General features: G+C 68.8%; 429 protein-coding genes, 2 tRNA genes, 3 rRNA genes, 2 pseudogenes and 1 riboswitch (2 of these 437 cut by a window edge). Of the genes and pseudogenes, 256 read left to right on the forward strand and 180 right to left on the reverse strand.

What is annotated here, in order from left to right:
- The 13 genes from KV397_RS00535 to KV397_RS00595 all read left to right on the forward strand — a co-directional run.
- Positions 1-51 carry the end of a metal ABC transporter ATP-binding protein gene (locus KV397_RS00535; protein WP_261811903.1) on the forward strand. Its footprint begins 786 nt before the window's first position, so the window shows 51 of its 837 coding nt (coding positions 787-837); its start codon lies beyond the left edge, outside the window; the stop codon is at positions 49-51.
- Between the two features lie 14 nt (positions 52-65).
- Positions 66-926, forward strand: a complete 861-nt coding sequence (locus KV397_RS00540; protein ID WP_047524250.1) for a metal ABC transporter permease — start codon at positions 66-68, stop codon at positions 924-926.
- Between the two features lie 121 nt (positions 927-1047).
- Positions 1048-1464 carry a Fur family transcriptional regulator gene (locus tag KV397_RS00545; RefSeq protein WP_047524209.1) on the forward strand — a complete coding sequence of 139 codons (417 nt, stop codon included), beginning with the start codon at positions 1048-1050 and terminating at the stop codon, positions 1462-1464.
- Positions 1461-2501: a permease gene (locus tag KV397_RS00550; RefSeq protein WP_131493527.1), complete on the forward strand. Its 1041-nt coding sequence runs from the start codon at positions 1461-1463 to the stop codon at positions 2499-2501. The genes KV397_RS00545 and KV397_RS00550 overlap by 4 nt, the downstream gene beginning before the upstream one ends.
- Entirely contained in the window at positions 2494-3297 is an 804-nt protein-coding gene (locus tag KV397_RS00555) for a TIGR03943 family putative permease subunit (RefSeq protein WP_248570029.1), read from the forward strand. Before KV397_RS00550 ends, KV397_RS00555 begins: the two co-directional genes overlap by 8 nt.
- Positions 3287-5116 carry a hypothetical protein gene (locus KV397_RS00560; protein ID WP_261811904.1) on the forward strand — a complete coding sequence of 610 codons (1830 nt, stop codon included), beginning with the start codon at positions 3287-3289 and terminating at the stop codon, positions 5114-5116. The genes KV397_RS00555 and KV397_RS00560 overlap by 11 nt, the downstream gene beginning before the upstream one ends.
- Position 5117: 1 nt before the next feature.
- Complete coding sequence (locus KV397_RS00565; RefSeq protein ID WP_261811905.1) at positions 5118-5855, forward strand: DNA-3-methyladenine glycosylase; 738 nt, start codon at positions 5118-5120, stop codon at positions 5853-5855.
- 154 nt (positions 5856-6009) lie between these two features.
- Complete coding sequence (rpmB, locus tag KV397_RS00570) at positions 6010-6246, forward strand: 50S ribosomal protein L28 (RefSeq protein WP_017203559.1); 237 nt, start codon at positions 6010-6012, stop codon at positions 6244-6246.
- Entirely contained in the window at positions 6246-6416 is a 171-nt protein-coding gene (gene rpmG / locus KV397_RS00575; RefSeq protein ID WP_017203558.1) for a 50S ribosomal protein L33, read from the forward strand. The genes rpmB and rpmG overlap by 1 nt, the downstream gene beginning before the upstream one ends.
- A gap of 3 nt (positions 6417-6419) precedes the next feature.
- Positions 6420-6725, forward strand: coding sequence for a 30S ribosomal protein S14 (gene rpsN / locus KV397_RS00580; protein ID WP_017829734.1), 306 nt, complete (start codon positions 6420-6422; stop codon positions 6723-6725).
- 370 nt (positions 6726-7095) lie between these two features.
- Complete coding sequence (locus KV397_RS00585; protein ID WP_261811906.1) at positions 7096-7920, forward strand: endonuclease domain-containing protein; 825 nt, start codon at positions 7096-7098, stop codon at positions 7918-7920.
- 456 nt (positions 7921-8376) lie between these two features.
- On the forward strand, positions 8377-8664 hold the full coding sequence (locus KV397_RS00590; RefSeq protein ID WP_017203554.1) for an HU family DNA-binding protein: 288 nt from the start codon (positions 8377-8379) through the stop codon (positions 8662-8664).
- A 142-nt stretch (positions 8665-8806) separates the two neighbouring features.
- Entirely contained in the window at positions 8807-10765 is a 1959-nt protein-coding gene (locus KV397_RS00595; RefSeq protein ID WP_261811907.1) for a bifunctional copper resistance protein CopD/cytochrome c oxidase assembly protein, read from the forward strand.
- 18 nt (positions 10766-10783) lie between these two features.
- Here KV397_RS00595 and KV397_RS00600 read toward each other — a convergent pair whose 3' ends face one another.
- Positions 10784-11854 (reverse strand): hypothetical protein, encoded by a 1071-nt coding sequence (locus tag KV397_RS00600; RefSeq protein WP_261811908.1) that lies wholly within the window; start codon positions 11852-11854, stop codon positions 10784-10786.
- Between the two features lie 115 nt (positions 11855-11969).
- Here KV397_RS00600 and KV397_RS00605 point away from each other — a divergent pair, with 115 nt between their 5' ends.
- A complete protein-coding gene (locus KV397_RS00605; RefSeq protein WP_047524258.1) occupies positions 11970-13355 on the forward strand; it encodes an ATP-dependent DNA helicase in 1386 nt (461 codons plus the stop codon).
- A gap of 11 nt (positions 13356-13366) precedes the next feature.
- On the opposite strand, the gene KV397_RS00610 is transcribed toward KV397_RS00605, so the two are convergent.
- Entirely contained in the window at positions 13367-14014 is a 648-nt protein-coding gene (locus tag KV397_RS00610; RefSeq protein WP_134352481.1) for a biliverdin-producing heme oxygenase, read from the reverse strand.
- A gap of 81 nt (positions 14015-14095) precedes the next feature.
- On the reverse strand, positions 14096-14407 hold the full coding sequence (locus tag KV397_RS00615) for a DUF2470 domain-containing protein (RefSeq protein WP_261811909.1): 312 nt from the start codon (positions 14405-14407) through the stop codon (positions 14096-14098).
- A gap of 97 nt (positions 14408-14504) precedes the next feature.
- Here KV397_RS00615 and KV397_RS00620 point away from each other — a divergent pair, with 97 nt between their 5' ends.
- The 4 genes from KV397_RS00620 to KV397_RS00635 all read left to right on the forward strand — a co-directional run bounded on the left by KV397_RS00620 (position 14505) and on the right by KV397_RS00635 (position 18092).
- The gene (locus KV397_RS00620; protein ID WP_261811910.1) at positions 14505-15794 is read left to right on the forward strand and encodes a serine hydrolase domain-containing protein; all 1290 of its coding nucleotides are present in this window, start codon (positions 14505-14507) and stop codon (positions 15792-15794) included.
- Positions 15795-15889: 95 nt separating this feature from the next.
- Entirely contained in the window at positions 15890-16465 is a 576-nt protein-coding gene (locus KV397_RS00625; RefSeq protein ID WP_047524219.1) for an isochorismatase family protein, read from the forward strand.
- A 160-nt stretch (positions 16466-16625) separates the two neighbouring features.
- Entirely contained in the window at positions 16626-17447 is an 822-nt protein-coding gene (locus KV397_RS00630) for a Rossmann-fold NAD(P)-binding domain-containing protein (RefSeq protein ID WP_131494375.1), read from the forward strand.
- Positions 17448-17456: 9 nt separating this feature from the next.
- On the forward strand, positions 17457-18092 hold the full coding sequence (locus KV397_RS00635; protein ID WP_261811911.1) for a DUF1684 domain-containing protein: 636 nt from the start codon (positions 17457-17459) through the stop codon (positions 18090-18092).
- A 20-nt stretch (positions 18093-18112) separates the two neighbouring features.
- On the opposite strand, the gene KV397_RS00640 is transcribed toward KV397_RS00635, so the two are convergent.
- On the reverse strand, positions 18113-19117 hold the full coding sequence (locus KV397_RS00640; protein WP_047524222.1) for a LacI family DNA-binding transcriptional regulator: 1005 nt from the start codon (positions 19115-19117) through the stop codon (positions 18113-18115).
- A 160-nt stretch (positions 19118-19277) separates the two neighbouring features.
- On the opposite strand from KV397_RS00640, the gene KV397_RS00645 reads away from it, so the two are divergent.
- From KV397_RS00645 to KV397_RS00680, 8 genes are read left to right on the forward strand one after another with little or no spacing between them, the layout of a single operon-like run.
- Complete coding sequence (locus KV397_RS00645) at positions 19278-20804, forward strand: sugar ABC transporter ATP-binding protein (RefSeq protein WP_261811912.1); 1527 nt, start codon at positions 19278-19280, stop codon at positions 20802-20804.
- A gap of 23 nt (positions 20805-20827) precedes the next feature.
- Complete coding sequence (locus KV397_RS00650) at positions 20828-21820, forward strand: ABC transporter permease (protein WP_047524259.1); 993 nt, start codon at positions 20828-20830, stop codon at positions 21818-21820.
- Positions 21817-22872, forward strand: coding sequence for an ABC transporter permease (locus KV397_RS00655; protein ID WP_261811913.1), 1056 nt, complete (start codon positions 21817-21819; stop codon positions 22870-22872). The genes KV397_RS00650 and KV397_RS00655 overlap by 4 nt, the downstream gene beginning before the upstream one ends.
- Positions 22873-22915: 43 nt before the next feature.
- Positions 22916-23947, forward strand: coding sequence for a rhamnose ABC transporter substrate-binding protein (gene rhaS, locus KV397_RS00660; RefSeq protein ID WP_153243124.1), 1032 nt, complete (start codon positions 22916-22918; stop codon positions 23945-23947).
- 57 nt (positions 23948-24004) lie between these two features.
- Positions 24005-24367, forward strand: coding sequence for an L-rhamnose mutarotase (locus KV397_RS00665; protein ID WP_256535295.1), 363 nt, complete (start codon positions 24005-24007; stop codon positions 24365-24367).
- Positions 24364-25530, forward strand: a complete 1167-nt coding sequence (rhaI, locus tag KV397_RS00670) for an L-rhamnose isomerase (RefSeq protein WP_153243123.1) — start codon at positions 24364-24366, stop codon at positions 25528-25530. The genes KV397_RS00665 and rhaI overlap by 4 nt, the downstream gene beginning before the upstream one ends.
- Positions 25531-25583: 53 nt before the next feature.
- Positions 25584-27620, forward strand: a complete 2037-nt coding sequence (locus tag KV397_RS00675) for a bifunctional aldolase/short-chain dehydrogenase (protein ID WP_261811914.1) — start codon at positions 25584-25586, stop codon at positions 27618-27620.
- A complete protein-coding gene (locus KV397_RS00680) occupies positions 27617-29053 on the forward strand; it encodes a rhamnulokinase (RefSeq protein WP_261811915.1) in 1437 nt (478 codons plus the stop codon). The genes KV397_RS00675 and KV397_RS00680 overlap by 4 nt, the downstream gene beginning before the upstream one ends.
- A gap of 34 nt (positions 29054-29087) precedes the next feature.
- Here KV397_RS00680 and KV397_RS00685 read toward each other — a convergent pair whose 3' ends face one another.
- Together KV397_RS00685 and KV397_RS00690 are read right to left on the reverse strand one after the other, a co-directional pair.
- A complete protein-coding gene (locus KV397_RS00685; protein WP_261811916.1) occupies positions 29088-29771 on the reverse strand; it encodes a type 1 glutamine amidotransferase domain-containing protein in 684 nt (227 codons plus the stop codon).
- Positions 29768-30400: a TetR/AcrR family transcriptional regulator gene (locus tag KV397_RS00690; protein ID WP_261811917.1), complete on the reverse strand. Its 633-nt coding sequence runs from the start codon at positions 30398-30400 to the stop codon at positions 29768-29770. The genes KV397_RS00685 and KV397_RS00690 overlap by 4 nt, the downstream gene beginning before the upstream one ends.
- An 81-nt stretch (positions 30401-30481) precedes the next feature.
- Between KV397_RS00690 and KV397_RS00695 the strand changes: the two genes are divergently transcribed.
- From KV397_RS00695 to KV397_RS00705, 3 genes are all read left to right on the forward strand, one after another.
- On the forward strand, positions 30482-31435 hold the full coding sequence (locus tag KV397_RS00695; RefSeq protein ID WP_261811918.1) for an NAD-dependent epimerase/dehydratase family protein: 954 nt from the start codon (positions 30482-30484) through the stop codon (positions 31433-31435).
- Between the two features lie 135 nt (positions 31436-31570).
- On the forward strand, positions 31571-31846 hold the full coding sequence (locus KV397_RS00700; RefSeq protein ID WP_227991843.1) for a hypothetical protein: 276 nt from the start codon (positions 31571-31573) through the stop codon (positions 31844-31846).
- A 114-nt stretch (positions 31847-31960) separates the two neighbouring features.
- Positions 31961-32122 carry a hypothetical protein gene (locus KV397_RS00705; protein ID WP_153243117.1) on the forward strand — a complete coding sequence of 54 codons (162 nt, stop codon included), beginning with the start codon at positions 31961-31963 and terminating at the stop codon, positions 32120-32122.
- Positions 32123-32165: 43 nt separating this feature from the next.
- Here KV397_RS00705 and KV397_RS00710 read toward each other — a convergent pair.
- Positions 32166-32239, reverse strand: a tRNA-Gly gene (locus KV397_RS00710).
- A gap of 101 nt (positions 32240-32340) precedes the next feature.
- On the opposite strand from KV397_RS00710, the gene dcd reads away from it, so the two are divergent.
- Both dcd and KV397_RS00720 read left to right on the forward strand, forming a co-directional pair.
- Positions 32341-32946 (forward strand): dCTP deaminase, encoded by a 606-nt coding sequence (gene dcd, locus KV397_RS00715; protein ID WP_047524231.1) that lies wholly within the window; start codon positions 32341-32343, stop codon positions 32944-32946.
- Position 32947: 1 nt separating this feature from the next.
- A complete protein-coding gene (locus tag KV397_RS00720) occupies positions 32948-33424 on the forward strand; it encodes a hypothetical protein (protein WP_261811919.1) in 477 nt (158 codons plus the stop codon).
- A 51-nt stretch (positions 33425-33475) separates the two neighbouring features.
- On the opposite strand, the gene KV397_RS00725 is transcribed toward KV397_RS00720, so the two are convergent.
- From KV397_RS00725 to KV397_RS00745, 5 genes are all read right to left on the reverse strand, one after another.
- A complete protein-coding gene (locus KV397_RS00725) occupies positions 33476-35218 on the reverse strand; it encodes a glycoside hydrolase family 9 protein (protein ID WP_153243115.1) in 1743 nt (580 codons plus the stop codon).
- 1 nt (position 35219) lies between these two features.
- Positions 35220-36167 carry a carbohydrate ABC transporter permease gene (locus KV397_RS00730; RefSeq protein ID WP_227991840.1) on the reverse strand — a complete coding sequence of 316 codons (948 nt, stop codon included), beginning with the start codon at positions 36165-36167 and terminating at the stop codon, positions 35220-35222.
- A complete protein-coding gene (locus tag KV397_RS00735) occupies positions 36167-37081 on the reverse strand; it encodes a carbohydrate ABC transporter permease (protein ID WP_261811920.1) in 915 nt (304 codons plus the stop codon). Before KV397_RS00735 ends, KV397_RS00730 begins: the two co-directional genes overlap by 1 nt.
- Positions 37082-37141: 60 nt before the next feature.
- Positions 37142-38422, reverse strand: coding sequence for an ABC transporter substrate-binding protein (locus tag KV397_RS00740; RefSeq protein ID WP_261811921.1), 1281 nt, complete (start codon positions 38420-38422; stop codon positions 37142-37144).
- Between the two features lie 121 nt (positions 38423-38543).
- Positions 38544-39497, reverse strand: coding sequence for a zinc-binding dehydrogenase (locus tag KV397_RS00745; protein WP_261811922.1), 954 nt, complete (start codon positions 39495-39497; stop codon positions 38544-38546).
- Between the two features lie 180 nt (positions 39498-39677).
- Between KV397_RS00745 and KV397_RS00750 the strand changes: the two genes are divergently transcribed.
- The 12 genes from KV397_RS00750 to KV397_RS00805 all read left to right on the forward strand — a co-directional run bounded on the left by KV397_RS00750 (position 39678) and on the right by KV397_RS00805 (position 51975).
- Positions 39678-40748 (forward strand): Gfo/Idh/MocA family protein, encoded by a 1071-nt coding sequence (locus KV397_RS00750; RefSeq protein WP_153243111.1) that lies wholly within the window; start codon positions 39678-39680, stop codon positions 40746-40748.
- A gap of 35 nt (positions 40749-40783) precedes the next feature.
- Positions 40784-41767: an ABC transporter permease gene (locus KV397_RS00755; protein ID WP_153243110.1), complete on the forward strand. Its 984-nt coding sequence runs from the start codon at positions 40784-40786 to the stop codon at positions 41765-41767.
- Positions 41764-43647, forward strand: coding sequence for a dipeptide/oligopeptide/nickel ABC transporter permease/ATP-binding protein (locus KV397_RS00760; RefSeq protein WP_153243109.1), 1884 nt, complete (start codon positions 41764-41766; stop codon positions 43645-43647). The genes KV397_RS00755 and KV397_RS00760 overlap by 4 nt, the downstream gene beginning before the upstream one ends.
- Positions 43644-44603 carry an ABC transporter ATP-binding protein gene (locus tag KV397_RS00765; protein ID WP_153243108.1) on the forward strand — a complete coding sequence of 320 codons (960 nt, stop codon included), beginning with the start codon at positions 43644-43646 and terminating at the stop codon, positions 44601-44603. The genes KV397_RS00760 and KV397_RS00765 overlap by 4 nt, the downstream gene beginning before the upstream one ends.
- Positions 44604-44682: 79 nt before the next feature.
- Positions 44683-46326, forward strand: coding sequence for an ABC transporter substrate-binding protein (locus KV397_RS00770; protein ID WP_194239301.1), 1644 nt, complete (start codon positions 44683-44685; stop codon positions 46324-46326).
- A 115-nt stretch (positions 46327-46441) separates the two neighbouring features.
- Entirely contained in the window at positions 46442-47089 is a 648-nt protein-coding gene (locus KV397_RS00775) for a ThuA domain-containing protein (RefSeq protein WP_261811923.1), read from the forward strand.
- On the forward strand, positions 47086-47850 hold the full coding sequence (locus KV397_RS00780; RefSeq protein WP_153243105.1) for a sugar phosphate isomerase/epimerase family protein: 765 nt from the start codon (positions 47086-47088) through the stop codon (positions 47848-47850). The genes KV397_RS00775 and KV397_RS00780 overlap by 4 nt, the downstream gene beginning before the upstream one ends.
- On the forward strand, positions 47847-48830 hold the full coding sequence (locus tag KV397_RS00785; RefSeq protein WP_261811924.1) for an NAD-dependent epimerase/dehydratase family protein: 984 nt from the start codon (positions 47847-47849) through the stop codon (positions 48828-48830). Before KV397_RS00780 ends, KV397_RS00785 begins: the two co-directional genes overlap by 4 nt.
- Position 48831: 1 nt before the next feature.
- Positions 48832-49590 carry a sugar phosphate isomerase/epimerase family protein gene (locus tag KV397_RS00790; protein ID WP_153243104.1) on the forward strand — a complete coding sequence of 253 codons (759 nt, stop codon included), beginning with the start codon at positions 48832-48834 and terminating at the stop codon, positions 49588-49590.
- On the forward strand, positions 49587-50684 hold the full coding sequence (locus KV397_RS00795) for a Gfo/Idh/MocA family protein (RefSeq protein WP_153243103.1): 1098 nt from the start codon (positions 49587-49589) through the stop codon (positions 50682-50684). Before KV397_RS00790 ends, KV397_RS00795 begins: the two co-directional genes overlap by 4 nt.
- 100 nt (positions 50685-50784) lie before the next feature.
- A complete protein-coding gene (locus tag KV397_RS00800; protein WP_153243102.1) occupies positions 50785-51549 on the forward strand; it encodes a GntR family transcriptional regulator in 765 nt (254 codons plus the stop codon).
- A gap of 57 nt (positions 51550-51606) precedes the next feature.
- Complete coding sequence (locus KV397_RS00805; RefSeq protein WP_153243101.1) at positions 51607-51975, forward strand: hypothetical protein; 369 nt, start codon at positions 51607-51609, stop codon at positions 51973-51975.
- A 206-nt stretch (positions 51976-52181) separates the two neighbouring features.
- On the opposite strand, the gene KV397_RS00810 is transcribed toward KV397_RS00805, so the two are convergent.
- From KV397_RS00810 to KV397_RS00825, 4 genes are read right to left on the reverse strand one after another with little or no spacing between them, the layout of a single operon-like run.
- Positions 52182-53090, reverse strand: coding sequence for an N-acetylglucosamine kinase (locus KV397_RS00810; RefSeq protein ID WP_227991836.1), 909 nt, complete (start codon positions 53088-53090; stop codon positions 52182-52184).
- Complete coding sequence (locus KV397_RS00815) at positions 53087-54103, reverse strand: SIS domain-containing protein (protein ID WP_153243100.1); 1017 nt, start codon at positions 54101-54103, stop codon at positions 53087-53089. The genes KV397_RS00810 and KV397_RS00815 overlap by 4 nt, the downstream gene beginning before the upstream one ends.
- A gap of 28 nt (positions 54104-54131) precedes the next feature.
- Positions 54132-56078: a primary-amine oxidase gene (locus tag KV397_RS00820; protein WP_261811925.1), complete on the reverse strand. Its 1947-nt coding sequence runs from the start codon at positions 56076-56078 to the stop codon at positions 54132-54134.
- 38 nt (positions 56079-56116) lie between these two features.
- Positions 56117-57154, reverse strand: coding sequence for a Gfo/Idh/MocA family protein (locus tag KV397_RS00825; protein WP_153243098.1), 1038 nt, complete (start codon positions 57152-57154; stop codon positions 56117-56119).
- 206 nt (positions 57155-57360) lie between these two features.
- Between KV397_RS00825 and KV397_RS00830 the strand changes: the two genes are divergently transcribed.
- From KV397_RS00830 to KV397_RS00850, 5 genes are all read left to right on the forward strand, one after another.
- Positions 57361-58638, forward strand: coding sequence for an ABC transporter substrate-binding protein (locus KV397_RS00830; RefSeq protein ID WP_261811926.1), 1278 nt, complete (start codon positions 57361-57363; stop codon positions 58636-58638).
- Between the two features lie 66 nt (positions 58639-58704).
- Positions 58705-59589: a carbohydrate ABC transporter permease gene (locus KV397_RS00835; protein WP_261811927.1), complete on the forward strand. Its 885-nt coding sequence runs from the start codon at positions 58705-58707 to the stop codon at positions 59587-59589.
- Positions 59590-59598: 9 nt separating this feature from the next.
- Complete coding sequence (locus tag KV397_RS00840; protein WP_153243095.1) at positions 59599-60513, forward strand: carbohydrate ABC transporter permease; 915 nt, start codon at positions 59599-59601, stop codon at positions 60511-60513.
- Positions 60514-60565: 52 nt separating this feature from the next.
- Complete coding sequence (locus tag KV397_RS00845) at positions 60566-61942, forward strand: aldehyde dehydrogenase family protein (protein ID WP_261811928.1); 1377 nt, start codon at positions 60566-60568, stop codon at positions 61940-61942.
- An 80-nt stretch (positions 61943-62022) separates the two neighbouring features.
- On the forward strand, positions 62023-62406 hold the full coding sequence (locus KV397_RS00850) for a hypothetical protein (protein ID WP_261811929.1): 384 nt from the start codon (positions 62023-62025) through the stop codon (positions 62404-62406).
- A gap of 2 nt (positions 62407-62408) precedes the next feature.
- On the opposite strand, the gene KV397_RS00855 is transcribed toward KV397_RS00850, so the two are convergent.
- The 3 genes from KV397_RS00855 to KV397_RS00865 all read right to left on the reverse strand — a co-directional run bounded on the left by KV397_RS00855 (position 62409) and on the right by KV397_RS00865 (position 65393).
- On the reverse strand, positions 62409-63371 hold the full coding sequence (locus tag KV397_RS00855) for an FUSC family protein (protein ID WP_261811930.1): 963 nt from the start codon (positions 63369-63371) through the stop codon (positions 62409-62411).
- Between the two features lie 142 nt (positions 63372-63513).
- On the reverse strand, positions 63514-63924 hold the full coding sequence (locus tag KV397_RS00860) for a hypothetical protein (protein WP_131493648.1): 411 nt from the start codon (positions 63922-63924) through the stop codon (positions 63514-63516).
- Positions 63921-65393 (reverse strand): MFS transporter, encoded by a 1473-nt coding sequence (locus tag KV397_RS00865; RefSeq protein ID WP_261811931.1) that lies wholly within the window; start codon positions 65391-65393, stop codon positions 63921-63923. The genes KV397_RS00860 and KV397_RS00865 overlap by 4 nt, the downstream gene beginning before the upstream one ends.
- A gap of 115 nt (positions 65394-65508) precedes the next feature.
- Here KV397_RS00865 and soxR point away from each other — a divergent pair, with 115 nt between their 5' ends.
- Positions 65509-65949, forward strand: coding sequence for a redox-sensitive transcriptional activator SoxR (gene soxR, locus KV397_RS00870; protein ID WP_047524236.1), 441 nt, complete (start codon positions 65509-65511; stop codon positions 65947-65949).
- 48 nt (positions 65950-65997) lie between these two features.
- On the opposite strand, the gene KV397_RS00875 is transcribed toward soxR, so the two are convergent.
- On the reverse strand, positions 65998-66312 hold the full coding sequence (locus tag KV397_RS00875) for an NIPSNAP family protein (RefSeq protein WP_261811932.1): 315 nt from the start codon (positions 66310-66312) through the stop codon (positions 65998-66000).
- On the reverse strand, positions 66309-66671 hold the full coding sequence (locus tag KV397_RS00880; protein ID WP_052193813.1) for a winged helix-turn-helix transcriptional regulator: 363 nt from the start codon (positions 66669-66671) through the stop codon (positions 66309-66311). The genes KV397_RS00875 and KV397_RS00880 overlap by 4 nt, the downstream gene beginning before the upstream one ends.
- A gap of 147 nt (positions 66672-66818) precedes the next feature.
- Here KV397_RS00880 and KV397_RS00885 point away from each other — a divergent pair.
- A pseudogene (locus tag KV397_RS00885) lies at positions 66819-67919 on the forward strand (MFS transporter); the annotation flags it as partial.
- Between the two features lie 23 nt (positions 67920-67942).
- Here KV397_RS00885 and KV397_RS00890 read toward each other — a convergent pair.
- Positions 67943-69004, reverse strand: coding sequence for an alpha/beta fold hydrolase (locus KV397_RS00890; RefSeq protein ID WP_261811933.1), 1062 nt, complete (start codon positions 69002-69004; stop codon positions 67943-67945).
- 72 nt (positions 69005-69076) lie between these two features.
- Between KV397_RS00890 and KV397_RS00895 the strand changes: the two genes are divergently transcribed.
- Positions 69077-69721, forward strand: coding sequence for a TetR/AcrR family transcriptional regulator (locus tag KV397_RS00895; RefSeq protein ID WP_261811934.1), 645 nt, complete (start codon positions 69077-69079; stop codon positions 69719-69721).
- 97 nt (positions 69722-69818) lie between these two features.
- Here the strand turns inward: KV397_RS00895 and KV397_RS00900 are convergent, their stop codons facing one another.
- Complete coding sequence (locus KV397_RS00900) at positions 69819-70532, reverse strand: hypothetical protein (protein WP_261811935.1); 714 nt, start codon at positions 70530-70532, stop codon at positions 69819-69821.
- Between the two features lie 103 nt (positions 70533-70635).
- On the opposite strand from KV397_RS00900, the gene KV397_RS00905 reads away from it, so the two are divergent.
- The gene (locus KV397_RS00905) at positions 70636-71208 is read left to right on the forward strand and encodes a MarR family winged helix-turn-helix transcriptional regulator (RefSeq protein ID WP_261811936.1); all 573 of its coding nucleotides are present in this window, start codon (positions 70636-70638) and stop codon (positions 71206-71208) included.
- Between the two features lie 159 nt (positions 71209-71367).
- Here the strand turns inward: KV397_RS00905 and KV397_RS00910 are convergent, their stop codons facing one another.
- Positions 71368-72774, reverse strand: a complete 1407-nt coding sequence (locus KV397_RS00910; RefSeq protein ID WP_131493636.1) for an MFS transporter — start codon at positions 72772-72774, stop codon at positions 71368-71370.
- A 145-nt stretch (positions 72775-72919) separates the two neighbouring features.
- Complete coding sequence (locus KV397_RS00915) at positions 72920-73816, reverse strand: Lrp/AsnC family transcriptional regulator (protein ID WP_261811937.1); 897 nt, start codon at positions 73814-73816, stop codon at positions 72920-72922.
- Between the two features lie 221 nt (positions 73817-74037).
- On the opposite strand from KV397_RS00915, the gene KV397_RS00920 reads away from it, so the two are divergent.
- The 4 genes from KV397_RS00920 to speB are packed head-to-tail and all read left to right on the forward strand — an operon-like array spanning position 74038 to position 79671.
- Complete coding sequence (locus KV397_RS00920) at positions 74038-75375, forward strand: MFS transporter (RefSeq protein WP_232763932.1); 1338 nt, start codon at positions 74038-74040, stop codon at positions 75373-75375.
- A complete protein-coding gene (locus tag KV397_RS00925) occupies positions 75372-77039 on the forward strand; it encodes an amidohydrolase (RefSeq protein WP_261811938.1) in 1668 nt (555 codons plus the stop codon). Before KV397_RS00920 ends, KV397_RS00925 begins: the two co-directional genes overlap by 4 nt.
- A gap of 10 nt (positions 77040-77049) precedes the next feature.
- Positions 77050-78666 (forward strand): thiamine pyrophosphate-binding protein, encoded by a 1617-nt coding sequence (locus tag KV397_RS00930; RefSeq protein WP_261811939.1) that lies wholly within the window; start codon positions 77050-77052, stop codon positions 78664-78666.
- 48 nt (positions 78667-78714) lie between these two features.
- On the forward strand, positions 78715-79671 hold the full coding sequence (gene speB / locus KV397_RS00935) for an agmatinase (protein WP_047519816.1): 957 nt from the start codon (positions 78715-78717) through the stop codon (positions 79669-79671).
- Here speB and KV397_RS00940 read toward each other — a convergent pair.
- Both KV397_RS00940 and KV397_RS00945 read right to left on the reverse strand, forming a co-directional pair.
- Positions 79665-80537 (reverse strand): serine protein kinase RIO, encoded by an 873-nt coding sequence (locus tag KV397_RS00940; RefSeq protein ID WP_261811940.1) that lies wholly within the window; start codon positions 80535-80537, stop codon positions 79665-79667. The genes speB and KV397_RS00940 overlap by 7 nt on opposite strands.
- A 187-nt stretch (positions 80538-80724) precedes the next feature.
- Positions 80725-81834, reverse strand: coding sequence for a hypothetical protein (locus KV397_RS00945; protein WP_261811941.1), 1110 nt, complete (start codon positions 81832-81834; stop codon positions 80725-80727).
- Between the two features lie 115 nt (positions 81835-81949).
- On the opposite strand from KV397_RS00945, the gene KV397_RS00950 reads away from it, so the two are divergent.
- Entirely contained in the window at positions 81950-83146 is a 1197-nt protein-coding gene (locus tag KV397_RS00950) for an MFS transporter (RefSeq protein WP_261811942.1), read from the forward strand.
- Positions 83147-83162: 16 nt separating this feature from the next.
- On the opposite strand, the gene KV397_RS00955 is transcribed toward KV397_RS00950, so the two are convergent.
- On the reverse strand, positions 83163-84083 hold the full coding sequence (locus KV397_RS00955) for a helix-turn-helix domain-containing protein (RefSeq protein WP_261811943.1): 921 nt from the start codon (positions 84081-84083) through the stop codon (positions 83163-83165).
- Positions 84084-84228: 145 nt separating this feature from the next.
- Between KV397_RS00955 and KV397_RS00960 the strand changes: the two genes are divergently transcribed.
- Positions 84229-84690 (forward strand): DUF3817 domain-containing protein, encoded by a 462-nt coding sequence (locus KV397_RS00960; RefSeq protein WP_131493621.1) that lies wholly within the window; start codon positions 84229-84231, stop codon positions 84688-84690.
- 29 nt (positions 84691-84719) lie between these two features.
- Here KV397_RS00960 and KV397_RS00965 read toward each other — a convergent pair whose 3' ends face one another.
- Positions 84720-85520 (reverse strand): MerR family transcriptional regulator, encoded by an 801-nt coding sequence (locus KV397_RS00965; protein ID WP_261811944.1) that lies wholly within the window; start codon positions 85518-85520, stop codon positions 84720-84722.
- Positions 85521-85691: 171 nt separating this feature from the next.
- On the opposite strand from KV397_RS00965, the gene KV397_RS00970 reads away from it, so the two are divergent.
- The 13 genes from KV397_RS00970 to KV397_RS01030 all read left to right on the forward strand — a co-directional run bounded on the left by KV397_RS00970 (position 85692) and on the right by KV397_RS01030 (position 100549).
- Entirely contained in the window at positions 85692-87023 is a 1332-nt protein-coding gene (locus KV397_RS00970; RefSeq protein ID WP_261811945.1) for an HNH endonuclease signature motif containing protein, read from the forward strand.
- Between the two features lie 136 nt (positions 87024-87159).
- Positions 87160-89025 carry a molecular chaperone DnaK gene (gene dnaK, locus KV397_RS00975; protein WP_047519808.1) on the forward strand — a complete coding sequence of 622 codons (1866 nt, stop codon included), beginning with the start codon at positions 87160-87162 and terminating at the stop codon, positions 89023-89025.
- A gap of 2 nt (positions 89026-89027) precedes the next feature.
- The gene (locus KV397_RS00980; RefSeq protein WP_047519806.1) at positions 89028-89681 is read left to right on the forward strand and encodes a nucleotide exchange factor GrpE; all 654 of its coding nucleotides are present in this window, start codon (positions 89028-89030) and stop codon (positions 89679-89681) included.
- 7 nt (positions 89682-89688) lie between these two features.
- Positions 89689-90672 carry a DnaJ C-terminal domain-containing protein gene (locus KV397_RS00985; protein WP_131493616.1) on the forward strand — a complete coding sequence of 328 codons (984 nt, stop codon included), beginning with the start codon at positions 89689-89691 and terminating at the stop codon, positions 90670-90672.
- 40 nt (positions 90673-90712) lie between these two features.
- Positions 90713-91126 carry a heat shock protein transcriptional repressor HspR gene (locus KV397_RS00990; protein ID WP_194239355.1) on the forward strand — a complete coding sequence of 138 codons (414 nt, stop codon included), beginning with the start codon at positions 90713-90715 and terminating at the stop codon, positions 91124-91126.
- Between the two features lie 49 nt (positions 91127-91175).
- Positions 91176-91838, forward strand: a complete 663-nt coding sequence (locus KV397_RS00995; RefSeq protein WP_261811946.1) for a GntR family transcriptional regulator — start codon at positions 91176-91178, stop codon at positions 91836-91838.
- Positions 91839-91959: 121 nt separating this feature from the next.
- Complete coding sequence (locus KV397_RS01000; protein WP_261811947.1) at positions 91960-92928, forward strand: tripartite tricarboxylate transporter substrate binding protein; 969 nt, start codon at positions 91960-91962, stop codon at positions 92926-92928.
- Positions 92929-93015: 87 nt separating this feature from the next.
- The gene (locus tag KV397_RS01005) at positions 93016-93594 is read left to right on the forward strand and encodes a tripartite tricarboxylate transporter TctB family protein (protein ID WP_261811948.1); all 579 of its coding nucleotides are present in this window, start codon (positions 93016-93018) and stop codon (positions 93592-93594) included.
- The gene (locus KV397_RS01010; RefSeq protein WP_261811949.1) at positions 93591-95246 is read left to right on the forward strand and encodes a tripartite tricarboxylate transporter permease; all 1656 of its coding nucleotides are present in this window, start codon (positions 93591-93593) and stop codon (positions 95244-95246) included. Before KV397_RS01005 ends, KV397_RS01010 begins: the two co-directional genes overlap by 4 nt.
- Positions 95243-96112: a dihydrodipicolinate synthase family protein gene (locus KV397_RS01015; RefSeq protein ID WP_232763946.1), complete on the forward strand. Its 870-nt coding sequence runs from the start codon at positions 95243-95245 to the stop codon at positions 96110-96112. Before KV397_RS01010 ends, KV397_RS01015 begins: the two co-directional genes overlap by 4 nt.
- A gap of 176 nt (positions 96113-96288) precedes the next feature.
- Complete coding sequence (locus KV397_RS01020; protein WP_261811950.1) at positions 96289-97275, forward strand: LacI family DNA-binding transcriptional regulator; 987 nt, start codon at positions 96289-96291, stop codon at positions 97273-97275.
- A 119-nt stretch (positions 97276-97394) separates the two neighbouring features.
- A complete protein-coding gene (locus KV397_RS01025) occupies positions 97395-98918 on the forward strand; it encodes an FGGY-family carbohydrate kinase (protein WP_261811951.1) in 1524 nt (507 codons plus the stop codon).
- Positions 98915-100549: a fucose isomerase gene (locus KV397_RS01030; RefSeq protein ID WP_261811952.1), complete on the forward strand. Its 1635-nt coding sequence runs from the start codon at positions 98915-98917 to the stop codon at positions 100547-100549. Before KV397_RS01025 ends, KV397_RS01030 begins: the two co-directional genes overlap by 4 nt.
- Before the next feature lie 24 nt (positions 100550-100573).
- Here the strand turns inward: KV397_RS01030 and KV397_RS01035 are convergent, their stop codons facing one another.
- Positions 100574-100819, reverse strand: a complete 246-nt coding sequence (locus KV397_RS01035) for a hypothetical protein (RefSeq protein ID WP_047524493.1) — start codon at positions 100817-100819, stop codon at positions 100574-100576.
- A gap of 301 nt (positions 100820-101120) precedes the next feature.
- Between KV397_RS01035 and KV397_RS01040 the strand changes: the two genes are divergently transcribed.
- A complete protein-coding gene (locus tag KV397_RS01040; RefSeq protein ID WP_261811953.1) occupies positions 101121-102254 on the forward strand; it encodes an endo-beta-N-acetylglucosaminidase H in 1134 nt (377 codons plus the stop codon).
- Here the strand turns inward: KV397_RS01040 and KV397_RS01045 are convergent, their stop codons facing one another.
- Genes KV397_RS01045 through KV397_RS01060 form a run of 4 tightly spaced genes read right to left on the reverse strand, consistent with a single transcriptional unit; the run spans position 102255 to position 108615 of the window.
- The gene (locus KV397_RS01045; RefSeq protein WP_261811954.1) at positions 102255-105455 is read right to left on the reverse strand and encodes a GH92 family glycosyl hydrolase; all 3201 of its coding nucleotides are present in this window, start codon (positions 105453-105455) and stop codon (positions 102255-102257) included.
- Entirely contained in the window at positions 105452-106387 is a 936-nt protein-coding gene (locus KV397_RS01050; RefSeq protein ID WP_131493599.1) for a carbohydrate ABC transporter permease, read from the reverse strand. Before KV397_RS01050 ends, KV397_RS01045 begins: the two co-directional genes overlap by 4 nt.
- Positions 106384-107310: a carbohydrate ABC transporter permease gene (locus KV397_RS01055; protein ID WP_131493597.1), complete on the reverse strand. Its 927-nt coding sequence runs from the start codon at positions 107308-107310 to the stop codon at positions 106384-106386. Before KV397_RS01055 ends, KV397_RS01050 begins: the two co-directional genes overlap by 4 nt.
- 3 nt (positions 107311-107313) lie before the next feature.
- Positions 107314-108615 carry an ABC transporter substrate-binding protein gene (locus KV397_RS01060; RefSeq protein ID WP_261811955.1) on the reverse strand — a complete coding sequence of 434 codons (1302 nt, stop codon included), beginning with the start codon at positions 108613-108615 and terminating at the stop codon, positions 107314-107316.
- 176 nt (positions 108616-108791) lie between these two features.
- On the opposite strand from KV397_RS01060, the gene KV397_RS01065 reads away from it, so the two are divergent.
- Positions 108792-110102, forward strand: coding sequence for a glycoside hydrolase 5 family protein (locus tag KV397_RS01065; RefSeq protein ID WP_261811956.1), 1311 nt, complete (start codon positions 108792-108794; stop codon positions 110100-110102).
- Between the two features lie 35 nt (positions 110103-110137).
- Here KV397_RS01065 and KV397_RS01070 read toward each other — a convergent pair whose 3' ends face one another.
- The gene (locus KV397_RS01070; RefSeq protein WP_131493592.1) at positions 110138-111169 is read right to left on the reverse strand and encodes a LacI family DNA-binding transcriptional regulator; all 1032 of its coding nucleotides are present in this window, start codon (positions 111167-111169) and stop codon (positions 110138-110140) included.
- A gap of 160 nt (positions 111170-111329) precedes the next feature.
- On the opposite strand from KV397_RS01070, the gene KV397_RS01075 reads away from it, so the two are divergent.
- The 4 genes from KV397_RS01075 (at position 111330) to rrf (ending at position 120193) form a co-directional block, all read left to right on the forward strand.
- Positions 111330-114350, forward strand: a complete 3021-nt coding sequence (locus KV397_RS01075) for an alpha-mannosidase (RefSeq protein ID WP_261811957.1) — start codon at positions 111330-111332, stop codon at positions 114348-114350.
- Positions 114351-114924: 574 nt separating this feature from the next.
- A 16S ribosomal RNA gene (locus KV397_RS01080) occupies positions 114925-116448 on the forward strand.
- A gap of 415 nt (positions 116449-116863) precedes the next feature.
- A 23S ribosomal RNA gene (locus KV397_RS01085) occupies positions 116864-119968 on the forward strand.
- Between the two features lie 108 nt (positions 119969-120076).
- Positions 120077-120193 (forward strand): 5S ribosomal RNA (gene rrf, locus KV397_RS01090).
- The 16S, 23S and 5S rRNA genes sit together here, the layout of an rRNA operon.
- Before the next feature lie 53 nt (positions 120194-120246).
- Here rrf and KV397_RS01095 read toward each other — a convergent pair.
- On the reverse strand, positions 120247-121020 hold the full coding sequence (locus tag KV397_RS01095) for an IclR family transcriptional regulator (RefSeq protein ID WP_407665293.1): 774 nt from the start codon (positions 121018-121020) through the stop codon (positions 120247-120249).
- A 52-nt stretch (positions 121021-121072) separates the two neighbouring features.
- Between KV397_RS01095 and hutH the strand changes: the two genes are divergently transcribed.
- Genes hutH through hutI form a run of 3 tightly spaced genes read left to right on the forward strand, consistent with a single transcriptional unit; the run spans position 121073 to position 125489 of the window.
- Positions 121073-122614 (forward strand): histidine ammonia-lyase, encoded by a 1542-nt coding sequence (gene hutH / locus KV397_RS01100; RefSeq protein ID WP_261811958.1) that lies wholly within the window; start codon positions 121073-121075, stop codon positions 122612-122614.
- The gene (hutU, locus tag KV397_RS01105; RefSeq protein ID WP_261811959.1) at positions 122607-124301 is read left to right on the forward strand and encodes a urocanate hydratase; all 1695 of its coding nucleotides are present in this window, start codon (positions 122607-122609) and stop codon (positions 124299-124301) included. Before hutH ends, hutU begins: the two co-directional genes overlap by 8 nt.
- A gap of 12 nt (positions 124302-124313) precedes the next feature.
- Positions 124314-125489 (forward strand): imidazolonepropionase, encoded by a 1176-nt coding sequence (hutI, locus tag KV397_RS01110; RefSeq protein WP_261811960.1) that lies wholly within the window; start codon positions 124314-124316, stop codon positions 125487-125489.
- Between the two features lie 5 nt (positions 125490-125494).
- Here the strand turns inward: hutI and KV397_RS01115 are convergent, their stop codons facing one another.
- The 3 genes from KV397_RS01115 to KV397_RS01125 are packed head-to-tail and all read right to left on the reverse strand — an operon-like array spanning position 125495 to position 128240.
- Positions 125495-126031, reverse strand: a complete 537-nt coding sequence (locus KV397_RS01115; protein WP_261811961.1) for an ATP-binding protein — start codon at positions 126029-126031, stop codon at positions 125495-125497.
- Positions 126028-126960, reverse strand: a complete 933-nt coding sequence (locus KV397_RS01120) for an arginase family protein (protein WP_261811962.1) — start codon at positions 126958-126960, stop codon at positions 126028-126030. The genes KV397_RS01115 and KV397_RS01120 overlap by 4 nt, the downstream gene beginning before the upstream one ends.
- Before the next feature lie 2 nt (positions 126961-126962).
- On the reverse strand, positions 126963-128240 hold the full coding sequence (locus tag KV397_RS01125) for a DUF445 domain-containing protein (RefSeq protein ID WP_261811963.1): 1278 nt from the start codon (positions 128238-128240) through the stop codon (positions 126963-126965).
- Between the two features lie 69 nt (positions 128241-128309).
- On the opposite strand from KV397_RS01125, the gene KV397_RS01130 reads away from it, so the two are divergent.
- The 6 genes from KV397_RS01130 to KV397_RS01155 all read left to right on the forward strand — a co-directional run bounded on the left by KV397_RS01130 (position 128310) and on the right by KV397_RS01155 (position 134506).
- On the forward strand, positions 128310-128582 hold the full coding sequence (locus tag KV397_RS01130) for a metal-sensitive transcriptional regulator (protein WP_017202671.1): 273 nt from the start codon (positions 128310-128312) through the stop codon (positions 128580-128582).
- Between the two features lie 148 nt (positions 128583-128730).
- Positions 128731-129891 (forward strand): ABC transporter ATP-binding protein, encoded by a 1161-nt coding sequence (locus KV397_RS01135; protein ID WP_153243055.1) that lies wholly within the window; start codon positions 128731-128733, stop codon positions 129889-129891.
- Positions 129888-131066, forward strand: coding sequence for a polyamine ABC transporter substrate-binding protein (locus tag KV397_RS01140; RefSeq protein ID WP_153243054.1), 1179 nt, complete (start codon positions 129888-129890; stop codon positions 131064-131066). The genes KV397_RS01135 and KV397_RS01140 overlap by 4 nt, the downstream gene beginning before the upstream one ends.
- A complete protein-coding gene (locus tag KV397_RS01145; RefSeq protein ID WP_248570429.1) occupies positions 131059-131943 on the forward strand; it encodes an ABC transporter permease in 885 nt (294 codons plus the stop codon). The genes KV397_RS01140 and KV397_RS01145 overlap by 8 nt, the downstream gene beginning before the upstream one ends.
- Positions 131940-132785 carry an ABC transporter permease gene (locus KV397_RS01150; RefSeq protein ID WP_047523802.1) on the forward strand — a complete coding sequence of 282 codons (846 nt, stop codon included), beginning with the start codon at positions 131940-131942 and terminating at the stop codon, positions 132783-132785. The genes KV397_RS01145 and KV397_RS01150 overlap by 4 nt, the downstream gene beginning before the upstream one ends.
- A 2-nt stretch (positions 132786-132787) precedes the next feature.
- Positions 132788-134506, forward strand: coding sequence for an amidohydrolase (locus KV397_RS01155; RefSeq protein ID WP_261811964.1), 1719 nt, complete (start codon positions 132788-132790; stop codon positions 134504-134506).
- Here KV397_RS01155 and KV397_RS01160 read toward each other — a convergent pair.
- A complete protein-coding gene (locus tag KV397_RS01160) occupies positions 134474-135061 on the reverse strand; it encodes a hypothetical protein (protein ID WP_131494463.1) in 588 nt (195 codons plus the stop codon). The two genes, KV397_RS01155 and KV397_RS01160, sit on opposite strands and share 33 nt — an antisense overlap.
- 125 nt (positions 135062-135186) lie before the next feature.
- On the opposite strand from KV397_RS01160, the gene KV397_RS01165 reads away from it, so the two are divergent.
- Positions 135187-136419 (forward strand): glycosyltransferase, encoded by a 1233-nt coding sequence (locus tag KV397_RS01165; RefSeq protein ID WP_131494462.1) that lies wholly within the window; start codon positions 135187-135189, stop codon positions 136417-136419.
- 5 nt (positions 136420-136424) lie between these two features.
- Positions 136425-137654, forward strand: a complete 1230-nt coding sequence (locus KV397_RS01170; protein WP_261811965.1) for a glycosyltransferase family 4 protein — start codon at positions 136425-136427, stop codon at positions 137652-137654.
- Between the two features lie 74 nt (positions 137655-137728).
- Here KV397_RS01170 and KV397_RS01175 read toward each other — a convergent pair whose 3' ends face one another.
- Together KV397_RS01175 and KV397_RS01180 are read right to left on the reverse strand one after the other, a co-directional pair.
- The gene (locus KV397_RS01175) at positions 137729-138295 is read right to left on the reverse strand and encodes a hypothetical protein (protein WP_153243049.1); all 567 of its coding nucleotides are present in this window, start codon (positions 138293-138295) and stop codon (positions 137729-137731) included.
- Positions 138296-138353: 58 nt separating this feature from the next.
- The gene (locus tag KV397_RS01180) at positions 138354-138515 is read right to left on the reverse strand and encodes a hypothetical protein (protein ID WP_165875520.1); all 162 of its coding nucleotides are present in this window, start codon (positions 138513-138515) and stop codon (positions 138354-138356) included.
- An 87-nt stretch (positions 138516-138602) separates the two neighbouring features.
- On the opposite strand from KV397_RS01180, the gene KV397_RS01185 reads away from it, so the two are divergent.
- Entirely contained in the window at positions 138603-139577 is a 975-nt protein-coding gene (locus tag KV397_RS01185) for a GlxA family transcriptional regulator (protein WP_153243048.1), read from the forward strand.
- Positions 139578-139750: 173 nt separating this feature from the next.
- Here the strand turns inward: KV397_RS01185 and KV397_RS01190 are convergent, their stop codons facing one another.
- Positions 139751-140452 (reverse strand): NRDE family protein, encoded by a 702-nt coding sequence (locus KV397_RS01190; protein ID WP_261811966.1) that lies wholly within the window; start codon positions 140450-140452, stop codon positions 139751-139753.
- Positions 140453-140519: 67 nt separating this feature from the next.
- Here KV397_RS01190 and coaBC point away from each other — a divergent pair, with 67 nt between their 5' ends.
- Positions 140520-141719, forward strand: a complete 1200-nt coding sequence (gene coaBC / locus KV397_RS01195; RefSeq protein WP_261811967.1) for a bifunctional phosphopantothenoylcysteine decarboxylase/phosphopantothenate--cysteine ligase CoaBC — start codon at positions 140520-140522, stop codon at positions 141717-141719.
- 98 nt (positions 141720-141817) lie between these two features.
- Positions 141818-144034: an ATP-dependent Clp protease ATP-binding subunit gene (locus KV397_RS01200; RefSeq protein WP_153243046.1), complete on the forward strand. Its 2217-nt coding sequence runs from the start codon at positions 141818-141820 to the stop codon at positions 144032-144034.
- 211 nt (positions 144035-144245) lie between these two features.
- Here KV397_RS01200 and KV397_RS01205 read toward each other — a convergent pair whose 3' ends face one another.
- From KV397_RS01205 to KV397_RS01215, 3 genes are all read right to left on the reverse strand, one after another.
- Positions 144246-145733 carry a glycosyltransferase gene (locus tag KV397_RS01205; RefSeq protein ID WP_261811968.1) on the reverse strand — a complete coding sequence of 496 codons (1488 nt, stop codon included), beginning with the start codon at positions 145731-145733 and terminating at the stop codon, positions 144246-144248.
- Between the two features lie 83 nt (positions 145734-145816).
- Positions 145817-146404: a nitroreductase family protein gene (locus KV397_RS01210; protein ID WP_131494332.1), complete on the reverse strand. Its 588-nt coding sequence runs from the start codon at positions 146402-146404 to the stop codon at positions 145817-145819.
- 109 nt (positions 146405-146513) lie between these two features.
- The gene (locus KV397_RS01215) at positions 146514-147422 is read right to left on the reverse strand and encodes a LysR family transcriptional regulator (RefSeq protein ID WP_131494333.1); all 909 of its coding nucleotides are present in this window, start codon (positions 147420-147422) and stop codon (positions 146514-146516) included.
- Between the two features lie 134 nt (positions 147423-147556).
- Between KV397_RS01215 and KV397_RS01220 the strand changes: the two genes are divergently transcribed.
- The gene (locus KV397_RS01220; protein ID WP_261811969.1) at positions 147557-151027 is read left to right on the forward strand and encodes a bifunctional proline dehydrogenase/L-glutamate gamma-semialdehyde dehydrogenase; all 3471 of its coding nucleotides are present in this window, start codon (positions 147557-147559) and stop codon (positions 151025-151027) included.
- 97 nt (positions 151028-151124) lie between these two features.
- Here the strand turns inward: KV397_RS01220 and KV397_RS01225 are convergent, their stop codons facing one another.
- From KV397_RS01225 to KV397_RS01245, 5 genes are all read right to left on the reverse strand, one after another.
- The gene (locus KV397_RS01225) at positions 151125-152213 is read right to left on the reverse strand and encodes an ABC transporter permease (RefSeq protein WP_153243043.1); all 1089 of its coding nucleotides are present in this window, start codon (positions 152211-152213) and stop codon (positions 151125-151127) included.
- Positions 152210-153094 carry an ABC transporter ATP-binding protein gene (locus tag KV397_RS01230; protein ID WP_047521115.1) on the reverse strand — a complete coding sequence of 295 codons (885 nt, stop codon included), beginning with the start codon at positions 153092-153094 and terminating at the stop codon, positions 152210-152212. The genes KV397_RS01225 and KV397_RS01230 overlap by 4 nt, the downstream gene beginning before the upstream one ends.
- A 97-nt stretch (positions 153095-153191) precedes the next feature.
- Positions 153192-154364 carry a benzoate/H(+) symporter BenE family transporter gene (locus tag KV397_RS01235; RefSeq protein ID WP_153243042.1) on the reverse strand — a complete coding sequence of 391 codons (1173 nt, stop codon included), beginning with the start codon at positions 154362-154364 and terminating at the stop codon, positions 153192-153194.
- 36 nt (positions 154365-154400) lie between these two features.
- Positions 154401-155087: a response regulator gene (locus tag KV397_RS01240; RefSeq protein ID WP_261811970.1), complete on the reverse strand. Its 687-nt coding sequence runs from the start codon at positions 155085-155087 to the stop codon at positions 154401-154403.
- A complete protein-coding gene (locus tag KV397_RS01245; protein ID WP_261811971.1) occupies positions 155084-156349 on the reverse strand; it encodes a sensor histidine kinase in 1266 nt (421 codons plus the stop codon). The genes KV397_RS01240 and KV397_RS01245 overlap by 4 nt, the downstream gene beginning before the upstream one ends.
- A gap of 182 nt (positions 156350-156531) precedes the next feature.
- On the opposite strand from KV397_RS01245, the gene KV397_RS01250 reads away from it, so the two are divergent.
- Genes KV397_RS01250 through KV397_RS01260 form a run of 3 tightly spaced genes read left to right on the forward strand, consistent with a single transcriptional unit; the run spans position 156532 to position 158312 of the window.
- Complete coding sequence (locus tag KV397_RS01250; RefSeq protein ID WP_047521098.1) at positions 156532-156969, forward strand: VOC family protein; 438 nt, start codon at positions 156532-156534, stop codon at positions 156967-156969.
- A gap of 1 nt (position 156970) precedes the next feature.
- A complete protein-coding gene (locus KV397_RS01255) occupies positions 156971-157648 on the forward strand; it encodes a winged helix-turn-helix transcriptional regulator (protein ID WP_232763206.1) in 678 nt (225 codons plus the stop codon).
- 10 nt (positions 157649-157658) lie between these two features.
- Entirely contained in the window at positions 157659-158312 is a 654-nt protein-coding gene (locus KV397_RS01260; RefSeq protein WP_261811972.1) for a dihydrofolate reductase family protein, read from the forward strand.
- 3 nt (positions 158313-158315) lie between these two features.
- On the opposite strand, the gene KV397_RS01265 is transcribed toward KV397_RS01260, so the two are convergent.
- Positions 158316-159125, reverse strand: coding sequence for an HAD family hydrolase (locus KV397_RS01265; RefSeq protein ID WP_047521095.1), 810 nt, complete (start codon positions 159123-159125; stop codon positions 158316-158318).
- A gap of 11 nt (positions 159126-159136) precedes the next feature.
- Positions 159137-159997, reverse strand: a complete 861-nt coding sequence (locus tag KV397_RS01270) for an exodeoxyribonuclease III (RefSeq protein WP_047521093.1) — start codon at positions 159995-159997, stop codon at positions 159137-159139.
- 37 nt (positions 159998-160034) lie between these two features.
- Here KV397_RS01270 and pyrE point away from each other — a divergent pair, with 37 nt between their 5' ends.
- Positions 160035-160595, forward strand: a complete 561-nt coding sequence (gene pyrE / locus KV397_RS01275; RefSeq protein WP_131494342.1) for an orotate phosphoribosyltransferase — start codon at positions 160035-160037, stop codon at positions 160593-160595.
- On the forward strand, positions 160592-161494 hold the full coding sequence (locus KV397_RS01280; protein ID WP_131494343.1) for an ROK family protein: 903 nt from the start codon (positions 160592-160594) through the stop codon (positions 161492-161494). Before pyrE ends, KV397_RS01280 begins: the two co-directional genes overlap by 4 nt.
- A gap of 16 nt (positions 161495-161510) precedes the next feature.
- Here the strand turns inward: KV397_RS01280 and KV397_RS01285 are convergent, their stop codons facing one another.
- The 3 genes from KV397_RS01285 to KV397_RS01295 form a co-directional block, all read right to left on the reverse strand.
- Positions 161511-161912 carry an apolipoprotein A1/A4/E family protein gene (locus KV397_RS01285; RefSeq protein ID WP_261811973.1) on the reverse strand — a complete coding sequence of 134 codons (402 nt, stop codon included), beginning with the start codon at positions 161910-161912 and terminating at the stop codon, positions 161511-161513.
- Between the two features lie 121 nt (positions 161913-162033).
- On the reverse strand, positions 162034-163179 hold the full coding sequence (locus KV397_RS01290; protein WP_261811974.1) for an MFS transporter: 1146 nt from the start codon (positions 163177-163179) through the stop codon (positions 162034-162036).
- Positions 163176-164078, reverse strand: a complete 903-nt coding sequence (locus KV397_RS01295) for a MurR/RpiR family transcriptional regulator (RefSeq protein WP_232763213.1) — start codon at positions 164076-164078, stop codon at positions 163176-163178. The genes KV397_RS01290 and KV397_RS01295 overlap by 4 nt, the downstream gene beginning before the upstream one ends.
- Before the next feature lie 164 nt (positions 164079-164242).
- Between KV397_RS01295 and KV397_RS01300 the strand changes: the two genes are divergently transcribed.
- From KV397_RS01300 to KV397_RS01340, 9 genes are all read left to right on the forward strand, one after another.
- Entirely contained in the window at positions 164243-165787 is a 1545-nt protein-coding gene (locus KV397_RS01300) for an ABC transporter substrate-binding protein (protein WP_261811975.1), read from the forward strand.
- A 67-nt stretch (positions 165788-165854) separates the two neighbouring features.
- On the forward strand, positions 165855-166826 hold the full coding sequence (locus KV397_RS01305) for an ABC transporter permease (protein WP_047521078.1): 972 nt from the start codon (positions 165855-165857) through the stop codon (positions 166824-166826).
- A complete protein-coding gene (locus KV397_RS01310) occupies positions 166823-167710 on the forward strand; it encodes an ABC transporter permease (RefSeq protein WP_052193357.1) in 888 nt (295 codons plus the stop codon). Before KV397_RS01305 ends, KV397_RS01310 begins: the two co-directional genes overlap by 4 nt.
- On the forward strand, positions 167707-168612 hold the full coding sequence (gene murQ, locus KV397_RS01315; protein WP_153243033.1) for an N-acetylmuramic acid 6-phosphate etherase: 906 nt from the start codon (positions 167707-167709) through the stop codon (positions 168610-168612). The genes KV397_RS01310 and murQ overlap by 4 nt, the downstream gene beginning before the upstream one ends.
- Positions 168612-169802, forward strand: a complete 1191-nt coding sequence (locus KV397_RS01320) for an anhydro-N-acetylmuramic acid kinase (RefSeq protein WP_261811976.1) — start codon at positions 168612-168614, stop codon at positions 169800-169802. The genes murQ and KV397_RS01320 overlap by 1 nt, the downstream gene beginning before the upstream one ends.
- Positions 169799-170302, forward strand: coding sequence for a GNAT family N-acetyltransferase (locus KV397_RS01325; RefSeq protein WP_261811977.1), 504 nt, complete (start codon positions 169799-169801; stop codon positions 170300-170302). The genes KV397_RS01320 and KV397_RS01325 overlap by 4 nt, the downstream gene beginning before the upstream one ends.
- The gene (locus KV397_RS01330) at positions 170299-171474 is read left to right on the forward strand and encodes an enolase C-terminal domain-like protein (RefSeq protein WP_261811978.1); all 1176 of its coding nucleotides are present in this window, start codon (positions 170299-170301) and stop codon (positions 171472-171474) included. The genes KV397_RS01325 and KV397_RS01330 overlap by 4 nt, the downstream gene beginning before the upstream one ends.
- Positions 171471-172556 (forward strand): serine hydrolase domain-containing protein, encoded by a 1086-nt coding sequence (locus KV397_RS01335; RefSeq protein ID WP_261811979.1) that lies wholly within the window; start codon positions 171471-171473, stop codon positions 172554-172556. The genes KV397_RS01330 and KV397_RS01335 overlap by 4 nt, the downstream gene beginning before the upstream one ends.
- Positions 172553-174181 carry an ABC transporter ATP-binding protein gene (locus tag KV397_RS01340; RefSeq protein ID WP_261811980.1) on the forward strand — a complete coding sequence of 543 codons (1629 nt, stop codon included), beginning with the start codon at positions 172553-172555 and terminating at the stop codon, positions 174179-174181. Before KV397_RS01335 ends, KV397_RS01340 begins: the two co-directional genes overlap by 4 nt.
- A gap of 163 nt (positions 174182-174344) precedes the next feature.
- Here the strand turns inward: KV397_RS01340 and KV397_RS01345 are convergent, their stop codons facing one another.
- From KV397_RS01345 to KV397_RS01370, 6 genes are all read right to left on the reverse strand, one after another.
- The gene (locus KV397_RS01345) at positions 174345-174512 is read right to left on the reverse strand and encodes a hypothetical protein (RefSeq protein WP_165875499.1); all 168 of its coding nucleotides are present in this window, start codon (positions 174510-174512) and stop codon (positions 174345-174347) included.
- Positions 174509-175087: a YdeI/OmpD-associated family protein gene (locus tag KV397_RS01350; protein WP_261811981.1), complete on the reverse strand. Its 579-nt coding sequence runs from the start codon at positions 175085-175087 to the stop codon at positions 174509-174511. The genes KV397_RS01345 and KV397_RS01350 overlap by 4 nt, the downstream gene beginning before the upstream one ends.
- Positions 175088-175090: 3 nt before the next feature.
- Positions 175091-175903, reverse strand: a complete 813-nt coding sequence (locus tag KV397_RS01355; RefSeq protein WP_047521068.1) for an HAD-IIA family hydrolase — start codon at positions 175901-175903, stop codon at positions 175091-175093.
- Positions 175904-175973: 70 nt separating this feature from the next.
- On the reverse strand, positions 175974-176603 hold the full coding sequence (locus tag KV397_RS01360) for a metal-dependent transcriptional regulator (protein WP_131494192.1): 630 nt from the start codon (positions 176601-176603) through the stop codon (positions 175974-175976).
- 47 nt (positions 176604-176650) lie between these two features.
- Positions 176651-176947, reverse strand: coding sequence for a hypothetical protein (locus KV397_RS01365; protein WP_047521057.1), 297 nt, complete (start codon positions 176945-176947; stop codon positions 176651-176653).
- A 20-nt stretch (positions 176948-176967) separates the two neighbouring features.
- Positions 176968-178260, reverse strand: a complete 1293-nt coding sequence (locus tag KV397_RS01370; RefSeq protein ID WP_052193353.1) for an Nramp family divalent metal transporter — start codon at positions 178258-178260, stop codon at positions 176968-176970.
- Between the two features lie 79 nt (positions 178261-178339).
- Here KV397_RS01370 and KV397_RS01375 point away from each other — a divergent pair, with 79 nt between their 5' ends.
- Positions 178340-179017, forward strand: coding sequence for a TrmH family RNA methyltransferase (locus tag KV397_RS01375; RefSeq protein ID WP_261811982.1), 678 nt, complete (start codon positions 178340-178342; stop codon positions 179015-179017).
- Positions 179018-179047: 30 nt separating this feature from the next.
- Here KV397_RS01375 and KV397_RS01380 read toward each other — a convergent pair whose 3' ends face one another.
- The 4 genes from KV397_RS01380 to KV397_RS01395 all read right to left on the reverse strand — a co-directional run bounded on the left by KV397_RS01380 (position 179048) and on the right by KV397_RS01395 (position 182766).
- Positions 179048-179392 (reverse strand): hypothetical protein, encoded by a 345-nt coding sequence (locus tag KV397_RS01380; protein WP_261811983.1) that lies wholly within the window; start codon positions 179390-179392, stop codon positions 179048-179050.
- A 145-nt stretch (positions 179393-179537) separates the two neighbouring features.
- The gene (locus KV397_RS01385; RefSeq protein ID WP_134352385.1) at positions 179538-180860 is read right to left on the reverse strand and encodes an MATE family efflux transporter; all 1323 of its coding nucleotides are present in this window, start codon (positions 180858-180860) and stop codon (positions 179538-179540) included.
- A 41-nt stretch (positions 180861-180901) separates the two neighbouring features.
- Positions 180902-182038: a sensor histidine kinase gene (locus KV397_RS01390; protein ID WP_131494184.1), complete on the reverse strand. Its 1137-nt coding sequence runs from the start codon at positions 182036-182038 to the stop codon at positions 180902-180904.
- A complete protein-coding gene (locus KV397_RS01395; RefSeq protein ID WP_047521046.1) occupies positions 182038-182766 on the reverse strand; it encodes a response regulator transcription factor in 729 nt (242 codons plus the stop codon). Before KV397_RS01395 ends, KV397_RS01390 begins: the two co-directional genes overlap by 1 nt.
- Before the next feature lie 113 nt (positions 182767-182879).
- Here KV397_RS01395 and KV397_RS01400 point away from each other — a divergent pair, with 113 nt between their 5' ends.
- The 5 genes from KV397_RS01400 (at position 182880) to KV397_RS01420 (ending at position 185760) form a co-directional block, all read left to right on the forward strand.
- Positions 182880-183542, forward strand: a complete 663-nt coding sequence (locus KV397_RS01400) for a glycosyltransferase family 2 protein (protein WP_134352384.1) — start codon at positions 182880-182882, stop codon at positions 183540-183542.
- Complete coding sequence (locus KV397_RS01405) at positions 183539-184240, forward strand: TIGR04282 family arsenosugar biosynthesis glycosyltransferase (protein ID WP_261811984.1); 702 nt, start codon at positions 183539-183541, stop codon at positions 184238-184240. The genes KV397_RS01400 and KV397_RS01405 overlap by 4 nt, the downstream gene beginning before the upstream one ends.
- Positions 184237-184920 (forward strand): class I SAM-dependent methyltransferase, encoded by a 684-nt coding sequence (locus tag KV397_RS01410; protein WP_153243025.1) that lies wholly within the window; start codon positions 184237-184239, stop codon positions 184918-184920. Before KV397_RS01405 ends, KV397_RS01410 begins: the two co-directional genes overlap by 4 nt.
- A 94-nt stretch (positions 184921-185014) precedes the next feature.
- Positions 185015-185401: a hypothetical protein gene (locus KV397_RS01415; protein WP_131494181.1), complete on the forward strand. Its 387-nt coding sequence runs from the start codon at positions 185015-185017 to the stop codon at positions 185399-185401.
- Positions 185401-185760 (forward strand): RES domain-containing protein, encoded by a 360-nt coding sequence (locus tag KV397_RS01420; protein WP_261811985.1) that lies wholly within the window; start codon positions 185401-185403, stop codon positions 185758-185760. Before KV397_RS01415 ends, KV397_RS01420 begins: the two co-directional genes overlap by 1 nt.
- 317 nt (positions 185761-186077) lie before the next feature.
- Here the strand turns inward: KV397_RS01420 and KV397_RS01425 are convergent, their stop codons facing one another.
- From KV397_RS01425 to KV397_RS01435, 3 genes are read right to left on the reverse strand one after another with little or no spacing between them, the layout of a single operon-like run.
- Complete coding sequence (locus tag KV397_RS01425; protein WP_153243023.1) at positions 186078-186329, reverse strand: hypothetical protein; 252 nt, start codon at positions 186327-186329, stop codon at positions 186078-186080.
- Positions 186329-186931 carry a molybdopterin-dependent oxidoreductase gene (locus tag KV397_RS01430; protein ID WP_153243022.1) on the reverse strand — a complete coding sequence of 201 codons (603 nt, stop codon included), beginning with the start codon at positions 186929-186931 and terminating at the stop codon, positions 186329-186331. Before KV397_RS01430 ends, KV397_RS01425 begins: the two co-directional genes overlap by 1 nt.
- Positions 186928-187584 (reverse strand): hypothetical protein, encoded by a 657-nt coding sequence (locus tag KV397_RS01435; protein WP_261811986.1) that lies wholly within the window; start codon positions 187582-187584, stop codon positions 186928-186930. Before KV397_RS01435 ends, KV397_RS01430 begins: the two co-directional genes overlap by 4 nt.
- 111 nt (positions 187585-187695) lie before the next feature.
- Here KV397_RS01435 and KV397_RS01440 point away from each other — a divergent pair, with 111 nt between their 5' ends.
- From KV397_RS01440 to KV397_RS01470, 7 genes are all read left to right on the forward strand, one after another.
- Positions 187696-188541, forward strand: a complete 846-nt coding sequence (locus KV397_RS01440) for an MTAP family purine nucleoside phosphorylase (RefSeq protein WP_248570420.1) — start codon at positions 187696-187698, stop codon at positions 188539-188541.
- Entirely contained in the window at positions 188538-189608 is a 1071-nt protein-coding gene (locus KV397_RS01445) for an NAD-dependent epimerase/dehydratase family protein (RefSeq protein ID WP_261811987.1), read from the forward strand. Before KV397_RS01440 ends, KV397_RS01445 begins: the two co-directional genes overlap by 4 nt.
- The gene (locus KV397_RS01450) at positions 189608-190987 is read left to right on the forward strand and encodes a hypothetical protein (protein ID WP_261811988.1); all 1380 of its coding nucleotides are present in this window, start codon (positions 189608-189610) and stop codon (positions 190985-190987) included. The genes KV397_RS01445 and KV397_RS01450 overlap by 1 nt, the downstream gene beginning before the upstream one ends.
- A 55-nt stretch (positions 190988-191042) precedes the next feature.
- Positions 191043-193007, forward strand: a complete 1965-nt coding sequence (locus tag KV397_RS01455; RefSeq protein WP_261811989.1) for a M13 family metallopeptidase — start codon at positions 191043-191045, stop codon at positions 193005-193007.
- Between the two features lie 111 nt (positions 193008-193118).
- A complete protein-coding gene (locus tag KV397_RS01460; protein WP_047521031.1) occupies positions 193119-194081 on the forward strand; it encodes a serine hydrolase in 963 nt (320 codons plus the stop codon).
- A 29-nt stretch (positions 194082-194110) separates the two neighbouring features.
- Positions 194111-194512 (forward strand): hypothetical protein, encoded by a 402-nt coding sequence (locus KV397_RS01465; RefSeq protein WP_261811990.1) that lies wholly within the window; start codon positions 194111-194113, stop codon positions 194510-194512.
- 57 nt (positions 194513-194569) lie between these two features.
- Entirely contained in the window at positions 194570-195163 is a 594-nt protein-coding gene (locus KV397_RS01470; protein WP_153243015.1) for a dihydrofolate reductase family protein, read from the forward strand.
- A 38-nt stretch (positions 195164-195201) separates the two neighbouring features.
- Here KV397_RS01470 and KV397_RS01475 read toward each other — a convergent pair whose 3' ends face one another.
- Complete coding sequence (locus KV397_RS01475) at positions 195202-196644, reverse strand: MFS transporter (protein WP_261811991.1); 1443 nt, start codon at positions 196642-196644, stop codon at positions 195202-195204.
- A gap of 61 nt (positions 196645-196705) precedes the next feature.
- Between KV397_RS01475 and KV397_RS01480 the strand changes: the two genes are divergently transcribed.
- From KV397_RS01480 to KV397_RS01490, 3 genes are read left to right on the forward strand one after another with little or no spacing between them, the layout of a single operon-like run.
- Complete coding sequence (locus tag KV397_RS01480; protein ID WP_261811992.1) at positions 196706-198031, forward strand: alpha-hydroxy-acid oxidizing protein; 1326 nt, start codon at positions 196706-196708, stop codon at positions 198029-198031.
- A gap of 32 nt (positions 198032-198063) precedes the next feature.
- Entirely contained in the window at positions 198064-198684 is a 621-nt protein-coding gene (locus KV397_RS01485; RefSeq protein ID WP_261811993.1) for a hypothetical protein, read from the forward strand.
- 50 nt (positions 198685-198734) lie between these two features.
- The gene (locus tag KV397_RS01490; RefSeq protein WP_134352372.1) at positions 198735-199424 is read left to right on the forward strand and encodes a GNAT family N-acetyltransferase; all 690 of its coding nucleotides are present in this window, start codon (positions 198735-198737) and stop codon (positions 199422-199424) included.
- A gap of 21 nt (positions 199425-199445) precedes the next feature.
- On the opposite strand, the gene KV397_RS01495 is transcribed toward KV397_RS01490, so the two are convergent.
- Positions 199446-200915, reverse strand: a complete 1470-nt coding sequence (locus KV397_RS01495; protein ID WP_261811994.1) for a peptide MFS transporter — start codon at positions 200913-200915, stop codon at positions 199446-199448.
- Between the two features lie 113 nt (positions 200916-201028).
- Between KV397_RS01495 and KV397_RS01500 the strand changes: the two genes are divergently transcribed.
- Complete coding sequence (locus KV397_RS01500) at positions 201029-202414, forward strand: glycine--tRNA ligase (RefSeq protein WP_131494150.1); 1386 nt, start codon at positions 201029-201031, stop codon at positions 202412-202414.
- 138 nt (positions 202415-202552) lie between these two features.
- Here the strand turns inward: KV397_RS01500 and KV397_RS17430 are convergent, their stop codons facing one another.
- Positions 202553-202762, reverse strand: a complete 210-nt coding sequence (locus tag KV397_RS17430; RefSeq protein ID WP_456085682.1) for a hypothetical protein — start codon at positions 202760-202762, stop codon at positions 202553-202555.
- Positions 202713-203510, reverse strand: a complete 798-nt coding sequence (locus KV397_RS01505) for a helix-turn-helix transcriptional regulator (protein WP_407665273.1) — start codon at positions 203508-203510, stop codon at positions 202713-202715. The genes KV397_RS17430 and KV397_RS01505 overlap by 50 nt, the downstream gene beginning before the upstream one ends.
- A gap of 68 nt (positions 203511-203578) precedes the next feature.
- Between KV397_RS01505 and KV397_RS01510 the strand changes: the two genes are divergently transcribed.
- A complete protein-coding gene (locus KV397_RS01510) occupies positions 203579-204727 on the forward strand; it encodes an epoxide hydrolase family protein (protein WP_261811995.1) in 1149 nt (382 codons plus the stop codon).
- A 142-nt stretch (positions 204728-204869) separates the two neighbouring features.
- Here KV397_RS01510 and KV397_RS01515 read toward each other — a convergent pair whose 3' ends face one another.
- From KV397_RS01515 to KV397_RS01525, 3 genes are read right to left on the reverse strand one after another with little or no spacing between them, the layout of a single operon-like run.
- Positions 204870-205295, reverse strand: coding sequence for a DUF1801 domain-containing protein (locus tag KV397_RS01515; protein WP_232763247.1), 426 nt, complete (start codon positions 205293-205295; stop codon positions 204870-204872).
- Positions 205292-205864: an HhH-GPD-type base excision DNA repair protein gene (locus tag KV397_RS01520; RefSeq protein ID WP_261811996.1), complete on the reverse strand. Its 573-nt coding sequence runs from the start codon at positions 205862-205864 to the stop codon at positions 205292-205294. Before KV397_RS01520 ends, KV397_RS01515 begins: the two co-directional genes overlap by 4 nt.
- Before the next feature lie 32 nt (positions 205865-205896).
- Positions 205897-207198 (reverse strand): glutamyl-tRNA reductase, encoded by a 1302-nt coding sequence (locus tag KV397_RS01525; RefSeq protein ID WP_134352366.1) that lies wholly within the window; start codon positions 207196-207198, stop codon positions 205897-205899.
- Between the two features lie 86 nt (positions 207199-207284).
- On the opposite strand from KV397_RS01525, the gene hemE reads away from it, so the two are divergent.
- Complete coding sequence (hemE, locus tag KV397_RS01530) at positions 207285-208307, forward strand: uroporphyrinogen decarboxylase (protein WP_261811997.1); 1023 nt, start codon at positions 207285-207287, stop codon at positions 208305-208307.
- 59 nt (positions 208308-208366) lie between these two features.
- On the opposite strand, the gene KV397_RS01535 is transcribed toward hemE, so the two are convergent.
- Complete coding sequence (locus tag KV397_RS01535; protein WP_261811998.1) at positions 208367-209278, reverse strand: NAD(P)H-binding protein; 912 nt, start codon at positions 209276-209278, stop codon at positions 208367-208369.
- A 67-nt stretch (positions 209279-209345) separates the two neighbouring features.
- On the opposite strand from KV397_RS01535, the gene KV397_RS01540 reads away from it, so the two are divergent.
- The 11 genes from KV397_RS01540 (at position 209346) to KV397_RS01590 (ending at position 218003) form a co-directional block, all read left to right on the forward strand.
- Entirely contained in the window at positions 209346-209678 is a 333-nt protein-coding gene (locus KV397_RS01540) for a metalloregulator ArsR/SmtB family transcription factor (RefSeq protein ID WP_131493328.1), read from the forward strand.
- 26 nt (positions 209679-209704) lie between these two features.
- The gene (locus KV397_RS01545) at positions 209705-211282 is read left to right on the forward strand and encodes a protoporphyrinogen/coproporphyrinogen oxidase (RefSeq protein ID WP_261811999.1); all 1578 of its coding nucleotides are present in this window, start codon (positions 209705-209707) and stop codon (positions 211280-211282) included.
- Positions 211283-211430: 148 nt separating this feature from the next.
- On the forward strand, positions 211431-211862 hold the full coding sequence (locus KV397_RS01550; protein WP_047521004.1) for a hypothetical protein: 432 nt from the start codon (positions 211431-211433) through the stop codon (positions 211860-211862).
- Between the two features lies 1 nt (position 211863).
- Positions 211864-212271, forward strand: a complete 408-nt coding sequence (locus KV397_RS01555) for a phage holin family protein (RefSeq protein WP_021198266.1) — start codon at positions 211864-211866, stop codon at positions 212269-212271.
- Entirely contained in the window at positions 212258-212530 is a 273-nt protein-coding gene (locus KV397_RS01560; protein ID WP_047521001.1) for a hypothetical protein, read from the forward strand. Before KV397_RS01555 ends, KV397_RS01560 begins: the two co-directional genes overlap by 14 nt.
- 77 nt (positions 212531-212607) lie before the next feature.
- A complete protein-coding gene (hemQ, locus tag KV397_RS01565) occupies positions 212608-213288 on the forward strand; it encodes a hydrogen peroxide-dependent heme synthase (RefSeq protein WP_047520999.1) in 681 nt (226 codons plus the stop codon).
- Between the two features lie 5 nt (positions 213289-213293).
- Positions 213294-214289 carry a hydroxymethylbilane synthase gene (gene hemC / locus KV397_RS01570; RefSeq protein ID WP_153243004.1) on the forward strand — a complete coding sequence of 332 codons (996 nt, stop codon included), beginning with the start codon at positions 213294-213296 and terminating at the stop codon, positions 214287-214289.
- Positions 214286-215086 (forward strand): uroporphyrinogen-III synthase, encoded by an 801-nt coding sequence (locus tag KV397_RS01575; RefSeq protein ID WP_047520995.1) that lies wholly within the window; start codon positions 214286-214288, stop codon positions 215084-215086. Before hemC ends, KV397_RS01575 begins: the two co-directional genes overlap by 4 nt.
- Positions 215083-216060, forward strand: a complete 978-nt coding sequence (gene hemB / locus KV397_RS01580; RefSeq protein WP_131493334.1) for a porphobilinogen synthase — start codon at positions 215083-215085, stop codon at positions 216058-216060. Before KV397_RS01575 ends, hemB begins: the two co-directional genes overlap by 4 nt.
- Before the next feature lie 75 nt (positions 216061-216135).
- Positions 216136-217458 (forward strand): glutamate-1-semialdehyde 2,1-aminomutase, encoded by a 1323-nt coding sequence (gene hemL / locus KV397_RS01585; protein ID WP_131493336.1) that lies wholly within the window; start codon positions 216136-216138, stop codon positions 217456-217458.
- A 95-nt stretch (positions 217459-217553) separates the two neighbouring features.
- Entirely contained in the window at positions 217554-218003 is a 450-nt protein-coding gene (locus KV397_RS01590; RefSeq protein ID WP_131493338.1) for a hypothetical protein, read from the forward strand.
- 97 nt (positions 218004-218100) lie between these two features.
- Here KV397_RS01590 and KV397_RS01595 read toward each other — a convergent pair whose 3' ends face one another.
- Complete coding sequence (locus tag KV397_RS01595) at positions 218101-220122, reverse strand: ATP-binding cassette domain-containing protein (RefSeq protein WP_261812000.1); 2022 nt, start codon at positions 220120-220122, stop codon at positions 218101-218103.
- Positions 220123-220234: 112 nt separating this feature from the next.
- Between KV397_RS01595 and KV397_RS01600 the strand changes: the two genes are divergently transcribed.
- Positions 220235-221296, forward strand: a complete 1062-nt coding sequence (locus KV397_RS01600) for an enoyl-CoA hydratase/isomerase family protein (protein WP_047520988.1) — start codon at positions 220235-220237, stop codon at positions 221294-221296.
- A 203-nt stretch (positions 221297-221499) separates the two neighbouring features.
- On the opposite strand, the gene KV397_RS01605 is transcribed toward KV397_RS01600, so the two are convergent.
- A complete protein-coding gene (locus KV397_RS01605; protein ID WP_047520986.1) occupies positions 221500-221889 on the reverse strand; it encodes a GntR family transcriptional regulator in 390 nt (129 codons plus the stop codon).
- Positions 221889-222950 (reverse strand): hypothetical protein, encoded by a 1062-nt coding sequence (locus tag KV397_RS01610; RefSeq protein WP_261812001.1) that lies wholly within the window; start codon positions 222948-222950, stop codon positions 221889-221891. The genes KV397_RS01605 and KV397_RS01610 overlap by 1 nt, the downstream gene beginning before the upstream one ends.
- A 232-nt stretch (positions 222951-223182) precedes the next feature.
- Between KV397_RS01610 and KV397_RS01615 the strand changes: the two genes are divergently transcribed.
- Together KV397_RS01615 and KV397_RS01620 are read left to right on the forward strand one after the other, a co-directional pair.
- Positions 223183-224910, forward strand: coding sequence for an ABC transporter ATP-binding protein (locus KV397_RS01615; RefSeq protein WP_261812002.1), 1728 nt, complete (start codon positions 223183-223185; stop codon positions 224908-224910).
- Positions 224907-227159, forward strand: coding sequence for an ABC transporter ATP-binding protein (locus KV397_RS01620; RefSeq protein ID WP_131493345.1), 2253 nt, complete (start codon positions 224907-224909; stop codon positions 227157-227159). Before KV397_RS01615 ends, KV397_RS01620 begins: the two co-directional genes overlap by 4 nt.
- Before the next feature lie 72 nt (positions 227160-227231).
- Here KV397_RS01620 and KV397_RS01625 read toward each other — a convergent pair whose 3' ends face one another.
- Positions 227232-229070, reverse strand: coding sequence for a D-alanyl-D-alanine carboxypeptidase (locus KV397_RS01625; protein WP_261812003.1), 1839 nt, complete (start codon positions 229068-229070; stop codon positions 227232-227234).
- Positions 229071-229152: 82 nt separating this feature from the next.
- A riboswitch (TPP riboswitch) is annotated at positions 229153-229264 on the forward strand.
- On the opposite strand from KV397_RS01625, the gene KV397_RS01630 reads away from it, so the two are divergent.
- From KV397_RS01630 to KV397_RS01645, 4 genes are all read left to right on the forward strand, one after another.
- On the forward strand, positions 229255-229908 hold the full coding sequence (locus tag KV397_RS01630) for an ECF transporter S component (protein ID WP_227991824.1): 654 nt from the start codon (positions 229255-229257) through the stop codon (positions 229906-229908). It overlaps the preceding riboswitch by 10 nt.
- Entirely contained in the window at positions 229905-231362 is a 1458-nt protein-coding gene (locus KV397_RS01635; protein ID WP_407665294.1) for an ABC transporter ATP-binding protein, read from the forward strand. Before KV397_RS01630 ends, KV397_RS01635 begins: the two co-directional genes overlap by 4 nt.
- Complete coding sequence (locus KV397_RS01640; protein WP_131493351.1) at positions 231359-232138, forward strand: energy-coupling factor transporter transmembrane component T family protein; 780 nt, start codon at positions 231359-231361, stop codon at positions 232136-232138. The genes KV397_RS01635 and KV397_RS01640 overlap by 4 nt, the downstream gene beginning before the upstream one ends.
- A gap of 89 nt (positions 232139-232227) precedes the next feature.
- Positions 232228-233601 carry a glutamate decarboxylase gene (locus tag KV397_RS01645; protein WP_131493352.1) on the forward strand — a complete coding sequence of 458 codons (1374 nt, stop codon included), beginning with the start codon at positions 232228-232230 and terminating at the stop codon, positions 233599-233601.
- A 6-nt stretch (positions 233602-233607) separates the two neighbouring features.
- Here the strand turns inward: KV397_RS01645 and KV397_RS01650 are convergent, their stop codons facing one another.
- The gene (locus KV397_RS01650; protein ID WP_261812005.1) at positions 233608-234342 is read right to left on the reverse strand and encodes an aminoglycoside 3'-phosphotransferase; all 735 of its coding nucleotides are present in this window, start codon (positions 234340-234342) and stop codon (positions 233608-233610) included.
- 151 nt (positions 234343-234493) lie between these two features.
- Between KV397_RS01650 and KV397_RS01655 the strand changes: the two genes are divergently transcribed.
- Both KV397_RS01655 and KV397_RS01660 read left to right on the forward strand, forming a co-directional pair.
- Positions 234494-235252, forward strand: coding sequence for an SDR family NAD(P)-dependent oxidoreductase (locus tag KV397_RS01655; protein ID WP_047520971.1), 759 nt, complete (start codon positions 234494-234496; stop codon positions 235250-235252).
- A 40-nt stretch (positions 235253-235292) separates the two neighbouring features.
- The gene (locus tag KV397_RS01660) at positions 235293-236123 is read left to right on the forward strand and encodes an SDR family oxidoreductase (protein ID WP_261812006.1); all 831 of its coding nucleotides are present in this window, start codon (positions 235293-235295) and stop codon (positions 236121-236123) included.
- 61 nt (positions 236124-236184) lie between these two features.
- On the opposite strand, the gene KV397_RS01665 is transcribed toward KV397_RS01660, so the two are convergent.
- The 3 genes from KV397_RS01665 to KV397_RS01675 form a co-directional block, all read right to left on the reverse strand.
- Entirely contained in the window at positions 236185-236937 is a 753-nt protein-coding gene (locus tag KV397_RS01665; protein ID WP_047521131.1) for a sulfite exporter TauE/SafE family protein, read from the reverse strand.
- A gap of 99 nt (positions 236938-237036) precedes the next feature.
- Positions 237037-237675: a bifunctional 4-hydroxy-2-oxoglutarate aldolase/2-dehydro-3-deoxy-phosphogluconate aldolase gene (locus KV397_RS01670; RefSeq protein ID WP_134352349.1), complete on the reverse strand. Its 639-nt coding sequence runs from the start codon at positions 237673-237675 to the stop codon at positions 237037-237039.
- Positions 237676-237763: 88 nt separating this feature from the next.
- Complete coding sequence (locus KV397_RS01675) at positions 237764-238525, reverse strand: GntR family transcriptional regulator (RefSeq protein ID WP_131493363.1); 762 nt, start codon at positions 238523-238525, stop codon at positions 237764-237766.
- A gap of 169 nt (positions 238526-238694) precedes the next feature.
- Here KV397_RS01675 and KV397_RS01680 point away from each other — a divergent pair, with 169 nt between their 5' ends.
- The 15 genes from KV397_RS01680 to rlmN all read left to right on the forward strand — a co-directional run bounded on the left by KV397_RS01680 (position 238695) and on the right by rlmN (position 257534).
- Positions 238695-239396 carry an MgtC/SapB family protein gene (locus KV397_RS01680; RefSeq protein ID WP_131493365.1) on the forward strand — a complete coding sequence of 234 codons (702 nt, stop codon included), beginning with the start codon at positions 238695-238697 and terminating at the stop codon, positions 239394-239396.
- Between the two features lie 71 nt (positions 239397-239467).
- The gene (locus KV397_RS01685) at positions 239468-240376 is read left to right on the forward strand and encodes a sugar phosphate isomerase/epimerase family protein (RefSeq protein WP_227991822.1); all 909 of its coding nucleotides are present in this window, start codon (positions 239468-239470) and stop codon (positions 240374-240376) included.
- Positions 240373-241536, forward strand: coding sequence for a Gfo/Idh/MocA family protein (locus KV397_RS01690; RefSeq protein WP_261812007.1), 1164 nt, complete (start codon positions 240373-240375; stop codon positions 241534-241536). Before KV397_RS01685 ends, KV397_RS01690 begins: the two co-directional genes overlap by 4 nt.
- A 61-nt stretch (positions 241537-241597) precedes the next feature.
- A complete protein-coding gene (locus KV397_RS01695; protein ID WP_261812008.1) occupies positions 241598-243007 on the forward strand; it encodes a sugar ABC transporter substrate-binding protein in 1410 nt (469 codons plus the stop codon).
- A 2-nt stretch (positions 243008-243009) separates the two neighbouring features.
- Positions 243010-243954, forward strand: coding sequence for a carbohydrate ABC transporter permease (locus KV397_RS01700; protein ID WP_131493373.1), 945 nt, complete (start codon positions 243010-243012; stop codon positions 243952-243954).
- On the forward strand, positions 243951-244805 hold the full coding sequence (locus KV397_RS01705; RefSeq protein WP_205802363.1) for a carbohydrate ABC transporter permease: 855 nt from the start codon (positions 243951-243953) through the stop codon (positions 244803-244805). Before KV397_RS01700 ends, KV397_RS01705 begins: the two co-directional genes overlap by 4 nt.
- Positions 244805-245878, forward strand: coding sequence for an ABC transporter ATP-binding protein (locus KV397_RS01710; RefSeq protein ID WP_131493375.1), 1074 nt, complete (start codon positions 244805-244807; stop codon positions 245876-245878). The genes KV397_RS01705 and KV397_RS01710 overlap by 1 nt, the downstream gene beginning before the upstream one ends.
- Positions 245878-247134 carry a CehA/McbA family metallohydrolase gene (locus KV397_RS01715; protein WP_261812009.1) on the forward strand — a complete coding sequence of 419 codons (1257 nt, stop codon included), beginning with the start codon at positions 245878-245880 and terminating at the stop codon, positions 247132-247134. Before KV397_RS01710 ends, KV397_RS01715 begins: the two co-directional genes overlap by 1 nt.
- Before the next feature lie 43 nt (positions 247135-247177).
- On the forward strand, positions 247178-249862 hold the full coding sequence (locus KV397_RS01720; RefSeq protein ID WP_261812010.1) for a glycoside hydrolase family 38 N-terminal domain-containing protein: 2685 nt from the start codon (positions 247178-247180) through the stop codon (positions 249860-249862).
- 57 nt (positions 249863-249919) lie between these two features.
- Entirely contained in the window at positions 249920-250876 is a 957-nt protein-coding gene (gene iolC / locus KV397_RS01725) for a 5-dehydro-2-deoxygluconokinase (RefSeq protein WP_153242985.1), read from the forward strand.
- Between the two features lies 1 nt (position 250877).
- Positions 250878-251777, forward strand: a complete 900-nt coding sequence (locus tag KV397_RS01730) for a Cgl0159 family (beta/alpha)8-fold protein (RefSeq protein ID WP_261812011.1) — start codon at positions 250878-250880, stop codon at positions 251775-251777.
- Between the two features lie 42 nt (positions 251778-251819).
- A complete protein-coding gene (locus KV397_RS01735) occupies positions 251820-253343 on the forward strand; it encodes a CoA-acylating methylmalonate-semialdehyde dehydrogenase (RefSeq protein ID WP_261812012.1) in 1524 nt (507 codons plus the stop codon).
- Between the two features lie 24 nt (positions 253344-253367).
- A complete protein-coding gene (iolB, locus tag KV397_RS01740) occupies positions 253368-254276 on the forward strand; it encodes a 5-deoxy-glucuronate isomerase (RefSeq protein ID WP_261812013.1) in 909 nt (302 codons plus the stop codon).
- A complete protein-coding gene (iolD, locus tag KV397_RS01745) occupies positions 254276-256186 on the forward strand; it encodes a 3D-(3,5/4)-trihydroxycyclohexane-1,2-dione acylhydrolase (decyclizing) (RefSeq protein WP_227991815.1) in 1911 nt (636 codons plus the stop codon). The genes iolB and iolD overlap by 1 nt, the downstream gene beginning before the upstream one ends.
- A 58-nt stretch (positions 256187-256244) precedes the next feature.
- Complete coding sequence (gene rlmN, locus KV397_RS01750; RefSeq protein WP_047520961.1) at positions 256245-257534, forward strand: 23S rRNA (adenine(2503)-C(2))-methyltransferase RlmN; 1290 nt, start codon at positions 256245-256247, stop codon at positions 257532-257534.
- Here rlmN and KV397_RS01755 read toward each other — a convergent pair.
- Positions 257483-258109 (reverse strand): NAD(P)H-dependent oxidoreductase, encoded by a 627-nt coding sequence (locus tag KV397_RS01755; protein WP_261812014.1) that lies wholly within the window; start codon positions 258107-258109, stop codon positions 257483-257485. The genes rlmN and KV397_RS01755 overlap by 52 nt on opposite strands.
- A gap of 65 nt (positions 258110-258174) precedes the next feature.
- Here KV397_RS01755 and KV397_RS01760 point away from each other — a divergent pair, with 65 nt between their 5' ends.
- Positions 258175-258747 carry a TetR/AcrR family transcriptional regulator gene (locus KV397_RS01760; protein WP_261812015.1) on the forward strand — a complete coding sequence of 191 codons (573 nt, stop codon included), beginning with the start codon at positions 258175-258177 and terminating at the stop codon, positions 258745-258747.
- Positions 258748-258925: 178 nt separating this feature from the next.
- The gene (locus tag KV397_RS01765; RefSeq protein ID WP_261812016.1) at positions 258926-260551 is read left to right on the forward strand and encodes a DUF4407 domain-containing protein; all 1626 of its coding nucleotides are present in this window, start codon (positions 258926-258928) and stop codon (positions 260549-260551) included.
- A gap of 40 nt (positions 260552-260591) precedes the next feature.
- Here KV397_RS01765 and KV397_RS01770 read toward each other — a convergent pair whose 3' ends face one another.
- Positions 260592-260921, reverse strand: coding sequence for a hypothetical protein (locus KV397_RS01770; protein ID WP_261812017.1), 330 nt, complete (start codon positions 260919-260921; stop codon positions 260592-260594).
- Between the two features lie 91 nt (positions 260922-261012).
- Between KV397_RS01770 and KV397_RS01775 the strand changes: the two genes are divergently transcribed.
- From KV397_RS01775 to KV397_RS01785, 3 genes are read left to right on the forward strand one after another with little or no spacing between them, the layout of a single operon-like run.
- Entirely contained in the window at positions 261013-262425 is a 1413-nt protein-coding gene (locus tag KV397_RS01775; protein WP_227991814.1) for an aminotransferase-like domain-containing protein, read from the forward strand.
- 10 nt (positions 262426-262435) lie between these two features.
- Positions 262436-262927: a hypothetical protein gene (locus KV397_RS01780; protein WP_131493394.1), complete on the forward strand. Its 492-nt coding sequence runs from the start codon at positions 262436-262438 to the stop codon at positions 262925-262927.
- 23 nt (positions 262928-262950) lie between these two features.
- On the forward strand, positions 262951-263964 hold the full coding sequence (locus tag KV397_RS01785) for an aldo/keto reductase family protein (protein ID WP_047524861.1): 1014 nt from the start codon (positions 262951-262953) through the stop codon (positions 263962-263964).
- A 263-nt stretch (positions 263965-264227) separates the two neighbouring features.
- On the opposite strand, the gene KV397_RS01790 is transcribed toward KV397_RS01785, so the two are convergent.
- From KV397_RS01790 to KV397_RS01805, 4 genes are read right to left on the reverse strand one after another with little or no spacing between them, the layout of a single operon-like run.
- Positions 264228-265148, reverse strand: coding sequence for a carbohydrate ABC transporter permease (locus KV397_RS01790; RefSeq protein WP_205802365.1), 921 nt, complete (start codon positions 265146-265148; stop codon positions 264228-264230).
- Positions 265145-266110, reverse strand: a complete 966-nt coding sequence (locus tag KV397_RS01795; protein WP_047522105.1) for a carbohydrate ABC transporter permease — start codon at positions 266108-266110, stop codon at positions 265145-265147. The genes KV397_RS01790 and KV397_RS01795 overlap by 4 nt, the downstream gene beginning before the upstream one ends.
- A gap of 3 nt (positions 266111-266113) precedes the next feature.
- Positions 266114-267424, reverse strand: coding sequence for an ABC transporter substrate-binding protein (locus tag KV397_RS01800; RefSeq protein ID WP_047522103.1), 1311 nt, complete (start codon positions 267422-267424; stop codon positions 266114-266116).
- A 56-nt stretch (positions 267425-267480) separates the two neighbouring features.
- The gene (locus tag KV397_RS01805) at positions 267481-268716 is read right to left on the reverse strand and encodes an aminotransferase class V-fold PLP-dependent enzyme (RefSeq protein WP_047522101.1); all 1236 of its coding nucleotides are present in this window, start codon (positions 268714-268716) and stop codon (positions 267481-267483) included.
- Between the two features lie 165 nt (positions 268717-268881).
- On the opposite strand from KV397_RS01805, the gene KV397_RS01810 reads away from it, so the two are divergent.
- Entirely contained in the window at positions 268882-269565 is a 684-nt protein-coding gene (locus tag KV397_RS01810) for a FadR/GntR family transcriptional regulator (RefSeq protein ID WP_134352329.1), read from the forward strand.
- A gap of 127 nt (positions 269566-269692) precedes the next feature.
- Here KV397_RS01810 and KV397_RS01815 read toward each other — a convergent pair whose 3' ends face one another.
- Entirely contained in the window at positions 269693-270208 is a 516-nt protein-coding gene (locus KV397_RS01815; RefSeq protein ID WP_261812018.1) for a glycine cleavage system protein R, read from the reverse strand.
- Between the two features lie 109 nt (positions 270209-270317).
- Here KV397_RS01815 and KV397_RS01820 point away from each other — a divergent pair, with 109 nt between their 5' ends.
- Positions 270318-270842, forward strand: coding sequence for a DnaJ family domain-containing protein (locus KV397_RS01820; RefSeq protein ID WP_261812019.1), 525 nt, complete (start codon positions 270318-270320; stop codon positions 270840-270842).
- Positions 270843-270846: 4 nt separating this feature from the next.
- Here KV397_RS01820 and KV397_RS01825 read toward each other — a convergent pair whose 3' ends face one another.
- Genes KV397_RS01825 through KV397_RS01840 form a run of 4 tightly spaced genes read right to left on the reverse strand, consistent with a single transcriptional unit; the run spans position 270847 to position 274144 of the window.
- Positions 270847-271905: a PLP-dependent cysteine synthase family protein gene (locus KV397_RS01825; RefSeq protein ID WP_131493403.1), complete on the reverse strand. Its 1059-nt coding sequence runs from the start codon at positions 271903-271905 to the stop codon at positions 270847-270849.
- A 22-nt stretch (positions 271906-271927) separates the two neighbouring features.
- Complete coding sequence (locus KV397_RS01830; protein WP_047522094.1) at positions 271928-272740, reverse strand: GntR family transcriptional regulator; 813 nt, start codon at positions 272738-272740, stop codon at positions 271928-271930.
- Positions 272740-273144, reverse strand: coding sequence for a D-ribose pyranase (rbsD, locus tag KV397_RS01835; protein WP_047522092.1), 405 nt, complete (start codon positions 273142-273144; stop codon positions 272740-272742). The genes KV397_RS01830 and rbsD overlap by 1 nt, the downstream gene beginning before the upstream one ends.
- Before the next feature lie 37 nt (positions 273145-273181).
- Positions 273182-274144: a ribokinase gene (locus KV397_RS01840; RefSeq protein WP_261812020.1), complete on the reverse strand. Its 963-nt coding sequence runs from the start codon at positions 274142-274144 to the stop codon at positions 273182-273184.
- Positions 274145-274262: 118 nt separating this feature from the next.
- Here KV397_RS01840 and KV397_RS01845 point away from each other — a divergent pair, with 118 nt between their 5' ends.
- Positions 274263-274925, forward strand: a complete 663-nt coding sequence (locus KV397_RS01845; RefSeq protein ID WP_261812021.1) for a transaldolase family protein — start codon at positions 274263-274265, stop codon at positions 274923-274925.
- 19 nt (positions 274926-274944) lie between these two features.
- Here the strand turns inward: KV397_RS01845 and KV397_RS01850 are convergent, their stop codons facing one another.
- Positions 274945-275622, reverse strand: coding sequence for a FadR/GntR family transcriptional regulator (locus KV397_RS01850; RefSeq protein WP_131493407.1), 678 nt, complete (start codon positions 275620-275622; stop codon positions 274945-274947).
- Positions 275623-275669: 47 nt separating this feature from the next.
- Here KV397_RS01850 and KV397_RS01855 point away from each other — a divergent pair, with 47 nt between their 5' ends.
- A complete protein-coding gene (locus KV397_RS01855; protein ID WP_261812022.1) occupies positions 275670-276530 on the forward strand; it encodes an amidohydrolase family protein in 861 nt (286 codons plus the stop codon).
- Positions 276531-276667: 137 nt separating this feature from the next.
- Here the strand turns inward: KV397_RS01855 and KV397_RS01860 are convergent, their stop codons facing one another.
- Together KV397_RS01860 and KV397_RS01865 are read right to left on the reverse strand one after the other, a co-directional pair.
- On the reverse strand, positions 276668-277417 hold the full coding sequence (locus tag KV397_RS01860; RefSeq protein WP_248570402.1) for an SDR family NAD(P)-dependent oxidoreductase: 750 nt from the start codon (positions 277415-277417) through the stop codon (positions 276668-276670).
- Positions 277414-278274, reverse strand: a complete 861-nt coding sequence (locus KV397_RS01865; RefSeq protein WP_261812023.1) for a fumarylacetoacetate hydrolase family protein — start codon at positions 278272-278274, stop codon at positions 277414-277416. The genes KV397_RS01860 and KV397_RS01865 overlap by 4 nt, the downstream gene beginning before the upstream one ends.
- A gap of 124 nt (positions 278275-278398) precedes the next feature.
- Here KV397_RS01865 and KV397_RS01870 point away from each other — a divergent pair, with 124 nt between their 5' ends.
- Entirely contained in the window at positions 278399-279694 is a 1296-nt protein-coding gene (locus KV397_RS01870; RefSeq protein WP_232763298.1) for an L-fuconate dehydratase, read from the forward strand.
- Positions 279681-280667: an aldo/keto reductase gene (locus KV397_RS01875; RefSeq protein ID WP_261812024.1), complete on the forward strand. Its 987-nt coding sequence runs from the start codon at positions 279681-279683 to the stop codon at positions 280665-280667. Before KV397_RS01870 ends, KV397_RS01875 begins: the two co-directional genes overlap by 14 nt.
- A gap of 115 nt (positions 280668-280782) precedes the next feature.
- Here KV397_RS01875 and KV397_RS01880 read toward each other — a convergent pair whose 3' ends face one another.
- Positions 280783-281784, reverse strand: coding sequence for a LacI family DNA-binding transcriptional regulator (locus KV397_RS01880; protein WP_261812025.1), 1002 nt, complete (start codon positions 281782-281784; stop codon positions 280783-280785).
- A 195-nt stretch (positions 281785-281979) separates the two neighbouring features.
- Here KV397_RS01880 and KV397_RS01885 point away from each other — a divergent pair, with 195 nt between their 5' ends.
- From KV397_RS01885 to KV397_RS01900, 4 genes are all read left to right on the forward strand, one after another.
- On the forward strand, positions 281980-282849 hold the full coding sequence (locus KV397_RS01885) for a sugar phosphate isomerase/epimerase family protein (protein WP_261812026.1): 870 nt from the start codon (positions 281980-281982) through the stop codon (positions 282847-282849).
- A gap of 189 nt (positions 282850-283038) precedes the next feature.
- The gene (locus KV397_RS01890; protein ID WP_261812027.1) at positions 283039-284541 is read left to right on the forward strand and encodes a sugar ABC transporter ATP-binding protein; all 1503 of its coding nucleotides are present in this window, start codon (positions 283039-283041) and stop codon (positions 284539-284541) included.
- Entirely contained in the window at positions 284541-285575 is a 1035-nt protein-coding gene (locus tag KV397_RS01895; protein ID WP_197055623.1) for an ABC transporter permease, read from the forward strand. Before KV397_RS01890 ends, KV397_RS01895 begins: the two co-directional genes overlap by 1 nt.
- 46 nt (positions 285576-285621) lie before the next feature.
- Positions 285622-286623, forward strand: a complete 1002-nt coding sequence (locus KV397_RS01900) for an ABC transporter substrate-binding protein (protein ID WP_047521608.1) — start codon at positions 285622-285624, stop codon at positions 286621-286623.
- Between the two features lie 172 nt (positions 286624-286795).
- Here KV397_RS01900 and KV397_RS01905 read toward each other — a convergent pair whose 3' ends face one another.
- The 5 genes from KV397_RS01905 to KV397_RS01925 are packed head-to-tail and all read right to left on the reverse strand — an operon-like array spanning position 286796 to position 291775.
- Positions 286796-287767 carry a phosphotriesterase family protein gene (locus KV397_RS01905; protein WP_261812028.1) on the reverse strand — a complete coding sequence of 324 codons (972 nt, stop codon included), beginning with the start codon at positions 287765-287767 and terminating at the stop codon, positions 286796-286798.
- Positions 287767-288732: a shikimate dehydrogenase gene (locus KV397_RS01910; protein ID WP_261812029.1), complete on the reverse strand. Its 966-nt coding sequence runs from the start codon at positions 288730-288732 to the stop codon at positions 287767-287769. The genes KV397_RS01905 and KV397_RS01910 overlap by 1 nt, the downstream gene beginning before the upstream one ends.
- The gene (locus KV397_RS01915) at positions 288729-289724 is read right to left on the reverse strand and encodes a phosphoglycerate dehydrogenase (RefSeq protein ID WP_261812030.1); all 996 of its coding nucleotides are present in this window, start codon (positions 289722-289724) and stop codon (positions 288729-288731) included. The genes KV397_RS01910 and KV397_RS01915 overlap by 4 nt, the downstream gene beginning before the upstream one ends.
- Positions 289700-291190: a xylulokinase gene (gene xylB / locus KV397_RS01920; RefSeq protein WP_153242962.1), complete on the reverse strand. Its 1491-nt coding sequence runs from the start codon at positions 291188-291190 to the stop codon at positions 289700-289702. Before xylB (KV397_RS01920) ends, KV397_RS01915 begins: the two co-directional genes overlap by 25 nt.
- A gap of 9 nt (positions 291191-291199) precedes the next feature.
- A complete protein-coding gene (locus KV397_RS01925; RefSeq protein WP_261812031.1) occupies positions 291200-291775 on the reverse strand; it encodes a glucose-6-phosphate isomerase family protein in 576 nt (191 codons plus the stop codon).
- Positions 291776-291961: 186 nt separating this feature from the next.
- Here KV397_RS01925 and KV397_RS01930 point away from each other — a divergent pair, with 186 nt between their 5' ends.
- The 5 genes from KV397_RS01930 (at position 291962) to KV397_RS01950 (ending at position 297256) form a co-directional block, all read left to right on the forward strand.
- A complete protein-coding gene (locus KV397_RS01930) occupies positions 291962-292927 on the forward strand; it encodes an EamA family transporter (protein WP_261812032.1) in 966 nt (321 codons plus the stop codon).
- An 81-nt stretch (positions 292928-293008) separates the two neighbouring features.
- Positions 293009-293695, forward strand: a complete 687-nt coding sequence (locus KV397_RS01935) for a GntR family transcriptional regulator (protein WP_047521621.1) — start codon at positions 293009-293011, stop codon at positions 293693-293695.
- On the forward strand, positions 293692-295218 hold the full coding sequence (locus KV397_RS01940) for an MmgE/PrpD family protein (protein WP_047521623.1): 1527 nt from the start codon (positions 293692-293694) through the stop codon (positions 295216-295218). Before KV397_RS01935 ends, KV397_RS01940 begins: the two co-directional genes overlap by 4 nt.
- Entirely contained in the window at positions 295218-296120 is a 903-nt protein-coding gene (gene prpB / locus KV397_RS01945; RefSeq protein WP_134352309.1) for a methylisocitrate lyase, read from the forward strand. The genes KV397_RS01940 and prpB overlap by 1 nt, the downstream gene beginning before the upstream one ends.
- 2 nt (positions 296121-296122) lie before the next feature.
- The gene (locus tag KV397_RS01950; protein ID WP_047521627.1) at positions 296123-297256 is read left to right on the forward strand and encodes a bifunctional 2-methylcitrate synthase/citrate synthase; all 1134 of its coding nucleotides are present in this window, start codon (positions 296123-296125) and stop codon (positions 297254-297256) included.
- Between the two features lie 14 nt (positions 297257-297270).
- Here KV397_RS01950 and KV397_RS01955 read toward each other — a convergent pair whose 3' ends face one another.
- From KV397_RS01955 to KV397_RS01970, 4 genes are all read right to left on the reverse strand, one after another.
- Positions 297271-298311: a LacI family DNA-binding transcriptional regulator gene (locus KV397_RS01955; protein WP_261812033.1), complete on the reverse strand. Its 1041-nt coding sequence runs from the start codon at positions 298309-298311 to the stop codon at positions 297271-297273.
- A gap of 126 nt (positions 298312-298437) precedes the next feature.
- Entirely contained in the window at positions 298438-299778 is a 1341-nt protein-coding gene (locus tag KV397_RS01960) for an ABC transporter substrate-binding protein (RefSeq protein ID WP_261812034.1), read from the reverse strand.
- 44 nt (positions 299779-299822) lie between these two features.
- Positions 299823-300704 carry a carbohydrate ABC transporter permease gene (locus KV397_RS01965; RefSeq protein WP_131493961.1) on the reverse strand — a complete coding sequence of 294 codons (882 nt, stop codon included), beginning with the start codon at positions 300702-300704 and terminating at the stop codon, positions 299823-299825.
- Entirely contained in the window at positions 300701-301600 is a 900-nt protein-coding gene (locus tag KV397_RS01970; protein WP_261812035.1) for a carbohydrate ABC transporter permease, read from the reverse strand. Before KV397_RS01970 ends, KV397_RS01965 begins: the two co-directional genes overlap by 4 nt.
- 328 nt (positions 301601-301928) lie before the next feature.
- On the opposite strand from KV397_RS01970, the gene arfA (KV397_RS01975) reads away from it, so the two are divergent.
- Positions 301929-303440, forward strand: coding sequence for an arabinosylfuranosidase ArfA (gene arfA / locus KV397_RS01975; RefSeq protein ID WP_153242955.1), 1512 nt, complete (start codon positions 301929-301931; stop codon positions 303438-303440).
- A 58-nt stretch (positions 303441-303498) separates the two neighbouring features.
- Here arfA (KV397_RS01975) and KV397_RS01980 read toward each other — a convergent pair whose 3' ends face one another.
- Positions 303499-304083 (reverse strand): antibiotic biosynthesis monooxygenase, encoded by a 585-nt coding sequence (locus tag KV397_RS01980; protein WP_134352303.1) that lies wholly within the window; start codon positions 304081-304083, stop codon positions 303499-303501.
- Between the two features lie 406 nt (positions 304084-304489).
- On the opposite strand from KV397_RS01980, the gene KV397_RS01985 reads away from it, so the two are divergent.
- The 4 genes from KV397_RS01985 to KV397_RS02000 all read left to right on the forward strand — a co-directional run bounded on the left by KV397_RS01985 (position 304490) and on the right by KV397_RS02000 (position 309004).
- Positions 304490-305992, forward strand: coding sequence for a CoA-acylating methylmalonate-semialdehyde dehydrogenase (locus KV397_RS01985; protein ID WP_131493969.1), 1503 nt, complete (start codon positions 304490-304492; stop codon positions 305990-305992).
- Positions 305993-306031: 39 nt separating this feature from the next.
- Entirely contained in the window at positions 306032-307234 is a 1203-nt protein-coding gene (locus tag KV397_RS01990) for an acyl-CoA dehydrogenase family protein (RefSeq protein WP_261812036.1), read from the forward strand.
- On the forward strand, positions 307231-308118 hold the full coding sequence (gene mmsB, locus KV397_RS01995) for a 3-hydroxyisobutyrate dehydrogenase (RefSeq protein WP_261812037.1): 888 nt from the start codon (positions 307231-307233) through the stop codon (positions 308116-308118). The genes KV397_RS01990 and mmsB overlap by 4 nt, the downstream gene beginning before the upstream one ends.
- Positions 308119-308227: 109 nt before the next feature.
- A complete protein-coding gene (locus KV397_RS02000; RefSeq protein WP_131493975.1) occupies positions 308228-309004 on the forward strand; it encodes an enoyl-CoA hydratase-related protein in 777 nt (258 codons plus the stop codon).
- Positions 309005-309100: 96 nt separating this feature from the next.
- On the opposite strand, the gene KV397_RS02005 is transcribed toward KV397_RS02000, so the two are convergent.
- The 3 genes from KV397_RS02005 to KV397_RS02015 are packed head-to-tail and all read right to left on the reverse strand — an operon-like array spanning position 309101 to position 310549.
- Positions 309101-309544 (reverse strand): YdeI/OmpD-associated family protein, encoded by a 444-nt coding sequence (locus KV397_RS02005; RefSeq protein WP_261812038.1) that lies wholly within the window; start codon positions 309542-309544, stop codon positions 309101-309103.
- Positions 309541-310011, reverse strand: coding sequence for an SRPBCC family protein (locus KV397_RS02010; protein WP_261812039.1), 471 nt, complete (start codon positions 310009-310011; stop codon positions 309541-309543). Before KV397_RS02010 ends, KV397_RS02005 begins: the two co-directional genes overlap by 4 nt.
- Position 310012: 1 nt before the next feature.
- Positions 310013-310549, reverse strand: a complete 537-nt coding sequence (locus KV397_RS02015; protein ID WP_261812040.1) for a MarR family winged helix-turn-helix transcriptional regulator — start codon at positions 310547-310549, stop codon at positions 310013-310015.
- Positions 310550-310725: 176 nt separating this feature from the next.
- Between KV397_RS02015 and KV397_RS02020 the strand changes: the two genes are divergently transcribed.
- Genes KV397_RS02020 through KV397_RS02035 form a run of 4 tightly spaced genes read left to right on the forward strand, consistent with a single transcriptional unit; the run spans position 310726 to position 315321 of the window.
- A complete protein-coding gene (locus tag KV397_RS02020; protein ID WP_047522253.1) occupies positions 310726-311502 on the forward strand; it encodes an electron transfer flavoprotein subunit beta/FixA family protein in 777 nt (258 codons plus the stop codon).
- Position 311503: 1 nt separating this feature from the next.
- The gene (locus KV397_RS02025) at positions 311504-312475 is read left to right on the forward strand and encodes an electron transfer flavoprotein subunit alpha/FixB family protein (protein ID WP_131493985.1); all 972 of its coding nucleotides are present in this window, start codon (positions 311504-311506) and stop codon (positions 312473-312475) included.
- A gap of 2 nt (positions 312476-312477) precedes the next feature.
- On the forward strand, positions 312478-314121 hold the full coding sequence (locus KV397_RS02030; protein ID WP_261812041.1) for a cytochrome b/b6 domain-containing protein: 1644 nt from the start codon (positions 312478-312480) through the stop codon (positions 314119-314121).
- A 48-nt stretch (positions 314122-314169) separates the two neighbouring features.
- Positions 314170-315321 (forward strand): acetyl-CoA C-acetyltransferase, encoded by a 1152-nt coding sequence (locus tag KV397_RS02035; protein WP_131493986.1) that lies wholly within the window; start codon positions 314170-314172, stop codon positions 315319-315321.
- A 78-nt stretch (positions 315322-315399) separates the two neighbouring features.
- On the opposite strand, the gene KV397_RS02040 is transcribed toward KV397_RS02035, so the two are convergent.
- The gene (locus KV397_RS02040; RefSeq protein ID WP_165875492.1) at positions 315400-315909 is read right to left on the reverse strand and encodes a GNAT family N-acetyltransferase; all 510 of its coding nucleotides are present in this window, start codon (positions 315907-315909) and stop codon (positions 315400-315402) included.
- A gap of 131 nt (positions 315910-316040) precedes the next feature.
- Here KV397_RS02040 and KV397_RS02045 point away from each other — a divergent pair, with 131 nt between their 5' ends.
- The 9 genes from KV397_RS02045 (at position 316041) to rocD (ending at position 327585) form a co-directional block, all read left to right on the forward strand.
- Entirely contained in the window at positions 316041-316601 is a 561-nt protein-coding gene (locus KV397_RS02045; RefSeq protein ID WP_047523568.1) for an acyl-CoA thioesterase, read from the forward strand.
- A gap of 172 nt (positions 316602-316773) precedes the next feature.
- Positions 316774-318327, forward strand: coding sequence for a Re/Si-specific NAD(P)(+) transhydrogenase subunit alpha (locus KV397_RS02050; protein WP_261812042.1), 1554 nt, complete (start codon positions 316774-316776; stop codon positions 318325-318327).
- Positions 318324-319721: a Re/Si-specific NAD(P)(+) transhydrogenase subunit beta gene (gene pntB, locus KV397_RS02055; RefSeq protein ID WP_261812043.1), complete on the forward strand. Its 1398-nt coding sequence runs from the start codon at positions 318324-318326 to the stop codon at positions 319719-319721. The genes KV397_RS02050 and pntB overlap by 4 nt, the downstream gene beginning before the upstream one ends.
- 105 nt (positions 319722-319826) lie before the next feature.
- Positions 319827-323477: a bifunctional proline dehydrogenase/L-glutamate gamma-semialdehyde dehydrogenase gene (locus KV397_RS02060; protein WP_261812044.1), complete on the forward strand. Its 3651-nt coding sequence runs from the start codon at positions 319827-319829 to the stop codon at positions 323475-323477.
- A gap of 199 nt (positions 323478-323676) precedes the next feature.
- Positions 323677-324111 carry a hypothetical protein gene (locus KV397_RS02065; protein ID WP_047520337.1) on the forward strand — a complete coding sequence of 145 codons (435 nt, stop codon included), beginning with the start codon at positions 323677-323679 and terminating at the stop codon, positions 324109-324111.
- Positions 324111-324341, forward strand: a complete 231-nt coding sequence (locus KV397_RS02070; protein WP_047520335.1) for a helix-turn-helix transcriptional regulator — start codon at positions 324111-324113, stop codon at positions 324339-324341. The genes KV397_RS02065 and KV397_RS02070 overlap by 1 nt, the downstream gene beginning before the upstream one ends.
- A complete protein-coding gene (locus tag KV397_RS02075) occupies positions 324338-325339 on the forward strand; it encodes an NAD(P)-dependent alcohol dehydrogenase (RefSeq protein WP_261812045.1) in 1002 nt (333 codons plus the stop codon). The genes KV397_RS02070 and KV397_RS02075 overlap by 4 nt, the downstream gene beginning before the upstream one ends.
- 168 nt (positions 325340-325507) lie before the next feature.
- The gene (gene ddaH / locus KV397_RS02080; RefSeq protein WP_261812046.1) at positions 325508-326386 is read left to right on the forward strand and encodes a dimethylargininase; all 879 of its coding nucleotides are present in this window, start codon (positions 325508-325510) and stop codon (positions 326384-326386) included.
- The gene (gene rocD / locus KV397_RS02085; protein ID WP_153242943.1) at positions 326383-327585 is read left to right on the forward strand and encodes an ornithine--oxo-acid transaminase; all 1203 of its coding nucleotides are present in this window, start codon (positions 326383-326385) and stop codon (positions 327583-327585) included. Before ddaH ends, rocD begins: the two co-directional genes overlap by 4 nt.
- A 13-nt stretch (positions 327586-327598) precedes the next feature.
- Here the strand turns inward: rocD and KV397_RS02090 are convergent, their stop codons facing one another.
- The 3 genes from KV397_RS02090 to KV397_RS02100 all read right to left on the reverse strand — a co-directional run bounded on the left by KV397_RS02090 (position 327599) and on the right by KV397_RS02100 (position 329729).
- Positions 327599-327886, reverse strand: coding sequence for a hypothetical protein (locus tag KV397_RS02090; RefSeq protein ID WP_047520327.1), 288 nt, complete (start codon positions 327884-327886; stop codon positions 327599-327601).
- Positions 327887-327948: 62 nt separating this feature from the next.
- Complete coding sequence (locus KV397_RS02095; protein ID WP_052193302.1) at positions 327949-329283, reverse strand: MFS transporter; 1335 nt, start codon at positions 329281-329283, stop codon at positions 327949-327951.
- Between the two features lie 5 nt (positions 329284-329288).
- Complete coding sequence (locus KV397_RS02100) at positions 329289-329729, reverse strand: MarR family winged helix-turn-helix transcriptional regulator (protein ID WP_047520323.1); 441 nt, start codon at positions 329727-329729, stop codon at positions 329289-329291.
- 64 nt (positions 329730-329793) lie between these two features.
- Between KV397_RS02100 and KV397_RS02105 the strand changes: the two genes are divergently transcribed.
- The 4 genes from KV397_RS02105 to KV397_RS02120 all read left to right on the forward strand — a co-directional run bounded on the left by KV397_RS02105 (position 329794) and on the right by KV397_RS02120 (position 333580).
- Positions 329794-330531: a copper homeostasis protein CutC gene (locus KV397_RS02105; protein WP_261812047.1), complete on the forward strand. Its 738-nt coding sequence runs from the start codon at positions 329794-329796 to the stop codon at positions 330529-330531.
- 35 nt (positions 330532-330566) lie between these two features.
- Positions 330567-331418 carry an alpha/beta fold hydrolase gene (locus KV397_RS02110; protein WP_131494368.1) on the forward strand — a complete coding sequence of 284 codons (852 nt, stop codon included), beginning with the start codon at positions 330567-330569 and terminating at the stop codon, positions 331416-331418.
- Positions 331419-331532: 114 nt separating this feature from the next.
- Complete coding sequence (locus tag KV397_RS02115) at positions 331533-332582, forward strand: lipoate--protein ligase family protein (RefSeq protein WP_153242940.1); 1050 nt, start codon at positions 331533-331535, stop codon at positions 332580-332582.
- Complete coding sequence (locus tag KV397_RS02120; RefSeq protein ID WP_261812048.1) at positions 332561-333580, forward strand: DNA-methyltransferase; 1020 nt, start codon at positions 332561-332563, stop codon at positions 333578-333580. Before KV397_RS02115 ends, KV397_RS02120 begins: the two co-directional genes overlap by 22 nt.
- Here KV397_RS02120 and KV397_RS02125 read toward each other — a convergent pair.
- Entirely contained in the window at positions 333566-334135 is a 570-nt protein-coding gene (locus tag KV397_RS02125; protein WP_261812049.1) for a TetR/AcrR family transcriptional regulator, read from the reverse strand. The two genes, KV397_RS02120 and KV397_RS02125, sit on opposite strands and share 15 nt — an antisense overlap.
- A gap of 148 nt (positions 334136-334283) precedes the next feature.
- Between KV397_RS02125 and KV397_RS02130 the strand changes: the two genes are divergently transcribed.
- Together KV397_RS02130 and KV397_RS02135 are read left to right on the forward strand one after the other, a co-directional pair.
- Positions 334284-335591, forward strand: a complete 1308-nt coding sequence (locus tag KV397_RS02130) for an MFS transporter (protein ID WP_261812050.1) — start codon at positions 334284-334286, stop codon at positions 335589-335591.
- Positions 335592-335620: 29 nt separating this feature from the next.
- Positions 335621-337123 (forward strand): carboxylesterase/lipase family protein, encoded by a 1503-nt coding sequence (locus KV397_RS02135; protein ID WP_261812051.1) that lies wholly within the window; start codon positions 335621-335623, stop codon positions 337121-337123.
- A gap of 22 nt (positions 337124-337145) precedes the next feature.
- Here KV397_RS02135 and KV397_RS02140 read toward each other — a convergent pair whose 3' ends face one another.
- The 3 genes from KV397_RS02140 to KV397_RS02150 are packed head-to-tail and all read right to left on the reverse strand — an operon-like array spanning position 337146 to position 339389.
- On the reverse strand, positions 337146-337493 hold the full coding sequence (locus KV397_RS02140) for a cupin domain-containing protein (RefSeq protein ID WP_261812052.1): 348 nt from the start codon (positions 337491-337493) through the stop codon (positions 337146-337148).
- The gene (locus KV397_RS02145; protein WP_261812053.1) at positions 337490-338893 is read right to left on the reverse strand and encodes an NAD(P)/FAD-dependent oxidoreductase; all 1404 of its coding nucleotides are present in this window, start codon (positions 338891-338893) and stop codon (positions 337490-337492) included. The genes KV397_RS02140 and KV397_RS02145 overlap by 4 nt, the downstream gene beginning before the upstream one ends.
- 28 nt (positions 338894-338921) lie before the next feature.
- Complete coding sequence (locus KV397_RS02150) at positions 338922-339389, reverse strand: Lrp/AsnC family transcriptional regulator (protein WP_047520308.1); 468 nt, start codon at positions 339387-339389, stop codon at positions 338922-338924.
- A gap of 99 nt (positions 339390-339488) precedes the next feature.
- On the opposite strand from KV397_RS02150, the gene KV397_RS02155 reads away from it, so the two are divergent.
- A complete protein-coding gene (locus KV397_RS02155) occupies positions 339489-340940 on the forward strand; it encodes a gamma-aminobutyraldehyde dehydrogenase (protein ID WP_261812054.1) in 1452 nt (483 codons plus the stop codon).
- A gap of 27 nt (positions 340941-340967) precedes the next feature.
- Here the strand turns inward: KV397_RS02155 and KV397_RS02160 are convergent, their stop codons facing one another.
- Both KV397_RS02160 and KV397_RS02165 read right to left on the reverse strand, forming a co-directional pair.
- A complete protein-coding gene (locus KV397_RS02160; RefSeq protein ID WP_261812055.1) occupies positions 340968-341492 on the reverse strand; it encodes a GNAT family N-acetyltransferase in 525 nt (174 codons plus the stop codon).
- A 49-nt stretch (positions 341493-341541) separates the two neighbouring features.
- Entirely contained in the window at positions 341542-342234 is a 693-nt protein-coding gene (locus KV397_RS02165) for a M23 family metallopeptidase (protein ID WP_227991809.1), read from the reverse strand.
- 598 nt (positions 342235-342832) lie between these two features.
- Here KV397_RS02165 and KV397_RS02170 point away from each other — a divergent pair.
- From KV397_RS02170 to KV397_RS02180, 3 genes are read left to right on the forward strand one after another with little or no spacing between them, the layout of a single operon-like run.
- Positions 342833-343981, forward strand: coding sequence for an ROK family transcriptional regulator (locus tag KV397_RS02170; RefSeq protein WP_261812056.1), 1149 nt, complete (start codon positions 342833-342835; stop codon positions 343979-343981).
- A gap of 44 nt (positions 343982-344025) precedes the next feature.
- Positions 344026-344955, forward strand: a complete 930-nt coding sequence (locus tag KV397_RS02175) for a polysaccharide deacetylase family protein (RefSeq protein ID WP_248570372.1) — start codon at positions 344026-344028, stop codon at positions 344953-344955.
- On the forward strand, positions 344952-346277 hold the full coding sequence (locus KV397_RS02180; protein ID WP_232763377.1) for an MFS transporter: 1326 nt from the start codon (positions 344952-344954) through the stop codon (positions 346275-346277). The genes KV397_RS02175 and KV397_RS02180 overlap by 4 nt, the downstream gene beginning before the upstream one ends.
- Positions 346278-346280: 3 nt before the next feature.
- Here the strand turns inward: KV397_RS02180 and galE are convergent, their stop codons facing one another.
- From galE to galT, 3 genes are read right to left on the reverse strand one after another with little or no spacing between them, the layout of a single operon-like run.
- Positions 346281-347261, reverse strand: a complete 981-nt coding sequence (gene galE / locus KV397_RS02185) for a UDP-glucose 4-epimerase GalE (RefSeq protein ID WP_153242932.1) — start codon at positions 347259-347261, stop codon at positions 346281-346283.
- A gap of 48 nt (positions 347262-347309) precedes the next feature.
- A complete protein-coding gene (gene galK, locus KV397_RS02190; RefSeq protein ID WP_261812057.1) occupies positions 347310-348503 on the reverse strand; it encodes a galactokinase in 1194 nt (397 codons plus the stop codon).
- Positions 348500-349702 carry a galactose-1-phosphate uridylyltransferase gene (gene galT / locus KV397_RS02195; protein WP_261812058.1) on the reverse strand — a complete coding sequence of 401 codons (1203 nt, stop codon included), beginning with the start codon at positions 349700-349702 and terminating at the stop codon, positions 348500-348502. Before galT ends, galK begins: the two co-directional genes overlap by 4 nt.
- 142 nt (positions 349703-349844) lie before the next feature.
- Here galT and KV397_RS02200 point away from each other — a divergent pair, with 142 nt between their 5' ends.
- The 6 genes from KV397_RS02200 (at position 349845) to KV397_RS02225 (ending at position 356699) form a co-directional block, all read left to right on the forward strand.
- Positions 349845-350801, forward strand: a complete 957-nt coding sequence (locus KV397_RS02200; RefSeq protein WP_261812059.1) for a LacI family DNA-binding transcriptional regulator — start codon at positions 349845-349847, stop codon at positions 350799-350801.
- A 333-nt stretch (positions 350802-351134) separates the two neighbouring features.
- Positions 351135-352298 carry a Gfo/Idh/MocA family protein gene (locus KV397_RS02205; protein ID WP_261812060.1) on the forward strand — a complete coding sequence of 388 codons (1164 nt, stop codon included), beginning with the start codon at positions 351135-351137 and terminating at the stop codon, positions 352296-352298.
- 8 nt (positions 352299-352306) lie between these two features.
- The gene (locus tag KV397_RS02210) at positions 352307-353488 is read left to right on the forward strand and encodes a dihydrodipicolinate synthase family protein (protein ID WP_131492226.1); all 1182 of its coding nucleotides are present in this window, start codon (positions 352307-352309) and stop codon (positions 353486-353488) included.
- Positions 353485-354363, forward strand: coding sequence for a sugar phosphate isomerase/epimerase family protein (locus KV397_RS02215; protein WP_153242929.1), 879 nt, complete (start codon positions 353485-353487; stop codon positions 354361-354363). The genes KV397_RS02210 and KV397_RS02215 overlap by 4 nt, the downstream gene beginning before the upstream one ends.
- 159 nt (positions 354364-354522) lie before the next feature.
- Positions 354523-355593, forward strand: a complete 1071-nt coding sequence (locus tag KV397_RS02220) for a LacI family DNA-binding transcriptional regulator (RefSeq protein WP_232763383.1) — start codon at positions 354523-354525, stop codon at positions 355591-355593.
- Positions 355590-356699: a glycerate kinase gene (locus KV397_RS02225; protein WP_261812061.1), complete on the forward strand. Its 1110-nt coding sequence runs from the start codon at positions 355590-355592 to the stop codon at positions 356697-356699. The genes KV397_RS02220 and KV397_RS02225 overlap by 4 nt, the downstream gene beginning before the upstream one ends.
- An 18-nt stretch (positions 356700-356717) precedes the next feature.
- On the opposite strand, the gene pgm is transcribed toward KV397_RS02225, so the two are convergent.
- A complete protein-coding gene (gene pgm, locus KV397_RS02230) occupies positions 356718-358361 on the reverse strand; it encodes a phosphoglucomutase (alpha-D-glucose-1,6-bisphosphate-dependent) (protein ID WP_047520284.1) in 1644 nt (547 codons plus the stop codon).
- A gap of 45 nt (positions 358362-358406) precedes the next feature.
- Between pgm and pheA the strand changes: the two genes are divergently transcribed.
- Positions 358407-359390 carry a prephenate dehydratase gene (gene pheA, locus KV397_RS02235; protein ID WP_052193296.1) on the forward strand — a complete coding sequence of 328 codons (984 nt, stop codon included), beginning with the start codon at positions 358407-358409 and terminating at the stop codon, positions 359388-359390.
- 134 nt (positions 359391-359524) lie between these two features.
- Here the strand turns inward: pheA and KV397_RS02240 are convergent, their stop codons facing one another.
- From KV397_RS02240 to KV397_RS02250, 3 genes are all read right to left on the reverse strand, one after another.
- Complete coding sequence (locus KV397_RS02240) at positions 359525-359734, reverse strand: hypothetical protein (RefSeq protein WP_047520283.1); 210 nt, start codon at positions 359732-359734, stop codon at positions 359525-359527.
- 151 nt (positions 359735-359885) lie between these two features.
- The gene (locus KV397_RS02245; RefSeq protein ID WP_261812062.1) at positions 359886-360806 is read right to left on the reverse strand and encodes an endonuclease domain-containing protein; all 921 of its coding nucleotides are present in this window, start codon (positions 360804-360806) and stop codon (positions 359886-359888) included.
- A gap of 221 nt (positions 360807-361027) precedes the next feature.
- Positions 361028-362068 (reverse strand): LLM class flavin-dependent oxidoreductase, encoded by a 1041-nt coding sequence (locus tag KV397_RS02250; RefSeq protein ID WP_261812063.1) that lies wholly within the window; start codon positions 362066-362068, stop codon positions 361028-361030.
- A 54-nt stretch (positions 362069-362122) separates the two neighbouring features.
- Between KV397_RS02250 and KV397_RS02255 the strand changes: the two genes are divergently transcribed.
- The gene (locus KV397_RS02255) at positions 362123-363853 is read left to right on the forward strand and encodes a cation:proton antiporter (RefSeq protein ID WP_261812064.1); all 1731 of its coding nucleotides are present in this window, start codon (positions 362123-362125) and stop codon (positions 363851-363853) included.
- A gap of 59 nt (positions 363854-363912) precedes the next feature.
- Here the strand turns inward: KV397_RS02255 and KV397_RS02260 are convergent, their stop codons facing one another.
- The 6 genes from KV397_RS02260 to KV397_RS02285 form a co-directional block, all read right to left on the reverse strand.
- The gene (locus KV397_RS02260) at positions 363913-365364 is read right to left on the reverse strand and encodes a dicarboxylate/amino acid:cation symporter (RefSeq protein ID WP_261812065.1); all 1452 of its coding nucleotides are present in this window, start codon (positions 365362-365364) and stop codon (positions 363913-363915) included.
- 125 nt (positions 365365-365489) lie between these two features.
- Positions 365490-365942 (reverse strand): TA system VapC family ribonuclease toxin, encoded by a 453-nt coding sequence (locus KV397_RS02265; RefSeq protein WP_261812066.1) that lies wholly within the window; start codon positions 365940-365942, stop codon positions 365490-365492.
- Positions 365939-366184, reverse strand: a complete 246-nt coding sequence (locus KV397_RS02270) for a CopG family transcriptional regulator (protein ID WP_153242924.1) — start codon at positions 366182-366184, stop codon at positions 365939-365941. The genes KV397_RS02265 and KV397_RS02270 overlap by 4 nt, the downstream gene beginning before the upstream one ends.
- Before the next feature lie 39 nt (positions 366185-366223).
- Positions 366224-366460 (reverse strand): helix-turn-helix domain-containing protein, encoded by a 237-nt coding sequence (locus KV397_RS02275; protein ID WP_131492233.1) that lies wholly within the window; start codon positions 366458-366460, stop codon positions 366224-366226.
- Positions 366457-367095 carry a hypothetical protein gene (locus tag KV397_RS02280; RefSeq protein ID WP_261812067.1) on the reverse strand — a complete coding sequence of 213 codons (639 nt, stop codon included), beginning with the start codon at positions 367093-367095 and terminating at the stop codon, positions 366457-366459. The genes KV397_RS02275 and KV397_RS02280 overlap by 4 nt, the downstream gene beginning before the upstream one ends.
- Positions 367095-367718 (reverse strand): hypothetical protein, encoded by a 624-nt coding sequence (locus KV397_RS02285; RefSeq protein WP_134352261.1) that lies wholly within the window; start codon positions 367716-367718, stop codon positions 367095-367097. The genes KV397_RS02280 and KV397_RS02285 overlap by 1 nt, the downstream gene beginning before the upstream one ends.
- A gap of 176 nt (positions 367719-367894) precedes the next feature.
- On the opposite strand from KV397_RS02285, the gene KV397_RS02290 reads away from it, so the two are divergent.
- The 4 genes from KV397_RS02290 (at position 367895) to KV397_RS02305 (ending at position 372565) form a co-directional block, all read left to right on the forward strand.
- On the forward strand, positions 367895-370426 hold the full coding sequence (locus tag KV397_RS02290; RefSeq protein WP_047520266.1) for an ATP-dependent Clp protease ATP-binding subunit: 2532 nt from the start codon (positions 367895-367897) through the stop codon (positions 370424-370426).
- Between the two features lie 174 nt (positions 370427-370600).
- Positions 370601-371101: an amino-acid N-acetyltransferase gene (locus KV397_RS02295; RefSeq protein ID WP_261812068.1), complete on the forward strand. Its 501-nt coding sequence runs from the start codon at positions 370601-370603 to the stop codon at positions 371099-371101.
- Positions 371102-371171: 70 nt separating this feature from the next.
- Positions 371172-371816 carry a hypothetical protein gene (locus KV397_RS02300; protein WP_047520262.1) on the forward strand — a complete coding sequence of 215 codons (645 nt, stop codon included), beginning with the start codon at positions 371172-371174 and terminating at the stop codon, positions 371814-371816.
- A gap of 338 nt (positions 371817-372154) precedes the next feature.
- Positions 372155-372565 (forward strand): hypothetical protein, encoded by a 411-nt coding sequence (locus KV397_RS02305; protein WP_047520260.1) that lies wholly within the window; start codon positions 372155-372157, stop codon positions 372563-372565.
- A gap of 57 nt (positions 372566-372622) precedes the next feature.
- On the opposite strand, the gene radA is transcribed toward KV397_RS02305, so the two are convergent.
- Complete coding sequence (radA, locus tag KV397_RS02310; protein WP_131492237.1) at positions 372623-373990, reverse strand: DNA repair protein RadA; 1368 nt, start codon at positions 373988-373990, stop codon at positions 372623-372625.
- 101 nt (positions 373991-374091) lie between these two features.
- Between radA and KV397_RS02315 the strand changes: the two genes are divergently transcribed.
- The 5 genes from KV397_RS02315 to cydC are packed head-to-tail and all read left to right on the forward strand — an operon-like array spanning position 374092 to position 380530.
- Entirely contained in the window at positions 374092-374766 is a 675-nt protein-coding gene (locus tag KV397_RS02315; RefSeq protein ID WP_047520253.1) for a helix-turn-helix domain-containing protein, read from the forward strand.
- Entirely contained in the window at positions 374753-376168 is a 1416-nt protein-coding gene (locus tag KV397_RS02320) for a cytochrome ubiquinol oxidase subunit I (RefSeq protein WP_134352258.1), read from the forward strand. The genes KV397_RS02315 and KV397_RS02320 overlap by 14 nt, the downstream gene beginning before the upstream one ends.
- A gap of 14 nt (positions 376169-376182) precedes the next feature.
- Positions 376183-377211 carry a cytochrome d ubiquinol oxidase subunit II gene (gene cydB, locus KV397_RS02325; RefSeq protein ID WP_261812069.1) on the forward strand — a complete coding sequence of 343 codons (1029 nt, stop codon included), beginning with the start codon at positions 376183-376185 and terminating at the stop codon, positions 377209-377211.
- Positions 377208-378866, forward strand: a complete 1659-nt coding sequence (gene cydD / locus KV397_RS02330) for a thiol reductant ABC exporter subunit CydD (protein ID WP_261812070.1) — start codon at positions 377208-377210, stop codon at positions 378864-378866. Before cydB ends, cydD begins: the two co-directional genes overlap by 4 nt.
- The gene (gene cydC / locus KV397_RS02335; protein WP_261812071.1) at positions 378863-380530 is read left to right on the forward strand and encodes a thiol reductant ABC exporter subunit CydC; all 1668 of its coding nucleotides are present in this window, start codon (positions 378863-378865) and stop codon (positions 380528-380530) included. The genes cydD and cydC overlap by 4 nt, the downstream gene beginning before the upstream one ends.
- A gap of 18 nt (positions 380531-380548) precedes the next feature.
- Here cydC and KV397_RS02340 read toward each other — a convergent pair whose 3' ends face one another.
- The gene (locus tag KV397_RS02340) at positions 380549-381325 is read right to left on the reverse strand and encodes a hypothetical protein (RefSeq protein ID WP_131492242.1); all 777 of its coding nucleotides are present in this window, start codon (positions 381323-381325) and stop codon (positions 380549-380551) included.
- Between the two features lie 132 nt (positions 381326-381457).
- Between KV397_RS02340 and KV397_RS02345 the strand changes: the two genes are divergently transcribed.
- A complete protein-coding gene (locus KV397_RS02345) occupies positions 381458-382504 on the forward strand; it encodes a hypothetical protein (RefSeq protein WP_261812072.1) in 1047 nt (348 codons plus the stop codon).
- A gap of 54 nt (positions 382505-382558) precedes the next feature.
- Positions 382559-382649, forward strand: a tRNA-Ser gene (locus tag KV397_RS02350).
- Here the strand turns inward: KV397_RS02350 and KV397_RS17435 are convergent.
- The gene (locus KV397_RS17435; RefSeq protein WP_372492656.1) at positions 382628-382903 is read right to left on the reverse strand and encodes an NAD(P)H-binding protein; all 276 of its coding nucleotides are present in this window, start codon (positions 382901-382903) and stop codon (positions 382628-382630) included. The two genes, KV397_RS02350 and KV397_RS17435, sit on opposite strands and share 22 nt — an antisense overlap.
- The gene (locus KV397_RS02355) at positions 382900-383658 is read right to left on the reverse strand and encodes an SDR family NAD(P)-dependent oxidoreductase (RefSeq protein WP_248570299.1); all 759 of its coding nucleotides are present in this window, start codon (positions 383656-383658) and stop codon (positions 382900-382902) included. Before KV397_RS02355 ends, KV397_RS17435 begins: the two co-directional genes overlap by 4 nt.
- Positions 383659-383738: 80 nt before the next feature.
- On the opposite strand from KV397_RS02355, the gene KV397_RS02360 reads away from it, so the two are divergent.
- On the forward strand, positions 383739-384293 hold the full coding sequence (locus KV397_RS02360) for a TetR family transcriptional regulator (protein ID WP_248570298.1): 555 nt from the start codon (positions 383739-383741) through the stop codon (positions 384291-384293).
- Positions 384294-384337: 44 nt separating this feature from the next.
- On the opposite strand, the gene KV397_RS02365 is transcribed toward KV397_RS02360, so the two are convergent.
- Positions 384338-385294, reverse strand: a complete 957-nt coding sequence (locus KV397_RS02365) for a CPBP family intramembrane glutamic endopeptidase (RefSeq protein ID WP_261812073.1) — start codon at positions 385292-385294, stop codon at positions 384338-384340.
- Entirely contained in the window at positions 385291-386682 is a 1392-nt protein-coding gene (locus KV397_RS02370) for an FAD-binding oxidoreductase (protein WP_261812074.1), read from the reverse strand. The genes KV397_RS02365 and KV397_RS02370 overlap by 4 nt, the downstream gene beginning before the upstream one ends.
- Before the next feature lie 919 nt (positions 386683-387601).
- Here KV397_RS02370 and KV397_RS02375 point away from each other — a divergent pair.
- Entirely contained in the window at positions 387602-387739 is a 138-nt protein-coding gene (locus KV397_RS02375) for a hypothetical protein (RefSeq protein WP_261812075.1), read from the forward strand.
- A gap of 14 nt (positions 387740-387753) precedes the next feature.
- On the opposite strand, the gene KV397_RS17440 is transcribed toward KV397_RS02375, so the two are convergent.
- Both KV397_RS17440 and KV397_RS17445 read right to left on the reverse strand, forming a co-directional pair.
- Positions 387754-387945, reverse strand: a complete 192-nt coding sequence (locus KV397_RS17440; protein WP_407665295.1) for an SDR family oxidoreductase — start codon at positions 387943-387945, stop codon at positions 387754-387756.
- Positions 387935-388189 (reverse strand): annotated as a pseudogene (locus KV397_RS17445) (SDR family NAD(P)-dependent oxidoreductase); the annotation flags it as partial. The gene KV397_RS17440 and the pseudogene KV397_RS17445, both read right to left, overlap by 11 nt.
- Here KV397_RS17445 and KV397_RS02385 point away from each other — a divergent pair.
- On the forward strand, positions 388158-388406 hold the full coding sequence (locus KV397_RS02385; protein WP_261812077.1) for an ArsR/SmtB family transcription factor: 249 nt from the start codon (positions 388158-388160) through the stop codon (positions 388404-388406). The pseudogene KV397_RS17445 and the gene KV397_RS02385 sit on opposite strands and share 32 nt — an antisense overlap.
- 30 nt (positions 388407-388436) lie before the next feature.
- Here KV397_RS02385 and KV397_RS02390 read toward each other — a convergent pair whose 3' ends face one another.
- Positions 388437-389159 carry a CPBP family intramembrane glutamic endopeptidase gene (locus tag KV397_RS02390; protein WP_261812078.1) on the reverse strand — a complete coding sequence of 241 codons (723 nt, stop codon included), beginning with the start codon at positions 389157-389159 and terminating at the stop codon, positions 388437-388439.
- Between the two features lie 236 nt (positions 389160-389395).
- Entirely contained in the window at positions 389396-390010 is a 615-nt protein-coding gene (locus tag KV397_RS02395) for a TetR/AcrR family transcriptional regulator (RefSeq protein WP_261812079.1), read from the reverse strand.
- A 101-nt stretch (positions 390011-390111) separates the two neighbouring features.
- On the opposite strand from KV397_RS02395, the gene KV397_RS02400 reads away from it, so the two are divergent.
- Entirely contained in the window at positions 390112-390744 is a 633-nt protein-coding gene (locus KV397_RS02400) for a hypothetical protein (protein WP_261812080.1), read from the forward strand.
- 20 nt (positions 390745-390764) lie between these two features.
- Positions 390765-391691 (forward strand): CPBP family intramembrane glutamic endopeptidase, encoded by a 927-nt coding sequence (locus tag KV397_RS02405; protein WP_261812081.1) that lies wholly within the window; start codon positions 390765-390767, stop codon positions 391689-391691.
- 50 nt (positions 391692-391741) lie between these two features.
- Here KV397_RS02405 and KV397_RS02410 read toward each other — a convergent pair whose 3' ends face one another.
- On the reverse strand, positions 391742-392341 hold the full coding sequence (locus KV397_RS02410) for a TetR/AcrR family transcriptional regulator (RefSeq protein ID WP_248570289.1): 600 nt from the start codon (positions 392339-392341) through the stop codon (positions 391742-391744).
- A gap of 118 nt (positions 392342-392459) precedes the next feature.
- Here KV397_RS02410 and KV397_RS02415 point away from each other — a divergent pair, with 118 nt between their 5' ends.
- Positions 392460-393404 carry an alpha/beta hydrolase family protein gene (locus tag KV397_RS02415; RefSeq protein ID WP_261812082.1) on the forward strand — a complete coding sequence of 315 codons (945 nt, stop codon included), beginning with the start codon at positions 392460-392462 and terminating at the stop codon, positions 393402-393404.
- 124 nt (positions 393405-393528) lie between these two features.
- Here the strand turns inward: KV397_RS02415 and KV397_RS02420 are convergent, their stop codons facing one another.
- Together KV397_RS02420 and KV397_RS02425 are read right to left on the reverse strand one after the other, a co-directional pair.
- Positions 393529-393711, reverse strand: coding sequence for a hypothetical protein (locus KV397_RS02420; protein ID WP_248570287.1), 183 nt, complete (start codon positions 393709-393711; stop codon positions 393529-393531).
- On the reverse strand, positions 393704-394705 hold the full coding sequence (locus KV397_RS02425; RefSeq protein WP_261812083.1) for a GTP-binding protein: 1002 nt from the start codon (positions 394703-394705) through the stop codon (positions 393704-393706). Before KV397_RS02425 ends, KV397_RS02420 begins: the two co-directional genes overlap by 8 nt.
- Positions 394706-394779: 74 nt before the next feature.
- On the opposite strand from KV397_RS02425, the gene ykgO reads away from it, so the two are divergent.
- Complete coding sequence (gene ykgO / locus KV397_RS02430) at positions 394780-394902, forward strand: type B 50S ribosomal protein L36 (RefSeq protein ID WP_023951906.1); 123 nt, start codon at positions 394780-394782, stop codon at positions 394900-394902.
- Between the two features lie 480 nt (positions 394903-395382).
- On the opposite strand, the gene KV397_RS02435 is transcribed toward ykgO, so the two are convergent.
- Together KV397_RS02435 and KV397_RS02440 are read right to left on the reverse strand one after the other, a co-directional pair.
- Positions 395383-395652 carry a hypothetical protein gene (locus tag KV397_RS02435; protein WP_248570285.1) on the reverse strand — a complete coding sequence of 90 codons (270 nt, stop codon included), beginning with the start codon at positions 395650-395652 and terminating at the stop codon, positions 395383-395385.
- Positions 395653-395807: 155 nt separating this feature from the next.
- Positions 395808-396458, reverse strand: a complete 651-nt coding sequence (locus KV397_RS02440; protein ID WP_261812084.1) for a response regulator transcription factor — start codon at positions 396456-396458, stop codon at positions 395808-395810.
- 378 nt (positions 396459-396836) lie between these two features.
- On the opposite strand from KV397_RS02440, the gene KV397_RS02445 reads away from it, so the two are divergent.
- Complete coding sequence (locus tag KV397_RS02445; protein WP_261812085.1) at positions 396837-397949, forward strand: sensor histidine kinase; 1113 nt, start codon at positions 396837-396839, stop codon at positions 397947-397949.
- An 84-nt stretch (positions 397950-398033) separates the two neighbouring features.
- Here KV397_RS02445 and KV397_RS02450 read toward each other — a convergent pair whose 3' ends face one another.
- Together KV397_RS02450 and KV397_RS02455 are read right to left on the reverse strand one after the other, a co-directional pair.
- Positions 398034-399242, reverse strand: a complete 1209-nt coding sequence (locus KV397_RS02450) for a 4-hydroxybenzoate 3-monooxygenase (protein ID WP_261812086.1) — start codon at positions 399240-399242, stop codon at positions 398034-398036.
- Positions 399243-399329: 87 nt separating this feature from the next.
- Positions 399330-400082 carry an IclR family transcriptional regulator gene (locus KV397_RS02455; RefSeq protein WP_047520228.1) on the reverse strand — a complete coding sequence of 251 codons (753 nt, stop codon included), beginning with the start codon at positions 400080-400082 and terminating at the stop codon, positions 399330-399332.
- A 117-nt stretch (positions 400083-400199) separates the two neighbouring features.
- Between KV397_RS02455 and pcaH the strand changes: the two genes are divergently transcribed.
- From pcaH to KV397_RS02495, 8 genes are read left to right on the forward strand one after another with little or no spacing between them, the layout of a single operon-like run.
- A complete protein-coding gene (gene pcaH, locus KV397_RS02460; RefSeq protein WP_194239289.1) occupies positions 400200-401021 on the forward strand; it encodes a protocatechuate 3,4-dioxygenase subunit beta in 822 nt (273 codons plus the stop codon).
- On the forward strand, positions 401018-401578 hold the full coding sequence (gene pcaG, locus KV397_RS02465; protein ID WP_261812087.1) for a protocatechuate 3,4-dioxygenase subunit alpha: 561 nt from the start codon (positions 401018-401020) through the stop codon (positions 401576-401578). The genes pcaH and pcaG overlap by 4 nt, the downstream gene beginning before the upstream one ends.
- A gap of 36 nt (positions 401579-401614) precedes the next feature.
- On the forward strand, positions 401615-402898 hold the full coding sequence (locus tag KV397_RS02470) for a lyase family protein (RefSeq protein ID WP_248570279.1): 1284 nt from the start codon (positions 401615-401617) through the stop codon (positions 402896-402898).
- Positions 402895-403683, forward strand: coding sequence for an alpha/beta fold hydrolase (locus KV397_RS02475; RefSeq protein ID WP_153242913.1), 789 nt, complete (start codon positions 402895-402897; stop codon positions 403681-403683). The genes KV397_RS02470 and KV397_RS02475 overlap by 4 nt, the downstream gene beginning before the upstream one ends.
- Complete coding sequence (gene pcaC, locus KV397_RS02480) at positions 403680-404093, forward strand: 4-carboxymuconolactone decarboxylase (RefSeq protein ID WP_153242912.1); 414 nt, start codon at positions 403680-403682, stop codon at positions 404091-404093. Before KV397_RS02475 ends, pcaC begins: the two co-directional genes overlap by 4 nt.
- Positions 404090-404839, forward strand: a complete 750-nt coding sequence (locus KV397_RS02485; RefSeq protein ID WP_153242911.1) for a 3-oxoacid CoA-transferase subunit A — start codon at positions 404090-404092, stop codon at positions 404837-404839. Before pcaC ends, KV397_RS02485 begins: the two co-directional genes overlap by 4 nt.
- Positions 404836-405471 (forward strand): 3-oxoacid CoA-transferase subunit B, encoded by a 636-nt coding sequence (locus tag KV397_RS02490; protein ID WP_047520218.1) that lies wholly within the window; start codon positions 404836-404838, stop codon positions 405469-405471. The genes KV397_RS02485 and KV397_RS02490 overlap by 4 nt, the downstream gene beginning before the upstream one ends.
- Complete coding sequence (locus KV397_RS02495; RefSeq protein WP_261812088.1) at positions 405468-406637, forward strand: thiolase family protein; 1170 nt, start codon at positions 405468-405470, stop codon at positions 406635-406637. The genes KV397_RS02490 and KV397_RS02495 overlap by 4 nt, the downstream gene beginning before the upstream one ends.
- Before the next feature lie 46 nt (positions 406638-406683).
- On the opposite strand, the gene KV397_RS02500 is transcribed toward KV397_RS02495, so the two are convergent.
- The gene (locus KV397_RS02500) at positions 406684-407328 is read right to left on the reverse strand and encodes a TetR family transcriptional regulator (RefSeq protein ID WP_261812089.1); all 645 of its coding nucleotides are present in this window, start codon (positions 407326-407328) and stop codon (positions 406684-406686) included.
- Positions 407329-407430: 102 nt separating this feature from the next.
- Between KV397_RS02500 and KV397_RS02505 the strand changes: the two genes are divergently transcribed.
- A complete protein-coding gene (locus KV397_RS02505) occupies positions 407431-408249 on the forward strand; it encodes an SDR family oxidoreductase (RefSeq protein ID WP_248570273.1) in 819 nt (272 codons plus the stop codon).
- Positions 408250-408267: 18 nt separating this feature from the next.
- Here the strand turns inward: KV397_RS02505 and KV397_RS02510 are convergent, their stop codons facing one another.
- The 8 genes from KV397_RS02510 to aztB all read right to left on the reverse strand — a co-directional run bounded on the left by KV397_RS02510 (position 408268) and on the right by aztB (position 415783).
- Positions 408268-408720, reverse strand: coding sequence for a DUF805 domain-containing protein (locus KV397_RS02510; RefSeq protein ID WP_248570272.1), 453 nt, complete (start codon positions 408718-408720; stop codon positions 408268-408270).
- A 10-nt stretch (positions 408721-408730) separates the two neighbouring features.
- Positions 408731-409558 carry a CPBP family intramembrane glutamic endopeptidase gene (locus KV397_RS02515; RefSeq protein WP_261812090.1) on the reverse strand — a complete coding sequence of 276 codons (828 nt, stop codon included), beginning with the start codon at positions 409556-409558 and terminating at the stop codon, positions 408731-408733.
- 4 nt (positions 409559-409562) lie between these two features.
- Positions 409563-410339 (reverse strand): CPBP family intramembrane glutamic endopeptidase, encoded by a 777-nt coding sequence (locus tag KV397_RS02520; protein WP_248570270.1) that lies wholly within the window; start codon positions 410337-410339, stop codon positions 409563-409565.
- A gap of 123 nt (positions 410340-410462) precedes the next feature.
- Entirely contained in the window at positions 410463-411368 is a 906-nt protein-coding gene (locus KV397_RS02525) for an N-acetyltransferase (RefSeq protein ID WP_153242905.1), read from the reverse strand.
- 140 nt (positions 411369-411508) lie between these two features.
- A complete protein-coding gene (gene aztD / locus KV397_RS02530; protein WP_261812091.1) occupies positions 411509-412705 on the reverse strand; it encodes a zinc metallochaperone AztD in 1197 nt (398 codons plus the stop codon).
- 50 nt (positions 412706-412755) lie between these two features.
- Positions 412756-413676 carry a zinc ABC transporter substrate-binding protein AztC gene (gene aztC, locus KV397_RS02535; protein ID WP_261812092.1) on the reverse strand — a complete coding sequence of 307 codons (921 nt, stop codon included), beginning with the start codon at positions 413674-413676 and terminating at the stop codon, positions 412756-412758.
- Positions 413673-414872, reverse strand: a complete 1200-nt coding sequence (locus KV397_RS02540) for an ABC transporter (RefSeq protein ID WP_261812093.1) — start codon at positions 414870-414872, stop codon at positions 413673-413675. The genes aztC and KV397_RS02540 overlap by 4 nt, the downstream gene beginning before the upstream one ends.
- A complete protein-coding gene (aztB, locus tag KV397_RS02545; RefSeq protein WP_261812094.1) occupies positions 414869-415783 on the reverse strand; it encodes a zinc ABC transporter permease AztB in 915 nt (304 codons plus the stop codon). The genes KV397_RS02540 and aztB overlap by 4 nt, the downstream gene beginning before the upstream one ends.
- 54 nt (positions 415784-415837) lie before the next feature.
- Here aztB and KV397_RS02550 point away from each other — a divergent pair, with 54 nt between their 5' ends.
- The gene (locus tag KV397_RS02550; protein ID WP_261812095.1) at positions 415838-416461 is read left to right on the forward strand and encodes a metal ABC transporter ATP-binding protein; all 624 of its coding nucleotides are present in this window, start codon (positions 415838-415840) and stop codon (positions 416459-416461) included.
- A gap of 5 nt (positions 416462-416466) precedes the next feature.
- Here the strand turns inward: KV397_RS02550 and KV397_RS02555 are convergent, their stop codons facing one another.
- Entirely contained in the window at positions 416467-417174 is a 708-nt protein-coding gene (locus tag KV397_RS02555) for an HAD-IA family hydrolase (protein WP_261812096.1), read from the reverse strand.
- On the opposite strand from KV397_RS02555, the gene KV397_RS02560 reads away from it, so the two are divergent.
- Complete coding sequence (locus KV397_RS02560; RefSeq protein ID WP_261812097.1) at positions 417173-417466, forward strand: PIN domain-containing protein; 294 nt, start codon at positions 417173-417175, stop codon at positions 417464-417466. The genes KV397_RS02555 and KV397_RS02560 overlap by 2 nt on opposite strands.
- Positions 417467-417549: 83 nt before the next feature.
- Here the strand turns inward: KV397_RS02560 and KV397_RS02565 are convergent, their stop codons facing one another.
- The 3 genes from KV397_RS02565 to KV397_RS02575 all read right to left on the reverse strand — a co-directional run bounded on the left by KV397_RS02565 (position 417550) and on the right by KV397_RS02575 (position 422249).
- Positions 417550-419655 carry a heavy metal translocating P-type ATPase gene (locus KV397_RS02565; RefSeq protein WP_261812098.1) on the reverse strand — a complete coding sequence of 702 codons (2106 nt, stop codon included), beginning with the start codon at positions 419653-419655 and terminating at the stop codon, positions 417550-417552.
- Positions 419652-421970 carry a heavy metal translocating P-type ATPase gene (locus KV397_RS02570; RefSeq protein WP_261812099.1) on the reverse strand — a complete coding sequence of 773 codons (2319 nt, stop codon included), beginning with the start codon at positions 421968-421970 and terminating at the stop codon, positions 419652-419654. Before KV397_RS02570 ends, KV397_RS02565 begins: the two co-directional genes overlap by 4 nt.
- A gap of 66 nt (positions 421971-422036) precedes the next feature.
- Positions 422037-422249, reverse strand: coding sequence for a heavy-metal-associated domain-containing protein (locus tag KV397_RS02575; protein WP_047522544.1), 213 nt, complete (start codon positions 422247-422249; stop codon positions 422037-422039).
- Positions 422250-422470: 221 nt separating this feature from the next.
- Here KV397_RS02575 and KV397_RS02580 point away from each other — a divergent pair, with 221 nt between their 5' ends.
- Genes KV397_RS02580 through KV397_RS02590 form a run of 3 tightly spaced genes read left to right on the forward strand, consistent with a single transcriptional unit; the run spans position 422471 to position 426073 of the window.
- Entirely contained in the window at positions 422471-423298 is an 828-nt protein-coding gene (locus tag KV397_RS02580) for a pyruvate, water dikinase regulatory protein (RefSeq protein WP_261812649.1), read from the forward strand.
- 48 nt (positions 423299-423346) lie between these two features.
- The gene (gene ppsA, locus KV397_RS02585) at positions 423347-425731 is read left to right on the forward strand and encodes a phosphoenolpyruvate synthase (RefSeq protein ID WP_261812100.1); all 2385 of its coding nucleotides are present in this window, start codon (positions 423347-423349) and stop codon (positions 425729-425731) included.
- Between the two features lie 45 nt (positions 425732-425776).
- Positions 425777-426073 carry a DUF7882 family protein gene (locus KV397_RS02590; RefSeq protein WP_047524272.1) on the forward strand — a complete coding sequence of 99 codons (297 nt, stop codon included), beginning with the start codon at positions 425777-425779 and terminating at the stop codon, positions 426071-426073.
- Between the two features lie 5 nt (positions 426074-426078).
- Here KV397_RS02590 and KV397_RS02595 read toward each other — a convergent pair whose 3' ends face one another.
- The 5 genes from KV397_RS02595 to KV397_RS02615 all read right to left on the reverse strand — a co-directional run bounded on the left by KV397_RS02595 (position 426079) and on the right by KV397_RS02615 (position 432978).
- On the reverse strand, positions 426079-427479 hold the full coding sequence (locus tag KV397_RS02595; protein WP_047524275.1) for a threonine/serine exporter family protein: 1401 nt from the start codon (positions 427477-427479) through the stop codon (positions 426079-426081).
- Between the two features lie 64 nt (positions 427480-427543).
- Positions 427544-429871 (reverse strand): beta-xylosidase/alpha-l-arabinosidase, encoded by a 2328-nt coding sequence (locus tag KV397_RS02600; protein ID WP_456085683.1) that lies wholly within the window; start codon positions 429869-429871, stop codon positions 427544-427546.
- Positions 429872-429900: 29 nt separating this feature from the next.
- The gene (locus tag KV397_RS02605; protein ID WP_047524276.1) at positions 429901-430773 is read right to left on the reverse strand and encodes a carbohydrate ABC transporter permease; all 873 of its coding nucleotides are present in this window, start codon (positions 430771-430773) and stop codon (positions 429901-429903) included.
- Positions 430770-431708, reverse strand: a complete 939-nt coding sequence (locus tag KV397_RS02610) for a carbohydrate ABC transporter permease (RefSeq protein WP_052193815.1) — start codon at positions 431706-431708, stop codon at positions 430770-430772. Before KV397_RS02610 ends, KV397_RS02605 begins: the two co-directional genes overlap by 4 nt.
- Complete coding sequence (locus KV397_RS02615) at positions 431689-432978, reverse strand: extracellular solute-binding protein (RefSeq protein ID WP_047524294.1); 1290 nt, start codon at positions 432976-432978, stop codon at positions 431689-431691. Before KV397_RS02615 ends, KV397_RS02610 begins: the two co-directional genes overlap by 20 nt.
- A gap of 166 nt (positions 432979-433144) precedes the next feature.
- On the opposite strand from KV397_RS02615, the gene KV397_RS02620 reads away from it, so the two are divergent.
- Entirely contained in the window at positions 433145-434149 is a 1005-nt protein-coding gene (locus KV397_RS02620) for a LacI family DNA-binding transcriptional regulator (RefSeq protein WP_261812101.1), read from the forward strand.
- 7 nt (positions 434150-434156) lie between these two features.
- Here KV397_RS02620 and arfA (KV397_RS02625) read toward each other — a convergent pair whose 3' ends face one another.
- The 5 genes from arfA (KV397_RS02625) to KV397_RS02645 all read right to left on the reverse strand — a co-directional run bounded on the left by arfA (KV397_RS02625) (position 434157) and on the right by KV397_RS02645 (position 440093).
- On the reverse strand, positions 434157-435692 hold the full coding sequence (gene arfA / locus KV397_RS02625; RefSeq protein ID WP_261812102.1) for an arabinosylfuranosidase ArfA: 1536 nt from the start codon (positions 435690-435692) through the stop codon (positions 434157-434159).
- Positions 435693-435743: 51 nt separating this feature from the next.
- Complete coding sequence (locus KV397_RS02630) at positions 435744-436670, reverse strand: carbohydrate ABC transporter permease (RefSeq protein WP_134352191.1); 927 nt, start codon at positions 436668-436670, stop codon at positions 435744-435746.
- Positions 436670-437617: a carbohydrate ABC transporter permease gene (locus tag KV397_RS02635; protein WP_047524280.1), complete on the reverse strand. Its 948-nt coding sequence runs from the start codon at positions 437615-437617 to the stop codon at positions 436670-436672. Before KV397_RS02635 ends, KV397_RS02630 begins: the two co-directional genes overlap by 1 nt.
- A complete protein-coding gene (locus tag KV397_RS02640; RefSeq protein WP_261812103.1) occupies positions 437614-438951 on the reverse strand; it encodes an extracellular solute-binding protein in 1338 nt (445 codons plus the stop codon). The genes KV397_RS02635 and KV397_RS02640 overlap by 4 nt, the downstream gene beginning before the upstream one ends.
- A gap of 95 nt (positions 438952-439046) precedes the next feature.
- On the reverse strand, positions 439047-440093 hold the full coding sequence (locus KV397_RS02645; RefSeq protein WP_047524282.1) for a LacI family DNA-binding transcriptional regulator: 1047 nt from the start codon (positions 440091-440093) through the stop codon (positions 439047-439049).
- 77 nt (positions 440094-440170) lie between these two features.
- On the opposite strand from KV397_RS02645, the gene KV397_RS02650 reads away from it, so the two are divergent.
- Complete coding sequence (locus tag KV397_RS02650; protein WP_261812104.1) at positions 440171-441430, forward strand: FAD-binding protein; 1260 nt, start codon at positions 440171-440173, stop codon at positions 441428-441430.
- A gap of 202 nt (positions 441431-441632) precedes the next feature.
- Here KV397_RS02650 and KV397_RS02655 read toward each other — a convergent pair whose 3' ends face one another.
- Positions 441633-442478, reverse strand: coding sequence for an NAD-dependent epimerase/dehydratase family protein (locus tag KV397_RS02655; RefSeq protein WP_261812105.1), 846 nt, complete (start codon positions 442476-442478; stop codon positions 441633-441635).
- Positions 442479-442535: 57 nt separating this feature from the next.
- Between KV397_RS02655 and KV397_RS02660 the strand changes: the two genes are divergently transcribed.
- The 5 genes from KV397_RS02660 to KV397_RS02680 all read left to right on the forward strand — a co-directional run bounded on the left by KV397_RS02660 (position 442536) and on the right by KV397_RS02680 (position 448409).
- The gene (locus KV397_RS02660) at positions 442536-443546 is read left to right on the forward strand and encodes a LacI family DNA-binding transcriptional regulator (protein ID WP_153242897.1); all 1011 of its coding nucleotides are present in this window, start codon (positions 442536-442538) and stop codon (positions 443544-443546) included.
- A gap of 99 nt (positions 443547-443645) precedes the next feature.
- On the forward strand, positions 443646-444365 hold the full coding sequence (locus KV397_RS02665; protein WP_047524423.1) for an L-ribulose-5-phosphate 4-epimerase: 720 nt from the start codon (positions 443646-443648) through the stop codon (positions 444363-444365).
- The gene (locus KV397_RS02670) at positions 444362-445945 is read left to right on the forward strand and encodes a xylulokinase (RefSeq protein ID WP_261812106.1); all 1584 of its coding nucleotides are present in this window, start codon (positions 444362-444364) and stop codon (positions 445943-445945) included. The genes KV397_RS02665 and KV397_RS02670 overlap by 4 nt, the downstream gene beginning before the upstream one ends.
- A 32-nt stretch (positions 445946-445977) precedes the next feature.
- A complete protein-coding gene (gene araA / locus KV397_RS02675) occupies positions 445978-447492 on the forward strand; it encodes an L-arabinose isomerase (RefSeq protein ID WP_047524425.1) in 1515 nt (504 codons plus the stop codon).
- A complete protein-coding gene (locus KV397_RS02680) occupies positions 447492-448409 on the forward strand; it encodes an aldose 1-epimerase family protein (RefSeq protein ID WP_261812107.1) in 918 nt (305 codons plus the stop codon). Before araA ends, KV397_RS02680 begins: the two co-directional genes overlap by 1 nt.
- A gap of 41 nt (positions 448410-448450) precedes the next feature.
- Here the strand turns inward: KV397_RS02680 and KV397_RS02685 are convergent, their stop codons facing one another.
- The 3 genes from KV397_RS02685 to xylA all read right to left on the reverse strand — a co-directional run.
- A complete protein-coding gene (locus tag KV397_RS02685; RefSeq protein ID WP_261812108.1) occupies positions 448451-449443 on the reverse strand; it encodes a DUF559 domain-containing protein in 993 nt (330 codons plus the stop codon).
- A gap of 230 nt (positions 449444-449673) precedes the next feature.
- A complete protein-coding gene (xylB, locus tag KV397_RS02690; RefSeq protein ID WP_261812109.1) occupies positions 449674-450978 on the reverse strand; it encodes a xylulokinase in 1305 nt (434 codons plus the stop codon).
- A 7-nt stretch (positions 450979-450985) separates the two neighbouring features.
- Positions 450986-451353, reverse strand: the final stretch of a protein-coding gene (gene xylA, locus KV397_RS02695; RefSeq protein WP_131492297.1) for a xylose isomerase. It continues 823 nt past the right edge of the window; the window shows 368 of its 1191 coding nt (coding positions 824-1191); its start codon lies off the right edge, out of view; the stop codon is at positions 450986-450988.

Genomic DNA, 451353 nt, shown 5'->3' on the forward strand with positions numbered 1-451353 from the left:
GCCGAACCGCACCACGACCACGGCGATCACGAGCACGGAGGAGTCGCATGAACGTCGCATCGGTCATGGTGCCGCTCGTCGACTGGAGCGACGTGTTCTCCTTCCAGGACTACGGCGAGCTCGTGGCCCTGCTCGCGAACTCGATCATCGCGGGCGCCGTCCTCGGCGTCGTCGGCGGTCTGATCGGCGTGTTCGTGATGCAGCGCGACCTGGCCTTCGCCGTGCACGGCGTGAGCGAGCTGTCGTTCGCGGGAGCCGCAGCGGCCCTGCTCTTCGGCGGCAGCGTCGTGGCCGGATCCCTCGCGGGCGCGCTCGCCGCCGCGATCCTCATCGGCATCCTGGGGGCCAAGGCCAGGGACCGAAACTCGATCGTCGGTGTGCTGATGCCGTTCGGCCTGGGCCTCGGCATCCTCTTCCTCTCGCTCTACGACGGTCGCAGCGCCAACCGCTTCAGCCTGCTCACGGGGCAGATCGTGTCGGTCTCCACGCCGGACCTCGGGTGGCTCATCGGGATCAGCCTGGTCGTGCTGATCGGACTCCTGGTGATGTGGAACCCTCTCCGCTTCGATTCCCTCGACCCGGAATCCGCTGCCGCCCGTGGTGTGCCGACCCGCGCGGTGAGCCTGTTGTTCATGGTGCTGCTCGGCCTGATCGTCGCGGTGAGCGTGCACATCATCGGGGCGCTGCTCGTGATGGCACTGCTGGTGACCCCGGCGGCCGCGGCCATGCGTGTGACGGCCGGTCCGATCGCCGTGCCGTTGCTCGCGGCGCTCTTCGGGTTCGTCTCGGCGGTCGGCGGAATCCTGCTGGCCCTCGCCGGCACGCTGCCCGTGAGCCCGTACATCACGACGCTGTCGTTCACGATCTACGTCGTGTGCTGGATCGTGCAGCGGGCGCGGGCCAGGGTCCGGCGGGTGCGGGTCTGAGACCGTGCTTCCGAATCGCGCAAATGGTCGGGAATCAGCCCGAGATGCGACCATTCACGCGATTCGAACGGGTCCTGGCCGCTCCCAGCCCTCGCCAACCGCAGCGGCCTAGACTCGACGTATGGCTCAGCGGAACACCTGGCAGCGCGAACGCGTGCGCGAAGCACTCGCCGACGCTCGCGGATTCGTGAGTGCGCAGAGCCTGCATGCCTCCCTGCGCGACGACAACACGGGCATCGGCTTGGCGACCGTGTACCGCGCTCTCGCGGGACTCGCCGCCTCCGGTGACGCCGACTCGCTGCAGAGCCCCGAGGGTGAGGCGCTGTATCGCGCCTGCACGACCCAGGGACACCACCACCACCTGATCTGCCGATCGTGCGGTCTGACCGTGGAGATCGAGGCCAAGGACGTCGAGCAGTGGGCGCATCGCACCGCCGCCCTGCACGGCTTCACGGATGCCGCTCACGTGGTGGACATCTTCGGACTGTGCACCCCGTGCGCGAACAAGCGCGACGCCGAACGGACTGCGAACGCGTGAGCCCCTCGGCAGCGACGGCGACCCGCCACGGTCACTCCCATCGCCCGGCGCCCACTGCGCGCTCGGCATGGATCGGCGTCGGCCTCGGTGCCGTCATCATCGCGGCACTGTTCCTGGTCGATGCGTTCCTGCCGACGCTGTTCCCGGCGTCGCTGCCCACCCGTGCGCAGGACGGCCTCACCCTCGCCCTGAGCGTGCTGATCGAGGCGCTCCCGTTCGTGATCCTCGGTGTGCTGCTGTCGATCGTGGTGCAGGTCTGGTTGCCCGCCGATGTCATCCACCGCTGGCTGCCGAAGCGCGCGTGGGCGCGGCGGGCCGTGCTGTCGCTGCTGGGGATGCTCATCCCGGTGTGCGAGTGCGGCAACGTGCCCTTCGCCCGTGGGCTCATGATGCGCGGTCTCGCCCCGGCCGAGGCGATGACGTTCCTGATCGCGGCGCCGATCGTGAACCCGATCGTGATCCTCACCACGCACGCCGCGTTCGGTTGGGACGGCGGGATCCTCGTCGCGCGCCTCGTCGGCGGATACCTGATCGCGAACCTGATCGGCTGGATCTACAGCCGCCACCCCGACCCCGACGGCATGCTCACGCAGCGCTTCGTCGACACCTGCGACCGGGTGACGCACGAGCCCGGGACGCCGGTGCGCCGCAGCCTGACCCAGTTCCTCATCGAGCTTCGCGCCGTGATGCCCGCGCTGGTCATCGGTTCCGCACTCGCCGGGGCCGTGCAAGTGCTGATTCCCCGGGAGTGGCTGCTCGCGATCGGCTCGAACCCGGTGCTGTCGATCGTGGCCATGATGGCGCTCGCGATGACGGTCGCCATCTGCTCGAACGTCGACGCGTTCTTCGCGCTGTCGTTCGCCTCGACGTTCTCGTCCGGCGCGATCGTCGCGTTCCTGCTGGTCGGACCGCTCGTCGACATCAAGATGCTCGCGCTCATGCGCACCACCTTCACCGGGCGCACCCTCGTCGGGATCGTCGGGATCGTCCTCGCCTCGGCGTTCGCGATCGGGATCGGGGTGAACGTCCTTGTCTGAGCAGACCACCACACGTGCGCGTGCCCTCGCCACCCGCTGGCTCGGGGTCGGCCTCGCTGCGGTGATCGCGGTCGTGACCCTCGGACTCGGCATCACGGACCGCCTCACGCTCTACATCAGCCCCGAAACCGTGTGGTTCGCGTGTGCGGCCGCGGTCGTGACCCTGGCCGGCGCGATCTGGTCGTGCACCCTGCCTCTCGGCGAAGAGGGCGATCACGGTCATGACCACGGACACGGTCACGGCACGGAAGTCTCCGACGACACGGAATCCGGCTCGTCCGCGACCCCGCGCCGCCGTTCCCTTGCGGGTGTCGGCGCGGTCACAGGAGGGGTGATCGCCTCGGGCGTCGTCATCGCGGCCCTGGTGCTGCCCCCGGCGTCGCTCTCGGTCGAGCTCGCGATGTCGCGCGCGGGGGAGCAGAGCGCGCTGTTCGCCGGCTCCGACAGCGTCGCGCTCGGCGTCGCTGATACCTCGACCTTCGGCGTCGGCGACTGGGCGAGCGTCTTCGCCGCGTCCACGAACACCTCGGCCTACGACGGTGCGCCCGTGACCCTCACCGGCTTCGTGACCCCGGGATCGGGCGACGGCGTGAACCTGACCCGGCTGGTCATCACGCACTGCGTGATCGATGCGCAGACGGCCGCACTGCCGGTCACCGTCGATCCGAACGACTACCCGACCGGACAGTGGGTCGAGGTCACCGGCACCGTGCGCGCGGACAGCGACGGCAAGCTCCACATCGAACCGACCGACGTCGTCGCGATCGACGAGCCCGGGGACCCGTATGAGTACTGACGACGAGCGCCCCGAGACGCCCGCCGTTCCGCGGACCCGCGCCGAGCTGCGCGCCGCCCGTGAAGCCGCAGAGGCGGCGGAGGCCGAGCGGATCGAGCGTGCGGTCACCCCGCCGGATCACGCCGCGCACCCCGCCGACGAGCCGGAAGCCGCAGCGGACGACGCCGCTGTCCGTGAGGCCGCTCTTCGGGACGCCGCTCTTCGGGAGGCGGCGGTGCGCCGAGCCGGTGAACGGGAGGTCGCGGAGCAGGAGGCGGCCGCACGGAAGATGGCCGCGTTCGAGGCCGCCGCGCGGGAGGATGCCGAAGCGACCGCGCTGCCGGCCGTCCCTGTCGCACCTGAGCCCGTGTTCGTGGGTGCCGCCCCGCAGATCGACGACGAGCCGGCGACTTCCCCTCCCGCCGAGCCCCCGCTGACGGCCGCGTCCGAGGCCCCGGCCCCGAGCGCGCCGCGGAACCCGCGGAGGTTCCTCCTCACACTCGGTGCGGTGCTGGGCGTCCTCGTGCTCGCCGGGACCGGGCTCGGCATCGTCAGTCTCCTGCAGGGCCCGCGGATCAGCGACGTGCAGGTGGACGCGGAACATGCGATCGAGTCCTCCGGGAGCAGGGTCATCCTCACCGCGAACCAGGCGCTCGCCGACATCGATCCCGAGCAGGTCACCGTCGAGCCGGCGACGCCGTTCACGGTCGATGCCTCGGGTCGGGGTGTCGGCGTCCGCTTCACGGTGCCGCTCGACGACTCGACGGAGTACACGATCCGCGTGGCCGACGTGGCCGGTGCGGGTGGCGGTCCGTCGACGACCCTGACCACGTCGTTCACGACGCCGCCGTCCACCATTTTCCTGCTGCGCCGAGACGTCGACGGCAAGGACAAGATCTTCCTCACCGACCTCAAGGGCGACGGGGTGGCGGTGTACGAGCACGAGAAGATCAACGACTTCCGGGCCACCTCGACGCAGCTCGTGGTCGCGGTGGAGGAAGAGGACGGCTCCCACCTGCTCGTGATGGACCGCGACGGGAAGAACCAGCGCGAACTCGACCTGCCCGGTGACGGCTACGTCGGCGCCGTCCAGGTCTCGGAGCGAGGCGGCCTGGTCGGCTACAGCTACTCCGACCGCGAGCTCAGCGACGACGAAGGGCGGGCGAGCGTGCTCGTCACCCAGTCGCTGAGCGGCAAGGACGAGCCGCAGGTGATCGAGGTCGCCGGTGCGGAGGCGAGTGTCTTCGTGTGGCAGTTCGTGCCCGACAGCGCCGCCGTGCTGTTCATCGACTTCGACGGTGCACTGTCCCTCGTGGACCGCTCGAGCGACGCGGGCGTGCAGTCCCTCGGTCTCGCCGCCATGATCCAGGGCATCTCCCGCGGCACCTACACCGCCATCGTGGAGCGCCTCGACGGGGCCGTCGTCGAACTGAACCTCGCGGACGGATCGGAGCAGCCGCTCGCAGCATCCGACCCCGATTACGGGACGGCGACCTCCATCACCCCGTTCCCCGGTGGCACGCTCCGGCACGTCGTCGCCCGTGACGATGCGGGACTCCCGATCGGACAGGCCGTCATCCGCGTGGACGACGACGGCAAAGCCACCCCGCTGGTCGAGATCGGGGCGACCGATTCGATCCTGCAGGCGTGCGCCTCCCCGAGTGGTCAGTATGCGGCCGTGGCGATCGCGCCCGACCTCGCGAACAACCCCTACGACGGAATGCTGCTGCCGTTGCCCGAGCAGGTCGAGACGCACCTCATCGACATGGAGAGCGGCAAGGAGATGGTCGCTCTCACCGGCTTCGATGCATCCTGGTGCCAGACGGCCCCGCGGTTCTGAGATGCCGCAGCAGGATGGTCTGCGACGCGCGGTCCGTGCGGACCTGAGCGGCTCGGCGGTCGAGGTGGCGCCGCTCCTGCTCGGGGCCGAGCTTCGGACGTTCGCCCCCGCGACGGACGAACGCGGACCTGTCGAGGTGCGACTGCGCATCACCGAGGTCGAGGCCTACCACGGGCAGGGCACCGGCGAGATCGCCGACCCCGGATCCCACGCGCGGATGGGACGCACGCCGCGCAACGCCACCATGTGGGGCGAGCCCGGACATCTCTACGTGTATCTGAGTCACGGCATCCACTCCTGCGTCAACGTGGTGTGCGGGCCGATCGGGCAGGGCGACGGCGTGCTGCTGCGTGCGGGGGAGATCGTGATCGGAGCGGATGCCGCGGCACGGCGCCGAGGTGCGACGCTGCCGCTCAGCCGCATCGCCCGGCGGGAGCTGGCGCGTGGGCCCGGTCGTCTCGGGCAGGCCGTGGGGTTGCGGCATCCCCTGCACGACGGCATCGACGCCATCACCGGCGAGGAACGGCACGGGGCGAGGGCCGAGTTGTGGCTCGGCGAGCCGCGGGACGATGTGGTGCGCGGCCCCAGGGTCGGCGTCGCGGGCGTCGCCGGGACCGCTGCCTTCCCCTGGCGCTTCTGGATCGATGCCGACCCCACCGTGTCGCCGTTCCGGTGGGGGAGAGGGGCTCAGGCGGAATCGGCGGTTCAGGCGGAATCGGCGGTTCAGGCGGCGAGATGAGCCGTGCTAAACTGACTCTTTGTCTGCGCACACTCCTGTGCGCAGTTCGCATGCTTCTCCTTCCGCGGCCGAGAGATCGGCGGGTCGGGTTGCGTGCAGACAAGGGATCTTGGGTGGGGCCGTCCGGCCTCACGGTATAGAAGGAGTCACCATCATGGCAGCAGTGTGCCAGGTGACCGGAGCTGTTCCCGGCTTCGGTCACAACGTCTCGCACTCGCACCGCCGGACGAAGCGCCGCTTCGACCCGAACGTGCAGAAGAAGACCTATTTCGTCCCGTCGCTCGGTCGTAAGATCACGCTCAACGTGTCCGCCAAGGGCATCAAGGTGATCGACGTCCGCGGCATCGAGAACGTGGTCAAGGACCTCCAGGCGAAGGGTGTGAAGCTCTAATGGCCAAGAAGGCTCAGGACGTACGTCCGATCATCAAGCTGCGTTCGACGGCAGGCACGGGTTACACCTACGTGACGAAGAAGAACCGCCGCAACACCCCCGACCGCCTCGTGCTCAAGAAGTACGACCCGGTCATCCGTCAGCACGTCGAATTCCGAGAGGAGCGTTGATCAATGGCTAAGAAGAGCAAGATCGCTCGCAACGAGCAGCGCAAGGTCATCGTCGAGCGTTACGCAGAGCGTCGCGCCGAGCTGAAGAAGACCCTGGTCGACCCGAACGCCACCGACGAGGCCCGCGAGGCCGCACGCGTCGGCCTGCAGAAGCTGCCGCGCAACGCGTCGCCTGCTCGCGTGCGTTCGCGCGACGTCATCGACGGCCGCCCCCGCGGTGTCCTCACGAAGTTCGGCATCTCGCGTGTCCGCTTCCGTGACATGGCACACCGTGGCGAGCTGCCCGGCGTGACCAAGTCGAGCTGGTAAGTCTCAGCAGACAGCCGAAAGGGGCGAGGATCTTCGGATCCTCGCCCCTTTCGCGTCTCCACCCTCCCTGCATCCATCCCTCCTTCCTTCCTCTCTCCTCCCTGCCGTCCGTCCCTCCTGCTGCCCTCCCTCCCTGCTGCCCTCCCTGCCTCACTCCTGCCGTCCCTCACTCCCTGCTTCTCCCCTGTCCCGCCCCGCGCGTTCTGAAGGACTTCTCGCGAATTGCAGGAGCGAACGCTGGATCCACTCCTTCATTCAGTGAGATCTCCTTCAGGGGTCTGTTCCTGCACCGAAGCCTCGGCGATCGAGCTCTGCCCTTCTGCCGGTGATCGGGCGGCGTGCGCGCGCCCGCTGGAGGCAGGATCGTCCGATGGATCCCGTGGATGAGCTGTGGCGTCGTGGAGGGGTCGCGCGGGTGCGCACTCTGCGCGCGGCCGGGGTGAGTGCGCACTCGCTCCGGCGGTCGAAGGAGCGTCTCGAGGTCGTCACCGTGCGGCAGGGGTGGGTGGCCTTGCCGGATGCCGACCCCCAGATCGTCGGGGCGGCGGCTCACGGTGTCGTGCTCAGTTGTGTCACGGCGGCGGAGAGGCGAGGACTCTGGATTCCGGAGAAGACGCCACTGCACGTCGCTGCCCGCCCGAACGCGGCGCGGATCCGGGTGCCGTCCCAGGTCGTCGTGCACTGGTCGAAACCGGTGGTCCCTCGGCCCCCCGACGCGACGGTGGATGAACTGCTCAACGTGCTGGCCGTGATCGCGCAATGCCAGCCGTTCGAGACCGCCCTGGTCATCTGGGAGTCGGCCATGAACAAGGGGTACGTCGATGGTGCGCGCCTCCGTGGCCTCGACCTTCCGGCGCCGGCACGAGCGCTGCTCGAGCGGGCGCGACCGTTCGCGGACTCGGGGCTGGAGACCATCGTGATCCACAGGCTCCGCTGGCTGGGGCTCCGCATGCTGCCACAAGCCTGGTGCCTCGATCGGCGGGTGGATCTCCTCATCGGTGATCGACTGGTGATCCAGATCGATGGTGCGACCCACACCGGGGAGCAGCGGGACAAGGACATCGCTCACGACGCGCAGCTGGTCCTCCGTGGCTACCGTGTGCTGCGCTTCAGCTACGAACAGGTCATGCACCGTTGGTCTGAGGTGCAGTCCGTGATCATGGAGGCCGTGGCGCAGGGCGCCCACCTCTCCTGATCACCCCTCCTGATCATCCCCCCTCCTGATCATCCCCTCTCCTGATCGCCCTCTCCTGATCGCCTGCTTCCTTGGACTCACGCCTCGCGTTGCGAAGGAGAACTCACGGAATGAAGGAGTGCATTCCGCATCTGGTCCTTCATTCCGTGAGATCTCCTTCATCCCGCGGGTTCTCCTCACCCTGCGACTGCTCCTTCATCCCGCGAATTCTCCTCACCGGCGAGAGTTCTCCTCACCCCGAGAGTTCTGCGTCAGCCCGCGCGCGCACCGCGTGAGCTCCCCAAAACTGTGACTGGAGTGACGAATGTGACGCGACACGCCCAGTAATTGCCCAAAACCCGCGAAATGACGCGGATATGTGGGTGGTCGTTGATACATTCGAGGCGGTCACTAGACCAGGGGCACCCGCCCCGATACCCACAACGATGCGACGGGATCTCGTCGCTGGAGGATGACATGGCTGACAAGTCCATCACCAAGACCGAGCTCGTCGCGAGCATCGCTAGCGCCACGGGCCAGAGCCAGGCCACCGTCTCCGGTGTCCTCGACTCGCTGTTCGCCACGGTCTCCGACGCTGTTGCCAAGGGCAGCAAGGTCTCCATCCCGGGCTGGATCTCCTTCGAGCAGGTCGACACCGCTGCTCGTACGGGCCGCAACCCGCAGACCGGCGCCGAGATCAAGATCCCGGCCGGCAAGCGCGTCAAGGTGACCGCTGGCTCCAAGCTCAAGGCTGCCGTCAAGTAAGCAGACCGCACCTCTTCGAAGGCCGCTCCCGTTCCGACGGGAGCGGCCTTCGTGCTTTCGCCCCTCCCGGCGCGCCTAGGCTGGAGGGGTGAGTTCCCGCAGCGAGTCGACGAGTCGGATTTCGGCGTATCGAATCGCCGGGGTGGTCATCCTCCTCGTCGCCGCGCTGGTGGCCCTGGTGGTGGCGCTCGTCGTCGGAGGCGGTGCCGATGCACCGCTGTTGCAGGATCCGGGGCCGATCGTGCTCTGGGGCACCCCGCTCGCGAAACTCGTGATGAACATGTCGGCCGCCGTCATGCTCGGCTCTCTCGTCCTCGCGCTGTTCGGTCTGCGCGCGGGGGAGCGCTCCTTCGACGCGGCGCTGAACATCGCCTCCGTCGGTGCTGCCGTCTTCACGGTCTCCGCGGGCCTCGCCGGGTTCCTCGCGTTCATGGCCGCCTTCAACCCGAAGCTCAGCATCGAGCGGGAGTTCGGCACGCAGCTCGGCCGCTTCCTGTTGGAGCTGCCTCTGGGACAGTCCTGGCTCATCACGACGATCTTCGGCGCGATCATCACGGTGCTCGCCTTCGCCTGGCGCTCGTGGACGCCCACGCTCATCACCGCACTGCTCGCCGCGGCTTCCTTCATCCCCCTCGCGACGCAGGGGCACGCGGGCGACCTCGCAGGCCACAACATGGCCGTCAACTCGATCCTGCTGCACACGGTCGGTGCCGCGGTCTGGCTGGGTGGGCTCCTGCTCCTCGTGCTGCTCCGCGGGCGCGGTGACGTCGACACCGCTCGACTCGTCGGACGCTACTCCTCCCTCGCGATCGCGGCGTTCGCGGTGGTCGCCTTCTCCGGATTGACCCGGTCGATCGTGGCCGTCGGAAGCTGGGACGCGCTGTGGACGACACAATACGGCTGGATCGTGCTCGCGAAAGCCGCGCTGTTGGGCGGCATGGGACTGCTCGGCGCCTGGTACCGCGCTCGCCTCATCCCGAAGCTCGCCGGGCAGCGTGCGGCGGGTTGGTTCTGGCTCCTCGTCCTGTGCGAAGTCGCGCTGATGGGGTTCGCGTCCGGCGCCGCTGCCGCGCTCGCGCGCACGCCCCCTCCCACCGGTGAGGTCGCCGCGTTCGCGCAGACGCCCGCCCAGATCCTCACCGGGTCGACGCTGCCGCCCGAGTTGACGCTCGAACGCTGGTTCACGGCGTGGGACTTCGATGTGCTCTGGATCGTCGTCGCGGCCTTCGGCCTGTTCTTCTACCTCGCCGGCGTCCGGCGCCTGCATCTGCGCGGAGATCGCTGGCCGATCCATCGCACGGTCTTCTGGGTGCTCGGGCTGCTCATGCTCTTCTGGGTGACCTGCGGCCCGCTCAACGCGTACCAGGAGTACCTGTTCAGCATCCACATGATGGGCCACATGATGCTGTCGATGGCCATCCCGCTGCTGTTGGTCTCGGGCGCACCGATCACGCTCGCCCTGCGCGCGATCCACAAGCGCGACGACGGTACCCGGGGAGGCCGCGAGTGGATCATGTGGGCCGTGCATTCGCCGTTCGCCCGGGTCGTCACCCATCCGTTCGTCGCCGCGGCCATCTTCATCCTGTCGCTGTGGGCGTTCTACTTCACCGACCTGGTGCGGTGGGCGATGGTCGAGCACATCGGTCATGAGTGGATGGTGATCCACTTCCTGATCTCGGGCTACCTGTTCGTGATGAGCCTGATCGGTGCCGACCCGGTGCCGTACCGACTTCCCTACCCCGGCCGCCTCATCACCCTGATCGCCGTCATGGCGATGCACGCCTTCTTCGGCATCGCGATCATGATGCAGGAGGGGCTGATGGTCGCGGAGTGGTTCGGATCGATGGGCCGTGACTGGGGGGCCGATCCGTTGCAGGACCAGTACGTCGGCGGCGGCATCGCCTGGTCCATCGGCGAGATCCCGACCTTGATCCTGGCCATCACGGTCGCGATCCAGTGGAGCCGCAGCGACACGAAGCTGCAGCGTCGGCGCGACCGGCATGCGGATCGCACCGGAGACAGGGAACTCGAGGAGTACAACACCAAGTTGGCCGAGCTCGCCGCTCAGGACCAGCGTCGCGAGGAGCGCGAGAGGCGTTGAGGCCCGCGGGTGAATCCGTCAGTCGACGGGAGGTTCGCCCGGTGAGCCGATCTTGATGGACGCGGAACCGTCGGGCAGGATCGCGATGGTGCCGTTGAGCTGGAACGGCACGTCTTCCGATACGGGGTCGATGGAGCCGTCGAAGAGCGACTGGATCTCGACTTCGACGTGCGCGACGGCATCGGTCGTGGGAATCTGCCACTGTCCGCCGTCGGGCGTGACCGTGACCTGAGGCTGCGTCGCGATGGACCACTTCGGCGGCGACGAGATGCGGTCCGTGACCCGCAGGCCGAAGGGGCAGGCGGTCGGCAGGAGCACGTCCTGCGTGGTGCACGCGGTGAGGAACTCCTCGACCCGCTGCTGCACGACCTCGACGAATTCGTCTGTCGGCGTGGTCTGCACATCGAGCGGCGTGACGGCGAGCGGGGTGTCCGCGAGCACACCGTGTCCGGAGGCCGTCGCGATCGGGGTGTCCACCGTCACGGCGTACAGTCCCGGGGTGAACACGAGCAGTGGCAGCGGGTCGATCGCGTCGGCCTCGGCGCCCGCTGCGGACACCTGCCGTCGGTCGACCTCGAAGCCGTTCATGGCGAACTGGTCCACGCCGCGGACCGTGAGCTCGACGACGGCCAGCGGACTCTCCGCGAAGCGCCAGTTCGGGGTGACTCCCGCCCAGCCGTCCTGTTCGATCAGGAAGGTGCTGGTGCCGGCATGACCGCTCGCCTCGTAGCTGACCGTGACGGCGGTGCCGCCTTCGGCCTGCTCCTCCGACTCCACCTTCACATCGGTCAGCGGTGCGAGTGCGGCGCGGCGCAGCATGGCCTCGGACGCGGCCGGGTCGATGCCGGACTCCTCGAGGATCTCGCGGTCGATCGCGACGCCGGGCACCCGTAGTGCGTCTGCGGCGCGGCCGGAGGAGAGCAGGTCGAGGTAGCGGGTCACGAACGCGGACGGGCCGTAGAACTGCTGGTACAGCGTGGCACCTCCGGCGCCGATCGCTGCGACGAGCATGAGCCCGACCACCACGAGCATCGCGAGATCGACGCCCAGGCGTGACCGCCGGGGCGCGCTCGACCTGGCCCGCTCCATGGCGCCAGTCTAGGAGTGCGTCCTGGGGGGACGCCGAGCGTCGGCGGCCGGGCGCGGATGCCGGGACGTAGCATGGGTGGCGCCCCGTTTTCCGTCCACTGCCCCTGTGAGTGCCGTGTCCCTTCCCGCCCTGTCCGAGGAGCAGCAAGAGCTGTTCCGGCTCATCGAGGACACCGGCGAGCACGTCTTCATCACCGGTCGCGCCGGCACCGGGAAGTCGACGTTGCTGCAGCACTTCGCCTGGAACACGAAGAAGCAGATCGCCATCTGCGCTCCGACGGGCGTCGCGGCGCTCAACGTCGAGGGCCAGACGATCCACTCCCTCTTCCGTCTGCCGATCGGTCTGATCGGCGACGCCGACATCGACCAGAACGACGCGACCCGGCGCATCCTGAACGCCATCGAGACGCTGGTGATCGACGAGATCTCGATGGTCAACGCCGACCTGATGGACGCGATCGATCGCTCCCTGCGCCAGGCCAGGGGGCGTAGGGGGGAACCCTTCGGCGGTGTCCAGGTCGTCATGTTCGGTGACCCCTACCAGCTCGCTCCCGTCCCGCCCCGCGGCGACGAGGCCCGCTACGTCCAGGACCACTACCGCTCGTTCTGGTTCTTCGATGCCAAGGTCTGGGCGGGGGGATCGGGGCTCTCCGACCAGGAGGGGCTGTTCCAGGTCGACACCCGTGCCGAACTGCACGTGCGGGAACTGGTGCAGATCCACCGGCAGTCCGACGATGGCTTCAAGTCGATGCTCAACGCCGTGCGCTACGGCCGCGTCACGGCGGAGATCGCGGGGGTGCTGAACACGCAGGGACGACGCACGCCCCCGGAGCCGGAGCCGGGCGAGGTGCCCATGATCACCCTCGCGACGCGCAACGACATCGTGAACAAGATCAACAGCCAGCACCTGAATGCGCTGCCCGGCAAGGAGCAGACCGCGCGGGCCGAGGTGAGCGGCGACTTCGGACGCGGTGAAGCCGCCCTGCCCGCCGAGAGCGAACTGAAGCTGAAGGTCGGGGCGCAGGTGATGTTCCTGCGCAACGACACCGCCATGTCCGGCGAGCCGCCGCGCTGGGTGAACGGCACCATCGGCACGGTGACGCGCATCCTCGGTAGCGCTGTGCGCGTCGACATCGACGGCGAGGAGGTCGACGTCGAGCCTGCCGTGTGGGAGCGTTTCCGCTACGCCTACGACCAGAACACCAAGAAGCTCACCCGCGACGTGGTCGCCGAGTTCACCCAGTTCCCGCTGCGTCTCGCCTGGGCAGTCACGATCCACAAGTCGCAGGGCAAGACGTATGAGCGGGCGATCATCGACCTCGGATCCGGGGCATTCGCGCCGGGGCAGACGTACGTGGCGTTGAGTCGACTGACGTCCCTGGACGGCCTGTACCTGTCACGCGACCTACGGCCACGGGACATCCGGGTCGACGAAGACGTGCGCCGGTTCATGCGCGACGCGTGGCTGGCGGCGTCGACGCCCGAGTTGCCGAAGACCTGACGGAAGAGGGATCAGGCGGCGGCGCGGGCCCGGTCGAGGTCCTCGAAGAGCTCGGTGTTGAATCGATAGGCGAGGAGCACCTCGTCGATCACACGCTCACGCTCCGCGTCGTCCCACGGGGCGGCGTCGAGCTGCTCGCGGTAGACGTCCTTGAATGCGGACGGGTCGGCGATGTCGTCGAACAGGTAGAACCCGATGCCGTTCGTCTCGAAGCCGAACCGACGGGCCATCACCCGGCCGATGAAGATCCCGCCGGAGAGGTCGCCGAGGTAGCGGGTGTAGTGGTGGGCGATGAAGCCGCCCGCCCACGTGGCACCCACCTGGCGGATGCGCTCGACGTAGCGCACGGTGGTGGGCAGCGGCACGATCTGCTCGCGCCAGTCGCCACCGAGCAGGAACTCCAGGTCGGCTTCCAGCGCGGGGAGCCGCGTGAGCTTGTCGCTGAGGAAGACCGCCGCCACCGGATCCTGTCGCATGCGCTCCCCGGCTCCTTCGAGCGCTTCGTAGATGAAGTAGTGCTGCGCGACGAGGGAGATGTAGTCCTCGCGGGAGCCCTCACCCTTCAGGAGGTCGGACATGAAGCCGGCGGTCTCGCTGCGGGAGTGCGATCCCGACGAGCGCTCGCGCAGGGCGGCGGAGAAGGAGAGGATCTCGGGCATGTGCCTAGTGTAAGGGTTGCCTTACCTCGGGCGGTAGTGGCGGTGCCGAGTCGGATGTGGGACGGGCCGCGTCCGAGTCGTTCAGGCGTGCGGGCGAGGCTCGACCCCGAGGCGCGCGCAGGCCTCGTCGTAGAGCGCCACGACCTCGCGGCGCACAGCGGGGCGATCCGTGATGGGTCCGCCGGGCCACGGGACGCGCAGTTCGGACGGTTCGCCGTCGACGGTGATCTCCCAGACGCCGCCGTCGCCGTCGAATCCGGTCATCACGGAGGCGGTGACGTCGGCGGAGTCCTCAGCGAAGGCGCGGGCGATCAAGAGGTTGTCATCGGTGTGGTCACCGTTCATGTGGCGCAGGACAGCGGCGATCACGTCGGCATCGAAGAAGTGGGGCACGTTTCTCACCCTATGTGCGCGCAAAGGCGCCCGGCGCGATGCCGTCTTTCAGGAAGGGCGTTCTAGACTCGGGAGATACATCCTCGGGGGTTCCTTCATGCAGCTTCTCTCGTCGCGCCGTTGGCGTGCCGCTGCGGCCAGTGCGGCCGCGCTCGCTCTCGTCCTCACCGGATGCTCATCCGAGGATTCCTTCAGCTACACGCCACCGGCTCAGGTCGACGGCGCTCTGCCCGATGACACGGTCGCTTCGATGCAGGCCGCGGTCGACAATGCGCTCGTCGCTTCCGGGGCGACCGGGGCGATCGTCGGGGTCTGGGTGCCCTGGAGCGGCAGCTGGGTCACCGCCGTCGGCATGCAGGACCGTGACGGCGGTGGAGAGGTCTCCACCGACATGTCCTTCCGCATCGCCGACGTGACGCGTCTGATGGCGTGCGACGTGCTCTACGCCCTCGCCGATGAGGGAACGCTCGAACTCGATGCGAACGTCGCCGACTACGTCTCCGGGGTCGCTGACATGCGGGAACAGGGTGTCACGCTCCTCGACCTGTGCAACGGCACCAGCGGCGCCGGTTCGTCCGAGCCGACCACCAAGAGCGCTCTGTTGAACACACCGGACCGCATCTGGGCGCCGCTGGAGCTCGCGGGCTACGGACTGGCGCGCCCTCGTGTCGACCCGGGCACCACCTTCCGCGATTCGGATGCGGGGTATCTCCTGCTCGGCCTCGCCCTCGAGCGCGCCACCGGGATGACCGCGTCCGAGCTGATCGCCGAGTACGTCACCGACCCGCTCGAGCTCACGGCCACGTCGCTCCCCGGCCCCGCTCCGGCTGCTCCCGGTGACGACCCGATGAAGGGGCACTTCCTCCCCGCGGTCGAGGGTGGATTCACCTGCGCCGCCCCCAACGACATCACCACGATCTCGTCGAGCTCGGGATTCACCGATTCCGGCGCCGTCTCGACCATCGACGACCTCGGTCGCTACATCCAGGCCGAAGCCCGCGACGCGCTGCGTGGTGCCGACGCTGAGCCGGCGCGCTTCGGCTCCCCGCTGCCGGCCGCGGAAGACGGTCCTTCCTGGTACCAGGCCACCGGTGGCGCCTACCTCGTGGGGTCGATGGTCGGCCAGCACGGTTGGGTCCCCGGCTACGCCACCTCGGCATACTCGGATCCCGCGACCGGGTTCACCGTCGCCGTCGTGCTGAACGACTCGACGGCGGGTTCGAGGTTCGCGCAGCAGCTCTCGTGGGAACTCGCGGCGATCGCCTCGAAGGCGCCGGCTGCGTCCGGGCAGACCGCGCCGGAGTTCGGGCTCCCCTTCACCGCGGAGCAGTACCACCAGTCCATCACGGACGCTGCCATCACCTGCGTCGAGCCGCCTGCGGAGTGACCACCGCCGCACGAGGGTGACACTGGCGGAAACCGTTCGGTCGTTGTCCGTGCAGCGGCTTGGCGCGGGGGCGGATCCCGGCGAGCATGGGGCGCATGGCCTCTTCCGACACCGTCCTGCTCGTCATCGACGCGCAGGAGTCCTTCCGTGCTCGCGCCGACGACTGGGCGGAGACCGCCAACCCCGCCGTGCTCGACAACATCGCCCTCCTGGTCGCCGACGCCCGCGGGCGTGGTGAGCGGGTGGTGTGGATCACTCATTCCGAGCCCGGCTCCGGCGGCGTGTTCGACCCCGCGCAGGGGTTCGTGCGGGTGATCGACGAGCTCGGTCCCCTCGACTCGGAGGATGCGGTCACCAAGACCACGATCAACTCCTTCCTCTCGACGGATCTCGACGAGCGGTTGCGGAGCGCCGGCGTGCGACGGGTCGTCATCTGCGGCATCCGGACGGAGCAATGCTGCGAGACGACCGCTCGTGCGGCCGCTGATCTCGGCTACGAGGTGGACTTCGTGACGGACGCGACGACCACCTCCGCGATCCCGGCCTCGGGGCCGTTGGCCGCGGTCTCGGGCGAGGACATCATGCGCCGCACCGAGAGCATCCTCGCCGCTCGCGGATTCGCGACGATCATCCGCACGAGCGATCGCACGGGGATTGCGGCCGCTCGCTGAGGAGGACGTGCGTCGGATCGGTCGGGTGCTCCGTGATCACGCCCATCCGGTACGGTAGTGGCCCTACGTGAACCGACTCGCGCGACGACGATTTCGGAGGGTGTCCATTGCAGCACGATCGCCGCGGACTGCCCGCGCTCGCCGTTCGCTGGTCAGCCCCATGACTCCGGTACCTCGTCGCACGCTCCTCGTCGGATACGGGAAGCTCGGCGCGCGACTCGCCGCACGTCTCCTCGCCGACGACGGCGAGGTCTTCGCCCTGCGGCGGAGCACCGGTTCCCTGCCGGCGGGCGTGATCGGACTCTCCGCCGATCCGTCTCATCCGCTCGATTCGCCCCTTCCGGTCGTTGACGCGATGGTGATCACGCTGCCGCCCAGCGGCGTGAGCTCGGGGTACCGCACCGCGTTGACGAATCTGAGGGACGCACTGCCCGTGCTGCCGGCGCGCACCGTGTTCGTGTCGTCGACGGGAGTGTTCGAGGGAGCTGCGGCAGATCATCCGTTGACCGAACAGGATGTCCCCGCACCGACGAGTGCGCGATCACAGGAGCTGTACGACGGGGAGCAGGCGGCCGTCGCGCTGTTCTCCGCCGTGATCGTGCGCCCCGCGGGGATCTACGGGCCGGGTCGGGAGTTCCTCCTGCGGAAGGTGCGCGAGGGCGCTGCCGTCGACCACGCCCGGCGTACGAATCGGATCCATGAGGTCGATCTGGTGCGGACGCTCGACCTGCTGGTGCGGATGGAGGATCCGCCGCCGCTCTTGCACGCGGTGGACGAGCGGCCCGCACCTCTCGCCGAGGTCGTCGCGTTCATCGCCGGGAAGCTGGGCGTGGACGTGCCGCCGGATGTGGCGTCCGGCGGTCCGAGCGGGGTCGTCTATGACGGGACGCTGCTGCGATCCGTGCTGGGCCACCTCGAGTACCCGACCTTCGAAGCGGGATACGCCGAGATGCTCGCCGAGGACTCGACGCCGCGCCCGTAGCCTGGGGGGATGACGAACACACTCGCACGGACGGCTGTCGAGGTCGTCGACTGGCGCCGCCGCGTCTTCGCTCTCTACGCCGCCGTGCGTCTCTCCGATTCGCCGGAGGACGCGCATGAGCTGTGGCGGATCGAACGGGATGAGCTCATGCTGCATCATCCGGCGACGCCGCTGCTCGCCGAGGATCGTTCTGCGTTCGAGGGGTTGCCGATCGCCTCGTACGACCCGGAGTGGCGCTTCGAGCTGCCGGTCCTCCCCGCCGACCCCGGCGGCTTCGACTTCGCGACCGGCACCGACGGCGTCGTGCCCTTCGAGCGCGTGGGTCGCGTCGAGATCCCGGACGCCGGATCACTCGACGTCTGGCGGCTCACGTCCTACGGCGGCGGGCTGTTCATCCCGGTGCGCGACGCCCTCGCGGGGCGCCCGGGTGGCACCTACGGCGGTGGCCGCTATCTGGTCGACACGATCAAGGGAGCCGACCTCGGATCCGATGCCGAGCGCGGGACGATCGTGCTCGACTTCAACTTCGCCTACAACCCGTCCTGCGCCTATGACCCCGCCTGGGCCTGCCCGCTCGCGCAACCCGGCAACGTGATGGCGGTGCCGATCCCGGTGGGGGAGATGTACGGGGTCGACAGCGCCTGATCTCTCGCTTCGGACGTCGCTCAGGCCGGTCGCGCGGTCGACTCGCGCACGACGAGCTCCGGCTGGAACACCACGCGCTCGGGATCGGACTTGCCGCCTGCCTCGCGCAGCATCAGGTCGACGGCCGTGTAGCCGATCAGCTCGGCGGGCTGGCGGATCGACGAGAGCGGGACGACGGCCGCCGCGGCGAAGTCGATGTCGTCGTATCCGATGAGCGCGATCTCGTCGGGGACCCGGATGCTGCTCCGCATCATGAGCGCCTGCAGCACGCCCATCGCGAGCAGGTCGTTCGCGGCGAAGACGGCATCGGGGCGGTCCTCCGGCGCGCGGGCGCTGAGGGCGTCGCCCGCGGCGCGACCGGCGAGCACGCTGAGGGAATCGGTCAGGATGACTTCGAGCGAGACTCCGGCCTCGTTGGCCGCTCGGCTGGCTCCCTCGAGACGGTCGACCACCTGGCGGATGCCCATCGGCCCGCCCACGAAGGCGATGCGTCGTCGCCCCTGGGCCGCGAGGTGCTGCACGGCGAGGTAGCCGCCGCCGACATCGTCGACGGAGACCGACGAGAAGCTCTCGTCGGCGACTTCGCGGTCGACGAGCACCACGGTCGTGCCTCGGTCACGCAGGCGGCGCAGACGCGGGAGGTCGTCGGCGAGGGGGGAGATGAGGAGACCGGCGATGCGCTGCTCCTCGAACAGGTCGATATAGGCACGCTCGCGCTCCGCCTTCTCATCGCTGTTGCCGAGCATGACCGTCATCCTGGCCTCGGCCGCGCGTTCCTCCGCGCCCCGGGCGATGTCGGTGAAGAAGGGGTTGCGCACATCGAGCACGACGAGGCCGATCGAGCGGCTGTGGCCTGCTCTGAGCTGCCGGGCCGCATCGTTGCGCACGAAGCCGAGTTTCTCGATGGCGGCCGTGACGCGTTCCACCGTGGCGGGGGAGACCTTGTCCGGATGGTTCAGCACATTCGAGACGGTCCCGACGGAGACGGATGCGGCGAGAGCGACATCTCGAACACTGACGACCACGGCGTCTTCCTTCCCGCGGGACCGCGAAACCTGTCCCTGAAACGTACCATCGACCATCCCATGACTTGACAGCAGGTCACCGAGGGTCGTAACTTACAGATGCGCCATCCTTTAAAACGATTCAATCCGCAGGGATGATCCTGCAGTTTAGGTCCGATCAATGACGATTCCCTCTGGGGCTCCCGGCTCTCCGCCGGCGCTCGAACTCCGCGACATCCGAAAGTCCTTCGGTGCGGTGGTCGCTCTCCGTTCTGGGACTCTCTCCGTCGCCGGCGGATCCATCCACGCGTTGGTCGGCGAGAACGGTGCGGGCAAGTCGACCCTCGTGAAGATCGTCGCAGGGCTTTACCAGCGCGACGGCGGGATCTTCCGTTTCCATGGCGAAGACGTGGACTTCACGTCGACCGCGCAGTCCAAGAGCGCGGGCGTCGCCGTGATCTACCAGGAGCCGACGCTCTTCCCCGACCTGTCCGTCACCGAGAACATCTTCATGGGTCGTCAGCCCACGGGGCGCTTCGGGCGCATCGACCGCAGGGCCATGCGGCACGAGGTCGAGCGCCTCTTCACTCGACTCGGCGTGACGATCGATCCCGATCGTCCGGCAGAAGGTCTGTCGATCGCCGACCAGCAGGTCATCGAGATCGCCAAGGCCGTCTCCCTCGACGCGAGTCTGCTCGTCATGGATGAGCCCACGGCCGCGCTGTCCGGTGTCGAGGTCGAGCGCCTCTTCACGATCGCGCGCAGTCTTCGCGACGAGGGCCGCGCGCTCATCTTCATCTCGCACCGCTTCGACGAGGTGTTCGCGCTCTGCGACACCGTCACGGTCATGCGCGACGGTGCCTACATCGCCACCAGCGCGATCGCCGACACCTCGGTCGAGGAGATCGTGCACCAGATGGTCGGCCGCGAGGTGACCGAGTTGTTTCCCAAGCAGGAGACCACCGTCGGCGCTCCGCTGCTCGAGGTCGAGAACCTCACCAGCCCCGGTGTCTTCCACGACATCTCCTTCACCGTGCGCGCAGGGGAGATCGTGGGCCTGGCCGGTCTGGTCGGCGCGGGGCGCAGCGAGGTGGCTCGTGCCGTCTTCGGGGTCGATCCCTACCGCGAGGGCGCCGTCACGATGCAGGGCGTGCCCATCCCGCGTGGTCGTCCCACCGACGCCATGCGCGCCGGCCTCGCGCTCGTGCCGGAAGACCGCCGCAAGCAAGGTCTCGTGATCGAATCGGGCGTCGGCGGCAACATCACCCTCTCGATCCGCCGCCAGCTCGCGAAGCTGGGGTTCCTCACCACCGGAATGGAGAACCGTGCCGCCCGGGAGTGGGCGACCAGGCTCGAGGTCAAGGCGCACGCCCTCGACACCGTCGCCGCCACACTCTCCGGCGGCAATCAGCAGAAGGTCGTCCTCGCGAAGTGGCTCGCCACGCAGCCGAAGGTCCTCATCATCGACGAACCCACCCGTGGGATCGACGTCGGCACCAAATCCGAGGTGCACCGGCTGCTCTCCGAGCTCGCAGGGCAGGGCATGGGAATCCTCATGATCTCGTCCGAGCTTCCGGAGGTACTGGGAATGGCCGACCGCGTCCTCGTCATGCGCGAGGGGCGGATCACCGCAGAGATCGCCCGCTCGGAGGCCACTTCCGAGAACGTCATGTACGCCGCGACGCACGCATCGGAGCTCTCCTCGTGACCACCGCAATCCCCGTCTCCTCGATGACGAAGAGGCTCTCCGCGCTCGGCCGGGCGCGGGAGTTCGGAATCCTCCTCGCCCTGGCGCTCGTGATCGTGGCCGCCACGACGAACAACTCGAACTTCCTGTTCAGCCCTGACGGGTGGCGCGACCTGCTGCTCACGCCGTCGATCCTTGTGCTCGTCGCGGTCGGGCAGGCGATCGTCCTCATCACGCGCAACGTCGACCTCTCGGTCGGCTCGGTCATGGGACTCACCGCCTACCTCACCGGTCGCCTGTTCATCGACGTCCCCGGCATTCCGATCGTGATCGTCGTGGTGGCCGCGGTCGTGTTCGGCGCCCTCCTCGGACTCATCAACGGCGCGCTGGTCGCCTTCGCCAAGGTGCCGGCGATGGTGATCACCCTCGGTACGCTCTACGCCTACCGCGGCATCAACGTGCTGTGGACCGGAAGTGACCGGGTGAACGCCTCGGACATGCCGAAGGACTTCTTGGCGCTCGGCACGGGGCAGCTCGTCGGCATCCCGATCCTCACGATCGTGGCCCTCATCGTCCTGGCCGCGGCCGCCTGGTACATGAAGAACACACGCGGTGGCCGCGAGTACTACGCGATCGGCTCGGATCCGGCAGCAGCGGAGTTGTACGGCCTCCGCGTCACGCGCCGCGTGCTGACCGCCTTCGTCGTGTCCGGTGCTCTCGCGGGTCTCGCCGGAGTGTTCTACGCCGCCCGCTACGGCACCATCAACTCGCAGGCCGGAGCCGGGTGGGAGCTCGATGCGGTCGGGGCGGCCGTGATCGGTGGCGTCGCGATCACGGGCGGCATCGGCTCGGTGTGGGGCGCGGCGATCGGTGCGGTGCTCCTGCTCACGATCAACCGGGCTCTTCCCATCCTCGGCATCCCCGACTTCTGGCAGCGCGCCGTCGTCGGCCTCCTGATCATCGGCGCGATCGTGCTCGACCGCGTCCTCGCCGTCCGGCAGAAACGACGGCTCATCGAAGCGAGGGACCAGTCATGACCGCCGCGACCACGACGACCACGACCACCCGGATCATCCGAGACTTCGACAAGCCGCTCTGGCGTCGTGTCCTCCTCACCAGGGAGATGGCGATCGTCGCCCTGCTCCTCTTCGTCGTCATCATCTCCGCGAGCACGGTCCGCGGCTTCGGTCAGCCGATCACGCTCACCTACCTGCTCCTCGACATCGCCCCGATCCTGTTGATCGCCCTGCCGATGACGCTCGTGATGATCACCGGCGAGATCGACCTGTCGGTGGGCAGCATGGTCGGCCTCTCCAGCGTCGTCACCGGCGCGTTGGTCCAGGGTGGGATCCCCTTCGAAGTCGCGGCCCTCGCTGCGCTGCTCGTGGGTCTGGTCGGCGGAGCCTTCAACGGGTTCCTCGTGACCGTGGTCGGGCTGCCGTCGCTCGCCGTCACGATCGGAACGCTCGCTCTGTTCCGCGGCCTCGCGGTCGGCATCCTCGGCACGGCGGCAGTCACCGAGTTCCCGGAGTTCTGGACCGACCTCGCCAAGGCGAAGATCGCGGGCACGACGGTTCCGGTGGTCATGATCCCGTTCCTGATCCTGCTGGTGGCGTTCATCCTGTTGCTGCACTACACGCCTTTCGGACGTGGCGTGTACGCGATCGGCCTGGCGAAGGATGCCGCTCGATTCTCCGGCGTGCACGTGGAGCGGACGAAGTTCATCCTCTTCGCGCTCTCCGGACTGGTCGCCGCGTTCGCCGGGGTGTTCTACACGCTCCGCTACGGCAGCGCCCGCGGTGACAACGCCACCGGCCTGGAGCTGCAGGTGATCGCCGCGGTCGTCCTCGGCGGCGTGTCGGTGTTCGGCGGGCGGGGCAAGATCTACGGGGTCGTCGCCGCCGCGCTCCTCATCGGCTCGCTGGCCAGTGCGCTGCGTCTGATGAACGTGACCTCCGATGTGATCAACATCATCACCGGTGCCCTGCTGATCGTCTCGGTCGTGGCTGCGAGCTTCCTCGCCTGGCTGCAGAAGTCCCGGCGCAGACCAGGGCGTTCGACCACCGGCGCCACCTCCACAGCTTCATGACGCCGACGCCGCACTCGCGGCACCTCACGAAAGGAACAGAACAATGATGTTTGCACGCAAGCGTGTGACCGCGGTCGCCGCCCTCGCGGTGGCCGCAGCGGTCGCCCTCTCCGGATGCGCGAGCACCGGCGGTGACGACGGCGGCGACAGCGGCGGCGACGGCAACCTCGCCATCACCTTCCTGCCCAAGAACCTCGGAAACCCCTACTTCGACACGTCGAGCAAGGGTGGCAAGGCGGCCGTCGAGGAGTTCGGCGGCACGTTCGCCGAGGTCGGACCGGCCGAGGCCACTCCCGACGCACAGGTCAGCTACATCAACACGGCCACCCAGCAGGGCGTCGGAGCGCTCGTCGTCTCGGCGAACGACCCGAAGGCGATCTGCGACGCGCTGAACGAGGCACGCGACGCCGGCGTGAAGGTCGTCACCTTCGACTCCGACACCAACCCGGAGTGCCGCGATGTCTTCATCAACCAGGCGGACTCCGAGGGCATCGCGAAGGTCCAGGTCGACCAGATCGCCGAGCAGATCGGCGGTGCCGGAGAGATCGCGATCCTCTCCGCCTCGGCGAACGCGACGAACCAGAACGCCTGGATCGACCTGATGGAGGACTACCTCGTCAGCGACTACCCGGACATCACCCTCGTCGAGACCGTCTATGGTGACGACGACGACCAGACGTCGTTCGACAAGACCGCGGCGCTGCTGCAGACGCACCCCGATTTGAAGGGGATCATCTCGCCCACGACGGTCGGCATCGCCGCGGCGGCCCGCTACCTGTCCACCTCGGACTACAAGGGCAAGGTCTCGCTGACCGGTCTCGGCACCCCGAACCAGATGCGCGAGTACGTCGAGGACGGCACTGTCACGTCGTTCGCGCTGTGGAACCCGGAAGACCTCGGCTATCTTGCGGCCTTCGCGGCCCAGGCGCTCATCGAGGGCGACATCACGGGTGAGAAGGGTGACACCTTCACCGCAGGCGACCTCGGCGAGTACACGGTCGGAGACGACGGCGTCGTGCTGCTCGGCGACCCGTTCGTGTTCGACGCCGACAACATCGGTGAGTTCGACTTCTGATGATCATCGAATGCCCGGTCGGCAGGGTGTCGACCGGGCGTTCACAGAAAGGCAGGGATGATGCGCGTGTGCGTGAAGCTCCAGGTGCGACCCGAGCTTCTGGAGGAGTATCGCGAGCGTCATGCGCCCGTGTGGCCGGAGATGCTCGCCGAGATCGCGGCGGCCGGACGCCGCAACTACTCGCTCTTCCTCGCGCCCGACGGTGAACTCATCGGGTACTACGAGACCGACGACGACGACGCGGCTCAGGCGTATCTCGCCGCGTCGCCCATCGCCGCCCGGTGGGAGGCCGAGATGGCCCGCTTCTTCGTCGGTCTCGACGGCAGGCCGGACCAGGCCGCTCCCACACTTCCCGAGGTGTTCCACCTCGAGGACCAGCTCCCCACCTCCGGTCTCCAGAACGAAAGCAGTGCATCGTGAGCATCCTCTCCCCTGAAAACCTCGCCGTCCTCGAGAAGCAGGGCATCGAGCTCCCCAGCTGGGCGTTCGGCAACTCCGGTACCCGGTTCAAGGTCTTCGGCACCCCCGGCACCCCGCGTGACCCCTGGGAGAAGATCGCCGATGCCGCGCAGGTCAACCAATACACGGCACTCGCCCCCGCCGTCGCGCTGCACATCCCGTGGGATGTGGTCGACTCGTACTCCGACCTGCGGACGTATGCCGAGGACCTGGGCGTGGCGCTCGGCACCGTCAACTCGAACACCTTCCAGGACGACGACTACAAGTTCGGTGCCCTCACGCACGAGGACGCCGCGATCCGTCGGAAGGCGATCGACCACCACCTGGCCTGCATCGACGTGATGGACGCGACCGGGAGCCGCGACCTCAAGATCTGGCTCGCCGAGGGGTCGAACTACCCCGGCCAGGCCGACCTGCGCGGGCGCCAGGACCGACTGCAGGATTCGCTGCAGAAGATCTACGACCGTCTCGGAGACGACCAGCGGCTCGTGCTGGAGTACAAGTTCTTCGAGCCCGCGTTCTACCACACCGATGTTCCGGACTGGGGCACGTCGTACGCCCAGGTGAGCGCCCTCGGCGACAAGGCGATGGTGTGCCTCGACACCGGGCATCACGCTCCCGGCACGAACATCGAGTTCATCGTGATGCAGCTGCTGCGTCTCGGCAAGCTCGGGTCGTTCGACTTCAACTCGCGCTTCTACGCCGACGACGACCTGATCGTGGGCGCGGCCGACCCGTTCCAGCTCTTCCGCATCCTCTTCGAGGTCGTGCGCGGCGGCGGTCTGAACAACCCGGACGTGGCGTTCATGCTCGACCAGTGCCACAACGTCGAGGACAAGATCCCCGGTCAGATCCGCTCGGTGCTCAATGTGCAGGAGATGACCGCACGCGCGCTGCTCGTCGACCGGGAGGCGTTGACCGCCGCGCAGAAGTCGGGCGACGTGCTGGCCGCGAACGCCGTGTTCATGGATGCGTTCTACACCGACGTGCGCCCTGCCCTGGCCGAGTGGCGGGAGTCCCGCGGGCTCGCCGCCGACCCGATGGCCGCCTACCTCGCCTCGGGATACCCGCAGAAGATCGCGGCCGACCGTGTGGGCGGCGTCCAGGCGGGCTGGGGCGCCTGAGCTCCGGCCTTCGACCCTTCGATCTTCGACCCTTCTCCCAAGGAACGACTCACATGACGAATCCGACCGCCTCCGACCTCCTCGCGCGGAGCAACCGCCTCGGCGCCGATCCGAAGAACACGAACTATGCCGGCGGCAATACGTCCGCGAAGGGCAACGGGATCGATCCCGTGACCGGGCAGCCCATCGAACTGCTGTGGGTGAAGGGCTCGGGCGGTGACCTGGGCACGCTCACCGAGAACGGCCTCGCGGTGCTGCGCCTGGACCGGATGCGTGCGCTCGTCGGCGTGTACCCGGGCATCGAGCGTGAAGACGAGATGGTGGCCGCATTCGACTACTGCCTGCACGGCAAGGGCGGAGCTGCGCCCTCGATCGACACCGCCATGCACGGCCTCGTCGACGCCGCGCACGTGGACCATCTGCACCCCGACTCCGGCATCGCGATCGCGACGGCGGCGGACGGCGAAGCGCTGACCCGGACGATCTTCGGGGAGAAGGTCGTCTGGGTGCCCTGGCGTCGCCCCGGCTTCCAGCTCGGCCTCGACATCGCCGAGATCAAGGCGGCGAACCCGCAGGCGATCGGATGCATCCTCGGCGGGCACGGCATCACGGCCTGGGGCGACACCTCCGACGAGGCCGAGGCGAACTCGCTGTGGATCATCGACACCGCCGCCTCGTACATCGCGGAGAACGGCGAGGCCGATCCGTTCGGCGGTGTCCGCTCCGGTTTCGAGCCTCTGCCCGAGGGAGAGCGTCGTGAACGCGCCGCCGCGCTCGCTGGGACGATCCGTGGGATCGCCTCGACGGACCGTCCGATGGTGGGCCACTTCACCGATGCCCCGGAGGTGCTCGAGTTCCTCGCCTCCGAGAAGGCGCCGTCCCTCGCCGCGCTGGGCACGAGCTGCCCCGATCACTTCCTGCGCACCAAGGTCAAGCCGCTCCTCCTCGACCTGCCGATCACGGCGTCCGTCGAGGAGCAGATCGCCCGTCTGCACGAGCTTCACGCGGAGTACCGCGCCGACTACCAGGCGTATTACGACGCGCACGCGACGGCGGATTCTCCGGCGATCCGCGGTGCCGATCCGCTCATCGTGCTCGTCCCCGGTGTGGGCATGTTCTCGTACGGCGCGAACAAGCAGACCGCTCGTGTCGCCGGCGAGTTCTACGTGAACGCGATCAACGTGATGCGCGGTGCCGAGGCGCTGTCGACCTACTCTCCGATCTCGGATGCCGAGAAGTTCCGTATCGAGTACTGGGCGCTGGAAGAGGCCAAGCTGCAGCGGATGCCGAAGCCGAAGTCACATCAGGGCCGCATCGCCTTCGTCACCGGCGCCGCCTCCGGGATCGGCAAGGCCATCGCCACCCGCCTCGCGGCTGAAGGTGCGTGTGTCGTCATCGCCGACCTCGACCTCGCCAAGGCCCAGGCCGCGGCGGCCGAGCTCGGGAGCACCGATGTCGCGATCGGTGTCGCCGCGAACGTCGCCGACGCCGACGCGATCCAGGCTGCGCTGACCGATGCGGTGCTCGCGTTCGGCGGCGTCGACCTCATCGTCAACAACGCTGGACTGTCGCTCTCGAAACCTCTGCTGGAGACGACCGAGAAGGACTGGGATCTGCAGCACGATGTCATGGCGAAGGGGTCTTTCCTCGTGTCGAAGGCCGCCGCGCGCGTGCTCATCGATCAGAAGCTCGGTGGCGACATCGTCTACATCTCGTCGAAGAACTCGGTCTTCGCCGGCCCGAACAACATCGCCTACTCCGCCACGAAGGCCGACCAGGCCCATCAGGTCCGCCTGCTCGCGGTCGAGCTCGGCGAGTACGGGATCCGTGTGAACGGGATCAATCCCGACGGCGTCGTGCGTGGCTCGGGCATCTTCGCCTCCGGGTGGGGCGCGAATCGCGCCGCGACCTACGGCGTCGCCGAAGAGGACCTCGGGCAGTTCTACGCGAACCGCACGATCCTCAAGCGCGAGGTCGTCCCCGAGAACGTCGCGGACGCGGTCTACGTGCTCACCGGCCCGGAGCTCAGTCGCACCACGGGTCTGCACATCCCCGTCGACTCCGGCGTCGCCGCGGCGTTCCTGCGATGAGCGTGCGCGCCGTCGCGGCCGTCGATCTCGGTGCGACCAGCGGCCGGGTCATGATCGGGCGCGTCGGCGACGGCAGGCTCGACCTCGAGCTCGTCTCGCGGTTCCCCCACGGGTCCGTGGAGCGTGCCGACGGGCTGCACTGGGATTTCGGCGCCCTTTACGAGAACGTGCTCGAGGGGTTGGCGGAGGCCGTGCGACGCGAGCCGGCGATCGAGAGCATCGGCATCGACTCGTGGGCCGTGGACTACGGTCTGATCGCGGGCGGGGAGCTTCTCGCTGAGCCCTTCCACTACCGCGATGAGCGCACCGCGCGCGGCGTCGGCGAGGTGCACGGGAGCATCCCGTTCCCCGAGCTCTACACACGCAACGGACTGCAGTTCCTGCCCTTCAACACGCTCTACCAGTACCGGATCGACGAGAGGGTCGCGGATGCCGACACCGCGCTCCTCATCCCCGATCTGATCGCGTTCCTGCTCACAGGTGTTCGTGCCGCCGAGCGTACGAACGCCTCGACGACCGGGCTGCTCGGAGTGGGTGACGGCGAGTGGGACGTCGACCTCGCAACGCGCATCGGCATCCCGACCCGCGTCCTGCCTCCGCTTCTCGACCCCGGCGCGCTGATCGGATCGCTCCGCCCCGAACTCGCCGAGCGGATCGGCAGGACCCTCCCCGTGGTCGCGGTCGGCTCACACGACACCGCCTCTGCCGTGGTAGCGGTCCCGCTGAGCTCGCCGTCCGCCGCTTACATCTCGTGCGGCACGTGGGGCCTCGTCGGTCTGGAGCTGACCGAGCCCGTGCTGACGGAGGCCGCGCGCGAGGCGAACTTCACTCACGAGCGCGGCGTCGACGGGCGATACCGCTTCCTGCACAACGTCACCGGCCTGTGGCTGCTGAGTGAGAGCGTGCGCGCCTGGGAGGCGGAGGACGGTGCCTCGGTAGACCTGTCAGAGCTGCTCGTGGGGGCGTCCGCGGTCTCGCACCAGGTGCCGCTCTTCGATGCGAACGACCCGTCCCTCAGCGCGCCCGGTGACATGCCGTCTCGCATCGCCGCGCTGATCCGAGAGGCAGGGGCGGCTGTCCCCGCGAGTCGTGCAGCGTTCGCGCGCAGCATCGTGGAGAGCATCGCCGCGGCGTTCGCCGAGACGGTTCGGACGGCGTCCACGCTGTCGGGGCGAGAGGTCGACGTGATCCATCTCGTGGGGGGCGGATCACTCAACGCGCTCCTGTGCCAGGCGACGGCCGACCGCGCCGGCCTTCCCGTGCTGGCCGGCCCCGTCGAGGCGACCGCCCTCGGGAACGTGCTCGTGCAGTGGCGGGCTCTGGAGGGCGTGGACATCGAGCTGGAAGAGCTGCGCGCGCTGGTCGCCGCGACCCATCCGGTCCGCCGGTTCGACCCGGTCACGCCAGATCCGGGCCGGATGCACATTCGTTAGACGCGGGGCCCGGCTGGTCGGTCGTCGGTTCGTCTCAGAGCAGGGCGGCGACCTTCGCGGCGGTCTCCTTCGCCGATCCGGGGTTCTGTCCCGTGACGAGGTGGCCGTCGACGACGGCATGGGAGACGAACGGCAGGAGAGCCTTCTCGTAGTGGGCGCCGCGCTTCTTCATCTCTTCCTCCGCGTTGTACGGGACAAGTTTGTCCACGCGGGCGAGAACCTCCTCCTGCCAGGCGAAGCCGGTGACCTTCCGGTCAGCGACGAGGAGAGAGCCGTCGGAGAGTCGCGTGTTGAGCAGCCCGCAATAGCCGTGGCAGACCGAGGACACGACTCCTCCGCGTTCCCAGATCTCTCGGGTGATCCGCTGCAGTCCTTCACTCTCGGGGAAGTCGTACATCACGGCATGACCGCCGGTGAAGTAGATCGCGTCGTGGTCCGCGGCGTCGATCTGGTCCGGGCGCAGGGTGTTCTCCAAGAGCGCCATGCGTGCGGGGTCGTCGCGCCAGGCTCTGGCGGTCTTGTCGTAGCTGGGGAACCTCAGCGAACGAGGTTCCAGCGGTGAGGCACCGCCCTGCGGACTGACGATCCGTTGCTCGAAGCCACGCTTCTCGAACACCTCCCACGCATGGGTGAGTTCCGACAGCCACAGGCCGGTCGCGTGCGAGGGGGCGTCGTAGTGGCCGACGTTGGTGACGACGTGAAGAATGCGTCTGGTCATGAGATCTCTCCCGGGGTGGTGTCGACCAACTGCAGAGATGCGGGTCGGAGGGGGACAGCGAGGATCGCGCCGACGACGGTGTGTACGCGTGCGGACACCGCGTCGGCGGGTTCCGGGCGGAGCTTTCCGTCGAGGTGCAGGAACGCCAACCCGTGAGCCAGGCTCCACAGGGCAGTCGACAGATTCGGGACGTCCGCCCCGGGGAGCAACCGCTCGACAGCCTCGTTCAGGACGGTGTGCAGTTCCGCGGACGCCGTCACCCGCTCGGCGTTCGCGTCGTCGCACTCGTTCCCGAACATCAGTCGGAAGACCGCGGGACGACGCATCGCGAAGGCCACGTAGGCGATGCCGAGCTCTGCGATGACATCGGCCGCGGACGACGACGCCGGGGCGCTGTCGAGTGCGGCGGCGAGGTCTGCCCGCAAGTCATGGAACCCTTCGACGGCGACGGCGGAGTCCAGCGCCTCGCGATCGGCGAAGTGCCGATACGGGGCGGCCGGCGACACCCCTGCTCGACGCGCGACGGCGCGCAGAGAGAACGGCTCGCCTGATTCGAGCACCTGGATCGCCGCGTCGATGAGAGCAGCGCGAAGATCACCGTGGTGGTAGGTCTTCTCCGATGTTGACACTGTTCACCATCCTTCCGTACGATGATGTAAACAGTGTAAACATACCGCACGGATCCAGCGATCGGAAGTCGAGAAGAAAGAATGCAGACCATACTGGGCGCGAACGGCCAGATCGCCGTCGAGCTCGCGCGAGAGCTGAGCCGAAACCACGCATCCCCGCTCAGGCTCGTCAGCCGCAACCCCCGAAGAGTCAACGACACCGACGACCTCAAGAGCGCCGACCTGCTCGATGCGGCTCAGACGCGGGCCGCGGTTCAGGGGAGCGACGTGGTGTACTTCGCGGCCGGGTTGCCCGCGGACACAGCGCTGTGGGAGCGGCAGTTCCCGAGGATGCTCAAGAACGCCCTCGACGCGACCCGTGCGGCCGGCGCCAGGTTCGCGTACTTCGACAACACCTACATGTATCCGCAGGATGACCGGGTGCAGACCGAGAGCACGCCCTTCGAGCCCGTCGGACCGAAGGGTCGGGTCCGGGCGGCGATGGCGTCGATGGTGCTCGACGAGATGGCGCGTGGTGACATCCCCGTCCTGATCGCCCGTGCCCCGGAGTTCTACGGGCCGGGGAGAACACAGAGCTTCACGAACGCTCTCATCGTCGACCGGATCAGGAACGGCAAGCGCCCGTTCGTCCCTGTGCGAGATGACGTCCAGCGCACCCTGATCTGGACGCCCGACGCGAGCCGTGCTCTCGCGGCACTCGGCACCACCGAGGATGCCTTCCAGCAGACGTGGCATCTGCCCACCGATCCCGACCGTCCCACCTACCGACAGTTCGTCTCCCTGGTGAGCGACGCGTTCGACCGGCCGCGCCCACCCGCCTACACCGTTCTTCCGACGTGGATGCTGGGGGCGGCCGGGCTCGTGTCCCCGCAGGCGCGGGAGATCAGAGAACTGCTCCCGCGGTACGAGCACGACAACAGATTCGACTCCACGAAGTTCGCTCGGCGGTTCCCCGAATTCGAGGTCACCAGCTACCGTCGCGGCGTGGATCTTCTCCGCGGCGCATCGCTTGAGGAGCAGCCCGGCGGATCCTAAAATAAGGGTGAATTCCGGCGGGCTGAAGGGCGCCCGTCGACCCATCGGGCAGGGTTCCGATCTCTGGTCGCAGGGTCGTGCGTTCCTCTCGGTCACCGCCTTTGGCTGATTGATTGGAGTGTTGCGATGTTTACGATGCCCGATCCCCGATTCGAGCTCCGCAAGATCACCGAGACCGAGTGGTTGATCCTCGACCATCGCTACGAGTCGAATGATTCCCGGCGCACCGTCGCGTGCGTGTACCAGTTGGATGCGGTCGAGGTGGACGTGCTGTGGCTGCGAGACCTTCCGCTCGCCACCTCGTACATGTCGGCGGCCGACGTGCTGGAAGACGTCCAGCGCTTCCACGCCCCTGCGCGCGACCGCAGGCCGGTGGCGATCCCGCACCGGCCGCCGCTCGCCACCGCCTGAGCACGGCCTGGCGAGGCGGATTGTCGCGCCTCGCCAGGTCGCGTGTCAACGGGGAGTCGGCGACGGGGTTCGAGAGCAAGACTGGCGTCACCGCTGATGCGATTGGAGACTGCGATGTCAGACCCGCAGATGTACCCGGACGAGGAGCGCGAAGTCGAGGCCGAAGGCATCGACCCGGACATCCCCTCGACCGACGACGATCGAGTCGTTCCCGAGGATGAGGAAGATCAGGAGCGCGACGAGGACGACGACATCGATCTCGCTGACCTGCCGTAGCGGTCGACGGTTCGACGTCCGGAGTCGCTCTGGAACCCACAAGTGGAGGGGCTGACGGGAATCGAACCCGCGCTGTCTGCTTGGGAAGCAGAAGTTCTACCATTGAACTACAGCCCCGCACCCGCATCCGAGGAGCAGGTGAAGGCCAGCCTACCTGCACGCCGCCCGATGGCCAAAGCAACGCGGCACGGTCGCGGCCTGGCAACTAGGCTGGTGCCGTGCTTCTCAGCGATCGCGACATCAGAGCAGAACTCGCATCCGGCCGCGTCGGCCTCGAGCCGCGCGAAGAGGGGATGATCCAGCCGTCGAGCATCGACGTGCGCCTGGACCGCTACTTCCGGCTGTTCGACAACCACAAGTACCCTTTCATCGACCCGTCGGTCGATCAGCCGGAGCTCACGCGTCTGATCGAGGTCGATCCCGAGGAGCCGTTCATCCTGCACCCCGGCGAGTTCGCACTCGGCGCGACGTTCGAGCAGGTCACCCTCCCGGATGACATCGCCGCCCGTCTCGAGGGCAAGTCTTCGCTCGGGCGCCTCGGGCTCATCACGCACTCGACGGCCGGGTTCATCGACCCGGGGTTCACCGGTCACGTGACGCTGGAGCTCGCGAACGTCGCGACCCTGCCGATCAAGCTGTGGCCGGGGATGAAGATCGGGCAGCTCTGCTTCTTCCGGCTGACCTCACCGGCCGAAAGCCCCTACGGGTCCGGCCCCTACGGCAATCGTTACCAGGGGCAGCGCGGACCGACGGCCTCGCGGTCGTTCCAGAACTTCCATCGAACGGACGTCGGCGTGACCGACGTCGGAGCAGTCGGAGGCTGAGATGAGCGACATCAGCGGCACCACCCCGGAAGAACCGATCGAGCCTGAGGAGGGCGGGGTTCCCGAGGAGCCGCTGATTCCGCCCGCGGATGCGGTGATCCCGCCGCCCCCGCCCGACATCCCGATCCCGGACGGTCTGCTGGCCCCGCCCTCATCCGCAGCGATCCCGCCGGCGGACGCGGTGATCCCGCCGCCTCCGCCCGAGACGCGCCGTCGCTCCGACCGCCCGCGCCCGACTCCCGCGATCCTCGATGGTGAGCCTCCCGCCGCCGTCGCCGACGACTGGGCACAGCCGTCGGTCGCGCCGGAGGTTCCGACCTCCGGCGGCTACGGCGGCCTCACGGTGGCGATCTTCGTCTTCCTCTTCGTGCTCCTGATCGCCGCGATCGGCCTCGTGGTGTTCCTGCTCAACACCGTGAGCTTCCCCTGGGCGAGTAGCGACAGTGCGGTGTCGCTCGCCGTCGCCCTGCGGCTCTGAGGAGCCGGCGTTCGGCGCCGACCATCGGACGCCGGACAGCGAAGATCGCGCTCAACTCGCGCTGACCGCGAGCAGGAACCACGCCGAGTGCGGGATCCACTGCTCCGCCCAGCGCCACGAGTCCGGGCCCTCGGTGGTCTCGGGGGTCAGAAAGGCGATGCCGTTCTCGTCGTCGGGGTGACTCGTGATGCCGTTCACGATGCCGCCGGGCAGGTTCGGGAAGTCGGGAGTGTACTCGACGTTGTTGCGCCCCCTACCCTGCAGCATGCACACGTCGAAGGGGTTGCGTCCGAGCACCCAGTGCACCTGGTCGGCCGCGAAGCGCCGCAGTTGCGTCGCTTGCACAGAATCGCACGCTGGAAGGTCGGCGACTCCAAGGGCCGAGAACGCGAGAGAACCCAGGTTCGCGTTCTCGCCTTGCCACCAGTAGCCGGTGTCGTTCTCGTGGGGGAAGAAGAATGCGTCGCGCACGCTGCCGCCTCGCGGCTGCACTCGCTGGCGCGGATACCCGAACGGATTGTCGACGGCCTGCGTGCGTCGCAACACATCTTGCATGACCGCCAGCGCCAGCTCGCGCGCCGTGTCGCCGAAGCGCGCATCGGGCACGAGCTCGGCGTAGCGGAGCAGGGCGATCACCGGCAGGCCCGCTTCGACGGCAGAGAAGAATGGCCGTCCGTCCTCCCAGGCCTCGAACCAACCCGGCTCGTCGGGCGAGGTGCGGTAGCGGTCGATCAGGGCCGCGGCGCGACGATCCGCCGCCGCGACGAATCGCTCGGCGTCCACGCCATCCGCGCCATCCGTCGCCGCGACGAGCTCGGCCGCTGCGAGCAGGGCGCAGTATTCGTCGACGACCGACTCGGAACTGTTCGTCAGGGCTCCGGTCTTGAGGTCGAGCCCGAACAGATACTCCGTGTTATGCGCCTCGAGGTCGTCGAAGGCACCGACGGCGGCCGCGAGATACTCGGCGCTCGAGAAGGCGCCGTGTTCTTGCTCCCTCGACGCCCGGGCGAGCGCGGCGATCGCCAGCCCGCCGCCGCCACGATACGAGGCGCGATAGCGGTCGGTGCGTACGCATTCCGGTAGCGGCGCATTGATCACGCGCTCCTCGAGCTGCTTGGTGAGCGCATCGAAGATTCCGCTGTAGAACGCACCGTCCGGCGTGCGGAAGCGCACCAGGAAGTCGGCGCCGAACAGGGCCTCGTCACGCAGTCGCGCACCGAGCGCCTTGTGGAAGCGCGGATGTCGCTCAGCCAGCCGGTCCCGAGCCTCCAGGAACGCCCACGCACACAGCGGGATCTGCTGCGGGCTCATGGTCGGGGAATAGGTCAGATGGCTGAGGAATTTGCTGGTGTCGCCCGAGGCGTCGAGCCAGCCCCCGCGAGCATCCACCGTGAATCCGGAATCGTCTGCATAACGCAGCGCTGCGGCATCCTTGCGCTCGATCTCACCGCTGGAGCGAGCCGCCTTGAAGGCGAACAAGATGTCGGAGAGCGTGCCTGCCGCCAGGCGCTCGACGCCGATCATGAACGGCGGAGACGAGACGACTTCGTCGCCGACCGAGGCCAGGAGCGCGTATCGGCCCGGAGCGTTGACCTCGTCGAAGTCGACGCGCGCGTATGCACCGGTCTGCCAGGCGTCGACTGTCGCGGTGGGGCGGGTGGAGAGACGCACACGGGAGTCATCGTCGAGCGACAGCAGCTCGACGTGCGGCATCTCCCCGGGATGCGGCACCTCGACGAGCGCCGACTTCGGGGCCGCGGAGTCGTAGCCGAGGTGGTTGGTGAGAATGCGCATGTCAGCCCTTGAGTGCTCCGGCGAGGACCGCGTTCTCCATCTTCTCCGCGAACACGGCGTAGACGAGATACGCGGGGATCAAGGTGATGAGGATGCCGGCGGCAAGAACACCGTACTGCGCGGCGTTCGCGATCGAGAGCGTCGGGAGTGCGACCTGGGCCGTACGCAGCGATGCTTCGGGGCCGATGATCACGAGGGAGAAGAAGTACTCGTTCCAGAACGATAGGAAGTTGAGGATCGCGACCACCGTGAGCGTCGGGATCGCGAGCGGCACATAGACCGACCACAGCACGCGCAGGGGACCGGCACCGTCGAGCAGCGCTGACTCCTCGAGCTCCGCTGGCACGGCGCGCATCGCCTGGGTCAGCAGGATCACCGTGAGCGGCATGGCCGACGCCGGGAGGAACAGGATCAGGAACTCCCGCGTGTGGAACAGTCCCATCATGATCGACAGGAGCACGGTGGGTACCAGCGCGGCGAAACCGGGGATGAGGAACCCGAGCGCGAACACGCGCTCCACCATCTGGCCGACCGCGCCCTTCGCACGGGCCAGGGCGAATGCTGCCGGCACCGCGAGCGCGAGGGTGAGGATCTCGGCACCGATCGTGATGTATGCCGAGTTCAGCAGGGCCGTGCCGAGCGAGGCCTGTGAGAACGCCAGGCCGAAGTTGTCGAAGGTGAGCGGTGTGAAGGGGGAGAACGGCTGGTTGAAGATGTCGGTGTTGTGCTTGAACGCCGAGATCACCAGGTAGTAGAGCGGCGCGGCGAGCAGCACCACGTACAGCCAGACGCCCGCGTGTGCGAGGTACTTCATCGGGCCGGTGCGGGCGAGGGCCCCGCCGCGGCCGCGTCGACGACGCGCGGTCGGGCGCGAGGGGGGAGCAGGATGCTGCGCGGAGGAGGTCTGCGGGGCCGGAGCGGAGACGACGGTCATGAGGGCGGGTCCCATCAGTACTTCTGCCGGAACGCCCGGCGGATCACGAGGATGCCGGCCACGCCGACGATGAACAGCACGACCGCGACGGCCTGGCTGTAGCCGACCTTCGACTGGTTGAAGGCGAAGTCGTACACGAGGAACGACAGCGTGGCGGTGGCGTTGCCTGGCCCGCCCTTCGTCAGCAGCAGCACGACGGCTGCAGAGGAGAACAGGGTCCACAGGAACTGCAGCATCGTGACGACGCCGACGAACTCGCGGCACATCGGCCAGGCGATGCTCCATATGCGGCGGAAGTGCCCGCATCCGTCGATCTCGGCGGCTTCGAACACCGAGGCGTCGATCGAGTTGAGACGGGCGGCGAGCATGATTGCCGAAACTGACATGCTGCACCAGATCGTGACGATGATGATCGCCCACATGGCGCTGTCGCCGTTGGCGAGCCACGGGCGCGCGAGCTGGTCGAGACCAAGCGCGTCGAGGAACCCATTGATCATGCCCTGCGGGGCGAAAACGCCCACGAAGACCATCGCCAGGGCGGATGCAGAGAGCAGCACGGGCGTGAACATGAGCGCACGCACGAAGCGATGTCCGCGGGGCTTGAGGTTCAGGTAGTAGGCGATCATGAACGCGCCGATGACGACGATCGGCAGCGTGACCACGAGCTGGAGGATCGTGTTGCCCGTCGCCAGCCACACCACGGGGTCGTTCACCAGGCGTACGAAGTTGTCGAGCCCGGCCGGTGTGCGCGGGGCGATCAGACCGCGCCAGTTCACGGTCGAGAAGTAGAAGAGGCTGACCAGGGGTCCGGTCGTGAAGACCAGGAACCACAGCAGTGCCGGAAGCGTGGCCGACAGCTGCACGAGCTCGCCACGTCGTCGGGCCTTCGCGCGTCGGAGGGCGACGACGTCGGGGGAGTAAGCGGTCATGGGGAGGGCTCCAGCAGTGAGGAGGGCGGCCCGGCGCTGTGGCCGGGCCGCCCAGACGGGTTACTTCGCGGCGACGTAGATGTCGTCGACGGTCTTGCAGATCGTCGCGGCATCGGTGCCGGGGGTGAACGCGACCGACGTCGCGCGGTACATCGGGTTGGACACATCGGCCGGCACGTAGATGTCGGGCATGACCGGGAAGTCGACGGACTCGGGCAGCTCGGTCAGCGACTGTGCGAGCAGCGGCGAGGTGACGCCGGACGTGTCGCCGCCGAAGTCGGCGACCGGGATCACGCCGCCTTCGTCGAGGATGCCCTTGAGCACATCGTTGCCGTACATGTAGGTGATGAGCTTCTCGACCGAGCCGATCTTCTCCTGGCCGTTCGGGCTGATCCACCAGCCGGCGGAGGTCGAGCCACGGTAGGCGAGAGGCTTGTCGAACGGTGCCCCCTCGGCGACGGGGAGTCCGCCGAGCACGGTCGCCGCGGCCAGCTCCTCCGACGCGGACGGGTAGGCCCACGAACCGAGCGGTGCGATCGCGGCCTGGCCATCGAGATACGCGGCCTGCGCCTGGTCGGCCGTGTAGCCCTCGACGCCGTCGACGAAGACGCCGGCGTTGCGCAGCTCGACCAGAAGCTCGATGCCCTTCATCGCGTCGGGGTTGTCGCACGTGGCGCCCTCGGCGTAGACCTGCTTGGCCTCTTCGGTGGAGAGGAACATCTCCAGGAACTGCAGGAAGATCTTCTGGCCCGACCAGTCGATGCCGCCGAGCACGACGGGTGCGATACCCGCGGCGCGCAGCTTCTCAGTGGCGTCGATGAGCTCGTCGGTCGTGGTCGGCACGGCATCGATACCGGCCTCGGCCAGCAGATCGGTGTTGTACCACCACGGCCACGTGAAGCCGGAGTAGGGGAAGGCACGGATGTTGTCTTCGGCGTCGGTCCAGTCGACCAGTGCGTCGTCGGGGATGCGGTCGGCGATGCCCCACTCTTCGATGTAGTTGTTCACGGGCACGACGGCACCGTTGATCGCCCAGTCGAGTTGCTTCTCGAGGAGTCCGACCAGCAGCACGTCGGCTTCTTCCCCGGCGAGGAGGGACGTCTCGTACACCTGGTTGAGGTTGTCTCCCGACTCGAGCACCTTGACCTCGATGCCGGTCTCTTCGGTGAACGCCTCGAAGGCGTCGAACAGCGGCTCATTCTGCGCCTGGCCGGCGGTCCAGTTGGTCTGGACGACGATCCGGTCAGGCGACGACGGCTCGCTGCTCGCGCAGCCGCCGAGGGCCGCGGCGAGCACGAACGCGCTGGCACCTGCCAGGGGGATGGACACGCGCTTCTGCACGGAGGACCTCCTTCTCGGGCCGGTCGGGTGCCGGCGGTTCCTGGAATGGTACTGTCTCGGACTCAAAGTGGTCAATACTGGTATTGAATCTCGTGATCAAACGGTGACACGTCGTTGGCTCTCAGTCCTGCTCGGGGAACACGACCACGCCCTTGACGAAGTCCGACGGCCTGGTCTCCATCAGCTCGTAGGCCTGGTCGACGTCTTCCAGAGCGAACGTGTGGGTGATGAGCGGCCGATAGCTGAAGCGGCCGTCGGCGATCATCGCGAGGCCGTCGGCCATCGCGCGCAACGTGCGCGGGCGTGACGGGGAGAAGCCGTTCACGATCGTCGCCCCCTTGTACCAGAGCTCCATGTCCATCGGGGCGTCTCCGGTGTGGTGGTACCCGACGATGCAGACGGTGCCGTACGGGCGTACGAGCGATGACGATGTCGCCAGTGCTGAGGTGGCACCCGCGGCCTCGATGACCACGTCCATCCGCTGTTCGCGGTCGCCCGTCGCCGAAGTGAACGCTGCGGGGAGTTCGTCGGGGTGGTGGGCCTCGTGGGCACCGAGTGCGAGCGCCCGTGCGCGCGCTGCGGGGTTCGGATCGACGGCCACCAGAAGCCCGGGAAGGCGGGCCGCGGCGAGCTGCACGAGCCCGAGACCCATGAATCCGAGGCCCACGACCGCGACGCGGTCGCCAGGGCGGATGCTGGTGCGCGAGAGGGCCTCTTCGAGGTCGGCGAGGGGCTCGCCGATCACATGCTCCGCCGCGAAGCCGGCGGGGACGCGCAGGATCGAGTCGGCGTCGAGGGTGACCTTCGTTGCGAAGCCGTCTCCGCCGAGGCCGGTGACGACCTCGCCGACGCTCCAGCGCCCGTGCGGATCGCCGACCGCGCTGATGCGCCCGACCGTCTCGTGCCCGAGCCGCACGGGAGCATCGGGGGTTCCATGCTCTCTCCACGGCGTGCGGTCCGATGTGCACACACCGCAGGCGAGCACGTCGATCACGACCTGTGAGGGCGTCGGGATCGGATCGGGCGCACTCACGATCTCGGAGCGGCGGGGGCCGATGACCTGGCTGATGAGCATGGATTTCTCCTCCGGCTGGCGTCGTTGCGATGGCCGCTCGCTTGTCTCAAATGGATAGCAAGTGGTTGTGCTCATCATAGAAGCGTATTAGCTTGGCCCTCAGTGGTATTTTTGTGGACTACTGCAAGTGCTCAAAGGAGAGGCCATAGTGTACCAATTCACCCATCGAGCAGGGCCGCGATGACGGCGGTCCGCACCGCAGCCGTGATCGGCGCGGGTTCGCAGGGTGCCGTGCACGCTTTCGGCCTCTCCCATATCCCGAACCTGCGCATCGTCGCGATCAGCGACGTCGACCAGGTGGCTGCGACCGCGCTTGCCGCACGCCACGACGCGCAGGCCTACACCGACGTCGAGCGCCTGTTCGCCGAGCAGCGCGTCGATCTACTGAGTGTGTGCGCTCCCGCAGCCGCTCACCCTGTCATCGTCGCCCTCGCCCTCGCACACGGGGTGACCGCGATCCACTGCGAGAAGCCCATGGCCCTCACCTACGGCGAAGCGCGCCGGTTGGTCGAGACCGCGGCCGCCCACGGAGCCACGCTGACCATCAACCATCAGCGCCGCTTCGATCGTATGCATCGCGCCGTACGCGAGCGCGTCGCCGGCGGAGCGATCGGTGAGCTCCTCGGCGCCCAGGGCTACTGCGCCAACCTATTCGACTGGGGATCGCACACGATCGACCTGCTGCGCCTGCACCTGGGCGACCCGACCGCGACCTCCGTCTTGGCGCAGATCGACGTCGCCGCGCGCAAGCGGGTCTACGGGGCGCCCACCGAGACTGCCGGAGTCGCCACGGTGCGCTTCGACTCGGGGATCGACGCGGTCATCACGACAGGACGCGACGAGCCGCTGCATCCGCTCGGCCACAACGGGATCGTGATCCAGGGCGCCAGCGGCAGGGTCGACGTGTTCGGCGGACGCGCCGTCATCCACGCCGACGGGGAGCTCCCGGTCGAGATCCTCGAGAGCGTCGGCGAGGAGTTCAGGATCGAGCTCGGCGGGGTCGACCCTGCCGTCATCGAGCAGACAGCCCTTGCCCTCGCCGACCTCGTGCACTCCGCCGAGACCGGCGCAGCGCCGGTGCTCGCCGCCCGCCACGGCCTCGCCGCCGCAGAGATCGTCTTCGCGGCCTATGAGTCGAGCGTGCGCCGCGGGCTGGTACGCCTTCCCCTTGATGTGTTCGACAACGCGCTGCAGCGCGGACTCGACGAGGGGCTGTGGGCACCGGCGACCGAGATCGTGTCGACGTACTGACTGAGAGAGATGGATGAGATGAGAGAGGCCGTGGCATGAGAGTGCTCCTGCGGCGAGGACTGTTCTATCTGATCACCGCGTTCGCGGCGATCACGATCAACTTCTTCCTGCCCCGGATGATGCCGGGAGACCCGATCGAACGCATGCTGACCCGATTTCAGGGACAGCTCAGCCCCGACGCGGTGTACGCGCTTCGCCAGCTGTTCGGTCAGGGCGACGACAACCTGTGGACCCAGTACTGGGAATACTGGGGCAACATCTTCACCGGCAACTTGGGGGTGTCGATCAGCGCCTACCCTGCGCAGGTGTCGACCATGATCCTGCAGGGACTGCCGTGGACGCTGTCACTCATCGGCATCTGCACCGTGCTCAGCTTCGTGATCGGCGTCGGTCTCGGCATGCTCGTCGGCTGGCGGCGCGGGTCCTGGCTCGATGGCCTCGTGCCGGCGACCACCTTCATCTCGTCGATCCCCTACTTCTGGTTCGGCCTGATCATGGTCTACATCTTCGCCGTGACGCTGCACTGGTTCCCCCTCTCCGGCGGCTATCAGCCGGGACTCATCCCCGGATGGAACCTCGAGTTCATCGGCAGCGTGATCTCCTACGGCATGCTCCCGGCGATCACGATCATCGTGTCGTCGATCGGTGGATGGCTGCTCGGCATGCGCAACATGATGGTCACCACCCTCAGCGAGGACTACGTGCTGCTCGCGCAGGCCAAGGGCCTCAAGACCGGTCGCGTCATGCGCACGTACGCGGGGCGCAACGCCGTGCTTCCCTCACTCGCCAGCTTCGCGATGTCGCTCGGCTTCCTGGTCGGCGGTTCGATCGTCACCGAGGTCGTCTTCAACTACCCGGGGCTCGGCTACACGCTCTTCCAGGCCGTGCAGCAGCAGGACTACCCGCTCATGCAGGGCATCTTCCTCGTGATCACCATCACCGTGCTCGTGGCCAACCTCGTGGCGGACTTCGCCTACGTGCTCCTCGACCCGCGCACCCGACAGGAGGCCCGCCGATGACAACCCCGCTCACCGCCACCATCGCCGCTCCGACGCCGACGCCGAAGAAGGGCCGCAACCTCGACTGGCTGCGCGGCCTGCGCTCGACGAAGATCATCGTCGGCGGAACCGTGTTCCTGTTCTTCGTGCTGGTCGCGATCTTCGGGCCCATGCTCCTCACGACCGACCCCAGCGCGGTGAGCACCGACGTGCTCCTCCCGCCCTCGCCCGAGCACTGGCTCGGCACCACCCACACCGGGCAGGACCTGTTCGCCCAGATGGTCTACGGCACCAGGATCTCGATGTTCGTCGGCGTGGTCTCGGCGTTCTTCGCGACTGGGCTGTCCCTGATCGTCGGCCTCACCGCCGGCTACGTGGGCGGGCTCGGCGACGAGCTCCTCTCGGTGCTCTCCAACATCTTTCTCGTGATCCCTGGCCTCCCGCTCGTCGTGATCCTCGCCGGCTACCTGCCCAGCACCGGATCGGTCGGCATCATCATCGTGATCGCGATCACCGGATGGGCGTGGGGCGCGAGGGTGCTGCGGGCCCAGACCCTGTCGCTGCGCAACCGCGACTTCGTCGAAGCAGCGCGCGTCGCCGGCGACCGCACCTTCCGCATCATCTGGAGCGAGATCCTCCCCAACATGCTCGCGATCGTCGCCTCGTCGTTCCTCGCGACCGTGACCGGCGGCATCCTCACCCAGGCCGGACTCGCGTTCCTCGGCATGACCGACGTGACCGAGTGGTCGTGGGGAGGCATCCTCTACTGGGCGCAGAACAGCTCGGCGCTGCTTTACGGCGCCTGGTGGTGGTTCGTCCCGCCGGGGCTCGCGATCGCCGTGGTCGGCACTGCACTGGCCCTGGTCAACTTCGGCATCGACGAGTTCGTCAACCCTCGACTGCGCGCCGCGGGGCTGGGCACCAAGGCCGGCACCAAGACGCAGTTCAAGCGTCCGCGCCAGCCACTGCTGAACCTGCGTCGTCCGCGCCGCGACCTCGACGACACCGGCGACTTCGTCGCGGGCGAGACCGTGCTGCAGATCTCGAACCTCACGGTCGAGTACCAGACGCACGATGGTGCCTTCCGCGCGGTCGACGACGTCAGCCTCACGCTCCACCGCGGCGAGATCGTCGGTCTTGCGGGCGAGTCGGGGTCAGGCAAGACCACGCTCGCGTACGCCGTGACACGGCTCCTGCGTCCGCCCGCTGTGATCACGAACGGCGAGATCGTCTACACGGGGCGCGACGGGGAGCACCTCGACGTGCTCGCCCTCGACGATCGCGACTTGAAGGCGTTTCGCTGGTCGGAGATCGCGATGGTGCTGCAGTCGGCCATGAACGCCCTGAACCCGGTGATCTCGATCGGCGACCAGATCGAGGACGTGTTCATCGATCACGATCTGCGCCTGAGCAAAGAGGAACGTCGTCGCCGCGCGGGCGAGCTGCTGCGCACAGTCGGCATCGACCCGATCCGCCTCGCCAGCTACCCGCACCAGCTCAGCGGCGGCATGCGTCAGCGCGTCATGATCGCCATGGCGCTGTCGCTCAAGCCGCGCGTGATCATCATGGATGAGCCCACCACCGCTCTCGACGTGATCGTGCAGCGCAGCATCATCGAGGAGATCGCGCGCCTGCGGCACGACTTCGGCTTCGCGGTGCTGTTCATCACGCACGACCTCGGGCTCCTGCTCGAGATCAGCGACCGCGTCGGCGTCATGCGCAAGGGACGCCTGGTGGAGGAGAACACCCCCGCCGCGCTGCTCGAGCATGCAGAGAACGACTACACCCGCCACTTGCTGAAGTCCTTCCCGAGTCTGCGCGGCAACGCGCCGATCGCGGGCGGCGGCCGCTACATCGCGGAGGACGGCGAGCACGCCTCCGAGGAAGTGGGAGCACGATGACCACCCTGCACGCGGTCAACCTCACCAAGGACTACCACCTCGGTCGACGCGGCGACACGCTGCGCGCGGTCGACGGCGTCTCACTCACGGTGCGGCCGGGCGAGACCGTCGCCCTGGTCGGAGAGTCCGGCAGCGGCAAGTCGACCATGGCGAAGATGATCCTGCGCATCACCGACCCCACCGGCGGCGAGCTGCGGCTCGACGACGACGTGGTCCCGCAGGGGCAGCAGGGCGTGCGCGCCTATCGTTCGCGGGTGCAGATGGTGTTCCAGGACCCTTTCGCGTCGCTCAACCCGCTGCGTACGGTGCGGCACCACTTGCGTCGACCGCTCCGGGTGCACCGCATCGTGCGCGGGCCGAAGGAGGAGCAGGCGGAGCTGGAGCGTCTGCTCGACTCGGTCAACCTGTCGGCGGAGTACCTCGACAAGTTTCCGCACGAGCTCTCCGGAGGCCAGCGCCAGCGCGTCGCGATCGCCCGGGCGCTCGCACCACGCCCCGAGGTTCTGATCGCCGATGAGCCTGTGTCGATGCTCGACGTGTCGATCCGCATGGAGATCCTCGAACTGCTCGACCGTCTCAAGCTCGACCGCAACCTCGCGGTGCTCTACATCACGCACGACCTCGCGACCGCGCGGCACTTCTCGAGCCAGATCGTGGTGATGCGCAACGGCCGTGTGGTCGAGCGCGGCCCGAGCGACGAGGTGATCGCGGCCCCCATCCACCCCTACACGCAGCTCCTGGTGCGCGCGGCCCCCGATCCGCGCTCCGATCCGTTCGAGGTCGATGTCGACCGACGCCTCCGCCACCCCGAAGTGCCGGTGGGCGATGCGGATCCGACCGGAGAGAGCGGCGTCGGCGGCGTCCACTGGGCGCGCGAGTGGGAGGGCGACGAGAGCGTCGCCCGCCTGCTCACCGACAGCCGCATCGCAGGGAAGGAGGGCACGGGCGTCGCCTAGCCGCGCCACCGCAGTTCCGCATGACCCCGCAGTGTCTTCGCAGTCCTATGACTCGCAGTCTCAACGAAAGGAAGTCGGCATGCCCACGCGCACGTCGAAACGAGCGGCCATCGCCACGCTGGCCGTCGCAGCACTGATCACCGGCCTCGCCGCTTGCGCCCCTAGCGGAGGTGGAGGTGAGGGAGGGGAGACCATCCTGACGGTCGGCCGCTCCTCGGCCGCCGTGCAGCAGGTGTTCAACCCGTACCTGCCCACCACCGCCTACCAGCTCGGCTCCGAGGGCATGATCTACGAGCCCCTCGTGCAGGTGAACACCACCAAAGCTGGCGACTTCAAGCCGTGGCTGGCCACCGAGTGGGAGTGGAACGATCAGGGCACCGAGCTCAGCCTGCAACTGCGCGACGGCGTCACCTGGACCGATGGCGAGGACTTCACCAGCGAAGACGTCGTCTACAGCTACGAGCTCATCAAGGAGCACCCGGAGCTGAATCTCACCGGCATCCAGTTCGACACGATCACCGCTCCCGACGAGCACTCGGTCGTGCTCACGTTCGAGAAGTCGTCGGCGAACTTCTTCGACAAGATCATCTACCTCAGCATCGTGCCGGAGCACGTCTACGGTGAGATCGACGACGTCGCGGGCTACGCCGACGAGAAGCCGGTCGGCACGGGCGCGTTCATGCTCGGCACGTTCACGCCCGAGAGCTACACGCTCGTGAAGAACCCGGACTACTGGCAGAAGGGCAAGCCCGCGATCGACGGTCTGCGTTTCGTCCCCTACAAGGACAACACCGCGGTCTCGCAGGCCATGGTGCAGGGCGACGTCGACTGGTGCAGCTGCTACATGGCCAACGTCGAGGAGACATTCCTCTCCAAGAGCGACGACTTCCACATCCTGTGGTCGGTCGTGGGCGCAGACGGCCTCATCACGAACAACCAGAACTTCCCGTTCAACGAGAAAGAGATCCGCGAGGCCGCGAGCCTGGCGATCGACCGCCAGCAGGTGGCCGACGTCGCCAACCGTCCGGCGGCGACGTGGAAGGGCGGCCTGCCGCTCCCGGTGTTCGAGGACTCCATCGCCCCCGGTCTCGAAGACGAGGTGTACGAGTACGACGTCGACGGCGCCAAGAAGATCCTCGAGGGCCTCGGCTTCACGATGGGCTCCGACGGCTACTACGAGCGAGGTGGCGAGCAGCTCGCTTTCGAGATCACGATCCCGCAGGCGTTCACCGAGCAGGTCGCGGCGGCGCAGATCATCCAGTCCAACCTCAAGGAGGCCGGATTCAAGGTCGACGTCAACGGCGTCGCGGTCGAGGCGATCAACGGCATCACCAGCAAGGGTGAGTTCCAGGCGACGATCGGGTACCCCATCGCGACTCAGCTGCTCGCAGTGAACCTGTACGACTCGTGGATGAACCCCGCCTACTCGCTGCCGATCGGCGAGGCCATCCCGACGTACCAGAACATTCAGCGGACCGAAGACCCCGAGATCGCGCAGTACTTCACGGACTACTTCGCCGCGACCGACGACGAGCAGCGCACCGCCGCCGTCACCGGTCTGCAGGAGCAGTTCATCGAGGAGACGCCGTGGGTCGTCCTCTCCTACTACCAGGCGTACGCCGGGTGGAGCGAGAAGAAGGCCACGGGCTGGCCGCAGGAGGCGGACCCGTACTGGGGCGCCTTCGTCAACCCGGTCGTCGCGCTGGAGCTGCAGCCGAAGTGACGACGACGGACGGCGTGCGCGCAGGCCGTCCGCACACATCAGGGGGCGTCTCCACGGAGGCGCCCCCGCCAACCCCGCACCGCCCCCGCATCACCCTCCGGAGGAGACCCGACCCATGTCCACCCGCGCCCTCGTCGTCGTCGGCGGCGACGACACTCACCACGACCTGCTCGGAGCCGCCGACGTGCTCACGCGCATCGGCTCGGCCGCCGGGTTCGTGACATCGCCAGCCGTCGGCATGCAGCGGTTCGTGAACCCTCGGCCCGAGACGGCGGATGCCGACGTGTACGTGCTCTATGACTCGGGCGCGGCATTCGGTGGTGACCAGCAGGCGGCGCTCGCCGCGGCTGTCGCCGCAGGCAAGGGCGTGGTGGCGCTGCACATGTCGAACGTGATGGGTGACCCGGAAGGGGCTGATCGCGCCTACCGTGACCTGCTCGGCAACCACTACCTCTCGCACGGACCCGGGTATCACGAGGGTCGTCATCGCATCGACGTCGTCGCCGCGCATCCGGTCACCGACGGGGTCGACGACTTCGAGCTGTTCGACGAGTATTACGAGTTCGCGTTCGCCGACGACGACCACACTGTGCTCGCCGAGCGCACGCGCGAGGACGGCGTGCGCATCCCGGTGCTCTACGTACGCGAGGTCGGTGAAGGGCGCGTGGTCTACCTCGCCCTCGGCCATGACATGCGCGCCTGGGGCGAGCCGTCGTTTCGTAGGATCCTCGCGCAGGCCATCCGTTGGGCGGGCCGCGCATGAGCCTGCCCGGCGCTGCGGTCATGCTCTACACCGTCGACGCCCTGCTCGACGACGACTTCGAGGGCGTGCTGGAGCGAATCGCCGCCCTCGGCTACACCGGGGTGGAGACCTATGGTCTGCACGGTCGCGCCGCGACCGACGTGAATCGGATGCTGCAGCGCACCGGGCTGCGCGTGGTCAGCTCGCACGCCCCCTTCCCGCACGGCCCCGACGCCGCCCGCATCCTCGACGAATATGCGGAGCTGGGCGCCCCGAACCTCGCCTGGAGCATGGAGGCCGAGGAGTTCGACGACCTCGACGCGATCGAGCGCGGGCTCGAGCGCGTGAACGGGGGCGTCGAAGCGGCCGCCGACTACGGCATGACCGTCGCGTACCACAACCACCACGCGGAGTTCCGGAACGTGATCGACGGCCGGACCGCCTACGAGCTGCTGCTGGCGCGGCTGCACCCACAGGCGCGAGTCGAACTCGACCTGTACTGGGCTGCGGTGGGCGGCGCCACGCCGGCGGACGTCGTTCGTTCCATCGGACCGCGCCTGCGGTACGTGCACGTGAAGGACGGCCCAGCTCTCACCTACGGGCAAGACACACTGGTGCCCATCGGTCAGGGAACGGTCGACGTGCTGGGCGCGCTGCGCGAGCCGTCGACCCTCGAGTGGCACATCGTCGAGCTGGAACGGCTCGACGTCGATCCCTTCGATGCTCTCGACGAGTCGTACCGCTACCTGACGGCACACGGCGTGACGGAGGGATCACGGTGAGCGCGCTGCGGGTGCTCTTCCTCGGCGGCGCCGGCATGATCGGCTCGGCGGTCGCGCGTGAGGCCGTGCAGCGGGGCATCGACCTCACGGTCGTGACGCGGGGAGAACACCGCCGCGCCCTGCCGTCCGACGTGCGGGCGATCCGCGCCGACGTGCGTGACGCGGCATCGCTCGACGCCGCGCTCGGTGCCGAGGAATACGACGCGGTCGTGAACTGGGTGGGCTTCACCCCGCAGGACGTCGAGTCCGACATCGCGCGCTTCGCCGGACGGACAAGACAGTACGTGTTCGTCAGCACGTGCTCGGTGTTCGGGCGCCCCGTGCCGCAGCTGCCGATCACCGAGTCCAGTCCGCGCCGGCATCCGGTCTTCGGCTACGCGCGGCAGAAGCTGGCGGCCGAGCTCGTGCTCGAGGAGGCGTACCGCGAACGCGGGCTGCCGCTGACGATCGTGCGCCCGATGCACACCTACGACGAGACGACGATGGTCTTCCCCGTCACGTGGACCGCGATCGAGCGGATGCGTCGGGGCGAGGCTTCGGTCGTTCACGGTGACGGCACCTCGCTGTGGACGCTGACCCACTCCAGCGATGTCGCCCGTGCACTCGTGCCGCTGCTCGGGAACGCACACGCCGTGGGGGAGAGCGTGAACCTCGTCAGCGGCGACATCCTCACGTGGGACCAGATCCACACCACTCTCGCGCAGGCGGCGGGCGTGCGGGAGCCCCTGCTCGTCCACCGCTCGAGCGAGTCGATCGGGCGCGAGATCCCCGGTTGGGGTGAGGCGCTGCAGGAGGACTTCCGCCACTCGATCCTGTTCGACACCGCGAAGCTGCGCCGACTGGTGCCCGGATTCCACCCGACTGTGACTTTCTCCGAAGGCGCTCGCCGCATCGTCGCGTGGCACGAGGAGGACGCGTCGCGCCGCGTGTTCGACGACGATCTCTCCGACGCCTTCGATCGCCTGATTCGGAACGGATGACATGACAGACACGCACCAGCGCGCCACCGACGCGCTCTCGATCCAGCTCTACAGCCTGCGCGCTGAACTCGGTGAGCATCGCGCGCAGACCCTCGAACGCCTCGCGGGGCTCGGACTTGCGCGGGTGGAGCCGTACGACATCCTCAGTGACCCCGCGCAGCTCGCCCACGAGCTGACCTCCGCCGGACTCGTCGCGCCGACCGCGCACGTCAAGCTCCTCGACGCCCCGCTCGACGATGCGATGTCGGCTGCGCGCACGGTCGGCGTCGAGACGCTCATCGTGCCGTGGGCGGAGCCCGCGCTCTTCCAGGACCGCGCGGGTGTGGCCTCCCTCGCGGAGCGGCTCAATGCGGCGACCGGGAGAGCAGCCGACGCGGGCATGCGTGTGGGCTATCACAACCACGAGTTCGAGTTCTCTGCGCGCATCGACGGCACGTCCGCCTGGGAGGTGCTCGTCGACCTGCTCGACGAGCGGGTCGTGCTCCAGCTCGACACCTACTGGGCGAGCGTCGGAGGTGCCGACGTGTTCGAGCTGCTGCCGAGGTTGTCCTCCCGCATCACCGCGGTGCACGTGAACGACGAGAAGCCGGAAGCGGATGATCCGCCCACTCTCGGCGTGCCGGTCGTCGGCCGGATGCCGGAGGTCACCGCGCTCGCCCGCGACATCGGTGCGCTCGTCGTCGTGGAGGTCGTCGTGGACGGCGACTCCTGGCCGGCCATCGAGCGCAATACGCAGTTCTTCGCGGAGGCGCTCTCGTGAGCGGCGCCCCGGTGCGCGTCGGTATCATCGGCGCCGGCAACATCTCCGACGAGTACCTCGCGACGCTGCAGGCCGCGTCGAGCGTCGAGGTCATCGGCATCTCAGACCTCGACCACGAGCGTGCGGCCGCACAGGCCGCCCGATTCGGTGTGCCGTTCGCGGGCAGTACCGAAGAACTCTTGGCCCTCCCCGCACTCGAGCTCATCGTGAATCTGACCGTCCCCGCGGTGCACGCGCAGGTCGCGCTGCAGGCGCTCACGGCGGGGAAACACGTGTGGGGCGAGAAGCCACTCACGCTCGACCGGGCGTCGGCGCGTGCGGTGCTCGATGCGGCAGTGGCGGCCGGACTGCGCGTGGGCAATGCTCCCGACACGGTGCTCGGGCGCGGCATCCAGCATTCTCAGCGACTGATCGCAGATGGCCGCATCGGCACGCCGCAAACCGTGCTCACCCTCATGCAGGGGCCGGGGCCCGATACATGGCATCCGCGGCCCGACTTCTTGTTCGCCCGGGGAGCGGGGCCGCTGTTCGACATCGGTCCGTACTACCTGACCACGCTCGCGCTACTGTTCGGGCCGATCGAGACGGTGCAGGCGCTCGGGCATCGGGCGTTCGATGTGCGCACCGTGCCTTACGGAGAACGAGCGGGCGCCCGTATCCCCGTCGAGGTGTGGACGCACGTGAGCGTGCTCACGCGGTTCCGCTCCGGGGTCGTCGGCACCTCGATCTACAGCTTCGATTCGCCGGTGCGCCGGCAGCTGTTCGAGGTCACGGGCTCCGGGGGAACGCTCACGGTTCCCGTGAGCGGGTTCGACGGGCCCAACCTCCTGGTTCCGGCCGGTCGGCCGCAACCGGAGCAGACGGAGCTCGTCCCTCCGGGCGTCGAGCGGGAACGCGGCATCGGGGTCGTGGAGATGGCCGAGGCGATCCGTGCCGACCGCGAGCCGCGGGCGAGCGGCGCCCTGGCCTACCACGTGCTCGATGCGATGATCGCGATCGAGGAGTCGATCGATGCGGACGTTCCGGTGCGGGTGGAGAGCACGTTCGATCCGGTCCCCGCGCTCGATCCCGAGTGGGGTACGAGCGCGTCTTGACCCGGAAGGTAACGCTTCGGACTTAGAATGGTCGTTACTGGTATGGTGCTCTCGCGCCGTGTACGGTTCAGAGTGGAAAACCACTTCCGAGGGGGCAGGAATGACGAGCATCAGTGAATCGCCGATTCGTGCGGACTATCCGGAGCCCCTGTGGATCCAGGCCGTCAATCTCATCAAGGTCGAGATCTCATCCGGTCGCCTCGCCGAGGGCATGCGGCTCCCTCCGGAGCGAGAGCTGTGCACGCAGCTCGGCATCAGCCGGGTGACGCTGCGCAAGGCTCTGCTGCAGCTCGTCGAAGAAGGAGTGCTGAGTTCCTCGCACGGGCGCGGGTGGTACGTCGCCTCGGCGCCTGTCGCCAAGGAGTGGCCGAACAGCCTGGAGTCGTTCAGCGAGACCGCACGCCGGATGGGCCTGGAGGCCACGTCGGTCGTGCTGCGCGCCGAGACCGGCCACGCGAGCCTCGACGAGGCCGAGGCCATCGGCGTCGCACCGGGCACTCCGATCTTCCGCCTCGACCGCATCCGTCTTCTCGACGGTGTGCCGATCGCGCTCGACGCCTCGGTCGTGCCTGCGGCGCTGCTGCCCGACGTTTCGAAGACCGACTTCGCTGTCGACTCGCTGTACGACCTGCTCGATGAGTCCGGCTCCGGACCCGAGCGCGCCGACAGTACCGTCGAGGCCCGCGAGGCCGATGCGCAGGCGGCCGAGGCGCTCCATGTGGCGCAGGGCAGCCCCCTGCTCGTGATGCGTCAGGTCGCGCACGGCTCCGACGGCCGCGTGGTCTCACTGTCGACCATCCGCTACGTGGGCGAACGCTACCGCCTTCGCACGGTCTTCACGCGTGGGGCGGGACCGACCCACTGATAGTCGCTCTTCCGTATGCGCGATCGGAGCGTTCGTCGGCGCGAAGGGCCTGGGCCGGTGCAGTTCGCGTTCACCGACAAGTCGGAGCCGCCGGGTACGGGAAGCGATGGTCCCTACCTGATGGCGGCTACACTGCCGCTCGGTTCCGAGGCGGCGCAGCTCGACGATCTGCGTGACATCGCTGGGGGCGATGAAGCCTCGGGGCGCTTCCAACTGCATCGGTACGACGACATCGGCTCCTTGAAGGACGATACGGTCGCGACGATGAGCGCTAGGCCTGCGCTGCATGGGGGCGTCGTGTGCCCTGCGGCAGGGAGCCGCCCGGAACGGACGAGGCGGATCTGCATGGAACGGATCCTCTGGGCGTTGGATCGCCGTGATGCCGTCACGCACGTCGTGTTCGAGTCCCGGGGGTGCGGAGGATGACCGACGTGACATCAAGCTGGGGCAGGCGCTCCGTGCGTCGGAGCGGTTGTCCTCTCGGATGCGGATCGATCACGCGCGCGGCGCGGACGAGCCGCTCCCCTGGCTGCCCGACGCCGTATGCGGTGCGGTGGATGGGCGAATCATGGGTCGTGACCGGGGGGGCGACCATCAGCTCTGGATCATCGAGGAGAAACGCAAAACCCGGGTCAGCCCAGGCGGTTCGCGAGGAACCAGGCGCCGGCGACGGGCTGGTCGCCGAGGATCACGAAGTCCAGCTCCGGATGCCGTGCCACGAGCAGTGCGCGCACCGATGCGGCCAGCCGGGGCTGAGCGGTGATCACGCCGCCGGCCGCCACGACGGTGCGGCCTGCGGCACCGCGGCGACGCAGTTGATCGACCAGGCGCACGAGGTGTGAGGCGCCGTCGTCGATCACTCCGACGGCGAGGGTCGACCCGGCGTCGGCGGCGCGGAACACCGCGGGGGCGTGCGGGCCCCAGTTGGCCATGGTCGGCTCGTCGTTGACGATGCGCGCGAGGCGCTCGGCGTCGGCGACGTCGAAGTCGGCGAGCAGTGCGCCGAGGAGTCCGTCGTCGGGCGCGCCATCGTCATACGCGAGGAGCGCGGCCCTCGTGGCCTCGCGGACCAGTCCTGCGGCCCCCGCCTCGTCACCGATGACCCAGCCCCAGCCGCCCGTCACGAGCGGTGCTCCCGCGGCATCCGCACCGACGCCGATGGCGCCGGTGCCCGCGATCAGCCCGATGCCTTCCGTGAGGCCGGCTGCCGGCACGAGGAGGGCTGCGTCGTTGACGCACTGCACGCGGGTGAAGCCGTGCGTACGCAGCGCGTGCTCCAGGTCGTGCGCGACCTCAGACCTGTCGAGGCCCTGTGCGCCGATCGCGAGCGCGCGGACAGACGCCCCTGAGGGCAGTGCCCGTGCGAGCACGTCGACCAACCAGGCGGCAGCAGCATCCGCCGGCTCTGCGTCCCACTCCGCCGAGCTCACCACGACGTCGGTGACGACGCGTCCGGTCACATCGGTCGCGCGGACCGCGGCCTTGGTGCCGCCCACGTCCATGCCGACGATGAGAGCCGTCGTGTCGTCGGCTGCCGTCACTGTGCGGCCCCGACATCCACCTTCGTGTCGCCGTTGTGGAACACGAACTCCTCGATCTCCACGCCTCGCGACTGCGCGACGGCGGCGACGAGTCCCTGCAGGAACAGCGCCTCGAGCAGGGCGCGCGCATTCGACGAGCTGTGCGGCAGGCGGATCGTCTCGAGGTTCTTGGCGCCGTCGACGTCGTCGGTCGTGACGAGGATGACGCGGTGCCCCGCACCGCTGAGCGTGCGGGCGACCTCGTGCTCGCGTTCTTCACCGAACAAGATGTGCGCGCCCTCGCCCGCCGACTCCATCGAGCCGTGCAAGTACTGGCGCGTGCCCATCGCGCTGGCGGGAATGCGCGCGACCTCGCGGAACAACAGTGCTCCGGCCTCGGCTGATCCGGTCGACGCGCCCCCGCCGACGAAGTCGAGGCTCGGCGCGGAGGCGATCAGAGCCGCAGCGCGGTCGATCTGTGGGGCGAGCATGGCCTCAGTCTTGCGGAAGAGTGCGGCGAAGTCGTGCCAGGCCGGGTCGACGGCGCCGCCGGCCCAGGCCTCCGACAGCATGCCGAGCGCGACGACGGTGGCGGTGTACCCGATGGTCGAGGCGTAACTGTCGGGGATCGACCCCAACCCGACCAGGCTCGTCGCGAGGTCGGAAAGCGGCGACGGTACGGTGTTCACCACGCCGTACCGGAGCGCGGTCGGGATCGTGTTCAGCGCCGCGATGGTCTCGCTGCTGCGTCCGCTCTGCGAGACCGCGATGACGGGGTGCTCTCCGGTGGCCAGCGGCAGCGGGGTGTCGCCGGCATCCAGTCGCCACGCGGTGATGCCGCGCTTGCGCAGGTGCCAGACGGCGGGAGCGGCAGCGGCGAGGCTCGCGCCGATGCCGAGGAAGAGTGGTCCGACCTCGCCCAGCGCGCCGTGGGCGGCCAGCTCGTCGACCTGCCGCTCGATGTGTGGGATCGCGGTCGCGAGGGCGTCGGCCTGGGCTGCGGTCGCCTCGGCGTAGCTGATGTATCCGTCCATGTCGTTCCTTGTGCTCGTGCTCGTCGGGTCAATGCCCGGCGTGGTGGTCGTGGTGGTCCGCCGATGGCGCGCAGTGATCGGCGGTACCGGGGATGTCGAGGGAAGGGTTGCGCCCGAAGAACCCGTGCGGTTTGAGCACGAACCCGGCGGTGTCGACCGGCATGATCGGCCAGTCCTCGATGCGCGGGAAATGCGTGAGCCCGAACGTGTGCCACAGCACGATGTCGGTGCCGTCGACGGGTCGATCCGCCGCGACCCACTGCGGGATGCCGGCGCCACCCGGATGCAGGTTCACGAAGTCTCCTGCCGGGTACAGCTCGTCGGGCTCGTAGGCCGTGACCCACAGGTGCTTGGTCGTGAAGGTGGCGCGCCTGTGGATGTCGGAGTCGGCATCGGCGAGCAGCAGCGGCTTACCCTCGGGGTAGAGCACCCAGCCGACCGGCTCACCGAGGCGGTTCTGCACCTCGGTGTTGCCGACGAACCACACTCGTCCCGTGAGGTTGTCCGCGACGCGCTGCGCTTCCGACTCGGTGCGCAGTCGGGTGATCTTCTGCGTGAATCCGGTGCCGTGCGGGTTCTCCGGCCCGCGCGGCACAGCGGCTGCCTCGATCTCGTCGACGGCGTTCGTGAGGCCGTCGACGGCGACGTCGAGGCGCGCGCTGAACAGGTGCTGGTGGTTCGGGGCGCCGAGGCCGGGGGCCACTTCGGTCGCGAACGGGTAGCCCTTGCCCGGGTAGGCGGACGTGAAGACGATGCCGGTGGCCTTGACCTCGAACTCGATCGTGCCGTCGAGGCCGAAGTACCAGTAGAAGCCGTAGTCGTAGTTACCCACGGTCATGAAGAAGCTCACGACGAGTCGACGGTTGCGTCGGGTCTCTGAAGAGCCGTTCCAGTTGTCGGAGTGCTTCCAGAGCACACCTGCATCCTCCTCGTGGATGCAGATCGCCTGGCGCACCACGCGGGCGTCTCCGTCGTTGCCTGCGACGACGGCATCCAGGTAGGTGATGTCGCCGACGCAGTCGCAACCCAGCTCGAGGGAGTTCGCGAAGCCGCCGAAGAGGTACTCGCCGCCGTCGAAGAAGTTCTGGAACCAGCGCTGTGGGCTGGGGTCGCCGTAGGGCACGACCATCTCGGCGATCGAGGCGCGGTAGAGCACCGAGCGCTGCACATCACCGTCGGCGATCGACACGTCATGCAGAACCAGGCCTTCGCGCTGGTCGAAGCCGACCTGCAGGCGCCAGCCGGCCCAGTCGAGCACGCCATTCTCGTCGATCGTGAAGCTGGGGCCCTCCGGCTGGGAGATGGCGATGGGCTTGAGCCCTTCGCGGTCGGGGCCGCGCCACGACTCCAGGTGGTAGTTGCCGTCTTCCTGCGGCACGGGGAGGTCGACGTAGTCGATCACGTCGAGCACTTCGCCCGTCACGACGTCGACCATCACGGTCACGCCGTCCACAGGGTGGGCCCATCCGAGGTCGTCCGGCGTGCGCTGCACGAACGTGAAGCAGCGCTGGATGCGGCGCCCGCTCTCGTGGTCGGCGAGCACCCCGGCCGAGAGCGGGTTGACGCGCAGCTGACTCAGATCGGTCAGTCCTCGCTTGGCCATCGCGGCGATCCAGCGCTCGTCCTTGTGCACGACCTCTTCGACGTAGCCGAATTCGCGGAGCACCACGGGTACGGCGCCGTCGACGGCGGGGTCGAGCTCGCGCGACGACACGACGCTGCCCGAAGCCGGATCGACCACGACGTCGTGCGAGACGCCGGTGGTCATGTCGATCAGGAAGCTCCGAACGAGTCGGGGGAGCGACTCTCCCGTGAGCACGCGGCGCTTGTCCGGCGCGATCAGGCCCACGTAGGAGTAGTGCGTGTTCGAGGTCGCGATCCCCGCGGCCTCGAGGGCTGCGCGGTTGGCGACGATCTCCTCGGCAGTGAGGGTCGCAAGCAGCGCGTTGGCGCCGGCTGGCAGTGTGTTCGTCATTCGTCCGGTCTCCTTATCTGGCGTCGGGGGTGGGATGCTCAGCGCTCGAGGCGCACGGGTTCCCAGGTACCCGAGCGCATGGCCCGGTAGCAGGCGTCGAGGATGCAGTTGACGATCCATCCGTCTTCGAACGTCTCCATCGGCGTCGTGCCTGCCGCGTAGTGGTCGATGAAGTGGCGCATCTGCTGCGAGAAGCCGTAGGCGCGCGTCTCTTCGGGGACGGGGTGCACCCATCCGGTCTCGGAGTCGGCCTTCTCGACCAGATAGCCGGTCGGGCGTCCGAGGAATCCCCACACCGGGGTCACGGACGTGTCGGTGACGAGGCGGCCCTCGGTGCCGCTGAACTCGTGCCGCAGCTGCATTCCGCCCTTCTCCGCCCAAGACGACTCGATGATCGCGAGCTGTCCTTTGGCGAACTTGAGCAGGGCGACGGCGGTGTCCTCGCCAGTGGTCTTATCGGTGTGGACCAGCGTCGACCCCCATGCGAACACCTCGGTGACAGGGTTGTCCTTGCCGAAGAAGTGCCTGGCCGACTCGACGGTGTGGCAGCCCATGTCGAGCAGGGCGCCTCCGCCGGCGGTTTCGGCATCCCAGAAGTGCGGGGCGTGCGGACCGGAGTGTGCTTCGCGGGCACGCATGGTGAGCAGCTCGCCGATGCCCCCGGCCTTGGCCATCTCGTGCGCCTTGGCCACGTTGGGGGAGAACACCGAGCTCTCGGCGTAGCCGTGCCAGACGCCGGCCTCCTCGACGATGCGCAGAATCTCGGCGGCCTCCGCTCCTGTGCGCGCGAGCGGCTTGGTGCAGATGATGCCCTTGCCGGCGGCCGCTGCGATGCGAACCGCGTCGACATGGGCCTCGTTCGGCAGGGCGACCACGACGACGTCGATGTCGGGGTTCGCGCAGAGCTCTGCGATGTCGGTGTAGGTCTGCGGGCTGTTCCAGCGGGCGGCGAAGTCAGCGCCGCGTTCGGCGTCGCGGGAGAAGTTCGCAGCGAGCACGCCGTCGCGCACGTCGAGCAGGGAGTCGGCGTACGAGTCAGCGATGAACCCGGAGCCGAGGATGCCGACACGAATCACGGGGGCCTCCTTCGAGAGTTGTTGTCCACAAGATACCACTTGTCTTATGAATGTCTAGCAGAACGGAGATAGTAAGGACAATCATTGAATTATTTAGATACCTCTTGCTACCGCATTGAGACCTATATATGCTGACCAGCACCGCGCGCCGCCGCAATGGTGTGGCAGGTCCTCCCGAGACCGCGCGTCCGCTCAGAGAGAAGGTCATGATGCGTTCTGCCACAGCACCACTCGCCGCCCTCGCCGTCACCACGCTCGCCCTCGGTCTTGCCGGATGCGCGGTTGGCAGCGGTGACGATCCCGACTCGGTCACCCTCACGCTCGGCACCTGGCGCACGGAAGACGCCACGATGTGGGAGAACGACATCATCCCCGCGTTCGAGGCCAGCCACCCCGGTATCACAGTCGAGTACGCGCCCATCGATACGAACGACTACAACGCCGCGATCCAGTCGCAGATCGACGGCGGCACCGGTCCAGACGTGATCATGTGCCGCCCCTTCGACGTCAACCGGGCATGGATCGACAAGGGCTATTTCGAGCCACTCGACGGGCTCGACGCGATCGGCTCGTTCCCCGAATCCGCGCTCGCCGCCTGGGAGGGCGACGACGGTACGCCGTACTGCGTGCCCGTCGCCTCCGTCCTCGCCGGCTTCTACTACAACGCCGCGATCTTCGATGAGCTGGGGCTCGAGGTGCCGCAGACGCAGGAGGAGTTCCTCGAGGTGCTCGACGCGATCAAGGAGGACGGACAGTACGCGCCGCTCGCTCTGGGCAGTGCCGACGGCTGGCAGCTCGCGTACAACATGCTGTACCAGGTCGGACCCAACGCCTGGAAGGGCGAAGAGGGCCGGCTCGGACTCATCGACGGCACGCAGAGGCTGACCGACCCCGACTTCGTCGAGGGCTTCCGCATCTTCGACTCCTTCAAGGGCTACCTGCCGAACGGCTTCGAGTCGATCTCGTATGAAGATATGACGCAGCTGTTCACGCTCGGCAAGGCGGCGATCCTGCCCGACGGCTCTTGGCAGATTTCCCAGGTCACTTCGACCGGTCTCGACGTCGGCGTCTTCGGGGCGCCGCCCGCAGCCAAGGGCGACCAGCGTTACCAGCAGGAGATGGCCGACATGGCCTTCGGTCTGAACGCCGCCAGCACGCAGAAGGAGGCCGCGACCGAGTTCCTGGAGTGGCTCGGCACGAGCGAGTTCCAGCAGCTGTACGTCAACAAGCTGCCCGGCTTCTTCTCGATGGGCGGTGAACCCGTCAAGTACGACAACGCGCTGGCGCAGGAGTTCGCCGACCTGAAGGAGGGAGCCGAGCTCACCTCTCGTCTCGCGCTCGACCGTCTGAGTGCAGGACAGCCGCCGCTCGACGACGAGATCTGGCGTGTCGCGCAACTCATGTACAACAGCGGGCTCAGCCCCGAGGAGGCGACAGCCGAGCTGCAGGCCGGCCTCGACTCCTGGTACACGCCCGCGCAGTGAGGTCCGGCCGGGGGCGGCGCACTCCGCCCCCGGCCGCACCATCGCGCGCCGACCGAAAGACGTCGCATGATTCGCACACCCGCCCGATACCGCCTGCTGGCGATGTTCGTGCTGCCCGCCCTCCTGGTCTACGTGGCTTTCTCGGTCTACCCGCTGATCAGCTCGGTCGTGCTCAGCTTCTTCGAGTCGAGCGGGCAGACCAGCGCCTTCGTCGGTACGGCCAACTACGTCGACCTGTTCACCAATCCGACGACGAATGCGCGGTTCTGGAACGCACTCGGCAACAACGTCGAGTTCTTCCTCATCCACCTGCTCGTCGAGTTGCCGATCGGTCTGCTCATGGCGGCCTTGCTCACCTCGGGGCGGCTGCGCCGCTCGGTCGGCGTCTATCGCACCCTGCTCTTCATCCCCGCGACGCTCTCGGTCGTGATCGTCGGCTTCATCTGGCGTCTCATCATCAACCCGCTGTGGGGACTGGTCGAGTTCCCGTTGCTGGGCACCGAGGCGACCGCGCTGCCGACCATCTCGCTCATGTCGGTCTGGCAGTACATCGGCATCCCGATGATCTTCCTCTACACGGCTCTCCTCGCGATCCCGGATGATGTGATCGAGGCCTCCCGCATCGACGGGGCAGGGTCCTGGACCGCATTCTGGCGCATCAAGTTTCCGCTCATCGCGCCCCAGTTCGGATTGATCGTGATCCTCACGTACATCTGGACCTTCAACGGCTTCGACATCGTCTACGCCCTGAACGGCTCGGCTCCCGGGCCGAACTACTCCACCGACATCCTCGGCACCTTCTTCTACCGATCGTTCTTCGGGTCCAGCGGGCAGGTCGCCGACCTCGACCTAGGGGCCACCGTCGCATCGGTGATCTTCCTCCTCATCCTGGTGACCACCGCCGCGTACTTCTGGCTCGTGCAGCGCCGCCTGAAGACCTACGAGCTCTAGGAGACCACGATGTCCATCGACACCCGCCCCGCTCCGGCCGCCCCGAGCAACCGTCCGCTCCCCGAAGCCATCCCCGTGCGCCGCCGTCGCCCCCGCCGTCTGGCCGACGTCCTCTCCGGAGGGGGCGTGCATCTGCTGCTGATCGCGATGGGACTGTTCTCGGTCGTGCCGATCCTGATCGTCCTGATGAATTCGTTCAAGACGACGCAGGGCATCTTCGGCGCTCCGTTCGCCCTGCCCGACGCCGAGACGTTCAACCTGCAGGGCTACATCAACGTGTTCACCCGAGGGAACTTCCTGCTCAATTACCAGAACAGCCTGATCGTCACGCTCGCCACGATCGTGCTCACGATCGTGCTGGGCACCCTTGCGGCGTGGGCGCTCGTTGAGTACAAGGTGCCGATCACGCCGGTGCTGGCCGGGTTCTTCGTCGTGGGAATCATGCTGCCGATCCGTCTCGGCACGGTTCCGCTGATCAAGATCATGACGTCGTGGGGTCTCATGGACACGCTGACCGCACTCATCCTGGTCTACACGGCGATGCAGCTGCCGCTTGCGATCGCCCTGATGACCACCTACTTCCGGGCCGTGCCGAACGAACTCAAGGAGGCCGCGCGCATCGACGGGGCAGGGGAGTGGCGCACGCTCGGCATCACCCTGCCGATCGTACGGGTCGGCATTGCCGCGGTCGCGTCGATCACGATGCTCCCGGTGTGGAACGACCTGTGGTTCCCGTTGATCCTCGCGCCCAACAAGCAGAACCAGACGGTCACGCTCGGCGTGCAGCAGTTCGTCGGGCAGTTCCAGAACGACTACCCGGCCCTGCTCGCCTCGCTCACGCTCGGCGCGGTGCCGCTCGTGATCCTGTTCGCCGTCTTCTCCCGGCAGTACATCGCCGGACTCACGAAGGGGTATGGCAAGTGATCGCCCCGACCCCACCCCTGAACCACACAGCCCTGATCCACGAGGAGTGCTCATGACCATTGCGACGATCGACCCGACGACGGGCGAGATGGTGCGGGAGTTCGCCGCCCACACGCCCGCACAGGTGGAGGAGATCCTGGCGAAAGCGGATGCCGCCAACGCCCTGATGGCGAAGACGACCTTCGTGCAGCGCGCGGAGTGGATGCGTCGCGCTGCCGACCTGCTCGACGCCGACCTCGAGCACGCGGCAACCCTCGCCGTGCTCGAGATGGGGAAGACCATCGGCACCGCGAAGTACGAGGTGACCAAGTCGGCCAACGGCATGCGCTGGTACGCCGAGCACGCCGAGGGATACCTCGCGCCGGAAGAGCCCGTGCCCGCGGCGTCTGTCGGAGCATCGGCCGCGAGCGTGGTGTTCCAGCCGCTGGGCACCGTGCTGGCGGTGATGCCGTGGAACTATCCGTTCTGGCAGGTGATCCGCTTCGCAGCCCCGGCCCTCATGGCCGGCAACACCGGACTCCTCAAGCACGCTTCGAGCGTGCCCCAGACCGCCCTTTACTTGGGCGAGCTGTTCCAGCGCGCCGGCTTCCCGGAGGGAGCGTTCCAGACCCTGCTGATCGAGGGTGCCGCAGCCTCGGCGCTGATCGACGACCGGCGCATTCGCGCCGTCACCCTCACGGGTTCGGTCGGGGCGGGGGCCGCGGTCGCCGCTGCGGCGGGACGCAACATCAAGAAGAGCGTGCTGGAGCTCGGCGGAACCGACGCGTTCGTGGTCATGCCGTCGGCCAACGTCGCACGCTCGGCGCAGTTCGCCGCGGCATCGCGCACGCAGAACAGCGGCCAGTCGTGCATCTGCGCCAAGCGGTTCTTCGTGCACGCCGACGTGTACGACGAGTGGCTCGAGGCCTTCGTCGCGCACATGGCGGCCACCACGTACGGCGACCCGCTCGCCGAGGGCACCGGATTCGGGCCCATGGCCACCGCGCAGGTGCGCGCGGACGCACACGAACTGGTGGCGGATGCCGTGGCCAAGGGTGTCACGGTGCGCGTCGGCGGCGAGCTGCCCGACGGCCCCGGCTGGTTCTACCCGGCGACCGTGCTCACGGAGGTCACCCCCGAGATGCGCATCTTCCGCGAGGAGTGCTTCGGACCCGTCGCGTGCGTGTACAAGGTGACATCGATCGACGAGGCGATCGCGGCCGCGAACGACTCCGACTTCGGGCTCGCCGCTGGCGTGTGGTCGGCCGATCCCGACGAGATCGCCCGGCTGCAGGCCGAGTTGGAGTTCGGCAGCGTGTTCGCGAACGGCAACTCCGCCTCGTTCTTCGGACTGCCGTTCGGCGGGGTCAAGGACTCGGGCTACGGCCGCGAGCTCGGTTCCTTCGGCATCCGCGAGTTCGTGAACGCCAAGACGGTGTGGACGGCCTGAGTCGCCCCGTCCGCCCCCGGCGAGCGCGAGGTCGGAGTGACTGTCTGACCCTTGGTGCTCATATCACGGCGGCGGGAGCCATGGTCCTGCTCATGGTGCCCGTCGCTGCGCAGGGACACACCTCGTTGGCGGGTATCGGTGCAATGTTCGCGTTCTTCTTCTGGGCTGCGCTCTCCGGCGCGCGTGCTCGACGCCGCCGGTTGCCGCCCGGGGCCGTCGGCGACCCGTTCGCGATGGGTCTCCTCATGGCAGTCCCCTACCTGGCGCTCGGCTTCGCCGGCCATGCGCATGGGCGGGCGTTCGGCGCGCCGGTACTCGTCGTGATCCTCGGCTTTGCCGTGCTCGGTGGATGGCTGCTGCTGCGGGCGGGCAGCGCACGTGCGGACCACGTCGAGAGATTCGGCTTCTGGTGGTGTCTCCTCATGCTGGCCGGGATGCTGCTCATGACGAGCGCACATGCCTGAGGTCAGACGCTCTTCCTGACCGGTCGCCGGCGCAACGCGGCCGAAGCGACGGCGACAAGCGTGCCGACGGTCACCCCGATGATCGTCTCGATCGCGCGATCCTGCAGGAGCACGTCGACGGGCGTCGGCGCGGCGAGGTGCACCATGAGCAGTGCGAGCGGGGTGATGAACACCATCGCGATGCCGTAGTTGCGTCCGACGAAGAGTTCGGCGGCGGCCTGCAGCAGCACCACGAGGGCGATGACCGCGAGCGGCGGCAGGTCGAAGACGAGGATCCCGGCCGCGACGAGCACGCCGAGCAGCGTCCCGAGCAGACGCTGGATACCGCGGATCACGCGGGCGTTGAGTTGCGGCCCGCTGACGGCGGCGACTGCGCCGACGGCCGCCCAGTACCAGTGCGAGTCCATGATCAGCAGCCCGGCGAAGCCTGCCCCGATGATGGCGACGCCGACCGACAGGGCCATCTCTCGGGCGATCGGGCCCACGGGCTGCAGGGTCTTCGGCGGCACGTCGTCCGTGCGGCGCGTGAAGACCCCGATGAGCGCGGTGATCGCGAGTCCGAACAGGACGCTCGGTCCGCCGACCAACAGCACATCGCCGAACGAGGCGATCGTGGCCGGGATGGTCGCGCACGCCCCGACCGCGAACACCGGGAACAGCGGCCCCGGCGGGTGCCACCGCATCGTGTACGCGAGCAGGGTGACGGCGGAGGCGATGACGGCGACGACGAGGATGCTGACCGGGGCGGGGACGGCGAGAACCGACAGGGCGGTGCCGACGAGCATCGAGGCGAGGATGATGCCCCCGGCGCTCGCCTGCATCCGGATGCGATCGCGGAACACGTCATGGCGCCCGTACAGCGCGGCGAAGGCGCCGAAGCTCGCGTAGATGCTCAGGTCGAGGCGGCCCAGCATCCACAGCACGAGCAACGGCGCCGCCACGCTGATCGCCGCGCGGAGCGCCACTCGGTGATCACCGCGGTGCGGTTCGACGCGGAGGACGCCGGTCCATACTCTTCCCCGGGATTCCGCCACCGATCCAGCCTACGTCCGATGCCGAACCGCGCCGACTCCGGCGCCGACTCCGGCTCCGGGTGTGCCGAAGGGCTCAGCCCGCCGTGGCGCCCCGCAGGAGCAGGAGGCGTGCCTTGTCGAGGACGCGGTTCAGGACCGCGGCCGCGGCGTCGGTCTCGTGCGGGTCGAGGTCCGCCCACAGGGGCCCTGTCAGGTCTGCGATCTCCCGGCCGATCTCGGCGACCCGTGCCTCGCCCGTCGGAGTGAGCGCGGAGCCGGCGAGGAGTCCACGGTGGCGCAGGTCCGTGAGGATCGGTCCGACCTCCGTGGCGGGGAGACGATCGGCCAGGAAGGCGTCGAGCTCCCCGGCGCCGTCGAACTGTGCGGTGAGCCTCAGCGAGATCCACTCGCGTTCGCTGAGGTCGTGAGGGGTGAGGACGGTCTGCAGGAGCGCGCTCAGCGCCTTCTCCGTCTGGCCGATGAGCTGGGGTCCGAAGGGGATCACGGCGTTTCCATTTCGTTGGTGTTGGTGTTGGTGTTGGTGTCGGTGTCGGTGCGGTTGTCGACGTCGGAGTCTTCGCCGATGCCCCAGCTCGCCCCTCTGGCGACGAATGCGCCGAGAAGAGTGACTCCGGCGAAGACCAGCATCAGGAGTCGGGCCGCGTCGACGACGTCGGGCATCGCGAGGTTGACGAGCACCCCGGCCATCGCGGCACTGAACGCGCTCGCGATGATGAAGACCGTGTTCACGGCTGCGGCTGCCTTGGCACCTTCCTCCTCGCCGGGCGTGCTGCCGAGCGCGGCGACGGTCAGATGGGGGAATCCCAGGCCGATGCCGGCACCGGCGAGGAACAGTGTGGCGAACCAGAGCGCGATGACGAGCGCGGACGGGCCCTCGTGCTGGAGGAGTCCGTAGCCGGTGAGGCCGGCGGCGACCGTCACCGGGCCGATGGTGATGAGCAGGCGACGGGAGCGGACGCCGGTGGCGTTGGCCGTGAACACCTGCGTGACCGACCACCCGAGCGAGAGCGCGGCACCGAGCAGGCCGGCGACGAAGGGCATCAGCCCGCCGATCTCCTGCCCGAACAGCGGGATGAACGCCTCGGTGCCGATCGCGAAGGCCAGGACGGCGACGGTGATGTACACCCATCCGAGTGAGGACCCTGCGGCGAACGTGACGCGCGGCAGGATGCCGTTGCCCCCTCGCCGCTCGTGACGAAGGAACCACGCACCGAGGACGACACCGACGACGATGGCGACTCCCGTGCCGAAACCGGCGGGGACGATGCTCGCGACACCCACGGCGGCGACGCCACTGGCGAGGAGGACGAGGGATGTCCACGGGACGGACTCGCTCGATCGCATCCGAGTGGTCTGCGGCAGGGCGCGCACGACGACGATGCCGATCAGTGCCGAGACGACGGCCAATCCGATGAACGTCACGCGCCAGGCGTCCAGCTGCGCGAAGACGCCTCCCACCACCGGGCCGACGATGTTGCCGACGCCCCACATGGCCGACACGAGGGCGGCGGCCCGTGCCCAGAGGCGCTCGGGGAGGGTGCGCTGGATGAGCGCATAGCCGAGTCCGGCGAGCAGACCGCCGCCGAGACCCTGCACGGCCCGACCGCCGAGCAGTGCCCACATCCACGGACTCGCGGCGCAGAGCAGCGAGCCGAGTCCGAACAGGCCGAGTGCCCACAGGTAGGCCTGCACCGCACCCCGTTGCGTGAGGATTCGGCTGACCATCATCGAGCTGACCACGGAAGCCAGCAGGAAGGTCGTCATCGTCCAGGCGTAGAACTCCGCGCCACCGATGTCCCCGACGATCGTGGGGAGCAGGCTCGTCGTGAGATAGACGTTGCTCGCCTCGAGGAGCACGCCTCCCGCGAGCACGGAGGCGATCGGCGCGTAGCGGCTGCCGAGCAGTTCGCGCCAGCTTCCGGCGGGGTGCGTGCGGTGCGGTGTCTGAGTCATCGGCTGCCCTTCGTGGCGTCGGAGCGGGCGCTGGTCTCGCCCGTCGGCGCCGGTTCTCGGCGGCCGATCGTCACGCTAATACCTCGAGTAAACTCGAGGTCAAGAGGAGGCGGCGATGTCTTTGGAACCCGACGATCTGCTCGCCATCGGCGAGGTCGTCCGGCGCACCGGCGTCCCGGCGACATCCCTGCACTTCTACGAGCAACTGGGGCTGATCTCGTCGACCCGGACCGCAGGGAATCAACGCCGATACCGGCGGCACATGCTGCGGCGGATCTCGTTGATCGTGGTCGCGAAACGCCTCGGCATCCCCCTCACCGATGTGCACGAGGTCTTCCAGAGCCTGCCTGCCGATGAGTCGCCCTCTCAGCGGGACTGGCAGCGGGTCGCAAGGCTGTGGCGTGAGCAGCTCGACATCCGTCGCACCCAGCTCGAGCACCTCCGTCGCGAGATCACCGGCTGCATCGGCTGCGGGTGCCTGTCGCTCAAGGCCTGCCGGTTGCTGAACCCCGAGGATGCGCTCGCCGACGACGGTCCGGGCCCGCGCCGGATCTGAACGTCGTCAGAGGCCTGACGTCAGAGCCCGGATGTCAGGGCCCGGACGTCAGAGGTCGGAGGGCAGCAGGGGGCGCATGAACGTGCGCTCGTAGCGCAGCACGCAGCCGCTCTCATCCCGGATGCGGTCGGCTTCGATGAACTCCGGATCGACCCCGAACCTCGCCCGGTACACCTCGTAGTCGGCGAAGGAGGGGAAGGTGAACAGGGCGAGGGCCTCGTCGCTCGCTCCCTCGGACGGGAGGAAGTAGCCGTGGTGGACACCCCCGTGGCGTCCCACGAGCTCGATCCATGCGCGCCCGAACGACTCGAAGGCGTCGATCTTCTTCGGATCGATCGTGTACGTCACGACACACGTGATCATGCGTCCACCGCCGTGCGCTGTCGTCCTGCGTAGAGCGTCCCCCAGCGGGTGAGCTCGGTCAGCAGCTGCCCGGCGCTCGCACCCAGCTCGCTCAGTCGATATTCGACCTTCGGTGGCACCTGGCGGTAGACGGTCCGGGTGATGAGGCCGTCGGCCTCGAGCTCGCGCAGTTGACGCGTGAGCACGCGCGGGGTCGGATCCTGCAGCAGCCGTCCGAGCTCGCCGAAGCGAAGCACCTCATGTTCGCCGAGGAGGGTGAGGATGCTGGGCTTCCAGGCGCCCCCGAGCACCGCGATAGACACTTCGGCGTCGCACGATTCGGTCCACTCGCGGACGATCCGTTCCGTCTTCTCTCTCACCTGTCGGCCCTCCACAGTATCCAAAATGTCCGTACGTATCAGAAATGACCGTACTTGTGGCTCCTGTGTGTACCTTTGCAGACTGAGGGTGTGACCACAACCCCCATCCGTGTCCCGTCCCGTTCGTCCGTCCGCCTCTGGCTCGCGATGGTCCCGCTCCTGCTCGGGATCCTCATCGGCGCTCTCGCGATCAGCAGTGTCTCCACCGCCCTCCCTGCGATCCGGGGCGACCTGGGACTGACCGACATCGAGGGGCTCTGGCTCGTCGACGTGTACGCCCTCTCCCTGGCGGCGACACTGATCCTCGCCTCCCGGATCGGTGACGCGTTCGGACGCAAGAGCATCGTCCTGATCGGCTTGGCGGCCTTCGCCGCACTCAACGCCGTGGGTGGGATGGCCACGAGCGGCCTGCTGCTCATCGTCGTCCGTGCTCTGCTGGGGGTCGCGGAGGCCTTCGTGGTCGCGGGAGTGGTCTCGACGATCGGGGCCAAGTTCCAGGCGCGCGAGCGTGTCCTCGCCTACGGGTTGTGGACGGCGACGTTCGGCACGGGAAGCGCACTCGGTCCGGTGCTCGGTGGGCTGCTGGCCGAGGGGCCGGGTTGGCGCTGGCTGATGCTGGGCAGCGTTCCGCTCGCGCTGATCGCCGGAGTGCTGGCCCTGTGGCTCGTGCCGGACTCACGCAGTGCCCTGCTGCCCTCCTGGGACGTGCTGAGCATCCTGTCCTCGATCCTCGCGCTCGGCGCTCTCGTCTTCGCGCTCCATGAGGCCCTCGCCGCGCCCTTCTCGGCCGGGATCGCGGCCCTCATCGCGACGTCGAGCCTGATCTTCTTCGTGCGTCGGCAGCGTCGGCTCCGCGATCCGCTCATCGACATGGGGCTCTTCCGGATCCCGGGCTTCAGCCCTGCGATCGTCCGTATCGTCGTGAGCAGCGGTGCGTCGGCGGCTTCCGTGCTGTTGGTGAGTCTGCACCTGCAGGACACCCGCGGGCAGAGTGCGGCCGAGGCGGGCATCGCGCTGCTGCCCCAGGCCGCGGCCATCGCGATCGGGGGCGTGCTGGCGCCGCTGGCGCTGCGCGTGCTGTCGGCGAACTCCCTCACGGTGCTGGCGCTCGTCCTGCAGGCCGTGGGGCTGGGGTGGCTCGCGCTCGACCCGGCCGTCGTGGCGATCCCGCTCGTGCTCGTCGGCCTCGGGTTCGGCGTCGGTGCGACACTCGCCGCGACGGCGCTGTTCGAGGCGACGACCGAGGACCAGGCCGGACAGGTGGGAGCGATTCAGGAAATCGGATTCGCGCTCGGAGGCGGGCTCGGGATCGCCGTGTTCGGCACCATCGCCGCCGTCCTCGTCACCGGCGGCTTCGTCGTGGCAGTGCTCGTGGCCGCTGTCGTGGTCGTGGCGGCCGCGGTTCTTCCGGTGGTGCGGCGCGGAGTCCGTCGACGGGTCTGAGTCTCATCCGGTGCGATCGACCCGAGCGCATCGACGGCCTCGAGCCCGCCCGTCACGAGCGCGACGACCGCATCGAGGGTCGCATCCGCCGACAGCACGCGGGTGTGGCCGAGCCCTTCGGTGCGGAGCAGGCGGGAGCGCTCGCCGTGGGCTTCGTGCAGCCGCAGGGAGTCGGAATCCGGCATCCGTCGGTCATCGCGATCGTGCACGACCAGCAGTGCGGTCTCCCTCGGAAGCGGATGCCGCGCGGCGTCGTAGCGCGCCGAGACCGTGGCCCGGTCCAGACCGAGCCGCCGATGGAATCGCTCCGTGAGCCTCGCGGTCGTCGCGGGATCGAGGCGGAGCTCTCTCGCGAACTCCGCGAGGAAGGCGTCGGGGCCGGCCGCACCGGCGATCGCGGCGACGGCGCCGGTCGGCACGGTCGACCGGGCTACGGTCAACGCGGCGAAGGCGCCGAACGAGTGCCCGACGATCGTGGCGAAGGGCCCGTGCACGGCGTGCAGCTGCTCGGCGGCGTCCACCCAGTCACGCACATCGGTGCGACCGCCGCCGGAGGTGCCGTGCGCGGGTGCGTCGAACGCGATCACGCGGAACCCCTCCGCGACCAGTTCGCGCACGAGCGGGGCGAACTGCGAGGCTCGGCCGCGCCATCCGTGCAGGAGCAGCACCGCGTGAGGGCCGCCGCCCCACTCGTAGGTGGACACCTCGATGCCTCGCACGTGCAGGGTCCCGCGGCGCGCGTCGTCGAGTGTCGGGGCATCGGCCTCGCGCACCGGCATCCGCGGGGAGGTGGTGAAGAAGAGGCGGTAGGCGAGGTCGCCCGCGAACGTGGGCGAGACGCGGGCGGCGGCATGGATGGTGCGGGTGAGCAGTGCGGGGAGGGACGGCATGGGAACTCCTTCGCCAAACAATACGAACGATCATACGTATACTAGGCGAACGATCGTTCGTATACTAGAGGCATGTCGATTCATGTGGTGCAGGACGGACGGCGAGCGCGTGGTGATGCCTCGCGCCGCATCGTGCTGGACAGTGCGACCGATCTCGCCTCCGTCGAGGGGCTGGACGGGCTGACCATCGGCCGGCTCGCCGAAGCCTCCGGGTCGAGCAAGAGCAGCATCGCCACGCTCTTCCGGAGCAAGGAGGGCCTGCAGCTCGCCACGGTCGAGGCCGCGCGGGAGATCTTCACCGCGCAGATCGTCGAGCCCGCCCGGGAGCATCCGCGGGGTGTCCACCGCCTCGCCGCGCTGTTGCGCAACTCCCTCGCGTACTCGAAGGAACGGGTCTTCGCCGGTGGGTGCTTCTTCGCCGCCACGGCAGCCGACGTCGACTCGAAGTCCGGGCCCGTGAGCGATGCGGTGCGTGCGGCACTGGTCGACTGGTACGGCTACCTCGAAGCTCAGATCCGCCACGCGGTCGCCGTGGGGGAGATCGATGCCGATGCGGAGATTCTCGCCTTCGAGCTGGTCGCCTTGAACGAGGAGGCCAATGCGCGCTCGCTGCTGATGGACGATGAGCGCCCCTACGCGCTCGCGGCCGCCGCGATCCGCGCTCGCCTCCGTGCTGCCGGCGCGGCGGAGTCCGCGGTGGCGCTCCTCGACCTCTGACGTCGACCCCAGGCGCCGACCTCTGACGTCGACCCCAGGCGCACGAGACGCCTCACCCGCTGTCGGATGAGGCGTCTCGTCGATGGTGGCCGGAGCGTCAGGCGTCGCGACCGCGGGTGAAGCCCGCCTCGAAGCCGCGTTCGAACGCGTGCTGCGCCATCCGTCCGGCGCGAGGGTGTCCGTGTCCGTGTCCGTGTCCGTGTCCGTGTCCGTGGGTGTGGCCGTGGCCGTGGCCGTGGCTCTGCGCGTGGGCGTGCCGTTCGCCGTGGCCGTCGTCGTGACGGCATCCGTACTCGGCGTCCATGCCCGGGCCGAAGCCCCGGCGGAACGGGCGTCCGAAGCCGTGCCGGGCTCCGCGACCATGCCGGGGGCCGCCGAAGCCGTGCCGACGTCCGCGGGGCAGAGGGGTCTCCTCGTCCCAGCCGAACGCGCGCGCGATCTTCTCCAGCGACGCGAGGGTGGTGGCCATGTCCTCGGGGGATACGGCATCGGCGACCTTCGCGCGGATCTCGTCGACGATGGTGCCGAGGCGATCCTTCGCCGCGCGGCCTTCGTCGGTGAGCGTCCAGTCCTCGCCGTCGGCGGCGATCCAGCCGCGCTCGATCAGGTCGCGCAACTTGTGCGCCTTGAGTGGGCGATCCGGGGCGACGGTGCCGTCGACGGCATTGAGCATCCGCCAGTCGCGGCGGTTCGCGTGCTCGCGGTCGAAGGCGGTGGCGAACTCGGCCGCCATGAGGCGGTCGGCGGCCTTCAGCCAGTAGCCGAAGGGGCGGGTGGTGTTCTCAGGGTTGTGTGATTCAGAAATGTTCATGGAAAGTCCTTCGTTGTCGGGGTGCATGTGTATGTCACAGTGCATGTACATGTAGTGTGACATGCAGTAACGATGCATGTCAAGTCGCATGTAAAATCAGAGGGTGACCACCGACAAGAACGAACCCGCGGAATCGGATCCGGCCGAAGCCATCGCGCAGGCGCTGTCCCGCCTGCGAGGACGTCGTCCGGGCGATCGGGGGCACGGCGGGAGAGGCGGTCCCCACGGTCGGCACGGCGGACCGCAGGGGACTCACAGCGACCACGTGCACGATCACTTCGATCACCACCGCGGCCATCCGGGCATGCCGCCGTGGATGGCCGACCCGTCCGGGCGCCTCGGTGGTCCTGCCCGCATGCGGATGCTGGAGGCGCTGGCCGCGGCGGCGACTCCCCTCAGCGTGAGCGACCTCGGTGCCGCGATCGGCGTCGATCAGCCGCGAGCGTCACGGCTCGTCCAGCAAGGCGTCGAGCGCGGCTATGTGCGCCGCGAGGCCGACCCGGACGACGCGCGGCGCACGCGTATCGCACTGACCGACGAAGGCCGCCGCCTCGCCCGCGGCATGCGTGGTGAGCGTCGCGAGATGCTGACGACCGCGCTCACCTCATTCACCGACGAGGAGCGCGTCGAACTCGCCCGGCTGCTCAACAAGCTCGCCGACAACTGGCAGCGCTGAGCCGGTCAGGCCGACGCGAACCTGACCGACGGTCCTGACCGACGGTCCTGACCGACGATCCGTGCACAACTCAGGAAGAAATCGGCGCCCCGCCGTCTGAGCGCCCCGGAAGGTGCGGTTTCGGCCCGTTTCTCCGGAGTTGTGAACGGGGGACTTCCGTCAGCGCGGCGCCTTCACCGGCAGCAGCAGGAGGAAGCCGGCGAGCAGCACGATCACGATGCCCAGGATGCCGAAGGCGGTCTGACTCGTCAGCACGATCAGCAGGGTCCAGGCGCCGGAGGCCATCCAGCTCGCCGCGCGGCCCGTCGTGGCGTACAGGCCGAAGATCTCGCCCTCGCGGCCGGCCGGGGTGACCCTGGCCAGGAACGACCGGGCCGCCGCCTGAGCCGGTCCGACGAATGCGCACAGGATGAGGCCGCCGACCCAGAACACCATCGACCCGGCGTCCCGCAGGAAGAACACCGCGAGGCCCGCGACGATCATCGAGCCGATCGAGGCGAGGATGATCCGCTTCGGTCCGAGTCGATCGTCGAGTCGCCCTGCGGCGATGGTCGAGACTCCGGCGATCAGGTTCGCCGCGATGCCGAAGATGATGATGTCCTGCGTGCCGAAGTTGAAGACGGCCGTCCCGATGATCGCACCGAAGGCGAAGACGCCGCCGAGTCCGTCACGGAACACCGCGCTCGCCAGCAGATACCAGAAGGTGGGCCGGGTCTCCTCGTTGCGGTAGAGCCCGGCGACGTCCTTGACCAGCAGGGGGTACGAGGCGAAGAAGCCGACCTTGCGCTCCGGGCGCCCGAGCGAGGGCTCCGGCACATTGAGGAAGATCGGGATGCTGAAGATGATCGCCCACACCGCGCAGCCGACCGCGATCAACCGGTAGGCGAGTCCGTTGTCTGTGGACATCCCGAACCAGTCGAAGGTGTCCAGCACCACGACGATCACCAGTGCGATGATGCCGCCGAGATAGCCGAAGCCCCATCCGAGACCGGAGATGCGGCCGACGTTCCGCGGGGTGGCGATGCCGATGAGCATCGCGTTGGAGTTCACCGCCGCGATCTCCTGGAACACGGTCGCCGCGGAGATGAGCGCGACGCCCAGCCAGAACAGACTCGGGGCCGGCTCCACGAACCACAGTCCCAGCATGCAGAAGATCAGGGCGCCGGTGCCGATCCCGAGCCAGAGCTTCTGCCGACCCGCGGCATCGGCGCGCTGTCCGAGCACCGGCGCGAGGAGCAGGATGCCGAAGGCCGCGATGGTGGACCCGAGGCCGAGCCCGGATGCGAGGTCCGCCTCCGCCGCGAGCCGGGCCGGATCGTCTTCGCTCAGAGCCGCGATGTCGGCGGGGAGGAAGGACTCGCTGACCAGGTAGAGCGCGGTGAAGACGAACGTCAGGATGACGGTGTTGAACGGTTGAGTCGCCCAGTCCCACAGCGCCCACGAGTAGACCTGCTTCCTGGGGGCGGGGGTCTCGCCACGCAGATCGAGGCCGACGACGGCGACGGCACCGCTGTTGGCGGTCGCTGCGGGCTCGGGGACGCCAGGGCGAGATTCGGGTTCGCTCATGGGGGAAGTCTGGCGGCCCCCGGTGAACGTCCGGTGACGGCGCGCCGCGTCGACACGCCCGGTGCGGGATCAGAAGTGCGCCTCCGACGGCCCGCAGCGGCGCGTTTTCGAGCCCGCACCGGTGCGGGTGCTGCGCGGAGGGGGCTCAGTCCGTACGGAGGGGGCGGAGCGTGCGGGCGTAGTCCTCCTTCAGGACCGCCAGGTGGAGCCAGGCTTCGATCCGGGTGACGCCGGGCAGAGCGCGCAGGCGTTCGAGGCTCGCATACAGCGCACCGGCCGAGGGCTCGACCAGCGTCGCCACCGCATCGAACCGCCCGAGTGTTCGTGCGGCGAAGTCCACTCCGCGTCCGCGCCGGAGCTCGTCGATCACGGCCCCGTCGTCGTCGCCGAGCGTCATCCCGACTCCCATCGACAGCTGCCGGTGCGCGAGCCCGCGCGCCTCGACGGCGCTGATCTTGATGACCCCGGCGTCGATCAGTCGCTGCACCCGGGTGGCGACGGCCGAGGGGGAGAGGCGCACCTCTTCACCCAGGGCGCGAAAACTCTCCCGTCCGTCCGCCTGGAGTCGCTCGATCAGGGCTTCGTCGATCACGTCGAGGGTGACGTCACCGTGGTACTCGGACACGAAGAAGCCCTTGATCACGGTCGAGTAGATGATGGTGCTGATGTCGTGCACGCCGTCGATCGCACGGATGAGCGCGAGCAGATCGTGCAGCTCCGACATCGACCCGACGCGCACCTCGGTGACCACGTCGTGCGAGCCCCCGACCGCCGAGACCAGCACGGTCTCGCTCATGTCGCGCAGGTGCTCGGCGACGTGTTCGACCGTGCCGTCGGTGCGGAGGGAGACGTGGGCGAGCACGTGCTGCCCGAGGAAGACCGGATCGACGGCCGCGACGACCCGGACCGTGCGGTCGGCGAGCATCGTCCGCAACCGCGCCGCGACCGCCGCCCGCGACTGTCCGAGCCGTTCGGCGAGTGAGAGGATGCTGGCACGACCGTCTTCCTGCAGCGCGCGGATGAGTTCGGCGTCGAAATTCATGGTCGCCCTCGATTCGTCAGATTCCCGCGAACGCACGGATCGCCGCGCGCTTGTTCAGTCTAGAAGCGCTTGTGCCGTCGAGAAGGGAAGCATTGCATGGTTTCATGATCAGAAATCCAGTGAATGCTCATTCTCGCTGGAGTTCTGACCTTGCCGACTGCTCCGCACGTCCGTAGCATCCTTCGCTATCCGACATCTTCCGCAAAGGAGCGGGCACCCTCATGACCTCCACACCCAGCACCGGTACCCACAGCCGGGCACGACGCGCCGGCATCGCCGCCTTCGTCGGCACCACGATCGAGTGGTACGACTTCTACGTCTACGCGACCGCGGCGGCGCTCGTCTTCGGTCCCCTCTTCTTCCCGAGCGGCGACCGACTCGCCGAGACCGCAGCGGCCTTCGCGACCTTCGCGGTCGCCTTCCTCGTCCGCCCCCTCGGCGGCATCATCTTCGGCCACATCGGCGACAAGCTCGGACGCCGGGTGTCGCTCGTCATCACGCTGCTGATGATGGGCGCGGCCACGGTGCTCGTGGGCTGCCTGCCGACCTACGAGAACATCGGCATCCTCGCCCCGATCCTCCTGATCCTGCTCCGTGCGGTGCAGGGCCTCGCGGTCGGCGGCGAGTGGGGCGGCGCGGTGCTCATGAGCGTCGAGCACGCCCCCGAGAAGTCCAAGACCTTCTACGGCGGCTTCACGCAGCTCGGCAACCCGGCCGGTGCGCTGCTGGCGTCGGGAATCTTCGCCGTCATGACGCGCATGGGCGACGACTTCATCATCAACGGCGGATGGCGCATCCCCTTCCTGCTCTCGATCGTGCTGGTCGGCGTCGGGTTCTGGGTGCGCTACCGCGTCGAGGAGTCCCCGGTCTTCGAGGCGAAGATCGAGGGCCGCAAGCAGTCGATGCCACTCGCCTTCGCGCTGCGCACCAACTGGCGTCCGATCCTCCTCGGCATCGGCATCCTGCCGATCTCGACCGGCGGCTACTACCTGGCCACCACCTTCGCCACGGCGTACGCCACCGGCGACACGGTCGCGATCAGCGAGCAGGTCATCCTCGACGCCATGACGATCGCCTCCTTCGTGGAGTTCGTGGTGACGCTTCCCGTCGCCTGGCTGGGTGACAAGTGGGGCCGGAAGAACGTCATGTACCTCGGACTGCTCACTTCGGTGCTCACCTTCGTGCCGTTCCTGCTGATCCTGCCCGGCCGAGTCGAACCGCTCATCTTCCTGTTCGCCTCCCTGGTGCGCATCGCGATGAGCGCCACCTACGCGCCGATCGCCGCCCTGCTCTCGCAGATGTTCCGTCCGCAGGCTCGCTACACCTCGATCGCGCTGTCCTACGGCGTCGGCGCGGCGGTCTGGGCCGGGTTCTCCCCGTGGTTCGCGACCCAGCTCATCGCCTGGACGGGCAGCATCTGGTCGGTCATCGCGATGTTCATCGGTATGGCCCTCATCGCCGGTGTCTGCACGCGTCTCGCGCCGCAGCACTCCGACGAGGCCCCCGTCACCGCCTCCTTCACCGCCCGCACCGACACGACCGCGAACAGGCTGCCATGAGAAAGCTCACCCCCTTCGACCGCTCCGCGCAGGAGACACCCGTCCTCCTGACGGCGCAGGCGATCCACACCGCGGATGCCGCAGCCACCACGGCCACGGCCATGCTGACCGACCGGGGACGGATCCTCGCGATCGGCACCCCCGCGGAGTGCGAGGCGGCGGTCGAACGGGCGGGGCTCTCCCCAGAGCGCATCGACCTCGGTGACGCGGTCGTGGTCCCCGGGTTCGTCGACGCCCACGCGCATCCGCTCATGTTCGGGCAGATGATGACCTGGGTCGACTGCGGACCCGAGAAGGCCGGCAGCATCCCCGAGATCGTGGCACTGCTGAAGGCGGCGGCCGCCGACCTGCCCGCAGGACGGCCGGTGCGCGGCTACGGCTACGAGCAGCGGAACCTGGCGGAGAAGCGGCACCCCACCCGCTTCGAGCTCGATGAGGTCGCGAGCGATCGCGAGGTGTACCTCATGAACGCGTCCGGCCACGGCGGTGTCGTGAACTCGTACACCCTGCAGGCGGGCGGCGTCGACCGGGACACCCCGAACCCGGACGGCGGCGAGTTCTTCCGCGACGCGGAGGGCGAGCTGACGGGTGAGCTGTCGGACGCCGCCTGCAACATCCTCACGGGCGTGCACGGCGTGAAGATCGGCCACCACGGCCCGAACTTCCACCTCGCGGATGAGCCGGAGGAGCACCTGCGCCAGCTGGATGCCGCGACGCAGCGCTTCCTCGCCGGCGGTGTCACCTCGATCGGCGACTGCCAGGTCACGCGCCGCGAGTTCGACATGTACCTGCGTCTCGCCGAGGCCGGGCGCCTCGAGCTGCGGGTGTCGATGTACCTGCTGTCGCACCTGCTCGACGAGGCGCTCGAGATGGGACTCGTCGGTCAGTTCGGCAACGCGCACCTGAGTTTCGCGGGCATCAAGTTCTACGCCGACGGGACGCTGGGTGGCTGGACCGCGTACTTCCCGGATGGCTACGTGGGTGACCCCTGCCGCACCGGGCAGTTGTACCACGAGCCTGCCGAGTACGCCGGGCTCATCCGCAAGGCGCACGCCGCGGGCCTGCAGACGGCCACGCACGCGCAGTCACCCACCGCGATCGAGATGGTCGTGTCGGCGATCGAGTCCGCGCTCGCCGAGCATCCGGATGCCGATGCCCGGCACCGCATCGAGCACTGCGGTCTGCCGACTCCCGAGCAGATCGCGCGGATGGCGGCCTCGGGCATCCGTCCGGTCAACCAGACGCAGCACTACTTCAACTGGGGCGAGGGCGTCGAGGAGGCGATCGGCACCCCGGGTGAGCGCTTCAACCCGCTCGGGGAGTTCGAACGGGCCGGCGTGCCGATCACGATCTCCTCGGATGCGCCGGTCGCGGAGCCGATCCCGCTCGAGGCCATCCAGACCGCCGTCACCCGCGTCACCCGGCGCGGACACACGCTCGGACCGGATGACCTGCGGATCTCCGCGCTCGCCGCGCTGCGCGCCCACACGATCGAGGGCGCCGCGTCGATCGGCCGCGACGACGATCTGGGCTCCCTCGAAGTCGGGAAGTACGCCGACTTCGCGGTGCTGTCCGGCGATCCGCTGTCCGTTCCGGCCGAGGAGATCTCGGCGATCACCGTGCGCGAGACCTGGGTCGACGGCGTTCGTCGTCACCGGGTGTGAGGATGATCCGATGAACTCCGACACCACGACGGCCGAGCAGTACGCCGACACCGCGGGCCGGGCGGTCCTGGAGACGATCCGCGCCTACGGCGTGACCGCGATCTTCGGCATCCCCGGCACCCACAACCTCGAGTTGTACCGGCCGCTCGCCGAGCTCGGGATCCGTGCCGTCACGAACCGTCACGAGCAGGGCTCCGGCTACGGGGCCGACGGCTGGGCACAGCAGACCGGACTCCCCGGCGTGGTCATCACCACGTCCGGTCCCGGCCTGCAGAACGCCATGAGCGCGATCGGCACCGCGTTCTGCGAATCGCGACCCCTCATCGTGCTCTCCCCGGGAGTGCCGCTCGGCGCCGAGTTCGCCGACGTCGGCACGCTCCACGAGACGAAGGATGCCACGGCCATGGTCGGCGCGATCGCCGAGTGGTCGCGTCGGGTGACCGGTGCCGCCGAGGCGGTGGATGCCGTGCACGACGCGTTCGCGCTGTTCCGCACCGGGCGTCCCCGGCCCGTGCACATCGAGATCCCCCTCGACGTGCTGGAGGCGCCGGCCGACGTCTCCGCCGAGGCGCGCCGCTCTCGTCCGGTCCCGGCCCGCGCGTCCGGGGATCCGGCAGCGCTCGCCGAGGCGGCGGATCTGCTCCTCGCTGCGAAGACCCCGGTGATCGTCGCCGGTGGGGGAGCGGTGGATGCCGCGCACGAGGTCACGACCCTCGCCGAGCGACTCGGCGCTCCGGTGCTCACCACCCTGAACGGCAAGGGCGTGGTCGATGAGCAGCACGCGCTCTCGCTCGGCTCGAATCTGCGCCTCGCTGCGGCCCGCACCGTCGCGGAGGATGCCGATGTGCTGCTCGTGGTCGGCTCGAAGCTCGGTGAGGCCGAGCTGTGGGCACCGCGGCTCGAAGCCCGCGGATCCGTGATCCGGGTCGACATCTCGCCGACGCAGCGCGACAAGAACCTCGCCGCGACGGTGGGGATCACGGGCGACGCGGCTGCCGTCGCGGAGGCGCTGCTGGCCGTCGTCCCGGACGAAGCCCGCCCGCCGCGCGACCTCACTGCCGAGCGGAGCGCGATCGCCGCCGAGATGCGCGAGACCGCGCCCGAGGCGGTCGCCCTGGCCGAGATCATCGCCGATGCCCTTCCCGAGGATGCGATCGTCGCGGGCGACTCGTCCCAGATCGTCTATCTGGCCCTCGGCAGCGTGCTGCAGTCGGCCCATCCGCACTCGCTGCTCTACACGCCCACCTATGCGACGCTCGGCTACGGCCTCCCGGCGGCGATCGGCGCCAGAATCGCGCAGACGGAGCATCCGGTCGTCACGGTGATCGGCGACGGCGCGCTGATGTTCTGCGTGAACGAGCTGGTCACCGCGGTCGAGCAGCGTCTCGACGTCACGATCGTGTGCGTCGACAACGGCGGGTACGCCGAGATCCGTCAGAACGAGGTCGATCGGGGCATGACCCCCATCGGCGTCGACCTGGTGCAGCCCGACTGGGCGGCGCTCGCCACGGCCTTCGGCGCGACCGGGCGCCGGGTGGAGCGCCGCGAGGACATCGCCTCGAGCATCCGGGCCGCGATCGCCGAGGGCGGCGTGCAGCTGGTGCACCTCCCGCAGAGCGCCCTCTGAACTCCGTGACCTCCCTCTCTTGACCTCCCCGACGAACAGGAACGAGCCATGACCGAGAACGTGGGCCCCATCGACGCGTCCGTGAACCCCCGCTACTCCGGTATCGCCACCTTCGCGCGGCTGCCGCGGATCGAAGATGTTCCGCGCGCCGACATCGCGGTCGTGGGCATCCCGTTCGACTCGGGCGTCAGCTACCGACCGGGCACGCGGTTCGGTCCGTCGCACGTGCGCGAGTCCTCGCGACTGCTGCGGCCGTACAACCCCGCGCAGGACGTGTCGCCGTTCGCGATCGCACAGGTCGTGGATGCGGGTGACATCCCGGTCAACCCCTTCGACCTCACGGAAGCCGTGACCGAGGTCGAGCGCGCGGCCCTGGCCCTCGGCGAGCAGGTGCAGCGCATCGTCACGATCGGCGGGGACCACACGGTCGCGCTGCCCCTGCTGCGTGCGGTCGCCGCGAAGCACGGCCCCGTCGCCGTGCTGCACTTCGACGCACATCTCGACACGTGGGACACCTACTTCGGGGCACCCGTCACCCACGGCACCCCCTTCCGCCGTGCGAGCGAGGAGGGACTGATCGACCTCACCTCCAGCTGCCACGTCGGCACGCGAGGCCCCCTGTACTCGAAGCAGGACCTCGAGGACGACGAGCGCCTGGGCTTCTCGATCGTGTCGAGCGAATACATCGAGGAGCACGGCGTCGAGGCCGGCATCGCCCGCATCCTCCAGCGCATCGGCGACAAGCCGCTGTACGTGTCGATCGACATCGACGTGCTCGACCCCGCCCACGCGCCCGGCACCGGTACGCCCGAGGCCGGGGGGCTCACGAGCCGGGAGCTGCTGAGGATCCTGCGTGCCCTGACGTCGCAGAACATCGTCGGCGCGGACGTGGTCGAGGTGTCACCCGCCTACGACCACGCGCAGATGACCGGCATCGCCGCGAGCCACGTGGTGTACGAGCTCGTGACGCTGCTGGCCGCCCGCGTGGCGTCTGACTCTCAGTAGAGCGCCGCGAGAAGCTCGGCGAACAGTTCCTCGGGGTCGGCGTCGACGCGGCGTCGGGTGAACCAGTCGCAGATGTTCACGCAATCGCGATGCAGCAGGTCGAGCCCCTGCGGGTTCGCGATGATGTCGACGATCTGCGGCAGGTCGATCACCCGCACCCGGCCCTCATGCAGGAGCAGGTTGTACGCGGAGAGGTCGCCGTGGGCGAAGCCTGCTGCGGCGAAGATCCGCATCAGATCGACGACCTGCGCGTAGCACTCCTGAAGCGCGGCACGGTCGCCGCGTGACTGGGCGAGCCGGGGTGCGGCCGTGCCGTCGGCGTCGCCGAGGAACTCCATCAGCACCTCGGTGCCGTTCACCTGCACGGGGTACGGCACCGGCGCGCCGAGCTCCCACATCCGGCACAGCGCCTCGAACTCGGCGAAGGACCACTGCGCGGCTGCGACGTCGCGACCGTGGCTCGACTTCTTGGCGAGGGCGCGGGTGTCACGGGTGTTCCGGGTGCTGCGCCCCTCCGTGTACGTCGAGGACCGGTGGAAGCTGCGGTGCTCGGCGCTGCGATAGCGCTTCGCGGCGAGCAGGGTGTGCTGCGCCGGATTACCGGGCACGGCGCGCTCGATCAGGAACACGTCGGCCTCTTTGCCGGTCTTGAGGACGCCCCGTTCGGTGTCGAGCGCACCGGCCGAGGTCACCACCCACGCGGGCCACGGCTCGGGCCCGCGCTCGGACGGGGTGATCGCCGGCCACGTGGACCAGCGCTGGCCCTCACCGGGGTCGACGTCGGCGAAGGAGAGTTCGGTTTCGAGGGTTTCGAAGGAGGAGGCGTCGAACGACGCGGCTTCCGAGGAAGCGGAGGGATCAGACAAGTGTGGCTCCAGGAGGCGAGGCCACGCCAGGATCAGGAGCGGGTGGCCTCGAGGGGAAGGTGGTCGGCGGAAAGCGCGACAAAGACCGTGTTCATGTCTTCGGCTCCTTCCGCTCGGGCTTCCCGGGCGCGTCCCGGTGCGTCGTCGAGCATAGGGCCTCCCCGGCGAGCGTGTCCAGAGGCGGAGGTCAACGCCCGACCGGCGGAGTGAGCCGGACGAGCACGCCGTCGCCTTCTCCGCCGGTCGCGACGATCCAAGAGCCACCCGTCCACGCGGCGGCGTTCGCGCCGCACAGGAACGGCAGCGGATGCTGTCCGGCGGCATCGGCGAGGCGGAGCCCGTCGCTGCTCGGCGCGGTCGCCGGGCAGTCCCTGCGGTCCTCGACGGCTGCCCGCGCTTGCGCGGAACCACCCACGATCACACTCTGCGCTGCGGTCTGCTCCGGCGCTCCGCCCCACCACAGCGCCGTTCCGTCGGGAGCGACGGCGACCAAAGGACGGCTCGCGACCTGGGGTTCTCTGCGCAATTCCGTCCCGTCGGCGGCGAGCACGATCCGTGCGGAAGGGGTCGCGAGATACACCCGTCCGGCATCGTCGACATCGATGCCGATCGGAGGGACCCCGGGCCGGGCGCCCGGTGCATCATCGAGTTCGATCGGTTCGCTGTGCAGCAGGCTTCGTGCGCCGCTGTCGAGGTCGACGCGGAGCACCTCGTAGTCGAGGTACTCGGTGGGAGGGCGCGGCTGGTACCGCACCACGATCGCGTCGCCGTCGTGCACGGCCACGTCGCCGAACTCGAAGTCTCCATAGTCGAAGTCGCCGTCGTCGCCCACGTCGTCGCCCGGCAGGTCCCGTGTCGTCATGGTGGTCATGTCCACCACGGAGATCACCGGCATCACGTGAGCGCGATCCCCGCGCAATACAACGAGCTCGGTCGCCGAAAGCGGGGCCATCGCCGAGACCGTCGTGAGCGGGTCGTCGGGTTCGGTGTCGAACCGGGCGAGCGTCTCGCCCTCAGCCCCGACGTGCAGCCACGACCCGGCAGATGCGGTCCAGAATCCGCCCTCCCCATCGGCCGACAGCACGTGCATCCCGTAGGCCAGATCGATCGGGTGCCCGGCCGGCTCAGCGTGCGCCCCGGATCCGGTGAAGGAACTCTGGAAGGGGACGGGCTCCAGCGCCCAGTCGTCCGGACCGACCACGGGTTGCGGGGTGCAACCGGCGACGAGCATGATCCCCGCGATGGTCAGGGCACCGCGCACCGTCCGTCGCCGTGCTCCGGTATCCCGTTCCTGCATGCCGACCACTCTGCGGGGTCCGGCTGAGAACCCGCCGGGATCGCTCCGGACGATCGGTCGGATGCCGCGGACGCCTGGTCGGGCGGCGGTATCAGGATCCTGCGAGCGTGGAACCATGACCACGACAGCCCCCGTTCCCACCGTGTCTTCCTCTGCGGCGCCCCGCATCCGCTACGGCGGGTTGATCGTGCTCATGCTGATGGGCTTCCTGCTGGTCACGGCCGAGTTCCTGCCCAACGGTGTGCTCACCGAGATGGCCGACGGCCTCGGGGTCACCCCGGGCCAGGCAGGACAGACCGTCACCGTGACCGCGCTCGTCGGACTCGTCGTCGCCCCGACGGTCGGACTGATCTTCCCGCGCCTCGACCGCCGGTCGCTGCTGCTGTGGATGGCGCTCGCCGCGGCCGTGTCGAACCTCATCGTGGCGATCGCGCCGAGTCTGATCATCGTGCTGCTGGCGCGCTTCCTGCTGGGCGCCGCGATCAGCGCGTACTGGGCGATGTCGATCACCGTGGCAGCGCGCCTCGCGGGACCCGCGAATCTCGGCCGCGGCGTCATGTTCACCTCCGCCGGGGTGTCGCTGGCGACGGTCGCGGGCGTGCCCCTCGGCGTCATGCTCAGTGAGCTCATGGATTGGCGGACCGTCTTCGCCCTCGCGGGCGTGCTCATGGTCGTGCTCGCGGCCGTGCTGCGGTTCGCGCTGCCGTCCGTTCCGGCGGAGCAGGCGTCGAGTCTGCGACTGCTCGTCGACACCCTGCGCCGCCCGGGCATCGGCCTCGGCATGGTCGGGCATGTGCTCGTGGTCCTCGGGCACTTCCTCGCCTACACCTACGTGCGCCTCGCGCTGGAGCGCATCCCTGACGTCGACGCCTCGACCATCGTCGTGCTGCTCGCGCTGTTCGGCGTCGGCGGACTGCTCGGCAACATCACGATCGGGCTCGTCATCGACCGCACGTTCGCCTTCTTCGCGGTGTTCGCGCCGTTGGTGATCGCCGTGTCGGTGACCGCGATGATCCTCTTCTCCGGATCGATCGTCGGCGTGGGCATCGTCGTGCTGGTGTGGGGCTTCTTCTTCTCGTCCTGGCTGATCGTCGTGAACACCTGGGTCGGACACCGGATGCCCGATCGGCTCGAAGCCGGGGGCAGCCTGGTCGTCGTGGGGTTCCAGGGTGCGATCACGCTCGCCGCAGGCATCGGTGGGCTGCTCGTCGACACTCTGAACGTCGAACTGGTCTACGTGATCGGTGCCGTCGCGCTGCTCGCTGGCGCGGTGCTGTTCGGCGCATCGAATCGGGTCAGCAGCAGAGCTTGACCCGGGCGGGTGCCGCTCAGGCCGGGACGGGAGTGCGGTTGGCGAGGCGCCAGGACGAGGGGGTCTGCCCGGTGCGGCGTCGGAATGCGCGGCTGAATCCTTCGTCCGAGGCGTAGCCCAGCTCGCGGGAGATGTCCGAGACGGAGCGTCCGGCATCGAGCATCCGCTTCGCCGCATCGACCCGCACCTCGGTGACGTAGTCGGCGGGTGAGCGTCCGACAGCGCTGCGGAACCGCTCGGCGAAGGTCGAGCGCGACATCGCCCCGATCCCGGCGAGGCGCTCGACCGTCCAGTCGCGGCCCGGCTCCTCGTGGATGGCGTCGACCACGCGGTCGAGGAAGGGGTCGCTCGACAGGGAAGGCCAGCCGGTGGGCGCGCAGCCGTTCGCCGCCCAGGCGCGGATGACCGACAACAGGACGGTCGTCGCCATCAGGCGGCAGATCACCGGGTCCCCCTGGCGGGCGGGTGTGACCGTGTGGTCGATCACCCCCATGTTCAGGGCGAGGGCGGCGGCGGCGGGCTCCACGGCGTCGAAGCCGGTCACGGTGAGGAACGGGGGCAGCAGTGCGGGGAGGGGCGACGCGACATCTGCGAGCTCGATGTCGGCGATCATGAGGATCGTCTCGTCGTGTGCCTCGAGCGCGAACGGCGACCGGCCGAGGGTCAGGAACGCATCGCCCGTCACGAGCAGGTCATGGCGCGCCTCCGTGCTGTCGAGCCGGAGTCGCCGTGAATCGGGATCGACGTCGAGACGGCAGCCGTCTCCGAGCGGAGGATGCCCCCGCACGGCGCCCGCGACGATGTAGACCAGGGTGATGGTGTCGGTGGGGATCGGCAGCAGCGCTCCCGCGGCGAGCGACGATCGGCGTCCGATGCCGACGCGGAGATCGACCGCACCGAGCACGTGCGAGAGCGCATCCGCATCCACTGTCACCATGCCTTCGGCAACGTCGTCGCGCGGGCTGCTATTCCGCCGTCGGTGCGCGAGACGGGTCGCACCGTCTTGACGGACTCAACCATTCGGTTGATTCGAGGGGGATGGAGGGACGGATACGGTGGAAGCACCCCACCCGAGGAGTACCGTGTTCCGCACCCCCGACCGTCTGTACCGAGTCCTCGCGATCGCGGAGGCGATCACCTGGACGATCCTGATCGGCGCGATCATCGCCCGCGCCGTCGGCGCCCCCGGCGTGGTGGTGACCGTGGGTGGAGGCATCCACGGATTCATCTTCCTGAGCTATGCGGCGACGGCGATCCTGGTCGCCCTGAACCAGCGCTGGCATGTCGGGGTCGGCGTGCTCGCCGTCGCGAGCGCCGTCGTGCCCTACGCGACCATCCCGATGGAGATCTGGCTGCACCGCACCGGCCGGCTCACCGGAGCCTGGCGCCTCGCGGCGACTGAGGATCCGCGTGATCGACGATGGTACGACCGGCTGATGCGGTGGTTCCTGCAGCGGCCGTGGGTGCTCGCGGTGCTGCTCGTGGTCGGCATCGTCGCGCTCTACGTCATCCTGCTGCTGATCGGTCCTCCCGGCGGTAAGTGAGCCCGCACACCTTCAGTGCGTGATTCCGCTCAGGCGCGTCGGACGGGCTGCTGCAGTTCGGTGACCCAATCGGACTGGTCGTCGCCGACGGCGCGGACGTAGAGCTCCCTGCACGGACCGTCGTGCACGAGGCCGCGAGCGAAGATCTCGGCGTGGATCGCCTGCCAGCTCTCCGCGATGTGCTCCATCGAGCCGAGGTGGATGCCGCAGACGGCTTCATCCGCCGCAGGGAGCTCGATGATGTCGAACTCCTCACGCGCGGGGCCCGCATAGGTGTAGCCGACGATGACCTCCAGTCCGTCGTCGAGCGTCGTGTACTGGGCGATCGGTGTGGTCAGGGGATGTTCGCCGCCGATGGCGTCCGCCACCGCGTCGAAGGCGGAACCGACCACACCGGCGACGGCCGGCTGATCGGGGACGACCGTGCGGACGGCGGCGAGCCGGACGGCGGGCAGGGGCTTCTCGACGATCTCGATCCGTGACATGTGCTTCTCTCTCTCGATGAGGTGGAGGCGCCTCTCCACGTCGACGAGTCTCTCCGCGGCGATCCGATGCTCCTGCTCGACCTCTGCCCGGCGGATCCGCAGCAGCGAGGCGATGCGCTCGGCATCGACTCCCCGTTCGAGGATGGCCGAGATGTCGTCGAGGCCGAAGCCCAGCTGGCGCAGGGCGACGATCCGGTGCAGCCTTTCCAACTGCGACGGGTCGTAGGAGCGGTAGCCGTTGAACTCGTCCACGTGGGCGGGCACGAGCAGTCCGGCCGTGTCCCAGTGCCGCAGCATGCGGTGGGTCACCTGGCCGATCTGCGCGAACGCTCCGATGGACAACATATGTCTGTTCTCCCGTCTGCCACCGTGTCAGGGTCAAGTATCGCCTCGATCCGGTCTGAGGTCGGCTCGTCCTGGGCGGAGGGGAAGGTCCGCCTCGCCCCATTCCGGTATCTTGGTTTCCGGGGCTGATCTGGGTGTTTCAATGTCGGTGGTCCCTGGTTCACTGAAGGTATGACAGCGCTGGCCGATGCAACCCTCGAGCAGGTGGATGCCCTCGCTGCGCTCACCGAGATGCTCGTCGAGGTCGAGCGCACGATCAGCAGTCTGCAGGCCGCGCGAGACGGCATCCTGGCGGTCGGGTCGCGGCTCGCGCTCGATGTAGCCGCGCAGGCGGAGCATCCCGACCACGGAGACATGTCGGCCCGCACGGTCGCCGCGGAGTTCGCCACGGCCCTGCGTGTGAGTGATCGAACGGTGCAGCGCCGGATGGCCGACGCGGCCTGGGTCGTGGAGCACTTCCCGCTGGTCTGGGAGGCGCAGGGGGCGGGTCGCATCAGCGCGGCGCACGCCCGAGTCGTCTGCGAAGCGGGCGAGCACCTCCCCGATGCGGCGAGCCGCGCCGCCTATGCGGCTCAGATCATCCCCTTCGCCGAGATCGAGTCTCCCGCTCGTGTCGGCCGAATGGCTCGGCGGGTGGCTGAACGGTTCCAGGCGCGGTCGATCGATGAGCGGCACCTCGATGCGCGGGAGAAGAGATCCGTGTGGGTGAAAGACGTCGGAGACGGGATGACGCAGCTCGGCCTGCTCGGTCCGTCGGCGCTCGTGCACGGGGTCTTCGAGCGGCTCACGCAGATGGCCGAGGCGGTGCAGGAGCACGAGTCCCCGGAGCGTGAGTACCCGGAGCGTGAGTTCACGGAGCACGAGTCCCCGGAGCTCCCGGCTCCGGAGCCGGACGAGCGCACCCTCGCGCAGCGCCGCGCCGATCTCGCTCTCGACCTGCTCCTCACCGGCGCTCCGGCCGGACACGATCGCGGCGAGGGGCTCCTGGCGGCGATTCGCGGAACGGTGTCGATCACGGTCCCCGTCACGACGCTGGTCGGCGAGGATTCGACTCCGGCCGAGCTGAACGGCCGCACTCCGGTCGACCCCACGACCGCCCGCCGGATCGCCGGCGCGGCGGTGGGGTGGGACCGGATCCTCACCCACCCCATCACCGGCGCGGTGCTTGCGGTCGACCGCTATCGTCCCGGTCCGGAACTGAAGCGGCATCTGAGGGCGAGGGATCAGCGGTGCCGATTCCCCACCTGCGGGTACGCGTCCGTGGACTGCGACATCGACCATCATCACGAGGCCGCGCTCGGGGGAGCCACCGAGGAGTCGAACCTCGGTCACCTGTGTCGTCGCCATCACGTGCTCAAGCATCATTCGCCGTGGGCGGTCGAGCCCCTGGGTGGTGGCGTCTACGCCTGGACGAGCCCGACCGGGAAGGTCTACGTCGACCGGCCCCCTCCCCAGAACACCGTCACGTTCACGGAGGATCCGGCGATTCTCGCGCCCTTCTGAAAAAGTTGAGTCAACTCGTATCAAGTTGATTTGACACCTGTGGAGCGCCGGCGTACAGTTGAGTCATCGCGACTCAGGTTTCCCTGATCGCCGCAGATTTCCGATCCCAACGAACTTCCAACAAAGGAGAGAACACATGGCACGTGCTGTCGGTATCGACCTCGGAACCACCAACTCCGTGGTCAGCGTCCTCGAGGGTGGCGAGCCCAAGGTCATCGCCAACGCCGAGGGCTTCCGCACGACCCCCTCGGTCGTGGCCTTCACCAAGGACGGGGAGGTGCTCGTCGGTGAGACCGCGAAGCGCCAGGCCGTCACCAACGTCGACCGGACGATCGCTTCCGTCAAGCGCCACATGGGCACCGACTGGAGCTTCGACGTCGACGGCAAGAAGTGGACGCCGCAGGAGATCTCCGCGCGCATCCTCATGAAGCTCAAGCGCGACGCCGAGGCGTACCTGGGTGACACGGTGACGGATGCGGTCATCACCGTCCCCGCGTACTTCAACGACGCCGAGCGTCAGGCCACCAAGGAGGCCGGGGAGATCTCGGGTCTCAACGTCCTGCGCATCATCAACGAGCCGACCGCGGCCGCTCTGGCCTACGGCCTCGACAAGGGCAAGGAAGACGAGCTCATCCTGGTCTTCGACCTCGGTGGCGGAACGTTCGACGTCTCGCTGCTCGAGGTGGGCAAGGACGACGACTTCTCCACGATCCAGGTGCGTGCGACCGCCGGTGACAACCGTCTCGGTGGAGACGACTGGGACCAGCGTCTCGTCGACTACCTGATCAAGCAGTTCAAGGAGACCACGGGCGTCGACGTCGCGGGTGACAAGATCGCGCTGCAGCGCCTCAAGGAGGCCGCGGAGCAGGCGAAGAAGGAGCTCTCCTCCTCCACCTCGACGAGCATCAACCTGCCGTACCTGTCGCTGACGGAGTCCGGCCCGGTCTCGCTCTCCGAGACGATCACCCGCGCGAAGTTCGAGGACCTCACGAAGGACCTGCTCGACCGCACCAAGAAGCCGTTCGAGGATGTCATCCGCGAAGCCGGCATCAAGGTGTCCGAGATCGACCACATCGTGCTCGTCGGTGGTTCCACCCGTATGCCCGCGGTCGCCGAGCTCGTCAAGCGCGAGACCGGCAAGGACGCGAACAAGGGCGTCAACCCGGATGAGGTCGTCGCCGTCGGCGCCGCTCTCCAGGCCGGTGTCCTCAAGGGTGAGCGCAAGGATGTCCTCCTCATCGACGTCACCCCGCTGAGCCTCGGCATTGAGACCAAGGGCGGCATGATGACCAAGCTCATCGAGCGCAACACCGCCATCCCGACCAAGCGCAGCGAGACCTTCACCACGGCAGACGACAACCAGCCGTCCGTCGCGATCCAGGTCTTCCAGGGCGAGCGCGACTTCACCCGCGACAACAAGCCGCTCGGCACGTTCGAGCTCACGGGCATCGCTCCCGCTCCCCGCGGCATCCCGCAGATCGAGGTCACGTTCGACATCGACGCCAACGGCATCGTGCACGTGTCCGCCAAGGACAAGGGCACCGGCACCGAGAAGTCGATTGTCATCTCCGGCGGCTCCTCGTTGTCGAAGGAAGACATCGAGCGCATGGTGCGCGAGGCCGAGGAGCACGCGGCTGAGGACAAGGTGCGCCGTGAGGCCGCCGAGGTCCGCAACCAGGCCGAGACGCTCGCGTACTCGATCGACAAGCTGATCACCGAGAACGACGACAAGCTGCCCGAAGACGTGAAGACCGAGGTCAAGGCCGACGTCGAAGCGCTCAAGACGGCGCTGGCGGGCGAAGACGACGAGGCCGTGAAGACCGCGTTCGACAAGCTCAACCAGTCGCAGTCCAAGCTCGGCGAGGCCATCTACGCGTCCTCGCAGGCGGATGCTGCTGCCGATGCTTCGGCTGACGGCGAGGCCCCGACCGGTGACGCTCCCTCCTCCGACGAGGACGTCATCGACGCCGAGGTCGTCGACGACGAGGACGAGAAGAAGTAATCATGACGGACAAGAACTTCGACGAGAACCAGAATCCTGAGTCCGCCGAAGGTCGCAGCGAGGGGTCGGACGCTCAGGCGTCCGGCCCCGCGCCGCAGAACCCGGACTCCACCGAGGCGAAGGCCGCCGAGGGGTCGGACGAGACTCCCGAAGACGGTGTCGATGACCTCACGGTCGATGACATCCTCGGAGCGACGCAGACCGGTGAGGCCGCGGCGGAGGACGCCGTGCTCGCCGACCTCGAGTCGACGCTGCTGAACGACCTCAAGCGCCTCCAGGCCGAGTACGCGAACTACCGTCGTCGCACCGAGGAGCAGCGCCAGGTCGAGATCGAGCGGGCGAAGGGCGAGGCCGCCAAGGGCCTCATCCCGGTGCTCGACGACCTCGACCGTGCCGCTCAGCACGGCGACCTGGTCGAGGGCACGCCCTTCGCCGTGATCGCCGAGAAGGTGCGTGCGGTCGTGGAGCGTCTCGGGGTGGCCGCATACGGCGAGAAGGGCGAGGAGTTCGACCCTCAGCGCCACGAGGCCATCTTCCAGCAGCCGACCCCCGGCGCCGAGAAGACGACGATCCTCGAGGTCGTCGAGGTGGGCTACCGCCTCGGTGACATCGAGCTGCGCCCCGCAAAGGTCGTCGTCGCTGTCCCTGCGGAGTAGGTGATCGATGGCCAGCCAGGATTGGTTCGACAAGGACTTCTACAAGACCCTCGGGGTCTCCAAGGACGTCAGTGATGCGGATCTGAAGAAGACGTATCGCAAGCTTGCGCGGAAGTACCACCCGGACTCCAATCAGGGTGATGCCAAAGCAGAGGCGAAGTTCAAGGAGATCAGCGAGGCCTACTCGGTGCTCTCCGACGCCGAACAGCGCAAAGAGTACGACGAGATCCGCGCGATGGGCTCCGGCGCCCGCTTCACGGCGGGCGGCCAGGGTGCCGGCGGCTTCGAAGACGTGTTCAGCCGGTTCGGCCAGCAGGGCCGAGGGCAGACGGCCGACTTCGAGGACATCTTCGCGATGTTCAACCAGGGGCAGGGCGCGAGCTTCGGAGGCGGACGCTTCGGGCAGCCGAGCGGTGGCTACCGCGGCTTCGGCGGACCGCAGCGTGGTGCCGACGTCACCGCCCGCACGACGCTCGACTTCGTCACCGCCGTGCAGGGCGAGACCATCTCCCTGCAGGGCGATGACGGCAAGCCGTTCAAGGTGAAGATCCCTGCGGGCGTGGCAGACGGGCAGAAGATCCGTCTGCGCGGTCGTGGCCGTCCCTCACCCGACGGCGGGGAGAGCGGCGACATCGTGGTGCAGATCTCGGTGCGCCCGCACCCCGTCTTCACGCGTGACGGGCTCAACCTGCGCGTCGTGGTCCCGGTGACCTTCACTGAAGCGACCCTCGGCGCGACGATCGAGGTCCCGACGCTCAGCGGTGACGTGGTCAAGCTCCGCGTCGCTCCCGGCACCCCCTCCGGGCGGGTGCTGCGCGTCAAGGGCCGTGGTGTGGCGACGGCGAAGGGAACCGGAGACCTGCTCGCCGAACTCCAGGTCGCCGTGCCCACGCACCTCGACGACGCCGCGCGGGAGGCCCTGGAGAAGTTCCAGGAGCTCGAGCCCACGGAGAATCCGCGGGCGGAGCTGATGGCGAAGGCGCGTCGATGACCGAGCGTCGAAGTGGGCACCGGGGTCGGAGGCGTTCGTGATGAACGCTGACACCCCGGTGTTCGCGATCGCGGCGGCGGCCGAGCTCTCCGGTCTCCACCCGCAGACCCTGCGGCAGTACGACCGCATCGGACTCGTGGTCCCCGGACGGACGTCGGGCGGCTCGCGTCGGTACTCCGCCCGCAACATCGAACAGCTGCGCGAGGTCGCCCAGCTCTCTTCGGAAGGTGTGAGCCTCCCCGCGATCGCGCGTCTGCTCGACCTCGAAGACGAGAACCGGGCGCTGCGCAACCGCATCGCGGTACTCGAGAGCGCTCTACGCACCGAGCGCGAGAACCGCCCCGGCGTGCGGGTGTTCGCCGCCGGATCCGCGGGGGTGGTGCCCGTGCCGAGCGGCCGTCGCATCCGCCGCTCGACCGACGTCGTGCTCTGGGATCCGCGCGGACACGCCTAGACACCGATCTCGTGGTGTGTATCCTGTCAACAGTTAACAGGAGGTCACCATGACGCAGACCGTCACGCGCGGAGAATCCCTCGGCGCCCAGGTGGCACGGGTGCTCCGCCAGCGCATCGTGCGCGGCGAACTCGCCCCCGGCGCGCGGATCACCGAGGAAGCGCTCGCCGAGGAGTTCTCGGTCAGCCGTGGCCCCGTGCGCGATGCGCTCACCCAGTTGAGCTTCGAGAAGCTCGTCGAGGTGCAGCGTCCCCGCGGCGTGTACATCGTGGGACTCACGGGGGATGACGTCGATCAGCTGTACAGCCTGAGGGGTGCGCTCGAACAGCTCGCCCTCTCGCGGGCCATGCGTGTCGACGACGAGGCGCGCTGGGCCGCGATGGCGGCGGCCGTCGAGCGCATGGGCGAGGCCGCGGACCGCGGCGACCATGCCGCATTCGTCACCGCGGATCTCGAGTTCCACTCGCAGATCTACGCGCTCGCCGATCACCCGCGTCTCGAGGGTGCGTGGAATCAGTACCTCCCGACGTTCACCGCGCTGCTCGAGGTCACGATCAACCATGACGAAGATCTGCACGAGTCTTCCGATGATCACGTGACGCTCATGGAGGTGATGCGCACCGGCACGCCGGCGCAGGCGGCGAAGGTACTGTCCGAGCATCTCGACGGTGCTCGTCGACGCATGCTGAGCGAGATCGCCACCCACGCCTGAGTGCGGGGCCGTGCCTGCGGCCCTTGCGGCGCACCTGTCGTCCGAGTGTTGACTGTTAACAGTCAACACTGCTACGGTCGGGGGAGTCGACAACAAGGTCGACCCACGTAGAGGAGCAAAGATGCCCCGCAAGCGCATCACCCGGGCGGCTGCCGCGATCGCCGCCCTCGCAGCCACCGCTCTCATCGTCTCGGCCTGCACCAAGGTCGAAGAGGGCGAGGGCGCCGAATCGACCTACCCGGAGAAGGACATCCGGCTCATCATCCAGGCCAACCCCGGGGGAGGATCAGACCTCTCGTCGCGCGCACTCGCCACGGAGCTCGAGAAGATCCTCGACGTCAGCGTCATCCCCGAGAACATGCCGGGTGCCGCCGGAGCGCTCGCGATGGAGTACGTCGGTGCGCAGGATCCCGACGGCTACGTGATCGGATTCGCGCCCGTCGAGATCGCGATGCTGAACACCACGCAGAGCGCGGACGTGCTGCCGGACGACTTCGACCTGCTCGGCCAGATCATGCTCGCGCCCGGTGTCGTCACCGTCGGCGCGAACAGCGGGATCGAGACGCTGGAAGACCTCGTCGCCCAGGCGCAGTCCGGTGCCGTCACGGTCGCGAACTCCGGCGCCGGCTCCATCTGGGAGGCGGCGACCCTCGGACTCGGTGCCGCGACCGACGCCGACTTCACCCCGGTGCCCTACGACGGCGGAGCGACGGCCGTCGCCGCAGCCGCATCCGGCGAGACCGTCGCGGCCGTCTCCGGCCTCGGCGAGGCTCTCGCCCAGGGCGACGCGGTGCATATCCTCGCCGTCATGAACGACGAGCGCCACCCCGACGCAGAAGACGTCGAGACGGTCGAAGAGGCCATCGGCGAAGACGTCGTCTTCGGGGGCTGGGGCGGCATCTACGCGCCCAAGGGTCTGCCCGACGACGTGAAGTCGACGCTCGAAGCCGCCGTCAAGGAGGCCGTCGAATCCGACAGCTACCAGAAGTTCCAGGCCGACGCCGGAAACCTGGTCGTGTACCGCGACTCCGCCGAATGGACGACGTTCGTCGACGAGCAGTTCGACCTCTTCAAGGACCTCCTGGGCTGAGAAGCCCGGTAGAGAAGACTGCGGGGCCGGGCTCATCACCGGCCCCGCAGTGCTCTCCTTCACTTCTCGGATCACGAAAGGAGCATCATGTCGACCTCTGCATCGGACGCCTCCGCAGCGGACGTCTCCGCATCGGACGCCTCCGCGGGCGATGTCTCCGCGGGCGACGAGTACCAGGGTGCGACCGCCTCGCGACCGCTCGAGATCGTCTTCGCCGTGCTCGCCCTGGCGTTCACCGCCGGATATCTCTTCCTCTCGACGCAGATCCCGCTGCGCCGCGAGGCTGCTCCGGGTCAGATCGATGCCCGCTTCTGGCCGCTCGTCATCGGGGTCACCGGAGTCGTCGTCGCCATCGCGCTGCTCGCCATCGCGATCACCCGCCCCGCACCCGGCCGTGACGACCTCGAGCGCATCCAGCCCGGAGGCTTCCTGCGCGTGATCGCCACGCTGGTGATCACGGGCGCCTTCATCGCACTGTGGTCGCTGGGATCGGTCATCCTCTTCGGGTACCGCATCGAGGTCTTCCCGATCGCCGCAGCCCTGCTGATGGCCTCCCTCATGCTCCTCTACGGTCACCGCCGCTGGCTGAGCCTGATCATCTACTCCGCCTCCGTCACGGCGTTCGTCTACGTCGTGTTCGGGCTGCTCCTGAGGATCCCCCTGTGAACGCGCTCCTGGAGGGGCTGAACTCGCTCCTCGACATCTCGATCCTGCTCTACATGCTCGTCGGCCTCATGCTCGGCTTCATGGTCGGCGCCTTCCCCGGCATCACCGCGACCATGGCCGTCGCCCTCGCCGCGGGATTCACCATGACCCTCGAGCCCGTGCAGGGCCTCGCCGTGCTGCTGACGATCTACGTCGCGGCGAACTTCGGCGATCGGGTGCCGTCCATCCTCATCAACACTCCGGGAACGCCCGCCTCCATCGCCACCACCCTCGACGGCTATCCGATGGCCAAGCAGGGCAGGGCAGGTCTCGCACTCACCATCTCCGCAATCGTCTCGGCCGTCGGGATCCTCGCCTCGCTGGTGCTGTTCGCGGTCGCGGCCGTCCCGATCGCCAGCTTCGCCCGCGACTACTTCAAGTCCCCCGAACTGTTCGCCCTCGTGGTGTTCGGCATCTCGATCATGATCGGCATCTCGTCGAAGTCGATGCTCAAAGGCATCCTCGCCGGGCTCTTCGGCCTCATGCTCGGCACCGTCGGCACCTACGCCGCGACGGCCGATCAGCGCTTCACCTTCGGGGTGCTCGACCTCGTCGAGGGCGTGAACTTCATCGCCGTGATCATCGGCCTCTTCGGCATCGCGGAACTCTTCGACCAGTTGCTCACGCATCGCGCGTCCCGCGTGCGTCCCATCTCCAGCCTCGGTCGCTGGCTGCCGAACAGGTCCGAGCTGAAGCAGAGCGGTCGTGCCACGGCGGTCGGCGGCGCGGTCGGACTCGGTGTCGGTCTCATCCCCGCCGCGGGCGGTGACATCGCCGGTCTCATCGGGTGGGAACGGGCACGCAAGGTGTCGAAGCGTCCGGAGATGTTCGGCAAGGGATCGATCGAGGGCGTCGCCGCGTCCGACAGTGCTTCCAGCGCGACCTTGGGCGGCTCCCTCACCACGACCATGGCACTCGGCATCCCCGGCGACTCCGTGATGGCCGTGATGATCGGCTCCATGATCATCTGGGGCATCACACCCGGACCCACCCTCTTCACGAACCGCCCCGACCTGGTCGTCTCGATCGTCGGCATCATGCTGATCGCGACGATCCTGTCCCTCGCTCTGAGCCTGGTGCGGATGAAGGGCATGGTGAAGCTGCTCGACGTGCCGCAGCCGTACCTGTGGAGCGGCATCCTGATCTTCTGCATCATCGGCACCTACGCCACCTCCAACAGCCTCTCGACCGTGGTGACGATGCTCGTCTTCGGTGTGATCGGGGTGATGCTCAAGCGCATGCAGGTGCCGGCCGGCCCCGTGGTGCTCGGGCTCCTGCTCGGACCGCTCGCCGAAGAGAACCTCGCCCGCACGCTGGCCATCCTGCCCACGCGTCCGTTCTTCGAGGTCGTCAGCCCCATCGCGCTCGTGCTCCTCGCCCTGGCGGTGCTCTCGATCGTGATGCCGGCGATCCGTGCCGCTCGTCGCCCCCGTGCCGACCGCGGCTCCCTCGCGGATTCGATCCTCCACGACGACAGCATCCAGCAGATCGAGAAGGCGCACGACGAGCTCGCCGCGCAGCCCGACCTGCTCACCTCCACCGTCCGCAACATCGACGCCCCGAAGCGTCGAGCCCGCACGTCCCGCAAGAACTCCGAGGAGACCGAGAAGTGACCCGCTACGACATCCTGACCGCCGTGCCCACCGCGTTCCACCGCGACGGCACCCTCGACATCGAGGGTTCGCGTGCGATCTTCCGATTCGTCGCCGACTCGGGGAACGAGGGGGCCTTCGTGCTCGGAACGACGGGGGAGTTCCCCGCTGTGGACGCCGGCGAGTTCGCGGCCATCGTGGAAGCCGCTCTGGCCGAGTTGAAGGAGCGGATGCGCGTGGTCGTGCATGTCGGTCGGCCCAGTACCTTCGAGGCCGTGCGCCTCACCCGCATCGCCCGTGAGCTGGGCGCTGTCGAGTTCGCCGCGCTCACGCCCTACTACCTGAAGGCGACGGACGACTCGATCTTCGAGTACTACCGTGCGGTCTCGGACGCCGTCGGCGACGGGCGCCTGTACGTGTACATCTACCCGGCGCGGAGTGGAAACCCGGTGTCGCCGGAGCTCCTCGTGCGGCTCGCGGAGCTGCCCAACGTCGTGGGAGCCAAGATCAGCGAGCTCTCACTCGACGACATCGCCGCCTACCGTGCCGTCGTGCCCGCCGACTTCGAGCTCTACACCGGCGCCGACCGCGACCTGATCGCTGCCGTCGAGGTGGGCGCCCAGGGTGTCGTCTCCGGGGTGTCATCCGTGACGCCGAAACCGTTCCGCGCGCTCGCCGACGCCGGGCGGTCGGGGGATGCGGCAGCCATCACCGCTGCGCAGGCCGCGGTCGACGATGTGGTCGCCCTCATCGGCGGCGACATGGCGCGCATGAAGGAGGCCTACCGCGTGCTCGACGTGGTCGACACGCACTGCCGTATGGCGATCGCCGAGCCGAGTGCCGCCGAGCGCACCGCCGTCGCCGAGGTGGTGGCCGCGCACCGGTGAGACGGCTGCCGGTGAGACGACGCTGGTGCGCACGCGCAGGCGGAGAGCTCTCGGTAGCGGCTTTGCGACCCTGGCATCGATTTCACCCACGCAACGAATTCCGGTCCCCGCGCGATACTGTTGCAGCACCGGCCGCGGTCGGTGGGAGTAGGTGTCAGCGGGGAGCAGGGGAGCGCATGGCAACGATCTACGACGTCGCCGAACTCGCGGGGGTCTCGCCCGCGACAGTCTCGCGCGTGTTCAACGGGACGAACGTGTCCGAGGAGAAGGTGGCAGCCGTGCGCAACGCCGCGGAGAAGCTGAAGTTCACTCCCAATCGCACCGCCCGCACGCTACGGCGTCAGAGTTCCGAGGTCATCGCGCTCGTGATCCCCGACATCGAGAATCCCTACTTCACCGAGATGGCGCGCGGCGTGGAGGATGTCGCCTCCGAGGCCGGATACTCGGTCGTGCTCTGCAACTCGGACGCGCAGGTGGAGAAGGAGGCCACCTATCTGCGGATCGCGATCGCCGAGAACATGTCCGGAGTGATCATCGCGACGGCCGATGAGCGCTCCGACCTCGACGGTGTCCTCGCCACCGGCCGTCCTGTCGTGGCCGTCGATCGCAGCACGAGCTACGACATCGACAGCGTCACGATGGCCAATCGGTCGGCGGGAACATCAGCCACGCGGAGCCTGATCGACGCCGGGCACCGCCGCATCGCCTACATCGGGGGCCCCGCGCACATCGACACCGCCGCTGAACGCGCCGCGGGCTGGCGCTCTGTGCTCGCCTCGGCGCACCCCGGTCACGCCCTCGACGAGCTCGAGCGCTTCACGACGTTCCGCGTCGACGGTGGTCGGTCGGCGATGGAAGAGCTGCTCGCGCTTCGCGAACCGCCCGATGCGGTCGTCGCGGGCAACAACCTCATCGGTGTGGGAGCTATCCAGGTGCTCACCGAGCACGGTCTCACCCCTCCTGAGGTCGGCGTCGCGGTCATCGGCTCGCTGCCGTTCACGACGCTGTCACCCACGGCGGTCACGGTGGTGCGACTGCCCGCGCGGCACATGGGCGTGACCGCGGCGCGGATGCTGCTCGATCGGATCGACGGCGATACGCAACCGGCTCGCACTGTCGTGCTGCGCAACGAGGTCCAGCCGGCCAGCGCCACCCGGCGCTGAGCGGACCGCGACCGGAAGGGTCGATGCGGGAGCGCGCACGCCCTTGCATCATGAAATCGATTTCGCGTACAGTGTCGAACAAGCCACGGACTCGGTCGTCCCGGCAGGAGGAGGACTCCATGCGCTGCACCCTCGGGGTGGACATCGGCACGTCCAGCAGCAAGGGCGTGCTGGTGGGGCCCGACGGCGTCATCGCGGCATCCGCGACCAGGGCGCATGACGTGGAACGACCGCACTCCGGCTGGGTCGAGATGGACGCCGCGATCTGGTGGGAAGAGTTCGTCGCGATCGTGCGCGAACTGCTCGCCGGAGTCCCGGAGGCCGAGATCGTGGGGGTGGGGGTCAGTGGCATGGGACCCTGTGTCCTGCTCGTCGATGAACGGGACGCCCCCGTGCGCCCCGCGATCCTGTACGGGGTCGACACCCGTTCGACCGCGCAGATCGAGCGTCTCACGCATGAGCTCGGTGTCGAGGAGATCACGCGTGTCGGAGGGTCGACACTGACCTCGCAGGCGGGCGGACCGAAGATCGCGTGGGTTGCGGAGGAGGAGCCCGAGGCCTGGGAACGCGCACGACGTCTGTACATGCCGGCGTCCTGGCTCGTCCGTCGGCTCACGGGAGCGTACGTGCTCGATCACCAGTCCGCCAGCCAGGTTTCTCCTCTCTACGACATCGAGGGGGAGCGGTGGCACGACCCGTGGTGGGAGCGGTACGCCGGGGGCATCGAGCAGCCGCGCCTGCAGTGGGCGGGGGAGATCGCCGGAGAGGTGACGGCTGAGGCAGAATCGGTCACCGGGATCCCTCTGGGAACGCCCGTGATCGCGGGGACGATCGATGCCTGGACGGAAGCTGTCAGCGTCGGCGCGCACGAGCCCGGCGACCTGATGCTGATGTACGGCACGACCATGTTCCTCGTGGCCACCGGTGAAGAGACCCTGCGGACCCCGTCCATGTGGACCACGGCGGGGGCCTTCGCCGGTACGCGTAGCCTCGCCGGCGGGCTGTCGACATCCGGGGCTCTGACCGCCTGGTTCAAAGGGCTGACCGGTGCCGACTATCCTGAACTGCTCGCCGAGGCTGCCGCGTCGGGTGCCGGAGCGCGCGGCCTTCTCGTGCTGCCCTACTTCGCGGGCGAGCGCACGCCGATCCAGGACCCGGACGCCCGGGGCGTGATCGCCGGGCTCACACTCGAGCACACGCGCGGCGACCTCTACCGAGCGATGCTAGAAGCGACCGCACTCGGTGTGCGGCACAACGTCGAGACCATGCGGGCGGCCGGCGCCGACATCCGCCGCATCGTCGCGGTGGGGGGCGGAACACAGGGTCGGCTTTGGCTCCAGGTCGTGTCCGACGTCACCGGCCTCGTCCAGGAGGTGCCTGCGACCACGATCGGCGCGAGCTACGGAGCGGCCTTTCTCGCGGCGACCGCGACGGCGGTGCCCGACGAGCGCCCGGCGATCACGGAGTGGAACCCCATGTCAGAGCGGATCCGCCCGGATGACGGGTTGCGACCGTTCTATGACTCCCTGTTCGCGCGCTACCGGCGGCTCTATGAGGGATCCCGACCCGTGGTGCACCAACTCGCGGCCGCACAGCGAGGCGGCTCCCCGCTCACCCCGACCCCAACACCGGAGGAATCATGACCACCTACACCCTGCCGGCCCCGGCATCGCGTCCGGTTGCCGCCCCGAAGACGGCCTACCTCATCACCTCGGGCGATCTGCGAGAGTCGGCGAACGTCGCGGGCTGGCCCACCCAGGTCGAGCTCGAGATCGGGGTCACCGATGTGCTCGACGACCTCGGATGGCAGGTGATCCGTCCCTTCGGCGTCGACCCCGCCACCGGTCACGGGTTCATCTCCAGCCAGCGCATGGGGCTCGAGGTCTTCCGGAGCATCCCGGTCGACGCGCCTCTGATCGTCGCGATCGCCAACTGGCAGTACTCGCACCATGTGCTCGCCGGTCTGCGCACCCACGAGGGCCCGATCCTCACGGTCGCGAACTTCGCCGGCGATTGGCCCGGCCTCGTCGGCCTCCTCGGCTTGAACGCCGGCCTCACCAAGATGGGCAAGCCGTACGCCACGACCTGGTCGGTCGACTTCACCGACGAGTGGTTCCGCAACGGCATCCGGGAGTGGACCGAGACGGGCTCCATCGCGCACGACGCCTCGCACGTGCGTCCCCTGCCGGAGCTGCCGGACAGCCCCGAGAAGCAGCTGGGCGAGGCGCTCGCCGCGGAGCTGCTCGCCGAGAAGGCCATCATCGGCGTGTTCGACGAGGGCTGCATGGGCATGTACAACGCGATCTTCGACGACGAGCTGCTCAACAAGACGGGCATCTACAAGGAGCGGCTGTCGCAGTCGGCGCTCTACGCCGAGATGCTCACCGTCACCGAAGACGAGGCGGACGCCGCGTACGACTGGCTGATCGATGCGGGCATGACGTTCCGCTTCGGGCCGGATGCCGCCACCGAGCTCACGCGCGAGCAGGTGCAGTGGCAGTTGAAGATGTACATCGCCGCGCTTCGTATCGCGGACGACTTCGGCCTCGACGCCGTCGGGATCCAGTACCAGCAGGGTCTGAAGGACCTGGTACCGGCGTCCGACCTGGCCGAGGGCATCCTGAACTCGACGGAGCGCCCGCCGGTGAGGTCGCGCGACGGTGCCCGGGTGCTGCACGAGGGACGCGCCTTCCCGCACTTCAACGAAGCGGATGAGGGCGTGGCGGTCGACGCGCTGGTGACCGACCGCGTGTGGCGTGCGATGGGACTCGTGCCGGACAACACGCTGCACGACGTGCGGTGGGGTGAGGACTACGACGGGGAGTTCGTGTGGGTCTACGAGATCTCCGGCTCCGTCCCCGCCTCGCACGTGGGCGGGTGGCAGAACGCGGAGGGATGGCGTCAGGGCCACGTGTTCTTCCCGGCGGGCGGTGCGACGATCAACGGGGTCTCCCAGCCGGGGGAGATCGTGCTGTCGCGGGTGTTCATCGCCGACGGCGTCCTGCAGGCCGACATCTTCCGTGCCTCGGTCGTCGAGCTCCCGGCCGACGAGACGCAGCGCCGGAAGGATGCCACGAACCCGGAGTGGCCGATCGCGCACGTGGTGCTGCACGGCGTCTCACGGGATCAGTTCATGGCCCGCCACAAGGCCAACCACGCGCAGCTCGTCTACGCACCGGATGCCGAGACGGCCGACCGGGCACTCATCGCGAAAGCCTCGATGTTCGCGGGGATGGGCATCCAGGTGAATCTGGTGGGCGACGTCACCCTCTGAGAGAACACGGGAAGCCTGAAGGGGTCACTGCGAGCGCCAGAACCGCACGGCGAGGTTCGTGAGCTCCTTGTCGAGGTCGTCGACCTTCGCCTCGATGCGGTCGAGGCGGTCGACGACCGCGTCGATGCGCGCGGAGAGCGTGCCGTGGATGCGATCGGTCTCGGCGCGGATGATGCGACTGAGCTGCGTGGTCATGAGCGTCATCCCGCCGAGCATGACGGCGGCGAACACTCCGATCAGCGTCCATACCTGCGGGTCGTTCAAGCGCATGCCTCCAGTGTCGTTCCGGAAGGTCACGATGTCACGGTATTCCGGTTCCGGCGCGTGGAGAACCCGGCGCACGTGCACAACCCACGGATCGCTGACCGGGTGCAGGAACAGACAGGTGTCGTCCTCCGTCCGGTCTGTACGGGCTTCTACTTAATCGATATAGTCGGCGGCAGGTCGCTCTGATGCGGCCTGATCTCGATTTCGATGAAGAGGGAGACGATCTGCCATGAGTCGGCCACATTCCAGGAAGCTTCACCGTCTACGACAGGGATTCACTGTCGCTGCGAGTGCGGTGATCGCGATGTCCTTCGTCGCGACCGCCTCACCCGCGACCGCCGCCGTGGGGGCGGAGGCGGATCCCCAGCTCGCCGTCTATGTCGAGGTGAACTCGAACGATTTAGCCAACGTCGCCGATTACACGCTCGCGGATTCCGGGCGCGCCGCCGTCGACCTCGCGATGATCTTCGCCGCCAACATCAACTACGACGGAGAGAAGGCGTATCTGCACCTGAATGATCGGGTCACCGAGACGCTCCAGGACGCAGAGAACCAGATCCGTCCGCTGCAGGCACAGGGCACGAAGGTGCTGCTCTCCGTGCTCGGCAACCACCAGGGTGCGGGTTTCGCGAACTTCACCTCGTTCGCCGCGGCGGACGCCTTCGCCGCAGAGCTGGCCGATGCGGTGACGACCTACGGCCTCGATGGGATCGACTTCGACGACGAGTGGACGAACTACGGCGCGAACGGCACCCCGCAGCCCAACGCGCAGTCGTTCGGCTGGCTGGCGACCGCGCTGCGCGAGCGCCTGGGATCGGACAAGATCATCAGCCTCTACGCGATCGGCCCGTCCTACACCACCACCGACTTCGATGCGTTCGACGTCGACGGCGTGATCGACTACGCCTGGAACCCCTACTACCCGACGTACGACGCCCCCACGGTGCCCGGGCTCGAAGATCGCACCCGCCTCGGTGCCGCTGCGATCGACCTGGCGAACACGAACGCGGCGACCGCCGCGGACTTCGCCCGCCGCACGGTCGCCGACGGATACGGGGTCTACGTGGCGTACAACCTCACCGCGACGGATCAGTCGGCGTACCTCTCGGGGATCACGCAGGAGCTCAAGGGGGAGCGGACCGAGTATCGCGCCGTTCCGCGGGATCGCACGGCTCCGACCGTGACCGTGAAGCCGGGGGAGGCGTTCACGACGGGATCTCCCGACGCGTACTCGAAAGTCAGCTTCAAGCTGTACGACGCCGGCAACGTCGACAGGCTGTCGGTCAACGGTGTGCCGAAGGACCTGACCGACAACGCCTGGAGCGACCTGAACTTCGTGAAGCCGGGTGTCTTCGGTGCGGTGGCCGGAACCAACGTGCTCGAGGTGTTCGATGCGTCGGGAAACCGCACCGAGGTGCTCTTCACCCTCACCGGGTGATCACACGAGGTCGAAGAGCTCGATCTGACGGATCGTGACCTCGGACTCCGCACGCACGCGGAGCGCCGGGGTCACGGTCCGCTCGACCAGGGTGAACGGCGTCGTGCGGTCGGCCCGCAGTTCTTCCCGATGCGTCAGCGCCAGGGGCCGCCAGTGCCCATCCGGGCCGAGGACCTCCCAGTGCAGCGCGGCCGAGGAGGCGGAGCCGGTCGTCGTCACCGTGACGTCGCTGACCCCGCGAGCCTCGGGGAACCGCCACCCCACCCAGTCGCCGGGGCGCAGGACGACGCCCGGACGACCCGAGGGGGCCCCGTCGTCGAACACCCGCTCGGGGTGGGCGACGAGAGCCGAGGCGATCACCTCGCCCTCGGTCGCGGTCAGATCGGCGCACCATGGGACCGCAGGGAGGACGGGAGAGCGCCCGGACATCTCGAGCGCGGACGCCGGGTCGTCCCCGAACGTGAGGTCGAGGACGGCATCCCCCACGAGCGCATCGATCGGGAGGTCGGCGGAGGCGAGGGGCACGTCGTCGAGAGACGCCTCCTGCAGGATGTGGGCCCCGGCGGACCGTCGCCGGGAGCGGATCCGGAGGGAGGAGCCGTCCCCCCGATCCACCCGGATGTCGTCGTAGAGCGGCGAGCCGATCCGCAGGTGGCCCGATGCGAGCTCCAGCGGGTACAGCCCGAGTGCGCCCCACAGCCACCAGGCGCTCATCTCCCCGTTGTCCTCGTCGCCCGGGAAGCCCTGACCGATGTGGGCCCCGGCGAACAGCCGCCCCGCGAACTCATGGACGAGCGGAGCCGACTGCCACGGACGGTCGCTGAACGCGTACATGAACGGGATGTGGTGTGCCGGCTGGTTGGAGAGCGCGCACATCCCGGAGCGCAGGGCCCTGGCCTCCCGTTGCTCATGGATCACGGTGCCGTATGCGCCGGCGAACCGTTCGTCCGCGGTCTCGGGTTCGGCGAACAGGGCATCGAGGTGACGGCCGAGCCCGACAGGTCCGCCGTGGAGGGCGGCGAGCCCGGCTCCGTCGTGCACCGCCCCCACCGACATCCCCCAGGCATTCGTCTCGACGTTGTCCCCGCCCCAGGCCCGCGGGTCGAACTCCGGAGCGAACGCCCCGCGCGAATCCCGCCCGCGGAAGAACCCGGTGCCGTCGTCGAAGAGCTGTCGATACGACCGGGAGCGGTTGGCGAAGTAGCGTGCGAAGCAACGGTAGCGAGCGGCTTCCTCGGCCGGTCCGGCGCCGGCGGCGAGCTGCAGGGCGAACCGGCCGAGGGCGGCATCGCTGAGTGCGTTCTCGATGCTCCAGCTCATGCCCTCGGGCGTCTCCGACGAGATGTAGCCGGTGAATCGGCCGCGTTCGATGCCCTTGCGTCCCCGTCGCGCATCCGGACCCGGCTCGCACGCGTTGCGCCATCCGCTGTCGAACGCGGTCTCACGGTCGAAGCTCACACCCCAGCGCGCGGCATCGGCGAAGATCTGGTCGCTGGACGTGCCGACCATGCTGTCCACGTAACCGGGCGCGCTCCACCGCGCCATCCATCCTCCGCGTCGATACTGTTCGAGCTGGCCGTCGAGGAGCCTGCCGGTCGATGCGGGATCGAGCAGGGCGAGTGCCGGCCACTCGGTGCGGTAGGTGTCCCAGTAGCCGTTGTTCACGACGAGTTCTCCGTCGGCGACCGTGTCGACGGAGTCGGAGAAGACATCCGCGAATCGCCGGCGCGGCTCCGCCGCGGTCCCGAGGTTCTCCCCGGCGCTGTTGGGGTACAGGTGCATCCGATGCAGTGCTGCGGCGATCCGGGCGCGGTGTTCCTCATCGGCGAGACCGCGGTAGGGGATCTCCTCCGCCGGCAGCGGGGGGATCGACACCCGGCCCAGCAGGCGATTCCAGATCGCGGCGCCCTCGGCGCGCAACTCCTCGAAGGGACGGGTCGGGGGCGCCTCGGTCTCCAGGGCATGCCTGGCCTGGGCGACGGAGAGGAAGGAGATCCCGATCCGTAGTTCGAGCGATCCGCGTCCGCCCACATACCCGGCGACCCGACCGCGTCCGTCGTCGTCGAGCGGTCCGCGCTCGATCACGCCGTCGTCCGTGCGGCGCAGGGCGGTGCCGGCGAAGAAGCACCGGGGAGCGTTGCCCCAGTCCGCCGAGCCCTCCGGGATCCATCCCTCGAACCCGTCTGCGCCGGTCCAGGCGAGCTGGCCTTCACCGGTGAGCTGATCGATGACGAAGCCGATCGGGGCGTCGGGGTCCGCGCACCGCACCCGGAAGGCGGCAGCGTGCATCGTCGCGGTCATCTCGACGGTCAGACCATCGCCGAGGTCCGCCGCGTACTCGTGCGGACGCGCGCGTTCGGACCCCGGGACGATCCAGCGCCGGCGTCGCTCGCGGCTCGACACAGGATCTGCCAGATAGGGCATCAGCTGCAGCACCGAGCGATCACCGATCCAGGGACTCGGCTGGTGGGAGAACTGGAGGGCTTCGAGTCGGCGTCCCTGCGCGTCGTCGTGCACGAAGGGCCGGTACGGCCACCGGGAGTCGGCTGCGTCGGTGGCCGGCGTGACGAAGGTGAACCCGTGCGGGAGAGCCACGGCGGGGATGGTGTTGCCCCGCGAGAAGCGCGGTCCCGCATGCGTGCCGCGTCGGGTGTCGACGCGTTCGACGGGGGTGGGGGTGAGATCGCCCGGCGCGATCCGCTCCTCGGCCAGGACCTGCACGAAGCCGGTGACGCCTCCGGCATCCGCCTCGTCGGACAGCGCGTCGGCGCCGAGCACGAGTTCGACCGTGCCGCGTCCTCCGGTGCGGGGAGCGAGCGAGACGGTGTTCGCATTCCACTGCTCCGGCATGCTCCAGCGCGCGGCGAACTGGGCATCGGCGGTGATCGGGAAGTCGTAGCGGTCGCGGACCGCGGAGTCGTCGCTCAGCCGTGATCCGTCGTCGAAGCGCACGTCGGCCGAGACCGCGAGGGCGGCGTGCGGCGCCAGGGTCGCTGCCGGGCCGTCGGCGTAGAAGGTCCAGTGCAGCACCGTGTGGGGTGTGATCTCGATGTCGGCGAGACCCGGGGCATCGATCCGCTGCACCCCGCCGGTCGGGTCGAAGGCGAAGGCGAACACCGCACCCGGGAGCACTCCCGAGCGCGGTCGGGAGGACGGGGGATCGGCCGGCCCGTCCGCCGGGAGGAGCTGCACGGCGTTCACCCCTTGATCGCGCCCTCCTGCACGCCCTTGAAGAAGAACCGCTGCGTGAAGGAGAACATGATCACGATCGGCACGAGGGCGATCATGGTGCCGGCCGCGATGAGGCGCGGATCCACGGAGAAGCTGCTGTTGAGGTAGGCCATGCCCACCGTCAGTGTGTACTTCGAGGGATCGGACAGGACGATGAGCGGCCACAGGTAGTCGTCCCAGGCACCGATGAAGGCGAAGATCGCGACCACGGAGACCATGCCGCGGATGTTCGGCCAGACGATGTGGCGGATGCGCTGCCACGTGGTGGCCCCGTCGACCGTCGCGGCGTCCAGCACGTCCTTCGGGATCATGCGGCACGCGGTGGCGATCAGGAGCACGTTCATCGCGCTGATCGCTCCGGGGAGGAAGACGCCCCAGAGGGTGTCCGCGAGTCCCAGTGCGCGGATGGTGAGGAAGTTGCTGGTCACCGTCACCTCGCCGGGGAAGAGCAGAGTGGACAGGAGGATCCCCATCACGATCCACTTGCCCCGGAATCTCATGCATCCCAGCGCGTATCCGGCGAACGTCGACAGCACGACGTTGCTCACGACGGTCCCGACCGAGACGAGCAGCGAGTGCCAGGCGTAGAGGTAGACCGGGACGATGTCGGCGACCTTGCTGTAGTTCTGCAGCGTGGGTTCGCGGGGGATGAGCTCGGGCGGGAAGGAGTAGATGTTCTCCTGAGGGCCCTTGAAAGAGGTGGACAGCTGCCAGACGAACGGCCCGATCACGAGGAACAGGACGAACAGCAGCAGCGCATAGCGCCCGATCAGTCCGCCGAGGCTGGGTGTGCTGAAGTCTCCGGAGCCGCGACGGCGGAAGATGCGCTCGCGCGTGGGCGACACAGGGCCGTCGGTGGACCGGGTGTCGTCGGCCGGGCGCTGCGGGGTGAGGGTGCTCATGCGGAGACCTTCGCCTTCTTCTCACGGTTCATGACGGCGATCGCGGCGAGGGGCACGAGGGTGAGCAGGAACAGCGCCACGCTGATCGCGGAGGCGTAGCCGATGTTCCCGTTCAGGCCGGACCCCACCTGGCGGATGAGCATCACGAGCGACATGTCGTACCCGCCGGGCCCTCCGGTGCTCTTTGACAGCACGTCGAGTTCGGCGAAGACGCGCATCGCGGACACGGCGATGAGCACCGCGATGAGGAGCATGGCTCCTCGCACCGACGGGATCGTGACTGAGAGGAAGCGGCGGAAGGCCCCGGCGCCGTCGAGCATCGCGGCCTCGTGCAGCTCCTTGCCGACGTTCCCGAGCGCGGCGAGGTACACGACCATGTAGTAGCCCAAGCCCTTCCAGACCGTGAGCAGGATCGCGCAGCCCAGCAGCAGCCAGCGATCGACGAGGAAGGCCATCGGCTTGTCGATCAGACCGAGGAACTCCAGCGTCTGGTTGATGATGCCGCGGCTGTCGAAGAGCCAGGTCCAGATGAGGGCGACCACGACCACCGAGGCGATCACGGGGAAGTAGAACGTGGTGCGGAAGAACGAGATGCCCGGGAGCTTCTTCTGCACCAGCAGGGCGAGCAGGAGGGGGAGGATCGTGAGCAGGGGCACGCACACGACCACGTAGATGAGGCACGTGGTCAGCGCATTCCAGAACATCTCGTCGCCGAACATGCGCTCGTAGTTCGCTCCCCCCACGAACTCGGGCGTCCGCAGCGGCCGGGCGTCGGTGAAGCTGAGGAAGACCGTGTTGAGGAACGGCCAGAGCGCGAACACCAGCACCCAGGCGACGGCGGGGCCCAGCAGCAGCCACGGAGTGAACCATCGGTGGGATCTCATCGACGATCCGCGGTCGCGGATGCCGGTGTTCGCGCGCATGGCTTACTGGTCCACGCGGTTGGCGTTGGCGTACTCGACGATCTTGTCGAGCTGGGCCTTGGCGTCCGCTTCACCGTTGACGGCGAGGGCGATCTGCTGGGTCATGTAGGTCGCCATGTCGGAGGTCCACTGGAACGGCAGGGCCTTCGCATCCTTCATCGCGCCGAACACGGTGTCGATCGCCGCGAGCTGCTTCTCGTCGGTGACGGAGGACGCGATGTTCTCGACGACCTCATCCCCGCCGTTCGCGGTGCCGGGAGCCGTGCCGACGGCGAGCGACGAGAAGGCCACCTGGTTCTCCTGGTTCGTCGCGAACTCGGCGAACGCGAGTGCGGCCTCCTTGTTGTCGGAGTCGGCCGAGACGTTGAGACCCTGCACATAGAGGGGTGCGACCCCGAGGCGAGGGGTCGCCACCGTGTTCTCGAGCAGTGCGGGTGCATCCTTCTGCAGGTCGGTCGTGAAGCCGGTGCCGCCCGTCGTGAAGGCCACCTTCTCCTGGATGTAGGCTTCGGCGTTTCCGCCGTAGTCGCCGGTCAGGGCCTCGGCGGGCATGGCTCCGGCTGCGTAGGCGTCGGCGTACTTCTGGATGATCGCGGCGGCTTCGTCGGTGTTGAAGTCGAACTCGCCGTCGGCGTTGATGACCTCCATGCCCGCCGCCGTGAAGGTGTCGAGCGCGGGGATGGAGGACAGGAGCTGGACCTTGCCGCCGGATTCCGTGGCCACCTCCTCGGCGAGGGTGAGGAGCTCGTCGACCGTGGTCGGGAGGTTGTCCTCCGTGACGCCGTACGGGGCGAGCTGCGCGAGGTTCCACCACGAGGCGTCGCTGGAGAGGTACCAGGGCAGGCCGTAGGTGCCGTCGATGCCCGGGTACGCGCTGTACGCCTCCCACGCGCCGGCGTTGTAGGCGGACTCCAGCTCGGGATCGGCGGTCTGGAGGTCGACGAGCTTGCCCGCAGCGACCAGCGGATACGCGATGTCCGGCGGCAGGTTCAGCACGTCCGGGAGCGTGTCGGCGTTCGCCTGGCTCAGGATCTTCTCCTGGTAGCCGTCTCCCGGCTGGTCGAGCCACTCGACGGTGACGTCCGGGTGCTCCTTCTCGAACGCATCGATCAGATCCTCGAAGTACGGGGTGAACTTCTCGTTCTTGAGCGACCACGTCTGGAACTGGATCGTGCCGCTCAGCTCGCCCGACGTGTCGATGGGGCCCGAGGCGCCGGATGCCCCTCCGCCTCCCGTGCAACTGGTCAGCGCCAGAACGCCGATGCTGAAGGCTGCCAGAGCGACAATGCGTGTGGGAGATTTCATCGTGCTTCTTCCTCGAGGCGGGCGATTCCGCGTGGTGTCCGGTCGATGGACTACAACGCTTTAGCAGATGAAACCATCCGATTCTCCTTCTGTCAAGAAGTGTGTGCGATCGTCGGCGCTCAAGCGTTATAGTGGTGCAGATCCGTCCCCCTCGGGGCTTGTCCGAAAGGTCCTACATGACGCAGCGCGGCGCCCTCGATGCTCCCCTGAGATTCGGGGCGAACTACACGCCGTCGAAGAACTGGATGCACTCCTGGCTCGACTTCACCCCGGACGATGTGCGTCGCGACTTCGCGGCTCTCGCGGAGCTCGGGCTCGATCACGTCCGGGTCTTCCCGCTGTGGACCGTGCTGCAGCCGAATCGCACCCTCATCCGCGAGAAGGCGGTCGACGACGTGCGTGCGGTGGTCGACATCGCGGGCGAGTTCGGGATGGATGCGAGCATCGACGTGGTCCAGGGCCATCTGTCGAGCTTCGACTTCGTGCCGTCGTGGCTGTACACGTGGCACGACAAGAACATGTTCACCGATCCCCGAGCGCTCGAGGGTCAGGTCGCGCTCGTCGACAGGCTCGGCCGGGCGCTGCGCGATGCCCCCAACTTCCTCGGGCTCACCCTCGGGAACGAGACGAACCAGTTCTCCGCGCACACCCATCCGTCGCCCTGGCCGGTGACGCCGGACGAGGCGGGCGGCTGGCTCTCCGCCCTGCTGTCGGCAGCCGACGCCGCAGCGCCCGGCTTCCCGCACGTCCACAGCGAGTACGACGCCGTCTGGTACATGGACGGCCACGGCTTCACGCCGGCCCACGCGTCACGCTTGGGCGCCATGACCACGATCCACTCCTGGATCTTCAACGGCACCGCCCAGCGCTACGGAGGACGATCGATCGCCTCCGACCGGCACGCCGAGTACCTGATCGAGCTCTCCCGCGCGTTCGCCACCGATCCGGACAGGGTGGTGTGGTTGCAGGAGGTCGGCGCCCCGTCGAACTGCCTGACGGAGGACGAGATGCCGGACTTCCTGGAGGCGACCGTGCGCTCCGCGCTGCGCACCGACAACCTCTGGGGCGTCACGTGGTGGTGTTCGCACGACGTCAGTCGCGACCTGGGCGACTTCCCCGAACTCGAGTACACCCTCGGCCTGATCGATCAGAACGGTGCGGCGAAGCCCCTCGGCCGACGCTTCGCCGAGGTGATCCCCGAGCTGCGGCAGCGCGTCGCGGCACCGGCGCGGGAGACGGCGATCGTGGTGGAGGTCGACGAGCGCGAGGTGCCCGTGAGCCGGGCGGCGCTGAGCCCGGGTGGTCCCGTGTTCCAGGCCTGGGTCGACGCCTGCGCCGCGGGGCTCGACCCGGCCGTGATCACGTCGCGTGACGCGCTCGATCCCGCCGTGCGGGAGGCCCGTGGCATCCGCCGGCTCATCCGCCCCGATCTGCGGGCGGGCGCGGTCGATCCCTACGGGTCGGTCAACACCGTGGTCGACGCCTGACGTTCAAGACGCCTGACGTTCAGGACGCCTGACGTTCAGTCGGTGCGCGTGGGCGGGGCCGTGCTCTCGCGCGCCGTGAGCACAGGAGTCGGGCCTTCGACGCTCGGCAGGTTCGCGCCCGCTTCAATCTGCTGGAGCAGCAGGGTGGCGGCGCGCTCGCCGAGTTCGAAGGTGTCGCGCGTCATCGCCGTGATCGACGGGTTGATGAGCCCCGCGATGACCGAGTCGTCGAAGGAGGCCAGCGAGACGTCGCGGGGAACCCTGCGTCCCATCTCCTGTGCGACGCGGAGACCGGCGACCGCCATCACGTCGTTGTCGTAGACGATCGCGGTGGGCCGCCGCCGTCCGGAGAGCAGCGCCCGCGTCACCGCGGAGGCGCGGGCGGGGGAGAAGTCGGTGGTGATGACCTCGCCCTCCACGCCATCGGCCGACAGGCGTTCCAAGACCTCGGCCCGCAGCCGGGTGTGTTCGAGCTCCGCCGGTCCTGCCACGTAGGCGATGTGCACGTGCCCGAGCGCGGCGAGATAGGAGTAGAGCGTCTCCGCCACCGTGTCGTCGCCGATCCACACGCTGGGCACCGTCCCGTCGGGAGACGGCTTCGACCCGATCATCACGGCGCGGGCGTCGAGAGCGGCGATGCGGTCGGCCCGAGGATCGTCGTCGCGCGGGTCGATGAAGATGAAACCGTCGACCTGGTTGGACGAGCGCCACTGCCGATGCACCTCCATCTCCTCCGCGATGTCCGCCACCAGACGCAGCTGCAGACTGACCTTGCTCTCGGAGAGGCGCGATTCGATGCCCGCGATGAGGTCGGTGAAGAAGGCCTCCGATCCGAGGGAACGGGCGGGGCGCGCGAGTGCGAAGCCGACGGTGTTCGCCCGCGCGCCGACGAGGGCGCGTGCCGCCGAACTCGGCTGCCAGCCGTTCTCCTCGACGACGGCGAGGATCCGCTGCCGGGTCTCCTCGCTCACTCCGGGGCGCCCGTTCAAGGCGAAGGAGACGGCGCCGGGGGAGACCCCGGCCATGCGCGCGATGTCGGCGATCGTGACGCGCTTCGCCGGACTCATAGTCCCTCACCCTACTTGATCGGTTTAGCCCGGTGGAAGGCGGATCGGGTGTGTTCTAGACTCGCCACTAGATCGTTTTAGTAAATCGGATAGCATTCATCACACGGGTTCGCGGCGACGTCCCGCGAACCTGCCCTCACCGTCGAGTCGGAGATCCCCTATGCATGACGACACCTCGCTCACCGTCGGCCGCGTCAAGCGTGTGCTGGAGGAGCGCATCCGCCCGTCGATCCACTCGGCGTCGGTGCCGCTGCAGGTCGAGATCCACGAACTGCCCGGGGAGCCGATCGCACCGGCGGAAGGGCTCGCCCTCGACTACACCGCCGGCTCCGTGGGCGCCCCGTGGGGACCGGCCTGGGGAACCACGTGGTTCAAGCTCACCGGGCGGGTGCCGTCCGAGTGGGCCGGCCGCAAGGTCGAGGCGCTGATCGACCTCGGGTTCGACGTGAACATGACGGGCTTCCAATGCGAGGCCCTCGCCTACCGACCGGGCGGCACGGGGTCCGACCCGATCCCGGTGAAGAGCATCAACCCGCGAAACCAGTGGGTCCCGATCGTCGAGACGGCAGCGGGCGACGAGCCGGTCGAGCTGTACCTCGAGGCGGCTTCCAACCCGGTGCTCCTGGACTACCACCCCTTCCTCCCGACGCAGGAGGGCGACATCCTCACATCCTCGAAGGAACCGCTCTACCGCGCCCGGCGGATGGATCTGGCGGTGTTCGAGCAGGAAGTGTTCGACCTGGCGCTCGACCTCGAGGTGCTCTTCGAGCTGCAGGCGGAGCTGCCGGCAACCTCGCCCCGTCGCATGCGCATCCTGCAGGCCATGGACGATGCGCTCGACGTCCTCGACCTGCAGCACATCGTCGCCACGGCCTCCGATGCCCGTGCCCGCCTGGCCGAAGTGCTGGCCGCACCCGCCGAGGCGAGTGCGCACCGGATCTCGGCCGTCGGTCACGCGCACATCGATTCGGCGTGGCTGTGGCCCGTGCGCGAGACGATCCGCAAGGTCGCACGCACCACCTCGTCGATGACGGCTCTGCTGGAGGAGCAGTCCGAATTCCGGTACGGCATGTCCAGCGCACAGCAGTACGCCTGGATCAAGGAGCACCGCCCCGAGGTCTGGGAGCGGGTCAAGGCCGCGGTCGCCGAAGGGCGCTTCCTGCCCCTGGGTGGCATGTGGGTCGAGTCCGACACCGTGATGCCGACGGGGGAGTCGCTCGTGCGGCAGTTCTCGCAGGGGCAGCGGTTCTTCGAGCGGGAGTTCGGCATCCGGTCCAAGGGCGTGTGGCTCCCGGACAGCTTCGGGTACTCGCCCGCCCTGCCGCAGCTGATGCGCCGCGCCGGGTTCGAGTGGTTCTTCACGCAGAAGATCTCGTGGAACCAGCAGAACGTCTTCCCGCACCACTCCTTCCTCTGGGAGGGCATCGACGGGTCGCAGGTGTTCACGCACTTCCCGTCGATGGACACCTACAACTCGCAGTTGAGCGGCATGGAGGTCGCGAAGGCCGCCCGGCAGTTCAAGGAGAACCGGGTCAGCTCGCGCTCGATCGCCCCGGTCGGCTGGGGCGACGGCGGTGGCGGGACGACCCGCGAGATGACGGGCAAGGCTGAACGCCTCCGTGACCTCGAGGGCAGCGCGCAGGTGGTGTGGGAGCATCCGGACGACTTCTTCGATGCCGCGAGAGCCGAGCTGCCGCATCCGGCGGTGTGGGTGGGGGAGCTGTACCTCGAGCTGCACCGCGGGACGCTCACCAGCCAGCACGCCACCAAGGCACTGCACCGCTGGGCCGAGCACGCGCTGATCGAGGCGGAGCTGTGGGCGGCGACGGATACGGTGCGCACCGGTGCCGCCTACCCGCAGGCCGAGTTCGACCGCTTGTGGCAGACCGTTCTCCTGCACGAGTTCCATGACATCCTCCCGGGGACCTCGATCGCCTGGGTGCACCGCGAGGCCGTCGCCGTGCTGACGGACGTGCTCTCGGATGCGCAGGACATCGCGGGTGCCGCGCGACGCTCGCTCGCGGGCGAGGGCGATCGCGAACTGCGGTTCGAGCCGACCTCGGTCGGGCGCGCGGGGGGACAGGGGCACGCTCTCGGCGCGGCGTTCCTTCCCGAGGCGACCCCCGCTGCCGTCTCGCTCTCGCAGGAGGACGACGGTTGGCGGCTGGAGAACGAGCTCGTCTCGGTGCGCGTGTCCGCCGACGGTCTGATCGTCTCCGCCGTCGACAAGGCATCGGGGCGCGAGGCGGTCACTGCGGGAAAGGCTGCGAACCTGTTCCAGCTCCACCAGGACTTCCCGAACATGTGGGACGCCTGGGACATCGATCGCTATTACCGCAACAGCGTCGACGACCTCACCGCCGTCACGTCGATCGAGGCGACCATGGTCGGCACCGTGGCGAAGATCGTGGTCGTGCGCCCGTTCTCGGAGTCGACCATCACGCAGACGATCCTTCTCGCACCCGGCTCGCGGACCGTGCTGCTGCGCAACGAGATCGATTGGCACGAGACCGAGAAGCTGCTCAAGCTCGCCTTCCCGCTCGACATCCAGGCGGCGCACACCGAGGCCGAGACGCAGTTCGGCTACCAGTCGCGGGTGACGCACACGAACACCAGCTGGGAGGCGGCGAAGTTCGAGACGTCGATGCACCGGTTCGTCCTGGTGCGCGAGCAGGACTTCGGCGTCGCACTCGTGAACGACTCGATCTACGGCTACGACACATCCCGCGAGGTGTCGGATGATGCGGTGACGACCACGGTGAGGCTCTCGCTGCTGCGTGCCCCGCGGTTCCCCGACCCCGACACCGACCACGGCCACCACGAGATCGAGGTCGGTTTCGTGATCGGGGCGGACGCCGAGATCGCGACGGCCGAGGGCATCCGGATCAACGCGCTCCCCACCGTCGTGCGGGGTGCGCGCGAGGTCGAACCCCTGGTGTCGGTCCGGGGTGAGGGGATCGTCGTGTCGGCGGTCAAGCTCGCCGACGACGGATCGGGCGACGTGATCGTGCGCGTGTACGAGGCGCTCGGGCGACGCACGGCCGGCGAGTTGACGGTCGGGTTCGAGCACCACGGGGTGCGCGAGGTGAGTCTGATCGAGGACGACATCGAGGACGCGCGTACCGGTGGCGACCTGAGACTGCGTCCGTTCGAGGTGCGCACGCTCCGCATCGCCCGCTGAGTGGATATCCGCGGCGTGCGGGATCGAAAACGCGCCGGGAAACCGGTGCGGAGGAGCGGTTTCGATCCCGCATGCGGCGCGGGGACGTGCACGACACGCCCGGCGGTTGAGCCTGATTTGCCCGATCCCCGGGATCCGCGTAACTTATTACCTGTTCGCCCCAAACGGTTGAGCGGAGGTCCTCGGACCGGCTCCCGTCAAGCAGCTAACACCTCCCGAATCCCAGACACTCACTGAGTGAACAGGATGAAGGTGCTGACTCGTTCCCTCACTCAGGCCGAAGAAAATCGGACTTGACAACGGAGATGAGATCGGTAAGATAGAGAAGTTGCCCTGCGGGCCTGGTTGTGATGACTGGGTCGTGGGAGCATCCGATCCTTGAGAACTCAACAGCGTGCACTTGTCAAATGCCAAATTATCCTCGTCTAGCTTCGGCTGGGTGAGAATTCCTTTGGATCAAAGACCAGCCCTTCCGGGGGCTGGCAATGGATGAAGTCAGCAATGAATTTGTCTCTTTGGTCAGCATCAAACTCGCTGCGTTCATCGTTTTCCCGGTGTTCGTATGCATTTCTTTTTTACGGAGAGTTTGATCCTGGCTCAGGATGAACGCTGGCGGCGTGCTTAACACATGCAAGTCGAACGGTGAACACGGAGCTTGCTCTGTGGGATCAGTGGCGAACGGGTGAGTAACACGTGAGCAACCTGCCCCTGACTCTGGGATAAGCGCTGGAAACGGCGTCTAATACTGGATATGTGACGTGATCGCATGGTCTGCGTCTGGAAAGAATTTCGGTTGGGGATGGGCTCGCGGCCTATCAGCTTGTTGGTGAGGTAATGGCTCACCAAGGCGTCGACGGGTAGCCGGCCTGAGAGGGTGACCGGCCACACTGGGACTGAGACACGGCCCAGACTCCTACGGGAGGCAGCAGTGGGGAATATTGCACAATGGGCGCAAGCCTGATGCAGCAACGCCGCGTGAGGGACGACGGCCTTCGGGTTGTAAACCTCTTTTAGCAGGGAAGAAGCGAAAGTGACGGTACCTGCAGAAAAAGCGCCGGCTAACTACGTGCCAGCAGCCGCGGTAATACGTAGGGCGCAAGCGTTATCCGGAATTATTGGGCGTAAAGAGCTCGTAGGCGGTTTGTCGCGTCTGCTGTGAAATCCGGAGGCTCAACCTCCGGCCTGCAGTGGGTACGGGCAGACTAGAGTGCGGTAGGGGAGATTGGAATTCCTGGTGTAGCGGTGGAATGCGCAGATATCAGGAGGAACACCGATGGCGAAGGCAGATCTCTGGGCCGTAACTGACGCTGAGGAGCGAAAGGGTGGGGAGCAAACAGGCTTAGATACCCTGGTAGTCCACCCCGTAAACGTTGGGAACTAGTTGTGGGGTCCATTCCACGGATTCCGTGACGCAGCTAACGCATTAAGTTCCCCGCCTGGGGAGTACGGCCGCAAGGCTAAAACTCAAAGGAATTGACGGGGACCCGCACAAGCGGCGGAGCATGCGGATTAATTCGATGCAACGCGAAGAACCTTACCAAGGCTTGACATATACGAGAACGGGCCAGAAATGGTCAACTCTTTGGACACTCGTAAACAGGTGGTGCATGGTTGTCGTCAGCTCGTGTCGTGAGATGTTGGGTTAAGTCCCGCAACGAGCGCAACCCTCGTTCTATGTTGCCAGCACGTAATGGTGGGAACTCATGGGATACTGCCGGGGTCAACTCGGAGGAAGGTGGGGATGACGTCAAATCATCATGCCCCTTATGTCTTGGGCTTCACGCATGCTACAATGGCCGGTACAAAGGGCTGCAATACCGTGAGGTGGAGCGAATCCCAAAAAGCCGGTCCCAGTTCGGATTGAGGTCTGCAACTCGACCTCATGAAGTCGGAGTCGCTAGTAATCGCAGATCAGCAACGCTGCGGTGAATACGTTCCCGGGTCTTGTACACACCGCCCGTCAAGTCATGAAAGTCGGTAACACCTGAAGCCGGTGGCCTAACCCTTGTGGAGGGAGCCGTCGAAGGTGGGATCGGTAATTAGGACTAAGTCGTAACAAGGTAGCCGTACCGGAAGGTGCGGCTGGATCACCTCCTTTCTAAGGAGCATCTGACGCTTCGGCGTCCAGAACCCAGTTCGGGAACGTTCGTTTCTCGCTGGGAGCTCATGGGTGGAACATTTGACATGGCATCGAGATCTGATCTTGGAATGAGTACGCCGCTTGCGGTTGGAAGGTTCTGGGTGAGGGGGTCGGTGCCTGCACGCTGTTGGGTCCTGAGGGACCGGATGCGCTTTGACCTTCGGGTTGGAAGCATTTGGTTACTCTGGGCCTTTCGTTGTTTCCCCGGTGGGGAAGCGGTGAGGGGTACCGCCCGTACTTTGAGAACTACACAGTGGACGCGAGCATCTTGCAGCAGCCTTCGGGTTGTTGCACAAGATGATCTTAAAGATCATTAGTCAATTTCTGATTCCATTTTCGGATGGGGTCGAGTTTTTGATTCAAACTCATGTGATTTCAAGTCTTTAAGAGCAAACGGTGGATGCCTTGGCATCTGGAGCCGAAGAAGGACGTAGCAATCTGCGATAAGCCTCGGGGAACTGATAAGCAAGTTTTGATCCGAGGGTGTCCGAATGGGGAAACCCCGCTGGGCGGCGTGCCGACCTAGTGACTCCCGCCTGAATATATAGGGCGGGTAGAGGGAACGTGGGGAAGTGAAACATCTCAGTACCCACAGGAAGAGAAAGCAACCGCGATTCCGTTAGTAGTGGCGAGCGAAACCGGATCAGGCTAAACCTAGCGTGTGTGATAGCCGGCAGGCGTTGCACGTTGGGGGTTGTGGGACTTTTCAGTCATCTCTGCCGAGGTGGCGGCGTTACAAGAAGGTATAGACGAACGGTCTTGAAAGGCCGGTCATAGAGGGTGCCAACCCCGTAGTCGAAATGCTTCTCTTGGCGCGAAGAGTATCCCAAGTAGCACGGGGCCCGTGAAATCCCGTGTGAATCTGTCAGGACCACCTGATAAGCCTAAATACTCCCAGATGACCGATAGCGGACAAGTACCGTGAGGGAAAGGTGAAAAGTACCCCGGGAGGGGAGTGAAATAGTACCTGAAACCGTTTGCTTACAAACCGTTGGAGCCTCCTTAGTAGGGGTGACAGCGTGCCTTTTGAAGAATGAGCCTGCGAGTTAGCGATATGTGGCGAGGTTAACCCGTGTGGGGTAGCCGTAGCGAAAGCGAGTCTGAATAGGGCGATTCAGTCGCATGTCCTAGACCCGAAGCGAAGTGATCTATCCATGGCCAGGTTGAAGCACGTGTAAGAGCGTGTGGAGGACCGAACCCACTTAGGTTGAAAACTGAGGGGATGAGCTGTGGATAGGGGTGAAAGGCCAATCAAACTTCGTGATAGCTGGTTCTCTCCGAAATGCATTTAGGTGCAGCGTTGCGTGTTTCTTGCCGGAGGTAGAGCTACTGGATGGCCGATGGGCCCTACAAGGTTACTGACGTCAGCCAAACTCCGAATGCCGGTAAGTGAGAGCGCAGCAGTGAGACTGTGGGGGATAAGCTTCATAGTCGAGAGGGAAACAACCCAGACCACCAACTAAGGTCCCAAAGCGCGTGCTAAGTGGGAAAGGATGTGGAGTTGCTGTGACAACCAGGAGGTTGGCTTAGAAGCAGCCACCCTTGAAAGAGTGCGTAATAGCTCACTGGTCAAGTGATTCCGCGCCGACAATGTAACGGGGCTCAAGCACGCCACCGAAGTTGTGGCATTGACATTATTGGTAGGCCTTCGTGGTCCAGCCGTGTTGATGGGTAGGAGAGCGTCGTGTGGCCAGCGAAGCGGCGGTGTAAACCAGCCGTGGAGGCTACACGAGTGAGAATGCAGGCATGAGTAGCGAATGACGTGTGAGAAACACGTCCTCCGAAAGACCAAGGGTTCCAGGGTCAAGCTAATCTTCCCTGGGTAAGTCGGGACCTAAGGCGAGGCCGACAGGCGTAGTCGATGGACAACGGGTTGATATTCCCGTACCGGCGAAGAACCGCCCAAGCTAATCCAGTAGTGCTAAGTATCTGAATCCCAGTGACTGATCCCTTCGGGGTGACGCTCTGGGCCTAGCGTACGACCCCATTCTGGTGCGGTTAGCGTATTAACAGGTGTGACGCAGGAAGGTAGCCCAAGCCAGGCGATGGTTGTCCTGGTGCAAGTGCGTAGGCAGAGTCGTAGGCAAATCCGCGATTCATTGAAGCTGAGACACGATGCGGATAAAAAGTGGGTGATCCTATGCTGCCGAGAAAAGCATCGACGCGAGGTTCTAGCTGCCCGTACCCCAAACCGACTCAGGTGGTCAGGTAGAGAATACCAAGGAGATCGAGAGAATCGTGGTTAAGGAACTCGGCAAAATGCCCCCGTAACTTCGGGAGAAGGGGGGCCTTCGGCGTATAGGGATTTACTCCCGAAAGCGTTTGGAGGCCGCAGAGACTAGTGGGTAGCGACTGTTTACTAAAAACACAGGTCCGTGCCAAGTCGCAAGACGATGTATACGGACTGACGCCTGCCCGGTGCTGGAAGGTTAAGAGGACCGGTTAGCCGTAAGGCGAAGCTGAGAATTTAAGCCCCAGTAAACGGCGGTGGTAACTATAACCATCCTAAGGTAGCGAAATTCCTTGTCGGGTAAGTTCCGACCTGCACGAATGGCGTAACGACTTCCCAACTGTCTCAACCGCGAACTCGGCGAAATTGCATTACGAGTAAAGATGCTCGTTACGCGCAGCAGGACGGAAAGACCCCGTGACCTTTACTACAGCTTGGTATTGGTGTTCGGTGTGGCTTGTGTAGGATAGGTGGGAGACTTTGAAGCATGGACGCTAGTTCGTGTGGAGTCATTGTTGAAATACCACTCTGGTCACTCTGGATATCTAACTTCGAACCGTAATCCGGTTCAGGGACAGTGCCTGGTGGGTAGTTTAACTGGGGCGGTTGCCTCCCAAAAAGTAACGGAGGCGCCCAAAGGTTCCCTCAACCTGGTTGGCAATCAGGTGTCGAGTGTAAGTGCACAAGGGAGCTTGACTGTGAGACTGACAGGTCGAGCAGGGACGAAAGTCGGGACTAGTGATCCGGCAGTGGCTTGTGGAAGCGCTGTCGCTCAACGGATAAAAGGTACCTCGGGGATAACAGGCTGATCTTGCCCAAGAGTCCATATCGACGGCATGGTTTGGCACCTCGATGTCGGCTCGTCGCATCCTGGGGCTGGAGTAGGTCCCAAGGGTTGGGCTGTTCGCCCATTAAAGCGGTACGCGAGCTGGGTTTAGAACGTCGTGAGACAGTTCGGTCCCTATCCGCTGCGCGCGTAGGAAATTTGAGAGGATCTGACCCTAGTACGAGAGGACCGGGTTGGACGAACCTCTGGTGTGTCAGTTGTTCCGCCAGGAGCACCGCTGATTAGCTACGTTCGGGATGGATAACCGCTGAAAGCATCTAAGCGGGAAGCCGGCCTCAAGATGAGATTTCCATACCTTCGGGTGAGAGGCTCCCAGCCAGACTACTGGGTTGATAGGCCAGATGTGGAAGTGCAGTAATGCATGCAGCTGACTGGTACTAATAAGCCGATGACTTGATAACACACCGTTTGTTGGTGCTACGCGTCCACTGAGTGGTTCTCGATGTACGGTCGAGAACCGCATAACAACAATGACTTTGTTATGTGTTTGATTGAAACATCAATAGTGTTTCGGCGGCCATAGCGTGAGGGAAACGCCCGGTTACATTCCGAACCCGGAAGCTAAGCCTCACAGCGCCGATGGTACTGCAGGGGGGACCCTGTGGGAGAGTAGGACACCGCCGGACTCCTTTTAAACAAAATGGCCACCCAACGCTGGGTGGCCATTTTGCGTTAAGTCTCACCGTCTCAGCCGAGACTCCAGCAGGGCTGCGGTCTCCTGCACAGCCCTGGCCAGAAGAGCTTCGTCCAACTCTTCGATGCCCCAGGTCACGGCGACGGCTGCGACCGGCCATCCCGAGGCATCGAGGACGGCTGCGCCGACGCTGCGCAGGCCCACCGCGACCTCACCGTCCTCGGTCGCGTATCCCCGCGCTCGAACCTCGCGCAACAGCTCCCGCAGCTCGCGTGGTGTCTGCGGCCCCTGGCCCGTGCGAACCGGGAACGCAGACGTATCGGGGTAGAGCGCGCGCACCTGTTCGCGGGGCAGCGCAGCCAGCATGGCCCGGCCCGACGCGGTGAGGTGAGCCGGAAGGCGGACTCCGACGTCGGTCACCAGTGCGGGGCGGCGTGGCGCACGCTCCTCGACGATGTACAGCACGTCCCCACCACTCATCACTGCCAGGTGGGCGCTCTCGCCCAGGCGGTCGGACAGCGCCGCGACCAGGGGAGCGCCTCGCCGAGCGAGCGGCTGCTGTCGGGTGTACCCGCCGGCGAGCTCGAACGCCGACGTGCCGAGGCCCCAGCGGCGCTCCTCCTGCAGGTGGAGCACGAAGCCGTGAGCCGCCAGCGTGGACAGCAGGTGGTACACGGTCGAGCGGGGCAGCTCGAGCTCCCGCGCGATCGCCGACGCCGCCACCGGGGCGGGGCGTCCCGCGAGATAGCTCAGAATGCGCAGCGTGTGGTCGGCGGCGGGGACTTTCGCGGCCTCTGGCTTGTCTGGGATCACAGACACAGCATGGCACGAACCGGTGTCCTGCAGGCCCCACCGGGTGTGGAATCGAGTCATGACCGAACTCGCCCCCGTGCTTGTCGGAGCGGCCCCGCTGTCGCCTGCCGACGTCGTCGCCGTCGCCCGCCACGACGCTCCTGTGTCGATATTCCAGGATGCACTCACTCGGGTCGCCGAGACCCGTCGAGTGATCGACGGTCTCGCTGCCGATCCGAATCCCCACTACGGCGTCTCCACAGGCTTCGGTGCCCTCGCGACCACCTTCATCGCGCCGGACCGTCGTTTCCAGTTGCAGGCGAGTCTGATCCGGTCGCACGCCGCGGGCACCGGCGCCGAGGTCGAGCGCGAGGTCGTACGCGGGCTTCAGCTCCTGCGTCTGCAGGCCCTCGCTTCGGGGCGCACGGGCGTCCGGCCGATCGTCGTCGAGACCTACGCGGCGCTGTTGAACTCCGGTATCACGCCGGTCGTTCGCGAGTACGGCTCGCTCGGCTGCTCGGGCGATCTCGCCCCCTTGGCCCACATCGCCCTCGCCGCGATGGGAGAGGGGGAGGTGCGTGATGCTTCCGGGGAGCTGGTACCGGCCTCCGCTGCCCTCGCACGCGCCGGGATCGAGCCCCTGACCCTCGTCGAGAAGGAAGGGCTCGCTCTCATCAACGGCACGGACGGCATGCTCGGCATGCTGGTGCTGGCCCTGCACGATCTCGAGACGCTCCTCGTCACCGCCGATGTCGCCGCGGCGATGTCGGTGGAGTCCCAGTTGGGGACCGACGCGGTGTTCGCTGCCGACCTGATGGCGCTGCGACCGCAGAGAGGTCAGACGGAGTCGGCCGGCAACCTGCGCCGGTTCCTCGCGGACTCGCCGATGGTCGCCAGCCACAAGGGACCGGATGACGGGCGTGTCCAGGACGCGTACTCGCTGCGGTGCTCGCCCCAGGTGCACGGCACGGCGCGCGACACGATGGCACACGCCGCGATGATCGCCGACCGCGAGCTCGCCAGCGTGATCGACAATCCCGTGATCACCGTCGACGGACGCATCGAGTCCAACGGGAACTTCCACGGTGCTCCGGTCGCGGCCGTCCTCGACTTCCTCGCGATCTCGGTCGCCGATGTCGCTTCCGTCTCCGAGCGGCGCACGGACCGCGCCCTGGATCCCGCCCGCAACCACGGTCTGCCCCCCTTCCTCGCGGACGAGGTCGGTGTCGACTCCGGCCTGATGATCGCGCAGTATGCGGCTGCCGGTATCGTCTCCGAGCTCAAGCGCCTGGCCGTGCCGGCGTCGGTGGACTCGATCCCGTCCTCCGCCATGCAGGAGGACCACGTCTCGATGGGGTGGGCCGCCGCCCGCAAGCTGCGGCGCGCGATCGACGGCCTCGGCCGAGTGCTCGCCATCGAGATCCTCACCGGCGCGCGTGCTCTCGACCTGCGGGCGCCATTGGAAGCCGGACCCGTGACCGGCGCCGTGCGCGATCTCGTCCGCACCGTCGCAGCGGGTCCCGGACCCGACCGCTTCCTCTCCCCGGAGATGGAGGCCGTCACCGCCCTCGTCCAATCGGGCGCCGTCGCCCGCATCGCAAAGGAGCACATCCATGGTTGAGCCCACCGCTACTGGGTCCACCGCACCTGAGCCCACCGCTACTGGATCCCGCGTCGTCCGCGCCGCCCGGGGCAATCAGCGCACGGCGAAGAGCTGGGGCGCCGAGGCCGCCAAGCGCATGCTGATGAACAACCTCGATCCCGAGGTCGCAGAGCACCCCGAAGACCTCGTCGTCTACGGCGGCACCGGTAAGGCGGCCCGTAGCTGGGAGGCGTACGACGCGATCGTGCGCACCCTCGACGAGCTCGAACCGGACGAGACGCTGCTGGTGCAGTCGGGCAAGCCGGTGGGTGTCTTCCGCACCCACGAGTGGGCGCCGCGCGTGCTGATCGCCAACTCCAACCTGGTGGGGGACTGGGCCACCTGGCCGGAGTTCCGCAAGCTCGAGGAACTCGGGCTCATCATGTACGGACAGATGACGGCCGGATCGTGGATCTACATCGGCACGCAGGGCATCCTGCAGGGGACCTACGAGACGTTCGCCGCCGTGGCCCGTTCCCTCGGTCGTGACTCTCTGCGTGGCACACTCACCCTCACGGGCGGCGCGGGCGGGATGGGCGGCGCTCAGCCACTCGCCGTGACCCTGAACGACGGCGCGGTGCTGATCGTCGACGTGGACGAGTCGCGTCTCGCCCGGCGCGTGGAGCACGGCTACCTCGACGAGTACACGACCGACCTCGATGCGGCCGTCGCCCGAGTGGTCGCGGCCAAGGAGTCGGGCGAAGCCCTCTCGGTCGGAGTGGTCGGCAACGCGGCCGAGGTGTTCCCCGAGCTGCGGCGTCGGGGCCTTCCGATCGACATCGTGACCGATCAGACCAGCGCCCACGATCCGCTCGCCTACCTCCCGGTCGGCATCACCGTGGCGGACTGGAAGTCCGAGGCGGAACGCGACCCCGAAGAGTTCACGCGCCGTTCGCGCGCGTCGATGGCCGCGCACGTCGAGGCGATGGTCGCGTTCCAGGATGCCGGTGCAGCCGTGTTCGACTACGGCAACTCGATCCGTGCCGAGGCTCAGCTCGGAGGCTTCGATCGGGCGTTCGAGTTCCCCGGGTTCGTGCCGGCATACATCCGCCCGCAGTTCGAGGAAGGACGCGGACCGTTCCGCTGGGCGGCCCTCTCCGGCGATCCCGAGGACATCTACAAGACCGACCGTGCGATCGCCGAGCTCTTCCCCGACGATGCCGCCCTTCACCGCTGGCTGGAGAAGGCCGGCGAGAAGGTCCACTTCGAGGGGCTGCCCGCACGCATCTGCTGGCTCGGCTACAAGGAGCGTCACCTCGCCGGACTCAGGTTCAACGAGATGGTCGCCTCGGGTGAGCTGTCGGCGCCGATCGTGATCGGTCGCGACCACCTCGACTCCGGGTCGGTGGCATCGCCGTACCGGGAGACCGAGGCGATGAACGACGGTTCGGACGCGATCGCGGACTGGCCTCTGCTGAACGCGCTGCTCAACACGGCCTCCGGCGCCTCGTGGGTGTCGCTGCATCACGGGGGCGGCGTCGGCATCGGCCGCTCGATCCACGCCGGTCAGGTCACCGTCGCCGACGGCACTGCGCTCGCCGCGGAGAAGCTGGAGCGCGTGCTGACGAACGACCCCGGCACCGGGGTGATGCGTCACGTCGATGCGGGCTACGAGCACGCCCGCGAGGTCGCGCGCGAGCGTGGTCTGAACATACCGATGCTCTGAGAGGCTCAGGACATGGCAACGCTCCTCACGAACATCGCGGAATTGACCACCAACGTCGCGCTGCACGGCGACGGGCCCGGTGACCGTACCGGAACCCTGACCGACGCGGCCGTGCTGATCGAGGGCGAACGGATCGCCTGGGCGGGCGCCGCTGCGGATGCGCCCGCGGCCGAGGAGGTGATCGATGCCGGCGGGCGCGCCGTGATCCCCGGGTTCGTCGACAGTCACAGCCACCTGGTCTTCGGCGGCGAGCGCGCGGCCGAGTTCGAGGCCCGCATGGCAGGGCAGAAGTACGCCGCCGGTGGCATCCGCTCGACCGTGGCCGCCACGCGTGCCGCAACCGAGGATGAGCTGCGTGCACGTCTGCGCGGCTTCCTTGACGAGATGCTCGCGCAGGGCACGACGACCGTCGAGATCAAGAGCGGCTACGGGTTGAGCGTCGTCGACGAGGAGCGCCTGGTGCGCCTGGCCGCCGAGGTGACGCCCGAGGTGACGTTCCTCGGCGCGCACGTGGTCCCCGCCGAGTATGCCGAGCGGTCGGACGAGTACGTCGATCTGGTCACCGGGCCCATGCTCGATGCCTGCGCTCCGCACGCAAAGTGGATCGACGTGTTCTGCGAGACCGGAGCCTTCACGGTGGCGCAGTCGCGTCGGGTGCTGGAGGCCGGCATCGCGCGCGGACTCGCGCCCCGGGTGCATGCGAGCCAGCTCGGCCCGGGCGACGGCGTTCGCCTGGCGGTCGAGCTCGGCGCGGCGTCGATCGACCACGGCACGTATCTGACGGATGCCGATGTCGGAGCGCTCGCCGGCTCCGACACCGTGCTCACTCTGCTGCCGGGTGTCGAGTTCTCGACGCGGCAGCCGTATCCGGACGCGCGGCGCCTGATCGACGCGGGCGTGACCGTGGCGCTGGCGTGCGACACGAACCCGGGGTCGAGCTTCACCTCATCGATGCCGTTCTGTATCGCCGTGGCCGTCCGGGACATGGGGATGACCCCGGGGGAAGCCGTGTGGGCGGCGACGGCCGGCGGAGCGAAGGCACTCCGCCGGGACGACGTCGGGGTGATCGCCCCCGGTGCCAGGGCCGATCTCGTGCTGTTGGACGCACCGACCAGGATCCACCTCGCGTACCGGCCGGGGGTCCCGCTCGTGCGGCAGGTGTGGAAGGACGGCGACCCGGTGGGGTGACGCCGTCACTCCGCGATGGCCTCGACCAGCGTGGCCAGCCGCGTCTCACCGTCCCCGGCGACCGTGAGGAGACGCACTCCGGTGTCCTGCGCGAGATCGTCCGCGAGGTCGAACAGAGCCTGGTCCATCGCCTCGCGCAGTGCGGGGTCTTCGTCCGCGGGGATGCGGATCGACCGGCGTTCATCGAGCGGGACGAGCACGACCAGATCGACGCGAGCGAGAGAGTCCTCGGCGATCGCGATCGCACGTTCCACGAGTGCGCCGTCGCTCCGCCCGAGCCGTTCGAGGGCGATGAGGTAGGCGGCGAAGTCCAGCGGTCCCCGCTCGGCGATCACGTCCTGCTGACCCGCCGTGGCGTGCAGGCGTCCGGCCGCTATCCGCAGCTGGCCGGCGAAGCTCGCCTCCCCGGACGGGTCGACCGCCTCCTCCTCGAGGTCGTCGAACGGGTCCCCGAGCGAGAGATACTCCGGATGCGCGGCGAGGAAGTCCGCGATCAGAGTGCTCTTGCCACTCGCGTGCGTACCGGAGACGACGATCCTCATCGGCGGGACGCGAGGCCGGCCAGCAGCTCGAGCACGCACAGCGCCGCCAGACGGACGGTGCGGGCGTCCTCCGCGTCCGTGGTCGCATCGACCTCGGCGAGGTCGGCGCTGACGACGCGCCCATCCGCGGCGACGGCACGCGTGAGGGCACGCAGCTCCCACGCGTGGAGCCCACCGGGGACGCTCGCTGGGCAGCCGGGCGCGACCGACCGGTCGCAGACGTCGACGTCGATGTCGAGGTGCACACGCGGGGCCGCCCCCGCACCGGCGAGCTCGAGCGCCTCGGCGACGACGTCGTCGATGCCGCGACGGCGCACCTCGTCGAGCGTGACGACGCGGATGCCCCAGTCGGCCGCGCGCCGCGCATAGGCGGCGGAGTTCGCGAAGTCGGCGATGCCGATCTGGACGATCCTGGTCGGGTCGATCCGGGTGGTCGTCAGTGCGGACGCGGTCGGGACGTCTTCCACGAGGCGTCGTACCGGTGTGCCGTTGGAGACGCCGTCGCGCAGGTCGAAGTGCGCGTCGAACGTGATGAGGCCCGTGGCTTCGGCGCCGAGCGCGACCGGATACGTGAGCGAGTTGTCGCCGCCGAGTGCGATCACGAGCTTCGTCGCCTCGGCGAGTTCACGCACGCGGGAGATGACCCTCGCCTCGCCGTCCGCGCCGTCCGGATCGCTCACATCGCCGGCATCCGCGATGCGCAGAACCTCGTCGAGTTCGAGCACCGGCGGACCCATCAGCGTCGTCCCGTAGCGGGGAAGCGCTTCGCGGATGGCGGCCGGGGTCGCGTGGGCTCCGGTCGGCGAGAGTGACGTGCGCCAGGTCGGCACCCCGAGCAGCACGGCATCGGCCGTAGCCGTGAAAGCGGGCCAGGAGCCGGCGCGGGGCCAGAGCGGGTCGTGACTCAACGGTCGGGAAGTGGGCGTCATGGTCAGACTCCGGGGATCAGGGCGTGGGCGAGGGAGAAGATGGCGAGACCCGCGAGGGCGCCGACGAAGGTGCCGTTCAGGCGGATGTACTGCAGGTCGCGGCCGACCATGAGCTCGATCTTCTCGGTCGTCTCGGCGGGGTCCCAGCGTTCGACGGTGTCGGTGATGATCGAGGCGATGTCGTGCCGGTAGCGGTCGACGAGGAACACGGCGACGTCCGACACCCAGGTGTCGACGCGGTGCTGCAGCGCGACGTCGGTGGTCAGGCGCTCGCCGACTTCCTGCAGCGCCTGCACGGCACGGCGACGCAGCCCGCTGTCGGGGTCGGCGAGAGCGGTCAGCAGGCCGTTCTTCGCGGTGTTCCACGCTTCAGCCGCCAGAGCGCCGACCCGCGGGCTGTCGAAGAGCGAGGCCTTGGCGTTCTCGAGCTTGGCGCGCGTGGCCGGATCGTTCTGCAGGTTGTCCGCCAGGCGGGTCAGGTAGCCGTCGACCGCGATGCGTGCGGGGTGATGCGGATCGGCCTGCACCGCATGCACGAACTTGACCGCCTCGTGGTAGACCGTGTCGTCGACGAAGCGATGGGCCAGCTTCGGCACCCAGCCGGGGAGACGCCGAGAGACGAGCCCGGTGAACGATGCGGCGTTCGCGTCGAGCCACCGGGCGATGCTGTCGGCGGCGAGGTCGACCGCGCCGTGATGGGCCCCCGCGTCGACGATCTTCTCGAGCCAGGCGCCGGCCGGCGGCCCCCACTCCGGAGCCACCAGGTGCTCGCGGGCGAGGTCGGTGATGAGGTCGCGCACGTCGTCGTCACTCAGCGCGCCCAAGACGGCGGTCGCGATCGTGGCTCCTTCGGCACCCACCCGCTCGGCATGCGGAGGCTCGCGCAGCCACTCTCCGGCGCGCAGCGCGATGTGCGTGCTGGAGAGCTTGGTGCGCACGACGTCTCCGGCCAGGAAGTTGGTCTCGACGAACTCTCCGAGCGTGCGTCCGATCTCGTCCTTGCGGTTGGGGATGATCGCGGTGTGGGGGATCGGCAGCCCGAGCGGACGGCGGAACAGCGCGGTGACGGCGAACCAGTCCGCGAGCGCGCCGACCATCCCTCCCTCGGCGGCGGCGCGGACATAGCCGAGCCAGCCGACCCGCTGCTGGAAGGCGAACGCGATCACGAACACGACGGCCATGAACAGCAGTGCTCCGAGGGCGACCGCCTTCATGCGCCGGAGCGCGCGGAGGCGCTCCTGGTCGGAGGGCGAGAGCTGCGTCATCGGTGTTCGCGGCATGACGTCATCCTTTCACGGTGGGCGTGGGCGGGAGGTCTCGCTTCGCAGCGGGCGGAGTACCCTCAAGGGGTGATCGAAGACATCAAGAAGCGTGCTCTGCACCGCACCAGCATCCTCGAGGGGCAGATGCGCGGTGTCGCGCGGATGATCGAGAACGAGGAGTACTGCATGGACATCATCACGCAGTCCCGGGCGATCCAGCGCTCCCTCGAATCGCTGAACCGGCTGCTGCTCGAGAACCACCTGCGCACGCACGTCACCCACATGTTCGATGAGGGCGGCGAGGAGCGCGACAAGGCCGTCCTCGAACTGCTCAAGGCCTTCGACTTCGACCGCAAGTAGGAGATCACCCCGAGGCGCTAATCGGTCGCAGGTTTCGAGAATTGCAACGGATACCGTTGCGAATTGATCAAGAGACTTCCGATTTCGCTATACCTGAGGCCCTTCCTGTGACAGACTCGCCGCAAGCGATTCTCAATGGGGAGGCTCCATGCCCGGCACTCTGCCCGCGTCTTCGGCGACGCTCGACACACCCACAGCCACCGGTGCGGTACGCATCGACCGCGTCACCAAGCGCTACGGCACCGCCGTGGCCGTCGACGATCTGACCCTCGACGTGCAGCCGGGGGAATTCCTCTCGCTGCTCGGACCCTCGGGCTGCGGCAAGACCACGACGTTGCGCATGATCGCGGGCTTCGAGTATCCGGACGCCGGTGACATCAGCATCTCGGGCCGGAGCGTGCTGAGTCTGCCGCCGTATCGACGCGAGGTGAACACGGTCTTCCAGGCCTACGCGCTGTTCCCGCACCTGTCGGTCGCGGAGAACGTGGCGTACGGACTGCAGCAGCGAGGCGTTCCCAAGTCGGAGCAGCGGACCCGGGTGAGCGAGGCGCTCGACATGGTGCAGCTGCGCAGCTTCGCCGATCGCAAGCCCACCCAGTTGTCGGGCGGTCAGCAGCAGCGCATCGCCCTCTCGCGAGCCCTCATCAACCGCCCCAGCGTGCTCCTGCTCGATGAGCCGCTCGCCGCCCTCGACCGGCAGCTGCGCGAGGAGATGCAGCTCGAGCTGAAGCTCCTGCAGGCGCGACTCGGCACCACGTTCGTCTTCGTCACGCACGATCAGGCCGAGGCGCTGTCGATGAGCGACCGGATCGCCGTGATGCGTGCGGGCCGGATCGAGCAGCTCGATGAGCCGGCGGCGATCTACGCGGAACCGGCATCCGCGTATGTGGCCTCGTTCATCGGCCAGCAGAACTTCGTACACGGCACCGTCCGTTCCGACGAAGATGCCGTCGACACCGCGATCGGTGCGATCTCCGGGCGCTGGGGCGGGGAGCGGGTCGCTGCCGGGCAGCCCGCCGTCGCCGCGATCCGCCCGGAGTATGTGCGGCTCGAGCAGGGGGAAGGCACCGGCGCGCGCGGTCGTGTGCTCGGTGTCTCGCATCTCGGCGAGACCATGCAGGTCGCCGTGCGCGTCGGCGAAGATGCGACGTTCCTCTCGAGGATGCCGGCGCCCACCGCGCCGCGCGTCGGAGTCGACGAGGAGGTTCGCTGCGTGTGGGATCCCGCGGATGTGCGACTCTTCGCCGCCGACGGCATCCCGACCACCGCCACGCACGTGATCGCGCTTCCCAAGGAGGGAGGCCGGTGACGGGCGCTCCTCCGGTCCGCGTGCTCGCGCACCGGAGCGCCGCCCGCGTGATCCGCACCGAACTCTCCCGTCGCGGGTTCCTCGCCACCGCGCTGCTGGCGGGCGGGGCCGTCGTGCTCACCGCCTGCACCCCCGGCCAGAACGCTGCGGCGGTGCACGCCAAGGGCGGACCGCTGGAGGACAAGCTCTCCATCTACAGCTGGGGCGATTACGACGCGCCGGAGGTGCTCGAGCAGTTCACGGCCGAGAACGGTCCGCGGATCGTGCTCGACGCCTTCAACTCGAACGAGGAGCTGATCGCCAAGCTGGTCGCAGCCCGAGGCACGTCGGGGTACGACATCGTCGTGCCGACCGGAGTCTTCGTGGGGCCGATGGCCGAGAACGGGCTGCTGCAGAAGTTCAACCTCGACCTGCTGCCGAACATGAAGCACGTCGCCCCGGAGTTCCGCGGGCGCGCCTGGGATCCGGGCAACGAGTACTCGGTGTGCAAGGCATGGGGCACCACGGGGTTCGTCTACGACAAGCGGGTGATCTCGCGGGAGCTGACCACCTGGAACGACTTCATCGACGCCGCACAGAACGAGGCGTCCGGTTCCACCTCGGTGCTGGATGACCCGGCGCCGTTGCTCGGCATCTACTTCTGGGCGAACGGCATCGACTGGACGACGACCGACCCCGACGACCTGGACGCGGTCGAGGACTTCCTGGTGAAGGATCTGGCGCCGCACATCTCGGCGTTCGACTCCTACCCGGGGGGCTCGTCGATCCCGCAGGCGTCGCACGCTCTGCTGCAGTCCTACAACGGCGACGCGCGCCTGGGCATCTTCGAGTCCGACGACCCCGACCGCTGGCAATGGGTGCTCGGGAGTCCGGCCACCGAACTATGGATGGACAACTGGGCGATCGCCGCGGGCGCGCCGCACCCCGAGGCGGCGCACGCGTTCATCAACTTCGTCCTGCAGCCCGATGTGCAGCTCGCGCAGGTCGACTACATCGGCTATGACACGGGCATCTCCGGCGTCCGCGAAGCCGCGGAGGCCGCGGGTCTGGAACGGCTCGACATGGTGTTCTTCGACGAGGAGCAGGTGCAGACCATGCATGAGGGCAAGCTGACGGACGCTCAGGACCGGGTCGTCGCGATCTGGAACTCGATGAAGGCGGCCGCCGGTGCCTAAGCTCAAGTTCGGTCTCGCGATCCCCGCCTGGGTGTGGCTGCTGATCTTCTTCGTCGCCCCCATCGGCATGGTCATCGTCTTCAGCTTCGGCTACAAGCCGAGCATCTTCGCCACCCACGCCCTCGACCACCTCTCCTTCGACCGCTACCTCGAGGCCCTCTCGCCCACGTTCTTCAGCACCTTCCTGAACACCCTGTGGATCGGCATCCTCGGCACGCTGCTGTGCCTGGTGATCGGGGCGCCGGTCGCGTACTGGATCGCCGTGAAGGCGCCGCCGTCGAAGCGCGGACTGCTGCTGGCCCTCGTCATGGTGCCGTTCTGGACGAACTTCCTGGTGCGCACGATCGGCTGGCAGGTGATCCTCGCCCCGGAGGGCTGGCTGTCGCAGCTGCTCCAGGGCATCGGCGTGATCCCGGGTCCCCTCGACCTGCTGTATTCGCGGGGTGCGGTGCTGCTCGGCGTGGTCTACAACTACCTGCCGCTCATGATCCTCCCGCTGTTCGTCGCGTTCGACCGGGTCTCGGGTCCGCTGCGCGAGGCGAGCAAGGACCTGGGCGCGAACAGCGCGACGACCTTCGTCCGGGTGACCGTGCCCCTGGCCCGACCCGGCATCATCGCGGGCGTGCTGCTCGTGTACATCCCGCTCATGGGCGACTACATCACCGCGACCGTGCTCGGTGGCGCGAAGGGCAACATGATCGGGCAGGTCGTGGCGAGTCAGTTCCAGACCGCGCAGAACTGGGCGTTGGGTTCGGCGATGGCGGTGCTGCTGATCATCGTCATCATGATCTCGATCGCCGTCGCGGCCGGGCTCCTCTGGCTCGTGACACTGCCGCTCAGACAACGCAACCGACTCGTCCTGGGGGAGAGCTCATGAGTTCACGTCGTGGAGCAGCACGTCTCCTGCTGCCGATCTGGGCAGGACTCGTCTTCCTGTTCCTGTTCCTGCCGATCCTGGTGATCATCGTCTACTCGTTCAACGTCGGCCGCCTGCTGGTCTCGTGGGACCACTTCGGCTTCGACTCGTTCCTCGCGATCGTCAACAAGCCGGCGATCCGCGACGCGGTGCTGGTGTCGGTGCGCACCGGCCTGCTGGCCGCCCTGCTCGCGACCGCGCTCGGAACCCTGGCCGGCATCGCGATGGCCCGCAACCCCGGCAAGTGGGTGTGGTGGTTCCTCGGGCTCCTGCTGCTCGTCTCGGTCACCCCGGAGATCGTGGATGCCGTCGCGCTGCTGCCCTGGCTGGTCTTCCTCGGCCAGGACGCCGGGATCGGGATCTTCAACGACGGAACGATGAGGCTCGTGGTCGGGCAGTCGCTGTTCTCGATCGCGATCGTGTCGTACATCGTCCGGGCGCGACTGGTCGGACTCGACGCCCGCCTGGAAGAGGCCTCCGCCGACCTGTACGCCCCGCCGGTGCGGACCTTCCTGAAGATCACGCTGCCGCTGGCGATGCCGGCCGTGCTCGCCGGGTTCCTGCTCTCGTTCACGTTGAGCCTCGACAACACGGTCGTGTCGGCGTTCGTGCAGGTGTCCGGCACGACACCGTGGCCGGTGTACGTGCTCAGCGCACTGCGTAGCGGACTCCGTCCTGAGATCGCGGCGGTGTCGACCATCATGCTCGTGCTCACCCTCCTCGCTCTGGCGCTGGTGGCGGTGGTGCTCAAGCGTGCCGGTGACTCGGCGACCGAGATCGCCCGCACGATGGCGGGAGGCTGAGCATGAGAGTGGCAGACCTCGTCTTCACCGGTGGTTCCCGCGGCGGGAGGGCGTTCCTCTCCGATGCAGCGCGGTCCACCGCTCGCGCCGTCGCGGTCACCGACGGCCGCATCAGTGCGATCGGCCACGACCTGTCGGAGATGATCGGCCCGGACACCGAGGTCGTCGATCTGGCCGGTGGGCTCCTCGTGCCCGGGTTCCAGGACGCGCATGTGCACCCGGTGTGGGGCGGACTGGACATGCTCCGGTGCGACCTCTCGGGCCTCGCGACGCGTGAGCAGTATCTGGCGCGGATCGCGGAGTACGCCGCGGAGCACCCCGACGACGAATGGATCCTGGGCGGTGGCTGGCAGATGTCGGCCTTTCCCGGAGGTACGCCGACGGCCGCGGATCTGGATACGGTCGTGCCCGATCGCCCCGCCTTCCTCCCCAATCGCGATGGGCACGGCGCCTGGGTGAACTCGCGGGCGCTCGCGCTCGCCGGGATCACCGCGGAGACCCCGGATCCCGCGGACGGACGCATCGAACGCGACGCGGGTGGTGCCCCGAGCGGAACCCTGCACGAGGGAGCGATGGGCCTGGTGAACCGGCTGCTCCCGGCCGAGCCCGTCGAGCGTCTGGTGGAGGCGCTCGTCCAGGGGCAGCGGTACCTGCACTCCTTCGGCGTCACCGCCTGGCAGGATGCGATCGTCGGCACCGAGTACGGCGACGCGGGTGACCCGCTGCCCGCGTACCGTGCCGCGGCAGCCACCGGGGAACTCACCGGTCGGGTCGTGGGCGCCCTGTGGTGGGACCGCTCGCGCGGCCTGGAGCAGATCGAGGACATCGTCGAACGGCGCGCTGCCAGCTCCGTCGGTCGCTTCCGTGCCCGCAGCGTGAAGATCATGCAGGACGGTGTGGCCGAGAACTTCACCGCCGCGATGCTCGAACCCTATTGCGACGGCCACGGGCATCCGCGTGAGGACTCCGGCATCTCGTTCGTCGAGCCGGAGCTGCTCAAGGAAGCGGCGACCCGGCTCGATGCCCTCGGGTTCACGCTGCACTTCCACGCCATCGGCGACCGTGCCGTGCGCGAGTGCCTCGACGCGGTCGAAGCCGCCCTCCTGCACAACGGTCCGCGCGGGAACCGGCACCACATCTCGCACATCCAGGTCGTGCACCCGGACGACGTCCCCCGGTTCCGAGCGCTCGACGTGACGGCGAACATGCAGATGCTGTGGGCCACACTGGAGCCGCAGATGGTCGACCTCACGATCCCCTTCCTCGGGGACACGCGCAGCGCCTGGCAGTACCCCTTCGGTGATCTGCTGCGCTCCGGAGCCGTGCTCGCCGCGGGCAGCGACTGGTCGGTGAGCACCCCGAATCCGCTCGCCGCGATGCACGTGGCCGTGAACCGCCGGTCGGCTCCGACCGAGTGGGAGGGGGATTATCCGCCGTTCCTGCCGGAGCAGGCGATCGACCTCGGGACCGCGCTCGCCGCGTACACCTCGGGATCCGCGTACGTGAACCACCTCGACGACACCGGCACGATCGCGGTGGGGATGCGGGCGGACCTCGCCCTGCTCGACCGCGACCCGTTCGCGCACCCCGTCGAGGAGATCGGGCTCACCGAGGTGCACGGCACCTGGGTCGAAGGCGTGCGGGTGTACGACGCGGCCGACGGGGTCGCGGGGGACTCCCGCGGTCGGTCAGGCGGGGTCGAGGCGCAGGACCTCGGGTGATTCGCCGCCCGTGAGGTCGTCGGCGATGCGGAGGCTGCGGGCCAGGTCGTCGAGCGCGCCGGTCAGCGTGCCGAACCGCTCCTTGTCGCTGCACACCGCCGTCAGCGTGACCAGATGCGTCCCGGTGTCCCAGGTGTAGGTGGCGAACGGGGGAGACGCGGGAGACGGCGGCATCGGCACGAGGAGCTTCTCGCCCACGCCGAGTCGGCTCGGAAAAGACTCGGTGTCGTCGTAGTCCATCGGCATCGAGGCGCGGGCGATGCGGACCTCCGGTGTCAGTACCTGCGCCGTCGCCATCGCCACGACCAGCTCCGGCTCCGCCTTCCACGTCCACACCAGCACGCGCCCGTCGGCCCGCTTCATCAGCATCGGTGCCGCCTGGCTCATCGCCCAGGCACCGAACCTCGAGCCGGGGCGCTCGGTCGCACCGACGGCGGCGTTGACCTGGCCGAGCAGCATCCGGATCGCCGCCTTCCGGTGCCGGCGCCCCTTCCATCCGAGCGAGTCCGTCACGGGAATCCACAGCTGGGGATCGGCCTCGGCAGTCAGTCGCATGCTCCCACGTTAACGGCTGAGGCTGAGGGGATGCCGGTACGCCTCGGCCGTGGAATCAGGGCGCTCGGGTAGAGTGGCCAGCGCCCGACCAGGGCTCCTCCTTGGCCGCCACATCGTAAGGCAGCATGTCTGTGACCTCCTCCGACGATCCGACCGATCCGTCGCGCGGCCCCGCCGCCGAATCCGCGCCCCGACCGTTGAAGATCGTGATCGGCTGCGACACGTTCGCGCCCGACATCAACGGCGCCGCCCGTTTCGCCGAGCGCCTCGCCGCCGGCCTCGTGCAGCGCGGCCACGACGTGCACGTCGTGGCGCCCAACCAGGCGTATCGCCGTGCCCAGCCGCACACCGAGGTCATCGAGGGCGAGCCGATGACCCTGCACCGGTTGCCGTCGGTGCGCTGGGCGCCGCACGACTGGCTGCGGTTCGTGTGGCCGTGGCGATCGAAGCACTATGCCCGCAAGGTCCTGGATCAGGTGCAGCCGGATGTCGTGCACATCCAGTCGCACATCGTGATCGGGCGCGGACTCGCGTACATCGCGAACGAGCGCGGCATCCCGGTCATCGCGACCAACCACGTCATGGCCGAGAACATCCTCGACCACACCACCATGCCGAAGTTCATCGACGACCTCGTGCTGAAGTTCGCGTGGGCGGACGCCAAGCGCACGTTCGACAAGACCCGTGCGATCACCACACCCACCCGCCGTGCCGCCGACTTCCTCGAGAAGACGGTCGAGGTGAAGGGCGTGATCCCGGTCAGCTGCGGTATCGATCGCACCCAGTACACGCCTGTCCTCGCCCCGCGCGACGAGAACCGGATCATCTTCGTCGGCAGGCTCACCGCCGAGAAGCAGGTCGAGGTCATCCTCAAGGCGATGACGAAGCTCGACCCCGCACTCGACACCACCTTCGACATCGTCGGCGGCGGCGACCAGCGCAAGCAGCTGGAGCACCTGACCGCCCAGCTCGGACTCGCCGATCGAGTGACCTTCCACGGGCGCACGAGCGATGAGGAGCTCCGGGCCCTGCTGTCCCGTGCCAGCCTGTTCGTGATCGCCTCGATCGCGGAGCTCCAGTCCATCGCGACGATGGAGGCGATGGCCTCGGCCCTGCCGGTCGTCGCCGCGGACGCCGTGGCCCTCCCGCACCTCGTGCACGACGGCGAGAACGGCTACCTGTTCGAGCCTGGGAACGTCGACGAGCTCGCCGCGCGTCTGACCGACGTGCTCACGGCGGAGCCTGCGGAGTACGAGCGGATGCAGCGGGCCTCGCTCGACGGCGTCGCGATCCACGACATCAACCGCACCCTCGACACCTTCGAGGCGCTGTACCGCGACGAGCCGCTGCCGGAGTAGCGGCCATGCACATCGTCTTCTTCGGCGATCAGCACCTCGACTCCCTCGGCGGGGCCCAGGTGTCGATGCGGCTCCAACGCGAGTTCCTCGAACGAGCCGGGCACACCGTCACGGTCGTCGCGCCGAGGATGCAGGGCTCGCGGGCGTCATCCGGCTCTCACGGCGGCGCCTTCGTCGATCTGCCGTCGATGCCGATCACGGTCGATCGCGAGTACTCGATGAGCTGGCCGGGCCGGGCGACGGACCGCTTCCTCGACCGGGCGATGACCCGCCGTCCCCCCGTCGACCTGGTGCACGTGCAGGCCGACTTCTGGGGTGCGTTCATCGGGCATCGCTACGCGCAGCGGCACGGACTCCCCGTCGTGCACACCATGCACAACCGCGTGGACGTCGGGATCGCCGCGGTCACCCCGCTGCACCGGCCCGTGCTCGCGGTGCTGAACACGTGGCGAGGCATCGCGATGCGCGGCATCGGACGATCCGTGCGCGGGCGGGACGGGTGGGCGTTCCTGCGCGGACTCGCGGCCGGGGCATCGGCCGTGACCGCGCCGTCGACCCACTTCGCCCGGCGCCTGGAACAGCACGACGTCTTCCCGCAGGTCGACGTGATCTGGAACGGCATCGACGACGACCTGCGCGCGCAGACGCTCGCCGCGCGTCCTGCGACTCGGGAACCGGGACGGCCGCGATTCGTGTGGCTCGGACGGATGAGTCCGGAGAAGCGCCTGCTCCCGTTCCTGGGGGCCTTCGTCGCCTCGGGCGTCGATGCGGACCTGGAGATCATCGGCGGCGGCGCTCAGCGTGCGGCCGCCGAGAAGGTCGTCCGTGGGATCGACGGCGTGCGATTCGCCGGACGGCTGACCTACGCGCAGACGCTGGAGCGGATCGCCGCCGCCGACGCGCTCGTGCAGACGTCGATCGGCTTCGAGACCCAGGGGATGACCCCCTTCGAGGCGGCCACGCTCGGCACGCCCTCCGTGATCTGCGACCCCGACATCGGCGCGGAACTCGGCGGCGGACTCTGGGCGGTACCGGATGTCGACCCTGCGGCGTCGAGCCGGAACATCGAGGTGCAGAGGGTCACCGCACTCGCGGAAACCCTGCGGCGGGCCGCCTCCGACATCGCGGGCGGCACCGCCCCCGTTCCGGTCCCCGAGGTCGCCGAGGCGTTCCGGCAGTCCTCGCGCACGGCCGCCATGATCGCCGTCTACGAGCGGGTGCTCGCGAGGCCCTGAGAGCTCGCGATCCCGAGCACGCGTCGAGGTGACGGGGCGATGCTGTCCGTTCTCGGTGGAGACGCCGTCCGCTCTCAGATGAACTGGAGCAGCGTGATGGCGATGCTGGTGAAGACGAACCCGATGGCGCCGACTCCCGCGATGCCGATCGCCATGCCGGTGAGCAGTCTCGACCCGGCGCGGCGCATCGCGATCAGACCCAGGATCAGCGCCACGACGTAGACGAAGAAGCTCAGGATGCCGATCCCGTTGTCGAACGCGAGCATGAACTCGTATCCGCCGACGCCGCCACCGCTGTAGACGAATGGCCGCACGATGGATCCGAACAGATTGATCGCGAAGGTGGCGACAGCGATGATGAAGGCCGCGCGAGCGAGCGGATTGCTCTCGCGGACGGGTGCCGGTCGGCCGGAAGGGGCCAGCGGATAGGCCTGGGGAGCCGGGTTCGCCGTCGGATACGCCTGTGGCGGGGCGGCCGCCTGCGGTGCTGTCGGATACGGAGGAGCACTCGGGTACCCCTGCGCCGTCGCGGGGTACTGAGGCGCGGCGGGCAGAGGCGTGGCGGCTGGCGGCGGTGCCGCCGGAGCGGCCGGGAGGTCGTGTCCGGAAGGCGGGACGGGAGGCTGCACGGGCTCGCTCATGACGTCGAGCGTAGCCGTGGATTGCCGGATGTGCACCGCGCCTCGCCTTGCACCGAGGTCACCGGTAGAGGCGTCCGGACTCCGCTTCCTGGTGGAGGTCGCGGCCGGCGAGGCGTCTCCAGTCCGTCGGCACGCGACGGTAGCCGTCGCGGCGGAGCTCGACGAACGTGGCGATCGTCGCCCAGGCGGCGAGGGCGAGAAGTGCGATGACGAGTATCATGGCAGAAACGCTACGTTCATCGTTGAACCGCCACGAGTGGCAGAGAAGACTCTGAGCGTATGAAAACTGCCATTCGGGAGCGTGTACATGAAGACGGTCGCCTGCGTCATCCAGGACGGGTTCGCACCCTTCGAGTTCGGCGTCGCGTGCGAGGCGTTCGGCCTCGATCGCGCTGACGATGGTGTGCCGAACTTCGACTTCCGCATCGTCGCCCCCCGCGCGGGCGTCGTGGCGTCGAAGATCGGTTTCTCGGTCAACGTCGAGCACGATCTGACGTTCGCCTACGAGGCGGATCTGGTGGTGTTCTGCCCCCTTCCCCGGGAGCACTGGGGAGACATCGATCCGCTGCTGCTCGAGCTCGCCAGGCACGCCGTCGCGCGTGGCGCCTGGGTGATGAGCGTCTGCAGCGGATCCTTCATCCTCGCGGCGGCCGGAGTGCTCGACGGGCGTCGAGCCACCACGCACTGGATGTACGCGCACACCATGGCGGACATGTACCCGCAGATCGACATCGACCCCGACGTGCTGTTCGTGCAGGACGGGAAGGTCATCACCAGCGCGGGCACGGCAGCGGGGATCGATGCCTGCCTGCACCTGCTCCGTCAGGAGGTCGGCGCCGAGCTCACCAACCGCATCGCACGGCGCATGGTCGTTCCGCCGCAGCGTGACGGCGGACAGGCGCAGTTCATCGACCGACCGATCCCGCAGGTCCCCACCGACTCGCTCGCCGCGGTGGCGGACTGGGCCGTCGAACACCTGCGAGACGATCTGGGTGTCGAGCAGCTCGCCGCCAGGGCGCTGATGTCACCGCGGACCTTCGCCCGGCGGTTCAAGGCCGAGTACGGCGCGACACCCGCGGCCTGGCTCGCCCGTCAGCGCATCATCCACGCGCAGCGGATGCTGGAGCGCACCGGTCTTCCGCTCGAGCACATCGCGGATGAATGCGGTTTCGGGTCGGCGGCGGTGCTGCGGCAGAACTTCGCCCGCGTCCTCGGCCTCACCCCCACGGCCTACCGCGCGCGATTCTCCTGCGTCGAGGAGCCGGCGCTTCCCGCCGCCTGACCCCCCTCCCCTCTTCCCCTCGGTGCGTGATCAGGTCGACGCCCCCGCTGAGTGTCGACGCCCCCGCTGGGCGGCGCGACACAGGAGGGGCGTCGACGACAGGCGGGGGTCTCGGCGGGAGTGGGGGAGTGCGGGAGTGGGGGAGTGCGGGGGTGGGGGCGGGGAGGGGAGTGTCACTCCGGAAGGTGCGCGGGGGAGGGGAGTGTCACGTCGCGGACCTCGACGCCCTCGGGGGTCACGGTGGCGATGCAGTACAGCAGCGACTGGGTGGGATAGCCGTGCGGGCGGTTGTCGCGGATGATGGCCCGGTCGTCTTCGGGCGGCAGCTCGGCGGAGGAGGCGAGGAGCGCGGTCCACTCAGCCGTCCAGTCGGCGCTGTCAGCGGTCGGGCCCAGGGCGCGGAACTCCGGCAGCCAGGCTTCGATCCGCGGGGTCGTGGCATCGTCGAGGTCATCGTGCGCGATCATGTGCGTGCCGGGATCGATGCGTGTCTCGCGCAGTTCGACGCCGTCCCACGACAGCACGCGCGCGCCTTCGGGGCCGACCTCGAGCAGGTTGAAGCCGTGCATGGAGAGGGGCGCGACGGGGGAGCGCCCCTGCACCGATTCCAGTGCCAGGGCGCCGCGGGAGACGGCCCGCGCGGCGGGGAGGTCGCTCACGTCCGCCCGGTTCAGCAGCACCGCGAGCCGGCGTTCGGCGGGGTTCGCGGCGAGCCAGGCGCCCCCGGCGCGCCGATCGCGGATCCCGATCACACCGGGATGGTCCTCCGGCCACCACGGTCCGAGGGAGTCCCACGCCCGCAGCGGATCTTCGTCGCGGACCGCGAGGAGTCGTGCCGAGCCGGCCTTCTCGACATCGATGACAACCGTGCACACGCATCCAAGTCTAGGTCGAGGAAGAGGTGTCGGCCCATGGCGGCGGATGCTGGGGCAGAATCGAGACGTGAACATCGTGGTCGGAGTCACAGGCGGCATCGCCGCGTACAAGACGGTGCACCTCGTGCGCCTGCTCACGAAGGGTGGGCACGACGTGACCGTGGTGCCCACGGAGGACGCCCTGCGTTTCGTGGGGCTCCCGACCTGGGAGGCGATCAGTCGTCATGCGGTCACCACGAGCGTGCACGACGACGTCGCGAAGGTGCGGCACGTCGCCCTGGGGCAGAACGCCGAGCTGGTGATCGTCGCGCCGGCGACGGCGAACTCGATCGCCAAGATGGCCGCCGGGCTCGCCGACGACCTCCTCGGCACGACCCTGCTCGCCACCGAGGCTCCGGTGCTGATCGCCCCGGCGATGCATGCGGAGATGTGGCGGAACCGCGCGACGCAGGCGAACATCACGACGCTGCGGGAGCGCGGTGTGCACGTCGTCGGCCCCGCGGACGGAGAGCTCGCCGGCGGTGACAGCGGCCCCGGCCGGATGTCGGAGCCCGAGGAGATCTTCGCCGCCGCCCAGGCGCTGCTGACTCCCGGTGATCTCGCCGGTGTGCGCGTGGTCGTCTCGGCGGGGGGCACCCGTGAGCCGATCGATCCGGTGCGCTTCCTCGGCAACCGCTCCAGTGGCAGGCAGGGGGCGGCGCTCGCTGCGGAGGCCGCCGCCCGAGGGGCCGAGGTGACCCTGGTGTCGGCCAACATCTCGGGCGAGGTGCTCGCCGAGGTGCGGCACCCGTCGATCCGTGTCGTGTCGGTCGGGACGGCGGCAGAGCTCTCCGAGGCGATGACGCACGAGTCCTCCCTCGCCGATGTGGTCGTGATGGCGGCGGCGGTGGCGGACTATCGACCGGCGGCGGTGTCGGAGCGCAAGCTCACCAAGGAGGGGGGTGGGATCCCCGCCATCGAGCTGGTCGAGAACGAGGACATCGTCGCGGCGCTCGCCTCGCAGCGGCGATCAGGTCAGCTCGTGGTCGGGTTCGCCGCGGAGACTCCGGAGGATGCATCGGAGCTCCTCGCCCGTGCCCGCCGCAAGCAGCACCGCAAGCGCGTGGACCTGCTCATCGTGAACGAGGTCGGGTGGGAGCGGGGATTCGAGAGCCCCGAGAACGCCGTGCACATCCTTGGACCGAACGGTGCCGACGCGGGCAGTGCATCGGGGTCGAAGCGCGCGGTCGCGGCCGCGATCTGGGATGCGATCGCACGCGCGCGCTGAAGGAATGCTAAACTTGAGTCAACAACACTCAACTTTGATCCCGCCTTCCGACCCGGCAGGCGGGGGACGACCAGAAGGAGCATCTCCAGGAGGAGCGCATGACCACCCCGCAGACCGGTAGCCAGAATCAAGAACAGCAGTCCGCCCTCGAGCAGTTCGGCATCAACCTCACCGACCGCGCCCGCCAGGGGAAGCTCGACCCCGTGATCGGACGCGACAGCGAGATCCGTCGAGTCAGCCAGGTCCTCACCCGCCGCACGAAGAACAACCCCGTGCTGATCGGTGAGCCCGGCGTCGGCAAGACCGCCGTCGTGGAAGGACTCGCCCAGCGCATCGTCGCGGGTGACGTCGCCGAATCCCTCAAGGACAAGGAGCTGGTCACCCTCGACATCTCCGCCCTCGTGGCCGGTGCCATGTACCGCGGGCAGTTCGAGGAGCGGCTGAAGCAGGTGCTCAAGGAGATCACCGAGTCCGACGGACAGGTCATCACCTTCATCGACGAGCTGCACGTGCTCATGGGTGCCGGCGGGGGAGAAGGATCCGTCGCCGCCTCCAACATGCTCAAGCCGATGCTGGCCCGTGGTGAGCTGCGGCTGATCGGCGCCACCACGCTCAACGAGTACCGCGAGTTCATCGAGAAGGACGCCGCCCTGGAACGTCGCTTCCAGCAGGTCTACGTCGGCGAGCCCACGGTCGAGGACACGATCGCGATCCTCCGTGGCCTCAAGGGGCGGTACGAAGCGCACCACGGGGTCACGATCTCCGACAGTGCCCTCGTGGCGGCCGCTGCGCTCTCGAACCGGTACCTCCCGGCCCGACAGCTGCCCGACAAGGCGATCGACCTGATCGACGAGTCGATGTCCCGGCTCAAGATGGAGATCGACTCCTCGCCCGTCGAGATTGACCAGCTCAAGCGGCAGGTCGATCGGATGAAGCTCGAGGAGCTCGCGCTCAAGCGGGAGAAGGATGCCGCTTCCAAGGAGCGCCTCGGTGTGCTCCGCGAGCACCTGGTCGAGATGGAGAAGGAACTCGCCGGCCTCGAGTCCCGATGGGCGCGCGAGCGGCAGGGCCTGAACCGGGTCGGTGAGTTGAAGAAGCAGCTCGACGATGCGATCACCCAGCGCGATCTCGCGATGCGCAACGCGGACTACACGAAGGCCTCGAAGCTCGAGTACGAGACCATCAAGCGCCTGGAGCGCGACATCGCCGAGGCGGAGCAGGCCGAAGCCGCGACACCCGCCGAGCCGCGCATGGTCAACGAGCAGGTCACCGAAGAGGACATCGCCGCCGTGATCGCGGCGTGGACCGGAATCCCGGTCGGTCGACTGCTGCAGGGCGAGAGCGAGAAGCTGCTGCACCTGGAGAACGAGCTCGGCAAGCGGCTGATCGGACAGAAGGATGCCGTCAAGGCCGTGTCCGACGCCGTTCGTCGTTCGCGTGCCGGGATCAGCGACCCCGGTCGCCCGACCGGCTCGTTCCTGTTCCTCGGCCCGACCGGTGTCGGGAAGACCGAGCTGGCCAAGGCGCTCGCGGAGTTCCTGTTCGACGACGAGCACGCCATGGTGCGCATCGACATGTCGGAGTACGGCGAGAAGCACTCGGTGTCCCGACTCGTCGGCGCCCCTCCGGGATACGTCGGCTACGAGCAGGGTGGTCAGCTGACCGAAGCCGTGCGTCGTCGGCCGTACAGCGTGATCCTCCTCGATGAGGTCGAGAAGGCCCACCCCGAGGTGTTCGACGTGCTGTTGCAGGTGCTCGACGACGGTCGCCTGACCGACGGCCAGGGTCGTACGGTCGACTTCTCGAATGTGATCCTGATCCTCACATCGAACCTGGGATCGCCGATCCTGATCGACCCGGTGCTCGGGCCGGACGAGAAGCGCGACCAGGTGATGGCGCTCGTGCGGCAGGCGTTCCGTCCGGAGTTCCTGAACCGACTGGACGACATCGTGATGTTCTCGGCGCTGAGCGAAGACGACCTTGCGCAGATCGTGGAGCTCTCCGTCGACCAGCTGCACGACCGGCTGCGCGACCGTCGCCTCACGCTCGCGGTCACCCCCGATGCGCGGGCCTGGCTCGCTGAGCGCGGCTATGACCCGATGTTCGGAGCCCGACCGCTGCGCCGCCTCATCCAGAGCGAGGTGCAGAACAAGCTGGCGACGGCGTTGCTCTCGGGCGGCGTGCATGACGGCGACACGGTGCGGGTCGACGTGGCCGCAGACGGCTCGGGCCTCGTGCTCACCGCGACGACACCGGACCCGGAGCCGGAGCCGGAAGACGACGAGGTGATCGAGGCCGAGCTGCTCGACGACTGAGTTCTATCAGGACTGAGTGGTATCAGGGCTGAGTGGTATCAGGACTGAGTTGCATGGGCCGTGGTGTTCGCCCGCCTCACTGTCTGAAGGAGAACTCACGCTAAGAAGGAGGAGATGCGTCAAAGCCTCCTTCAAAGGGTGAGTTCTCCTTCGCGGCGTGTGCGCGCGCGGGGGTATGCGGGAAGTGTGTATGTGGGCGGCGCCGCGCCGCTCAGCGGCCGAGCATCCAGAGCGCCCGGCGTCGCAGCGCGCCCGCACGACGACGCAGGCGCACGGGCAGGGGTTGATCGCGTGCGGCGGCGAACAGCTTCGCGTCGTACACGGCCCGCAGCTCCCGCGACCAGCGTCGGGTGACGGCGTCATCGGAGAACTCCGAGGCGCGGGCCACCGCGCGACGACGCATCGCCTCGACTGCCGCCGGTGGCATGGCCTGCAGGTCGACGATGCGTCGCGCGAGGGACTGGACGTCGCCGTCCGGGACGAGGAAGCCGTCGACTCCGTCGCTGATCATGTCGGCAGGGCCGTAGCGGATGTCGTAGGCGAGCGGGATGCAGCCGGCGGCCATACTCTCCACGAGCACGAGCGGCAGCCCTTCGGAGGTCGACGTGAGCAGGCTGAATCCCGCGGAACGGAACGCTGAGCGTGCGTCGGGGTCGTATCCGCGCAGGTGCACATGACCGTCGGCGTGCAGGTGCTGGATGTGCTCTTCCAGGGCTGCTTCGCGGGGGCCCTCTCCGATGATGTCGGCATCGATCGTCGAATCGGCGGCGTGGGCGACAGCGACGGCCTCCACCGCGTGTTCGAGTCGCTTGCGGCGTGTGAGTGAGGCGACGACGACGCCGCGTGACGCGTCGCGGGTCACGGCAGCGCGCGGGGGCAGGGCGACAGCGTTCGGGATCGTGCGGATCCGGGCCGTGACGTCGATTGCGGCGAGATCCTCGATGAGATCGGTGCGCTGTCGCGACGTGAGGACGACGATCTCGTCGAACTCCCCGGCGCGACGCAGCACGGATTCGCGTGTCGCCCGGAGCGTCCCCGGCCGCCCGCCCACGCGATGCGACGCATGGACGATGTGCACCGTGACGACATTGTCCCGTCGATAGTCGGCGACCGAGCGCGCGGCCGTCTTCGAGTCGACCAGCAGGAAGCTGGGCGCCTTGCCGGTCAGGCGGTCGAACCACCAGCGGTACAGGCCCCACGTCGTGCGCCAGCCCCGCAGCGGTGCGCCGTCCGTCGAGTAGAGCACGACCTTCCGGTCGTCGCCGGGGCGCTCGGTGGCGAGCAGCGAGCCGTCGCGGCGGAACCGATCCACCAGCATCCGGCCGGCATCGTCGCGGCGTGCGCGGCTCAGGACGGTGCCGTCGTGGGACGCGACCACGTCGCCCGCCTGCGGCACCAGCAGTTCCGCGGCGGTCGGCGTGGTCCCGCGTGGCCGGGGCGACTCCCGACGCAGCTCGTCCCAGAGGTTGCGGATGCGCAGCCCGTCGATGAGCTCACCTGCGGCGTGGAGACGATCCGCGAACTCGGGATAGTCGGGGCGGTCGTCCAGCGTCAGGATGTCCACGTCGACTCCGCCGAGACGGCGGAACGCCCGCGAGCGCCGCAGCATCGCGCTCGTCATCCCCCCGTGCTGGTCGGCGATCCCCCAGGTGAGCGCGAAGTGCCGAGCGGGAGGAAGCTGAGGGTGAGGGTGGAGCACCCGAGCAACCCTAGGTTCGACGCTTCTGCGCAGCCTGGGGGGTGTCTGTGGCAGCACCCCCAGAACGGGTGCCCGACCGGGTGTCAGGCGCTGAGGATGACCGATTCGGTGATGGGGCGACGGACGCGCGGTGCGACCTCGCGCTCCTGCAGCACCTCGGGGAGCGCGCTCACATCACCGAACTCGCCGACCGCGAAGACCGTGACCGGGACGAAGCGCGGTTCGAGGTCGGCGAACTCGCGGACGACGTCGGGGTCGAAGCCGCTCATCTGGTGCACGAGCAGGCCGTCGTGGTGTGCCTGCACCGAGAAGTGCGCGACTGCCTGGCCGAGGTCGTAGAGGGCGTGGGTGAGGGGCGTGCCGTCGGCGGTCGCGGTCTCGGCCACGGCGACGACCAGGACGGCGGCGTTGCCCGCCCAGGCCTGGTTGAAGCCCATCAGCGCGTCGACCACCTGCGCGTGCAGGGCGGTGCCGCGGCGGGCGACGATGAAGCGCCAGGGCTGCGTGTTGTTGGCGGATGGGCTCCAACGGGCCGCTTCGAGTGCGGTGGCGAGCTTGGCCTCGTCGATCCTGTTCTGCGCGTCGAAAGCGCGAGGGCTCCAGCGGCCGGCGAGGACGTCGAGGACGGGGTGCTCGGTCGGTGCGGTGCGGTCGATGACGGGAGTGCTCACAGAAGTGCCTTTCGGACGGAGTGGATCGGACTCCATCGTCCGGGTACACGGGACTGAACAGATGCATGTGCATGCATATTCCCGGGTGCGCGGTCCGGTTCCCGGCGCCTCAGTCCGGGAGGTTGTGCGTGGCCGCGTCAGCCAGCGCGCTGCGGACCGCCCGGATCGACGGGGCATCCGCCGACACGCGGCGCGCCGAGGAGAAGATCTCGCGCCGCGGGTCATGAGGGAGCGGGGTGAGGTCGACGGTCGGGGTGTCACCCGCCCACACCAGGTCGGGCAGCAGCCCGACGGCGAGCCCCGCATGGATCAGTCGCACATGTGCCGTGAGGTCGGCGATCTCGTAGCGCACGTCCGGTTCGAAGCCGGCCGTGCGGCACAGCTGTTCCGCCCACGCTCGCGAAGCGGTACCGGCGGGCTCGAGCACCCAGGGCTCCCCGCGGGTCGACCACAGTGCGGCGAAGGCATCCGCAGGGGTCGGGGCTCCGGGGCGTCGGGCGAGCGCGATCGCATCATGCGCGAGTTCCACCCGGTCGAGATCCGCGTGGATCGGGCGGGTGCGTCCGGGGTACTGCTCGGCCAGGATCAGGTCGAAGTCCCGGCTGGACACCCCGATGAGGCCGGTCTCCGGGTCGCACTCGGTGACCTCGACGCGCAATGCGGGATGCCGATCCTTCAGGGCCCGGAGGGCGCGGGGGAGGAGGGAGTGCGCCGTCGACTGGAACACCGCGATGCCCACGGTCCCCGTCACCTCGGTGAGTGATTCGGCCACGGCGACCTCGGCGTGTTCGAGCTGATCGAGGATGCCGATGGCCTCGGCGACGAGCACGTTCCCCTGCGGGGTGAACTGCACTCCGCGCCCCACCCGGCGCAGCAGCGGCACGCCCACATCGCGCTCCAGTGCGCTCAGCTGCTGTGACACCGAGGCCTTGCTGTAGGAGAGTGCATCGGCGACGGCCGACAACGTTCCGCGACGCGACAGCTCCACCAGCATCCGCAGCCGATTGACGTCCAGCACGCGCGTTCCATCCGTTCAGTCAGAGTGAACAGAACCCACTCGAATCGGTTGATAGACGGAGCCTACCGAGTGGCAGGACAATGATCCAGCCGCACACGAAACCCCGGTGTGCGCTCTCTTGGAAGGTCCCACCGATGCCTGTCGCCGCCGACACCACCACTCCCCGCACCGAAGAGGTCGCCGCCCTCGTGCAGCGCTGGCTCGCCGAGAGCGAGACCCACCCCGTCGAGCCCGCCGCCCAGCGCCTCTCCGAGGTCCTGAAAGACCCGAACGGGCTCGCGTTCACGGTCGGCTTCGTCGACGGCGTGATGCGTCCCGAAGATCTGCGCGTCGCCGGGCGCACGCTCGCCGAGCTGAGCGACATCACCCCGGGTCTGCTGCCCGGCTACCTGCGCGCCGCGATCAAGACGGGCGGCTTCTGGGCGCCTAAGCTGCCCGGTGTCGTCGTGCCGATCTCCCGTCGTGTGCTGCGCGCCATGGTCGGGCACCTGGTGCTCGACGCGACCCCCGCCAAGCTGGGCCCCGCGATCGCGAAGCTCCGCAAGAGCGGCAACCGCCTCAACCTGAACCTCCTCGGCGAAGCGGTGCTGGGCGAACGTGAAGCAGGACACCGTCTGCGCGGCACCCGTGACTTCCTCGCCCGTGACGACGTCGACTACGTCTCGATCAAGGTCTCGAGCGTCGTCAGCCAGCTCTCGATGTGGTCGTTCGACGAGGCCGTCGCAGACGTCGTCGAGAAGCTCACCCCGCTCTACGAACTGGCGGCTGCGGCCGAGGCCGAGGGCAAGGCGAAGTTCATCAACCTCGACATGGAGGAGTACCGCGACCTCGACCTGACGATCGCGGCCTTCACGAGCATCCTCGACCAGCCGGGGCTCGAGAACCTCGAAGCCGGCATCGTGCTGCAGGCGTATCTGCCGGATGCGCTCGGTGCCATGCAGCACCTGCAGGAGTGGGCCGCGGCCCGCCGCGCCAAGGGCGGAGCGCCGATCAAGGTGCGCGTGGTCAAGGGCGCGAACCTCGCGATGGAAGAGGTCGACGCGGCGATCCACGGCTGGCCGCTCGCCACCTACGGCACCAAGCAGGACTCCGACACCAACTACAAGCGGGTGCTCGACTGGGCCATGACGCCGGAGCGCCTGGACGCCGTGCGCATCGGCATCGCGGGTCACAACCTGTTCGACATCGCCTACACATGGTTGCTCGCCCAGGCACGGGGAGTGGCGGATCCGACGGGTGCGGACCCGCTGGTCGAGTACGAGATGCTGCTCGGCATGGCGACCGGGCAGGCCGAGGCCGTCCGCAAGGACGTCGGTCGTCTGCTGCTCTACACGCCGGTCGTGAACCCGGCCGAATTCGATGTGGCGATCGCCTACCTGGTGCGTCGTCTCGAGGAGAACGCCAGCTCCGAGAACTTCATGTCGGCGGTGTTCGAACTGGCCTCGAACCCGACCCTGCTGACCCGGGAGCGGGAGCGCTTCGAGCGCTCGCTCGCCGCGCTCGCGACGGATGAGCCCGGGTTCGTCCCCGGTCCGCACCGTGTGCAGGACCGCACCGCAGAGGCAGACGCCGCAACGACCGACGGCTTCCGGAACCAGGCCGACACCGATCCCGCGATCGCCGCCAACCGCGCGTGGGGACGGGCGATCCTCGGTCGATCGGTCGGATCGACCCTGGGGCTGGACACGATCGCGATCGCCAAGGTCGAGACGGAAGCCGAATTGGACGGCATCTTCACTGCGGCGACCGCCGCGGCCGAGAAGTGGGCCGCCCTCCCCGCTGCCGAGCGCGCCGCCGTGCTGCACCGCGCCGGAGACGAACTCGCGGCTCGTCGCGGGCAACTCCTGGAGATCATGGCCCACGAGGCGGGCAAGACCATCGCCGAAGGCGACCCGGAGGTGAGCGAGGCCATCGACTTCGCGCACTACTACGCCGAGCGTGCGAAGGACCTCGAGACCGTCTCGGGTGCGGAGTTCGTGCCGTCGAAGGTCACCGTGGTCACGCCGCCGTGGAACTTCCCGGTCGCGATCCCCGCCGGCGGTGTGCTCGCGGCGCTGGCCTCGGGCTCGGCCGCCATCATCAAGCCCGCGAAGCTGACGCAGCGCTGCGGTGCCGTGATGGTCGAAGCGCTGTGGGCCGCCGGTGTGCCGCGCGATCTGCTCGCGCTCGTCGACCTGGCCTCCCGTGACCTCGGCACCCGCCTGGTCGCCGGACCCGCGGTGGATCGGGTGATCCTCACGGGGGCATACGAGACGGCGCAGCTGTTCCGCTCCTTCCGCCCCGACCTTCCGCTCCTCGCCGAGACGAGCGGGAAGAACGCGATCATCGTCACGCCGTCCGCCGACCTCGACCTGGCCGCCGCCGACGTCGCTCGCAGCGCGTTCGGGCACGCGGGGCAGAAGTGCTCCGCGGCATCCCTCGCGATCCTCGTCGGATCGGTCGCCGACTCGAAGCGGTTCGAGCGACAGCTCGTCGATGCCGTCACGTCGATGCGCGTGGGTCTGCCCGATGACCCCGCCACCCAGATGGGTCCGATCATCGAGCCCGCCAACGGCAAGCTGCTCAGGGCGCTCACGACGTTGGAGAAGGGTGAGCGCTGGCTCGTGGAGCCGCGAAAGCTCGACGCCGAGGGTCGGCAGTGGACGCCGGGTGTGAAGACCGGGGTGCGTGAGGGCTCGTACTTCCACCTGACCGAGTTCTTCGGCCCGGTGCTGGGCATCATGCACGCCAAGGACCTCGACGAGGCGCTGCGCCTGCAGAACGCGGTCGACTACGGCCTCACGGCCGGCATCCACTCGCTCGACTCCGGTGAGGTCACCACGTGGCTCGACCGCGTCGAGGCGGGCAATCTCTACGTGAACCGCGGCATCACCGGTGCGATCGTGCAGCGTCAGCCGTTCGGCGGGTGGAAGCGCTCGGCCGTGGGGGCGGGCGCGAAGGCCGGCGGACCCAACTATCTCCACGGCCTCGGCGAGTGGGTTCCGGCGGAGCTTCCCGCTGTCTCCCCCGGTGCCGCCATCGCTCCGGCCGTCGCCGCCCTGCTCGACGCCGCGGGGGCGGATGTCGATGCGACCGCGTCGGACTGGCTGCGGCGCGCCGCCGCATCCGATGAGCGCGCCTGGATCGACGAGTTCGGCGCCGTGTCGGACAAGTCCGGCCTCGGGGTGGAGCGCAACCTCTTCCGCTACCGCCCGGTCGCGGTCGACGTGCGCATCTCCGAGGACGCGGTGCTCGCCGACGGGGTCCGTGTGCTCGCCGCCGCCCTCCGCAGTGGCAGCCCGTTCACGGTGTCGGCTCCGTCGCTGCCCGCCCGTATCGAGAAGATGCTGCGTGCGCAGGGCGTGACCGTGAAGCGCGAGTCGGATGCCGCGTGGACCACGCGCTACGCCAAGGCGGCGAACACGTGGCAGCGGGTCCGTCTGGTCGGTGGCGACGCCTCGGCGCTGTTCGAGGCGCTCGAGGGCAGCCCGGACGTGGCGGTGTGGTCGCATGCCGTGACCGGCGCCGGCCGCGTCGAGATGCTCCCGTTCCTGCACGAGCAGGCCGTGTCGATCACGAACCATCGGTTCGGCAACCCCACCACCCTCGGCGACGACGTGATCTGATCGCGCGAGACCCCCGCTGAGCACCGAAACCCCCTGCTGCCGACGTCGGCAGCAGGGGGTTTCGACACTCAGACGGGGTGTCGGCGGTGGGTGCGTGTCAGCCGCGCAGGGCCTCCGAGAGCTTGACCCGTGAGCCCATGCGCAGGAGCGAGTTCTCGTAGATCTTCGCGCCGATGACGATCGCCGCCACACAGCTGGCGAGCAGGATCACCAGGCTCAGCAGCGGCTCCCACCACTGCGCCTCACCGACGAACAGGCGCATCGGCATACCGACCGGAGCGGAGAACGGCACGTACGACATGATCGTCAGCACCAGCGGGTTGTCGTTGAAGACGATGACGAGGATGTACGGGGCCATGATCAGCATCGTGATCGGTGTGGTCGTGGAGCCGATGTCCTCCTGTCGCGAGACCATCGACGCCGCAGCCGCGAACATCGCCGCCAGCAGGATGAACCCGAACAGGAAGAAGACCGCGAACCAGATGATCGGCGACCCGAGCGTGGTGAGCACCTCGCGCTGACCCGTGACGATCAGACCGATGGTCGCCACCGCCGCCAGGGCGAGGATCTGCCCCATCGCCAGCACGGTGTTGCCGATCACCTTCCCGGCGAGCAGCGTCCGCGCCGGGATCGCCGAGAGCAGCACCTCGACCACGCGCGTCTGCTTCTCCTCCACGACGCTCTGCGCGATCGTGCCGCCGAACGTCGCCGCCGCCATCATGAACACGAGTCCGAAGGCGATCGCGATGAAGTAGCGCAGGAGAGGGTTGGTCGTCGCCGGCTCCAGGATGACGACTTCGGGCGAGATCGACAGCGCCGAGACGAGCGAGCCGGGAGCGTCCTGCAGCGCGATGATCGTGTAGCCGGAGGGGCCGTCGCCCGGGAGCACCGCGGCATCGACCTCGTCATCGCGGACGAGCTTCTCGGCGGCGGCCTGGTCGGACACCTCGGTGACTTCGACGTTCGGGATTGCGGACACGGCGGCCGCGGTCTCGGCGGTCGCGGCGACCGGCATCGCGTCGGTGTTCTTGCTGGCGAAGCCACCGAGGATGATGCCGGCGAGGGCGAGCACCAGCAGGATGCCGGTGGAGATCAGGAAGGCCTTGCTGCGAAGCTTCGATCCGATCTCGCGTTCGGCGACGAGCCAGATGCCGTTGGGGCTGCGGACGGGGGTCGGAGCGCTCATCGGATGACCTCCTTGAAGATCTGGGCGAGGGACGGATGCTTGGGGGCGAAGCTCGCGACGTCTCCGCGCTGCACCGCGGACTGGAGCACCCGCTGAGCGGTCTCGGGACCGTCCGCGTCGAACAGCGCGTACCCGCCCTCGAAGTCGACGACCGTCACGCCGGGTTCGGTGCGCAACCAGCCGGCGTCACCTGCCGAGACCAACTCGTAGCGGTCACGGGCGTGCTCGGCGCGCAGTGCGTCGCGGGAACCGGCCGCGCGGATCGTGCCACCGGCGAGGATGACGAGGTCGTCGCACAGGCGCTCGACCACGTCGAGCTGGTGGGACGAGAAGAGGATGGACGCACCCTTCGCCGCGCTGGATTGCAGGACGCCCGCGACCACGTCGACCGCGAGGGGGTCGAGGCCGGAGAACGGCTCGTCGAGGATCAGCACCTCGGGGTCATGCACGAGTGAGGCGGCGATCTGCGCACGCTGCTGGTTGCCCAGCGACAGGGACTCGATCGTGTCGTTCAGCCGTTCGCCGAGGCCCAGCTCGGTGAGCAGAGTCGTCGCTCGCTCGGTGGCATCCTGCTTGCCGAAGCCGTGCAGCCGCGCGAGGTACACGATCTGCTCGAGCACCTTCATCTTGGGGTAGAGACCGCGTTCCTCGGGCATGTAGCCGAAGCGCCGGCGATCCTCCGCGGTGACCGGTGCCCCGTCCAGGGTGACGTCGCCACCGTCCGAAGAGAGCAGGCCGAGGACGATGCGCATGGTGGTGGTCTTGCCGGCGCCGTTGCCGCCGACGAAGCCCGTCAGTCGCCCGGGGGCGACCGTGAAGGACACGTCATCGAGCACGCGCCGAGAGCCGTAGCTCTTGGTGATGCCGGAGAGTTCGAGCATTCCTGTGGTCATGGCTTCACGCTACGGACCGTGGGCATTCCAGGGCATCCCCCCTGTGGCGGAGTCCCTGGGATCACCCGTCCGGGGGAGGCGGGGATCAGGAGCGCCCTGCGTGCAGCACCGTGCGCACCAGGAGCCCGGCGATGAGCGCCCAGAACGCGGCGCTGACGCCGAGCACCGCGATCCCGGAGGCGGCCACCAGGAAGGTCACCACGGCGGGGATGCGCTCGCCGGGATCGTCGATGGCCTGCTGCACCGATGATCCGAAGGCGGCGAAGAGCGCCAGACCGGCCACGGCGGGGATCACCGCCGTGGGCGCGAGCACCACGAGCGCGGCGAACGCGGCGGAGAACACCGCCAGCACGAGGTACGACGCCCCGGTCGAGACGCCGGCGACCCAGCGACGTTTCGGGTCGGGATCGGCATCCGGTGAGGCGGCGAGGGCGGCGCTGATCGCGGCGAGGTTGATCGCGTGCCCACCGGCGGTGGCGCCGAGCGCGGTGCCGACACCCGTCACGAGCATCGCCGGACGCCACGGCACTTCGTACCCGAAGCTGCGCATGATCGCGATCCCCGGGACGTTCTGCGAGGCCATCGTCACGATGAACAGGGGGAGGGCTAGACCGACCAGCGCGCCGACCGTGAACGTCGGGGCGGTGAACTCGAGGCGCGGCAGGAGCAGCGCGGCGTCGAACGTGCTGCCCGCGCCGATCAGTGACACCGCGACCACCACGGTCGCCGCCACGAAGGCGAAAGGTACCGCCCAGCGCGGCGCGAGGCGGGCGAACACCAGCCAGGTGAGCACGACCGGCACCACGCCCCAGGGGTTCGCGACGATGCCCGTGATCGGCGCCAGGCACAGCGGCAGCAGGACACCGGCGAGCATGGCCTGCGCGATCGACGGAGGGATGCGCGCGATCAGGGCGCCGAGCGCGGGCCAGAGAGCCGTGAGCAGGATCAGGGCGGCGGTGACCAGGAACGCGCCGACCGCCGCCGACCAGCCGCCCTCGACGGTGCCGGTCGCGACGAGGAGTGCCGCACCCGGTGTGGACCACGCGACCGTGATCGGCATCCGATACCGCCACGCGAGCACCACGCACGCGAGTCCCATCGTGAGGCTGACCGCGAGGAGTCCGCTCGCCGCCTGCGCCGCGTCCGCACCGACGGCGTCGAGCCCGGTCAGCACGACGGCGAACGAGCTGGTGAATCCGACGAGTGCCGTCACGACCCCCGCCAGGATCGGACGTGACAGGGGTACGGCTTCGGGCATGGCTCCGAGGCTAGCGCGCGCGGCGGGCCGCGGTGCTCACGCCAGACCCATGCGATGCGCGAGGACGACGGCCTGCACCCGGTCGCGCGCGCCGAGCTTCTGCAGGATGCGCGAGACATGCGTCTTCACCGTGGCTTCACCGATGAACAGCGCCCTGGCGATCTCGGAGTTGCTGCGGGCGTCGGCGAGCAGCGTCAGCACCTCGGCCTCGCGCTCGGTGAGGGGTTCGGCGAGGGTGAGCTTCGGGATCGCGGCGCTCTCGATCGAGGGGGCCGCGATCGGCTGTGCGGGGGCGGCGGCGAACCGTGCCAGGACGCGGCGTGTGACCTCGGGGGCGAGCATCCCGTCGCCGGCGGCGAGCGCGCGGACGGCGGCGATCAGGTCTTCGGCACCGGCGTTCTTGAGCAGGAAGCCACTGGCTCCCGCATCCAGTGCCTGGTACAGGTAGTCGTCGCGATCGAACGTGGTGACGATCGCGATGGCCGCGGTGATCTCCGGGTCGGCGACGATTCGTCGGGTCGCCTCGATGCCGTCCATGTCGGGCATCTGCACGTCCATCGTGATGACGTCGGGGCGCAGCGCGGATGCCTGAGCGACGGCCTCCGCGCCCGAGGACGCTTCGCCCACCACGGTGATGTCGGGCTGGGTGTCGAGGATGGTGCGGAAGCCCGCGCGCAGCAGCGCATGGTCATCGACCAGCAGCACACGGATCGGGCCGTTCATCGGCGCGCTCCCGCCCGGTCCGGGGTCGGAAGCGGCACCCTGGCCCGCACGCGCACCCCGCCGAGCGGCCGGGAGGTCACCTCGAGAGTGCCGCCGGATGCCGCGGCGCGTTCTCGCATTCCCAGCTGACCGAGCCCCGGACGCACGTGGGTGACCGCGCGCCCCGTGTTCACGATCTCGATCTCGACGCCGTCGTCGTCGTAGCGCACACGGACGTCGGCGGTGGCACCGGAGCCCGCATGGCGACGGGCGTTCGTCAGCGACTCCTGTGCGATCCGGTACAGGTTCACGGCGACGAGGGAGGGAACCGGGACGGGGTCGCCGATCACGGCATAGTCGGTCGGCAGCCCCGCCTCGGTCGATGCTTCGGCGAGCGCGGCGATGTCGTCGAGGGTGAGCGTGGAGGCGGTGTCGGTGGCCTCGCCGCCGGGCGTGCGCAGAGTCTCCAGCAGTTGGCGCAGCTCGTGGATCGCGTCGCGCGCCGACCCCTCGATGCCGGAGAGGATGCGTGCGGCCTCGGTGGTGTCGCGATCGAGCACCAGACGCGCCGCCCCCGCCTGCACGCCCATCACCGAGACGTGGTGGGCGACGACGTCGTGCAGCTCGCGGGCGATCCGCACCCGGTCGAGGGCGACGGCCTGTGCCGCCGTGACCTCGCGCTCGCGTTCCAGCTCGACCGTGCGATCTTCGAGCACCGACCGCTGCTCCGCGGCCGCCCACGAGCGCTCGCCGAAGTAGTACGCACCGCCGAAGTAGAGCACGTTCAGCAGGAGCTGGATGAGCATGAACGCGACGTAGGGTGACATGGCCCCGGCGATGACATCGGCGTCGTCCGCCTCCGTGATCGCATCGCGGTACATCGTGATCAGCAGCCACACGAACATGCCGACGATGATCGCCACCCGCACGATCAGTGCACGCCGGCGGTCGTTCATCCAGGCGCCGACCGTGTACAGGGCGATGAACATCGCCATGTTCCCGACATAGATCTCGGGAACCCGCACGGTGACGGCGGCGAAGTAGGCGACGGAGACGACCACCGCGACGGTGCCGGGCCAACGACGACGGAAGGCGAGAGGGATGGCGACGACGACCGCGTACACGAGCGCGGTCCACAGGTCGGCCTGCTCGTCGCCGTACACCTGCGCGATCGAGGACAGGGCGGCGCTGAGGATCGCGCCGACGAAGAGCGCGAGCGCCAGGAAGAGGTCGTTGCGCCGTTCGCGTTCGGTCGGCGTGCGGGTGAACGGTTCGGCGGCCATCCCTCCACCGTAGGGCGGGGCGTCTGCCGCGGCATCCCCCTGGCGGCGGATCGGTGGGTAGGAACGATTGCTTGCCAGCGGTTACTTGCTATTGACAAGCAAAGTTGTTTTTTGCAAGCTTGTCGACAGGGGCTCACGATCGATGGGTCCACACCGATATCCACACCGACAAGGGAGTCGACATGACCAAGGTCTTCGTGAATCTGCCCACCCGTGACCTCGAACGCGCCAAGGCCTTCTACGTGGCGCTGGGCTGTGAGATCAGCCCTCCGTTCACCGACGAGAACGCCGCGTGCGTCGTGTGGAGCGAGGACATCTACTTCATGATCCTCCGGCGTGAGTACTTCGAGACGTTCACCGACAAGCCCATCGCCGACCCGAACGACGTCCTGCAGGTGTCGGTCGCGTTCAGCCAGGATTCGCGCGAGGAGGTCGACGCGATCCTCGCCAAGGGCCTGGCCGCCGGTGGATCCGAGCCTAAGCCCGCGCAGGACTACGGCTTCATGTATTCGCGCGACCTCGACGACCCGGACGGCAACTCCCTCGGCTTCCTCTACATGACCCCCGAAGCCGTCGAGAACGGGCCGGACCACGTGGCCGACACCGCCGCGTCGGCCTGACATGGCGGCGCGCAGCTACGGTCAATACTGCGGTGTGACGACGGCGGTCGAGCTGATCGGGGAGCGGTGGGCATTGCTCATCGTCCGTGATCTGCTCGTCGGACCCCGTCGCTACACCGACCTCAAGCAGGGCCTGCCGCGCATTCCGACCAACATCCTGTCCACCCGGCTGAAGGACCTCCAGGAGGGTGGGGTCGTACGGCGGGTGCCGCTGCTCAATTGCGGGCTCGTGTACGAACTCACCCCGTACGGGCGCTCGTTCGAGCCGATCATGCTCGCCCTCGGACGATGGGGGTTCCAGGCGATGGGGGATCCCGCAGAGGGTGAGGTCGTCACGCCTGACTCGCTCACGATGGCCCTGCGCACGGCGTTCCAGGCGGAATCCGCCGTGGATGCCGAGTACGAGCTGCATGTCGGCGACGTCGCCCTCCGCGCGTCCGTGCACGACGGCGAGCTCCGGGTCGCGCAGATCGCACCTCCGGCGCCGCCGGTCGGCGGACGTCTTCCCGACGGTGCTCCGGACGCGGTGATCGTCGCCGGACCCGGCATCCGTCGCCTCATCGGCGGCGATGTCACCCCGGCAGAGGCCCTCGCGCAGGACATCGTCGCGGTCGTCCGGGGTGACGAATCGCTGCTGGACTCGTTCGCCGACACCTTCCGCATCGCACGACTGACCTAGGGAGCACGACATGAACAGCCCGTATCCCGATGAACAACAGGCGTCCGGCCGCATCCTGATCGATCTCTTCACCTCCCTCGACGGCGTCGCTCAGGGGCCGGGCGGCACCGATGAGGACCCCTCCGGCGGTTTCCGGTTCAGCGGCTGGCAGGCCGGATACCCCTCGTCCGGTGTCGGGCCCGAGATCGAGAAGGGAATGCGCGGGCTCGACGCGCTGCTGCTCGGCCGGCGCACGTACGACATCTTCGCCGCATACTGGCCGCATCACACCTCGGGCGAGTCCGGCGACATCGGCAGGCTCTTCAACCGCGTGCCCAAGTACGTCGCGACCCGGGATGCGAATCTCACGCTCGACTGGGAGGGCAGCACGCGCGTCGGTGCCGACCTCGCCGCGGAGGTCGCCGCGATGAGGGCGGCCCACCGCGAAGTGCACGTGATCGGCAGCATCGACTTCGTCCACACGCTGCTCACCGAGGGGCTCTTCGACGAGCTGAACCTCTGGGTGTATCCGCTGCTGCTCGGCGCGGGCAAGAAGGTGTTCGACGACGATGCGCTTCCCTCGGTGCTGCGGTTGTTGGAGCCGCCGATCGTCGACGAGGCCGGAGTGACGCTGCTCCGCTACGCGCGGACCGATCGGGTGCCGCAGGTCGGGACGTTCGAGTGAGTCTCAGCCGAGAAGCCGCTCGATCACCCGCGCCACACCGTCCTGATCGTTGGAGGAGGTCGTTTCGTCGGCCGCATCCTGCACGAGGGGTTCGGCGTCGGCCATCGCGACCCCGCGCCCTGCCCAGCGGAGCATCTCGACGTCGTTGAGCGCGTCGCCGAAGGCCACCACGTGGGTGCGGTCGATACCGAGGTGCTCGCAGAGTCGGGCCAAGCCGGTGGCCTTGGTGACGCCCTCGGCCATGACCTCCACGAACGGAGCGCCCGAGAGCGTCGCCTCGAAGCCGGTCAGCCCGAGGGAACGTACCGTGTCGAACAGCGCGTCGGGCGCGAGTTCGGGGTGGCGGATCACGAACTTCAGGCTGGGGGCGGCGAGCACCTGCTCCAGCGGCACGCCGCCCATCGTGGCGGGGTCCCGCTTGTGGTCGGTGAGTGCAGCGATCGCGGCGTAACCGTCTTCGGCCACGAACGTCTCGCCGGCTTCGCGCACGCTCGCGAACAACAGGCCAGGGATGCTTGCGCGCAGAGCCTCGGCGAGGGCACGGATCGTCTCGGGCGGAAGCTCTTCCGCGAAAAGCATCCGTCCGTCGTCGAGGCGCACGGCGTAGGCGCCGTTGCTGCACAGGGCCCATCCGTCGAAACCCGCATCCGCGGCGATGGCTCGCAGCCCGATCGGCTGGCGGGCCGTCACGGGGACCACGTGGATGCCGCGCTCCCGTGCCGCGTCGAGCGCCGCGCGGGTGCGCGTGCTGACCGACGACGTCGAGTCCAGGAGGGTGCCGTCGAGGTCGGTGGCAATCAGCCGCACGCTCATCGGATCGGCATTCAGGAGAAGATCATCGGCAGGTCGTCGTCGTCCTCAGCGCCACCGGTGCCCAACCGGCGCCCATCGAGGTCGACCACCACCGGTACGTGGTCGCTGGGCTGTTCGCCCTTGCGCTCGTCACGGTGGATGGAGGCTCCGGTGACCGCTTCGGCCAGCGTGCGCGAGCCCAGGACGAAGTCGATCCGGACGCCCTCGTTGCGGGGGAACTTCAGCCGCTGGTAGTCCCAGTAGGTGAAGCCCTCGGGGATCAACGGGCGCACCACATCGGTGACCCCGGCATCCTGGAACGCGAAGAACGCGTCGCGCTCCTGCGGGGAGACGTGGGTGGAGCGGCCGATCACGATGTCGGGGTCGCCGTTGTCGTGATCGAACGGGATGATGTTGAAGTCGCCGACCAGGGCGAGCGGGAGGTCGGGGTTCGCCGAGAGCTCGGCCGCCGTCGACTTCTTGAGCTGCTCCAGCCAGTGCAGCTTGTACAGGTAGTGCGGGTCTTCCAGGGACCGGCCGTTGGGCACATACAGGCTCCACACCCTGACTCCGTCGACCATGACGCCGAGCGCGCGCGCCTCGAGAGGAGCATCCGGACCCTCATGGCCCTTGGCGAAGCCCGGCATTCCGTCGAAGGCCGTACGTACGTCGGTGATCGGCAGGCGGCTCGCGATCGCGACCCCGTTCCACTGGTTCAGCCCATGCACCTCGACGTGGTACCCGGCCTCCTCGAACGGCGCGTAGGGAAACTGCTCCGGCTTGCACTTGATCTCCTGCATCGCCAGCACGTCGATGTCTTCGCGGACGGCGAATTCGACGGTGCGGGTGACGCGGGTGCGGATGGAGTTGACGTTCCAGGTGGCCAAGCGCATGCCTCAAGCCTAGGGTGTGCCTCCTACACTGGATGCCGTGACCGCACTCGACGCAGACCGCCAGACACTCCTCGACCTCATCAAGGATGAGGCGGTGTTCCACGGCGACTTCACCCTCTCCAGCGGCAAGCAGGCGACGTACTACGTCGACATGCGCAAGCTCACCCTGGACCACCGTGCCGCTCCCGCGATCGGCCGCATCATGCTCGACCTGATCGGCGACCTCGACGTCGTGGCGGTCGGCGGGCTGACACTCGGCGCCGACCCCATCGCGAACGCGGTGCTGCACGCGTCGGTCGCCACCGACACCCCGCTCGACGCCTTCGTCGTGCGCAAGGAGCCCAAGGACCACGGACGCGGTCGTCAGATCGAGGGCGCAGACGTCAAGGGCAAGCGCGTCGTGGTGCTCGAAGACACCTCGACCACGGGCCAGTCCGCGCTCAAGGCCGTCGAAGCCCTGCGCAAAGAAGGCGCCGAGATCGTCGCGGTCGCCGTGATCGTCGACCGGAAGACCGGCGCACAGGCCGCGATCGAAGCCGAGGGCCTGGAATGGCGCGCGGCTTTCGACCTCGACGACCTCGGGCTCGACCCCCAGTGACGCGCTACGCGCTCGCCGTCGATGTGGGCGGCACGAAGATGGAGGCCGCGCTCGTCGCGGAGGACGGCCGACTGCTCCCGGGGAGTCGCAGTCGCCAGCCGACCGGTCGGGACGCCACGTTCGAGTCTCTGGACGCGGCCGTCGTCGCGATCGTCGAGCACGCGCTCGCCGCGCTTCCGGCCGACGCGGAGCTCGTCGGTGCGGGTATCGGCAGTGCCGGTCCCGTCGACCGCTCCCTCGGCGCGATCATGCCGGTGAACATGCCGCTCGCGCGCGGCTTCGTCCTGGAAGAGGCGGTCCGCGCTGCGGCGTCCACCGTCCTCGGGGGCGACGTGCGCACCGTGCTCGGCCACGACGGCGGTGCTCTCGCGCTCGCGGAATCGTGGCTCGGCGCCACGCAGGGCGCCGGCGCCTCGCTGTCGATCGTGGTCTCGACCGGTGTCGGCGGCGGCTTCGTCGCGAACGGCGCCTACATTCCCGGAGCCACCGGCAATGCCGGTCACCTCGGTCAGGTGCGTCGCGAGGGCGGCCTGACGCTCGAGGAGATCGCCTCGGGTCCCGCGAGCGCCGCGTGGGCCCAGCAACAGGGGTGGACCGGCGCCACCGGCGAAGACCTCGCGCGGGACGCGGCGGCCGGCGATCCCCTCGCGCGGGCGGCGATCGAGCGTTCGGCCCGCGAGGTGGGGGAGGCGCTGGCGGATGCCGCGACCCTCGTCGACCTCGACGTGGTCGCCATCGGCGGCGGATTCTCGCGAGTGTCGTCGGACTACATCGACCTCGTGCAGCAGGCACTCACCGCGAGCGCGGCCCACGAGTACTCGCGCCGTACCCGCGTCGTGCGCTCGGGGCTCGGCGACGAAGGGCCGCTCATCGGCGCCGCTGCTCTCGTGCTCCGGTAGGCACCGCACGCCCTGCTCACCGGCGCACAGTGAGCAGGTGCCGGGGTGGTCCTTCGAGCCGGGCGACGGCGACTTTCAGGTCGGTGACATCGGCCGCGACCGCATCGATCCGGGTGGTCAGAGTCTCGGAAACGGCATCGATGCGATCGGTCAGAGTTCCGGAGACGGCGTCGATGCGGGCGGTCAGAGTTTCGGAGACGGCGTCGATGCGGGTGCTGAGCTTCTCGTCGACGGCGTCGATGCGGGTGCTGAGCTTTTCGTCGACGGCATCGATGCGGGTGCTGAGTTTCTCGTCGACGGCATCGATGCGGTCATCGATGCGGCGGACCATCCAGGCGCCAGCAGCGAAGAGGCTCGCGGTGATCGTGAGCACGACGCCGATCGCGCTGATGATGATCGCCAGGACCTCGGTGGACAACGCGTGCTCTCCTCGCTGCGGATGGGTGTGTCGTCGACGTTACGCCGGACTCGCGGGTGGGTGCTCCGGTATTCCGGCATCCGTGAAGGGATCGACGATATCGGCGGGTGTGCAGGAGATGTCAGCGTACGGAAGCCCGACGAGGGGAACGTGCGGCGACCAGCATCAGCACCGGGATGAGCGCGCACAGCCCGGCGGACACGAGGAACGTCGCACTCGATGCCGGATCCCGACCGATCAGGAGGATCACCGTCGGCACGAACGTCCCCCCGACGGCCCCGCAGGCGACGAGCGCGCCGGTCACCGCAGCGCTGCGCGCGGGGTCGAGACGATCGAGGGCGAGTCCCAGGATGAGGCCGTAGCTGGGTGCGAGGAGGACGACCACGGCGGCCAGCCCGCCGAGCGCCACTTCCGGCGCGGACTCCACCAGTATCCCCGCGGTCGCCATCAGGACCGCCGCGGCACCCGTCGCGGACACGAGGATCACGATCGGTGGGACGGAGAGGCGGCGCAGTCCCGCCGCGCTGAACCGTCCGACGGCCATGAGCGTCCAGAACGCCGAGGTCCCCAGCGCGGCGAGGCCCGGATCGACCGCGAGGATCCGCTCCGGGATCACCGCCGACCACCCGGAGAGCACGGTCTCGACGCCGACGTACAGGGGGAGTGCGACGGCGAAGGGAAGGAGCGCGAGCAGCCCGCGAACGTCCCGATGCGCGGGAGTCTCGGCGGGGGAGGTCGGGGCCGCCGGTCCCGCGAGCATCGCCAGAGCCAGGAGCGGCACGATCGCCAGGATGCCGAGCAGCGGGCGCGTTCCGGACCCCACGGCGACGAGCAGGGGCGTGACCGCGGCGCACACCGCGACCGTGCCGAGCAGAGCGCTGAGCAGCCCCGTCGCGCTGCCGGCGGCCACGGACTTCGCCGCCACGGATCCCGAGGCCTCCACCAGCCCGAACCCGAATCCGGCGACGGCGGCCGCGGCGATGAACATGGCGGGGGCGTCTGCCACGGCCACGGCGATGATCGCCACGGCTTGGAGGGCACTGCCGAGCATCAGCGTGGTGCGCGGTGGACGGCGCATCAACAGCGGGCCCGAGCTCAGGACTCCGACCAAGAGCCCGCCGAAGAGGGCGGGGACCGCGGCGCTGAGGTCGGTCGCCATCGCGCGTTCGGTGGAGGGCAGGACCGCGGGGACGAAGGCGGCCGTGACCCCGAGGCCCGCGAAGGCGGTGAACAGCCCCGCTCGCGCTCGCCGGGTGCGGGCGGTCACGCCCCCGTCTTCCGCACGCGGTGGACGGCGGCGAAGGTGTCGCGCAGAGCCTCCATCGAGCGGTCGTAGTTCGACTGTGCGACGCCGATGAAGATGCAGTCGACCACCATCAGCTGGGCGATCCGGCTGCCGAGGGCACCCGACCGGAAGCCGGTCTCGCGCGCGGCGGTCGTCAGGACGATGTCCGCCTGGTCGGCCAGTGGAGCGCCGGCATGGTTCGTGATCGCGATCGTCGTCGCCCCGGTCTGGCGGGCGAGCAGCAGGAACTCGATCGTGTCGGTCGTGGTGCCGGTGTGCGACACCGCGATCGCGACGTTGCCGGGGCCGAGCGTCGCCGCCGAGGTCCAGGCGGCATGCGGGTCGGACCAGTCCAGTGCCGTGCGCCCGATCCGGGTGAGCTTGCGCTGCAGGTCGAGGCCGACGATGGAGCTCGCACCCACACCGAAGATGTCGACCCTGGTCGAGGACGTGATGGCGTCGACGGAAGCGCGCAGTGACTCCGTGTCGAGCACCTTGGCGGTGTCCGCGAGCGAGAGGGTCTCGGCCAGCGACACCTTCGCGACGATGTCGGACAGCGTGTCGTTGCGGTCGATGTCGCCGGAGACGGCGGGGAGCGCGGCCGTGTCGAACGTCTCGCGTTCGACGTCGCGCAGCACGTGGTTGCGCAGCTCGCGCACGTGCTCGTAGCCGAGTCGCTTGCAGAACCTCACCACCGAGGTGGTCGAGGTGTCGCAGCGCTGGGCGAGTTCGGCTATGGAGAGTCCGGCGGTCCCCGCCGGATCGGAGAGGAAGAGGTCGGCGATGCGCTGCTCGCTCGGACGCAGCTCGGGACGGATCGCACGCATGCGGACGAGCACGGGGTGTGCGCCGGCATCATCGCGGGCGGCTTCGTGGGGCATAGGGTCTCCGATCGCTGTTCATAACAGTAGAGGAACTTCTGTTACATCAGTAGTGTCTGTCGTGTACTTTTAGTACCAACCCAGACCGACGATGTTCGCGGGCGGCAGGCGACAGAGCCTGACCCGACGCCACGGCGACGCGTCCCAGCCAGGAGGAATCAGCAATGAGCACAGCACGGCGGGCGTCATTCGGCGCTCTCACAGCCACGGGTGTCGCTTTGGCGCTCGTGATCACCGGTTGTTCCGCACCCGCGTCCGACACCCCGTCGACGGGTGAGGCCGGCGGTGACCTCGTCATCGGCGTCACGAGCGATCCCGACACGCTCTTCCCCTGGAAGGCGACGCAGTTCCAGGCCGTCAACGTCCTGCAGAACCTGTACGGCACGCTGACCGAGTTCGATGAGGACCTCAACGTGGTCCCCGGCCTCGCCGAGTCGTGGGACGTCTCGGAAGACGGTCTCACCGTGACCTTCCACCTGCGCGAGGGCGTCACCTACGCGGACGGCAGCACCTTCGGCTCCGAAGACGTCAAGTACTCTCTCGACGCCATCGCCGCCGAGGAGACGGCGGCCGTCGCAGCGAGCTCTCTCGCCTCCGTCACCGCGGTCGAGGCCACCGACGAGAACACCGTCACCCTCACCCTGAGCGCGCCCGACGCCGCGCTTCCCGCGAACCTCGCCGTGATCAACATGGCGATGCTCTCCTCGGACGACACCGAAGAGGGGCTGAACACCACGCCCAACGGCACCGGTCCCTTCATCCTCGACGACCGCAAGGCGAGCCAGTCGATCACGCTGGCGAAGAACGAGGACTACTGGGGCGACGCGGCGCTGCTCGACACGGTCGAGTTCCGGGTGATCCCCGACGAGTCGTCGATCGTGTCGGCGATGCAGTCCGGCAACGTGCAGCTGGCCGTCTTCGACGACCCGCTGGTCGCACAGACCGCCGAGGGCGCGAACGTCGAGGTCGCCACGACCCCGCAGCTGAGCTACCACGCGCTGCAGCTGAACGCCACGCGCGGTGACCTGACCGACGTCAACGTGCGACTCGCGATGCAGTGCGCGATCGACCGCCAGGAGGTGCTCGACACGGCAGCTCTCGGCGAGGGCGAAGTCACCGGTCCCATCACCTCTCCCGCGTACAAGTCCGACCCCGAGGCGCGTCCGTGCCCCGAGCGTGATCTCGACAAGGCCGCCGAGTACCTGAAGAAGGCGGGCAAGGAGGACGGCGTCACCGTCAAGACGATCGTCTCCCAGGGTGAGTACGCGACGTCGGTGAACGAGGCCCAGAACCTCAAGGCGCAGCTGGCCGACGCGAACATCACGCTCGACCTCGAGGTGCTCGAGTCCGGCGCGTTCGTCGATCGCTGGATCGCAGCCGACTTCGACGCCGCCGTCGCCCTCAACGGCGGTCGTCCCGACCCCGACGGCATGTACGGCCGCTACTTCACCAGCACCGGAAACCTGAACAAGGTCGCCGGATACTCCTCGCCCGAGCTCGACGCGCTCTTCGCCGAGGGTCGCCAGACGGCCGACCCGGAGAAGCGCAAGGACATCTACGCGCAGGTCTCCGAGAACCTCGAGGACAACGCCGCGTGGATCTGGCTGTTCACGAGCTACACCTACACCGCGACCTCCTCGACCGTCGACGGCTTCGTCCCGATGGCGAACGGCTCGCTGCAGTACCTGCGGACTACCTCCATCAAGTAGCGGATCGGAGGGGGCGCGGCCACCCCGCGCCCCCTCCCTCCCCGACGACAGGCACCCCCACACGCGCATGTTCAGACAGCTCCTCCGCAACAGCGTGCTGCGACGCATCGTCGCCGCACTCGGCACGCTCCTCGGCGTCGCCATCTTCGTCTTCCTGATGCTGCGGGCCATCCCCGGCGATCAGATCAGCTCCGGCCTCGGCACGGAGGCGGCCGCCCTCACGCCGTCGCAACGCGCAGCCCTCGAGGCCTACTACGGGCTCGACCAGCCGCTCTTCGTGCAGTTCTTCTCCTGGTTGGGCAACATCTTCACCGGAAACCTCGGGTTCTCCTCTCGGGCACAGACGAGCGTCCTCGATCTCACCGCCGCCGCTCTTCCCGTCACCTTCGAGCTCGCGATCTTCTCGATCGTGATCGCCCTGGCCATCGGCATCCCCCTCGGAATGCTCTCCGCCTCGAAGCCCGACTCGTTCCGCGACGGCGTCGGACAGGTCGTCGGCCTCGCCGGTCTCTCGATCCCCGCGTTCCTGCTCGGGACGGCGCTCCTGGCGATCCTCGCCTCCTCGTTCGGCTTCAACCCGAACGGTCAGGCCTACGCCACGCTGTTCGAGGACCCGCTGCTGAACCTCCAGCAGATGCTGCTGCCCTCGATCGTGCTCGGCTTCGGCATCGCCGCGCCGATCATGCGCACGACCCGCACCGCGGTGCTCGAGATCCGCGCCAACGACTTCATCCGCACGGCCAGGGCGAAGGGCGTCCCGCCGCGGCGGCTGCAGGTGCGTCACGTGCTCGGCAACGCCCTGGTTCCCATCGTCACGATGACCGGCCTGCAGTTCGGCTACCTCCTCGGCGGCGCCGTGGTGGTGGAGCAGATCTTCTCGCTCCCCGGCATCGGGCGACAGGTGCTCCTCGGCATCCAGCAGAAGGAATACGCACTCGTGCAGAGCACCGTCCTCGTGATCGCGCTCGCCTTCGTCATCGTCAACCTGCTCACCGACCTGCTCTACCGGGTCATCGATCCTCGGGTGCGTGCCGCATGACCGACATCTCTCAGACTCCGACCCTCGCCCCCGGCGGCGGGCGCAGCATGGAGCGCGTGCGTCTCCTGCTGCGCAGTCGCAGTGGACTCACGGGCCTCATCATCGTCGTCCTGCTCGCGGTGCTGAGCCTCGTCTCGGCGTTCGGGCTGCTGCCGTTCGACCCGCTTGCGCAGGATCCGCCGTCCCGCCTGCAGCCGCCGTCCGCCGTGCACTGGTTCGGCACCGATCAGTTCGGTCGCGACGTGTTCTCCCGCGTGGCCGCCGGTGTCGCCAACTCGGCGCTGATCTCGGTGGTCGCGGTGGCCTTCGCCACCGTCGTCGGAACCGTGTGCGGACTCATCGCCGGCTTCTACCGCGGCATCTCCGACGGCGCGATCACGGCGGTCACCAACGTGCTGTTCGCGTTCCCTCCGCTGCTGCTGGCCCTGTCGCTCGCGTCGGTGTTCGACCGCAACTGGTTCACCATCGCCGTGGCCATCGCGATCGTGTACGTGCCGATCTTCATCCGCGTCACCCGCGGACCCGTGCTGTCGCTGCGCGAGGTCGAGTACGTCAAGGCGGCCAAGAGCACGGGTCAGAGTCGCATGGCGACCATGTTCCGGCACGTGCTGCCGAACATCACGTCGATCATCATCGTGCAGGTCACGCTCTCCCTGTCGTGGGCCGTGCTCACCGAGGCCTCGCTGAGCTTCCTCGGTCTCGGCACGCCGCCGCCCGCCCCATCGCTCGGCTCGATGATCTTCGAGGCGCGCACGCTCGTGACGATCGCGCCGTGGACGATGATCGCGCCCGGTGTGATCGTGGTGCTCCTCGTCGTCGGCCTGAACCTGCTCGGTGACGGGCTGCGCGACAGTCTCGACCCCCGGAACAGAGGAAAGCGATGACCCGGGAGGATCTCGGCGGGCTGGCCACGGAAGCCAGCGATCCGCGCTATGCGGAACTCGACCTGATGAGCGTGGCGGAACTCGCGCAGACCATGAACGAGGCGGACGCCACCGTGCCCGCCGCGGTGCAGCGCGCCCTGCCGCAGATCGTGCCCGCCATCGAGGAGACGGCCGCTCGCATGGCGCAGGGTGGCCGCCTGGTCTACGTCGGCGCGGGAACCCCCGGACGCATCGGTGTGCTCGACGCCTCGGAGTGCCCGCCCACGTTCAGCACGCCGCCGGAGCTCGTCTTCGCGATCATGGCCGGGGGCCCCGGCGCGATCGTGAACCCCGTCGAGGGTGCGGAGGATGACGCGGACGCGGGTGCTGCAGCGATCGACGCGGCCGGCATCGGTCCGCTCGACACCGTGATCGGCATCGCCTCCAGCGGACGCACGCCCTATGTGATCGCGGCCGTCCGCCGTGCGCGCGAGCTCGGAGCGCTCAGCATCGGTCTCTCGTGCAATGTCGGCACCGCGCTCAGTGCCGCGGCGGAGCACGGGATCGAGGTCGAGGTCGGCCCCGAGGTGCTCTCCGGCTCGACGCGGCTCAAGTCGGGCACGGCCCAGAAGCTCGTGCTGAACATGTTCTCGACCATCTCGATGGTGCGAAACGGCAAGGCGTACGGCAACCTGATGGTGGATGTGAAGGCCACCAACCACAAGCTGCGTGAGCGGGCCATCCGGATGGTGCAGACCATCGCGGCGGTCGACCGGGACGCGGCGCTGGCCGCTCTGGAATCGGCCGCCTACGACGTGAAGCTCGCGTCGATCATGATCCGCCGCGGGGAGGATCTCCCGGCGGCGACCGCACGACTGCATGCCGCCGACGGCCGGCTGCGCACCGCACTGGAGGAGAACTGATGCGCGTCCTCGGACTGATCTCCGGCACCTCGCACGACGGGATCGATGCCGCCGTCGTCGACTTCACGACCAGTGGCGGCTTCACCGCGCACGGCGTGGACCTGCGCGGCACGGTGCTCGCGGCGATGAGTGTGCCGTATACCCCCGAACTGCGGTCGCGGCTGATCGCGGCGCTGCCGCCGGCGCAGACGACGCTCGCCGAAGTCGCGGAGCTCGACACGCTCATCGGTCAGGCATTCGCCGACGTCGCGGCCGACATCGCCGCAGAAGTGGGGGGCATCGACGCGGTCTGCTCGCACGGACAGACCGTGTACCACTGGGTCGACGGCGCGCACGCGCGGGGCACCCTGCAGATCGGGCAGCCCGCCTGGATCGCGGAGAAGGTGGGTGCCCCCGTGGTCTCCGACATCCGCATCCGCGACATCACCGTCGGTGGCCACGGTGCGCCGCTGGTGTCGTTCCTCGATGAGCTGCTGCTGCGCTCACGCGCCGGGGTGTCCGCCGCCCTGAACCTGGGCGGCATCTCGAACATGACGGTGGTGCGGCAGGACGGCCTGGTCGCCTACGACATCGGCCCCGCGAACGCACTCGTCGACGCGGTCATCGTGGAGCACGACCTCAACCCGCTCGGCTACGACGACGACGCCGCGATCGCCCGCACCGGGCAGGTCGACGAGACGCTGCTGGCCGCTCTGCTCGAAGACCCCTACTACGCGCTCACCCCGCCCAAGAGCACGGGCAAGGAACACTTCCACCTCGGCTACGTGCACGAGCACCTCGCCGCGCAGGGGCGCGAGATCGCGGTGGCGGATGTCGTGCGGACACTGACCGAGCTCACCGTCCGCACGGTCGCACGCGACGTGGAGGCCGCGGGCATCGGGTTCCTCGCCGTGTCGGGCGGCGGCTGCCGCAACCCGCTGATCCTCGATGGACTGCGCGCCGCCCTGCCCGCGACCGAGGTCGTGCTGGCCGACGAACTGGGGGCTGCGGCCGACAGCAAGGAGGCGATCCTCCTCGCCCTGATCGGCTGGTCCACGATGCACGGCGTCCCCGCGATCGTCCCGGGCGGCACCGGTGCTCGCGAGCCGCGCATCCTGGGCACGATCACCCCGGGCGTCGGTCCGCTGCAGATGCCGGAACCCGTCGCCGCCATCGACTCCCTCGTGCTCACGGAGGCCGCGACATCGTGACCCTCCAGGTGCGCCCCGCCACCCCGGACGACCTGTCCGGGGTGCTCGAGGTGTTCCTCGCCTGCTGGCGGGAGAGCTACCGTGGCGTCCTCCCCGATGCGGCGATCGACGCCATGACCGACGCGCGCGCGGAGACGCTGTGGCGGCGGGTGCTCTCCGACCCGGTGGGCATCGTGCTCGTGGCCGAGCGGGACGGCGGGATCGTCGGGATCACCCGGTACGCGGCGACGTCGAACACCGACGGGCGGATCGACGGGGCCGTGCACTCCCTGTATGTGTCGCCGCGTGCTCACGGCGGCGGCATCGGCGGAGCGTTGCTGACGTGGGCGACGGCAGAGCTGCGGGAGGCCGGGGCCGAAGCCGCGACACTGTGGGTGTTCGCAGCGAATGCGCCGTCGATCGGTTTCTACGAGGCGAAGGGCTGGCATCCGGATGGGGCCACCCGCACGCAGCCGGAGTTCGGCGAGCCCGAGCAGCGCATGCGCAAGGAGTGGACATGAGCGCCGTGGTGCGTCTGCGCCTGCTCCGGGTGTCGTCCCCGCTGGTGCGCCCGTTCATCACGGCCGTGCGGCAGACGGACCGTCTCGACGTCGTGCTGGTCGAGGCGACCGATGCGGAGGGGCGCCGAGGATACGGGGAAGCCGCCACGAGCTGGCGTGTCACGGGGGAGAGTCCGCAGAGCGTCGCCGCCGCGGTCGCAGGTCCGCTCGCCGACGCCGTGCTCGGTCGCGATGCCGGCGACGCCGGGCTCCCGGGGGACATCGCGCGGTCGATCTGGGGCAATGCGGCCGCCCGCAGCGCTGTCGAGTGCGCGGTCGCCGATCTCGCCGCCCAGCAGCGGGAGGTCTCGCTCGTGGCCGACCTGTCTCGCGCGCACGCGGTGCACAACTCCTCACGAACGTCGCACGTCCGCACCGACATGACCCTGTCCGTGGGAGAGCCGCAGGCGGTGGCGACGCTTTCTGAGGAGTACGTCACCGCAGGCTTCGGCTGCCTCAAGCTCAAGGCCTCGGCCGCGCACGACATCGTGGCCGCGCTACGGGCCGTCCGTGCGGCTGTCGGGCCCCACATCACCCTGCGCATCGACGCGAACCAGGCCTGGGACGCCGAGACCGCGATCCGCGTGATCCGTACCGCCGAGGACGCGGATCTCGGGCTCGAACTCGTCGAGCAGCCGGTCGCCGCCCACGACCTCGACGCGCTCGCCGCGGTGACGGCGGCCGTCGACACCCCGATCATGGCGGACGAGTCGGTGCGGACGGCCGAGGACGTGCGCGTGATCGCCGATCGGGGAGCCGCCGCCCTCGTGAACATCAAGCTCGCCAAGACGGGCGGTCCGGCCGAGGCGATCGCTGCCGCGGAGGCCGCACGAGAGGCGGGGCTGGGGGTCGTGATCGGCTGCATGATGGAGTCCCACGTCGGAGTGAGTGCCGCAGCCCACCTCGCAGCGGCCGTCGCCCCCGATGTCGTGCACGACCTGGACGCGGCGTCCTGGCTGCGTCGCTCGCCCGTGGTGGGTGGGGTCGCCCCGTCCGGTGAGGTGCTGACGCTCGGGGCGGGCACGGGGCTGGGCATCCTGGGGCTCGCATCCGACGCACAGACCGACATCCTCCTCGACCTCGACCGCGACCTCGATCGCGACCTCGGCCGCGGTGCGGAGGTGCGCGTATGACCGCCGCCGCCGCCGTCGCCGCCGTCCTCGGGATGGAGTCCGCCCCGCGCGGAGTCGTCGCGGGCGTCGTGACCGAGGCGGGACGTGAGGTCGCGGCCAGCGGCCTGGCCGACCTCGCCGGAACCCCGATGACCACCGAGACCGCGTTCGACATCGCCTCGGTCTCGAAGGTCGCGGCGACGACGACAGCGATCCTCAGACTGGTCAGCCGGGGCGACCTGCGCTTCGATGATCCGGTCGACCGCTTCGTCTCCGGGACCGCGTGCGCTCCGGGAACGACCGTGCGCCACCTCCTGCAGCACCGCGCCGGCCTGTGGGAGTGGCAGCCTCTCTACCTCGACCGTGAGCACGCCGGCGACCCCGACGCCGCGGCGGACGCGATCCCGCTGCGATACGCCCTCGACGACGCCCGCCACTACTCCGACCTCGGCTTCATGCTCCTGGGCCGCATCGTCGCGGCGGTCACCGGGTTGCCTCTGGACGCCGCCGTCCGCGAGCTCGTCACCGCGCCCCTCGGCCTGGATCGCACGGCATACGGACCCGCCGGTCGGCCCGTCGCCTCGTCCGCGATCGGTGACGTCGCCGAACGCCGCATGGTCGCCACGGGGGAGCCCTACCCGATCCTCACCGCGGCGCGGGACTTCACCTGGCGCGAGGAGGAGATCACCGGCGTCGTGAACGACGGCAACTGCTTCCATGCTCTCGGTGGCGTCTCCGGCCACGCGGGGCTGTTCAGCACCGCGACCGACCTGCTGACCTTGGGGGCGGCGCTCGCCGCGCCCGAGCGCCATCCCGCGCTGTGGGGCCCGGACGACGTCGCCGAGCTCTTCCGCGACGGACCGGATGCCGGACAGGCGCTGGGGTGGCGCAGCGACACGGTCGCCGTCGCCGGCCGGCCGACCCGCGTGCTCTGGCACCCCGGCTTCACGGGCTGTGCCCTCGGGATCGTCCCGAACACCGGCACCGCCGCGGTGCTGCTGAGCACCCGCCTCTTCGCCCCCGAACCCGCACCGACCGAGGCGCTCTGGCGCACGGTGCTCCCCGCCCTCCTGGACGACAACGAAGGAACGAGAACATCATGAGCATCACCGAGCCCGTGCTGAGCATCAGCGGTCTCGCCGTCGCCTTCCGGACCGGTTCCGAGCTGGTCACCGCGATCAGCGACGTCAACATCGACATCGCCGCCGGTGAGACCGTCGCGGTCGTGGGCGAGTCGGGATCGGGCAAGTCGACCACCGCCGCGGCCGTCAACCGCCTGCTGCCGGAGAACGGCTCGATCACGGCCGGGAGCATCCGCTTCGACGGGCGCGAGTTGACCGATCTGCCCGAGAACGCGATGATCTCGCTGCGCGGCGCGGGGATCGGTCTCGTGCCGCAGGATCCGATGTCGAACCTCAACCCGCTCATGCGTGTGGGCGAGCAGATCGGCGAGGCCCTCGAGGTGCACGGTCACACCCACGGAGAGGCCACGAAGGCCCGGGTCGTCGAGCTTCTGGAGATGGTGGGGATCGCGGACGCCGCCCAGCGCGCTCACCAGTACCCGCACGAGTTCTCCGGAGGTATGCGGCAGCGCGTGCTGATCGCGATGGGCCTCGCCTGCAAGCCGCGCCTGCTCATCGCCGACGAGCCCACCTCCGCTCTCGACGTGACGGTCCAGCGGCGCATCCTCGACCAGCTCGACACGCTCACGGATGAGCTCGGCACCGCGGTCTTCCTGATCACCCACGACCTGGCCCTCGCCGCCGAGCGCGCCGACCGCATCGTCGTCATGTTCCGTGGCCGGGTGGTGGAGGAGGGGACGTCCGCCCAGGTCCTCGGCGCCCCGCAGCACGAGTACACCAAGCAACTGCTCGCCGCGGCGCCCAGCCTCGCGTCCCGCCGGGATGCCCTGCCGCAGCGCGAGGCCGCCACGGGCACTCCGTTCGTGGAGATCCGTGGCCTCCGCAAGGAGTTCGCACTCCGCGCTCCCAAAGCGGGGGAACCGCAGACGTTCACCGCGGTCGACGGGGTGAGCTTCGAGATCCGGCGGGGCACCACGGTGTCGATCGTGGGGGAGTCGGGGTCCGGCAAGTCGACCACCGCGAACATGGTGCTCGGGCTCGAAGACGCCACGTCGGGATCGATCCTGTTCGACGGGCTCGACCTGACCACTCTCCGTCGCAAGGAGCTGTTCGCCCTGCGCCGTCGGGTGCAGCCCGTCTTCCAGAACCCCTACGCCTCACTCGACCCCCGCTACACCGTCGAGCAGTCGATCGCCGAGCCGCTGCGTGTCCACCGCATCGGCACGACGGCGTCCCGCAAGGCACGGGTGCTCGAGCTGCTGGAACAGGTCGCCCTCCCCGCGGCGATGGCCGAGCGTCTGCCCCACGAGCTGTCGGGCGGACAGCGTCAGCGCGTCGCGATCGCCCGCGCCCTGGCGCTCGAGCCCGAACTCGTGGTGCTCGACGAAGCGGTGTCGGCGCTCGACGTGCTGGTGCAGGCGCAGATCCTCGATCTGCTCGCCGACCTGCAGAAGCGCCTGGGCCTGAGCTACCTGTTCATCAGCCACGATCTCGCCGTCGTGCGGATGATCTCCGACGAGGTGCACGTCATGCAGCGCGGTGTCGTGGTGGAGAGCGGCACGCCGGAGCGCATCTTCGACGACCCGCAGCATCCGTACACGCGGGAACTGCTCGCCGCGATCCCCGGGGCGTCGCTGGCGTCCTGAGCGGGAGCAGATGTCACGCCTGTCGTCGGTTCACATGTCGGGAGGATGGGCGGATGTCGGGCGAATGCCCTTCATCCGCTCGACATCCGTGAAATCTCCCGACATCTGCTCCGGACGGCACACGGGCGGGGCGGCAGACGGGCGGGCCTCGACGACCGCGGGCTCAGCGCTTGCGGTCGTCGTCGTCCCAGGGGCCTTCCCACCAGCCCGCACGGCCGTCGTCCGAGCCGCCGCGACCACGGCGGGAGCGCACGAACTGCACGATGAACACGGTCAGCGAGCTGAGCAGGATCAGGAAGACCACGAGGAACAGCAGGTCGTTCTGGTTCATGGTCGCTTCCCCTCCGCGGCATCCGCCACGATCTTGGCGATGCGGGCCGACCGGGTCTCCGGGCGCTTGGCCATCGCGATGTGCGTGAGACCGAACTTCTTCACCGACTTCGGGAACGCGTCCCAGTTCTCGCGCGCAACGGGGACGGCATCGAGGGCGGCGGCGAACTCGTCCGGCTCGATCCCGGCCTCGGGGCCGTCGAGCACGGTCCAGGAGCCGTTCGCCTTCGCCGTCTCCAGCGCACGGATCCCGGCCGGGGCGAGCAGCCCCTCCGCCTCGAGTTCCGCGATCCGAGCCTTGTTCGTCGCCGCCCATCCGCTGCCGGGACGGCGAGGCGAGAACCACTGTCCGACGGCGCGCTCGTCCGTTCCCTCGCCGAACACGCGCACCGGGCCGTCGATCCATCCGAAGCAGAGCGCATGCCGCACGGCGTCCTCGTACTCGACACCGTCGGCGGCACCCCGCACGCTCAACAGCCAGACGCCCGTGGTCCGCTCGTGGTTCTCCTGGAGCCAGGTGCGCCAGGCGACCGCATCGGCCGCCCGAATCCGCTCGCCGTCTTCCAGTGCGCCCATGGGCTACTTCTTCGTCTTCACCGTCGGGATCGTCTCGGTGATCCGCGGCAGCAGGTCGGCCACGGACTGCACGATCTCATCGGGGCGGAACGGGTACTTCTCGACCTCGGCCTGGTCGCTGATCCCGGTGAGGACCAGGACGGTGTGCAGGCCCGCCTCGATGCCGGCCACGACGTCGGTGTCCATCCGGTCGCCGATCATGCCGGTGCGCTTCGAGTGCGCGCCGATCTTGTTCAGCGCCGACCGGAACATCATCGGGTTCGGCTTGCCGACCACGTAGGGCTCCTTGCCGGTGGCCTTGGTGATGAGGGCCGCGATCGCACCGGTGGCCGGGAGCGGCCCGTCGGTGCTCGGACCCGTGGCATCCGGGTTCGTGACGATGAACCGCGCGCCGCCGATGATGAGGCGGATCGCCTTCGTGATCGCCTCGAACGAGTAGTTGCGCGTCTCGCCGACGACCACGAAGTCGGGGTTCGTCTCGGTCATGATGAAGCCGGCGTCGTGCAGGGCGGTGAGGATGCCGGCCTCGCCGATCACGAACGCCGAGCCACCGGGCAGCTGCTGCTTCAGGAAGTCGGCGGTGGCGAGGGCCGAGGTCCAGATGCGCTCCTCGGGTACGTGCAGTCCGCTGATGCGGAGGCGTGCCGACAGGTCGCGCGCGGTGAAGATCGAGTTGTTGGTGAGCACCAGGTACGGGATGCCTGCGCTCTCCCACCCGGCGAGCAGTTCGGACGCCCCGGGAATGGCGTCGTTCTCATGGACGAGCACACCGTCCATGTCGGTGAGCCAGCATTCGATGTCGTCACGTTGTGCCATGTGCACAGCCTAGAGGGCGAGGGTTGCCGGCACATGTCCGTGTGGCAGAGGGGTGCCGCAACAGATCGGTTCAGGCGGTGAGCCAGATCACGTCCGCGGCGTGCGCGACCTCGGCGTCGGTGCCGTCGACAGACACACCGGCGGCGGTCACCGTGACCTCGACGCCGACCGCGATGCCCGCGGCCTCCACGGCGCGGAGCACTTCCGGATCCTGGTCGCTCACCCGCAGCACGCGTCCCGTGTGTCCGACCGCGGCATCGGCCAGAAGCACGAACGGCACCCGCTCCACGTGCCCGTCGACATCGGGGATCGCATCGCCGTGCGGGTCGAAGCGGGGGCGTCCGAGGCGGGCGTCGATGCCTTCCAGCAGTCGGTCGCTGATGGTGTGTTCGAGCACCTCGGCCTCGTCGTGCACCTCGTCCCAGCCGTAGTCGAACTCCTGCACCAGCCAGGTCTCGACCAGCCGGTGTCGGCGCACCATCGCGAGGGCGCGGGCTGTGCCGGCCTCCGTCAGCCGCACCGCGCCGTAGGGCACGTGCGAGACGAGCCCCGCGGCAGCGAGCTTCTTGACCATCTCGGTGACCGACGAGGGGGCGATGCCGAGCTTCGCGGCGAGCACCGACGGGGTGATCGGCGCATCCTGCCACTCGGTGTGCGCGTAGACGGTCTTCAGATAGTCGTCAGCTGCGGGGGAGGCCACCCGACCAGCCTACGCGGTGCTCTCCCGCGCCCAGGCAGCGACGGAGGTCAGCCCAGGGTGCTCAGGAAGATGAACGCCGCCTGCCCCGCGAAGAACAGGACGAGGAATCCGAGGAGGGCGGCGGCCAGCGAGAGCCGGCCGTCGAACCCCTCGACCTCGTCGATGCCGACCTTGCGGGCACGGAACGCCAGCACGAGGGTGGCCACGCCGAGGGCCAGCTGCACCCAGGGGCTGGCGGGCCCGATGACCTTCGGGAAGGCGATCAGCAGCCCACCGATGATGCCGGTCGCGAAGCCGGTCCAGGTGAGGATGCGGACGGTGCGGCGAGCGCTCTCGGCAGACATGCCTCCGAGCCTATCCGGGCTCAGGCTCCCGTCAGCACCAGCCAGAGCAGGGCGCCGTTCAGTGCGATCAGCAGCACCGAGGCCACGATGCCGGCCGCTGTCGTCCACCGTCGATTGACCCAGGCGCCGAGGGTCCGTCGCTGTGCCGTGAGCACGACCAGGGGAATCAGGGCGAACGGGATCCCGAAGGACAGCACCACCTGACTGAGCACGAGGGCGAGCGTCGGATCGAAACCGATCCCGAGGATCACGAGAGCGGGGATCAGCGTCACCAGTCGCCGTGCGAGCAGGGGGACGCGCACGTGCAGCAGGCCGTGCATGATCTCGGCTCCCGCGTAGGCGCCGACCGACGTCGAGGCGAGACCGGAAGCGAGCAGGCCGACCGCGAAGAACGTGGCGACGACCGGTCCGAGGCCGGCGGCGAGGGCGGCGTGCGCCCCCTCGAGTGAGTCGGTGCCTTCGACCCCCGCCAGGTTCGCGGCGGCGAGCAGAAGGATGCAGAGGTTGACCGAACCTGCGATCACCATCGCGACCGAGACGTCCCAGCGGGTGGCGGTGAGGAGCCGACGGATGCGCGAGCTCTCGGTGCGCACGGCTTCGTCGCCGGCGTGCGCGGTCGTCGCCCCGAAACGGTCGCGGGCGAGGGAGGAGTGCGCGTAGATCGCGTGCGGCATGATCGTCGCCCCGAGGATCGAGGCTGCCAGCAGCACGGATCCGGTGTCCTCGAAGCGCGGCACCATGCCGCCCAGGATCCCTGCCGGATCCGGCGGAGCCACGAACACACCGGCGACGAAGCCGATCGTGATGATGGCCATCAGTCCGATGATCACGAACTCGAACGGACGTGCGCCACGACGGTTCTGCACCGTGAGGAGGATCATCGAGACGGCGCCCGTGATCAGGCCGCCGAGCAGCAGGGGTACGTCGAAGAGCAGGTTCAGGGCGACCGCCCCGCCGATGATCTCCGCGAGATCGGTGGCCATCGCGACGAGTTCGGCCTGCACCCAGTACGCCCGGCGTGCCCACGGGCGGCGCAGGCGTGTGCCCAGCACCTCGGGAAGGCTCTGCCCCGTGACGACCCCCAGTTTCGCGGAGAGGTACTGGATGAGCCAGGCCATGACGTTGCCGGCGACGACGACCCAGACCAACAGGTAGCCATACTGGGCGCCCGCGGTCATGTTGCTCGCGACGTTTCCCGGGTCGAGGTAGGCGACCCCGGCGACGAGGGCGGGTCCGAGCAGCCACAGCCCGCGGGGCGCGGTCGCCGGGGTCAGATCCTTCGTGGTTCCCGGAAGCACAGAATTTTTAGGCACACCGAAACCGTAGCGTATTTTTCGGTCCACCTAAAAGTCCTCGGTGCCGGCTCCGCGGAGGCGGCGATAGCCTGGCGGGATGGATGATGCCTCGGCGGACCGCACGACACCGGACCTTTCGGCGGCCGCGGCGACGGGCTCCATCGGCCAACCCGGCTACGGCGTCGGACCCTGGCCGGGCGGTGCGGAGGCCTGGCCCGAGGGGGAGCAGTACGACCCTCTCCTCTTGGCCGAGGGCGACACCCGCAACGTGATCGACCGCTACCGCTACTGGCGGATGGAGGCGATCGTGGCCGACCTCGACACCCAGCGGCATCCGTTCCACGTCGCCATCGAGAACTGGCAGCACGACATGAACATCGGGTCGATCGTGCGCAGCGCCAACGCCTTCCTCGCCGACACTGTGCACATCATCGGTCGCCGACGGTGGAACAAGCGCGGGGCGATGGTGACCGATCGCTACCAGCACGTCGTGCACCACGAAGACGTCGAGACCTTCGCGGCGTGGGCTGCGGCCGAAGGGCTTCCGATCATCGCGGTCGACAACGTCGACGGTGCCGTCCCCGTCGACAAGGCAGATCTCCCGCTCCGCTGCGTCCTGCTCTTCGGTCAGGAGGGGCCGGGATTGTCCAGCGAAGCGCTCGCCGCGGCCTCCGCGCACATCGAGATCACCCAGTACGGCTCGACGCGTTCGATCAACGCCAGCGCTGCGGCGGCCGTGATCATGTACGAGTGGTGCCGCCGTTACGCCGGCTGAGCCGTCGCGACGACGGCCGTCGAGCAGTCGTCAGCCGCGGTCGATGCCGAAGATGTGGCGATAGATCGCGCTGACGTCCCGGTCGAGGTGATCGATGCGCTCGTGGATGGCCCGGATCTCGGTGCGCACGCCGCTGAACTCGCTGCCCGACTCGGTCCGGACGCTGGCGAACTCGTTCCTGAATTCGGTCCGGACGCTGGCGAACTCGTTCCTGAACTCGGTCCGGACGCTGGCGAACTCGTTCTTCAGCTCGGTGCGCACGCCGTCGAAGCCGTTCTGCATCGTTCGCAGGAACATCGTCGACATCAGCGTGAGCGTTCCGAACATGGCTGCGGCGAAGACACCGATCAGTGTCCAGACCTGTGGTTCCGTCATCCCCAGCATCCCCTCATTGTTCCTCGATGATCGTCGAGGCGCCAGGGAACGGAGGCCTAGTATTCCGGGGAACTCAGCGATTGTGGAGAAGTCGTTCTCGCGGAAGTCTGTGCAGTCAGCTCAGCCGCGGAACCGGCACCCGGGATCACGCCGACGCGGTGAGCCAGCGCCCTGAGCGCACGCGCCAGCCGAGGGTGCCGAGCCGGGCGAGCAGATAGACGCCGAAGAAAGCCACGGCCAGCCAGACGAGGCCTGCGGATCCGTCGACGCCGACCGCGGAGATGATCCACAGTGCCGGCAGGAAAGGCACGAGGTTCACGCCGCCGGCGATCGCGAGGTACCGCGCATCGTTCGCGCCCATGAGCACCCCGTCGAGCACGAAGACGACACCGGCGATGGGCTGGGCGACGGCGAGCACGAGCAGCGCCGGCTGCACGAGAGCGGCGACCTCGGCGTCGCCGGTGAACACGATGCCGAGCACCCCGGAGAGGGCGGCGATCAGCCCGCCGACGATCACGCCGAACCACGCACCCCACGCCACCGTCCGTGCCAGCACCCGGTGCACCTGTCGCTCGTCGCCGGCACCGAGTTCCTTGCCGATCAACGCCTGCGCGGCGATCGCGAGTGCGTCGAGAGCGAAGGCCGCAGCCGAGAAGATCGTGAACACGATCTGCCACCCGGCCAGTTCATCGGTCCCGATCCCGGTCGCGATCCCCACCGTCGCGAGCAGCGCGACACGCAGGCTCACGGTGCGCAGGAACAACCAGCCGCCCGACGTGGCCGTGCTGCGGATGCCGGCGCGCTGCGCGCGGAGCGAGGCGCTGTGGCGCGTGGCCAGGTGGCGGACCACCAGGGCATAGGCGGCCACCATCCCCCACTGCGCGGTCACGGTTCCGGCGGCCGAGCCCGCGATGCCCCAGCCGAGTCCGTAGATGAACAGCCAGTTCAGCAGGGCGTTCGCGCCGAAGCCGAGCCCTGCGATCCAGAGCGGCGTCATGGTGTCCTGCATGCCCCGGAGCAACCCGGTCGCCGCGAACACGATCAGCATCGCGGGGAGACCCCACATCGAGATCACGAGGTATTCGTTGGCCTGTGCGGCGACGGCCTCGCTCGCGCCGAAGAGCGACACGAGCCAGGGCGAGGAGACGGCGCCGATCACCGCGAGGACGGCTCCCAGTCCGAGGGCGAGCCACATCCCGTTGATGCCGACCGACACGGCCTCACCCGGCTGACCTGCGCCGAAGCGACGCGCCACCGCCGGCGTGGTCGAGTAGGCCAGGAAGACCATGAGTCCGACGATGGTCTGCAGCACGGCCGCGGCGATGCCGAGCCCGGCGAGCGGAGTCGTGCCGAGATGTCCGACCAGCGCGGCATCGACGATCAGGAAGGCCGGCTCCGCGACCAGCGCGCCGAGAGCAGGAACGGCCAGGCGCAGGATCTCTCGGTTGAGGGAGGTGCGCGCGGTCATCCTCCGAGCCTATGACCTGGCACGGACCTCGTCCGCCCGACTCAGGCGCCCACGGGCAAGCGGATGTCGAACCGCGACCCGCCGTCGGCGTTGTGCGCGCTGATCACCCCGTTGTGCGCCTCGACGATGCCGCGCGCGATCGCGAGCCCGAGACCGGCACCGCTCGTGCCGTGGACGCTCGTGCCGGGCGTTCGCGCGTCGGTGCCCCGCCACCCCGGTTCGAAGACGCTTGTCAGGTTCTCGTGGGCGATGCCCGAGCCGGTGTCCTGGACCGAGAGCACCATCGCGTCGTCTTCGCGGCTGGTCCTGATGCGGATCGTCCCTCCGGCCGGTGTGTGCTCGATCGCGTTGGCGAGCAGGTTGGTCATCACGCGGGCGAGCTCGCGCGCGTCACCGACGACGGTGTGATCCGGGCTGGTCAGCTCGACGAGCGCGACCTCCTTCGCCCGGGCGACCGGCGCGAGCTCGGCGACCGCGTCGCTGACCAGATCGTGCAGGGACATCGGTTCGAGACGGAGCGTCAGTGTGCCGGACGAGATCTTCGAGACCTCGAACAGGTTGTCGACGAGGTCGCTCATGTGGTCGACCTGGCGGCGCATCTGACGATGGAAGCGGGCAGGGTCCTCGGCCAGGCCGTCATCCAGTGCTTCCGTCATCGCCCGCAGCCCGGCGAGAGGACTGCGCAGGTCGTGCGAGATCCACGCGATCAATTCGCGCCGCGAACGATCGAGGAGCTGCACCTCCTCGCGTGCCGCCGCGAGCCGTTCACTGGTCGAGACGAGTTCGGCGGCCACGCGGGCGAACTCCGTGTTCACGGGGAGGGCGCCCGTGTCCTCGAGCAGTTCGCCCTCACCGATCGAATGTGTGAGCCTCTGCAGCGAGCGGGCGTCGCGGACGAGCCGGGCCGCGAGCAGCACGGCGACGGCGACCGCGACGACGGCGGAGATGGCGGTCACCACGACCACGACGAGAAGGTCGTGGGGAGAGATGTACATCGCCTCGGCGACCGCGAGCACCCCGGCGGCGAAGGACAGCACCACGGCGAGGATCACGATGCACAGCTGCAGCATCAGTGAGCGCCGGCGCAGCAGCCACAGCGCGAGCAGGCCGGCCCCTCCGACGAGGAGAGCCCATCCGAGAGCGATGGCTGCGATCGTGACGACATCGGCGAACGGCATCAGCGGTCCTCCCATTCGAGGCGGTACCCCACGCCCCACACCGTCACGAGAACCGTGGGGGATCCGGGGTCGTCTTCGATCTTCTCCCGAAGTCGCCGGGTGGTGACCGTGACCGTCGAGAGGTCTCCGATCTCCCATCCCCAGACCCGACGCAGCAGCGTGGGCCGATCGAACGTCTGCCGCGGGTGCTTGAGGAAGAACGCGAACAGTTCGAACTCGCGCACCGACAGCTCGAGCGGCACGCCGTCCCGAGTGACGATCCTGGCCGAGGGGTCGAGGTGGAAGGGGCCGAGGTCGAACGGAGCCTCCCGCGCGAATTCGGGAAGGCTCCGGCGCAGCACCGAGTTCACGCGGAGGACCAGTTCCCGGGGAGAGAAGGGCTTGACCACGTAGTCATCGGCACCGGCTTCCAGGCCGTCGATGCGGTCCTCCTCCGAGCCGAGGGCCGTGAGCATGATGATCGGGACGTCCGAGGCGGCCCGAATCCGCCGGCACACCTCGGCGCCGTCGATTCCGGGGAGCATCCGGTCGAGCACGATCAGGTCGGGAGCGCTCGCCGCGGCCGATGCCAGACCGGTGAAGCTGTCCGTGGCGTGATCGACGAGGTACCCCGCGGCGCGCAGATACGCCTGGACGACCTCGCTCACCGTCGCATCGTCCTCGATCACGAGCACCCGGCGGTCGGCGAGTTCCGCGAGGTGCGGAGGCGGAACGGACGGCGCGGACATGCTCTCATCGTAGGTTCGGAGGTCCTCCCCGTCACCCGCTCGGAGGGCAACCTTCCTCGGTTCGTAAGAGTTGACGGATGTCGCCGGGGGGACATCTTCTCTAGCGTCGCGATATGGCCTTTCCCACCGACGTCGTCTTCCCCTGTCTGAATGAAGCGGAGGCGCTGCCCGGGGTGCTGGCTGCCCTTCCCTCCGGTGCGCGGGCGATCGTCGTCGACAACGGCTCCACCGACGGGTCGGCGGAGATCGCGCGTCGTCTCGGAGCGCTGGTGATCCAGGAGCCGCGGCGCGGGTACGGCTCTGCCGTGCATGCCGGACTGCGTGCGGCCACGGCACCCGTCGTCGCCTTCTGCGACGCCGACGGATCGTTCGACCTGACCGAGCTCGATCGGCTCGCGGACCCCGTGCATCGAGGTGAGAGCGACCTCATGTTCGGGCGTCGCCGGGTCGGTGGGCGAGGGGCGTGGCCGATCCATGCGCGATTCGCGAACACGGTGCTGCTGTCGATGGTGCGTCGGCGCACCGGGCTCTCGATGCACGATCTTGGTCCGTTCCGGGCCGGGCGTCGCGAGATGCTCCTCGACCTCGGGATGGAGGATCGACGCAGCGGCTATCCCCTCGAACTCCTGCTGCGTGCCTGGCGGAAGGGGCTGCGCATCGGCGAGACCGATGTCTCCTACCGCCCGCGGACCGGCCGGTCGAAGGTCACCGGAACCGTCCGGGGCACCCTGATCGCGGTGTCGGATATGCACCGGACGTTGAGGAGGCTCGCATGAACGCCGAGACGACGATCATCGTGATGGCGAAGGAGTGTCTGCCGGGAAAGGTCAAGACCCGGCTGCATCCGCCCTTCACGCTGGAGGAGGCGGCGGACATCGCACAGGCGAGCCTCGCCGACACGCTCGACGCAGTGGGGGCGACCGGGCTCCCGGTCGTCGTCTGCGCGCAGGGAGACGTATCCGCTCCCGCGGGCTTCCGGGTCATCCCCCAGGTCTCGGGCGGGCTGGACGAGCGGATCGGCGCAGCGCTGGACTCCGTTCCCGGGATGGTGCTCCTGGTCGGCATGGACACCCCTCAGCTGGATCCGATGCTGCTGCGCGCACTCGCCGATGACTGGCCGGAAGACGTCGACGCCTGGATCGGACCGGCGACCGACGGAGGCTTCTGGCTCCTCGGGATCGACGATCTTCGCCCCGGACGGTTGGGATCGTGCTCGCGAGGGGACCTCGTCCGCGGTGTGCCGATGTCGGTGTCCAACACCGGGGCGCATCAGCGCCGACGTCTGGTGCGGATGTGGCTCCGCGTGCGCGACGTTCCTCCTCTCACGGACATCGACGATCTCGCCTCGCTGCGGGAGGTCGCGGCCGTTCTGTCTCCGCAGGGGCATCTCGCCGGCCTGCTTCCCCGCTTCTCGGATGTCTTCGAGGCCACGGCTGCCGTCGGCCGCGCGGGCGAAGGGAACGGGCGAGGATGAGCAACGCGACCGCCGCGCACTTCGGCGCCGGAGGCGATGCGCCCTACGACTTCGCCCTGCGCAACGGGGGAGGGATGCTGCGCCTGATCGAACTCGGGGAGGGAACCGAGCATCGGGTCGAGGTCGGTCGTTTCCTCGCCGCCGCGGACGCTGCCGACGACTCGGTGATCGCCCGGATCCGAGGGCCCGTGCTCGATGTCGGATGCGGGCCGGGGCGGATACTCCACGCCGCGATCGTGGCCGGACACCTCGGGCTGGGGGTCGACGTCGCGATGTCCGCCGTCGAGCACGCCAGGCAGCAGGGCCTGCCCGCGCTGCAGCGTTCCGTGTTCGATCCGCTGCCGCAGGAGGGCTCCTGGGGCACGCTGCTGCTCCTGGACGGGAACATCGGCATCGGGGGCGAGCCGGACGCACTGCTCGCCCGGTGCGGGCAGATCGTCGGTCCGGGGGGACGTGTGATCGTCGAAGTCGATCCGCACCCGACGCGGGACCGGGGGTATCAGGCGACCGTCGTCGACATCGACGGCCGATCGAGCTCGCCCTTCCCGTGGTACGAGATCGGAGCGACGGCACTCCGCGATCGGGTGCACGGGACGGGGTTGCAGATCATCGAGACGTGGACACTGTCGGGGAGGGCGTTCGTGAGCCTCACCCGTCTGCCGGATCCGTGTCACGAGTGACGGCCGGTCCGCCGCTTTATCCAGCTTTCTTGGTTGGGATCTAAGCTGAGATCACGTATGCCATCTTTGATGGCATCGCTGGTATCCTAAGGTCATGTCCGCAACCATCGAGGCCACCAAGCTCGCTGCTTTCAATGACTCGATCCGCCAAGGGGTGCCGCAGATCGTGTCAGATCTGCGTGAGCGACTCGGCGCGAAGCTCGTCGCCTACATTGCCAACGTCACCGAGACACGTGCGGTGCGCTCGTGGGCTGATGGTGACCGCATGCCTACGGCGAACACGGAACGTCGACTGCGGCTGGCATTCCAGGTCGCGACTCTTATCGACCGGAGTGAGGGTGACGGTGTCGCCGCGACCTGGTTCCAGGGGATGAACCCGCAGCTGGGCGATCTCTCACCGGCTCGGGTGCTCCACGAGGATCGCACCGACGAGGGAATGGCACGAGTGCTCAACGCGGCCAAGAGCTTCGTCGGTGCCTGATGGCCGCACCCGAGCTGCAGCTGGTCGAAGCGGGCGGCGCGACAATCTGGCGCGTGGGCCGAGCGCCAGACCCGTGGGCATGGATCGACCCGCGGTACGCCGGCAACGCGCGCTGGGACGACCCTGACGTTGCCTTCCGCACGACCTATGCAGCTGACTCTGCATTCGGGTGCTTCGTCGAGTTGCTCGCCTACTCGCGGCCCGATGTGAACGAGGATGGCTCCGTCATGCTCAAAGGCATCGTCGAAGACCCCCAAGACGTGGCCGAATTCCCGACGCCACGATCGCCGCGCTTCGTCCGCAGTATGTGCGGCTTGCGCTGTCGCTCGGCTTCGATGACTTCGACGCCGCAGCTCTGAAACGTGCGTACCCGCGAGAGCTCACACACCGCCTGACCGTCGATTTCTACGCCCTCACACGTGAAGATGGAGTGCCGATTGCGGAGGGTGTCCGATTCGGCTCTCGCCACGGTGACGACCTGGCGCTGTGGGCGATCTTCGAGCGCCCCGGCGATGACCCCGCGAGTCGGCATCTCCATCAGATCAGTTCTCGGATCGTCGACACCGACGATGTGAACCTGATTCAAGCGATGGAACTCCACGGCCTCACCTGGCGTGACTCATGATGCGGGAGCGCGCCTTGATCAGCGCAACGTCGGGGCGGGCGTTCGTGAGCCTCACCCGTCTGCCGGATCCGTCTCGCGAGTGACGACGTGCCCGCGGGGTGCCGTTGTCGCGGTCCGGGGCCGCAGGCGATGGCGCACGGCGCTGACGACGGTCAGAAGGCCGTCATGCACGACGACGACGGCGAGCAGCCAGACCGCGACGCTGAACAGCTGAGCGAAGTCCTGTGCGGAGAGCATCAGCCAGGCTCCCCACAGCAGCAGGGCGACCCCGACGGCTGCGAGCGCGATTCTGCCGGCCCTCATCACACCACCTCGATCGAGGACAGCCACTTGGTCTGCAGCACGCCGGGCCGCCCGGGGGCGATGACGCGCGCCGGATAGCCGTGGTCGAGGTCGAGGCGCTCCCCGTTGAGCTGGAGGGCGACCAGCGTGAGAGGGTCGCCGACATACTGAGGCGGCATCGTGGTGGCTCGGAAGGCGCCGCGCTGCTGCAGGCTGCGGAAGCGGATCGTGGCGTCGTCGGGCGCGTCGACGGTGGCGAGGAGATCCCGCAGGCGGACACCCGTCCAGGACGCGTCGACCGTCCACCCCTCGACGCAGGCGATCGGGAGCCGGACCGTGCGTTGCGGCAGGGCTTCGAGTCCGGCCGCTGTGAAGGCGCGGGTCATCCCGACGCCGGCGACCGTCAGCGTCCACTCCGGGTCGAGGGCGAGCGCCGTCACAGCGGCCTGCCGCGCGGAACGGTTGACGGGCAGATCCTGGGGGCTGTCGGCGCGGGCGCGGGGCTCCCGCAGGCTGAACGGGCCGATGGGCGTGACCGCGTGGGCGAGCGCCGCGGCGCCGAACAGTGCGGAGGCGCCGCCGACCCCGGCCAGGAAGCGGCGGCGGGAGAGGGGCGCGGTCATCGCGTCGCCGTCCCTTCGGAATCGGACGGGGCATCGGAATTGGAGCGGGCATCGGAATCGGAGGGGGCATCGGCATCGTCATCGTCCGGGTCTGCGCGCCAGGCGGTGACGATCGCGGGGAGGTGCACCGCGATGTGCACGGCCATCGCCCCGATGAGGACCCAGGCCAGCGCGAAGTGCGTGCGGCGGAAGGAGAAGTCCCACGGATACCACTGCAGGGTGTTGAGCACCCCGGTGATCGGTTCCATCAGCGCGGCGGCCACCAGCACCGCCAGGCTCAGGCGCTCCAGCAGATGCGGGAAGCTGCGTACCGGAGGCCAGGCGAAGAGCTTCGGGAACACGATCCACAGCTTCGCCAGGAGCAGCGGGATGAGCATCGACCCCGCGACGACGTGGATCCCCTGATTCCAGGCATAGAGGTGGATCGGGCGCGTCGGCAGCGTCAGCCAGGGCAGCGGATCCTGCTGCAGGTGGCTGTACAGGCCGGTGACGAAGCACACGAGGAAGGCGAGACCGAGCAGTCTGCCGATGACGACGGCCATCCGGGTCGTGCGCAGGGGGGAGCCCAGGGCTCGCTGCGCACGTTCCGACCGATCCTGGAGCGCGACGGAGAGCCGTTCGGTCACCGAACCGGTCGAGTGGTCGTCGCGCATGTCCTCAGTATGCGGACCGGGCGTGCCCGGACGCGGGTGGATCGGGAACCTGTCATCGGGGTGTAAGGAAATGGGGTGCCGGTATGCCGACTCCGCGGGCACGCTGGGAGCATGACTGACGCGCAGCCGGGCCGGATCGAGTTCGCCGTGATCGGAGGATCGGGTTTCGAAGCGCTCGACCTCGGGGACAGACGAGTCCTTCCCGCGTCGGACTCACCGTGGGGAGTCGTTCCCGAGATCGTCGTCGGACGGCTGCACGGACGCGCGGTGGCGTTCGCGCCGCGGCACGGGGCGGGCCATCGGGTGCCGCCGCACCGGGTCAACGCCAGGGCGCTGCTGTGGGGGCTTCGGCGGCTCGGGGCGCGGGTGCTGCTGTCGACCAACGCGGTGGGTGGGCTGGCGTCATCGCTCGCGCCCGGTGACTTCGTGCTGACCGATCAGCTCATCGACCGCACGCACGGCAGGGCCGACACCTACTTCGACGGGGACATCGAGATCGCCGGTGTGCAGCATCTGCCGTTCGCGGAGCCCTACGACCGGCATCTGCGCGAGATCGCGTTCCGGGTGCTCCGTGACCAGGGGGAGCGCGTGCACCCCGCGGGGACCAGCGTCGTGGTGCAGGGACCGCGGTTCGCGACCGCCGCCGAGGCCGACTGGCACCGCGCGATGGGAGCCGCCCTGGTCAACATGACCCAGCTGCCCGAGGCGGCGCTCGCCGCAGAGCTCGGGTTCGCGCACGTGAACCTCGCGATCGTGACCGACACCGACACCGAGCACGGCGAGACGGAGGATGACACCTCGGCCACCGCGGAACGCGTGTTCGCCGTGATGGCACAGGCGCAGCCGCGGTTGAGCGCGGCTGTCGCAGCGATCATCGCCGCCATCCCTCCGGGGTACGAGCCGCCCGAGCGCCTGGCGCCTCAGGTCGTCGCGGCACTGATCGGGGCACGAGCATGAGTCGACTTCTGCTCGTGACGGGCGGAGCCGGCTTCATCGGCTCCGCGATCGTCGACGAGGCGATCGCCGCGGGCTGGCGTGTTCGGATCCTCGATTCCCTTCGCCCCGACGTGCACGGCAGCTCCGCCCCCGAGCCGGAAGGGGGAAGCCAGGTCGAGTTCGTCGCTGCCGATGTGCGCGACCGTGACGCCGTGCGCCAGGCGTTGAGCGGGGTCGACGCGGTCTGTCATCAGGCGGCGAAGGTCGGACTCGGCGTCAGCATCCACGATGCCCCCGACTACGTGGGCTCGAACTCGCTCGGCACGGCGGTGGTGCTCTCGGCGATGGCGGAGGCCGGGATCGAACGCCTCGTCCTCGCGTCGTCGATGGTCGTCTACGGCGAGGGGCTGTACCGGGAGGGGGATCGTCTCGTGCAGCCCGCACCGCGGAGCCGGGCCGATCTGGAGTCGGGTCGCTTCGAGCCGCGGTCGCCGCACACCGGGGAGCCCCTCCGACCGATGTCGATCCCCGAGGAGCAGCCCTGCGATCCGCGCAACGCCTACGCGGCGACCAAGCTCGAGCAGGAACTGCTGGCCCGCACGTGGGCCTATGACGGAGGGCGGGCGGCGCTGCTGCGCTATCACAACGTCTACGGACCGGGGATGCCCCGGGACACGCCGTACGCAGGAGTGGCATCGATCTTCCGTTCGGCCCTCGAGCGGGGCGAGGCCCCACGCGTGTTCGAGGACGGGCAGCAGCGACGCGACTTCATCCATGTCCGGGATGTGGCACGCGCCAACCTCGCCGCCCTCGAGTGGACGGATCGTGTGGAGCGCGGGACCACGCGGGCGTTCAACGTGGCCACGGGCGTCCCGCACACCATCGGAGAGTTCGCCGACGTGCTCGCCGCGGCGTTCGGAGGGCCGCCGCCGGTGCGGACGGGGGAGTTCCGGTCGGGCGACGTGCGCCACATCACGGCCTCGGCGGATCGCATCGCTCGAGAGCTGGGGTGGCGGCCGCAGGTCGGTTTCGACGAGGGGGTGCGTGAGTTCGCGCATGCCTCGCTTCGCACGGGGGCGGACGTCTGATGGCGGGTGCCGCGACGCGTCCGGGGCAGCGTCTCGCCGTCTGGGGGACGGTCGCGGCCGTCGTGCTCATCGCGGCCGCGGTCCTGATCCCGGCGCTCACGGGATGGAACGTGCGCGTCAAGTCGTTCCCGCCGCTGCACGCGGAGTGGATGCCGAGAGTCGGACCGGGGACACCCCTGGCGGTGCTGCTCGGTGTGGCCGGCGTGATCTGGGGTCCGCGGCTCGCCTCCTCGGTCCGGTGGGGGCGGCTGCTGCTGCTCGCGTTCGCGGCGTCCGCGTTGTGGCTGTTCGCGCTCGCCACGGTGGACGGGCTCGACGGCATCGGCACCATCCTCGACCACCGGTACGAGTACCTCGGGACCGCACGGGAGGTCGACGACTTCGGGGCCACGCTCCGCGAGTACATCGAGCGGATCCCGTACGCGCATGAGGACAACTGGCCCGTGCACATCGCCGGTCATCCCCCGGGAGCCCTGCTCTTCTTCGTCGTCCTGGTGCGGATGGGGCTCGGGAGCGCGCTCGCCGCCGGATTCGTGGTCCTGCTCCTGGGTGCCACGACCGTGGTGGCGGTGCTGATCACGCTGCGCGCCCTCGGTGCGGCCGACCTCGCCCGTCGCGCGGCTCCGTTCCTGGTGTTCACCCCCGCGGCGATCTGGGTGGCGGTCTCGGGCGACGGCATGTTCATGGCCGTCGCCGCGTGGGGCATCTGTCTGTTGGCGCTCGCGACGCGTGCGGGTGGTGTCGCGCGGATCGCGTGGTCGGTCGGGGCCGGCCTCCTGCTCGGATACTGCGTGATGCTCTCGTACGGCCTCCCCCTGCTGGGGGTGCTCGCGGTCGCCGTGCTGGTGGCGGGGAGGTCGTGGATCCCGCTGCCGATCGCCGCGGTCTCGGCGATCGCCGTCGTGGGGGCCTTCGCGGTCTTCGGCTTCGCCTGGTGGGAGGCGTTCCCGGTGCTGCAGCAGCGCTACTGGGATGGGGTGGCATCGCGCCGACCGCCCGGGTACTGGCTGTGGGGGAACATCGCCGCGTTCGCGGTCAGCGCCGGGCCGGCGATCGGTGCGGCCTTCGCCGCAGTCGGGGCGTGGGCGATCCGCGGACCACGAGAGCGGCGTCAGGTTCCGGAACTCCGAACCGAGTCAGGGCGCGGATGGGAGCCGCGCACCATCGTGCTGCTGCTCTGCGCCGCCGGGGTGCTCATGGTGCTCCTGGCCGATCTGTCGAACATGAGCCGGGCGGAGGTGGAGCGCATCTGGTTGCCGTTCGTGCCCTGGATCACGATCGGTCTGGCGCTCTTCGACGAACGGGCGCGCCGCTGGCTGCTGGCGGTGCAGGTCGTCGCCGCGATCATCGTCCAGTCCCTGTTGCAGACCGGATGGTGACGGCGGACGGGCCCGCCTCGACGCGGTGGGGGAGGGGCGTCATAGGCTGGGGCGCATGACTGACGTTCTTCCCGTGGGCCTCGCCCTTGATGAGTTCAGCTCCGACATCCGCCCGCAGGACGACCTCTACCGCCACGTGAACGGCGCCTGGCTCGCCCGCACCGAGATCCCGGGCGACAAGGCGCGCTGGGGCTCCTTCCACCTCCTCGCCGAGCAGGCGGAGAAAGACGTGCGTGCGATCGTCGAGGAGTCGCAGGACGCGGCGGAGGGCACTCTCGCCCGCAAGATCGGCGACCTGTTCGCGAGCTTCATGGACACCGAGCGGATCGATGCCGCCGGTGTCACCCCGCTCGCCGGGACGCTGGCCGAGATCGACGCGATCGACGGCATCCCGGCGTTCCTGCGCACCGTCGGCGCGTACGACCGCGACGGTCGTGCATCCGTGATCGGACTCTACGTCGACGGCGACCCCGGCAACCCCGAGCGCTACCTCCCGGTGCTCCTGCAGGCAGGTCTGTCGCTCCCCGACGAGAGCTACTTCCGCCTCGACACGTTCGCCGACACCCGCGCCGCGTACCGTGCCCACCTCGAGCGACTGCTGGAGCTCGCGGGCGTCCCGCAGGCGGCGGAGAACACCGACCGGGCGATCGCGCTCGAGACCGAGCTGGCGGGTCATCACTGGGACAACGTGCGCAGCCGCGATGCGGTCGCGACCTACAACCTCAAGACCTGGGACGAGCTCCAGGAGCTCGCCGGTGTCGACCTCACGCCGTGGCGGGAAGCGGTCTCGCCGTCGAACCCCGCCGCGTTCGACGAGGTCGTCGTGTCGCAGCCGAGTTTCTTCGAGGGCCTCGGCTCGCTGCTGACCCCGGAGCGTCTCGACGACTGGAAGGCGTGGTTGCGGGCGAAGGTCGTGCACGCCGCGGCGCCGTACCTGACCGACGATCTCGTGCAGGAGAACTTCTCGTTCTACGGCACCGAGCTCACCGGTGTCCCCACGATGCGCGAGCGCTGGAAGCGCGGCGTCTCGCTCGCCGAAGGGGCCCTCGGCGAGGCGATCGGCAAGGTGTACGTCGAGCGGCACTACCCGCCGACGGCGAAGGCCGCGATGGACGAGCTGGTCGCGAACCTCATCGAGGCCTACCGCCGGAGCATCACCGACCTCGAGTGGATGACCGCGGAGACCCGTGAGCGCGCGCTCGCCAAGCTCGACTCGTTCACGCCGAAGATCGGGCATCCCGAGGTGTGGCGCGACTATTCGAGCCTCGAGATCGACCGGGACGACCTGTTCGGCAACGTGCGCCGCGCATCGATCTTCGAGCACGATCGCAACGTCGACAAGGTCGGCACGCCCATCGACCGCACCGAGTGGCACATGCCGCCGCAGATGGTCAACGCGTACTACAACCCGTCCATGAACGAGATCGTGTTCCCCGCGGCGATCCTGCAGTACCCGTTCTTCGACGCCGGTCGTGATGCGGCCGCGAACTACGGCGGCATCGGCGCGGTCATCGGTCACGAGATCGGCCACGGCTTCGACGACCAGGGCAGCCGCTACGACGGCGACGGCCGACTGCAGGACTGGTGGACGGATGCGGATCGCTCGGCGTTCGAAGAGCGCACCAAGGCTCTCATCGCCCAGTACGACGCGCTCGTTCCAGAGGGCCTCGACGCCGAGCATCACGTCAACGGCGCCCTCACGATCGGGGAGAACATCGGCGACCTCGGCGGTCTCGGCATCGCGCTCCGGGCGTACGAGCTGTCGCTGGACGGTGCGGAGGCACCGGTGATCGACGGGTACACCGGCGTGCAGCGACTTCTGCTCTCCTGGGCGCAGGTGTGGCAGCAGAAGAGCCGTGACGCCGAAACCCTGCGGCTGCTGACGATCGACCCGCACTCGCCGAACGAGTTCCGCTGCAACCAGATCGTGCGCAACATCGATGCCTTCTACGAGGCGTTCGGGGTGGCCGAGACCGACGCGCTCTGGCTGCCCGCGACATCGCGGGTGACCATCTGGTGACCAAACGTCACACTCTGTGAAGCATCCCCCGGCGGTGGGGTTACGATAGCCCTGCCGCTGGGGAGCGTCTTCCCTCGGTATCCCGCAAATCCACCCCCCTTAAGGATCAGCGTGGGCGCTCTCGAGCCTGGTGATGGGTTCCGCAACTCTTCGGTCCCCGAGTCTCTCAGGGGTGCCCCGGAGTCGTCCGGCGGTCGCCGTTCGCAGCGCACCAGCCGTCGGCTCCCTCGGCGCGCAGCCGCCGGGCGACGGTCGTTCACCGCCACGCTCCGGTCGTTGGAGGGGCTCGCGGACTCCGGCGCGCAGGTCTCGGTACACGTCGTCGACCTCGACAATCATGTGCACGTCCTGGCCGGTGACGACCATGTGACCATGCCCGTCGCGGGGCTCGGCGTGGTCCCGCTGCTCATCGAGGTGGCCGCGGGCTTCCAGAGCGGTGCGCTGGACCCGTTCGAGATCGTCGAGCGCGAGAACGTCGATGCCGTGGAGACCTCGGGGCTCTGGCGACACCTGCATGCCCCGGCGCTTCCGCTGGAAGACCTCGCCGTGCTGGCGGCGACCGCGGGCGACCCGATCGCGGTCAACGCACTGCTGCAGAAGGTCGGGCACGAACGGGTGCGCGAGCGCATCGAGTCCCTCGGGCTCCGTCGCACGGCGCTGCTCGACCGTTTCCGCGACCGTCGTGGCCCCGACGACGCTCCGCAGGTCGCCGTCGGTTCGGCGCGCGAACTCGCCGGGCTGTTCTCGGCGCTGGTGAACTCGCAGGTCGTCGACGCCGCCGTCAGCGCGCAGGTGTCGGAGTGGCTGAGCCTGAACCAGGACCTGAGCCTGGTCGCGGCCTCCACGGGCCTCGATCCGTTCGCGCACGATCACGATGCGCACGGCCTGCTGTTCGTGAACAAGACCGGTCGCGACCGGGGGGTGCGTGCGGAGGCGGGTGTGCTCGCCGGCCCTCGCGCCGGGGTCGCCTATTCCCTCATCGTCTGCTTCGACGACCTCTCGATCACGCACCGGCTTCGTGCGCACGACGCCTTCCGCGTGCTCGGTGTCGAACTCATGGAGTACACGCACTGACGCGCACGGCACGTCGCTAGCATCGAGGGATGCCACGATCTGACTGGACCCCGCACCGCCGCGACGACGGCGAGCTGCTCGGATGGATCCACCCTGCCGGAGACGAGTGGGTGGCTGTCGACGTGCTCGGCCGCCGTGTCGGTGCTCCCGCCGATTGGCTCGATGCCGAGGCTGCGTTGGAGGAGCACGGGATCGCGTGGCTCGCGGATCCGTGGATGCTGGACGGTGAGGACGACCGTCCGTTGCGCGTGCGCCTCCTCGAGGTGACTCCCGACGAGGACGGTGTGCCGGGGCGGATCGTGGTGAAGATCGACGACTTCGGCGACATGACCCGTCCGGCGACCGCGCAGTTCGTGCTGGCCTGGCCGATCCCGGATCGGCTGCGCCCTCCGCGGCACGACGACCCGGACCCGCGCACGATCTCCCGTTGACGGACGGCCTCGGTTCGCGTAGACCGGAGGGCGTCCGCATCCGAGGAGGAGTCACGCATGGGCATCATCTTCAGCGACCTCGCCGTCTCTGCCGACGGCTACGCCACCGGTCTGAACCAGACGGAGGAGCGACCGTTCGGCGATGTCGACGACTCCTGGCTGCACAACTGGATGTTCGACGCCTACGAGGAGAACAAGGCCGAGGTCGACGCGATCGTCACCTCGGGGGCGACCATCATGGGCCGCAACATGTTCGGCCCGGTGCGGGGGGAATGGGATCGCGACTGGCGTGGCTGGTGGGGTCCGAACCCGCCGTACCACAACCCCGTCTTCGTGCTCACGCATCATCCGCACGAGTCGATCGAGATGGAGGGCGGCACGACCTTCCACTTCATCACCGACGGCATCGAAAGGGCACTGGAGCTCGCCCGGGATGCCGCGGGGGAGCAGGACATATCGATCGCCGGCGGGCCGCGCACCGTGAACCAGTTCCTCACGGCGGGTCTCCTCGACGAGCTGCGCCTGCACATCACGCCGTGCATCATCGGGGCGGGGGAGCGCGTCTTCGAGGGGGTGCCTCCGCAGCGGCTCGAACGGGTGTCGGTGCGCGCAACCTCCTTGGTCACCCACATCACCTACCGGAGGATCTGAGCCGGTCCGCGTCGCGGATGTGCGGCGTCGCGCCGCGCTCAGCCGGGCAGGGACGGATGCTGCTCGGAGCTGCGCTGCTTCGGGATGAAGAGCGAGAGCACGACGGCGATCACGCCGGCCGCGATCGCGAGCCAGAAGCACACCTCGAAGGCGGCTCGCGTGGGCACGGCGACCCCGTCGACATCGATGCTCATCGCCGCGAGCACACCGCCCATCACGGCGGAGGCGCTCGAGGTTCCGACCGAGCGGAACAGGGCGTTCAGCCCGTTCGACGCCCCGGTCTCGTTCGCCGGCACCGAGCGCATGATGATCATCGGCATCGCGGCGAAGGTGAACCCGATCCCGATGCCGATGAAGATGTTGGCCACGAAGATGTGCCACACCTCGGAGGACCAGAGCAGGACGAAGACGTAGGCGAGCACGATCGCCGCGGCGCCGACCGTGAACAGCGGGCGGGGACCGACGGTGCGTTCGAGCCAGCCCGAGAGCGGTGAGATGACCATCATCACGAGCCCCGCCGGCATGATCACGAGCGACGCCGCCAGCATGTCGAGCCCGAAGCCCGCGCCGCCGACGGTCGGCATCTCGAGCAGTTGAGGGAACGTCACGTTCGAGGCGAAGAGCGCGAACCCCATGCCGATCGCGGCGATGTTCGTGAACAGGACGGCCGGGCGTGCGGCGACCCGGAGATCGAGCAGGGGGTCCTTCGTGCGCAGCTGGTACCAGCCCCAGACCAGGAGGACGGCGACTCCCCCGAGGATGCAGGTGAGCGTGAGCGCGGAGGTCCATCCCCATTGCGCTCCTCGCGAGACGAAGAGCAGGATCCCGGTGAGGCCGACCGCGAGACCGACGGCACCGACCACGTCGAGTCGACCGGGGAAGCGGAGCACGTCCTCCGGGATGACCACCAGAACGAGAGCGAGGCCGACGACGCCGAGCGCTGCCGCGAGCCAGAAGAGCATGTGCCAGTCGGCGTTCTGGGCGAGGAGCGCGGCGACGGGCATCCCGATGGCGCCACCGACTCCCATGGTCGCGCTCATGAGGGCCACGGCCGTGCCGAGCCGCTCGGGCGGCAGCACGTCGCGCATGATGGCGATGCCGAGGGGGACGACGCCCGTCACGGCCCCCTGCAGCGCGCGACCGATGATCACGCCGACGATCGAGCCGGACACCGCGGCGATCACGGAGCCGAGGATGAGGAGCGCGAGCAGGGCGATGACGACCCGGCGCTTGCCGTACATGTCACCCAGGCGGCCGGAGATGGGGGTGGCGACCGCGGCGACGAGCAGCGTGATCGTGACGACCCAGGTGGTGTCCTCGCGGGAGGCGTTCAGCAGTTGCGGCAGCTCGGCCTGCAACGGGACGACGAGCGTGAACATGAACGACGAGCACAGACCGGCGAACGCGAGGACCGCGACGATCGCCCACTTCGGCGGGGTGCGGGAGAGACGCTTCCTGGCTCTGTCGTCGCTCGCACCCACCGGCTCAGGCTATCGGCGATCGGACGATGCGGGGCCGTCCGGCGCTGGTTAGCATGTGGGCATGGTCACGAGCAGCGTCGCTCCGGACGATCCCGCCGCCCACCGCGGCATCTCCCGGCGTACCCAGTCCGACATCTACCGCGCGGGCATCAGCGGGACGAAGCCCGCGGTGCCGATCGACCCCGTGGCCCTCAAGGCTGCGGCCCGCAAGGCGCTGAGCGCCGAAGCGTTCGCGTACATCGCCGGTGGCGCGGGTTCCGAGCGCACCATGACGGCGAACCGTCGGGCGTTCGACCGCTGGCAGGTCTGGCCGAGGCCGCTCCGTGACGTCTCGACCCGCGACCTCGGCGTGGAGTTCCTGGGGCGGATGCGCCCGACGCCCCTTCTGCTCGCCCCGCTCGGGGTGATGGAGATGGCCCACGCGGAGGCCGACCTCGCGGTCGGGCGTGCCGCGGCATCCCTCGGCGTCCCGTACACGCTCTCGAACCAGGCCTCCTTCCCGATGGAGGAGGTGGCGGATGCCGCACCGCACGGCTCCCGGCTGTTCCAGCTCTACTGGTCGGCGTCGGACGACCTCAACCGCTCGCTGCTCGCCCGCGCCGAGGAGTCCGGGTGCGAAGCGATCGTCATCACCCTCGACACGCACCTGCTCGGTTGGCGCACCCGCGACCTCGATCTCGCGTACCTGCCGTTCACCCGCGGGATGGGGATCGCGCAGTACACGAGTGATCCGGCGTTCCAGCAGCTGGTGCGCGAGCGCGCCGCCGCGCCGAAGGGCGATGCGCCCGGCGTCCGCGTCACACCTCGGGCGGTGGCCGCGGCCCTGATGATCGCCCGCAAGGGCGCGCCGCTCACCGGCGGAGCTTCGTTGCGCGACAACCTCCGCTCGCCCTTGCCGCGGGCTGCGGTCGAGACGTTCCTCGACGTGTTCTCCACTCCTGCCCTCACGGGGGAAGAGCTGGCGAAAGCACGCGAGTGGACGAGTCTGCCGATCATCCTCAAGGGGATCGTGCACCCCGACGATGCCCAGGCGGCGCTCGATGCGGGGATGGACGGGATCTGGATCTCGAACCACGGCGGCCGTCAGATCGACCGCTCGGTGCCGACGCTCGACGTGCTGCCCGAGATCGCGGAGCGTGTCGCGGGCCGGGTGCCGATCGTCTTCGACTCGGGGGTGCGGGGCGGCGCCGATGCCGTGATCGCCCTCGCCCTCGGCGCGACGGTCGTGGCTCTCGGCCGTCCCTACGCCTACGGCCTCGGCATCGCGGGGGAGGTGGGTGTGCGCGAGGTCATGCGGAACGTGCTCGCCGAGATCGACATCACCCTCGGGCTGGCGGGGCTCACCTCCGCCTCTCAACTCGATCGGGACGCGCTGAGGAAGGTGTGAGCGCGCTCCGCCGTTCGTGATTGCATGGGCGGATGAGCGATGACGCCGCCTTCGACCAGCACCCCGCCGACTCCGCATACCACCGCCGGCTCCCGATCGGCGAGGTGCTCGACGCCTCCGCGATCGCCGAGGGTCTGCCCTGGGCCTTCGAGTCGATCACGATGCGTCCGCTCGAACCGATGCTCGTGCCGGAGAAGCCGCGCGGAGGAGAGATCGACCCGGCCGAGTGCGGGCACTGCGGTCCGAGCGTGCACACGATCTGGCACGACGAGCTGTGGCAAGTGCGTGCCGGATGGGACGTCGGCGGTCTGCCGTTCATCGGCGGGGTCGCGCCGCGCGAGCATTGGCTGCTCGAGAACGCCCCGCACGATGTGCTCGCCGCGCTGGGTCCGCTGATGCAGCGGGTCTCCCAGGCCGTCAAGAGCGTCCCCGGGGTCGCGCGCTGCCACTTCGGTCGCTGGAACGACGGCTCCGTGCACATGCATCTGTGGGCGATGGGACGCCCGGCGGGGATGATGCAGGGCCGCGGCGCCGTGCTCGCCTTCTGGGACGAGATCCTGCCGCCGCTGCCGCCGGAGATGGCCGAAGCACACCTCCGGATCGTCGCGGAAGCGCTCGCGGCGGGTGGCGGGGAGGCCTTCCCTTATCGCTGATCCGGGCCCGTCGATTCCTCGAACGGGCCGACGAGGGGCAGACTGGGTGCGTGCGAACCATCCGTGACCTCGACACCGTTGAACTCATCCTCGACGCGCAGGGCCTGCTCGACTCCATCCGGGGTCCGCAGCGCGTGGTGGATGCCGGCACCCTGCGCGCCCTGCAGCAGTCGGGCAACTACGTCGTCGGCTTCTTCGACGGCGAGGGCGACGAGGAGCGCATGGTCGGGGCATCGATCGCGTTCTTCGGCGAACCCGCCCGGCGGGCGATGCACTCGCACATCACAGCTCTGCTCCCCGAGTATCGGGGGCGCGGCTGGGGGCGTGAGCTCAAGGAGCACCAGCGTCAGTGGGCGTTCTCCCGCGACGTCGGTCGGATCACCTGGGTGTTCGATCCGCTGGTCGCGCGCAACGCGCATTTCTTCTTCACGGTGCTCGGCGCACGCGCGACGGGATACTCGGTGAACCGCTACGGGATCTTCGGCGGCGGAGACGCGGGTGACGAGAGCGACCGGCTCGATGTCGAGTGGGCCCTCGCCGACATCGCCAAGCCACCGGCAGACGACGAGGTCGTCGAGACCCTGGAGATCCCGGCGGACATCGAGGCGCTGCGCATCTCGGACCCGGTGGCCGCACACGAGTGGCGGCTCCGTCTGCGGGCCCAGATGGAAGGTCTGCTCGGCAGCGGACTGAAGGTCGCCGGCTACGACAACGCGCGCGGCTACCTCTTCACGGCCTGACCGCCTTCCGCGAAGGTGCGATCAGCGCACCCCGCGCATGAGCTTCAGGACGGGTTTCACGCTGAGCAGCAGGCCGATCCCGACGACGATGGCGATGCCACCGAGGATCGAGAAGTACGGTACCTCGTCATCCGGGTTGTAGAACTGCACCAGCCATCCGGAGATCGCCGTGCCGAGGGCGATCGACAGGAAGAACAGCGCGACCATCTGCGTGTGGAACGCGGCGGGCGCGAGCTTGGTGGCCACCGAGAGCCCGACCGGTGACAGCAGCAGTTCGGCGACCGTGAAGACGAACAGGATCCCGACGATCGCCAGCAGCGGCGTGGAGTTCTCGCCCCCTCCGGCGAACGGCAGGAACAGCAGGAACGCCGATCCCATGATGATCGCGGCCAGTCCGAACTTCACCGGTGTCGAGGGCTGGCGCTTTCCGAGTCGGGTCCAGATCGCGGCGAACACTCCCGACAGGATGATGATGAAGACGGGGTTGATCGACTGCACCCACGAGACGGGCATCTCCCAGCCGAACAGGTTCCTGTCGAGGCGCTTGTCCGAGTAGACGGTCAGGACCGTGAACTGCTGCTGGTACAGCGACCAGAACGCGACACTGGTGACGAACAGCGGCAGGAACCCCCACACCCGCGAGCGCTCGGTGGTGTCGATGCGGCGGCTGGACAGGATCACGGTGAAATAGGCGACGGCGGCGATCGCAGTGCCGCCGATGACCAGGGTCGCGAGGTTGTCTGCGCGGATCAGCCCGGTCAGGACCAGGACGGCGATGAGGGCGACGGCGACGACGGCGATGATCCCGACGAGAGGGTAGCGGGACGTCGGGAGCGGGTTCGGCACCTCGCGGACCGAGGCGGGCAGGGCGCGACGCCCGAACGAGTACTGGACGAGACCGAAGGTCATCCCCAGGGCCGCGAGTCCGAAACCGAAGTGGAAACCGAGGGAGGACTGCAGGATGCCGGTCAGGATCGGGCCCAGGAACGCGCCGAGGTTGATGCCCAGGTAGAACAGCGAGAAGCCCGCATCCCGGCGGGGATCCTCCGGGGTGTAGAGGCTGCCGACGACCGAGGTCGCGTTCGCCTTCAGGCCGCCGGAGCCGAGTGCGACGAGCACCAGGCCGACGCCCACGCCGACGAAGCCCGGGAGCAGGGCGAGGGCGACGTGGCCGGCCACGATCACCATCGCGCTGACGAAGAGCACCCGTTCGGACCCGAACAGGCGGTCGGCGAGCCAGGCGCCCAGGATGGTCGACAGGTAGACCGCACCGCCGTACGCGCCGACGATCCCGCCGGCGACGGCTTCGGGGAGACCGAGGCCACCCTGCGAGACCGAGTAGTACAGGTAGATGAGCAGGATGCCCTGCATGCCGTAGAAGCTGAAGCGCTCCCACATCTCCACGCCGAAGATGTGCACCAGAGCCCACGGTTGGCCGAAGAAGCGGGTGTCGTCGTTGCGGGCCCGCTGATCTCGCGCTGCAGTGCTCATGTCAGGACGGTACTCCCGTGCGGCCGTCGGGGCCAGGGTCGCCACGGGGCGACGGATAGAATGGGGTGCCCGTGTTCACGGGTCTCCTCCCGCATCCGACCATTGGAGCCACCATGGCCGAACAGTCCCGCCTCGACAAGGTCATCGCCCTCGCCCGCCACCGCGGGTTCGTGTTCCAAGCGGGTGAGATCTACGGCGGTTCCCGGTCGGCCTGGGACTACGGCCCCCTCGGGACGGAGCTCAAGGAGAACATCCGTCGTCAGTGGTGGCAGACGTTCGTGCGCGGCCGTGGCGACATGGTCGGCCTGGACTCCAGCATCATCCTCCCCAAGCGCGTGTGGGAGGCCTCGGGTCACGTCGCGACCTTCACCGACCCGCTGGTCGAGTGCCTGCAGTGCCACAAGCGCTTCCGTGCCGACAACCTCATCGAGGACTTCGAGGCGCGCAAGGGGCGCAAGGCCGAGAACGGCCTCGCCGACATCCCCTGCCCGAACTGCGGCACCAAGGGGCAGTACACGGAGCCCAAGGCGTTCTCCGGCCTGGTGAAGACCTACCTCGGCGTCGTGGACGATGAGTCGGGCCTGTACTTCCTGCGCCCCGAGACCGCGCAGGGCATCTTCGTGAACTTCTCGAACGTGCTCACCGCGAGTCGCAAGAAGCCGCCGTTCGGCATCGGCCAGGTGGGCAAGGCGTTCCGCAACGAGATCACGCCGGGCAACTTCATCTTCCGCACGCGCGAGTTCGAGCAGATGGAGATCGAGTTCTTCACGCCGCCCGCCGACGCACAGCAGTGGTTCGAGCACTGGGTCGAGGCCTGCTGGAACTGGTTCATCGATCTGGGCATCGACCCCGAGAACATGCGCCAGTTCGACGTGCCGGAAGACGACCGCGCGCACTACTCGGCCGGCACGATCGACGTCGAGTACAAGTTCGGCTTCGCGGGCAAGGAGTGGGGCGAGCTCATGGGCGTCGCCAACCGCACCGACTACGACCTGTCCAGCCACAGCGAGGCGTCGGGGCAGAGCCTGACCTACTTCGACCAGGCCACGGGCGAGCGCTACACCCCGTACGTGATCGAGCCGTCGTTCGGCCTCACCCGCGCGATGATGGCGTTCCTCGTCGATGCCTACCGCGAGGAGCAGGTGCCCAACGCCAAGGGCGGCACCGACGTGCGCACCGTGCTCAAGCTCGACCCGCGCCTCGCGCCCGTCAAGGCCGCGGTGCTGCCGCTCTCGCGCAACGAGAAGCTGTCTCCTCTCGCGCGTGAGGTCGCCGACACGCTCCGCAGCTCCTGGGCCGTCGACTTCGACGATGCGGGGGCGATCGGTCGCCGCTACCGTCGTCAGGACGAGATCGGCACCCCGTTCTGCGTCACGGTCGACTTCGACTCGCTCGAGGACCGCGCCGTCACCGTGCGCGACCGCGACACCATGGCGCAGGAGCGCGTCTCGATCGACCAGTTGCACGCGTACCTCGCGGAGCGTCTGCGCGGCGCCTGAGCCTCGCGTCACCTGCCCTCCCGACCCCCGCCTGGTGGTCGAGACCCCCGCGCCGCGCCGAGACCCCCGCCTGCTGACTGACGTCAACAGGCGGGGGTCTCGGCAATCTGGCGGGGTCTCGGCACGGAGGGGGAGGGATCAGCTGCCGGCCACCGCGCGCGCGTAGCGCTCGGACAACAGCTGGAGGCGGGGGATCAGCTCGGGTGGACTCTCGACCGTGAAGTCCATCAAGAGCATCCCGATGTAGGCGGCGACCGTGTCGAGGCTGTCCGCGCCGGTGACGAGGATGCAGTGCTCCTCATCGATCGGTTCGACCACACCGACCGCGGCATGGATCCGGTCGAGCACGGCCTCCGCCGAAGCGTCGATCCGCAGCCGGGCGTGCACGATCCACCCGCTCACCGCGATGGTCCGCATCGCGAAGGCCGTGTAGTCGCCCCCCGGGCAGCGGCTGCGGGTCGAAGCGCCGGTGGGTCGGCATCCGCAGGTCCATCCAGTCGACGCGGTAGGTGCCCCACTCCGCGGTGTGCGGATCGCGCGCAACCAGGTACCAGCGCCGATGCCAGGTGAGCAGCCGATAGGGCTCGACCAGCACGGGCGCCCCTTCGTACTCGAAGCGCAGCCACTCCTCGTTGCGGATCGCGCGCGCGATGGCCTGCAGCGATGCGGCGTCGACCTCGGGATCCGGGGCGTCGGTGTCGTTGTTCTCCGGAGCGCGGTCGACGCTGGTGCGGAGGGCGTCCACCGTGGGACGCAGATGCGACGGCAGAACCTGCTCGAGCTTGGCGAGGGCCCGGGCGCCCGACTCCGAGACCCCCGCGATGCCGGCCGCGGCGCGAAGCCCGACCGTGACCGCCACCGCCTCTTCGTCGTCGAGGAGCAGCGGAGGAAGCTTCCCGCCGGCCCCCAGGCGGTATCCGCCGATGGATCCGCGCGTGGCGTCGACCGGATACCCGAGGTCACGCAGCCGCTCGATGTCGTGCCGGATGGTGCGCGCCGAGACGCCGAGGCGGTCGGCCAGGTCGGACCCGGAGCGCTCGGGGCCGGTCTGCAGCAGGGCCAGAAGGGCGAGCAGACGAGCGGTCGGATCGGCCATCGGAACTCCGTGAAAGTCGTTCATTTATTAGGAACGAATCCAACCTAATGCCCTTCTACCTTCGAGATATGGAAAACACGACGCTCACCTTCCGCCCCTTCACCGTCTCGGTCTCCGCTGCCGAGGTCGCCGATCTCCAGGATCGCCTCGCCCGCACTCGTCTTCCGCAGCCGTCGCCGACGGATGACTGGGATGCCGGCACCCCCAACTCCTACCTGCGCGAGGCTGTCGCCGCCTGGCGTGACTTCGACTGGACCGCCGCCCAGGAGCGGATCAACGCCGTCCCGCACTTCACCACCGTGATCGACGGACAGACGATCCACTTCCTCCACGTGCGCTCGGCCCACGAGGGAGCGACACCCCTGCTGCTCGCCCACACTTACCCGGGCTCGTCGATCGACTACCTCGACCTGATCGACCGGCTCGTCGACCCGGTGGCGCACGGCGGCCGGGCGGAGGACGCCTTCGACGTCGTGATCCCGGATGCGCCCGGCTACGGCTTCTCACAGCCGCTCGCTTCGGCGGGGTGGACGACCGCACGCGTCGCGGAGGCGTACGACCGCCTCATGCGGGGGCTCGGCTATGACAGCTACGGCATCCACGGATCCGACAACGGGGCGATGGTCGCCCGCGAGCTGGGGCTGCGCGAACCCGAAGGATTCCTCGGTCTGCACGTGCTGCAGTTGTTCTCGTTCCCCTCGGGCGACCCGGCGGAGTTCGAGAAGCTGGAGCCCGCGGACTACGCCGGCCTCGAGCACATGCAGTGGTTCCAGTCGGTCGGCGGGTACAACGCCATGAACTCCTCGCGCCCGCAGACCGTGTCGGTGGGGATCAGCGATTCTCCGGTCGGACTCCTCGCGTACAGCGAGCTGTTCAACTCGTTCGGCAACGGCACGTCGCTCGTGCCTCTCGAGAAGATCCTGCTCGAGGTCAGCGTGAACTGGTTCGCGAACGCGGCGTCCGGCATGTCGCGCAGCTACCTCGAGAACGCCAGGGCAGACGCCGCCGAGGAAGGGGTCGAGTCGCGCGTCAGCACCGCCCGCACCGGAGTCGCCGTGTTCGCGGACGACTTCCAGACGATCCGGGTCTTCGCCGAGCGCGACAACGCGAACATCGTGCACTGGAGCCGCTTCGACGATGGCGGGCACTTCGCCGCTCTGGAGCGCCCCGACCTGCTCGCCGCCGACCTCCGCGCGTTCTTCTCCCCGCACCCCTGACCCCCCGCCCCGTCCCACCCACGCGCCGAGACCCCCGTTCCGCGCCGAGACCCCCTCCTGCAGACGGCTGCAGGAGGGGGTCTCGGCGACGAGAGGGGGCGTCGACGATGAAGGGGGCACCGCAGCACCGGGGCGGGGGGTGTCAGCCCGTGACGGTGAGCTGCACCTCGGAGGTGCCACCCGCCTCGACCCAGGCGAGCGAGCGTTCGAGGATGCCCCGCAGCACGTCGAGGTCGATCTGCTCCAGATCCTTGATGTACAGGCACCCGACGCCCGTGGTGTGCGGTCCGAGCTCGGCCAGGGCCTCGGCGTGCGCGGCCACTCCGTCGAACAGGTAGATCGTCGTCGCAGCCTTGCGCGGAGCGAAACCGAGCAGCCCGCTGTCACCCTCCGTGCCGGTGGGGTAGCGGTAGTGGCAGGAGCCGAACCCGATGATCGTGCCCCAGGTCTGCGGTTCGCGTCCGGTGATCTCCTGCATGAGCGCGGTCAGGGTCTCGGCGTCCCGACGGCGGACCGCGGGGGAGGAGCGGGCGATGAGCCCCGCGACGTCATCCCCGGTCGGCTTCACTTCGCTGCCTTGGCCGCGGCCTTCATGGCCTTCTTGTGCTCACGCACCTTCGTGAGCGAGTCGGGCGAGACGATGTCGGCGACGCTGCGGTAGGAGCCGTCCTCGCCGTAGGGGGCGGACGCCTCGCGCCAGCCCTCGCCCGTGAAGCCGTACTGCTTGCCCAGGAGCGCGAGGAAGATCTTGGCCTTCTGCTCGCCGAAGCCGGGGAGCGCCTTCAGGCGCTTCAGCACCTCGGGTCCCGACGGGTTTCCCTCGGTCCACAGCGCGGCGGCGTCTCCGTCCCAGTCGTCGACGAGGGTCTGGCACAGCGTCTGCACGCGGGTCGCCATCGATCCGGGGAACCGGTGCACCGCGGGGGTCTGCCTGAAGGCCTCGAGGAACTCGTCCGGCGCCATGTGAGCGATCGTCGCGGCGTCGGCAGCTCCGGTGCGCTGCTCGATCTTGAGCGGACCGGCGAATGCGGTCTCCATCGGAACCTGCTGGTCGAGCAGCATCCCCACCAGCAGGGCGAGCGGGTTGTTCGTGAGCAGGTCGTCGGCGGCGGTGTCTCCGGTGATGTGAAGGGCCATGCCTCCAGTGTCCCACCCCGCGGCGGAGCGTGTCAGGCGGTCGCGGCGTCGTCCGCGGCGGAGGTGTCGGCCTCGGGCGCGATGCCGTACAGCGCGGACAGCGCGGCGGTGAACTCGTCGGCGCGACCGGCGGCGGCGAGCTCGTGCGCGCGCACGGTCGGGGTGTGCAGCAGAACGCCGGAGAGGTGGCGCAGAGCCTGCTCGACCTTGCCGTCCTCGTCGCCGCGTGCGCGAGCACGATCGATCTCACGCTCGAGCAACTCGAAGATGTGCGAGCGGAAGGCCACGACCGAGGGGGTCACGCTCTGTCGTGCGCCCACCACGTGGAAGGTCTCGGCGGCTTCGCGGACGACCGTGCGCGCGGCATCCGTCGCCTGGAGCTCTTCGAGCGGTGCGTGGAGGCGGATGGTCTCGAGGTCGAGCAGGGCCACGCCCTCGAGCGAGGCGACGGCGGGGTCGACGTTGCGCGGCATGCCGAGGTCGACCACGAGCCGGCTGTGGGCGCCGACGGGGCAGCCGACAGCGGCGGGTCCGGTCGGAAGCTGCAGGTGCTCGGGGCCGAGCACAGGCTCCGTGGCGGTGGTGCACGTGATGAGCAGGCTCGAGCGTGCGGCGGTGCGGGCGTACTCGTCGGCGGCGATGGGACGGATGCCGTGCTTCGCGGCGAAGACCTCGGCGCGGCCCGAGGGCGAGTACACCGAGATGTTCACGGCACCGCGCTCACGAAGCGTGGCCAGGGTGACCGCGGCATAGGCTCCGGTGCCGACCAGCAGCACGCGCTCGGCGGCCCAGTCGGCGATGCGGCTGTCGGCGAGTTCCAAGGCGAGGCGCACGAGCGAGCGGCCCGCGCGGCCGAGGGCGGTGACGTTCTTGACCTTGCGCTGCGCCTGGCTCGCACGCTGGAAGAGGCGTTCGAGTTCGGGGGAGGTGGTGCCGTCCTTGCGCGCGGACGTGAGGGCGCGGCGGACCTGCCCGGCGATCTCGCCCTCGCCGGAGACGACGGATTCGAGACCGGAGGCGACCGAGAAGAGGTGTTCGGCGACGCGGCGTCCCGAGTGCACGGCGTAGGCACCGTCGAGCTCGGCGGCAGGGATGCCCGTCGCGGATTCGACCGCTTCGATGACGGCCTCGACGCCGATCGCACCGGCTGCGGTCACCGGTTCGTCCATTTCGACGTACGCCTCGAACCGGTTGCACGTCGCCAGGACCACGGCACCCTGCACACACGGCGTCATGCCCACGAGAGTGGGAGCGACGTCGTCGGGGGTGCGGCTCAGGCGTTCGAGCAGTTCGAAGGAGGCGGTCTTGTGACTCGCCGTCACACACAGCAGCACGTTTCGATTGTACCGGAGCGCGGAGAGCGGGGAGTCGCACGGCCCGACTCGGCGGCTCCATAAGGGCGGAATGCGAGGATGGGGACATGGCCCTCTCCGACGCCCCGCTTCTGCGCGCCCTCGCCGGCGACCGTCCCGCCCGCACCCCGGTCTGGTTCATGCGGCAGGCCGGCAGGTCGCTGCCCGAGTACCGTGACCTGCGCGTCGGGACCCGGATGCTCGACGCCTGCCTGACCCCGGATCTCGCTGCCGAGATCACGCTGCAGCCGGTGCGCCGCCACGGGGTGGACGCGGCGGTGTTCTTCAGCGACATCGTCATCCCGCTGCGACTGGCCGGGGTCGACGTCGAGATCGAGCCCGGGCGTGGCCCGGTGTTCGCGGACCCGGTGCGCACGGCATCCGACGTCGATCGTGTCACCGCCATCGATCCGGACGACCTGGACGGCACGGCCATCGCGGAGGCGGTCGGCATCGTCACGGCGGAGCTGGGCGACACCCCGCTGATCGGCTTCGCCGGTGCGCCGTTCACGCTCGCGGCCTACCTCGTCGAGGGCGGCCCCTCCAAGGAGCATCTGCGTGCGCGGGCCATGATGCACTCCGACCCGGAATCGTGGAACCGGCTGGCCGGATGGCTGGCGCGTGTCTCCCGTCGCTTCCTGGAGACCCAGCGGGACGCGGGGGCCTCCGTCGTGCAGCTGTTCGACAGCTGGGCCGGATCGCTCAGCACCGCCGACTACCGCGCGTTCGTGGCTCCGCACTCCCACGCCGCGCTCGCAGACATCAGCCTTCCGACCATCCACTTCGGCGTCGGCACGGGGCCGTTCCTCGCCGACATGCGTCTCGACGGTGTGGCCGACGGGGTGGGCGTCGACTGGCGGCAGCCCCTCGATGAGGCGGCCGCGATCCTCGGACCGGACGTCACGGTGCAGGGCAACATCGATCCTGCGCTCCTCGCGGCCCCGTGGCCGGTGCTGGAGGCTCATGTGCGCGACGTGATCGATCGCGGTCGAGCGGCGCGAGCCCACATCCTCAACCTCGGACACGGCGTCCCGCCCGAGACGGACCCCGACCAGCTCACCCGCATCGTCGAGCTGGCGCACTCCCTCTGACGATCAGATCGGCTTTCGAGTCGCGTGAATGGTCGCATCCGTGACCCGAAAGCGACCATTCACGCGATTCGAGGGCCAGCAGTCCGCCGCAGACGACGTATGATCCGCAGGTCGTCGAGAGTGAAGCCCCCGGCCGGGAGCGCCGCGCGGATGCGCTCGTCGTCGAACGCCCGGGCCGGGCGGATGCCGATCGGCGCCTCGGGGGCGAACGGTGCGGCCTCGCTCACGCCCTCCGCGAGCATCCGTGCCTGAGCCTTCGCCACGAGCGGGACGACCATCGTCCACTCGGTCGCCTGGGCCAGCGCCCGCACGACCCACGTCGGCACCGGGAGGAACGCGGGACGGCGTCCGGCGACACGGGCGATGCGACGGATCGCCTCGCCGAGTGTGACCTCATCCACACCCATGACCGCGATCGTCGGCTCCTCGATGCGGCCTTCGAGAGCGGCGACGAGGACGTCGACCGCGTCCTCCACGGGCACCGGTCGTGCCGTGCGTTCGCGGTAGCCGACGGTCCAGAAGAAGGGCAGTGTCCGCACCGCCTTGGTCACGTGGTCGACCATGTGATCGCCGGGGCCGTAGATCATCCCGGACTTGAGGATGGTGTGCGGGATGCCGGAGGCGCGGACGATCTCCTCCGCCTCCCACTTCGACTCGTGGTATCCGGAGCCGCAGTCGGGCCGTGCTCGGAGGAAGCTGACGAGGACGATGCGCTGCACGCCGGCGCGGCGGGCTGCCTCCACCACGGCCCTCGTCCCGTCGACGTGCACGCGGCGGAACGTCTGTCCGTCTATCTCGCGGTTGATCCCGGCGCAGTGCGCCACGGCGTCGCACCCCTCAAAGGCTTTACTCAGGGCCTCCACGTCGGTGATCTCGATGCCGTTCCGGCGGGAGATCACGACCGCGTCGTCGAGGCGGTCGGCGAGGTTCCTGCCGACGAATCCGGTGCCGCCCGTGATCGCTACCCGCATGGTGCTTCTCCTTTGCTAATTAGCTACGCGGCTACAGAGTATCTAGCAAAGGTGCTATATTGCAACCATGACCGACAGCGCGAGCGACATCTTCGCGGCGCTGGCGCACCCCACCCGGCGTCAGATCCTGCAGGATCTGAAAGAGGGGGAACTCGCGGCCGGCGAGATCGCCTCGCGTTTCTCCGCGAGCGGGCCGACCATCTCCCGTCACCTGAGCGTGCTCCGCCAGGCCGGACTCGTCACCGAGCGCCGCGACGCCAACCGCATCCTCTACTCGCTCGTCGGTGAACGGCTCGCGCTGTCCGTCGGCGACTTCCTCTCGACGGTGTGCCCCGAGCAGATCGTGCTGCGCGAGGTCCGCAAGCGTGGACGCGGCAGTTCTGAGCCCGTCGAGGCCTGATCCGCACCGGTGGGAGAATTGAGGGCATGACGCCCGACCCCTCCTCTGCAGAGCCGTCCGATCTCGCCGCCCGCGCGGCGCAGAAGCACGTGGTCGTGATCGGTGGCGGCATCGGCGGCCTCGTCGCGGCGCGGGAATGCGCCAAGGTCGGCATGCGCGTCACCCTGCTCGAGTCCGCGGACGAACCGGGGGGCGCGATCCGTCGCATCGAGCTGGACGGCGTCGTCGTCGATGCCGGGGCCGAGAGCTATGCCACCAGGGGCGGACACGTGCGCGCCTTCGTCGAGGAGCTCGGCCTCGCAGATCGCATCGTGGCTCCGCAGGCGGGCGCCGCCTGGTTGGCCGGCATCCCCGGCGTGGGCGCGGCACCGCTCCCGGTCGGAGGGATCCTGGGGATCCCCGCGAACCCGTTCCAGGACGACGTGCGTCGGATCATCGGATGGTCGGGCGTCTGGCGCGCCTACCTCGATCGTGTCCGGCCGCCCCTCACGATCGGCCACCAGCTCAGTCTCGGCAAGCTGGTCGCCTCGCGTATGGGACCCAAGGTGCGCGACCGTCTCGTCGCGCCCGTCACCACCGGCGTCTACTCCGCGTCTCCCGACGACGTCGACATCGACGTGGCGGCTCCGGGTCTCAACGCCGCGCTCACCCGCGTCGGCTCCCTCTCCGGTGCCGTGCAGTCGCTCCGTGACGAGGCGGCCACGGCGAGGGCGGCGACGGCGAGCGCGGAGGACAAGACGCCCGGAGCGGCGGTCGAAGGACTCTCCGGAGGCATGAGCGCCCTCGTCGACGCGCTCGCCGCCGATCTGGGACGCCTCGACGCCGACGTGCGGACGGGAGTGAGGGTGCGCAGCGTGCGCCGGGCCGGGGCGGCCTGGACGGTGGAGGTGGAGACCGCGCCCGTCGTCGACCTCCCCGCCGTCACCGACGACGAGGCCGCGGTCGTCACGGAGTTGCGTGCCGCCGCGGTGGAATCCGCTGCTCCGGTGGTCGAAGAGCTCGCCGCCGACGCCGTCATCATCGCGACGCCCGAGTCCACGGCGCGGGAACTCCTCTCCTCGGTGGTGCCCGATCTCCGGAAGACGGAGGCGGCGGCCTCGCCCGAGATCGAGATCGTCACCCTGATCCTCGACGCGCCCGCGTTGGATGCCACCCCGCGTGGCACCGGCGTACTCACGGTGCCGGGCAGCCACACGGCCAAGGCTCTGACACACTCGACCGCGAAGTGGGGGTGGGTGCGTGAAGCGGCAGGAGGTCGCCATGTCGTCCGCGTGTCGTTCGGCGCGCAGGGCGAACCGGCCGCCACTGCAGAGCTGAGCGATACCGATGCCGCGGACCTCGCCCGCAGGGAAGCCGCTGCTCTGCTCGGTGTCCCCCTCGCCCCCGCGGCCGTCCTCGCCTCCCATCGCGGCCGTTTCGTGCAGTCGCAGCCGGCGTCGATCATCGGATCCGGGGCCCGGCGTCGGGCCGCGCGGGCTGCGGTTCAGGCGGTTCCCGGCCTCGCTGCGGTCGGTGCCTGGCTCGCCGGAACAGGGCTCGCGCAGGTGATCCCGGATGCGCGGGACGAGGCGGACCGCTTGCGGCGCACCCTGTTGTGGGACTGAGACACCTCTCCGTGTCAACCCTCCGGCGCATAGATGCCGAAATCGGCATACGGGGTTACGCTGGGAACCTGCCGCCGGGCGCGAAGCCTGCGGTCGATCCAAGCCGGGCGAAGCTGGCCGGACAACCGGAACAAGGTGAGGAGACCCCATGAAGGGGAAGATCGGACTCGTCGTCGGACTCGGCGTGGGCTACGTCCTCGGCACCCGTGCCGGACGTGAGCGCTACGAACAGATCAAGACGCAGTGGCTGAAGGTGTGGAACCTCGATCCGGTGCAGGAGCAGGTCACCAAGGTCAAGGGCTTCGTCGGCGACAAGGCCGCTGCCGTGCCGGGAGCGCTCTGGACCGGCGTGGTGAAGGTCGCCAAGTCCGTCAGCGGCAACGGCACCCCGGGTCAGCGACTCGACTCCGCCATCGCCACCGGCCGCGAGGCGGCGGAAGACCTCGCCGAAGCCACCGAGGAAGCGGTCGAGGCCGCGAAGGCGACGGCGAGCACGCCCGCCAAGAAGCCCGCCGCCAAGAAGCCCGCGGCCAAGAAGCCCGCGGCGACCAAGTCCGCCCCCAAGAAGTCCGGCGCCTGACATGCCCCGCGGTTACCGTGATCGTGCCGACGACAGTCTGCTGACCCTGCTCGGGGATCTGCCGGAACTCGTCACGAATCTGGTCAAGGCCGAGATCGACGCCGCGAAGGCGTGGATCTCGCGGACCTCGAAGGACGCCGGTATCGGCTCCGTGTGGTTCCTCGTCGCGCTGTTCTTCCTGTTCTGGGCCGTGCCCGTGATCCTGGTCTTCGCGATCGCCGGACTCTCATCGTGGTGGCCCGTGTGGCTCTCGGCGATCGCCGTGTTCGGCATCCTGATCCTGGCCGTGCTGCTGTTCGCGCTGCTCGGCATCCTGAAGTTCCGCAAGGTCCTCGCGCGCCAGAACCCGGCGCAGGCCGTCGCGGAAGACATCCGACTCGTGAAGGAGGCCGGCGATGACGAATTCTGAGTCGATGCCGCGCACCGCCGTCCCCGCCGGGATCGTCGACCCCGTCGCCTCCGCGCGCGCTGAGCTGAAGGCCGCGCTCGCCGCCATCGAGGTCAAGGGCAACCTGCCGCGCCGTCTCGAGAAGGCCTCCACGCGCGCCGCCGCCAAGGCCCGGGTGTTCGCCGATCGCAACCCGATCGGTGCGATCGCCGCTGCTGTCGGCGTCGCTGCGGCCGTGGGCGGTGCGGTCTGGGCGATCGCGCGCGTGATCTCCCGCTGACGCGCGGAGTTCCGAGAGGTCGGGACCGCTTCTGGGGTGATTAGCGGCTCCTGCACAAACGAGGCAGACTGGGGAGCATGATGTCCGAAGAGAGCGCTGAGAACCCGTCCGGCTTCACACTCTGGGCCGTCTGGCGACGGAATCCCGATGTTCCCGTGACGGAGAGCGAGTCGACGGAGCTCGAGACGATCGTCGCGTACATCGAGGACTCCGGGGTGACCGTTCGTGGCTTCTACGACGTCTCCGGACTCAAGGCCGACGCCGATCTCATGGTGTGGCTGCACGGCGACACCGCGGAAGAGCTGCAGAAGGCCCTTCGACGCCTGCGCCGCACCGAGCTCCTGCGTCCGCTCCTCCCGGTGTGGAACGTCATGGGCGTCCATCGCGATGCCGAGTTCAACCGCGCACACGTCCCCGGATTCCTGCGCGGCATCGAGCCCAAGGACTGGCTGTGCCTGTACCCCTTCGTGCGCACGCCCGAGTGGTACCTCGCTCCGGAGGAGGAGCGGCGCACGATGCTGGCCGACCACGGACGCCGGGGCGCGGCGTTCACCGGCGTCCTCGCCAACACGGTCGCGTCCTTCGCGCTCGGCGACTACGAGTGGCTGCTGCCGCTCGAGGCCGATGAGCTCACCGACCTCGTCGACCTCATGCGGGACCTGCGCTACACGGACGCGCGGATGTACGTGAAGGAGGAGGTGCCCTTCTACACGGGGCGCAGGCTCCGGTTCGACGAGATCGCGGACGTCCTCCAGTAAGCGCCATGAGCACCCCCATCCGTCTGGGAACCCGTCGCAGCGCGCTCGCGCAGGCGCAGTCGGGCCATGTCGCGACCGCGCTCGAGAAGCTCTCCGGTCGCCCTGTCGAACTCGTCCCGATCACCAGCGAGGGCGACACGAACCGTGCCTCCCTGTCCGAGATCGGTGGCCAGGGCATCTTCGCCACGCGATTGCGCGAGGCGCTGCTCGCGGGGGAGTGCGACTTCCTCGTCCACTCGCTCAAGGACCTGCCGACGGCAGTCCCCGAGGGGCTCGTGATCGCCGCGACGCCGAAACGAGAGGATCCGCGAGACGTTGTCCTCACCCGCGACGGCGTCCCGCTCCACGAGCTGCGTTCCGGCAGCACGGTCGGCACCGGTTCTCCGCGGCGCATCGCCCAGGTCCACCGGCGCGCGCCGCGTGCGGAGGTCGTCGACATCCGGGGGAACGTGGATTCACGTCTCGCGCGGGTCGTCTCGGGCGAGCTGGATGCCGTGATCCTCGCTGCGGCAGGGCTGTCGCGGCTCGATGCGAGGACTCCCCTCCAGCGCGAGGAGCTCGGGCTCGCCGAGTGGCCGACCGCTCCGGGGCAGGGTTCGCTCGCGGTGGAGACCCGTGCGGACGCGCCCCGGGAGCTGCTCGACGCCCTCGCCGGTCTCGATGACAGGGACACCCGGCTGGCCATCACGGTGGAGCGCGCGATCCTGCAAGGACTCGATGCGGGATGCCAGGCGCCGATGGCCGCGCACGCCGTCGTCGACGGCTCGTCGATCCGTGTCAGAACGGTGGTCTACGCGACGGACGGTGGGCGCCGGATCGGCCTCGACGTCACCGAAGACCTGAACGGGGAGTATATTCGTCGGAACGGCAGTGGCAATGGAGCGGATGCTGCCGATGGTGCAGACCCGATGCACGCAGCGCGCGAGCTCGGGTTCACTGTTGCCCGTCGGCTGCTCGATCAAGGGGCGGCCGGCCTCGTATCCCGAGAGCAATCCTCATGACCACTTCCGAAGAAATCAAGCAGGACCGACCGCTGGACGGCTGGCGCATTCTGGTGCCCCGTGGCGGGCCGTGGGGCGACAGCGTCGCCGCGAGCCTTCGGGCGCTGGGCGCCGTCCCCGTCGTGGCGCCGCTGATCAACTTCGCCCCGACCACCGACCAGGCGACGCTCGACACCGCGCTCGCGCAGCTCGCCGCCGGAGAGTTCGACTGGCTCACGATCACCAGTGCGACGACCGTGGACGTCCTCTTCGCCCATCGGGCGATCGTGCCGCGATCGACCAAGATCGCCGCGGTCGGTGAGACGACGGCCGCTGCTCTGCAGGCCGTCGGCTACGAGGTCGCGCTCGTCCCCGAGCAGGACAACTCCGCCGAGGGGATGGCGCGGCAGCTCATCGGACTCGAGAAGGAACCGCGCCGCATCCTCGCCCTGCGCAGCGAGATCGCCAAGCCGGTGCTCAGCCGTCTGCTCTCCGAGGCGGGGCACGATGTCCACGGTGTCGTCGCGTACCGGACGGTCGGCGTCCCGGTGACGGAGCGCATCCGCCGCGATGTCGAGAACGGCCGCATCAACGCGATCCTCGTCACCAGCGGCTCGGTCGCCCAGCAGGTGCGCGAGCAGTTCCCGGAGATCCCGGATGAGACGCTGCTCGCCGCGATCGGCCCACGGACGGCGAGGGATGCCCAGCTCGCAGGACTGCCCGTGTCGGTGGTCGCCGACCGGCAGACGATCGACGCACTGATCGACGCCGTCTCGCACTTCACCCTTCCGCACGCGGCCGACGAGTTCGCACCGTGAGCTACCCCGATGTTCGCCTGAGGCGGTTGCGCCGGTCTCGGGCCGTGCGCGACCTCGTGCGCGAGACCTCGCTGGAGCCGCGGCAGCTCGTGCTCCCGCTGTTCGTCCGCGAAGGACTCACCGAACCGGTGCAGATCGGCTCGATGCCCGGTGTCGCGCAGCACTCGATCGATTCCTTGCGCGCGGCGGCGGTGGAGGCGGCGGAAGCGGGTGTCGGTGGTGTGATGCTCTTCGGCGTCCCGGAGGTCCGCGACGCCCGCGGCTCCGGTGCCGACGACCCGCACGGCATCCTCAACCTCGCCACGGCGGCGCTCGCGGCCGAGGTCGGCGACGCACTCGTGGTCCAGACCGACCTCTGCCTCGACGAGTTCACCGACCACGGTCACTGCGGCGTGCTCGCGGCCGACGGCTCGGTCGACAACGACGCGACGCTGGAGCGGTACACCTCGATGGCGCTCGCACAGGCGCGGGCCGGGTCGCAGCTCCTCGGGCTCTCCGGCATGATGGACGGCCAGGTCGCGGTGATCCGCGCTGCCCTGGATGCCGAGGGCTTCACCGACACGCTTCTCCTCGCCTACGCCGCGAAGTACGCGAGCGCCTTCTACGGACCGTTCCGTGAGGCTGTCGACTCGCAGCTGAAGGGTGACCGGCGCACGTACCAGCTCGACCCCGGCAACCGCCGCGAGGGCGTGCGTGAGGCCGTCGTCGATGAGGCCGAGGGCGCCGACATCGTGATGGTCAAGCCGGCGATGGCGTTCCTCGACGTGCTGCGGGAGGTGCGCGACACCGTGAGCGTTCCGGTGTGGGCGTACCAGGTCTCCGGCGAGTACGCGATGATCGAGGCCGCCGGCGCGAACGGCTGGATCGACCGGCGGGCCGCCGTGCTCGAATCCCTGCTCTCGATCCGACGGGCGGGCGCGGATGCGGTGCTGACCTATTGGGCGACCGAGGCTGCGGGCTGGCTGCGCGACTGACGTCTTCGGAGCCCGTGCACGACGGTTAGCCTGGAAGGGATGCCGGGACGGCTCCGTGCATCGCAAGGAGCTTTCATGACCGACCGCAATGACGACCTGTTCTCCGCTGCCAGGGCGGTGATCCCCGGCGGCGTGAACTCGCCGGTGCGCGCCTACGGTTCGGTCGGGGGGACACCGCGTTTCCTGGCGTCGGCCACGGGCGCCACGGTGACGGATGCGGCGGGGCGCGAGTACGTCGACCTGGTGGCCTCGTGGGGGCCCGCGCTCCTCGGACACGCGCACCCGGAAGTCGTCGCGGCGGTGCAGGAGGCCGCGACCCGCGGACTGTCGTTCGGTGCTCCGACCGAGGGCGAGGTGGAACTCGCGGCGTTGATCGCCGACCGGGTCCGCTTCGGTGAGATCCGCCCGATCGAGCGCGTTCGACTGGTGTCCACCGGGACCGAGGCCACGATGACAGCGATCCGTCTCGCGCGCGGAGCCACCGGCCGCGACTTGCTCGTGAAGTTCGCCGGGCACTATCACGGCCACTCGGACGGTCTTCTCGCAGAAGCGGGTTCCGGTGTCGCGACCCTGGCGCTCCCCGGATCGGCAGGGGTACCGGCTCCCATCGCTGCGCAGACGCTCGTGATCGGGTACAACGACCCCGAGGCGCTGGCCGCGGTGTTCGCCGAGCACGGACAGCGGATCGCGGCCGTGATCGTCGAGGCGTCGGCCGCGAACATGGGCGTCGTCCCGCCGTTGCCGGGATTCAACCGTCTGATCGCCGAGACCGCGCACGCGCACGGTGCGCTGATGATCCTCGACGAGGTGCTCACCGGGTTCCGCGTGCACCCCGCAGGCTTCTGGGGACTGCAGGCCTCGGAGGGCGAGGACTACCTGCCCGACATCGTCACCTTCGGCAAGGTCGTCGGCGGGGGGATGCCGCTGGCCGCGCTCGGTGGGCGGGCCGAGGTCATGGACCTGCTGGCTCCCTTGGGGCCGGTGTATCAGGCGGGGACGCTCTCGGGGAATCCGCTGTCGGTCGCGGCGGGCCTCGCGACGTTGCGGCTCGCGACGCCCGAGGTCTATGCAACCATCGATGCCGCCTCCGCTCGGCTCTCCGCGGCGCTGGACGCCGCGCTCACATCTGCCGGGGTCACTCACGCGGTCGCGCGGGCGGGCAACCTGTTCAGCGCCTCGTTCCGCGCTTCCGTGCCGCGGAACTACGCCGAGGCCCAGGCGCAGGAGTCGTTCCGCTATGCGCCGTTCTTCCACACGCTGCGGGAGCAGGGCGTGGCCCTGCCGCCGAGTGTCTTCGAGGCCTGGTTCCTGACCGCCGCGCACGGCGACGAGGAGCTCGGGCTCATCGAAGCGGCGCTGCCGGCTGCCGCGGAGGCCGCGGCGGCGGCTCGCCCGTAGTGTGCCGGGGAATGGCGTGACCCCACAAGGGATCGTTGCGTTCCTGTGAGCAACTTCCAGACAACTGGCAGGGCGGCGCTGGCAGACTAAGTGTCATGGTGACGTTGCTGCTGGACCAGACGCAACTCGAAGTCGTGCTCTCGCCGCTGGAACGAGCCGCGACATTCCACCGCGAGAACCTCCGGATCGTGCGCGACACCATCACCAAGGTCCAGCTGACCGACGACGCGTGGACCTGGCTGCGAGGGGTGCCGAATCCCGGCACGCACATCCCCGGCGTCCTGGCCGCGGGAAGCTGGAAGGCCGCGGGCAGCCTCGACTTCGTGCTCATCCGCCGCCGTCGCCCGAGCGTCGTCATCGACCTCGAGGGCGACGATCAGTACCGCCGCCTGATCCTCACGACCCGGCACGGCCTCGCGCTCACGCAGGCGCTCCGACTCGACGTGTCCTCGGAGCCCGCGAACGTCGAGGAGATCGTCGCCACGGCGCCGACCCCCGTGACGAAGGGGAGCCGCCGACCGGTCATCCGCCCCCGGCCCGCCTGAGCACAGGGCGACCGACGCGCGAATCCGCGCCCCACGACAGGGAACGCCCTCCGCAGCCGTCAGGCTGGGAGGGCGTTCTGCTGCATGAGCGGGCGGGTCACCCGTGGTGGGTCTCGCCGTGATGGTTCTGGCCGTCGTGGTTCTCGCCGTCGTGATCCTGGCCGTCGGTGGCCTCGGCGTCGCCGGATTCCTCGAGGCTCGATTCCTCGGACTCGGACTCGGACTCGGCCAGCGGAACGGTGTCGATCACGCCGGTGGAGGCGACGCTCCAGTGGGCACCGTCCTGGACGGGGGCGTCGTCGGTGGCCTCGGCGTCCTGCCCCAGCGGGTAGTCCTTCGGCTCGTCCTCGTAGTACGCGCGTGCGGCCGCGGCGAGCATCGAGCTGACGGCTGCCGACCGCGGATCGGCGTCCTCCTCGGTCTCGGCAGTGTCCTCGCCGCCGTCGACGTCCGCGGCGGTGTCGAGGTCGGCGAAGATCTCGACACCGGCGGGGGCATCATCCTCCGCTGCGTCGTCCTCGTGGGCGTCGGCGCCGTCCGTGCTGACGATCTGCTCGTCTCCGGCGGTGTCGTCTCCGGCGGTGTCGTCTCCGGCGGTGTCGTCTCCGGCGGTGTCGTCCGCGACGGTGTCGTCTGTGGCGGTGCCGTCGTGCTCAGAGGTCTGTGCGGGAGTGTCCGTCTCGGGGTCGTCACTCGTCGTGAAGACCTCGGCGACGTCGTGCCGCGGCGATTCCCGGTCAGCCGTGGCCGCGGGGGAGGCGACGGGGGCTGCCGCGCCGAACAGGATCTCGTCGAATGACCGCGCCGGGGGCTCCTCGGCCTGGTCGGTCTCGTCGTCCCGGCTCGTGTCGCCGTGGTCCTCGTCGCCGTGACGATCTTCGGGGTCTTCGTGGGGGAGCGGTTCGTCCGCCTCGTATCCGGGTGCAGCGACGGGAGCGGCATCCACCGGCGTCTCGTCGTCCGCCTCGGGGGTGAACAGCTCGGAGACGCCATCGTTCGAATCCTCGTCGGCGGTCGCCGACGCGGAAGCCGCTGCGGCCAGGTCATCACCAACGGCTTCACCGGCGGGTGCGGCGGCGGCCTCGGCGGCCCAGGCCGCGGCGGCGGCTACCGGGATGGCGACCGTGGACTCGGCGTCAGCGGCGTCGGTGGCAGCGGCGTCGGGCGTGGCGGCGAGCACCGGCGCGTCGAGCGGCGGCGTGTTCGTGTCTGCGCGGGGCGCGAGTCGGCCGCCGCGCATGAGGTCGATGAAGACGTCTTCCAGGGTCGGGCCGCGCTGCACGAGCGTGCTCAGGGCGATTCCGGCCTCCGCGGCGACAGCTCCGACGGTCCCGGCGTCGCCGCCGCGCACGGTCAGGCCGGAGCGCAGGACCTCGATGTCGAATCCTGCCGCGTCGAGCGCGACACGAAGCGCACCACGATCCGCGGCATCCACGATGACGGAGCCGCCTTGCGGGTCGGCGAGCGTCTCGATACCGCTCGCCAGCACCAACCGGCCCTTCGAGAGGACCAGGACGTTGTCGGCGACCTGCTCCACCTCGCTGAGGACGTGCGAGGACACGAGTACCGTGCGTCCTTCGTCGGCGAGGCGGCGCATCAGCAGGCGCATCCAGCGGATGCCCTCGGGGTCGAGCCCGTTGGCCGGCTCGTCGAAGACGAGCGCACCCGGGTCGCCGAGAAGGGCGTGCGCGACGCTCAGCCTCTGACGCATGCCGAGCGAGAAGCCGCCGATCCGGGAGTCGCCTTCGGAGTCCAAGCCGACGAGGGACAGAACCTCTCCGACGCGGGCCAGCGGGATGCCGTTCGCCTTGGCGGCGATCGTCAGCTGACGTTCGGCGGTGCGCCGAGGGCGATAGACGGTCTCTTCCAGGACGGCACCGATGGTGCGCAGCGGCTGGCGGAGCTCCGCGTAGGCCGTCCCGCCGATCGTGGCCGTTCCGGAGGTGGCGCGCACCTGACCGAGGAGGATTCGCAGGGTGGTGGTCTTGCCGGCTCCGTTCGGGCCGAGGAAGGCGGTGACGGCGCCGGGCTCGACGCGCGCGGAGAAGTCCGAGACGGCGGTCACCTCATTGAAGCGCTTCGTCACGTGCGTGAACTCCAGCACCTGTCCTTCAGGCATCCGTGACCTCTCGTCGCAGTGAACAGTTCCTCCCTATCCTGCCGGAAAAGCCTGTCGGATCCCGCATTTCGCGCGGATTCTCCGCCCTCGGCGAAGCGGTAACCTGGCACGCGTGACCGAATCCCAGGCTGCATCCCGTGTCCTCATCCGCACCGAAGGAGCACTCGGGCGGCTCACCCTCAATCGTCCGGAGGCGATCAACGCGCTCGACGAGGGGATGATCGAGACGCTCACCGAGGCGCTCGACGCCTGGCGCGACGACACCGACGTGCAGATCGTGCTGATCGACGGGGCGGGGGAACGCGGCATGTGCGCCGGCGGAGACGTGCGTGCGCTGCACGCGCAGATCGTCGCCGGGGAGTCCGAGCGCACCGCCGAGTTCTTCCGCGCGGAGTATGCGTTGAACGCGATGATCGCGGAGTATCCGAAGCCGGTCGTGGCGTTCGCCGACGGCATCACGATGGGCGGGGGGATCGGCCTGGCTGGTCATGCGGCGATCCGCATCGTCACGGAGCGCTCGAAGCTGGCGATGCCCGAGACCCGGATCGGGTTCACGCCCGATGTCGGCGGCACCTGGCTGCTCGGACGAGCGCCCGGCCGATTCGGGGAGTATTTCGGGCTGACCGGCGCGACGATGAGCGGAGCGGATGCCGTCTACCTGGGGTTCGCCGACCACTTCGTGCCGTCTGATCGTCTGGACGCGCTGCGGGAGGCCCTGGCGTTCCGTGCGGATCCGACCGGCCCGAGCGAGATCGTCCTGCTCTTCGACGAGACGCCGGAGCCCACGCAGCTGCCCGCATCGAAGGCGTGGGTCGACGAAGCGTTCTCGGCCGCGACCGTGAGCGAGATCATCGACCGCCTGCAGGCGCAGGGCACCGCGGAGGCCGCCGCCACGGCTGAGCTCTTGGCGGGCCTCGCCCCCACCGGCCTCACGGTCACGCTCGATGCCGTGCGCGAAGCGCGCGAGCTCCCGGGGTTGCGGGCTGCCCTCGAGGGCGAGTACCGGCGGGTGCTGTGGTTCGTCAACGAGCACCCGGACCTCGTCGAGGGTATCCGCGCGCAGCTCGTCGACAAGGACCGCAACCCGAAGTGGGACCCGCCGACGCTGGCCGAGCTCGCCCCGGATGCGGGTGCCCCGGCGCGGGCGTACGTGCCCCGGCCGCCGCTGTTCTGACGCTGCGCGGTGTGCGGGGCCGCCGGGAGCGTGCCCGCGTGCGGTGCACACCCGTCGGGAGCGTGCCCGCGTGCGGTGCACACCCGTCGGGAGTGTGCCCGCTTGTCGGACGGTTTCGGCCGTTTCCAGTCGGTTCGGCCCAGAACTCCCGACAGGCGGGCAGGGAGTCCCCGACAGGTGGGCCGGGCCGGAGCGGGATCGGGCTACTCCCCGGCGTCCTCTGGCGTCGTCCGCGACTGCCAGATCGTCCGCAGCACATCGACGATGTCGTCGAGCTCGGCGCCGAGGGGGTCGGCCTCGTCGACCAGGTCGCGGAGGCGGCGGATCACTGAGGCCGGGAGGACCCCGGCCGACTCGGAGACACGCGTGCCGGCGGCGGTCCGCGAAATCACCAGTCCGTCCGCCTCGAGCATCTTGTAGGCGCGTGCGGCGGTGCCGGGAGCGACGCCCAGATCGCTCGCCGTCTGGCGGACGGTCGGCAGTCGTTCGCCGGCACCGAGCTGGCCCGAGACGATGAGGCCGCGCAACTGCCGGTAGATGTCGAGCGCAGGATTGGTCTCATCTGCCGCCGAGAGCTTCGGATTCGGGCTCATCACACGGCCTCGCTGTCGGCGGGGCTCTCGGCCTCGGTGCCCGTACGCGCGCCGTGATCGCGCGGGTACAGCTGCGCGATCACCAGGAAGAGGAGCACGAAGGCGGCGATCTCCAGCAACGGTGCCAGACCGCCTCCGACACCTGCGATCTCGCCGTATCGCCAGAATGCCGTGTAGGAGTCCGAGCCGCCGTCGCGCTGGACGGTCAGACCGACGACCGATCCGGCATCGGCGATGAACCGCCACGCCCCCGCAAGGGAGAGGAGGAGTGCCGACGTCGCCGTCCGGGTGATCGCCGTCGCGACATCGCGGCGTTCCCGCTGCTCTGCGGCCACCGTCTCCGGGCGCAGGAACGGGCGGACGGCGCTCGCGTGGAGCGCGGCCACCATGACTGCCAGGAGGACCGCGGTGCAGATCAGCACGGGGATGCCGTACGCCCAGCCGTAGAACCAGGGTCGGAGCGGGTCGATCTGCTCGTTGTTGATCTCGATCTCGAGGAAGACATAGGGACCCCCGTTGATGTTCGACGAAGCGAGACCGGCCAGGACCGTGGTCGCCGTGAGAGCAAGCACTGCGAGGGCGGCTCCCGCCGTTCCTGCGCGCGGACTGAAGGTCAGCCACGTGCGGCGGGGAACGGCGACCGGTCGTTCCGGGGGTGTGCTCCCGAGGGTCGCGACGATCGCGAGCAGGAGTCCGATGCCGACGGACGCCGTGAACACCGGCATCGCGTACCGCCACCAGGAGATGACGCCGTTGAGATCGAGCACGTATCCGGTGATCAGATTGTCGGCGAGGAAGACGACGACCACTCCGATCGCCGTCAGACCGATCGTGCGGTGCTCTCGCGAGTAGCGGGCGACGACGCCGCCGGCTGTGGCCGCCCCGAGCCGCATCCGGCTCTCCCTCTGCACGCGCCTTCCGGGGAACACGCAGATGCCGCACGCGATGACCGCCGCGACGACCAGAGAGACCCACGGCATCGTGAAGAGCGCGCCGAGCATCTGCCAGCCATCCAGGCGCCACAGAGCGGAGGCGAGCGGGGAGGTGAAAAGGTCAGGCATGCGCAGTCCGTTCTCTTTGTACTGCATGTCTATCACAAGTTGTATCAGTGCGTAAATACAAGCTCGGACCGAACCGCTGATCATACGGGAAACCGGTTCGCTGTCAGCGAAGGTCCATCCAAAGGGGGATACGAATGTCCGCGGATCGTGGCACTCTGTCTTGTGGCCGGTTGTCGGTCGGCATCCGTCTGCCGAGAAACCCGCCGCTTCATCCTTCCTAGAAAGTCCGCCTGTGCTGGGAAAAATCCTCTTCCGCTATCTCTCTCGATACCGGTGGCTGTTGCTCGCGGTGCTGGTCTTCCAGCTCGCCAGCGTGGCAGGCACCCTCTACCTCCCGAGTCTGAACGCCGACATCATCGACAACGGCGTCGCCCGCGGTGACACCGCCTACATCTGGCGTACCGGCCTGTTCATGCTCGCGGTCTCGCTCGGGCAGATCGTCGCGTCGGTCACCGCGACCTACTTCGCCGCGCGCGCCGCGATGGGCGCCGGACGCGACATCCGTTCCGACGTGTTCGGCAAGGTCAGTGGCTTCTCTGAGCGCGAGGTCTCGCAGTTCGGCGCCGGCTCGCTCATCACGCGCAACACGAACGACGTTCAGCAGGTGCAGATGCTCGCGATGATGGGCGCGACCATGCTCGTCACGGCGCCGCTGCTCGCGATCGGCGGCATCATCTTCGCCGTGCGTACCGAGGTGACACTCAGCTGGCTGATCGCGATCTCGGTGCCGCTGCTGCTGATCCTCGCCGCACTCGTGATCGGTCGCATGGTCCCGCTGTTCCGCAGCTACCAGGGCAAGCTCGACAACGTGAACCGCATCATGCGGGAGCAGCTCACCGGTGTCCGCGTCGTCCGTGCGTTCGTGCGCGAGGGCATCGAAGAGGAGCGCTTCCGCGGGGCGAACACCGACATCATGGTCGTCGGTCGCAAGGTCGGCTCGTTGTTCGTGCTGCTCTTCCCCCTGTTCATGCTCATCCTCAACGTCACCGTCGTCTCGGTCATCTGGTTCGGCGGCATCGAGGTGAACAACGGCACGGTGCAGGTCGGCACGCTGTTCGCCTTCATGCAGTACATCGGCCAGATCATGGGCGGCGTGATCATGGCGAGCTTCATGGCGATGATGATCCCGCGCGCTGCGGTCTCGGCCGAGCGCATCGGCGAGGTGCTCGACTCCGAATCCACGCTGATCCGTCCCGAGAACGGCGTCACCGAGTTCCCGGTACCGGGATCCGTGGCGCTCGACGACGTCGAGTTCACCTACCCCGGAGCCGATTCGCCGGTCCTCACCGGCATCAGCTTCGCAGCGCAGCCGGGTGAGACCGTCGCGATCGTCGGTTCGACCGGATCGGGCAAGACGACGCTCGTGTCGCTCATCCCGCGTCTCTTCGACGTCTCGGGCGGCGCGGTGCACGTCGGCGGCACGGACGTGCGCGAGGCCGACGTCGAGGCGCTGTGGGACAGCATCGGACTGGTGCCGCAGCGTCCTTTCCTCTTCACCGGAACCGTCGCATCGAACCTGCGCTACGGGCGTGAAGATGCGACCGACGAAGAACTCTGGCATGCGCTCGACATCGCGCAGGGTCGCGACTTCGTCGAGGAGATGCCGGACGGACTCGATTCGCGGATCGCGCAGGGTGGTACGAACGTCTCGGGCGGTCAGCGCCAGCGTCTCGCGATCGCGCGTGCGATCGTGCACCAGCCGCAGATCCTCGTCTTCGACGACTCGTTCTCTGCACTCGATCTGACCACCGATGCCCGGCTCCGCCAGGCGTTGTGGAGGGAGCTCCCGCATGTGACGAAGATCGTGGTCGCCCAGCGCATCTCCACCATCACGGACGCCGACCGCATCGTCGTCCTCGACGGCGGCACGATGGTGGGCGTCGGCACGCACGAGGAACTGCTCGAGACGAGCGAGACCTACCGCGAGATCGTCGAGTCGCAGCTGGGGGTGGACGCATGAGCGAGCAGAACAAGGAACAGGGCAAGCCCACGCGTAGCCGCCGCAAGGCCACGGCTCCCGTGGCCGAGGTCGAACTGACGGCGGAGGAGAAGTACGAGGCCGAGCTCGCGGAGCAGGCCCGACAGAACTCCGGCGACTGGGACAGCGTCGCGCCGGGCAAGGCCGACAACTTCGGGCCGAGCTTCGCGCGCATGATCGGGTTGCTGAAGCCCTCGGCACTCTGGTTCGTCTTCGTGTCGATCCTGGGTGCGCTGGGCGTCGTGCTGACGGTCGCCGCGCCCAAGGTGCTCGCCGAGGCGACGAACCTCGTCTACAAGGGGTTCATCTCCATCCAACTCGGGCAGCCGAACGGCGACTCCCCGGGGTTCCCGGCAGGAACATCGCAGGACGTCGTGGTCGAGGCGCTGCGAGGCGCGGGTCAGGACGACTTCGCGAATCAGATCGGCGCGCTGGGTGACTTCACCGTCGGTCAGGGTGTCGACTTCGGCGCGCTGCGCCTGGTCATCGCCGCTGTCCTCGCCATCTATGTCGCCGCGGCGTTCCTCACCTGGATCCAGGGGTACGTCATCAACGTGATCATGGTGCGCACCATGTGGCGTCTGCGCGAGGCGGTCGAGGCGAAGATCAACCGTCTGCCCCTGTCGTACTTCGACAAGGTGCAGCGCGGTGAGCTGATCTCGCGCGTCACGAACGACATCGACAACATCACCCAGACGATGCAGCAATCGCTGTCCGGTGCGCTCACCTCCGTGCTCACCGTGATCGGCGTGCTCGTGATGATGTTCTCGATCTCCTGGCAGCTCGCGCTCGTCGCCCTCATCACGCTGCCGCTGATGGGTGTGATCTTCGGCATCATCGGTCCGCGCTCGCAGAAGGCCTTCGGCACGCAGTGGCGCAAGGTCGGACGGCTCAACGCCCGCGTCGAGGAGGCGTTCTCCGGCCACGCGCTGGTGAAGGTCTTCGGACGTGAGAAAGACGCGCTCGACAAGTTCCAGGCCGAGAACGAAGAGCTGTTCCAGGCCAGCTTCAAGGCGCAGTTCCTGTCCGGCATCATCATGCCGGCGATGATGTTCGTCGGAAACCTCAGCTACGTGGGCATCGCGGTGCTCGGTGGTCTGATGGTCGCGAACGGACAGCTCCGTCTCGGCGATGTGCAGGCGTTCATCCAGTACTCGCAGCAGTTCACGCAGCCGCTCTCCGAGCTCGGCGGCATGGCTGCGGTGGTCCAGTCGGGTACGGCGTCGGCGGAGCGCGTGTTCCAGCTCCTCGATGCGGACGAGCAGGAGGCGGACGATGCCGATGCTCCGGAGCTCGTCGAGGGCAAGGGCGTCATCGAGTTCGAGAACGTCGCATTCTCGTACACGCCGGATCGTCCGCTGATCAAAGACCTGTCGTTCCGGGTGGAGCCGGGGCAGACCGTCGCGATCGTGGGGCCGACCGGAGCGGGGAAGACGACTCTGGTCAACCTGATCATGCGCTTCTACGAGCTCAGCGGCGGACGCATCATGCTCGACGGTCAGGACATCGCCGAGGTGACCCGGGATGAGCTGCGGTCGCGCACCGGCATGGTGCTGCAGGATCCGTGGCTGTTCGCGGGGAGCATCCGCGAGAACATCCGCTACGGCCGCTCCACCGCGACCGACGACGAGGTCCTCGCCGCGGCGAAGGCGACCTACGTCGACCGCTTCGTCCACGCCCTCCCCGAGGGCTACGACACGGTGCTCGACGAGGATGCCGCGAACGTCTCCGCGGGCGAGCGTCAGCTCATCACCATCGCGCGCGCGTTCGTCGCACAGCCGTCGATCCTCATCCTCGATGAGGCCACGTCGGCCGTCGACACCCGCACCGAGTTGTTGCTGCAGCACGCGATGGCCGCCCTTCGCAAGGGACGTACGTCCTTCGTGATCGCGCACCGTCTGTCGACCATTCGCGATGCCGACCTCATCCTCGTGATGGAGCACGGCGACATCGTGGAGAAGGGCACGCACGACGAGCTGATCGCCGCGCAGGGAGCCTACTGGCGCCTGTACCAGTCGCAGTTCGAGCAGGCGGCCACAGACATCGACGCCGAAGAGGCCCTCACCGGCTCGACGCCCGTCGTGGTCACCGGTGACGCGGACGAGGAGAGCGTGCACGCGGCTGCGGCCGTCGCCGGCGCGTCGGTGGGGGCGCAGGTTCCTGCCGCCGAGACGGCTGCTGCCCAGGCGCTTCTCGAGGAGGGGGCCGACGGCTCCGCCTCTCGCGACTGAGCGGCATCACGCAGACGCCCCATCCTGCTCACGCGGGATGGGGCGTCGTGCTGTACTCGGCCGAGCGAAGTGTCAGGACCCGTCGTCTGTGATCCCGAGCAGTTCCAGGGGGTGGGTCAGGCGCCACCACGGGCTCGGCCCTTCGACGTCATCGGCCAGGACCAGGGGAACCGTCACGGTGTTGAGTGGTCCGGCCGCGGTCAAGGTGCCCACGGTGGCGTCCTCGTCCCGCTTTTCGCCGAGATCGAAGGCCGTGGTCGCAGTGGCGACAGCACCGTTCCACAGCACGACATCGGCATCGGATTCGGTGACCACGTCGACCTTCTCGCCCCAGTCGGTCGTGACCTGTCCGACGACCGTGCCCTTCGCGACCGCTGCCTCCTGTGCATCCAGGGCGGCCTCCGTCTCGGCGAACAGCGAACGGGTGAGAGCGAGGCGCTCGTCGTCGCCCGCCTGATTCAGCGCCGCCGCGAACAGGTGCACCGTGGTGTCCCCGATCGTCAGGTCTTTCGCCGTCAGCAGGTTCCAGCCGACCAGCGTGCCGGTCTTGATGCCGACGACGCCCGGATCGGCGAGCATCCCGTTGGTGTTGACGACCGTGCCCGCACCCGGGAGGTCCACTGACCGGGTGCCGACGATCTCCGCGAACACGGGGTTCTGCATGGCCAGCTCGCCGAGCTTGATCAGGGCCGCAGGGGTCGCCACATTGCGCTCGTCGAACCCGGAGGGGGTGACCACCGTGATGTCGGTGAGCGCACGATCGCGCAGCCACACCTCGGCGGCGGCCGCGAACTCCTGGTCCGAGCCCCAGATCTCGGAGGCCAGCCGGTCGATGTAGTTGTTCGCCGACCCGAGGAGGGTGCCCTGGAGCATCTGGTACTCGGTGAGGACGCCGTCGACGGGGACATCCAGTGCGGACTGATCGCTGCGCCGGTAGTTCCAGTAGTCCACGCTGTCGCGGTAACTGAAGCCGAACTCCGGCCCCTGCTCGCCGAGGGCGAGGGGCATGCGGTCGAGAACCATCAAGCTGCTCACGACCTTGGTGATGCTCGCGATGCTCACCGGATCGGTGATCGACGCCGCGGTGGTGAGCCCGGCGATGCCGACGGACGCGCTGCCCTCACTCGGCCAGGTGATCGTCGCGGCGGGAGCGGGAACCGTGTCGAACTCGACGGACTGCGCCGTCGGCGGCACCTCGTGCAGCGGCCAGAGCAACGTCGTGCCCGCATAGCCGGCGACCAGCGCGGTGAGCGCGACGAGCGGCACCAGGATTCCCGGGCGAGCGATGGCCGGCCGCAAGCGAGCCCCACGGAGGAGCCCGCCGTTCTGTTCGGTTTCCGGGGTCTGCTCGAACGTCGCCGTGGCCGTGTGCGCACCGACGGCGGCGGCATCGACCCAGGTCAGTGCGGTCGCGCCCGTCGTGCCGTCGGCCCACTGCACGGCCGCGCCGTCGACGAGCGCCTCGGCCTCATCGGGCTCCTGCGCCTCCTCACCCTCGCCGCGTCGGCGGGGGTGGAAGGGCGGCTTCGTGAGTGGCGGAGTCGCGGGACCATCCGCCGGTTCCGGGTCGTGCACGGGCTCCGGGTCGAGCACGGGCTCCGGATCGGACGCCGACGCGGGGTCGTCCGACGAAGCCGTGCCGCGACGTCGTGCGGGCGTCCGGTCGACCGTGAACAGCGCGCCGATCGCGGCGGCGTCGACCGGGACAGCGGAGACGACGGAGGGATCCGACGGGGGCGTGTCGCCGGCGAAGAGTCGATCGGCGGCGAAGGGTGCGGCGCTCTCCGATGCGGGGGCGGCGGGGTCCGACGCGATCGCCAGGTCGTCCACGGGCCCGGAGGGGGCGGCCGTCCGCGAGCCGTCGTCGCTGACGACGCCCGTCGCCTCGTCGGCGGGATCTGAAGCGGTCACTCGTTTACGGTACCCAATCCCCGGCGTGTTCCGCGGCGCGAAGCCCTGTCGCCACGCCGGTGTCGCCACCGGGTAAGATCATCAGCACAACCACGGGAGTCCGGCGAGCCGGGCTGAGAGGGAGCGAATCGCGCTTCGACCGTCGAACCTGATCTGGGTCATGCCAGCGCAGGGAGGAGTTCAGATGAGTACGTCCACGTCCGCATCCGCGAAGCAGGCATCCGCCGCGAACGGTCTGCGACCCACGTCGATCTGGCGCTGGCGCGTCGTCGACATCGTCGTCGCCGCCGTCCTCGGCGTCGCGATCGGCCTCGTCTTCTGGGGCTGGAACACCATCGGGTACGCCTGGTTCGGCGCCGCTGACGCCCTGACGCCGGGTCTCGGCGGCATCGCCGTCGGCATCTGGCTGCTCGGCGGCGTCGTCGGCGGCCTCGTGATCCGCAAGCCGGGCGCCGCGCTGGTGGTCGAGCTGGTCGCGGCGATCGTGTCGATGCTGATCGGCAACGTGTGGGGCGTCTCGACCGTACTGTCCGGCATCGTGCAGGGCCTCGGTGCGGAGATCATCTTCGCGCTCTTCTTCTATCGTCGTTTCGGCATCGTGGTCGCCGCGCTCGCGGGTGTCGGCGCAGCGGTCGCCGCCTGGGTGTTCGAGCTGTTCTACGGCAGCTCGCCGAACATCCTGAAGTCGCTCGAGTTCAACACCATCTATCTGGTCAGCGTCGTCATCTCGGGCGCGATCCTCGCGGGCGTGGTCGGGTGGCTGCTCGTGCGCGCCCTCGCCGTCACCGGCGCACTCAACCGCTTCGCCGTCGGGCGAGAGCACGTGCGCGAGGTCTGAGCGTGAGCTTCGCCGCCCCGGCCCGCGTGCAGGCTGCGGGCTGGGGCTGGCGGTATGCCGGTCGAAAGCGCCCCGCCGTCGCCGACGTCTCGTTCACGATCGAACCGGGCGAGCGGGTGCTGCTTCTCGGCGCATCGGGCGCGGGCAAGTCGACTCTGCTCGCCGGTCTCGCCGGCGTCCTGGGCGGCGATGACGAGGGGGAGCGCACCGGTGCCCTGCGCATCGACGGCGCGTCCCCGGAATCGCGGCACGGTCGTGTGGGGCTCGTCCTCCAGGACCCCGATGCCGGAATCGTGCTGTCGAAAGTCGGCGATGATGTGGCGTTCGGCTGCGAGAATCTCGGTGTCGCGGCATCCGAGATCCCGGACCGAGTCGCGGAGGCTCTCGACGCCGTGGGCCTCGACGTCTCGCCGCAGCGTCCCACGAAGGCGCTCTCGGGCGGCCAGAAGCAGCGACTGGTGCTGGCCGGCGTGCTCGCGATGCGTCCGGGCCTGCTGCTGCTCGACGAGCCGACCGCGAACCTCGACCCCGAGGGCGTGCGCGAGGTGCGGGCGAGCGTCGAGCGGGCCGTGGTCTCCTCGGGTGCGACACTGATCGTCGTCGAGCATCGCACGCCGGTCTGGGTCGATCTGATGACGCGTGTGATCGTGCTGGCGGCCGACGGCGGGCTGCTCGCGGACGGACCGCCCGAGCACGTGTTCGCGGTCCACGGCGATGTGCTCGCCGATGCGGGGGTGTGGGTGCCCGAGCGGGGCGTCGACCTGCCCGTGCTGGAGCGGGTGACGGCAGCCGATGCGCTCTCCGCCTCCGGGCTCGCGATTGCGAGGGAAGCGGGCGTCGTCGTGCAGGCGGGACTCGACCTGCACGTACCGCGGGCGAACGCGACCGTGATCACCGGGCCCAACGGGGCGGGCAAATCGACCCTTGCGCTCACGCTCGCCGGACTCATCCCCGAAGAGGCAGGAGAGGTGCGGTCGGCACCCGAGTTGGCGGGGCGCAAAGGCACCCGCCCGATCCGGTGGACGTCGCGCGAGTTGCTCACGCGCATCGGCATGGTCTTCCAGGAGCCGGAGCACCAGTTCCTCACCCAGACGCTGCGTGACGAGCTCGCTGTCGGGCCGCGCGCGCTCGGCTGGGACCGTGCGAGGACGGACGCCGTGGTCGACGATCTCCTCGAGCGACTCGGCCTCGCGCCACTCGCGCTGGCCAACCCGTTCACGCTCTCCGGCGGCCAGAAGCGGCGGCTGTCCGTCGCGACAGCGTTGGCGGGTGCACCGGAAGTGATCGTGCTCGACGAGCCGACGTTCGGTCAGGACCGGCGTGGATGGATCTCCCTCGTCGCGCTCCTGCAGGAGGAGATCACGCGTGGACGGTCGATCATCGCGGTGACGCACGACGATGCCGTGGTCCGACATCTGGGTGGTCATCGCATCGAGTTGGGGGCGGCAGCGTGACGGCGATCGAGACCGCACGGCCGGTATGGCTCGACGGGGTGAACCCGGTGACGAAGCTGGTGCTCGCCGTGCTGCTGTCGGTGCCGTTGTTCGCGTCCATCGACATCACGAGCGCGCTGGCCGCGATCGTCCTGCAGCTGCTGTGCCTGCCGCTGACCGGACTGCGTCCCTCGACGGTCCTGAGGAGGCTGCTCCCGATCATGATCTTCGCGCCGATCGCCGGCGTGAGCATGCTGCTGTACGCCGAACCGGCCGGACGGATCTACTGGACCTTCGGGTTCGCGACGATCAGCGAGGACTCCATCACCCTCGCGATCGCGGTGAGCCTGCGCGTGGTCGCGCTCGGGCTGCCCACGATCCTGCTCTTCGGCGGCACCGACCCGACCGAACTCGCCGATGCGCTGGCCCAGGTCGCCAAGCTCCCGAGTCGCTTCGTGCTGGGCATCCTGGCCGGTACGCGGATGCTGGGCCTGTTCCTGGATGACTGGCGCACCATGAGCCTGGCTCGTCGTGCGCGCGGTGTGGGGGACCGGGGCGTGCTCCGACGGTTCTTTTCCATGGCCTTCGTGCTGCTCGTGTTCGCCGTGAGGCGCGGCTCCAAACTGGCGCTCGCGATGGAAGCGCGCGGATTCGGCTCGGACATCCCCCGTACCTGGTCGCGTCCGTCGCGGCTGCACCCGAGAGATGCGGTGGCGCTGGTCGGCGGCATCGCGATCATGGCGCTCGCGCTCGCCGCTGCTGTCGTCGTGGGGACGTTCCGCTTCGTGTGGAGCTAGGGTCTGTCGCGAACCGGTCGATACGTCGGCGCGATCTCGCTACGGTGGGCGGCAAGGCCGCAAGGACGCCTCCACCGAAAGGTTCTCGCATGAGCAGTTCGCCCTCCTCCGACTACGAGCCGATGTTCACGCGCCCGGGGGAGGCGTCGGTCGCCCCGCGCCATCTGATCCCGCCCCAGGGTTCGCTCCCTGCCACGGCGAGGCAGATCGTCGAGGACGAGACGATCCTCGACGGCAACGCGCGCCTCAACCTGGCGACGTTCGTCAGCACGTGGATGGATGACGACGCCAAGCAGGTGTACACCTCGTCTTTCGACAAGAACATGATCGACAAGGACGAGTACCCGCAGACGGCGGCGATCGAGGACAACTGCTGGCACATGCTGGCGAACCTCTGGAACGCGCCGGACGCCTCGGGTGCCATCGGTACCTCGACGGTCGGTTCGTCCGAGGCGTGCATGCTGGGCGGCCTCGCCTTCAAGCGTCGCTGGCAGCAGGCGCGACGTGCCGCGGGAAAGGACACGTCGACGCCGAACCTGGTGATGTCGTCCGCCGTGCAGGTGTGCTGGGAGAAGTTCTGCAACTACTTCGACGTCGAGCCGCGCTACGTCCCCATCTCCGAGGAGCACAAGACGCTCGACGGTCACGACCTGGCGACGTACGTCGATGAGAACACGATCGGCGTCGTCGCGATCATGGGCGTCACCTATACCGGGATGTACGAGCCGGTGGCGGCGATCGCTGCGGCGCTCGACGAGATCCAGAAGGACACCGGGCTCGACATCCCCATCCACGTCGACGGTGCCTCCGGGGCGATGATCGCGCCGTTCCTGCAACCCGATCTCGTGTGGGACTTCCGTCTCGAGCGCGTGCACTCGATCAGTACGTCCGGCCACAAGTACGGTCTCGTGTACCCGGGTCTCGGATGGGTGGTCTGGCGCGAGGAGAAGTGGCTGCCGGAGGATCTCGTGTTCAAGGTCAGTTACCTCGGTGGCGAGATGCCCACGTTCGCGCTGAACTTCTCGCGTCCGGGGGCGCAGGTGCTGTTGCAGTACTACCTGTTCCTCCGGCTGGGGTTCGAGGGCTACCGTGCCGTGCAGCAGGAGTCGCAGGACGTCGCGAAGTACCTGTCGGCCGGGATCGCGGGGCTCGACGCCTTCGAGCTCTGGAACGACGGCAGCGACATCCCGGTGTTCGCCTGGCGCCTCAAGGACGGCCATACGAAGAACTGGACGCTGTACCACCTGCAGGACCGGCTCCGGATGCGCGGATGGCTCGTGCCGGCGTACCCGATGCCCGCGGATCTCGAGCAGATCACGGTGCAGCGGATCGTCGTGCGCAACGGGCTGAGCATGGACCTGGCCGCCGACCTGCTGGACGCGATCACGGCGGAAGTCGCCCACCTCGACGCCCTCACCGCGCCGATGCCATCCGATCACCCCGACTCGGCGTTCCACCACTAGGGGCGCTCAGGTCGCGTTCCAGAGGTCGCGATAGAAGGCGAGACGCTCGCGGTCGGGTTCGACTCCGTAGGCCTCGATCAGAGCGTCCTCCCACCCGGGGCCGAAGTTCCACTCGGTGCTCATGGAGGCGACGGCGATGTCGGCCCAGCGGTCGGCCACGCCCAGCAGAGCCAGGTCGACGTGCGCGAGCCAGCGGCCGTCGTCTCCCACCAGGGTGTTGGGGCAGCAGGCATCGCCGTGACTGACGACGAGGCGGTCGACCGCGGGAGCGGTCCGGAGGCTTTCCGGCACGGCGATCCCGCGTCGTTCCGCGTTCGCGATGCGCGAAGGCACGCTCCACTCCCAGGGGCACTCCCGCACGGGGAGGGCTTCATGCATCGCGCGGAGCCCTTCGCCGACTGCTCGCACTGCGGTCGCGGGCTCTGCGACCCATCGCGGGTCCACGGCGCTGAGGCCGTCGAGGGCGGCAGTGATCATCCACTCGTGCGTGTCGTCCGCCCCGCTGTCGAGCACGGTCGGCACAGTGATCCAGCCCGACGCCCACCTCATCCGTTCGGCCTCGTCGCTCAACGTGAACTCGAGGTTCCGAGGCCCCCACTTGATGTAGAACGGCTCTGCGGTGCCGGTGGCGCGGAAGGTGAGTCCGCCGTAGTCGTTGCGCCAGACACATTCGAGGTCGGCTCCCCGGGCGAGCAGGCGGACGTGTTCGGGGACGACGACGTCTTCGGCGGGGATCGACATCAATCCATCCTGCCCGACGGCGCGTGAGGAGTGATGTCGTAGGCTCGCTTTCGACGCCGTACCTCCGTTCGTGATGACACCAAGAACCACGTAGGCTGGGACCGCGTTCCATCACAGCAGCCGCACGACGACGTTCGAGGGAGAACATCAGATGCAGATCAGCGGACAGGGTGCACTCATCACCGGCGGAGCCTCGGGGCTCGGCCTGGCGACCGCACGTCGCCTCGTCGCCGCGGGCGCCCACGTCACGATCATCGACCTCGCTTCGTCGAAGGGCGCGGAGGTGGCCGACGAGATCGGCGGACTGTTCGTCGCCGCCGACGTCACGAGCGCCGAGGAGGTACAGGCGGCCGTCGCGGCCGCGCAGTCCGCCGCGCCGCTGCGTGTGGTGGTGAACTGTGCGGGCATCGCGCCGCCGGCCAAGGTGCTCGACCGCGAAGGCAACCCGGCCGTGCTCGCCGACTTCGAACGGGTGATCCGCATCAACCTCGTCGGCACGTTCAACGTCGTCTCGCAGGCATCCGCTGTGATCGCCAAGAACGAGCTCCACGACGACGAACGCGGCGTCATCGTCAACACCGCGAGCGTGGCCGCCTTCGACGGACAGATCGGCCAGCCCGCGTACTCGGCGTCGAAGGGCGGCGTGCACGCGATGACCCTTCCGATCGCGCGCGAGCTCGCGCGCCACGGCATCAGGGTCTGCACGATCGCGCCCGGCATCATGGAGACGCCGATGCTGATGGGGCTGCCGCAGGAGGCACAGGACTCCCTCGGCCAGCAGGTGCCGTTCCCCGCCCGCCTCGGCCGACCCGACGAATACGCCGCTCTCGTGGAGCAGATCGTCGAGAACGGCTACCTCAACGGCGAGACCATCCGCCTCGACGGCGCGATCCGCATGGCCCCGCGCTGACCCCGCCCTCTGAACCGCGATCGAGAACCCAGGAGAATCCATGACACTGGCAGGCAAGACCATCCTGATGTCGGGCGGCAGCCGTGGCATCGGCCTCGCGATCGCGCTGCGGGCTGCGGCTGACGGCGCGAACATCGCGATGCTCGCGAAGACCGACACCCCGCATCCCAAGCTCGAGGGCACGATCCACACCGCAGCGGAGCAGATCCGTGCGGCCGGGGGCAATGCCCTGCCGATCGTGGGCGATGTCCGCGATGACGACGACATCACCGAGGCGGTCCTGAAGACGCAGGGCGAGTTCGGTGGCATCGACATCGTCATCAACAACGCCAGCGTCATCGACCTCTCGCGCTCGCTCGACCTCGAGGCGAAGAAGTACGACCTGATGCAGGACGTCAACGTGCGCGGCACGTTCATGCTGTCCCGCGCGGCGGTGCCGATCCTGAAGGATGCCGAGAACCCGCACATCCTCTCGCTGTCGCCGCCCCTGAACCCCACGCCGAAGTGGCTCGGCGCGCACACCGGCTACACGCTCGCGAAGTTCGGCATGACGCTGGCCACGCTCGGCCTCGCGGCGGAGTTCGCGCGCGACGGCATCGCTGCCAACACGCTGTGGCCCCGCACCACCATCGCCACGGCCGCCGTGCAGAACCTCCTCGGCGGCGACAAGGTGATGGCCGCGAGCCGCACGCCCGCCATCTACGCCGACGCCGCCTACGCCGTGCTGCTCAAGCCCGCGGGCTCCTACACCGGGCAGTCGCTCATCGTCGAGGATGTGCTCGAAGGTGAGGGCGTGACCGATTTCTCCGGGTACGCAGCGATCCCCGGCACTCCCGACAGCGCGCTCTTCCCGGACATCTTCCTCGACTGACCCCCGCCTCCCCACCTCATTCGGGCAGGGCGCTTTGGCCTCGCCGATAGGGAGACCCGGGTCAGATCAGGAGGTAGGCCGCGCCGAGGATCGTGAGGATGATCACGAGGCGGTCGAACACGCGCTGGTTCAGGCGTCGCGCGACGCGCAGGCCGAGGAGCGCGCCGATCACCACGAGCGGCGCGAGGACGGCATCCATCAGCAGCACCGGAGTGGGGAACAAGCCGAGACCGGCGAGGAACGGCACCTTGAGCACGTTGATGATCGCGAAGAACCAGGCGGAGGTGCCGAGGAAGACCTGCACCGGCGTCCGGGTGGCCAGGAAGTACATCGACATCACGGGGCCGCCGGCGTTGGCGACCATCGTGGTGAAGCCACCGAGCGTGCCGTAGGCACCGGCGAGCACGATGCCGCCGGAGGAGGGCGGGACCGCTGCGTGCGCACGGTCTTGCCGCCATCGCCGCCAGAGGGTCACGCCGATCATCAGCAGCAGGATCACGCCGATCGCCCGGCGGACGATGCCGTCGCCGGCGAGCGCGAGGAACGCGAATCCGGCAAGGAGCCCGAGGACGACGGCCGGTGCGAGGCGCAGCAGCGTCGGCCAATGGGCGTGGCGGCGGTAGGCGATCAACGCGAACACGTCGCCGACCATCAGCAGGAGCAGCATCGCGGCCGTGGACGTGCGTGCGGGCAGGACGGCCGCGAACAGCGCGATCGCCAGGATGCTGCCGCCCGGGAGAGCCGTCTTGGAGATGCCGATCGTCACCGCGGCCACGGCGAGTGCGGCCCACGCCCAGGGGTCGAGCGCGATCACCGTTGCCGCCCGATCACCGTTCGAGCTCGGTACCCGCATCGCCGGCCGCGGCGGAGGCGAGCAGATCAGTGGTGGCGTCGGTCATCGTGTGTGGTGCGATCAGCCCCGCGCGGCCGAGAGTGCGGTGGTGAAGCGTGCGGCGCGCTGCTCGATGTCGGACCAGTCGGCTGCGGCGATCGATGCGCCGTTCGCGAGGTCTCCGCCCGCACCGACGGCGACAGCGCCGGCCGCGAACCACGCAGCGAGGTTGTCCGGATTCACGCCGCCGGTCGGCATCAGGGGTGCGGTGGGGAACGGGCCCCGCAACGCGCCGAGGTACGACGGGCCGCCCAGCGACGCCGGGAAGATCTTGACGACGTCGACGCCCAGCTCCAGCGCGCCCATGACCTCGGTGGGGGTCATCGCTCCGGTCATCACGACGCGGCCGGTGTCGAGCATCGACCGGGTCAGATGGGGCAGGGTGCCGGGGCTGACGAGGAACTCCGCGCCCGCATCAGCGGCCTGAGTGGCCTGGGCCGCGGTGGTCACCGTGCCGGCACCGATGTACGCGGCGTCGCCGTGACGCGCGACCAGTTCGCGGATCACCGCCGGCGCATCGGGTGTCGAGAAGGTGACTTCGATGCCGGTCACGCCACCGCGGATGATCGCTTCGGACGCCTCCAGGGCCAGCTCAGGGGAGGGGGCGCGGAGGACGGCGAGGATGCCGGTGCTGCGGGCGCGGTCGAGGCGGTCGGACATGAGGCTCCTTGCGGGGGGGGGATCCCTCCATTCTCCCGGGCGTCCCCTGTAATGACAACTCGGCCAGAAGACGGACGTATGCGCCGGACTACTTCGCGACGAGCGTGGTCTCGAAGCGATACAGGTCGGGGCGGTAGCAGTGGTGGCCGAGCTCGATCGCAGCGCCTGACTGGTCGAACGAGATGCGCTCCATGGTCAGCAGCGGACCGCCCGCCTCGATCTCCAGCAGTTCTGGTTCATCGGCCTCTGCGCGGCGTGCGCCGATCTTCTGCTTGGCGACCCGGATGGCGATGCCTCGGGCGCGGAGAGCCTGATAGAGACCTCGGGACTCGAGTTGTTCGGCGGAGATGTCCGCGAACTCGCGAGGGAGGTAGTTCTCGAGAACGGCGACGGGAACGCCGTCGGTGCTCCGTCGGCGTCGCAGGTGGAGGACCTCCGCACCGGGGGGCAGGGCGAGTGCCGTCGCCACTTCTTCCGAAGCCGGGATCACCTCGTGCGTCAGCACCTGCGTGCCCGGTTCGTGGTGGGCGCTCTGCAGGTCTTCGAAGAGACTGGTGAGTTCGACCTGGCGGGTGACGGAACCCTGCACGACCTGGGTGCCGATGCCCCGTCGGCGCACGAGGAGTCCCTTGTCGACGAGTTCCTGGATCGCTCGTCGGATGGTGGGTCGGGAGAGGCCCAGCTGCTCGGCGATCGACACCTCGTTCTCGAGGCGGGCGCCGGCGGGGATCGCTCCGGATTGGATCGCGCTCTGCAGGCGCGTGGAGACCTGGAAGTAGAGCGGGACCGGACCCGTGCGGTCGATGTCCGCGAAGAGATCGTTCGGCCACGGGGTGACGAGATCGGCCATGGTCCTCCGCTTTCTGTGGGGAGTCATATTGTAGCGACAATCATACGATCCACCCCAGACCCGACTTTCCGGGAACTTCGAGCGGCGATGCGTGGCGAGGGGCGGCGCTGAGCAGCGAAAAGTCCTGAGGATGCTTAAAGTGTTATTGTGCTGACATGAAGGAGTCGGCGTGAGCTACGTGTGGGATCCGCACCTGTTCGTGGAGCTCGGTCTCCTCGCCTTGGCCTTCGTGCTCTCGGTGGCGGTCGGTGTCGAGCGCTCCCGGAAGCTCAAGAGCGCGGGGCTGCGCACCCACGTCCTCGTCGGGATCGGTTCCGCCATCTTCACCCTGATCTCGGCGTACGGATTCGAGGGGGTCCTCGGGCCTGACGTGGCCGTCGACCCCTCCCGCATCGCGGCGCAGGTCGTGTCCGGGATCGGGTTCCTCGGGGCCGGCGTGATCTTCGTGCGCAACAATGCCGTGTCGGGGCTGACGTCGGCGGCGACCATCTGGGTCGTGGCGGCGATCGGCATGGCCTGCGGTGCCAACATGCCTCTCCTGGCGATCGCCGGCACCGGGCTGCATCTGCTCACCGTCGGTCCGCTCTCCCGTGTGCGCGATCGTCTGCGCCCGGAGCCCGAGAGGCTACGGGTCACCGTCCAGTACGAGGCCGATCGGGGTGCTCTCCGTGAGGCGCTCGCGGCCGCCGAGCGACGCGGTCTGCCGGGCACCCTTCTCGGAGCGGCCCGGATCCACGGCGATTCCGACATGCGCGCGACCCTCGAGTTCGTCGAGGCCTCTCCCGACAAGCGCTCGGACCTGATCGACGCGATCGCGCGGCTCGATGGCGTGCGTTCGGTCGCCGTCCAGGGAGCCTCCGATGATGATTGATGCATATGTAATTACCTGCTAACATTTTTACTGGGCTTCGGTCCGACCGTTCAATGGAGAAAGGAAATCGAGTGATCCGTATCGCGAATGCGCCGGTGAGCTACGGGGTCTTCGAGCTCGCACGCCCGGACCTCGTCGCACTTCCCGAAGGCGAGGAACTTGCGCGCTGGATCAGCGAGGCCGGCTACCAGGGCATCGATCTCGGACCGGTCGGACTTCTCGGACGAGGCGCGGAGCTGACGGATCGCCTGCGGCGCCACGGCCTCGAACTCGCGGGCGGATGGGTGGACCTTCCGTTCGCCGGTGCCGACGACGACTTCGCCCGCGCGATGGCGAACCTCGATGACATCCTCGACGTGTTCGTCGCTGCGGCGGAGACCGGGCCGCCCCTTGCTCCTCTGCCCACGCTCGCCGACTCGGGCAGCGCGGCACGCAAGGCGCGTCCTGGTGGCGCTCCCGAACTCACGCTCCGTGGGGACGACTGGGCGCGGTTCGCCGATCGCGTCAACATCGCGACGGCGCGTGTCCGCGATCGCGGGCTCGAGCCGACCTTCCACCACCACGCGTGCACGTATGTCGAGACGCCCGAAGAGGTCGACGCGCTGCTGGCATCGACCGACGTCGGTCTCACCTTCGACTCCGGTCACCTCCTCATCGGGGGCGGCGACCCGCTGCCCGACTTCCGCCGGTGGCGTGACCGCATCAATCACCTGCACCTCAAGGACGCGCGCACGCGGATCCTGCACGAGGCGTTGCAGGCCGATGACCCGATGCGCTCGGTCTGGGAGAAGCGCGTCTTCGTCCCGCTGGGGCAGGGGGATCTCGCCGTCACCGAACTCGTGGACGAGATCATCGGCAGCGGATACAGCGGCTGGCTCATCGTCGAGCAGGACGTCGTGCCGCGCTCGACCGCTGAGGTCGAGCGGGCCAAGGCCGAGCAGGTCGCCAACCGTGACGCCTTGCGGGCGTGGTTCGCGTGAGCGTCACCCGCGTCGCCGTCATCGGGTTGGGGGCGATCAGCCAGAGCGTGCACCTGCCGATGCTGCGCAGGAACGCGGAGGGCTTCGAGATCGCCGCACTCGTCGATCTCTCCGCCGAGCGCACCGCCGACATGGGAGCCCGCTACGGCGTCGCCGCGGACCGCCGGTTCTCGTCGGTCGATGCCCTCGTCGCTGCGAAGGACGACGGTGTGCTCGCGATCGACGCCGCCATCCTCGCCACCACCGGCTCCCACGCCGGCGACACGCTGCGGCTCGTGAAGGCCGGCATCCGTGTGCTCGCCGAGAAGCCCCTCGCCTACTCGATCGCCGAGCTCGACGCCCTTGCCGCCTACGCCGTGGACGCCGGGATCGACCTGCGTGACTGGGTGCGCGTCGGCTACATGAAGGAGTACGACCTCGCGTCGCAGCACGCGAAGCGCCTCCTCGCCGACGTCGACCTGCGTGCGATCAGCGTGCAGGTGATGCACCCGCTGGACGGCTCGCAACTGGAGTACGCCCGCCTCGCGGCGCGCACCCACGACGTCTCCGCGGAGGTGCTCGCCCCGCTGATCGCAGCGACGGGGACGATCGTGGACTCGGCCGTCGGCGCCGACCTCCCGACCGACCTGCGCACGCTCTACACGAACGTCGTGCTGGGTTCCATCGTCCACGACGTCGGACTGCTCCGTATGCTCGTCGGCGGTCTGGGCGATGTCGACTTCGCCCAGCACTGGGGTCCGAAGATGCCGGGATCGGTGCACCTGCGGGGCACGCTCGCTCGTGACGATACCCCGTGGACCCTCGATTGGCACTACATCGACGGTTACCCCGACTACCAGGAGACCGTCACCTTCCATCACGAGACCGGAACCGTCGAACTGCTCTTCGGTGTTCCGTACGTGACCAATCTCCCCACCGTCCTCCGCGTGACGGAGAGTCACCCGGAGCTCGGCATCCGCGTGAGCGAGTCGCGGTGGATGCAGCAAGAGGCTTTCGAGAACGAACTGTTCGCGCTGGCGGCACTGGTCCGCGGCGAGCGTCCCGACGGGGCGAGCGTCGAGGAATCGATGGCCGACGTGCGGGTCGGGCAGCGGATGATCCGCGCGCTCGCGCTCTCGAAGGGCGTCACGCTCGACCTGGGCGTCGAAGCCGCGCAGTAGTTCACCCACATCCGCGACCGAGCGCATCCGCTCGGCGTTCAGCGATACAGAAAGGTCAGAAATGGTCACGTACGGAAAGCGCCGCCTGCTTGCGGCGTTCGCCCTCACCACTGTCGGTGCGGTCGTCCTGGCTGGCTGCTCCGGTGGATCGGAGCCGGAGACCGAGGACGAATCCGGGCCGGTCACCCTCACCCTCACCACCAACTCCATCACCGGCGGCAAGAACAGTGCCGAAGCGGACTGGATCGCGGACTGGGTCATCCCCGAGTTCGAGAAGGCCATGGACGCGGAAGGCAAGGACGTCACCGTCGAGTTCCAGCCGCAGGGCGTCGACGATGAGGACTACAAGACCAAGATCGCCCTCGATCTGCAGTCCGGCAAGGGCGCCGACATCATCGGGATGGACGGCATCTGGGTCGGCGAGTTCGCCGAGGCCGGATACATCAAGCCGCTCTCCGACGTCGGCGGCAAGGCGGTCGACGACTGGGACGGCTGGGCGCAGATCCCCGACGCCGTGCAGAACGCCCTCTCGTTCGACGGCGACCGCTATGGCGTCCCGCAGGGCGCCGACGGTCGCGTGCTGTACTACAACAAGGACCTCTTCGCCCAGGCGGGGCTCGATGAGGACTGGGCTCCGGAGAGCTGGGACGACATCCTCGACGCGGCGCGCGACCTCAAGGACCTCGACGGCGTCACCCCGATCCAGCTGAACGCCGGTACGGCGATGGGCGAGGCGACGACGATGCAGGGTCTGCTTCCGATGCTGGTCGGCACCGGAGAGCAGGTGTACGAGGACGGCAAGTGGATCGGTGCCACCGACGGCATGGAGAAGACGCTCGACCTGTACGAGACGATCTACGTCGACGAGGGGCTCGGTGACCCGGTCCTCCAGCAGGAGGCGTCGGGACGCGACACCTCGTTCCAGCTCTTCGCCGAGGGCAAGATCGGCATCCTGCTCGAGGGCGACTACTTCTGGCGTTCCGTGATCAACCCCGCGGAGGGTGTGGGCACGGCGCCGATGGCCGATCGCGACACCACCGTCGGGTACGCCAAGATCCCGGCGATCGAGCCGGGCGACGGCATCAACGATCAGGACTACGTCTCGATGTCCGGGGGTACCGGGCGTGTGCTCAACCCCAACTCGAAGCACGCCGCGCTCGCCTGGGAGCTGCTCGCCTTCATGAACTCGCCGGAAGCCTACGAGGCGCGTGCCGCCGGCACGCTCTCGATCTCCCCGCGCAACGACGTGAACGAGAAGCTCCTGTCGTCCGACCCCATGCTGACGTTCGTCAGCGAAGAGGTCCTGCCGATCACCGCCTACCGTCCCGGCCTGGCCGCCTACCCGCAGGTGTCCGTGCTGCTCCAGCAGGCCACGCTCGACGTCGCCACCGGGACGTCGGTCGATGACGCCCTGGAGACCTACGTCCGTGGTCTCGAAGGCGTCGTGGGCCCGGACGCGATCTCCGAGTGACCATGACGCAAGCAACGATGCCGGCGGGGAGCGTCACCGCTCCCCGCCGGCGCCGCGCGGAGGATGTCGCCGGTCTCGGCCGGGCGAGGGCGACCCTGTTCGCGGCGCCCGGTCTGCTCCTGATCGGCCTGTTCCTCCTCTTCCCGGCGCTCTGGACCGTCTACCTCGGGATGACCAACTACCGGCTCACCGGCTTCGCCGCCGCCAACCCGGAGTTCGTCGGACTCGAGAACTTCTCCACGGCGCTCAACGACCCGCGGTTCTGGAACTCGCTGTGGCTGACGCTGGTGTTCGTGCTGGTGTCGGGGATCATCGGGCAGACCGTCCTCGGCTTCGCGCTCGCCTGGATGCTGCGCAACGTGCGGGCCGGCGTCAAGACCTTCGTCGAGACGCTCGTCCTCGCGGCCTGGGTGATCCCCGCATCGGTCGCCTCGTTCCTCTGGCTCGCGCTCCTCGACCGGCGCACGGGCACTCTGAACTCCCTTCTCGGGACAGAGGGGGCGGCCTGGCTCATCGAGCATCCGATGGAGTGCATCATCATCTTCAACATCTGGGTCGGGACGGCGTTCTCGATGCAGTTGTTCTCCTCGGCGATCAGCGCTGTCCCGCCGTCGCAGCTTGAGAGCGCCCGCATGGTCGGGGCCAACACGTGGCAGCAGCTGCGTGATGTGATCCTCCCCAACATCAAGGGGCACCTGCTGACCAATACGTTGCTGATCACGCTGTGGACCTTCAACACCTTCACCCCCTACCTGCTCACCGCGGGCGGGCCGAACGGTCAGACCGACATCCTGTCGGTGTACATCTACCAGACCGCCATCCCCGGCGGGCAGCTGGGACTCGGAGCGGCGATCTCGTTGATCATGCTCCTCATCAACCTCGTGATCGCGCTGATGTACACGCGCGTCTCGCGAGGGAAGAGCTCGAAGAAGAAGGTGCGCTCATGATGACCACCATCAAGACCGTCGTGCGCGACCGGTCGGTGACCCATTTCGTGTCGCGGATCCTCTTCACGATCGTGATCGTGCTCGTGTCCCTGTTCTTCGCGCTGCCGATGGTGTGGCTGGTCCTGGCTCCGTTCGACGCGACGCCGTCGCTGACGGTGTCGTGGCCGGACTGGACGCTCGACAACTTCGCCCGCCTGGCGGAGAACCCGTACGCCCTGAAGTCGATCCTCAACTCCTTGATCCTCGGCATCGGGACCATGGCGCTCGTGATCGTGCTCGGAGCCCTGGCCTCGTACGCGATGAGCCGGATCAGCATCCCAGGGCGCGACGGCATCCTCTACGGGCTGCTGCTCCTGTCGTCCATCGTGACGGGGACGGCCGCGATGGTCCCGACCTTCCAGCTCATCAATCAGCTGCAGCTGATCAACACCCACGTCGGCGTCATCCTCGTGCTGGCCGGCGGGATCCTCCCGACGGTCATCTTCATCCTCAAGGACTTCATGGATTCCATCCCGAAGTCGTACGAGGAATCGGCACGGCTCTACGGTGCGGGCCCCTTCCGCATCCTCAAGGACGTCGTGGTGCCGATCGCCCGTCCGGGCCTCGCGTTCATCGCGATCTGGACGATCGTGCAGGTGTGGGGCAACTTCCTCGTGCCGTTCCTGCTTCTACGCACGCCCGACATGCAGCCGGCCGCCGTGCTCATGTACACCTTCTACACCGAGAGCGGCCAGGCCGATCTCCGACTGATCTCGGCGTTCTCGCTGGTGTTCTCGGTGCCCGTCCTTCTCATCTACTTCTTTGTGAACCGCCGCTACGGTTTCCGCTTCCACGGAGGGATCAAGTCCTGATGGCCGCCATCATTGCAACCGAACTCGTCAAGGAGTACCCCGGCGGGGTGCGCGGCGTCGACAGCGTCGACGTCGAGATCGCGGACGGCGAGTTCTTCGCGCTGCTCGGTCCTTCCGGGTGTGGGAAGACCACGCTGCTGAGGTCGATCGCGGGCCTGGAGAGCATCACCTCCGGAAAGCTCACGATCGGCGAGAAGGACGTGACCAATGCCGAGCCGGGTGAGCGCGGCGTGGCGATGGTGTTCCAGGACTACGCGCTGTTCCCGCACATGGACGTCGGCGACAACATCGCCTACCCGCTCCGGATCCGCCGAGTGGGCAAGGGAGAGCGTCGCACCACCGCGGAATCCGTCGCGAACGGTCTGTCGCTCAACGGCCTGATCGAGCGCCGACCCGGTCAGCTCTCCGGTGGCCAGCAGCAGCGCGTGGCCCTCGCTCGCGCCGTCGCGACCCGGCCCGATGTACTGCTGTTGGACGAGCCGCTGTCGAACCTCGATGCGCGTCTGCGGCTCGAGGCGCGGACCTTCCTGAAGGAGTTGCAGCGCGACCTCGGTGTCACCACCGTGTTCGTGACGCACGACCAGGCGGAGGCTCTCGCTCTCGCGGATCGGATCGCCGTCATGAAGGCGGGGAAGCTCCAGCAGATCGGCTCTCCGCGGGAGATCTTCCACCGTCCGAACAACACCTTCGTCGCCGGGTTCATCGGCTCCGTGCCGATGAACCTCCTCGAGACGACGGTCGCGGCCGGTCATGTCCGCATCGGCGACGCGGATGTCCCGGTCCCGCCGGAAGCCGCCGCGGCGGTGAGGGATGGGCAGACCGTGAGCTGGGGCATCCGTCCCGAGTACCTGCGCTGGTCGGCCGAACCCGTCGCGGACGGAATCGCGGCGGAGGTCGTCGTGACCGAAACCCTCGGTGCGACGAGCCTCGTGCTCGTGAGCGCGGGGGAGCACAAGCTCCAGGTCGTCGTTCCCGAGGAACAGGAGCCCGCCGCGGGCGACCGTGGCTGGATCGTCCCGCAGCTCAACCGCGCGCTGCTGTTCGACGCCGAGAGCACCGAGCGGATCGGCTGATGGGCACCGTCCGCACCACCCTCCATCTCACGCACGACATCCAGAACGCCGATCGCTACGTGCGGGTGCCGTTCGACGTGCCCTCGGGCACGGATTCGCTCGAGGTGCGCATCTCCTACGACACCGAGGCGGCCGTGATCGACCTCGGCTGCGAGGGGGCGGCAGGGTGGCGCGGATGGTCCGGCGGCGCGCGGACCACGTACGTGATCCGCACGGACGACGCCACCCCGGGGTACCTTCCCGGGCGCCCGGAAGAGGGCGAGTGGAACGTGATCCTCGGGGTGCACCGACTGAGCGCCGGTGGCGCCGACGTCATGGTCGAGATCCTCCTGCCCGCGGAATCGACGATCGACCACGGCCCGGTCGTCGCCCCCGTGGCGGGGGTGCCCCGCGGAAGCTCGAGGAACCTCCCCGCCTCCGCAGGTCTGCGGTGGTTCGCCGGCGACTTCCACGCGCACACCCTCCATTCGGACGGCCGCGAGAGCATCTCCGGCCTGGCGGCACTCGGGGTGAGCGCCGGACTCGACTTCCTGGCCGTCACCGACCACAACACCACGAGCCACCACGCGCATCTCCCCGGGATCGGGGAGCAGCATGCGATCACGCTGCTGCCCGGCCAGGAGGTGACCACGCACCGTGGTCATGCGAACGCCTTCGGGGACATCGGCTGGATCGACTTCCGCCGCCCCGCGCAGGAATGGGTCGACGAGGTCGAGCGCCGTGGCGGCGTCCTGAGCGTGAACCACCCGATCTCGGGGGACTGCTCGTGGCTGCACCCGCTCTCGCGCCTGCCGCGTGCCATCGAGCTCTGGCATTCGACGTGGTACCGCGAGCTCATCGCCACGTCGCCGCTCGCGTTCCACGAGCGCTGGGGCAAGGACGCCGTCCTCCTCGGCGGTGCCGACTTCCACATGCAGAGCCAGGGCATCGGGCCCGGTACGCCGACCACCTGGGTTGCCGCGGAAGACGCCTCGCCCGAGGCGATCCTCGCCGGAGTCGCTGCGGGGAGGACCGCGATCATGGGCGGGGTCACCGTGCGGGACGGACTCAGCGCACCCGACCTCTTCACCGCCCCGGTCCTTCTGCGCGTCGATGACGAACTGCTCGCCGTCGACGCCGACGGTCTGATCCTCGTCGACGGTGCCGGTGAACGCCGCTCGGTGCACGGAGACCTCGCCTCTTTCGCCGCCGATCGGGCCGCCGGCCCCTACTACCTGCTGCATCCCGACCGCAGCATCGCCGCCCTGTGCGCCTGACCGGCCGCACGCATCTTCCGCAGAGAATCAGGAGTCCCCGCCCGTGACCAGTGAGATCGTCGTCGTTCCCCACACCCACTGGGACCGCGAATGGTATGAGCCGCACGATGTCTTCCGCCTGCGCCTGGTGCACATGCTCGACCGGCTGATCGGGATCCTGGAGGCCGAGCCGGAGTACCGGTTCACGCTCGACGGACAGGCCGCGGCGATCGAGGACTACCTCGAGATGCGTCCGGAGATGCGGGACCGGGTCATGGCTCTGGTGCAGCGGGAGCAGCTGAGTGTGGGCCCGTTCCTCATCCTGCTCGACGAGTTCGGCTGCGACGGCGAGACCATCATCCGCAACCTCGAGCTCGGTCGCGCCGCGAGCGCGCGTCTGGGCCGCACCATGCCGGTCGGCTACCTCCCGGACATGTTCGGCCATGCGGCGCAGATGCCGCAGATCCTGGCCGGGTTCGGCATCCGTCACAGCGCGCTCTGGCGGGGTGTGCCCGCTGACGTCGCTGAGCACGCGTTCGCATGGGTCGCCCCGAACGGCGATGCCGTGCGCTGCGAGTACCTCTTCGACGGCTACGGCAACGGGCTCGACATGTTCGCTCTGCCGGGTCAGCTCCCCGCGCTCGCCCCCGACTACGCCGCCCGCACCGCGTCCTGGTACGGCGACGACCCGGTGCTCGCGATGCTGGGCACCGATCACTCCGCACCTCCCGAAGACCTCGCCGAGGTCATCCGGGACTACGACGCGACGGGCCGCGAACCGCACCTGTCGATCGCGACCCTCGACGGGCACCTCTCGCGCTATGCGACGGATGCCGCGGCGCTGGCCGTTCTTCCGCAGGTGCACGGCGAGATGCGCTCGCACGCCCGCGGCAACCTGCTGCCCGGGGTGTTCTCGATCCGCACGAACCTCAAGCGCGAGATGGCACGTTCGGAGCAGGCGCTCACGGCCGCCGAACGACTCGACCTGATGTTCGGATCCCGCGACCACCGCTCCTTCTTCGACACCGCCTGGTACCGCCTGGTGGAGAGCACGGCGCACGACTCCGTGACCGGCTGTGGCGTCGACGCGACGGCTGAGCAGGTCGGGACCCGCATCCACACCGCGGGGCACATCGCCCGTGGGGTCATCGACACCGTCCTCCGTGACGTGTCGGCGGCAGTGTCGCCTGCGCAGCACCTCGTGTTCAACCCCTCGGGCTTCGCTCGGCGTGCGCAGGTGGAGGTCACTCTGCACGGGGTGGATGCGGCGGCGCTCCCGGCGGGCGTGCAACTGCTGGACCCGCTGCCCACCGTGCTCGGCGACGAGCGGATGCGCAGCGCCGATCTGCCCAAGATCCTCCGCCGCATCCACGGGCGTGAGCTCTTCGGGCAGCAGATCAACGGGTACGAGTGGGGCGAGCAGTCGCTCCGCTTCCAGGTGGCGGAGAGCCCTGAGGGTGTCTGGGACCTGGCGGCTTTCACCGTGGAACTGGAGGAGCGCGTGGCGGCGGATGCCGGCGGCGACGACCTCTGGCATGTCGAGACGATCGCCGATGCGCGCCACCGTGCCCTGCTGGCGGTGGACGTCGACGGTCTCGCGCTCGCCGCGGTGGCCGAGGCGACGGCGGCGGTTTCCGATGACCCGGTCACGGTGACCACCGGATCGCTCTCGAACGCCGCGCTCACCGTGACCGTGAACGCCGATGGCACCGTGCGCATCGACGGGGCGGACGGCTCCTCGATCGACGGCGCCCTCGCCCTCGTCGATGACGGCGACTGCGGCGACTCCTACAACTACGGCCCGGTCGATCCGGCCTCCGCGGTGAGGAATGCGTCCTCCGTCGACGTCGCCGTGATCGAGGAGGGGCCGCTGCGCGGACGCCTCCGCATCCGTCGGGTCTACGACCTACCGGTGGGGCTGACCGAAGACCGGACACGTTCGAGTGAGACCGTGCCGCTGGTGACCGAGACCACGATCGAACTGCGCGAGGGGGAGGGCTTCCTGCGTGTCGGCATCGACTACGTGAACACGGCCTCCGACCACCGGCTCCGGGTGCTCGTCCCCGTCGGGGGTGCGGAGCTCGACGCCTCTCGGAGCGCCGGACAGTACGCGACGACCGTCCGTGGTCGCGAGGCGGAGGGTGGCTGGGGCGAGTTCCCGTTGCCGACCTACCCGGCGTACCGCTTCGCCGCGGCGGGTTCGACCGCGGTTCTCGTGCAGAAGCTGTCGGAGTACGAACTCGTGTCGACTCCGGGCGCATCCGACGCCCTCGCGGTCACCCTGTCCCGCTCCGTCGGCATGATGAGCGTCAACGTGCATCCGCTGCGTGACGAGCCCGCCGGTTCCGAGATCCCCGTTCCCGGTGCGCAGTACCTCGGAGTGGCCGTGCACACGGACCTGGCGATCCTGGTCGGCGCGGATGATGCGACGGCCGTGCGCGCCGCCGACCTCTTCCGGCACGACCCGCTCGTGGTCCGCGGTTCGGGCGAGACCGACGGTCCGGTGCCCGAGGCAGCCTTCCCGGTCGAGCTCTCGGGCGACGTCGTGCTGGAGTCGGCGCGACGGGTCGGTGATGCCGCTGAGCTCCGATTCGTGAACTACCTGTCCGACGCACGCGACGTGGCGTTCTCGGCGCCGGGGTCCTGGACGCGGGTCGACCTGGCCGGTGAGGTTCAGGAGGCCGCGTTCGACGCGTCCTCCGCGCGCACGGACGCGGGCGCGATGCTCAGCATCCGACGATCGCTCTGAGCAGATCACCGCATTAGTGCTAATGTTAAGACAAATGCGCGAAGGAGTGGAGGGGTGATGTCGGAGGAACGATCGGTCGCGGAGATCCTGGCCATCGGGCGCCTGGGCGTCGACCTGTACCCGCTGCAGGACGGCGTCGGTCTCGGTGACGTCACCAGTTTCGGAAAGTACCTCGGTGGAAGTGCGGCCAACGTGGCCGTCGCCGCTGCTCGCTACGGGCACGACACCGCTCTGCTCTCCCGGGTGGGAGACGACCCCTTCGGGCGGTACCTTCGCGAGGAGCTGGAGCGTCTCGGGGTGCGGAGCGACTTCGTCGCGACCGATCCGAGCTACAAGACGCCGATCACGTTCTGCGAAATCTTCCCGCCGGACGACTTCCCCCTGTACTTCTATCGCGAGCCCACTGCTCCCGACCTGCAGATCCGCCCCGGCGACGTCGATGCGCAGACCGTGCGGGAAGCGACGCTCCTCTGGTTCACGGCGACAGGCCTGAGCGAGGAGCCGAGTAGACAGACCCACCTCGACCTCCTCGCGTCGCGGGGACGCCGTGCGCACACCGTGTTCGACCTGGACTACCGACCGATGTTCTGGGAGGCGCCGGAGGCCGCGCGCACGCAGATCCAGCGTGCGCTCGAGTTCGCCACCGTCGCCGTCGGCAACCGCGAGGAGTGTGAGGTCGCGGTCGGCGAGACCGAACCGCAGCGTGCCGCGGACGCGCTCCTGGAGCGCGGCGTGGAACTGGCGATCGTCAAGCAGGGGCCGCGCGGTGTGCTCGCCAAGACGCGGTCGACGCAGGTGGAGATTCCGGCCACCCCGGTCGAGGTCGTCAACGGGCTCGGTGCCGGCGATGCGTTCGGTGGCGCGCTCTGCCACGGCCTGCTGGCGGGATGGGAACTGGAGAAGACGTTGATCTATGCGAACGCGGCGGGCGGCATCGTGGCCGGCCGCCGGGAATGTTCGACCGCGATGCCGACGGAGCGCGAGGTCGCCGAGGTCGTGAACGGAGATGCATGAGATGACAGCACTGACCGAGGACGACTTCCACCGGCTCCGGACGGTGCGTGCGGAGTCGCCGCGAGCGATCCGCGAGACGCTGGCCGGGCGACGTCGTCGCGAGATCATCCGCGGCGACGGGCGGCTGTTCATCATCGCGGCCGACCATCCTGCGCGCGGTGCGCTCGCCGTCGGCGGCTCGCCGTTCGCGATGGCCGACCGCTACGAGCTGCTCGACCGCCTCGCGATCGCCCTGCGGCACCCGGGCGTCGACGGCGTGCTGGGAACCCCCGACATCATCGACGACCTCGCCGTGCTCGGTCTGCTCGACGACAAGATCGTGGTCGGCTCGATGAACCGCGGTGGCCTGCGGGGGGCGAGCTTCGAGATGGACGACCGCTACACAGGGTACGACGTGCCGGCGATGGTGGACTCGGGAATCGACTTCGCCAAAGCGCTCCTGCGGGTGAACCTCGACGACGACGGGACGGCACCCACGCTGGCCTCGACGGCGGAAGCGGTCACGGCGGCCGCACGCGCGGATCTGCCGATCATGCTGGAGCCGTTCCTGAGTCGACGCGTGGACGGCCGGGTCGTCAACGATCTGAGTCCGGATGCCGTGATGCTGTCGATCGCCATCGCCAGCGGTCTGGGCGCGAGCAGCGCCAGCTCCTGGCTGAAGCTGCCGGTGGTCGAAGACATGGAGCGGGTGCTGGCGGCGACGACGTTGCCGGTGCTGCTCCTCGGCGGAGACGCGGGCGCCGACCCCGACGACACGTTCTCGACCTGGGAGGATGCTCTCTCGCTGCCAGGAGTGCGCGGACTGACGGTCGGACGCACGCTCCTGTACTCCTCCGACATCGACGTCGCGTCCGCCATCGATGTCGCCGCCTCTCTGGTCCACCCCGGGCTCACCGCCTGAACGCCTCTTCCCGCCTGAACGCCACTTCGCCGAAGGATACGTATGACCCCCGCCTCCACCATCCCCACCATCGGACACTGGATCGACGGTGCCGCCCGTGCGTCGACCAGCGGCCGGACGGCTCCGGTGCACAACCCCGCGACCGGGGCCGTGACCGGACACGTGGCTCTGGCCGACGACGCCGAGATCGCGGAAGCGATCGCGTCCGCGCGGCGCGGGTTCGAGGTGTGGAGCGGCTACTCGATCGCGCGGCGTCAGGCGGTGATGTTCGCGTTCCGTGAGCTGCTGCACTCGCGCAAGGGTGAGCTGGCGGAGATCATCACGGCCGAGCACGGCAAGGTGCGTTCGGACGCGATGGGGGAGATCCTGCGCGGACAGGAGGTGGTGGAACTGGCCACCGGGTTCCCACACCTGATCAAGGGCGCATACTCGGAGAACGTCTCGACCGGCATCGATGTGTACTCGCTGAAGCAGCCGCTCGGGGTCGTCGGCATCATCTCGCCGTTCAACTTCCCGGCGATGGTGCCGATGTGGTTCTTCCCGATCGCGATCGCCGCGGGCAACGCGGTCGTCCTCAAGCCCAGTGAGAAGGATCCGTCGGCGGCCCTGTGGCTCGCTGCGCTCTGGGCCGAGGCGGGGCTTCCCGAAGGCGTGTTCACGGTGTTGCAGGGCGACAAGCAGGCCGTCGACGGACTGCTGGAGAGCCCGGATGTCGCGTCCATCTCGTTCGTGGGCTCGACGCCGATCGCCCAGTACATCTACGAGACCGCATCGCGCAACGGCAAGCGGGTCCAGGCGCTCGGCGGGGCGAAGAACCACATGCTGGTGCTGCCGGACGCCGATCTCGACCTCGTCGCCGACCAGGCGGTGAACGCCGGGTTCGGAGCGGCCGGCGAGCGGTGCATGGCGGTCTCCGTCGTGCTCGCGGTCGATCCGGTGGCGGATGAGCTGATCGAGCGGATCCGGGAGCGCATCGCCGCTCTCCGCATCGGCGACGGAGCGGGTGGGGTCGACGGCGAGCCCGACATGGGGCCGCTGATCACTGCCGAGCACCGGGCGAAGGTGTCCGGGTATGTCGACATCGCCGAGGCCGACGGAGCGCGGATCGTGGTCGACGGCCGGGGTCTGACGGTCGACGGGCGCGAGGACGGCTTCTGGTTCGGACCGACGCTCATCGACGAGATCCCGACCTCCTCGCGCGCCTACCAGGAGGAGATCTTCGGGCCGGTGCTGTCCGTGGTGCGGGTGCAGACCTTCCAGGAGGGAATGGACCTGATCAATTCAGGTCGCTTCGGGAACGGGACGGCGATCTTCACGAACGACGGCGGCGCCGCACGTCGGTTCCAGCACGAGGTGCAGGTCGGGATGATCGGCATCAACGTGCCCATCCCCGTCCCCGTGGCCTACCACTCCTTCGGCGGGTGGAAGGCGTCGCTCTTCGGCGATGCGAAGGCGTACGGTGTCCATGGCTTCGACTTCTTCACCCGGGAGAAGGCGATCACCAGCCGCTGGCTCGACCCCGCCCTGCACGGCGGCATCGACCTCGGCTTCCCCCAGAACAACTGAGCTTCGGATCGGGCAGAAGGCGTCATGACCGAGCAGGGGCAATGGTTCCACCGCCGAGGGACGATCGGCCGCGACGGGTGGGAGAGCGTCGTCGACGCTGCGATCCCGGGATGGACGCACACCGGCATCCGCATCGGAGCGCTCGCCGCGGGGGAGACCCTCGCGCTCGCCGAGGACGGGGTCGAGCGGATCATCGTGCCGCTCGCGGGTTCCTTCACGGTGCAGCACACCGAGCAGGGCGCGACCTCGGAGACGACGCTCGCCGGCCGCCGGTCGGTCTTCGACGGGCCCAGCGACGTGCTCTACCTGTCGTCCGTAGCCTCCGCGGTCATCACGGGAGTCGGTCGGGTGGCGGTGGCCTCCGCGCCCGCATCGGCCGTGCATCCGACCCGGCACATCCGCGCCGCCGAGATCCCGATCGAGCTCCGCGGAGCCGGCACCTCCAGCCGGCAGGTGCACAACTTCGGCACGCCGGAAGCGCTCGACGCCGAGCGCCTCATCGTCTGCGAGGTCATCACGCCCGCGGGGAACTGGTCGTCGTATCCGCCGCACAAGCACGATGAGCACGTGTCGGGACGGGAATCCCGGCTCGAGGAGATCTACTACTTCGAGGCGGCCCCCACGCGTGCCGGCGGCGATGCCGGTGCCGCCGAGGCCGCGTTCGGGATGTTTGCGACCTATTCCTCGGACGCGGGCGCGATCGACATCGCCGAGCGGGTGGGCACGGGTGATATCGCGCTGGTCCCGTTCGGATTCCACGGACCCGCTGTCGCCGCACCGGGCTACGACCTCTACTACCTGAACGTCATGGCCGGCCCCGATCCGGAGCGGGTGTGGCTGATCACCGACGACCCGGCGCACGCGTGGGTGCGCGACAACTGGAGCGGGCAGGACATCGATTCCCGGCTTCCCTACGGACATGGAGATCACTGATGCAGACGAAGCGGATGACGGTCGGCCAGGCCCTGGTCGAGTTCCTCTCGCGGCAATGGACCGTCGACGGCACCATCCGTGAGCGCACCGTGCCCGGTATGTTCGGGATCTTCGGCCACGGGAACGTCGCGGGTCTCGGTCAGGCGCTGCAGCAGTACAACCTCGAGCAGCCCGATCTGATGCCCTACCGCCAGGCCCGCAACGAACAGGCGATGGTGCACCAGGCGGTGGGCTTCGCGCGGATGCACCGGCGTAGGGCCACGTTCGCGAGTGCGGCCTCAGTGGGGCCGGGCGCGACGAACATGCTCACCGGTGCGGCCCTCGCGACGACCAACCGGCTCCCGGCGCTGCTGTTGCCGAGTGACACCTTCGCCACCCGAGTCGCCGATCCCGTCCTGCAGCAGCTGGAGCGCCCGCACGACATCGGGCTCACGGTGAACGATGCGTTCCGCCCGCTCTCGGTGTTCTTCGACCGGGTGCAGCGCCCCGAGCAGCTCTTCTCGATCGCGCTCGCGGCGATGCGCGTGCTCACCGATCCGGCGGAGACGGGGGCGGTGACGATCGCCCTCCCCGAAGACGTGCAGGCCGAGGCTGTGGACGTCCCGCTCGAATTCCTCCAGGAGCGTGAATGGCACATCCGCCGGCCACTGCCCGAACGCGGACCGCTCGAGCGTGCCGTGGCCGCGATCCGCGGCGCGAAGCAGCCGCTCATCGTCGCCGGTGGGGGGGTGATCTATTCGGAAGCGGAGCAGGCACTCCGTGCGTTCGCCGAGGCCACCGGCATCCCGGTCGGCACCACGCAGGCGGGCGGTGGCGCATTGCCCTGGGACCACCCGCAGAATCTCGGCGGGATCGGTGCGACGGGAACCACCGCCGCGAACCGGATCGCCGCCGACGCCGATGTGATCATCGGTATCGGCACGCGCTACAGCGATTTCACCACCGCGTCGCGTACCGCCTTCCAGAACCCGGATGCGGTGTTCGTGAACGTCAACGTCGCCGCCCTCGACGCCTACAAGCACGGCTCGCAGCTCCCGCTCATCGCCGATGCCAGGGAAGCGCTGGTCGCGCTCACGGGCATGCTCGGGGACTTCCGGATCGCGACCGATCTGAGCGCGCGGATCGCCGACGAGAAGCGGCGATGGGATGCGGTGGTCGACCACGCTCTCGCGCCCACGGGTGGCGAACTGCCGGGGCAGCCCGAGATCATCGGCGCCGTGCGCGGGTCGGTGGCCGATGCGGACGTCATCGTGCAGGCGGCCGGCTCGCTCCCCGGAGATCTGCACAAGCTGTGGCGGGTGAGCGACCCGCTCGGCTACCACGTCGAGTACGCCTACTCCTGCATGGGGTATGAGATCGCGGGAGGCCTCGGCGTCAAACGGGGGCTCCTCGCATCCGGTGACGAGCGGGACGTGATCGTCATGGTCGGCGACGGTTCGTACCTGATGTTGAGCTCCGAACTCGCGACGGCCGTGGCCGAGGGCATCAAGATCATCGTCGTGCTCGTCCAGAACCAGGGATACGCCTCGATCGGGCATCTCTCGGAGACGGTGGGCACGGAGCGCTTCGGCACGAAGTACCGGAGCTACGACGAGGAGACGCGGAGCTTCCAGCACGGTGACGTGCTCCCGGTCGACCTCGCGATGAACGCTCGCAGCTACGGCGTCGACGTCATCGAGATCGCACGGGGGTCTGCGGCGATCGATGACCTGCGTGCTGCGGTCGCCACGGCGAAGGCCTCGGAGCGGTCGACGCTCATCCACATCGACAGTGACCCGACGGTCTACGGTCCGGACGGGGAGGGTTGGTGGGACGTGCCGGTGGCGGCGGTCTCGACCACGGACACCGCACAGCGGGCCCTCGACGAGTACGTGCAGCAGCGTGCTGCACAGCGTCCCCTGCTGGGCTGACGTCACGGAAGCACCGCACCCCAGGGCCTTCCCATCCGTCACCGCGTACCCTGGAGGTATGACGGAGAATCCCCGCACGCGCGAGACGCGCCCCCAGGCAGCGCCCGCGTCGTCCCGTTCGGGGGCGGTCCGCGAGACGCGCACGGCACAGGTGCGCCCCCGGACCGAGGGGTGGACGCAGCAGAAGGATGCCGAGGGGCGCCCGCTGCTGCAGTTCGCGAGCCCCAAGCGCGGCAAGCCGCCGGTGCATCTGGCCGACCTCACGCCGGCCGAGCGCACCGAGAAGGTCAAGGAGCTCGGGCTCCCCGGCTTCCGCGCGAAGCAGCTGTCGACGCACTACTTCCGCCACTACACGTCCGACCCCGAGCAGATGACGGACCTCCCGGCCGACACCCGGGAGCAGCTCGTCGCCGGGATGCTGCCGTCGCTGCTCACCGAGGTGCGACGCCTCGAGACCGACCGCGGCGACACGATCAAATTCCTGTGGCGTCTGCACGACGGCGCGCTGGTCGAGTCGGTGCTCATGCGCTACCCCGGCCGCATCACGCTGTGCGTGTCGAGCCAGGCCGGCTGCGGCATGAACTGCCCGTTCTGCGCGACCGGCCAGGCGGGGTTGACCCGCAACATGTCGACCGCCGAGATCATCGAGCAGATCGTTCGTGCCAACCGGCTGATCGCCGACGGCGGCCTCGGTGGCAAGAAGGCCGACGACCACAGCATGGAGCGCGTGTCGAACATCGTGTTCATGGGCATGGGTGAGCCGCTCGCGAACTACAAGCGCGTGATGGATGCGGTCCGCTCGATGGTGGCTCCGCAGCCCGACGGTCTGGGCATGAGCGCGCGCGGCATCACCGTGTCCACCGTGGGTCTCGTGCCGGCGATCAAGAAGCTCGCCGACGAGAACATCCCCGTGACCTTCGCGCTGTCGCTGCACGCCCCGGACGATCACCTCCGCGACGAGCTCATCCCGGTGAACTCCCGCTGGAAGGTCGATGAGGCCCTCGACGCCGCGTACGAGTACTACGCCAAGACCGGTCGTCGCGTCTCGATCGAGTACGCGCTCATCAAGGACATGAACGACCACGCGTGGCGCGCCGACCTGCTCGCGGAGAAGCTCAATCAGCGCGGACGCGGCTGGGTCCACGTGAACCCGATCCCGCTCAACCCGACGCCCGGTTCGGTCTGGACCTCGTCGGAGATCCCGGTGCAGAACGAGTTCGTCCGGCGACTCAATGACGCCGGCATCCCGACGACCCTCCGCGACACCCGCGGCAAGGAGATCGACGGCGCCTGCGGTCAGCTGGTCGCCACGACCGAGGACGAGGCCGCCTCCGCAGCGATGAGCTGAGGCGTCACGCCCGCTCGGCGACCGTCGAGCGTGCCGAGGTGTTCGGCGCGGTCGAGCCACCGTGCGATCGTCGCGGTGTCGGCGTCCTTGACGTCGAGCATGCGGTGGACGCGTACGGACCTCACGCCGCACAGGCGCAGGGTGTTGCGGGCCACCTGGGTCTGCGCGGGCAGCCCGGTGAACGGCACCGCGAACCACGGGGTGTCCGCGAGCAGGAGCAGTCGGCCGCGGCGTGCGGGCAGCAGCCCCTCGGGGAGGCCGAGCTTCGTGTAGCGGTACTCCTGCTGCGGCAGCAGGGCGCGGTCGAAGAAGCCCTTGAGCACCGCGGGGACCGAACCCCACCAGAGCGGCGTGGCGACGACGATCGTGTCGGCGTCGTGCAGTGCCTGTTTCGCGTCGACGAGGTCGGGCTCGAGGGTCATGCGCTCCCGGTAGCCGAAGCGCAGGTGGGGATCGAAGTCCAGGTCACGCAGTGCGAGCACCCGGGCGTCTCCGTGTCCGTCGGCGTACCGCTGGGCCAGCGAAGCGGTCAGGGAGCGGGCGTCGGGGTGGCCGTCGATCACGAGAGCAGGCATGTCAGGTTCCTATCTGGACAGTGTCAAGGTGGTGGACACTGTCAAGATAGGAGATGATGTTGCTCATGTCAAGTTCGAAGGACGGCTACCACCACGGCGATCTCGCCCGGGCGCTGGAGGATGCCGCCATGCAGCTGCTGGAGCGGATGCCTGCGGCGGAGATCAGCCTCCGCGAGGTCGCCCGCGCCGCGAACGTCAGCCACAACGCGCCGTATCACCACTTCTCGGACCGGCTCGGGCTGCTCAAGGTGCTCGCCGAGCGGAGCATGGCCGACCTCCTGACGCAGGTCCGCACCGACGCGGAGAAGGCGTCGACCCCGCGCGCGGCGCTCACGGACGCCGGTTCCGCCTATATCCGCTTCGCTGTGGAACATCCGCACGCGTTCGATGCGGTGTACGACCCGACGGTCTGCGTCCCCGGATCCCCGACCGCGACCATGGCGCCGCTGATCGACGGGCTTGAGACAGTGCTCGCAGAGGGAGTCGCCGCGGCAGGCCTGGACCGGCCGACCGATGCCGTCGTGGTGTGGGGGCTGATCCATGGACTCGGCACGCTCGCCGCTGCGGGGCACTTCACCCTCGACGATGCCCTCGTGGCCTACGCGGCGGCGCTCGATCGGCTGCTCCCGTCCCCCTGACGCTGCTCCCGTCTCCCTGACCCTGCTCCGGTCCCCCTGACCCCTGACTCTGCTCCGGTCGCGATATGGCAGCCAATCGCGGCTCGGAAGCTGACATATCGCGACGGGAACGTGGGATTCCGGAGGTTCCGAGGAATCTTCCACGCTATCCACAGGCGAGGTTTCGTAGATTATCGGGATGCCCTATTCCGCCCATCGACCGGGTCGCTACGACTCGCAGGGTCGGATCATCCTCGACAGCGAACCCGACGCCGTCACGGATGACCTCGACTTCCTGCGCGAGTTCGAGCCCACCGGCACCGAAGACGCCGCAGGCGACGCGTCGGTCGCAGCTTCCGCCGAGCAGACCCCGATCGCCGATGCGGTCGCTGCGGACGAGTCCGCCCCGGTGAAGACTCCGCGTGCGCCTCGTGTCCCGAAGGAACGGAAGAAGCGCGTGCCGCGGGCTCCCGGTTCGCGCGCGCGGACCCTGGCGATCCTCGGCGGCGCGGAGGGTGAGATCCTCGACCGCGTCCCGGGCGAGACCCCCCGCTTCGTCCAGATGTTCTTCGTGCTCGCCGGCACCGCGCTCGTCTCGGCGATCTCGATGCTCTTCGCCCTCACCACCGGTGTGCAGGCGGCGCTGTGGCTGGCCGTGCCCCTGGCTCTCGTGTGGGCGCTCATCATCTTCAACCTCGATCGGTTCCTGACCTCGACCATGAGCTCGACGAGGAGCGTCTGGCGGCTCATCGGCCTGGCGATCCCGCGAGTGATCATGGCGGCGATCATCGGTTTCGTGGTGGCGGAGCCGCTCGTGCTCCAGATCTTCCACAACGACATCGCCCGTGAGGTCGCGTCGACCAACATCACGCAGTCGCAGTCCGATCAGGAGGCCCTTGAGTCGGGGCCGGAGAAGATCGCGCTGGACGCGGCCTCCGCCAAGGTCGCCGAGCTCGAGAACCAGGCGGCGACCGGGATCGTGGCGGGAACGGACTCGTCGTCTGCGACGGAGTCGGCCGCACAGGCCACCGTCGACGACGTCACCGCGAAGATGACCGCGCAGCAGGAGGTCATCGACCAGGCGCGCGTGCTGTACCAGTGCGAGCTGACCGGCGAAGGCGCAGGCACGGTCCCCGGGTGCACCGGGGTCAACGGAGAGGGTGCGAGCTCGGATGCCGCGAAGGCACAGCTCGCCGAGGCCCAGCAGACGTACGACGCGCTCGCCGCCCAGCTGCGCACCGCCAACGAGGAGCTCGCTGCGGCCGGCACCGCCGCCAAGGAGAACACCTCCACGTCCGAGGCGCAGAACCGGGAGCAGGCCAAGTCGCAGCTGCCGACCGCGCGCGACACCTACGACCAGGCGCTCGCCGCGTACAACGCCCGGGCGGATGCCGTGGCGCAGGGCAATGCCGGAGCCGTGGGGCTGCTCAGCCAGATCAGTGGTCTGAACCGGTTGAGCGAGAAGGAGCCCACGATCCTGTGGGCGCACATCCTGATCGCGGCCCTGTTCTTCATGATCGAGCTGCTTCCGGTGCTGGTCAAGGTGCTCACGAGCTACGGTGACCCGAGCCTGTACGAGAAGGCGGCCGCGATCCGCAAACAGGTCGCTCTCGACAAGGTGACGGCGGAGGGCTTCCGAGACCGTGCGCAGATCGTGACGGATCAGTCCCAGGGGATACACGCGGAGGCCGGCTCCGGTGAGCCGCAGACGCGTGCGGAACGCCGCGAGGCGGCCGAGGCGCAGGAGCGGGAGAGGGCGGAGAAGCGCGCGCAGGCGCAGACGCTCGAGGAGCAGGAGCAGCTGGTTCGACCGACGATCGGCTGAGAGGTGCATCGCGGTTCGGCGGGACGGCACGAGCCTCCGGTCACGCGAGTTGCGGAATCCGCTCCGGAACGCCTGGCTCCTGCTGCGGGGAGAGTTCGCCGATCCGGAGGCTTCCCCGTGTCGGGTCGTCGTGGACAGCGGCGGCGATCGAGCGGATCAACGCAACCGTGGACGGGGTGCGCGCCCAGCGCGCTCCGGTCATCAGCGCCTCGATGCGGGCGAGCGGATGCTGCAGCGCCACATCGTGCTGACGGGCATCGTCGCTGAGCCACTCCAGGAGCTGCGTAATGGTCCAATCGGTGTTGATTGGATCAGTAAGTGAAGGAATGGTGGCGAGATTCCTGGTGATTGGTCCAGAATCAGATCTCATGAGCGCGAGTGACAGTGCCAATGGCAGGCCAATGGATCAGTTTTCGGCCATAGCTTCGGGGCGAGCGGCGTCCCTCGTGCATGCAGGTGACGTGTCGTCGGAAGCACTCTCGGCACGGCTCGGCCGTTGGACACAGGGAGACGGCACTCTCGCCGCCCGGCTCGCACGGGGTATCGAGGGCCTGATCGCGAGCGGTGAGCTGCGCCCCGGGGACCGGCTGCCCGCGGAGCGCGCGCTGGCAGCCGCAGGGTCCGTCTCGCGGGGCACGGTCGTCGCGGCATACACGGACCTCGCGGAACAGGGCCTGGTCGACCGGCGGCAGGGGAGCGGCACCCGCATCGCCGGGACAGTCGCAACCGCCGTGCCCGCCCAGCGGCCCGGGCGCGGGGAGGCGCTCTTCTCGGCGCTCCCCAATGCGATCGACCTGCTGCGCACCGTGCCGCAGATCTCCGATCTCGGAGTGCAGCTCATCCGCGACCACAAGCCGCGACTCGACCTCGCCCTGCTGCCCGAGACCGACCCTGCGGGCCTGCCCGCCCTGCGCGACCTCATCGCCGCGATGTACGCCGCGGAGGGCACGCCGACCACGCCGGAGCAGATCCTCGTCACGCACGGGGCGCAGCAGGCCATCAGCCTCGTCGTGAACGCGCTCGTGGGTCCCGGCGACATCGTGCTCGCAGAGGAGATCACCTGGCCTGGAGTCACGGATTCGGTCGGCCTCCGCGGCGGCACCGTGCATGGCATCGCGATGGGCGAGGACGGACTCGACGTCGACGCGCTCGAACAGGCGCTCGCCCGCCTGCGGCCCGTGCTCGTCGCGGTGAACCCGCACCATCAGAACCCCACCGGATCGCGTCTGCCGCCCGCCGCTCGGCATCGCGTCGCCGAGCTCGCCGCCCAGTACGGCGTACCCGTCATCGAAGACCGCGTGCTCGCCGGCATCTCCTTCGACGGGGTCGTGCCGCCGACGCTCGCGGCAGAACGCGCCGATGCCCCCATCATCGTGGTCGAGTCGGTGTCGAAGTGGGTATGGGCGGGGCTGCGGATCGGCTGGCTGCGCGCGGACCCGGTGCTCGTCCGTCGGCTCCGCGGCGCGCGCCAGCTCGCCGACCAGTCCACCAGCGTGCCGGGACAGCTGCTCGCACTCGATCTGATCGCGCGCGCCGATGACCTGCGTCGAGCCAACAGCCGCATCCACCAGGAGCGTCTGCGTCTGCTGCAGGCGCTGATGGCCGAGCACCTGCCGGAGTGGACGCCCGAGCCGCCGCGTGGTGGGCTGTCGCTGTGGGTGCGCCTGCCCGCAGGCTCGGCGGCGGCCCTCGTCCGCACCGCCGCCACCCACGGCGTCTCGATCGCCGGGAGCGCGGCCTTCGCGGTCGCGGCCTCGCCCGACGACCACATCCGCATCCCGTTCACTGCGCCCGACGACGTGCTCGCCGAGGGCGTCCGGCGTCTCGGAGCCGCCTGGCGGGAGTATCGGCAGACTCTCGGGATGTCCTCTTAGGCTGACCCGCATGACTCGGATTCAGCGCCGAACCCTGTGGATCTCGATCGTCGGCGTGCTCGCCGTCCTGGCCTACGCGGTGCTCGCTGCACTGCAGATCCTCGTGTTGAATCCGCTCGCCGCGGCTCCGGGGCTCACGATGGAGGAGATCCGTTTCGCGATGGCGGAGGCGGGGGAGAACCTCGGTCAGGGTGCCGTGTTCTCCGTTCTCGGCATCGGGGTGGCGCTGGCCGTCGCGGTGGCCGTCGTCTCGGTCGTCCGGCGTGCGGATCCCGTGGTTCCTGCGATGACGTTCCTGGCGCTGCTCATGCTCGGCGCGGTCGGGTACTTCGTCGCGTCGTTCGGCGCGGGCATGGCCCTGGCCGACACGTTCGGGATCAGCGGAGCGGACTACTCGCCCTGGGCCCGACCGCTGTACGTCGTGAGCGCCCTCGCCGCCGTCGCGATCGTGGTCGGCGGCGCGATGGCGGTAATGAGATCCCGGTATCCGGCCCAGCCATAGTGGGCAGCCAGTAGCGTTGATCCATGGTCAACTATCGCTATCTCGGCAACAGTGGTCTCAAGGTCTCGGAGATCACCTACGGCAACTGGGTCACCCACGCCTCACAGGTCGGCGACGATGCCGCCGTCAAGACCGTGCATGCCGCCCTGGACGCGGGAATCACGACTTTCGACACCGCCGACACCTACGCCAACACGGCAGCGGAGGTCGTTCTCGGCAAGGCACTCGAGGGGCAGCGCCGCGAGGGGCTCGAGATCTTCACGAAGGTCTACTTCCCGACCGGTCCGAAGGGCCCGAACGACACCGGGTTGAGCCGCAAGCACATCTTCGAGTCGATCAACGGCTCGCTGCAGCGCCTCGGCACCGACTACGTCGACCTGTACCAGGCGCACCGCTTCGACCACGAGACTCCGCTGGAGGAGACGTTCCAGGCGTTCGCCGACGTCGTCCGTCAGGGCAAGGCGCTCTACATCGGCGTCTCGGAGTGGACGGCCGAGCAGTTGCGCGAAGGGCACGCACTCGCGAAGCAGCTGGGGATCCAGCTCATCTCCAATCAGCCGCAGTACTCGATGCTGTGGCGCGTCATCGAGGGCAAGGTCGTTCCGGCGTCCGAAGAGCTCGGGATCTCGCAGATCGTGTGGTCGCCGATGGCACAGGGCGTGCTCAGCGGCAAGTACCTGCCGGGGCAGCCGGTGCCCGAGGGCTCGCGCGCGACCGACCCGCACAGCGGCGCCGACTTCATCAAGAGCTTCCTGCAGGACGACATCCTCACCGCGGTGCAGCGTCTGAAGCCGATCGCCGAGGAAGCCGGCCTGTCGATGCCGCAGCTCGCGATCGCGTGGGTGCTGCAGAACCCGAACGTCGCGGCCGCGCTGGTCGGAGCTTCCCGTCCGGAGCAGTTGGCGGAGACCGTCAAGGCCTCGGGTGTGAAGCTCGACGCCGACACGCTCGCCGCGATCGACACCGCGCTGGGCGACACGGTCAACCGCGACGCCGAGCACACCTACTCGGTGTCTCCGAAGTCCCGCCTGGTCTGACCACCCGCCCGCCTCGTCCGGTTGTCGCGTCCGGTCGTCGCATCCGGTCGTCGGGTCGTCGCGAGGGTCGACGCCCCCTCTGCCCGCCGAGGCCCCCTCTGAATCCTGCGAATCAGAGGGGGCCTCGGCGGTGGAAGGGGGTCTCGGCGAACGCGACGGACGCGACGGGCGCGACGAACGCGACGGACGCGACGGGCGCGACGGGGCGCGACGGACGAGACGGGCGCGACGGGGCGCGACGGACGAGACGGGGCGCGAGGGGGTTACTCCTTCACGGCGCCGGCGGTCAGGCCCTGCACGATCCAGCGGCTCGCGAGCGCGAACATCGCCATGGTCGGCAGGATCGTCAGCACCGCTGCGGCACTCATCGACCCCCAGTCGATGTTGAACGTCGAGATGAAGCCGTTCAACGCGGAGGGCACGGTGCGGTTCTCATCGGTGTTCATGAGCACGACCGACAGGAACAGCTCGTTCCAGCAGTTCACGAAGTTGAAGATGAACGCCGCGATGATGCCGGGCGTCATCACCGGGACGAGCACCCGGAACAGGGCTCCGAGGCGGGAGCATCCGTCGATCATGGCGGCCTCTTCGAGGGCATCGGGCACGTTCTCGAAGAAGCCCCTCAGCATGACCGTCGAGAACGGGATGCAGATCGCGATGTAGACGAGGATGAGTCCGGGCTTGGTGTCGACCAGCCCGAGGTCCGTCATCATCGAGTACAGCGGTCCCAGCGCGATGAAGGCCGGGATCATCTGCGTCAGCAGGAACGCGATCAGGATCGCGCCCTTGCCCCGGAACTCGAAGCGAGCGAGAACATAGGCGCTGAGCAGGGCGATGAGTGTCGCCACCGCACCGCCGACGACCGCGACCAGGGCCGAGTTGCCGAGGAACACCCCGAACGAGCTCTTCTCGAACAGACTCGTGAAGTTGTCGAGCGAAGGCTCGCTCGGCCAATACTCGATCGGGAACCTGTTGATCGTCCCGGGCGACTTGAACGCGGTCAGCGCGATCCAGTACAGCGGGAACAGCGTGATCACGAGCCAGAGCCCGAGACCCACGACGCGGATGACGCCGCCGACCGTGACCCGCGGCTTCGGACGCGGGGCGGATGCCGGATCGGGCACGGTGATCCGGCGGGTCTCGGTGACCGAGGAGCCCGTGCGGGAGGTGTCTGTCATGGTCATCGCTGCACTCTCCGCATCGCCATCAGGTAGAACGCGCAGAACACGAACAGGACGGCCATCACGATGAGGCCGATCGCGCTCGCGAAGCCGTAATTGCCCTGCTGGGTGTAGTTGATCATCCAGGTCGTAATGATGTGCGTCTGGTTGGCGGGTCCGCCGTTGGTCATCGCGTAGATGATGTCGGGGAAGTTGAAGATCCAGATCACTCGCAGCAGGATCGTCAGCAGCAGCGTCATCGAGATGTACGGGATGATGATCGAGAAGAGCTGACGGACCTTGCCGGCGCCGTCGAGGCTCGCAGCCTCCAGCATCTCGTCGGGCACCGACTGCAGAGCGGCGAGGATCATGATCGCGAAGAACGTGACCCCGTACCAGACGTTGGCGACGATCACCGCGAACATCGCGAGCTTCGGATCCGCCAGCCAGGGGAGGGGGGCGTCGATCAGTCCTGCCTTCATGAGCAGGTCGTTGACCACACCGAACTCCGCGTTGAACATCCACCGGAACAGCATGCCGATCAGGAAGCCGGACACCGCCCAGGGGAAGAACACGAGCGCCTGGTAGACGCCGCGGAACCGGAACCGCTTGCGCAGGGCGAGCGCGATCAGGAACCCGATCACGAGCTGCGGCACGAGCGAGCCGACGACCCAGAGCACGGAGTTCCCTGCCACCGTCGGGAACGCGGGGTCACGGAACACCGCGAGGAAGTTGTCGAAGCCGACGAACGGCGTCGACGTGAGGTCCCACAGGTTCCAGTCGTGGAAGGCCATGCGCGCGCCCTGCAGCATCGGCCAGTAGGTGAACCAGCACACGAAGACGACCGCGGGGGCGAGGAACGCCAGCAGCGTCCATGCCTGGCGCCCTCGGAACGGACGACGTCGACGGGATGCCGGGGAGGCCCCGACGGCTGCCTGCTGCGAAGCAGTGCCGACGGAGCCTCCCTTCTGAGCGGTGCGGGCCACAGGTCAGCCCTTTTCCGCGGCGTACTTCTCGGTCCAGAACGCGTCCCACGAGGCCAGCAGGTCGCTGGTCGACATGTTGCCCAGCAGCACGTTCTGCACATCCTGGTCGGACTTCTGGATCCACTCGGTCCACCAGCTGACCCCGCGCGGCTGGCGCACGTTGACGTAGGTCTCGGGGTCTTCCGTCATGGTGACGTAGCTGGTCCAGGGGCCCGACGAGTAGAAGTCGTCATCCGCTGCAGCCGTGATGATCGGCACCAGGCTGTTGGCCTGGGCGAACTCGGTGGCGGGCTCGGCCGACGAGAGGAACTCGACCAGCTTGACGGCCGCCTCCTTGTTCTCGCTGTTCTCGGCGACGCCCCACCCGGCCACGGCGAGCGGCTGCGCGGCCTTGCCCGAGGGGCCGACGAGCAGCGGAGCGGTGTCCCACTGGTCTTCGGTGAGGGAGGAGTCCTGCACGGTCGCGATGACCTCGGGGTCCTGCAGCAGGAACGCGGTGGTGCCGTTCGTGAAGCCGGCGACCATCTCGGGGTAGCCCCACGAGACGGCGGAAGGCGGGGAGGCCTCCGTGAACAGGTCGAAGTAGTCGTCGACGGCATCCTGCGCCTCGGGTGCGGCGAAGATCGTCGAGCCGTCCTCCATCAGGAAGGCGTCCTCGGTGTCGAGACCGTCGATCGTGTAGGCCTCGATGGCCGCGACGACGTTGCTGTTCGCGTTCTGGCCCCCGCGGAACGCGTAGCCGTAGATGTTGTTCGAGGGGTCCTGGATCGCGGACGCCTGCTCGAGCAGGTCCTTCCAGCTGTGCGGGGGTCCGTCGAAGCCGGCGTCCTTCACGAGGTCGGTGCGGTAGAACAGCGACAGCCCGTAGAAGCCGTACGGAACGAAGTAGCTCTTGCCGTCGGCGGCCACGGACGCGGACTGCGCGTTGTCGGTCAGGGCGTCCCAGCCGTCCCACTTCTCGAGGTCGGGGCCGAGGTCGTACAGCCAGCCGTTGTTCGCGAACGGTCCGACGGTGATGTCGCGCACCTCCAGCACGTCCACGCCCTTGCCGGACTGCAGCATCTGCTGGATCTTCGCGTCGGCCTGCTCGGTGGGAGGGGAGACCAGGTTGACCGTGATCTTCGGGTTGTCCTTCTCGAACTCGTCGAGGAGTCCGCGGATGAGCTCGGTGCGGGCCGGGTTGGTCAGGCTCTCGACCATCTGCAGGGTGACCGTGCCGTCGGCCGACGGGCCGGAGCTCGCGGAACAGCCGGTGAGAGCGAGGACGGCGACGGTGCCGAATCCCGCTGCTGTCGTCAAGATCTTGTTCTTCACGAAGTGCCTCTCGGTTGGGGTGGGTGGGTGTTGCGGTCGGGTGAACGGTGGGCGGATCAGGGCAGGACGAGGGAGTCGGCGCGGCGGATGCCCGCACGGCTCAGGATCTGCGGGACACACCGCTCCACGAAGGCCTCGTAGTCGGAGGCCTCGTTGTAGAGGTGCGCGGAGAGTCGGAAGTAGCCGATACCGCGGAAGCTGGTGAAGGCCGTCTCGACGCCGACCTCATCGAGGAGATCCATGCGCAGGGCGTCGGCCTCTTCCCGTGTCGCCCCCAGCCCGAGCGGCAGACGCACGAGTCGCATCGACGGCACAGGGGAGGGGAGCGGGGTGAGCGGGTCCTCGTCGCCGTAGGGGCGCAGGGCTTCCGCGATCAGCTCGGCGCCGGCATCCGCGATCTCCGTCATCGCTGCGCGTGCGGCAGCCCAACCGAACTCGTTTTCGATGAAGTCGATGGCGGTCGGGGTGGCCAGGTAGGTCGTGGCGTCGATCGTGCCCTGGGTGTCGAAGCGGGAGGGGTACGGTTCGCGCGCCGCCCACGAGTCGATGAGTGGCCACAGTTCGTCGCGGTCGGGGGCGGAGGTGACCAGCAGTGCGGAGCCGCGGGGCGCGCAGGGCCACTTGTGGAGGTTTCCGAACCACCAGTCGCCGCCCGCGACGGCAGCCGCGTCCGGGACGAGGCCGGGGGCGTGAGCGCCGTCGACGAGCGTGCGCACCCCGCGCTCGGCCGCCGCCTCGGCGATGCGCCGTGTGGGCAGCATCCGTGCGGTCGGCGACGTGATCTGGTCGACCACGATCAGACGGGTGCGGGGGGAGAGATGATCGGCGAAGAGCTGCACGATCTCGTCGTCGGAGGAGAGCAGCGGGAGGGCGACCGTGCGGACGCGGGCGCCGAACCGGCGGGCGAGGCGCTCGGCCCCCATGGTGATGGCGCCGTAGCCCTGGTCGGTGACGAGGATCTCGTCCCCGGCTTCCAACTGCAGCGCGTTGTAGACCACGGTGGCGGCGGCGGAGGCGTTGGGGACGAAGACGCTGTCCTCCGTCCGGGCACCCACGAAGGGCGCGGTGCGTTCGCGGGCATCCTGCACACGCTCCGCGATGCGGGGGAACCACTCGACCGGACTGAGATCCGCGCGGCGGCGAAGAGCGTCCTGATGCGCGACGACGGCGGAGGGGACCGCGCCGAAGGATCCGTGGTTGAGGTGGATCACCGCCGGGTCGAGGGGCCAGGCGTCACGGGCGCGCACGCCGGAGTTCAGCGTGAGCGGTGCGGGGAACAACGGTGCGGGCATCAGTCCTCATCGATGAGTGGGGCGAGTTGTTGCACAACTTTGCCACACGAGCGCGAAAACTGCCACGAAAACAGGAAGGATGAAACATAGTTGTCATACGAGTTCCCTGCGAAGGGGAGTTCCGCCAGACTTCACGAGGGGTGGGGAGTGTCAGAGAGGATCACGATGAGCGCACTCGACACGGCGCTGCACGGGTTGCGGGCGCTGATCGCCGACGGTGCGCTGCGGCCGGGGGACCGGCTGCCGAGTGAAGGGGAACTGTGTGAACGGCTCGGTGTCTCCCGCGGCTCTCTCCGCGAGGCGATCCGGATGCTGGCCGCACTCGGTGTGCTCGACACCCGGCACGGATCGGGGAGCTATGTCAGCGAACTGCGCGCGGCCGACCTGATCGGCAGCCTGTCACTCACGGTCGGACTGCTGCCGATGGCGGGGGTGCTCGAACTCACCGAGCTGCGCCGGGTGCTCGAACCGCATGCCGCCGCGCTCGCCGCCGCCCGCATCGACGACGAGACCGTGGAGTCCCTGGACCGCGTGCTCGACGAGATCGAGGCGACCACCGACTTCGAGGTGCAGTCGCGCCTCGACCATGAGTTCCACATGGCGATCTCCGGGGTGGCGGGGAACGAGGCGCTGACCAGTCTGATCGACGTGTTGCGTTCGCGTTCGCGGGCGTATCGCATCTCCGATCCCGAGGATGCGGCCGAGCTCAAGATCCACTCGGATGCGGGGCACCGCGCGATCCTGCGCGGCCTGGCGGCGGCGGATCCTGTCGCCGCGAGCGCCGCGGCCTCGGCGCACGTCGCGTACACGGAGTACTGGGTCCGGCGCTACTCCGGCCTCGAGGACTGAGTCTGCGCGCCGACACCCCCTCTCGCGCCGACACTCCCTCGGGAGGCCGACACCCCCTCTGCGCGTCGAGACCCCCGCGGAGTGACGTGTGCTGGCGGGGGCGTCGGCGAGGTGCGGGGGTCTCGGGTCAGGTGATGGTGATGTCGACCTGGATCTCGGTGGCCAGGCGCTCGAGGTCGGCGCGCAGGGCGTCGAGGTCGACCGTGGCGGGGACCTTCGCGACCACCGAGGCTTCGAACAGACGGCCGCCCGCCATCGCGGCATCCCGGGTCTCGGTGGCCAGCTCCTCGATGCTCAGTGCGTGCGTGCTCAACACGGTCGAGATCTCCCGCACGATGCCGGGGCGGTCGTTGCCGAGCACCTGGATCTCGAGCAGCCGATCGTCCGCGGCGACGGTCTCCGGGGTGCCGGTGAGCACGGCCAGGGTCAGCAGCCCCTGACCCTGCAGGCCGCGCAGGGCGGAGGTCAGCTCGGCCTCCTTGTCGTCGGCGACCGAGAGCTCGATGACACCGGCGAACGTGCCGGCGAGTTCGGCCAGCGAACTGTTCTCCCAGTTTCCGCCGTACGCGTCCACGACATCGGCGACGGCGGCGACGAGGCCCGGACGGTCTGCACCCGCGACGGTGAGGATCAGAGTAGTCATGCGGCCAGCGTACGGGGGAGTCCGGGGATGGTCGGCGAACTTACCGAGTGCCCCCGTGATTCGGGTAGCCTCCACAGTGAATCGAGCACGCCATCGAAGGGGGCTGCTGATGCATGACGCCGAGGAAGACGAGGGTGACACCGCCGGTGCCGGGGGCCCGCCGCGATGGTCGACGACCGAGGAACGCTGGGCCGCGGTCGAGCTGAACATCCAGATGGCGATCCGTCGCGGCGAGTTCGACGATCTGCCCGGTGCGGGAAAGCCCATCGAGAATCTCGGCCGCACTCACGATCCCGACTGGTGGATCCGGCAGAAGATCGAGCGGGAGAACCTCACGGGTCTGGCGCCGCCGGTGTTCCAGTTGCGCACGGAGGATGCGAACCTTCGAGCCGTCCTCGACACCTACTCTCAGGAAGAAGACGTGCGTCGGCACGTGGAGGACTTCAACTCCCGCATCCGTGCGGCGCGGATGCAGTTGACGGGCGGGCCCCCGGTCGTCACGCCGCTCCGAGACGTGGATGCGGAGGTCGACGAATGGCGCCGTCGGCGGCGGAAGCCCGATGGTCCGACCGCACCGACGCCGTCGACTCCAGCGGCCCCTCGGCGGCGGTGGTGGCGCCGCTCGTCGACCTGAACCGTCACTCCGCCCAGTCGCCGGTCTCCAGGAAGCCCTCCAGCCGTGCGCGGTGCGGGGCGAGGTCCCACCCCTGCTGCGCCACCCACTCGTCCGAATAGTAGGTGCCGGCGTAGCGGATGCCGCTGTCGCAGATCAGGGTGACGACACTGCCGGTCTCACCCGCGGCGCGCATCCGGGCGATCAGCTGGAACGCGCCGTAGAGGTTCGTGCCGGTGGACCCGCCGGCCCAGTGCAGGGTGCGCTCGCGCAACAGGCGGATCGCGGCGATCGAGCCGGCATCGGGGACACGGATCATCTCGTCGATCACGGTGGGCACGAACGACGCCTCGACCCGCGGGCGACCGATTCCCTCGATGCGGCTCGGACGCCCGGCGGGCGGATCCACGGTGCCGGCCCATCCGTCGTAGAAGGCCGAACCCTCGGGGTCCACGACCGCGACCTTGGTGTCATGCCGACGGTACTTCACGTAGCGTCCGAAGGTCGCGCTCGTGCCGCCGGTGCCTGCACCCGTGACGATCCACGTGGGGATCGGATGCCGCTCCTGGGCGAGCTGGCTGAACACGCTCTCGGCGATGTTGTTGTTGCCGCGCCAGTCGGTCGCGCGCTCGGCGAACGTGAACTGGTCGAGGTAGTGGCCGGTGCAGTCGGACGCGAGGCGCTGCGCCTCGGAAGACATGTCCTCGGCGCGGTCGACGAAGTGGCAGGTGCCGCCGTAGAACTCGATGAGGTCGATCTTCTCCTGCACCGTCGAGCGCGGCACGACCGTGATGAACTTCAGCCCGAGCATCCGAGCGAAGTAAGCCTCGGAGACGGCGGTCGATCCGCTCGAGGACTCCACGAGCGTGGTGTCTTCGTGGATGCGTCCGTTGACCAGGCCGTAGAGGATGAGCGAGCGCGCGAGGCGGTGCTTGAGGGAGCCGGTGGGGTGCACGGACTCATCCTTGAGATACAGGTCGATGCCCCATTCGGGCGGCAGCGGGAAGAGGTGCAGATGCGTGTCGGCGCTGCGGTTGGCATCGGCTTCCAGCAGGGCGATCGCGGTGCTGGTCCAGTCGCTCATGCCCTCGACACTACCGGGCGACTCAGCCCACCGTCCCGGCGCGCGAGGCCCCGCCATCGCCATCGACGTGCAGCAGGGAGGCCTGCGACTGCTCTTGCTGGAGCTGGAACTCGAAGCGCGACCGGTCACCGCGGTGATAGGCGACGAAGTACTCGATCGGTGCACCGTCGGCGCTGCGGCTGATGCTGCGCAGGCGCAGCAGGGCCGAGCCGGCGCTGACGCCCAGGAACTGCGCCTGTTCGTGCGTCGCCACCGTCGCCTCCGCCGAGCGCACGCCGTGCGTCGCGACGATGTCGTGTTCGGCGAGGAGCCGGTACAGCGACCCCTCGGTCAGGTCGGCGCCGAGCGTCACGGAGCCCGTGGCCTCCGGCATCCACGTCGTCGACAGCGACCACGGCTCGCCGTCGACGTGCCGCAGGCGCTCCAAGACGACGACCGGGGAGTCGACGGGGAGCTCGAGCGCGAGCGCGACCTCCTCGTCGGCTGTCGTCCGTTCGTGTCGCAGGACGTCGCTGTGCACGTGTCCGCCGCGGCGCTCGACGTCGTCGTACAGACCCACCAGCGTGTGCACGAGACTCTCGCTCGTGCGAGGGCGGGAGACGAACGTACCCTTGCCCTTCACGCGCTCCACGAGCCCTTCGTGCTCCAGCTGGGCGAGCGCTTGGCGGACGACGGTGCGCGAGATGCCGTACCGCTCGCAGAGGCGGTGCTCTCCCGGCAGCGGGTCGCCGGGCTGCAGGCCGTCGCGGGCGATGCCGTCGATGATCAGCTGGCGCAGCTGGTCATACATGGGGGCGGCGGAGTGGCGGTCGATCGCGTCGTCGACGGTGACCATCAGTACGCCACCCCCGCGTGCAGGATCACGTTGGCGTAGGGGGTGAACTCCCCGGAGCGCACGAACGCGCGAGCGCCCTGGCTGAGCTTCTTGAACTCGACGTGGGGGATGAGCTCGATCTCGAACCCCATGCCGGCGAACCGCTCCCGCAGTGCGGCCAGCACCTCCGGGCTCTTCTCGGCGACCTCGGCCGAGACCGTCGCCCCCTCGACCACCATCTCGGCGAGCACGGTGTCGAGCACATCGAGGAACTCCGGAGCGCCCGGGCGGTACGCCAGGTCGATGCGCTCGGAGCCGGGAGGGATGGGCAGCCCGGCGTCGGTGACCACGACGAGGTCCGTGTGCCCGGTCTCGCTGATCACGCGGGAGAGCGCGGGATTGATGGTGGTGGCCGTCTTGCGCATGTGTGTCCTCGGTTCTCCGCAGGTCCGGTACAGGAAGTCAGTTCGCGACGGGCGCGGTCAGGCGTGCGGTCAGGAACGCGTCGACCTCGGCACGGTGCGGAAGGCTGGGCGATGCGCCCTGCTTCGTGACCGTCAGCGCACCGGCGGCTGTGGCCAGGCGCACGGCGTCCGCCAGGGTGCTGCCGTTGGCGAGCGCGGCACCGAGGTACCCCGCGTACGCATCTCCCGCCGCGGTCGTGTCGACCGCCTCCACCGGGAACGGCGGGATCACGGACGCGCCTTCCGCGGTGACGACGCACGATCCCTGGCCCGCGAGGGTGATCACCGCCGCGCCGACTCCCTGCGCGAGGAACCAGCGTCCGGCGCGTTCGGCCGATGCGGCATCCGTCACCTCGATGCCGCTGATCAGCGTCGCCTCGGTCTCGTTGGGGGTCACGATGTCGATGCTCCGCCAGATCTCGGCGTCCAGCTCGGCGGCCGGGGCCGGATCGAGGATCACGGTCATGCCGAGTTCGCGTCCTCGCGCGGTGATGTGCGCGGTGAGCGCGGAGGGGGTCTCGAGCTGGGTGAGCAGCACCGAGGTCGTGGGGGCGAGAGCCGTGAGCGCCTCGTCGATCTGCGGGGCGCTGAGGGCGGCGTTGGCGAGCGGCACCATCACGATGTCGTTCTGCGCGGAGGAGTCGACACGGATGTGCGCGATGCCGGTGGGACCGGGAACCGTGCGCAGATGCGTGAGGTCGACCCCGGCCGCGGTGAGCCCGTCGACCACGAGGTCGTGGAACAGGTCGTCTCCGACACAGCCGACGAAGCTCGTGCGCGCACCCGAGCGTCCGGCCGCGACGGCCTGGTTCGCTCCCTTGCCACCCAGCATGAGGGTGAACTCGTCTCCCAGGATCGTCTCGCCCCGTGCGGGCAGGCGCCCGGAGAACGTGGTGACGTCGGCCGTGACGCTGCCGACGATGACGACACCGGAGCGGTTTTCGGAGTGTGCGGGGGTCATCTTGCTCCTGATCTTCCTCGACGGCAGGTGTAGCCGACGCTTTGACAGATCGCGGTGGCTGTCATTACATTAGCCGAATCCCTACCTGTAACGACAGGTTGTCCGCGAGGAGACCCCGATGACCCCGATCGCGCCACGCCTGTACGTCGACAGCGCCGATGTCGACCGCGTCTCCCGGCTGCTCGCCACGGGCGTGGTGCACGGCGTGACCACGAACCCGACCATCCTGGAACGGGGAGGCCGCACCGCCGCCGAGATCCCCGAGCTCTACGCCCGCTGGGAGTCGGAGGGGGCGAAGGAGATCTTCTTCCAGACCTGGGGCGGCGACACCGCGTCCTTCCTCCGCAACGCCGAGGGCATCCGCGCGCTGGGTGACCGGGTCGCCGTGAAGGCGCCCGCGACGTCTGCGGGGTTCGTCGCGGCATCCGCGCTCGTGCGCGACGGCGCGACCGTTCTGGTGACCGCCGTGTATTCGGTCGCGCAGGCGCTCGCGTGCGCGTCGATCGGGGTGCAGTACATCGCTCCGTACCTCGGACGGATGCGCGATGCCGGGCTCGACGGCGATGCGACGATCGCGCGGATGCAGGAGGTGTGCGCGGGCAGCGACTCGAACGTGCTCGCCGCGTCGCTGCGCTCGCCGGATGACATCACGGGCTTGCGCCTGGCCGGCGTCCCGTACTTCACCGCCGCCCCCGACGTGCTCGACCGCGTGCTCCTCCATGAGGTGAGCGACAGCTCCGCGGCGGAGTTCGACGCCGCGATGGTGCGCCTGGGGGCATGAGCGGCGCCCGCCGCTGCTGTCAGCTCGCCGCGGCCTGACGCAGCCAGCGCTCGACGCCTGCGATGTGCGCGGTGGCCAGCGAGGTCGCGAGAGCCGAGTCGTGCTGGGCGATCGCATCGGCGATGGCCCGGTGCTCCGACAGGGTGCGCTCGACGGCGCCCCCCTCGGTGAGGCCTCGCCACACGCGCGCGCGCACGGTCTGGCTGCTCAGGTGCTCGATGAGGCTCGCGAGGTACGCGTTGCCGGACATCGCGACGATCTCCCGATGGAACCGGATGTCGTGATCGACGAGCGCCTCGATCGTGACCGCCGCATCGACCGAATCGACCTCGGCCTGCAGCTCGGAGATCTTCTCGTCGGTGCCCAGGGTCGCCGCGAGTCCGGTCGCCTGTGACTCCAGCATCCGGCGCACCGCGAAGATCTCGAGCATCGAGTCGTCATCGTGCATGTCGACGACGAACGAGATGGCCTCCAGCAGCAGGTGGGGTTCGAGGCTCGTGACGTAGGTGCCGTCCCCCCGACGCACATCGAGGACGCGGATGACCTCGAGCGCCTTGACCGCTTCGCGCATGGAGTTGCGGGAGAGTCCCAGCCGCTCGGAGAGCTCTTTCTCGGGGGGAAGCCGGTCGCCGGGGGCGAGCTCGCCTGCCACGATCATCGCCTTGATCTTCTCGATCGCCTCGTCGGTGACTGCCATGAGCGTCATCCTAGCGATTGATCGGATGTCTCCGGCAGGATGGAGGCATGCGCGTTCTCGATTCACATCTGCACCTCTGGGATCCCGAGGTTCTGACCTACACCTGGCTCGAAGGTCCTCTCGCCGGAAGGTTCGGCGGCAGCGAGCTCGAGCGAGCGCGGATCGAGGATGCCTCCGAGGTGACGGCCGTGTTCGTGCAGGCCGGGGCGCGGGAGGACGAGTCCCTCGACGAGGTGCGCTGGGTCGCGGGCCAGGCGGGGGAGCTCGGGGTGGTCGGGATCGTGGCGGGCGCGCGGCTGGACGGCGGCACGGACACGACCGTGCACCTGGAGGAACTCTCGTCCGAGCCTCTCGTGGTCGGCGTGCGACACCTCCTGCAGGATGAGCCCGACGGCACGGCCCTGTCCACCGCGTTCGTGACGGGCGCGCGCGAGGTCGCCGCCAGGGGCTGGACCTTCGATGCGTGCGTGCGGCACTCGCAGCTCCCGGATGTGGCACGCCTGGCCGGAGCGATCCCGGAACTGCGGATCGTGCTCGACCACCTCGGCAAGCCCGCGGTCGGGACGGCATCGGCTCCGCTCGCACCGCCGTCGGAGTGGGAGCGGGATCTGGCCGAACTCGCCCGGCATCCCCTCACCTTCTGCAAGATCTCCGGTCTGCCCGCCGAGGCCGGTGGGGAGTGGAGCGCTGAGCAGCTGATCCCGTTCCTGGACGTGGCGGCCGACCTGTTCGGGCCGGAGCGGATGATGTGGGGAAGCGACTGGCCGGTCTCCGCCGTCAGTGGCGCGGGCTACGGATCATCGTCGCGTGCCCGGTGGTTCGACACGGTCGCCGCGTGGGCGCACTCGCGCGGCCTCGACCAGACAGCCCTCTTCCACGACACCGCCGCCGCCTTCTACTCCCTCTGACCCCGCCCCGCCCCCGTCCCGCGCGTCCCGCCCCCGTCCCGCGCGTCCCGCCCCGCGCGGGACGGGTGCGGGATCGAAATCGCACCTCCGTGGGCGTGTTCAGGTGTGTTTTTGATCCCGCACGGGAACGAGGGGGGCTACTCCGCGCGGAGGCGCAGCTGGGCCATGCCGCCGTCGACCTCGATGAAGGTGCCGGTGGTCGAACCCGCGGCAGGGCTCACGAGGTATGCGACGGCGGCGGCGACTTCCTCGGGGCTCACCAGACGTCCGTGGGGTTGGCGGGCTTCCAGTGCCGCGCGCTCGGCCGCGGGATCGACCGCCGAGTCGAGCAGGCGTCCGACCCACGGGGTGTCGGCGGTGCCCGGGTTGACCGCGTTCACGCGGATGCCCTCGCGCAGGTGGTCGGCGGCCATCGCGCGGGTGAGGGCGGAGACGGCACCCTTCGAGGCGCTGTACAGGGCGCGCTGCGGCAGTCCGGTGGTCGAGGCGATGGATGCCGTGTTGCACACCGAGGCCGACGGGGACTTCCGCAGCCAGGGGAGTGCCGCCGCGGTGACGCGGGCGATGCCGGTGACGTTGACCGAGAGCACGCGGGCCCACTCGTCGTCGTCGTTCGCGGCGATGTCGCCCTGCGCGCCGATCCCGGCGTTGTTGACGACGATGTCGATGCGTCCGAACTCGTCGGCGACGGCGGCCACCGCTGCGTCGACACTCGCTCGATCCGAGACATCGGCCGTGAAGGCGGCGAAGGCGGGGTCAGCCGCCGCGGTGTCCCGGTCGAGGACCGCGATGGTCGCGCCGTCGGCGTGCAGTCGCTGCGCGATCGCCGCGCCGATGCCGGATGCTCCGCCGGTGACGATCGCCACCAGTCCGTTCAATGCACTCATCTCCGGGCCTCCCATGCCACGAACTCCTGCCGTTGGCGGCCGAGGCCGTCGATCTCGATCTCGACCACGTCGCCCGCGGCGAGGTAAGGGTACTTCCCCGAGAGGGCCACGCCCTGCGGGGTGCCGGTGAGGATGAGGTCGCCGGGCTCGAGCGTCACGTACTGCGACAAGTGGTGCACGATGTGCTCGACCGTGAAGATCATGTCGCTCGTGTTCGAGTCCTGCCGCGGTTCGCCGTTCACGAAGCTGCGCAGGCCGAGCGCCTGATGGTCGACCTCGTCGGGGGTGACCAGCCAGGGGCCGGTGGGGTTGAAGCCCGCCGCGATCTTCCCCTTGGACCACTGTCCTCCGGAGACGGTCATCTGGAAGTCGCGCTCGGACACGTCGTTCGCTGCGACGAAGCCGGCGACGTGCGCCATGGACTCCTCGGGGCTGTCGAGGTAGGCGGCGCGGGTGCCGATCACGATGCCGAGCTCGACCTCCCAGTCGGTCTTGACGCTGCCGCGGGGGATCGTCACTGTGTCGTTCGGGCCGACGACGGTGTTCGGGGTCTTGAGGAAGAGGATGGGGATGGTGGGCGGCTCCGACCCCGACTCCGCCGCGTGGGCCGCGTAGTTCATGCCGATGCAGATCACGGCGCTCGGACGGGCGATCGGGGCACCGATGCGCATCGACGCGGCATCCGCGAGTTCGGGGAGCTCACCGGCATCGCGAGCGGCCGCGATGCGGGAGGCGAAGTCGCTCTCGAGGAACGCTCCATCCACATCGGATGTTACGGGGCGGAGGTCGAGGTATCGGTCACCCTCCACCAGGACGGGGATCTCAGTGCCAGGGGTGCCGAGCCGCGCGAACTTCATGTTTCTCCTGATCGGTCGGGAAGCCGCGACAACGCGGCTGGTCTCGTTGACAGTATAGACATCGGATGTTTACACTCCAAGAGATCCGCGCGGAAGAAATCAGCCGCGCATGGAGAGGAATCCCGTGAGCCGTATCGTCGCCCTCGACACCACCGACATCCGCTTCCCCACGTCCCTGAGCCTGGACGGGTCGGATGCGATGAACCCCGACCCGGACTACTCGGCGGCGTACGTCATCGTGCGCACCGATGCCGATGATGACATCGACGGTCATGCCTTCGTCTTCACGATCGGCCGTGGCAACGACGTGCAGGTCGCGGCGATCGATGCGCTCGCCGGGCACCTCGTCGGGCGCGAGATCGAGCCGCTGCTCGATGACATGGGCGGCACCTTCCGTGAGATCATCGGCGACTCGCAGCTGCGCTGGCTCGGGCCCGAGAAGGGCGTCATGCACATGGCGATCGGCGCGGTCATCAACGCGCTGTGGGACATCAAGGCCAAGCGCGCCGGGCTTCCGCTCTGGCAGCTGCTCGCCCGCATGACGCCGGAGGAACTCGTCGATCTCGTCGACTTCCGCTACCTCACCAACGCGCTCACCCGCGAGGACGCCCTCGAGATCCTGCGCGCCGCCGAACCCGGCCGCGCCGAGCGGGAGCAGCAGCTCCTCGCCAGCGGGTACCCGGGCTACACCACGAGCCCCGGATGGCTCGGATACTCCGACGAGAAGCTCGAACGCCTCGCCCGCGAGGCCATGGCCGACGGCTTCACCCAGATCAAGCTCAAGGTCGGCGCCGACCTCGACGACGACATCCGCCGCTTCCGCAAGGCGCGCGAGGTGTGCGGGCCCGACTTCCCCATCGCGATCGACGCCAACCAGCGCTGGGAGGTGTCGGAGGCCATCGAATGGGTGAACGCGCTCGCCGAGTTCCACCCCGCCTGGATCGAGGAGCCCACCAGCCCCGACGACGTGCTCGGTCACGCCGAGATCGCCCGGGGCATCGCACCCATCCGGGTCGCCACCGGCGAGCACGCCCAGAACCGCGTGATCTTCAAGCAGCTCCTGCAGGCCGAGGCCATCTCGGTCATGCAGATCGACGCCGTGCGCGTGGCAGGGGTGAACGAGAACATCGCGAACCTCCTGCTCGCCGCGAAGTTCGGCGTGCCGGTCTGTCCGCACGCCGGCGGAGTCGGCCTGTGCGAGGCCGTCCAGCACCTGTCGATGTTCGACTTCGTCGCGGTCACCGGGACCCGCGAGGGCCGCATGATCGAGTTCGTCGACCATCTGCACGAGCACTTCGTCGTGCCCACCGACATCCGCGGCGGCTCGTACATGGCGCCGACCGCGCCGGGAACGGGCATGGAGATGAAGGCCGACAGCATCGCGACCTACTCTTGGACGGGTGCGCATGTCGGTGCCTGATCCTCTGGCGGGGCCTGACCGCCTTCCCGTTCCCGCCCTCGGCTACGGGGCCGCGAACGTGGGCAACCTGTTCCGACCGCTCAGCGACGACGAGGCCTGGGCCGTGCTCGATGCGGCGTGGGAGAGCGGCATCCGCTTCTACGACACCGCGCCGCATTACGGTCTGGGGCTTTCAGAGCGCCGGCTCGGAGCCTTCCTGCAGACCAAGCCGCGGGATGAGTTCGTGCTCTCGACGAAGGCGGGGCGTCTGCTGCGACCGAACCCCGACCACGCCGGTGGCCTCGACACCGCCAACGACTTCCACGTGCCCGACGACCTGCAGCGGGTGTGGGACTTCTCGGAGGCGGGGATCCGTGCGAGCGTCGACGAGTCCCGGGAGCGTCTCGGCATCGAGCGCATCGACCTGCTGTACCTGCACGACCCCGAGCGACACGACCTCGACCTCGCGCTCGCGGAAGCCCTCCCCGCGATGGAGCAGCTGCGGGCCGACGGCGAGGTCTCCGCGATCGGCATCGGCTCGATGGTGTCGGATGCTCTCGCCGCAGCCGTCCGTGCCGCCGACCTCGACCTGATCATGGTGGCCGGCCGGTACACGCTGCTCGAACAGCCCGCCGCGGTCGACGTGCTGCCCGCGTGCCGGGAGACCTCGACCGGGATCGTCGCGGCCTCCGTGTTCAACTCCGGGCTGCTCGCGTCGAACGAGCCGCGCCGCGACGGGCGTTACGAGTACGGGCAGCTTCCGGACGAGCTGTGGGATCGGTTGGTTCGTATCGCCGCCGTGTGCGCCGACCACGAGGTGCCGCTACCCGCCGCGGCGATCCAATTCCCGCTGCAGTCCGACGTCGTGAGCTCGGTCGTGGTGGGCGGCAGTCGCCCAGCGCAGCTGCGACAGAACGCGGAGTACGCCGCACTCGACATCCCGACGTCGCTGTGGGCGAGCCTCGCGGAGGAGGGGCTCATCCCCACGGTCTGACCCGCCTGTGCCGCGTTCATAACTCCTCAACGATTGCCCAGATCGAGCGGTTGCGGTCCTCGCGGCCCGGTGTGCGGGCAATATCTGAGGAGTTGTGAACGACGCAGGGCCGTGCTCACCGTCCGACCGTGGACTCCCGCACGATGAGTTCAGCGGGGAAGGGGGTGGTCGCGGGCGGCGGTGCCGTGGGGTCGGCGAGCTGCTGCAGGAGAGCGGCTCCGGCGGCACGGCCGATCTCGTAGCCGGGCTGCCGCACGCTCGTGAGTGGTACGACCCCCTGGTGTGCCTGGGCGACGTCGTCGAAGCCGATGAGGGCGATCTCCTCCGGGACCCGGATGCCATGACGCAGCAGCTGCGTGAGCACCCCGAGTGCCACCATGTCGTTCGCAGCGAACACCGCGTCCGGGCGCTCGGTGACCGGCATCGCGATGATCTGCTCACCCGCACGCAGTCCGTCCTCGATCGCCAGGTGCGACACGTCGATGATCGACAGGTTCGTGTCGGACCCCGAGACGGCCTCACGCAGCCCGGCGAGGCGGTCGTTCGACTGACTCACCGCCGGATTGCCGAGGAAGAGGAGGCGTCGTCGGCCGAGATCCAGGAGGTGTTCGCCTGCGAGCTGCCCACCGCCGCGGTCGTCGAACAACACGGATGCGACCTTCGATGATTGCCGGATCGGACCCACCACGACCGAGCGGATACCGCGGTCGGCCAGCCCCTCCAGGCGCGGCACCACGTCGCCGAGCGGATAGATGACGATGCCCTGCACCCGGTGCGCCTCGAACATGTCGAGGTTGCGCCGTTCCTGCGCATCGTCGCGGTCGCTGTTGCTGAAGAACAGCGACCATCCCCCCTCGCGCGCCACGTCTTCGACCCCGCGCGAGAGGTCGTGGAAATAGGGCAGCCAGGCGTCGAGCAGGATCAGCGCGAGGGCCTTGCTCGACCCGGCGCGCAGCTGTCGTGCGGACTCGTTGGGCACGTAGCCGAGCTGTTCGATCGCCGCCCGCACCCGTTCCCGACTCGCGGATCCGAGCACATGCGGGTGGTTGAGGTAGTTCGAGACGGTGGAGGAGGAGACTCCGGCGAGGGCGGCGACGTCCTTGACGCTCGCGGGCATGGAACTCCTTCGTCGAACCGCGTCGATCGGGAACGGCGACCGCGTCGGTCGCCTCAGGATAGCGGAGGAGTTGCAACGTGCCAAGAAAGTTCTTGACAGTGTCTGGCGTGCGACGTAGCGTGGCACGCACACCGGAATTGGCACGTGCCAATTCCGGGACGGCGACGGTGCCGCACACCCGCTGTGAGAGGTCTCATGAACATCGGATGCCACGGGCTCGTCTGGACGGGGAACTTCGATGCCGAGGGCATCCGTCTGGCGGTGCGCAAGACCAAAGACGCGGGCTTCGACCTCATCGAGTTCCCGTTGATGGATCCGTTCTCGTTCGACGTCGCCGTCGCGAAGGATGCGCTGGAGGAGTACGACCTCGCCGTCAGCGCCTCCCTCGGACTCTCCGACGCCACCGATGTCACCAGCTCCGACCCTGCGATCGTCGCGGCCGGTGAAGCCTTGCTGATCAAGGCCGTGGATGTGCTGGCGGACCTCGGGGGCCAGCACTTCTGCGGGGTGATCTACAGTGCCATGAAGAAGTACATGGAGCCGGTGACCGCTGCGGGGCTCGCGCGCAGCCGCGCCGCGATCGCCCGCGTCGCCGACCACGCCGCCGAGCGCGGCGTCTCGGTCTCGCTCGAGGTCGTGAACCGCTACGAGACCAACGTGCTGAACACGGCGCGACAGGCTCTGGGGTACGTCGCCGAGGTCGATCGGCCGAACCTCGGAATCCACCTCGACACGTACCACATGAACGTCGAGGAGTCGGATATGTTTGCGCCGGTCCTCGACGCGGCTCCCGCCCTGCGCTACGTGCACATCGGAGAGAGTCACCGCGGGTACCTCGGCACCGGCACGGTCGACTTCGACACGTTCTTCAAGGCGCTCGGCCGCATCGGCTACGACGGTCCGATCGTCTTCGAGTCGTTCTCCTCGGCGGTCGTCGCTCCCGACCTCAGCCGCATGCTCGGCATCTGGCGGAACCTCTGGAGCGACAACGACGAACTCGGCACCCACGCCAACGCGTACATCCGCGACAAGCTCGTGGCGGTCGACTCGATCCGCCTTCACTGAGCCGGAATCCACCGGCGACACGATCGGAAGATCAAGATGTCATTACAGGTCTTCCGCATCTGCCCGTCATTAGATACATTTAGATACAACTTGCGCTGCCCGTAGCGTAGGACGCAGAATTGATCCGATGTTTGCGACGGAATGATCCGTCGACGTCGAAGCAGAACCTTCAAGGAAGCAGGTGAGCGCATGAGTGGACCCATCCTCCGGGTCGAGGGGATCAGCAAAGGATTCCCCGGCGTGCAGGCGCTGAAAGACGTGCACCTCGAGGTGCACGCCGGCGAGGTGCTCGTGCTCGTGGGTGAGAACGGTGCCGGCAAGTCGACCCTGATGAAGATCCTCTCCGGGATCTACACCAAGGACGAGGGCACGATCACGTTCGAGGGCCGGGAGGTCGAGCTCACGAGCCCCCTCCAGGCACAGGAGCTCGGCATCACGATCATCCATCAGGAGCTCAACCTGATGCCCGATCTGACCGTGGCGCAGAACATCTACGTGGGGCGGGAACCCACCACGGGCCCGTTCCTGTCGGAGCGCAAGCTGAACGCGCAGACCGCCGAGCTGCTGCAGCGCCTCGACATCCACCTGAACCCGCGTCAGCTCGTCGGCGAGCTCACGGTGGCCGAGCAGCAGATGGTCGAGATCGCCAAGGCGCTGTCCTTCAATGCCAAGGTGCTCATCATGGACGAGCCGACCTCGGCCCTCACCGACACCGAGGTCGAGACGCTCTTCGTGCTGATCGAGCAGCTCAAGGCGCGCGGCACCGGGATCGTCTACATCTCGCACCGCATGGACGAACTGCGCCGCCTGGCTGATCGGGTGACCGTCCTGCGGGACGGCACATACATCGGATCACTCGACAAGTCCGAGATCACCATCCCGACGATCATCGAGATGATGGTCGGCCGCGTGATCGACGAGGGAACCCGTCCTCAGGCCCGTGAGCACGCCAACGACCCCGTGGTCCTCGAGGTGCAGGGGCTGTCGACCAAGAGCCTTCTGAAAGACGTCTCGTTCCAGTTGCACCGGGGCGAGATCCTCGGCTTCGCCGGCCTCATGGGGGCGGGGCGCACCGAGACCGCCCGAGCCGTGATCGGCGCCGACCACCGCGACAGCGGCACGATCATCATCGACGGTCGCCCGGCGCGGATCTCCCAGCCCGCGGACGCGGTGCATCACGGCCTCGGGTACCTGTCCGAGGACCGGAAGCTCCTCGGCCTCATGCTCGAGCAGGATGTGACGTTCAACACCGTGCTCGCCTCGCTCGGCTCCTATGCCAACGCGATCGGCTGGATGGGCGACAGCAAGGCGAAGAACCGCACCAAGGAATACGTGCAGCAGCTGCGCGTGAAGACGCCCTCGGTCAACCAGGTCGTCAAGCTCCTCTCCGGAGGGAACCAGCAGAAGGTCGTCATCGCCCGCTGGCTGATGCGCGACTGCGACATCCTCATCTTCGACGAGCCGACCCGAGGGATCGACGTCGGCGCGAAAGAGGAGATCTACCGCCTCATGCAGCAGCTCGCTGATGCAGGCAAGTCCATCATCGTCATCTCATCCGAGCTCCCGGAGATCCTCCGTGTGGCGAACCGCATCGCGGTCTTCGCCAACGGTCGCATCACCGGGACGCTCCGCAACGAGGAAGCAAGCCAGGAGAAGATCATGCAACTCGCAGCCCACGGGGAGGAAGACTGATGAGCGCTCCGCAGCAGCCCGGATCGTCGACGACGACGATCATCCAGACCGCCGTGAACGAGGACACCGACAAGAGGGATGTCGTCGGGTTCATCAAGCGGCAGTTCCAGCAGTCGCTGGCCTTCGGCACCTTGATCGTGCTGGTCATCTTCTTCTCGATCGCCAGCCCCAACTTCTTCACCTTCAGCAACATCGCCACGGTGCTGCTGTCGACCGCGGTGATCGGCATCCTCGCCCTCGGGACGACCTTCGTCATCATCACCGGCGGCATCGACCTGTCGATCGGCACCGGCATGGCGCTGTGCGCCGTGATGACCGGCGTCATCATCACGAACATGGGCCTTCCCGTCTGGGTCGGCGTGATCGGCGGCGTCGGCACAGGCGTGCTGATGGGACTCGTCAACGGCGTGAACATCACGTTCCTGCGACTGCCCCCGTTCATCGCCACGCTCGCGATGATGATGATCGCGGGTGGTCTCGCCCTCGTGATCTCGAACGTCGCACCGATCTACTTCTCGACCTCGGCACCGGACTTCAAGAAGATCGCCCTCGGCGTGATCATCCCCGGCATCCCGAACGCGGTGCTCATCACCGCCGCGCTGGCGATCGTCGCCTGGCTCGTGCTGTCGAAGACCCTGCTCGGCCGCTACACCTTCGCGATCGGCTCGAACGAGGAGGCCACCCGGCTGTCGGGTGTCAACACGCGTCGCTGGACCATCCTCATCTACATGTTCGCGGGCGCGTTCACCGGCGTCGCCGGCATCGTCATCGCCTCGCGCCTCGATTCGGCCCAGCCGCAGATCGGCATGGGGTACGAGCTGCAGGCGATCGCCGCGGTCATCATCGGCGGCACCTCGCTGCTGGGCGGACGCGGATCCATCCTCGGCACCGTGATCGGTGCCCTGATCATGAGCGTGCTCGTGAACGGACTGCGCATCATGTCGATCCAGACCGAGTGGCAGAACATCGTCGTCGGTGTGGTCGTGCTGCTCGCGGTCTTCCTCGACTCGCTCCGCAACCGGCAGCGCACCTGACCTCAATCCCTGCACCACCCACCCACCCACGAACAATGGAGTTTTCATGAAATTCGGGAAGAAGACCGCATTCGCAGCGCTGGTCGCCGCATCCGCCCTGGTGTTCGCCGGCTGTGCCGGCGGAGGCGACGTGATCGAGGAGGGCTCCGGCGGAGACGGCGGCAGCGGCGACGGCGAGATGTACATCGCCATGGTCTCGAAGGGCTTCCAGCACCAGTTCTGGCAGGCCGTCAAGAAGGGCGCCGAGGAGAAGGCGGACGAGCTCGGCGTGAAGATCACGTTCGAGGGCCCCGCGGCCGAGACCGAGATCGCGCAGCAGCTCGAGATGTTGACCGCCGCGATCGACAAGAACCCGGACGCCATCGCCTACGCCGCCCTCGACCCCGAGGCGTGCGTCGCCCCGCTCGAGCAGGCCAAGTCGAAGGACATCCCGGTCGTCTACTTCGACGCCCCCTGCAACGGCGACGTGGGCCTGAGCCTGTCCGCCACCGACAGCAAGGTCGCCGGTGCGCTCGCTGCCGAGCACATGGCCGAGCTGATCGGCGGCGAAGGACAGGTCGCGATCGTCGGCCACTCGCAGATCAACTCGACCGGTGTCGAGCGTCGCGACGGCTTCGTCGACAAGATCGAGGCGGACTACCCCGACATCGAGATCGTCGACATCCAGTACGGTGACGGCGACCACCTCAAGTCGGCCGACATCGCCAAGACCCTGATCGCGGCCCACCCCGACCTCAAGGGCATCTACGGCACCAACGAGGGCTCCGCCATCGGTGTGGTGAACGCCGTGAACGAGCTCGGCCTCGAGAAGGGCAAGATCACCATCGTCGGCTTCGACTCCGGTGCGGCCCAGATCAACGCCATCAAGGACGGCACCATGGCCGGCGCGATCACGCAGGACCCGATCGGCATCGGCGCGCAGGTCGTGCAGGCCGCGTACGACGCCGCCAACGGTGAGTCGGTCGAGAAGTTCTACGACACGGGTTCGTACTGGTACGACAGCACGAACATCGACGACCCGAAGATCGCGGCCGTCCTCTACGAGTGACACCGCATCCATGAAGAAGCCCCTCGCCTTCGGGCGGGGGGCTTCTTCGTGTCGGGACGGCGTGTCCGCGGAGATATGTCGGGACGGATGTCGGGAGGTTGCGCGGGTGCAGGAGCGGATGCCGGCGATTCTTCCGACATGCGTGCATTCTCCCGACAGGTGAGCAGGGGGGTTAGACGGAGAAGGCCAGGAGCTGCGCCGGCGTGGTCACGAGCATCCGGTGCACGGTGTCCTCGCCCACAGCCTCGCGGAGGCGGGGGAGGTAACGGTCGCCGAGGTAAGCGAGCCCGGGCATGCCGCCGTACGCGATGTACCGTGTGCGCCGGGCGACATCGCCGCCGAGCACGATCCGGTCGCCGGCGCCGCGCTCGACCACGGCGACGGTCAGGGCGAGCAGCTCGGCATCGGAGCGGGTGCGCGGGCGCGCGAAGCCGTCGTAGCCGAGGTGGGCTCCGCGTTCGGCGAGGGACACGTGCAGCCCGGGGTCGGGGTCGCGGTCGGCGTGCGCGAGCACGATCCGGTGGGCAGGCACCCCCTCGGCGGAGAGCAGGTCGAGCACCTCATGTGCCGCCGTGCCGAACTCCAGATGCACCATGACGGGAGCCCCTGTCGCGCGGTGCGCTGCGGCCACGGCGATCAGCGTCGTGCGCTCGAACGGACTGATGCGCCAGTAGTCGGCGCCCCCCTTGAGGAGCCCTGCGCGCACGGGAGCGCCGCCCGGTGTGCGTGCGAGGGAGATGTCGGGCGTCTCGAAGATCTCGCTGTCGTCCACGGGCATGCCGCGTGTGAGGTCGGCGAGGAAGAGAGCGGCCAGGCGGTCGGAGGTCCACACCTGCATCGGATGGTCCGCGCCGTAGTGGGCTTCACGGTGGCGGCCGGTCGTCGCGACGATGTGCAGTCCGGTCGTCGCGCTGATCCGTGCCAAAGCCTCCGGGTCCCGGGCGAGTCCGAACGGCGTGGCATCCACCATCGTGTCGAACCCGCTCGCCCGCAGCAGTGCCGCTTCTTTGCCCGACGCGGTCTCATCGTCGAGCTCATCGCCCGGCAGCAGCGGCGACACCTGGAACAGGTGCTCGTGGTAGTTCACTCGTCCGAGCGCCGTCGGCGCGATGTCACCGAGCACCGTGCGGACGACGACGGACATCAGCGCACCGACTCCGCGGCCTCGGCGAGTCGCTCGACGACCTCGGGGGTCAGGTCGAGCTCGAACACGTCGGCCACCACCTGCGACCAGCCGTGGATGAAGTAGCGCCAGCCGTCGATGACGTGGAGCCCGTGCGCGGCCGCCTGCGCCTGCGCCTGATGCAGGAACTCGAGCGAGCCGCGGTAGTTGAACTCCCACGCGTACGCGCCTTCGGGGAACACCGCCGTCTCACTCAGGGGCGAGCCCGGGCGGTCCTTGCCGAGCCCGGTGGCGTTGGCGATGACGGATCCCGGGGGTGCGGCGGCCACCAGGGCATCGGCCTCTGCAGGGGAGGCGGTAACCACGTACTCGATCAGTCCCTCCCGCGTGCCGTGCTGGCGGTGCACCTCGCGCAGGTGGTCGAGCTTGTCCTGTGTGCGGGCCGTCACCGTGATCTTCGAGGGGGCGTCCTCACGCTCGGCCAGCGCCCAGCTCAGTGCGGTGCCCGAACCGCCAGCGCCCAGGATCACGACCGCCGCCCCCGTAGAGGTGAAGTGATCGGCCGGGAGGAAGTCGTTCAGCGCGAGGTCGACCGTGATCGGATCCTTGGCCCGTCCGGACAGGACCCGGCCGCGCTTCGAGATGCTGGAGATCTCGGAGCAGGACACCGCGAAGGGATCCAGCTCGTCGAACAAGTCGGAGGCCGCGGCGTACACGTTCATCTTGTGCGTGGTCACGAGGGCTCCGCGGTGGTGCGGGTCATCGCGGATCTGCTCGACCATCGCGCGGTACTGTGCCGGCTCGGCGTCCATCGGCAGATCGTGGCCGAGCAGGGTGCGCGTCGGGAGCCCCAGGATCTCGGCCCACAGCGGGAACACCTTCATGATCGACGACGATGCGGTGGTCACTCCGACGAAACCCATGTAGTCGGCGGATGCAGCAGCGGAGGCCCCGTCGGCGTGGACGGTGTCGGCGGTGGTGGTCATCGGTTCTCCTCGGCGAGCGGGACGGGAACGGGATGGGCGGGATCGCCACCGGCGAGGATCGCGATCACGTCGGCCAGCGAGAGAGCGCCCATGTTGTCGACGGCCTGGGTGGTCTGCGCGCCGAGGTGCGGGGTGACGATCACGCGGTCGGCGAGGTCCGGGGCGAGCAGAGGGCTGTGGTGCGCGGCCGTGTCACCGTCGAGGGTGTCGGCCGCGTAGCCGGCGAGGGTTCCGTCGCGGAGCGCCTGCGCGACGGCCGCCTCGTCGATCAGGTCACCGCGGGCGGTGTTGACCAGCACGGTTCCCGGCCGCATGCCGGGGAGACGGTCGGCGTCGACGAGCTGTTGCCCGCCCGGAGCGTGCAGCGTGACGACGTCGGCGGTGCGGAACAGGTCGTCGAGCGAGACGGGTTCTGCACCCCGGGCCCGCACGACATCGTCGGGAAGGAACGGATCGGCGGCCAGCACGCGCGGCCCGAAGCCGCTCAGCCGCGCGGCCACACCCTGGCCGATGCGCCCGAAGCCGACGATGCCGACCGTGGCGGCGCCGAGCTCACGTCCGCGCCGCACGCCCCAATCACCCGTGCGCACGCGGCGATCGCCGTCCGGGATGAACCGCAGCGCGGCGAGCATGAGCCCGATCGCGTGGTCGGCGACCGCGTCGGCGTTGGCGCCGGGGGTGTTGGTCACCGGGATGCCGCGATCGCGCGCCGCGCCCAGATCGACCGACTCGGTGCCGACGCCGTACCGGGCGACCACCTTGAGCTTCGGAGCCGCGGCGAAATGTGCGTCCGTGACCGCCCCGGTGCCCGCGATCCAGGCATCAGCGCCGTGCAGGAGTGATCGCAAGTCCTCGAGGTCATGATGCGCCGGACCGCGGAGGATGCGATGCCCCGCCTGGGCGGCGCGTTGCACCAGGTCGAGGTGGCCGTCCGAGAAGGAGCGGCTGGTGACGAGGATCACACCCATCAGCGCGGCCGTCCGGCGAACCACGGCGCCAGGGCCGTGTAGGCGTCGGCGAAGCGGGCGTGCCGCTCGGCGTAGACGGCATGGCGCCCGGCATCCGGGGTGAACTCGGCGGTGACCTCGCTCAGGGCGCGGGCGGCCGAGAAGTCCGTGAGCCCGAGCCCGACTGCGGCGGTGACCGCTGCTCCGAGACTGTTCGCCTCCTCCACGATCGTCCGTCGGCGCACCGGCACGCCCCACACATCCGCCAGCACCGAGAGGTACACGTCGCTCTGGGCTCCGCCGCCGACCGCGTCGATGCGGTCGATCACGGCCCCGGACTCACGGAAGGCCTGGATGCAGCTGAGCAGGTTGAACGCCGTACCCTCCAGCACCGCCCGCACGAGGTGGGCTCTGCCGTGGTGGCGGGCGAGGCCGACGAAGGCGCCGCGGGCGTCCGGGTCCCACATCGGGGAGCGCTCGCCGAGGAGGTAGGGGAGGAAGTAGAGGTCGTCGGTGTCGATGTCGGCGGACGCTTCGGCCGTCAGCCGCCCGGTCTCGGGGTGGGCGGGGTCGGGGGAGAGGGCCTCCGAGATCCATTGCACCGAGGCCCCGCCGGCCTGCATGGTGGCGGTCGGCACGAACGAGCCGGGGACCACGTTGTCGAACGTGAAAGTGCGCATCGCGGGGTCGTGCAGCGGGGCATCGGCCGCGAACGAGATCCACGACGAGGTGCCCAGGCACACGTACGCGCCGTCCTCGGGAGCGACGACGCCAGAGCCGACGGCGGCCATCGGACCATCGCCGCCCCCCATCACCACACGGACGCTCGCGGGGAGCCCGAGGGCGTCCGCGGCTGCATCTGTCAGCGTGCCGGCGATCCTGGTCGAGTCGAGGATCTCGGGGAACAGGGCCGGGTCGAGGCGTGCGGCGCGCACGACCTCGTCCGACCAGGTTCCGGCGGCCTGGTCGTAGGCGTTGGTGCCGGAGGCGTCGGAGCGGTCGGTGGCCAGGCGCCCGGTCAGGCGCAGGACGATGAAGTCCTTCGCGACGCACACCCGGCGCACGCGCGCCCACACGTCGGGCTCGTTGTCGCGCACCCACATGATCTTCTCGACCGAGTAGGTGGGGTTGAGGCGATGGCCCAGGATGCCGTAGGCGTGTTCGGCGCCGATCGCGGCCTCGAGCTCGCGCTGCTGGGCGCCCGACCTGGTGTCGGCCCAGATGATCGCCGGGCGTGCGGGTTCGCCGTCGGCGTCGAGCAGCACCGCCCCCATCATCTGGCCGCTCACCACGAGTCCGGCGATGTCGGTCGCGGCCGTTCCGGTGCGGGCGATCAGGTCGCGCGTCGCCTCGACGACCGCGTTCCACCAGTCGGAGGGGTTCTGCTCGGCGATACCGCCCGCGGCGAAGTGCGCGGGGTAGGGGACGGTGACCGAGGCGACGAGACGGCCGTCGTCGTGGTGCAGGGACGCCTTGTTGCCAGTGGTGCCCAGATCGTGCGCGATGATCATGGCCGGAGCCTATTCCGCGTAGGGGCGCAGGTCGACGCCGGAGGCTGCGCGATAGGCGCGTGCGCCCATGCCGTGCTCCAGCACCCAGCCGTAGTCGTGCCCCGCTCCTCCCGGGTAGACCGCGAGGAAGGCGTAGGGCTCGTCGCCGGTGTTGACCGAGCGATGTGCCCAGCCCGGCGGGATGTAGCCGATCGTTCCGGGGAGCATGTCCAGCCACTCGGTGCGCTCGCCGTCGAACATGAGCAGTCCGCCGCGGCCCTTCAATGCCAGGTAGATCTCGCCCTGGTGGTTCGGGTGCTGGTGGCCCTTGGTCATCCAGAGCTCACCGGACGTGTCGCCGGGCATGATCGTCGTGATCGACTGCGGCAGCTCGCGGTCGACCTCGGGAACGGGGGAGCTCACCACCGTGTAGACCACGGGGTTGTCGCTGGCGGATGCGTCGGCCCAGGCCTCGGCGTCGAGGAAAAGCCCCTCCAGGTCGGACATCCGCCGGGTGAGGGTCGGCCCTTCGGGCGAGAGCGTCAGCTTCTCGGCGTCGAACGCGATCGCCATCGGAGAGATCGGCGGGGTGTGGAACTCGGGCATCGGTGCTCCTCGTACGGGCGCTGCGTCGTTGCGCAACCTGTAATGACAGGTTCACTGTACCTGTTATGACAGGTCGCGTCCAGAGTCGCTCATCTTTCGAATCGCGTGAATGGTCCGATTCGGGGCGGAGAAGCGACCGTTCACGCGATTCGAAACCCGGGGCTGTCGCGAGTAGCGTCAACGAACATGGGCACGGTGAGGACGGATACGGCGGTCGCACCCGCGCGCGACGTGCGCCTCGGGCTGCCGCTCGCGATCGCCGCGGCCTTCGCGTTCGGTATGTCGGGAGCATGGGCGCGCGGGCTCATCGATGCGGGGTGGACGCCCGGGGCCGCGGTCACCGCTCGCATCTGGGTGGCAGCCCTCGTGCTGCTCCTCCCCACGATCCTCTCCCTGCGTGGGCGGTGGGGGCTGCTGCGGCGCAATGCGGGGATGATCCTCGCCTACGGTCTGCTCGCGGTCGCGGCGACGCAACTCTTCTACTTCCAGGCCGTCGCCGTCATGGATGTCGGGATCGCCCTGCTCATCGAGTACACCGCTCCGGTCGCGGTGCTGCTGTGGCTCTGGCTGCGCAGGGGGGAGCGTCCGACGCGTCGGAGCATCATCGGCGCGGCCATCGCCTTCGTCGGGCTCGTGCTGATGCTCGACATCCTCACCGGTGCCGACGTGAACGTGGCCGGGATCCTCTGGGCGCTCGGGGCGATGGTGGGGGCGGCGACGTACTTCGTGCTGTCCGCCAAGGCGGACACGGGGCTGCCGCCGATCGCGCTCGCCGGCAGCGGTCTGCTGCTCGGTGCGCTCGGGCTCACCGCCGCCGGGGCCCTCGGCGTGCTGCCGATCCGGTGGACCACCGACGACATCGCGTACCGGTTCGGCAGTGTGCCGTGGTTCGTCCCGGTGCTGGCGATGGGTGTCGTCGCGACCGCCCTCGCGTACCTGCTCGGGATCGCGTCGACGCGGATGCTGGGGTCGCGGCTCGCGTCCTTCGTCGCGCTCGCCGAGGTCGTGGCGGCTCTTCTGTTCGGCTGGCTGCTCCTCGGGCAGCTCCCCGATCTGCTGCAGGCGCTGGGTGGGGTGCTCGTGCTCGCCGGCGTCGTCGTGGTCAAGTTGGGGGAGCCGGTCGCCCAGGAGTTCGTCGAACCGGTGCCGTAGCCCTCGCGGGGAATGTATACCGGAAACGAGTCCAGTGAGATCATCGGCCCGCCAGAGCCGCTTTATGTATACACTGAGGGCATGACCCTTCCCGTGGAGCGCACCTCGGCCGGTGACCGTGCGTATGCGGCGCTGCTCGATGACATCCAGTCCGGCGCGCTCGCGGCAGGTTTCGTGCTCGGCGAGGTCGAGCAGGCGGAGCGCCTGGGCGTGAGTCGCACGCCCATGCGCGAAGCGCTGCGCAGGCTCGCCGCCGACGGCCTCGTCGTCCAGCAGTCACCGCGGGTCACGGTCGTCGCCGATCTCGACGCCGACGACATCCGCTCGCTCTTCGAGATCCGCCGTGCGCTCGAGGAGAGCTCGGCACGCCTCGCCGCCACCCGGGGCGATGCCTCCCTGTTCGCCGCGCTCGCCGACGAGTTCGCCCACGTCGACCTCGACGCCGTCGCCGGCCGCGACGCCTACTATGCGCTGATAGCCCGCTTCGACGCCGCCCTCGACGCCGCTGTGGCGAACGACTACATCGCGTCGGCGCTGCGCACGGTGCGCACCCACCTCGTGCGGGTTCGTCGGATGGCGCGGGACAACCCCGCCCGGCTCGCCGCCTCCGCGGGGGAGCACCGCACCATCGCCGCGGCGCTCGCCGCCCGCGACGGCGACCTCGCGGCCCACGCGACGCACGTGCACCTGCACAACGCGCTCACCGGCATCCTCGACTCCCTCCCCGAAGACGTCTCGTCCCCTCCCACGACCGAAGGACTCTCATGACCGTCACCCACCACGTCCGTGTGCACCGCAGCGACGAGAACCTCGCCCGTGAGGATCAGCTCGCCTGGAGGATCGCCGAGGTCGCCGCCGACCCGGTCGAGGTCGAGCAGGATGTCGTCGACATGATCATCAACCGCATCATCGACAACGCCTCCGTCGCCGCGGCCTCCCTGACCCGCGCGCCGATCAACGCGGCCAGGGCGCAGGCGTTCAGCCATCCCGTCTCGACGGGCGGCGTCGGTGCGAACCTCTTCGGCGCCGCACTCGACCACCGCACCAGCCCCGAGTGGGCCGCCTGGGCGAACGGCGTGGCCGTGCGCGAGCTGGACTACCACGACACGTTCCTCGCGGCGGAGTACTCGCACCCCGGCGACAACATCCCGCCGATCCTCGCGGTCGCCCAGCACACCGGCAAGGACGGCCGCGCCCTGGTGCGCGGCATCGCCACCGGGTATGAGATCCAGATGGATCTGGTGCGCGCGATCTGCCTGCACAAGCACAAGATCGACCACGTCGCCCACCTCGGCCCGTCGGCCGCCGCCGGCATCGGAACCCTGCTCGGCCTCGACGTCGAGACCATCTATCAGGCCGTCGGGCAGGGACTGCACACCACGACCGCCACCCGCCAGAGCCGCAAGGGCGAGATCTCGACCTGGAAGGCGCACGCCCCGGCCTTCGCGGGCAAGATGGCCGTCGAAGCGGTCGACCGGGCGATGCGGGGGCAGACCAGCCCCGCCCCGATCTACGAAGGGGAAGACGGCGTGATCGCCTGGATGCTCGACGGCAAGGATGCCGCGTACGACGTGCCGCTGCCCGCCGCGGGTGAGCCCAAGCGCGCGATCCTCGACTCGTACACGAAGGAACACTCGGCCGAGTACCAGGCGCAGGCGCTCATCGACCTCGCCCGCAAGCTCGGGATCGAGAACCCGGCGCTGCGTGACCCCGCCAACATCGATCAGATCGTCATCCACACGAGCCACCACACCCACAACGTGATCGGCTCCGGCGCCAACGACCCGCAGAAGTACGACCCGACCGCCTCGCGCGAGACGCTCGACCACTCGGTGCCCTACATCTTCGCGGTCGCGCTGCAGGACGGTGGATGGCACCACGTCGACTCCTACGCCCCCGAGCGCGCGGGCCGCGCCGACACGGTCGCGCTGTGGCACAAGATCACCACCGCCGAGGACGCCGAGTGGACGCGCCGCTATCACTCCGAGGACCCGGATGAGAAGGCGTTCGGCGGTCGCGTCGAGATCCGCCTCACCGACGGGTCGACCGTGGTGGACGAGATCGCCGTGGCGGATGCCCACCCCCTCGGAGCGCGTCCGTTCGCCCGGGAGAACTACATCGCCAAGTTCCGTCTGCTGGCGGAGCCCGTGCTCGAGCCCGCCGAGATCGAACGGTTCCTGGACCTCGTCCAGCGTCTGCCCGAGCTGACCGCAGCGGAGGTCGGCGAGCTGTCGATCGTCGCGAAGCCGGGAGTGCTCGAGAACGCCGGCGCCCCGAAGGGGCTGTTCTGATGCTGTACTCGACCGTCACCCCGTCGGAGAAGCGGCGCCTGTTCCGCGAGCGGCTCGCGAGCGGGGAGCTGCTTCGCTTCCCCGGTGCGTTCAACCCGCTGAGCGCACGCCTGATCGAGCAGAAGGGCTTCGACGGCGTCTACATCTCCGGCGCCGTGCTCTCGGCCGATCTGGGCCTCCCCGACATCGGCCTCACCACGCTCACCGAGGTCGCGGGTCGGGCGAAGCAGATCGCCCGCATGACCGACCTCCCCGCGATCGTCGATGCCGACACCGGCTTCGGCGAACCGATGAACGTCGCCCGCACGATCCAGGAGCTCGAGGATGCGGGCCTCGCGGGCACGCACATCGAGGACCAGATCAACCCGAAGCGCTGCGGTCACCTCGACGGCAAATCCGTGGTCGACGAGGACACGGCGATCAAGCGCATCCGTGCCGCCGCCGACGCCCGTCGCGACGAGAACTTCCTCCTCATGGCGCGCACCGACATCCGGGCGGTGGAAGGGCTGGACGCGGCGATCGACCGCGCCAAGGCACTGGTGGATGCGGGCGCCGACGCGGTGTTCCCCGAGGCGATGCGCACGCTCGCGGAGTTCGAGGCGATGGCCGAGGCACTCGACGTGCCGATCCTCGCGAACATGACCGAGTTCGGCAAGAGCGAGCTGTTCTCCGTGGATCAGCTGCGCGACGCCGGGGTCAACCTCGTCATCTGGCCGGTGTCGCTGCTGCGCATCTCGATGGGGGCCGCGGGCCGTGCGCTCGATACGCTGAACGAAGAGGGGCACCTGACCTCGAAGCTCGGCGAGATGCAACACCGCGCCGATCTCTACGACCTGATCGACTACGAGTCGTACAACCATTTCGACTCCGGTGTCTTCAACTTCACCATCACGAAGGAGTGACCATGACCGAGCCGGACATCAAGAAGGGCCTCGCGGGGGTCGTCGTCGACACGACCGCGATCTCGAAGGTCAATCCCGAGACGAACAGTCTGCTGTACCGCGGCTATCCGGTGCAGGAGCTCGCGGACACGCAGCCGTTCGAAGCGGTCGCATACCTGCTCTGGAACGGCGAACTGCCGACGCCCGAGGAGCTGGCGGCGTTCCGCGTGGAGGAGCGCAGACACCGCGCGCTCGCCGACAACGTCAAGGCCGCGATCGACCTGGTCCCGCTCGACGCGCACCCGATGGACGAGGTGCGCACCGCGGTGAGCCTGATCGGTGCTTCCGACCCGGGCGCCGGCGGCTCGGTGCTCGACGCCGGGGGCAGCCCCGAGCAGAACCTCGAGCGCAGCATCCGCCTCTTCGCCGCGCTCCCGGCGATCGTCGCCTACGGGCAGCGTCGTCGTCGTGGCCAGGAGCTCATCGCCCCCCGAGACGACCTCGACTACTCCGCGAACTTCCTCTGGATGACGTTCGGCGAGGAAGCGGACGACGTCGTCGTGGATGCGTTCAACCGCTCGATGATCCTGTACGCGGAGCACTCCTTCAACGCCTCGACGTTCACCGCACGCGTGATCACCTCGACCCTGAGCGACATCTACTCCGCGGTCGTCGGGGCCATCGGCGCGCTCAAGGGCCCGCTGCACGGTGGCGCCAACGAAGCGGTCCTGCACATCTTCGACGACATCGGCACCGCAGACAATGTCGTGCCGTGGCTCGACAAGGCGCTCGCCGAGAAGCGCAAGATCATGGGCTTCGGGCATCGCGTCTACAAGAAGGGCGATTCCCGGGTGCCGACCATGAAGGCGGCGCTCGACACCCTCGTGGAGCACTACGATCGCGCCGACGTGGCCGAGCTGTACGACACCCTCGAGTCGGAGTTCGTGGCGCGCAAGGGCATCTATCCGAACCTCGACTACCCGTCGGGCCCTGCCTACAACCTGATCGGTTTCGACACGCTCACCTTCACGCCGCTGTTCGTCGCGGCGCGAGTGACGGGCTGGACCGCGCACGTGATCGAGCAGGCGGGATCGAACGCGCTGATCCGTCCGCTGTCGCACTACGACGGTCCGGACGAGCGCCACGTCGAGGGCTGACCCACCTCCCGAACTCAGAGGGGGGCGGGATCGGGGTGAGCGGTGCGCCCGGGGAAGCCCGTCGACTCGCGTCTGACGATGCGGAACCCCGGCTTCACCGTGCGCGGCGAGCGACGACCGCCCTTCTCCTCGATGCGCTCGATGAGCAGGTCCACGGCTGCCACCGCGATCTGTGTGCGCCCGGCGTCGACGCTGGACATGGAGGGGATCGAGAACTTGGCCTCGTCGATGTCATCGAACCCGATCACCGCGACGTCCTCGGGGACGCGCAACCCCGCCTCGCCCAGCGCGCGGAGCGCCCCCAGACCGAGGGCGTCGTTGAGGGCGAAGACCCCGTCGAACGCCACCCCTTCGCTGATCAGCTCGCGGATCGCCAGGAGACCTCCGCTGCGACTCCAGTGCGCGCTCGTGCGGATGAGCCGTGGGTCGACCTCGAAGCCGGCCTCGAGGAACGCCTCCCGATAGCCGGCGAGTCGCAGCTTCGCCGAGCTGGTGCCAGGCGTCTCTTCCTCTTCTGCGCCGACGAGGGCGATGCGCCGGCGCCCGATGTCGAGGAGATGCTCCACCGCAGCTCTGGCTGCGGAGGTGTTGTGCATGGCGACGTGGTCTGTCGGGCCGTCGAAGATGCGCTCACCGAGGAGGACGAGGGGGAAGCCCGTGTCCAGAGCATCGGCATCGGGCTGGCCCAGTGCCACGGGGCTGAACAGCAGTCCGTCGGTGAGACGCAGACGCCCTCCGGTGATCACTTGCAGTTCGCGGGCCCTGTCGCCGCTGGTCTGCTCGACGACGACACCGAGCCCCCGGTCGTCGGCGGCACGGATGACCGCATCCGCCAGCTCGGCGAAGTAGTTCTCGCTCAGAGCGGGAACGGCGAGGCCGATGACACCCGTGCGGCCGGAGCGAAGGCCGCGTGCCGACAGGTTCGGCCGGTAGCCGAGTTCATCGATGGCCGTCTGCACACGTTCGCGGGTCTGCGCGCTCACGTGGGGGTAGTCGTTGATGACGTTCGAGACGGTCTTGATGGAGACTCCGGCGAGGCGCGCGACGTCGTGCATCGTCGGATCCATCGGGCCTCACCAATCGCCGTGTGTCACGCCAGCGCGCTCCCCTCACTCTAACGTCGTGCGCAGAGTGCGGGCGGGAGAGGAATGCTCTCCCGCCCGCACCCGAATCGCCTGCTGCTACTGACCGAGCTCGTTCTGAAGGTCGGTCTGCGCCTGATCGAGAGCCTCCTCCGCGGGCGTGCCGTTCTCGTAGATCTCGTTGAGCGTGACCGTGCGGAACTGGTTGTCGACCGTGGGAAGGGACGCGTTGGAGAACGACTCGAAGTGACCGATCCCGTCCTTCACCGAGTTCAGCACGTCGAACAGGTTCGTCTGGAAGTACTGGTTGAACTTGTTGTCCGGGTTCTTCGTGACCTTCTCGTCTTCCCAGACCGACATGTTCACGGGGTCGAAGCCCAGCTCCTCCCACACCTTCACGTTCGCTTCGAGCGACAGCTTGCTGTAGGCCGCGAACTCGCTGGCGATCTCCTTCTTCCCGCTGCCGGCCATCACGGCGGTGCCGGTGCCACCGCCACCGATGGTCAGCACCTCGGAGCCCTCGATCTGCGGAGCGGGAGCGATCGCGATCTTCCCCGCGAGATCCGGCATGTAGTCGACGAAACGCGAGGTGTACCACGCGGGGTACACGACGGCGGCGTAGTCGCCGTCGTTGATGGCGCCGAAGGCCTCCTCGCTGTCCGGGCTACCACCGGGGATCGTCGAGATCGCTCCCGACTCCTTCATGTCCTGGAACATCTCCATCGTGTCGACGACCTCGGGGCTGTTCACGTCGACGTCCCCCCGCCCGTCCTCGGTGAAGAGCTGACCGCCGTTCTGTGCGATCGCGAGCGGCTCGGTGAAGAAGATGCTCGTGCTGGCGACGCCGAACGCCTTCCCGGTCGCCGCGGAGTACTCGGTGCCGGCGGCGGCGAAGTCGTCCCAGGTCTCGATCGTCGTGTAGTCGATCCCGGCGCTCTCGAGGAGTTCGGTGTTGTAGAAGCTCACGAAGGCGCCGACGTGGGTCGGGAAGCCGTAGATCTTGCCGTTCCTGCTGTAGAGGTCGAGCCGGGCCTGCACGATGTCGTCGGTGTAGGGCGCGGCGACCTCCGTCAGATCCGCCAACGGCGGGTTGTCGCCCTTGACGAAGTTCGCGAACTTGCCGACCTCGATGTCGGCCAGGTCGGGGAGGCCCTCCCCGGAGTTCACGGCGAGTAGGAGCTTGTCGTGCATGTCCTGGTAGGGGTAGACGGTGATGTTCAGGTCGATGGCCTTGTCGGGGTTCTCCTTGTTCCAGCTCTCGGCCATCTGCTCGTAGACCTGGCCGTGGAGCTCGGCGAAGACCCACATGTCCAGTGTGGTGGTGCCGTCGGCGTTCGCGCCGTCGTCCTGCGGGGTGCCGCTCGCGCAGGCGGACAGAGTGCCGACCGTCACTGCTGCCACGGTCGCCGCGGTCAGAATCCTTCGGAATCGCATGGTCATACTCCTGACTGTGTGGGGGATACGGGGGAGAGGAAGGTTCGGTGTCAGCCCTTGACCGCACCGGCGGTCATGCCCTGCACGAAGAACCGTTGGAACGCGAGGAAGAGGATGAGGAGGGGGATCAAGGAGAAGAACGAGCCGATGATCAGCAGCTCGTAGTTGTTGCCGTACGGCGTGAGCAGCGTGTTCAGGCCGATGGGCAGGATGAACTTGTCCGGCGAGCGCAGAACCAGCAGCGGCCAGAGGAAGTTGTTCCAGATGATCATGCTGTTGAGGATCGCCATCGCCGCGAACGCCGGTTTGGCGATCGGTGCCACCAGACGGAAGAAGATGCCGAACTCCGACACTCCGTCCATGCGACCGGCCTCGAGGATCTCCTTCGGGATGCCCAGGAAGTACTGCCGGAAGAAGAAGATCGTGACCGCCTGGGCGAGGAACGGGAGGACGACGATCCAGTACTGGTCCGTGGCGCGCATGTCGTTCACCTGGACGTACAGCGGCAGCATGAGCATCTCGAACGGGATCGTCATGAGGATGATCACCAGGATGAAGCCGAGGCTCTTGCCGCGGAACTCGTACATCGCGAACCCGTAGGCGACGAACGAGCTCACGAGGAGAGTGCCCACCAACTGCACGACCGTGAGCACGAGACTGTTCCAGAACCATTGGAAGTACAGGCCGGAATCGGTGAAGAGCATCACGTAGTTGTCGAAGCTCAGTGTCGACCAGTCGGTCGAGAACGAGATCCCGTTGCGGATGACGTCGTTGCCGTCCTGAAAGGTTCCGAAGACGATCGCGAGCACCGGGACGAGCGAGACGAGAGCGATGAGGATCAGGAAGCCGCTCTGTATCAGCCCCGCCGTGCGACGCGACATCCGTGGTCGTGTGCGGGCGGCAGGCGGCGTCGCGGAGGTCTGGTACATCATCGAGCCGACTCCTTCTTCAACGTGCCCGTGGCGATGAGCTGAGTGAGATTGATCGCGAGGACCAGCACGAGGAGCACGACGCCCACGGCGGAGGCGAAGCCGAGGTCATTGTCCTGGATGCCCTTGCGATAGAGGTAGCCGACGATCGTCAGGCCCTGGTTGTTCGGTGAGTTGTTGCCGGCGTAGAGCATGAAGCTCTCGAGGAACATGGCCAGACCGCCGTACACGCTGATCGTGGTGACGTAGACGATGGTGGGCTTCAGCCCCGGCAGGGTGACGTTGAAGAACTGCTGGACCTTGGTCGCACCGTCGATCGACGCCGCCTCGTAGTACTGGGTCGGGATCGCCTGCATGCCGGCGAGGAAGTACATCGTGTTCACGCCGGCCCATCTCCACAGCGCCAGGAGGAGCAGTGCCGTGAGACCGGTGAGGTCTTCGCGCAGCCAGCGGACGGGCCCGAAGCCGAAGAACTCGACGACCTGGTTCATCAGACCCGAGTCGGTCTCGGAGAACATCAGTCGGAAGATGATGCCGGCGACCACGACGGACGTCAGAGCGGGGATGAAGAGCGAGGACTTGAAGAAGTCCTTGATGCGGCTGTTGCCCAGTCGGGAGTTGATGATCGCCGCCAGCACCATCGGGATCGGGACGAGGATGACCAGGGTGAGGAGCATGTAGCGGATGCTGTTGAACATGGCCTTCCAGAACACCTGGTCGCGCCAGAGCCGCTCGTAGTTCTCCGTACCGATGAACGTGGCCTGACCGTAGAGCACCTCCTGGAAGCTCATCGTCACCGATCGGCCGACGGGAACCAGCCAGAACACGAGCACCGTGAGCACGAAGGGCAGGATGAACAGGTAGGGAGCGAGACGCTGGTTGTAGAGCAGTTTCTTCATGCGCCGCGACTCCTTCTCAGCGTTCCAGAATTAACAACGATGTAAACAGGCTGACAGTGCGCCGCGTCACCATGTCGGTGATGCGTCCTCGTGAGGCCGTGGGGGCGTCGCGCTGGTTCTCGATCAGTCATGGCAGCTTTCTTCCTCGAACTCATGCCTGGGTGGCGTTTCTCGCCGGAGCTTCGGGTGGCGCGGAGATGTCGACGCTCCATGAACGGGGTCGTTTGCTCCGCCTCCACCTGTCTTCGCTGAACAGGTTATGCTCCTGCCGACAGATTTACAACGTTGTATATTGGTGACGCACACGTCCTCACTCGGAAGAGCACCCATGCCATCGGCCCATCTGACCATCGACCCGCACTTCGTGACCGGGCGCATTCAGCGTCGACTGTTCGGCGGCTTCGTCGAACATCTCGGCCGCCACGTCTACGACGGAATCTATGAACCCGGTCATGAGGCCGCGGATGCGGAGGGGTTCCGCCGTGATGTCATCGACCTCGTCCGAGAACTCGGCGTCTCGACCATCCGCTATCCCGGCGGCAACTTCGTTTCGGGGTTCCGATGGGAAGACTCGGTCGGCCCTCGTGAACAGCGGCCCCGGCGCCTCGACCTCGCCTGGCACTCGACCGAGACGAACGAGGTCGGGCTCCATGAGTTCGCCTCGTGGCTCGACAAGGTGGGCAGCGACCTCATGATGGCGGTCAACCTCGGCACCCGGGGGACGCTGGAGGCACTGGATCTTCTCGAGTACGCGAACATCCGAGGAGGGACGGCGTTGAGTGAGCGGCGTCGAGAGAACGGGCGTGACGAGCCGTTCGGTGTCGAGATGTGGTGCCTGGGCAACGAGATGGACGGTCCGTGGCAGCTCGGCCATCGCTCTGCGGACGACTACGGCAAGGTCGCCTCGCAGGCGGCCAAGGCCATGCGACAGATGGACCCCGATGTCACGCTCGTCGTCTGCGGGTCATCGAGCCGGCACATGCCCACGTTCGGTGAATGGGAGCGCGTCGTGCTCGGGCACACCTACGACGACGTCGACTACATCTCCTGCCACGCCTACTACGAGGAGAAGGACGGAGACCTCGACTCGTTCCTCGCGTCCGCCGTCGATATGGATCGCTTCATCGAGTCGGTGGTGGCGACGGCTGATCACGTCGGGGCCGTACGGGGCAGCACGAAGAAGATCGATCTCTCCTTCGACGAGTGGAACGTCTGGTACCTCGACCGGTTCCGCGACGTGGACAAGATCTCCGGCATCGACAACTGGCCGATCGCTCCGCGTCTGCTGGAGAACGTGTACTCGGTCGTCGACGCGGTCGTCTTCGGCAACCTCCTCATCTCGCTGATCAAGCATGCCGATCGGGTCACGAGCGCATCGCTGGCGCAGTTGGTGAATGTGATCGCGCCCATCATGACCGAGCCGGGCGGGCCCGCGTGGAGGCAGACCACGTTCTACCCCTTCTCGATCACGTCGCGCCTGGCCCAGGGGGACGCGCTCGAGCTCAAGCTCGACGCGCCCTCCTACCGCACCGCGCTGTATGGCGAAGTGCCACTCGTCGACGCGGTGGCGACGCACGAGTCCGAGACCGGGCGCTCTGCCGTCTTCCTGGTGAATCGGAGCACGACGGAGGCGATCACGGTCACCGTGGACATCGCTGGACTCGGCGACGTCGGGGTGTGCGAGGCCCACACCCTGAGCGATGACGACGTGTACGCCGTGAACACGCTCGCCGACCCGGAGCGCGTCACCGTCCGCGACAACGACACGGTCGCCCTCGAAGGAGGACTGCTCACGGTGACTCTGCCGCCCGTGTCCTGGTCCGCCATCGCTCTGGGCTGAGCTCGCCGGCCCGACGTCCGAGACGGGGTGATCGCGTTCCGAGTGCGCAGGGGTCTCGTCAGCGTGTGAGCCAGCTCCGCAGGGACCGCGTCACGAAGGGCAGCACCCAGTACGCCATGATCGGGGTGAGGACGAGAGTCGTGACGAGCACCCTCAGCCAGATCGGGAGACCGTCCCAGCCGGGAACGGGACTCAGGGCGTAGGTGAAGGCCAGGTTGACCGGGAAGAAGCCCAGCCAGATCGAGGTCGCCTGCTTCCACCGCGGAGGCGCGGGCGCGACGGTGACCGTGGCGGTGCCGCCCTCGGAGGACGGGAGCGTGATGGTCCCGGTGGTCGGCTCGTCGAACCAGCCCTCGATGCCGGTACGCCGTTTCGAACGCTCGCTCCGCACGAAGCCCTCGCCCATCGACAGCCACCAGGTGCGTTCGGCCGACTGCTCCCACGCGACCAGCGACTCCTCGCTCGCGAAGCGGTAGAGCATGTGCCACACCTGCGAGTCCTCGCCGGCGCGCACCCAGCCGGAGCCGAGGAAGCCCGGATACTTCGTCGCGAGGTTCACCCCCGTCTGCACCCAGGCGGTCGCCTCGGTGATGCGGCCGGGGTCGACCTCGCGGCGGATGGACACGGTGACGGGCTCGGACATGATGCGGTCCTCGGAGAACGGACGCCCGGGGTCGGGGCGTCGAAGCGGATGCGCCAGGGGTGGCAGCGCACGGTCGATTCTAGGTCGAACGCCCCAGGGATGCCGCCTCCACGAAGAGGACCCCCGCCGACCCGATTCGGCGGGGGTCTCGCGGCGTGGGAGCCGCGACGGGAGCGAGAGTGCTCACCGTGCGCGCGGTAGACGTGACACCCGATCCGGTCTGAGTCTCTGTCCGCGCATCTGCAGTTGTACCCGGGGGAGATGGCCGGCCGGTGAACGCGGTGCGAACAACCCCGACGGATGAGAAGACCCACGCGGGAGAAAATGCTAGGACGTCCTAGTAAATCTCCGGAGGCCAGAGTAAACTCCTCAATGTGCCAATGACGGCACGGAGGGATGTCACACAATGACTCGTACCATCGCCCACTTCGTAGGCGGATCGCTTCTCACTCCCGACTCCGGTCGCTTCGCCGATGTGTTCGATCCGAGCACCGGTGCCGTGCAGGCGCGGGTGCCGCTGGCGTCGGCCGAGGAGGTCCGCCGGGTGATCGCCAACGCCGAGGAGGCCCAGGTCGCCTGGGCCGCGACCAACCCGCAGAAGCGTGCGCGGGTGCTGCTGCGCTTCCTCGACCTGGTGCAGCGCGAGATGACGCCGCTCGCCGAGCTCCTCGCGAGCGAACACGGCAAGACGGTCGACGATGCCAAGGGCGACATCCAGCGCGGTCTCGAAGTCATCGAGTTCTCCGCCGGGGCTCCGCACCTGCTCAAGGGCGAGTACTCCACGGGCGCGGGGACCGGAATCGACGTCTACTCGATGCGGCAGCCCCTGGGCGTGGTCGCCGCGATCACTCCTTTCAACTTCCCCGCGATGATCCCGCTGTGGAAAGCGGGGCCCGCGCTCGCGGCGGGGAACGCCGTCGTGCTCAAGCCCAGCGAGCGCGATCCCTCGGTGCCGGTGCGCCTCGCCGAGCTCTTCCTCGAAGCGGGACTTCCCGCCGGGGTGCTCAACGTCGTGCACGGTGACAAGGAGGCGGTCGACGCGCTGCTCACCGATGACCGCATCCGGGCCGTCGGGTTCGTCGGGTCCACACCGATCGCCGAGTACATCTATGGCACCGCGACGGCTCACGGCAAGCGGGCGCAGTGCTTCGGCGGAGCCAAGAACCACATGATCGTGATGCCGGACGCCGACCTCGACCAGGCGGTGGATGCGCTCATCGGTGCGGGCTACGGTTCGGCCGGAGAGCGCTGCATGGCGATCTCGGTGGCCGTTCCGGTCGGGCAGGAGACGGCCGACGCTCTCGCCGCCAAACTCACCGAACGGGTCGCCCAGCTGCGGGTCGGGCCCTCTCTCGCGGCGGACGTCGATTACGGGCCGCTGGTCACCCGCGCGGCGGTGGAACGGGTCGAGGGGTACATCCAGCAGGGCGTCGACGAAGGAGCGACCCTCCTCGCCGACGGCCGCGGCTTCACCGTTCCCGGTCACGAAGAGGGGTTCTACCTCGGACCGACCCTGTTCGACCACGTCACGACCGAGATGGCGATCTATCGGGAAGAGATCTTCGGCCCGGTGCTCGTGATCGCCCGTGCTGCCGACTACGAAGAAGCGCTGCGCATGGCCTCGGAGCACGAGTACGGCAACGGCGTCGCGATCTTCACGCGCGACGGTGACGCCGCACGCGACTTCGCCGCCCGCGTCGAGGTCGGGATGGTCGGCGTGAACGTGCCGATCCCGGTGCCGATCGCGTACTACACGTTCGGCGGCTGGAAGCGCAGCGGGTTCGGAGACCTCAACCAGCACGGCACCGACGCCTTCCGGTTCTACACGAAGACCAAGACGGTGACGAGCCGCTGGCCTGCGGCGGGCATCCGCGACGGCGCCAGCTTCGTCATCCCCACCATGCACTGATCCGTACCGTCCGGCACGAAACTCCCACAAGGAACCACGATGACCATGACCACCGTCACCACCACGGCCGAAGAGCGCGAGGCGATCATCGGCGCCGTCCGCGAGTTCGCGGAGACCGAGCTCGCCCCGCACGCCGCGGAGCGCGACGAGAAGCACCTGTTCCCCCGCGAATCGCTGAACCGTGCCGGTGAGCTCGGCCTCGGCGGCATCTACGTGGACGAGGAGTTCGGCGGCACCGGCCTCAGCCGCCTCGACACCGTCGCGATCTTCGAGGAGCTCGCGAAGGGCGATCCTGCGGTCGCGGCCTACATCTCCATCCACAACATGGTCGTGTGGATGATCGACACGTACGGCGACGATGCGCAGCGTGGGCAGTGGCTGCCGGCGCTCACCTCGATGTCCGAGTTCGGCGGGTACTGCCTGACGGAGCCGGGTGCGGGATCGGACGCTGCGAACATCGCGACGAGCGCGGTCCGTGACGGCGACGACTTCGTACTCACCGGCGTCAAGCAGTTCATCTCGGGCGCAGGCGAGGCCGCCGTCTACGTCGTCATGGCACGCACCGGAGAGCCGGGCGCGCGGGGGATCAGCGCGTTCCTCGTGCCGGGCGACGCCGAGGCGTTGAGCTTCGGGGCGCCGGAGAAGAAGATGGGCTGGCATGCGCAGCCGACCCGCCAGGTGATCCTCGACGGCGTGCGGGTTCCGGCCTCCGCCATGCTCGGCGACGAAGGGCGTGGGTTCGCCATCGCGATGTCGGCCCTCAACGGAGGTCGGCTCAACATCGCGGCCTGTTCGCTGGGCGGCGCGCAATGGGCGCTCGACAAGGCGGTGCAGTACGTGCACGAGCGGATGGCCTTCGGAGAGCCGCTCGCCGAGAAGCAGTCGATCCTGTTCGCGATCGCCGACATGCGCACCGACCTGCACGCCGCACGCCTCATGGTGCGCGACGGCGCGCAGGCGGTCGATGAGCATGCACCCGACGCGACGATGCGCTGTGCGATGGCCAAGCGCTTCGCGACCGATGCCGGATTCGACGTCGCGAACCGGGCGCTGCAGCTCCACGGCGGCTACGGGTATCTGCAGGACTACGGCATCGAGAAGGTGGTCCGTGACCTGCGCGTGCATCAGATCCTGGAAGGGACCAACGAGATCATGCGGCTCATCGTCGGCCGCGAGATGCTGCGACCTGCGGGTTCCGCCTCCCTCCAGCGCGGCGGAGACCAGATGCGGAGCGGGTCATGACTCGCGTAGCCTTCCTCGGTCTCGGGCACATGGGCCTCCCCATGGCCAGGAACCTCGTCGCCGCCGGTCATGAGGTGCACGGCTTCGACCTGGTGCCCGCCGCCGTCGAGACGGCGCAGGCGGCGGGGATCCCGGTTGCCGCGAGTGGAGCGGATGCGGTGGCCGAGGCGGACGTCGTCATCACGATGTTCCCTGCCGGAAAGCACGTGATCGAGGCGTATCGCACCGAACTGCTCGCCGCCGCGCGTCCGGGTACTCTCTTCATCGAGTCGTCCACGATCGCCGTCGATGAGGCGAGGGCGGCCCACGCGCTCGCGCTCGCCGCGGGGCACCGCAACATCGATGCCCCGGTCTCGGGAGGTGTGGTGGGTGCCGAGAACGGAACGCTCGCCTTCATGGTCGGTGGCTCGGACGAGGACTTCGCCGCAGCGCTGCCGCTGCTGGAGGTCATGGGCAAGCGCATCGTGCACTGCGGCGGGCCCGGGCTCGGCCAGGCGGCGAAGGTCTGCAACAACATGGTGCTCGCGGTCTCGCAGATCGCGGTGGCCGAGGCGTTCGTGCTGGGGGAGCGACTGGGCCTCGAGCACCAAGCGCTGTTCGACGTCGTGTCGCAGGCATCCGGGCAGTGCTGGTCGGTCACGACGAACTGCCCCGTTCCCGGCCCGGTTCCCACGAGTCCGGCCAACCGGGACTATCAGCCGGGCTTCGCCGGGGCGCTGATGGCGAAAGACCTCGGCCTCGCGCTGCAGGCGATCGAACAGACATCGACCGACGCAAAGATGGGCCGTCTGGCGCAGGAGCTCTATGCCGCCTTCGCCGCCGGTGACGGTGCGACCCGGGACTTCTCGGGCATCATCACGGATATTCGCGACGATCGCGTGTGAGCACTGCGTTCGAATCGCGCAACTGGTTCCATTCGCGGTGCGGACGGAGTCATTTGCGCGATTCGAAGGCCAGGGTGAATGCTGAAAGAGATCCGACGGAGAGGGCGACATGACCGAATACGAGACGATCCTGGTCGAGCAACGCGGACGAGTGGGGTGGATCACCCTGAACCGACCCGGCGCGCTGAACGCGTTGAACAGCCGACTCGCGGAGGAGGTCACCGCGGCCGCCGTCGCCTTTGACACGGACGACGCTGTCGGCGCCATCGTGGTGACCGGGTCCGAGAAGGCGTTCGCGGCCGGCGCCGACATCAAGGAGATGGAGAGCATGTCCGCGGCGGAGATGCTCGAGACCGACCACTTCGGCGTCTGGCATGACTTCGCCGCGGTGCGCACCCCCGTGATCGCGGCGGTCTCCGGCTTCGCCCTGGGCGGTGGCTGCGAGCTCGCGATGATGTGCGACATCATTCTCGCCGCGGACAACGCGAAGTTCGGCCAACCGGAGATCAACCTCGGCGTCATCCCCGGGATGGGCGGTACGCAGCGCCTGATCCGTGCGGTCGGCTACTACAAGGCGGCCGAGCTGGTGCTTTCCGGACGTTTCATGGGGGCGGAGGAAGCCGAGCGCGCAGGTCTCGTGTCGCGCGTCGTTCCAGCATCCGAGCTCCTCGCCGAGGCGGCGACGCTCGCCGACTCCATCGCCGCGAAGTCGCTGCCGTCCGTCTATGCGGCGAAGGCCGCGCTGGATGCGGCGATGGAGACGACCCTCGCCGACGGCCTCGCGCACGAGAAGCAGGCCTTCGCGGCGCTGTTCGACACCGCCGACCAGAAGGAAGGGATGTCGGCGTTCCGGGAGAAGCGGTCGCCGGACTTCCAGAACCGCTAGGTGCTCGTTCGCAACTCCTCAGAAAGGAGTGCGTCGCGCGGGAAACGGCGCTTTGCGCGGTGCTCGTCGGAGATTCCTGAGGAGTTGTGAACGCCCTCAGCCGGAGAGGGCGTCGAGGACCTTCGCGATCCGGCGTTCGCGCGTTGCATCCTGTTTGGCCTCGGCCACGCTCCGCGCGTGCTCTTTGCGTACGGAGTACGACAGTGCGTCGAAGCGTGCGCGCACGGCAGGGTCGGCGTCCAGGGCTGCAGCGAGCTCGGCGGGGATGTCGACGGTGCGCTCAGCTGAATCCACCCGGATCACGGCATCGATCTCCTGCCCGATCTCGACCCCGAGTTCGGCGCGGACGGCCTTGCTGAACCCGATCAGGTTCTCGTCGCCCATCCGCGCCAGTCGCAGGCGGGCGGTGCGTCCGTCGATGGTGACGGCGACCGGGAAGGCTTTCCCGGCACCGAACGACGCGACCTGCTCGTCCGTGAGCAGGATCGCCGCGGCGGGGCCGCGGCCGGTGAGGACGGTGTGCAGACGCAGTTCGGTCATGCCGACAGGGTACGCCTGGGGTCCTCGATCTCGGCGGCCAGAATCATGTTGCGTTCGCTGATCAGGCGGCGCATGTACGCGCCGAGGAACAGGGCGTCGACGATCCGGCCGAGCGGACCGAAGGGCGACCGGAACGTCACCGTGTCCCGCATGAGCGTGCCGGACGGATGCGCAACGAACCGGTGCTCGTGCAGGAACGCCGCGAACGGGCCGGCGATCTGCCGGTCCGAGAAGCCGTGGGGTGCATCGATGTCGAACACGACGGAACGCAACCGGAACGGGACGCCGAAATGACGTGCCCGCCACGTCACGGTCGACCCCTCCGTGAACGATCCCCCCGCCGGTGCCTCCACCATCGACTCGCCGTGTCGAGCCATCGAGCGGACGTGCAGCTCAGGGTCCAGCGACGCGGCGAACACGGCAGCGGGTGGTGCGGCGATGAGTGTCTCGAGGACGAACCGGGGCATGTCAGAGCGGCTCGGGATGCGGGCGAGGGTCCGCGAAGTCGCCCGCGGCCTTGCGGAGCCGTGCGACGATCGCGACGAGTTCCGCGGCGTCGTCTCCGCTCATGCCGAGATCGACGAAGACCTCGGAGTTCAGGGACCGGGTGGCGCGTTCGACCAGTTCCCGCCCGGTATCCGTGAGGGCGAGGAGCGCGGCCCGACCGTCGTGCGGGTGCGGCTCCCGCACCACGAGCCCATCGCGGACCAGTCGCTCCGCCGTGCTCGTGACCGTGGTCGGGTGCACCTGGAGGCGAGCGACGACACTCGACAAGGGGAGGCGTCCGGCGCGGCTGAACGCGAGCAGACGCAGCACCTCGAACCGGGCGAAGCTGAGCGCGAACGGCTTGAGCGCCGCATCGACGCGGGCGAGCAGGAGCTGTTGGGCCCGCATGACCGAGGTGACGACAGCCATGCCGTCGGCGGCATCCGTCCACCCGTGCGCGATCCACTGCCGCTTGGCCTCGGCGAGCGGGTCAACGGGGAGCGGGCGGGGTCGGGTCACCTCTCTACGGTACCGGCGGCGGCGTGCGGCGGACGGAGCGTGGGGGATACCGCAGCCCGAGTGTGGGGTATGTATACATTGTCGGGGCAATTCTGGGGTCCTGGCCGTGGTTTCCTCCGCTTTTGGCTACATAGAGACCCATGCGGATAGACTCAGCGTGTCGTGAGGAGCAATCGATGAAGATCTTCGTCTTGGTCAAAGAGGTGCCCGACACCTATGGCGATCGCAAACTGAATCTCGAGACCGGGCTCGCTGATCGCGCCGCCGGAGATGTCGTCCTGGACGAGATCACCGAGCGTGCTCTCGAGGTCGCCCTCAGTTACGCCGACAAGAACGACGGGACCGAGGTCGTCGCCCTCTCGATGGCTCCGGCCGGCTCGACCGCCTCCGTGCGTCGGGCGCTCGCGATCGGCGCCTCGTCGGCAGTGCACATCGCCGATGAGGAACTTGTGGGTGCCGATCTCGGCCTCACCGCCGAAGTGCTGGCCGCCGCGATCCGCCGCGGGAGCCCCGACCTGGTGATCACCGGGAACCTGTCGACCGACGGCTCGGGCGGTGTCATCCCGGCCATGCTCGCCGAGCACCTCGGGTTCGCGCAGGCCACCGCTCTCACGTCGGTCGAGATCACCGACGACGGCGTCTCCGGGGTCCGCGGTGCGGATGCCGGCAGTCAGCCGATCACGGCGTCGCTGCCCGCAGTGATTTCGATCACCGAGGCGCTCCCCGACGCGCGCTTCCCCAACTTCAAGGGCATCATGGCGGCGAAGAAGAAGCCGCTGGAGGTGCTCTCGCTCGCCGACCTCGAGGTCTCGGCGGATCCGTCCGCAGCGCCGCGAACCATCATGACCGCGGTGTCGGAGAAGCCTCCGCGCGCGGCCGGCGTGAAGATCACCGATGAAGGCGATGCCGCCGACAAGCTCGTCGACTATCTCGTGCAGAACAGGTTGGTGTGAGATGACTTCTTCCGAGAACCCGATCCTCGTCCTCGTCGACGTCGACCCCTCCGGCTACGTCGCGACCAGCACGGCCGCGCTGATCGGTGCCGCGTCGACGGTCGGTACGCCTGTGGCCCTGATCGTCGGCGGGAGTCCTGCGGCGGTCGATCAGGCCGCCGCTGCCGGAGCATCCGTGGTGCTGACGGCCGACGGAGACCCCACCGCGCTGACGGTCCCGATCGTGGACGCGTTGCAGGCCGCGGCAGCCCAGGTGCGACCCGATGCTGTGCTCATCTCGAACTCGATCTCCGGTCGAGACGTGGCAGGACGATTCGCGGTGCGCACGAAGAGCGCGCTGTCGGTCGACGCGGTCGGCGTCTCCCGCGATGAGGAGGGTGTCGTCGCGCACCACTCGGTCTACGGCGGCGCGTATCTGGTCGACTCCGCTCCGACATTCGGAACCCCGGTGATCACGGTGCGTCAGGGCGCGGTCGATGCGCGTGCCGAGGCGGTGCCGTCGCACTCGGTCGAGGTGCTCGATGTCACCCCGTCCGGGGTCGTCGCCGCGACGGCCGGTCCGGTCGAAGCGGTCGAGGTCGCCTCGTCCCGCCCTGAGCTGCGGGGCGCCACCCGTGTCGTCTCGGGCGGACGCGGGCTCGCATCCAAGGAGAAGTTCGTGCTCGTCGAAGAGCTCGCCGACGCGCTCGGAGCGGCGGTCGGTGCCTCCCGGGCCGCCGTCGATGCCGGATACATCCCGCAGTCGCACCAGGTCGGACAGACGGGCGTATCGGTCTCTCCACAGCTGTATGTCGCTCTCGGCATATCCGGAGCGATCCAGCACCGTGCGGGCATGCAGACGTCGAAGAACATCGTCGCGATCAACAAGGACCCCGAGGCGCCGATCTTCGAGGTCGCGGACTTCGGCATCGTCGGCGACGTGTTCACCGTGGTGCCCCAGGTGATCGCGGCGCTCGAGGCGCGGAAGAACTAGTCATGGCGACGCGGATGCTGCGACGCGGTCTGCCGCGGGTGCCGGGCGGGGACCCCTGGCCCCCTGCGGATGCCGTGGCCGTGGAAGCGGCCGACGCTCCCGAGCCTTCGGACGTGTCGCTCCCGGAGGCGGCCGTGCCGGTCGCTGAACCCGTCGCGGCCGCGGCCGCGGTCGCGCCGGAGGCAGACGCGCTCGCACCGCGTGCGGGGTCCGTGAACGGAGCCGTCGCGGCGACGGCGGGTGTGATCGCCTCCTCCTCGGGCATTCGGCGAGGGCTCCCGCGCGTGCCCGGGGGTGAGCCGTGGCCACCGGACAGTGGTGCGCAGGCTCCCGTCGCGGACGAACCAGCCGCGGAGGCGGTGCCCGCGCCGGCATCCTCGGCTGCGGCATCCGCCCCGGTCGTGTCGGACACCGTGGGCGCTGCTGCTTCGGTGTCGACGCCCGCGCCCGCCGCGAGGCCGGAGACGCACGCCTCCTCTGCGACCGGCGTTCGACGTGGGCTGCCTCGTGTCGTCGGCGGTGAGCCCTGGCCGCCCGCCGGCATCACCCCGATCATCCCCGCAGCCGCGGCCCCTGTCGACGCTGCTGCCACCGCTTCCGAGCATCCTGTCGCTGCCGAGCCCTCTGCCTCCGCGGCCGCGCGGGTCCCGACCGCTGCTGTCGCCACCGTCGATACGCCGCTGGTGTGGAAGCGCACGGTGTGGGACGGCCGTGCACCGCGGCACGTGCCTGCGGCCCCGGAGCCCGCACGTCGTCGTCCGACCTGGACCCAGGCGATCGCCGTCCTGTTCGGCGCCGCTGCGCTCGGGGTGCTCGCCGGAGCCGCCATCGCGCTGGTGCGCACGCTCCTGAGCTTCCCGTTCATGCAGGACTTCCTCGCGGCCTTCCCCGGCGAGTACGAGCCGGCTATCGAGGTCGCGCCCGGATTCGCACCGTGGGTGAACTGGGCGCACTTCTTCAACATGTTCCTGATGGTGCTCATCATCCGCTCCGGACTGCAGGTGCGCACGGAGAAGCGTCCGACGGTCTTCTGGACGCCCCGCGGCAATGCGAAGGGCAAGATCAGCCTGAACCTGTGGTTCCACCAGGCGCTCGACATCCTGTGGCTCGTGAACGGCGTCATCTTCGTGGTGCTGCTGTTCGTCACCGGGCACTGGGTGCGCATCGTGCCGACGAGCTGGGAGGTCTTCCCGAACGCGCTGTCGGCGGCCCTGCAGTATGTCTCCTTCGACTGGCCGCATGAGAACGGCTGGAACAACTACAACAGCCTGCAACAGCTCGCGTACTTCGCGACCGTGTTCATCGCGGCTCCCCTCGCGGCGATCACCGGTTTCCGGATGTCGGGGCTGTGGCCGAAGAAGGCCGAGAAGCTGTCGAAGGCATATCCGGTCGAATGGGCTCGTGCCCTGCACTTCCCGATCATGCTGTACTTCGTGGCGTTCATCATCGCGCACGTGGCGCTGGTGATGCTGACCGGATTCCTGCGCAACCTGAACCACATGTTCGCCGCGCAGGATGCCGTCACCTGGACGGGATTCTGGGTCTTCGTCGTCTCGATCGTCATGATCGCCATCGGCTGGGCGGCCGCCCGTCCGCTGGTGCTCGCTCCGATCGCGAAGGTCTTCGGAAAGGTCTCGGGGCGCTGACACGACGACGTTGACGCAGCGGCGTCGCCGCACGACGGAAGGAGATCCATGGCAGAGGCATTCATCGTCGATGCGGTCCGCTCGCCTGTCGGTCGGCGCGGGGGATCGCTCGCCGGAATCCACCCGGCGGATCTGGGCGCACACAGTCTGACCGCGCTGGTAGAACGCACGGGCATCGACCCCGGCGCGATCGATGACGTCGTGCTCGGTGCGATCGATGCGATCGGCGGGCAGTCGGGGAACGTGGCGCGCACGGCCGCCCTGGTCGCCGGATTCCCTGAGCACGTGCCCGGGGTCACGATCGATCGCCAGTGCGGCTCGAGCCAGCAGGCTGTGCACTTCGCGGCGCAGGCCGTGATGAGCGGGATGAGCGACCTCGTGGTCGCCGGCGGCTTGCAGAACATGTCGCAGGTGCCTCTGACCGCCGCGGCGACCGTGGGTGAGGCGTACGGCTTCACGACGCCGTACGCGGAGTCCCCCGGGTGGCGGGCGCGCTACGGCGATCAGGAGATCTCGCAGTTCGCCGGTGCGGAGCTGATCGCCGAGCAATGGGACATCTCCCGCGAGGAGATGGAACAGTTCGCCCTCGAGAGCCACCGTCGCGCAGCCGTCGCGCAGGACGAGGGTCGCTTCGCGAATGAGATCACGCCGTTGAACGGGCTCGACCACGACGAGGGCGTGCGCCGGGACACGAGTCTGGAGCGGATGGCCGGACTCGCTCCGTTGCGGGAGGGCGGGCGGATCACCGCTGCTGTCTCATCACAGATCAGCGATGCTTCCAGCGCCGTACTCATCGCGAGCGAGCGTGCGGTCCGCGAACACGGGCTCACACCTCGCGCGCGCATCCATCAGATGACGGTGCGGGGCGCGAGCCCCGTGCTCATGCTCACCGCGCCCATTCCGGCGACCCGGAGAGCTCTGGAGCGTGCGGGCCTCGGCGTCGCCGATATCGACCTGTTCGAGGTGAACGAGGCATTCGCCCCCGTGGTGCTCGCCTGGATGCGTGAGCTGGAGGCTCCGCATGAGAGGGTCAACGTCAACGGGGGAGCCATCGCGCTCGGTCATCCGATCGGGGCGACCGGCACGAGGCTGTTGACGACACTTCTGAACGAGCTCGAGCGCACCGGTGGGCGGTACGGCGTGCAGGCGATGTGCGAGGGCGGTGGCGTCGCCAACGTCACCATCATCGAGCGCCTCTGACCTGGTGCATGCGGGATCAAGAACGTGCCTGCGAGGGATGTGCGAGGTGCGAAATCGATCCCGCACGGGCGCGCCGCGTCAGGGTCGGACGAAGCGGACCTCGGTCAGCGTCTCACCGAGGAACGGCTCGGTGTGCGATGCGCCGTCGAGGTGGAAGCCGTTGCGCGTGTAGAAGCGGTGAGCGCGGGGGTTGTCCTCCGCGACCCACAGGTACAGCGGCTCGTCCTTCTCGACGGCGGCGTCGAACAGCTTCTGGCCGATACCGGTCGAGTGCCAGGCGTCGAGCAGGTAGATGAAGTAGAGCTCGCGGAACGCCGGAGCATCCTTGTCGCGGGCCGGTCCCGAACCGACGAAGCCGACGATCTCGCCGTCGACGAGCGCGGCGTTCATCTTGAAGTCGGGGCCTTGCGAGGCCCAGTGCGTCCAGAGCTCGGCCATCCGCCGCGGCGAGACCTTCTCGAGCGCTGCCTTGCTGATCAGGTGGTCGTAGGTCTCGTGCCAGCACTGGGCGTGCACGCGACCGAGGGCTTCCGCATCCACATCACGGACCGGACGGACGATGACTTCAGGCTGGGCTTCGGCGCTCATGTTCGTGACTCTACGCGCGGCGTCCGCGAACAGGAAATCGAGCGGAGGCCCACGGAGACGGGGCGTCACGGGATGGAGGGTTCGCACAACGATGTTCGTGATTCGTGCGCGTCTGGCTACGATCGATCCTCGTGAACGTGATCTGGCGGACCCTTCTGGTGATCCTCGGCGCTCGTCGCCGCGTGCGACGGGGGAAGACCCTCGACCCGACGGCGGTGGGCAGCATCACCCTGACGACGTTGCCGACCGACCTCGACATCCTGCGCCATATGAACAACGGTCGCTACCTGTCGCTGTTCGACCTCGGGCGCTGGGACCAGCTGATCCGCACCGGGCTGTTCGACGCCATGAAGGACCGCGGCTGGTACGCGGTCGTCTCCAGCGAGACGGTCACGTTCCGCAAGTCGCTGCAGCTCTGGCAGCGGTTCGAGGTGCAGTCGCGCTTCATCGGGCACGACGACAAGGCCCTCTTCCTGGAGCACCGGGCCGTGGTCGACGGCGAGGTCTACGCCCGGGCGATCGTGCGTGCCCGGATGCTGCGTCGCACCGGGGGCACCGTCAGCAACGAAGAGCTCTTCGCCGCGGTCGGCAAGCCCGACGGCGTGCCGGAGATCGACGCCTGGGTGCACGACTGGGCCGCGGCATCCGCCCTCCCGCCCGTGCGCGTGAAGGCTCCGAGCGTCTGGGGCTGAGCCGCTCTCGCCGCGATCTCCTCCTCTGCTTTCCGTAAGAACCTGGCTTCTTTCCCCGTCACAGAGCCGAAAGAGGGCTGCTCCCGACGGCCCTCTCAGTACTCTGAGCGGGAAGTCAGGGGCGCGGACGCCCCAGTGATCCCGTCGACGCAGACGGGTGGAGGAGGAAGCAGTGGCAGTCATCGGCATCGTGCGGGAGCCCGCGGGCGAAGCACGGGTCTCGGCCACCCCGGCGACCATCGCGTCGCTCGGCAGGCTGGGACACACGGTCAGGGTCGAACGAGGAGCAGGAGCGGCAGCGTCGTTCCCCGATGCGGACTATGAAGCCGCCGGTGCCGTGCTCGTGGGCAGGGCGGAGGCGTGGGGGAGCGAGATCGTGCTCGCGATCACGGCGCCCGGACCGGAGGAGATCGCCCTCCTCGCCGACGGGGCGACCCTCATCGCCCTGCTGTCGCCGGCACTGCGTCCCGACCTGGTCGAGTCTCTCGCCCAGCGCAGGATCACCGGGCTCGCCCTCGATGCGGTGCCCCGCATCTCGCGGGCGCAGTCCATGGACGTGCTCAGCTCGATGGCGAACATCGCCGGATACCGGGCGGTCGTCGAAGCCGCCCACGAGTTCGGACGCTTCTTCACGGGCCAGGTGACCGCCGCCGGCAAGGTGCCTCCGGCGAAGGTGCTCGTCGCGGGAGCCGGAGTCGCGGGACTCGCGGCCATCGGTGCGGCGTCGAGCCTCGGAGCCGTCGTCCGCGCCACCGATCCGCGCCCCGAAGTCGCCGACCAGGTGACCTCGATCGGGGGGACGTACCTCCCGGTCGACGTCGAGGTCGCCGCGTCCACCGACGGCTATGCGAAGGCGACGAGCGCGGACTACGACCGACGGGCCGCCGAGATCTACACCGAGCAGGCGGCCGACGTCGACATCATCATCACGACCGCCCTCATCCCCGGGCGTGCGGCACCGCGCCTGATCACGGCGTCCGACGTCGCCCGGATGAAGCCCGGCAGCGTGATCGTCGACATGGCCGCGGGGCAGGGCGGCAACGTCGAAGGGTCCGTCGCGGGCGAACGCATCGTCACCGACAGCGGCGTGATCATCCTGGGGTACACCGACCTGGCGTCGCGCCTGGCCTCTCAGGCATCCCAGCTCTACGGCACGAACCTGGCGAACCTGGTAGCCCTGCTGACGCCCGCGAAGGACGGACGGCTCGTGATCGACTTCGACGACGTGGTGCAGCGTTCGGTCACCGTCGTCCGCGACGGGGAGGTCACCTGGCCGCCGCCCGCCGTGCAGGTCGCCGCCGCGCCCGCTGCGAGAGCCGCCGCGGATCCCGTCGAGGTCGCCCCTCCGAAGAAGATGTCGACGGCGCGCCGGGTGACCCTGATCGTGCTGGGCATCGCCGCCCTCTTCGCCGTGAACGCGTTCGCACCCGCGCCGCTTCCGCAGCACTTCACCGTGCTCGTGCTCTCGGTCGTGATCGGCTTCTCCGTGATCGGCAAGGTGCACCACGCGCTGCACACCCCGCTCATGTCGGTGACGAACGCGATCTCCGGCGTCATCGTCGTCGGCGCGATGCTGCAGGTCACGTCACCGATCCCGGTCGTGCAGGTGCTCGCGACGATCGCCGTGCTGCTGGCATCCATCAACATCTTCGGAGGATTCGCGGTCACCCGCCGGATGCTCGCGATGTTCACCCTCGGGAACTCCGCGAAGGGTGGCCGGAAATGACCATCGACGCGTTCGTCGGAGCGGCGTACATCGTCGCCGCCCTGCTGTTCATCCTGAGTCTCGCCAGCCTCAGCCGCCACGAGTCGGCACGCGCGGGGGTGGTGTACGGCATCGCCGGCATGACCATCGCGCTCGTCGCGACCGTCGCCCTCACCGTCGCCGACGCCTGGAGCACCGGTGCGTTCCTCGGTCTCGGCCTGCTGGTGGCCGCCGTGCTGGTCGGTGCAGCCATCGGGCTCTGGCGGGCCAGGGTCGTCGAGATGACGGGGATGCCCGAGCTCATCGCGCTCTTGCACAGCTTCGTCGGTCTGGCAGCCGTGCTCGTCGGCTGGAACGGTTACCTCGCGCACCCGGAGCTCGCCCCCGAGCTCGTCGGCATCCACAACGCCGAGGTCTTCATCGGGATCTTCATCGGCGGCGTCACCTTCACCGGATCGATCGTCGCCTACCTCAAGCTGTCGGCCAGGATGTCGTCCGCGCCGCTCATGCTCCCCGGCAAGAACGGCCTGAACGTCGGCGCGCTCGTCGCCTTCGTCGCGCTCACCGTGTGGTTCGTGAACGACCAGCAGCTCTGGCTCCTGATCGCGGTCACCGTGCTCGCGTTCGCCCTCGGCTGGCATCTGGTCGCTTCGATCGGCGGTGGCGACATGCCGGTCGTCGTCTCGATGCTCAACAGCTACTCGGGTTGGGCGGCCGCCGCGGCGGGTTTCCTCCTCAACAACGACCTGCTGATCGTCACGGGTGCGCTGGTCGGCTCGTCGGGTGCCTACCTGTCGTACGTGATGTGCAAGGCCATGAACCGCTCGTTCCTCTCCGTCATCGCGGGCGGTTTCGGGATCGCCGCGCCGTTCGCGGACGACACCGAGTACGGTGAGCACCGCGAGATCACCGCCGAGGGGGCGGCCGAGATGCTCGTCGCCGCAGGCAGCGTCGTGATCACGCCCGGCTACGGCATGGCCGTCGCTCAGGCGCAGTACCCGGTGGCCGATCTGGTCCACAGGCTCCGCGAACGCGGGGTGGACGTGCGGTTCGGCATCCACCCGGTGGCCGGGCGTCTTCCCGGTCACATGAACGTGCTGCTGGCCGAGGCCAAGGTCCCGTACGACATCGTTCTCAGCATGGACGAGATCAACGACGACCTCGCGTCGACCTCGGTGGTGCTGGTGATCGGGGCGAACGACACCGTGAACCCGGCTGCGGCCGAGGACCCGGGCAGCCCCATCGCCGGGATGCCGGTGCTCAAGGTGTGGGAGGCCGAGAACGTCATCGTGTTCAAGCGCTCGATGGCCGCCGGCTACGCGGGGGTGCAGAATCCACTGTTCTTCCGCGACAACGCCTCGATGCTGTTCGGTGATGCCAAGCAGCGGGTGGAGGACATCATCGCGGCGCTGTGACCTCGGCTCCGAATCGCGCGATCGACGCCATCCGAGAGGGAAAAAGCGACCGATTGCGCGATTCGAACGGCCGAGGGATCCTGCTCCCGACCTAGGCTGAAATCCATGGCCGACACCCCGCCGGATGCCGTGGCATCCGCACCCCTCGCAGACCGCGCCGTCGAGCTCGCTCGGCGGTGGGCGATCGAGGCCGCGGCCGTCGAACCCGACCCCGCGGCCGCCCGGCTCGCGGGGGTGTTGCAGGACGCGAACGGCCTCCCGTTCACGCTCGGCTTCGTCGACGGCGTGATGCGCCCCGAAAGCCTGACCGCTGCCGCCTCGCAGTTGCGCCGGATCGCTCCGATCGTGCCCGAGTTCCTCCCGTGGTACCTGCGTTCCGTGGTGCGCCTCGGCGGAGGAGTGGCCCCCCTCCTCCCCGCACCCGTCGTGCCGATCGCCCGCAGGGTGCTGCGCGACATGGTCGGGCACCTCGTCGTCGACGCCCGCCCCGCGAAGCTCGGCGCCGCCATCGAGCGGATCGCCGCGGACGGTTCCCGGCTCAACCTCAACCTGCTCGGCGAGGCGGTTCTGGGCGAAGCGGAGGCGCGGCGTCGCCTCGACGGCATCCACGAGCTCATCCAGCGACCGGACGTCGACTATGTCTCGGTCAAGGTGTCCGCCATCGTCAGTCACCTGTCGATGTGGGCGTTCGACGAGGTCGTCGACGAGGTCGTCGAACGGCTTCTGCCGCTGTACCTCACGGCCGCGGGGGACGGCACGTTCATCAACCTCGACATGGAGGAGTACCGCGACCTCGATCTGACCATCGCGGTGTTCACGCGCCTCCTGGAAGATCCGCGTCTGGCCGGACTCGAAGCCGGGATCGTGTTGCAGGCCTACCTCCCCGATGCGCTGCCCGCCCTGCAGGAGCTCACCGCCTGGGCGCAGGATCGCGTCGCGCACGGCGGGGCCCGCATCAAGGTGCGGCTCGTCAAGGGTGCGAACCTCGCGATGGAGCGGGTCGAGGCGCGGATGCACGGATGGGAACCCGCGACCTACGACACGAAGCTCGACACCGATGCGAACCACCTGCGCTGTCTGGACTGGGCACTGCGACCCGAGCACACGGCGGCGGTGAAGATCGGTGTCGCCGGACACAACCTCTTCGGCATCGCCTACGCCTGGCTCCTCGCCGGTGAGCGCGGTGTCCGGGAGGCCGTCGAGTTCGAGATGCTCCTCGGGATGGCGCAGGGGCAGGTGCAGGCCGTTTCCCGCGAAGTCGGTCCGGTGCTGCTCTACGTGCCCGTGGTGGAGCCCGCCGAGTTCGACGTCGCGATCAGCTACCTGGTGCGGAGGCTGGAGGAGAACGCCTCTGCGGAGAACTTCCTCTCCGCGGCGCTCCGGCTCGGCGAGGACGAGTCGCTGTTCGTGCGCGAGCAGGACCGGTTCCTCGATGCACTCGATCGCGCCGCCGATCCGACTCTCCGCACCGGACCGCGTCGCACCCAGGACCGGCACGCCCCCGTGCACGAGTCCGTGCGGCCCGTCCCGTCGGCTCCCGCCCCGGAGACCGACCTCACCAAGGCGGTGCTCGGCATCTCCCGCGGATCCGACGACGGCGGACGGGAGGCCTTCCTCGAGACGGCCGTGTACTCCGCCCGCGAGCTGGAGCACGACGCGGGCGGTGCTCCGGGGTTCGTCAACACGGCCGACACCGACCCCGCCCTCCCCGCGAACCGCGACTGGGCGCGCGAGGTGCGCGAGCGCATCCCCGGGTCCGATCTCGGCACCGCGACGGTCGCTGCCGGGCGGGTCGACGATGCCGCGGCGTTGGACCGGATCGTGCAGGGCGTCCGCCGCGCCGCTCCCGCCTGGGGCGGACGACCCGCTGCGGAGCGGGCCGAGGTGCTGCTCCGCGCGGCGGCGGCGCTCGAAGGGCGGCGGGCGGATCTCATCGAGGTCGCTGCCTCGGAGACCGGAAAGGTCTTCGCGGAGGCCGACGTGGAGGTGAGCGAGGCGGTCGACTTCGCCCGCTACTACGCCGCGAAGGCACGCGAGCTCGACGCGATCGCCGGGGCCGTCTTCGTGCCGTCATCCGTGACCGTGGTCACCCCGCCGTGGAACTTCCCCCTCGCGATCCCGGCGGGCGGGGTGCTCGCCGCGCTCGCGGCCGGTTCCGGCGTGGTCTTCAAGCCCGCCCCGCAGGCACGTCGTTGCGCCGCCGTCATCGCGGAGACGCTGTGGCAGGCCGGCATCCCTCGTGATCTGCTCGCGCTGGTCGACGTCGAAGAGGGCGATCTGGGTCGCGACCTCATCACGCACGAGGCGGTCGATCGCGTGATCCTCACGGGGGCGTGGGACACGGCGGCGCTGTTCCGCTCCTGGCGTCCGGACCTCCCGCTGCTCGCGGAGACCAGTGGCAAGAACGCGATGATCATCACCCCGTCCGCCGACCTCGATCTCGCGGTCGCCGATCTCGTCAAGAGTGCCTTCGGCCACGCCGGTCAGAAGTGCTCCGCTGCCTCGCTGGCGATCCTGGTGGGCCCGGTCGGCCGGTCCCCGCGGTTCGCGCGCCAGCTCGCGGATGCCGTGCGCTCGCTGCACATCGGTCCGCCGACCGATCCGCTGGCCGAGGTCGGGCCGGTGATCGAGCGACCCCACGGCAAGCTCGCCTGGGCGCTGAGCGAGCTCGAGGGGGAGGAGCAGTGGCTGATCGAGCCTGCGCTCGCCGAGGGCGATGACGGCAGCGGACGACTGTGGCGGCCCGGTATCCGCGTCGGAGTACAGCCGGGGTCGCGCTTCCACACGGAGGAGTTCTTCGGCCCGGTGCTGGGGGTCATGCATGCCCCCACCCTCGCGAAGGCCATCGAGATGCAGAACGCGGTCGCCTACGGCCTCACCGCCGGGCTGTACACGCAGGACCCGGACGATCTCGCCCTGTGGCTCGATCGGGTCGAGGCCGGGAACCTGTACGTGAACCGCGGCATCACGGGCGCGATCGTGCAACGGCAGCCGTTCGGTGGGTGGAAACGGTCTTCGGTCGGTCCCGGCGCGAAAGCGGGCGGGCCGAACTACCTGATCGGACTGGGGTCGTGGCGCTCGCAGGCGGGCGGCCCGGCGTCCAGCACGCTGCACCTGCGCGGACTCGACTCCCGCATCACGGCTCTGATCGAGTCGGCGCAGTCCTCGCTCGCCTACGAGTCGTTCGAGTGGCTGCGTCGATCGGCGCTGTCCGATGCGCTGGCCTGGGACCGCGAGTTCGGGCAGGTGCGCGACGTGTCGCACCTCGATGTCGAGCGGAACCTGTCCCGCTACCGTCCGGTGCCGGTCGAGGTCCGTGCGACGGCGGATGCGGGACTGCAGGAGCTGCTGCGCGTCGTCATCGCCGGTGTGCGCGCCGGAGCGGCGTTCGTCCTCTCGACTCCGGTCGGGCTGCCCGCCGATGTGCGTCGCGCGCTCGGCGATCTCGACGCCCCCGTGTTCCTGGAGAGCGACGACGAGTGGCTGCAGCGCCTGCAGCGGCAGGACGCTGGTCCCGAGGGCGTCGCGCTTCCGGTGGCCGACCGCGTGCGGCTGGTCGGCGGTCGTGAAGGGGTGGCCGCGCTGCGCGCGAAGCTCGCCACGGCCTCCGCCGGCGATCCCGACCTCGCGGTGTACGACGGCGAGGTGACGGGCGCGGCCCGCATCGAGCTGCTGCCGTTCGTGCACGAGCAGTCGATCTCGATCACCGCACACCGCTACGGCAACCTCGACCCGTGGAGCAGCGACGTGATCTGACGCGTCTCACGCCCCATCCGTCCCTCCGTTCCCGTGGCGTCCCTCCGTTCCGGTCGCGATATGGCACCCGTTTCCCTCGAATAGGGCGCCATATCGCGACCGGAACGGGGGAGAACACTCCGGATGTAAAGAATTCTTGACACACGCATACCGCGGACGTACGCTGAGTGTGTCAAGAATCTTTTACATCGGAGGCGTCATGGTCTACGAAGAACGCAATGCCTGGTCGGGGCTCATCGTCAGCCCGATCGTGATGGTCGTGTACGTCGTGCTGGTGCTTCAGCAGGCCGGGGGAGGACCGCTCACCGACGTCGACTGGTTCCCGCTCATGCTGTGGGTGATCGGTGGCGGCATCGTCGCGACCATCGTCCTCAGCATCGTCTGGGGGATCATCGCCGGGATGACGGATCCGGACGGGGTGGGTCGCTCGGACATCCGCGACCGCGACATCAGCCGCATGGGCGGACGGGTCGAGCAGGCCTTCGTCGTGGTCGCGGGACTCGGAGTCATCGCGCTGTGCGCCGTCGGAGCCGACGTCTTCTGGATCGCGAACACCATGTTCGCGGGCTTCGCGGTGTCGGCGCTCGTCGGCGGCATCGCGCGGGTGATCGCCTACCGGCGAGGACTCGTCTGATGGTCAAGCCCACCCGCGTCTCGAACACCATCCGTGTGCACCGCGAACAGGCAGGACTCACCCAGGCCGAACTCGCACGCACGGTCGGTGTGACGCGCCAGACGCTCATCGCGATCGAGCAGCAGAAGTACTCGCCGACGCTCGAGCTCGCCTTCCAGATCGCCCGCGCGTTCGGTGTGGGCCTCGACGACATCTTCGAGTATCCCGACACGTCAGGAGCATCCGCATGAACCAGTCGATGCAGGCATGGTCCCGGGAGACCTACGGGGCGGCCGACGGCGTGACGCTGCAGAGCATCCCCGTCCCGACGCCCGGTCGGGGGGAGGTGCTGCTGCGGGTGCGCGCCACGGCCCTGAACGCGGGCGATGTGCGTCTCCTCCTCGGTGATCCGCTGCTCGTCCGGCCGGTGTACGGCCTGACCCGTCCGAAGCATCCGGTGCGCGGTATGGAGGTCGCCGGCACCGTGGTCGCACTCGGGCCCGACGTCGTGGGCGCGGAGCTGGGGGAGGACGTCGTCGGAGAGCTCGTCGGCGGCGGAGGCCTCGGCGACTACGTGAGCGTCCCGGCCTCACGGCTCGTGCCGATCCCGCCCGACATCGCGCCCGAGTCCGCCGCGTGCCTTCCGGTGGCCGGGGGGACTGCGTGGCAGGCGCTCGACCTCGCCGGGGTGGGGCTCGCGCATGCCGGGACGCCGCGCGTCCTCATCATCGGCGCCTCGGGTGGTGTCGGTACCTTCGCCGTGCAGCTCGCGGCGCTCCGTGGGGCCGAGGTCTGGGCGACCTGCCGTGCCCGCAACGCACCGCTGGTCGAGCGGCTGGGCGCCGTTCGCACCTTCGATCACCGGGAGTCTCCGCTGGCCGACCTCCCCGCAGGACGGTTCGACGCGATCGTCGACATCGCCGGGGGGATGCCGCTGCGGGAGCTGAAGCGCCTCGTCGCTCCCGGCGGCACCGTGGTGCTGGTCACGGGAGACGGCGGACACGTGCTGGGCCCGATCCCCCGGATGCTGCGCGCGGTGTTCCTGTCGATCGGATCGCGGAGCATCCGTCCCCTCGCCGCGACTCCGCGTCCGGAAGTGCTCGCGAAGCTCCTCGAACTCGTGGCCGACGGACGTGTGGTTCCCGTGGTCGAACGGGAGTACCCCTTCTCGGAGGCCGCTACCGCCCTGTCTCGCATCGCGGCCGGTCATGCGGTCGGCAAGCTTGTCGTCACCGGCTCCGGCTCCTGAACCGACCCGCGCGGTGCTCTGGCGGCATACAGGCGGCGGGTGACACAATGGACCCCGGCGTGCCCGAGTCGCATCTTCCCCGACGCCCGCTCTGAACGAGCGAAGGGTCGAAGGACCGCCGGGCCCCTGGACAGCGTCCGCCGCGCCCGTCCTCCGAGGAGAGCACCCATGTCGACGCCTGAAGCCGCCGTCTCCCCCGCCCCCGCCCGCACCGCGCACCACCGCCGCTACCTGATGTGCAAGCCGGAGCACTTCACGGTCAACTACTCGATCAACCCGTGGATGGAGCCGACCAGGCCGACCGACACCGCCAACGCGGTCGCGCAGTGGCAGAAGCTCCACGATCTGTACATCGAGCTGGGCCACGAGGTCGAGCTCATCGATCCGCTCCCCGGATACCCCGACATGGTCTACACGGCCAACGGCGGGTTCCTCATCGACGGTCGCGCCTACGTGCCCGAGTTCCGCTTCGTCGAGCGTCAGGGCGAGTCCCCGGCCTTCGCCGACTGGTTCCGTGCCGCGGGCTTCGACACCGTGATGCCGAAGGAGGTCAACGAGGGTGAGGGCGATTTCCTCCTCGTCGGCGACGTGATCCTGGCCGGCACCGGCTTCCGGTCGACGGGAGACAGCCACCGTGAGGTCGGCGAGGTCTTCGGCCGCGAGGTCGTCTCGCTCACCCTGGTCGACCCGCGCTTCTACCACCTCGACACCGCCATCGCCGTGCTCGATCCGGTGCAGGGCGCGGAGAACGGCGGCCCCGAGCGCGCGAACATCGCGTACCTTCCCGGTGCCTTCGACGACGCCAGCCGCGCGATCCTCGAAGAGCGATTCCCCGACGCGATCCTCGTCTCGGATGAGGACGGTTCGGTGTTCGGCCTCAACTCGGCGAGCGACGGCTACAACGTGGTCATCTCGCCGCGTGCGAAGGGCTTCGAGAAGCAGCTGCGTGAGCGCGGGTACAACCCGATCCTGATCGACCTCTCCGAGCTGCTCCTCGGCGGTGGCGGGATCAAGTGCTGCACGCTCGAGCTGCGGGGTGCGAAGTGACCGCCCTCGACGAGACCACCACCGCGGGCACCGAGCCGCACGTCGCGCACAACTATCACCCGCTGCCGGTGAACATCGCCCGCGCCGAGGGTGCCTGGGTGACGGATGTGGAGGGCAAGCGCTACCTCGACCTGCTCGCTGCGTACTCCGCCGTGAACTTCGGCCACCGGCATCCGGCCCTCGTCGCGGCGCTCACCGAACAGCTCGGACGCGTCACGCTCGTCAGCCGCGCGTTCCAGAGCGACCGGCTCGAACCGTTCGCCGCGGCACTCGCCGAACTCGCGGGCAAAGACCTCGTGCTGCCGATGAACACCGGGGCCGAAGCCGTGGAGACCGGCATCAAGGTCGCCCGCGCCTGGGGATACCGCGTCAAGGGCATCGCCGAGGGCAAGGCGCGCATCATCGTCGCGGCCGGGAACTTCCACGGTCGCACGACCACCATCGTCAGCTTCAGCGACGACGAGACGGCTCGCGACGACTTCGGTCCGTACACGCCCGGTTTCGACGTCGTGCCCTACGGGGACGCGGACGCGATCGCCGCGGCCATCACCGACGAGACGGCGGCCGTGCTCGTGGAGCCGATCCAGGGCGAGGCGGGTGTCGTGATCCCGCCGGAGGGCTACCTGCGCCGCATCCGTGAGATCTGCGACGAGAAGAACGTGCTGTTCATCGCCGACGAGATCCAGGCGGGCCTGGGACGGGTGGGGGAGACCTTCGCGTGCGACCGGGAAGGTGTCGTCCCCGACCTGTACCTGCTCGGCAAGGCCCTCGGCGGCGGCCTGCTTCCGGTCTCGGCCGTGGTCGGCGACGCCGACGTGCTCGGCGTGATCCGGCCCGGCGAGCACGGCTCGACCTTCGGCGGGAATCCGCTCGCCGCGGCCGTGGGCCTGCGCGTGGTCGAGATGCTGCAGACCGGCGAGTTCCAGGAGCGGGCGCGTGCGCTCGGCGCTCACCTGGATCAGGCGCTTCAGCCGCTGATCGGCCACGGTGTGACGGCCGTGCGCATCGCGGGGCTCTGGGCAGGCGTCGACATCGACCCGGCGAAGGGTACCGGACGCGAGATCGCCGAGAAGCTGCTCGAGCGGGGTGTGCTCGTCAAGGACACGCACGGGCAGACCATCCGCATCGCGCCGCCGCTCGTGATCCGCGCGACCGAGCTCGACTGGGCGGTGGAGCAGCTCAAGCTCGTGCTGGCCTGAGCCCCTGCCACGCTCAGGCGGGCGGGGAGTCCGGGTCGAGCGTCTTCAGCGAGTCCTCCTCGGCCTCGTTGTCCGCGTCGAGCTGCTCCTCGGTGTTCTCGTCACCGCCGAGCGCCGAGCGATGGCCCTGACCTGCGTCGCCTTGGATGGCGCCACCGGTCGACTCGCCCCGGGAGCTGTCGCCCTGGATCGCTCCGCCGGTGCCGTCGCCCTGGCCCGAGTCCTCGTCCGGGACGGCGGTTTCCGGTGCGCCCTCTGCCGGGTCCGTCGAGTGGGGGGTGCGTTCCGTGTTCTCATCCATGCGACGACGATACGTACGGCCGGGGCAGCCGTGGAGGGCGTTGACAAACCCGGCGCGGAGGGTCAGCGATCGTCGTCGCGGTTCTTCGGGCTGCGGATCGGCGTGGTCACGGCGGCTTCGTCGCTGAACTCGATCGGGTCCACCTCGACGACCCGCAGCGGACGGGTCTCGTCGAGGGTGAGCAGGAATCGACGGTTCTCGGCGCGACGCAGGCGCCCCGAGGTCGCGACCCAGATGACGCCGATCGCGCACGCGACGAATCCGGCTGTGCCACCGAGCATGATGGCCGCGCGCGGTCCGAAGACGTCGGCGACCCACCCGGCGATCGGCGCGCCCACGGGCGTCGATCCCATGATCACAGCCATGTAGAGGGCGAGCACCCGTCCGCGCAGGGTCGGTTCGGTCGTGATCTGCACGTAGCCGTTCGCGGTCGTCAGCAGGGTCACGATCATGAACCCGGTGAACGTCAAGGTGACGGCATAGGACGCGTAGGTCGGCATCGCGGAGGAGACGAACGCGGCGATGCCGAACCCTCCGGCCGCGAGGATGACGACCCGCACCCTGGCCCTGTCGCGGCGCGCCGCCAGCAGCGCGCCGATGAGGGAGCCGATCGCGAGAACGGAACTGAGGACGCCGTAGCCGTCGGCCCCGGCGCCGAACTCGAGCGCCATGGTCGAGGCGAAGATCGGGAAGTTCATGCCGAACGCGCCGATCAGGAACACCGTGACGAACACCACGCGCAGATCGCTGCGGCCCCATACGTATCGGAAGCCGTCGGCGAGGCCGCCGCGACTGCGGCTCTTGAGGCGGGGCGCGAGGAGGCCCGTGCGCAGCATCGACAGGGCGAGGATCATCGCGAGGAAGGTCGCGGCGTTCACGATGAAGACCCAGCCGGAACCGATCGCGACGATCAGCAGACCGCCGACCGCCGGGCCGATCATCCGCGCCAGGTTGAACGACGCCGAGTTCAGGGCGACGGCGTTGGAGGTGTCGCCGGTCGAGACCATGTCGGAGACGAAGGCCTGTCGGGCGGGAGCGTCGAAAGCGTTCACGATGCCGAATCCGAGGGCGAAGCCGAACATCATCGGCAGCGTCATCAGGCCGTTCAGCAGCAGCACGCCGACCGCGACGGCCAGGGCGAGCAGCGCCGACTGCGTGGCGAACAGGATGTGTCGTCGGTCGAACCGGTCGGCCACCCAGCCGGTGAGGCTCACCAGCACGAGCGGCGGCCCGAACTGCAGGGCCATCGTGACGCCCATCGCGGTCGCGTCGTTGTCGGTCAGCTCGGTCAGCACGACCCAGTCCTGGGCTGTCGCCTGCATCCAGCCGCCGACGTTGGAGACCAGGGCTCCGGCGAACCAGATCCGGTAGTTGATGTTCGCGAAGGAACGGAACATCGCGCTCATCGCTCCACCACCCGTCGCATCAACGCGCTCGCTTCGCGCAGCGTGGTGAGTTCGTCCTCGGTGTAGTCCACCTCGCGCAGCATGTCGGCCAGCAGCTCGTCGCGCCGCCGGATGGTCTCGGCGACGATCTCGATGCCGGCGTCGGTGATGTCGACCTGCACGCGTCGACGGTCGTCTTCGTCGGGGGTGCGCACGACGAAGCCCTGTTCCTCGAGGCCGTTGATCGTGCTGGTCATCGAGGGCGCCGTCACCCGCTCGCGCTCGGCGAGGGTCGAGATCGTGCGGCGACCGTTCATGCGCAGGTCGGCGAGCACCGCGAGCTGCGCGTCGCTCATCGAGTCCGCGGCCCGTGCGCACCGGAGGCGCCGAGCCAGGCGGAAGGTGGCCATACGCAGATCTGTGGCGGTGAGGTGGAGGGATTCATCGGACGCAGACATTACTTAGATAGCCTATCTAATTTTCTGGCGCTCTGGTGCGGCCGAGGCCGGGCACAATGGAGGGGTGACCCGAACGATCGCTCTCGAAATCGCCGTGCAGGACCCCGCAGGAGTGCGCATCGCCGCAGAAGTCGGCGCCGACCGCGTCGAGCTCGCGACGGCCCTCGCCCTCGGTGGGCTGACCCCGTCGCCCGCGACCGTCGAGCTGTCGGTCGAGGCGGCCGGACAGACCGGCCCCGAGGTGCATGTGCTGATCCGGCCGCGCGCCGGCGGCTTCCACTACTCCGAGGATGAACTCGCCGTCTCCGAGCGCGACGTCCGTCACGCGATCAGTGCCGGCGCGAGCGGGGTGGTCATCGGCGCGCTCGACGCCGAGGGACGCCTCGACCTGTTCGCCATGGCACGGCTTCGCGACGCGGCCGGGGGAGCCCCCGTCACGCTGCACCGTGCCATCGACATGACCGCGGACCCGGTCGCGACGCTGCGCAGCGCCCGCGAGCTCGGTCTGCGCCGAGTGCTCACCTCGGGCGGCGCGTCCGCCGCGATCGACGGCATCGACACCCTGCGTGCTCTCGTCGCCGCAGCCGAGGGGGAGATCGAGGTCATGGCAGGCAGCGGGGTCGACGTCGACAGCGCCCCCGTGCTCGCGGGCGCCGGCGTCGACGCGCTCCACTTCTCCGCCAAGCGGGCCGTGCTCGAAGACGGCGGCGTGCGGATGGGATCGGCCTCCGATGGGGTCGGCGGCTACGAGGTGACCGACCGCGACACCGCGTTCGCGATCCGGGATGCGCTCGGGCGGTAGCCGCTCCTCCGTGCTCTCGATAGGCTCGCACCGTGATGGATACCCGCGAGTTCACCGATGCCTATGGCGTCGACATCGTCTATGACGTCCATCCTGCGGACGGGACGCCCCGCGGAGTCGTGCAGCTTCTGCACGGCGTCGGGGAGCACGCCGGGAGATACGGCGCCCTGATCGGGGCTCTCACCACCGCCGGCTTCCACGTGTACGCCGATGACCACCGGGGCCACGGCCGCACCGGCATCCGTCAGCACGGCGGCCCCGAGAAGCTCGGACGCCTGGGCAAGGGCGGGTTGCGCGCGGCCGAGGAGGCCGTCTGGCAGCTGACGGGCATCATCCGTGCGGAGAACCCCGATCTGCCGCTCGTGCTGCTCGGGCATTCCTGGGGCTCGTTCCTGGCGCAGATGCTCGTCAACGACCATCCCGAAGCCTGGGACGCCGTCATCCTCTCGGGGTCCGCACTGCGGATGCCGGGGTCGCTCAACGCAGCGCCCCTGAACGCGCGGTGGGCCGGCGAGGGGGCCACCGGCCTCGAATGGCTCAGCCGTGACCCGGCCGTGTGGGCCGCTTTCGACGAGGATCCGCTGACCACCGACGTTCCGCTCCTCAAGCTCTTCGGTCCGATCGAGGCGGCGAAGCTCTACGGCCGGCCCGCGAAAGACCTCGGCCACGACATCCCGATGCTGCTGCTGGTCGGGCGCGACGACCCGGTGGGCGGCCCCCGCAGCGTGCACAAGCTCGCCGACGAGTACCGCAACCGGTCCGGACTCACCGACGTCACGACGCTGGTCTATCCGGACGCGCGCCACGAGATCTTCGCGGAGCTGCAGCAGGACGAGGTGCGAGCCGACGTGCTCTCCTGGCTCGACAAGCACATCCCGGCGCGCTGACGGCTTCTTCCCCGGCGGTGCGGGATCGAAAACGCGCCTGAGGGGTGGGTGCGAGGCGCGAAATCCATCCCGCACGGGCCCCGCGGGCGGAGTTCCGCGCCTTAAGCTGGAACCGTGCACGGTGAATACAAGGTTCCAGGCGGAAAGCTCGTCGTCGTCGACCTCGAGATCGAGGATGACCGGATCTCTCGCTTCCGCCTCGCCGGCGACTTCTTCCTCGAGCCGGACTCGGCGCTGGACGACATCGACGCCGCCGTCAACGGGATGCCCGCCGAGTCGGATGCCTCGGCCATCGCCGCCGCCGTCCGCGGAGCCCTGCCCGACGGTGCACAGCTGCTCGGATTCACCCCCGAGGCCGTCGGCACCGCGGTGCGCCGCGCGCTCGTGACCGCTCCGGGATGGCGTGACTTCGACTGGGAGATCGTGCACGACGCGGCCGTGTCGCCCCGGATGAACCTGGCGCTCGACGAGGTTCTGACCTCACGCGTCGGCGAGGGACGACGTCGTCCGACTCTGCGCATCTGGGAATGGGACGAATCGGCCGTCGTGATCGGGTCGTTCCAGTCCTACCGGAACGAGGTCGATCCGGAAGGCGCTGCGAAGCACGGGTTCGACGTCGTCCGCCGCATCTCCGGTGGCGGGGCGATGCTCATGGCCGCCGGGCAGATCATCACCTACTCGCTCTACGTGCCGGCGTCCCTCGTCGCGGGCATGACGTTCGCCGACTCCTACGCGTTCCTCGACGACTGGGTGCTGCAGGCCCTGCGGTCGCTGGGCATCGACGCGGTCTACCAGCCGCTCAACGACATCGCGAGCCCGACCGGCAAGATCGGGGGTGCCGCGCAGAAGCGACTCGCGAACGGGGGAGTGCTGCACCACGCCACCCTCTCCTACGACATCGACGGTCAGATGATGACCGAGGTCCTGCGCATCGGGCGCGAGAAGCTCAGCGACAAGGGCACCACGTCGGCGGCCAAGCGGGTCGATCCGCTGCGCACGCAGACCGGGCTCGAGCGTGCGGAGATCATCGAGCGCTTCAAGGACACCTTCCGCTCGCTGACCGACGCGGAGACCGGATCGGTGACAGCGGACGAGTACGCCGATGCCGAGGCCCTCGTCGCTTCGAAGTTCGCCACCGAGGCATGGCTGCATCGGGTGCCGTGACGGCTCCGGAGCCTGACCTCCCGACCCCGATCACCGGTGCGGTCACGATCATCGAGGGCGACAACCTCGTGGTCGCGGCCACTCTGCCGTCGGCGTCCTTCACGCTCGTGTACCTCGATCCGCCGTTCAACACCGGTCGCACGCAGGAGCGCCAGGTCGTGACCGCGCGACGCTCGTTCACAACTCCGCAGGAATCCGCGGGGGTCGCGGAGCCCGGTCCGGAATCCGGCGGTGCCGAGGGTGTGAGCAGTGCAGAACTGAGGAGTTCTGAACCGGGGCCCGCCGTGCCCGAGACCGAGGTGCGCCACGGATTCCACGGCCATGCCTACGAGCGGGTGCGCGGAATCCTCCGTGCCTACGACGACCGCTTCGACGACTACGGTGCCTTCCTCATGCCGCGGCTCGAGGAGGCGTGGCGACTGCTCGCCGACGACGGCACCCTCTACCTGCACCTCGACTACCGGGAGGCGCACTACGCGAAGGTGATGCTCGACGCAGTGTTCGGGCGCGACTGCTTCCTGAACGAGCTGATCTGGGCGTACGACTACGGCGCGAAGTCGCGCAGTCGCTGGCCGACCAAGCACGACACGATCCTGGTCTACGTGAAGAACCCTCGGGCGTACGTCTTCAACTCGGACGAGGTCGACCGCGAGCCGTACATGGCCCCCGGGCTCGTGACTCCCGAGAAGGCGGCTCGCGGCAAGCTCCCCACCGACGTGTGGTGGCACACGATCGTGCCGACGACCGGGCGCGAGAAGACCGGCTATCCGACGCAGAAGCCCGAAGGGATCCTCCGGCGGATCGTGACGGCCTCGAGCCGCCCGGGCGATCGGGTGCTCGATCTGTTCGCGGGCAGCGGGACGACCGGCGCGGTGGCATCGGCGCTCGGTCGCGATGCCGTGCTCGTCGATGACAACCCCGAGGCGATCGGGATCATGAGGGCGCGGATGCCGCACGCCGAGGTGACACACCTCGACGCGGGGTCACACCGGGCGTAGCAGCACGAGGAACTGTTCGATCTCGGCGGCCATGTCGAGGGAGGGATCGAGCATCCACGCGGTCTGGAGCCCGTCGGCCAGGGCATGCAACGAGCGGACGACCCAGGCCGGATCGAGGTCGGCTCGGAGGAGACCGGCTTCCTGGTCGGCGGCGACCTGCGCGCGCGTGAAAGCTTCGATGCGGTCGGTGCGCTCACGGAAGTAGGCATGCGCGGGGTGCGAGGGGTCTCCGGCCTCCGCGGCCAGCTGCGCATACAGCTGTACGAGGCCCGGCACCGACGCATTGTGACGCATGATCGCGAGGAACGCGGCGGAGGCGTCTTCGGCCGTGTACTGCTGCTGGTCCCGGTCGTCGCGGGCGCGCAGGATCGCGACGAACAGCTCTTCCTTGGAGCCGAAGTAGTGCAGGAGTCCGGCGGGGCTGAGTCCCGCTGCATCCGCGATCTCGCGGACGGAAGCCTTCCGGTATCCGTGTTCGGCGACGACGGCGAGCGCCGCGTCGAGGATCTCCTCGCGCTTCGCCACGCCCTTGGCGTAGGCCCCTCGTGTCGACATGGCCCCAGGGTATCCGTCGTGTCTGGATCACGAAAACCAAACATCGTTCGTGAATGTCTTGCGACAGGGGTGGCCGATCTGCCAGCATGTCCGATGAATACCGAACATCGTTTGGTATTCATACACAACCGCTCAACGAGGAGCCGACATGTCCCTTCCCCCTCTCGACCCGGCCGCCGAACTCGCCCCGACCGGCACGATCCGCTCAGCCCCGCCCGCAGCCGGAGAACCGGCGGCGAGCCCGCCCGCGAACCGGCGACTGCTGCCCAGCCTGCTGATCGCCTCGCTCACCCTGTTCGCCACCTACGGCGGTCTCATCGCGATCCTCCTGCCCAGCCAGGTGCTGATGATCGACGAGGCGAACAAGGTCGGCAACCTCGCCGTCGTCACCACGATCTCCTTCGTGTTCACGCTGTTCGCGCAGCCGATTGTGGGCGCCTTGAGCGACCGCACGCGCTCGCGCTTCGGGCGCCGTGTGCCGTGGATGGTGCTCGGCGCCATCGTCGGCGGTGTCTTCCTGTTCGGCATGGGGTCCCTGACGGACATCCTCTGGATCACGGTGTTCTGGGTGATCATCCAGGTGGCGCTGAACTTCTTCCAGGCGCCCCTCACCGCGATCACCGCCGACCGCTTTCCGCGCTCGAAGCGCGGCGGAGCGAGCGCGATGATCGGACTCGGCACGCAGGTCGGCATGACGGTCGGCGTCATGCTCGCCGGTGCCTTCGCCGCGCAGATCGGCGTCGGCTACGCGGTGTTCGGTGGAGCCGTGATCGTGGTGGCGCTGCTGTTCGCGTTCGTGAACCGGGACTGGTCCTCGCGGCACGCTTCGGTCGATCCGTTCCGCTGGAGTGCGTTCTTCAGGGGCTTCTGGATCGATCCACGCCGTCACCCGGACTTCGCGTGGGCGTTCACGGCTCGCTTCCTGCTGATCCTCGGCTACTTCGTCGTCAGCGCCTACCAGCTCTACATGCTCACCGACTACATCGGGCTGCCGCTCGCAGATGCGCAGGGCGCCGTCGTCACCCTGACCCTCGTGGCCTTCGTCCCGACGCTGATCGCGATCGGCCTGTCCGGATGGTGGAGCGACAAGGTCGGTCGTCGCAAGGTGTTCATCTACGTCGCCTCCGCCGTGATGGTGGTGGGCCTGGCGATGCCCGTGCTGCAGCCGAACATGACGGGGATGATCCTGATGAGCATCATCAACGGCATCGGGTTCGGTCTGTACATGTCGGTGGATGCCGCGCTGATGACCGAAGTGCTGCCGAACGAGGGGGTGTCGGCGGGCAAGGACCTCGGCATCCTCAACGTCGCGACCAACGTGCCGCAGGCGCTGAGCCCGGCGATCGGCGGAGTCATCATCACGTCCCTCGGGGGCTATGCGATGCTCTTCATCTTCGCGATCGTGTTCGTGATCCTCGCCGCCGTCGCGACCGCACCGATCAAGGGAGTGCGCTGATGACCAGGAATGACCGGGAGAATGCTGTGATGACCGATACCGAGTTCGAGACGGCCGCCGATTTCGTCGAGGTGGACACCACCGCAGGACGGGTGCGTGGTCGCTGGCGCCCGACCACGGGAGGGCGGGGCAACCCGCGGACGGCGGCCTTCCTCGGCATCCCCTTCGCAGAGGCACCGACCGGCCCGTTGCGCTTCCAGGCTCCGGTGCCCAAGGCGCCGTGGGACGGCGTGCGGGACGCGCTCGAGTTCGCCGCCACCGCACAGCGCGGCGACCCAGGGGTGACGCTCATTCCCGAGCCGAGCATCGAGGGCGACTCCACGCTCAACGTGAACGTCTTCACCCCGAGCCCGGAGACCACTGAGCAGGTGACCGGTCTTCCGGTGCTCGTCTGGATCCACGGCGGCGGCTACTTCGCGGGCTCCCCGGCGAGCCCCTGGTACGACGGCCGGAACTTCAACCGCGACGGCGTGGTGACCGTGTCGCTCTCGTACCGTCTGGGATTCGACGGCTTCGGGTGGATCGAGGATGCGCCGTCGAACCGCGGTGTGCGCGACTGGCTGCTCGCCCTGGAGTGGGTGCAGCAGAACATCGCCCGGTTCGGCGGGGATCCGTCGCGGGTCACGATCGCCGGGCAGTCCGCCGGGGGTGGGGCCGTGCTGACCCTGCTCGGCATGGAGAAGGCGCAGCACCTGTTCCACGGGGTCTACGCGATCTCCGGAGCCCTCGCCGATGTGGCTCCGGCGCGCGCGGAGGAGTTCGGTCGGGGGCTCGCCGCGTCCGCCGGGGTGGAGCCGACCGTGGCCGGGTTCTCGTCCCTCGCCGAAGACCGCATCCTCGAACTGCAGAAGAAGGCCACCGAGCTCGGCCCCGATGCTCTCGGTAGCGTGGTGGAGGACGGCCTCCCGCTCGGCCCTGCCGTCGACGGCGATCTGCTCGTGCGTCCTACCCGGGAGTCGATCGCCGCGGGGGTCGGCGCGGACAAACCTCTCGTGCTCGGCGCGACCGATGACGAGTTCACCATGGTGTTCGCGGGGGCCGAGAAGAAGCTGCGCTGGGTGCCGCGGTCGCTTCTGTTGAACCGGCTCGGGCTGCCGAAGAGCGCGCGGAGGGCGTACCTGGCCGCCAACGCCGACATCACCGGACTCGGCAATGCCCGCGTGGGCGGTCGGCTGCTGACCGACCGCATGTTCCGCACGGCGCTGCTCAAGGTCGTGGCCGACCGCGGTGACGCGCCGACCTGGCTGTACCGGTTCTCCTGGCCGTCCGGACACTTCGGCTTCGCCGAGCACTGCCTCGACGTGCCGTTCTTCTTCGACTGCCTCGACGGTCCGGCCATGGAGCCGCTCGCCGGACCGAACCCTCCGCAGGAGCTGGCCGATGAGGTGCACGGGGCCGCCGTCGCCTTCATCACCACCGGCGACCCGGGCTGGCCGCGCCATCACGGGGCCGCGGGCATCGCGCGGGTCTACGACGTCCCCACGCGCGACGTCGCCGACGCCTATGCCTCCGTGCGACCGCTGCTCGGCTGACATCGGCCGACGCACCGGGGTGTCAGGCGACGTAGACCTTGCGCAGCGTCTCGGTGACGGTCCAGGTGGTGCGCATGCCGTCCGCGAGGCGCACCACCGAGCCGGGGCCGACCTCGAGGTCGGGCAGCCCGGACGAGGCGAACGCGATCGTGGCACGGCCCGTCAGCACGACGAAGACCTCGTCGGTCTCGGTGTCCGTGGCGGTGCCCGGCGTCATCTCCCAGATGCCCACCTCGACACCGCCGAGGGTCGCGAGCTCGTGCACGGCGGTGGTCGGAGCTCCGGCGATCACCTCGTCCGCGGGCAGAGGAGCATGCGCGAGGTCCAGGTCGATGGCATCCACTTCGCCGCCCGCAGCGAGGCCGCTCATGAGTCGAAGCCCATGCCGAGGGCGTCGAGCGTCTTGAGGAAGAGGTTGCGCTTGCCCTCGTTGTGGTCGGCTCGATCCATCGCCGCGCGCACCAGGTTGACGCCGATCGAGGCGGCGGGCTCGGGCGGGAACGGAATGGGCTTCTCCCGCACCATCCGCAGCTCGGTGCGCTCGGTCTCCTCGCCCGCGAGCTTGTCGAGCATCACGTCGGCGGCGAAGCGCGCCGCGCCCACGCCGAGACCCGTGAAGCCGGTGGCATAGGCCACGCGTCCCTTGCGCGCGGTGCCGAAGAACGCGCAGAACCGACTGGACGAGTCGATCGCGCCCGCCCACCGGTGCGTGAAGCGCAGGCCCGCGAGCTGCGGGAACGTGGTGAAGAAGTGCGAGGCGAGCCGGCGGTGGCTCTCGATGCGGTCCTCGTACTCCGGGCGCACCTTGCCGCCGAAGTGGTAGATCGCGTCGTAGCCGCCGAACAGGATGCGGTTGTCGGCGGTGAGGCGGTAGTAGTGGAACTGGTTCGCGCTGTCGGCGAGGCCCTGCCGGTTCGACCAGCCGATCGCGGCGAGCTGTTCCGTGGAGAGCGGCTCGGTCATCAGCACGTAGTCGTACACGGGCACGGTCATCAGGCGATTGCGCTTGAGGAGGGAAGGGAAGACGTTCGTGCCGAGCGCGACCGCATCGGCGACCACCCGGCCGTTCGGGGTGACGAGGGCGATGGGGCCGGACCCGTCGCCCTCGATCGCACGCACCAGGCTGTGCTCGTAGATCTCGACGCCGAGGTCGGCAGCCACACGTGCCAGCTCGACGCCGAGCTTCGCGGGGTGCACCATCGCACATCCTTCGCGGTCCCAGTCGCCGGCGAGGAACGTCTCCGAGTGCACCTCCGCCTGCACCGCCTCGCGGTCGAGGAATCCGGGTTCCTCGCGGAACCAGTCGACCTGGTGCGGTTCGACGGCGACGGCGAGCTGTCCGGTGCGCTCGAACTCGGCGTCCATGCCGTAGCGCGCGATCGTCTCCTCGATGCCGTCGAGGTTGGCGTGCCCCAGCTCTTCGAGCCGGTCGATCTCCTCCGGCCAGCGGTTCACACCGTTCTCGTGGCCGTGCGTCAGGCTCGACTCGCAGAAGCCCCCGTTGCGGCCGGACGCGGCCCACGCGATCCGCGACGCCTCCAGCAGGACGACGCGTCGTCCGGGGTCGCGTTCCTTGGCGCGCACGGCGGTCCACAGGCCGGCGTACCCACCGCCGACGATCGCGAGATCCGCGCGGATCGTCCCGTTCAGGGAGGGATGCGTCGGCCGATCGACGTCGTCGAGCCAGAACACGCGGAGAGCCGTCTCGCGCAGGGAGTCGTCGACGACTCCCTGCGGCGGACGTCGGCGTTCGAAGACGGTGGTGCCCATGTTCACTCCGATGTGAGGGGGGTGCGCCTCAGCGCGTTCCCCAGTTGTAGAGGTCTTTGTAGAGGCCCGCGTAGAGCAGGCTCTCGGTGTGCGCGATGCCGGGGATGGTCCGGATGCGGGTCGCGATCAGGTCGATCAGGTGCTCGTCGTCCTCACACACGGCTTCGACGAGGATGTCGAACGTCCCGAGCGTGACCACGACGTAGGCCAGTTCCGGGATGGTCGTGAGTTCTTCGGCGATGGTGCGGGGGTCGCCCGACACGCGGATGCCGATCATCGACATGCGCCGGAAGCCGAGCTGCATCGGATCGGTGACCGCGACGATCTGGATGACACCCGCCTCGGTCATCCGCTGCACGCGCTGCCGTGCGGCGGCCTCGCTCAGACCGACCTCGCGTGCGATCTCCGCGTAGGGACGGCGGCCGTCCTCCTGCAACAGTTCGACGATGCGCTTGGAGATGTCATCCAGCGCGGGCTGGGCAGGCTTCGAGCTCATGTGTCGATATTGTCAGCTATGACGCTGATCTGCAACTGATTCAGTTGAAATATCGGTCTGCATCTTCAGATTCCGCACCCGACGCGCTAGCATGACGCCATGCCCAGCACTCTTCTGAAGACCTCCGCTCCCTTGCAGAACTTCATCGGCGGACACTTCGTGCCCGCGAACGGCTCGGGGCGGATGCCGCTCATCGATCCTGCCACCGAGGAGATCTACGGGGAGTCGCCCGTCTCGGCCGCGGCCGACGTCGACGCCGCCTACGCCGCGGCGTCCGCGGCCTTCCCGCTCTGGCGCGACACGACGCCCGCCGACCGACAGCTCGCGCTGTTCCGCATCGCCGACGAGATGGAAGCCCGCGCGGAGGAGTTCGCCGACCTCGAATCGCAGGACACCGGCAAGCCGCGGGCGAGCCTCGTGGCCGACGAGATCATGCAGTCGGTCGATCAGCTGCGCTTCTTCGCAGGGGCCGCGCGGAGTCTCGAAGGACGAGCCGCAGCGGAGTACCTCGCCGGCCACACGTCGTTCGTCCGCCGCGAGCCCGTCGGTGTGATCGGACAGGTGACGCCCTGGAACTACCCGCTGAACATGGCCGTGTGGAAGATCGCCCCTGCGCTCGCCGCCGGCAACACCGTCGTGCTGAAGCCCGCTGAGTCCACTCCGCTGACGACGTTGCTGCTGGCGGAGATCGTCGCCCGGCACACGCCGGCCGGCACGCTGAACGTCGTGCTGGGCGATCGCGACACGGGTGTCGCGCTGGTGGAGCACCCGACCCCGCAGATGGTCGCGATCACCGGCTCGGTGCGTGCGGGGATGGCGGTCGCGCGGTCGGCGGCGAGCGACGTCAAGCGCGTGCACCTCGAACTCGGCGGGAAGGCGCCCGCGATCGTGTTCGCGGATGCGTCCCTCGAGAAGGCCGTGGAGGGCATCATCACGGGCGCCTTCTTCAACGCCGGACAGGACTGCACGGCCGCGACCCGCGTGCTGGTGCATGAGTCACGGCATGACGAGCTCATCGAGGCGCTCGTCGCGCGGGCGCGCAGCCATGCGCGCACGGGCGGTCCGCGGGAGGACGGCGTCCTCTACGGCCCGTTGAGCAGTGCCGCACAGCTCGCGCAGGTGCAGGGCTTCATCGACCGCCTCCCCGCGCACGCGAAGATCGAGACCGGTGGTCGCCGTCAGGGGGAACAGGGCTACTTCTTGGAGGCCACGATCGTGTCGGGCGTGCGGCAGGACGATGAGGTGGTCCAGGGAGAGGTCTTCGGGCCGGTCCTCACGGTGCAGTCGTTCTCGGAGGAGAGCGAGGCGTTGGAGATGGCGAACGATGTGCCGTACGCGCTCGCGTCCTCGGTGTGGACGACGGATCACGCCCGCGCGATGCGCTTCTCGCGCGACCTCGACTTCGGCTGCGTGTGGATCAACACCCACATCCCGTTCGTGTCGGACATGCCGCACGGAGGGTTCAAGCACTCGGGCTACGGCAAGGACCTCTCCCAGTACGGCTTCGACGACTACACCCGCATCAAGCACGTGATGAGCGCCCTCGACTGACGCCCACCCGCGCCGGAGGCCCTGCGATCAGGGTGCCAGCAGCTTCACGCGGCGGTGCTCGCAGAGGGTGAACCCGGGGCGCTCCTCGATCTTGATGGCGCCGTCTTCGATCCAGCCGTGGCGCGCGTAGAACGTGTCGGCACGCACGTTCCCGTCGAGCACCCACAGGTAGGCGCGCGCGTGTCCGGCGTCGGCCATGCGCTGTTCGGCGGCGTCGAGGAGCGCGTGTCCCGCGCCCGTCGACCAGGCGTCGGGATCCGCGTAGATCCCGTACACCTCGGCGTCGGCCAAGCCGTCGGGGTCGCGGCCGGAGCCGAACGACGTCCACCCGAGGATGCGGTCGTCGCGTTCGGCGACCAGGAGCCCGAGAGTCGTGGGCAGCGGATCCGTGATGAGGCGACGCCAGCCCGTCGCGCGTTCGGCGATGGAGAGCCCGTCGAGCACGGACTGGTCGATGAGCCCGCGGTAGGCAGCCTGCCAGGACCGTACGTGCACGCGAGCCACCTCGTCGGCGTCGTCGACGCCCGCTTCCCGGACCACCAGCGGACTCATCCGTCCACACTAGGGGAGGGGCGGAAGGCTTTCCGCGGCAGGGTGCGCCTCAGCTCACGTTCTTCTCGAGCCACGGCATGGGATCCACCGCGACCGTGTTGATGTGGACTTCGAAGTGCAGGCAGGAGCCGAACACGTACCCGGTCGATCCGACGTCGCCGATGTACTGACCGGCCTCGACGCAGTCGCCGACCTCGACCGCGCGGGTGCCGTAGTTCAGGTGCGAGTAGACGGTGCTCACGGCCTGGCCGTCGACGATGCTCTCGATCTGGATCGTCACTCCGTAGCCCTGATAGCTCTCGGTGGAGCGGGAGACGCAGCCCGTCATCGCGGCGTTGATCGGCGTGCCGACCCCCGCGGCGAAGTCCTGGCCGAGGTGCGACCGGCCGGGGCGGGAGGCGCCGAAGCCGTCGGTGAACGTGTAGGTCCCGTCGGCCATCGGCATCACGACGCGATCGGCGACGGGGATCTCCATGGCACTTCCGAGAGGCATGCCGGCGGCGATCGCGGCGGCGACGGCACGCGAACGCGTTTCCTTGATCTCCTCCGGCGTCGTCGCGGCGAAGTTCCCTCGAGGCGCGATCTCCGCGCGGATCTCGTCTGTCGACGTGTACGACTGCGCGAAGTCGCTCGCGGCGGTCGTGACTTCGGCGGAGGCGGCGGCGACCGAAGTGATCTCCGGGTTGAACGCGGGCAGTGCTGCCCCGGTGATCATCGCGCCGACCGCGAGTGTGGCTCCCACAGCCTTGGCCTTCGCCCACGGGCGCGTCGCTCGGCGGGGACGGATCCGCGGGGCCGAGGCCTTCCGCCGACGGGTCCGCGTCGCGCTCGGGGGCTGCGTCGGTTCCGGGGATGGCGTCGGGGGCTGCTCAGTCGGTTCCGGGGATGGCGCCGGTTCCGGGGATGGCGTCGGGGGCTGCTCGCGGGCGGCGCGCCGGCGGGACTCGGCCGGCGATGCCGGGGGCGATGCCGGGCGAGGGGTGTCCGTGCCCGGCGTGTTCTCGGTGCCGGTCGGCAGCTGTTCGGCGTTCGCGGAACGGCGCAGGTCGCGCCGCAGAAGCGGTCGAGGCGTGCCGGAGGTTTCTGTGGGGGCTTCCGAGGCGTCGTGAGCGCTCTCGGGCGGCAGGGAATTCGTGACGGGATCCTTCCGGAGGGGAGGTGTGCGTGGCGGGCGATCCCCCCGGATGCCGCCGTTACCGATCTGTAATCTAAGCGGCGAACCCCGAGAGCGTCAAATCGAGGGCGGAAAGGAGCGGCGAACCATCGACGAGTGCGACGCGATGTGGCATGCTTGCGGACACCGCGTCGAGGACGCGCGAGCGAGGGAGACGCCGGAACGCATGTCCAGACCACTCGCGGGACCGCAGGGCCTGCTCCGCACGCTCAACGGCCGCGCGATCCTGGAGGCCCTGGCGCGCAGCGGTCCGCAGACCCGCGCGGAGCTGATGTCGACGACCGGTCTCTCCCGCACCGCCGTCACCCAGGTGCTGCGGATGCTCGAAGGGGCAGGAGCCGTCGCCGCGGCCGGCGTGGATCGAGAGACCCGCGGACCCGCAGCCGGACGGGTCGCCCTGCATCCGCGACTCGGCTTCGCCGCCGCCGTGCACATCGACCACCACGCAGCGCATGTCGTCCTGGTCGACGCGAGCGGGACCGTGCGCGCCGAGCAGCACGCTGCGCTCACGTCCACCGAACACCGCGTCGCGCACATCGTCGACCTCGTCGACCGCTGCCGTCGTGCGGTCAAGGCGACGAAGGACGCCGTCCACCTGGCTGTCGTCGGCGTCCCCGGCATCGTCACCCCCGATGGCGGCATCCGGGATGACCTCGGCCCTGACGGCGGCGCCTTCCGCACCGCGCTCGCCACGGCCCTCGACTGCCCGGTCCGGATCGAGAACGACGTCAACCTCGCAGCCCTCGCCGAGCTCACCGCCGGTGCGGGTGGCGATCTCGCCAGCTTCGCGCTGCTCCTGCTCGACGACGGACTGGGAGCGGGCATCGTGGTCGACGGATCGTTGCACCGCGGATTCTCCGGTGTGGCGGGCGAGGTCATGTACCTGCCGCAGCCCCCGCTCCCGATCGGTGCACCCATCGTGAGCGATGCCGTCGTCCGCGATCTCGCTCTCAACGAGGGGTGCGACCCCGACGCCTCCCTGGCGGACCACCTCGAGGCCGCTGCGCGCGGGGACGCGGCCTCGGCCCGGGTCGTGGAGGAGATCGGACGACGCATCGTGCTCGTGGCCGGCAGCGTGGGCCTGGTGCTCGACCCCGAAGCCTTCATCCTGAGCGGCCGGGCAGCACACCCCGCGCTCGTGGCGGCGATCGAGCGCATCGCCGAGGAATACGCTGCGCAGCTCCCACTGCGATTCCTCGTCTCCTCGTTTGGGCCCGAGGCGCCGCTCGTCGGTGCCGTCGGCGAGGCGGCGTCCGCGCTCCGCGGCACCCTGTTCACCCGCATCCTCACGCCGGCCGCGAAGCCGGGACGCTGAGGATCGCCGCCCCTCCCCACCGCCCCTTTCCGACAGGATCACCGATGACCCTTCCCTCCGACCTCGCCGACCGTCTCGGCCTCGCCCCCGGCGCACGGGCGATCATCCTGAACGCGGATGACTTCGGCATGTGCCATGCGGCGAACACCGCCATCGTCGACCTCCTGGACGCCGGCCGGATCGACTCGGCGACCGTGATGGTGCCATGCTCGTGGTCCCCGGAGGCGCTCGCCTTCGCCGCCTCCCGCCCTGACCTCGACATCGGTGTGCATCTCGTGCTCACGAGCGAATGGTCTCGCTACCGGTGGCGGCCGCTCACCGGCACGGACACGAGCCTGGTCGACGCGGCGGGCTTCTTCCCGATGGACGTCGCGTCCGTCGAGCAGGCGGCGTCGGAGGAGGACGTGGCAGTCGAGCTCGCCGCCCAACTGCAGGCCGCGCTCGATGCCGGTGTCGATGTGACGCACCTCGACAATCACATGGGCTCCGTCTACGGACTCGTGACCGGACGCGACTTCCTCCGTCCGGTGTTCGAGCTCGCCGCGCGTCACGGGCTTCCGTTCCGGTTGCCGCGCAGCATGGACGGCGTGGGCGAGGACGCGGCCCTGCAGGCGACGCTCGATGCCGCAGCTGCCGCCGCCGATGCATCCGGCGTCGTGATCATCGACAGGTTGTGGTCGCATCCCTTCCCGCTCCTCGGGGAGAGCACGCCGGAGGAGGAGACCTACGAGCAGGTACGGGACGGCTTCATCGCCCTGTTGCGCGCCGTTCCGGCCGGCGTGACCGAGATCTACCTGCATCCGATGGTCGACGACGAGGAGCTGCGGTCAGCGGTCGACTTCAGCGCGACGAAGCGCGGCTATGAGTTGCGACTGCTCCGCGACCCCGCGGTGCTGCAGGCGATCGAGGATGAGGCGCTCGTGCGCGTCGGCTGGCGCGCCCTGCGTGACGTGCAGCGGGCAGGCGTCCGATGACCTCGGTGGGCGAGCGCCTGCGCGACCGCCGTCTCGAGGCGGCTCCGACCCGACGGCAGGCTATCGCGTTCGGAGCCTCCGGCTTCCCGACGCAGCTCATGGCGCAGACCTTCTCCGCGTTCGTCGTCTACTTCTACGTCTCGCACCTCGCGGTGCCGGCAGGGTGGGTGGCCGTGGCGATGATCGCCCACGGCATCCTGAACGCGGTGTTGAACCCCGTCGTGGGGGCGATCTCCGACCGGCTGCGCACCCCCTGGGGCCGTCGCATCCCGTGGATCGGGCTGGGCATCGTGCCGCTCGTCGTCGCGTTCACGCTGGTGTGGATGCCGCCCGAACTTCCCGTCGCCGGTCTCATCGTCTGGTTCCTCGTCGTCGTGGCCGTGTACGACATCGCCTTCGTCGTCGTGGTGCTGAACATCTCGGCACTGTTCCCCGAGATCTTCCGCACCACGGAGGAGCGCGCCCGCGGCAACGTCCCCCGGCAGATCTTCGCGATCCTCGGCATGGTCCTCGGCACGGCCGGCGCCCCCGCCCTGTACGGGGCTCTCGGATGGCCGGGTATGGCGCTCGTGCTCGGCGCGGTCTGCCTGGTGCTGCTCGCGTGGTCGTTCTTCGGCGGGATGATCGAGCGCCGGGTGCCCGAGGCGGCGTCGGAAGCCATGCGGTGGAAAGATCAGCTGACCTACACCTTCCGCAACCGGGCGTTCGTCCCCTACGTGCTGGGCTCGCTGTTCGTCCAGACCTCGATCGCGGTCATCCTGGCCGCGGTCCCCTTCTACGTGCGGTACTCGCTGCGCGCCGAGGAAGGGGAGGGGAGCCTGCTCCTCGGGGCGATCTTCGTCACGGCGATCCCCTCGATCGTGCTGTGGAGCGCGGTCGTCCGTCGTACGTCACCGCGCACCGCCGTGCTGTGGAGCGTCGCGGTGTTCGGCGTCGCCGTGCTCGGCTACCTCGCGCCGTCGACCGTGCTCGGGGCGTCGCTGGTCGGAGTCGCCGTGGGGGTCGGCGTCGGCGGACTGCTGCAGCTGCTCGAGGTGATGCTCGCGCAGATCATCGATGACGACGCCGTGCGCACCGGGCACCGACGGGAGGGCGCCTACTTCGGAGTGAACGGTTTCGTGGTGCGCGGTTCGGTCGTACTGCAGGCGGTCGTGGCCGCGGTGGTGCTGACGGCGTCGGGGTTCGACGCCACGCTCGGCGATGCCCAGCCCGAAAGCGTCGACGGGGGTATCCGTCTGATGCTCGCGGTCATCCCGCTCGGGTTCACCGCCCTCGCGTGGCTGTGCTTCTGGCTCTATCCGATCCGCACCCGCGACCTCTGAGCCCTAGAGGGACGCCGCCTTCCGCGCCTCCCAGCCCGTGCGCACCATCTCGTCGACGGTGTATCGCATGGTCCAGTCGAGGTCGCGCGCGGCGAGCTCCCCGGTGGCCACGATGCGGTCGGGGTCGCCAGGACGGCGGGGTCCGATCTCGGGGGTGAAGTCGATGCCGGTGACTCGGGCGACGGCATCCATGATCTGCGTGACGCTGAGTCCGTCGCCGGATCCGAGGTTGTATGCGGTCTCGATCGGTCGTCCGTCGGCGAGGCGCTGGGCGGCGGCGACGTGCGCTGCCGCGATGTCGCCGACGTGCACGTAGTCGCGCACGTTGGTGCCGTCCTCGGTGTCGTAGTCGTCGCCGAAGATCTTCGGCGTCCTGCCCTCGAGCAGTGCTTCGAACACGATCGGGAAGAGGTTATGCGGGCTCACGTCGTAGACCGTGGGGTCGGCCGAGCCCACGACGTTGAAGTACCGCAGCGAGGTGTGGCGCAGCGGGTGTGCGGAGTCGGCCGTCGCGATCGCCTGGTCGCGCAGCAGCCATTCCCCGATGAGCTTCGACTCTCCGTACGGACTGGCGGGCTTCTTCGCCGTGTCCTCGACGACCAGCGCGACATCAGGAGTGCCGAACACGGCGGCCGAGGAGGAGAACACGATGTTCGAGACGCCCGCGGCCTCCATGGCCTCGAGGATGATCCGGGTGCCCTCGACGTTCTGGGCATAGGTGTGCAGGGGGCGCTGCACCGACACGCCCGCGTACTTGTACCCGGCGACGTGGATCACGCCTTCCGCGTCGTGGTCGCGCAGCGCTTTCTCGACGAGCGCGCGGTCGAGGATGCTGCCCCGCACGAACGGGACGCCCTCGGGCACGAACGGTGCGACCCCGCTGGACAGGTCGTCGAGGACGACGGGGGTCATCCCGGCGCTCGCGAGGGCGCGGACGACGTGGGCACCGATGTAGCCGGCACCGCCGGTGACGATCCAGGACACTGCATTCCTCTCCTGCCGCGAATCCTCGCGGCCCGATGGATCATTCTGTCAGGCGTCGCGGTGAGGTCCCGCAGAAGGGGTGACGGTGAACAGGTGCGGTCCCGCGAACCGGGCCGCGACGAAGGCCGCGTTCACCGCTGCGGACACGGTCTCGACGGCATCCTTTTCGATCAACGCGATCGCCGCACCGCCGAAGCCGCCGCCGGTCATCCGCGACCCCAGTGCCCCCGCCGCGAGTGCGGTGTCGACCGCGGTGTCGAGCTCGGGGGTCGAGATCTCGAAGTCGTCACGCATCGACGCGTGCGAGGCGATGAGCAGGTCGCCGATGGCCCGCGCGCCGTCCGTGCGGAGCGTGTGCACCGTGTCGACCACGCGCTGGTTCTCCGTCACGACGTGCCGCACACGGCGGAAGGTCTCCTCGTCCAGTTGTTCGCGGGCGCGGGGCAGGTCGGCGACCGACACGTCGCGCAGTGCGGGCACTCCCAGGGCTGCGGCTCCGCGCTCGCAGGAGGCGCGACGATCGCGGTAGCCACCGGTGGAGTGGGCGTGCTTCACGCGGGTGTCGATCACGAGGATGGCGAGGCCTGCCTCGGCGATGCCGAGCGGCACGAGTTCAGTCTCGAGCGAACGGCAGTCGAGGAAGAGAGCGGTGTCGGGTGCTCCCAGCATGGACGCCATCTGGTCCATGATCCCGGTGGGTGCGCCGACGGCTTCGTTCTCCGCCCGTCGTCCGATCCGGGCGAGGGCTCTGCCGTCGAGGCCCGTGCCCCACAGCTCGTCGAGCGCGGAGGCCGTCGCTCCCTCGATCGCCGCGGAAGAAGAGAGTCCGGCTCCCACCGGCACATCGGAGGCGATCGCGATGTCGACACCACGGAACGGGCCGTCACCGGGCGCGGCCTGGCGCAGCGCCCACGCGACGCCGAGCGGGTAGGCCGCCCATTCGGGAACGGCAGGAGACGCGCCGGGCGCGGTCGGGAAGAGCCGGTCGAGTTCGTCGAGGCCGACCTCGACCGGATCGGAGGCGAAACGGGAGCTGACCCGCACGCGGCCACGGTCGTCGTCGCGGCGGCCGACCGCGGCGAAGGTTCTCTGCGGGATGGCGAACGGCAGGACGAAGCCGTCGTTGTAGTCGGTGTGCTCGCCGATGAGGTTCACGCGGCCGGGCGCGGACCAGACGCCGTCCGGTCGCCGTCCCGTGAGCTCGGTGTAGAGCGCTCGCGCGTCGTCGTGGGCCGTGGTCATGCGGATGCTCCTTCTCCCGTGGTGGTCGGCGACGCGCGCTCGATGGCCTCGCGCAGGCGAGCGGCCCCTACTTCCGGCGGGACTTCGGCGGCCCAGGCCCACATCGCGGCCTCGGAGCCGGCCAGGAATTTCAGTTTGTCGGCGGCGCGGCGCGGACTCGTGAGTTGCAGGTGCAGGCGCACGGTGTCGCGTCCGACGTGCACCGGTGCCTGATGCCAGGCGGCGATGTAGGGGGTGGGGGAGTCGTAGAGGGCGTCGACGCCGCGCAGCAGGCGCAGGTAGAGCGGAGCCAGCTCGTCGCGCTCGGCCGCGGTCGTCTCGGCGAGGTCGGGAACGTGGCGGTGCGGCATCAGATGCACCTCGAGCGGCCAGCGGGCGGCGAACGGCACGAAGGCGGTCCAGTGCTCGCCGCGGAGGACGACGCGCTCCGACGCCTGCTCGGATTCGAGGATGTGCTGGAACAGGTCGGGGGCCGTCCGGTCGATCGACTCCAGGACGCGGGTCGTGCGGGGAGTCACGTACGGGTACGCGTAGATCTGGCCGTGCGGATGCGGCAGGGTCACGCCGATCGCCTCACCGCGGTTCTCGAACGGGAAGATCTGCTCGATGCCGGGCAGTGTCGACAGGGCAGCGGTGCGGTCCGCCCAGGCCTCGATCACGGTGCGTGCGCGGGTCTCGGACTGCGTGCCGAAGGAGCCGGAGTGCTCGGGGCTGAAGCACACGACCTCGCAGCGTCCGATGGCGGCACGGGTGCGGCCGAGGCCGAGCGCGGAGAGGTCGTCCCGTCCGCGCGGTGCATTGGGCGCCTGGGGGGCACCGCCGACGGCTTCGCTGAGCGCGGGGCCGAACGCGGGGGAGCGGTTCTCGAACACCGCGACGTCGTATCGCGAAGGGACCTCGGACGGGTTCCCGGGGGTCTGCGGCGCCAGGGGGTCGGCGTCGGCGCCGGGCATCATCACGCGGTTCTGTCGATTCGCGGCCACCGTGATCCAGTCGCCGGTGAGCACGTCGAGGCGCATGGTCGCGGTGTCGGGGCGCGGGTCGAGCACGCGGGCGTCGACCGCCCGCTCGGCGCCCAGAGTCGTGCCGGGTTCGTCGTAGTAGAAGAGGTCGCGGCCGTCGGCGAGGGTGGTGGTGCGTTTGACGACGCCGGCGCCGAGGGCCTCGGTGCGCAACTCAGGAAGATCGTGCGTGTTCACGTAAACATGGTACGCACAGGGCCGTGATAACGTCAACATGACGGAGTTGTGAACCGGTGGACGGAGAGACAGGGTGAGCGAGCGCGGCGAGGTCGAGGGCCTTAGGGCCGATCGGCGGCGCCCCTCCACGGGGCGCGTGTCGATGGCCATGGTCGCCGTCCGCGCCGGGGTCTCGGGACAGACTGTCTCGCGCGTCGTCAACGGCAGCCCGCGGGTCGACCCCGACACCCGTACCCGCGTTGAGCGTGCGATGGCGGAACTCGGCTATCGACCCCACCGCGCCGCTCGGGCGTTGCGCACCGGCCGTTCGCAGACCATCGGACTCGTCGTCACCACCCTCGCCACGGTCGGCAACTCACGGATGCTGCAGGCCACCGCCGAAGCCGCGGCCGAACGCGGGTACGCCCTCACGCTCGTGACCGCTGCCGCCGATGTCGCCGAGGCCTTCGATCGACTCGCCGAGCAAGAGGTCGACGGTGCGATCGTGCTGAACGAGGCCTCGGCGCTCGTCCCCGGTGCACAGCCGCCCGCCGGACTGCGCCTGGTCGTGGTGGACGCCCCGACCGAAGCGGGGTTCGCGTCCGTGCACAGCGATCATGCCGGTGGTGCCTCCGCTGCCACGGCCCGACTGCTCGCTCTCGGCCACGACACGGTGCACCACCTCGCGGGACCAGCCGACTCCTTCGCCGCAATCGAGCGTGAGCGCGGATGGCGCGAGACCCTCGTGACCGCCGGAGTCCGCCCGCCCCCGGTGGTCCGCGGCGACTGGAGTGCGGACTCGGGGTATGCAGCGGGCGGGGAGTTGCGGGCGGCGTCCGCTGTCTTCTGTGCCAACGATCAGATGGCGCTCGGCCTGCTGCGCGCGCTCGCCGAAGCGGGGCGACGGGTGCCGGACGACGTCGGGGTCATCGGGTTCGACGATGTGCCGGAGGCGGCGAACTACCGTCCTCCGCTGACCACGATCCGCCAGGACTTCGCGGTTCTCGCACACCGGGCCGTGTCGTCGCTCGTCGCGGCGATCGAGGGTGCTGCGGGAGATGCGGTGTCCGTCGTCGTCCCGACGGAGCTCGTCGAGCGCGCCAGCACATCCTCGCGCTGACGCGTCCCCGCTTCTTTCTCCCACCCCTTCCCCCCCGCTCCCTCCTCCCGACGCCCCTCCTGTGTCGAGACCCCCTCCTGTCGTCGACGCCCCCTCCTGACGTCGTGCGCGCGAGGGGGTCTCGGCGCGCACGGGGGGCGTCGACGGAAGTGGTGAGGCTGGATCGGGATCCCGGACCGGAGCGGGGCTGCCGGGCCGGAGCGGGGCGCGGGGCCGCCGGGTCGGATTGCGTGGTTGCACTCGGGCGGAAGCTCATGACATGATCTCGGAAAGCGCTTTCCGGTCCTGTGGATCGGAACCACGACCAGCCGCCCGAGACAGAAACGGAACACCATGGCACAGGCGAACACCCGCGAGATCGGGATCATCATGAACGGCGTCTCGGGGCGCATGGGCTATCGGCAGCACCTCGTGCGCTCGATCCTCGCGATCCGCGATCAGGGCGGCATCGAGTTGTCCGACGGCTCCCGCATCACCGTGAAGCCGATCCTCGTCGGCCGCAACGAGTCCAAGCTCGCCGAGCTCGCCGCGAAGCACGGCATCGAGGACTGGACGACCGACCTCGCCGCCGCGCTCGCTGACCCCCGGTGGGAGATCTACGCCGACTTCCTGGTGACCAAGGCCCGTGCCACCGCGATCCGCAAGGCCATCGCCGCGGGCAAGGCGATCTACACCGAGAAGCCCACCGCCGAGTCGCTCGAGGAGGCACTCGAACTCGCGCGCCTCGCGAAGGAAGCCGGCGTGAAGACCGGGGTCGTGCATGACAAGCTCTACCTGCCGGGCCTGCAGAAGCTCAAGCGCCTGATCGACTCGGGCTTCTTCGGTCGCATCCTCTCGGTGCGCGGCGAGTTCGGGTACTGGGTCTTCGAGGGCGACTGGCAGCCCGCGCAGCGCCCGAGCTGGAACTACCGCACGGAAGACGGTGGCGGCATCATCACCGACATGTTCCCGCACTGGAACTACGTGCTGGAGAATCTCTTCGGCGAGGTCAAGAGCGTCTACGCGCAGGCGGCCGTGCACATCGCCGACCGCTGGGACGAGCAGGGCGAGCACTACACGGCGACGGCCGAGGACGCGGCCTACGGCATCTTCGAGATCGAGGGCGGCGTGATCGCCGAGATCAACTCCTCCTGGACCGTGCGCGTGAACCGGGACGAGCTCGTCGAGTTCCAGGTCGACGGCACCCACGGATCCGCGGTGGTCGGGCTGTTCGGCGCGAAGATCCAGCCCCGAAACGCCACCCCCAAGCCGGTGTGGAACCCTGATCTCGAAGACACCCGCGACTACGACGCGGACTGGCAACAGGTGCCGACCAACGATGTCTTCCTCAACGGCTTCCGCCAGCAGTGGGAGGAGTATCTGGTGTCGTACGTCGAGGGCACCGACTACCCGTTCGACCTGCTCGCGGGCGCCCGTGGAGTGCAGTTCGCCGAGGCCGGTCTGACCTCCAGCGCCGAGGGCCGCAAGATCGCCCTCGAGTCGTTGACCCTGGATTGAGGCGCACGATGGCCACGCTCCGACTCCTGCACCCGACAGGCGCGACCACCGACGTCGCTCTCAACGATGTCGGTGCCTGCACGCGTCCGACCGCACCGCTGCGGAGCCGCGTCGCATACGCCGCCGCACACGTCGTGCCCAAGGTGCACGCCGACAACACCCCCGGGCAGCCCGCCGACATCGACTGGGACGCCACGCTCGCGTTCCGCCGCAACGTGTTCTCCTGGGGGCTCGGCGTCGCCGATGCGATGGACACCGCGCAGCGCAACATGGGCTTGGATGCCGCGGCCACGCGGGAACTGATCGCTCGCAGCGCTGAAGTCGCCCGCGAGGAAGGCGGCTCGGTGGTGGTCGGCGTCAACACCGACCACATCGCCGAGTCGGAGATCTCCCTCGACCAGGTGATCACGGCCTACACCGAACAGCTGCACTTCGCAGAGGAGCACGGGGCCGGTCCTGTGCTGATGGCGTCCCGGCACCTCGCCCGCGCGGCGACGGATGCCGCGGACTACCGTCGCGTCTACCGCGAGGTGCTGTCCCGGGCGACGACCCCCGTCGTGCTGCATTGGCTCGGAACCGCCTTCGACCCTGCGCTCGCCGGCTACTTCGGGGCAGACGGCTGGCAGGAGGCATCCGAGGTGCTGCTGCAGATCATCGCCGAGAATCCGGGGAAGATCGCGGGAGTGAAGATGAGTCTGTTGAACGCCGAGTCCGAGATCTCGGTGCGCGCACGGCTTCCCGAAGGCGTGCGGATGTTCACGGGCGACGACTTCAACTACGTCCGTCTGATCGGGGGCACAGCGGAAGGGATGACGCCGGGCGATGACATGCACTCCGACGCCCTCCTCGGCGCGTTCGCGGCGATCACCCCGGTGGCTTCGGCGGCGATCCAGGCTCTGGACGCCGGTGACCAGGAGGAGTATCTGCGCATCCTGGGCCCGACCGAAGCGCTCAGCCGGCAGGTCTTCGCCGCCCCCACGTTCTATTACAAGACGGGCGTGGCCTTCCTCGCCTGGCTGAACGGGCATCAGCCCGCGTTCCAGATGGTCGGTGGCCTGCATTCCGCACGCAGCCTGCCGCATCTGAGTCGCATCGTCGAGCTTGCGAACACCTCGCTCGCGCTGGAGCAGCCCGACCTCGCACAGCAACGGTGGCACCGCATGCTGCGCGTGAACGGAGTGGACGCATGAGCCCTTCTTCGCAGATCCCCGACCCGCGGCTGTCGATCAACCAGGCGACGATCAAGCATGCCGATCTCGCCACCGCGCTGCGGGTCACGGCAGACGCGGGAGTGCGATCGATCGGCCTCTGGCGGGAGCCCGTGCATGCGGTCGGCCTCGACGTCGCTGCGCGGATGCTGTCCGACTCGGGTCTGCGCTTCTCGACGCACTGCCGGGGCGGCTTCTTCACCCTGCCGGCCGGTGCGGACCGGGAAACGGCGTTGGATGACAACCGCAGGGCGATCGAGGAGACCGCGACGCTGGCCGCGGCCGGTGCGGAAGGCTCGACCGCCGTGCTCGTGCTCGTCGCGGGCGGATTGCCTGCGGGATCACGCGACCTGATCGGAGCGCGGGAGCGGGTGCGCGATGCGATCGGTGTCCTCGCTCCCGAGGCGGAGGCGGCGGGGGTGACGCTCGCGATCGAGCCGCTGCATCCGATGTACGCGTCGGATCGCGCCGTCATCTCGACGCTCGGGCACGCACTCGACATCGCCGCTGACTTCGCGCCCGAGGTGGTCGGGGCCGCCGTCGATACGTTCCACATCTGGTGGGATCCGCAGGTGCTCGAACAGATCGCGCGGGCGGGCAGGGAGAACCGGATCGCGACCTATCAGGTGTGCGACTGGAAGACACCCCTCGCCGCCGACGTGCTGCTCTCCCGGCACTACACAGGAGACGGGGTGATCGACTTCGGCTCACTCACCCGTGCGGTCGTCGCGACCGGGTACGACCGCGACATCGAGGTCGAGATCTTCAACGCCGAGATCTGGGCGGATACCCCGGAGAGCGTCGTACGCCGCACGGCGGAGACGTTCGCGGCCGCCGTCTCTCCGCACCTCGCATGAGGTCCGATCCGGAGGTTCGGCGTACCATCTGTCGGGAGCGCGCACGGATGCAGGGCGCACGGGCGGCTTTCCGTCCGACATCCATGCATCGGCCCGACATCCGTGCATGGGGCGTCGGTGCGTCGGCGGGCCGCGGGGCGGGGAAGTAGGATCTGGGGCATGACAGAGCCCGCATCGTCGGCGGAGCGGCCGGCGCCGACCAGGGCCCAGCGTCACACGCGGGGACCCGCACCCACCCTGCACGACGTGGCTCGCGAGGCCGGTGTATCGCTTGCGACCGCCTCCCGTGTGCTCAACGGATCGGAGCGCAAGGTCGCCGAGTCGTTCCGTGAGCGTGTCGAAGCGGCGGCCGCGGAACTGGGCTACACCGCGAACGTCTCCGCCCAGGCGACCGCGCGTGGCACCTCGCCCGTCATTGCCCTGCTCGTCGCCGACATCGCCGACCCCTACTTCGGTCTGATCGCCTCGGGGGTGGCGCGCGGTGCCGACGAGCACGGGCTCGTCGTCACGGTCGCCATCACCGACCGTGATCCGGCCCGGAAGGCGCGCATCGTCCGAGCTCTGCGGGGTCAGCGGCCGCGGGGCCTGATCCTCGCCGCCTCCGGCACGCAGGAGCCGATCGAGGCCGATGTCGCCCATGACCTCGCCGAGTTCTCGCGTCTGGGCGGCAGGGTGGTCGCCTTCGGGCCGGGCTCCGGCGTGGAGCGGAGTATCGAGATCGACAACCGCTCCGGAGCCGAGGCGCTGGGACGACGGATGGCCGAGCGGGGGTATCGCTCGGCGATCGCGCTCGGTGCCGCCGAGGGCGTGTGGACCTCGGATGATCGTCTGGCCGGGTTCCGCGCCGGATTCGAGGCTTCAGGAGGAGCTGTCGTGCGCACGCTGCGTGGCGGCTTCCTCCGTGAATCAGGCGCGGAGAGTATGGCCGCGGCGCTCGCCGATGGTGTGCCCACCGGCACCCTGGTCTTCGCGATCACCGATGTCGTCGCGATCGGCGCGATGTCCGCGATCCGCGACGCCGGTCGGGAGATCGGCGCCGACATCGCGGTCTGCGGCTTCGACGACGTGCCCGCGAGCAGCGACGTCTCCCCGGCACTGACGACGGTGCGTGTGCCGCTGAGCGAGGTCGGCTATCAGGCCTTCCGTGCGACGGTGGATGCGGACTGGGAGCAGGCGCCGCTGCCGCTCGACGTGGTCGTGCGCGCCAGCACCCCGGGAGTCCCGCGGTGACCCGGGTCGTGCTGGCCCCGGACAGCTTCAAAGGCACGATCACGGCAGCCGATGCTGCGGCGGCGCTCGCCGAAGGATGGGCGTCCGTCGACCCCACGGCGGAGTTCGTGCACCGGCCCATGGCGGACGGCGGCGAGGGCACCGTGTCGGCGTTCGAGGCCGCGGTTCCGGGGGCCGTGCGGATGCCGGTCACGGTCGACGGGCCTGCGGGGCGCCGGATCGAGACCTCCTGGCTGCTGCTTCCCCCGACCGAGGATGCTCCCGCAGGGACGGCTGTCGTCGACCTCGGCTCGACATCGGGCATCGAGTTGCTGACGGAGCTGCGCCCCTGGGACGCGGACACCGCCGGGTTCGGGCAGGCCATGGCCGCCGCACTCGATCACGGGGTCTCGCGCCTCGTCGTCGGGATCGGCTCGAGCGCATCGACTGACGGCGGCACCGGCATGCTGTCGGCACTGGGGGCGCGGTTCCTCGATGCCGCGGGCGCTCCTGTTGCTCCGGGTGCACGGGGGCTCGGAGACATCGCCGCGGTCGACCTCTCCGGACTGCGCCCGGCTCCGGAGGTACGCGTGCTCACCGACGTAACGAACCCGCTCGTCGGTCCGCGCGGGGCCGCCGCGGTGTTCGGCCCGCAGAAGGGACTGCGCACCCCCGACGACATCGTCCTCGTCGACGACGGGCTGCGCCGGCTCGCCGCACTGCTCGGCGTCGATCCGGACGGCGCGGGCAACGGCGCGGCCGGAGGGACCGGTGCCGCCCTGGTGGTGTGGGGCGGAGTCCTCGCTCCCGGCGCATCCGAGGTCGCGGAACTCATCGGGTTGGCCGAGGCGATCGCCGAGGCCGATGTGGTCATCACCGGGGAGGGGTCCTACGACGGGCAGTCCGGCGACGGCAAGGTGCCCTCCTACCTCGCGGGTCTCGCCGCTGAGGCCGGGACGCGCGCGATGGTCGCGGCCGGTCGCATCACCGAGGATGCGGATACCGCGCTGTTCGCGGCATCCGCCTCACTCACCGAGCTGGCCGGCTCGTCCGACGCGGCCCTCGCCGAACCGGCGCGCTGGCTGCGCGAGGCCGGCACCGTGCTGGCCCGTTCCGCCGCAGCCTGAGACGTCGCCCGCGCGGGGTCAGCCGCCGAGTGCGGCCGACACGACAGCGCGTGCCTCCGCCTGGACCTCCGCGAGGTGTTCGGGGCCGCGCAGGCTCTCGGCGTAGAGCTTGTAGACGTCTTCCGTGCCGGACGGGCGCGCCGCGAACCAGGCGTGCTCCGTCTGCACCTTGAGACCTCCGATCGCCGCACCGTTGCCGGGCGCGTGTGAGAGCTTCGCCGTGACCTCCTCGCCGGCGAGGGTGGTGGCCGTCACCGACTCGGGGGCGAGCTTTCCGAGCGTCGCCTTCTGTTCCGGTGTCGCGGGGGCGTCGACCCGCTGGTAGGCCGAGGCGCCGAACGCCTCCTCCAGTTCGGCGTACCGCTCCGAGGGCGTCTTGCCCGTGACGGCGATGATCTCGGCGGCCAGCAGGCACAGCAGGATGCCGTCCTTGTCGGTCGACCACACGGAGCCGTCCTTGCGGAGGAAGGACGCCCCGGCCGACTCCTCGCCGCCGAACGCGACCGAGCCGTCGAGGAGTCCGGGGACGAACCACTTGAACCCGACCGGGACTTCCAGCAGGCGGCGACCGAGCGATTCGGCGACGCGGTCGATGATCATTGACGACACGAGCGTCTTCCCGATCGCGGCATCGCGGGGCCAGTCCTGCCGATGCGAGAACAGGTAGTCGATCGCGACGGCCAGGTAGTGGTTAGGGTTCATCAGCCCGGCGTCCGGGGTGACGATGCCGTGCCGGTCGGCATCCGCGTCGTTCCCGGTCAGCACGTCGTAGTCGCCCTTCTTCGCGACCAGCGACGCCATGGCCGAGGGCGACGACGGATCCATCCGGATCTTCTCGTCCCAGTCCAGGGTCATGAAGCGCCAGGTCGGGTCGACCTCGGGGTTCACCACGTCCAGGTCGAGGTCGTGCATCTCGGCGATGAGTGCCCAGTACTCCACGGACGCTCCGCCCAGAGGGTCGGCGCCGATGCGCACCCCGGCCGTGCGGATCGCGTCGAGGTCGATGATGGACGGCAGATCCCGCACATACTCCTCGCGGAAGTCGTAGCCGGTGAGGGCATCCCAGTCGATGTCGGCGAAGCGCTCGAGCTTCACTCCCTCGAGCCCCGCGGCGATCAGGGCGTTCGCGCGGTCGGCGATCCATCCGGTGGCGTCGGTGTCGGCGGGTCCTCCGTGCGGCGGGTTGTACTTGAAGCCGCCGTCGCGGGGCGGGTTGTGCGACGGGGTCACGACGATGCCGTCCGCGCGACCGGGGTCGTCGGCAGCGCGTCCGCGGTTGTAGGTCAGGATCGCGTGGCTGAGCGCGGGGGTCGGCACCCATGAGTCGCGGGCATCGACCCGCACGTCCACACCGTTCGCGAGCAGCACCTCGATGGCGCTGCGCTCGGCAGGGAGGGAGAGCGCGTGCGTGTCCCGACCGAGGAACAGCGGACCCGTGATGCCCTGGGCTGCGCGGTAGTCCACGATCGCCTGCGTCGTGGCGAGGATGTGGTTCTCGTTGAAGCTGTTCGACAGGGAGGAACCGCGATGGCCGCTGGTCCCGAAGACGACCCGCTCGGCGGCGACCTCGGGGTTCGGTGTGCGGTCGTAGTAGGCGGCGATCAGTTCGTCGACGTCGATCAGGTCACTTTCCTCCGCAGGGAGGCCGGCACGGCTGGTCATCCTCTCAGTCTGCCCCCTGATCGGCGGGATCGCACCCGAGAAGTCATGCGTATCTCCGTCGTCGCGCCGAGGGCTAAGGTGAAACCCGTGACTGAACGCCGCACCTACAGCTATCTCGGCCCGGCCGGAACCTTCACGGAGGCGGCGCTCGATCAGGTGGCGGAGGCTCGCGGCCAGACCTGGCGCCCCGTGCACAACGTGGGGGAGGCGCTGGCCGACGTGCTCGAGGGCCGCAGCGATGCCGCCATGATCGCGATCGAGAACTCCATCGAGGGCGGTGTCTCCACCACGCAGGATGCGCTGGCGACCCTGCCGGGCCTGCGCATCATCGGTGAGTACCTGGTGCGGGTGAACTTCGTGCTCGTCGCCCCGCGTGGCACGACGCTCGATCAGGTCGAGGTGATCGCGGCGCACCCCGTCGCCTATGCGCAGTGTCATGGCTGGCTCGGTGAGCATCTGCCCTCGCACTCGCACGTGCCGGCCTCGAGCAACGTGGCGTCGGCGATCGGCGTCCTCGACGGCACCCTCGCCGCGCAGGCGGCGATCGCAGCCCCGGGCATCGTGAGCCACTACGACGTCGACGTGCTCGCGGAGGGCATCGGCGACAACGCGCAGGCCGTGACCCGCTTCGTGCTGGTCACCCGGACGACCCGTTCCCCTGAGCCGACCGGCGCCGACAAGACCTCCCTGATCGTCGAGCTCCCGCACGATCACCCCGGTTCGCTCCTCGAGATGCTGGAGCAGTTCTCGACCCGCGGGATCAACCTCTCGCTCATCGAGTCGCGGCCGATCGGCGACGAACTCGGTCGCTACCGGTTCGTTATCGACGCGGACGGACACATCGAGCACGAGCGCATGGCCGACGCGCTGCTCGGCATCCGCCGCTTCAGCCCGCGCGTGGTGTTCCTCGGCTCCTACCCGCGTGCGGATCGCCAGATCGTGCAGTACCCCGACCGCTACTCGGACGACGTGTTCGTCGAGGCGCGCGACTGGCTGCGCGGCATCCTCTCCGGCGAGCCCGAGGTCTGACCCCCGCCCCGCCCCGCCCCGGTGCGGCCGGTGCGGGCGGCCGGTGCGGGCAGTGAGGCTGTTGCGGGATCGAAAACGCGCCTCCGGGACGTCACGGAGGCGCGTTTTTCATCCCGCACGAGCGGGACTCGGGGTCAATGCTCCTGGAAGCGCGGCCAGTCGCTGCCGGGAGCCATGCGCGCGTGCAGGGCACCCTTCGCGGAAGCGAGGCTGGGATAGGTACTGGCTTCGGCATCCGCTTCCGCCATCGTGACGTGGTATCCGTCGTCGTCGTGCCGGATGCTGCCGACCACTCCGTTGCGTCCGTAAGCGACCCAGAGTGCGAGCGTCTTGGTGGTGCTCATCTTCGGACCCCCTTTCTGCCGTCGAGGGTACGCCGATCTGTGTGTTGTCGACACCCCTTGACGGGATCCGCGGCGCGGTTGCGGGATCGATAACGCACCTCCGCTGGCCGGGCGAGGATCGTTTCTGATCCCGCACCGGGGGACGCAGGTGTCAGCGCGAGGAGATCGCCCGGCGGATGAGGGAGACGAGGGCGGCGCCGCCGTCGCGCAGGTCGAGCTCGGTGACGCGGATCACGATCCATCCGGCGGCTTCGAGGTCGCGCTGTCGACGGATGTCGGTGCGCCACTGCTCGCGGCTCGTGCGGTGTCCGTCCCCTTCGTACTCGATCGCGATGCGCCACTGCGGATAGGCGAGGTCGACGCGGGCGATCGCCCGTCCGGCGGCCCGGACGACGTGCTGGATCTCCGGCTCGGGAAGCCCTGCGTCGACCAGCAGCATCCTGGTCTCGGTCTCCTTCGGCGACTCGACTCCTTCGCGCACTCGGGGGAGAGCCCTGCGGATGCGCCCGCACCCGGGGAAGCGCCCCCACTCGAGGAGCCGCTGTTCGATCCTCTCGACGTCCACCGAAGGTCTGCCCTCGTGGAGGCCGGGGTAGTTGTCGGCCGCGGTGATCAGGGCTTCCAGGGCGACGTTCATCGGCACACGGGTCAGCTCCGCGGCGCAGAGGAAGAACGCAGCCACGGGGTCGACCACCGGTACCCTTCCGATCTCCCAGGAGTGTGCTCGCCCCGACGCGATGCGACGACCACGGATGCCGACCGTGCGTGGGGGAGAGTGGCCCGTGTCCACTGCGACGTCCAAGGGTTCGGCCGTCGTCCAGTGAACCGGGAAGGGGATTCCCCAGAGCCGCAGCGCCGTCCGTCCGGCGAAACGCTGGCCCGGTCGCAACCGCGGCACGTAGCACTCCACGTGCTCGACGAAGCTGGCGGGCGCCTCCGCAGCGCGGACACCTGCATACGGCCGGATGAGATCGCGCGCGGAGTGCCGCTTGCGCCCGACTCCGGACGCTTCGGCATCGCGGACGGAGAAGTGCGCGCCGAGCTCGGCGGGGAGGGGGATCCGGTGTCGCATCCGCCCATGGTCGCTCGCGAGCTTCCGCTCCGTCCCGCCCTCCAGCCTTGCGCTCCGGCATCTGTGGACAACTGCCGCCTGTGGAGAACGCCCGCTCCGGCTGCGGGATCAAAAACGCGCCTCCGGGTGCCCGGGAAGGCGCGTTTTTGATCCCGCAACCGAGTGGGGGACGGGGGGACCCGGGGACGGGGGGACCCGGGGACGGGGGAGCGGGACCGCGGTCAGAGGGCGGCGGCGATGAGTTCCAGGGACTGGGCTCGGCCGAGGGGGGAGTCCTTCGGCTCGGACTCGTACGCACCGGCGACCGGGGACAGCATGACCTCGTCGACACCGTGGCGCTCGGCGAAGCCGCGGACCTCTGCGGCCACGCTCTCTCCGGTGCCGACGAACCAGCGGGAGCGGGCGGCTTGGACGACCTCATCCGTGGTGGCGTCCGTCTCCGCGGCGAGTGCCTCCTCGACGGTTTCGAGCGCTCCCAGGGGCTGGTTCAGCCGCAGCCGTGCCATCATCCGCAGTTGCGGGAGCGCACGAGCTTCCGCTTCCTCCGGGGTGGGCGCGGCGACCGCGTTCACCGTGAGGAAGGTTCGGGGCTCCGGGTGCTCCTCGCTCGGACGGTAACCCGTGCGGTACAGGTCGAGCGCGCGCTCGAGTCCCTGTCCCGAGAAGTGGTTCGCGAAGACGTAGGGGAGTCCGTGGGAGGCCGCGAGCTGGGCCGAGTAGTCGCTCGATCCGAGCAGCCACGCCTCGGGGGACCCGGTCGCCGCCGGGGTCGCGCGCACGGTGTACTCGCCGCCCGAGGTGAACCGCACGGTGGCGCCGTCGCCCGAGAGGAGCGCGGCGATGTCCTGGACGTGACGGGGAAACTGCTCGACGTCACTCGTGGTGCCGGAGCCGCGGAGCAATTGCGTGATCACGGGGTCGCTGCCGGGGGCGCGACCGAGGCCGAGGTCGATGCGTCCCGGGGCGATGGCCTCGAGCGCTGCGAACTGCTCAGCCACGATGAGGGGCGCGTGGTTGGGCAGCATCACACCACCGGATCCGAGTCGCAGGCGCGTCGTGCGCGTCGCCGCAGCGGCGATCAGCACCGGGGGTGTGGTGGACGCGACGGCCGGCATGTTGTGGTGCTCGGCGAACCAGTAGCGGCGGTAGCCGAGGCGGTCGGCGGTCTCGGCGAGGGACAGGGAGGAGGCGATGGCCTCGGCGCTCGTCTGGCCGGTGCGCACCGGGACGAGATCGAGGACGGAGAGAGCTGTAGCGGACATCCTCTCCTGCAACGTCTCGCGGGGTGGCGTCATTCCCCCCGGTAGCGTTGCCGTATGGAAGCAGGCATCTTCTACGTCCTCGTCGGTTCCGTCGCCGTGGCCGCGTTCGCGCGTTGGAGAGGATGGCCCGCGCCGCTGCTCGTGACCGTCGTGGCGCTCGCCGCGTCGTTCCTGCCGTTCGTGCCCGAGCTGGACATCGACGGACACCTGCTGCTCAGCCTGGTGCTGCCGCCACTGCTGTACTCAGCCGCGCTCGACGTGTCGTTCGTCGGCTTCCGGCGCAGCCTGCCGCAGATCCGTCGGCTCGGGATCTGGCTCGTGCTGCTCACCGCCGTCGCCGTGGGGTTCGTGGCGTGGTGGCTCCTGCCCTCGCTCACCCTTCCCGGCGCGCTGCTGCTCGGTGCGATCGTGGCTCCGCCGGATGCGGTGTCGGCCGCGGCGATCGGCCGTCGCCTCGGACTGCCCCGGCGCATCATGACGGTGCTCTCCGGCGAGAGCCTGATCAACGACGCGACCTCCCTCACGCTCTACCGGGTGTTCGCGGCCATCCTCGCCGGTGCGACGCTGACGGTCTGGGACGGCATCTGGCAGTTCCTCCTGGCGGTCGGCGTCGGCGTCGGCGTCGGTCTGGTGTTCGGAGTCGTCCTGCACCAGCTGCGCACCCGCATCAGCGACCCGGTTGTGATCGGCACGTTCGGGCTCCTCGCCCCGTTCGGTGCCTACGCGATCGCCGAGCACCTGCTCGGATCCGGGGTGCTCGCGGTCGTCGCGATGGGGCTCTACGTCGGCTACAACTCGCCGCGCACCGACTACACCACGCGGCAGCAGGAGAAGCCGCTGTGGCTCTCGGCCGACCTGCTGCTGGAGAGCTTCGTATTCGCCTACATCGGTCTGCAGTTCCCGCGTGTGCTCAACGACCTGGGCAGCGAGTCGGTCGGGCGGATCCTGCTCCTGTCGGGAGCGGTGTTGCTCGTGGTGCTGATCGTGCGACCGCTCTACATCTATCCGACCAGCGCATGGGCGAACTTCCAGGATCGCCGACGGCTCGAACGCTGGGATCGCGGCGTCGAGACCGAGCAGTTCGAGAAACGACACAAGAAGTCCCGGCGCTGGGGGGACTACTCCCCCGACGAGTTGCGCAGCCATATCGTGCGCGAGCGGATGGCAGGGCTGCAGCTCAGCTGGAAGGACAGCGCCGTCATCTCCTGGGCGGGGATGCGCGGTGTGGTGACCCTCGCGATCGCGGTCGCCGCCGCCGACCTCGCGACCCTCGACACCGAGGCGTCGCATGCCATCGTCGTCGTCGCCTTCATCGTGACCGTCGGCACGCTGCTGATCCAGGGGCTCACCCTCCCGCTGCTGATCCGCGGTCTCGGGATCGCGAGCGACGTCGACGAGGAGGAGGACCGGGAGGCGCTCGCCGCCGTCCGGGAGAAGAGTCGCGAGGCCGGCAAGGCCTACCTCGCGAAGAAGCGTGTCGAATGGGAGGCGAAGTACGGCGAGGTCGACCTCGGGGTCTTCGACGCGTTCACCAAGCGGATGACTCGGGTCGAGAAGGACACGGACGAGGTGCAGAAGGTGGAGGATGCCGCGAGCCGGCCCTCGTACGAGGACCTCGTCGCCCTGACGAAGGGCTGGTTGCAGGTGCGGCGCGAGATCCTGCTCGCCGAGCGGGATGCGGGCAACCTCGACGAGGAGGTCATGCGCGAGCTGATCGCCGCGATGGATGCCGAGGAGCTCGCGCTCGACACCCGGGGTGCCACGCGTCCGCAGAGCCGCGCCTGAGTGCCGGAGCGCCCCGTCCCGGAGGGGGACGGGGCGCTCTGCGTGAGGCGGAACCGCGGTCAGCGGGCGCCGACCGGCTCCTTGTCGGAGGAGGTGTCCGCTTCCGGGGCGCCCTCGTCGTCTCCGGCGTCGTCTCCGGAGTCGTCTCCGGAGTCGTCGGCGAAGGGGAGGCCTTCGCGCGGAGCGTTGTAGAGCTCCTCATTCAGGATGCCCTCGCGCTTGGCGACGATCGTCGGGATCAGTGCCTGGCCGGCCACGTTGACCGCGGTGCGGCCCATGTCGAGGATCGGGTCGATCGCGAGCAGGAGTCCGACGCCCTCGAGCGGCAGGCCGAGAGTCGACAGTGTCAGGGTGAGCATCACGACGGCGCCCGTGGTGCCGGCGGTGGCTGCGGAGCCGACGACCGAGACGATCACGATCAGCAGGTACTGCACGAAGTTCAACTCGATGCCGAAGAACTGGGCGACGAAGATCGCGGCGATGGCGGGGTAGATCGCCGCGCAGCCGTCCATCTTGGTGGTCGCACCGAGCGGGACGGCGAACGACGCGTACGAGCGGGGGACGCCGAGGTTGCGCTCGGTGACGCGCTCGGTGAGGGGCAGCGTGCCGATCGACGAGCGGCTGACGAAGGCGAGCTGCACGGCCGGCCAGACACCGGAGAAGTACTGCTTGATCGACAGGCCGTGCGTGCGCACCAGGACCGGGTAGACGACGAAGAGCACCAGCGCGAGGCCGATGTAGACCGCAGCCGCGAACCAGCCGAGGGAGGCCAGCTTCTCCCAGCCGTACTTGATCACGGCCGAGCCGATGAGGCCGAAGGTGCCGATCGGGGCGATGCGGATGATCCACCACAGCACGCGCTGGATGACCTTCAGCAGCGACTCGGTGAAGATGAGGAACGGCTCGGCCTTCTTGCCGGCCTTGAGAGCGGCGATGCCGACGACGGCCGCCACCACGATGACCTGCAGGATGTTGAAGCCGACGTTCGACGAGAAGGTGCCCTCGACAGCACCGGGCGAGGTGCTGACGGTGAGGCCGAGGAAGTTCTGCGGGATCAGGCCGAGGAGGAAGTTCCACCAGGTGCCGACCGTGTACGGGTCGCCGGGCTCGAGGCCGTCACCGGCGCGGTTGCCGGGCTGGATCACGAGGCCGAGGACGATACCGATGATGACGGCGATGAAGGCGGTGATCGCGAACCAGAGGATCGTCTGACCGGCCAGGCGGGCGGCGTTCTGCACCCGGCGCAGGTTCGAGATGCTGGCGACGATGGCAGTGAAGATCAGCGGGACGACGGCGGCACGCAGCAGCGTGACGTACGAGCTGCCGATCGTGTCGAGGGTCGCGGACAGGCCGGTCGGGTTCTCGGCGGTGGCGCCGAGTTGGCGGCCGATCAGACCGGCGGCGATGCCGAGGACGAGGGCGGCGAGGATCTGGAAGCCGAACGACGTCAGCAGCTTCCGGACCGGTCCGCGGGTGTCAGGCGCCTTCTGCGCGCGTGCGGTGGTGCTCATGGGGTGGGGACTCCAGGATCGCGGTGCGCCGGGTGCGCGCCATGAGGCTCAACGCTAGGACTCCCTGGGAATTCCCTGGGTGGATATGACGAAGGATGACGTGGTTCCTTCCGACGGTGGTCGGGTCAGCGGGAACCGTCGGCACGCGCGTCCGTCGCCGGATCGAACCATCTGAGGTCGGGGAACCGGCCGAATCCGCGGTCACGCGTGGCGAGGCGTGCACCGTTCGCCAGAGTCAACGCGGCGATATACGCGTCGGGGACGAGGTTCCCGCGGATGCCCTGGTCGACCGCGGTGAGAGTTTCGAGCCGGTTCCAGGACGGTGCGCCGGCCGTGAGCCAGTGGGTGCGCGGAGCGGCGACGAGGCTGTGGGCGAAGGCCATCGCGGCGTCGATCGGTGCGGGCACGGTGGTGATCCGGGGGTGGGTGACGATGCGGACGAATCCGCTGAGGATCGTGTCGGAGACGCCGATCGCTTCGCGGGTCAGGGTCTGGTTGAGCCAGGGTGCGTAGGTCTGATGCTCTGCGGAGTCGGCGCGGAATGCGTAGACGAGGATGTTGACGTCGGGAACGATCATCGGGTCGAGGTCTCTTCCAGTGCGTCCCACAGGGCGTCACGGTCGTCGATGTTGACGAGGAACCGTGATGTGCGCGGGTCGCCGAAGGTTGGCAGGGGCTCGCTGGGCGCAGGGGATGGATGCTTCGCCAGGTGCTCGCGGAGGGCCTCTTCGATGAAGCTCGTGAAGGTCAGGCCCTCTGCGGCTGCGCGTGCCTTGGCCTCGGTCGCGAGTGCGTCGGAGAGATTCAACGTGGTGCGCATACAGATGAGCATACGCGCGTGCGCAGACATCTGCTCGGGTCAGCGGGAGGCGAGCACCAACAGGTCGCCGACCTCGCAGTCGAGCGCTTCGCAGATCGCCCGCAGGGTCGAGTAGCGGATGGCGCGGGCGCGGTCGTTCTTGAGCACCGACAGGTTCACGATGCTCACCCCGACCGTGGCGCTGAGCTCCGTGAGGGTCATGCCTCTCTCTGCGAGCAGCTCGTCGAGTCGGCAGTGGATGCCGGTGAACTCGTCGTCGCTCTCGGCCGGGCTCACACCAGGCCCTCCGTCTCCTTCTGGAGCGCCGCCTTCTCCTGTTGGAGACGGATGCCGCGGCGGAACGCGACGGCGATCAGGCCGACCGTCACCCCGGTGGCGAAGATCGGCGCGATGGTCCAGAACTCGATCGGGTGCACGGGCTCTCCGTCGCCGATGCCGAGCGCGGTGGTCACGCCGTTGCGTCCCATCGTCTCGAGCATGACGATCAGTATGGGGGCGGCGACGAGTGTCCAGCCGATCACGTCGAAGGCATGTGCGTTTCCGCGAACGAAGAAGCGTCCGCGGAGGAAGTTCCAGGCGACCAGCGTCACTGACGCGATGATCAGGACAGCTGCGAGAGTCCACAGAGCGATGGCGGCGATGATGGCGGTGACCGACACCACGTTCACATCGGTCGCGAAGACCATCGCGTCCTGCGCGATCCCCTCGATGGAGAGAGCGCCGGAGTCGGTCGTCGCGGAGATCGGCTGCTCGTCGATCGGGATCGACCACGCGATTCCGGAGTCGCGGAAAGTGCTGCCGATGCGGAGCACCGTGGCGATGACAACCGTGATGAGCGCCGCGGCGGCGTAGAGGATCACGGTGATGGCATCTGCCGTTTCGGAGCGGGTGGGGGTGGCGGTGCTGAGCATCAGACGAGTCCTTCCGTGTCACGTTCGAGGCGCCGACCGATCTCGAAGACACCGGCGATGAGGGCGAGGGCGAACGCCCAGCCGACCGGGGCGAGGTCGAACTGAACCAGCAGGGTCCACAGCACGTCCTCGACGCCGGGATCCGCGGCGGCCAGGTCCTGGACGACCATCGCCCGCCCGATCCCGCCGGCCAGCTGCCCGAGGAGCGCTCCGGCGAGCATCAGGCAGGCGGCGAGGCCGAAGATCCACCCGAGCGACGCACGGAAAGGTCGCGAGCGGATGAGGGACACCCCCAGCCACCAGACGCCCGCGCACAGTGCCATCGTGGCGAGTGCCGGGAGTGCGACCTCGAGGAGCAGCATCCAGCGGGCGCCGGTGGTCATCGTCGAGAACGTGACGAGGGCGGAGTCGACCGTTGCCGCGCTCACACCGGAGACGTCATCGAGTGCGGTCAGGTCGACGTCGTGGACCGGCATGAGCACCGCAGGCGCCGCGCCGAACATCTCGAACGCGGCGGAGGCGACCGCGAAGATCGCGCCGATCCCGACGCTCACGGCGCCGGTGGCGATGAGTCCGAGGGCGATCCCGTCGGCGAGTGAGGGGCGTCCTTGTCTGGTGAGCATCGCTGTCTCCTTGACGTTGGTTGTTATCGACATTCGTTAACATAACGACTGTCGATAACTCGGTCAACCCCCGGTATGCCCACGGCGAACACGGGCATACGTGCCCGATGTGGTGGTTACTCTCGATGTACAAGCGCTTCACGCGTCTTCGCCCCGTGCGAATAAGGAGTCACAGCATGTTCGAGAGATTCACGGACCGAGCCCGTCGAGTGGTCGTCCTCGCCCAAGAAGAGGCGAAGATGCTCAACCACAACTACATCGGGACCGAGCACATCCTGCTCGGCCTCATCCACGAGGGTGAAGGCGTCGCCGCCAAGGCCCTCGAGAGCCTCGGCATCTCCCTCGACGCCGTGCGCGAGCAGGTGCAGGACATCATCGGCCAGGGTCAGCAGCAGCCGACCGGGCACATCCCGTTCACCCCTCGTGCCAAGAAGGTGCTCGAGCTCAGCCTCCGCGAGGCGCTGCAGCTCGGCCACAACTACATCGGCACGGAGCACATCCTGCTCGGCCTCATCCGCGAGGGCGAGGGCGTCGCCGCTCAGGTGCTCGTCAAGCTCGGCGCCGACCTCAACAAGGTCCGCCAGCAGGTCATCCAGCTGCTCTCCGGTGCCCCCGGGCGCGAGCCGGCTTCCGTCGGCGCGCAGACGAACGACTCGCCGGCCGGTGCCCAGGGCGGCTCCGCCGTGCTCGACCAGTTCGGACGCAACCTCACGCAGGCCGCACGCGACAACAAGCTCGACCCGGTCATCGGGCGCGAGAAGGAGGCGGAGCGGGTCATGCAGATCCTCTCCCGGCGCTCCAAGAACAACCCCGTCCTGATCGGTGAGCCCGGCGTCGGCAAGACTGCCGTCGTCGAGGGCCTGGCCCAGGCGATCGTCAAGGGCGATGTGCCCGAGACGCTGAAGGACAAGCAGCTCTACTCGCTCGACCTCGGCTCGCTCATCGCCGGTTCCCGCTACCGCGGTGACTTCGAGGAGCGCCTGAAGAAGGTCACCAAGGAGATCCGCACGCGTGGCGACATCATCGTCTTCATCGACGAGATCCACACCCTCGTGGGTGCGGGTGCCGCCGAAGGGGCGATCGACGCGGCCAGCATCCTGAAGCCGCTCCTCGCCCGTGGCGAGCTGCAGACGATCGGTGCCACGACGCTCGACGAGTACCGCAAGCACTTCGAGAAGGACGCCGCGCTCGAGCGCCGCTTCCAGCCGGTGCAGGTCAACGAGCCGACGCTGCCGCACGCGATCAACATCCTCAAGGGGCTGCGCGACCGCTACGAGGCGCACCACAAGGTGCAGATCACCGACGGCGCCATCGTGGCCGCGGCGAACCTCGCCGACCGCTACGTCTCCGACCGCTTCCTCCCGGACAAGGCCATCGACCTGATCGACGAGGCCGGCGCACGCCTGCGTCTGTCGATCCTGTCGAGCCCGCCCGAGCTGCGGGAGTTCGACGAGAAGATCGCCGCCGTGCGCGAGCAGAAGGAGATCGCCTCCGAGGAGCAGGACTTCGAGAAGGCCGCCTCCCTCCGCGATGAGGAGAAGAGCCTCCTCGCGGAGCGTCTCCGCCTCGAGAAGCAGTGGCGTGCAGGCGACGTCGCGACCTCCGCGGTCGTCGACGAGGGTCTGATCGCCGAGGTGCTCGCTCAGGCCACCGGCATCCCCGTCTTCAAGCTCACGGAAGAGGAGTCCAGCCGACTCGTCTTCATGGAGAAGGCCCTGCACCAGCGCGTCATCGGTCAGGAGGAGGCGATCGCCGCTCTCTCCAAGACGATCCGCCGTCAGCGTGCCGGTCTCAAGGACCCGAAGCGTCCTTCGGGCTCGTTCATCTTCGCCGGCCCCACCGGTGTCGGAAAGACCGAGCTCGCCAAGGCCCTCGCCGAGTTCCTGTTCGACGACGAGGCCGCGCTGATCTCCCTCGACATGAGCGAGTTCGGCGAGAAGCACACCGTCTCGCGTCTGTTCGGTGCCCCTCCCGGGTTCGTCGGATTCGAAGAGGGCGGCCAGCTCACCGAGAAGGTGCGGCGCAAGCCGTTCAGCGTGGTGCTCTTCGATGAGATCGAGAAGGCCCACCCCGACATCTTCAACTCGCTGCTGCAGATCCTCGAAGAGGGTCGGCTCACCGACGGTCAGGGGCGGATCGTGGACTTCAAGAACACGGTCATCATCATGACCACCAACCTCGGTGCCCGTGACATCGCAGGCGGCCCCGTCGGCTTCCAGATCGAGGGCAACGACTCGACCAGCTACGACCGGATGAAGGGCAAGGTGAACGAAGAGCTCAAGCGGCACTTCAAGCCCGAGTTCCTGAACCGTGTCGACGACATCATCGTGTTCCCGCAGCTCTCGAAGGAGGAGCTGGTGCAGATCGTGGATCTGTTCACCAAGCGCCTCGGCGAGCGTCTGCTGGATCGCGACATGACGATCGAGCTGTCGCAGGCCGCCAAGGAGCGGCTGATCGAGATCGGCTTCGACCCGGCGCTCGGCGCCCGGCCGCTGCGTCGCGCGATGCAGCACGAGGTCGAGGACCGTCTGTCCGAGAAGATCCTCCACGGCGAGCTCAACTCGGGTGACCACGTGAAGGTCGATGCCAAGGACGGGCAGTTCCTGTTCGAGCACGGCCCGCGCGGCGAGAAGGTCGCGGTCGGCGTCAACACCGGTGGCGGTGCGATCGCCGGCACTCCCGACCTGGCGGTCGCCAGCGGCGAGTAAGTCAGACAGGACCACGAGGGGCGGATGCTGCGGCATCCGCCCCTTTTGTGTCCCGGTCCCTCCTGCGAAAACCCAGACGGGATGCGATCGCCCGGGCGTGTCATGCTCACGACGCGCCGCGCCGCGAGCGAACCGTCTGGGTTTTCGCAGGGGCATGGGTCATAGGCTTGTGCCGTGAGCGAGTACATCGTCCGGCCGGCGCGCAGCGCCGACGTCATCGGCATCCGCAACCTCCTGCAGCCCCTCGTGGAGCAGCGCATCCTGCTCGGCAAGGACCTCGCGGTACTCTACGGATCCGTGCAGGAGTTCGTCGTGGCGGAGGCGGACGGGGTGCTGATCGGCTGCGGTGCGCTGCACGTGATCTGGGAGGATCTGGGCGAGGTGCGCACCCTGCTCGTGCGCGACGACTGGTTGCATCACGGAGTCGGTCGGGCCATCGTCGACCGGCTGGAGGAAACGGCGCGGATGCTCGGGCTCTCCCGCCTGTTCTGCCTCACCTTCGAGGTCGAGTTCTTCAGCCGTCGGGGTTTCACGCCCATCGGGGAGCAGGTCGTCGACCCCGACGTCTACTCCCAACTGCTGCGCAGCGGTGATGCCGGTGTCGAGGAGTTCCTCGACCTCGCCCACGTCAAGCCCAACACGCTCGGCAACACACGCATGCTCAAAGCGCTCTGAGGCGCCTCCTGCTCGACGACCGTCCGTCGGCCTCCCGGGTTGCGCAGGTGCGATCGCTTAGCCTGGACATATGCCCCGTCGTTCCGCCGCCGTCTACCGCCGTCGGCGACTGGTCGTCATCGGCGGGCTCGTCCTGCTCCTCGCGGCCATCGGTGTCGGGGTGTGGCTGCTGATCGCGAAGCCGTGGGCTTCCGCCGAGACCGGTCCGAAGCCGTCGGCGTCCTCCTCGGAGACCTCCACGCCCTCACCGTCGCCCGGGACGGCGTCTCCTTCTCCGGATCCGTCGGCCTCGCAGACACCCGCGATCGTCGCCTGTGAGGCGAAGGACGTCGAAGTCGCCGCGGTGGCCGATGCGGAGACCTATGCCGCCGGAGTCCTGCCGAAGCTCTCGATCTCCTTGACCAACAAGGGCACGAAGGACTGCACGATCGACGTCGGATCGACGACGCAGGTGTTCACGGTGTCCAGCGGTTCGGATGTGTGGTGGCGCTCGACCGACTGCCAGAAGGACCCGAGCAGCATGATCGCGACGCTCACCGCCGGGACGACCGTCACGAGCAAGGATCCGGTGACATGGGATCGGACGCGTTCGAGCGTCGAGACCTGCGACCAGGAGAATCGTCAGCGCGCGCCCGGTGGGGGAGCCTCGTACCATGTCGAGGTGTCGATCGGCGGGTTCACGAGCCCCAGCACGGTGCAGATCCTGCTGTACTAGCGGCCTCCGTCTTCGAAGCGACCTCGACGGGAAGCATTCGAAATGCGTCGTCATCTGCCCTGTGGGGTGCGAATCACGGCGATGTGAGCATCGTTCGCCGCATCATGCTGACAGGTGCTCATCTTTGGGATACCATTGAGATGACTCTCCGCATCATGCGGCACAAGCCATCCCCAGTGGCGTCGAACTACAGCGTCCCCAGCGCTTCGACATCGCCGCTCGAGAGTCCGAGGGCCCTCTCGAGTACCCCAGTCCCCAATGTGGGACTCGAGAGGGCCCCAATCGTCCCCGCGGTCGATTCCGCGCGCCGCGTCGTCCTCCGTGAATAAGCTGGAGACATGGCAGCGAAGAAGTCGAAGACCTCGAAGAAGAAGCCCGCACCCGAGGACTTCCGCTCGGATGCCCTGGCTCAGGCTCTCGAGAAGCAGGATGTCGCTGCGGTCGCTCTCGCTCTGCGCCACGGCACCACGGTCGTGCCGCTGATCACCCCGGGCGCGCGCGACAACCCGCTCGACAGCGGGGAGGTATGGACGTACCGCGACCCGAAGACGGGTGATCTGGCCCTGCTGCTGTTCAGCGATGCGAAGAACAAGCCGGCCAACCTGCCGCCCGGCGTCGGGATCTACACCGCGGACTGGCTGCGCAAGTTCCTCTCCGCGCACCCGATCACGACGGTGTTCCTGGACATCGCCGGCCCGCACCCTATGCAGGCCGATCCCGCCGAGCTACTCAAGGCGCTCGACGCCTGAGACGGTCTGCGGCAGGCGCGTCGCCTCCCGGGCGGACCAGAACGGCTCCCGGGCGGATCAGAACGGCGGGATGTCGCGGTCGGATCGGCGTGAGGTGTTGCGCGCCCGCACATCGCCGAGCGCGGCACGGAGGGTCTTCGAGCGGTCGTCGACGACCTGCTCGTATCCGAGTCGCGCCGCCTCGGACCGCCGCTGCGCGGCCTGGGTCACCGGACGGATCTCGCCCGCGAGGCTGAGTTCACCGACCGCTGCGACGGTGCGCGGCACCGCGATCTGCTGGATGGAGCCGGCCACGGCGATCGCGATGGCGAGATCGGCCGCGGGCTCGGTGAAGCGCACGCCTCCGACGGTCGACACATAGACGTCGAGAGTCCCGGTGGGGATTCCGGCGCGGCGTTCGAGGATGGCCAGCACCATCGCCACGCGCGAGGAGTCGAGGCCGTGCACGATGCGGCGCGGGTTCGGAGCGTTGCTGGGCACGGTGAGGGCCTGCACCTCGACGGGGAGCGCGCGGCGGCCCTCGAGCGAGATCGCGACGCAGGTTCCGGGTTCGGTCGCGCCCTGAGAGAGGAAGAGCCCCGAGGGATCGGGAACCTCGGCGATGCCGTCGCCCGTCATCTCGAAGCAACCGACCTCGTCGGTCGGACCGAAGCGGTTCTTGAGAGCGCGGATGAAGCGCAGCGACGTCTGCCGATCCCCTTCGAAGTGGCAGACGACGTCGACCAGATGTTCGAGGACCCGGGGGCCGGCGACCTGGCCGTCTTTCGTGACGTGACCGACGATGATGATCGGCAGATCGCGGTCCTTCGCGACGCGGATCAGCGTCGCGGCGACCTCACGGACCTGGCTCGGCTGACCGGCCGCGCCGTCGGTCAGCGACGAGGAGACGGTCTGCACGGAGTCGACGATCACCAGCTGCGGCTTCACCTCGTCGATGTGCCCCAGGATTGTCGCCAGGTCGGTCTCGCTCGCCAGGTACAGTTCGTCGTGCAACGCTCCGGTGCGCTCGGCGCGCAGGCGGACCTGCCCCGGAGATTCCTCGGCGCTCGCATACAGGACCCGTCGCCCGCCGCGGGCTGCTTGGGCGGCCACCTCCAGCAGCAGCGTGGACTTGCCCACACCGGGCTCTCCGCTGAGCAGGATCGCGGCGCCGGGGACCACGCCACCGCCGAGCACGCGGTCGAACTCCCCGACCCCGCTCGAGCGCCGCGGTGCGTCTTGCGTCGTGATCTGCGTGATCGGCCGTGCCGTCCGCTCGGCGCTCGGTGCGACCGGACCCACGCGGCGGAGGATGCCGGTCTGCGCCGCCTGTTCCTGCACCGTGCCCCACTGCTGGCACTCCCCGCAGCGTCCGACCCACTTCGCGGTCGTCCAGCCGCATTCCGTGCAGACGTAAGCAGGAGGAGCGGGTTTTCGGGTGGCCATGCTCTCAGGCTATCGGCGGGATCGGACATCCCTATCGGCCAGGTGTTTATTCACGGCCCGTACCTCTGGGTAAACCCGCGATCTCACGGAATACTGGTGACATGGCCAACGGCGGGCCCGTCTGCGGGCCGATCTCGAGCTACTCCCGGGTGCAGATCCTGCACTTGCTCTTCGAAGCGGGAAGTTCGCAGACCCGAGCCGCCGTATCGATCGCGGAGCTGTGCGAGGCGACCGGACTCCACGCGAACACGGTCCGTGAGCACCTGCAGCGCCTGATCGAAGGCGGGTACGTGATCCCGACGATCGAGCACCGCACCACGCGGGGGCGTCCGCGCACGCTGTACAGCGCGGCCACCGGAGCCCCGGGCGCCTCCAGCCCGGTCGCGCGTGACAAGGCCAAGGCGGCTGCTCGTCGGGGCGACCTGATGCGCAGCATGCTGCCGGATTCGGCGCCCGACCTCGGCCGTGAAGCCACCTATCAGCTCGACGCGCTCGTGGAGCACCTGGAGGAGAGCGGCTTCGAGCCCGTGGTCGACGACCGCCGGCTCACGGTCGACCTCAGCCCGTGCCCGCACGCGGCGGGCCGTTCCGAAGACCGCCCGATGCTCTGCCGTGTGCACCTCGAGCTCATGCAGAGCGTGTTGAACGAGGCCGGTGGACCCCTCGAAGCCGAGTGCGTCCGCGATGCGGTCCTCGCATCGGACTGCACCGTCCAGCTGCGTGACAGCACGAGGCAGCGGCAGCACAGAACAGGAGTCGTGCATGGAATGGCTTGATCCGCTCGCGCTCGCCCGATGGCAATTCGGGTTGACCACGGTCTATCACTACCTCTTCGTCCCCCTGACGATCGGCATGGCGCTGGTCGCCGCGATCTTCCAGACCGCGTGGGTGCGCACCGGCAAGGTCCAGTACCTGCACCTGACCCGCTTCTTCGGCAAGATCTTCCTCATCAACTTCGCGATGGGCGTCGTCACCGGCATCGTGCAGGAGTTCCAGTTCGGCATGAACTGGTCGGACTACTCCCGCTTCGTCGGCGACGTGTTCGGTGCTCCGCTCGCCTTCGAGGGCCTGCTGGCGTTCTTCTTCGAGGCGACCTTCATCGGTCTCTGGATCTTCGGCTGGGACAAGCTCCCGCAGAAGCTGCACCTGGCCACCATCTGGTGCGTGTCGATCGGCAGCATCCTGTCGGCGTACTTCATCATCGCGGCCAACGCGTTCATGCAGAACCCGGTCGGCTACACGTTCAACCCCGAGACCAACCGAGCCGAGCTCACCGACTTCTGGGCGCTGCTGACCAACCCGGTCGCGCTGGCCGCGTTCCCGCACACGATCTTCGGCGCGCTGATGTTCGCGGCCGGTGTCGTGATCTCTGTCTCCGCCTGGCACCTCGCTCGCGGACAGCACTTCGACACCATGCGGATCTCGCTGAAGTTCGGACTGTGGGCGATGATCGTCTCGACCGCGGGTGTCGTGCTCACGGGTGACCAGCTCGGCCTGGCGATGTACGCCGCGCAACCCATGAAGATGGCAGCGGCTGAAGCGACCTTCAACACGGTGTGCGGACCGGACGCGTCCTTCAGCCTGTTCACCCTCGGCACCCCGGACGGCAGTTCCGAACTGTTCTCGATCCGCGTCCCCTACCTGCTGTCCCTGCTGTCGACGCACACGCTCGACGCGTGTGTTCACGGCATCAACGACCTGAACGCCGAGTACGCCCAGACCTACGCCGCCACCGGTCTGACGGACTTCGCCCCGATCCTGTGGGTCACCTACTGGGCGTTCCGCTGGATGATCGGCCTGGGCATGGCCGCCGCGCTCGTGGCCGTCGCCGGCCTGTGGCTCACCCGCAAGGGCGCCAAGAAGCCCCCGGCACCGTGGATGTGGAAGCTCGCGATCTGGTCGTTCCCGCTCGCCCTCGTCGCCAACATCATGGGATGGGTCTTCACGGAGATGGGCCGACAGCCCTGGATCGTGTTCGGGCTGATGACCACGCAGGACGGCGTCTCGCCGGGCGTCAGCGGACTCGAGGTGCTGATATCGCTCATCGCGTTCACCGCGATCTACGCGGCCCTCGCCGTGGTCGAGGTCCGACTCATCGTCAAGGCCGCGCAGAAGGGCCCGGACACCGAAGAACAACCGCATGACGAGACGGCCCAGCTGCCGTCGGTCGTCTACTGAGGGGGAGGAGCATCATGGATCTCGCAACACTCTGGTTCTTCATCGTCGCGTTCTTCTTCGTGGGCTACTTCGTGCTCGACGGGTTCGACTTCGGCGTCGGCATGTCGCTGCCATTCCTCGGCAAGAACGATGTCTCGCGCCGTCAGGTCATCAACACGATCGGTCCGGTCTGGGACCTCAACGAGACGTGGGTCATCGTCGCCGGTGCCGTGCTGTTCGCGTCGTTCCCCGAGTGGTACGCCACCCTGTTCAGCGGTTTCTACCTGCCGCTGCTGCTGATCCTGCTGGCGCTGATCCTGCGCGGGGTGTCCTTCGAGTACCGGCACCAGCGCGACAGCGTGAAGTGGAAGGCCGGATTCGACCGGATGATCGTGATCGGGTCCGCCGTTCCCGCTCTGCTCTGGGGCGTCGCCTTCGGCAACATCGTGCAGGGGGTGGCGATCGATGAGAACCACATCTACGTCGGCGGCTTCTTCTCGCTGCTGAACCCGTACGCGCTGCTGGTCGGCGTCACCACGTTGCTGCTGTTCTTCCTGCACGGTGTGCTGTTCGTCGCTCTCAAGACCGATGGACAGGTGCACGAGGATGCGCAGAAGCTGGCGAAGAAGGCTGCTCTTCCGACGATCCTCGTCGCGGCCGGAACGGTGATCTGGACGGTGGCGATCGCGATGGGCCGCGAGGCTCCGCTGCTCTGGCTCGTCATCGGCACCGGGGTGCTCGCGGCGGTCAGCCTGATCGCGGCCGTCGGGTTCTCGCTCGTCCGACGTGACGGGTGGGCCTTCTTCTCCGGGATGCTCACGGTGATGTTCGCCGTGGTCATGCTCTTCTCGGCGCTGTTCCCGTTCGTGATGCCCTCGACGATCGACCCGGCGTACAGCCTGACGATCGCGAACGCATCCAGCACCCCGTACACGCTGCAGATCATGAGCTGGACGGCCCTGGTCGCGATGCCGCTCGTGCTCGCATACCAGGCCTGGACGTACTGGGTCTTCCGCAAGCGCATCACCCGGAAGTCCATCGAGGGGGCACCGGCGCACGCGTGAAACCCGTCGATCCGAGACTGCTGCGCTACGCGGGTGCCGCGAGGGGATTCCTCGCGGCATCCGCGTTGATCGGCGTGGTCCAGACGGCGGTCGTGATCGTGTTCGCCTGGCTGCTGACGGATGCGGTGACCGGGGCGATCGCCGGGCGCGACGTGACGGCGTCCCTGCTCTGGCTGCTGGTCACGGCACTGCTTCGCGGTGTGCTCATCGCCGCGTCCGATGCGGCGGGCACCCGTGCTGCGGCCAAGACCGGCATGCAGCTGCGGTCCGCGTTGATCGCGGCGGTGGGACGGCTCGGGCCGGGGTGGCTGGCGCAGCGGAACCAGACCGAACTCGCGGTGACCGCCGGACATGGTCTGGAAGCGCTGGACGCCTACTTCGCGCGCTACATCCCGCAGCTCGTGCTGACCGTCATCGCGACGCCCGTGCTGGTCGCGGTGATGTGGTGGCAGGACTGGCCGAGCGGTCTCACCGCTCTCATCACGCTGCCGCTGATCCCGCTGTTCCTCATCCTGATCGGGATGGCGACGCGCACGGTGCAGAAGCGGCAGTGGCAGACGTTGCAGCGGCTCGCGGCCCGGTTCGCCGACACGGTGCAGGGACTCTCGACGCTGCGGCTCTTCGGGCGCGACCGACGCGCGGCGGACCGCATCGAGGTCACGGCAGACGAGTACCGGCGCGAGACCATGAAGGTGCTGCGGTTCTCGTTCCTGTCCGGGTTCGCGATGGAGCTGCTGGCCTCGATCGCGGTCGCCCTGATCGCCGTGTCGGTCGGGTTCCGGCTGTTGTCGGGGGACCTCACGCTCGAGGTGGGGCTATTCGTGCTGCTGCTCGCGCCCGAGGCGTTCCTGCCGATCCGACAGGTGGGGGTGCAGTTCCACGCCGCGGCCGAGGGCGTCGCCGCGACCGAGGACGTGTTCGAGGTGCTCGATGCGGCGCGGACAGGTGCACGGATGCAGGAGCTTCCGACGGATGCCGGACGAATCGCCGTCGAAGCTTCCGACATCCGTCCATCCGTCCTGCAGGTGGACCGACTGGAAGGCGCGGCGCTCGTGGTCGAGGGGGTGCAGGTGCGCGATCTGCCCCCGGTGTCCTTCACCGCGACGCCGGGGACGATCACGCTGATCGAGGGGCCCAGTGGCTCGGGCAAGTCGTCGCTTCTCGCGGCGCTGCGGGGCGCTGCCGACTATGAGGGGACGGCCGTGTTCGCCGGGCAGAGTCTTCGCGGGCTCGCTCCGGCCGGGTGGCTGGCCTGGGCAGGGCAAGCACCGGGGCTGATGCGCGGCACGGTCGCAGACAACGTCGCCCTCGGAGACCCGGCACCGGATGCCGACCGCGTCCGTGCAGCACTGGATGAGGCACGCGCCGAGAGCATCGACGCGGCACTCGAACTCGGTGTGCAGGGAAGTGGGCTCTCGGGCGGTCAGGCGCAGCGGGTGGCCGTGGCGCGCGCGCTGTACCGGCAGCAGACCGATCCCGGACGTGTGCTCGCCCTGGACGAGCCCTCGAGCGCGCTGGACCCGGAGACCGAGGAACGGTTGTGGCAGTCGTTGCGCGCGCGGGCGGATGCCGGAGCGACGATCCTGCTCGTGTCGCACCGGCGGTCGGCGCGCCGCATCGCGGATCAGGTCGTGGCGCTGGGGGTGGACGCATGACCGGACTGACGCGCGGACAGCGGGTTCGCAGCATCCTCCGGCTCGCGCAGCCGTCGGTCGGACGCTTCGTGCCCGGTCTCATCTGGGGTGTGCTGTCCGCGGCGGCCGCCGTGAGCTTGCTCGCGGTCAGTGGCTGGCTGATCGTGAGCGCCTCGATCGTCGACTCGCTGGTTCCGCTGTCGATCGCCGTGGTCGGCGTCCGGTTCTTCGCTGTGTCGCGCGCCGTCACCCGCTACCTCGAACGTCTGAGCGGGCATGATGCGGCACTGCGTCAGCTCGCCTCCACACGCGCCGACATGGTGCGTCGACTGATCCCGCTCTCGCCGGCCGGACTCGGCTCGACCGACCGCGGTCAAGTGCTCACGGCCCTCGTCGACGACGTCGAGAACCTGCAGAACCTCCCGCTGCGGGTGGTACAGCCGCTGGGGGTCGCTGCGCTCGTCGCGGTGGGTGCCGTCGGTTTCATCGCGTTCGTCTCGCCGCCCGCCGCCCTCACCCTCGCCGTCTGCCTGCTGGTCGCCGCGGCCGTGGCGATCGGACTCGGCTGGGTGTTCGGCTCCCGCGCCGAAGCACTCGTGTCCGCGCGTCGGGCTGAGCTCTCGGCGGCGCTGGTCGATTACTTCGCGAGCCTCGATGTCCTCCTCGCGTATGGGGCGGAGGAGCAGGCGCGGGCACGGATCACCGCCGCCGACGGGGAGCTGCGTCGGCTCGTCTCCCGCGCATCGCTGGCGCAGGCCGTCGCTGCCGGGGTGGTCTCCGCGGTCGCCGGAGCGGCGTCGGTGTGGGCGCTCGCCGCCGCGGCGCCCGGCCTCGTCGACGGGGCGATCGACGGGCCGTGGTTGGCCGTGGCGGTGCTGGTGCCGATGGTGGTGTTCGAGATCTTCGGCGCCGTGCCGATCGCTGCGGCGTCGTGGCGGAGTGTCCGATCGAGTGCGGAGCGCATCGTCGACGTGCTGCCCGACCGGATGCCGCAGGAGCTGCGTTCCGACGCGGGTGAAGACGTCGAGGTCGACGGCACGCCGGTGGTGCGGATGCGCGACGTGCGTGCGTCCTGGCCGGGGGGAACCCCGGCGCTCTCCGGCGTCGACCTCGATCTCCGACCCGGTGAGCGGGTGCTGGTGACGGGATCGAGCGGGGCCGGGAAGAGCTCGTTGGCCGCGGCCCTCGTCGGTTTCCTCCGCGTGGAGGGCGAGTACCGGATCGGGGACCGCGACGCGTCGGAGTTGTCCGGTCCGACCCTGCGCCGGGTCATCGGCCTGTGCGAGCAGAGCCCGCAGCTGTTCGACGAGGACATCCGTCAGAACCTGCTCTTCGCGCGTGACACCGCGGATGATGAGGAACTCTTCGCCGTGCTCGACCGGGTGGGGCTCGCGGAGTGGGCGCGGGAGCGCGGTGGTCTCGATGCGCGGGTCGGCGACCGTGGCGCACTCGTGTCCGGCGGGCAGGCGCAGCGGATCGCGCTCGCCCGGGCCCTGTTGCGCGGCTTCCCGGTGCTGGTGCTCGACGAGCCGACGGCCGGGGTCGACCCCGAGGCGTCCGATGCGCTGCTGCGTGATCTGCTGGCGGCTGCGGGGTCGCAGTCCGTGCTGCTGATCTCGCACGTGGTGCCGCCTGCGGGCACCGTCGACCGCGTGGTGCGACTCGACGGCGGACGCACGCTCTAAGTGAGGACCCCTCGCGGGTCAGGCGTTCATGTCGACGGGCGGTTCCATCACGATGCCCTGCGCTTCGAAGGCACGGCGGCGCTCTTCGATGCGGCGGTGCAACTCGACCTGCGCCTCATCGACGAACTGCGGATCGAGGTCGACGGTGGGCGGATGCGGGTCGCCGTGGTTCGCGGCGATATACGCGTCGAGTTCGGGGCCGCTGGTCCAGGAGGTGATGAGCGCGTAGCGGGGTGCGGTGCCGCGATGCCAGACCGCGTGCCAGAAGCGTTGGGTGTCGACGATGATGCGCGAGCCGGCGCGGAGCGGCAGCCGGACCTCGGTCGCCGGGTCGAAGCGGTCGGCGCGCAGGATCAGCATCGACTCGGTGTCGTCGGACAGATTGAAGAATCCGCGGACGACCCAGCCGGTGCCCTCTTCGTTGAGCCGGTTGTTGTCGTCCTGGTGCAGGTTGTAGATCGCATCGGCGTACTCGTTCGGCTGCAGCTCGATCACGCGGCACCGTCCGATGCCCGCGCCGGGCTCCAGCGCGCGACGCTGCAGGGTGGGCGCGATCGCCACCTGGGAGTCGATCCACACGCCGTCCTTGTCGGTGCGCGGCGGCGTGTGGTTCCAGAAGCCGTTGCAGTCCACGTCGCCCGCGTAGCTGGCGAGCGGGGCGAAGCGCGTGACGCCGGAGGAACGCCAGCGGACGTATTCCAGGTCGAGCCATTCGGCGGGGTCGCCCGGTGCGGAGTGATCGTCGAGGACGACGTAGCCGGTGTCGGCCAGCGCCTCCGAGGTGATGAAGCCCATACTGCGTACCCTTCCCGTCATCGCTGCCCCCACAGGCGGCGGGTTCTTAGGACATCCTAACTCTTCGGGCGTCCCGCCGCCCGGTGGCCGGCCGGAGAAAAGCGCGGAATCCCGCGCCGATATCCTGGGGTGATGACTCAGCCGCAGGGCGCCCTCCTCGTGGGCAGTGTGAACTTCGACGATGCCGAGACGACGATCCGCACAGCCGTGGATGTGCTCGGCGCCCGCCTCCGGCGCATCCCGGACGGCGAGGTCGGCAAACGATTCCACTGGATCATGTTCCAGCCCGATGTGATCGGCCAGGCCGAGGGGATCGAGCGCATCGGCGACGAGCCCATCCCGTTCCCGGCCGGGATCGACGCCCGTGGTCTGCGCATCGGTGAGGGCGTGGACGTAGCGAGCATCGAACTTCCCGCGCTCGGATACGCGGCGGCCGCGATCGAGTCGTACGCGGTGTTCACGCGCCTCCGTGCGGAGGGTCTCGTGTCGGCCGAGGTGCGGTTCCAGGTGTCGCTGCCGACACCGCTCGCCGTGATCTCCTCCTTCTTCCGTGGGGACGACCGGGCGGCGATCGAGTCCGTCTACACCGCCGCGATCCTGCGTGAGCTCGAGGAGATCCTCGAGGCGATCCCGCACGATGACCTTGCTGTGCAGTGGGATGTGGCCAGCGAGATGGGCATCATCGAGCGAGCAGCCGGTTACGGAGCGGTCATGGAGGCCTGGTGGCCCGGTGATCCGTTCGACGGCCTCGTCGCGCGGCTGGCCGAACTGATCGACGCCGTGCCGGCAGGCGTGGAGGTCGGCGTGCACCTCTGCTATGGCGACGCGGGAGAGAAGCACTTCATCGAGCCGATCGATTCCGCGAACCTGGTCCGCTACGCGAACGCGGTCCTGGCGGCGACGGCGCGTCCCCTCACCTGGTTGCACCTGCCGGTGCCGATCGAGCGCGACGACGAAGGCTACTTCGCCCCTCTCGCCGACCTCGCACCCGTCGAAGAGCTGTACCTCGGACTCGTCCACCGCGAAGACGGCGCGGAAGGGGCCGCGCGCCGTGTCGCCGCCGCCCGCCCGTTCGCGGAGCGGTTCGGGGTCGCCACCGAGTGCGGCATCGGTCGTGCACCGGCCGGATCGACGGAAGGCATCCTGCGTACGCACGCAGAGGTCGCCGCCGCCTGGTGAACGCTCCGAGCGCCCGATTCGCGCGCTCGCCCGCTCTCGCGTAAGCTATTCCGCGGTGACGTGTCCGAGCGGCCGAAGGTGCAACTCTCGAAAAGTTGTGTAGGGTAACCCCCTACCGTGGGTTCAAATCCCACCGTCACCGCCACCGCGAAGGCCCCGAATCCCTTGGAAACACTGGGAAGCGGGGCCTTCGTCACACTCGGAGGGCTCGCTGCGGTAACGCAGCAGAAACCAGCTCATGATCCGTTGGGCCCGGGTCGTCGGCCCAGAGACCAGGACGAACCGTGGGTCGCTTGCCTGCTTGGCGGCTTCGATCACGTTCAGGGCGCCGTCTCGATCCACGCGGATCGGATCTCCCGCGGCAGCGAAGACCACGGCGTCGACGCCGGTCAGGCTCAAAGGAGGACTCCACCGGAGACCTCGAGGCGCTCACCTGTGACCCACCGCATGCCGGGCGCGACGAGCGTGACGACGGCGTCGGCGATCTCCGCCGGTTCACCGACCTTGCCGAGCGCGGTCTGCTGGCTCAGTCCGGCACGCAGTTCGGCGTCGTCGCGCATCGCGCCGCCGTTGAAGTCGGTGGCCGTCGGACCGGGGGCGATCGTGTTGATGCGGATGCCGCGTCGTCCGAGCTCGAGCGCGAGACTCCGCGACAGGGCTTCAACGGCCGCCTTGGATGCCGCATAGACGGCGGTGGCGGGGCTCACATGCCGACTCAGCGAACTCGACAGGGTGACCACCCGTCCGCCTTCGGCGAGGTGCGGTGCGAGTGCCTGGATCAAGAGGAACGGCCCGCGGACGTTGACGGCGAACGTGTCGTCGAAGTCGGCGGCGCTCACCTCGCCCAGAGGGGCGAAGTGCCCGATCCCCGCGTTGTTGACGAGCACCGAGAGGGGAGACGCCGGCCACTTCGCGGCGACCGCGGCGAGAAGCGTCGTCGTCGCGGAGCCGATGGACCGCGGGTCCCCGATGTCCAACTGGAGCGGCAGCGCCTCGCCGCCGGCTTCTCCGATACGGCTCACGACGGCGTCAGCCGACGCGGCGGAGCGGGTCGCCACGACGACGCGATATCCGTTCTCGGCGAGGGCCAGCGCGGTCGCTTGCCCCAGTCCTCGGCCTGCACCGGTCACGATGGCGATCTCTGGACGATCCATGCTGACTCCTAGATAAGTAAATAACTACTTACCGATAAACTAGAAGCGCAGTCGGAGATCGTCAAGTCGAAGGGCAGCGCATGAGAGACGCGGAAGCCACCCGGTCGCGGATCCTGGCTGCGGCCATCGAGGAGTTCGCCGGGCACGGTTTCGCCGGTGGCCGGGTCGATCGGATCGCACGGGGCGCCGGGAGTAACGTGCGGATGATCTACGCGTACTTCGGGGGCAAGAGTGGTCTTTTCGATGCTGCACTCGAGACCGCGTTGCGCACGCTCGCGAACGATGTGCCCCCGGATCCCGACGACCTGGCCGGATGGGCGGGGAGAGTGTTCGACCACCACCAGGAACGTCCTGACATTCTCCGCCTGAGCATGTGGGCACGGCTGGAGCGACCTTCCGCGCTGTCTGAGCCCAGCGACGTGTATTCCGCCAAGGTGGACGGGGTGCGGGTGGCGAGCCCGGGCGCTCTGTCGCCGGTCGATGTCCTCGTCTTCATCTACGCGATCGCGCAGGCCTGGCAGCTCTCTCCGACCGGCCTCACGGGGCTCGAGGGCGCGCACGACGACCCCCGCCGCATCGCGGCGCATCGGCGCGCGGTCGTCGCAGCCGTCGAAGGCATGCTCCGCGACGTGTGATGCCCTCGGGTGCGAGCGAGTCGCATCCGAGGGCATCGTGACGATCACGACGGACGGTCGGCTGAGCTGTTCAGCGCAGGGGTGCGTGCAGGCCCGGTCCTCCGCGTGATCCACCAGACGACAGCAGTGATCAGGATCAGTACTGCGCCGGGGATGAGGGTGGTGACGGAGCCGGCGATCTCTCCCCGGCTGTTGAGTGCGCCGCCGCGATCGATGTGCAGCGTCGTGCTGAGCACGAGGGCGGCCACGTTGTAGACGACGTGGAGGACGATCGCGGTCTCGAGCCCGCCGGTACGCCAGGTGACGATCGCCAAGGATCCGAACAGCACCAGGTAGGAGGTGAGGATGTACGGGTCGAGCGAGCCGTGGAAGAGCGAGAAGAGGACCGTGGGGATGACGATGCCGATCACCGCGCCGAGGCGGGCGTCCCTCGTCCATCCGCCGATGATGCGGAACATGAAACCGCGGAAGCCGTACTCTTCGCCGGCCGCCGCGAGTGGCGTGAGCAGCATGCCGATCACGAAGTAGGCGACGAGGTCGAACGTCGACCAGGGCACCTGGTCGACGGGCCCCAGGAGGAAGCCGAAGGCGACGACGAGGAGCAGCACCGGGCCGAAGGCGAGCAGCGCTCGTCCGAGCACGCCGTATCGGAAGCGTCCGGCTACGGAGTGCATCGACCGGAAGGGGACTCCGTAGAGCAGGCGCTGCAACAGCATGCAGTAGGGGATGAGCAGAGCAAGCGACAGCGCGCCTGCGGCCTGCTGGAGCGGCGTGAAACCAGAGCGCCCCAGGAGCTCCGTATCGACAAGGCGCGCCCCCACCACGAACAGTTGTGCGAAGACGGCCATCCCGACGACCAGCAGGATGATCGCGAGGATGCCGCGGAGGATGCGGCGCTTCTCGCCGGCATATACGCGGTGGTATTCGACGCCAGAGGGAACCCGAGGACTCGGGACGGGTTCGTCCGTCTGGAGGAGCCAGTTCGGCGCGGTGTTGGTCATGGGTGATCTCCTTGGTTCGTCTGCTGGTGAGGATGAGGCAACCCGATGGGGATGCCGGTGAACCTGCCTGTCGGGTCCCGGTCTCGTTTCACAGCGTCGAGGTGGGAGATGCTGCTGTCGTAGGTCGCGGCGGCGCGTGCGGTGTCGCCGGGTGGGAGAAGGTTCGGGTAGGCGGCAGGGAGGGCGAGGGGGCGGAGTGCGTCGAGAATCCGATCCGCCCAGGCGATCTGCTCGTCGTGACCTTCCGTGTCGGCGGTGGCTGCGATGATCTCGACCATGAGGTGCGGTTCCCGGAGCGCCCATGCGGAATGGTCGGCGCTGATGCGGGTGGCGGCGCCGTGGAAATGGTGGATGTTGATCGCGCTCAGCGGAGACGTGCGGCGTCGCTCTCCGTCAGCCAGAACCTCGATGACCTCGGGGGTGAGGCCGGTTAAGGATGCCGTGCGGAGTGTGTAGTGACGCCCGGAGGGGAACACGCCGTCGAGCGCGTGGAGCGCCTGCTGTGGCGTGGCGGGTCCGATCGTAGATGCCAGAGGCGTTCCCAGACGTTCGATCGCTCGCACCCACCCCGCCCCCTCGTCAGCTTCGCCGCTCCAGTGCAGCGTCACGAGCAGCGCGGCGTGGCCGTCGGGGCCGCTGCCGATCGCGGGGCTGACGGCGAGCTGATCGGGGAAGGTGGGGAGGACCCGGTCGAGGGAGGTGAGCACTTCACTCATGTCGGCCGTCGGAAAGACGACGGTTCCGGCGAGCATGGCCGGGACTTCCTCCAGGGAGATCTCCAGAGAGGTGACGACGCCGAAGTTCCCGCCCCCTCCGCGAAGTGCCCAGAGGAGGTCCGCGTTCTCCGCATCGGAGGCTGTCACGATCGACCCGTCGGCAAGAACGACTTCTGCCGAGATGATGGTGTCGGCTGCGAGGCCGAGAATCCCGAGATAGGGACCGTATCCGCCGCCGAGGGCGAGCCCGGTGAAGCCGACCTCATTGACCGTGCCCACTGCGGCGACGAGGCCGTGTTCCGCGGCGGCATCGATCACGTCCTCCAGCCGGGCCCCGCCCTGGACCATGGCGGTTCGTGCCGTCTTGTCGATCCGGACGCCGCGCAGCTGCGAGAGGTCGAGGGTGACGCCGCCCTCCGCCCGCGCTCGGCCGACCCAGTCATGGCCGCCTCCCCGGACGGCGATCGGCACGTCGCCCGGGACCGATTCGAGCACGTATCGGACATCTGCAGTGCTCTCGACTCGGGCGATGATCTCCGGGCGATGCGTCGGGTGTGCGCTCCAGAGTGCGACGGCCGTCGCGAACGAATCACCTCCCGGCCGGAGCACGCGCTCTCCCATCGCATCGCGCAGACGGCTTGCCAATGCGTCCCAATCGATGTCTCTCGTCATCGTTTCTCCTCTTCGTTCAGGCGGGTGGGACCGAGTCGAGCGGCACGGCCTCCCCGCGAACTAACACACTGTGCTAGCTCCTGGATACGCTAGCACGCTGTAATAGACCGGAGCGCCAATGAACATGCCCCTCACGTCGACCCTTCGTCCATTGGGGGGCTTCGAGCGGATCATCGACCTGTACATCTCCCGCAACCCGGTGCAGTTCTCACTCGCCGTCAAGCTGGCCTCGCCGGTATCAACGGAGCAGCGTGCGCCTCGGCGGTGGTGCTCACGTTCTCTCATCAGATCAGCGACGGACGCGGGGCCCTCCTCGCCGTTCACGATCTGGTCGCCCTGCTGGCAGGACGAACGCGGCGCGCGCGCACCGTCTCGGACGCGCAAGAGGATCACGTGCAGCTCTTGCCTTCCGCCGAAACGCCGTCGGACGGCCTGCCAGCCGACGAGGAGGCGCCGAGACCCGCTGCTGTCCGACCCGTCGATGCCGCATCGCCCATGATCGACGTCGCCGAGCTCGACGAGGTCACGACGGGACTCCTTCGTGCCGCCGCCCGAGCGAATGATTCGACGGTTCAGGGGGTCCTGTGTGCTGCTGCGGCACTGGAGATGCTCGAGGGCTCACCGCAGGGGCAGGTCCTCATCAACGTGCCCCTCGATCTGCGTCCGCTCCTCGGGCTCGACGACGCCGTGGTCAATCGGTTCGTCGCGACCACCGTGATGCTGAGTGCGACGGCGGAAGGCGACCTGTGGTCGCTGGCGCGGCGTGCCTCCACGCAGCTGCGGTCGGCCCGGGCCCGCGCGGCGGAATCGGTCGCGATGCTCGCGTCGCTCCCGCCCGGCGGCCGCCGACCTGGAGATCAGCAATCTCGGTGTCTCCGTCGACGAGGGCTCCGACGTGCCTGCGATCTGGGGGCCGACGATGACGACGCAGGTGAGGGGCGAGCGCATCCTCGGTGTTCTCACGCATGGAGATCGTCTTCGGCTCACCCTCACGACGCACGAGCAGGTCGGAACGCTCGTCGCCGGCATCGTTCGCAGGCTGACGTCTGCCATCTAGTGCGAGCGCGCCTCCTACAGCGTGGGGATGATGCCGCCGTCGACGCGGTACTCGGCGCCGGTCAGCCAACCCGCCCGATCCGAGGCGAGGAAGGCGATGAGCTCGGCGGCGTCCTCCGGCCTGCCCGGCGTGCCGAGCGGAATCGAGAGGTGCTCGAACGATCCGCTGTTCCATCTCGCTCGCCGAAATGCCGTGGTTCGCGGCAGCGTCGCCGATCGATGCGGCCGCGCCCTCGGTCTTGATGAAGCCGGGGACGACCACGAGGACGCGCACCCCGCTCCTCCCGGTCTCCACCGCGAGGGTCCGACTGTACGTGTTGAGCGCGGCTTTCGAGGCGGCGTAGGACGCCTGCCCCGGCTGCGGGTAGTGGCTCGATATCGACGAGACGTGCACGACGACACCGCTCCCGCGCTCGATCATGGTCGGCACGATCTCTCTGTCCAACCGGACGACACCGAGAAGAGTCCATCAGGGGAGCGAGTTCGATGTGGGGGTGTCTCAATCCACGTTGAGCCATCATGTAAAGATCCTTCGCGAGGCGGGCATCGTCCAGAACGATCCGGAGGGCACGAGATGCCTGCTCTCGTTGCGGACCGTGGACCTCGAGAAGCGGTTCCCGGGTCTCGTCGACTCCTTGGGCATGCTCGTGCAGGGGGCGAAGGCCTAGACACCACGATCTCCGCGGACGGACGTGCCGTCACCCGGCGATGATGTGGACGTAGACGACGGAGATGATCGATGAGGATGCGTTGTTGACGGCGTGCACGACGACTCCGGGCCAGACCGACTTCGTCTTGCGCATCAGCCAGGCGGCCGCGAGGCCGACGATGACGGCGACCGGCGTCGAGAGGTTGAGTCCGTGGCTGAGGGCGAAGACGATGCTGCTGAGGATCGCCGCGAGCCAGACGCCATAGCGTGTGAGCAGGGTGAAGAGCACGCCGCGAAACAGTAGCTCCTCGCCGATCGGGGTGAGGACCGCTCCGAGGAGGATGGCGCCGAGGAACCCGCCGATGCCGCTGGTCGCGGCGGACTGGTAACCGCTCTGGAGATCGGCGGCGTCTGTGGTCATGCTCACCAGCGTCGTCACGGCCAGGTTGAGAGCGACGACTCCGATGCCGATCATGAATGCAATCGCGAGCCATCTCGGTGCCACACACGTGATGCCGAAGAGCGCCGCCGGACGCCTGCGAAGGGCGATCATGACAAGTACTCCGCCTAATGGCGCGAATCCCGAGATCGCGAACAGCGCCAGACCCTTGGCGACCGCGTCATCGTCCGGCATCTGGAGGTAGAGCAGGATCCCGACGGCGTAGAGCGCGATGGCGACGCCGGCGGCGAGCCAGAGGTCGGGCCAGGTGACCCGACCGTTCCTGGCGCTTTGATGCAGGCCGGCGGCAGTGGTCCGATCGCTGTGCGACATTCTTCTCCTCAGTTACTGCGGTCGAGTGCGTGCAGGGCGATGGACGCGGCTCTCGCCACGAGTGTGTTGTCGAAGTTCGCATGCGGGTCGTTGCGCGACGTCAGCACTGTGACGATGACGGGGTCTTCTCCTGGCGGTGTGCACGTGTGAGGGGAGCCTGTGCGGCCTCATCCCGCGTTCCACCTTCTCGAGTCGCGCCACGCCGTCGACGAGTTCGGGTGTGATGGGGGTGGTGATCATCGCGCGACGGGCCACTCGCTCATGACCGCGTGGACGGCGAGCCGCAGGCTTGCCATCTCGGCGTCGATGCCCACGGCATCGGAGGGCAGCGCACGTTCGGTCATGAGCCCCGCCAGCACGGTCGAGAGGAACCGCGCTCGCTCCTCGACCCGACCGCCTGGGATCGCGCCCTCGTCGATCAAGGCGGTCAGCCACTGCGAGATCCGATGTCGCCCCATGCGGTCCAGGGCGATGTAGGTGGCTGCTTCGTCCTCGGACGGAGCCGTGGCCACATACGCCTCGTAGAGCGCCCCCCACTGCTTCCGGGCGCTCTCGCCCACCCCGACCTGACGGAGGATCAGCTGCAAGCAGGCGATGAGTCGTTCCTCCACCGTCAAGGAATGCTCATTGATCGGATCGTCGGGGAGCTCCACGTCGTACATCGCGGCCACCACCGTGTCGATGAGTTCCCGCTGCGTCGGGAAGAAATGGCGCAGGGACCCCGTGCTCACCTGAGCGCGGGCGGCCACTGCTCTCACGCTCAGACGTGCAGTGGGGTTCTCGCCCAGCATGGTTGCCGCGGCGATCAGGATCTTTGCCCGTGTCCCGGATTCCTTCGATGCTTCGTCCATTTGTCCCTCATGAGCCGAACTGTCTATAACAGTGTGCTAGTTTAGCCCGTCGATGCCTATCACACTGTATTAGATTCCTGGAGGTTGCGATGATGGCGGGGATGAATTGGCGCAACCGTCGAGTCCGCGTCGGCTCCGGCGAACCGCTGCGCCGCTATCGCTGGTGGCAGATGTTCGGCAGGTCTCTCCGATCGATCACGCTGCGCTCCGCCGCCGGCACGACGTCGACGTACACGGTCGACGTCCGCCACGCCGGGGACATGACCGACGGCGAGATCCGCGCCCGTCTCTACGTCGACGGAGCCCTGCAGTCCTACGCGAAGATGCCCACACGCTTCGCAGTGCCAGGCGGACACATCGAAGTGGCGATCACCGGGTTCGGGCTCAAACGGTGCCACTATGTGCGGGCGGACGGCACCGAACAGCAGCTGTCGCCCGATCCTCGATCCGCCGAAGGGCGTCGCGCTCGTTTGCACGAGCGGCATCCCACGGCGAGCCGGGTGATCGGCGTCATCTCCATCGCGTTCGTCGTGGTCGGCCTCAGTGTCGAGGTCCCTCAGATCATCGAGGCCCTCTCGAAGATCCCCCTGATCGCCGACTCGATCGGCACCTTCACCTCTCCCTTCCGACTCCCGCTCGAGCTCAATCTGCTCGTCGGTCTCGCCGCTGTCCTCGGCAGCACGGAGCGAGCCCTGCGAATGCGTTCGAGTTGGATCGACGAGCTCGCCAGCTGACCTCTCCGAAAGGAACAACCATGCGCCAGAGCGACTCTGCCGCTACGCCCGCACCGCACGTCGCCGACAGCCCGGCCACAAGGGGAGGAGGCCGCCCGTTCGGTGTGCACTTCCGGATGGCGGGGTGGAAAGCGCTCATCGTGATCGCGGTGCTGCCAGCGACGCTCCTGGTGACTCAGCTCGGGCTTTACCTGCTCGCGGGGCTCGTCGAGAGCGGCGACCCGTTCGCGCCCGAGCTGACGCCCCTGAAGCTCCTGGCGGCGAACATCAGCACCGGCCTCACGGCCCTGTTGGCGCTCGCCCTGGCCGGGTGGTTCGCGAAGGTGCCGTGGCGCGTCGTCTTCAGTGCGCCGCGCAGTTTCGACCGCCGTCGGCTCGTGACGTACTTCTTGGGCTCGGTCGTGATCGTCGGCCTCGCGATGGGGGTGGTGGGGCTGACGGCGCCAGAACAGGTCGGCTGGACGGGATTGTCGATCACCGGCACGACGGCCGGACTGCTAGCCGTCATGCTCCTCTCGACACCGATGCAGACCGTCGGTGAAGAGATCATGTTCCGTGGCGTGCTTCTGCCCGCTGCCGGGTCATGGTTCCGGTCTGCGAAGCCGGCCTTCCTCACGGGCCTCACCCTTTCGAGTGTGATGTTCGCCCTCCTGCACGGTTCCAGTGACCCGCTGCTGTTCGCGTACTACCTCTTCTTCTCTGTGTGCACGGCGGTGATGGGACTGCTCACCCGCGGACTCGAAGCCGCGATCGCCTTCCACACAGCGAACAACCTCATGACGACCACCCTCAACGCTGTCTTGAGCGGGGGCGGTGCTGTCGCTGTCGAGCGATCAGAGGGTTCCACCGGCGGGCTCGCCCTTCTCCTGCCCGCAGCCGGGAGCCTCGCCGTGCTCGTCATGGTCGGGGTTCGGGAGCGTTCGCGCCGCCGGGAGACGCAGCGCTAGGCGCCGGTGCCGCAGTTGACGTGTGATCCACGGACGCGCCCTTCCACGCGTCAGCGAGTTCGGGTGAGCAGACCTGAGAGGAGCAGCTGTACCGGAGTGGCCGCATCGTAGTCGGTGTCGCTCGCGGCACCGATGCAGAGGTTCCCGATGCCCTTGAGCACGCTGTAGGCGTCGATCGGCGCATATGCATCGGCAGGCCGACGTGCTGTCTCGAGCATTGATGCGCACACGGGGACGAGCCGGCTGACGAAATAGGTGTGCAGAGCGTCGCCGGACCGGGCGCTGTCCCCTTGCAGTACGTCGGCGAGTCCGTGCTTCGTGGTGAGAAAGTCGACGAACATGGCAACCCAGGCCCGAAGAGCTGCCTCTGGCGTCTCGCTTTCTGCGAGCAGTCGGGGGCCGGCGTCGGCGCAGGCCTCGACCTGATGTCGGTACACCGCGACGACGAGATCGGCGCGGGACGGAAAGTGTCGGTAGATCGTTCCTACGCCGACGCCGGCCTTCGCGGCGATCTCCCGCACCGGCGCGTCGACCCCGGACACCATGAACACCGCTGCCGCCGCGTCGAGGAGCGCTTGCTGGTCTCGGCGCGGACGGCCCACTGAGGGGGCGCCCGCATCGCTCGATCGGTCGCTCGGCATGTCGGACATGTCTCTCCCCACGAGTGCGATCTATAGACGGTTGCATTTCGGATCAGCGTTCCGTATTGTTGCGGAACAATGCTCCGATAATCAGTATCGCAGAGCGCAGCCCAGGAAGGTCGATTACATGGCTTCAGCATTCGTTCACGCGGCGGACGACATCATCGGCGCCGGAGTCCCGGTCGTCTCCGTCGCTCCCATCCCTTTGCTCGCTCCGGATCGACCGGTCCCGCTGGAGGTGCGGGTGTCTGCCCCTGCCGTCGGGGCTGATCTGCCCGTTGTCGTGTTCTCGCACGGCAATGGGTGGAACCTCGACGGGTACGCGCCGCTTACCGCGTTCTGGGCATCGCGCGGGTTCGTCGTGATCCAGCCCACTCATCTGGACTCCCGTCGGAACGGTTTCGGGTTCGACCACCCCGTGTTCCCGACGATCTGGACCGAGCGGATCTCGGATCTCACCCGCATCCTCGACCAGCTCGACGCTATCGAGCGCGCCGTGCCGGGTCTTGAGGGTCGCGTGGACCGGAGCCGCGTCGCCGCCACCGGTCACTCCTGGGGCGGACAGACCGCGCAGTCGCTCCTCGGGGCACGGATCGTCGACGAGGCGGGCCAAGTGGGGGAGGACGTTTCCGACAGTCGTGTCACTGCGGGCATCCTCTTCGCCGCTACCGGCATCGGCGGCGACGACCTGCACCCGTTCGCGCAGGCGAACTTCCCCTTCATGCGACCGTCCTTCCGGGAGCTGACGGTGCCGACGCTCGTCGTGGCCGGGGACCGCGACCAGTCCAGGATGTCCAGCCGTGGACCGGACTGGTTCACTGATGCGTACACCCACAGCCCCGGCGCCACCGACCTCCTCACGCTCTTCGGCGCCGAGCATTCCCTCGGCGGGATCGTCGGATACGAAGTCGCCGAGACTACCGACGAGAACCCGGAGCGGGTCGCGGTCGCCCAGCGGATGAGTACCGCGTACCTCCGCAGCGCCCTACGCGTCTCCGAGAGCGATTGGGGCGCTGTCCGCGCCGCATTCGCCGACAGCGTCGAATCGATCGGTCGCGTCGACAGCAGATGACCGGCGGGCTGCTGCAGGGGGGTTCGTGGGTTCGCATGCAGGTCTTGCACTTGAGCCGTTGTGACGGGAGGACCGAAGGCGACGCCCGCAGATCAGTGTCTCGTGCGGAGAAATGACTCTCGCTTCATGTCGATTGACTGTGCGAACCCGACTGCAGGCGGTCGTACAGACTCTGCGCCGACACGAAGGACGGGCTCTCACGGAGTGCCGCGAGGACGGCGTCACGCTGCACCGTCCGTCGCGCGGCGGCGGGCTCGTGTTCGCCGGAGACGCCCTTGATGTCGGCGGACGGTGCGCGGTCAGTCATCGGAGTGCACGTGTGTCGTCCACTGTGGGAAGGGGTCTGCGAAGCGCATCCAGGTACGCACGTCGGTCAGGAGTTCCTCGTCGTCGAGCAACGCGGCGTCGAGCGCGCGTGAGAGGGCGACGGCATCCATGTCGATGCCGATGAACGCCAGATCCTGCCCGAGAGCGAGGGGAGGCGTGGGGGAGTCGTCGTCACGCGCGAGCGGCTCGAGCGAGATCATCTGGCCGACCTGATCCCAGCGGCCGACCAGGCCGGGTCGCGTGGCGAGTCGACAGAATCCTGCCGAGCGGATGATCGCTCCGTGTCGACCGCTGCCGAACTCGTCGTTGAGAAGGCGGTGCAGTCGGCCGGGGTGGAAGGGGTGCAGCCTCTCGTAGCGGAACGCGGTCACGCGGGCGTCTCGCATGTGCGGGTCATGCTCCTCGTTGAGCACGTGGACCCAGCCTGGTTGGTGGACCTGCTCGGAGTGCGGTGCGGGTGTGGCCGTCGCAGCGGACCGCTCCAGGCTGATCCGCGCGGCGGGAGCCAGATGGCTCAGTGTCGTCAGAAGGATGGACAGGTCCCGCGTCTCGACCGAACCCCAGCCGGTCACCATGACGGTGCTCGCGTGCTCGACATGCTGCACGAGCCGCAGGGCGCGCGCGACGTAGAGAGTGCCGTCCGCATACGACGCCGCGACGTAGTCCTCCGCCATGAGGTCTTCGAAGAACGTGCCGGCGTCCACGACGCAGACGAGCTCGGCAAGTCGTACGCACTCGTCGTCCGTGAACGCGCCGATGGCCGCTTCGACGGCGGCATCGGCGGGGATCTCGACCACGAGACGACCCGTCGCGGGGATGTCGCGAACGAAAGCGGCGGCGTCGTTGACCGACGCGCGACGGAGCGCGGACGCGGTCACGTGCGCGCATCGCTGAGCACGCGCGTGGCGTCTCGCGACGGCGGTCCGGGCGCGTTCGCGGTGACCGGTGATGAGGGTGACTTCGGTGAACGACAAGGGGGCTCATTTCCATCGGGGGCGCTCGATCGTCTATGTTGAACATGATAACCGTTATCAATAGGGAGGTGACAATGAAGGTTCGCGCATCGATCAAGTCGCTCAAGAACCAGCCCGGCGCCCAGGTGGTGCGTCGTCGGGGCCGTGTGTATGTGATCAACAAACTCAACCCCCGCTTCAAGGGCCGACAGGGCTGAATCTCCCTCGACGGGCTGATCCGCCCCGCTTGCACTCAAGCACCACAGAGCCGCCCGGGCAGCGTTGCCACGGGCGGCTCATCTCGACGCGGTCTAGTCGGTGACCAGTTCCCAGCTAGAGGTTCTCACTTCTCATGGTCCTGTTCCTGCGCTGGACGAACTTGGCTCCCAAACCTGCACCGAGGACGACGATCGGAGTGCCGATGAGGAAGATGATCGATGATGCCGACGGAAATCCAGTCGCAAGCAGCGCGAGGACTACCAGGGTCGCGATGACGACTCCTGTGAAGATCAGCCAAGAACGCATGGATCCCGATGACCGTGCAGGCAGCCCGGCCAACGGCCGGGATCAGACACAGAGCCGCGGCGACCGCAGCTCCACGCTTCTTCGAGTTCTGAGTCGCCCGCCCGCGAGTCGCCCATCGCGGATGCCGGCTTCACCATGGAGTGGTCGTCGTGGAGCTCGTGGCCGAGCGTCCTTCAGGGCGTGGCGTCGTCCGTTGCCACGCCCACCCTCAGGGTCATTGGGCGCGCGTTGCTGGGCGCCAACTCGCGGCTTGTCACGTTGGCCTGCCCCTGATGCCGCTGGACGGCGATCGCCGTCGCGAGGGCGATGAGAAAGCTGGTCATCGCCACGCCCCACGCGGCCGCGGCAAGCTGGACGGGGAGGAGCATCGATGCCAGCAAGAATGCGACCCCGATGAGCGGAAGGATGATCGTAAGACGCTGCGTGATGGTCCGAGTCATCATCGCCTCTCTTCTGGAACCGGAGATGTGGCCAAGCAGTCGCCGACGGCGATGACCGTCTACATCGTGGGTGCCTGTGCTGTGCCGGATCAAGGGATCTGGGTGTTTCGTAGCCCTAGGGCTACCGATCACTTCCGAGCCACGCAGGCGCAGGAAGGTCAGAGGGCGATGATCCCGAGTTCCGTCGCGCGGAGGACGATCTGCAGTCTGTTCTCGACATCCCACAGCTGATTGATGTGGCGGATGTCCGCCTTCACGGTGCTCTCGGCGTAGTGGAGTTCGTCGGCGATCTCGGCGTTGGAGCGACCCTTTGCGATCAAGCCGATGATCTGCCGCTCGCGGTCACTGAGCGCAGGCACGTCGGAGACGTGATCGTCGCCGGCTTCGCTAGCCGCGCGGACGAACCTCTCCTGCACCTCGGGGGAGACCACCCGGTCACCGGCGTGGGCGGCGACGATGGCGTCGATGATCTGCGCAGGGGTGGAGTTCTTGACGAGGTACCCGCATGCACCGGCGCGCAGGACCTCGAGCGCCTGCCACTCCGTGGTGAACGTCGTCAGGGCGAGGACGCGGCAGCGAGGGTTCCACTCGCGAATGCGGCGGGTCGCCTCGACGCCGCCGATCTCGGGCATCCTGATGTCCATCAAGACGACGTCGGGATCGGTGGCTCTCGCGGTGTCGACGACCTCGGATCCGTCGGTCGCTTCCCCGACCAGGATGACGCGATCGTCGTCAGAGAGGAATGCGCGCAGTGCGTGCCTGACCAGGGCTTCATCGTCGACGACGAGAACGCGTGCGGCTTCACTCACGTCTTCACGGTATCGCGGGCCTCGGGCTGCATCTCTAGCCCTGGGGTCATGATTTCTCGACCTGAAGAGCATCCCTCGTAGGGTGGACGGAGCTGCCGCAGCGCCTGTCGATGCCGATCTGAGGCTCGGCGAGGGCGGTCGGCCGTATGAAGGAGACCAGCGTGGGACTCATCAGCGGATATGTCGTGAACGTCCTCGGGCGGGTGCTCACGGAGCAGAACGCCGACCTCGGCGACTGGCAATGCAAGGTGATGGGCCGCTGTGCCTGACGACCTCGCACCGTCCGGTCGTCGCCGGGAACCGCTCCTCGCTGGGCGCGGATCGGTCGCGAGGATGCTGCGGTCGCCGAGGTTCTGGGAGCCTCGGACACTCCATCCTGTGGCGCGTCTACTTCTGATCGTCATCATCGGCGTCCTTCTGGCCGTCGCCATCGGGTTCGCCGTCGAGGGCGGTGAGTTCACCCGGTACGACCTTCTCGCCATCGTCTTCTACCTGGGGCTCGCGGCGTTCGCGTGGCATCCGATGACGGCGGCGTTCATCGTCATGCTGATCAGTAGCGTCGGCGTCGTCTTCACCGGGAGCGGCGGCGATCTCCTCGAGCTGGCGATCTCGCTCGGACTGGTCGCCGTGACATGCGCGCCGTGGGTGATCATCATCCACATCGTGGTGCTGGGAGCGCTGACCGCATATGTGGCGGTCGAAACGACGACGCTCGCAGCCGGCGGCGTTTACGGCATCGCCGGCATCGCGACGATCGCGTTCCTCGTCGGCGTCGCCTTCAGGCTCGTGACCGCGAGAGAAACGATCCTTGTCGCTGAGCGTGCTCGTGTCGAGCGAGACCTGGAAGCCCTTGCCCGAGAAGACCAGGAACGCATCGCCGACCAGCTCCACGATGGAATCGCACACGATCTCACGCTCATCCTGTTCCATGCCCGCGCCCTGCCCCGCCAGCCCGACGATGCCGCACGACAGGTGTCACTCACCACGATCGAAGACTCCGCCGAGCAGGCCCTGCAGAGCATCCAGTCGTTGCTCTCGCTCATGCGCGACACGACCACAGAGGCTCCGCCACCACAAGAGACCCGGTACGAAGGAAACATCATCGTTGCGATCGCGGCTCTCAGCGAGCTTCTGCGTGATGCGGGGATCCCGGTCACGCTCGATGCGCCGAGCACAGCACTCGACGTGCCGCCGGTTGTGGAGCGTGTTCTGATCGAGATGGCGATCGAGGCCGTCATGAACATCATCAAGCACGCCCCGAAGTCGAGATCCGCGAGGATCCATATCGATCGTCAGCCCGACCAAGTCGAGTTGGTTGTCACGAACGTCGGCGCTCCGTCACACCGCTCGAATCTGCCGTCGGGTGGGCGCGGGTTGAGGCGCGCGCGTCAGCGCCTCAACCAGATTCACGGGCGCCTGCAGGCAGGGCCGACCGACGGCGCATGGGAGCTGCGAGCGATCATCGCGACGGAATCCGACCTCAACGCCTGAGCCACGAGCGGCTTCGGCAGTGATGTGCGACGTGGGTGTGGGTTCATGGGTGCATCATCGCGATCGTGGTCTCCTCGGTGATCCTCACTCGGAGAGCGAACCGCGTCCAGGTGTCCCCTCGTGCGGCCAACCCGTGTACGCCTCGGCGAGGAACGTCTGCCCCGCCTCCGACTCGACGACCGATCGCAGCTCGCCGATCTGGCGCCGATGGTCGAAGTCGCTCGCATCGCGTGCGGTGTGCAGCATGCTCGTCATCCACCAGGAGAAGTGCTGCGCTTTCCAGATGCGCCGCAGTGCCGTCTCGGCGAAGGCGTCGATGAGGCGGGCGTCGTTCTCGAGAAGAAGCGCCTGCAGAGCGCGGTCGAGCAGCACGACGTCGGCGACCGCGAGGTTCATGCCCTTCGCCCCGGTCGGCGGCACCGTATGGGCCGCATCGCCGACGAGCACCGCGCGCCCGTGCCGAAGCTCGTGCGCCACGAAGCTGCGGAACCGGAGGACGTCGCGCTGGATGACGGGTCCGGCCGCGAGGGCGGTGCCCGGCACCCGCGCCTGCAAGGTCTCCCAGATCTCCTCGTCCGACAGGGCGTCCGGGGCAGCGTCCGGATCGCATTGGAAGTACATGCGCTGCACGGTCGTGCTGCGCTGACTGATGAGTGCGAAACCCTCGGCGGAGTTGCTGTAGATCAGTTCGTCTGCGCTCGGCGGCGCCTCGCACAGGATGCCGAACCACGCGAACGGGTACTCCCGGAAATAGCCGCCGGTCGACGAACCGGTGACCGCGGGGCGGACGACGCTGCGCGAGCCGTCGGCACCGACCACGAAGTCGGCGTCGATCCGCACCGCGTCGCCGTCCGCAGTGGTCGCCGTCACCCACGGCCGATCGGTCTCGACGTCGCCGACACCGGTGACCTCGGTCTCGAATCGGAGGTCCTGACCAGCCGCGAGCCGCGCGGCGATCAGGTCCTTGAGCACCTCGTGCTGCGGGTACAACCAGACGCTCCGCCCCGTCAGCGACGGGAAGTCGATGCGGTGTCCCTCGCCCTCGAAGCGCAGTTCGATACCGTCGTGGCGGGTGCCGACCGCGAGCACCCGCTCGCTCGCGCCGGACTCACTCAGCACCCGGACGGTCTCCTGTTCGAGGATGCCGGCGCGGATGGTCGACTCGATCTCCGCACGGCTCCGGCGGTCGAGCACGATCGATTCGATTCCGGCCTCGGCGAGGAGGTGTGCCAGCAGAAGACCTGCGGGCCCTGCGCCGACGATCGCGACACGGGTGCGGACGGTGGTGGTCATGGCGTCTCCTTCGACGGATGTTCGCCAGTCAGTGTGGGCGACTCCGTGGAGCCGGACTCAAGCTCTACCGTTGAATGGGATTCTGCGTCATCGGCGTCCGCCGAGTGCGCGCTCGATCTCCCGTGCGGCGGCGAAGAGCTCCCGGAGCGCGGGTTCGGTCGGTGCATCCCTTCGGAGCACGACCGAGAGCGCGGCCGCCACATCGCCGGTCTCGTCGTGGACAGGCACGGCCACGCCCGTGGATACCGCCTCGATGTAGCCGGGGGCGACGGCATGTCCGATCGTGCGCACCTCGGCGAGCTTGCGGCGGAGGAGCGACGGCTCCGTGATGGTCTCGCTCGTCACCGACATCAGCGGACCCGAGAGCACCCGCTCCTGCAGCGCGCGATCCGCGTAGGCGAGCAGCACGAGGCCGGAGGACGACGCGTGCAGCGGAAGGCGCCCGGCGATGCGTGTCACGTTCGATCCGGACTCGGGACTGCTCAACCGCTCGAGGAACAGCGCCTCGTCCTGTTCGAGGATCGCGAGCTGTGTGTGCTCGCGCACCCGCGACTGCACACGCTCCATCGACGGCATCGCGGCCTGTCGCAGCCGCAAGGCGTGCGACGACCGGGTGGCGAGCTCCCACAGCCGCATGCCGATGCGGATGCGCCGGTCATCATCGCGTTCCAGCATCCCCGCGTCCACCAGCTCGCCGACGATGCGATGCGCGCTGGAGGCGGGGAGGCCGGCGCGCCTGCCGATATCGGCTGCGGTCTGCACCGTGCGCGCCGGGGTGAAGGTCTCGAGGACGCGGATCAGACGCTCCGTCACGGAATCGCCGGAGGGGGAGTTGGCCATGCCGAGATCATGCCACACCCGAGAGTGTCGACTCCCATTCAGTGGGAATGCGTCACCGGCGCTGAGCGGGAGGCGTCAGGATGCTGTCATTGTCACCGCCGTGTCGAAGGAGACGCCATGACCTCTGCAGCCGGAACCGCCGTCGCGGCCCCCGAGACGCTGCTGGCCTCACCGGACCAGGTGACGCAGGCCAGCATCACACAGGAGATCGCCGACGTGCACGCCTCGCTCGCCGACCGCGCGGCGACGGGGGAGCGGCTTCCCGCCACGATCCGTGATTTCCGTCCGTACCGGTCGAGCATCCTGAGGCATCCGACCAAGAACCCCCAGCTCGTCGACCCGGAGACCATCGAGCTGCTCTCGCCCGCGTTCGGACAGCGCGATGTCGCGGCGATCGAATCGGACCTCACGATCCAGCACTCCGGCGAGCCCCTCGGCGAACGGATGACGGTGCGCGGGCGATTGCTCGACTCGTGGGGGCGCCCGATCGCGAACCAGCTCATCGAGATCTGGCAGGCGAACTCGGCCGGTCGATACATCCACCAGCGCGATCAGCACCCTGCTCCGCTCGATCCGAACTTCACGGGCGCGGGAAGAGCGGTGACGAACGACCACGGCGAATACCTCTTCACCACCATCAAGCCGGGCCCGTACCCGTGGAAGAACCACGTGAACGCCTGGCGCCCCGCGCACATCCACTTCTCTGTGTTCGGCTCTTCTTTCACCCAGCGCCTCGTGACGCAGATGTACTTCCCCGGCGACCCGCTCTTCGCGCTCGATCCGATCTACAACACCATCTGGCGGCAGAAGGACCGCGACGCCCTCGTCGGGGTGTACGACCACGACCTGACATCGCCGGAGTGGTCGACGGGCTACCGCTTCGACATCGTCGTCGACGGTCCCGATGCGACCTGGTTCGAACAGGAGGACGACGCATGACCGTGCCCGCGAGGACCCACCGGCCCACACCGGGCCAGACCGTCGGCCCGTTCTTCGCCTACGGCGTCGAGTATCCGAAGATGCACGAGGTCGCGTTCCCGCACGCGCCGGGAAGCATCCTGCTCGGCGGCACCGTGCGTGACGGAGCGGGGAACCCGATCCCCGATGCCTTCATCGAGATCTTCGGAGCGGACGCCGACGGCGCAGTGCCCCGTGTACGCGGAGCCTTCCGCCGCGACGACCACTCCTTCACCGGCTTCGGCCGGGCCTTCGCGAACGACGATGGTCACTACGAGTTCTGGACGAGGAACCCGGGTGCCTCCCCTGGGCGTGCCCCGTTCTTCGCCGCGATCATCTATGCGCGCGGTCTGCCCGACAAGCTGCACACCCGTATCTACCTGCCGGACGACGTCGCCGCGCTCGCCGCCGATCCGCTGCTCTCATCGCTGGCCCCCGAAGAGCGGAACACCCTGGTCGCGATCCGCACCGACGAGGGAGGGTTGCAGCACGACATCCGCCTGCAGGGCGAGGGGGAGACGGTGTTCCTTGTCTATTGAACGCATGAGCCGCGCCGTGCGGGAGAGGGGACACGGATGACTTCCTTCGACCTCGGACTGCTCTCCCCGCTCACGGTCGGGCATGATCGCCTCGTCGGCGACAGGGCGGTGCTCGATGCGCTCCTCGCCGCCGAGCGGGCGCTGGTCGCGGCATACGCGGACATCGGGATGCTGGCGTCCGACGAGCACCCGATCATCGACGCGGTGTTCGACCACATGATCGACGCGGACGCGCTCGCGGCGGATGCCGTCGCGGGCGGCAACCCGGTGATCCCCCTGGTCGGTCAGCTCAGGGCCCTCGTCGCCGCCGATCAGCGGGTGTGGGTGCACCGCGGCGCCACCAGCCAGGACATCATCGACACCGCACTCATGATCGCCGCCCGCGCCGCCGTCGACCGGCTGCGGGAGTCGCTGAGCAGAGTCACGGCGAACCTGGACGACGTCGTCACGCGACACGGCGACACCGTGGTGGCGGCACGGACGCTCACGCAGCACGCCGTGCCGATGACCCTCGGCGCCCGCATCGCCACCTGGCGGCGCGGCATCGATCGCGCCCTCGTGCGCCTGGACGCGCTCACCCTCCCCGCCCAACTCGCCGGTGCCGCGGGGACCCGCGCCTCGTTCCTCGAGATCACGGGATCCGCGGTCGACGCCCGGGCTCTCGTCACCGCGTTCGCCGCGCGGGTCGGCCTCGACGACGCCCCGGAATCCTGGCAGGTCACCCGGTGGCCCGTCACCGAACTCGGCGATGCGCTCGTGCAGGCACTCGATGCGCTCGGCAAGATCGCCGGCGACGTCGCGACCCTCAGTCGCACCGAGATCGGAGAGCTCAGGGAAGGCACGCGTGGCGGATCGTCGGCCATGCCGCAGAAGCAGAATCCGGTCGCATCGACCCTCATCCGCTCGGCAGCGCTTCGTGCCCCGCAGCTCGGTGCCACGCTTCACCTCGCGGCCGCGCTCGCCGCGGACGAGCGCCCGGCCGGTTCCTGGCATGCGGAATGGCCGACCCTGCGCGAACTCCTGCGCCTGGCGCTCGGCGCTTCGGCCCATGCCGTCTCACTGTCCGAGAACCTCCGGGTGGACGCCGGCGCCGCGGCGCACAACCTCGCGCTCACCGGTGGCCTGCTGGTCAGCGAACGTCTGGCGCTCGTGCTCGTTCCGCTGATCGGGCGGGACCGCTTCGACGCGCTCATCCGAGAGGCGGACGCGGGGGCGGACCTCGGTTCGCTGCTGCGCGCGCTCCCCGAGGCCGCCGACCTCGACATCGCCGACCTGATCGACCCCGCTGCCTACACCGGCGAGCACGGAGACCGCTCATGACCACGATCGCCGTCACCGACCCGGTCGGCCCCGCCGATGCCCCGCTCCTCGTGCTCGGCCCCTCGCTCGGCACGTCGGCGATCCTCTGGGAGGGCGTCGTCCCCGCACTGGCACGGACTCACCGCGTGGTCCTCTGGGATCTGCCGGGGCACGGTGCGGCGCCCCCGGCGGATGCGCCGTTCTCCGTCGCGGATCTCGCCGATGCCGTCGCCGATGCCGTCGCCGATGTCGGGGCGGATCTCGGGGCTGACCGCATCCGCTACGCCGGGGTGTCCCTCGGCGGCGCTGTCGGTCTGGAGATCATGCTCCGGCATCCTGAACTCGTCGAGAGTGCCGCGATCCTCTGCTCCGGCGCCGCGATCGGAACGCCGGAGGGCTGGCATGACCGGGCGGCCCAGGTGCGCGCGCAGTCGACGTCGTCGCTGATCATCGGGTCCGCGCAGCGCTGGTTCGCGCCCGGCTCGGTCGCCGCGCACCCCGACGTGACCGGACGGCTGCTGCACGTGCTGCAGGACACCGACGACGAGAGCTATGCCCTGTGCTGTGAGGCGCTCGCCGAATTCGACGTCCGGGACCGCCTCGGCGAGATCCGGACGCCGGTGCTCGCGGTCTGGGGCGCAAATGACGCGGTGACGCCGGAGACCTCAGCCCGCGAGATCGCCGACGGCGTGCGCCACGGCCGGGCTCGCGGCATCCCGGAGGCTTCGCACCTCGCGCCGGTCGACGATCCCGTCGCGGTCGAGCAGCTGTTGACCGAGTTCTTCACGAAGGAAGGCCGATCATGACCGGACTCACCGATGACGAGCGCCGAGCGCAGGGGATGGCGGTGCGCCGCGAAGTGCTCTCCGATGCGCACGTCGACCGAGCGATCGCCGCGACCACGGACCTCACCGCGGACTTCCAGGACTTCATCACCCGGGTCGCCTGGGGAGATGTCTGGTCTCGTCCCGGACTCGACCGCCGGTCGCGATCGATCGCCGTGCTCTCCTCGCTCATCGCGCACGGGCACCACGAAGAGCTCGCGATGCATCTGCGCGCCGCACGGCGCAACGGTCTCACCATCGAGGAGATCCGCGAGGTGATCCTGCAGTCGGCCGTCTACTCCGGTGTCCCCGCCGCGAACACCGCGTTCCGGATCGCCGGCGAGGTCTTCTCGACACAGCCCGGTGACCACGACGGCGAGGGCCGCTCGTGATCGACAAGACGGTTCCGGATGCCGCGACGGCAGTGGCAGGGATCGCCGACGGCGCGACCGTGATGATCGGCGGTTTCGGCCGGGCAGGACAGCCCGTCGAGCTCATCGACGCGCTCATCGCCCAGGGAGCGCGGGACCTCACGATCGTCGCGAACAACGCGGGGAACGGGGACATCGGTCTGGCGGCTCTGCTCGCGGAACGCCGGGTGCGACGGATCGTCTGCTCCTTCCCGCGTCAGCACGACTCCTGGGTGTTCGACGGTCTGTACCGGGCGGGGGAGATCGAGCTCGAGATCGTCGCGCAGGGCAACCTGGCCGAGCGCATCCGCGCTGCGGGCGCGGGTATCGGGGCGTTCTTCTCTCCCACGGGCGTGGGCACGCAGCTCGCGGAGGGCAAGGAGGAGCGCACGATCGACGGCCGTCGCTTCGTGCTGGAGTACCCGATCTCCGCGGATGTCGCCCTCGTCAGCGCACGGGCCGCCGACCGCTGGGGCAACCTGGTCTATCGGGAGACCGCCCGCAACTTCGGACCCGTCATGGCCACCGCTGCGACCACGACGATCGTGCAGGTCGACGAGATCGTGCCCCTCGGGTCCCTCGACCCTGAAACCGTCGTGACGCCGGGGCTGTTCGTGGATCGGGTCGTCGCGGTCGGACGACGCGCCTGGCTCGATGGCGACGGCTTCACCGGAGGCGTCGACATCGAAGGGCGCCCGCTGGCCACCGGAGCGGAGAGTGGACGATGAGTACCCGGATCACCCGCGACGAGCTGGCGGCGCGCATCGCTGCCGACATCCCCGAGGGTGCGATCGTCAACCTCGGTATCGGCGCCCCCACGCTGGTCGCGAACTTCCTGCCGGACGACCTCGAGATCGTCCTGCACACCGAGAACGGGCTGCTCGGGATGGGACCGGCGCCGGCATCCGATCGCATCGATCCCGACCTCATCAACGCAGGGAAGCAACCGGTCACGGCCCTCGCCGGAGCCTCGTACTTCCACCACGCCGACTCCTTCGCGATGATGCGCGGCGGGCACCTCGACATCTGCGTGCTCGGAGCGTTCCAGGTGGCGCAGAACGGCGACCTGGCCAACTGGTCGACGGGGGCACCCGGAGCCATCCCGGCGGTCGGTGGAGCGATGGATCTGGCGATCGGTGCGAAGCAGGTGTTCGTGATGACCGATCTGCTCGCCAAGGACGGCTCATCCAAGCTCGTGGACGACTGCACGTACCCGCTCACGGGCGTGGGGTGCGTCACACGCGTCTACACCGATCACGCGATCTTCGACGTCACGCCGGCAGGGTTCTCGGTGCGAGAGACGTTCGGCGAGAACACCCTCGAGACGCTCCGCGCTCTGACCGGATTGGAACTCTCATGACCGCCTCCTTCGTCTACGACGCCGTCCGCACCCCGTTCGGGCGCGCGGGCGGGGCGCTCGCCGGGATCCGCCCCGACGACCTCGCCGCCGTGACGCTCCGCGCCGTCGTCGAGCGGACGGGCATCGACCCCGCACGCATCGACGACGTGCTCCTGGGCGATGCGAACCAGGCCGGCGAGGACAACCGCGACGTCGCCCGGTTCGCCGCGCTCCTCGCAGGCTTCCCGACGACGGTGCCGGGCGCGACGGTGAACCGGCTCTGCGGGTCGAGCCTCGAGGCGGTGATCCAGGGGTCGCGGGCGATCGAGTCGGGCGATGCCGAGATCGTGCTCGCCGGGGGCGTCGAGTCGATGAGTCGCGCGCCGTTCGTCGTCGAGAAGTCGGCGAAGCCGTGGCCGGCGGTCGGCAACCAGCAGATGTGGAACACGGCGATCGGCTGGCGGATGACGAACCCCGCTCTGCCGAAGGAGTGGACGATCTCCAACGGGGAGTCCGCCGAGAAGCTCGCGACGATGTTCGGGATCTCGAGGGACGAGCAGGATGCCTTCGCGTTGCGCAGCCACCAGCGTGCAGCGCAGGCCTGGAACCGCGGTGTCTTCGCGGACGAGATCGTCGAGGTGCCCGGCGCTGCGCTCACCCGCGACGAGGGCATCCGCGAGGACTCGACCCTCGAGAAGCTCGGCGGGCTGCGTGCGCTGTTCGCGACCGAGGGCACGGTCACCGCCGGCAACTCGTCACCCATCAGCGACGGTGCCTCCGCCGTGCTGCTCGGGAGCGAAGGGGCCGTCGGCCCCGAGCCGCTCGCGCGCATCGCGGGTCGCGGCGTGTTCGGCAACGACCCCGACGTGTTCGGCATCGCACCGGTCGAGGCCGCGAACTGTGCGCTCACCCGTGCGGGGCGCACCTGGTCCGAGGTTGACCTGGTCGAGCTGAATGAGGCGTTCGCGTCTCAGTCGCTGGCGTGCCTCGCGGGATGGCCGGACGTCGATCCCGAGATCGTGAACGTGCACGGCGGTGCGATCGCGATCGGGCATCCGTTGGGTGCGTCTGGGGGGCGTGTCCTCGCGCGTGCCGCCCACGAACTCCGCCGACGGGGGAGCGGCGTGGCCGTCGTGGCGTTGTGCATCGGCGTCGGTCAGGGCATCGCGCTGGTGCTCGAACGCTGATCGCGCGCTCTTCGATTCTGCTGCGGTTTCGTCGTCGGGAGTCGACTCAGCCCGAGCGGGGGCCGGCACCACGGTCGGTCGTCGTGCGGATCGTCTGGAAGGCGGCCATGGCCGTGTCGAGGTAGTCACCGAACGGAGCGCTCCGGTCCGAGGCGAACCAGGCACTGCGTGCGGCCTGCATGCAGGCGAAGGCGGCACCCACGAGTGCGGCGGCGGTGGGGTCTGCGGGGTCCGGATCCTGGCCGGTGAGCCTGGTGGCGACGCGCCCGATGAGGAGCTGCTGCACGCGCTGCATCCGCTCGAGGTATCGAGCGTTCAGCTGCGGAGAGCTGCGCACGATCTCGTCCATCGCGTCGTTGCGTGCACGCTGCCGGTCGTCCTGGACGTAGTCGAGCGTGATGTCGAAGACGCGACGCAGCGACACCCAGACCGGCTCCTCGGCGGGGCGATCGTCCAGCGCTTCCGCCATGCGATCGGCGAACAGGTCGTACTTGCCGATCACCAGGTCGTCCTTGGAAGGGAAGTAGCGGAAGAACGTGCGCTTGGACATCCCCGCCGCTGCGGCGATCTGATCGACGGTGGTCGCGTCGTACCCCTGGGCGACGAACAGATCCTGCGCCACCGACGTCAGCTCGGTCTGCACGAGCCTCCGTGTGCGAGCGCGCATCGGCAGGGGTATGTCCTCGCTCATGTCTCCATACTAGCACCGAGAGCGTACTTGACACTCGGTGTCAAAACAGGCATATAGTTGCACCATGGCGTCACGAGACGTCGAAGAGCATCGAGGAGCATCATGAGCAAGGTCTGGTTCGTCACCGGTTCGTCGAAGGGCTTCGGCCGCGAGTTCGTCGTCGCAGCGCTGCAGAGAGGGGACAAGGTGGCTGCGACGGCGCGCAACACGGACACACTGCAGGACCTCGTCGACGAGTACGGCGATGCCGTCCTTCCGCTTCAGCTGGATGTCACCGATCGGGACCAGGTCTTCGCCGCAGTCCGGGCCGCTCAGGAATCGTTCGGTCGGCTCGACGTCGTGATCAACAATGCAGGGTACGGGCTCTTCGGCACGGTCGAGGAGATCACCGCGCAGCAGCTGCGCGACCAGCTGGAGACGAACCTCTTCGGCGTCTTCCATGTCACGCAGGCCGTTCTCCCGCTTCTCCGCGAGCAGGGATCGGGACACATCATCCAGATCTCCACGATCGGCGGCGTCGCCGCGTTCCCGTCTCTCGGCGGCTACCACGCATCGAAATGGGCGCTCGAAGGTCTCACGGAGTCCCTCGCCCAAGAGGTCGCCGGCTTCGGAATCAAGGTCACCCTCGTCGAGCCTGGTGGGTTCGCCACGGATTGGGCAGGATCCTCCGCTGTGTCTGCCGAGGCGCTTCCTGCGTACGCACCGCTCCACGAGGCGATGGCGGCGCGGATGGCTGGCACCGTGAGCCCCGAGCCCGTCGGATTCGGATCGGCGATCCTCAAGGTGGTCGATGCCGAGAAGGCGCCGCTGCGTGTGTTCTTCGGTGAACAGCCCACCCAGATCGCCCCGCACATCTATCAGCAGCGCCTCGACGAGTGGGCCGAGTGGGCCCCGGTCTCGCGCGAGGCCGAAGGCAAATAGCGGTCGGTCGCGCGCGCCCTACCGGTCGAACCGGGCGCCGGCGGGGCGCGCGCTCAACACGGTGAAGACGAACAACACGATGGCGCCGATGATCGGGACGAAGACGATGAAGAACCACGCACCGCTGCGATCCGTGTCGTGAAGTCGTCGCCAGGTGAGCGCGAGAGCGGGAATGAGGATCGCCGTCGCATAGATGAGGAACGCCACGCCGACGGGGCTCGCCAACGGGAAGGAACCTCCCGCTGCGAACGGTGACAGCAGGTTGACGGGTCGAGAGTCCCACTGCGGGTCGGCCACGGGTCCGAGGGCATTGAACGCCACGGCGACAAGCGTGTTCGCCAGCACCCACCACCAATACTCGCTTCGGCTGGCCCTCCCGCTGAACGTTGCGTACTTGCGAAAGAAGCGCGAGACCGCCTGCGGGAACGAGGCGCCGTAGAGGGGCGCGCTGAGGGCGGTCTGCGTCGTCACACCGAGAACCTTATCGAACGGCGTCCGGGTGAACTCTGCGACGACCGGACCGCTTTTGACGCATGCGCTTCTCGGGGTCGGGTGCGAAGCGCAGCGTGGCGAGATCACCTTCGGGCCAGCGCTTTTTCACAGAAAGCAGTACCAGGGTGATGATGAGGACGCGGGCGAGCATGCCCGGAATACCCGCCTCCGGACCGTAGTCGCCACCGCTGAGAAGCGGGTTCCCCGAGGGGGACGTGGTGAACCATCCGGCGACGAGCGTCTCGCCGCTGATGGGGAGCCCCCAGAGGCCCTGGGAGAGGTTCCAACTCACGTGCAGGGCGAATGGCAGCCAGACGCTGCGGGTGGCGAGGAACGCGACCGCGTAGATGACGCCGCCCAGTCCCGTGCCGAATGCCGTGATCGCGGACGCCCCGGGGTTGCTGAGATGGATGGCGCCGAAGAGGATCGCGGTTGCGGCCACGGCGATCCAGCGACCGTACCGCAGTCGCGAGAGGAGGATGGCCACTCCGCTGAGAAGCATGACGCGGAAGAGGAATTCCTCGAGCGCGGCACCGAAGAGCAACAGGCCGAGCCCGTTCATGAACTCCGTCAGCGTCAGCGTTGCGGGAGTCACGGTGATGGCGCCGAGAAGGAGTTCTGCGACGAACGCGAGGCTGATCGCCACGAACGGGATGACGAGACCGATCCCGAGGTCGACGGGGAGCCATCGGTTGAGTGTGATCCCCATGCTGCGCATGACGGGCTTGCGTTTCACCGCGAACCAGATGATCGCGAAGATCCCCAGCGCCAGGGCCAGGGCATAGGTCGAGTAGTTGAGGAGAGTGGCGGTGCTCATCAGCTCAGACGGTTGCGTCTGCGTCAGCGGTGCGGGTGCTGCGGAACGTGAACCAGACGACGGCGATGGCGAGGATTCCGATCGTCATCTGCAGCACGCCGAGCGCATTCGCCAGAGGTCCGGGGTTGCCGTGGCCCACGGCGAAGACGGAGAAGTCCCACACGGCGTGCAGCACCATCGCCCAGATGAGGGTCCCGGTCGTGCGACGCAGGATGTAGAACACGGTCCCGATGGCGAAGGCGCTGCCGACCTGGATGAGGGTGGGGACCAGATCCTGACCGAGGAAGAAGTTCATGAAGTGCATCAGGCCGAAGGCCGCGGAGCTGAGGAACCACACCCATACCTCGGAGAGGCGGCTCCGCAGAGCGACGATCATGAGACCGCGGGAGGTCATCTCCTCGGTGAAGCCGACGAGCAGCAGCACGAGTGACGCCGCGAAGAATGCGCCGTCGTAGGACGCCCAGTCGGTGACGGCGAGGGTGAGGATCGCGGTGAGCGCGAGGAGGATGGGCACGAAGACGGGCCACCGGTGATGGCTCCGGGTATCCTCGAACAGCGCCGGTCGCCACCATCCGAGCACCGATGTCGTGATGGCGAGGAGGATGGTGGCGACGATCAGAGAGAGACCGCCTCCGAGGAACAGATTGCTCCCGCTGTCACCCCACTCGTCATAAGGGATCCCGCTCGCGACCTGCACGCCGAAGACGACGAGGACGTAGGCGATCCAGATCGCGAAACCGATCCAGACGCGGGGACGGACGCGAAGCACGGGGGAGCTCATGTGGTGATTATGGCAGACGCGATATTTCGGAATTGCGTCGTGGTGACCGAGGCTCTCGTCGATCCTCGCGGACCGCTCTTCCGGCCGGGCCGCATGCTGACCCGGCCGGAGCCGCTGGCTCAATCAGAGTCGATCTCGACGCCAGCCGCGCGAGGTCGACGTGACCTCGACGAATCCGAGCTTCGTCAATGTCGCCCGCTCTTCTGCGTCATCGGAGTCAATCGCGGCGATCACTCGATCGACGTCACTCAGTGTGAGCCACTCGCGAAGTTCGCTGACCAGCAGACCCAGCGCCTCTGAGTCGGCTGCCTCCCAATCGGAGAGCTCAGCGAGCCGCGCTCCGGCCGAGTGTCGCTCTGCGCGATTCACGGTCAGATCCACTTCAACGTGGCCGACCTTCTCCGAACCCTGCGTTGCAACGAAGCGCAGACCCTGCGAGCCGAGTTCCCGCACGAGTGTCAACTCCGGCGAGACGGGACTCGTCACTCCGGGAGCGAGCCCGGCTGTGGTCGCCATGAGTACAGACTCCGTTGCCCCGCCGGGCGAGAACCCTCCCCGCTCGAGCGCCTCACGCACGTGCGGCCACGTGGCCGGAATCCCGTAGACCCCGGGGAAGGGGAGCTGTCCGTCGGCATATGCCGCCAGCACGGTCCACGCCCGCAATTGTGCGAGGCAGGCCTGCATCAGGACGTCGGCTCCCCGCTCGTCAGCGTCTTGCTGTGGCAGGGACAGAAACCACTGCACCAGCCCGGTGCCTCGGTAGTCGTGACCCACACGAGGATAGTCGGCGAACCGGTGCAGATGCGCAGCCGCGACGAGACGATCGTCCTGCTCCACGACGATCGTCGTCCTCTCCACCACCCAGGGGTCCACGACGTACTCGTCGGGCTGGCGTTCCAAACTGCTCAGGACGGCGTTCACCGAGACGCGAGCTCCCGGGATCACCGCCGAAAGGTGGGCGTTCACCAGATCGGTGAGTTGATCGCGGTCATCACGCCGGAAGAGTCGGGCGCGGAAAGTGGCATTCATGATCGGCCTCCGAATATCAAAGGGAAAGGCCGCCACCGGATGCGGTACGCCAGTTAACGTAGCACGACGGATGCGCTCGACGAGGCGGGCAGGGCGTCCGATGAGGACGCCCTGCCCGCCGGTGCGCGCGAACGCGGGGGTCAGCCGATGGCCACCGCGATCTCGTTCGGGGTGTGGTCGAGCTCGACCGAGGCGATGATCTCCCCGGTCGTGAGGTCCACGGCGTGCACACTGTTCGCGGCGGGCTCGGTGATGTACGCGATGTCGCCGTCGACCTTGATCGCCGGGTGCGCGTCCTGCCACTGGGCCGGACCCTCCCACGCCTCGATCACGGGGTAGGACTCGGTGAGCTCGCCCGTCTCGGGGTCGAGGACGTAGATCTGCCCGTCGGTCGACAGGATGTAGGCGAGGTCGCCGGGGCCGCGTGCGATGTCGCGGAAGGTGTACTGCACCTCGGCGGGCAGCTCGACGACATCGAGGGTCTCGGCGGCGGTGTCGATCAGCGTGACGGCATTCAGCAGGTAGCCCTCCGCGTCCGGGTCGTTCTTGTAGTCGCCGACGACGATCGGGCTGGTCTCCGAGACGAATGCGTTGCCCATGCGGCCGTACGCGTCCGGTGCCGCGAGCTTCGTGAAGGCCTCGTCCTTGAACAGCAGCGCACCGTTCTCGCAACCGAAGATCACGGCTTCCTCGGCCGCGGTGCCTTCGCCGTGGATGCCGGGGCACTCGGCGTTGACGGCGGCCTCGTCCCAGTGGTCGTCGTGTGCGTGCAAGGATTTGGCCCCGGTGCGCGACGTCTCGTCGCCGACCGTGGTGAGCAGCGAACCGTCCTCGAGCACGATCGAGACACCGTGGTGCGGGGCATCGGCGGTGTACGTCGTGGTCTCGGGAAGAGCGTCGTAGTCGTCGGCGAAGCCGTCGGTCGGCACGATCGTGGTCGTTCCGGTGCCGTCGTCGAAGAGCACGGTGTTCTCGCCGTGGATGACGACGTGCCCGGCCGCGGTCGCCTCGAACAGTGCGTCGGTCAGGGCGGGCTCGGCGGTGTCGAGCATCTGGAACCCTGCGGAGGTGGTGACGGCGATGGTGCGGCCGTCGCCGAACGGGTTCAGGCGGGTGAACTCCTCGGTCTCGAACTCGTCGACGACCTCGAGCGTCTCGGGGTCGAGCACCGCGATCCCTCCGGGGTACGAGATCGCGACGCGTCCCGTCTCGCCCGCGGTGGTGCCTGACTTCTCGTCCGTGGGCGCGGTGTCGCCTGCTCCGCCCGCACCGCCGGCGCAGGCGGTGGCGAGCAGCGAGACGCCTGCCAGCGCCGCGACAGCGGCACTCATCCTCATGTGTCGCTTCATTGTGTTTCCTCTCGTATCGGGCCCCGGTCGGGGTCCATTCATGGGGTCAGTCCGTCGGCGATGCGGTCCGTGTTGGCGCGCATCATCGTCAGGTAGGTGTCGGCGCCCTCGCCGGGCTCGGTGAGAGACTCGGTGAACAGCTCGATGACCTCGACCTGGACGTCGGCCTCGGAGGCCAGCACCTGGATGAGTCGGTCCGGCTGCGAGGATTCGGCGAAGATCGTGCGCACTCCTGCCTCGTCGATCGCGTCGGTGAGATCGCGCAGGTCGGCAGCGCTCGGCGCGGCGAGGGTCGTGCCGCCGGGGATCACGGCGCCGATGAGGCGGAAGTGGAAGCGGTCCGCGAGGTAGCCGAAGACGTGGTGGTTCGTCACGAGTGCTCGTCGTTCCACGGGGATCGCGGCGAAGGCGGCCGACATCTCCTCGTCGAGCTCGGCGAGTTCGCCGCGATACGTCTCGGCATTGCTGCGGACCTGCGCGACGTCGATCCCGTCCACTTCGGCCAGCGCTTCCTCCACCGTGTCCACGACATCGACCATGCGCGCCGGATCGGTCCAGAAATGCGGATCGTCCGCACCGTTCGCGTCGTCGGAGCTGTAGGGCAGCACGTCGATCACGTCGCCGGCCACGACCGTCGGGACTCCCGCGGCTGCGGTGCGATCGAAGTGCTGCTGGAGCCCCTCCTCGAGGCCCAGTCCGTTCGTCACGAGCAGGTCGGCGCCATCCATCCGTGCGGCCTCCTGGGCGGAGATCTCGAACGAGTGCGGGTCCGCGTTCGGTTTCATCAGGATGGTGACCTCGGCCGCATCGCCGGTGAGGTTCTCGACGACGTCGCCGAGGATGTTCGTGGTGACCACGATCTGCGGTCGATCCGATGCCGCCGTGCCGGTGCACCCCGCGAGGCCGGCAAGGACCACGGTCGTCGCGATCAGCAGGGAGGACGCACGCAGCGGCCTCATCGCCCGACCTCCGCGACGAATGCGGGAGCCGTGGGCGTCTCGAGGGAACGAGCGACGCGGGCGGCATCGGCGTAGTCGACCTCGTATACGACGCCGGCGGCCGGGTCGCTGACGTAGGCCCGCTGCTCGTCGAGGGTGAGCGAGGAAGCGGCGCCGCCGTCGGCGAGCAGAGGATCAGTGGCGCCGACGAGTGCGCCGTCGTCGGCGAGATGCACGACGATCCGCCCGTCGATGTCGATGGCGACCACATGCCCCTCGGCGTCGTCCACGGCGACCACGTGCGTCAGCGGACGTTCGGTGGGCACCAGGGTCCAGGTGCGCTCCCGGGAATCGAGCAGCCAGAAGCCGGTCGTGCCCGCGACGGCGGCGACCGTCGGACGACCCTTCCGGCCGTCGAACGACAGGGCGCGCTCGACGGCGCCTGACGGGTAGGGGATGCGCTCGACGGTGAGGCCCGCATCCTGCCAGGCCGCCAGGACCGCACCGTCTGCGCACCCGACGACGAGTCCCACGCGGGTGGTGATCGCTCCCGAGGCGTCGGCGCAGTCGATAGGGGAATCCGCGGGCTCACCGTCGCTGTCGTGATAGATGAGCGTGTCGTCGACGGCCACGAGTGCGCCCTCTCCGATCGGGGCGACCAGGCCGGTGTCCGCGTTCACCTCGATGCGGAACAGCTCATCGAGCCGTCCTTCGGAGAGTGCCTTGTTGTCGAGCAGCACCGCCTCGCGGCTGCCGCCGAAGAACACGCCGGTGGCCCCGGCGGTAGACAGCGGGCCCGTCACGACGGTGGCGATGCCCTCGCCGGCGACCGTGCCCAGAAGCGCGGGCTCGGCGAGGTAGTAGTGGAAGTGGTCGCCGTGATCCCAGCTCCATCGGCCCGAGTCGATCACCTCCACGCCCTCTTCCGTGGTCACGAACCCGTAGCGTCCATCGCTCGCGAGCGCCGACGGGGCTGCCGTGCGGTCGAGGGTGGTCGCTTCCTCGGTCCGCAGGTCGAGCACGGCGGCGTTCCCCGCGGCATCGATGGACAGCAGACCCAGAGGCGGCTCGGCGACCTCCTCGGCGCCGGCGATCGCGCCGTGGCCGTCTCCGGACGCCGGGGTCGCGGGCGGTGAGCTCTCCGGAGCAGAGGCGCACGCACTGAGCGCGACGATCGTCAGGGCGGCGGGGAGGAGCCGGAGGGGGCGGGGAATCATCGGGTCCTTTCGGGGAGCGCGACGGCAGGAGCATCGGGCGATGCGGGTCGCGGGGATGTGGATTCGGGGTGCTCGACGGGATGGTGCCGACGAACGGCGCGGGTCAGAAGCGAACGTGCGGTTGCGGAGAGAGCGGCCAGCAGCACGGCCGCGGTGGCGATCGAGGCCCCCGCGGCCACCGCGAAGTGCCAGGAGGCGAAGAGCCCGATCAGGACGGCTGCGGCGCCCACGAGGGAGGCCCCGAGCATGGTCGTGGGGATCCGCGTCGTCCACGCCCGGGCGGCGACGGCGGGGGCGAGGAGCAGACCGACGACGAGGAGCGTGCCCACGGCCTGGAATGACGCGACGACGGCGAGCGTCACGAGGGCGACGAGCACCACGTGCGCGAGCTGGGGGCGCAACCCGAGCGTGCGGGCGATGCGCGGATCGAAGGCCGTCGCCACGAAGGAGCGATGGAATGCGGACGCGACGCCGACCGTGACGACGGCGGCGACGAGGAGCATCGCGATGTCGTCGGGGCGGATGGCGAGGATGTCGCCGAACAGCAGAGCGGTCGCGTCCGTGGCGAAACTGCGGGAGTGGGAGACGATGATCACGCCGAGCGAGAGCATGGCGACGAACAGCAGACCGATGCTCGTGTCGTACGAGAGCCGGCCCCGTCGCTGAAGGAGGCCGATCGCAGCGCTCATGGCGGCAGCGCTCAGAGCCGCGCCGAGCAGGACCGGGGCGCCGACCACGGTGGCGAGCGCGACGCCGGGCAGCATTCCGTGGCCGATCGCCTCGCCGAGGAAAGCCATGCTGCGGATCACGACCCACGTGCCCACGACCCCGCAGATCACGGCGACGAGCATTCCGCCGCACAGGGCACGGACGAAGAACTCCACGGCGAACGGTTCGAGCAGGAAGGGCACGAGAGGAGACTCTATATGAGAATGAGAATGATTATCAATTGCTAGGCTGAGGCTATGGATGAGAGCTCTGCGCTGTCCGCGCGTGACGTGTGCTTCGGGTACTCCGACGATGACGTGCTGCACTCCGTCACGGTCGATGTCCGTTCCGGGGAGATCGTCGCTCTGGCCGGGCACAACGGGTCGGGCAAGTCGACACTGGTCGAAATCCTCGCCGGTGTGAAGGTCCCCCGGCGGGGTGCGGTGCGCCGCCGAGGGACTCTCGCGCTCGTCGTGCAGCGTCCTGCCGTGCCGGATGCGTTGCCCGTGTCAGCGGCGGATGTGGTGCGCATCGGGACGTGGAAGCGCGGGCGACGCCTCTCCCGCTCCACCGCGCGTCGAGCGGTGGAGCGGGCCCTGGACCGCGTCGGCATGTCGGAGCTCGCGGGCCGCCCGTTGGCGGAGCTGTCCGGCGGGCAGCGGCAGAGGGTGTTCCTCGCGCAGGGGATCGTGTGTGAGCCCGATGTCCTGCTGCTGGATGAAGCGGCTGCCGGTCTCGATCGCGAGAGTGCTGCCCGGATGCAGGAGATCCTTCGGGAAGAGGCCGCTCGCGGCGTCGCGGTGTGCACCGTCACCCACGACGACGCTGCCGTACTCGCCGCCGACCGTGTCATCCGGCTGGAGCGCGGGCGAGTGATCTGAGCGACCTAATCCGTCTCCGCCCGCAGGCGCCTCTCGAGGTCCGCGAGGCTGGTGGCGTGGATGTCGAACCGCTCGCCCGGGGAAGGGGGTTCGGCGTCGGGCCGAGGCACGTAGGCCGTGCGCAGGCCCGCATCCCGCGCCGCTCTGAGGTCCCACGCATGGGCCGCGACCATGAACGGGGGACGACCGCTCGCCGGGACGCTCGCCATCGCCAACTCGTACATCTCCGCGGCCGGCTTGTAGGTGCCGGCGTCCTCCGCCGAGAGCACCTGGTGCCAGCGGAAACCTGCATGGACGCTCAAGCCGGTCAGTACCCGACGACTCGCGTTCGACAATCCCACGACGGTGGCGACCTCGGCGAGGGAGCGCAGACCCGCGGCGGAGTCCTCCCAGGGCGGGCTGAAAGCGGAGGCGCCGACGAGCGCGGGGACGGCTGTGACGGGAAGGACGCTTCGGGAGGCGAGCCGCTCCAGCACTTCGGCGTCGAGCTGGTCGCTGGTCGCAAAAACGCGTTCACCACGGACGATGGCCTGCTCCTGTTCGGCCACTCCGCTCAGCCACTCGTCGACGATCGCGGTCGTCTCTTCGCGGTCGAGGCCTGTCGTCGCCTCCACTCGGCGTCGGAGACCTTCCGCCTGATTCACCAGAGTGCCCAACACGTCGAACACGGCCACGACGCGCTCCGGCGCCACTTCACGGGATCCGTCGGTCATGCAGAAGAGAACACGTCCGGAGCGCGGACTGTTCCGCCGCGCTCCAGCGGAGCTGCGCCGCGACATGGAGGGGTTGCTTCCCGCATGGGAGCATCCCGCCGAGCAGGATGTCCTCGATATCCAGCAGGCACTGTGGAAGAGGGGGCTCGTGCGCGCCGCAGCAGTGTTCGACTGTCTCATCGCCGCGTACGCCGTCGCCAACGACGCCGTCATCCTCAACTCCGACCATGACTTCGGATACATCGAGCTGGCGACCGAAGGCAAAGTCCGCCAGGTGTACCTGGAGGGCTGACCCCGCGGCGGACGCCGGGGCGGGGTGCATGATCCGCCCGCGGGTTGCCTTCGTCAGACGCTTCGTGGCGTCCCCCGGACGGATCAGCGGTCGCCGACGGACCGGGTGTGCGCGTCGGGGGCGAGGTCGATCCGACGCAGCAACTGGGCGTTCAGCGCGACGACGACCGTCGACAACGACATCAGGATCGCCCCGACCGACATCGGCAGGACGAATCCGATCGGCGCCAGGATTCCGGCGGCGAGGGGCACCGACACGAGGTTGTAGCCCGCCGCCCACCACAGGTTCTGCTTCATCTTGCGGTACGTGGCGCGCGACAGCTCGATCACGGAGATCACCGAGCGGGGGTCGGAGCTCGCGAGGATCACGCCGGCCGAGGCGATGGCGACGTCGGTCCCCGCCCCGATCGCGATGCCCACGTCGGCCTGCGAAAGTGCGGGCGCATCGTTCACGCCGTCGCCGACCATCGCCACCTTCTTGCCCTCGCGTTGCAGCTCCGCGACTTTGGCGGACTTGTCCTCGGGGCGCACCCCGGCGAAGACCCGGTCGATGCCGAGCTCGGCAGCCACCGATTCGGCCACAGCCTGCGCATCCCCGGTGATCATGACGACCTCGACGCCCCGACGGTGGAGGGCGTCCACGGCCTCGCGGGATTCGGGGCGGATCTCGTCGGCGAGTCGCAGTCCGCCGACCACGCGGCCGTCGAGCACGACATGGAGGATGATGGCTCCCTCTTCGCGCCACACGTCCGCGGCGGCGATCTCCTGCGCGCCGATCTCATCGAGGAGCTTCGGGCCGCCGACACGCACCTCTGCACCGTCGACGGACGCCGTGACACCCACCGCCGGGGACGAGGTGAATCCGGATGCAGGAACGAGCGCGAGGCTCTTCTCCTCGGCTGCCCGTACGATCGCCCGGGCCAGGGGGTGCTCGCTGTCCGCTTCGGCGGAGGCGGCGAGGACGAGCAGCCGATCGGCGTCCATCTCACCGGTCGGCTCGATCGCCGTGACCGTCGGAGCACCCTTGGTCAGAGTGCCCGTCTTGTCGAACAGGACGGCGTCGACCGTGCGCATGCTCTCCAACGCGAGTCGGTCCTTGATCAGCACGCCGCCACGTGCGGCCCGCTCGGTGGCGATCGACACCACCAGCGGGATCGCGAGCCCGAGGGCGTGGGGGCAGGCGATGACCAGCACGGTGATGCTGCGGACCACGGCGGCGTCCGGATTCCCCACCACCGTCCACACCACGGCGGTGAGCGCGGCGGACAGCAGCGCGAACCAGAACAGCAGCGCGGCGGCGCGGTCGGCGATGCGCTGCGCACGGGACGAGGAGTTCTGTGCCTCCGTCACCAGCCGTTGGATGCCGGCGAGGGCGGTGTCGTCGCCCGTGGCGGTGATCTCCACCCGAAGGCCCGAGTCGGTGGCGACGGTGCCTGCGGTGACGGTGTCGCCGGTGGACCGCGTGACGGGACGTGATTCGCCGGTCACCATCGACTCGTCCATCGCGGCGGTCCCGTCGATGATGCGGCCGTCGGCCGGGACGCTCCCGCCGGGACGGACGACGACGACATCGCCGACGGCGAGTTCCGCGGGGGAGACCGTGACGGTCGTGTCGCCCTCGACCCGCTCGGCCTCGTCGGGCAGAAGGGCGGCGAGCGAGTCGAGGGCCGACGTCGTCTGCGCGAGCGACCGCATCTCGATCCAGTGTCCGAGGAGCATGATGACGATCAGGAGCGCCAGCTCCCACCAGAACTCGAGCTCGTGGTGGAGCAGTCCGAGCGTCGCGCCCCAGGATGCGAAGAAGGCCACGGTGATGGCGAGTCCGATGAGCAGCATCATCCCCGGCGTGCGGGTCCGGAGCTCGCTGACGGCGCCGGTCAGGAACGGCCAGCCGCCCCACACGTACATGACGGTGCCCAGCACCGGGGCGACGAACTGCGCCCAGCCCGGGACGTCGTACCCGAAGAGCATCGCGAACATCGGAGAGAACGCCACCACGGGCACCGCGATGACGAGGTTGATCCAGAACAGGCGCCGGAACTGCCCGACGTGATCACCGTGCCCCGCATGCCCGCCGTGCCCTCCGTGTCCGCTGTGCCCTCCGTGTCCCTCGGGCGCCTCGTGCCCCGTGTGCCCGGAGTCGGCAGCGGTGGGGGCCAATGCATGCTGGTGCGCGTGCGGCTCGTTCATGCGTGATCCTTCCTCAGAGCGGGGCGGGTGGCTCGACGGGAGCGTCCTCGTCGCGTGACGCTCGTGAACCCGCGCAGGCGCAGGCTGTTGCCGACCACGAACACGCTCGACAGCGCCATCGCTGCACCGGCGAGCATGGGGTTGAGCATGCCGAGCGCCGCGACCGGGATGGCGGCGACGTTGTAGGCGAAGGCCCAGAACAGGTTGGTCTTGATCGTTCCGAGCGTCTTGCGCGACAGGCGGATCGCGTCGACCGCGCTGCGCAGGTCACCGCGTACCAGCGTGATGTCCGATGCCTCGATCGCCACGTCCGCGCCGGTGCCCATCGCGAGTCCGAGGTCGGCCTGGGCGAGGGCGGGGGCGTCGTTGACACCGTCGCCGATCATCGCCACCGTCTTGCCCTCGCGCTGGAGCCGGACGACCACGTCGACCTTGTCCTTCGGGAGGACCTCCGCGACCACCTCAGCGATCCCCACTTCCGCCGCGATCTGCCGTGCCACGGTCTCGTTGTCCCCGGTGAGCAGGATGGGGGTCAGTCCCATCGCCTGGAAGTGGCCGATCGCCTCGGCGCTGCTCGGCTTGATCGTGTCCGCGACGACGAGGATGCCGCGTGCGTGTCCGTCCCAGCCGACCGCGACGACGGTCTTGCCCTCGCCCTCGGCCTTGACCTTCGCCGAGGAGAGGCCCGGACTCAGTGTCTGCGACCACTCGGCGAGGAGCGACTCGCGTCCCACGAGCACGGCATGGCCTTCGACGACGCCCTGCACGCCCCTTCCCTCGAGGTTCGTGAACTCCTCCGGAGTGGGCAGTGCGCCGACCTCCCTGGTCGCACCCGCGGCGATCGCCTGCGCGATGGGATGCTCCGAGGCATCTTCCACCGCCCCGGCCAGCCGCAGCAGCGTCGCGCGGTCGGTGCCGGGCTCCACGATGACGTCGACCAGGGTCATCCTGCCGGTGGTGACCGTTCCGGTCTTGTCGAGCAGCACGGTGTCGACCCGGCGGGTGGATTCCAGGACTTCCGGGCCCTTGATGAGCACGCCCATCTGCGCCCCTCGACCGGTCCCGACCAGCAGGGCCGTGGGCGTGGCGAGCCCGAGCGCGCACGGGCACGCGATCACGAGGACGGCCACCGCCGCCGTGAATGCCGCGGCGACGGGGAACCCCGCGACGAGCCAGCCACCGAGCGTCACGAGGGCGATCACGATCACGATCGGGACGAACACCCCGGAGATCCTGTCGGCGAGACGCTGCACCTCCGCCTTCCCGGTCTGCGCGTCCTCGACGAGTCTGGCCATCTGTGCCAACTGGGTATCCGCGCCGATCCGGGTCGCGCGGATCACGAGCCGCCCCCCGACGTTCGTGGTCGCGCCGGTGACGCTGTCGCCCGGGGCCACCTCGACCGGCACGGATTCACCGGTCAGCATCGAGGCGTCGACGGCCGACGTCCCGGAGACCACGAGGCCGTCGGTCGCGATCTTCTCGCCCGGTCGCACGACGAACTCGTCGCCCACCTGGAGGTCTTCGACCGGGATCCTCGTCTCTGCACCGCCGCGCAGCACGGCGACCTCTTTCGCACCGAGTTCGAGGAGCGCGCGCAGAGCCGCGCCGGCCTGCTTCTTCGACCGCTTCTCGAAGTAGCGCCCCGCGAGGACGAACATCGTCACGCCGGCACCCACCTCGAGGTAGATGTTCGCCGCCCCATCGGAGGGAGCCAGTGCGAACTCGAACGGGTGCGTCATCCCCGGCATGCCTGCGGTGCCGAAGAAGAGCGCGTACAGCGACCAGAGGAAGGCGGCCGAGGTTCCCATCGAGATGAGCGTGTCCATCGTGGCCGTTCCGTGGCGCAGGTTCGTCCACGCGGCCTTGTGGAACGGCCAGCCCGCCCATGTGATCACCGGGGCGGCCAGCGCGAGCGAGGCCCACTGCCAGTACGTGAACTGCAGCGCGGGGATCATGGCCATCGCGATCACGGGCACCGTCAGCACGATCGCGCCGATCAGTCGGTTGCGCAGCGAGAGCAGCTCAGGATCGGTGTCGTCGGTGTCGCCGCCTGTGGCCGCGTCCTTCCTCTTCCCCCGTGGGGCAGCGACGACCGCGGAATACCCGGTCTTCTCCACCTCGGCGATCAGGAGCGCTGCGTCGTAGTCGTCCGGGACCGAGACGCTCGCCTTCTCCGTCGCGTAGTTGACGGTCGCCACGACGCCGTCGAGCTTGTTCAGCTTCTTCTCGATGCGCATGGCGCAAGAGGCGCAGGTCATCCCGCCGATCTCGAGCTCGACGCCCGATCCCATGCTCGGAAGTGCTGATGTGCTCATGGTCCTATCCTTCTCCTGATCGTCGTCGGTGGGCTCAGCGAGAGGCTGTGCCCGTGGTGTCGGCCTTCACGCCGTGCGCACGGCCGCGTACCCCGCCTCCGTCACAGCGGCGAGGATCTGAGCGTCGTCCACGCCGTCGGTGCTCGTGACGACGAGCTTGCCCGTCTGTGCGCTGACCTGGATCCCGTCGACGCCGGGAACCTCGGCGACTTCTTCGCGGACCGACATCTCGCAGTGCCCGCACGTCATCCCGGTGACCTGGTACTCGTTGGTCGTCATTGCCTCTCCCATTCTCTCGCGTACCCCTATGGGGTATTGGATCACCACAACCATATACCCATCCGGGGTATTCCGCATCCCTGGATCCGGCTTGCCCTCCGAGTAAATTCGCTCATTCTTTATCGGGAAGACCTCATGATGAAGGCGGCTACTTTCCTAGGCTCGGGAACGTGTCCGACCCTTCGACCCGCCAGCCCTCATCGCCCGTGCTTCCGGCCGGCGTGCTCAGAGATGACTCCGGTGCCGAGGTCCGGGACGCCTACTTCGTCTCGGACAGCACCGGTATCACCGCCGAGACCCTGGGGAACGCCCTTCTGGCGAACTTCCCCGGCGCGCGCTTCCGCCGCCACACCGTGCCCTTCGTCGACTCGGTGGACGGCGCCCGCGCCGTGATCGGCGATCTCCGGGTCAGCCCGGCGGGCGCTGCTCCGATCGTCTTCACGACCGTCAAGTCCGCGCAGATCCTCGCGGAGTTCCATGCGTCGGGCGCGGTCGTGATCGACCTCCTCGGCGGGCATCTGCGGGAGCTCGAAGCCTCCCTCGGCAGTGCGGCCTCCGAGCAACTGGGCCAGTATCACGGCGTCGGCGACATGGAGCGCTACTTCGCCCGGATGCGGGCGGTCGAGTACGCGATCGAGCACGACGACGGCCAGAGCATGCGGGCGCTCGACATCGCCGACGTGATCATCATCGCGCCCTCTCGGTGCGGGAAGACCCCGACGACCATGTACCTGGCCCTGCAGTACGGACTGCTGGTGGCGAACTACCCGCTCACCGACGACGACTTCCCGTCCGACGGGCTGCCCGCGACGGTCGAACGGTTCGCGAGCAAGTGCTTCGGGCTGACGACGACCCCGCTCCGGCTGAGTCAGGTGCGTCACGAGCGGCGGCCGGACACGGTGTACTCCAGCCTCGCTCAATGCACGCTCGAGATCCGCCGCGCGGAAGACCTCTATCGGCGCAACCGCGTCCCCTTCCTCAACTCCTCCACGAAATCCGTGGAGGAGATGTCCGCCGTGATCATGCAGTCCATGCGACTGCGCAGCTGATCGCGGTCTCCACCCCTCGCACACGACGCCCCACTCTCTGGAGATCACATGACGAACATCCTCTGGTTCACGCAGATCGGCATGGCCGACGTCGCCCAGGTCGGAGGCAAGAACGCCTCCCTCGGCGAGATGGTCTCGAACCTCTCCGGAGCCGGGGTGAGCGTGCCCGGCGGCTTCGCGACCACGGCCGACGCCTACCGGGACTTCCTCGCCGAGGGAGGACTCTACGAGCGCATCCGATCCACCGTGGAAGCGCTCGACGTCACGGATGTCGCCGAACTCGCGCGGGTCGGCGCCACCGTCCGCGAGTGGATCGAACAGCAGCCGCTCCCGGCCGCCTTCGAGCAGGACATCCGTGCGGCCTACGCCACGCTCGTCGACTCCGATCCCGAGCCCGCGTCGGTCTCCTGGGCCGTGCGATCCAGTGCCACGGCGGAGGACCTGCCGGATGCCTCCTTCGCCGGCCAGCAGGAGACGTTCCTCAACATCAGCGGCATCGACAACATCCTCGCCGCGATCCGCAGCGTGTTCGCGTCGCTCTACAACGACCGGGCGATCGCCTACCGCGTGCATCACGGATTCGACCACCACGACGTGGCGCTGTCGGCGGGGATCCAGCGCATGGTCCGCTCCGATGTCGGGGCCTCCGGCGTGCTCTTCACGGTCGACACCGAATCCGGATTCGATCGTGCGGTGTTCATCACCAGCTCCTACGGTCTGGGCGAGGCGGTCGTGCAGGGCGCGGTGAACCCCGATGAGTTCTACGCCTACAAGCCCGCCCTGCGTGAGCGACGGCCGGCGATCCTCAAGCGTTCGGTCGGCGAGAAGGCGGTGAAGATGGTCTACGCCGACGGCACGCACGCGGGCGGCAGCACCGTCTTCACCGATGTCCCCGCCGCCGAGCGCGTCCGCTTCAGCATCACCGATGCCGAGGTGGAAGAACTCGGACGGCAGGCCCTGGTCATCGAGGAGCACTACGGGCGCCCGATGGACATCGAGTGGGGCAAGGACGGCATCGACGGACGGCTGTACATCCTCCAGGCCCGCCCGGAGACGGTGGTCTCCCGCGCCGACGGCAAGGAGATGCGGCGGTTCGTGCTCGAGGAGTCGGGCACGGTGATCACCGTCGGGCGCGCGATCGGGCAGAAGATCGGAGCCGGACCGGTGCGGGTCATGACCTCGCTCGCGCAGATGGACGCCTTCCGGCCCGGGGACGTGCTGGTCGCCGACATGACGGATCCCGACTGGGAGCCGATCATGAAGCTCGCCTCCGCCATCGTCACGAATCGCGGTGGTCGTACCTGTCACGCCGCGATCATCGCGCGCGAGCTGGGCATCCCCGCCGTCGTGGGCACGGGCGATGCGACCACCGTTCTGAGCGACGGGCAACGGGTCACGGTGTCCTGCGCTGAGGGGGACAACGGCTTCGTCTACGAGGGAATGCTCGGGTTCGAGGAGATCATCACGCGTCTCGACGCGATGCCCGAGAGCCCGACGAAGATCATGCTCAACGTCGGCACTCCCGATCAGGCGTTCGCCTTCGCGAAACTGCCCAACCGCGGCGTCGGGCTCGCGCGGCTCGAGTTCGTCATCAACCGGCAGATCGGCATCCACCCGCGCGCGCTCCTGGACCATGAATCGCTGCCGACGTCCCTGCGTGCCGACATCTCCGAGCGCATCGCGGCCTACGCGTCTCCTCGGGAGTACTTCGTGCGCCGCGTCGCGGAAGGGGTGTCGATGATCGCCGCGGCCTTCGCGCCGGAACCCGTCATCGTGCGCCTGAGCGACTTCAAGTCCAACGAATACGCCAACCTCATCGGCGGGGAGCTCTACGAGCCGCAGGAGGAGAATCCGATGCTCGGCTACCGCGGCGCCTCCCGCTACATCTCTCCGGACTTCCGTGCGTGCTTCGACATGGAGTGCGAGGCGCTGCGGTTCGTGCGGGACGAGATGGGGCTCACCAACGTCGAGATCATGGTCCCGTTCGTGCGAACCCTCGGTGAAGCGGCGGCCGTGACGGAACTGCTGAGCGAGAACGGCCTGCGGCGGGGCGAGAACGGACTGCGCGTGATCATGATGTGCGAGCTCCCCTCCAACGCCGTGCTCGCCGAGGAGTTCCTCGAGTACTTCGACGGCTTCTCGATCGGCTCGAACGACATGACCCAGCTCACGCTCGGACTCGACCGCGACTCCGGACTGGTGGCCTCGACCTTCGACGAACGCGACCCGGCCGTGCTGCGGATGCTCTCGATGGCCATCGAGGCGTGCCGCCGTGCGGAGAAGTACGTCGGGATCTGCGGTCAGGGCCCGAGTGACCATCCCGATCTCGCCGAGTGGCTGGTCTCGCAGGGCATCGAGTCGATGTCGCTCAACCCCGACACCGTCGTGGAGACCTGGCTGCGGCTCGCCGCGCAGACCGTGCCGGTTTCCTGACCGCGCCGGGGCGTCCGTGTCGGTCGACACGAGTAGTCTCAGGTCATGGGAACCCTCGAGTACAACAGCTCTCGTCCTCCGATCGAGGTCGATGACGAGACGCTGGCGCATCTGAAGATCGTCATCGGGACGAAGCTTCGCCGTCATGAGAGCTTCATGATGACCTGGTTGCCGGAGGAGAAGAACCCGGCCGGCCGGCTCACGATCTGGATGCACCCCAGCATCCCGCTGAGCCTCGCGTTCGACCACGCGGAGATGCCGGCGATCGACTCGAAGCGGATCGAACGCATGATGGAGAACCTGAACGCCCGAGGCGAGCTCGTCCTCGATCAGCTCGGCTAGGAGGATCAGCGGCGGACGCGGGCGCGCGTCTTCGCGACGCTGGCGAGGGTCGCGCGCAACGGAGTGCCCAGGTACAACCCGAGGGAGGCTCCGGAGGCGAGACCGATGCCGATCACCGCAGCATCGATGAGCGAACCTCCGGCGTACAGCATCCCGGTCGAGGTGCCGGCCGCGTGGACCATCTCGAGCAGACCCTGGAACACGGCCACACCGGGGACGAGGGGGACGATCGCCGCGGTCGTCACCGCGACGGACGGCACGTGCAGGTTGCGGGCGATCAGCATGCCGAGGAAACTCGCCAGCAGTGCGCCGACCGCGCTCGCCGCCGCGGGATGCAGGTTCAGGGCGATGGATGCCGAATACCCCGCGAGCGTGACGGCACTGAGCAGTGCGCTCACCAGGATGATCCGGATCCCGGCGCCGTTGAACACGGCGACCGCGATGGCGACGATGATCGCACCGGCGAACTGGTTCAGCAGCGGGCCGAACGGCGCGGGGTCGTCGGGGAGGTCCATCGTGAAGCCCAGGACACTGCCCAGCTCGAGGCCCACGAGGATCCCGATCACGACCCCGAGCGTCTGCATCGTGAGGTCGAGGATGCGTCCGCCGGCGGTGAGCGCGAAGCCGTCGATCGCGTCCTGCGCCGCCCCGACCACGGTGAGTCCGGCGAGCATCAGCACGATACCGGAGGCCACGATGATGGACGGGCGGATGCCGACGAAGGGTTCGACCCCCGCGGCGCCGAGAGCCGACACGGCGACCGCCACCCCGGTCGTCACGAAGCCACCGGCGATCTGGCTGAAGAACAACGGGACCCGGATCCTGGCGAGAGCCGCCTGGGTCAGCGCCGCGCAGAGCGCCGCGACGAAGGTGAGAGCGACGATGATCGGGGAGGCGCCGAGCATGATGCTCACCCCGACGGCGAGCAGAGCCCGCGCGACGATGACCACCGGCTGCTGATAGCGGAAGGGCACCCGTCGGATCGCCCGGAACGTCGCGCGCGCGGATTCGAGGTCGAGTCCGTCGTCGATGTCCGCCACCAGGGCCTGCACCCGCTGGAGCTTCGCGTGGTCCGGAGCCGTCACCCGCACCACGCGGACCAGTGTCTCCGGCCAGACCTCGCCGCTCAGGTGGAACGAGACCGTGATCGAGTTGTAGGTGACGTCGACCTGGACGCCCTTCATCCCATAGGCGTCGCACACGCGGATGATCGCGAGCGTCACCTCGTGCGCGGAGGCCCCGACCGCGAACATCGACTCGCCGATACGGGTCGCAAGGTCCAGCACCCGCGGTACCGTGCGTTCGTCGATGACGGGCATCGCCTCGGTGGCCGCGACGGCCGAGGGATCGGTGTGCAGCAGGCGGCGCACCGACGTGAGCAGCGGCCGGCGGGATCTCGCGGACATGTCTCCATTCTCCCGTCCGGGAGGCGATCCGTCACGGGCGCGCCGCGATCGGACCGCCCGCCCGTCAGGGAGCAGGGGTGATGTCGATCGTGGCGGAGGTCTCGACGTCGTCGCAGGCCGACCCGACCCAGAGTCGGATGCGCCCCGGCTCCACGCGTCGCACGCCGTCCAGGCCGGTGAAGGCGAGGCGCTCGGTGGGGACCGCGAACTCGATGACCTGTTCCGCACCCGGTGCCAGGGACACCCGGCGGAAGTCGACCAGCTGCGCGACGGGGCGGGCCACGCTTGCGACCTCGTCGTGCGCGTAGAGCTGCACGACGTCGGTGCCCTCGCGGGAGCCCACGTTGCGCACGCGCACGGTGACCTGGAACGTCTGCCCCGCGGTCACGGTCTCGTCAGCCCTCAGGTCCCGGTGCTCGAACGTCGTGTAGGCGAGCCCGAATCCGAAGGGACGCACGGGCGTCGGATCGACGCTCGTCACATCGGTGCGTCCTCCGAGGGCGGCGTGCAGGTAAGAGTACGGTTGCGCGCCGGCGGATCTCGGCAGGGACACCGGCAGGCGACCGGACGGGGACACGCGTCCGCTCAGCACGGCGGCGATCGCCGAGCCTCCTTCCTCCCCGGGGAAGAACCCGTACAGGACGGCGGCCGGCAGGGGAGGCTGCTCCGTCGGCGATGTCCGGCCGGCCGGCGCGGGGGAATTGACCGATCCGAGACCCGCGTTCGTCCCGGCAGCGGTCGCCCGTGGCGGGAGCGCCCAGCCCAGGGCATAGGGGCGGCCGGTGAGAGCGACGACCACCACCGGGGTGCCGGTGGCGACGATCGACTCGACGAGCGCGCGCTGCACGCCGGGGAGGTCGAGGGAGTCGACGTCGTTACCCTCGCCGACGGTGCCGCGTCCGAACAGCCCGGCACGGTCGCCGATCACGACGATCGCGACGTCGGCCTCGGTGGCCTGCGCGATCGCCGAGGGGAAACCGCTGCGGTCCTCGCCGTCGACCTCGCAGCCGACGGCGTGGGTGATCGTCGCCGAGGGGAGCTCCGCGCGGAGCGCGTCGAGCACGCTCGGCAGCGCGATGCCGGCGGGTACGTCGGGGTGGTGGGCGAGCACGTGGTTGACGAAGGAGTAGCACCCCATCAACGCCTCGGCGCTGTCGGCATTCGGTCCGATGACCGCGATACGTGGCGACGCGGACGGATCGAGCGGGAGGATGTCGTCGTTGCTCAGGAGGACGAGCGACTCCTCGGCCAGACGGCGGGCGAGTCCACGATGCTCGGGCGAATCCAGGTCGACCTCGCGCGGCGGATCGGTGAAGTCCGCGTCCAGCAAGCCCAGCTCCTCCTTCTGCGTGAGCACGCGCCCGACGGCCCGATCCAGGATGCTCTCCGGCAGAGACCCGTCGCGCACCTGTGCGGCGAGCGTCGTGTACGCGTCGGGGGAGGGCAGCTCCACATCGATTCCCGCGGTGAGCGCGAGCGCGGCCGCCTGGGCGGAGTCGGCGGCGACATGATGCATGGTGCGCAGGAAATCGACGGCGAAGTAGTCGGACACCACGACTCCGTCGAACCCCCAGCGTCCGCGCAGCACCTCATCGAGGTAGTACGGATCCGCGGCGACCGGCACGCCGTCGATATCGCTGTAGGAGTTCATGACGCTGCGCACGCCGCCGTCCCGCACCGCCATCTCGAACGGCGGAAGGAGCACGTCCTCCACCTCGCGACGACCGGCGGACACCGGAGCGTGGTTGCGGCCGGCGCGAGAGGCGGAGTACCCCACGAAATGCTTGAGCGTGGCGTGCACGCCTTCCGCCTGCATGCCGCGCACATAGGCGGTTCCGACGGTTCCGACCAGCAGCGGGTCCTCGGCGATGCACTCGTCGACGCGTCCCCACCGCGGGTCGCGGATCACATCCAGCACCGGCGCGAGACCCTGATGGATCCCGAGGGTACGCATCGACGATCCGATCGCTCGCCCGACCTGTTCGACCAGATCCGGGTCGAAGGACGCTCCCCACGCGAGCGGCGTCGGGAAGGTCGCGGCCTTCCACGCGGCGAGCCCGGTCAGGCACTCCTCGTGCACGAGAGCGGGGATCCCCAACCGGGTCTCCCGCTGCAGCCGCGCCTGCTCACCCCACAACCAGCTCGCCCGCTCGATGGGCTCGACGGGGCGCGTGCCGTAGACGCGGGTCAGGTGACCGATCCCGTGAGCCGTCGCCTCCTCGTAGCGGGTGGACGTCCGCTTCTCGCCGGCCATCGGGGCGACGAGTTCGTTGCCCTGGTCGACCCAGAAGCCGACGAGTTGCGCCTGCTTCTCCTCCAGCGTCATCTGGTCCAGGAGGCTCGCCACGCGTGCGGAGAGCTGAGGGTGGGGGGTGGGGGAGAGCACATCCATCTCTTTCTGTGGAACTTCGGTCGACATCGTCAACCCTTGACGGCGCCGGTCAGTCCGCCCACGATCCGACGCTCGAACAAGCTGAAGAAGATCAGGGCGGGGATCATCGACAGCGAGGTGAACGCCAGCACCTTCGCGGTGTCGACGGAGTACTGGGAGGCGAACGACTGCACGCCGAGGGGGAGCGTGAACGAGGCCGCATCGTTGAGGATGAACAACGGGAGGAGGTACCCGTTCCAGCTGCCGATGAACGCGAGGATGCCGGTGGTGATCACGCCGGGGATCGACAGCGGCAGCACCATGCGCCAGAAGAAGCCGATCCTGCTGCATCCGTCGATGAACGCGGCTTCCTGGATCTCGTCGGGGATCGCCCGGAGGAACGGCACCAGGATGATGATCGTCGTCGGCAGGGCGAAGGCGATCTGCGGCAGGATGACCCCACCGAGGGAGTTCATCAGGCCGAGGTTCCGCACCACGATGTACAGCGGCGTGATGGCCACGGTCAGTGGGAACATGAGGCCGGCGGCGAAGAACGCGTAGAGCACTCCGCGTCCGGCGAACCGGTAGCGGGCGAGCACGTAGGCCGCCATCAGTCCCAGGGCGACCACGCCGATGGTGGTGGCGAGGGCGACGATGGTCGAGTTGAGCACCTGGCGCCAGAAGATGCCGCCCGTGATCACGTCGAGGTAGTTCTGGATGAGCCATGGGCTCGGCAGCCCTGACGGGTCCGTCGTGATCTGGGCGTTCGTGCGGAAACCGCCGATGATGATGTACGCGATCGGAGCGAGCATCAATCCGACGACGATCAGTGCGACGAAGTAGACGGTCGGGTTGGCCCACGGCAGCCGCGCGCGCGGGGCGCGCCCCGGCCGCTGGGTGACGAGTAGCGAGGTGGCGGTCATCGCGTCGTCCTCTTCTTCCGTGCAGGGGCGCCGGTCAGGGCGCCGTCGGTGTCGCGTCGTAGCACCGCGCGCTGGTAGACGAGCGCCACGACGAGCGAGATCAGGAACAGCACGACCGCGACGGCGTTGCCGTACCCGAAGTTGCCGGCGTTGCGTCCTTCGGAGACCATGTAGGTCGCCATCGTCGAGGTCCCGGCGGTGGAGGCGATGTACTGCCCCCAGATGATGTAGACCAGGTCGAACAGCTGCAGCGAGCCGATGATCGACAGGAATGCCCAGATGCGCAGCGTCGGAGCCAGCAGGGGCAGCGTGATGCGCCACTGGATCTGCCAGTACGAGGCGCCGTCGATCGCGGCGGCTTCGTGCAGCTCCTCGGGAATGCCCTGGAGTCCGGCGAGGAACAGGATCACCGCGAATCCGACGTACTTCCAGGTGATGATCACCATCAGCGTCCAGATCGCGATGTCCGGATTCGAGAGCCAGTCGTTCGCGAGGAATCCGAGGCCCATCTTCTCCAGCAGGTCGTTGAACGCACCGCTGGTCTGCAGCATCAGGCTCCATCCCGTTCCCACGACGACCTCGGAGATCACGTAGGGGATGAAGATGAGGACGCGGATCAGCGACTGACCGCGCATCCGCCGGTTGAGCAGGAGGGCGAGCAGGATCGCCGCCGGCCCCTGGAAGACGAGCGAGAAGACCAGGATGAACCCGTTGTGCGCGAGCGCGTCGTGGAACAGCGGATCCTGCAGGATCGTGAGGTAGTTCTTGAGGCCGACGAAGTCGGTCGGAGGGCCGTAGCCCTGCCAGCTGAAGAACCCGTAGTAGCCCGCCATCAGCACCGGGAAGATGACGAAGGCGAGGAAGACGAGGAGGGCCGGCCCGGCCAGAAGGATCACTTCCAGCCGGGCGGAGACCCTATGCCTTTGCTGCGGCATCCTGGACGGCCTTGACGATGTCCTCCGGGGTTCCCTGACCGGCGAGCATGTTGACGACGGCGACGTTGAGGGCGTTGCCGACGTTCTGTCCGTAGACGGTGTCCAGCCACTGCGTGGCGTACGGTGCGGCGTTGTAGGCCTCGAGGATGGCCTGCAGGTACGGCTCGGTCACGGCCTCCTGCGCGACGGTGTTCACCGGCGGAGCGTTGAACGCCTTGTAGTAGGCGGTCTGCACCTCGGAGGTGCCCAGGTAGTTGAGGAAGTCGACGCAGGCATCCGGCGCATCGACCGAGCACGAGTACCCGTCGACGCCACCCATCATCGAGCCCGGCTCGCCTTCGCCGCCCTCCACCTCGGGGAAGGGGAACCACGAGAGGTCGGGAAGCGGCTTCTGGTCGGGCGTCAGGGAGCCGATCACGCCCGGGTTCCAGGCGCCCATGAGCTCCATGGCCGCCTTGTGGTTGGCGATCAGTCCGGCCGAGCTGGCGGCGCCCTGCTGCGCGGTCGTGGTCAGGAAGCCGGAGTTGAACGGTTCGGTGGCTGCGAAGGCCTGCAGGTCTTCACCGGCGCGCACCCAGCAGTCGTCGTCGAAGTTCATCTCATCGGCAGCCTGGGCGAGCGTGTCCGAGCTGCATTCGCGCAGGGCCAGCCAGTAGTACCAGTGCGCTGCGGGCCAGGCATCCTTCGCGCCGAGGGCGACGGGATCGATCCCCGCACTCTTGAGCTTCTCGGTCGCGGCCTCGAGCTCGTCGAGCGTGGTCGGGTTCTCGGCGATGCCCGCCTCGTCGAACAGGTCCTGGCTGTAGAAGAGTCCTCCGGGGAGGACGGCCACGGGAAGGGCGTAGATCTTGCCGTCGAGGCTGCTCGCCGAGTAGGCGGCATCGGAGATCTCCTCCGCAGCGGCACCCGTGATCGAGTCGGTCAGGTCCTTGAGCTGTCCTGCTTTGACCATCGCGGCCATCTTGCCGCCGCCGCGCTGCAGGAAGATGTCGGGGGCATCGCCGGAGTTCAGAGCGGTCTGGAGCTTGCCGTCGAGATCCTCGTTCTGGATCGACTGGATGTCGATGGTGACGCCGGGATTCGCCTCTTCGAAGTCGGCGACGGTCTGCTCCCAGAATTCCACCCCCGGTCCCGTCGTGGAGTTGTGCCAGAGGGTCATCGCCGAGTCTCCGCCGTCATCGGTCGAGCCGGCCGTGCACCCGCTGAGCGCGAGAGCTCCGACCGTGGCGATCGTGGCGAGGGACACGAGGGAGCGCCGTGTGCTGTTCATGTGATCGTTCTCCTCATCGAGAGTTGCGCCGCGCGTCTCTGCGGGCGCCGCGGTGGCAGGAGGTGCGACCGCGTCGCGTTGCAGTCTGCTGTCGTCGAGAACTTTCGTCAAACGTTTTCGAAAACAGTTTCCATGGTGGGCGCGCAGCCGGATACGCTGGGCGATCATGAGCGGGAGAACGACGATCCACGATGTCGCGAAGGCGGCGGGCGTCTCGGTGTCGACGGTGTCGAAGGCCGTCAACGGACGCTACGGGATCGCGGATGAGACGGTCCGACGTGTGCTCGACGTCGTGCAGGAGCTCGGCTACGAATCGAGCCTGGTGGCCAGCAGCATGCGCGCCAGACGCACCGGCGTGATCGGGGTGCTCCTCGCCGACTTCGAGCCGTTCAGTGCCGAGATACTCAAGGGCGTCGGCGCAGCGGTGCACGGCACCGGTTTCGATCTGCTCGCGTACAGCGGGTCGCGGCACGGACAGGGCGAGGGGTGGGAGCGCCGATCTCTCAGCCGCCTCTCCGGAACGCTCATCGATGCCGCGATCATGGTCACGCCCACCGTCGTGGGGGCCTCGGCCGAGATTCCCGTGGTCGCGATCGACCCGCACACGGGCCGGGCCGACCTGCCGACGGTCGAGTCGGACAGCTTCGGCGGGGCTCTCACCGCGACCCGCCACCTCATCGAGCTCGGCCATCGCCGGATCAGCTTCCTGGGCGGTCGCCCCGACCTCCGCTCCGCGGGACTGCGTGACGCCGGCTATCGGCGTGCGCTCGCCGACGCCGGCATCCCGGTGGATCCCGACCTGATCCGCGCGGGGCGCTACGAGCTGGAGACGACGCGGGATTCGGCGAGGATCCTCCTGGCGGGTCCGGAGAGGCCGACGGCCGTGTTCGCCGCGAACGACCTCTCCGCCATCGCCGTGATCGAGGTCGCGCACGAGCTCGGGCTCCGGGTGCCGCAGGACCTCTCGGTGGTCGGGTTCGACGATGTGCCGGAGGCCACCCGACGAGCCCTGCCGCTCACCACCATCCAGCAGCCGATGCGTCGACTCGGGGCGGTGGCCGCGGAGATGGTCTTCGCGCTGCTCGCCGGCGAGCCCATCGAGGAGATGAACGTGACCCTGCCGACGAGGCTGGTCGTGCGGGCGACCACGGCGGCGATCGCCCGCACGTAGGCCGGGGTCAGGCGCGAGCGACCTCGAGCTGGATGACCGACCAGGACAGCGGGGGCAGGGTCGCGCGCACCGCACCGTCCACGACCTCGACCGCACCCAGCGGCACCATGTGGACGCTGTCGGGAGCGGTCTCGAGGTTCGACGTGTGGCGGTCGCCGCCCTCGGGGATCGTGAGGGTCTCGGCCTCCGCCACGCGCAGGTCGTCGAGTCCGTGCAGGTCGATCGTCAGGTCGCTCGATTCGTCCAGCGAGCGGTTCGCGACGAACACGGCCACCCGACCGGTCGCCTCGTCCCACGTGGCGGCGGCGTCCACCGCGTCGACGCCGCCGTAGCGCTTCGTCTCGATCTGCGCCGCCGAGACGGCGAGTCGGAGGATGCGGCCCTTCGCGAGACGCGCCATGCGCTCGAAAGGCCAGAAGCTCGTCTGGCGCCAGGCCGCTCCGCCCTCTTCGGATCGGATCGGTGCGATCACGTTCACGAGCTGCGCCTGGTTGGCGATCTTCACACGGTCGCCGTGCCGCAGCAGGCTGTTGAGCAGCGTCCCGACGACGACGGCATCCGTCACGTTGTAGGTGTCCTCGATCAGCCGAGGGTGCTGCCTCCACCCGGCCTTCTCGATCTCCTTCGCCTCGACGTCGTTGTACTTCACCTGATCCCACACGTTCCACTCGTCGAACGAGATGTCGATCTGCTTCGTGTGCTTGCCCGCGGCCTTCACCGCGTCCACCGTCGCGATGACGCCCTCGATGAAGGCGTCCATGTCGGTGGATTCGGCGAGGAACGACTCGGCGTCTCCGTCGTGCTCCTGGTAGTAGGCGTGCATCGAGACGAAGTCGACCTCGTCGTAGGCGTGCGAGAGCACCGTGTGCTCCCAGGTGCCGAACGTCGGCATCGAGCGGCCGGACGACCCGACCGCGACGAGCTCGATGGAAGGATCGACCAGTCGCATCGCCTTGGCGGACTCCTGCGCGAGACGCCCGTATTCGGCCGCGGTCTTGCCCCCGATCTGCCAGGGGCCGTCGAGCTCGTTGCCGAGGCACCACAGCCTGATGTCGAACGGCTGCTCCGCCCCGTTCCTGCGACGCAGATCGGACCAGTACGTGCCGCCGGGGTGGTTCGCGTACTCGACGAGGGCGCGGGCCTCCTCGACACCGCGGGTGCCGAGGTTCACGGCCTCCATGACCTCGACGTCGGCCTCTTTCGCCCAGGCCATGAACTCGTGCAGGCCGAACGCGTTCGTCTCGACGGTGTGCCAGGCGCCGTCGAGACGCACCGGCCGGTCCTCTGCGGGGCCGACACCGTCTTCCCAGCGGTATCCGGACACGAAGTTGCCGCCGGGGTAGCGGACCACGGTCGGTCCCATCTCCTTCACCAGAGCCAGGACGTCGCGGCGGAAGCCGCGCTCATCGGCCTGAGGATGACCGGGCTCGTAGATGCCGGTGTAGACGCAGCGACCCATGTGCTCGACGAACGAACCGAAGAGTCTCCGGGGGACGTCGGCGATCGTGAAGTCGCGGTCGATGGTGATGCGGGCCTGAGACATTGTTCTCCTCGGGTCTGGCTCTGCGGGTGGGGTGGTGCGGGAGGGCAGGGATCACTGACCGCCGAAGCCGCTGGTCGCGACTCCCTTGACGATCTGCTTCTGGAAGATGATGAAGACGACGATCAGGGGCAGCGCCGCGAGCACGGCTTGCGCCATGACCTGTGCGTACTGCACGCCGTAGGCGCTGATCACGGTCTGCAGGCCGACCGGCAGCGTCATGAGCGTCGTGTCGTTGATGACCAGGAACGGCCAGAGGAAGTTGTTCCAGGCGCTGATGAACACGAAGATCGCCACCGACGCCATGATCGGACGGGACAGCGGGAGCACGATCGACCAGAAGATCCGGAACCGTCCGGCGCCGTCGACCCGTGCCGCATCTTCGAGCTCGATCGGGATGGCGTCGAAGAACCGCTTCAGGATGAACACCATCGCGGGAGCCACGACCTGCGGCAGGATCAGCCCCGCGTAGGTGTCGACCAGGTTGAACGCGAGCATCTCGTAGAACAGCGGGATGATCAGCACCTGGGGCGGGACGACGATGGAGGCGATGATCGCCACGAACAACCACTTGCGGCCGGTGAAGTCCAGGCGGGAGAAGGCATAGGCCGCGAGTGCGGAGATGGCCAGCGTGATCACCGTGATCGCGACGGACGTGAGCAGGCTGTTGAGAGCCCACACGTAGACGTTGCCCTGCGAGAGGATCGCCGTGAACGCCTCGATCGTGGGTCCGCTGGCGCCGATCCAGCCCGGATCGCCGGAGGCGGCATCCGTCTCGGTCTTGAACGCGGTCGCGACCGCCCAGAGGAAGGGCAGCAGCCAGCCGACCGCGAGGAGCAGCAGCACGACGAAAGCGGCGATGCGGAGTGGGCCGAAGGGGTTCTGGCCGGGAAGACGCGGCCGCCGAGGACGACGGCTCGATGCCGTCGTGATCGTCTCGGTGGCAGTGGGGACGACGGGGGATGCGGTGGCGGTGGACATCAGAGCTGCTCCTTCCGGCGGCGCGTGATCAGGGCCTGCGCGACGCCGAGGATGACGATGAGGGCGAAGAACACGTAGGAGATGGCGGCCGAGTAGCCGAACCGGTAGCTGACGAAACCGGCCTCGTAGATGTACTGCACGATGGAGCGGGTGGTGTCGCTCGCGACCCCGCCGAGCATCTGATACGCCTGGTCGAACAGCTTGAGCGAGGCGAGGATCTGCAGGATCAGGATGAGGACGGTCGCCGGGCCGAGCTGGGGGAGGGTGATCGACCAGAACTGTCGCCAGGCGCCGGCGCCGTCGAGGGAAGCGGCCTCGTACTGCTGCGGCGGGATGTTCTGCATCGCGGCGAGGTACAGCAGGAAGTTGAAGCCCACCGTCCACCACACGGTGGCGATCACGATCGACAGCATGTTCGTGTCGGGATTCTGCAGCCAGGCGAGCGGTTCGAGACCGAAGAACTCGAGGATGTTGTTGGCCGCGCCCACCTGGGGGTTGAAGATCCAGACCCAGATCTGCGAGATCACGGTCGAGGCGAGCAGGAACGGCATGAAGAACGAGAGGCGCCACAGCCATTGTCCCGGGATGCCGCGGTCGACGAGAGCCGCCATCGCGAGGGCGACCACGACGAGAGGCACCGTGGAGAGCAGCGTGAACCAGACGGTGTTGCCCATCGACTGCCACATCTTCGGGTCGCCGAACGCCTCGGCGTAGTTGGCGAAGCCGATGAACGCGCCGCCGGCCCCGGTGAGGGACTGGTCGGTGAAGCTGAGGATGATGCCGTGGATGATGGGCCAGACGAGGAACAGGACGAAGGCCACGAGGAACGGCGCGAGGAAGGCCCAGCTGATGAGCTGTTCGCGGTTGCGCGAGCCGGCGCGGCGACCCCGCGGGGTGGTGCGGGACCCGGTGACGATGGTGCGCGTGGAATCGGTGAGCGCGGTCATGATCCGAACGTCCCCTCGGGGTCTGCCGGGTTCGGCTGTCGGAGCAGGGTGTTGACCCGCGCCTCGAAGCGGTCGATCGCGGTCGCCGGGTCGTCGCCCGAGAGCAGCACACCCTGGACGGCCGCGCCGAACTCGGACTGGAAGTTCGAACCGGACCCGGTGAACCATGCGGTCGGGTCGTACACGACGTGCTGGGCCGCGTCGGCGTAGTTCGCCTGGGGGATCAGGTCCGCGTACTCCGGGGATTCGGTCACGGGGAGGAATGCGGGGATGTGCCCGGCCTCGGCCCACCCGAAGGAGTTCTTGAGCATGTCGGCCACGAACTCGTAGGTGAGATCGCGTCGGACCGGGTCGGCGTGGGACTGATGCGGGAGCACGAACGAGTGGGAGTCGGCGTAGACCGCCGGTGTGCCGAACAGCGTGGGGATCATCGTCGCGTCGAACGGGATCCCGGCGGCCTGCATGGTGCGGAGTTCCCAGACACCGGTGAACAGCATGCCGCTCTTGCCGGTGGCGAACTCGGCGATGGCGCTGCCGTAGTCGGCCTGTGCCAGGGCGATCTCCCCGTCGAGCAGGGTGCGCATCAGAGACAGTGATTCGACGGCGACGTCCTTGTCGATCGTCGCGGGCCCGCCCGGAGGGAGTTCCATGGCCGCGCCGTGCTGCGAGTAGAAGGTGTAGAACAGGCGCCACATCTGGGCGCCGTCGCCGAGGTAGCCGTAGGACAGCGCATGCCCCTCGGCAGAGCCCCCGATTGCGCGCAACTGGTCGAGGAACTCCTCGGGAGAAGACGTCTCTGCCAATGCCCCGTCGCTGTCCAGGACGCCTGCGGCGTCACAGATGTCGGTGTTGAACATCATCACGAAGGGGTGGGCGTCGAGGGCGACGCTGTACATGTCCCTCCCCACGAAGCCCTTCTCCCAGATCGGAGCGGGGAAGGTCGAGCTGTCGACGCCGAGCTCGGCGAGGCGGTCGAGGTCCCAGGGGTCGAGGAGACCACCCGGGGCCCAGCCGACGGTGCGGGTCGCATGCATGATGGCGACATCGGGGGCGCGACCACCGGCACCCGCCATCGCGAGTTTCGTGTAGTACGGAGTGCCCCACGCAAGCACGGTCGGGCGGATGCGGAAGGCGCTCTGTGCACCGTTCACCTCATCCAACAGCTGCGACATGGTGACACCGTCGCCTCCGCTGAGCAGGTGCCAGAACTGCAGGGTCTGCGGGCCGGTGGCGGATGCCGCACCGGGAGCGCACCCGCTGAGCAGGGCCGCGCCGGCGGCGAGGGAGGTGGCAGCGAGGAACTGCCTTCTGGACAGATCGAGCGGGGGCGTCATCGTCACTCCTTCGTGACAGGGCTGGTGGACGACTCATCATTACATCGATGTAATCGGATGTGCAAGCATCGATCGCGCTCCGATGCCGGCGGAGGTCAGGGGCGGTAGCCGGCCGGGCGGCCCTCCGTGCTCGCGCGTTCCAGGAGGTGGTGCGAGAGGGTGAGTGCCCGCGGCGGAGCCGTGCGGTCGTCCATGCGGGACTCCAGCAGGCCGAGTGCCGCGATCGCGAACGCCTGTCGATCGAACGCGATCGAGGTCAGTGCCGGGGAGGTGAACCGCGAGAACTCGACATCGTCGAAGCCGGTCACGATGACGTCGTGCGGCACTCGGATGCCGTTGTCGTGCAGGGTGTGCAGAGCCCCGAGCGCGAGCGAATCCGTGAATGCCACGATCGCGTCGAAGGGCACACGGCGATCGAGCAGGACACGCACCGCCTCCGCGCCACCGGCCATCGACCAGGGCAGACGATTGATCTCGAGGGCAGTATCCCGGGCGATGCCCGCTTCGCGGAGCGCATCGTGCACGCCCTCGAGGCGCAGCCGGCTCGTGGCCGTCGCGATCGACGGATCGTCGTCGGCGCCGACCACCGCGACCCGTGTCGCGCCGCGGGCCAGCACATGCCGCGTCGCGTCGGCGGCAGCCTGTCGGCTGTCGATGCGCACATGGTCGGCACGGTTCTGCTCCACCTCGCCGATCACCACCAGCGGCGGAAGGCGGTCGGCGTACTTCAGCACGCTGTCCTCGAGGCGGATGGGGTTGAGGATGAGGCCGTCGACCAGGTGCGCGCGGGCGCGGGAGACCAACTCCTTCTCACGCTCGGGCTCTGATGCCGTCTCCTCGATCTGTACGGCGAGGCCTTTGCCGTGCGCAGCCTCGACGATGCGATGCACGAGCTCTGCCGAGAATGCGGTCGCGAGATCGGGGAGGGCGACGGCGATGATCCCGGAGCGCCCCTTGCGCAGTCCCCGCGCGCTGAGGTTGGGAACGAAGTCGAGCTGCGCCATCGCGGACTCGACCTTGGCCCGAGTGCTCTCATTGACGGGAACCGTGCCGGTCACGACGTTCGACACCGTCTTGGGGGAGACCCCGGCGAGGGCCGCGACGTCCTTCATGGTGGCGCGGGGCGGCGGCAGCGCTGTCATCCGGTCAGCCTAGCGCCGAGACTGGCATACGCGGAGTACATCGATGTAGTCGATCGATGGGTGGCTATCATGGCGCAATGAGCAGCGAGCGCAACTGGGCAGGCAACCTGACGTACCGGGCCTCGGCGGTCGCGCACCCCGAGTCCGTCGACGAACTCGGCGCCCTGCTCGCGCAGGGCGGGCCGGTGCGCGTGCTCGGCTCACGACACTGCTTCAACGACATCGCCGACACCGAAGGCGTGCTCCTCGCGCTCGACCGTCTGCCCTCGGTGTTCGAGGTGAACGCCGACCGGACGGCCGTGCGGGTCTCCGGTGCCGCGCGCTACGGCGACATCGCGCCCCTGCTCGACGCGGAGGGGCTCGCGCTCGCCAATCTGGCCTCACTCCCGCACATCTCCGTCGCCGGAGCGGTGGCCACCGGCACGCACGGTTCCGGCGACGCCATCGGTTCGCTCGCGAGCGCGGTCCGAGGCCTCACGATCCTCACGCCCTCCGGCGAGACCCGCAGGCTGGAGCGGGGCGACGCCGACTTCGACGGCGCGGTCGTGAGCCTCGGGGCTCTCGGTGCGGTCCTCGATGTGACGCTCGACGTCGAGCCGACCTACGAGATCGCTCAGCACGTCTTCGAGCATCCGGACTGGGACGCGGTGCTCGCCGACTTCGACGAGGTCACCTCGATCGGCACCAGTGTGAGCCTGTTCTCGACGTGGGAGCGCACCGATGTGATCGACCAGATCTGGGTCAAGCAGCGTCTGCCCGAAGCGCGCGAGGCCGCCCGGGTGTCCCTGTTCGAACGGCTCGGAGCCGTCGCTGCCGTGAGCAAGCGGCATCCCATCCTGGGCGTCGACCCCATCGCCTGCACCGAACAGCTCGGGGTCGCCGGGCCGTGGTTCGAGCGGCTGCCGCATTTCCGCCTCGACTTCACCCCCTCGGCCGGCGCCGAGATCCAGAGCGAGTACCTCGTGCCGCGTGAGGATGCGGTGGCCGCGATCCAGGCCGTGCGGACCCTCGCGGGGCAGATCGCGCCCCTGCTGCTGGTGAACGAGATCCGCACCGTGCGCGCGGACAGTCTGTGGCTCAGCCCGTCGTCCGGGACGGATGTGGTCGGTCTCCACTTCACCTGGAAGCCGGACGAGGCGGCCGTGCGCGCTCTGCTGCCGACGATCGAGGCTGCGCTTCCCGCCACGGCGCGTCCGCACTGGGGCAAGGTGTTCACCCTCGACGGCGCCGAGACGCGCTCGCGATACACGCGCGGAGACGACTTCGCCGCGCTCGCCGCCCGCTACGACACGGACCGCCGCCTGGTGAACCCCTACCTGGAGCGGCTCGGCCTCTAGTCCGCTCGCGTCCCGCCCCTGCGCGCTCCGGTCCGTCCGGTCCCAGCACGGTCCCCGTGGCTTCCGGTCGCGATATGGCAGCCGAAACAGCGTTTCTCGCTGCCATATCGCGACCGCAGCACCGGGCGTCGATCGGAGCACAGGCGTCGGGCGGAGCACAGGCGTCGGCCGGAGCACAGGCGTCGGCCGGACGGCCGTCCGCTCACACGTGGTCGCGCCAGGAGTGCTGCGGGGCGTAGCCCAGGACGCGGCGGGCCTTGTCGATCGACAGCAGGGTCTCGTTCGGAGCCACCGCGCGGGTGACGGGCACGTCGGGGAAGACCTCGGCGAGCAGCTCGGCGTTGGGCCGCGACATCACGGTATCGGCCGCCGCGATGATGAACCGATCGAAGCCCACCGGCGCGTTCTCGAGCGCCCGCTCGATCGCCTGGGCCCCGTCGCGGGCATCGATGTAGCCCCACAGGTTCCACTTGCGGCGCAGCGCGTCGGTGTCGAAGTCGGGGAACTCCGCGTAGTCCTCCGGCACCATCACGTTGGAGAACCGCAGGGCCGTGATCGACAGCTCCGGCTGCCACCGCACCAGCTCGGTCGCCAGCTGCTCCTCGAGCGTCTTCACGAGCGAGTACACGGATTCCGGACGCGGCGGATACTCCTCGTCGACCGGCACGTAGGGAGGCGGCGCATCGAACGGCAGCCCCAGGACCGTCTCGCTCGAGGCGTAGACGATGCGACGGATCCCGAGCCGCACGGCGGCCCAGAACACGTTGAACGTCGCCGGCATGTTGTTGTGGAACGTGGCGACGTCGGTGCGGATGCCGGGGGCCGGGATCGCTCCGAGGTGCACCACCGCGTCGATGCCGTCGTGCGTGTCGTTCACTCCCGCGAAGGCGTCGACGACCTGGCCGTAGTCCGTCAGATCGACCTGTACGAAGTCGGGCTCTCGGGCCCCCACCACGTCCATGCCGATGACCTCGTGGCCGCGCGCACGGAGTTCCCGTGCCACGACGCGTCCGAGCTTGCCCGTTGAACCGGTGAGAGCGATGCGCATGTCACCAGGGTGCCATGCCGACGGAGTGGCGGACGCCCACGCCGTACACTCGTCGGCGTGAGTGACACGAGCAACGGCCGCGGCCGATCCATCGGCGTCCGTGACGTCGCCGCCCGGGCCGGGGTGTCTCGTCAGACCGTGTCGCGCGTCTTGAACGACCACCCGGACGTCGCTCCCGAGACGCAGGAGCGCGTGCGCGCGGCCATGGCGGAGCTCGGGTACCGCATGAACAACGCCGCCCGGGCGCTGGGCACCCGACGGTCCCGGACTCTCGGGGTGTTGGCGTCGGACGCCTTGCAGTACGGTCCGTCGCGGAGTCTTGCCGCGCTCGAGGCGTCGGCGCGGGAGGCCGGCTACTGGGTGAGTGCCGCGTTCGCCGACGCGGCGGATGCGGAGGCCGTGGTCGCCGCGGTCGATCACCTCGTCGTGCAGGGTGTGGAGGGGATCGTCGTCGTCGCCCCGCACGCGCAGACACTCGAGGCGCTCGCCGCGCTCCGGATCGGGGTGCCCGTCGTGACCCTGCACTCGGCCGGGCTCGGTGAGACGGGGCTGTCGGTGGATCAGGTCGCGGGTGCGCGGCTGGCGGTGGCCGCGCTCGCGGACGCCGGGCACACGCGGATCGCGCACCTCGCCGGGCCGACCGACTGGCTGGAGGCGGAGTCGCGCGCCGACGGATTCGCCGCGGAGCTCGCCGCCCGTGGCCTGACGCCCGGCCCCGTGATCGCGGGGGACTGGTCGGCCGGGTCGGGGCACGCCGCGGTCGAAGCGGTGCGACGGTCCGGCGTGACCGCGGTGTTCGCCGCGAACGACCAGATGGCGCTGGGGTTGCTGAGCGCCTTGCACGAGGCGGGGCTCGACGTCCCGGATGACGTGAGTGTCGTCGGGTTCGACGACACTCCTGACGCCGCCTACTACTGGCCCGCTCTCACGACCGTGCGCCAGGACTTCGACGAGTTGGCCCGGAGGGCTGTCGCTGCGGTGATCGGGGACGGAGCCGCGGCCCCCTCCGATCTCGCCGCCGTGGCGCCGGTGCTGGTCTCGCGCGCCTCCATCGCTCCTCCGCGCTGAGAGCTGCGCTCGCCGGGGCGGCGGGTTGACGGGTGCCGAGCAGCCGTGACAGACTTCCGTGACCGGTCACAGTGACCGGTCACGACAATCGAGGTAGCCGTGAGCGACGACGCCCCCACCTTCGCCCCCGACATCGAGAGGGCGATCGCCACCGTCCGCGCGGATGTGTCCCGCCTGCACGGCGAACTGGTCCGTTACGGGCTGGTCGTCTGGACCGGAGGCAACGTCTCCGGGCGTGTCCCCGGTGCCGATCTCTTCGTGATCAAGCCGTCCGGGGTGAGCTACGACGACCTCGCGCCCGAGAACATGATCCTGTGCGATCTCGACGGGAACGTGATCCCCGGTACCGAGGGCAGTGAACGCTCGCCCTCGAGCGACACCGCCGCGCACGCCTACGTCTATCGGCACATGCCGGAGGTCGGCGGAGTCGTGCACACGCACTCGCCCTATGCGGTCGCCTGGGCGGCGCGCGGCGAGGAGATCCCCTGCGTCATCACCGCCATGGCCGATGAGTTCGGCGGTCCGGTGCCGCTCGGGCCGTTCGCGATCATCGGCGACGACTCGATCGGTCGTGGCATCGTCGAGACCCTCAGCGGCCATCGGTCGCGGGCGGTGCTCATGCAGAACCATGGGCCGTTCACCATCGGCGCCGACGCGAAGGATGCGGTGAAGGCGGCGGTCATGGTGGAAGACGTCGCTCGCACCGTGCATCTCGCCCGGGAGGCGGGGCCCCTGATCCCGATTCCGCAGGCAGCGATCGACAGCCTCTACGAGCGCTACCAGCACGTCTACGGCCAGAGCACGGACTCCCGGCGATGAGCGCGCGCGACGACATCGCCGCCGGCCGCACGAGTCTCGGCATCGAATTGGGGTCGACGCGGATCAAAGCCTGCCTGGTCGGCTCGGACCCGGCCGAGGTGCTCGCCACCGGAACCTTCTCCTGGGAGAACCGCCTCGAAGACGGCCTGTGGACCTACGCGCTCGACGACGTCTGGACCGGCCTGCGAGCCGCATATGCCGGGCTCGTGGACGACGTCGAGCGGCGGCACGGCCTCCGCCCCGAGACGTTCGGGGCGATCGGCATCTCGGCGATGATGCACGGCTACCTCGCCCTCGACACCGACGGTGAGCTGCTCGTCCCGTTCCGCACCTGGCGCAACACGAACACGGGGCCCGCCGCCGCCGAGCTCCGCGCGGCTCTCGGGGTGAACATCCCGCTGCGCTGGTCGATCGCGCACCTGCATCAGGCCGTGATCGATGCGGAACCGCACCTGCCCCGCCTCGACTTCGTCACGACGCTCGCGGGGTACGTGCACCACGCACTGACCGGCGAGCGCGTCCTGGGGGTGGGCGACGCCTCGGGCATGTTCCCGATCGACGCGGCCACGGCCGACTACGACGCGGGGATGCTGCGGTCCTACACCGAGCTCGCGGGCGATCGGCTTCCCGCCTCGCTGACCGCGCTGCTCCCGGCGGTGCGGGTGGCGGGAGCAGCGGCAGGGACGCTCACCGACGACGGTGCCGCCCTCCTCGACCCCACCGGAGCGCTGCGGCCGGGCATCCCCCTGTGCCCGCCCGAGGGGGACGCTGGAACCGGGATGGTGGCGACGAACGCCGTGGCTCCGCGCACCGGAAACGTGAGTGCCGGCACGAGCATCTTCGCGATGGTCGTGCTGGAGCGGCCGCTGGCGGAGCAGCACGACGAACTCGACCTCGTCACCACCCCGGCGGGAGACGCCGTGGCGATGGTGCACTGCAACAACGGGGCCAGTGAGCTCGCCGCGTGGGCGGGGCTGTTCGGACGCTTCGCCGCAGCGGCGGGGCAGCCTCTCGACGAGGACGCCGTGTTCGACGTGCTGTTCCGCGAGGCACTGGCAGGAGAAGCCGACGCCGGCGGGCTGCTCGCCTACAACCACCTGGCCGGAGAGCCGATCGCCGGGCTCGCCGCCGGGCGACCGCTGTTCGTCCGCACGCCCGACAGCGACTTCCACCTCGCCAACTTCGTGCGTGCGCAGGTGTACGGCGTGTTCGGCACCCTCGCCCTGGGCATGCAGATGCTGACCGCGGAGGGCGTGGAGCTGGACAGGATGCTCGCCCACGGAGGCATGTTCCGCACCGCCGGGGTCGCCCAGCGGTTCCTCGCCGGGGCGCTCGCGGCTCCGGTCGCGGTCGGCGACCTGGCCTCGGAAGGCGGGGCATGGGGCATCGCGGTGCTCGCTTCCTACCTCGCCGCGGCCGACGAGTTCACGCTGGGGGACTACCTCGACCAGCGGGTCTTCGCCTCGGCATCCGTCGCTGTCGTCGACCCTGATCCGGCGGACGTCGCCGGCTTCTCGTCCTACCTCGATCGCTACCGCGCGGGTCTGGCCGTCGAGGCTGCGGCCGTCGCATCCCTCTGACGCATCTGCGCTTCACTCGAAAGGCACGCCCCATGGCTCTCACCACCTCGCTCGACGGCTACGAAGTCTGGTTCCTCACCGGCAGCCAGCATCTCTACGGTCCCGAGACGCTCGCGCAGGTCGCGGCGCAGTCCCAGGAGATCGCCCGGCTGCTGGATGAGTCCGCCGAGATCCCGGTGCGCATCGTCTGGAAGCCGGTGCTCACGGATGCGGCGGCCATCAAGCGGACGGCGCTCGAAGCCAACGCCGATGATCGGGTGATCGGTCTCGTCGCCTGGATGCACACCTTCAGCCCCGCGAAGATGTGGATCGCCGGCCTCGACGCCCTGCGCAAGCCCCTCGCCCATCTGCACACGCAGGCGAACGTCGAGCTGCCCTGGGCCGACATCGACTTCGACTTCATGAACCTGAACCAGGCCGCGCACGGCGACCGCGAGTTCGGATACATCCAGACGCGCCTGGGCGTGCCGCGCAAGACCATCGTGGGGCATGCTTCCGACCCGCGCGTGCGCCGGGAGCTCGGCACCTGGCAGCGTGCGGCCGCCGGGCTGGCGGCATCCCGCGATCTGAAGCTCGCCCGTTTCGGGGACAACATGCGATTCGTCGCCGTGACCGAGGGTGACAAGACCGAGGCGGAACTGCGCTTCGGCGTGCAGGTCAACACCTGGGGTGTGAACGAGCTGGCGGATGCCGTCGCGGCAGCATCCGACGGTGAGATCGACGCGCTGGTCGCCGAGTACGAGGAACTGTACGAGGTCGCCCCCGAGCTCCGACGCGGCGGCGACCGGCACTCCTCGCTGCGCGACGGTGCCGCGATCGAGCTCGGGCTCCGGTCCTTCTTGGAGGAGGGCGGCTTCAGCGCCTTCACGACCTCGTTCGAAGATCTGGGCGCCCTGACGCAGCTGCCGGGTCTCGCAGTGCAGAGACTGATGGCGGAGGGCTATGGCTTCGGCGCCGAGGGAGACTGGAAGACCGCGGTGCTCGTGCGCATCGCCAACGTCATGGGCTCCGGTCTCCCCGGTGGCGCGAGCCTGATGGAGGACTACACCTACGACATGACGCCCGGCGACGAGCTGATCCTCGGCGCCCACATGCTCGAGGTCTCGCCGTCGCTGACCACCGCGAAGCCCACGCTCGAGATCCATCCGCTCGGTATCGGCGGCAAGGACGACCCGGTGCGACTCGTCTTCACAGCGGACCCGGGGCCCGCGGTCGTCGTCGCCCTCAGCGACATGCGCGACCGTTTCCGTCTCACCGCGAACGTGGTCGAGAACGTGCCACCGCGCGCCGCGCTGCCCAAGCTCCCGGTCGGGCGTGCTGTCTGGAAGCCGCAACCGGACTTCACCACCAGTGCTGCCGCGTGGCTGACGGCGGGGGCCGCACACCACACCGTCATGTCGACCGCGGTCGGCATCGAGGCGTTCCGCGACTTCGCCGAGATGGCAGAGGTCGAGCTGCTGGTGATCGACGACAGCACGACGCTGCCGGAGTTCCAGAAGCAGGTGCGCTGGAATCAGGCGTACTACCGCCTGGCGCAGGGGCTCTGATGGTGGCGTCTCGCTCCGGTCGACAACGGCGTCTCACCGGCCACGGTTATGCGGCGGAGATCGCGAGCGTCGGCGCTACTCTCCGGACGCTGACGTTCGACGGGCGCGACCTGGTGGTCCCCTTCGATGCGGATGAGGTGCGCCCGGCCTATCGTGGGGCGACACTCGCTCCCTGGCCCAACCGCATCGTCGACGGACGCTACCGGTTCGCCGGTGCCGAGCACCAGCTGGCACTGACCGAACCGGAGCGCGGCCAAGCCCTCCATGGACTCCTCGTCTGGGTGGAGTTCGAAGATCGCCTCGTAAGCGAGGATCGCGTCTCACTGGCCGCTGTGATCGAGCCTCAGGCCGGCTACCCGTTCCGCATCGAGGTCGAGGTCGACTATCGCCTCGATGCCGATGGACTGCACCAGACCGTTGCGGCGCGCAACCTCGGTCCGGATACGGCGCCGTGGGGTACCGGACCGCATCCTTACCTCGTGGCCGGGCCCGGACGCGTGGATGACTGGACGCTCACCCTTCCGGCATCCGAGGTTCTGACGGTGACCCCGGAGCGGCTGAGCCCGGTCACCGTGGAGTCCGTGACGGAGCACCCGGAATGGGACTTCCGCGAGGGGAGGCGGATCGATGATGTGTTCATCGACCACGCGTTCACCTCGCTCGCTCGTGCGGACGAGATCGCGGAGGTCCGCGTCGTGACAGCTGCGGGGGAGGGCGTCGGGATCGCGTGGGACCGGCGGTGCCCGTGGGTGCAGGTGCATACCGCCGACACCCCCGCCGTTGCGTCGACCCATCGCATCGGGCTCGCGGTCGAACCGATGACGTGTCCTCCCGATGCCTTCAACTCCGGCGTCGACCTGGTGACCCTGGCGCCGGGTGAGGCGCACGCCGCCTCGTGGCGGATCTTCGGGATCTAACGTCCAGCGGCCTCCGGTCGCGAAAACGCATGGCTCCCGGCTCAATTCGGTGCCATTCCGCGACCGGAGCGAAGGGCGGCACGTACGCGATGCACGAGCACCTCGGGCTGAGCGAGCAGAGGCGCCGTCACCTCGATCACCGTCCACCCCGCCGCACGCAGCGCCGCGGCACGCTCGACGTCCGCCGCCCACTGCGCGCCGTGCATCATGCCGTGGTACTCGATGAGCACCCGGTGTCGGCGGTAGACGAGGTCACCGCAGGCCAGGAAGACACCATCCTCGAAGATGTCGACGTTGAGCTCGGGCTCCGGCAGTCCGGCCTGGACCAGGAGGCAGCGCACCCGACTCTCACGCGGCGACCAGGAGTCCTCGCGGATCAGAGGGAGCGCTTCCCTCAGGTTGCGGATTCCGACGCGGCGCCCTGAGCTCAGGGCAGCTTCGAGCGCAGCGATCGTCGTTAGCGGTGCCCGCCCCGGTGTAGGGCGACCATGACCGGAGCGCCAGGCGCGGCAGAAGTAGTCGCCGAGTGCGACGAGATCGAAGATGGGCAGTCGACCGAGAGCGGCCCAGGTGGTCGCGGGATCCGAGAGACGGATGCCCTCGAGGTGCGTCGTGGCCGTGCGATCCTCCTTCCCGCGATGCCTGACCACGCCGCGGACCCGGGATAGTGGGCCCGTGCCGATCGTGGTGACATGCACGCCGAGCGCGTCCGCCTCCGCGATAGCCCCCTCCAGGGTGCGGGTCAGGGGCAAGGGAGCACCCCAGAGCGCAGCCGCCGATTCATGGCTGATGTGCTGCCGCTCGTGCATGCGGTGGGCGTAGGCCCGGGCGGCGGTGACACGCGCATCCCGTTGGCGTCGGTACGGGTCCGGCTGTTCTGAGCGGTCTGGAGGGAGTCGCCGCCGTACGGCCGGGAACGGGCGCTCCAGATCGTCGGCGCTGAGTCGGCCTCGTCCGACCCCCGCGCGATGTGCGGCTCGCAGACTGAAACTGTCGCCGAGGTTCGGAGGAAGGGGGTCTCGTGTGCGTCCCATCCCTCGACGCTGGCACCGGACGCGTGCCGCGTGGACGGCTCTCCCCAGGGTTGCTCCTCCTCCGGTCGCGATATGTCAGCTCTGGGAGGCGAATTGGCTGACATCTCGCGACCGGAGCGTGGGGTGCGTGCGCCGACAAAACCGGCTGTGGAGGACGGGATGCGGATCGGCTGTGGAGGACGGGATGCGGATCGGATGTGGAGGACGGGGCGGGGACGTGGAGGGGCGGGTCAGAGCAGCGCGGCGGCCTGACGGGCAGCGCCCAGGGCGACGTACTCGCCCGCGGCCGGCACCTCGACGGGGATGCCGAACACCTGCGGCGCGATCTCCCGCACGGCCTCCGACTGCGCCCCGCCGCCGATCAGCAGCGCTCGCCGCAGCGGCACTCCCGCCTCCCGCAGGGCGTCGAGTCCTGCGCGGAGCCCCGAGAGCATGCCCTCCACCGCGGCGCGCGCCAGGTTCTCGCGCGTGGTCGAGGCGAGGGTCATACCGCTGAGGGTCGCCGTGGCATCGGGCAGGTTGGGGGTGCGCTCACCCTCGAAGTAGGGGACGAGCGAGAGTCCTGCCGCTCCGGCCGACGCCGACAGAGCCAACCTGCTGAGCTCGTCATGGTCGACTCCGAGCAGGGCCGCCGTGACGTCGAGCACCCGCGCCGCATTGAGCGTGCAGACCAGGGGGAGGAAGTGGCCGTCGGCCGACGCGAACCCCGAGATGATGCCGGACGGGTCGGCGGAGGGCTCCGCGCTCACCGCGAAGACCGTGCCGCTGGTGCCGATCGAGACAACGACGTCGCCGGGGCCCGCGCCGAGTCCGAGTGCGGCCGCCGCATTGTCGCCTGCCCCCGGCCCGACCCGGCGACCGCTCGCATCCTCCACGGATTCGTCCGCACCGAGCACGCGCGGCAGCAGGACGTCGTGTCCGAGGGCTGCGATCAGCAGCTCGCGATCGTAGCCTCCGGTCGTGGGGCTCCAGTATCCGGTGCCGGATGCATCGGAGCGGTCGGTCACGAGCTGATCCAGCGCGGGTCCGAGAGGCGCGCTTTCGGCGCCTGCCGGTCCGTAGCCGCGGAGTCGCCACGTCAGCCAGTCGTGGGGGAGGGCGACCGCCGCCACGCGAGCCGCGTTCTCGGGTTCGTGGTCGCGCAGCCAGCGCAGCTTCGAGATCGTGAACGACGCCACCGGCACCACGTTCGTGCGCTCGGCCAGCTCCTGCGCACCGAACTCGGCGACGAGGTCGGCCGCTGCCTCCGCGGAGCGCGTGTCGTTCCAGAGCAGCGCATCGCGGATGACGGCGCCCGAGGCGTCGAGCGCCACCATCCCATGCTGTTGCCCGCCGATGGCCCACGCCGTGACGTCGTCGAGACCCCCGGAAGCCTCGATCGCGGCGGTCAGCGCGGACCACCACGCTTCAGGATCGACCGAGGTGCCGTCGGGATGAGGGGCGCGACCGCTGCGCACCACCGCTCCCGTCTCGGCGTCGACGACGACGACCTTGCATGCCTGCGTCGACGAATCGACGCCGAGGACGAGCGCCATCAGCCGATCACCGGGCGCCCAGCAGGTGCTCGGTCGCGAGCTGCTGGAGGCGGACGAACCCGAAGCCCTTGCCGCCGAGGTAGGCGTCGGCATCGAACTCCTCGTAGGCGCTGCGGTCGGCCAGGAAGGCGTCGTAGGACTCGCCCTCGTCGAGCGTCGGCGTCGAGAGTTCGGCGACCTTCGCGGCGGCCAGCGCCTCCTGCACCTCGGGGTCGGCGCGGAAGGCCGCAGCACGCTCCTTCAGCAGCAGGTAGGTCCGCATGTTGGCGGCAGCCGAGTCCCAGACCCCCGTCTCGTCCTCCGTGCGAGAGGGCTTGTAGTCGAAGTGACGGGGTCCCTCGTAGGCGGGCACGCCGTTCGGGCCGCCGTTCTCGA

The organism is Microbacterium aurugineum (assembly GCF_023101205.1).
Lineage (GTDB): Bacteria > Actinomycetota > Actinomycetes > Actinomycetales > Microbacteriaceae > Microbacterium > Microbacterium aurugineum.

Excerpts from the sequence above, each read along its gene's own strand:
- KV397_RS00540 (WP_047524250.1), top strand. The coding sequence starts at position 66 with ATGGTGCCGCTCGTCGACTGGAGCGACGTGTTCTCCTTCCAGGACTAC.
- KV397_RS00545 (WP_047524209.1), top strand. The coding sequence starts at position 1,048 with ATGGCTCAGCGGAACACCTGGCAGCGCGAACGCGTGCGCGAAGCACTC.
- KV397_RS00560 (WP_261811904.1), top strand. The coding sequence starts at position 3,287 with ATGAGTACTGACGACGAGCGCCCCGAGACGCCCGCCGTTCCGCGGACC.
- KV397_RS00565 (WP_261811905.1), top strand. The coding sequence starts at position 5,118 with ATGCCGCAGCAGGATGGTCTGCGACGCGCGGTCCGTGCGGACCTGAGC.
- rpmB (WP_017203559.1), top strand. The coding sequence starts at position 6,010 with ATGGCAGCAGTGTGCCAGGTGACCGGAGCTGTTCCCGGCTTCGGTCAC.
- rpmG (WP_017203558.1), top strand. The coding sequence starts at position 6,246 with ATGGCCAAGAAGGCTCAGGACGTACGTCCGATCATCAAGCTGCGTTCG.
- rpsN (WP_017829734.1), top strand. The coding sequence starts at position 6,420 with ATGGCTAAGAAGAGCAAGATCGCTCGCAACGAGCAGCGCAAGGTCATC.
- KV397_RS00585 (WP_261811906.1), top strand. The coding sequence starts at position 7,096 with ATGGATCCCGTGGATGAGCTGTGGCGTCGTGGAGGGGTCGCGCGGGTG.
- KV397_RS00590 (WP_017203554.1), top strand. The coding sequence starts at position 8,377 with ATGGCTGACAAGTCCATCACCAAGACCGAGCTCGTCGCGAGCATCGCT.
- KV397_RS00600 (WP_261811908.1), bottom strand. The coding sequence starts at position 11,854 with ATGGAGCGGGCCAGGTCGAGCGCGCCCCGGCGGTCACGCCTGGGCGTC.
- KV397_RS00610 (WP_134352481.1), bottom strand. The coding sequence starts at position 14,014 with ATGCCCGAGATCCTCTCCTTCTCCGCCGCCCTGCGCGAGCGCTCGTCG.
- KV397_RS00620 (WP_261811910.1), top strand. The coding sequence starts at position 14,505 with ATGCAGCTTCTCTCGTCGCGCCGTTGGCGTGCCGCTGCGGCCAGTGCG.
- KV397_RS00625 (WP_047524219.1), top strand. The coding sequence starts at position 15,890 with ATGGCCTCTTCCGACACCGTCCTGCTCGTCATCGACGCGCAGGAGTCC.
- KV397_RS00630 (WP_131494375.1), top strand. The coding sequence starts at position 16,626 with ATGACTCCGGTACCTCGTCGCACGCTCCTCGTCGGATACGGGAAGCTC.
- KV397_RS00635 (WP_261811911.1), top strand. The coding sequence starts at position 17,457 with ATGACGAACACACTCGCACGGACGGCTGTCGAGGTCGTCGACTGGCGC.
- KV397_RS00645 (WP_261811912.1), top strand. The coding sequence starts at position 19,278 with ATGACGATTCCCTCTGGGGCTCCCGGCTCTCCGCCGGCGCTCGAACTC.
- KV397_RS00650 (WP_047524259.1), top strand. The coding sequence starts at position 20,828 with ATGACGAAGAGGCTCTCCGCGCTCGGCCGGGCGCGGGAGTTCGGAATC.
- KV397_RS00655 (WP_261811913.1), top strand. The coding sequence starts at position 21,817 with ATGACCGCCGCGACCACGACGACCACGACCACCCGGATCATCCGAGAC.
- rhaS (WP_153243124.1), top strand. The coding sequence starts at position 22,916 with ATGATGTTTGCACGCAAGCGTGTGACCGCGGTCGCCGCCCTCGCGGTG.
- KV397_RS00665 (WP_256535295.1), top strand. The coding sequence starts at position 24,005 with ATGATGCGCGTGTGCGTGAAGCTCCAGGTGCGACCCGAGCTTCTGGAG.
- KV397_RS00675 (WP_261811914.1), top strand. The coding sequence starts at position 25,584 with ATGACGAATCCGACCGCCTCCGACCTCCTCGCGCGGAGCAACCGCCTC.
- KV397_RS00680 (WP_261811915.1), top strand. The coding sequence starts at position 27,617 with ATGAGCGTGCGCGCCGTCGCGGCCGTCGATCTCGGTGCGACCAGCGGC.
- KV397_RS00685 (WP_261811916.1), bottom strand. The coding sequence starts at position 29,771 with ATGACCAGACGCATTCTTCACGTCGTCACCAACGTCGGCCACTACGAC.
- KV397_RS00695 (WP_261811918.1), top strand. The coding sequence starts at position 30,482 with ATGCAGACCATACTGGGCGCGAACGGCCAGATCGCCGTCGAGCTCGCG.
- KV397_RS00700 (WP_227991843.1), top strand. The coding sequence starts at position 31,571 with ATGCCCGATCCCCGATTCGAGCTCCGCAAGATCACCGAGACCGAGTGG.
- KV397_RS00705 (WP_153243117.1), top strand. The coding sequence starts at position 31,961 with ATGTCAGACCCGCAGATGTACCCGGACGAGGAGCGCGAAGTCGAGGCC.
- KV397_RS00720 (WP_261811919.1), top strand. The coding sequence starts at position 32,948 with ATGAGCGACATCAGCGGCACCACCCCGGAAGAACCGATCGAGCCTGAG.
- KV397_RS00725 (WP_153243115.1), bottom strand. The coding sequence starts at position 35,218 with ATGCGCATTCTCACCAACCACCTCGGCTACGACTCCGCGGCCCCGAAG.
- KV397_RS00730 (WP_227991840.1), bottom strand. The coding sequence starts at position 36,167 with ATGGGACCCGCCCTCATGACCGTCGTCTCCGCTCCGGCCCCGCAGACC.
- KV397_RS00735 (WP_261811920.1), bottom strand. The coding sequence starts at position 37,081 with ATGACCGCTTACTCCCCCGACGTCGTCGCCCTCCGACGCGCGAAGGCC.
- KV397_RS00745 (WP_261811922.1), bottom strand. The coding sequence starts at position 39,497 with ATGCTCATCAGCCAGGTCATCGGCCCCCGCCGCTCCGAGATCGTGAGT.
- KV397_RS00750 (WP_153243111.1), top strand. The coding sequence starts at position 39,678 with ATGACGGCGGTCCGCACCGCAGCCGTGATCGGCGCGGGTTCGCAGGGT.
- KV397_RS00755 (WP_153243110.1), top strand. The coding sequence starts at position 40,784 with ATGAGAGTGCTCCTGCGGCGAGGACTGTTCTATCTGATCACCGCGTTC.
- KV397_RS00760 (WP_153243109.1), top strand. The coding sequence starts at position 41,764 with ATGACAACCCCGCTCACCGCCACCATCGCCGCTCCGACGCCGACGCCG.
- KV397_RS00765 (WP_153243108.1), top strand. The coding sequence starts at position 43,644 with ATGACCACCCTGCACGCGGTCAACCTCACCAAGGACTACCACCTCGGT.
- KV397_RS00770 (WP_194239301.1), top strand. The coding sequence starts at position 44,683 with ATGCCCACGCGCACGTCGAAACGAGCGGCCATCGCCACGCTGGCCGTC.
- KV397_RS00775 (WP_261811923.1), top strand. The coding sequence starts at position 46,442 with ATGTCCACCCGCGCCCTCGTCGTCGTCGGCGGCGACGACACTCACCAC.
- KV397_RS00780 (WP_153243105.1), top strand. The coding sequence starts at position 47,086 with ATGAGCCTGCCCGGCGCTGCGGTCATGCTCTACACCGTCGACGCCCTG.
- KV397_RS00790 (WP_153243104.1), top strand. The coding sequence starts at position 48,832 with ATGACAGACACGCACCAGCGCGCCACCGACGCGCTCTCGATCCAGCTC.
- KV397_RS00800 (WP_153243102.1), top strand. The coding sequence starts at position 50,785 with ATGACGAGCATCAGTGAATCGCCGATTCGTGCGGACTATCCGGAGCCC.
- KV397_RS00815 (WP_153243100.1), bottom strand. The coding sequence starts at position 54,103 with ATGGACGGATACATCAGCTACGCCGAGGCGACCGCAGCCCAGGCCGAC.
- KV397_RS00820 (WP_261811925.1), bottom strand. The coding sequence starts at position 56,078 with ATGACGAACACACTGCCAGCCGGCGCCAACGCGCTGCTTGCGACCCTC.
- KV397_RS00830 (WP_261811926.1), top strand. The coding sequence starts at position 57,361 with ATGATGCGTTCTGCCACAGCACCACTCGCCGCCCTCGCCGTCACCACG.
- KV397_RS00835 (WP_261811927.1), top strand. The coding sequence starts at position 58,705 with ATGATTCGCACACCCGCCCGATACCGCCTGCTGGCGATGTTCGTGCTG.
- KV397_RS00840 (WP_153243095.1), top strand. The coding sequence starts at position 59,599 with ATGTCCATCGACACCCGCCCCGCTCCGGCCGCCCCGAGCAACCGTCCG.
- KV397_RS00845 (WP_261811928.1), top strand. The coding sequence starts at position 60,566 with ATGACCATTGCGACGATCGACCCGACGACGGGCGAGATGGTGCGGGAG.
- KV397_RS00850 (WP_261811929.1), top strand. The coding sequence starts at position 62,023 with ATGGTCCTGCTCATGGTGCCCGTCGCTGCGCAGGGACACACCTCGTTG.
- KV397_RS00865 (WP_261811931.1), bottom strand. The coding sequence starts at position 65,393 with ATGACTCAGACACCGCACCGCACGCACCCCGCCGGAAGCTGGCGCGAA.
- soxR (WP_047524236.1), top strand. The coding sequence starts at position 65,509 with ATGTCTTTGGAACCCGACGATCTGCTCGCCATCGGCGAGGTCGTCCGG.
- KV397_RS00875 (WP_261811932.1), bottom strand. The coding sequence starts at position 66,312 with ATGATCACGTGTGTCGTGACGTACACGATCGATCCGAAGAAGATCGAC.
- KV397_RS00890 (WP_261811933.1), bottom strand. The coding sequence starts at position 69,004 with ATGCCGTCCCTCCCCGCACTGCTCACCCGCACCATCCATGCCGCCGCC.
- KV397_RS00895 (WP_261811934.1), top strand. The coding sequence starts at position 69,077 with ATGTCGATTCATGTGGTGCAGGACGGACGGCGAGCGCGTGGTGATGCC.
- KV397_RS00900 (WP_261811935.1), bottom strand. The coding sequence starts at position 70,532 with ATGAACATTTCTGAATCACACAACCCTGAGAACACCACCCGCCCCTTC.
- KV397_RS00910 (WP_131493636.1), bottom strand. The coding sequence starts at position 72,774 with ATGAGCGAACCCGAATCTCGCCCTGGCGTCCCCGAGCCCGCAGCGACC.
- KV397_RS00915 (WP_261811937.1), bottom strand. The coding sequence starts at position 73,816 with ATGAATTTCGACGCCGAACTCATCCGCGCGCTGCAGGAAGACGGTCGT.
- KV397_RS00920 (WP_232763932.1), top strand. The coding sequence starts at position 74,038 with ATGACCTCCACACCCAGCACCGGTACCCACAGCCGGGCACGACGCGCC.
- KV397_RS00925 (WP_261811938.1), top strand. The coding sequence starts at position 75,372 with ATGAGAAAGCTCACCCCCTTCGACCGCTCCGCGCAGGAGACACCCGTC.
- KV397_RS00930 (WP_261811939.1), top strand. The coding sequence starts at position 77,050 with ATGAACTCCGACACCACGACGGCCGAGCAGTACGCCGACACCGCGGGC.
- speB (WP_047519816.1), top strand. The coding sequence starts at position 78,715 with ATGACCGAGAACGTGGGCCCCATCGACGCGTCCGTGAACCCCCGCTAC.
- KV397_RS00945 (WP_261811941.1), bottom strand. The coding sequence starts at position 81,834 with ATGCAGGAACGGGATACCGGAGCACGGCGACGGACGGTGCGCGGTGCC.
- KV397_RS00950 (WP_261811942.1), top strand. The coding sequence starts at position 81,950 with ATGACCACGACAGCCCCCGTTCCCACCGTGTCTTCCTCTGCGGCGCCC.
- KV397_RS00955 (WP_261811943.1), bottom strand. The coding sequence starts at position 84,083 with ATGGTGACAGTGGATGCGGATGCGCTCTCGCACGTGCTCGGTGCGGTC.
- KV397_RS00965 (WP_261811944.1), bottom strand. The coding sequence starts at position 85,520 with ATGTTGTCCATCGGAGCGTTCGCGCAGATCGGCCAGGTGACCCACCGC.
- KV397_RS00970 (WP_261811945.1), top strand. The coding sequence starts at position 85,692 with ATGACAGCGCTGGCCGATGCAACCCTCGAGCAGGTGGATGCCCTCGCT.
- dnaK (WP_047519808.1), top strand. The coding sequence starts at position 87,160 with ATGGCACGTGCTGTCGGTATCGACCTCGGAACCACCAACTCCGTGGTC.
- KV397_RS00980 (WP_047519806.1), top strand. The coding sequence starts at position 89,028 with ATGACGGACAAGAACTTCGACGAGAACCAGAATCCTGAGTCCGCCGAA.
- KV397_RS00985 (WP_131493616.1), top strand. The coding sequence starts at position 89,689 with ATGGCCAGCCAGGATTGGTTCGACAAGGACTTCTACAAGACCCTCGGG.
- KV397_RS00990 (WP_194239355.1), top strand. The coding sequence starts at position 90,713 with ATGAACGCTGACACCCCGGTGTTCGCGATCGCGGCGGCGGCCGAGCTC.
- KV397_RS00995 (WP_261811946.1), top strand. The coding sequence starts at position 91,176 with ATGACGCAGACCGTCACGCGCGGAGAATCCCTCGGCGCCCAGGTGGCA.
- KV397_RS01000 (WP_261811947.1), top strand. The coding sequence starts at position 91,960 with ATGCCCCGCAAGCGCATCACCCGGGCGGCTGCCGCGATCGCCGCCCTC.
- KV397_RS01005 (WP_261811948.1), top strand. The coding sequence starts at position 93,016 with ATGTCGACCTCTGCATCGGACGCCTCCGCAGCGGACGTCTCCGCATCG.
- KV397_RS01020 (WP_261811950.1), top strand. The coding sequence starts at position 96,289 with ATGGCAACGATCTACGACGTCGCCGAACTCGCGGGGGTCTCGCCCGCG.
- KV397_RS01025 (WP_261811951.1), top strand. The coding sequence starts at position 97,395 with ATGCGCTGCACCCTCGGGGTGGACATCGGCACGTCCAGCAGCAAGGGC.
- KV397_RS01030 (WP_261811952.1), top strand. The coding sequence starts at position 98,915 with ATGACCACCTACACCCTGCCGGCCCCGGCATCGCGTCCGGTTGCCGCC.
- KV397_RS01035 (WP_047524493.1), bottom strand. The coding sequence starts at position 100,819 with ATGCGCTTGAACGACCCGCAGGTATGGACGCTGATCGGAGTGTTCGCC.
- KV397_RS01040 (WP_261811953.1), top strand. The coding sequence starts at position 101,121 with ATGTCCTTCGTCGCGACCGCCTCACCCGCGACCGCCGCCGTGGGGGCG.
- KV397_RS01050 (WP_131493599.1), bottom strand. The coding sequence starts at position 106,387 with ATGAGCACCCTCACCCCGCAGCGCCCGGCCGACGACACCCGGTCCACC.
- KV397_RS01055 (WP_131493597.1), bottom strand. The coding sequence starts at position 107,310 with ATGCGCGCGAACACCGGCATCCGCGACCGCGGATCGTCGATGAGATCC.
- KV397_RS01060 (WP_261811955.1), bottom strand. The coding sequence starts at position 108,615 with ATGAAATCTCCCACACGCATTGTCGCTCTGGCAGCCTTCAGCATCGGC.
- KV397_RS01065 (WP_261811956.1), top strand. The coding sequence starts at position 108,792 with ATGACGCAGCGCGGCGCCCTCGATGCTCCCCTGAGATTCGGGGCGAAC.
- KV397_RS01070 (WP_131493592.1), bottom strand. The coding sequence starts at position 111,169 with ATGAGTCCGGCGAAGCGCGTCACGATCGCCGACATCGCGCGCATGGCC.
- KV397_RS01075 (WP_261811957.1), top strand. The coding sequence starts at position 111,330 with ATGCATGACGACACCTCGCTCACCGTCGGCCGCGTCAAGCGTGTGCTG.
- hutH (WP_261811958.1), top strand. The coding sequence starts at position 121,073 with ATGACCGAACTCGCCCCCGTGCTTGTCGGAGCGGCCCCGCTGTCGCCT.
- hutU (WP_261811959.1), top strand. The coding sequence starts at position 122,607 with ATGGTTGAGCCCACCGCTACTGGGTCCACCGCACCTGAGCCCACCGCT.
- hutI (WP_261811960.1), top strand. The coding sequence starts at position 124,314 with ATGGCAACGCTCCTCACGAACATCGCGGAATTGACCACCAACGTCGCG.
- KV397_RS01115 (WP_261811961.1), bottom strand. The coding sequence starts at position 126,031 with ATGAGGATCGTCGTCTCCGGTACGCACGCGAGTGGCAAGAGCACTCTG.
- KV397_RS01120 (WP_261811962.1), bottom strand. The coding sequence starts at position 126,960 with ATGACGCCCACTTCCCGACCGTTGAGTCACGACCCGCTCTGGCCCCGC.
- KV397_RS01125 (WP_261811963.1), bottom strand. The coding sequence starts at position 128,240 with ATGCCGCGAACACCGATGACGCAGCTCTCGCCCTCCGACCAGGAGCGC.
- KV397_RS01135 (WP_153243055.1), top strand. The coding sequence starts at position 128,731 with ATGCCCGGCACTCTGCCCGCGTCTTCGGCGACGCTCGACACACCCACA.
- KV397_RS01150 (WP_047523802.1), top strand. The coding sequence starts at position 131,940 with ATGAGTTCACGTCGTGGAGCAGCACGTCTCCTGCTGCCGATCTGGGCA.
- KV397_RS01155 (WP_261811964.1), top strand. The coding sequence starts at position 132,788 with ATGAGAGTGGCAGACCTCGTCTTCACCGGTGGTTCCCGCGGCGGGAGG.
- KV397_RS01160 (WP_131494463.1), bottom strand. The coding sequence starts at position 135,061 with ATGCGACTGACTGCCGAGGCCGATCCCCAGCTGTGGATTCCCGTGACG.
- KV397_RS01165 (WP_131494462.1), top strand. The coding sequence starts at position 135,187 with ATGTCTGTGACCTCCTCCGACGATCCGACCGATCCGTCGCGCGGCCCC.
- KV397_RS01170 (WP_261811965.1), top strand. The coding sequence starts at position 136,425 with ATGCACATCGTCTTCTTCGGCGATCAGCACCTCGACTCCCTCGGCGGG.
- KV397_RS01175 (WP_153243049.1), bottom strand. The coding sequence starts at position 138,295 with ATGAGCGAGCCCGTGCAGCCTCCCGTCCCGCCTTCCGGACACGACCTC.
- KV397_RS01180 (WP_165875520.1), bottom strand. The coding sequence starts at position 138,515 with ATGATACTCGTCATCGCACTTCTCGCCCTCGCCGCCTGGGCGACGATC.
- KV397_RS01185 (WP_153243048.1), top strand. The coding sequence starts at position 138,603 with ATGAAGACGGTCGCCTGCGTCATCCAGGACGGGTTCGCACCCTTCGAG.
- KV397_RS01200 (WP_153243046.1), top strand. The coding sequence starts at position 141,818 with ATGACCACCCCGCAGACCGGTAGCCAGAATCAAGAACAGCAGTCCGCC.
- KV397_RS01220 (WP_261811969.1), top strand. The coding sequence starts at position 147,557 with ATGCCTGTCGCCGCCGACACCACCACTCCCCGCACCGAAGAGGTCGCC.
- KV397_RS01225 (WP_153243043.1), bottom strand. The coding sequence starts at position 152,213 with ATGAGCGCTCCGACCCCCGTCCGCAGCCCCAACGGCATCTGGCTCGTC.
- KV397_RS01230 (WP_047521115.1), bottom strand. The coding sequence starts at position 153,094 with ATGCTCGAACTCTCCGGCATCACCAAGAGCTACGGCTCTCGGCGCGTG.
- KV397_RS01235 (WP_153243042.1), bottom strand. The coding sequence starts at position 154,364 with ATGCCCGAAGCCGTACCCCTGTCACGTCCGATCCTGGCGGGGGTCGTG.
- KV397_RS01240 (WP_261811970.1), bottom strand. The coding sequence starts at position 155,087 with ATGAACGGCCCGATCCGTGTGCTGCTGGTCGATGACCATGCGCTGCTG.
- KV397_RS01245 (WP_261811971.1), bottom strand. The coding sequence starts at position 156,349 with ATGGCCGCCGAACCGTTCACCCGCACGCCGACCGAACGCGAACGGCGC.
- KV397_RS01250 (WP_047521098.1), top strand. The coding sequence starts at position 156,532 with ATGACCAAGGTCTTCGTGAATCTGCCCACCCGTGACCTCGAACGCGCC.
- KV397_RS01255 (WP_232763206.1), top strand. The coding sequence starts at position 156,971 with ATGGCGGCGCGCAGCTACGGTCAATACTGCGGTGTGACGACGGCGGTC.
- KV397_RS01260 (WP_261811972.1), top strand. The coding sequence starts at position 157,659 with ATGAACAGCCCGTATCCCGATGAACAACAGGCGTCCGGCCGCATCCTG.
- KV397_RS01265 (WP_047521095.1), bottom strand. The coding sequence starts at position 159,125 with ATGAGCGTGCGGCTGATTGCCACCGACCTCGACGGCACCCTCCTGGAC.
- KV397_RS01270 (WP_047521093.1), bottom strand. The coding sequence starts at position 159,997 with ATGCGCTTGGCCACCTGGAACGTCAACTCCATCCGCACCCGCGTCACC.
- KV397_RS01295 (WP_232763213.1), bottom strand. The coding sequence starts at position 164,078 with ATGCCCCACGAAGCCGCCCGCGATGATGCCGGCGCACACCCCGTGCTC.
- KV397_RS01300 (WP_261811975.1), top strand. The coding sequence starts at position 164,243 with ATGAGCACAGCACGGCGGGCGTCATTCGGCGCTCTCACAGCCACGGGT.
- KV397_RS01305 (WP_047521078.1), top strand. The coding sequence starts at position 165,855 with ATGTTCAGACAGCTCCTCCGCAACAGCGTGCTGCGACGCATCGTCGCC.
- KV397_RS01310 (WP_052193357.1), top strand. The coding sequence starts at position 166,823 with ATGACCGACATCTCTCAGACTCCGACCCTCGCCCCCGGCGGCGGGCGC.
- murQ (WP_153243033.1), top strand. The coding sequence starts at position 167,707 with ATGACCCGGGAGGATCTCGGCGGGCTGGCCACGGAAGCCAGCGATCCG.
- KV397_RS01320 (WP_261811976.1), top strand. The coding sequence starts at position 168,612 with ATGCGCGTCCTCGGACTGATCTCCGGCACCTCGCACGACGGGATCGAT.
- KV397_RS01330 (WP_261811978.1), top strand. The coding sequence starts at position 170,299 with ATGAGCGCCGTGGTGCGTCTGCGCCTGCTCCGGGTGTCGTCCCCGCTG.
- KV397_RS01335 (WP_261811979.1), top strand. The coding sequence starts at position 171,471 with ATGACCGCCGCCGCCGCCGTCGCCGCCGTCCTCGGGATGGAGTCCGCC.
- KV397_RS01340 (WP_261811980.1), top strand. The coding sequence starts at position 172,553 with ATGAGCATCACCGAGCCCGTGCTGAGCATCAGCGGTCTCGCCGTCGCC.
- KV397_RS01345 (WP_165875499.1), bottom strand. The coding sequence starts at position 174,512 with ATGAACCAGAACGACCTGCTGTTCCTCGTGGTCTTCCTGATCCTGCTC.
- KV397_RS01350 (WP_261811981.1), bottom strand. The coding sequence starts at position 175,087 with ATGGGCGCACTGGAAGACGGCGAGCGGATTCGGGCGGCCGATGCGGTC.
- KV397_RS01355 (WP_047521068.1), bottom strand. The coding sequence starts at position 175,903 with ATGGCACAACGTGACGACATCGAATGCTGGCTCACCGACATGGACGGT.
- KV397_RS01365 (WP_047521057.1), bottom strand. The coding sequence starts at position 176,947 with ATGTCTGCCGAGAGCGCTCGCCGCACCGTCCGCATCCTCACCTGGACC.
- KV397_RS01375 (WP_261811982.1), top strand. The coding sequence starts at position 178,340 with ATGGATGATGCCTCGGCGGACCGCACGACACCGGACCTTTCGGCGGCC.
- KV397_RS01380 (WP_261811983.1), bottom strand. The coding sequence starts at position 179,392 with ATGACGGAACCACAGGTCTGGACACTGATCGGTGTCTTCGCCGCAGCC.
- KV397_RS01385 (WP_134352385.1), bottom strand. The coding sequence starts at position 180,860 with ATGACCGCGCGCACCTCCCTCAACCGAGAGATCCTGCGCCTGGCCGTT.
- KV397_RS01390 (WP_131494184.1), bottom strand. The coding sequence starts at position 182,038 with ATGCCGTTCGCCGATGTCGTCACGATCGCAGCCATCGCTCTCGGATGG.
- KV397_RS01395 (WP_047521046.1), bottom strand. The coding sequence starts at position 182,766 with ATGTCCGCGCCGTCCGTTCCGCCTCCGCACCTCGCGGAACTCGCCGAC.
- KV397_RS01400 (WP_134352384.1), top strand. The coding sequence starts at position 182,880 with ATGGCCTTTCCCACCGACGTCGTCTTCCCCTGTCTGAATGAAGCGGAG.
- KV397_RS01405 (WP_261811984.1), top strand. The coding sequence starts at position 183,539 with ATGAACGCCGAGACGACGATCATCGTGATGGCGAAGGAGTGTCTGCCG.
- KV397_RS01410 (WP_153243025.1), top strand. The coding sequence starts at position 184,237 with ATGAGCAACGCGACCGCCGCGCACTTCGGCGCCGGAGGCGATGCGCCC.
- KV397_RS01415 (WP_131494181.1), top strand. The coding sequence starts at position 185,015 with ATGTCCGCAACCATCGAGGCCACCAAGCTCGCTGCTTTCAATGACTCG.
- KV397_RS01420 (WP_261811985.1), top strand. The coding sequence starts at position 185,401 with ATGGCCGCACCCGAGCTGCAGCTGGTCGAAGCGGGCGGCGCGACAATC.
- KV397_RS01425 (WP_153243023.1), bottom strand. The coding sequence starts at position 186,329 with ATGAGGGCCGGCAGAATCGCGCTCGCAGCCGTCGGGGTCGCCCTGCTG.
- KV397_RS01430 (WP_153243022.1), bottom strand. The coding sequence starts at position 186,931 with ATGACCGCGCCCCTCTCCCGCCGCCGCTTCCTGGCCGGGGTCGGCGGC.
- KV397_RS01435 (WP_261811986.1), bottom strand. The coding sequence starts at position 187,584 with ATGCGCGACGACCACTCGACCGGTTCGGTGACCGAACGGCTCTCCGTC.
- KV397_RS01440 (WP_248570420.1), top strand. The coding sequence starts at position 187,696 with ATGACTGACGCGCAGCCGGGCCGGATCGAGTTCGCCGTGATCGGAGGA.
- KV397_RS01445 (WP_261811987.1), top strand. The coding sequence starts at position 188,538 with ATGAGTCGACTTCTGCTCGTGACGGGCGGAGCCGGCTTCATCGGCTCC.
- KV397_RS01450 (WP_261811988.1), top strand. The coding sequence starts at position 189,608 with ATGGCGGGTGCCGCGACGCGTCCGGGGCAGCGTCTCGCCGTCTGGGGG.
- KV397_RS01455 (WP_261811989.1), top strand. The coding sequence starts at position 191,043 with ATGACTGACGTTCTTCCCGTGGGCCTCGCCCTTGATGAGTTCAGCTCC.
- KV397_RS01465 (WP_261811990.1), top strand. The coding sequence starts at position 194,111 with ATGCCACGATCTGACTGGACCCCGCACCGCCGCGACGACGGCGAGCTG.
- KV397_RS01470 (WP_153243015.1), top strand. The coding sequence starts at position 194,570 with ATGGGCATCATCTTCAGCGACCTCGCCGTCTCTGCCGACGGCTACGCC.
- KV397_RS01480 (WP_261811992.1), top strand. The coding sequence starts at position 196,706 with ATGGTCACGAGCAGCGTCGCTCCGGACGATCCCGCCGCCCACCGCGGC.
- KV397_RS01485 (WP_261811993.1), top strand. The coding sequence starts at position 198,064 with ATGAGCGATGACGCCGCCTTCGACCAGCACCCCGCCGACTCCGCATAC.
- KV397_RS01495 (WP_261811994.1), bottom strand. The coding sequence starts at position 200,915 with ATGAGCACTGCAGCGCGAGATCAGCGGGCCCGCAACGACGACACCCGC.
- KV397_RS01500 (WP_131494150.1), top strand. The coding sequence starts at position 201,029 with ATGGCCGAACAGTCCCGCCTCGACAAGGTCATCGCCCTCGCCCGCCAC.
- KV397_RS01505 (WP_407665273.1), bottom strand. The coding sequence starts at position 203,510 with ATGGCCGATCCGACCGCTCGTCTGCTCGCCCTTCTGGCCCTGCTGCAG.
- KV397_RS01510 (WP_261811995.1), top strand. The coding sequence starts at position 203,579 with ATGGAAAACACGACGCTCACCTTCCGCCCCTTCACCGTCTCGGTCTCC.
- KV397_RS01520 (WP_261811996.1), bottom strand. The coding sequence starts at position 205,864 with ATGGCCCTTCACATCACCGGAGACACCGCCGCCGACGACCTGCTCACG.
- hemE (WP_261811997.1), top strand. The coding sequence starts at position 207,285 with ATGGCCCTCTCCGACGCCCCGCTTCTGCGCGCCCTCGCCGGCGACCGT.
- KV397_RS01535 (WP_261811998.1), bottom strand. The coding sequence starts at position 209,278 with ATGCGGGTAGCGATCACGGGCGGCACCGGATTCGTCGGCAGGAACCTC.
- KV397_RS01540 (WP_131493328.1), top strand. The coding sequence starts at position 209,346 with ATGACCGACAGCGCGAGCGACATCTTCGCGGCGCTGGCGCACCCCACC.
- KV397_RS01545 (WP_261811999.1), top strand. The coding sequence starts at position 209,705 with ATGACGCCCGACCCCTCCTCTGCAGAGCCGTCCGATCTCGCCGCCCGC.
- KV397_RS01550 (WP_047521004.1), top strand. The coding sequence starts at position 211,431 with ATGAAGGGGAAGATCGGACTCGTCGTCGGACTCGGCGTGGGCTACGTC.
- KV397_RS01555 (WP_021198266.1), top strand. The coding sequence starts at position 211,864 with ATGCCCCGCGGTTACCGTGATCGTGCCGACGACAGTCTGCTGACCCTG.
- KV397_RS01560 (WP_047521001.1), top strand. The coding sequence starts at position 212,258 with ATGACGAATTCTGAGTCGATGCCGCGCACCGCCGTCCCCGCCGGGATC.
- hemQ (WP_047520999.1), top strand. The coding sequence starts at position 212,608 with ATGATGTCCGAAGAGAGCGCTGAGAACCCGTCCGGCTTCACACTCTGG.
- hemC (WP_153243004.1), top strand. The coding sequence starts at position 213,294 with ATGAGCACCCCCATCCGTCTGGGAACCCGTCGCAGCGCGCTCGCGCAG.
- KV397_RS01575 (WP_047520995.1), top strand. The coding sequence starts at position 214,286 with ATGACCACTTCCGAAGAAATCAAGCAGGACCGACCGCTGGACGGCTGG.
- hemL (WP_131493336.1), top strand. The coding sequence starts at position 216,136 with ATGACCGACCGCAATGACGACCTGTTCTCCGCTGCCAGGGCGGTGATC.
- KV397_RS01590 (WP_131493338.1), top strand. The coding sequence starts at position 217,554 with ATGGTGACGTTGCTGCTGGACCAGACGCAACTCGAAGTCGTGCTCTCG.
- KV397_RS01595 (WP_261812000.1), bottom strand. The coding sequence starts at position 220,122 with ATGCCTGAAGGACAGGTGCTGGAGTTCACGCACGTGACGAAGCGCTTC.
- KV397_RS01605 (WP_047520986.1), bottom strand. The coding sequence starts at position 221,889 with ATGAGCCCGAATCCGAAGCTCTCGGCGGCAGATGAGACCAATCCTGCG.
- KV397_RS01610 (WP_261812001.1), bottom strand. The coding sequence starts at position 222,950 with ATGCCTGACCTTTTCACCTCCCCGCTCGCCTCCGCTCTGTGGCGCCTG.
- KV397_RS01620 (WP_131493345.1), top strand. The coding sequence starts at position 224,907 with ATGAGCGAGCAGAACAAGGAACAGGGCAAGCCCACGCGTAGCCGCCGC.
- KV397_RS01630 (WP_227991824.1), top strand. The coding sequence starts at position 229,255 with ATGAGTACGTCCACGTCCGCATCCGCGAAGCAGGCATCCGCCGCGAAC.
- KV397_RS01645 (WP_131493352.1), top strand. The coding sequence starts at position 232,228 with ATGAGCAGTTCGCCCTCCTCCGACTACGAGCCGATGTTCACGCGCCCG.
- KV397_RS01650 (WP_261812005.1), bottom strand. The coding sequence starts at position 234,342 with ATGTCGATCCCCGCCGAAGACGTCGTCGTCCCCGAACACGTCCGCCTG.
- KV397_RS01655 (WP_047520971.1), top strand. The coding sequence starts at position 234,494 with ATGCAGATCAGCGGACAGGGTGCACTCATCACCGGCGGAGCCTCGGGG.
- KV397_RS01660 (WP_261812006.1), top strand. The coding sequence starts at position 235,293 with ATGACACTGGCAGGCAAGACCATCCTGATGTCGGGCGGCAGCCGTGGC.
- KV397_RS01670 (WP_134352349.1), bottom strand. The coding sequence starts at position 237,675 with ATGTCCGACCGCCTCGACCGCGCCCGCAGCACCGGCATCCTCGCCGTC.
- KV397_RS01675 (WP_131493363.1), bottom strand. The coding sequence starts at position 238,525 with ATGGCCGATCTCGTCACCCCGTGGCCGAACGATCTCTTCGCGGACATC.
- KV397_RS01695 (WP_261812008.1), top strand. The coding sequence starts at position 241,598 with ATGGTCACGTACGGAAAGCGCCGCCTGCTTGCGGCGTTCGCCCTCACC.
- KV397_RS01700 (WP_131493373.1), top strand. The coding sequence starts at position 243,010 with ATGACGCAAGCAACGATGCCGGCGGGGAGCGTCACCGCTCCCCGCCGG.
- KV397_RS01705 (WP_205802363.1), top strand. The coding sequence starts at position 243,951 with ATGATGACCACCATCAAGACCGTCGTGCGCGACCGGTCGGTGACCCAT.
- KV397_RS01710 (WP_131493375.1), top strand. The coding sequence starts at position 244,805 with ATGGCCGCCATCATTGCAACCGAACTCGTCAAGGAGTACCCCGGCGGG.
- KV397_RS01715 (WP_261812009.1), top strand. The coding sequence starts at position 245,878 with ATGGGCACCGTCCGCACCACCCTCCATCTCACGCACGACATCCAGAAC.
- iolC (WP_153242985.1), top strand. The coding sequence starts at position 249,920 with ATGTCGGAGGAACGATCGGTCGCGGAGATCCTGGCCATCGGGCGCCTG.
- KV397_RS01730 (WP_261812011.1), top strand. The coding sequence starts at position 250,878 with ATGACAGCACTGACCGAGGACGACTTCCACCGGCTCCGGACGGTGCGT.
- KV397_RS01735 (WP_261812012.1), top strand. The coding sequence starts at position 251,820 with ATGACCCCCGCCTCCACCATCCCCACCATCGGACACTGGATCGACGGT.
- iolB (WP_261812013.1), top strand. The coding sequence starts at position 253,368 with ATGACCGAGCAGGGGCAATGGTTCCACCGCCGAGGGACGATCGGCCGC.
- iolD (WP_227991815.1), top strand. The coding sequence starts at position 254,276 with ATGCAGACGAAGCGGATGACGGTCGGCCAGGCCCTGGTCGAGTTCCTC.
- rlmN (WP_047520961.1), top strand. The coding sequence starts at position 256,245 with ATGACGGAGAATCCCCGCACGCGCGAGACGCGCCCCCAGGCAGCGCCC.
- KV397_RS01755 (WP_261812014.1), bottom strand. The coding sequence starts at position 258,109 with ATGCCTGCTCTCGTGATCGACGGCCACCCCGACGCCCGCTCCCTGACC.
- KV397_RS01760 (WP_261812015.1), top strand. The coding sequence starts at position 258,175 with ATGTCAAGTTCGAAGGACGGCTACCACCACGGCGATCTCGCCCGGGCG.
- KV397_RS01765 (WP_261812016.1), top strand. The coding sequence starts at position 258,926 with ATGCCCTATTCCGCCCATCGACCGGGTCGCTACGACTCGCAGGGTCGG.
- KV397_RS01770 (WP_261812017.1), bottom strand. The coding sequence starts at position 260,921 with ATGAGATCTGATTCTGGACCAATCACCAGGAATCTCGCCACCATTCCT.
- KV397_RS01780 (WP_131493394.1), top strand. The coding sequence starts at position 262,436 with ATGACTCGGATTCAGCGCCGAACCCTGTGGATCTCGATCGTCGGCGTG.
- KV397_RS01785 (WP_047524861.1), top strand. The coding sequence starts at position 262,951 with ATGGTCAACTATCGCTATCTCGGCAACAGTGGTCTCAAGGTCTCGGAG.
- KV397_RS01790 (WP_205802365.1), bottom strand. The coding sequence starts at position 265,148 with ATGACCATGACAGACACCTCCCGCACGGGCTCCTCGGTCACCGAGACC.
- KV397_RS01805 (WP_047522101.1), bottom strand. The coding sequence starts at position 268,716 with ATGCCCGCACCGTTGTTCCCCGCACCGCTCACGCTGAACTCCGGCGTG.
- KV397_RS01810 (WP_134352329.1), top strand. The coding sequence starts at position 268,882 with ATGAGCGCACTCGACACGGCGCTGCACGGGTTGCGGGCGCTGATCGCC.
- KV397_RS01815 (WP_261812018.1), bottom strand. The coding sequence starts at position 270,208 with ATGACTACTCTGATCCTCACCGTCGCGGGTGCAGACCGTCCGGGCCTC.
- KV397_RS01820 (WP_261812019.1), top strand. The coding sequence starts at position 270,318 with ATGCATGACGCCGAGGAAGACGAGGGTGACACCGCCGGTGCCGGGGGC.
- KV397_RS01825 (WP_131493403.1), bottom strand. The coding sequence starts at position 271,905 with ATGAGCGACTGGACCAGCACCGCGATCGCCCTGCTGGAAGCCGATGCC.
- KV397_RS01830 (WP_047522094.1), bottom strand. The coding sequence starts at position 272,740 with ATGGTCACCGTCGACGACGCGATCGACCGCCACTCCGCCGCCCCCATG.
- rbsD (WP_047522092.1), bottom strand. The coding sequence starts at position 273,144 with ATGCGCAAGACGGCCACCACCATCAATCCCGCGCTCTCCCGCGTGATC.
- KV397_RS01840 (WP_261812020.1), bottom strand. The coding sequence starts at position 274,144 with ATGACCCCCGCACACTCCGAAAACCGCTCCGGTGTCGTCATCGTCGGC.
- KV397_RS01845 (WP_261812021.1), top strand. The coding sequence starts at position 274,263 with ATGACCCCGATCGCGCCACGCCTGTACGTCGACAGCGCCGATGTCGAC.
- KV397_RS01850 (WP_131493407.1), bottom strand. The coding sequence starts at position 275,622 with ATGGCAGTCACCGACGAGGCGATCGAGAAGATCAAGGCGATGATCGTG.
- KV397_RS01855 (WP_261812022.1), top strand. The coding sequence starts at position 275,670 with ATGCGCGTTCTCGATTCACATCTGCACCTCTGGGATCCCGAGGTTCTG.
- KV397_RS01860 (WP_248570402.1), bottom strand. The coding sequence starts at position 277,417 with ATGAGTGCATTGAACGGACTGGTGGCGATCGTCACCGGCGGAGCATCC.
- KV397_RS01865 (WP_261812023.1), bottom strand. The coding sequence starts at position 278,274 with ATGAAGTTCGCGCGGCTCGGCACCCCTGGCACTGAGATCCCCGTCCTG.
- KV397_RS01875 (WP_261812024.1), top strand. The coding sequence starts at position 279,681 with ATGTCGGTGCCTGATCCTCTGGCGGGGCCTGACCGCCTTCCCGTTCCC.
- KV397_RS01880 (WP_261812025.1), bottom strand. The coding sequence starts at position 281,784 with ATGCCCGCGAGCGTCAAGGACGTCGCCGCCCTCGCCGGAGTCTCCTCC.
- KV397_RS01885 (WP_261812026.1), top strand. The coding sequence starts at position 281,980 with ATGAACATCGGATGCCACGGGCTCGTCTGGACGGGGAACTTCGATGCC.
- KV397_RS01890 (WP_261812027.1), top strand. The coding sequence starts at position 283,039 with ATGAGTGGACCCATCCTCCGGGTCGAGGGGATCAGCAAAGGATTCCCC.
- KV397_RS01895 (WP_197055623.1), top strand. The coding sequence starts at position 284,541 with ATGAGCGCTCCGCAGCAGCCCGGATCGTCGACGACGACGATCATCCAG.
- KV397_RS01900 (WP_047521608.1), top strand. The coding sequence starts at position 285,622 with ATGAAATTCGGGAAGAAGACCGCATTCGCAGCGCTGGTCGCCGCATCC.
- KV397_RS01905 (WP_261812028.1), bottom strand. The coding sequence starts at position 287,767 with ATGTCCGTCGTCGTCCGCACGGTGCTCGGTGACATCGCGCCGACGGCG.
- KV397_RS01910 (WP_261812029.1), bottom strand. The coding sequence starts at position 288,732 with ATGACCACCACCGCCGACACCGTCCACGCCGACGGGGCCTCCGCTGCT.
- xylB (WP_153242962.1), bottom strand. The coding sequence starts at position 291,190 with ATGATCATCGCGCACGATCTGGGCACCACTGGCAACAAGGCGTCCCTG.
- KV397_RS01925 (WP_261812031.1), bottom strand. The coding sequence starts at position 291,775 with ATGCCCGAGTTCCACACCCCGCCGATCTCTCCGATGGCGATCGCGTTC.
- KV397_RS01930 (WP_261812032.1), top strand. The coding sequence starts at position 291,962 with ATGGGCACGGTGAGGACGGATACGGCGGTCGCACCCGCGCGCGACGTG.
- KV397_RS01935 (WP_047521621.1), top strand. The coding sequence starts at position 293,009 with ATGACCCTTCCCGTGGAGCGCACCTCGGCCGGTGACCGTGCGTATGCG.
- KV397_RS01940 (WP_047521623.1), top strand. The coding sequence starts at position 293,692 with ATGACCGTCACCCACCACGTCCGTGTGCACCGCAGCGACGAGAACCTC.
- prpB (WP_134352309.1), top strand. The coding sequence starts at position 295,218 with ATGCTGTACTCGACCGTCACCCCGTCGGAGAAGCGGCGCCTGTTCCGC.
- KV397_RS01950 (WP_047521627.1), top strand. The coding sequence starts at position 296,123 with ATGACCGAGCCGGACATCAAGAAGGGCCTCGCGGGGGTCGTCGTCGAC.
- KV397_RS01955 (WP_261812033.1), bottom strand. The coding sequence starts at position 298,311 with ATGCACGACGTCGCGCGCCTCGCCGGAGTCTCCATCAAGACCGTCTCG.
- KV397_RS01960 (WP_261812034.1), bottom strand. The coding sequence starts at position 299,778 with ATGACCATGCGATTCCGAAGGATTCTGACCGCGGCGACCGTGGCAGCA.
- KV397_RS01965 (WP_131493961.1), bottom strand. The coding sequence starts at position 300,704 with ATGATGTACCAGACCTCCGCGACGCCGCCTGCCGCCCGCACACGACCA.
- KV397_RS01970 (WP_261812035.1), bottom strand. The coding sequence starts at position 301,600 with ATGAAGAAACTGCTCTACAACCAGCGTCTCGCTCCCTACCTGTTCATC.
- arfA (WP_153242955.1), top strand. The coding sequence starts at position 301,929 with ATGCCATCGGCCCATCTGACCATCGACCCGCACTTCGTGACCGGGCGC.
- KV397_RS01980 (WP_134352303.1), bottom strand. The coding sequence starts at position 304,083 with ATGTCCGAGCCCGTCACCGTGTCCATCCGCCGCGAGGTCGACCCCGGC.
- KV397_RS01985 (WP_131493969.1), top strand. The coding sequence starts at position 304,490 with ATGACTCGTACCATCGCCCACTTCGTAGGCGGATCGCTTCTCACTCCC.
- KV397_RS01990 (WP_261812036.1), top strand. The coding sequence starts at position 306,032 with ATGACCATGACCACCGTCACCACCACGGCCGAAGAGCGCGAGGCGATC.
- mmsB (WP_261812037.1), top strand. The coding sequence starts at position 307,231 with ATGACTCGCGTAGCCTTCCTCGGTCTCGGGCACATGGGCCTCCCCATG.
- KV397_RS02000 (WP_131493975.1), top strand. The coding sequence starts at position 308,228 with ATGACCGAATACGAGACGATCCTGGTCGAGCAACGCGGACGAGTGGGG.
- KV397_RS02005 (WP_261812038.1), bottom strand. The coding sequence starts at position 309,544 with ATGACCGAACTGCGTCTGCACACCGTCCTCACCGGCCGCGGCCCCGCC.
- KV397_RS02010 (WP_261812039.1), bottom strand. The coding sequence starts at position 310,011 with ATGCCCCGGTTCGTCCTCGAGACACTCATCGCCGCACCACCCGCTGCC.
- KV397_RS02020 (WP_047522253.1), top strand. The coding sequence starts at position 310,726 with ATGAAGATCTTCGTCTTGGTCAAAGAGGTGCCCGACACCTATGGCGAT.
- KV397_RS02025 (WP_131493985.1), top strand. The coding sequence starts at position 311,504 with ATGACTTCTTCCGAGAACCCGATCCTCGTCCTCGTCGACGTCGACCCC.
- KV397_RS02030 (WP_261812041.1), top strand. The coding sequence starts at position 312,478 with ATGGCGACGCGGATGCTGCGACGCGGTCTGCCGCGGGTGCCGGGCGGG.
- KV397_RS02035 (WP_131493986.1), top strand. The coding sequence starts at position 314,170 with ATGGCAGAGGCATTCATCGTCGATGCGGTCCGCTCGCCTGTCGGTCGG.
- KV397_RS02040 (WP_165875492.1), bottom strand. The coding sequence starts at position 315,909 with ATGAGCGCCGAAGCCCAGCCTGAAGTCATCGTCCGTCCGGTCCGTGAT.
- pntB (WP_261812043.1), top strand. The coding sequence starts at position 318,324 with ATGACCATCGACGCGTTCGTCGGAGCGGCGTACATCGTCGCCGCCCTG.
- KV397_RS02060 (WP_261812044.1), top strand. The coding sequence starts at position 319,827 with ATGGCCGACACCCCGCCGGATGCCGTGGCATCCGCACCCCTCGCAGAC.
- KV397_RS02065 (WP_047520337.1), top strand. The coding sequence starts at position 323,677 with ATGGTCTACGAAGAACGCAATGCCTGGTCGGGGCTCATCGTCAGCCCG.
- KV397_RS02070 (WP_047520335.1), top strand. The coding sequence starts at position 324,111 with ATGGTCAAGCCCACCCGCGTCTCGAACACCATCCGTGTGCACCGCGAA.
- KV397_RS02075 (WP_261812045.1), top strand. The coding sequence starts at position 324,338 with ATGAACCAGTCGATGCAGGCATGGTCCCGGGAGACCTACGGGGCGGCC.
- ddaH (WP_261812046.1), top strand. The coding sequence starts at position 325,508 with ATGTCGACGCCTGAAGCCGCCGTCTCCCCCGCCCCCGCCCGCACCGCG.
- KV397_RS02090 (WP_047520327.1), bottom strand. The coding sequence starts at position 327,886 with ATGGATGAGAACACGGAACGCACCCCCCACTCGACGGACCCGGCAGAG.
- KV397_RS02095 (WP_052193302.1), bottom strand. The coding sequence starts at position 329,283 with ATGTTCCGTTCCTTCGCGAACATCAACTACCGGATCTGGTTCGCCGGA.
- KV397_RS02100 (WP_047520323.1), bottom strand. The coding sequence starts at position 329,729 with ATGTCTGCGTCCGATGAATCCCTCCACCTCACCGCCACAGATCTGCGT.
- KV397_RS02110 (WP_131494368.1), top strand. The coding sequence starts at position 330,567 with ATGGATACCCGCGAGTTCACCGATGCCTATGGCGTCGACATCGTCTAT.
- KV397_RS02120 (WP_261812048.1), top strand. The coding sequence starts at position 332,561 with ATGGCTGCATCGGGTGCCGTGACGGCTCCGGAGCCTGACCTCCCGACC.
- KV397_RS02125 (WP_261812049.1), bottom strand. The coding sequence starts at position 334,135 with ATGTCGACACGAGGGGCCTACGCCAAGGGCGTGGCGAAGCGCGAGGAG.
- KV397_RS02130 (WP_261812050.1), top strand. The coding sequence starts at position 334,284 with ATGTCCCTTCCCCCTCTCGACCCGGCCGCCGAACTCGCCCCGACCGGC.
- KV397_RS02135 (WP_261812051.1), top strand. The coding sequence starts at position 335,621 with ATGACCGATACCGAGTTCGAGACGGCCGCCGATTTCGTCGAGGTGGAC.
- KV397_RS02140 (WP_261812052.1), bottom strand. The coding sequence starts at position 337,493 with ATGAGCGGCCTCGCTGCGGGCGGCGAAGTGGATGCCATCGACCTGGAC.
- KV397_RS02145 (WP_261812053.1), bottom strand. The coding sequence starts at position 338,893 with ATGGGCACCACCGTCTTCGAACGCCGACGTCCGCCGCAGGGAGTCGTC.
- KV397_RS02150 (WP_047520308.1), bottom strand. The coding sequence starts at position 339,389 with ATGAGCTCGAAGCCTGCCCAGCCCGCGCTGGATGACATCTCCAAGCGC.
- KV397_RS02155 (WP_261812054.1), top strand. The coding sequence starts at position 339,489 with ATGCCCAGCACTCTTCTGAAGACCTCCGCTCCCTTGCAGAACTTCATC.
- KV397_RS02160 (WP_261812055.1), bottom strand. The coding sequence starts at position 341,492 with ATGAGTCCGCTGGTGGTCCGGGAAGCGGGCGTCGACGACGCCGACGAG.
- KV397_RS02170 (WP_261812056.1), top strand. The coding sequence starts at position 342,833 with ATGTCCAGACCACTCGCGGGACCGCAGGGCCTGCTCCGCACGCTCAAC.
- KV397_RS02175 (WP_248570372.1), top strand. The coding sequence starts at position 344,026 with ATGACCCTTCCCTCCGACCTCGCCGACCGTCTCGGCCTCGCCCCCGGC.
- KV397_RS02180 (WP_232763377.1), top strand. The coding sequence starts at position 344,952 with ATGACCTCGGTGGGCGAGCGCCTGCGCGACCGCCGTCTCGAGGCGGCT.
- galK (WP_261812057.1), bottom strand. The coding sequence starts at position 348,503 with ATGACCACGGCCCACGACGACGCGCGAGCGCTCTACACCGAGCTCACG.
- KV397_RS02200 (WP_261812059.1), top strand. The coding sequence starts at position 349,845 with ATGGCCATGGTCGCCGTCCGCGCCGGGGTCTCGGGACAGACTGTCTCG.
- KV397_RS02205 (WP_261812060.1), top strand. The coding sequence starts at position 351,135 with ATGGCACAGGCGAACACCCGCGAGATCGGGATCATCATGAACGGCGTC.
- KV397_RS02210 (WP_131492226.1), top strand. The coding sequence starts at position 352,307 with ATGGCCACGCTCCGACTCCTGCACCCGACAGGCGCGACCACCGACGTC.
- KV397_RS02215 (WP_153242929.1), top strand. The coding sequence starts at position 353,485 with ATGAGCCCTTCTTCGCAGATCCCCGACCCGCGGCTGTCGATCAACCAG.
- KV397_RS02220 (WP_232763383.1), top strand. The coding sequence starts at position 354,523 with ATGACAGAGCCCGCATCGTCGGCGGAGCGGCCGGCGCCGACCAGGGCC.
- pgm (WP_047520284.1), bottom strand. The coding sequence starts at position 358,361 with ATGACCAGCCGTGCCGGCCTCCCTGCGGAGGAAAGTGACCTGATCGAC.
- pheA (WP_052193296.1), top strand. The coding sequence starts at position 358,407 with ATGCGTATCTCCGTCGTCGCGCCGAGGGCTAAGGTGAAACCCGTGACT.
- KV397_RS02240 (WP_047520283.1), bottom strand. The coding sequence starts at position 359,734 with ATGAGCACCACCAAGACGCTCGCACTCTGGGTCGCTTACGGACGCAAC.
- KV397_RS02245 (WP_261812062.1), bottom strand. The coding sequence starts at position 360,806 with ATGCGACACCGGATCCCCCTCCCCGCCGAGCTCGGCGCGCACTTCTCC.
- KV397_RS02250 (WP_261812063.1), bottom strand. The coding sequence starts at position 362,068 with ATGTCCGCTACAGCTCTCTCCGTCCTCGATCTCGTCCCGGTGCGCACC.
- KV397_RS02255 (WP_261812064.1), top strand. The coding sequence starts at position 362,123 with ATGGAAGCAGGCATCTTCTACGTCCTCGTCGGTTCCGTCGCCGTGGCC.
- KV397_RS02260 (WP_261812065.1), bottom strand. The coding sequence starts at position 365,364 with ATGAGCACCACCGCACGCGCGCAGAAGGCGCCTGACACCCGCGGACCG.
- KV397_RS02265 (WP_261812066.1), bottom strand. The coding sequence starts at position 365,942 with ATGATCGTTCCCGACGTCAACATCCTCGTCTACGCATTCCGCGCCGAC.
- KV397_RS02270 (WP_153242924.1), bottom strand. The coding sequence starts at position 366,184 with ATGCGCACCACGTTGAATCTCTCCGACGCACTCGCGACCGAGGCCAAG.
- KV397_RS02280 (WP_261812067.1), bottom strand. The coding sequence starts at position 367,095 with ATGCTCAGCACCGCCACCCCCACCCGCTCCGAAACGGCAGATGCCATC.
- KV397_RS02285 (WP_134352261.1), bottom strand. The coding sequence starts at position 367,718 with ATGCTCACCAGACAAGGACGCCCCTCACTCGCCGACGGGATCGCCCTC.
- KV397_RS02290 (WP_047520266.1), top strand. The coding sequence starts at position 367,895 with ATGTTCGAGAGATTCACGGACCGAGCCCGTCGAGTGGTCGTCCTCGCC.
- KV397_RS02300 (WP_047520262.1), top strand. The coding sequence starts at position 371,172 with ATGCCCCGTCGTTCCGCCGCCGTCTACCGCCGTCGGCGACTGGTCGTC.
- KV397_RS02305 (WP_047520260.1), top strand. The coding sequence starts at position 372,155 with ATGGCAGCGAAGAAGTCGAAGACCTCGAAGAAGAAGCCCGCACCCGAG.
- radA (WP_131492237.1), bottom strand. The coding sequence starts at position 373,990 with ATGGCCACCCGAAAACCCGCTCCTCCTGCTTACGTCTGCACGGAATGC.
- KV397_RS02315 (WP_047520253.1), top strand. The coding sequence starts at position 374,092 with ATGGCCAACGGCGGGCCCGTCTGCGGGCCGATCTCGAGCTACTCCCGG.
- KV397_RS02320 (WP_134352258.1), top strand. The coding sequence starts at position 374,753 with ATGGAATGGCTTGATCCGCTCGCGCTCGCCCGATGGCAATTCGGGTTG.
- cydB (WP_261812069.1), top strand. The coding sequence starts at position 376,183 with ATGGATCTCGCAACACTCTGGTTCTTCATCGTCGCGTTCTTCTTCGTG.
- cydC (WP_261812071.1), top strand. The coding sequence starts at position 378,863 with ATGACCGGACTGACGCGCGGACAGCGGGTTCGCAGCATCCTCCGGCTC.
- KV397_RS02340 (WP_131492242.1), bottom strand. The coding sequence starts at position 381,325 with ATGGGCTTCATCACCTCGGAGGCGCTGGCCGACACCGGCTACGTCGTC.
- KV397_RS02345 (WP_261812072.1), top strand. The coding sequence starts at position 381,458 with ATGACTCAGCCGCAGGGCGCCCTCCTCGTGGGCAGTGTGAACTTCGAC.
- KV397_RS02355 (WP_248570299.1), bottom strand. The coding sequence starts at position 383,658 with ATGGATCGTCCAGAGATCGCCATCGTGACCGGTGCAGGCCGAGGACTG.
- KV397_RS02360 (WP_248570298.1), top strand. The coding sequence starts at position 383,739 with ATGAGAGACGCGGAAGCCACCCGGTCGCGGATCCTGGCTGCGGCCATC.
- KV397_RS02365 (WP_261812073.1), bottom strand. The coding sequence starts at position 385,294 with ATGACCAACACCGCGCCGAACTGGCTCCTCCAGACGGACGAACCCGTC.
- KV397_RS02370 (WP_261812074.1), bottom strand. The coding sequence starts at position 386,682 with ATGACGAGAGACATCGATTGGGACGCATTGGCAAGCCGTCTGCGCGAT.
- KV397_RS02375 (WP_261812075.1), top strand. The coding sequence starts at position 387,602 with ATGACGACGCAGGTGAGGGGCGAGCGCATCCTCGGTGTTCTCACGCAT.
- KV397_RS02385 (WP_261812077.1), top strand. The coding sequence starts at position 388,158 with ATGGTCGGCACGATCTCTCTGTCCAACCGGACGACACCGAGAAGAGTC.
- KV397_RS02390 (WP_261812078.1), bottom strand. The coding sequence starts at position 389,159 with ATGTCGCACAGCGATCGGACCACTGCCGCCGGCCTGCATCAAAGCGCC.
- KV397_RS02395 (WP_261812079.1), bottom strand. The coding sequence starts at position 390,010 with ATGGACGAAGCATCGAAGGAATCCGGGACACGGGCAAAGATCCTGATC.
- KV397_RS02400 (WP_261812080.1), top strand. The coding sequence starts at position 390,112 with ATGAATTGGCGCAACCGTCGAGTCCGCGTCGGCTCCGGCGAACCGCTG.
- KV397_RS02405 (WP_261812081.1), top strand. The coding sequence starts at position 390,765 with ATGCGCCAGAGCGACTCTGCCGCTACGCCCGCACCGCACGTCGCCGAC.
- KV397_RS02410 (WP_248570289.1), bottom strand. The coding sequence starts at position 392,341 with ATGTCCGACATGCCGAGCGACCGATCGAGCGATGCGGGCGCCCCCTCA.
- KV397_RS02415 (WP_261812082.1), top strand. The coding sequence starts at position 392,460 with ATGGCTTCAGCATTCGTTCACGCGGCGGACGACATCATCGGCGCCGGA.
- KV397_RS02420 (WP_248570287.1), bottom strand. The coding sequence starts at position 393,711 with ATGACTGACCGCGCACCGTCCGCCGACATCAAGGGCGTCTCCGGCGAA.
- ykgO (WP_023951906.1), top strand. The coding sequence starts at position 394,780 with ATGAAGGTTCGCGCATCGATCAAGTCGCTCAAGAACCAGCCCGGCGCC.
- KV397_RS02435 (WP_248570285.1), bottom strand. The coding sequence starts at position 395,652 with ATGATGACTCGGACCATCACGCAGCGTCTTACGATCATCCTTCCGCTC.
- KV397_RS02450 (WP_261812086.1), bottom strand. The coding sequence starts at position 399,242 with ATGACCACCACCGTCCGCACCCGTGTCGCGATCGTCGGCGCAGGGCCC.
- KV397_RS02455 (WP_047520228.1), bottom strand. The coding sequence starts at position 400,082 with ATGGCCAACTCCCCCTCCGGCGATTCCGTGACGGAGCGTCTGATCCGC.
- pcaH (WP_194239289.1), top strand. The coding sequence starts at position 400,200 with ATGACCTCTGCAGCCGGAACCGCCGTCGCGGCCCCCGAGACGCTGCTG.
- pcaG (WP_261812087.1), top strand. The coding sequence starts at position 401,018 with ATGACCGTGCCCGCGAGGACCCACCGGCCCACACCGGGCCAGACCGTC.
- KV397_RS02470 (WP_248570279.1), top strand. The coding sequence starts at position 401,615 with ATGACTTCCTTCGACCTCGGACTGCTCTCCCCGCTCACGGTCGGGCAT.
- KV397_RS02475 (WP_153242913.1), top strand. The coding sequence starts at position 402,895 with ATGACCACGATCGCCGTCACCGACCCGGTCGGCCCCGCCGATGCCCCG.
- pcaC (WP_153242912.1), top strand. The coding sequence starts at position 403,680 with ATGACCGGACTCACCGATGACGAGCGCCGAGCGCAGGGGATGGCGGTG.
- KV397_RS02490 (WP_047520218.1), top strand. The coding sequence starts at position 404,836 with ATGAGTACCCGGATCACCCGCGACGAGCTGGCGGCGCGCATCGCTGCC.
- KV397_RS02495 (WP_261812088.1), top strand. The coding sequence starts at position 405,468 with ATGACCGCCTCCTTCGTCTACGACGCCGTCCGCACCCCGTTCGGGCGC.
- KV397_RS02500 (WP_261812089.1), bottom strand. The coding sequence starts at position 407,328 with ATGAGCGAGGACATACCCCTGCCGATGCGCGCTCGCACACGGAGGCTC.
- KV397_RS02505 (WP_248570273.1), top strand. The coding sequence starts at position 407,431 with ATGAGCAAGGTCTGGTTCGTCACCGGTTCGTCGAAGGGCTTCGGCCGC.
- KV397_RS02515 (WP_261812090.1), bottom strand. The coding sequence starts at position 409,558 with ATGAGCACCGCCACTCTCCTCAACTACTCGACCTATGCCCTGGCCCTG.
- KV397_RS02520 (WP_248570270.1), bottom strand. The coding sequence starts at position 410,339 with ATGAGCTCCCCCGTGCTTCGCGTCCGTCCCCGCGTCTGGATCGGTTTC.
- KV397_RS02525 (WP_153242905.1), bottom strand. The coding sequence starts at position 411,368 with ATGAATGCCACTTTCCGCGCCCGACTCTTCCGGCGTGATGACCGCGAT.
- aztD (WP_261812091.1), bottom strand. The coding sequence starts at position 412,705 with ATGAGGATGAGTGCCGCTGTCGCGGCGCTGGCAGGCGTCTCGCTGCTC.
- aztC (WP_261812092.1), bottom strand. The coding sequence starts at position 413,676 with ATGAGGCCGCTGCGTGCGTCCTCCCTGCTGATCGCGACGACCGTGGTC.
- KV397_RS02540 (WP_261812093.1), bottom strand. The coding sequence starts at position 414,872 with ATGATTCCCCGCCCCCTCCGGCTCCTCCCCGCCGCCCTGACGATCGTC.
- KV397_RS02550 (WP_261812095.1), top strand. The coding sequence starts at position 415,838 with ATGGATGAGAGCTCTGCGCTGTCCGCGCGTGACGTGTGCTTCGGGTAC.
- KV397_RS02560 (WP_261812097.1), top strand. The coding sequence starts at position 417,173 with ATGCAGAAGAGAACACGTCCGGAGCGCGGACTGTTCCGCCGCGCTCCA.
- KV397_RS02555 (WP_261812096.1), bottom strand. The coding sequence starts at position 417,174 with ATGACCGACGGATCCCGTGAAGTGGCGCCGGAGCGCGTCGTGGCCGTG.
- KV397_RS02565 (WP_261812098.1), bottom strand. The coding sequence starts at position 419,655 with ATGAACGAGCCGCACGCGCACCAGCATGCATTGGCCCCCACCGCTGCC.
- KV397_RS02570 (WP_261812099.1), bottom strand. The coding sequence starts at position 421,970 with ATGAGCACATCAGCACTTCCGAGCATGGGATCGGGCGTCGAGCTCGAG.
- KV397_RS02575 (WP_047522544.1), bottom strand. The coding sequence starts at position 422,249 with ATGACGACCAACGAGTACCAGGTCACCGGGATGACGTGCGGGCACTGC.
- ppsA (WP_261812100.1), top strand. The coding sequence starts at position 423,347 with ATGACGAACATCCTCTGGTTCACGCAGATCGGCATGGCCGACGTCGCC.
- KV397_RS02590 (WP_047524272.1), top strand. The coding sequence starts at position 425,777 with ATGGGAACCCTCGAGTACAACAGCTCTCGTCCTCCGATCGAGGTCGAT.
- KV397_RS02595 (WP_047524275.1), bottom strand. The coding sequence starts at position 427,479 with ATGTCCGCGAGATCCCGCCGGCCGCTGCTCACGTCGGTGCGCCGCCTG.
- KV397_RS02600 (WP_456085683.1), bottom strand. The coding sequence starts at position 429,871 with ATGGATGTGCTCTCCCCCACCCCCCACCCTCAGCTCTCCGCACGCGTG.
- KV397_RS02605 (WP_047524276.1), bottom strand. The coding sequence starts at position 430,773 with ATGACCGCCACCTCGCTACTCGTCACCCAGCGGCCGGGGCGCGCCCCG.
- KV397_RS02610 (WP_052193815.1), bottom strand. The coding sequence starts at position 431,708 with ATGCCGCAGCAAAGGCATAGGGTCTCCGCCCGGCTGGAAGTGATCCTT.
- KV397_RS02615 (WP_047524294.1), bottom strand. The coding sequence starts at position 432,978 with ATGAACAGCACACGGCGCTCCCTCGTGTCCCTCGCCACGATCGCCACG.
- KV397_RS02620 (WP_261812101.1), top strand. The coding sequence starts at position 433,145 with ATGAGCGGGAGAACGACGATCCACGATGTCGCGAAGGCGGCGGGCGTC.
- arfA (WP_261812102.1), bottom strand. The coding sequence starts at position 435,692 with ATGTCTCAGGCCCGCATCACCATCGACCGCGACTTCACGATCGCCGAC.
- KV397_RS02630 (WP_134352191.1), bottom strand. The coding sequence starts at position 436,670 with ATGTCCACCGCCACCGCATCCCCCGTCGTCCCCACTGCCACCGAGACG.
- KV397_RS02635 (WP_047524280.1), bottom strand. The coding sequence starts at position 437,617 with ATGACCGCGCTCACCGATTCCACGCGCACCATCGTCACCGGGTCCCGC.
- KV397_RS02640 (WP_261812103.1), bottom strand. The coding sequence starts at position 438,951 with ATGACGCCCCCGCTCGATCTGTCCAGAAGGCAGTTCCTCGCTGCCACC.
- KV397_RS02645 (WP_047524282.1), bottom strand. The coding sequence starts at position 440,093 with ATGACAGCGCTGCCGCCGCCCCGCGCCACCATGAAGGACGTCGCGGCC.
- KV397_RS02650 (WP_261812104.1), top strand. The coding sequence starts at position 440,171 with ATGAGCAGCGAGCGCAACTGGGCAGGCAACCTGACGTACCGGGCCTCG.
- KV397_RS02655 (WP_261812105.1), bottom strand. The coding sequence starts at position 442,478 with ATGCGCATCGCTCTCACCGGTTCAACGGGCAAGCTCGGACGCGTCGTG.
- KV397_RS02670 (WP_261812106.1), top strand. The coding sequence starts at position 444,362 with ATGAGCGCGCGCGACGACATCGCCGCCGGCCGCACGAGTCTCGGCATC.
- araA (WP_047524425.1), top strand. The coding sequence starts at position 445,978 with ATGGCTCTCACCACCTCGCTCGACGGCTACGAAGTCTGGTTCCTCACC.
- KV397_RS02680 (WP_261812107.1), top strand. The coding sequence starts at position 447,492 with ATGGTGGCGTCTCGCTCCGGTCGACAACGGCGTCTCACCGGCCACGGT.
- KV397_RS02685 (WP_261812108.1), bottom strand. The coding sequence starts at position 449,443 with ATGGGACGCACACGAGACCCCCTTCCTCCGAACCTCGGCGACAGTTTC.
- xylB (WP_261812109.1), bottom strand. The coding sequence starts at position 450,978 with ATGGCGCTCGTCCTCGGCGTCGATTCGTCGACGCAGGCATGCAAGGTC.